Source organism: Psychrobacillus sp. FSL K6-2843, assembly GCF_038626375.1.
Lineage (GTDB): Bacteria > Bacillota > Bacilli > Bacillales_A > Planococcaceae > Psychrobacillus > Psychrobacillus faecigallinarum.
Window position 1 is genome coordinate 3,748,263 of the sequence record NZ_CP152021.1, and the last position, 383,682, is coordinate 4,131,944.

Below are 383,682 nucleotides of genomic sequence, written 5' to 3' on the forward strand. Positions count from 1 at the left end.
GTAACAGATGCGGTAGAAAGACAGCTTGTGTCCGATGTGCCTTTATGTACATTCCTTTCGGGAGGAATAGATTCTAGTGCTATTTCTGCAATTGCTGCAAATGCTTATAAAAGAGATGGAATACCCCCTCTTCATACTTACTCGATTGATTATGAAAACAATAATGTTCACTTCAAGGGAAATGAATTTCAGCCTAGCGAGGACTTCCCTTTCATCCAAAAAGTCTCTAGCTCTCTTCATACTACTCACCATTTTTCAGTCATTACACAGGATGATCTAGCCCAATTTTTAACGGAGGCAGTCCATGTACGTGATTTACCTGGAATGGCAGATATAGACTCCTCTTTACTATGGTTCTGTAAAGAAATAAAAAAGGATTTTACCGTAGGATTGTCCGGAGAATGTGCGGATGAGATATTTGGGGGCTATCCTTGGTTTCATAAGGTTGGAAATGCAGAAACAGGCTTCCCTTGGATTCGATCCAAGCATGAAAGACACTCCTTGCTAAACGATAGCTGGCAACAAAAATTGAAAATTGAAGATTATGTACAAAACGCATATGATATAAGCGTAGCAGAAACACCTCAGCTGTTTGGCGAGTCCTCCTTAGAAGCAGAACGAAGAAATCTCTTTTATATGAATATGATTTGGTTTATGTCCACACTTTTGGAACGAAAAGACCGGATGAGCATGGGAGCAAGCTTAGAAGTGCGTGTCCCCTTTGCAGACCATCGTCTTGTAGAGTATGCGTGGAATATTCCGTGGGATTTTAAAATGGTTGGAAACCAAGAAAAAGGCATTCTTAGGAAGGCATTAGAGGGAATTCTTCCAAACGAAGTGCTCTATCGTAAAAAGAGCCCTTATCCAAAAACCCATAATCCGGTCTATGCAGCAAAGGTTCAGCTCATGCTGAAGGAGCAACTGCTAGATAAGAATTCTATATTGCATGAACTATTTGACCCTAGAAGTCTTCAAACGTTAATCGAATCTAATGGAGAGGCCTTTAAGATTCCTTGGTTTGGACAATTGATGACTGGTCCCCAGCTATTAGCTTACTTAGCTCAAACGCATATTTGGTTTAAAGATTATAATGTTCAATTGGTGGATTAATAAATGTTAGAGGGTGGCGGTGACAAATCACTTTCACCCTCTTTATTGTTCAGCTATTTTTTTACTCCAATATACAATAGGTGAGAGGATATCCCTAAAATATAAGGGTCATTGGCTTTTTCAATCAGCAGGTCAATTAGATTTTTGTATTCCTGCTCACCTTTGTCTTTCCAGTAGTCCCAATTTTCCTTATTCAATATTGAAGCGACATTTGAGCCTATTAATTCTAAGCTTTCAAATCCATGCGCTTCCATGAACGGCTTTATCTCTTCGATATTAAAATAATACGCTCCTGTAAAACGCCCAGCTTCTTGGTGATTAAAGCTGCCTGTGTCGTTAAATTGTTGAATGCTTTTCATCTGGTTATTTGGCTTCCAATTTTCAGGGTACATGAGAGAAGTAAGTATGTGCTTAATCCTAGGCATAAACGCAATAAAAACAAGCCCATTCTTTTTGGTTACTCTATGTAATTCACGTATTGCTTTTATCCGGTCGGCTTCTTCCTGTAAATGATACATAGGTCCAAGCATAAGAGCCGCATCAAACTGCTCATCTTGGATCCCGGATAAGTCTCTTGCATCTGCTACAAGAAAATCTGAAAAGTGATTTTCCAGATGAAATTCTTCTGCTTTTTCTTTCGCTATCTCTACTAGTTTCGGTGTAAGGTCAGTTAGGGTTACCCTATAGCCCTCCATTGCTAGCTTGATTGAATATTTCCCCGGTCCCGCCCCGTTATCGAGTATATTCCCAGCAGGAGGAAGATATCTCTTTATGTAATGCCAATTCACCTGAAATTCAATTGGTTCTCTTTCAAGTCTCCCCCACTCATCAAATTGGTTGTAATAATTAATAATGTCACTCATAACAAACACCTACATTCTTCATCAATTTTAATATTAGTTCTATTTGCAGTAGGATAATCCCTGCTAGATGAAATAATTTATACTATTTTCAACTATTAAATAGAAATAGTTTACCCGGCAAGCATGTATATAGATGACAAATTTCAGCTCTCGGCGGGGGCATTCCGTGGGGTGAGCGATAAGCCATCACCGTCGCTAGCGCGCACGTTGTGATGGCTTATCTGTCTCACTCATCCCACTGGAGTCGCCGCCTGTCGCTCCAATCATTAGATTGAGAGTAATTAGAGGGGAATAACTTATACTGTTATATTCAGCCATCAAATAGAATCAGCTTAAGCGAAAAGCATGTGTAATAGATAGTACGATTTTGCTAATATCACCTCCAATTTTCAAAAAAATTCAATCCTACTCTAAAGGCAATAAATCAGAAGACTTTATTGTTTCTTAGAAAAAAAAGACAGAGATTCATCATCTCTGTCCAGTCTATTTGCTTGTAAGTGTTCTGAAGTATTTGTCTACAAAAGGAACGAGATAGTCTAAAACCTTTTCACTTGGATTCATCTTCGCGTGGTGAAGTCCAAAAGGAGAATCGACACCAGCCCAGAATAACATGCCTGGTATGTCCTTTAAGAAATAGCCAAAATCCTCGCCTGTCATCGCGGCCTCACAGTGGATGGCGTTGGTTGCTTCATGCTGCTCTGCAAAAGCTAGAAAATCATTGGCGATATCCTCATTGTTATATACCTGATAATAAGAAGACCCATAATCGATTTTCACGTCACAATCAAATGCTATTTCAGTGGCATGGCAGAATGCTTCTATTTTTTCTTTAATGAGTGTCATTGTAGAAGCATCCATTGTCCGAATAGTTCCCTCTAAACGAGCATGACCAGAAATAATATTTTGTACAGTTCCCGATGAAAACTTTCCAATAGTTAAAACTGCAGGCTTCATTGGATTGACTACTCGGCTAACGATAGACTGCAACTGTAGCAAAAGAGTCGCTGCCGCAATCGACATATCCTTTGCTTGGTGTGGATAGGCAGCATGGCCCTCCTTCCCTACTAAGTCCATATAGAGCTCAGAGGTATTGGCAAATAGTAAGCCAGGGCGAGTAGCTATCGTACCAACTGAATATTCTGGAGCTACGTGATAAGCAAATATCTTGTCTGGCATAAGCTCGGGCTGTTCTTCCTTTAGCCAATGTAACATCGGAAGAGCACCACCTGGACTTTCCTCTGCTGGTTGAAACAAGAACACCATATGATCGTTTAATGGTGACTCTACTATTTTTTGAAGCAAACCGAGCGCAACGGTCATATGCATATCGTGCCCGCAGGCATGCATTCTACCCATGTGCTCAGATGAAAAGGCAACATCGGTAGCCTCCGTGATTGGGAGACCGTCAATATCAGTCCTCCAGCCAATCGTTTGAGTTGGCTGGAGTCCTTCTACTTTCACGACAATACCTGTCTTCCACGTAACAATCGTTAATCGATCCTGTGGAAGCGAGTGGATTTGCTCCAATAAGTAAGCCTGCGTTTTCACCTCTTTAAATCCAAGCTCCGGTATACGATGCAAATCGCGACGAATATCAAGTAAGGTTTTCATGTGTCACCTTCTTAAATTTGACGTAGTTCTTGCATAATTTCTGTTTTAGATTTTGTTTGTGCATCGATATCTTTAATTACCTTAGCTGGTGTACCCGCAACTACTGTATATGGCGGTACATCTTTTGTTACAACTGCTCCGGCAGCAACAACTGCTCCTTTGCCAACTCGGCACCCCTCTAAAACTACAGCATTAGCACCGATTAATACGTCGTCTTCAATTATTACTGGAGTTGCAGAAGGTGGCTCAATAACACCTGCAAGCACTGCTCCAGCTCCAATGTGACAGTTATCTCCCACTGTTGCACGACCACCAAGGATTGCTCCCATGTCGATCATTGTACCTTTACCAATGACAGCGCCAATGTTGATTACAGCACCTAGCATGATAATTGCATTATCACCAATGCTCACTTGATCACGAATAACTGCACCTGGTTCAATTCTTGCATTAATACCTTTTAAATCTAATAAAGGTATTGCAGAGTTTCTGCTTTCATTTTCAACTACTATATCTTCAATTTGTGCTTTATATTCATCTAATGTCGGTTGAATTTCAGACCATTCTCCAAATAGAATAAGAGAATTCCCTTGTCCAAAAACCTTTGTATTTTCTCCGAAAGAAAGTTGGTCAATCCCACTTCCTTTTATGTATACCTTCACTTGCGTAGATTTTTTTGCGTGTTGAATGTAAGAAATAATCTCATGTGCATCTAACTGTTTCATGTTCTCATTACCTCCTCAAATATGTGCTTATTGTACATTAATTTTTATTAAAAATCACGAATTTAAATACATTTTCAAATAATTAATTATCTTATCTACATATTAAAAGAGATTGTTGCAGGATTATTACAGGTGCCTGGCACCTGTAATAATCCTGCAACCATTTATAAAAATCAGAAAATACTGATATTTAGTTGTAAAATTATAGATTAAAAGTATAATATTAATAATCATCTATTTGATATGCCAACCGGCTTATTTTTTTACAACATAATGGAAGCGCTATCATTTGGGTGAAAAATAAACCTTGGGGGAGAGAAATTGAAAAAAAAGAGTCTTAGTCTTGTTTTGTTAATGGTTTTGGCACTTTTGGTTGCAGCGTGTAGTGGAGGGAAGCCAAATATTGCTATCGGCCCTCCGGCTAGTGAGACTAGCTCCGTCTCTAAGCTAATTTTAGATGCCTATGGAATTACTGATGATGATTACAAAGCTTATCAGGAGGGCTTTGGTGATGCTGCTGATGGTGTACAGGATGGAAATATTGATATTTCTATAGGTATCCTTGGACTCCCGGCTGCAAGTATCGAAAGCTTGCAAAATTCTGCAGGAGATGTTGTGATGATTAGTTTATCTGATGATGCAATCTCTTATATTGAAGAGAATAGCGGATATAGACGTCACACTATTCCTAAGGATACGTATGACTTTTTAGATTCAGATGTGGAAACTGTGACTGCCTACGCTATTTTAATGGGAAGTACAGATACGATCGATGATGAGCTTGGTTATGAGCTAGCAAAGATAATGATTGAAAACGCAAATGAAAATACACATGCTCAAGCAAAGCAGATGATTTTAGAAAACGCACTAAACGGAGCTGAGGGGCTTCCTATTCATCCTGGCGCAAAGCGTTATTATGAGGAACAGGGTCTCACTATTGACAACCCAGTAGCAGAGCTTACTGCTGACAAAAGCAACCGCAAGAATGATTTTATACTCGGAACTGGAAGTCAAGGCGGCACTTATTATCCACTAGGGGGAGAGATGGCAAGTATTTGGAACAAACATATCGAAGGATTTAACTTAACAAACACAGAAACTGGCGCATCTGTAGAAAACCTATCTAGTATTCGAGATGGAAACATGGATTTAGGTATGTCTGTACATGTACCAGCAATACAAGCAGTCAATGGCGAGGCAGCATTTGAAGGACATGAAGTTCCAAACGCCGCATTTATTGGTCATATTTATCCAGAGGTTATTCAAATTGTCACACGTAAAAGCTCTGATATTAAAAGTTTGGACGATGTGAAATAAAATCGAGGTATAAAATCCAATTAAAAATGAGGTGAGACAATGAAAGATCAGCAACCAATAAATGCACAAGAAATACTAGAGAAATATGATAAGGAAAATCAGTTTCGATCAAATATTGGAAAATGGGCATGGGTTGTTACCTTTTTAGGGGTGGCCTTAACCGTATTCCATTTATACACGGCCTATTTTGGAACCCTACCAACTCAAAAACAAGGTGCCGTTCATGTAGGAACTGCTCTCGGTGTCATTTTTCTATTGTACCCATTAAAAAGAGACCTACTTAAAACACAAAAGAAAATACCTTGGTATGACATCGTGCTTGCCTTTACCGCCATGTATGTAACTTATCATAAAATAATCTTTTTTGATTCTATTCTACAGAGCAGAATTTCCGGATATAGCATACCTGACATAATCATCTCCGTCCTTGGGATTCTTCTTGTCCTAGAAGCGACCAGAAGAACGGTTGGCTTACCAATCGTCATAGTGGCTTTAGTAGCCATACTTTATGCTATCTTCGGAAATTTTGTCCCTACTCAAATCCTTTCCCATCCTGGATTTTCTTTAGAGCGAACCGCTACTGCACTTTGGTACAAAGAAAGTGGAATATTCGGCACCCCCGTTCAAATTTCAGCAAAGTTTATATTCCTCTTCCTATTCTTTGGCGTAATGCTCGTACAAACAAATGTAGGGAAGTTCTTCAACGATTTAGCCTTTTCTTTAACCGGAAGATATACAGGAGGTACTGCAAAAACAGCTGTTGTAGCAAGTGCATTGCAAGGGACTATATCAGGTAGCTCCGTTGGTAATACAGTCGCAACAGGGTCCTTTACTATCCCTATGATGAAAAAAGCAGGTTTTAAGCCTGAATTTGCTGGTGCTACCGAAGCCGCTGCATCTACTGGAGGACAAATTATGCCTCCAATGATGGGCGCCGCGGCCTTTATCATGATGGAAATTTTGGGTGTATCGTATGGAACTATTATGATGGCGGCGATTATACCAGCGATATTGTATTTCACAGGTATCTTTATCGGCACTCATTTTGAAGCAAAAAAACTTAAAATACTTGGGCTCCCAAAGTCTCAATTACCTTCTTTTAGAAAGACTATGAAACGAAATTGGTATATGCTTTTACCTCTCTTCGTTATTACTGGAACGATAATTTATGGTTTTACCCCTCAACGTGCAGCTCTTTTTGGAATAGTCGCTGCGTTTTTAGTAAGCTTAATACGCAAAGAAACAAGGATGTCCTTTAAGCAAACTATAAATGTATTAGAACAAGGTACAAGAGTCGCTCTACCGGTTATAGCAGCCGTTGCCACAGCTGGTGTCATAGCTGGAATTGTTAGTATGACTGGCCTTGGCTCCAAATTTGCTGCTGGAGTTATAGCTCTATCAAACGGATATATCATTCTCGCTCTAATATTTACCATGATTGCTTGTATTGTATTGGGGATGGGATTACCCACTACAGCAAACTATGTAGTCACAGCTACTATTGCTGCTCCAGTTTTAATAAATGAATTCGGAGTAGCTCCAATTGCTGCCCATATGTTTGTATTCTATTTTGGTATAGTCGCAGATATCACTCCACCTGTCTGTCTTGCAGCTTATGCCGGGGCAGGTATTGCAGGAGCAAACCCTTTTAAAACAGGTATGAACGCCGTCAAACTAGCCATCGCGGCCTTTATCGTTCCGTTTATCTTTATCTATAATCCAATCTTAGTAATGGTAGATGTAGAACCAGTAATGCTTATAGTCTCTGTTACTGCTTCCTTAGTAGGAATGGTAGCTGTCAGCAGTTCCATGATTGGCTATTTTATAAGGTACTCTAAGGTCTGGGAACGATTCATCTTGTTTGTGGCTGGGTTAATGCTTATTGTTCCAGAAATTTTAAGTAGTGTACTTGGGCTTGTACTCATACTAGGAATTTGGTTCATACAAAAAAGAAGAACAGACGACGAGCTTGGAATAGAGGGCAGTAGATCGAGTCAAGCATTGTATTAATTACCTCTTTAATTTTCAGAAGAATATGTTATATTATATAGTAACTAATATCGAAGGGACGATGGGTGGACAATGATTTTATAATCTTATTTCTCGCTTAATATTACTGCTTTATGCAGAAAAATATTTTTAGCTTTGACGGAAATAGGATTAGTCTGCCCATTTTTCAAATTGAGATAATAAATTACTACAGGCATATATATTTGTAGTTATTTTTTGTCGTACACTAAATGGCCAGTAAAATCCTTCCGTCTAAATCGGAGGGATTTTTTTATCTCTCCAAGGGAGGTAATACAATGACTTTACGAGGAAGATTAACGAACATCAGCATAACCCATGGTGACAAAGAGATCATTAACAATATAAAAACCGATATACATTTAGGGGCTGTAATAGGAATTGTCGGTAGAAATGGTGAAGGAAAATCTTCTCTTCTTTCCATTCTTTCAGGTGAAAGCTCTCCCACTTCCGGACAAATCGAATGGATAGGGACTACTCCCACCATCAGCTATTTCAAGCAAGAAGATGAGCATTTCCATTCAAATGTAGAGGAAAAAGATGAACGGACTTATATCAGTAAGTGGTCTGTCCCTAATAATCGTCCTTACGATGCATTAAGTGGCGGAGAAAAAATGAAAAAAAGACTGTCTAAGGTTTTTGCAGAAAGTTCTCAGTTACTTTTACTTGATGAGCCTACTAATCATTTAGATCAAAGTAGTCTATCCTTCTTAAAAGAAGAAATAGCTACCTATTCTGGAACGATTATATTAGTATCACATGATCGATACTTTTTAGACGAAGTATCAAATTATATTTGGGAAATTGAAAATAAAAACCTAACCGTCTATACAGGAAATTATTCTACCTATCGTAAAAGAAAAGAAGAAAAACTTATCACTCATCAAAGAGAATATGATGCACAACAATCAAAAATCCGACAAGTTGAAAAGCAAATGGAAGTATTGAAAAATTGGTCCAACAAAGCACATGAAGAATCGACAAAAAAAGACGGTGCAAAAGAGTATTTTCGTATGAAGGCTAAGAAAAAGGATGTTCAAATTCGCTCCAAGCAAAAACGACTAGAGCTAGAGCTTTCCAAATATCAAGTAGAACGTCCAGTAGAGGAAAAGGAAATCAATTTCTCTATTGAAGGTAATAAGAAAAAAGGGAAACGCGTCATAGAAGCAAAAATTTAAGCAAATCTTTTAACGAAGAAATTCTATTTCAAAAAGCTTCCTTTACTATCCAAGCTAAAGAACGTGTTGGAATCCTCGGATCAAATGGGAGTGGTAAAACAACCTTTTTCCGAATGCTGACTGGAGAAGAAACATTTGAAGGTGAGCTTTGGAAAACCGAATCAATGAACATCGGCTTTTTACGCCAAACAGTATTCGATCTTCCAGAAGATCAAACCCCCTCTGACTTTTTTACAACTACCGATTATGATACAAGGGGTGTAATTCAAACCTTAATGAACAATTTGGGCTTCTCTAAGGATCATTGGTTAAGACCAATTTCTACAATGAGTATGGGAGAAAGAGTAAAACTAAAGTTAATGGAGTTCATGGTAGATCAAAAGGATGTACTCATTTTAGATGAGCCTACGAACCATCTCGATTTGCCTTCTCGAGAACAGCTAGAAAGGACACTGTCTACGTATCCCGGTACTATTTTACTCGTAACCCATGACCGTTATTTTTTAGAAAGGCTAACAAACAAGCTTCTTATATTTGATAAAAATAGAATTCAAAAGCTTGAGATGAATTATACTGATTGGCTTAGTAGAAGCGAAGAAAACGACAATAACAAGTTACTTCTAGCTCTAGAAACAGAGCGACAAGCTGTACTAGGTCAATTAAGCTATCTTCCATCTAAAGATTCCAAGTACATGGAATTAGATGAACAATTTAAAATGCTAACCCAAAAGATAAATCAACTAAAAAATAAGTAAACAAAATGGCTGCTCAAAATCCCAGAGCAGCCATTTGTCGTTAGGAGCATAAAAATGTCGATTTCCCGGGAAATAGGTCAACGGATTCAATTTTTTTACATTCTATTAGAAACAACATATAATATAATAAATCCAATCAGAAAAGTAGGTTTTATCATGAAGACAATTCCGAAGCCTCTCGTTATGGTCAATCAATGGACAATTGTAATCTCTGTCGTCATCGCGCTTATCACTCAATCAGCATGGATTCTGCTCATTCCGTTAATTGCCAATTTATCTAGTTTATTATTTGGTTTTCATCCCATTTTAGTTGTAGCCAAAAGATTTCTAAAGAAGCCTAGTAAGGAATATATTCAAGAAGATTATGCTCAGCTAAGGTTTAATCAATGGTTGGCAGTTGGCTTTTTACTTATAGCTAGTATTAGCTTCTTTTTGAAGTGGAGTATTTCATTTAATATTGCAACTGTTATGGTCGGTTTAGCTGCATTTATTGCTATACTAGGATTTTGTATAGGCTGCTTCTTTCGTTTCCAATACCAGCAATGGAAGTATCGAAGAAATAACTCTGCAACACATTAAGATTTTCTACAACTAGAAAAGAGAAGAACTGTTTGTAATCATAGTTCTCCCTTGTTTTTTCAATCTTTTCTTTTTAAGGCTCTAAACTATAGCAATAAGTAATTATATGGCTGCTCAAATCATTTAGAGCGGCCATTCTTAAGTCATTATATAAGGTTTTCCCCATTGCACTAGTCACCGTAATAGGTTCTGGTGTTTCTCCTTCATTTAATCGTTCTTCCTCTCCCTTACCGAAAAATACACTACAACTGTAAATACAGCTACAAATAAAATTCCAATTATAAAAAACGGTGAATCGGGATCCCAAAATGCATATCTGTTCCCCCCATAGGGACCTCCTCGCTCAGCCACTCTATAAATCCCTGAGGAAACTTCTACTGCAATTGCCTCCTTACTACTAACTTCCTTTACTTCATAATATTTAGTTCCTCTTGGGTAAGCATTAGAAAAATTCCCTGAGTAAGACCCTTCTAGATCGGAGTATTTTGTAACATGACCAATTTCCTTACCAATTTCATTGACCTCTTCATCTTGCAGAACATAAACATATCCATCCCATACTACGAAGGGATATGCCCAGTCAGCCATTGTTTTGATAGGGCTTGCTATGAATAAAATAACTAAACATGAAGCAAAAAAACTTCTCATCCTATTCCCCCTTTCTACATTTGACGCATCACAAAATAAACAGTTTCTTGAGTCCTAATTTATATATAAAAGTAGTGTTTATAATTCGCCTATAGCAATAAACTAACATCTATTATTCATGTTTTTTAAGTAGATAGATTACTTTCTACTCAAAAAAAAATCCCATCTACAGCTTCCTGTAAATGAGACTTTTACTTTCCTATATTTATGCTAAATCTACATTATGATAAACCTGCTGAACATCCTCTAAATCTTCAATAGCATCAATCATTTTTTCAAATTGGGCTTGTGCATCTGCATCTAACGCAATATCGTTTTGTGCAAGCATTGTTAGCTCAGAAATTGTAAATTCTTCAACTCCCGCAGCTCTTAAAGCTTCTTGCACCACATGGAATTGGTCAGGCTCAGCGTAAACGATGACTGCATCTTCTTCTTCTAAAATGTCACGAGCATCTACGTCTGCTTCCATCAGGATTTCCAACACCTCATCGGCAGTTTTGCCTTCTAAGCCTATAACTGCTGTTGCATCAAACATATAAGACACAGAACCACTAACTCCCATGTTGCCGCCATTTTTACCAAATGCAGCACGAACATCAGAAGCAGTACGGTTTACGTTATTTGTTAATGCATCTACAATAACCATTGATCCTCCTGGACCAAATCCTTCATAGCGAAGCTCATCATAGCTTTCCTCTGATCCACCTTTTGCTTTTTCAATCGCTTTATCAATAATATGCTTTGGCACACTGTAAGTTTTTGCACGCTCTAATACGACCTTTAAAGCTTGGTTAGAGACAGGATCTGGCTCACCTTGTCTTGCTGCAACATATATTTCACGACCAAATTTAGCATAGATACGGCTAGTATTAGCATCTTTAGAAGCTTTCTTTTCCTTAATATTATTCCACTTACGACCCATAAAAGTCCCACTCTCTTTCACATATTGTTTTCGTACTCTAGAATTCTACTGTGTTATTATACATTAGAACCAGTATAAGTAGCAAAAATAAATACATTAACTTCCATTCAATTCTCGCTCGGATACAATTTTTGTAAAAAAATGATAGATTGAGAAATTATTTCTTTAAGAACTTCTATATTGATATCCTCTACTTTATTGATATAAACACATGCCTTACCTGAAGTATGTTTTCCTAATCTACTTAACAATTCCGCGCGATCTGAATCTCCGGTAGCAAAATACAAGCTAATCTTTGCCTTTCTTGGTGAAAACCCAACAAGAGGAGCATCCCCTTTATGACCGGAAGCATATTTGTAATGGTAAGAACCAAATCCAATAATACTTTGCCCCCACATTTTCGCTTGATAGCCAGTAGATTCTTCAAAAATCTCTAGAAGTTTATATGCATCCTCCCTTTTCTTTAAGCTATCGACTCCTTCTATAAACTCTGCCACATCCTGATCAGTCTCTAAGGTCTTCTGTTTATATTTAGACATTTAAACTCTCCCTTATATCAAGTTAGAAAAAAAGCCTCTCCATGATTGGACAAGACTCTTTCCTTATTTCTGTTTATCATTAGATTTTATTGTGGAGTATAATCCCACGTTATAGCTAGATATCTAAAGTTCAGTTCTCATAAAAAGCAGGAACAAGAGGGGGGGATTTCCGCTTTAGTCGAACGCTTTCCGCGGGGAGAGCGATAAGCCATCCCGCGGGAGTCGCTAACCTGCCACTCCAATCATAAGTTGGTTATCCTTCTTCTATAATGTTACGAACTGCATTCCTTAAGTTTATTGTAACAGTTTGCAAGCTTTCTAGATTATTTCGTTCGAAAGGTTGCTCTTGATAGAACTCTGCAAACTGTTGTCCCTCATATCTAGGGACAACGTGCATATGATAATGAGTCAATTCACTAAACACTCCACCATTTTGGCAAATCGTAATCCCATCTGGTGTGTATAATTGTTTAATTGCCTTGGAGATAAGTCGGGAAGCATCCATTATAGAATAGGCGACCTCTACATCTAAGTCATCCACATCCTCATAATGTCTTTTTGGAAGTATAAGTACGTGCCCATTATTAAAAGGTTCATGATCTAGAAAACATGTGATATGGTCATTTTCAAAAATAACGAAAACATTTTGTTCCTTATTAGCTAACATACAACCTAAGCATTCAGTCATTTAAAATCCTCCCTATAGCATTTTTTCTAACACGATTTTATGCTTCCCCTTATTACTAGTGAAAGTTTCCTTTATATCAAAGCCAAACTTTATATTTAAGATAAGCATCTCTCTTTTTTCATTGCGCGAAATAGTACGAGCCTTTGTATAACCCATGGATTTTACTAGATCATGCTGTCTACTCATCAGCTCTTTTGCTATCCCTCTTCCTCGGTAGTCCTTGTGAACCCCACCAAGCCAGCTATAGAATGTACGATTTCCGTAATCATATCCAATTTTAAATCCAATTACTCGTTCATGATCTTTTGCTACGAATACTATCAAATTACTTTTTTCTTTCAACTTTTCAGTTTCCAACTCGGAACCCTCGAATACATGCTTATGAAGCTCCAAGACTCCTGAAAGTGTTTGAGTATCTGGAACACCTTGAAAATACATATAATCCATTCCAATTTCCTCCTATGATTGAAGCAGCTCTTTATGATCACTTTTTACTTTGTTTAGTAGTGCTTCACAGCCTTCTATTACTAAATCGTAGGTTTCATGAAAATCACCTGTGAAATAAGGGTCTGGCACATCTTTTTTGTGAATGGTTAAATCTAAAAATCGAATAATTTTTGGATGATTCGGTTGACCAAGCATCTTACGTATATCTCTAATATTATTTTCATCCATCCCAACGATATAGTCAAATTCTTCAAAATCTTCCTCTTTAAGTTGGCGTCCAGCCATACCCTTCGTTGAAATGTTATATTCTTTTAGCTTAGCTATTGTCCCTTTATGTGGTGGATTTCCAATATGCCATCCACTTGTTGCCGCTGAATCTACTTGTATATATTGTTCTAATTTTTCATTTTGAATTAGATGCTTAAATACAGCCTCTGCCATAGGAGAACGACAAATGTTGCCAAGGCAGACAAACAAAACATTAACCATTTTTATCATCCTTTCTAAGCTTTCTGTTTTTGAAATACTTCAATTACTTTCTCTACATTTCTTCATACTTTTTTAATACCCGTTTAATTCACTTGCTAAATCAATCAGATTCTCTTTGTTATAAAAGCACCAATACCAATTAACATAAATAAAATCATCATGTAAACAATGAGCATTCCAGTTTCAATTGTCTCCACACCAATTGCAAATAAGATCAACAATATAACACCACTCCCAAACAGGACAAAATACAGGACAGTAGAGAAATAATTTTTCATCATTACAGCTGTACGCTCGTCCATATCAGGAATTTTGCCATTCTTTTTTTGACGTAACCATACAAATAGAAAAAAGCCTATAAAGCCCCCTAATGATCCAACTACCATCGGTAAAAACAGTCCCCAATCAAAAATGCCTTCCTCTTTACCTGCAATATACACCCCTAAAAAGGCACCAACAATGATACATCCACTAATAATTCCGTACAGTAAAATTCTATAGCTTTTTGTCATTTTCATCCCCCTCAAGATAAAATAATTCTTCTATGGGTACTTCAAAGTAACGCACTAGTTTAAGTGCCAGCTCTAAGCTGGGATTGTATTTATTGTTCTCAATCGCAGTAATCGTTTGTCGGGTAATTTGTAAATCACCAGCCATTTGTACCTGTGTGATTCCCTTTTTTAAACGTATCTCTCTTATATGATTAATGACCTTTGTCATCTGTTTCCTCCTTGCAACCAATGTAAATATATCTTTACATAAGGATAATCTAAAACTATATTTATGTAAAGAAACCTTTACATAAAATTTAAATAACTTATGAACGTCAATTATTGTTATAATTTTCAAAAAGGTACAGGAAGGGAGTTCAAATGAGAAATAGAGGAGCCACTATTATTTTAGAAAAGGATAGAGTTGCACTAATTAAAAGGACAAAACCACATACTACCTATTATGTATTTCCAGGTGGTGGTATTGAGACTGGGGAAACCCCTGAGGAAGCTGCTATTAGAGAGACATATGAGGAGATAGGCGTGCATGTTAAAATCCAACGTCTTTTAAAAGTATTACCCTATAGCGGAAAGCAATATTATTATTTAGCTGAAATTATAGGCGGTACCTTTGGTGCAGGTACTGGGGATGAATATAAAAACCCTTCTATAAAAAAAGGAAGCTATGAACCCATTTGGATCAACCTTAAGGACCTAACCTCGTTAGATGTTCGTCCTAAAGAAATAGTAGAAGCAATCTTGGCAGATTAAACAGTCCAAGGAAAGCACAAAAAGACAGGGGTATTTAACGTAAATATTTTAGGATAAATGAAAGGAGTGTTTAACCATTGGGATGGGTAGAATCTATTCAACAAGCAAAGTTATTCAACTATATATTTCTTAACTAAAAAAACACCCAATTATTTCAATTGGATGTTTTTGTATCATAGTTAGTATAAGAGGATAATCTTTTATCGTTTATCCTCAGCAATAATCATTTGTCCTGTAATAGGATGCTTAAACTGTACCTTGAATGCATGTATTTCATACGTTTTTGTAGGTGATTGCAGGGCATTCGGTTCATGATGAACAACCTGAAATTTACACAAAGATGGTAGAAGTATTTATAAAGACTGTGCAAGTTTCTTAGAAATCCAAAAGAGTAGTTGAAAATTTGAGGATGAATCCATATATTAAAAAACTGCTACCTTCTTTTGATGGAAAGAAGATAGCAGTTTTTAAGTTGTTGGCTAATTCTATGAATAGAAATTATTTGTTATAGTTAAGCAGATATTATTTGTTTATTTAGAAGCGTCTCGTTTTTAAACTAAAGATCCGCCAGTTTTTAAGTATTTTTCAATACCTTCTGCAGCGCGATATGCTAGTGCTCCAACTGTGCCAGTTGGGTTGTAACCTGAGTTTTGAGCAAAAGCACTTGCACCTGGTACAAATACGTTTTCACAATCCCACATTTGTAGATAGCTGTTTAAAGCACTTGTTTCTGGATCAGAGCCCATAATTACTCCACCAGTATTGTGAGTAGATTGGTAGTTACGAATATCGTAATCTCCGACTTCGCCACCATTAATTTTGATATCTTTTGCACCCATTTTTTTCATGATCTCAGCTGATTTTTCGCCCATAAATTTCATTAGTTGACGATCTTGATCTTTCCAATTAAACGTCATACGGAGTAATGGATCACCGAATGCATCTTTATAAGTTGGATCTAGATCGATGTAATTATCTTGCCAAGGAAGGGAAGCCCCTTGTGCTTTAACAATAAGAGCACGGTTTGCATTTGTAACAGAAGCGTCTTTAAATTCTTTCCCCCAAGTTGGAACGCCTGCTGGAACCTGATTGTTTGCAATAGGACGATCCCCTAATTGGGTAATTTGAATTGTCGCACCATGTAAGAAATCTAAGTCAGTGTGATCAAAGAAGTCTCCGTTGAAGTCATCAATTTGGGCTCCTAGAGATCCTGCACCACCGTATAAATTGAACTCTTCATCGAAGAAACCTACAGCAGTCCCCAGAATTGTTTGGTATGCATAGTTTCTACCAATGACTCCTGTACCAGTAACTGGATCATATGGACGGCCAAGTTGAGAGTTTAATAAAAGTTTAATATTATTCATTTGATAGGCTGATACTACAACTACATCTGCCTCTTGGATAAACTCTTCACCAGTACGTATATCTACGTATAATACGCCGGTAGCTTTTCCATTTGTGTGTAGAACTTTACGTACAACAGAATGAGTACGTACTTCGAAGTTACCAGTTTCTTTAGCTACAGGTAATACTGTAACTACTGGTGATGCTTTTGCTCCATATTCGCAACCAAAACGCTCACAAAAACCGCAATATTGACAAGCGCCACGAGAAATGCCATCTGGATTAGTATAAGATTGCGATAGATTGTTAGAAGGCAGATGGTATGGATGATATCCAAGATCTTTCGCTGCACTTTTGAATAATTTTATAGCAGGTGTTTCCAACATCGGCGGGTTAGGGTATTTTATTTGTGGAGAACCAGGTAGTGGATTCGCCTCACCGCTAATACCAGTCATAGCGTCAAATTTATCGAAGTATGGTTCTAACTCTTCGTATGTTATACCCCAGTCTTGAAGCATCATCCCTTTAGGGATTTTACCTTTTCCGTAACGTTTAACAGTTTCTGAATAGATCTCGAAATCGTATGGCAGGAAGCGGTAAGTTTGACCATTCCAATGCTCTCCTGAACCACCTGTTCCTTCTCCTATCAGGAAGCTACCCCATTCACGGTAAGGTAATGCTCGTTGTGTCATATTGTGACGGAATGTAATTGTTTCTTTAGAAAGATCTTGCATCATTTCTTTACGCTCTGCGTAACGTAGTTCATCGTGAGCCATAAAGTAATCTTCAGTTGAACGTTCTTTACCACGTTCGATACCTACTACTTTGTATCCTTTTTTTGTAAGTTCTGCTGCGATAATACCGCCTACCCAACCTACCCCTACTAAAACTATATCTGTTTTTGGTAATTTAGTTGCCAAAGTTGTTCACCCTTTCTATTGGTGTATATTAGTGTTGATGCTGAGAGTTTAAGCTCATAGGATCTATTTTCACGAATTCATCTTTTTCTAATACATTAGTATAACTCGATTGATGTCCAGGGAAATTCTTCATTTTCCAACCAGCCATATCTTTGTTACCGCCGTACATAGGGTCAGCATATACTCCTTCAATTGTTACTTTTCTAAGTAAAGAGAAGAAAAAGGATGAACTAACAGCTCCATTTAATTTAACTTTATCAGCTTCAAAATCTTTTAAGATTTCGATTTGTTGTTCTTCTGTTAAACTGGCGAATTTAGGTTTATCATCAGATTTCTTTGCAGCCTCTGCATTTAAAGCTGTAATTCCAAGATTAAACACTTGCTGACGATTCAAATGTGTTTGGTACCCTTGTTGTGGAACTGCTTCTGCTGGGAAGAAAGGACCGGTCATATATTCTTTTGAGTTCAGGCCAAAGCTCCCTGCTAGTTGGTGATCGATATAATATGCAACAAGTAATTCTTTCGCACCGGGTCCTACCTCAGTTTTAGGGAAAATTTGCTCTGCTGCAGCATCTATCGTATCAAATTGTGCTTTGTCAAAATACATCAGTGCCTGGTTGAAGTTAACCCCAGTAGCTGCTGAATGAACCCCAGTCTCGTTAGTTTTAGTTGTTGAGTCTTTACCTAGTAAAGAACCGAGTGCTCCACCTAGTACAACTCCACCAACTGTTAATCCAGAATTTTTGATAAAAGTACGTCTAGATGAACGTTTATCTAAGTATGGAGCCTTTTTTTCCTGTTCTGACATAATATAACCTCCAACGTAAATTAGTAAAAAATAGCTTAAATTGTTTATTCAGGTAAACAATGAGTCGAAAATATTCTGATTAATGAAAAACTGCATGCCAGTTATAAACTAATGAGAATAGGATAGTATAAACCAATAAAAATGAGATAAAGTATATATATTTTTTTCCAGTCCAGCAAAGAACAATAATAGCTAGTCCAATACTTGAACCTATTAACGCGAACCAAGGAAACTCATTATTATAGTAAAAGAGGCCAAGAGCTAAATCTGCTACTATAAATAAAGCGAAAATTACTTGATTCAACAGTTTTAATTCTTCTAAGTTATATTGCGTCACTTTTATTCTCCTTTAACATAGTTCACTCAACTATGAAAATGTAATTTTTATACATAACAAAACAACCGTTTAACAGTTTACTCCTTTTATTTCTTCAATACTACATATTTATTTCGGATTAGAAAATATAATTTTATTCTGAAAAAACATTAAATTCACATAAAAATTGCAAATTAATAGTAAAAACTCTTCTATATCGGTATAAAATAACTAGTGTTTTGTGGTTGAAAAACGCTAAAGGACTAGTTGTATAAACAAAGTTATAGAAAGTTATAGAAAGGAAAAAGAGAGTTTTATATCGAAGAGACTTTTCCAGCTCACACAATTTGATCATTATTAATACCAAAGTATTTACAAATTTAAACGTAGGAGTATAATGTGTTATTGATACAAAACAACCAATTTTTTTTAAGATTAACTACTATTGCAAAAACCACGTGAAAATATATAGAAACAGTATGGGAGAGATTATAATGCCAAATATTGGGATACCGGGTTTAATCATTATATTAATTATTGCTTTAATCGTGTTCGGTCCTAAAAAATTACCTCAATTGGGTAGAGCAGTTGGAGAGACGTTAAAAGAATTTAAAAACTCAACTAAAGATATAGTAGACGATGTTGCAGAAGAATTTAGAATAGAAGACAAAGAAACAGAAACTAAAAAAAATATCTAATGCAAAAAGCCACCTGTTTCTATAATTGGTGGCTTTTTGTATGTGTTAATATACGTTGCTAGATTAATCTATAAGAATCTATACAAGAGCTTGTTGTTTCATTATTTCTTTAAATAACGAAGAAATAAAAGGTGCTCTTGGTGTTTGTGTGATGGGAGAAAATTTTAAAGTCGACAGTATGATGGATTATTGGATAGGGGTCAGTTATATAGGCGACACACCAGAAAATCTGGAGACATTAGAAATACCAGCATCAAAGTGGGCAATCTTTGAGGTTCACGGAGCAATGCCCAATGCTATGCAAAATACATGGTAACAAATTTACTCAGAATGGTTTCCCTCTAACTCCTACAAACAGGCAGGAACACCAGAGATGGAAGTGTATACAGATGATGACCCATCTGATCCAAACTGTTGTTCAGAAATTTGGATTCCTGTAATATAAAAAAGTTGAACTAGTTCAGTTTACTAAACGATTGTAAATGAAATCGTGCTACGAAGGGTAACTAGCCTTTGTAGCATTTTATATATATGCGCCTTCATATTCCACTTCTGTTACAATCATTTCCTCGTCTGAGTAAGCCTTAAGTAATTCCCTTGCTATATACGATGGTGCTCCTAATGATTCAACTATTGCTTTCTCAGTTTGTCCCTCTCTTAACAAATCACAAAAATACTTTTGGAAATCTCTAACTATTGCTTGGCGTTCCTTTGTATTCAACATATAAAGCTCTTTTTCTAACGTCTCAATATAAATATTCGCTGTCATGTCTCTCTCTCCCTCGGTACTATTCATTAGATAGTACTATACCATAACACTATTATTCATTGCAAGGTACCGGTTTTAAAACAAAAGAAGTTGGTCTCCTCAAAACGAGACCAACTTCTACTTTATTCAAATATCTCTGGATAAACGGTTTTAGCTACTAGTTCTACAGCTTCACCAATTCGTGGTCCTGGGCGAGACATAATGTCCTGATCTAATTGGAAAATGGAGTTGTTTTGCACTGCCTCCAACTGATTCCAGCCTGAACGAGCCTTAATCTCACCAATTGGATCTTCTACATAATTTACGGTAGTCAAGATAATCGGAGGATTTTTCTTAATGACATCTTCCTCAGATAATTTAATCCATCCCTCTTGGTCTCCAAAAATATTTACAACTTTAGCTTTACTCAAAACTTCTTGTTGGAAAGTATTTTTTCCTGTTGTAAAAATTTCTGGAGATGGGCTTATTTCAAAGTAGACGTGTTTCTGATCGCTTACACCTGATACTTTGTCCTGAACACTTTGAATAGTAGTTTTAATAGAGTCAACAAGATCGGTTCCTTTATCCTCTACTCCCATTACTGCGGCCAACTGTTCAATATCTCCATAGACGTCTTCAAATGATAGCGCCGATTGAATGACAAAAACATCTAACCCCGCGTCTTCCAACACTTTAAGCTCTTCCTCAGATCCAGTTGTATAAGCAATCACAACATCTGGATTTATCTCTAAAATACGTTCTGCGTTGAACTTCATAGAATCGGAAACTCGTTCAATTTCTAGTGCCTCTTCTGGATAGGTATCGTATTCTGTAGCTCCAACAATTTTATCTCCTACACCAAGGGCAAACAGGATTTCTGTGTTACTTGGTTGTAGAGACACAATCGTTTCCGGAACTTCTTCGAATGTAACTTCTTTCCCCATATCATCCGTTACAGTATATTCTTTTACTTCTTGTACAGAATCTGTTTCAACAGCTGTATTTTTTTCAGCCTCTTGGCAGCCTACAAGTAAGATAGAAAGTATTAGTACCGCTAACCAATTCCTTAATTGTTTATTCATTTGTTAATCCTCCACTTTTTTCTTATTTCTCATCGGATATGATTTACTGACAAATTGAATCTCTTCTACTCCATGATGCTTATTTACATATACCGCCATTGCAAACAATACATTTGCTAATAGCTGTGTGTAATCAAACAAAATCTCTGGTACTTCTCTTTCTAATGAAACTTTATGTAAAGCCCTTACAGATTTTTTTGCTTCACTACGACACACGTGTAATTCACATGCAGCTGTTGAGCCTTGTGGAAGTACGAATATATCTACTCTTCCTTCCACTTCACTTACGTAGAAATCATACATATCACTTAGAATTTGTAAATCCTCTTCATTGATTGCTAGCTTCCCTCTAACAGAACCATTTACGTGATATGCCATCGGTGCCAGATACATTAAATCCTCGTAAACTCTTGGAATATCTTTTGTTAAAGATGCGGCCAATCCAATACGTGTGGTCAATGAGTCTGTTCGAATCTCAAAGTCTACTGTAGACGGCTTTTCTCTCATAAATGGATAACAAATATATCGCATGTCTTTTTTCAATGCTCTGCCCCCTTTCCAAGTTATTTGTGAATTTTCGGCAATACAATACTCAACTTCTTACAGCACAAAAAAACGCCACCCTAAAAAAGGGCGGCGCAATACCTATTTATCGTTAGAAATTTAATCGAAAATAGAAACGTGCCGTACAACCCCTTAACTTCCGAAGAGTATTTATACGTTCAAGAAAAGGCCGGTCTCCTGGCTCATGCATCATTTTACTCTAAGAACCTTCCCATTGGCTTTTAGCCAACAGTGGTATTTTTCTTATTTCATCAGCATTTACAGTTGCGGATACAGCTTCGGTTTTTCACCGAATTCCCTAATTAAGCTGACAAGTCAGCACCTTTTCCCTGCAAAAATTATTCACTTATCGTAAGTGTACCATAGCCTTTCAATTGGTGATAGAAGCTTGTGAAACAACCAGCTTTTTACTCTTTTATTAGCTATAAAGTCTGCAATTATTTTGTTTCTCATTCAATTTATGCTACTGTTTTTATATGAAAAAATTTATTCCACTTTTACTTTTACTTGTCTTTGTATTTATAGCCTCCGGGCAGACTTCCGAGCAACAGTCTTTGGAGGCCGTGCTTAAAGAATGGCTTCCAAACAAGCCATTGGAGTCCTTTTTATCATTATTTCATATTCCTTATTGGGGATTCTATGTCTCTGTCGAGGAACGTGGCTACTATGCATTTGTCGAATTCTTAATAAGAAAAGGAGTCCACTTTTTTTATTTTGGTTTGATTAGTTTAGCTATTTATATTGCTTTGCCGAAGAGAAAGTATCGAAAACTTACTGCAATAATGATTACCTTTCTTCTAGCAGTCGCAGATGAATTCCATCAATCCTTTACGAGTGGACGATCTGCCCTTTTTCAGGATGTTCTATTAGATACAGGCGGGGCTATTTTTGTCATGCTTCTGCTAACGTTTGTTCAATGGTTGAAGCATAGAAAAAACGCTAACCTTTAGAAGGAAGCGTTCTTTCCCTATCTATTTACATCTTTTTCTCAACAAGAAAACAATCCCTAGCGTGACTACTGAAAAAACAGTAAGTATTTGATTAAACGGAAGGACAGGCTTGAATTTAACTTCCTCCGCAGTGATTTCATATACTCCAACCGGTTTTATCGAAAAGGCACCACCGCCTCCTTCTCCTTGACCTGTAGAATTTTCTTCATCGGAAATCGTGTCACCTCCACCTCCGCCTCCACCTACAAAATAATTAACTTTGGCAACAGGTAAGATCCTTTTGTTCTCCAATACAATTGGTTCTCCGTATATAAGAGACACATCTTTTTCTCTGGAAAACTTTTCGAAAATGGAACGGACTGGGGATTGAAACAATGGTAGCTTTCCCCCTTGTTTTTCTAAGTTACTTGATTTTTCCTCCATTAAATTATCTCCTTTAATTTAGAATAAGTGTCATGTGATGTTCTTCGTAATAGACGTCTCTATCCTTTAAAGCCATTTCTTCTACTCCAAATACCTTAAAACCTAATTGTAAATATAAATTTTTTGCGGATTCATTATTCGACACAACAGATAGATTAATCTTTTCTATTTCATTAGTTTCTCTTGCCTGGTTAATGGCTCGCTCCATTAGGGCCTTTCCTACACCTTTTCTTCTTCCCTTTGAGCTTACATACATTGCAAAAATATTTGCTCTATGCTTCATTTTTAAGGAACTCTCTTGTGCTAGAGTAACCATACCAATTAATTTATCTTCTTCAAACGCACCGAACGTGTAATTGCCATTTACCTCAAAATTACCTTTTACTCGTTCAATTGGATTTTCTCTTTGAAGAGCCTCTTCATAGCTTGTTCCAAATGCTTCTGGACTGTTTTGCAGAGCCTCTAGCCTTAGTTCCCAATAAGCAATGGCATCTACATCTGTTAATCTTCTAATATCCATTCCTAAACCTCCAAAAAATAACCTTCATTACATATTTCGTGTGTGTATAATATAAAATCTTTGCAGGTTTCTGCACGAGAGCTTTCTGTGTCGAATAGTGAGGGGAGCTGCTCTGATGACCGAATCCTCATCCCTTCTTTTAGTAAAGTATGCCATCGAAAAGGTAATATAACTAATCCCTTTTCTAGTGCTTCTTTTTTTGAAATGATTTGTTGGAACTTTAGAGAATAAAGAATTCTACAAATAGTAGTTGTAACAAACTCCACCATATCATCAGGCACTGAATTAGGTATTTCTTTTGATTTCTTATACCAATATTCGTTGATGTTATATTTTAACGTTCCTAAGACATCCTCCCATTTAGTAGAAATGTTTAACTCATGAATTGGTCTTCCTTGTAATGCAATCCCATGTTTCTTTAAAATCCACCAAGTAACATGATTGATATCCCAATGGCCAACTTTTACTTCACCATCTGAGCAATAAGGATACGGCAGGAGAATATCATTTGTTTTACCCAGGTCAGCTGTTTGAATATACATTCCATCCATCCGAGCCCCTAATTTCTCTTTAGATATTTGAAAATGGATCTCTTTTATAATTTCTACTTCTTGTTCATTTGCCGATCTTTTTAATAAAACGATAAAGTCTACATCACTCTTCTTTTCATCAAAAGCTCCTAACGCAATAGAACCATACATATAAACACCTTCAATAAAGGCACTTGGTAAGGAGGCATTTAATGCCTGTAAATATTTTTGCATTATGTCATGAACAGGATGCGGCAATACATATCCCACTGTTGTTTCCTCCTTCTAAATATGTTCAAAATATGTCCCAGGTTCCGAAATTTCGACAAAACATGACAAGTAACACTATTCCAATAAATAAGACTAGGTTACATTAGCGCTAACAAATTAATTTTTAGTGAGGAGATTATCAAACTGTGAATAAAAAAGTTGCTTGGATAACTGATACTGCTGCTTTATTGGAACAATCATTTATAGAAAAACATAATATACATGTCTTGCCATTAAATATTGTTTTTGAAGAGGGTGCATTCAAAGAAACAATTGATATGACACACGATGAATTCTACGACAAATTAAGAACCGCCAAAGTTCATCCTAAAACATCTCAGCCTCCGATTGGTGAGATGGTACAATTGTATAAAGACTTGAAAGCACAAGGATACGAATGTGCTATTGCTGTCCACACTTCCAGTGAGTTGTCAGGAACCTACAACAGTTCACAAACCGCCTCTAAAATGGCAAATTTTAAAGTGTATTCAATAGACTCTAAGATAGGCTCTTATCCGATGGTCAAAATGCTCGAAGTCGGAAAAAGCATGGTAGAGGCAGGCCATGACGTAGCGGAAGTCGTGAATCATATTGAAAACATGACATTAAACTCCGAATTGTCCTTTATTCCATCTAGCTTAACTCAGCTCCATAAAAGTGGCCGTGTATCTGGCACTAAAGCCTTTCTGAGTAATCTATTAAATATAAAAGTGGTCATTTCCTTTGATAACGGAAAAGTTGTTATGAAAGCAAAAGTACGTGCTGATAAAAGAGCTAAGAATTATGTAATGGACTTACTTCGAAATGATATGAAAAAAGCTGAAATTCCAGAAGTCGCCGTGATTAATTGCAACAATTTGAAAGATGCTAAAACCTGGAGAGAAGAAATTCTGCAGGAATTCCCTAAGCTAAAGGTAATTGTTATCCCATTGAGCGCCTGTGTAGGAGTTCACGCAGGGGAAGGTACAACTGGACTAAGCTGGGTAAAATATTAATATATAAAGTGGAGGGTTTGCTGCTATTTCGCAAACTCTTCTTTTAATAAGGAGCAAATAGCAGCATCACAAAAACGGCCTTTTTCAAATGCTGATTTTCTTAATGTTCCCTCGTACACAAATCCTGCCTTTTCTAAAGTTCTTCTCGAAGCAATATTCTCCGGGTCATATAGTGCTTCAATTCTATGCAGATCCATTTTTTCAAAACCATGTTTTAAAATTGGCTCTAAAACCTCTGTCATTACTCCAGCTCTCCAAAACTCTGGCGTAACCTCAAAACCGATTTCCGCCTTAAAATGTTCTTTTTCCCAATTATGATAGCCGCAGCTTCCTATAATCTTATTGTCTTTCTTAGTTGCTATTCCCCAACGTAACCCCTCATTTTTATGGTACCTTTTTTGCCAGTTATCAATTATTTTTCTTGCTTCGCTAATATCCTTCAAGACATCTAAATCATAATATTTCATGACCTCGTCCTGTGAAAAATAATGGAATACCTCTGTCGCATCGTTTGCTTCTATTTGGCGCAATAAAAATCGTTCTGTTTCCATCCTCGGAAACCTCTTCTTACGTAGATCATAGCCCAATAATATAAAGAATTGAGCAATCGCAAGAATTCCTACTAATGCGCTAACAAAGATGCTAATCCAAACATGTGCAGAAAATTTCACATCGCCTAGAGGCCCTACTTTTGGCTGATACATGTCGTATACACCATAAATATTACCTCCTAATAAAACAATTCCTGCAAACAATACAAGCCATTTCATCTTGCTATACCCCCTCTTTAGCATTTATTCGAGATAGAAGCTTTAAAATCCTTTTCTCTGCGAAACTTGGGAGCTTAACTGCTCTAGGTGACCCCGTTTACGACAATCCCCACGGTTTTTACGACAATCTGGCCATGCTTTACGACAATAACGCGGCAGTTTACTACAATCTACGCATTTCTCACTCGTTTTGACCCCGTTTACGACAATCCTCACTATTATTACTACAATCTAGACATGCTTTACGACAATGTCGCGGTAGTTTACTACAATCCACGCATTTCTCACTCGTATTCACCAGATTTACGACAATCTCCACGGTTTTTACGACAATCCCGCCATGCTTTACGACAATGCCGCGGTAGTTTACTACAATCCACGCATTACTCATTCGTTTTGACCCCGTTTACGACAATCCCCACGGTTTTTACGACAATCTGGCCATGCTTTACGACAATGTAGCGGTAGTTTACTACAATCCACGCATTTCTCACTCGTTTTGACCAGATTTGCGACAATCCTCACTCTTTTTACTACAGCTTACTCGCTTTGACCAACTTCGCGATTTATTGTCCTAGCTGCTGTTCAATAAAAGCTTCCACTTTCATTTCACCAAGACTTCCAGCTTTATGCTTCCTAACGGAAACAATCTGCTTCTCCATTTCTTGGTCTCCGATAATCAGCATGTAAGGATGCTTTTGCATTGCCGCCTCTCTTATTTTTAGTCCTATTTTTTCTACACGGTCATCTATCTCCACTCGGTATCCCTTCTGCTCTAGCTGTTGCTTTACATCTTCTGCATAAGCGACATGTGCATCTGCAATGGGTAAGACTTTTACTTGTACTGGTGCTAGCCAGAGAGGGAAACTGCCTTGAAAGTGTTCTAATAAAATAGCCATAAAACGTTCTATAGAGCCATAGATGGCACGATGAATCATGATAGGCTGACGCAATTGGTTATTCTCATCGACATACTGACAATTGAATTTTTCAGGCATTTGAAAATCAAGTTGTACTGTTCCACACTGCCAACTTCGTCCAAGCGAATCAAGTATATGAAAGTCGATCTTAGGACCATAAAAGGCTCCATCTCCTTCGTTTACTTGATAATCGACTTGTTTGCTTTTTAGTACAGATTCTAGTGCTTCTTCTGCCTGATCCCATGCCTCTACGGAGCCCATAAAATCTTCCGGACGAGTCGATAGCTCTACCTTATAGCTAAAGCCAAACTCCTTATAGAATTCATCTACTAGATCTAACACCTTAGCAAGCTCACTCTCAATCTGATCTTCCAGAACAAATAAATGTGCATCATCCTGAGTAAATGCTCTAACACGTAATAGTCCATTCAGTGACCCTGAAAGCTCATGGCGATGTACTAATCCTAGCTCAGCATATCGTATAGGCAGCTCTCGATACCCTCTTCTTTTACTATTAAAAATTAATACTGCTCCAGGACAATTCATTGGCTTTATAGCATATTTTTGTTCATCTACATCTGCAAAATACATATTTTCATGGTAATGGTCCCAGTGACCTGATTTTTCCCAGAGTTCCTGCTTCATCATAATAGGAGTTTTTATCTCCTGGTAGCCTGTTCGCTGATGCTTCTCTCTCCAAATTTTTTCAAGCTCATTTCGTAAAATCATTCCTTTCGGCAAATAAAATGGCATACCCGGCGCTTCCTCCATGGACATAAATAATTCTAATTGCTGACCCAATTTTTGGTGACTTAATCTTTCCTCTGCTTTTACTGACATAATAAATTCCTCCTATTTTTTAAATAAAATCAAAAAGACCACACCCGTCCCGGTCAAGGGACGTATGTGGTCGTGGTTCCACCCTATTTTGTCGTACTTAATAAAAATACGACTCTCATAAAAGATAACGGTTTCCCGATTACGGATACTAGCAGTAATAGCGTTCCCCCTAATAGCTCTAAGGTGGTAAACCATTCTACTTTCTCGCAGGGCTTTCAGCCGGTGACCCTGCTCTCTAAATAGAAAATATTGAATGATTCGTGTCCTTTTCACAGCTCAAATATAAAATTACTCATGCAAAAAACCACACCCGTCCTGGTAAAGGGACGAGTGTGGTCGTGGTTCCACCCTAATTTTGCAATTCTTAAAGTGAATTGCCTCAAAATGAAGATAACGGTTCCCCGATTATGGATACTTACTGTTCACCATAATAGCTCCAAGGTGGTAAATCATTCGTTTTTCCTACAGGGATTTCAGCCGACGACCCTGCTCTCTAATAAGAAATTATCTAAATGACTCATGTCCTTTTCTTTGCCTAAAAAAGTTAAATTGATTTTTAATAGTATATTCAACAAGTTTTGAATAGTCAACTATTTTTTTAAACCATACTTCTACCCATTACAACGGTATGATAATATTCCCCTTCAGCTAGCATTTTATCGTTTTTTAAAATTCCTTCTACTTCGAAACCATATTTTTGATATAGGGCAATTGCCTTCTCGTTCGTATGTAATACGCTTAACGCAATCTTTTTAATATCATTGGCATCTGCCCAAGCAATAGATTCCTTTAAAAAATTTGTTCCAATTCTTAATCCCCAGTATTCTTTCAAGACGCAGACTCCAAATTCTACTTTATGGGCAAATCGTTTTAAATCGCTTCCCTCACACCTTGAGAATCCAACAATCTGATGATTCACTTCAGCTACTAAAAAAAGATTTTTATCAGATTGGGAATCATTTTCTATTAATTCTTTAAATCCTTCTTTATCTATAAACGCTTCCCCTTGTTCTCTATCTAGGTTTTGTGTTTCTCCATCTATTTGCAGCCTTACCTTAGACAGTTGGTCGGCATCTAATTGACTCGCAGATCTGACTGTATAGGAGATACCCCTAATATTAAATCCCTTTGACTCTATTAGCATTTCCTGTTTCCCACTTTTCTTTATTTATTCTTATCAAAATTCCTTTTAGCCAGCTGCTGTATAGGATCCCAAACCCCGTTAAACGGAGGGGCATACGCTAAGTCCAAATCTAATAAGTCAGGAAGCTTCATGCTATGGTATAGCGCAGTAGCTAAAACATCGGTACGCTTATCTACCCCATGTCCACCCACGATCTGTCCACCTAGAAGCAACTGATCTTCTTTACGATAAAGCAATTTAATCGTCATTAACTCTTTACCAGGATAATACCCTGCAATATCTGTTGCCTCCAGCGTACTTGTTTCAAAGGGAATGTCTAATTCCTTTACTTCTTTTTCTGATAGTCCTGTTCTACCAATTGACAATTCGAAGAACTTCATAATAGAGGTGCCGACAATACCTTTAAAAGGTATTTTATTACCAACCATATTGAACCCAGCTAGTCTGCCTTGTTTATTGGCAGTAGTACCCAAAGGGATATAATCGTTTTTTTGTTTGATACGATTATAATGTGTAGCACAATCACCTGCAGCGTATATATATGGGATGCTTGTTTCCATATATTCGTTTACGATAATAGCTCCATTTGAAAGAGTTTCTATTCCCGTATTCTTTAGGAAAAAGGTTGAAGGTTTTATTCCAATTGCTATCAACACTAAATCTGTCGAATAAGTCCCTTTGTCAGTCACTACAGATTGTACTCGTCCCTTCCCAGTAAATGATCGAACTTCCTCATTTAGTTTAAGCTCCACTTGTTTTTCCTTTGCTTTTTGATGTAGCATATCTGCCATCTCAGGATCAAGGATTGGCATTAACTGTTCTCCTCGTTGGATAATTCGAACCTCTTTACCAATTTCCTTTATATTTTCTGCCATTTCTAAGCCGATATATCCTCCACCTATGATGGTTACATGTTCTACTTCTTTTAAATCGGCTATTAACGCCTCCGTTTGAGGAATTGTTTTAAACGTATGTATCCCATCTAATTGTGTACCCTCCCAGTCAGGTACAACTGAACTAGCCCCTGTAGCTACTAATAGACGATCATATTTAATCTCAAAGCTTTCTCCGCTTCCTAAGACATTACCAGTAACTGTTTGGTTTACAGGGTTTACTTTGGTCACTTCATGTCCAATTTTTGCATCTATCTTGTATTTGGTCCGGAACATCTCCACACTGCGTGCTATAACATCTGTTGTTGAAAACACCTTTTTACCAACAACGTAAGGTAACCCACATTGACCGTACGAATAAATATTTCCTTTTTCAAGTGTGGTAATTTGAGCGTCTGGATCATTACGGACAATCTCCATAGCAGCACTCATCCCCGCTGCATCCCCACCAATGATTACATAATGCATACACTTTTCCTCCTTTTAGTACCTCTAGTACTTCTCTTTTCAATAATGGTATTCCTTCTTATGTAAGCAATGCCCTTATATACGCCATTTAAATACAAAATTTTATGTATTTCTCTTTTTTTTAGTAAAGTGAAATGTAATTTATTTTAAAAAGGTATGCCCTTTATCATCGGACATACCTTTTCATTAATTACTATTGTTACTATAACTTTATTAAACAGCTCGATCCCAGAAGCGGTGTTTCGCCACTGCATCAATGAAAGTGTCAACAAAATGTGTTTTGTCATTTGCAAATACACCAATTTGACCTACAAGTCCCATCTCTTCTAAAATTTCGTCTCCACTAAAAGTAGATCCAATAGGTTTATAGTGTGTAAATGCCTCTTGTACAAACAACATAGCATTCTTCTTAAACGTTGGAGTTTTTCCATCTCCACTAGCCACATAAATTGCGTCAAATAAAACAGAATCCTCGGTTAAGAATGTATGATCGACAGGTAAGCTTGTACCATTTGCTCCCGTCACACTGCCATGATGATCACTAACAATTAGCGGGAGAGCTCCTTTTGCTTTTAAGCCATCTATAATGCTCAATAGCTCCTCATCGAAGCCATCGCCTACTAGTATAGCTATTTTTCTAGTATCTGGCTTCATCACTGTATTTAGCTGGCTTAACGCTGGCGAGGATTTAGTTACTGTATTGGCAGCTGTCCCTTGAACAACCATACCAAGATTTTCTGCTACCTTGCTCGCCATTTCTAAATCTACATGAGCAAACATTTCTAATACTTGCGCACGTACAGACTTCTCTACACATTTACCAAGTTCAAAGCTAAATGCATCAATGATGTGTTCCTTTTCAGGTTGACTCATACTATTCCAGAACATCGTTGCCTGAGAGAAATGATCCTTAAAGCTTTCACTACGAGCTCTTACTTTGTGTGCATCTATTTTTTCTTGATAGTGTGTATATCCACCTTTGGCCTCACTAACTGGTGTTGGAGTATTGTTAGCTAATGAGTTTTTATGATAGCTAACTTGTCCTACGTTTATCGTTTGTCGACCATATCCATCTCGCTGATTATTATGGAACGGACAAACTGGACGGTTAATAGGTAGCTCGTGGAAATTAGGTCCCCCTAGTCTGATAAGCTGTGTATCTGTGTAAGAGAACAATCTTCCTTGTAAAAGAGGGTCATTTGTAAAATCAATTCCTGGCACAACATTACCAGGGTGGAATGCAACCTGTTCCGTTTCTGCAAATACATTATCTACATTACGATTTAATGTCATTTTCCCAATTCTCTTAACCGGCACATCCTCCTCCGGCCAAATTTTAGTAGGGTCTAATATATCAAAATCAAAGGCAAACTCGTCCTCTTCTGCAATAATTTGTACACCGAACTCGTATTCTGGATAGTCACCCATTTCTATAGATTGATAGAGGTCACGGCGGTGGAAATCCGGATCCTTACCATTAATTTTTTGGGCTTCATCCCATACTACTGAGTGAGTTCCTAGCAATGGCTTCCAATGGAATTTTACAAAATGAGCTTTTCCTTCTTCATTTACGAATCGGAAAGTATGTACGCCAAAACCTTCCATCATACGATAACTACGTGGAATTGCTCGGTCCGACATTGCCCACATAATCATATGTGCAGATTCCTGATTGTTCGCTATAAAATCCCAAAATGTATCATGTGCTGTAGCCGCTTGAGGCATCTCGTTATGAGGCTCTGGCTTCATGGCATGAACTAGATCCGGGAACTTAATAGCGTCTTGGATGAAGAAGACAGGAATATTATTGGCTACTAAATCGTAGTTTCCTTCTTCAGTATAGAACTTGGTTGAGAACCCTCGAGCATCACGTGCTAGCTCACCAGAGCCACGGGATCCTGCTACTGTCGAAAACCTTACAAATACAGGGGTCTTAGAGCCAGGTGTTTGTAAGAACTTCGCTTTTGTATAAGGCTTCATAGATTCATATAGTTCAAATTCTCCATGAGCACCGTACCCTCTTGCATGCACAATTCGCTCTGGGATTCGTTCATGATCAAAGTGTGTCATTTTTTCTCTAAAATGAAAGTCCTCCATAAGAGTAGGACCACGCTCACCAGCTTTTAAAGAAAATTCGTCCTCTGAAACTTTTAAACCATGATTAGTTGTCATAGCTTTGTCTTTATCTACAACACGAAATTGTTCTAATTGTTCATTCTTACTATTTTCATTTATCTTTTTGTCCAAGTTTACTCCTCCTCTTATCTAATTCGACTCTATTAGTATAAATACCCGAAATTGTATGTTAGAAAACTTCTTTTTTATAATCTTTATTAATAAGTAATAACTTTATAAGTTTTAAATTTTTATGAAATTTCGCTAGCCATCGACTTTTAAGCTATTCTCTCTCCCCGATTTCTAGCAATGATGGCGGCTTATGGCTCACCCGCTAAAAAGCGTTCGTCTAAAGCGGAAATCAGCTATTATGAGTTTACTTTTTTTATCGAGGGCAATGTGAGAGAATCTGGACAAATAAAAAAACTGTAGTTGAATAATACCAACTACAGTTCAATAAATTATTTATCCCATAATATTATATCCAGAATCTACGTACACAATTTCCCCTGTGACACCTCTAGATAGGTTGCTAAGAAGAGCCACTGTCATATCGCCAACTTCTTCTTGTGTTACATTTCTTTGTAAAGGAGCAGTTTCTTCTATTTTGTGTAAAATTGTGTTGAAGGAAGATATACCTTTTGCTGCTAAAGTTCGAATTGCCCCTGCCGAAATCGCATTGACTCGAACATTTTGCTTACCTAAATCTAGTGCAAGATATTTTACCGAAGCCTCTAATGATGCTTTAGCTATCCCCATAACGTTGTATCCTTCTAAAACACGTTCTGCTCCTAAGTATGTCATCGTTACAATTGATCCACCCTCTGTCATAAAAGGCGCTGCTTCTCTTGCTGCAGCTATTAAGGAATACGCACTAGTGTCTTGCGCAAAAGCATAACCCTCTCTAGACGTTTTAATGAAATCATCCTTTAAATCTTCCGCATGGGCGAATGCAACAGAGTGTACAACCCCATGAATGACTCCTACTTCCTTGCCTATCATTTCGAATGCTGACTTAACACTTTCATCACTATTAACATCGCATTCTACTACTAGCTTAGCTTCCAAGTCGTTAGCACTTAATAATTTTTGAATTTTACCTAACGATCTCTCTTTACGATAAGTAAAAATAACATTAGCCCCTACTTCATATAAGGATTTTGCAACTCCCCAAGCGAGACTTCGCTCATTTGCCACACCCATTACGACAATGTTTTTATTTTTTAATTGTATTAAGTCCTTCATAAGAACCTCCCGTTTTCACCTGTTATTAGTACCTGTTACTAACTTTAATCATACCATACGCAGCTAATTTTGTACTATGGATTTTGTTTTTTTGTCGGAGTGGTTTATTATTATTTTCATAAAGATATCGGACGTAGGAGGATATAACTTGAAGTTATTAATAATTGAGGACGATATTCGTTTGGCCGAAAGTATTCGAGACTTAGTGAGTGACACCTTTGAAGTCCGTATGGCTCACAACGGTGAAGATGGTTTGTTCATGGCTGAGCAAGGAATCGAAGATGTTCTTATTTTGGATATCATGATGCCCGATATGAACGGCTATGAAGTATTAGCAGCTCTGAGAGAAAAAAACATTCTGACTCCCGTTCTTATGCTTACTGCGAAGGATGGAATCTCCGATAAGGTCAAGGGCTTTCATCTTGGTGCAGATGATTATTTGGTTAAACCCTTTCATAGGGATGAACTACTGGTCAGACTGAATGCTCTTGTTAGAAGATCTAATAAACAAGTCAGAGACCACACCCTTTCTTTTCAGGATTTACAATTAAATTTAATAAATAAGATGACCTCCATTAATGGAGAGTCTGTGCAACTAAACGGTCGTCAATTTGATGTACTGGAGTTTTTAGTAAAGAACCAGGGAACCATTGTGACAAAGGAACAATTATTCGACCGAGTGTGGGGCTTCGATTCAGAGACATCTCAAACGGTAGTAGAGGTTTATGTTAGCCACATTAGAAAAAAACTTAAGCCTTTTGGTTATGATCAATACTTTAAAACCTTTCGGGGCCTTGGATATATGTTAAGTATTGGTGAAAAAAATGTATAGAAAAAACATACTGAAGAAACAACAAAATAAATTAGTGTTACTTAATTTTATTGCATTCAGTCTAATCTTCTCCATTTTTTCTTTCATCATTTATCAGCTAGTCGAAGAGACATTGTATTCCTCCGTAGACAATGAATTATTACGAGCCAAAGAGATGAGTGAACGTCCAAACAACAGAATGCCAGTTCCATTCAACCCACGAATGATTGTGCTGCTTCGAGATGCAGAAGGCGCAATATTAAATGAGGAACAAATTGGGACAAGGTTTATCAATGAATTTTCTGAGGACCTCCCTTTCTCTCTTGAGACTATAGAGACGATACAGACAACAAAATTAGCAAATGACTATGTGTTTCGTTCCTTAATGTATCCAAATAGTAATGGAAGCTATACTGAATTATTAATAAGTGTGGAAGCTGAACAAAGTATAGTTAATAACTTTATAAAGATTCTATTTATCTGTACAATCATTTTTGTTTTACTTTCGATAACAGCAAGTTATTTTTTAGCCAAAAGATCGATGAACCCCATTATTAATTCTTGGGGCAAGCAATCTGAGTTTGTAGAGAATGCCTCCCATGAGCTTCGTACACCTTTAACTATTGTACAAAGCAAGTTGGAGCACCTGCTAACTAAGCCTGAAGATACAATTATGAATCAATTTGAAAGTATTGGCCTAAGCTTATCGGAGATTCGCAGGATGAATATAATGACCACCCATCTCCTCACTTTAGCTAGAGCAGATTCGTTGGAGCAGCAACTACAAAAAGAGACAGTAAACTTAGGTAATTTAGTTAATGAAGTTATTCATCCCTTCTACGAATTAGCAGAGCTAGAACAAAAAGAAATTATTACCCAAATACACAGCAAACGAACAATTTCTATTGATAAAAACCGAATTCATCAACTTCTTGTCATTCTTTTAGACAATGCCCTTAAGTACACAAGACCGCAAGACAAGATTCACGTGGTATTAAGAGAAGATCCAGAGTACCTAACCATAGATGTGAGTGATACGGGTATTGGTATAAGGGAAGAAAATATAAAGCGAGTGTTTGATCGGTTTTACAGAGAGGATAAAGCTAGAATTAAGGAAACAGGTGGCACCGGACTAGGATTATCTATCGCACAATGGATAGTAGAAAGTCATAACGGTACAATTAGAGTTTCTTCCAAACCATCTAGCGGAACTACCTTTCAAGTAAAGCTTCCATATAAATAATTTTTACGCCTCAAATTCAAAATAAGAATTTGAGGCTTTTTTTTATATGAAATTATTTAGATTTTAAAACTAGTTTAAGGTTTCTTTAAGGTTTGCTTTTTATACTTTGTACAGATAGGAAAGGAGGATGACATATGAACGGTAGACATGAATTGAAGCATGAAATGACAAAGGCAGATTGCTATCTCCTTAAACATAAACTCCAGCATGTCATGTCTAAGGATTCACATGCGGGACCAGATGGAAAGTACTTCATTCGAAGCATCTATTTTGATAATTTTTCAAATAAGATTCTTACAGAGAAGAAGGAGGGCTTTTACCGAAGACAGAAATTCAGAGTAAGGTTGTACAACCATAAATTCGATTACTTAAATTTAGAAAAAAAATCGAAGATCAATAACATGACATATAAAGAAAAATGCCAAATCACCCCTGAAGAGTATGAAAGAATCCGTCTTGGTGACATCGATTGGTTGCAAGCAGATGAACGAAAATTATTGAACGAGCTTCATCTACATATGACGCTTTATCAAATAAGACCAGTCAGTATCATTGATTACACGAGGGAAGTCTTCATTAAAGAAGAAGGCAACGTCCGTATTACATTTGACAGTGATGTAAAAACAAGTTTTCATAACACGGACCTATTAAATCCCCATACACCAATGATAGACGTGTTAGATTATGGAACAGTCATAGTCGAGGTTAAATATGATGGATTCTTGCCGGATGTTATAAAAAAATTACTACAGGTTAGTGATAGACAGGCTAGTGCTTTTTCTAAATACCAATTAGGCCGAATGTTTGGCTAATTTATTATTTAATAACGGAGGAAATTGAAATGAATAATAATACAACTACATTTTCAGATATTTTCAAGTCTAGCTTTTTAGACCAAACTGCTAGTTTTTCACTTGTCGATTCCTTGATAGGATTGCTCGTTTCGTTTGTCATTGGATTGTTTATATATGTTATCTACAAAAAAACATTTTCAGGCGTCATTTACTCTCACTCTTTTAATATTGCATTGATTGCCATCACAATGATTACTTCTCTTATCATTATGGGTATTTCCACAAATGTCCTATTGTCTCTTGGTATGGTTGGGGCTTTATCAATTGTTCGTTTTCGTACGCCAATTAAGGACCCAATGGATTTAATATATCTTTTCTGGGCAATTGTTGTAGGAATTTTATGTGGTGCAGGCTTTATCCCACTTGTTATTTTAGGCTCTGTCTTGATTGGAGTCGTGTTAGTATTGTTTGTCAATAAGATATCTATTGAAGACCCATACTTATTAGTAGTAAAGTACGACAATATTCATACAGAAAAGACATTAGAAAAATTAGTTGGCAATTTATCGAAAAAGCATTCTGTAAAATCTAAGTCAGCTGTTGGAAAGCAATACTTTGAAATAACATATGAGGTTCAGTTGAAAAAAGAAGAACAAAATATCGTTAATATCATTGCAGATGTAGAAGGAGTTTCTTCTGCTGTAATGCTTAGCTATGATGGCAATTTCACAGCATAAAAAGGAGGATACAACATGAAGAAATCACATGTATTCTTAGTGTTTATCATCCTAATATGCCTCTTTCTAAGCTTTCTATATTTATATCCGAAATTAGGATTGGAGTCTGCTGATAGAGGTTATCAATACATGAATACAGTTTTCAATCAGGAACAAGTCACTAACGTTGACATAGAAATGGCTGACAGTGATTTTGATTCAATGATTGAAAATGCATCGGATGAAGAAATATTCGAGGCAAACGTCACTGTTAATGGGACTACTGTAAATAACGTAGGGATTCGTACGAAAGGAAATCTATCACTTCGTTCCGTCGTACAAATGGATGATTCCGAAAGATATAGCTTTAAGATTGATTTCGATTACTATGACAGCACGAAAAGCTTAGACGGATTAAAAAAATTAAATTTAAATAATAATTACAGTGACGCATCGCAAATGCGTGAATACATGTCCTATAAATTAATGGAGCAATTTGGAATCGTCACTCCAGGCTACTCCTACATGTACGTCTCCATCAATGGTGAAGAGCGAGGGCTATACCTCGGAGTTGAGGCAATAGAAGAAACATTCCTAGCACGTAATTTCGATAAAGGCTCAGACTCCTTATACAAACCTGATGGTACAGGAAGCGACCTTCAGTATATTTCGGAGAACTATGAGGATTATTCTGGCATCGGGGCAAAGACATCTATTAGCGATCAGGATGAGAAAGAGTTTCTGAAATTTATCAGTGCTATTAATGAGGAAGGTTCCAACTTAGGATCCGTATTAGATATCGATGAGATGCTTCGATACTTTGCTGCCAATACAGCCCTTGTTAATATGGATAGCTACCAAGGAAATATGAAGCACAACTACTATCTATACGAAGAGGAAGGGATTTTCTCTATATTGCCTTGGGATTATAATATGTCCTTTGGAGGCTTTGGTGCTGGAGGAGCCCCTGGTGGTGGCGGAAAAACTGGATTCCTGGGTCAAGGAAATGAACGAGCGGAAGCTGACGAAAACCACTCCTCTCTCGCTGTCGCCCCCGAAACAAATGAAGCTACTCTACCACAAGATGCAGAAGACACAAACTCAAACCTGGAGAATAGACAACAAAATCGTGGACAAATGGGCATGGGAATGATGGGTGGTAATGCTGTTTCAGAAGAAAACATTAACTTAAGCATTTATGAGCCCGTTAGCGGAGTTACAATGGAGGATCGTCCTCTTGTTAATGCGCTTCTAAATGATGAAGAGAACATTACTATATATGAAGATTATTTAAATGAGATAGCAACTACCTTTTTAGACAAGGATTCATTTACTTCTATGGTAGATGAAATTCATACAATGATTAAACCATACGTAGAGAAAGATCCCACAGCTTTTTTCAGCGTGGATGAATTCGAGGAAGACGTATATGGTGAAACAGGAATTATAGAATTTGCAAGCCAAAGAAGTGATTCTATATTAGCTCAGCTATCAGGTGAATTAGTCGTTCAAAATAACACCACCTCTCTTGAACAAGCTAATCCTTCCGAGGAAGGAAATCTAGCATCCGAAGGAATGGAGCCTCCTAATGGCGAGCAAATGCCAGAAGGTTTTGAAGCATCCGAAGGAATGGAGCCTCCTAATGGCGAGCAAATGCCAGAAGGTTTTGAAGCGTCGGAAGGAATGGAGCCTCCTAATGGTGGGCAAATGCCAGAAGGTTTGGAAGCACCGGAGGGGATGGATCCTCCTAATGGTGGGCAAATGCCAGAAGGTTTTGAAGCGCCGGAGGGGATGGAGCCTCCTAATGGTGGGCAAAAGTCTAATAATGCTATGTCTGGATTTAGTCGAGAAGGATTTTCGGAGAGCCGGTCAACAGGCTACTCCAAAACATTTGTAATAACTTCCCTAGCCGGAATTGTTATACTCTTAGCTTTAATCTTTATAGTAATTCGCTTTAAACGTAGAAGATCATAACTAAAATAAAGTTTCTCTCGAATTTGGAGAGAAACTTTATTTATTATATAAGAATAATAAAAAAGCATACAAACCGATGAAAATAGGTAAATACTTATATTTATATTCATGCCCTCCTCTCTATTAATAATATCTTTCCTCTATTCAATAACATTTTAATATTAGGATTGTTTATTACTAGTCCCCCTCTATAAACCGCTATACTATGCCAATATAACCAATTAATTATTTTTTCGGAATATAAAAACTTTTTAAAATGAGTAGATTTTATGACAAATAAGAGTAAAATTGAGGACGGTTATTTTTTTAGATTATTAAGTGATAATTTTTATAAAAGAAAGAGGAAAAGATGTGTCAGCTTACAATTTAGCAGAATTAAAAATGTTAAACCAAGTACTTTTTGCATTATTTATAGTAGCAGATTTAGCACTTGCTTTATTTTTCTATAACTCTTCATTTCCTTGGTTTGCTTTACTAGGCTCTGGAGTCGGGCTAGCAATTATAGTTCTTTGTTGGACTGGTAAAAAACATGGATATTTTATAGGTTCCCTTTTAGTGTTTACAGTTTTATTTTCGTTAGTATACAACTGGAGTAATCTTATTCACTAATGAAAGTAGTTAACAAATTTTTTTATCCAGATATTTACTTAAGTAAATAGTTACATGAATTTTCAATCATTTTATGTTGGAGGTATTTATATGTCAGAACAGGAAACAAAAAATCAATTTCTAGAAAAACGTTCTTCTAGACGTAAATTTATAAAGAATTCAGGATTAACAGTAGGTGGAGTAGTTTTAGGTGGTGCTCTTGGGAGTCTATTAGGAAAAGACTCCACTGAAGTAACTAAAGAATCTCATGTTGCATCTAAATCTTCTACAAACTACAATCAAGCACTTATGTATTTTGATCAAGCTCAATTCGCTACAATCGAAGCGGCGACAGAACAAATCTTCCCAAAAACGGATGCAGGCCCTGGAGCAAAAGAATTACTGGTTACTTACTACATCGATCATCAGTTGGCGGGAAACTGGGGACTTAACGCTAAGGAATACATGAGCGGTCCTTTCTATCCTGCGGAGGCTACAGCTTTATTTGGACATCAAACTCACTTAAACAGACAACAAATATTTGACTTAGGTATTGAAGCATTAAATGCAGAAGCAAAAAAACAATATGATAAAAAATTTGCTGAGGTTAGTGATGAAGAGCAAATAGCTATTCTAACAGCTATGGAAGCTGGAGAAATTACTTTAAATGGCGCAGTTAGTTCTAGTTATTTCTTTAAACTACTGAAAAGTGCAACCATCGAGGGTGTTTATTCAGATCCTTTATACGGCGGAAACAAGGATATGCAAGGCTGGAAAATGAAAAACTTCCCTGGCCATCAAATGAGCTATACAGACATTATTGAAAAAGAAGAGTTCGTCACTTTCGAACCTAAGAGTTTAAATTCACAACACAATCATTAATTTAAGGGAGTAAATAATTATGGCTAAAAAATTACCAAAAACAGATATAGTTTTAGTTGGAGTCGGCTGGACTGGAGGTATAGTCGCTGCCGAATTAACTAAAAAAGGTTACAAGGTAGTAGGTTTAGAACGAGGAAAATCTCGTTCTACCGAAGACTATATGATGGTGCATGATGAGTTAAGATATCAACAAAGAAATGAAATGATGCAAGACCTTTCGAAGGAAACTGTAACAGTACGTCATAATCCTTCACAAAGAGCATTGCCTTATCGCCAACACGGTTCATTTTTAATCGGTGATGGTGTGGGTGGTTCCGGGGAACACTGGAATGGTTTAACTTACCGTTTCTTTCCATATGACTTCGAAATTTATACAAAAACGGTTGAACGTTACGGAAAAGATAAAATACCTGCAGATATGCCACTTCAAGACTGGGGGATCACTTATGATGAGCTAGTACCATATTTTGAGAAGTTCGAGGCAATGGCAGGTATTTCAGGTGAAGAAAATCCACATCCAGATGTTCCAAAGGTAAAATATCCAACTGTACCATTAAAAGAAACACCATCTATGAAAATGTTCAGAGAAGCTGCAAAGGGATTAGGATATCATCCTTATATTGCACCAGCTGCCACTCTTTCTGAAAGCTATACTAATCCTGATGGAATATCACGTGGCGCTTGTCAGTATTGTGGTTTCTGCGAAAGATTCGGATGTGAGTATGGATCTAAAGCATCTCCTGTAGTAACAGTGTTACCAGTAGCAAAAGAAACTGGTAATTTTGAAGTCCGTACGTTCTCTGTTGTTCGTCGAGTACTTCATACGAACGGAAAAGCAACTGGAGTATTATACGTTGATACCCGCACTGGAGAAGAGTATATACAAGAGGCTGATGTAGTCGTGGTTTCTGCATATGCACTAAACAACATTAAAATCTTATTGAACTCTAAACTTGGTCGTCCTTACAATCCTGAAACTGGTACTGGAGTTATTGGAAAAAACTATGCATACCAAATGACTTCTGCTGCTTCTACTGGTTTCTTTAAAGATAGAGAATTTAACCTTTATGCAGGTACAGGTTCACTTGCTGGGGTAATAGACGATTTCAATGGCGATAATTTTGACCACACTGATTTGGACTTCATTCATGGCGGTAACATTGCACTAGGACATTATGGTAAACGTCCTATTTCAAATAATACTGTACCAAAAGATACTCCAGGCTGGGGTAAAGAATATAAAGACGCGAGTATTTTCTGGGCAAATCGCAGTTTATCAGTAGGTTCCCAAGGTTCTGTAATGCCTCATAAAGATAACTATATTGACTTGGATCCAACTTATAAGGATGCATTTGGTGATCCACTTATTCGTATGACGTTTAACTATCATGATAATGAAAAAAATCAGCAAAAATATATTAAAGAAGTAACAGCTAAGATTCTTGAAGAAATGGGAGCAGAAATGATTTCAGTTCCTGGAGATCAAGGAGATTGGGATACTACCAAATATCAAACTACGCACAACACTGGCGGAGTAATTATGGGCGCAAATCCTGAGACAAGTGCCCTAAACAACTACCTACAAATGTGGGATTGTGAAAATGTCTTCGTACCAGGGGCATCCGCATTCCCTCATAACTCAGGAATGAACCCTACAGGTACAGTCGGAGCATTAGCTTACCGTACAGCAGAAGGTATTGAAAAATATTTAAAAACAGGCGGATTATTAGTCTAATAATATAATATTTTTTTCTTAATAGAATTAGCCAACAACTTAAAAAGCTACTTGTTTTCCCTTATAGGAAAGCAAGTAGCTTTTTTAATTAATCACTTCTTCTAGTGAATTGGCTAAGCTTATATTTTTAAGATTTTTGCAGGCAAAATATTGCATAGAGCCTGGACCACCTATATAAAATTTAGTTTCCTTATGCTGTTCAGCAAACTGATCCAAACTTGCTAGTAATTTAGGATTTCGTTCAAAGGGAATGCTTGTCGAAGCAGACATTAATACTTTTTGTGGCTTTAGCTTCTCAACCATCGACTCAATTGCTCCAGGTGCAGGGGATGCGCCTATTAATACAGACTTCCACCCCTTCATCATAAATTGTAACAACAAAATATGAACGGGTATTTCATGTGTTTCATGAGGAAGACAGCAACCTAACACTAGAGGCGCATCATCCCTGTAATGAAAATTACGACGAATTTGTACTAGAAAATCGCGGACCATCATACTAGAGACAGCTTCCTGGTATTCATCCCATTCTTCCTTTTCCCAACGATTTCCCACTTCATGGAGAAAGGGCAATACGACCTTATTCAAAAAGTTATCTAATCCATAATGAAAGTACGCTTGCTGTAAAGCATAATTAAGTTCTATCTCGTCACAAGCAGTCCCGTGCTCTAACAGCTTAAAAACGAAATCATTAAACTCCGGATAAGATTCTTCCTGTGCAAAGGGTAGCTCACTTTCCATTTGAACTATCTCATCTTCCTCCAAAACCTGTGCCACAGCTTGCTTTAATGAGTATCCCTTTTCTGATAAAGTCTTAACTTTTAATAGTTTTTTTACATCCTCTTCACTGTAAATCCGATAACCGTTGTCTAAACGTTCAGGCTGTATAAGTTCATAGCGCTCTTCCCATTTCCGGATAACTTGCTTAGACAAACCTGTAACATTGGACACCTGCTGAATATTATAATTCCCACTTGGGCGAGATTGCATCATTCATATTCATCCTTTCAGCCTCATTATAAAAGCTGCTATTGCTCATTATAGCTAACCAACAGTATAACATTCAACCGTTAACATTATACAACAATTCTACGAAAAAGAAAATTCCTTCCGTATTTATTGTATAAACACCATTATACAATAGCTTTTTATATAAGCCTTTTATCTCCTACAAGAATTATTTTTTGTATAACTTTTAATAAAATAAATTATACAAACATTTGACAAAGAGTGTACTTCCTGTTAATAATAGGTGTATAAGATAACCCACTTACACTCATACATTAAAGTTGTTCACAAGGAGAGATTAAATTGGTATTACCTTTTACAAGAAAACGAGTTAAAGAACCAGAGGATAAAACAACTTTAAAAGAACCGGTTATACAACTGGATCGTTATCCAGAATTACAGAAGCAAATGAAACTTATTGGATTGACGACAGAAGACTTAAGGCAAATTATTACGTTTCAGCCATATGTGGAAAAGGGTATTAACGATATTGTCTCTGTTTTTTATCAGCAAGTCCTTTCAGTTCCTTCCTTACGAAAAATTATTGAAGATAGAACTCAAGTTGATCGTTTAAAGAAAACCGTTGGTAGTTATATTATTGAAATGTTTAGTGGTGAATTCACCGAGAATACCATTGAGAGAAAACGAAAACTTGCTCAAATGCACTTCAAAATTGGATTAGAGCCTAAATGGTACATGGGAACCTTCCACCAAATCCAATCTATTATCATTTCTTTAGTAAACGAGGAAATAAAAGTGCTTGATGAGAAAGAAAAAACTTCACTTACTATTTCCAAGCTCATTAACTTAGAAATGCAAATTGTTCTAGAGGAATATGAAAAAGAAAATGTGAAGCTGCGCCAGCAACAGTATGACATTGTTAAAACAGAGTTGAAAAGCAAAATTTCCTCTATAAGTGAAGACTTAGCAAACTTAACTGAGGAGACCACCACTTCTATTGAACACGTAGAATCGAATACATCTAGAATTCGTGAAAGTGTTCAGGCTAATATAGATAGCGTAAAACAAATTCAGTCAGACGCTAATGATGGCAACAAGCTAATAGAGCTTCTTCAAACTCAAATGGAGCTTGTCACTGGTAATACAGAAGAAATGGCTATGATTATTGGAGATTTAAAACAATCCTCCGATGAAATTTTTCAAATTGTCGGCTTAGTAAAGCAAATAGCTGAACAAACAAATCTTCTTGCATTAAACGCCTCTATTGAGGCCGCACGTGCCGGTGAGCATGGAAAAGGCTTTGCCGTTGTAGCACAAGAGGTAAAAAAACTAGCAGAGCAATCCAAAAGTTCTGTAGAAGAAATTACATACCTTGTTCAAACCTCTACTAAGCTAACAAACAAAGCGGTTTCTACCATTTCTGATATGGAAAAGAGCGTTGAATTAGGATTGGAAAGCTCAATGGATACTAACCGTAAATTCAACAAAATTCTTCTATCAATAGATGAAAATAATAACCATATAGACCAAGTAGAAATACAAGTCTCTAACCTCGTACAAGTTATTAGAGACATATCAAACGATACAAAGACAGTTGCCGTTACTGCAGACAGTCTCTATCAAACAGCAGTACAGCTTTAAAAATTTAGATAGGAAGTGAAAGAATGTTTTTAGCATGGAATGAAATTAAAAAAAATAAACTACGCTTTTTCCTAATCGTAGGTGTCCTAATGCTAGTTGCATATCTTGTGTTTTTTCTTTCAGGTCTCGCTACTGGATTAGCAAACCTGAATAGAGAGGCAGTAGATAAATGGAATGCAACAGCCATTGTATTAACCGAAGAATCGGATAAAAGTCTTCCTCAATCATTTATTAGCACTGAAGAGCTAGATAATATTGAAGCAAAAGATAAGGCAATTCTGGGACAAATAAGTGCTATCGCAACAAATGGGGATACTAAACAAAATGTATCTATATTCGGCATAGATAAGGAAGAGTTTCTAATGCCCAGCGTTAGCGAAGGAGAAGAATTCTCCAGCGAAAATGAAGTAGTAGCAAGCGACAATTTAAAAGATGAGGGATTTAAAATTGGGGATGAACTAGAGCTGTCCTCTTCTGATGAAACATTAACTATAGTCGGCTTTACAGAAAGCTCTCGCTTTAATGGGGCACCCGTACTTTATGGTGAGCTAGCAACTTTTCATAAAGTAAAATTTGGAGAAGCTGCTGAAGCCAATGAAGATAAGATTAATGGGGTAGTTGTTTCAGACGACAGTCTGTCCTCTATTGAAACTTCCAACAAAGATTTACAAGTTACTGAAATTGAAAACTTTATTGAGAATCTGCCTGGTTATACCGAGCAGTCACTTACCTTAAACTTTATGATTTATTTTCTATTTGGTATTTCCTCTGTAATCGTTGCAATTTTCTTGTACGTATTAACAGTACAAAAAATAAGTATGTTTGGTGTAATGAAGGCACAAGGAATTTCGAATGGTTATCTATCTGTATCAGTAATTGCTCAAACCTTCCTCCTAGCATTCATAGGGGTTCTTGTAGGGTTTGGATTAACAATTTTAACAGGACAGTTTTTACCAAGTGCAGTTCCTGTTTCCTTTGATTTGACAACAATGTTAATCTACGGAGCAGTATTAATTGTTGTTGCAATTTTAGGGGCAGTGTTTTCAGTGTTAACCATTGTAAAAATAGATCCACTAAAAGCGATTGGAGGATAAGAAAATGGCAATTTTAAAGTTAGATAAAGTAAAGAAAACATTTGGTTCCGGCCATAAACAGGTAGATGCTTTAAAGGAAACAGATTTTGTAGCAGACAAAGGAGAACTGATTGCAGTTATAGGTCCTTCCGGTTCAGGCAAGAGTACTTTCCTTACAATTGCCGGGGGCCTGCAATCCCCTTCTAGCGGAGAAATTATAGTAAACAATCAAAACCTTTCTAATCTAAATGAAAAAAAACGTTCCAAGGTCCGACTTAGGGAGATAGGCTTTATCCTCCAAGCCTCCAATCTAGTCCCGTTCCTTACAGTAGATAAACAAATGAAGCTGCTCGATAATGTTAAAAAGGACAATATGACAAAAGAAGAGCTAGAGGCTTTATATGAAAACCTAGGAATTACGGAATTACGAAAAAAATATCCTTCAGATCTATCTGGAGGAGAACGTCAGCGAGTTGCTATTGCCAAGGCGCTTTATAGCAAGCCTTCTATACTATTAGCTGATGAACCAACAGCTTCTTTAGATTCTGACCGTGCCTACGAAGTCATGAAGCTATTAAAAAAAGAAACAGAAAACAATGGTACTACTACTATAGTGGTTACCCATGACACTCGTTTGATCGAATACTGTGATAAAGTATATGTTATGACAGATGGTGTATTAGAGGAAAAGAGCAAGAAAGAGGTAGAAAAAACAGATCCTCTTTCTCACTAGCTTATCCGATATGGAAAAAAGAGGACTGTGGTTAAACCACAGTCCTCTTTTTAGAAAAATTGTGCTATATTCTTTTAAAATTTACATCCTTCCTCTCTAAATAAAATAAGTAAAATGTAGTGGCATTTTGGATGGGTAGACATAGAAGCTTATAACTTTGGTTTCTTCTAGTATAAAATGATTGTTAGGCGAATATTAGATTTAATTGTCTAGTTATCAATCTGCTTAATTCGACAATATACCTTACTTGAGTAACAACACATCCTATTTAAGCAAAAACCTTTATTCCGTAACAGTAGTTTTTCAATATTTTTTCACAATATTAATATAATTTGTGTTATGATGATACATAAAAATTTATTAATTGTTTGTAAGGGAGTGCGCTTATTAATGAATATCCAACCGTCTACTAAAATGTCCTTATTTGAGCCCGCGATTTTTGGAGAGTTAAAAGCAGCCGCAGCTAGGAAAAGAGATGCAGGCTTTGAGTTATATGACCTAAGCTTAGGAAGTCCCGATATACCACCAAGTGAGGCAGCTAGGAAAGTATTGTCTGACTTGAGCTACTCAGCTGATTCTTATGGATATACATTAAGTGGCACTAAACGTTTTTATGAGGCAGTAGCTAATTACTATGAACGTCGCTATAACGTTTTACTAGATCCAACTACAGATATTGTTCAAACAATGGGCTCTCAAGAAGGTTTAGTGCACCTCCCCCTTGCCTTTTGCAATGAGGGAGATATTATTCTTACGACTAACCCCGGTTATGTGGCATATGACGCTGGTATCAAACTAGCAGGAGCAGTGCCTTACTATATGGATTTGTTAGAAGAGAATGACTATTTACCTGATTTAGGAGCAATTCCTACAGAAATTGCTCAAAAAGCCAAGCTTATGATATTAAATTTACCTGGAAATCCAGTCCCCGCTATGCCAAACAAGGAATTTTTCCGCCAGGTAGTTGCTTTTGCTAACACTTATAATGTCATTATTCTACATGATGCAGCATACTCTGAATTTTACTTTACTGGCGACTCTCCTAGCAGCTTCCTTTCTACACCTGGGGCTCTTGAAGTAGGTATGGAGATTAACTCCCTATCTAAAAGCTTTAGTCTAGCAGGGACTCGCATTGCTTATATAGCAGGAAATACTAAGATGATTGAGATTATGAAGCAATTAAAATCTAATCTTGATTTTGGGATTTACGGCCCAATTCAGGAAGCAGGAATTGTGGCATTAGATCACGCAGAGGAAATTACCGACGCTTTACGAAAAACATTTTCAGAGAGACACAAGGTTCTAATGGATGGTTTAAAGAATCTCGGTTGGACAGTAGCTCCCTCTAATGGTGGAATGTTTGTCTGGGCCAAGTACCCTTACGAAATAGATGATAAGGAATTCGTATTTGAAGTCATCGCTCAAACTGGGGTAGTAATGGTACCCGGGACAGTCTTTGGATCAGCTGGAGCAGGCTACGTTCGAGTAGCATTAGTACAAGATACAGAAATACTTAAAAAAGCTGTCGAACAATTAAAGAAATTACATTTTCCTTCATTAGTTCGATAACATTCTTATTATTACAAAAAAACCATCGACACTTTGCTGTCGATGGTTTTTTAGTAAGAAGTACTTTCGTTAATATAATACATATTTTTCCCTGCTTTTTTAGCTGTGTACATTGCGTCATCTACCATTTTAAGTAAAGAGGAAGCTGTAAAAGTAGCTTCTTTAATATGTACCACACCAATGCTACTCGTTATAGAAATGAGTGACCCTTCTATTAACCAGGGTTCTTTTATAGCTTTTTGAATTCGTTTTACCTTTTCTATAATTAGTGGGATTTCCTTAATATTCGGTAGCAAGATGATGAACTCATCTCCCCCTAATCGTGCAACAAAGTCTGAATCGTCTAGGGAGTATTTTAGACGTTTTGCAAATTCATGAATCACTTCGTCCCCTGTCTCATGCCCAAACGTATCATTAATATACTTAAAGTTATCAATATCTAGCATGACGACCGCAAACTCTTCTAATCCTGCTTTTATCTTAGCCAGCGCCTCAGATAACTGATTCCTAAAGAATCGCCTGTTGGGAAGGCTTGTTAAAGAATCATGGTACGCAAAGTATTCTAACTGACTTTCATTCTCTTTTTGCAAAGAAATATCACGAGCTATTAGCACCATATGTCGAAAGTTATGAAAAGCATCGTAGACTGGATTACCATTAATTTCAGTCCATATCCATCCTCTTTCCCCATGCATCCCCTTTAACTCTATAGTAAAAGAGCTTCCTTCTGAAACTGAATGCTGAAACTTCTGCTCTAGTAAGGAAACATAATCAGGATGAATATTAAAAAACGGTGCCTTTTTATCAATTTTTGTATTATCAAATCCAAAGACTTTTTTACTGGAAGGAGAAACATACAGATACTCTTTGTCATGATTCATCAAAATGACAACATCCTGTACATTTTCAGCTATTATTCGGAAATTCTTTTCACTTTGGATATACTGACCTAATAGTTTGTCTATTTCACGCATGTCTTTAACGATTGCAAATATGCCTAATATTTCTTCTCTATTTTTAATCGGTGCAAAATGGATTAAGCAGCTTATTTTTTCACCTGTTTGTTGAAGTAAGCGAATGCGATGGCTTTTTAAATCACCTGTAAAAGCCAGGCTAAATGCATCAGAAATCTTTTCTCTGTATTTGTAATCCAACAGCTCTGTGAAATTTTCACCTTTTAATTCTTTTACAGTTCTACCACTCACAGCTTGAATCATTGGATTACCATCTTGAATAACTCCTTCAAGGTCTAAAGAAAATATAGCATCTCCGTTATAGTCAAATAATGAACGGTATTCAGATTTTGTTTCTTCTAATAATTGTAGATTTTCTTCAAACTCTATCTTTACGCTTTTCTCTTCCGTAATATTTTTCGCAATTGCAACAATATGGGTACATTCATTATTAGAATTTAATATTGGAGTGAGTGTTGTTTCCGCATATCCATTTTCAGGAGAAAAATGAGGAACTCTGATCTCAAATTTAATAATCTTTTTAGTGGTATAGGCTTCGGCAAAATGATTTTCTAAGATTTCTGCAATCTCTTCAGGTAAAACTTCGCGAAAACTTTTTCCGACAGCATATTTCCCTATAATGCTATTCGCTGCATTGTTAACAAACTCATAAAGGAATCTTTGTTCTTCCTCGACCCGCATAATAAAAACTACTTCTTGAATCCCTTCTGTTAATGCTTTTACTAAAGAAAGCTTAGAAGATTCATACATTTACCACACCACCATTACAAAATATTGGTTGTCTTAATTTAAGCATAGATATAAGTGCTTGGAAACCTAAACCTTTAACCTTTCTACCAATCCATAGAATTTGTACTATATAAAAAGGCTAAAAAGCCAAACAATTAAACTGTTTGGCTTTCCAAATCGGAGTTATCCTTTTTTTTATGAACAAGTGCATACTTTTCCCATTTTCTACTTTTCCATCTAAAGAACATGATAATACCACGAAGCCACTCATCTGCTGCTATAGCCAACCAAATACCTGGTAGTCCTAAATCTAATACAAAAACAAATAAATATCCTAACGGCACACTCATCATGACCATAGACAAGGCTCCCATGATTACTGGGAAGGTCGCGTCTCCTGCTGCACGCAATGAATTTATAATTACGATATTTAACGTTCGACCCGTTTCGAGAATGATACTTAAGACAAGAACCGATGCTCCAATTTTAATAATTTGCTCATTATCCGTAAATAAGCCCATTAGTGGATAGCGGAATATGATTACAAGGGCAACCATCGCCAACGTAAAAATGAATGCTCTTTTTACACTATACCAAACTGATTTATAGGCTTCCTCTTTCTCATCTGCACCCACAAATCGCCCGACAATAATCGCAGTTCCCATACCAATTGCGACAGCAAATAAATAAGTGAACATAGATATATTAACGGCATACTGCCTTGCAGCCAAAGACTCAGTCCCTAAATAAGTTGCATAATACAAGAAGATAATTTGACATCCTTGGTATAAAATTTGCTCAAAGGCAGAAGGGAGTCCAATCTTGAGGATTTTCTTAATGTATTCTTTCGAAATAGTAAAGTAATAACTTACTTGAACACGATATTCCATCACTTGATATAATAGCCAAAAGAAAACAACTAGTGCTATAAACCGACTTATAACAGATGATATTGCTGCACCCTGAACTCCAAGCTCAGGAAAACCAAACTTACCAAAGATTAAAGCATAATTACCTACTACGTGGAAGATATTCATCCCTAACGATACAAACATAGTTTGCTTTGTATAACCATGTACACGAATAATGGCCGCTAAAGCATTAATAAGTGCCTGAAGAAAAATACCTCCGCCAACAATCATTAAATACTGATTAGCAAAAGCAAGTACCTCGCCTTCTAGGTTCATGGCAGCCATAATATTTTTTGAAAATATGACAAATCCTATGCTTAAAAGTATCCCTACTCCTAAATTTAAAGTTACCGCTAGACCTGAAATTTTAGATGCCTCCATATATCTTTTGGATCCTAGATATTGTGAGACTACGATAGCAGCACCATTGCCTACTACCTCTAATATTAATATCGCAATATGGATATATTGATTGGCTGCTCCTACACCAGAAACCGCATTATCAGACACAGCACTAAGCATAAATGTATCTGCTATACCCATTAACATAAACAAAAATACTTCTAAAAAGATCGGCCAAGTTAAGTGAAATAAGCTTAGCTTTTCTCCTAAATCCTTCTTCTTTCTAATCGCCAATTTTATTCCTTCTTTACATATACATTTTTTCAACAAAAGAATCTTACCACAGAAACTTCCATTCTACTATAAGATAATTTTCACAACATATAGATTCTTTTATTCATTCAATTATCAAATCGCCTTTTACCAATTAAACACAGACAGCTCTTCTTTGTTGATTGTAATGGCAGGCGGCGACTCCGGCGGGATGATTGAGTCAGATTAGACACCACAACTCATTGGACCTTTCTTGGTTGTTTGTATTTTTCATAAAACTGGAATTATAATATTATTTTACTTATTAAACTATCGCAAAAAATGCAAGATTAAAGAGGATAAGTATGGGTAGAAATAGAATATAATACTCGTGCAAATCTAAAATAGGAGGTCTATTGCAAATGTCTCACTTTATCTCCCGTATCGCCACCGTAGAAATTCCTGTCAGTAATTTAGAACGCTCTATGGATTTTTATATGTCTGTTCTTGGAGTTCATGTTGAATCTAAAGGAGACAAGGCCGCCATGCTTTCCTTTCATACAAAAGGAGTTCCTACAATGTATTTAGTAGAAACAAAGGAAGTTAGACCTTTGTTTTTTACTAATACACACTCAAATGTGGTCCATAGCGTAATTGATTTCTATACGCCTCTGCTAAAAGACTTTTATCATTGGCTAAAGAAAAATAAAGTGGAGGTTGGTCCACTGAATGTTAACGAGGAAGGCTTGGGAGGATTTGGTTTTAAAGATCCTGATGGGAATAATTTAAGTGCAAGCAATATTGAACATTTTGGTCAGTAATCGCCATAATAATATAAAATACGTCTAACTCCGCAGAGATAGACGTATATTATACTTAATGGATAGATGGGTGCTCGATACCTATGTTTTCGTGGATATATTGCTTGAAAGCTGGCTCGGATAACTCTATCTCGTTGATTTGTAAACTATCCTTCACGTATGCAAGCTTATTTCTTTCAGTAGCATATGATTGAATGTGTAGTGTATTGTCGATATACAATATTCCTTCATTTGTAATCATTTTATCCTCTTTGCTTAATAGACCTTTCTTTGTAAGCTCCTCTTGCACAACGGAAAGACGGTCCCCCAATCCATCCTTTAATAATTTTGCTAAGCTAATCTCAGATCCTTTTTCAAGAAAATTACATACATAATAGGCCAGTAATGTCTGTTCCTTTACCGTTAATCTCTCCATATTATTTCCCCATTTCGACTCTTTTTATCTTTTATTCCTTTTTCTCCTTATCCTTAAACATAAAGGACCTAAATCTTTTATGATTAGGTCCTTTATGTTTATTCATTTAATAATTTTTTTATGTCTTCATCAAATTCGGTTGGATTGTCAGTTGGCGCATATCTTTTAACAATGTTACCATCTTTGTCGATTAAAAACTTTGTAAAATTCCATTTTATTTTTTTGGAAAGTAATCCTTTGCTGTTTGTCGTTAAGTAATCAAACAATGGATGAGCTTCACTGCCATTTACTTTCACCATCTCGTGCATTGGAAAGGTTACCCCATAGCTCATGCGACAAGCCTGTTCTGCATCGGCACCATTTCCTGGTTCTTGAAAAAATTGATTGGAAGGAAAACCGAGTACAACCAGTCCTTCATCTTTGTACTTTTTATAGAGACTTTCTAAGCTATCAAATTGGTTACTAAGTCCACACTTCGTTGCAGTGTTAACAATTAGCATGGGTTTGCCCTTGTACTCACTTAAATCGTATTCTGTTCCATCTGCTTTTTGTACTTTAATGTCATAAATACTCATTTTCATCATTCCTCCATTTTTGATAAAAAAGCATTTAGTTCTTTTAATTGAGACATGAGTGTAATAGCATTCACGTCTAAGAAATTACAGCTTGTAATTTTCTTTATAATAGATAGCTCAATTTCTTTTTCTGCATTTTTAGCCTTCTCCGTTAAAGAGATAATAGAAGCTCGTTTGTCCTCCATGGATTGTTTCTTTTCTAACCATCCGCGTTCCATCATTCGATTGATGATAGGATTCAACGTACCAATCCCAAGCTCTAAACGATTTCCAATATCCTTCGACTGCAAATGATCCTCTTCCCATAAAGCCAATAATACTAAATATTGAGGAAACGTTAATTGAAAAGGTTCTAGGGTTTTAGCATATAACTTAGCAAAATTACTCGAGGCCTTGTATACCTCAAAACACAGCTGTTGCTCTAATTTAGAGGGTTTTTCTTTACCCATGTCCTACTCTCCTAACAAAAATACATCGTACACGATGTATTTTTATAATATCCCATTTTATAGAAAAAGTAAAAGAATTTAATTTCTAAATGTTCGTATTAGTAAAATCCTCATCAAAAAAACTTTGCAATTGCTCAAAAAAAGAGCTCTGCAAAGTTTAATAATCAACCGCCAATATATAAAGTACACTGGCTAATCGCAATAAAAAAAGCTGGATTTTGAATAGGAGAGTCATCGGATATTTCAAGCTCAATCAAGAACTCCTCTTCAAGCTTTGCTCTCCATCTAGCAATTTCCTTACCCTCCCAAAGATAGCGTGTCCAATCTTCTAGTTCCTTGTCAATCACTATATTTAGGTCCTTCCCTATTATTAAAAGGTCTGCGACTAGCTCCTTCCATTTGTCGTATGTAATCGTGTAATGCTCTTTTGTTTCATAGTCATAAGCCTGATAATAAACTCTTCCCTTTTTCGATACTTTCTTACATGTGAAAATGATTTGGTCATTTAAATCATATATATCGTAACGAAGGAAATATCGATATTCCATAGCTCTATCCAGCAATCTCTTCAAATTATTAGAATAATACCGTTGAAAAGTGCATACTTTTTCTCCATTTGTTTTATAGACTATAGATTTAGGGGTAATATCAATTGCTAATGGTTGTGTGTAGTGATAAATGGGCATTTGTTTTCTCCTTTTAAAGCATTAATTTTAATATATCATCTTTTAATCTGCATCAAAATATTTTAAGCTTCTGCTTATTACTATTATATGTAAATTAGTGTATAATTTTGGTATTTTCAAATGGTGTACTATCAAGTCTTAAAATAGGGGGATTAAAGGTATGGTAGAAAAAAATACTTCTCAAACTTGGGCAATCTTGTTGTTTTCTATTGGAGTTTTTATGGCTGCCCTCGACAATGGGATAATCAGTGCTGCTTTGACAACCATCAACAGTTCTTTTGATGTTACTCCAAACTGGGGTGCTTGGGGAATAACTCTTTATACTCTTGGTTTAGCGATTAGCGTACCAATTGTAGGTAAGCTTTCTGACCGTTATGGGCGAAAGCGTCTTTTCATTGTAGAAATTGCCATTTTCGGTATTGGGTCTTTATTAGTTGCATTAAGTCCTAACTTTACCTTTTATTTAATAGCACGTTTCATTCAAGCCTTAGGTGGCGGTGGTATCTTTATTATTGGAAGCTCACACATTTTAAGTACACTTCCCATTGAAAAACAAGGAAAAGCGTTGGGAATGCTAGGTGGAATGAACGGTATCGCTGCCGTATTGGGACCAAACCTAGGTAGCGTGTTATTAGACCTTACAGGAAGTTGGCATTTTTTATTCCTCATTAATGTTCCCATTGCAATCGCCCTTGTCATACTTGGCTTTTTAAAACTAGAGGAAACAAAGGATGCAGCAACAGGAAAATTAGACTTTCTCGGAACTATATTAATTTCGTTATCTATTCTAGGGATTATGTATGGATTAACGAATATTGAAGGTGTCAACTTCTTTAAGAGCTTACTAGACTTAAAGGTGTATGGATATGTTCTAGCAGGTATTATTCTCTTACTAGTGCTATTATTTCACGAAAGTCGATTAGAAAAACGTGGTGGTGATCCCATTCTTCCATTACGTTTACTATCAAAGTCTTCTTACTTATTAACTCTATTAATTGGTGCGTTCTCAGGGGCACTCTTGGCGGGCATGATTTTTATCCCTGCGTTTTCAGAGCAAGTACTTGGGATTGCCCAAGAAAATGCTGGATATTGGATGACCCCTCTTGCTCTTGCAGCTGGTATGGGTGCAGCAATGGGTGGTATGTTTGTCGATAAAAAAGGTCCTATTTTCGCTGTATTATTATCAGGTATTATATCAGCAATTGGCTTTCTACTGTTCCCTATGTGGATTGAAGCAAAATGGCAATTCATCATCGCATCCTCTGTAGCAGGATTTGGGATGGGAATTATTCTTGGAGCTCCACTGAATATATTGGCAACGGAGAAGCTAGAATCTGATAAGGGAACTGCATTAGCCACTCTTTCCTTAAGCAGACAAATTGGGATGACCATTGCTCCGACTATTTACGCGGGATTTATCGCTAGAGGTTTCAATCAAATACCAACCATTTTTCAAAATGACTTTCCAAAAATCTTGCAGGATAATATACGAGAGGCAAATATTAGTGAAGCAGGTCTGATGGAATTTCAGTCACTTTCTGCTCAAGTGACATCTGCTGGGGAAATTATTTCCCAGGAAACTATGTCACAGGCTTTAACTCAGATACAAGACCAAGAACTTTTAGAGGTTATCCAAACAAGCGTCAATCAAGTCACCACTGTTGCTGCACAGGATGGCTACGGGGGACTATTTTATTCCGCAGTTGTTATTGCGAGTTTAATTATAATAACTACACTTATACTAATACCCATCCGGAAACGTAGCTTACAGGGATAAATAAAAAAAGATGGCCATGACTTATACATGGCCACCTTTTTTAATGAAGCTGATCGAGTCCCCGATTTGTTTCTCCTAATAAAGTGAATTAAAGGTTAAATGGATTGGTCGATTCGAGCAAGTAGAATTGATTTCCGCTTTAGGCGGGCGCTTTCCGCGGGGGGAGCGATAAGCCATCCCCGTCGCTAACGCGCGCGTATGGGATGTCTTATCTGTCTCCCTCCTCCCGCTGGAGTCGCCACCTGTCGCTACAATCAACAAATAATACATATAATATATAAATGAAAAACAATTACTTATTAAGTTTAACTCTATTTAAAGGTCGTTCAGCTTGAAGAAAAACAGACTAACCTCGAGGTTTGACTAAGCTTCTATTCCTCCTGGTCCTTGTTGCTTATTTGGTTTTATTAAGGTATAAATGATACCTCCGAAAATTAGTAGGATTCCTAGGGACTGTAGAAGTGTTGGTCGGAAATCTAAGATTAGCGTGTCGAGCAATATAGCCACTACAGGGTCTATAAAGACTAGTGCTGAAATAACACCAGTAGTTAATTTTCTTAAGCTATCAAAAAATAAATAATAAACAAATCCAGTATGTATCAGGCCAGTGCCAATTATATATAGCCAGTTCGTTGTCGTTAATCCTTGAAATAGAGTAAAATTCAGAAAAGGCAGTAGGATTAGCACACCTATAGATGTTTGTACAAAGGTCATCGCATAGGCACTTAACTGATTAACGCCCTTACCTAGAAGCATCGTCATAGCATAACAAAAAGCAGAGAGAAGCGCCCAGACGAAGCCCGACCCAAGAAAATCGGAAATAGATTGGACCGTATTAATCCCTACAATCAGCATGCTTCCAAGGAAGCAAATCAGGACAGCTATAAGAGAGTTCCAAGTCATCCTCTCTTTTAAAAACAATGTTCCTAGTAGCAATACAAAGATGGGAGCCAAATTATATATAGTAATAGCAATCGTGATAGATGTCACCTCAAATGCTTTGAAAAGAAACACCCAATTTAAAACTAAGAAGATCCCACATAAAAGAATTTGCACTATCTCTTTCTTTTCCCAAATCTCCGTCTTATGCTGACCAGTAATTACCCATAACGCCCCGAGAAAAAGAGTGGCACAGATGCAGCGTACAAATACTAATTCTATGGCTGGTATACCGGTCTTCCCTGTAAAGAAACCGATAGACCCAAAAATGGCCATAGACAATGTCATTTTTAGCATTGCCGCTTTGTTCATACAAGATCAACCTTTCCTAGCTTTATTTACTTTCTTATATCCACTTATTTGTTGCATGAGGAAGAAAAATACGCCAACCAATACTATTAACCCGCCAATTATCTGCCATGCAACTATACGTTCACCTAAAATAATTACAGCTAAAATAGTTGCTCCAACAGGCTCCCCAAGAATGCTCATCGATATAGTAGTTGCATTGACATAGTTTAACAGCCAATTATTTATCAAATGCGAAATAGTAGGAACAACGGCCAATAAAACAAAAATCCCCCATTCCTTTGCATCATAACCTGTCAATGTAACCGAAGTGATGACATTATAGAAAACTAACGCAACGGCTGCAAAGCTAAACACGCAGAAGCTATAAATCCAATGAGAGACTTTTTTTACAGCACTTTGTCCAATCAGCAAATATCCTACTACTGCAATGACACTTAAAAACGAAAGAATATCTCCTAGTATGGCACTTTTACTAAGTCCGAAATCTCCCCAACCTACCATTACAGCTCCTATAACTGCAATACCCATAGTCAGCAAGGCACTAGAGGTTGTTCTTTCTTTAAAAAGAATCATTCCACCGATTAGGGCGATAATTGGTTGTAGCGCTAGGATAATAGTAGAGCTAGCCACAGTAGTTAGCTTCAAAGAACCAAACCAAAGGGCAAAATGCAATGCAAGAAACATTCCAGAGAAAAACAATAAATACCATTCTCTTTTAGAAATTTTCTTAAATTCATTTCTCTTTAACCAGACAACAGGCAACAGCAATAAGCTCGCCAGAATCATGCGGTACATACTTAAAATAGTTGCAGGTGCGCTTGACCATTTAACAAAAATTGCAGCAAACGAAATAGCTACAATCGAAACAATTAACGGTAACACAATCGACTTAGATCTTTTTTCTTGATTCACAATCTTACCCCATTTATTTTCTTTTCTTATATCCTTTATTATCCTACAATTTATTACTTTATCAATAAAAGAAAAACATTCATTTAAATAAGTGCCTATTTCTTATTTTCTGCAAACTTTAGGGCAGGCCTATTATTACCGGATATATGTAATTGTTTCATATAACTAGGCAAAAAAATAATCCCCTTATCTGGGGATTATCCTAGCCTGTCTCTTTTCCATTTTCTATATTTATTTAACATGCCTTTCCCACCAGTGCTCACAAGTAAAGCAATAGCTAAACCAATTCCACTTAATGCAGTAACAAGAGAAATCCATTCAAAGAACGAATATCCAGGTACTTTAGACCAATCCGTGAATCCCTTCCAGTCCTCTATTACTAAGTTCATACCATAAATTCCGGAAATAGTTGTATAGATAGTTAGCATGAACAATAACATATTATGACGATTGTTTGTTTGATTTTCCTGAGCACGGTATAAATCATCTAGCGTCTTCTTGACTTCTATAAAAAGATGATTCAAGTTAAAGGTTTCTCTGAGCAAATGGGTAAGTTCCTTCCCTTCCTGCCTGGCTGAAACCTGTCCAAAGTAATATCTTGAATAGAATTTTGAAATAAGCTCAATAAGCTCCTTTACATAATCTTTGTCCTTAGACCAGCTGACCTCACTATGCTCGAACGATAGCTTTAATAGCATAATTTTATAGTAATAATGCAGCAATAAATTGTAATACATAGTTCCCATAAATTCTTCCATATCTTTTCGATAAGTTTGTTCTTCGTTATTTGTTACTGTCGCCTGTACGTTTTCAGAAGTAATAGTATATGTATTAGGCGCCCAACGATCATATAGACGCTCTTCTACAAAACGTTCTATATAATCGGAGTTAGTACTTGAAATATATGGCTCACCATCTACTCTGCCATCAACCTGAGCCACACGATATAAATGCTCCTGTAAAATTTCTTCGTCCTTTTTAACAACTAAAAAGATGGAGGACATCATTCTTGCATCTTCAAAAAATGGAAGACTTCCGTAATACCCTTCTAAATGCTCGTTTCTTATGATAAATGGCTTAACAGATGGACATAAATAATCCAATACTAATTGATTAGTTGTTTCAAAAACATAAGAATCGTTAGATATTTTAACTCCCTTTTCCTCCTCCAGCTTAGGCTCCAAAACCCTAAAATGAGAAAGGAAATGCAAAAAGTCTGATAGAGTTTCTTGATCTTCCTTTAAAGTACGGATTGTAATAACTCCAATACCAAATGGACAAAGAGTAATATCTACACTATTAATAACAAAATTACTTTTTTGTCCTCTTAGCTTCCAAACAAATTTCTCATTAATTTCTTTGGAATATCTCAAAAACCCTCTATTCTTTGTTGTTTTTGGAAACAGTTTATCTTCAATATAAGGCAAGAAAAATTGACTGAGACGTTCATGACGAATCTTTACTCCTTCTCCATAGTAGCCTGTTTGGAGTTCCTTATTATTAAGCTCAAAAAATTTAAAGTGATGTCTTTCTAAAGTTTCCATCAATTTCTGTCTCTGTTTCTCATGAAAGGAGAAAGGAAACATATAGGTAACATACGATTTGTTTATCTCTAATTCCTTTATGTTATTCATCCTTAATCCTCCTCCAATACCTAACCTTAAGATACCACCAACTGCTTTATTTAAACCAAAAAGCAACTTTACCAAAAAAGGGTAAAGTTGCTTTTGTTAACTTAATTAATAGTTATTGTTATTTTCGTTATTATTGTTGTTATTGTTGTTATTGTTGTTGTTATTACGATTGTTGTTACGGTTGTTTCTGTCGTTGTTGTTATTATTGTTATTATTATTTAAATTTTCGAAGTTGAATTCATCACCGAATTCGTTGTTTTGATTGTTATTGTTGTTGTTATTACGATTATTGTTATTACGGTTGTTGTTTGCCATTTTCTTTACCTCCCCTCTTACCTTTTTAGAATGGGCAAGTAGGGATGAAATATACGTTTTTCTTTTACTTTTTCTGAAAATCCTCTTTACTAAACGCTCTTGCAAATTCCAATTGTGTATCTGTTCGTTGGTAATATCCTGCTTTGTCTCTTGGATTCATTATTCTAGGCTCCCAAATATGCAGCTTAATGTATTGATGTAAATACATCTCACCGACCATCAATAGAAGAGAAATTATAAAAGCAGCTCTGCCTACTGGCACAGAAGGGTCGAATAAGTAAATGCCCATTAACCAAACTAACCCAAGTGCAAGTATAAAGTCACCTATTGTCGCTAATATATTACCTAGCCTAGGCATTAAGAATATATCTCCTATAAAACCTAAAACCGTCAAAACGATGCTTATAATGAAGACTCCCAATAGATTAGCCCCATAATACCCGCCCAGTACGATCCAAATGATAGCAGTCGTCATAATTAACTTAATGAGAAACGTTTTGAAATACAACTATTCCACAGCCTTTCATTTAAGTAGATTTTTGACTATATGTTTTAGGATCCTTCGCTTGTTTTGCTATTAATTCATTTAATTCATTGTAGGATAAACCAGAATTGGCGTTTTTCCTCTTTACTTCTTCGATATCAGTTCCAACCACTGTATATTTTGCGTTATTCCCCTTCATATTAGCTCCTCTTTTCCATTTATAGGTTTAGGATTAATTATCTCAACTTTAGGACGAGTTTGTTTAAACCAATGGTAATAAAGAATGATAATTAATCCTATCTCAATAGCGTCCCCACCGTAATACATAATCATGCCTCCTATTTCCGCTTCTACTTTGGAAATACCAACCGGAGGATTTGCATAAATAAATTTGGACAGGATTGCATGACCAGCTAGAGCAAATATAAAGACTACAGAACGGTAAATATAGCTTTTTCTATGCGGTGTTGGGTCAATATAAAGGATAGAAATTGTAAAAAGATATCCAGCTAGAAAAATGTGTATATGAATGACGATATGGAGCAATATATTTTCATGCATCAGTTCAAATAAACGTGTAGTGTATAATAACCAAAGCCCACCAATATTTAATATAGAGGTAACAATAGGATTTTGAAAAAAGTGAACAAATTTCGTTCGCAGTAAGCTAGTTATTTTTCTTGAAGCCTTTACAGGTAGGGTTCTTAGGAACAGTGTCATTGGTGCTGCTAACGCTATCAATAACGGGGATAGCATCCCTAAAAACAAATGACCAATCATATGCACTACAAAGTCCGTATGCGCCCGCTCTGCAAGTGGCCCTGTTACTGATAGAAGAGCAAGAATAATTCCCGTGATCAATAACAATGTTCGACGTCTCGGCCATCGTTTTTTACTTTTATTGGATTTATATACAGCGACTAAATATAAAAGCAGGAGAAGTACAAAAGGTGCTCCAAGTATTATTTGAGCAAAATCTAAACTAGTTTGATGAGGATGATCATGCAATACTATTCACCTCTACTTTTTTTACTCGTTTGCTTTAACAGAACTATACCTACTACAATCATTAAAACTGCAGTTATATTCCACACTAAGTCGTAAGGTAAAATATCCACGTTATATCGAATTTGATGTAAGCCCATGAGCTTGTGTTGAATGGTACCATCATACAGTTGAAAAACACCTGCCCCCAAGAATATCCCTCCTAGCCATCTTTTTGGCCAAAATGCTTGGCGGCGATGAAGATCTGCCATAAGAAATGCTGAGCCCACGGTAGCAAAGAAACTAAAAGCGTGAAATATGCCATCTGAGACAAGTCCAATGTCTGTGGTAGATTTATCATAAAAGTGATGCCAATGTAAAAGTTGATGGAAAATTACTTCGTCTATAAAGGCAACTACCCCTAATCCAAATAGTATTCCCGTCCACATATTCTTGATAGAATAATGCCTTTGATTTTCCTTATTAAGCGCATTACTTTTTAGCGTGGCCATAGCGTCCTCCTTTTAGTTTGAAAAGTCTAATTTAGTTTAAGTTTTTCCCTGAAAAGTAGTTCTTAAACAAACTGCTTGTCAAGGCTCACTCAGTTTCCCTTCAAGTGTCTTGAACATTAAGCCGCATACTTTTTGTCACACCAAAAAAGATGTGAATGCTATTTCATTCACATCTTTGCTTTTATTTAACTTAAACTACCTACAAACTTTAACTCTTCAACGCTTACTTGATCTTGTTTTCCTTCTAAAATCATTTCGACATCATTTAGAGTTTGCTCTATTGAAACAGCTTTTCCTGGACCCGTGAATTTTTCGGCAACATAGAATGGCTGAGTAAAATATGCCTCTAACCTTTCTCCGCATTCATATGTTGCTAGTTCACCTTCTGGAAGCTTTTGAATTCCATGCACAGCGACAATAGAACGTAATTCTCTATAGCGTCTCAGTAGCTTTTGTGCACGCTGTCTTAAACCAAAATGACGTTGGTCAACATCTGTCCCCTCCATTACGGATGAGGTCGAATAGATAGGATGTAGAGCAGGATACATATGACGAGTTGCAAGATCTGCATCTAGCTGCCACACTGTTTCCAAAGGTCCAAAAGGCATCTCTTCATCTACTACTTCTCCTGATAAATCCACTAAAATGGTTGTAATTCCATCTATATTCTCTGAAATAATTTTTTCCTGTAAATCCAATAGTTCTCCAGAGATAATATAGCTTCTATCTGTGATAAAGATAATATCTCCAGTTATCTCTGAAAGTTTTTCATATGCATCTTCAACAGAAGTAGTTATATAATCTGCTAGCTCTTTTGTCCCTTCTAGCTCACTATGCTCTTTTTGCGGCAATAAAAACACAGAAGTGTGATTACTTTCCTTAAAACGATGCATTAGCTCTGCTAGTATTACTAGCTGTCCCATCCCCGGTCTAGCCACTAATCCAATTGTCCCTTCCTTTACTAGTGGTGCAAAAAAGTCCAATGCTTTAATTTGTGTCTCAATCATATGTTTCTTCTCCCCCCGTATGATCAATTCATCTACCGTGCAATTAGCCAATGAAGCTAAACCAACAAGTGTTTTAACCTCCGCCTTCCCCAAATCAATCTTCCCTGTACATAAATTAGAAACAGTAGCCGGGCGAATCCCAATGGATTTAGCGGCTGTCGTTAAGTTAGGCACTTTTCTTCTAAGCAAAGCGACATTCAGTCGTATCTCTTCCATATCATCCCTCCTCAGTTACTTTATATGGTAAACTAAATTACTCTTAAAAGCAAATATTTTATTTTTAAAAGTAATTATTTTTACTCCAAAATAAAATGAGTACCAGATTCATCAACAAATTCAGTTGTTGATCAACCTGGTACTCGCTATCTCATTATATTTGTATTTGAACAAGCGATTTGTTTAGTATATATAAAATGGTCTCATTAAATAGCGAAGGACAAATACGAGACATTTCATCTATTGTCTTATATTGGATTTCAGCGAAATGTGGATGCTTTTCAATTCCACGAAGAATACTTCTCATGGCATCTGCTGCCTTTGGATTCATTAATATATCGGAAAATGTACTATTTATCGAAAACACACCATTTGGGATTTCTACCTCTTCCACTGTAACATTTTGTACACTCGGCATTGCAAACCAATCCGTGATAGTATAAACATCCACAATCACTGGCTCTGCCTCTTTAGCCTTAACTTCAGCTTTAGGCTGTTCCGTTTTTTCTGATATAGCCTCATCGGTACCGTCCTTCTCAGGGGTTACATCAGGAGGAGTGGGTTGCGATAAATTTTCTTTACCTTCGTTACTTGGAGCTGGTGTTGTTTGAATTGGACTAGAAGCTTCTACTGGATGTATAACTGGAACTGGCAACAACTTTAACTCCGATGCCTGACCATCCATTTGAGCCTTGGCTTGAGCAACGATTGTGTCGATATTTGCTAGGATAGCAGCTTCCTGTTCCGAATTGTCTATTTTCAAACTAGATTTTAAATCTTGTGCGTATGACTGCAATGCAGCAATACGGCTCTCTTTTTGAATTTTGGTGAAATTTACTAAGTCTTGTTGAGCTTTAGTCATTTCTTGCTCTAAATCTTCTCCAAGTCCTCTCATCAGTCGATCTGTTTCAGAAGCGACAGCACCTTCAATGTCTTTTACAGACTCATTTTGCTTCTCATTGAACCAATTGGTTAATAACGTTTGTACATCTAAATCCGCTAAAGCTTTATTTAGCCCTGTTCCAAATGTAAGAACTAAAAATAGAGCCGCTACTATTAAAACACTTTTTCTAATTCGTCTCTTTTTCTTATACTTCTCTACTCTACTCACCATGTTGATGCCTCCATTTTGAAGAATAAGAACCTCTTGAGAAAGAGGTTCCTATAGTTTGTTATCAAATCCCGTCAACTAGTGCTGCCATATCAGCTTTAGCATCCTGTTCAAATTTCTTTGCAGCTGCTTCAATTAAGTCTGTTTGCTCTTGTGCTGAAAAGTTAGCCATTCCTTGAGCCCAAAGAAGGAAGTCTTTAACCTCTTGATCTACTACTTTCTTAAGATCAGCAGTTTTAGCCTCTACATTGCTATTCAAATTACCCTGCAAATTAGATTTAGCTGCTTCAATTGCTGCTTCTAAATCGTCAATTGCTCTTTCTGTAGTAGCTTCGAGTTCCGTATTTAATGTAGCTAGAGCCGTTTTTCCTTTTTCTGACGTGTGTGCATCCATATCAGATTGCGCTTGTCTTGCTGCCTGTACACCAAGATCATGGAGTTTTTTCTTTTCCGCCTCAAAAATTTTATTGAATTCTGTGTTAGTATAATTTACTAATTCTTTTCTTTTATTTTCTAAAGCATCTTTGTGCTCATTTAGGTCTTTATCAATATTAGCATTCGCTGTAGCAGTTGAAGTTTTACGCTCATTCTCAATTGTAGTGGTAGTTCCAGCCTTCATCGCATTATATTTTGGCAATGTCTCAGCTACCTTTGTTCCTACATAGCCATTTACATTAGTACTTAAATCAGCTTTTGATTGGTTAAATTGCCCTGTAAACCAACCACCTAGTTTAGTTCCAGCATCTGAAGCTCCAAATGCTGCTCCTGCTCCTGCAAATAGTGTTACTGCGATTGTTCCTACCATTACTTTACCTTTAACTGATTTCAATAATTTCATTTTAATATCTCCCTTAGTTTTTATAGTTTTTTGTGAATATATAAATTAACAGGATTATGTCAATCTGCTTACTTTTCGTTAATTAGCTCTTTTACACGCGCTTCTAACTTCAATTTAGAAGCCGCCTCTAGTTCTGCCGCTTTATTGTTAATAGCTGCTTGATGAGTTGCAACTAATTGCTCTGTTTTAGCAGTAATCAAACCAATTATCCTTGTAATCTCATCGTCTACTGCTTTATTAATTTTCTCAACTGTTGCATCACTCTTCGTATCTAGCAGACCTTGTAAATAGGATTTAGTAGCACGAATTTCTGTTTCCAAATCCGTTATTGCAGCATTTGTAGTTTTATCAATTTCTTTATTTACATATGCTAACGCTGCTTGGCCCTCTTTGCCTGTATGACTTTTCAAATCATATTCAGCCAGATTCTTTGCCCCAAGACTTGTAACTTTTAAAGCTGCATTAGCGTCTTTTTCAATTTTCATAAATTGGCTATCTATATTATTTTGTATTTCTACTTTTTTATCATTCACGGAGTCAATATATTTTTTACTTTCTGCTTTAATCCCATCCGTTGCATTAGTAGTAGCGGTATCTCTCGTAGAATTTATATCTGTGCTGGCTTCTTGCTTCAAGCCTGTAGTAGCACTCTTTAATTCTCCGAACTTATTTATAGAATGCTTCGCTGTCTCGAAAGCAACCTCAGTAGTGGCTTTTCTAAATTGCGAATCATACCAGCTTTTAATACCAGCTCCTGCGTCTGTTGCCCCAAAAGCTACCCCAGTACTTGATAAGAATGCTACTGCAACCGCTCCTGCTACTACTTTTCGTTTTATTGTTTTTTTCATTGATAGACTTCCTTTTCTATAGATACTATTTTTTGTTTTATACAAAACTTATAATTCATTTAGTAGGTCTTCTAAAATAACTTCTACTTCTGCATTAATTTCTTCTTTCATTTTCTGTTCATCAGGATAATTATCAAAGTTTGCATTTTCCAGATTAACAACAGTTGCTTGCAATTCTTCTTGTATTGATTTTTCTTGCTCTGCCAATCGAGAGTTGGTTTTATCTATTTCTTCATTTACAAAGAAAGTGATTGAACTAGTAACATTCTCTTTCGTTTCTTGTAAGAAATTATTAACTTCTCTTCCAATCTCTTTGAGACCAGAAATGGTAACTTCTTTAAAAATCTCACTTTCCTTCTTGAAAGCATGTCCATACCATTTTGAGAAGCTAGCCTCTGGAATGCCACTAGCGTAAATAGTACTGGAACCAAGTAATACAGAAAATATTAAAATAAATCCTATTGCTCTTTTTTTCATAGTTGGCACTCCTTTCTAGTAGCGCTTAACTACATGGTTCAAATTGCGCTTACATAATTCTTTATAACTATCATCTCTCTTTCTTATAGGTAATAAGATTATTTTTTACACCACTTCTAGTTAACTTATAATTATTTCGTAACAGAAGATAACCATAATTATACTTTCGTTGTATTTCGTTTCAATACATTCTCTGAAACTTCTGACTTTTCTACAAAGATAGTCATTTTAAGTTGTTTTACGACCTATTAAACAGGTAAAAAGATACCCTTTTTCTCTATTTTTATTTAAATTTTTCACTTTATGTGAGCCTAAAGTTTTATGAGTAATATAAAAAACGCATGCTATTTCATAGCATGCGTTACCTTTTACCTTCTATAGTGTAATGATAAGCAAGGGATAGCTAGGTATTAGTTTAATCAATTCCAGTATTTTCATTCATTTATCTTTTTGTAATAAAACACAGTAGCGTGGAATTCTCCTCCCGCTGACTCAGCATAATAAGGAATTTTACCAGCTTGGATGTAACCAAGTGATGTATATAGTTTGTTTGATGGGTCACCTTCTCTTGTATCCAGAACTAATAAAGTTCTTCCTTCTCTCAGAGCTCTATTTTCAGCCTTAAACATTAACTGACGCCCTATACCGCTTCGTCTGTAGTGTGGGTGAGTCATAAGTTTAGCTATTTCGGCACGGTGTTGGCCATTTTGCTTGCTACAAAGATGCAATTGAATACTACCTATTATTCGGTTGTTCCTCTTAGCCACAAATAACAGTACTTCTGGTTTCAGTATATCCTCCCAATATCCCATTGCATCTGCTAACTCTAGTGGAGGTAAAAAGCCAATGGAAGCACCGTCTTCAACGACTTGTATTAGCAACTCAGACAGCTCTTCCATATGTTCTTCGGTAGATGTTAATTGCTCTATTTTCACCTCATTAAACATAACAATCCTCCTAATTAGATATACATCTTTAGATATTTACTCATTCTCCAGAAGACTCTTCTTTCCCTTTTATTAAATTTAGAAAAGAAAAGCGAGGATACAGCTTTTGAGAACCTATTTTTCCGATTTGGAACTTACCCATAAATATCTTATCTTACCTATCAAAAACTCCTCCCTATTTGGGAAGAGCTACTTTTTTTATCTATAAGTATCGTGTGTCGGTGTAAATAGATCTTCCTCTGCATTTCTTACAACAGAAAAATTGTCTACATTATAATGTCCATGTAGAGTTTTATTATGATGTTTAATAATTTGCTCTGCCGAAAGAACAGGAGAGTCAGCGGTCGAATGTCCATCGCCAACTAAAGTAACGTCCAAGCCATTTACCGTTGCAGTTCTAACAGCCGTATCTATACAATGCTCTGTTGAACATCCCGCAATGACTACATGTTGAATATTCTCTTTCGCTAAGTATTCTTTTAGTCCAGTACCATAGAATGCATTAGTTGCCTTTTTATTAAAAAAAGTGACTTCAGTAGGTATGTCTATTGCTTGGTGCACTTCAAACCCTGCCCCTTTACCTTCTGCAATATCCAAGTCTCTAACAAAAATAATTTGAGCATCTGCATCCAAAGCTTTTGATATTACAAGATTAATGTTTTCTATTAGCAGTTCCTTTTGAAAAACACTTTTCTCCTGCTCATTTCCCTCTATTAAATCTTGCTGTGCATCGATCACTAATAATGCTTGCTTCATACTATTTCTCCCCATTCTTGATTATAATGTTTGCCTGTTCTATTGGATTTACTTCTTTTAAATAATATTCTTCTCCTTTCCAATATCTCCTTTCGTATTTATTTATTCTTTCCTTCAAGTCACCAGTATAGGATTCTCTTATTAAAATCCGTTCATTTCGAAGCTCTCTCGGACAATCCAAGTAAATAACATAGTCTAAAAAGGAACGCCATTCCTTACGCTGAAGAAATATTCCTTCTATCAAAACAACCGTACAATTCTCTATAGATTCCTCTTTCAAATAGCATCGATCTTCATGCGCATTATAAAACTTAAGCTGAAGTAATTTTTCTTTCTGATGAACAGCCGTAAACAGTTTCTCTTGAATCTCTGAAGCATTCCATTGTAAATGATAGTATTCATGCCATTCGGGCTTTCCAGTATTGTATCGACGTATTCGTTCTTCTATTAGATCATCTAGATGAATTACTACTATTCGATGTCCTGCTCTCTCTATCTCCTTTACTAACTCGTTCGTAAAGGTAGTCTTTCCTGCTCCACTTAACCCATCTATGCCCAAAAGAAAAGGGCGGCTTAAGCTCTTTATCTCAGAAATAACCATTTTTATATCAAACATGACTTGTAGCCTCTCTTTCCAACAGCTTGAAAATAGTGTCCGTGACTACAGTAGGATCCTCCAAGTGGATGGAATGCCCCTTATCCGTTTGAATATGCTCTGTTTTCGATGTCAGTTTCGCTAATAGAAGTTGTTGCTCCTTCCATTGTTTAGTGGAATTGTTGGAGCTAATGACAACTACCGGAATATCCTTATGAATAGCTGCTGAGTCTTTTAGTTGTTGCGCTGAAATAGGGCTATCCTTATATTCTTGATATATCGTTTGGTACGCACCTAGAGTATACCCCGTGTAATTTAAATACCGCTGGTATTCACCAGTTAAAAATTTTCGTCCTACCTTTTGTTTTAATAATCTCGGGAAGCCAGTTAAGGAAATAACATATCCGAATGTAACCTTATGTTTAAACCCTTTGTTTTGATTGCCAGGCATATATTGGTTCTCATGTACGGAATCAACAAGGATTAAACCTTTTACTTGTTCAGGGTGCATACTTGCAAACAACCTCATGATTAGCCCACCATAGGAATGACCTACTAACAAATAAGGTGGAGCAAGGTCTACCTTTACTAATATTTCCTTTAACTCTTCTACGTGATCAATAGCCGTGAGAAACTTTTTAGTCGATTGGCTCCATCCGTAATTTCCTCTATCATAGGATAAGACTTTGGCACGCTTCGAAATTTCCGGCTGAATTTGGCACCAATCAATAGAGAGAGAACCTAATCCCGCCTCCAAAATAACAGTGACTGGCCCCTCACCTGATTTAATAATGTGCACACTTGAGTTTTCTGTTTTAACTATTTTCCCCGGAGGAGTCATTTTATTTTTTTGGTTCATCGATAGATTCCAAAGGGATAAGGGAAATAAAACTATCCCTAGTATATTTCTTATAAAAGCAGCAGCTGTCATTAATCGTCAGCCTTTCTTCACTGTGGATTAATTTTTCGTTTCTAATTCTTCCAAACAGGCATCTGATTCAATTTTACATAATCCTAGTAGCAGTTATATATAAAGCGAGAACCTCAAAAATTCTACTTTCACTTCTATAATCCTAGCGCTTTGTCCAGAAAGCCTTTGTATAGGCGAGCTTCAAACCAATCCGTTCCATGTTCCTATGACTAACACTCCCAAAGGCAGCCTCACTAGTAATGTATTTTGCCCCTTTTTCGATAGCTTTCTCTATTCGCTTGTGCAGCAAGGCATGTTGCACTCCCAAACTTCGATAATCTGGTAGAGTAGCAGCTGCTGCCAACGTGGCAAGCTCCCCCTCCACATACATAACTCCTATGCCAATCGGAACATTATGTCGAAGCGCTAAGTAAAACTCCCAGCCCGGTACATCATATAAAACTTGGTTGTTTTGCTTTATGCCATCTTGTATAGAAGCAGGTAAACCAAAGGCCTCTACATAAATCGCAGCAAACAAGTCAAATTCGTCCTTCTGAAGAGGACGTACCACTATAGAAGATGGATTGCTAAAGCTATCTATATTGTCAGCAACTCTAAAAAAAGAAGCGTGAAAGCCGGATTGATAAAACCCTTTTTCTGAAAGCCTGAGAAACAATGACTCGGAACTATTTTGTGGAGTAACCTCTATTCGAAACGAAATAGCATGATCCTTATAAAAGTGAAAAATTTCATCTAAGTAATCTAAATCCTGATCATTAATACCCCTAACCGTGTTAAAGGCTGGTCCTGGAATATGTTTTACTGCAAAGGCATGAGTATTACCTCTCACCAATATCCGTGCTCCCATGGGATTTCTAGGTAACGATTGAATAGTATTTATTCTAGATGTTAGTGTCTGTATTTCCGAAAATTCTGGTATCCTGAATTCCATTTTTTTCTCCTTTATTTTTTATTTATACCGCAAGCTCTCTAACTGTTTTATATAGAAGTAGAATTATAGTGAAAATTGTCTTTAATATATCTATCTCTAACAATTATCTTATACTTTAGAATATTTTACACTATTATTCATTCATGCTAGAATATAATTCATATAATAACAATTACAACCAATACAAAGGGGCGTTTGTCATGAACACAAAGAGGTATAGAAGAAGAAATACGATGGCTTTTACAGTGCTAGCTTATTTCACGTTATTTGCAGGGGTTGTTATGTTTAGTATTGGTCTTTATAATGCAGATAATTTGCAGCTTAATGAAAAAGGATATTATATTGCAGTAATGATTTTAGTGGCTGTTGGTGCTATTCTTACTCAAAAAGTAACGCGCGATAATGCAGAGGACAACGATATCATCGCGGAGCAAGAACAGGAGCGTCAAATGAGCAACATCCGAATTCCTTCTAGTTCTTCTAGCAATAAAGAAGCTTAAAAAATACTACACGAAAGAAATCCTGCCTTTAATTAGACAGGATTTCTTTTAGTTCCACTTGTTGTAATATGTTGTTTTCTATCAAAAAGATGTCAGGGTTTTTCATTTGAAGCCATTGATCAAAACCAAAGGTATTATCGTAATGATTGAAGAGAAGAGCAAGGATATTTCCGTGAGATACAATTGCTACGTTAGTCACGTCATCCCTTCCTATCACTTCATTGATGACCTCTTTTATACGATTTAGCGCTTCGTCACTAGACTCTCCTCCAGGAAAGCTAAGATCTTTATGTAAAAAGGTACGTTTCAGTTTCTCTAGCCAATCATCCATAGGCTCTTTACTAAGCACACGCTCGCTTAACCCTTCATGAATATGGAGAGGCAAGCCAGTATCCTGAGAAAATGGCAGTATCGTTTGTATCGCCCGTTCATAAGGGCTAGAAATGAGATAGTCAATTTGGAAAGCCTTTAAAATTTCCACAAGGTTTTTTGCACTTTCCAACCCATCTTTTGTTAAAGCAGCAGTCGGCTCCTGTCCCTCTGCCTTACAATGTCTAATAAAATAAATTCTCTTGTTATTCATATGTCATTCCCCCTCCTTAATATTTCTATTAGACCATCCTAATTTCCTCTACCTCTATGCATATCTTCGAAAATTGCCTACAATGAAAGTTGGAAAAGGAGGATGAATGATGAAAAAAGGTTACTTAGCAAATGGATTATTTGGTCTAGGGGATCGCCTAGTAAACGAACTTGTTGCAAAGGAGATTCGTGCCTCACTACCGGGCGTTGACTTATATGTGCCACAAGAAAACGCAGCCATCAATGACAAAATGGCCTATGCAGATAGCTTGCTTATTGCAAGTGCAGATATCGAGGCATTAAAGGAAAGTGACTTTTTAGTTGCAGTGATTGATGGAGTGGAAATAGATTCTGGAGTTGCAGCAGAGATTGGAGCGTTCTCAATGTTAGATCGCCCTATTTATGCTCTTTATACTGATACACGCCAGCAAGGTAGAGAGAACACGAAAAAAATTGAAGCTTTAATAGCAGATGGAACAGAAAATCAATTTATGTATCGCAATCTGTTTGTCATCGGATTGATTAAGCAAAATGGGGTCATTGTAAGCTCGATCGAGGAGCTAGGCAGAGCATTGAGAAACTGATACATATATAGTTCTAATATTTATTTCCACACGAGATTGAACTTTTTATAAAAAATCCTGTGCTTCCACACAGGATTTTTTATTTTACTTCACTAGCTTCCAGTTGACCATTTCTTCACTAGTTTCTACTTTTTTCATATCCAGCTTCTCTAGCACTCTCATAGAACCATAATTATCAAGGAGTGTTTCCGCGATGATCACTTCCACTAAGCCAGTTGCAAAAGCCCACTGCATAATTGCACCCACTGCCTCTGTCGCATATCCCTTGTTCCAATATTCCTTTAAAAAGCCATAGCCTACCTCAACTTGGTTATCTGCATCTGGTTTCCCTTTAAAACCGATATCCCCAATAACTTTGCCATTTCTTTTCTCTACTACCAGCCATGTACCCCACCCCAATGACGTAGCATCTGCTTTTAGCATTTCTAATGACATGGAAATCTGTGGACCGTTGTCATAACTCTGCTCCACTGCTATTTGAGCAGATCCTTGTGTACAGGGGATAATTTCTAATCTCTCTGTTTCTAATTTCATTTTGACTCTCCTTAGTTTAGATATTTCACCTCTAACAAAGTAAATATACAAAACATAGAACTATCCCCTCTCTGCATTAAAGTAACAATATTATAGCACAAAATATTTTTTCATTTTTCTAAAATTTACATATAATTGAATTGGACATAAAAAATAATCATTACAAAAAACACGAATGAAATATTATTCTCTATGTTGATTGTAGCGACAGTCGGCGACTCCTGTGGGATCAGTGAGACAGATGAGACATCACAAACGTGCGCGACAGCGCCGGTGATGGCTTATCGCTCACCCCACGGAAAGCGTCCGACTAAAGCGGAAATCGGCATCTATAGTTCCTGCCTTTATAAATGGAATATAACTAATAGCTTAAATAGCTAAGTTAGATTATCATCTAACTTTCTTAGTTCCACACCACCTCTGATTGTAGCGACAGGTGGCGACTCCTGTGGGATCAGTGAGACAGATAAGACATCACAACGTGCGCGACAGCGCCGGTGATGGCTTATCGCTCACCCCACGGAAAGCGTCCGACTAAAGCGGAAATTATTATACTTTATATATATCCCGAATGTTCTTTCTCTTTGTACGTGCGTGATTGATAATGAAATTATCTCAACATATTTTATTAGTAATGAAGGGAGTGGTTTAAATGAAAAACAATTTAATGGTGATTGAAAAGTAGATAAATAATAAATTCTCTTATCAAACAAACAGATGAAAACATAACTAAAAATGAAAAGAGGAAACAGAATGTATCAAGATCAAGAGTTAATGATCCGACCAATTAAATACAATGATATACCTAGACTTTGGGAATTAATGTGTAAGGACGAGAAGCCAGAGTGGAAAGAATGGGATGCTCCTTACTATGAATATAAACCAACTCCTTATGATGTATTTATGGAAAAAGCAGATACCTATGTAGACAGCGAAAGGTTCTGGGGTATCGAGGTAGATGGAATATTACGTGGTATCGTGTCATATTATTGGGAACATGAACCTTCTAAATGGCTTGAAATGGGTATTGGTTTCCATGAGGCACCAAGCTGGGGTAAGGGACTTGGCACACGTGCTTTAAAACTTTGGATGAATCACCTGTTTACCACAATGCCACTTGTCCGAGTAGGCTATACCACCTGGTCAGGTAATGAACGGATGATTCGGGTTGGAGAAAAGCTTGGTATGACAATGGAGGCGCGAATTCGCAAAGTACGCTTATATAATGGTGTTTACTATGACTCCATTCGAATGGGTATTTTAAGAGAAGAATGGGAAAAGACACAAGCAACAATTTTATAGCCCATCATAAAGTACTAAAAAACACTTGACAGTTATCAGAATTAATTGTAAATTCTCTATAATAAGTTAATGCGATGAAGAGAAAAAGTAAAATGGGTAGATTTCTCCATAGAGAGCTTCGGTAGCTGAAAAGAAGCAGAAAACACCATTTGAACAATGGCCTCTGAGCACTACATTGAACGTGCAGTTAGTTACCTGCGCCTGAGATGCTAGCGGGATTGGTACCCGTTATCCACACCACAGTCTAGGATCCATCTTAATAGGATTCTGCACTGCTGAGGCTGCTTATGTGAGTAAGCAGTGAACAAAGGTGGTAACACGAGTATCTCGTCCTTTTCAATCCAATGATTGAGGAGGGCGAGTTTTTTAATTCGCTCTCCTCCACAAAAATAATAAGGAGAGTGTTTAAACATGACAGAGGGATTATTAGTATTTCAATCAGATTTTGGTATTAACGACGGGGCAGTAAGCGCTATGCATGGGGTAGCCAATAGCGTGAAGCGTGGGCTGCCGTTATTCGATTTAACTCATCAGATTCCTCAGTACAATATTTGGGAGGCATCCTATCGTCTCCTACAAACCATCAACTATTGGCCAAGTGACACAGTGTTCGTTTCCATAGTAGACCCAGGCGTTGGATCAGATCGAAGAAGTGTAGTTGTGAAAACAGTGAAGGATCAGTATATTGTCACTCCGGACAATGGGACATTAACGCACGTTAACCGATTTATTGGTATTAAAGAAGTAAGAGAAATTGATGAAAGCAAGAATCGCCTACCAAAATCTGGAGAATCACATACATTTCATGGTAGAGATATATTTGCTTATACAGGAGCGCGTTTAGCAGCAGGAGAAATAAGTTTGGAGGATATTGGACCATCTATCCCCCTTTCTCTTATCGTGGAGCTACCACTTAAGGAAACAATTATTGAAGATAACTGCATTACGGGTGTTATTGACGTCATTGATCGACCGTTCGGCAATCTCTGGACCAATATTCGCCGACTTCAATTTAAACAGCTGGACGTTACCTATGGAGATGCCTTTGAAGTTTCTCTCACCATAGACGGAGAACTTGTTTATGAGGGAATAGTCACCTATGGTCGCTCCTTCGCTGCGGCAGGGATCGGAGAAGCTCTCATGTACGTGAATTCTCTGGATAATATCGGAATTGCATTAAACCAAGGTTCCTTTGCCGATACCTACCAAGTTCTCACTGGTTCTAGCACAGAAATAACTATTCGAAAAGCTGCTATTGCAATCAATTAACAAGGATGACTGGTTTAAAAATATAAATACGGGGAGAAATGAAGAATGAAAAAGTCTATCTTTTCAACAAAGACTGTTGTAGCGATAGGTATTGGAACGGCGGTGTTCTTGATACTAGCCAAATTTGCAGCAGTCCCTACAGGAATACCGAACACAACGATTCAAACATCCTATGGTTTTCTAGCACTTATTTCAGCTATTTTTGGACCAATAGCAGGTTTATTTGTCGGGTTATTTGGTCATGCTTTAAACGACCTTACTTCTTACGGTTCTATTTGGTGGAGCTGGGTCATTTCATCCGCAATTGTAGGATTAGGTATCGGGTTATATTTTAAAAGGTTTTCTTTTGAGGATGGAGAATTTGGTAAAAAGCATATTATATTATTTAATATCGTTCAAATCATAGTTCAGGCTATTGCATGGGCTTTAGTAGCTCCATTACTAGATATTATCATTTATGCAGAGCCTGCAAACAAGGTATTTACACAAGGAATCGTAGCCGCTATTTCTAATATTGGTACTGTTGCAATACTTGGCACACTCTTGCTTACTGCTTATGCAAAGACAAGAACCAAAAAAGGAAGCCTGAGCTACGAGGAATAAGTAGATAAGGAGATTCACATGAAAAAGCCAGTCATCGAGTTTAAACACTTTAGCTTTCAATATAATAGTCAATCCGAGCCTACTTTACATGACATTAATTTAACAATTTATGAAGGAGAAAAAGTAGCAATCGTTGGACCATCTGGCTCCGGAAAGAGCACGCTCGTTCATTGCTTGAACGGGCTTGTTCCTTTTGCTTATAAAGGTGAAATTACAGGAAATCTTACCATTCAAGAAAAAGAAACAAGGGAACTTGATCTATTTACTATCTCGCAGGAAGTAGGGACTGTTCTACAGGACACAGATGGACAGTTTATCGGCCTTACAGTTGGAGAGGATATAGCCTTTGCTTTGGAAAATAATTCAGTTCCTATGCAAAAGATGCATGAACGTGTTCAAAAAGCCGCTGCACTAGTAAAAATGTCTGAGCACATAAACTCTCGAATTCATGAACTTTCCGGCGGGCAAAAACAGCGCGTCGCTCTTGCTGGTGTTTTAGTAAATGACGTTAATATTCTTTTGTTTGATGAACCTCTTGCCAACCTTGATCCGGCATCTGGAAAGGATGCAATGAAGCTAATTCACCAGCTTCAAGTGGATTCTAATAAAACGATTATTATTGTCGAGCATAGACTAGAGGATGTTTTGTCTGAGCCTATCGACCGTATTATATTAATGAATCACGGTCGTATTATAGCGGATGGTACCCCTAATGAGCTTCTGGCAGGGTCATTATTGACGGATAACTGGATACGAGAGCCACTCTATATTAAAGCTTTGAAATATGCCGGCTGTGAACTGAATGATCAGATTAACCTAACTCAGGTAGACTCCATCGTGAATGATTCCTTTCATCAAAAACTAAAAGCATTTAGTGATGCAAGATGCTCGCCTATTCAGTTAGGTTTTAAAAATGAGCCTGTACTGACATTAGATAATATTAGCTTCCACTATGGGAACGGCCTAGACATTATTAAAAATGTTTCCTTTCAATTACATAAAGGTGAAATGATCAGTCTTATTGGAGCAAATGGAACCGGTAAGTCTACACTCTCCTCTCTTATCTGTGGATTTGAACGTCCTACAGAAGGTACTATTTATTTTGAAGGATTCAATGCGATTAACGACTCTATAATGGAACGTGCACATCGCGTAGGCTTTGTTCTGCAAAACCCAAATCATATGTTTTCAAAACAAAATGTCCTTGATGAGGTTGCATTTGGGCTTGCTCAATTCGAGTTATCCGATAAAGAGACGAGAAGACGTGTGGAGGAGACATTAAAAATTTGTGGTTTGTACCCATTGAGAAATTGGCCAATTGCTGCTTTAAGCTATGGGCAGAAAAAACGTTTATCCATTGCCTCTATCCTTGTAATGGAACCTCCAATTATTTTATTGGATGAACCAACTGCGGGGCAGGATTACAAGCATACTACAGAGTTAATGATGTTCTTAGAAAATTTAGCGAAAAATGGTACAGCAATTATACTAATCACCCATGATATGCACCTAATGACGGAATACACAGATCGAGCCATTGTCCTATCAAACGGAAGAATTTTAGTCGATGATTCCCCTGCACATATTTTATCTAACCCTACCTTAATCCAGGAGGCAAACTTAAAAGAATCCTCCTTATACGAAATTGCAAAACAGCTCAAGATGGAGCATCCCTCTGATTTTGTAGAGCAATTTATACAATACGATCGGGAGGTGCGCTTTAATGGGCAACGAACTGCTAAGCTATCTTGACCGTGATTCTATTATCCATCGCCTGACAGGTTCCACCAAGCTGATATGTTTTCTGCTTTGGTCCACTGCAGCTATGTTAACCTATGACACAAGAGTGTTAATGGTGTTGCTACTTGGGAGCTTTATATTGTTTTATGTATCCGATATTAAATTAAAGGATATCAGCTTCGTCCTCGGTTTCATCTTAGTCTTTTTATTGTTAAACAATATAGCTATATTTTTGTTTGCCCCCCAGCATGGGACAACTATTTACGGCACTTCCCATCCACTCACAGGATCTCTGGGACGTTACTCACTAACGCAGGAGCAATTATTTTATCAGCTTAATATTACATTGAAGTATTTTGCCGTCATCCCTCCCGCTCTTTTGTTCTTAGTCACTACACATCCAAGTGAGTTCGCAGCCTCATTAAACCGAATTGGTGTAAGCTATCGTCTTGCCTACTCTGTTTCTATTGCCCTTCGCTATATCCCAGATATACAAAGGGATTTTAAAACAATTTCTCGTTCGAAGCAGGCACGCGGTGTGGACATGTCTCGCAACGAAAGATTATATACCCGTATTAAAAATGCTGGATCTATTATAATGCCGCTTATTTTCTCTAGCCTAGAGCGAATAGAAACTGTCAGTAACACAATGGATCTGCGAGGTTTTGGGAAATTTAAAACAAGATCTTGGTTCAGTTTAAAAGAGTTCAGAAGAAGAGATTTAATAGCTATTCTGTTATCTTTCATGCTATTTTTATTAATGGTTTTATTTATTTTTATAAATAATGGACGATTTTATAATCCATTTATATAAAATCCGATTGAAAAGGGCCACCTCTTAAAGGTAGCCCTTTTCTTTATTATTTTATCTGAAAATAAGTATTGACTGTATATAAAAATTATATTAATATTATAACAATTTAACGGTTTAGAATAACATTTATTTGTTATTCAAATATAATGTATTGCTGTAGTCCATTAAGGACTTTTTATTTTTTCTTTTTCAACAATATATTTCATGCGATATATTATATAATCAGGGGGATTCACTATGAAACAGGCAACTAAGACGTACTTAATCAATCGAATGTATAAAGGCTCACAAGGACTTGCAAATGCCGTACTTGTAACATTAGGAATTGGACTACTTATCGAGACAATTGGTACGTTTACAGGCTGGGATGGTTTTACAGCTATTGGGAAAACAGCTCAATTGATGCTTGCTCCCGCGATAGGGGCAGGTATCGCTTATCAGCTCGGTGGTAATACATTAGTTATTTTTAGTGCTATGGCTTGTAGTACTATAGGGGCCAATGCTTTAATACTCCAAGATGGAATTTGGGTTCTGACAACAGGGCAACCGATTAGTGCAGTATTAGCAGCAATTGTTGCTATATGGGTCGGAAAACGTATTGCAGGGAAAACAAAACTGGATATGCTAGCCATTCCTTTTGCAGCAATTCTTATAGGCGGGGTTGTCGGGGTCGGCTTGGCCGCTGTAACTACTCCTCTTTTAGAACAATTAAGTCGATTTATAGCAAGCTCTGTGTCAGGGTCACCTCTGGTTGGATCTATTGTTATTGCTCTCGTTTGGAGTATTTTTCTTATGTCGCCTGCTTCCTCCGCAGCAATTGCCATTGCCTTACAGCTGGATCCAGTTTCAAGTGCTGCAGCATTAATAGGATGTACAGCTCAATTTGCAGGATGGACAGCTATGTCCTTTAAAGAAAATGATTTAGGAGCCAACATTGCACAATCATTCCTAACTCCTAAAGTACAAGTTCCAAATTTGGTGAAAAATCCATGCTTAGTAATAGGTCCGTTTCTATCCTCTGTGATTTGCGCTCCAATTGCTATTTTATTATTTAATTTTGAGGTACCTTACACATTAGCTGGGCTCGGGCTAAATTCATTTATTGCTCCACTAAATGTTCTAGCAAACCAAGGAATTGGAGTATTGCTAATGTATATAGTATTAGGTGTAATTTTACCTGCAGTTATTTCTTTGACCGCTTATCATTTGTTAAAAGCACGAGGATTAGCTAAAACTGGAGATTTACATATGGAAGTTCAGTAATAGAAAAAGGTCATGACCACTTGTCATGACCTTTTTTATTGGTAGGAAAGAAAAATATTTTCGTTAGAAAGTGGTCTCCTCTCTTTCTCCCGTTTTAAGTCATTTTCCTTCTATATGCCTCCTCCATTACGGAGTTTAGCTTTTCACTTCTTTTAGAAATATACGTTGTCCAAAATTTTTCCCCTATATTAGCAAGCTCTTCAGGGGTGTAATGATCCTTTTCAAATTTCCCCCAACATCCATCCGCAGTTAGCTTGTCCCAGAAAATATAATCGGCAAATTTATTGTTTTCTGTAGGAACGTCCGATCCCATGGATTCTAATTTTACTAACTCAGGACAAAGCCACATGGCTGTACAAACAGATAACAGACCTCCATGAGTCTCATTAAGTCCTTCTATCCCCGCTTCCTTCAAGGCCTCTTCCCATGCTAAATGTCGATGAGTAGTAATGACGAGCAACTCTGGATATTTAAAATTAATATACTTTACGAATGCTGATTCCCAGTAGGCTCCTCCATGACCATTACAAATCACAAATTTTTTAAAACCTTGTCTATGTAAATTTGTAATTATCTCTTCAATCATAGCTGTCAAAATGTTAGGACTAACAGTAACAGTTCCTATACAGTTGGCATGTTCTTCAGAGGTGTTAAAAGGTATAGTTGGCAACACATACGCCTGTAAAGCTTCTCCAAAGGAATTAGCATAGACTTCTGCTATTAATGTATCTAAGTGCATGGGCAAATATGGGCCAAACTGCTCCGTTGCCCCAAGCGATATGATTGCTATTTCTGTACCGCTGTCCTTGATCTCTTTAGTTGAATTTTTATAACTTAACATGGGTTTCTCCTTTTAATCTATTTTATGTATAAGCAGAGCAACTGATAAACCATGACAAATGACACGATTGCTGTAATGATAGCTTATCAATTACCCCACTGAACGTAAGCCAATAGGAAAATCAATTTATGAAGTATTTTTTGTTCTCTTCTATATGTTCATACCTTTTATTTCATTACTTATTTGAGTTGACTAAATTTAACACATAAACGTATTATACGATTTTTTAAACTAGAAAAGGAACTAGAGATTAATTGTATTACCACTTGCTATTGCTAGCAGGTATCATCTACAAAAGATTACTGATTATACCTCTATCCGTATAGATCGTTACTGGCGATTCAATTGATTTTTTGTGTGAAAAAAACCACGTTCTTCCTACTGGTCCAAGCAGGATATATGCTCCATCTTCTTGTTCGCCCATGAAGTTCAAATAATCTACCTCGTCTACTATTTTTCCATCTTGGGGAGGTATACCTAAATGTAATATTTGCTCAGCACTATTAAGGATGTTCTTTGTTGTTAACCCAATTTCACTAATTTCAATAACGTTTCGTGTGGAAAAATGTGTGGATTCCGATGATGGGGTAATACCATCTCTTGCTATATATTCTACTATATTCCCTGCAGGATCCTCAAAATAGCAGGATGTCGCTTTAAATCTACCGGCAAATTCTACCTCATCCTCCCCATCCTCTGTCGATAAAGTAACACGTTCTTGAAGCCACGATTTGGCCTTTTGAAACATATTAGCATGGATATTAAATGCAAAGTGGTAGTAATAATTCCTCGCTTCCAAATCCTTTATTAGTTTAAGTACACTATTTCCGACCTGAAATGTAGCCTCTGTCTCATTCCAGGACTTTAAAGGAAGCTCCAATGTATGCTGATAAAAAGCGACTGTTTCTTCATAGTTAGATATCCACAAGTCAATTTGCATTATCTTCATTTCTATCCTCCTCCCTGTAATTTCTACTATCAATATATACAATTCGTAAAAGAGACAACTCGGCCAATAGCATGAATAGGTTAAATTTCAATCAATAGTCTCATAGCTCCTTTTTAACTTTTTCTAGTTGAATATGGTAAAATTAAGTCACATTAAATAATGCAAGATAAGGGGGTATTTCATGAACATTTCCGTTAATTACTCAGAGGACTATCAGGGTCTGGTTTCAGCTGAACTACATGAAAAATTACAGGCTATTCATGAGGGTATTCAAACAAAAACGAGTACGGGATCAGATTTTCTAGGCTGGGTGAATTGGCCAAGCTCCCTAACTCCAGAGTTCCTTCAAGATATTAAAGTAACAGCAGATCGAATACGCTCAAACTCTGAGGTATTAGTTGTAATTGGAATCGGAGGATCCTATCTTGGTTCAAAGGCAGTGCTTGAGGCACTTTCTACTCCCTTCCAAAAGGATGACCATTTAGAGGTCATCTTCGCAGGACAATTGGTAAGTGGGTCTTATTTAAAGCAATTGATTGCCTACCTAGACTCTAAGGAAGTAACTCTAAACGTTATTTCTAAGTCTGGCACAACAACTGAGCCAGCTATAGCTTTCCGTTTTCTCCGCCAATACATGGAGGAACGTTATGGAGAGGAATCAGCATCTCGTATCATTGTGACTACGGATGAGGAAAAAGGCGCTTTATTATCACTTGCTAAGGAAAAGGGCTATAAACGATATGTGGTACCAGGTGACATTGGTGGCCGCTATTCTGTTTTTACAGCGGTTGGTCTACTACCAATCGCAGCAGCTGGGCATGATATTGAGCAATTGATAGCTGGAGCTAAAAAAGCAGAAGAGGAGTTACAAGTATTTGATATTAAATCAAATGCTGCAGTTAAATATGCTGTAATACGAAAGCATTTATATGATAAGGGTTATCCAGTAGAAATCATGGCAACCTTTGATGAAAAGCTGACGTATGTCCAAGAATGGTGGAAGCAGTTATTTGGTGAGAGTGAAGGAAAAGAAGGAAAAGGTATTTTCCCAGCCTCTGTTCTATATTCAACGGATCTGCATTCCTTAGGACAATACATCCAAGATGGTAAACGTATGCTGTTTGAAACGTTTCTAATGGTAGAAAAAGCATCAGATGACCTGACTGTCTTTGAGGCAGAAGATAATCGTGATGAACTAAATTACTTAAGCGGCTTGACTTTACACGACTTCAACAAAGCATGTCACGAAGCAACAGCATCTGCTCATTTAGCCGGAGGCGTTCCTCAAATAACGTTAATGATGGAACAACTGGACGAAAAGCATATCGGTCACTTATTATACTTTTACATGATGGCTTGTGCTTATAGTGCTTACTTGCTAGATATTAATCCTTTTGATCAGCCAGGTGTAGAAGACTATAAACGCAATATCTTTAAAATCCTTAAAAAGCCTGGATATTAAAAATGTAGCCCCTGTTTGGGGCTACATTTTTATTTTTTGGGTCGTGTTGTGCGTTTTTTTCGCTATTCCACCCGAATATTGATACCGATCGATTATTGGGTAAAACCGACCGCTTGTCAATTTTTCACTATAAAGCAAACCGTTTTTATACTACAAGCATTGCAGCTCCAAGCATGCCTGCTTCGTTACCGAAGGCTGCTCGTTTAATTTCTACTGGTTTTATCAATAATGGCTTAACTTTTTCTAGAAGCAAGTCCCACCATTCATCAGCTGATTCCGAAACGCCTCCACCGATCACAATACAATCCATATCTAGAACCGCTTGAAGGGTAGAAATGATAATAGCAAAATCTGCTAAAAAGCGATCTCTTGCAAGCTTCGCACTTTCTATATTCTGAGAAGCCAACTTAAATAAAGTATGTGGTTTCGCCAATTCACCTGTTGTCGGGTCTACCACATCTTCTTCTTTGATTAACCTCTTTAGTGCAGTTCCCGACACATATTGTTCACTGCAGCCCGGTCTACCACAACCACAAACTAACCCATTTGGATATAAGATCAAATGACCGATTTCTCCTGATCCACCGTTTGCACCATTCATAACTTGTCCATCAAAAACAAAGCCCCCGCCTAACCCGGTGCCTACTGTAATACAGACAACCCTAGAAAATCCCTGTCCTGCGCCAATACGTGCTTCTGCAAGAGCTGCACAATTAGCATCGTTATTCAATTCTACTCGCAGTCCCGTAGCAGCTTCTAATAGAGGTTTGGCAGGTGTACCTTCCCAACCTGGAAGCTCCTTCTCAAACGTCACGGTCCCAGTATCCGCATCTACAATTCCTCTAGTCCCAATACCAACCCCTGTGATGTCTGGAAACTCAGCCTTGACCTTTAAAACTTGTTCCTCTAAATAAGGGTATAATGGCAGCTCGGTTGGTACTGTAATATCTGCTAACACTTCGCCAGCTTCATTGACAACACCCATCCGTATCTTTGTTCCACCAATATCTACTCCAAGTACCTTCTTCACTTTATAATCTCCTCTCAAAAGCTAATACCAATGCCTCATAGGGACGTACATTCATCCCTTGTTCTCCCAATTCTTGAGAGTCATAGTTAGCTATTATTACTTTTCCATCTAGTCCATCCACTTCACAGCTTGTCCATTCAAGCTTCTCCGTATTATCAGAGAAATTCGTGATGACAAGCCATTCTTCCTTCTCAGTTTTTCGCTTATACACAAAAAGGCTTGGATTATTGGGTAATAGCAAATGGAAGCTACCATACGTGATGATGTCGTGTTCTTTTCTCAACTCAATAAGCTTCTGATACGTATAAAAAACAGACGTTTTATCATCTAATGCCTGATCTACATTAATCTCGTTAGTATTTGGGTTCATTTGAATCCAGGGAATCCCCGTTGTAAATCCGCCATCCTTCGTCCACTGTATAGGGGTACGAGCGTTATCTCTTCCTTTTGCATAAATACCCCTCATAATATCTTTCTCTAAAACACCCTGTTCTATTTTACTGTTATACATATTAATAGTTTCAATATCCTTGTAATCTTCTATTCTATCAAATTTTACGTTAGTCATACCTAGCTCTTCCCCTTGATAAATATAAGGGGTTCCCTGAAGCATATGGAGACAGATAGCCAACATTTTTGCAGAAGTTACTCGAAATTCCTGATCGTTACCAAAACGAGAAACTATGCGAGGCTGATCGTGATTATTCCAATATAAACTATTCCATCCTACCTCATGAAGTGCATGTTGCCACTTTTGGAAGTTTTGCTTCAATGCTACTAAATCTAGTGGCTTCACGTCCCACTTTTCAAAAGGTCCACTATCGATATCCATGTGCTCAAAGGTGAATACCATATTCACCTCTTTGTTCGCTGGATTTGTATAGAGCTGCGCATCCTTTGGTGTAACTCCTGGCATCTCCCCAACTGTTAGCACATCATAGTGTTGGAGTACTCGTTCATTCATTTCTTTTAAATGAGTATGAATTTTAGGTCCATTTATAAAATATGGACTTCCGTCTCCATACGCCTGACCCGGATTCACTTTTCCATCCGGCAGACCTTCCACTTTGGAAATGAAATTAATTACATCCATTCGGAATCCACCTATTCCTTTATCCAACCAATAGGTCATCATCTCATATATATCGTCACGAAGAGCCTTATTCTCCCAGTTTAAATCTGGTTGTTTTTTTGAAAATAAATGTAAGTAATAAGACTCTGTTACCTCATCCTTTTCCCATGCAGAGCCTGAAAACACAGAGCCCCAGTTATTTGGTGGCTGATCGTTTTTTCCCTCTTTCCAAATATAATAGTCTCGATACTTAGAGTCCTTCGAGGATTTCGATTCCACAAACCAGGCGTGTTCATCGGAGGTATGGTTTACGACAAGATCCATTACGATACGTAATCCTCTTGCATCTGCTTCCTGTATTAATCTATCAAAGTCTTCCATTGTTCCAAACTCATCCAATATAGTACGGTAATCTCTAATGTCATAGCCATTGTCGTCATTCGGAGAATCAAAAACAGGGCTCAACCAAATAACATCTACGCCAAGTCTCTGTAAATAATCTAATTTAGATATAATCCCTGGTAAATCTCCAATCCCATCTCCATTAGAGTCCATAAAACTCCGCGGATAGATTTGGTAGACCACACTTCGTTTCCACCAAGGCTCTTTATTTGTTTTCATGCTTCTCCGACCCCCATCAGAAATATTTGATATATTCATTATAATGCAAACGCTTGCATAAAGTGATATCTTTTTTGAAAAACTTCAATCTATCTTTCTATCTTTTTTATTAAATATCTTAATAACAACATTTTATAAAGAAAAAACCCTTCCACTTGGAAAGGGTGCAAATCAACTCTTTTTTACAAATTCGGATTTTAACTTCATAGCTCCGAATCCATCAATTTTACAATCAATATTATGGTCTCCGTCTACTAGGCGAATGCTCTTTACCTTGGTACCAATTTTTAATGTAGAGGAGCTTCCTTTTACTTTTAAATCTTTAATAACGGTTACAGAATCTCCATCTTGGAGGATATTGCCGTTAGCATCCTTTACTTCTAACTCGTCTACTACTTCTGCTCTTTCTTCTATCAATGACCATTCATGTGCGCATTCAGGACAAACTAGAAGAGAGCCATCCTCATATGTATATTCAGAACTACACTTCGGGCAATTCGGCAAAGCTGTCGTCATTATATTACCTCCATTTACTCTTCATTTTAATATAGTAATCTAAGCCATTCAACACATTTCAATATGAGGAAGGTTTATCCAGATTTCTTTGTGGGTAACTAATTATTAACCTTCCTAATTAAAATATATTCAAAAATACGGCGAGAGGAGGGATGGACATGGATGAAGAAAAACGAGTAGAAGTACATCGTGAAGAACGAACAGATTCTGGGATGGTAGGAGCTACTTTCATCAAGTATGCTGCTTACTTAATTATATTCTTTGGTATCCTTTGGTTCCTAATCTCTTACGTATTTCCAATGTTTTAATTGGTATTAAGATCCACGTCTGACCACATGCGGACGTGGATTTTCCCTTTTAAAAATCCCTTTACCTCTCACCCTTCTTATATTTCAACTACATTTGCCTTACTTAAAAGTTCTATTGCACATTCCACGTTGCCTGCACCTTCACTTTATTTTTAGGAGCTAAAGTTATTTACTTTCATATAAAAAAAGAAGCTCTATTAATAAGGACTTCTTTATACGGTTATTCTGTCTCTGGGAAGAATGCTTGTTCTGTGTATATATCCACCAATGTTGGCCCTTTTGTTTGAAGGGCTTGACTTAGTAACTCTTCTAAATTTTCATCACTCTCAACTCGAAACCCTTCCCATCCACAGGCTTCTGCCACCTGAACAAAATTTGGGTTGGTAAGTTGTGTACCTAGCTCTTCATTGCCGGACGCTTGAATTTTATCACTTTCCATTTGAAGTGCTCCATTATTAAAAACGACTACCGTGATATCTAGCCCATAGCGAGTAGCAGTCAATAGATCGGCTAACGTCATTTCAAGACCGCCATCACCCACCACAGCTACCACTTGTTTTTCTGGTTGCTCCAGCTTTGCAGCCATTGCTGCTGGAAGCCCAAAGCCCATGGAACGCCAATAGCCTGAAAAGAGTACCTTTTGGTTGGTTTGTCGGAAGTTCCTGTTCATCCAGACTGTTACATCTCCTGTATCTAAAGTGATGACCGCATCGTCTGCCACCGTTTGTTCTAGACCTCTAGCTATTCGAGATGGATGGACTGGCGCCCCTTCTATTTGGCCTTCCTGTTCATTTTGATCTGCCCATTTTTCTTTTATTGTCTCTATACGATTAAGCCACTCATCATTTTTTTTGTGTCCATTCACACTTTGTTGCAGTAAAGGAACAACTTGCTCGGCTCTTCCCTTTATCCCAAAATCTGCAGCAACTCTCTTCTTGGCATGCTCTAGATTTAGATCAATGTGAATGATGGTCGCATTTTCAGGAACATATCCCTCTGGCCACCAGGTTGCACCTACTATTAAAACAACATCAGCTTCCTTAAAAACTTTTGGCGCATGAGGATTTCCACCTTCCCCAATTCCCTGAAGAAGATGAGGCGTAGAATCTTTAAAGATTCCTTTACCTCCTAGACTTATTAAAATTCCTGCTCCCCAGGTCATAGCAAGCTCTTCTAAATCCCCAGCGGCCTTTCTTGCTCCTGCACCAGCTAAGATCATTGGCTGTCGAGCCTGCTTCATCACCTTGGATACCTCTTCTAAATCGTTCAGTTCAAAGGAGCCTGTCCCCTCTAAAATACGAGGGAGCTGTCGTGCCCTTGCTTTAGTTTCTTTTTCAAATAAATCCTTAGGAACTGATATATGTGTAACGGTACTCTGTTGAAGAGAAATTTCAGCTGCCTTCTGAAGCAAATCTACAATAGCACTTTCACTGTTTAGATTTGCAGAATAGGTCGCGAATGGCTTGAACAACTCCTGCTGATCGACATACTGCTGAAAGTCCGTTCCCATATCTTTTTGAGCAGCCTGTCCAGTTAAGGCTAAGACAGGAGCCTTGTCTGAGTATGCGTCACCTAGCCCATTTAAAAGATTTGCCGCTCCTGGTCCCATAGTGGATGTACATACTGCCAATCTTCCTGTCAATTTTGCTTCCGCCGAAGCCATGAAAGCTGCTACTGATTCATGCTTTACTGCGATAAACTCGATTTTATCCTGTTTGGCCATCGCATCTAACAATCCAATAATAGTATCACCTGTCACACCATAAATGCGCTTAACCCCTAGAAGCGACAGCTGGTCTAATATAACCTCTGCGACGTTTTTACTCATAGAAATCCTCTCCTTTAAAAAAAGTTTGTTACCAATTAAATTCCCTTATACAAATGGGTTAAACAAATTACTTTTAGAAGAGGGAATTATAATACTTACTATTAACATTCTTGTATAGTAAACCTTTGGCAATTACTGAGCAGACAAAGAGGGGTTTTCTAGAAAATATGCTATATTAACTCTATAAAAAGGAAGGTTGGGTGAGATCATGAAAATTGAAGTATGGTCTGATTTTGTTTGTCCATTTTGTTATATAGGAAAGCGTCGTTTAGAGCAAGCTTTAGAGGAATTTGACCACAAAAACAAGGTAGAGGTTAGCTATAAAAGCTTTGAGCTTCAGCCTCATCTACCAAGTGATAAAAATGTAACTATTCATGAAATGCTTGCCAAAAAGATGAATACGACACCTGAGCAGGCTAAAGCGATGAATCAACAAATTATTGCTAGTGCAGCAACAGTAGGGTTAGCTTACCAATTTGACGAGATGAAACAAACAAATACGCTAGATGCACATCGTTTAGTTAAATATGCGGAAACAAAAGGAAAAGGTAGCGAGTTAACAGAACGCCTTTTAAGCGCACATTTCTTGGAATCTCAATTTCTTGGAGAGCAGGAAACTCTTTTAAGCTTAGCTGCTGATGTAGGCTTAAATCGTGAGGAAGCAAGCAAAGTACTTTCTGGCTCCGAATATTTAGATGATGTCCGTATGGATCAACAGGAAGGCCAACAGCTTGGTGTTCAAGGTGTACCTTTCTTTGTTTTCAACCGAAAATATGCTATTTCTGGAGCACAACCACATGAAGCTTTTGTCCAAACACTGAAAAAGGTATGGGAAGAAGAGAATCAGTCCTCTCCTCTGCAACATATCCATTCGGATTCGGAAGCAACTTGTACCGACGATGGCTGTGAAATAACCGAGACAAATAAAGAGGCTTAAATCTTGAAAGTTCAAGTATTAGCATTGTAGGATAGAAATCGTTAAAACATGAAAAACCATCAAAAAGGCCATAAGCTGAGTAATACTCAGCTTATGGCCTTTTTTTATTTTATTTCTAATAGAACTTTATAGATTTCACTTATCGTTGGTAGCTTTAGTAATTTTCGTTCACTGTAAATATTAATCAGTTCCTTTTGAATAATCTCCCCAGAAAATTGCTCTCGATTCTCAGCCTTAAACATATTACGTAACAGTTTAGGGATTTTGTATTTCGACTTAAATATATCTAAAAGCTTCTGTAGCTCCAACTCATTCAATAAATGATCATAGACGTGCTGCTCCAGCTCTACTTCAAATATATCTAGCATTTCCTTTGCATCATCTTCAATAAAACGATCTAAAATTCTACCAGCAATTTTAGAGGTGAGGATACTACCAATGATTAAACCAACTATACCACCGACCAAAGCGCCCGTGCTTGTGCTTCCCCAAGGAACGAGAACGCCTATGCTGGCACCGATTGCCATACCACCTATACTACCCGCTACATTTGCCGCTGTTTTCGTTATATTCTTAAATAATTGGGTTTTAGACATTTCGCCCTTAACAGCCCGTGAAATATCTAATGTTGAAAGCACACCAGTTACAAGCGCTCCCGTAACTACGTTGGCATTGAGCAACAAAATTGTTTTTTTGGCTGCTAGAGAACTGATCATTGCCTTGTGAGTGAACTTCCCCGCAGCTTTCTTTGCTACAACCTTCGCGCCATTTTTTTGAATGGCACCTCTAACCCCACTCCCTAATTCAAAGGCATCATCTAGCTCAATATCCTGCATATCATTTGCCAGTATCTCATCCACTACGGCCTCTCCTACTATATTTAGGCCTGTGTAGACGGCATTTTCTACTGCTTCCTCACGCGTAGCACCATTCCAAGCACTTTGTGCAAAAGCGATAGCAGCACTCATTCCTAATGACTCATTCTGTAGCTGAACACGTCCGCTTTCCTCCAAGATTAGTCCCTCTATTAAGCCCGCCTCTGCTATATAGCGTACTTGCCTATATGTAAAAGCACCTTGCTTCACGGTATCTTTCGCAAGTTCCTCGTTTTGCAAACGTACTGTTAGCTGAGCCACAACCTCATCGTATTGATCAAAAGGTACCTCTAATTTAATAGCACCCAGTTGGTTAACATATAGTAACTGCTCATCTGACAGACTTGACTCAACCGTTTCTTTCACCGTAGAGCAATAAATATTTTGTAAAAAATGCTCATTCTTAATATATTCAATATTTTCCACTTTCGTCTTGCCTCCACTAGTTTCCTCTAACAAATAAGGAAACCATATATCGAAGGAGTTGTACAGATAAAAAGAAATAACAACACTAATTTGTCACACGTTTTTTGTGAAAGGTTATAGCGATGGGTATAACTTTATATTTGTTGTCTAAGTATGGATATTCTGTGTATAAGTGCATAACTTTTGGAGTAAGATGTTAATTTTACTCTGATGAAGATATTTAGCATGGGATATGTGAGTAACTTTGTGGAGAACATCTAAGTTTAGATGTATTTAATACAATATAAATTGTACACTGGGGAAAGTTGTTTATAAATATAAATCCATAAGATAAGAGCATGGACTGTTCCCATTTACCATATCTAAATTGAAATACCTTCTTGCTCAAAAAAAAAGAGATACTCTTGTATCTCTCAGACTGTAGACAAACACCATGAATTTTGGCGTTTTGCCTACAGTCTTTTTTTCTTTTAAGAGATAAAGCTAGAAATGTTAATCTCCGCTGCGAGCGGACGCTTTCCGCGGGCACGGCTTCAGCCGCTGGAGTCGCCGCTCTCCGCTCTCATCAACAGTGCTTCCTATTAAAGGAATGAGGGGATGGATAATGTAGCTGAGGACTTGCGACACAATTTTTAAAGAAATATATGGAAAGAGTATAGAAAAGCATGGTATGCGATGGACAACCCTAATGGAATAAAAAAATTGTCCATGCAGGCGATGCTTACTTTTGCTGACTTAAATCTTAAGAAACTAGCCAGATTAAACCTAGATTAATTGCAAAATGGTTGGAAATCGAAATGGTTTCCAACCATTTTGTCTACACTGTGAGAGGTACTCTTGTATCTCTTACAGCATTTTGTTGGTTTGTTGTTTTTTTTGCTTATGTAGAATATGGGCAGTTCCCCATTCATGCATCGCATTTAAAATGGGTTCTAAGCTTTTTCCATATTCGGTAATGGAATACTCCACCTTTGGAGGGACTTGAGGATATACCTTTCTCGAAATAATATCCTCCTTCTCTAGTTCACGTAACTGGTTGGTTAACATCTTCTGTGTAATACCCGGTACTTTTCGTTTTAAATCGCTAAATCTCTGAGTACCTTCCTGTAATAACGTCAATAAGATGATAGGTTTCCATTTTCCTACCAATATCCCAAGGGCATCGTCTACTCTACATAGTTCAGGCTGTAAGTCCATATTGCACACCACCTTAAGTATCTTTAAGTATACTATACCACTTTTAAGTGCGTACTTACCCTAATCTAAACGATGCGTCATACTCATAATATAAGCTCATCTCTACTTCAAACTTTAAAACAAAGAATAAACACTAAGAGAGGTTGAAGATACATGCAAAACTATAGAATAGACCCAAGCAAAGGCTTAGAATTTGGACTTTATACGCTGGGTGACCACATTCCCAATCCACATACCGGTGAGCGTATTTCCTCTGCTCAACGTATTCAAGAAATAATAGAGATAGCAAAGTTAGCAGAGCAAGCTGGGCTAGACTTTTTTAGTGTAGGAGAAAGTCATCAGGAGTACTTTACAACACAAGCACATTCTGTTGTATTGGCTGCAATTGCACAAGCCACAAGCAAAATTAAAATCGCTAGTTCCTCAACAATAATAAGTACCTCAGATCCAGTACGAGTTTATGAGGATTTTGCAACGATTGACTTAATATCTAAAGGACGCGCAGAGATTATTGCTGGACGAGCTTCTAGAGTTGGTCTTTTCGATTTATTAGGCTACAACGTAAGAGATTATGAGGAGTTATTTGAGGAAAAATTTGAGCTGCTTCTTAAAATCAATGAAGAAGATATAGTGAATTGGAATGGTGAATTTCGTGCACCATTAAGGAACGCCAAGGTTCTGCCGCGTCCTGATAACGGCTTCATCCCAATTTGGCGAGCAGTTGGCGGGCCACCAGCAAGTGCTATTAAAGCGGGTTATGCAGGTGTACCAATGTTTATCGCAACGTTAGGCGGTCCTGCAACCAGCTTTAAGATTTCCATAGATGCATACCGAGATGCCGCTAAGGAAAATGGTCATGATCCGGCAACACTTCCAGTTGCAACAGCAGGGTTCTTTTATGCTGCCGAAACGACTCAGCAGGCACAACGAGAAATTTATCCATATTTGAATCAGGGGCTACAGCTGATAAACGGGCATGGGTATCCTAAGCAACAATTTGCACAAGGCGCCGATCCTCGTAATGTGATGAATATTGGTAGCCCTCAACAAATTATTGAGAAAATTCTCTATCAGCATGAAGTTTTCGGACATCAGCGCTATATTGCACAAATGGATTTCGGAGGAGTCCCTTATGAGTATTTAGTGAAAAATATTGAATTAATTGGTAATGAAATCCTGCCTGCCATAAAAAAATATACCTCTAAATAGGAGTGTCTTAAGATGAAAATTGTTGGATTATCTGGATCCAGAGTTGGATCTAAAACCCGAACGGCTATGAATTATACAATTAAAGAAATATCAGAGAAGTATCCTGAGGTAGAGATAACTTTAATCGATTTAGCAGATTATGATATTCAATTTAGTGATGGTCGAAATTTTTTAGAGTATGAAGGGGATACAGGATTCGTAACGACAAAGATTATGGAGGCAGATGCCATCATTATAGGTACACCTATCTTTCAGGCTTCTATCCCTGCCACTCTTAAGAATATCTTTGACTTACTCCCTGTTAGTGCATTTAGAGATAAAATCGTGAGCATGATTGTTACTGCTGGTTCTGCTAAGCATTACTTAATAGTTGAACAACAATTAAAGCCAATCTTGGCTTATATGAAAGCACAAATAGTTCAGACGTATGTCTTCATAGAAGAAAAAGACTTTCACCGCAAGGAAATTGTAAATGATGATGTGATTTTTCGGATTCAACGTTTAGTAGAAGATACCCTTGTCTTAACAGAGACCTACAAGGCAATCAAAGAGAAGAAGGAGGCAGAATACGACTTTTAACGAATCGTCTATACTACACTTTTAGAAGAATAATGGTTGTGTTTAAAGTCTAAGAGGAGCATCTCAACATATTGAGAGCTCCTCTTTCTGCCATTTATTTTAGCTTTGGCATCCTAACCTCTAGTTGGCCATTTTGGTAATTCACTGACAAGCCTTCCTTAGAAACAGGGCTCGGTAGTGACACGGAACGATGGAAACTGCTCATGTACTGTGCATTTCGATCGATTGTATGTGCAAAATGGTTAATAACACCATTAATCGTTAACATATTATTTATGACATCAATCTTTATATCACTATTTTTCTCCAGACCTGGCATATCACATATGGCGACCACTTCATGTTCTGTTTCTTGGACATTCATACGCAAACTTCCGATTGGCAGTTCTTTAAAAAGAGGAATTTCCGCAAAAAAGCGTTCTATTTCTTTAAATATATTATTTGTTAGCTGATTAAATGGATCAGATGGCAGTAATGACATTGATTTGCCTCCTTATTTATTTCATGGTGATTATTTCGAGCAATTGGTTTGTACAATAACCATAAATAGTCTCACCATTTGTATATGCAAATCCATTACGTCCATCTAGGCGAACCATCTAATCGAATGAAGAGAAGTTATTCTTGCCTCACCCTTCATTCCCCTAATTTCTAGCTCTCATAAACTCTCATTAGAAGAATATTAACAATAGTATACCGACGATGAAGCAATAATAAGTAAAATAATGCAGCCTTCCATTTTTCATAATTCCCATAAACCATCTCATAGCAAAATAGGACATGATAAATGTACTTATAAATGCTGCTAGATAAGGAACTGCCAGATCTGCCTTGTTAGGCTCATTGATAAAATCTGATAGACCAAGCACAACTCCTCCCAAGCTTATCGGAATATAGAGCATAAAGGAGAATCGTAACGCGGTCTCCTGTTTCATCCCAACTGCAATGGAAGAAATAATGGTAGCTCCTGACCTACTAATACCTGGTGTTAAAGCAACAGCTTGGCCAAGACCGACAATCCAAGCATCCTTAGTTGTTAGATCGTTCTCCCCTTTTGTCCCCTTCATATTACGAATGGTCCATAAAGCTAAACCCGTAATGAAAAGCATGATTGCGATTACCGTCATACTGATACTTTCAGCTATCCAATCACTCAATAAAACTCCTAATACGCCTGCGGGAATGGTTCCTATAACGATAAAAAGTACAAATCGAAAATCACTTTTGTAACGTGTGTCTTTCTTTTTTACATAATAAATTGAGTTCGTTGCTAGCCTCATAATATCATGTCTATAAATTAATAGAATGGCTAGCAAAGAGGCTGTATTCGTTAGTATTGCAAAGGTGAAGCCTTGCTCTCCAAGTCCTAATAGCTCACTTGCAATCATCACATGTCCACTGGATGAAACCGGGATTGGCTCTGTAAAGCCTTGAACAAGACCAATAACAATCATTTTTAAAGTAAATAGTAAATCTTCCATTTTACCCCCTATAAAACGTTTTATAATTTATACAGACGCCTTAAAATATAGATTGTTTCCATTGTATGCTAGGTAACACAAGGAAAGTAATATTGATTACAAAATAAAAAACTCTCTAGAAGCTATCTAGAGAGTTTTTATGATTAATAAGCGCTCCAGCCACCATCAGCTGTTACTACAATACCGTTGATAAGTGAAGATTCGTCAGAAGCCAGGAACAGAGCAATATTGGATATATCAGTAACCTGCCCAGCTCTAGTCATCATTCCAACACCACGTGTAGATTGCTTCATACCGAATGGGTCGATATTATTCATAGCAGCTGAGAATCCTGTTTCAACATGACCTGGTGCAATTGCATTAGAACGAATACCAAGTGGACCATAATGAGAAGCTACATTTTTAGTCATTCCCACAACTGCGTGCTTCGCCGCAGTATAAGTTAGACCACCGCGTCCTCCCATTACGCCTGCTAAAGATGCCATATTAACAATCGTACCGCTCCCGTTCTTTTCAAAATGAGGGAGTACTTGTCGTATACAACGCATAACTCCCGTTACATTAATATTCATCACTCGATTCCATACATCGTCCTCAACATTAGCAGCAGCCTGCATATTGTCTCCAACACCTGCATTATTCACTAAAATATCAATGCGTCCAAAATGTTCAATTGTAGAGGAAACCATTTTTTGAACATCTTCCTCGTTAGCAATATTCACTTTTACGCCAAAAGCGGAATAACCCGATTCCGTTAATTCACTTACAGTAGATTGCAGAGCTTCTTCGTTGAAGTCAGCAATCACTACACTAGCTCCTTCTTTTGCATAAGCAGTTGCTATTTCCTTGCCAATTCCTGCTCCGCTTCCTGTAATTATGGCAACTTTGTTCTGTAATCTATTCATCTTTAATCTTCCTTTCTATATTACATTTTTGGTACAGGTTGTCCTGATAACAAATTTACTACAATTCACGTTAGTAGTATATCTAAAAACAGTTACTCCATTATCTCCATTTATTAACTAGCTTTAAACCCAGTAACCTGAATCTGTTTTATACAAAAAAGTTTTTTGTAGACTGCCTACACAATATAAAAAAATAAAAATAAAGTACTATATATGTTATAATTTGTAATACATTAGTGTATGATATACAGTATAGAAAATGAGGTGAGTACAATTGGTTAATTTGTTGGATTCATACATGACTGAGCTTAGAAGAGGAACTCTTCCTTTAGCCGTCCTAAGTCAATTGCGAAAGCCCCAGTACGGATATTCGTTAGTTCAAGGATTAGAAAGTGCAGGGGTTTCTATTGAACAAAGTACACTATATCCTTTACTTCGTCGTTTAGAGAAACAAGATCTATTAACAAGCAGCTGGGATACAACAGAAAGCAGACCAAGAAAGTATTATGTATTAAGTGATTATGGCATAGAAGTTTTTGAACAATTAAAAGGAGAGTGGGAGAAAATGACATTAGAATTGAAGTCACTTCTAGAGGGGGATGAACGCAGTGAATTTGATTGATGCTTATGTATATGAGGTAACACGAAGGCTTCCAAAGAAATCACGAGATGATATTGCAATGGAGCTTAGATTTTCAATTGAAGATATGCTTCCAGAGGACTACACCGAAAAGGAAGTTAAAGAAGCATTAGCTAAAATGGATGACCCTGCTGTTTTAGCGGCAAGCTATCGTGACAAGCCAATGTATTTAATCGGTCCTAAGGTTTACGATGCTTATATAGAGACACTAAAAATGATTTTTCCTTGGGCAATCCTTATATGTATCATCGTAAGTGTTGTTGCAAGCATTGGACTGTTCAATGGAGAAGATGCAGTATTAACGGTAATAATTAATACTTTTACAGACATTATCGTCAATGTCATATACGTTGTTTCACAAATATTTATCTGGGTCACTATAGTATTTGTCATTGTAGAACGAGTTGGTCTATCCAAAAATGACCTACCTTTAACGAAGAAAGGTACACCTTGGACTCCTGAGGATTTAAAGAATGTTCAAATCATCCCAGCAAAAAAAATTATATCTACCGGAGAAATAGTTTTTAGTATCATGTGGACTGTAATCTGGGCAGTAATTTATTGGAACGCTGATCACCTCGTTGGAATATACAGATCAACTGAAGGTACCGGCTTACAGCTAGTAATGCCTATTTTTGACCATCAGATGTTACTATCCTATTTGCCTTTAGTAGTAGCATTTATTGTACTGGAGATTGGGTTGGCTCTTTACAAGTGGAACGTTGGTCAATGGACAAAGAATGTTGCAATAGTAAATGGAATCATCCATACGATGAGTATTATTACTTTTATCATCATTACAAGTAATGCTAATTTATATAACGAGGCTACGATTCCTTATATGGCAAAAGTTTTAGAAATGAACATCCCCTCGTTGCTATCTGTAATTGAAATAATATGGATTATCATTGTGGTATCTCTAGTCATTTCTACAGTTATGGAGCTAGTAGACAGCTATAAAAAGGCTAAAATTTAAAAATTAATACTCTTCCTCCAAGCAAATAATGTTTGGAGGATTAACTATTTTCTCGAACACTTATACTTTATGACCATTTTAGAAGTATACGTTCTTCTCCTTCCCAAACAAGACCAATTTCCCTCGTTCAGCTCACCATTAAACATTCTTATTCAATCTTAAATGTGTCTGAAATGTGAACACCATAAAATTTAGTAGAAAAAAAACACTTACACCACTCGAAATTATTTTGTTATAGTAACAACTAGACCGGTCGAAGCAAAAGGAAAAATGGTAAAAAGAAATGTTAAAATCGCTTATAGTCGACATATAGTGATTACTTTTTTTATTTGAAGAGGGAATATGAATAGAGCTCTCTAACTATTATTTCAAATTTTTAATACATCGTATAGATAAGAGTATGTGTTGTTTCTAGCTGTACAGTAATGGTGAATAACATATTTCTCTAAAATGGAACGGATAGTACAAACAGCGAGTTTCAATAGAATTGCATTTTCATGAATGAATTCGATGTAGCTCCTGTCAATTATACTTAAGTTTACAAAACAAAGAAGTATTCCCCTACTGATTATGTCTAGGGGGATTATCTATTTTTAGAGGGAGTTTCAAACAAAGATGAATAAACAGATCAAGACAGGACCGATAATGGCTGCTCTTTTAGTTGCAGGATTTGTCGGACTTTTTAGTGAAACTGCATTAAATATTGCTTTAGGAGACTTAAGTTCATTATTTGATGTTAAACCAACAACCATCCAATGGTTAGCCACGGGCTACTTTTTAACTTTAGGTATTTTAGTGCCAGTAACGGGTATTCTGATGCAAAAATTCACAACGCGACAAATGTTCCTTACTTCTATTTCTTTATCAATTATCGGAACAATTCTAGCCGCTCTATCACCGACATTTAGCATTTTATTGGTTGGACGTATTATTCAAGCAGCAGGATTAGCGATTAATTTACCACTAACTCAAAATGTAATCTTCACCATCTTCCCTCCTAACAAACGTGGGGCTGCAATGGGTGTTATGGGCTTAGTTATGTTAGCAGGACCAGCTTTAGGACCAACAATCGCCGGACTTATTTTAGATACATTATCATGGGAGTGGATCTTCTGGGTAACCCTTCCTTTCTTAGTGTTCTCTGCCGTATTTGGCTATCTATTCTTGCCTAACGTTAACGAAATACGTAAAGTTTCTATCGATATTCTATCTGTAATTCTTTCAACTATTGGATTTGGTGGAGTTGTTTATGGAGTGAGTGTCGCTGGAGAGCATGGTTGGACAAGTACAATTGTTATTACCTCGATAATTGTCGGGATTATTGCATTAATACTTTTCTCCATACGTCAAATGAAAATGGAAAATCCAATGCTGAATTTAAAAGCATTTAAATACCCTCTTTTCATCCTTGGAGTAGTAATGAGCTTTATCACATTCTTTAATATGCTGTCATTACTAGTTGTTTTACCGATGTATATGCAAATGGGATTATTAATGCTTGCCTTCACTACGGGCCTTGTTTTATTGCCGGGTAGCTTATTAAATTGTATTTTAGCACCTACAATTGGACGTATGTTTGATAAGTTTGGTCCAAAAGCTGTTATAACACCAGGTACTATTTTTGTTGTCATTGGATATATTCTTTATGCTTCATTTGGTACTGATACGGCTACTTGGTTAATAGTTGTCACACATATTATCATGATGCTTGGTATTGGTATGGTACTAGCTTCTACGCAAACAAATACACTAAATTCTTTACCAAGAGAATATTATCCAGACGGCATTGCATTGACTCAAACTGTTCAGCAGGTAGCTGGGGCAATGGGTATCGCTATTATGGTATCTCTGTTATCAGCAAAACAAGACAGTTACTTAACAACTGTTAGTGATAACTTAGCAGAAGCAACTGCTTCCGGGTCATCATTCGTATTTACGCTTGGGTTGATCTTAGCAATCGTAAACCTTGTTCTTTCTCTATTCATGAAAAAGCCAGGAGAAGTAAAGCTGAAAGCTTAATAGAAAAAGCTGAAAACTCCCGTAAAATTACGGGAGTTTTTTTATGTTTATATATAAAATACAGATAATCAAAATATATATTTAGTCTTTCATCAGAGCTTTTTCATCCATCAAATCATTCTGCTCCCTGTAAGATGCTTCCTTCATCTCCGCAGCTAATAGATCTACATTCGTTCGGGATTGTCTAATATGTTCTTGGAATACCTAGTCGTATCACATGTCGTATTACGTTATCGCCCAATTTGAAACCAAAGAGGCAGCAGAAACGTTTGCCTTTGCTCAAAAGGACACACAAATGGAGGTCGTCGAAAGAGACCGTCATGACAACCAACACAGATACGAGGACGTACAAGTCGTTGTTGACGCCTATGCGGACTTGACAGATGAACAGCACAATCAGATTGATGTGGCAAAAATCGTCGAACAGCTATCGGACTTCGATTATTCCGACTACAACGAACACATCGAATCGCTGATCGACACCCAACTTAACCCAAAATAAAACGCTTCGGCATAGCGCCGTGGGGTTCTTTTTTTATAAACGTGTAGAGAAGGAATAATCGCAAAAAACAGGAGCATACTGAACAGCACAAGATGAAAAATCATCTTGATGATGCACACAAAGGAGACATAAATAATGGCTAACTCTAACTCAAACCAACTCGTTGTTCCCGGTGCAAAGCAAGCGCTAGATAGCATGAAGGCAGAAATTGCATCAGAATTCGGTGTAACACTCGGCGCAGTCGCATCGTCTCGTCAAAACGGCTCTGTGGGTGGAGAAATAACGAAACGTTTAGTGCGTCAAGCACAAACGCAACTACGCGGTAAATAAGAAGACTCACGCCCCTTTTATGACGGGGCTTTTTTTTGTTTTTATGTAAATATGTGATTTAAAAATCCGATACATAGTCTGAGTCCAAGTGATTAAGACCTACTTTTTTTAAAGCGGAGTGATTTTTTTCTCCCACCTAAAGATGACCTGATGTGATACTTTGTACCGCCACGTGCGATAAAAGGCATGAATATAAATAAACCAGAAATTAAAAGATGAAAGAAGACGATGAAAATGATGAGATTATCGAGAGTATTATTTACCAGTATTTTAGCAATTATTATGGTGCTGACTATTGGTGTCAGTGCAGATGTGAAAGTGAACGCGGAATCCCATGATATCAATACGTTAGGAAAAGAAATATCAGAAAAGGCTAAACTTGGACTTGAACTTGGCATTTCAGATAGTAATAAAGACAAAGTTGTACTTGTAGAAACTGCGGGTGAGACTGAAAGACTACAAGATGCATTGAACCTCGGAGCCGGTAAAATTGTTGTATTACCATATGGTAGTTCGTTTAAGGTGAGCGGATTAAAAGTTCCTGATAATACAACTATTATTGGTTATGGTTCTAAAATTTATAATGATAAAAAGCACACGACACTGCTAACGATAGGTAGCGGGGTGAATATATACGGTTTAGAAATACAGGGCGCAGGCAACAAAGATGCTGGTGTAAAGGGTATCGGAATAAACATTAATGGCGCGAATTCAGCGAATTATGCTAAAAATATTGTTATTCATGATAGCTTTATTCATGACATCGGTTTTTATGGCATTAAAGCCGAATTTGCAGACAATGTGACTGTTACAAATACAAACATTGAGGACATCGGCTATGCAGGCATTGGCGGATTCTCTGTTAGTAATTTCAACGTAGATAAGAGCCATATTAAAGCTATTGCTCCGGGAACCAACGGAAATGCATATGGTGTGTTCTTTTCTAGGCGAGGTTCTAAGAGTGACCTGATACAATATCCACGAAGCAAAGACAGCTCGGTAACAAATAGCACCATAGAAGATATCCCATTATGGGAAGCGTTAGACACGCATGGTGGAGAAAATATTACGTTTAACCATAATAAAATAAGAAACGCGAAAGTCGGTATAGCGTTTGTTAATGCGACAGGTGATGGCAAAAAAGGAATATTTGGTACACAGCGCTCAACGGCAAAAGGTAACCAAATCGAAGGAATCGGCAAAGGTTGTGGCATTATTGTTGCCGGATCAACGTCAGATTATGCCAGTGGTTTTACGATAAGCGGTAACCAATTAACAAATGCAGGGAAAGAAGGAAGCAGTATCTCAGGTGCAATCTGTGCCAAGTTTACGAAAGATTTAATAATAAAAGAAAATACCTTGAAGAATAGCTTCGCTAATGGTATTAGTATCAACACCCATAATAATCAGTTTTTAATTACTAAAAATAAAATTCAGGATGTACAGGACAAGAAGTACGTAGTACCTGCTGCTATTGCAATACGCTCTACTAATAACGAAGGAACCATCTCACAAAACGTCCTAACTGGTGATGGTAAGTTATCAAACAAATATGTATCTGTCCGTGGGATTAACATATCCACTAAAATTAATGTAAAGCTGAAAATTGGCACGAATACAAATACCTTTAAACTACCTATTGCTGGTGGAACTGGTAGTCATGTTACGTATGTAAAATAATAAAACAAATAGCCAATTGATACATGAAGGTTTCACCGAAGAACAAGAGACGCACAGTGCAAATAGCGTCGGACTATAATAAACCAAAAATTAAAAGATAAAAGAGGTGAATACAATGATGCTTAACCTAAATATCAGAGACATCAAATTAGAGAACAAAAAGAACAATCGCCACACAAAACATAGACGTGTTGCGCGTCCGGGACTCAAAATGGGAGTCAATTTTCAAACAAGTATTCTGATGATCGTGTGGACTTTCATCCGAAACAGCGTGTGGCACATGACGCCTGCACTATTCCTTCACGGCTTACTGTTCGTCATCCACAGCATTGCGAAAGAGTTAATCGACGGTTACACGGTTCCAAACGGTGGCATTCTATTGCTATTCACCGTCTACGCCATCTGTTTATTCTTCACTATACGCAAAATCAGTGCCATATGGCATACTTCAACGTCAAAACATTGGTGACGCACTACAATATCAACCAGAAGACAATTGCTATTATCAATCTATCGGCGAACCCGAAGCATGACAAAGCATTCATCATGATGGATCACTACCGTACACGAGTCAACCGATTCAGCCTGTTCCCTAGCGTGAAAGAGCTGGCAGTTGAGGACCAAATGTACAAAAATGCATACAAATCAGGCAGCCAAGCCATGAAAACCAATGCAGAGGCGCGCAGACTTCGTTTAGACCTAGAAGCAAAGCACGCGGAGCATATCGCTGCGAAACGAATTGCAAACTGGAAACAGTCCGAGTTCGGCGGCTTAAACGAGTACTATGAACTGGTGAAAAAGTACAGCCATCGCACGATTCCAGCAGTAAGAGACATCATCAGCGATGTGAAAAATTAAGTCATCGCACACAAAAAACCTCACTATTCGATATAGTGAGGTTTTACATATTAATGCTTTGCATGATCCACTGCCTGGTGTAGTAAATTCATCACATGATCATCATCACTTGAATAATACAAGGTAGTCCCCTCACGTCTAAATTTTACTAAGCGTAAATTTTTTAAAAATCGTAGCTGGTGAGAAACGGTTGTTTGCCCTAAATTTAATGCCTCTGCGATTTCGTTTACTGAATGTTCCTCACAGCATAAAAAATTTAATATACGAATACGAGTGGGATCACTTAATGCTTTAAAAGTCTGAGATACGACGAATAGCGTTTCATCGTCTAACTCATGCTGTAATTTTTCCTCCATTTCATACCCTCCTATTTATGATTAATGATGATGGTGGTGATGTGCACCTGTGTCCTCAGCTTTAGTTGTACAAAGAATGGAACAATCATGCTTATGGAATTCTGTTTCCAATTGAATAGTGACATGCTGTATATTTTGATGGGCTAGATCATGCTCTATTTTCTGCAGTAGTTTTTCACCCTCAGCAACTGTCATGTCTTCACTAACTACCGCATGGCAAGAAAGTGCATTCAGTCCACTAGTAATGGACCAAGTGTGTAAATCATGAACCCCTTTTATCTCAGAGTTTTGCTCAATCGTTTGAACAATAACATTCATATCTACGTTTTGTGGCGTTCCTTCCATTAGAACATGAAGAGAAGCTTTTGTTACAAAGTATCCACTTCTTAAAACAAGTGCTGCTACAATCACACTTGCTAATGGGTCAGCCCATCCCCAACCAAAGAACATGATAAGTAAGGCAGCTATAATAGCACCGACCGAGCCTAGCATATCGCTGATAACATGTAGAAATGCTCCTCGCATATTTAAGTTGTCTTCCGTGTCACCGCCTCGCATCATAAACCATGCTACAAAAATATTAACTGCTAATCCAATACAACTAATAATTAGCATTCCGGTTGTAGCTACCTCCGGAGGATTGGCAAATCTAACAATTGCCTCGTAAAAGATAAAGAATGCGATTGCCATTAGAGTAATGCCGTTTAACACAGCTGCTAAAATCTCAAAACGCTTATAGCCATACGTTTTGTTCATATTTGCTGCTTTTTCTCCAAAAGTAAAAGCTAATAAAGCAATAGCCAAAGAAACTGCATCGCTTAGCATATGTCCCGCATCCGACAGCAGGGCCAAGCTATTGGTCAGATATCCTCCTACTGCCTCAATAATCATATAGGTGAAGATAACAAAGAATGAAATGAGCAATACCTTTTTGTTGGAACTATGTGTGTGATTATGTTGATCGGCCATAATAAATCCTCTCCTTCCCCTTAATATAAACAATAAAACTAATATATGATTATATATTCATATATATATAGTATACTATCTTCAATATTTTGTAAACGGGTTGAATTAATCAAAGAAGAAAATTTAATTATGGGATAAATCTCCTTTCTAGAGTGACGCATTCGTAGGGTGAGCCATAAACCATCACCGTTGCTGAAGCCAAATAAAACCAAGGAGTTGCCAAAAAAAAGAAACCTTTACTAATGAAGTATCGGCTCCTTTGCTTTATCGGTATTTCATTTTGCGCCTATATTGGCCTCTCCCTTTTGTTATCAAATATCTGCTCAGCAAAAAAAGTAATAGAGAATATAAGGTTACACCGGCTATAAACAATAAGGCAGGTGCATTGAGGCTGACTTCCTTCAACCCACTATGTTCGTTCCTATGTGCTTCTTCTGCTTTAAACATTGACCATACACATGAAATAGTAAAGCTGTATAGCACAAATAATAACGTATTCTTAAGGGTTATACTTGTTAAAGCGTTGTTGCGTCTCTTATTTTTTGTACTGAAAACTGTCGATAAATATATAAATAAACCGCCATAAACTAAAGAAATAATCAGTATTTCTGAAATACTCATAAGGAAATCTCCAATTTAGTTTGTAATTTCTTTATTATTGTTTTTAATAACGAATGTAAGTGAAATAACAACAGCTAAGATACCTAATAATAAAGAGGTATTAAAAAGCATTTTTAAACCCGTCGTTGGTGAACCTGATACTAAACTACACAGGACCAAGGACATAATCCCAACACAAGCTAAAAAATAATAAAATGGCCGAGTATTACCCTTAAATAAAACGAAACCAATAAGGATAAGTAAGTACGTTCCACTTACAAGCATAGCCAAAGGGTAGGCAGGAGCGAATTTAGCAGCATATATAAAATAATCTATTGTCAAAATATCATTCGCATGGTTTACAGATCCATTGATCCACTTCGAAAAAATAGCAGTATGCTTCCATTCCCATGTAGAGTGTATAAGCGTACTCCCTTCATACCAAGCTGCGATTGTAGAAAATACTAAAACCATTATAGCTAAACCTGCTTGAATCAATTGTTTCAAAAACTTCTCACCTCCATTTTAATCTATATTAACATTATTTCCCTTATAATGAATAAAAAAACTGCCCAATAAGTCTAAACAGCTTTTTATCCAAGTATTATAAAATTTTTGGCTTACTAATCACTACTTCTTGTTAGTTGCGATATACCAACCACAATTGCTAAAATTACAAAACCAACTAGAACAACCGTATTTGTTATTGGTTCGGTAATCCTTGGAATAGAGTCTTGAAAAATCTTTAAAAGTATTACAAATAATATCACTATGGAATAAATAAAGCCATTCTTCTCCAATTCATACGCCCGCTTAGTTGTAATAACGCTAATGTCTAAATCCTTTTCAAGCTGTCGCATAGAAGGTAGGGACTGCCCTTTCTTTAATTCACCTGTAAGGATTAGTTTTTTAATCTGCAAGTAAATTTGCTCGTAAATTGGTTCCTTTGAATTGTTTGAAATAATAATTTGTATGCAAAAACCATAAATGTATTTCATAAGAAAAAGGATTATTCAGCCATTTCCATAGCTGAATAACCCTTATTTTATATTTCATTTCTTTCAATTCTTTTAATTAACTCCTCGAGCCAATACGTAGTATGCTCTTTTTTACTTGAAAAATATTCTCCAAGATACTTTACTAAATGCTCTTTTTCTTCCGATAACTGTACTTTAATTTCCAAATCCTTAATATGAGCCCAATGTTCTTTGATTCTAGCTAGTTTTTGATAAAGTAACTCAATCACTTTTTCTCGATCCACGTATTCAATGTTCGCTAACGCTATAACCATTCCGCTAATTGTATCGGCATTCCCAAATAATTGATAAATCTTTTGTGGTAAGGCTTCTCTACCTTTATCAGTAATAGCAAATACTTGTTTATCTGGTCGATGTTCTTCCTTAATAATTTCTACTGGCTCTATTAGCCCTTGCTTTACTAACGATTCAAAGTGATAGTACAGTTTGCTTTCTGTAACTCCGCCTAATTGGTCAAAGGGGATAGGCTCTGAAAGCTCTTTTTTTAATTTATATGGATAGTTATTATCCTGCATTAATTTACCCAAAATATATATTTGAATTGCCATATAATACCGCTCCTTTGGCAAGAATTATATTCATTGTAGCAAAATCATACAGTAATTTCAGTATTATTTATAACATCCTTTGTATCCTCTACCAAAGTAGCTTCTAATGGAACTTTTTTATGGACGAAGGCAACAAGCAAAATATTAATTAGCATTGCTCCTAAACCTACTGCAATCATACCCCATACAAAAGGCGCTGGACTAATACTACTATACATATTAGCAAAGTATGCTTGGACAGAGTAATACATAGGCGAAATATAACTTACCCATTCATACGGACCATACATCATGTCTCTTGTAATTGTAGCGCCATTAGCAATTGTTTGTACAAGAAGCACTGGTATGTTGAGAATCATACCACCCTCTCCAACAAGGAATATAAACATTGCTGTAAAGTTGAAGGCAACCATGTAGTTTAAAACTTGCTGTCCGAAAAGACTTAAGAATAGTTCTCCACTTGGTTCATTTACTAGATAAGCAATACCCATTGATGCTAATCCTGCTAATACTGCGATTATTAACGCAGTCAATTGCACATATACGAATAAACGAGTTTTACTCGCTTTCCCACGACTTTCGTTAAAGGAAGCTACTAATTGCATTGCTGCAATCATTGCCCCTACATAACCAGCCATCGTTAAGAACATAGGCAACATATTGTTATGCATACCATCTGGAATGTCATTTATAGTCACTACGTTTCCAACATAAGAAGTTTCAATCATTTTTGCCATATCAGCAGCTTGCTCCTCCGGCACATTAAAGTTCATTAATACTCCCTGTGCTGTTTGCTGAGAAAACTGAGCGCTTAACTGATTGTTTATTTGCGTAATAATAGATGTCATAGAGGATGAAACAACCGTTGCTCCTGCTTCATTTACAGTGAAATCAATACTGGATGATACTTCACCGTTTTCCATATCTGCTGAAAATGTTTTTGGAATGTGCACTACTAGAGTAATTTCATTCTCTTCTAATTGTTCTAATGCTCTTTTATTGGTTAAATCTGTTTTAACCTCTTCAAAAGGTAAATTTTCTTTTAGCTGATCGGCAATCATCGTACCGTATTCCCCAGCATCATCATTAACGATCGCTATAGGTAGTTTATCGATATTACCTGGAATAGCCGTATACCCAGGTAAAAAGATACCTAGCATTGCAACTGCATAAAATATCCCCATAAAAATAGAAGCAATAGCTCCCTTTGTTTTCAAAAATTGTGTAAACTTCATGTGTTTAATTTTCCTTCTTTCAAATAAAATTAATTTCTTATATACTTTAAATAAAGTACTTTAATTAGAGTACTTTGTTTATATAACTTTGTTAGTATAATCCTTTATTTTTAGATAGGCAAATGAAAAAGCTCTCTTTTACATATTCTTGCGATAAACTTGTCCAAAATAAGACGAAATCAACATATCACAGCATAATGTAGATAATGTCTTAAATTAAATTAACTATATAAAGAGCTGAAGGATAATCGTTCTTAGTAGTAAGACCCCAGTTTCTCAACTCCGGGTTATGCCTCCAATAGCTGAATGGTGTATCAAAGATATAAAAAAAATAAGAGCCCTGCCTGAACAAAATTTGTTCAGGCAGGGCTCTCTCTATTTTCGTATTAATTAGGCACTTACTACTTTATTTGCTTTGTTTTGATGCATTTTTTTCATAACAAATCTTGCAATAGGCTGTGCAACAATCAATTCAATCCAAAATGCGATAGCGAAGTTTCTCGGCCAAATATGAAGAAAGTTTTTAAAAGGATCTAGAGTAACTTCACCCATGCCAATCCATGTGCCGATTATAGATAAACAGATAGACAAAACGGTTACATTTAATACAGTATTCAATAAAATACGAGCATTAAAGCCATCAGTTTGTCCAACAAACTTTGGCATTATTTTACCTACAAGTGGTCCTGCAACTAGTCTAACTAATAATACTACGACGACCCACATAATAGGAATAATCTTTAGTGTATCTATATAAACTTCTTTGCTAAATTCACGTTCCAACCCCATAATAATTGGAGCAATCGTGTTGACGGAAATAATTGAAATGATTAATAAAAACAAAATACCTTCTTTTGCATTTTGAGGTAGACGATCCTCTCTGTATTGCATAAATTTCATCTCCATACTGTAATATTTCAGATGGCAGATACCTGCGAACAAAAAATTTGTGCAAAAACGGCACAAAAAAAGCAAGACCATACAGATGGCCCTACTTATTGCTGCACACTGATATTTATATTATAACACAATTTTTAAAGCTAAGGAGAACTATTTATCCTTTTTTTAACAAATTAAATAATTCAGTTAATATGAGTTATAAAATAGTTGATGGTAAAGTATATTTTCTTTCTTCTTATAATAGTTCCATTAAAAGTCTAATTCTATAAAGCATACTGCCATATATTATAGATAGGTTACTCTGTTAGGAGGTGAGCATATGCCACTTTTTTCACCAGTTCCGGGAAGATCTTTTCCCCCAAGAAATAGACAAGTATTTGGCCCTCCATATCAGGAGCAACAGTTTGGCCCCCCTTATCAGGGACAACAGTTTGGCCCCCCTTATCAGGGACAACAATTTGGCCCTCCTTATCAGGGACAACAATTTGGCCCCCCTTATCAGGGACAACAATTTGGCCCCCCTTATCAAGGGCAACAGTTTGGTCCTCCTTATCAAGGACAGCAGTTTGGCCCTCCTTATAATAATAGAGGGAACCAATCTTCTCCAGGTGTTTTAGGAAACCTACCAAATCACATCAACACACTTATGGGTCATGCAGGTACGATACGGAATGGTTATACTATGATGAGACAATTAGGGTCTGTTATAGGTTTGTTTAGATAATCAAAAGCCGATGTTCTTTTACATATGGGACATCGGCTTTTTCTAATAATACTACTCCCATGCAAAAATTATGAGAGGCTAGTAAAGTAAACCAATAAAATTTGATTAGTTTAAAAATGATTGAGAATACAGAGATCGGATTAATTTGGCGTCAATCGTTACATTCACTGTTGTTTGATTTCTCCTCTAATAGAGCTTGGTAGACTTATGTTCTGGTTAATAAAATCTAGTAATTTTACTGTATAAGGCTTACAATTTTCACCTACTCCAAACGTGATGCTTAAATCTTGTGGGGAATAGATAACTGTGTGTAATGTACCAAAATATTGTTTGTAATAATTAAAAAAGAGTGGAGATTTTCCGTCATTAAATTGATGGTACAACTGATTTTTAGATAGTGCTTTTGTTAATAGTTCATTTAAGTACGTTTTACGCAAAATAGAACTCTGTATATCTTTTCTATTTTTTCCTTTTAATCTATGCGCTTCAAAATGATTAGTACAAGTGATTTGTTTATCAATATTGATATGTATGTTGTTAGAAGCAGCTTCTACAACAACCCCTTTTCCACTACTATCTGTCATTGAATAATTATAACAATAGGCATGAGGAATTTTTTCTATCAGTTCAATTGCTTCCTCTACGTTTTTACAGTTATCCAAGAGAATACGGACTATTGTAGTGGCCATAAAACCTTCTTTACGTTCTTCATTGTTTACAAAATGTAATCCTACAACTAGACCTTTTTCATTCATCCCATCGAGCCTACCAATGATTTGTTGACTAAAACCAACGGATGCATACCCATCTTTTGGTTTCATAAAAACTAATCTTGAGTCATAAAAGTCTGGACTAAAATCGTAATTCCGGACATACATGCCATTACTAACAAAAGAAGTGCAGCCCATTGTTAGGAATTCCATATCGTATCCACTATATAATCGAATTGCATTAGGAATATTCATTCGAGCACCTTTTGCAAGTCCTTTGATTTCTTCTAAAATACTTGGGGAGATTTGCTCCAGCCATTTTTCACTTTTCTCGTATTTTGAATGTGCTGTCATCTTCTTTAACATTTCTTGATTTTCAGATGCTACCGAAGTAAGTAATTCCTCACCTTGCTGTACACCAATTTTGAAATAGCTTCCTTGCAATTTTACTAACTTCAATATTAGCTCTTCATTGGACAATTACTTCCTCTCCTCTTCCTCTAAATGAAATACAGGCAAAATAATTTCCATTTCCATAAAATCATTTCCGTAATAGCATTCCATTATAGAACCAACTGGAATCCACTCATTTTCATTTGCGTATCCCAATAATTTCAAATATCCAGATTTAACCAGCTTAATAGACTCTTTAAATGGAAGTGCAAGTACAATACAAGGCTGCATAATTTCTATTTTAAAAGGTGTCTCTATTTGCTCTAAATCTACTTTGGAGTCTATTACAAAACCAATTCTTACCTTTAAAAAATGATCTCCAGATAAATACCTTAAATAACAATTCTCAAATGTAATGTTTCTCCGTTTTAACAGCTTTGCTTTCGCTTTAATATGCTCACCAAATTCACCAATTTCGCCCTCACTATCAAACCAAATAATTACTTCTTCAGATTTCTCCTTTAAATAAATTGGCTCATTTAAGGAATTGCTATCTAAAAAACGATAGCTAACATCTAATAATTTTCTTTGCTTCTCAAGATTGCTCTTCCATACAGTTACCATCTCGTGCTTTCGAAAATTATCTTTTTCTAGGAGATATCTTTGAATATCTTTTAGAGGCACATTTATAAGTCGCAAGCTGGCTATTAACTTTAACATTTCTATCTGATCATCTTCATATACTCTGTAGCCGCTCATATTTCTATTGGAACGAATTAAATCTTTTGTTTCATAAAATCTGATTGCGCTTGGGGAAATACCGGTCTTTTTAGATAATTCTTTAATAGTAATAGAATGCTTCAAATAATTACCTCCTTAAATACATCATAAACCTTAAAGTAACTTGAACCTCAAGAAAAATAAATGACAGAATTCCTCGTAATTCACATCTTACAATCCTTTACATTTTTCTAATTAATTCAAGTATAAAAGAAATGAAATATGACACGCATTTTTATGTATTTAAATTTTTGCATATGCTAACTTTTATTGTAGATGCTAAAAAAAATCGACTAGCTCACTTAAGAGGAAGTCGACTTTTTTAGAAAAGAGATACAAAATGGGAATGTATCATTATAACCTAATTGATTCTTTTTAAAGATCGTGTAGAAAACTGACAAATAAAATGACCCACGACCAAAAGTCGTGTAGTCAAAGCTGAAACACTACCTTATTCTCCACCATGCTTAATAAATAAAGCTTGCTCCTACAATAATAAGTAGGATAAACAGTACTACAAGCAAAACGAAGCCCGATCCACTATTACCGTAACCGCCGCCACCTTGACCTTCATATCCAGACATCATATATACCCCCTTTCCTACTGATACTTACAGAATATGAAAAAGTAAGCATGTGGATAAGGTAATATAACACGTATCAAATAAATAATTTATTGAGCACTGATAATAAATTGTTTATTGCCCGTTAGCAATAGGTAAGCTTTTGAAGCTATCTTGGATTTTAACTGGCTCTTTCTTTTTTTATATGCACATTTATTTTTCCTTCTTTTTATTTTGGAAATAAAAAAACAACGTTTAGATAAAATTACCCAACGGAGTAAAACCAGTTAACCTTTTCAATATCAATTTGTGATGACTTGTCTGTCTCACTCATCCCACAAGAGGCGCAATTGCTTTACTTTTTGATTTAAAGGAAGGAGCCGCCATTATATGTTCCCTATTTGTTTCCATAGATAGGGAACATTTTGCATTTGAAAGGACAATATAAAAAGTAGCGAACACTCAAGTTCTATACATAAGATTGATTTGATCAGCAATATATGCTGAATCTAAATGTAAGCCATATTTTAACCACCACATAATGACGCCGACAATAGAAGCAGTTTTAATATCTTTGTCTACAAAGGTTTTTCTTCCTATATTTTTAGATTGATTTCTCCGGGTTACAATCAAATCCTTCATCAAAAAAAGTAAATGTTTTTCAACTTGTTCAAACTGCACTAACGCAAGTATATGATTTCTTTGCTCACGCAGATAATCCAAAAGCTGTATTAAGTTCTCTTTTCTATTCCTATCAAAAACGGCAGTCAAATTTTCTATTTTGTCTGTTAGCACTTGTAAAATGTCATATGTTAAATGTTCCTTTAATTCATTAATATTTTGATAGTGTAAATAAAAGGTGGTTCGGTTTAAATTTGCTCTCTTCGTTAATTCTTGAATAGAAATTTGGTGTAGAGAGTGACCTTCTTGTAACAGTTCAAGTAGGGTAGCTTTAAGCATTTCCTGTGTACGAATGGCACGAGGATCTTCTTTAAAAGACATTTAAATCATTCCTTTTATATATTAAATTTCTACTAATCGACAGAAATGACTTGATTGTATATGGACGTTTTAATTCTTCTGCTATGATATTTTTCAGACACTATGTCGATAATATGTATTATATGGGAAGGAAATTAATATGCAAAATGAAATATCAAATAGTACTAAAAAGTTACTAATTATTATAATGATAACTGGAACCTTTTTTTCTACATTAAATCAAACATTGTTAAATGTTGCATTTAGTGATTTAATGGTTGTTTTTGATGTAAGCACGGCAACGATTCAATGGTTAGCAACAGGATTTATGCTTGTAAATGGTGTGTTAGTACCTATCACAGCTTACTTAATGAAACGTTTTTCCACACGTCAGTTATTTATTAGCTCAATGCTATTTTTACTAATAGGCTCTATTATCTCAGCATGTGCAAATAATTTCGGCATACTATTAACAGGTAGAATGGTTCAAGCAGTAGGTGCTGGAATTATCATTCCTTTAATGATGACTGTAATTGTTTATTTATATCCGGCTGAAAAACGCGGAGCAATGATGGGGAAGATTGGCTTTGCAATTATTTTTGCACCAGCAATTGCACCAACATTAGCAGGCTTTATTTTAGAGTACTTATCTTGGCGATGGTTATTTATCATCATGGTTCCATTCGCAGCATTGATTATTATTCTAGCAAGTAAATATTTAATTAATGTAGCTGAAACATCAAAAGTAAAGCTCGACATAATCAGTGTTATATATTCAACTGTTGGCTTTGGACTTGTACTTTTTGGCTTTAGTAGTGCAGGCAGCAAAGGATGGGATGATCTTATCGTCATTACATCAATTATTGCCGGTTTGCTTGTAACAATATTATTCTGTCATCGACAAATAAAGGCTACTGAACCTTTATTGAATTTAAATGTATTCAGATTTAAAATTTTTACGATGACGTCGATAGTCAATATTGCGATTACAATATTAATGTATGCCGATTTAATATTACTGCCGATTTATTTGCAAGATGGCCGAGGTTTTACAGCACTTGAAGCAGGATTATTATTATTACCTGGCGCCATTATCAATGCTATGCTTTCCCCAGTAACCGGTAAGCTATTCGATAAATTTGGAGCAAAACCTTTATTCATTCTAGGAACAGGTTTAATCGCTTTATCCATGCTTGCAGTGATTGATTTATCACCAGAAACAACAACAGCATATATTTTAGTTCGTACAATTTTATTACGTATAGGTTTGGCGTTTATTACGATGCCATTAAACACAGCCGCGTTAAATTCATTACCAAAAGAATTAGCCTCTCACGGATCTGCGATCAATAATACAGTTCGCCAACTGGCTGGAGCGATTGGTACAGCAGTTATCATGACAATTTATTCTATTCAATTATTGAATGTCTCTTTAGAATCTACGACAGGTTATATTGGTGCAACAAGTAACACATACTTATATATGTTTGTTATCTCTATGATAGCGTTCATTATCACATGGTTTACCCCGAAAAAGACAAATTAAAATAATTTTAATACACTTCGATAGAGGCTGGGACAAAACCCACCTTAGAAAACCAAAAGCCCCGAAAATTTTACGACATGTAAAATTACCGGGGCTTTTTTGTCTTCTCCAAGGTCTTTGTTCTCCGCTATGACGGACGGGGCACGGGTCGAGCCTGTAGTCTCTCCCCCGTGCTTGTCCCCTAGGAGTCGCCGCCTTCGCTCCGAACAAATAGAAGGAGCCTATTTTGAGAAAACTCAATAAAAAAGGCTCCTAATACTTATTGTATAATAATAATATCTATATCTTAATATTACATCTCTAAATCTGTGAATGCGTAAGGTAATAATTCTCTTAAGGTCAATTCTAATATATCTTTCTTTTCATTAGTTAAATAAACTGGCATTTCAGGTAAACAAAATTCAGCTAAAACTTGTCTGCAAATGCTACATGGTGGAAGAAAATCAACCGTATCGCCTGCTACAGCTATAGCTTGGAAATCACCTTTTTTATAACCATTCGCTACTGCAGTATATATAGCTGTTCTCTCAGCACAATTAGTTGCACCTAATGAAACGTTTTCCACGTTTACTCCATTAATTACAGTACCATCTTTTAATAATAATGCTACTCCAACCGGGAATTTGGAATACGGTACATATGCTTTTACTTTCATGTTACGTGCACTTTCCATTAACATTTCTTTATTCATTTTATCCATCCTCTTTCAAATAAGAATGAACTTTTCACAGTCCCCTTTACGCCAACGTTTGTTGGCAGGACTTCTAATATAATATTTCTACAATGTTTTTGTCAATGTCGTTAGTTATTATAGTAATCATATATCTATGAAACTGGAAATTTAAATGTATTTTTTTCTATATAAACTGTGTCATTAGAATTTTTGATAATGATATCAAAATGCTTACTGTACGGATGCATAAACACTTCGTACTGAATTCTTCTTTCATCATGAGATTGTGTTAAGTAATTCAGATCGGCACCCCTTTCAACAATATCACGGCCCGACCTTCTCATTAATTCTGTTTCACCATCTGTATAGAAGTAAATTTTTAAATCAAATAAATCTGGATTAATAAATCCTACACTCATTCCTTCTACAATCGTAATTTTGTTTTTCGAAGATATTAGCTCGCTTTTCATATAATCTGTATCAATCGTATATAAATCTAAACCATCTCTAACCATTTGAATATCTCTTTCTAAAGAAATTAAATGATGAGCTGATGGATGGCATGCCGTCATTTTATACCGATGATTTTCGTTTTGGTATGTATAGTCGATAATGGCATGTTTTCGAATGTTTGAGGTAATAATATATGGATCTGTATTAATATAATTCACTTCATTTTCATTTAGTAGGCTTATTAATCTATTGGCAAACGTTGTTTTTCCCGCAGCACCATGTCCTGAAACACCAATAATAATTTGTTCATTCGTCATTCTAACCCAATATATAATTTCTTGTAATAGCTTATCCATCATTATCTCCTTTTATTAATGAGCTGTATTTCACAACGATCTGCTCACCTTAGGAAAGTAAATCTCAGTCATTCCTTTTGGCTGTAAAGAATCATTAAATGTTTCGAGCCTAGCTTTTCCTATATCGAGATCGTATTTCTTTTGATTATCCTGGGAACTAAAATACCGCCAGAAAGAACAAATATGTTTTTCTTCAAATCTAAAAACTACATATTCTTCCGCGGACAGGCTTAAAGATACCATCCCTTCCGGTACTTCTTCGATTTTATTAACCATTAATCCTACAGTCATTTTTGATCCATTGTCATGTATCACCATAAAGGTGTTACTAGTCAATGTTTGTTCCATTATTTCGTTTTTTCTCGCTTCAACTCTTGCAAAGAGTTCCTGTTCTTCTTCATAAGACTGTGGTAATTGTTTTTGTAGTCCAATTAAAAATATTTTTTTGAATTGCTCCGTACGAATTGTCCAAAGTGCTTCCATGTCTATAGTATTTTGTTCCATCGTACACATCACCTTTCTTCTATTTTTCTCTACTTTTATTTGTTTGTTACTGTTTTAATACGGCATGGCAATATAAAAAAATCGTTCGCTTATATGAATTATAAGCAAGCGAGTTTAACATTTCCATATTTAAACATTAATTTATTAACTTAATCTTTGCTAAAAACTTAAACAAAATGAATATGATTGGATAGGTTATCAACTATAAGTTGTTCTCATTATGAGTTATATTTTTAGTCCTATTGAAGTTATACTACCGGCTATCCTAGTTTAAGATTAGTTTTTGAAAGAGGTTTTTAGGGTAAATTCAATTGAAGAAGATAAACAAAAAAGAAGAGAGGGATTACGCTGAAAAAGCTAATAATACTACCTTTTATTTTTGTAATGATGACTGCTTGTGGAAATGAAGATAATAAAGCTTTACAAAAGGATGATCCTGAACAAATAGTAGACGATGTTGAAATAAATAATGGTCAGTCAGAAGAGCTAGGAACAGAATATAAAGAACCAGTTAAATCGAATGAAAACGTAACAAGTGATAGTAATGCTAGAAATACAAATTTCGAAAGTATTATCCCGAGTGACTGGGACATTCAATTACCAACAGATTTCCCCGTGACAAAAGGAAAACATTTAACGGCTATTGCTTCTTCAAAACAGAATGTTGTAACTTTTGAATTTTATCAAGCAGACAAACAACTAGAGATGAACGATCCGAAGATAAAAGAAAATGGGCAATTAGTTGGGCAGTTAGTAATTACTAAACATGCCACGGCAAAATCCGCAGGTGAAGAAATAGATAAAACGGTTTTCAGTGATGGGGAAGCTGTTGATTTAGGGCATGGTATAACTGGGTATCAAGATGCAGGAGCAGGCTCAATATTTACAAGTTGGAATGAAGGGCGCTGGGCCATTATAGCACGTTCAACAACAGAAAAATCAGAGGAAAGCTTAACGATAGCAAAAGAAACTGTGGAATTTTTGGAAACACATATGATGCCAATTCCAGAGCAATATGGCCATCTGCATATTGATGCAAATGATCAAGGTAGCCTTGCAACATGGCAAAAAGAAAAATTTGTCTATACGCTAACAAATTTTGGTGACAACACGCTTAATTGGCTTATAACTTTTGAATAAATACAACAGAAATCCTAGTTGGTTGAAAGATTCACTTTTTCGGTATAAATACACTAGAATCCACCACAAGGCATGGGTTATATGGGGAAGAAGAAAGTGATTACAACGATTTTCATCAATAAAAAAAACTCATTCTTCTCAATATTAATCCTTCTTTTAGGACATGCCACTCATTAGAAAAAACCTGTTCAGTTACAACATAGTTGCTAACTCCAAAATTCAATATTCTCTCTCTTAATATGTCTGAAGAGTGCTTCACCTTCTGAATTGCCGATATTCACCTAACAACTAAAAAAGCCAAGGAAGCTGTGATTTCCTTGGCTAACCATTACATTTATTTCCTTAATAGCGAAATATTCTGGAACATTATAGCTGTTATAGTAATTCCAAACGGATTCTGCATCCTCTTTGAAGTCTGCTTCACAATTTGTCACACTGGAAATACGATAAGACACTGAAGATAGAGCCTATATAATTAGGTCGTTTGATCATTTATGTGAGAGCAACGCATCAAGATATTTTTCTCTAGTTGTTCTGGATCCTCGCTTTCAACCACTATTTTGTCAAATTCAAATCCTTTCAAACCAAGGATAGCTACTTTATTTGCGTCATGATAGGATAAGAAATATTTCTTTTTATCAATAATGAAAATCCCAGCTTTATAGCCGATTGTAGTAATACCTGTTCTTTTTACAGCTGTCAAAGGAAAATTGAAATTACTAATCTGTACTTCTTCAACCGAATTGTAAGGAATTTCCATCTTTTTTCTTAATGTAGTAACCTTTGTCTTGCCTGATATATTCAATATTAAAGCAGTATCACCAAATTCAATTTGAACACTCACCTTTTATCACCTCCTTTACAATGTCAGAATCGTCTCCACACATCTTTAAAGTTCGATATGTCAAAATATTTTAATAATATATACGATTTAATAACCACTTGGTTTCATCATACTGTTCCGTTGGTTCAAGTGAAAATTTTTGCAATCAGCTATTTTAATATAATTATCCAATAAAAAAACACCACTCAGTAAACTAGAGAGGTGATTTAAATATCAGTTGCCAACTATGATCTAACTGGATGTCCAGTTACATTATAGTCGGTATCTCAAAAATTCAATAACAGCAACAAAATACGGGTTTTTCGTAATATTTAATTTTAGTTGGTAACCCATCTAATTGCACCATAAGGTTTTTACATTATAGTTAGTAACTCAATGTTATGGTTTTAACTTTAAAGTACGCATTAATATTATTAATTATTTCGGCTAGCGAATATTTAACTAAGCACCCGTTAGTTGAAGAGTGCTTATTTGACTTTCTTGGCAATATACATAATATGTTCTGCTAAACCCAGCATATCTTCGCGTTCGCATACTTGCTCTGCTAAGTCTAGCCACGCAGACACCACTTCAGGCGGTCGGCTAAGGAGTTCTGCCTCACGTAGATATAAAAAACTTTCGAATTAAGCAAATGTAGTTTTTCAAGACTAAACTGTTCGAAAAATGGAAGTACATCTTTAGGACGAATAAAGAAATTATCGGTAAACCCGTGACCTTTAAAATTCACATCATCCAGCATGATATTTAGTTGTGATTTTTGCTCGTCAGATGGGGAGAAAATCACCAATAGCGAGTCAAATAGCAACCGATTTTGCATATGTTTTAGACATTGATTAACAATAAAATAAGCTAGAAAAAACGCACAGATTTTTGTGCCTGTGCGTTTTATTACTTACCATATTTCTTAATAAATCACGTATCACTTGTTCAACCATCGTGCCCGTTTGTAGCACGATAAATCGCTTCTAATTTGTAGTGTTTATTAATGCTCCCATTAATTCAGTGAGGTTGCGTAGGTAGCTAACAACACGGAAACTATTAAGGGCAAGAATTAATAATGAGATGGCGATTATAAACTTTAATACCTTTTCCATATGATACTCCTTTTGAAAATAAAAATGTTAAAGAAATCCTCTGCAAAATGGCTCCATTTATTGAATAATACGTCCTCTTATATTATCTATTTTAGCACAAATTTTCTTATTCCCTTAAACATTTTAATCACTTCAGATTTACCATTCCTTATTGAACTTAACTGCTGCGTTAGTTTAAGTGAAACCCTTCACAATTTATAGCTATTTTAACATAGGTACCCAACAAAAAATCACCTCTCAGTTAAACTAGAGAGGTGATTTTGACGTTCTTTTATAAATATTAGTAACCTACTTTAATGTTAAGTTACCAACTATGTTGTAACTGGACATTTACATAACCTAAAAATTTATTTAACCCTATTACTCAACCGTAACAGATTTTGCCAAGTTTCTTGGTTTATCCACGTCACAGTCTCTGTGTAGAGCAGCGTAGTAGCTGATTAGCTGTAATGGGATTACGGCTACTAGTGGAGCTAAGAATTCGTGTACTTTAGGAAGTACGAAGCGGTCGCCTTCTTCCTCATGGCCCTCCATTGCGATAATACATGGGTTAGCGCCACGTGCCACTACTTCTTTTACGTTACCACGAACATTTAAGCTTACAGCCTTCTGTGTTGCTAAAGCGATTACTGGTGTGCCGTCTTCGATAAGGGCGATTGTACCATGCTTTAATTCTCCGCCAGCGAAGCCTTCTGCTTGTATATAAGAGATTTCCTTAAGCTTTAAAGCACCTTCTAAGCTTACATAGAAGTCCACATTTCTTCCGATGAAGAAAGCGTTTCTTGTAGTAGAAAGGTATTCTGCTGCAATCTCTTCTAGCTCTTCTTTAGTGTCTACAATCGCTTGAACCGCATTTGCTACAATTCCAAGCTCCTTCACAACATCAAAGTCTAACTCTTGGCCTTGTGACTTAGCAAATACAGATGCAGTTACCATAAGTACTGCTACTTGTGCCACATAAGCTTTTGTAGAGGCTACAGCGATTTCCGGACCAGCATGAAGTAATAACGTGTGGTCTGCTTCACGAGAAAGCGTAGATCCTGGTACGTTAGTTACGGTTAATGTTGGATAACCTTTTTCTTTGATTTTCACTAATACTTGGCGGCTATCTGCTGTTTCGCCAGATTGCGTGATGAAGATGAATAAAGGTTTTTTTGAAAGTAGAGGCATATTGTATCCAAACTCACTTGAGATATGCACCTCTACTGGAATACCAGCAATTTTCTCGAAGTATTCTTTACCGATTAAACCAGCGTGATAGCTAGTTCCTGCTGCAATAATGTACAAGCGGTCTGCTTCTTTTAGTGCATCTAAAATTGCAGAGTCAATAGTAAGCTCACCTTGTTCATTTTGATATGCTTGTATAATTTTACGAAGAACAGCTGGCTGCTCATCAATCTCTTTTAACATATAGTGAGGGTAAGTCCCTTTTTCAATATCACTCATGTCTAGCTCTGCTTTGTAAGGAGCACGCTCTACCTTTGTACCATCAAGCGTTTGGATTTCCACTGATTCCTTGCGCACGATTACGATTTCTTGGTCATGAAGCTCTACGTATTGCTCTGTAACTTGTAGCATAGCCATTGCGTCAGAAGCAACTACGTTAAATCCTTCTCCTACACCTACAAGAAGTGGAGATTTGTTTTTAGCTACATAGATCGTGTTTTCATCTTTATTGTCTATCAATGCGATTGCATAAGAACCATGGATTAAGTGCAATGTTTTTCTAAGAGCATCTACCGTAGATAGACCATCTTTGGAGAAACGTTCGATTAACTGAACGATAACCTCAGTATCTGTGTCAGAAGCCATTTCAACGTCTGCTAAATAAGCTTTTTTCAGTAAATGATAGTTTTCGATTACACCATTATGCACTAGTGTAAAACGTTTTGTTGTACTTTGATGAGGGTGAGCATTTTCTTGGTTTGGAACACCGTGAGTTGCCCAGCGAGTATGACCAATTCCTAGATTTGCACTTACATCTCCATCTACCGCTTCACGTAAATCTGCGATACGTCCTTTTTCCTTAAATACCATTACTCCGTCTTCATTTAAAACTGCAATTCCCGCAGAATCATATCCACGGTACTCTAATTTTTCTAAGCCTTTTAATAAAATTTCTTTCGCATCGTTTTCACCGATATATCCTACAATTCCACACATAATTTATATTCCTCCGTTATCATTCATGTCAAAATAAGCATGTTGAAAAGCTTGCCTTAGCGATAAAACGCCTGTGGAAACACACATAATCTATGCGATACCACTATTGCGCTTATCCTAAACATCTTTCACATACACATACCTATTAAGCTAAGAATGCCTTCTTTTCCCTTTTGTCATTCAATCACTTGAATGGTTTATGAAAAAGAATTACAACCGGGCAAATACGGTCGGGAGGCATCCGCCGAAATATCGATAACCTCCACCTCGTCTGCTGAAGATTCGTTTCGTCCAATTTCTTCAGCTCAGGCGCTATAATTGTTTTCCTGCTTTTAACGCGTTACCTATCCTTCCTTTCTACGCGGTTACCAGTATTCTAATATAATGTAACTCCATCATTATATCTTCTCATTATATGTGAGTCAATCGAAACCACAAGGCCAAAAGTACCAAGAAATGTATAAATGAAGAAAGAGACCTATCGCTAATGGTCTCTTTTACTCATACAATAACTGCTCCGTAAGCAAGCGCTATTATGATAACAAATGCAGGATGTAGTTTTACCTTCTCTAAAAGCAAATAGCTTCCTACTATTAAGATAAGAGTTGATATTATACCAATCCCATCTAATGATTCTTGTGCAAACTGGATAGTCATTACACCTAGTAATACAGCGATTACTGGTCTTATCAGCTTTGTAAGGTTTTTGACTTCCGGCGCTTCTTTATATTTTAATAGAACAGCCATCATACTAATCATGAGTATTAAGGAGGGTGCGACAGTCGCAAAAAGAGCAATAGTTGCCCCTAATATTCCGCCCTCTGCATATCCAATATAGCCTGCCATTTTTGTAGCTATTGGTCCAGGTAATGAGTTTCCAAGGGCTACAACCTCACTAAATTCCTGAGTTGTCATCCACTCATAGTTTTCAACTACCTCATGCTCTATCAATGGAATAGAGGCAGGGCCACCGCCATAGCCCAATATACCTGGAATAAAAAATGCTAAAAACAATTGCCAGTAAATCACTTACTTCCCCTCCTTTTTAATAGAGGGAAAAAAGCGATTGCCATACAAACTACTATGATAATTGCTGGATGTATATGTATAAGCTCCATAAGCAATGCAGCAACAGCTATTATTAAACATGCCTGCCACCATCCAAAGGATTCTCCAGTTTTTTTGATAAAGTCCCAGGTCATTAATGCTAACATAACTGCGACAACTGGAATAACTGCAGCTGTCATATTTTGAACTCTTGGTGAGTCCTTAAATGATTGCAGAAATCCTAGCAGAAGAATCATCAGTATTACTGTAGGGATGACCGAAGCGATGAGTGCATTGACACAACCCCAAAAGCCAGCAATGCGATATCCGATGTAGCCTGCCATCTTGGTTGCTATTGGACCTGGCATTGTATTTGCCAGTGCTAATGTATCACCGAATTCCTCATCATCCATCCAATTATACTTCTTAACAACTTCCTGATGAACTAGGGGTATCGAGGAAGGTCCACCTCCGAATCCAAGCATACCAACTCGGAAGAATGCCCAACTTATATCTCTTTGAAGTACCGGCTTAGGACGCACAGAGCTTTTCTCCAAAGGCTGACGTTCTACCACGCTGCGATAGCTCCATCCGTTCGAGATTCTGTTCCCCCTTGTAGAACGCCCGTATCTGCATTTCTCCAAATAATCTGCCCACGTCCAAAGCTTCCTCCATCAGTTGCCACTTGGATATCATGCCCTTTTCTCACCAAACTTTGTACCAAATAGTTAGGGAACTCTGGCTCAACATGTACAGTTTTACCCTTCATCCACTGCCAACGAGGAATATCAAGCGTCGCTTGTGGATTTAACATATAATCTATGGTACTAGTCACTACTTGAAAATGCCCCTGTGGCTGCATATAGCCTCCCATTATGCCAAATGGCCCTACTGCTTCTCCCTCTTTCGTTAAGAATCCAGGGATAATGGTGTGGTAAGTTTTTTTACCTGGCTTCAATACGTTAGGATGTGATTCATCTAAAGAGAAGTCATGTCCTCTGTTTTGGAGAGCAATTCCTGTCCCTGGAATGACAACACCTGACCCAAAGCCCATGTAATTACTTTGAATATAAGAAACCATATTTCCTTCTTCATCGGCAGTTGCCAGATAAACCGTCCCGCCCTTTGGTAATTCATACGGCTCTGGATCTGCTGCTTCATCTTGAATTACCTCTTTGCGTTTCTCGGCATACTCCTCTGACAATAAATGCTCGAATTTTACTGGCATTGCTTCGGGATCTGTTATAAATGCCTGTCCATCTGTGAAAGCTAATTTCATCGATTCAATTTGCTGATGAATGGTGTGTGCACTTTGCCACTGAGGTTTATCCATCCTTTTAAATACATTTAATGCCATTAAAGCAACCATTCCTTGGCCGTTTGGTGGAATTTCCCAAACATCATAGCCCCGATAATCCACAGAAATGGGATCTACCCACTCAGGCTGATAGGATTCCAAATCACTTTTAGAAAGATATCCTCCATGCTTTTTCATGAAACCATCAATTTGATCAGCAATTTCTCCTTCATAAAAAGCTCTTGCTTTAGTTTCTCCGATTGCTCGGAGAGTGCTCGCATGACCTGGGGATTTCCACACTTCTCCAATTTCAGGAGGACGTCCATCTGGAGCAAACGTTTCAAACCATGCGTTATACTCCTCGGTCGTAAAGCTTGCTTTAAACTTTTTGTATGCCACCTTCCAATATTTCCCTAGTATTGGTGTCAGAGGATAGCCTTCCTCCGCGTACTGTATAGCAGGCTCTAGTACCTCCTTTAACGGTAGCTTGCCAAACCTTTCAGATAAGGCTGCCCATGCTGCTGGAACTCCGGGTACAGTTACTGGAACTACTCCATACACAGGAACTTTTTCTAAACCTTGTGCTCTTAGCTTCTCTGCTGAAATGGATTGTGGCGCGGGGCCAGATGCATTCAAACCATGAAGCTTGTCCTTTGTCCATATTAAAGCAAAAGCATCTCCTCCGATTCCATTAGAGGTAGGTTCCAAAACTGTTAATGCAGCGGCTGTTGCAATAGCTGCATCAATTGCATTTCCACCTTTTTTTAATATATCTAAGCCGGCCTGCGCTGCTAAAGGCTGTGATGTTGCTACCATTCCTTTTTTAGCAAATACGGTACTTCTCTTACCTGGAAATGGGTGATATAAGTAATCCATGATGTGATTCCCCTTTATAAGCTTTAAATTTTAGTCCCTGCAAAGTGACAGGCAGCAAAGTGACCTTCCTTTACCTGCTCCCATGCAGGCATATCTTTTTTACAAATATCTTGGGCTATCGGGCAACGTGTATGAAACGGACAGCCCGATGGAGGATTGGCTGGATTAGGAAGGTCCCCTTGAAGTCGAATACGTTTCGAACTTCGATTTACCGAAGGACGTGGAATAGCGGACAGCAACGCCTGAGTGTAAGGATGCGTTGGATTTTTAAATAAGTCCTCTACTGTGCCAAGCTCTACCGTATTACCTAAATACATAACTAGCACTCGGTCGCAAAAATAGCGAACTACTCCTAGATCATGAGAGATGAATAAGTAAGACAGCTGGTATTTTTGTTGAAGAGTTTTTAATAGCTTTAAAACTTGAGCTTGAACAGATACATCTAAAGCAGAAACAGCTTCATCACATATAACGAAGGAAGGATTTAAGGCGATAGCTCTAGCTATCCCAATCCTTTGACGCTGCCCACCACTAAATTCGTGAGGATAACGTTCGTAATGCTCCTCTCTAAGCCCTACTTCATTTAGGAGGTCTATTACAGCATTACGCCTTTCTATTTTGGTTAAGTTTGTATGCATAACAAAGACCTCTTCTAATGCATGCCCAATTCTCTGTCTAGGATTTAGGGATGCAAAAGGGTCCTGAAAAATCATCTGCATTTCCTTAACAAACTTTAACTTCTCTTTTCTCTTAAGGTTTTGAATTTCTTGTTCCTTAAATATTACTTTTCCAGCTGTCAGTTCCTCTAGTCCTAAGATGGCTCTACCTAAGGTAGATTTGCCACAACCTGATTCTCCAACTACCCCAAGGCTTTCTCCTTCGTATAACTTAAGGTTTACCTCTTGAACTGCCTGCACATGACCTTGAACTCTCTTTAATATCCCGCCTTTAATAGGGAAATACTTTTTAACTCCATTTAATTCAAGGAGGACCTTCTGATCAGTTTTGGGTGACAAGTTGACCATTTTTTACTTCCTCCTCTTCGTATAACCAGCAACTTACCATGTGGCCCTGCTCGTCATTTATCTCTGGTGGTGCCAGCTCTTTACACTTTGCGGTGGCAAACTTACAACGTGGGTGAAATCTGCAACCTTGAATTTTCTCCTGCAGACTTGGAAGAGAGCCAGGAATAGGCTCTAATTCAAAATCAGGATCGTCTACATTTGGCACAGAGTTTAAAAGTCCTTGAGTATACGGGTGTTTTGGATTTTTGAAGATATCTTCTACCATGCCTTCCTCAACCTTCTTGCCTGCATACATCACCATAACCTTATCCGCTACCTCAGCTACTACTCCCATGTCATGTGTAATGAGCATGATGCCCATATTTAGCTTTTCCTTTAACTCATTGATGAGGTCTAATATTTGGGCTTGTATTGTCACGTCTAATGCTGTTGTAGGTTCGTCCGCAATAAGTAAACCAGGATGGCATGAGAGAGCAATTGCAATCATAACCCGCTGTCTCATTCCTCCGCTCAGCTCATGGGGATACTGACTCATCCGTTTTTCAGGATAAGGGATTCCTACTTGGTTTAGCAGATCAATACCTTGTTTGTGTGCCTCCGATTTAGATAATCCATGATGAAGCATTAAAGGCTCTCTCAATTGGTATCCCACTGTCAATACTGGATTGAGTGCTGTCATCGGCTCTTGGAAAATCATCGAGATCTTATTGCCCCGCATCTTTCTCAATTCTTCGTATGGAAGGCTTTGAATTTCTTTTCCCTCATACTTGACTTGACCTGCAGCGATTTTACCATTGCTTGGCAAAAGACCAATGACTGACAAGGATGTAATACTCTTACCACAGCCGGACTCACCAACGATGCACAGTGTTTCTCCTTTTGAAACAGAAAAGGAGACATCTCGCACGGCTTGAACATTACCGTCTGCCGTGCGAAATTCAGTTACTAAATTGTTCACTTCTAATAATGTCTCCCTCATCAGATATACCTACTTTCCAGTTACATTTTTTAATGTCCATTTACCAGTGGAATCTAGGTTCAATCCTGTGTAGGTGTTATCCAAAGCCGATGTAACAACTCCGTGATACATAACTACTACAGCATTTTCTTCTAGCATTAATTTGTTTGCTTGGTCTAATAATTTTGCGCGCTCTTCTTGATCAACTGTTGTGCGTGATTGCATTACTAAGTCGTCAAATGCTGCATTGCTATATTGTGCTCTGTTAGATGAGCCTACATTGTCACTATGGAAGTTCGGGTAAAATAATTCAGAACCATCTCCCGTTACATTTGACCAGCTTAAGAATGTTAAGTCATATTCGCCTGCACGAGCTGAGTCTAAGTATGTTGCCCATTCCATAGACTCGATTTCAACTTTAAATCCTGCCTCTACTAGTTGAGCTTGTACTATTTCAGCCATTAATGTTGTATTAGCACGGTTAGCTGTTAATAATTTTAGTGGTTGATCACCGTATCCATTTTTCTCCACTAATTCCTTTGCATGATCCAAATCGTAAGGAGTTCCAGCATTCTCTGCTGACTTATCATATCCAAATACCTTTGGTCCAACTACGCTATCACTTCTAACACCTAATCCATTCAATTTAGAGACAAACGCATCGCGATCTATTGCTGAAGCAACTGCTTCTCGGAATTCCGGATCTTGATTCATTTCTTTTAAGTGGTTAAATGCAAAGTAATAGACTGGAGAGCCATCTATTTTTTGAATGTCAATGTTGTCCATCGATTCTAAACGATTGATTTGTTCTGTTGGAAGGTTATCGATAAATTGAACCTCACCTGTTTGTAGCATAGAAATTGCTGTAGAAACCTCAGGAACCACCTTGAACACTACTTTCTTTAAATCAGGTGCTCCGTTCCAATATTCCTCGTTTGCTTCTAGCTCCAACTGGTCTCCAGGTGTCCAACTAACAAATTTAAATGGTCCTGTACCTACTGGCTCTTTCATTAAGTCTTGTTTTTGGTCAGCGCTAGGGCTTACGATTGCCGAGTTTGTATGAGAGAGTGCTGCTAAGAACGCTCCATAAGGATATTTCGTTGTAATTTTCACTGTGTATTCATCTTCCACTGTGATTTCTTCCACTGATTCTAAAAGAGAAGCACGTGGCGCGCCAGTTGCTGGGTCGCGTAATTTATCAAAAGTATACTTAACAGCTTCAGCGTTAAATGGAGTTCCATCATGGAATTGTACGCCTTCTTTTAGTTTAAAGATCCATGTATTTTCATCAGGATTTTCATAGGATTCTGCTAATTTTGGTTCAATTTCCAATGTTTCTGAGTTACGTTGAAAAAGTGTTTCATAAACCTGTTCAATAACATTTGCAGAAGGAGAATCGTTGGTCATGATTGGTGACAAGCCAACAGCATCTGTTGTAGTTGCATAAGTAAAGGTTTTACCACTAATATCGCTTCCGGAACCACCGTTTTCTTTTGGTGCTGATGAGGATTCTCCTCCAGAACAAGCTGCTAGCACGATTGAAACAACAAATAATAAAATAAATAACCATTTTTTCTTCATTTTCATATTCTCCTCTACTTCTTTTTATTGGATGTCCATATTTGGATCTAATGCATCTCTTAATCCGTCTCCTAGTACGTTAAAGGCAAACACGGTTAACATAATTGCTATTCCAGGAATAATTGTTAAATGAGGTGACGTCCACATATAACTTTGCCCTTGTGAAATCATTGCTCCCCATTCTGGTGTAGGAGGCTGTGCCCCTAATCCTAAGTAACTGAGAGAAGCTGTTGAGAGGATAGCTGTTCCCATTCTCATTGTGGCAAACACGATGATCGGTGCCATGGCATTGGGTAGAATATGACGAATCATAATCCTTAAATCAGACGCTCCTAATGATTTTAGAGCCATAATGTACTCTTTTTGTTTAATAGAAAGTACCGAACCTCTGACTATGCGCGCGCAGCTTGGTATTGACCAAATACTAATTGCTATCGACACATTGACCAAGCTAGTACCTAAGATAGCTATGATTAACATAGCAAGCAGAATTCCAGGGAAGGAGAAGAGCAAATCTACTATTCTCATAATGATTCCATCTAGCTTTTTATAATAGCCACCGAGCAACCCAAGAGTAATTCCTCCAAGCAACCCAAGACTAACGGCTGCGATTCCCACTAATAGAGAAATCCTTGATCCATAAACAATACGAGACCAAACATCTCGCCCATAATTATCTGTCCCTAACCAATGTCCGTCTGAAAAGACTGGAAGTTCACTTGCTACAAGGTTTTGCTTTGATGGGTCATATGTTGCTAACCATGGAGCAAAGACAGACATGATAATCAGCCCTAAGATAATAGCAAAACCTAAGACTGCCAATTTATTTTTAAAGAGGCGCTTCATCGTCGTAACTATTACCTTATCCTTCTTTCTTGTTGCAGTTGGAAGTTTATTATTAACTGAAATGGTGTTAGACATATGATCCCTCCTTCTTAGTCATAGCTTATCCTTGGGTCTATGAATGTGTAGACAATATCAACAAGGAGATTCACGACCACGAATAATGTTGCAACTAATAAAACGGAAGCCTGTACCATTGGGAAATCCCTTTGTGCAATAGCATCCACCATCAACCTTCCAACTCCGTTGATTGCAAACACTTTTTCCGTAATAATTGTTCCTCCGAGTAAGCCACCAAAGTTAACACCAATGACCGTCACTACTGGAATCATTGCGTTTTTTAGAGTATGTACCCAAATGACTGACCTTTCTTTTACACCTTTTGCTCTGGCCGTTCTTACATAATCGGCTTTAGCTACCTCTAGCACGGAGGATCTTGTCATCCTCGAAATCATTGCTGCTGCACTAGTGCCAAGTGTGATTGCAGGAAGGATCATCTGCTTAAAGCCTTCTAACGTGTAAAAAGGTGCTGATAAACCACCTACTGGAAGCCATTGTAAATTTACAGCAAATACTAATATCAACAATGCTCCCAACCAAAAGTTCGGTATGGATATTCCTGCAAGTGCTAGAGTAGTAGATGTCATATCGAGCCATGAGTTTTGCTTTAAGGCTGATATCAATCCGGCAACCACCCCTATTATGATGGCGACAATCATACTCGCAATGGCTAACTTAAAAGTATTTGGTAGCCTGATAGCTATTGCCTCAGAAACTGATTGTTTAGATTGATAGGAGTAACCAAAATCTCCTTGAACCGCATTTTTTACATATCGACCGTACTGAACTAGGAAAGGATCATTTAGTCCCAAGTTTTCTCTTATGGACTCCAAATCCGATTCGGTTGCTGTCGGCCCACCTACCATAGTGGCAGGATCCCCAGGCGCTATGTACATAGATGAAAATACTAGAAATGATATACCGAAAAGCAAGAAAAGAAGCTGTATACCACGCCTTACTATTAAAGAAATCACAATCCCACCAACCTTTTCTACACTTGTTAATCATTTCTTGGTTTTTGGTTAACAAATGACTGAATTTTAATAGTTTTGATTATAATACAACAATTCACAAAAATCTATATGAATTTTCAAATAAATTTATTTATTTCATTTATTCTTTACTTTTAGACTTAATAAATAATTTATCCATTACTTTTCGAATAGAATATCTCCTATTTTATTACTTTATGTATTATTATTGTTTTGTACAAAAGTAAACGCTTCCATTCTTTTTGTCCATGCAAAAAGGCATCCTCTAAAGGATGCCTTTTATAATTTTAAGCCACTACGACTTTTAAATCTTCTCAATAAAATATGGCTTTCAACTCTCGTAATACCTTCTAATGCATACAACTCTTCATTGATAAATTTTTCTAGGCTAATGAAGTCATCAACTAACACATGCATATGTAAGGTGGAAGGTCCTGTCATTTGGTAGCAACTCGCTACACTTGGGTTGTTTGCTAGCTTTTCTGCAACTTCCACTAATGATGAAGGCTCACAATCCACTTCAAAAAAGCCGGATACCCCTTTACCTACTTTTTCAGAATTGATCACTACAGTGAATCTTTCAATAATTCCTTCCTTCTGTAGTTGATGAACCCTCTCCCTTACAGCAACTCTAGAAAGATTTAATTCCTTCCCAATGTCTACATATGATAATCGACCATTAGCTGTTAACAGTTCTAGAATTCGCTTGTCTACCGCATCAATTCCCATTGTATATCTCCCTCCCATCTAATATAATAGATGATTAACTTTACTTTAGAAAGCAAAAATATCATTATAACGACATAATGTAAAGAAAAATACAGTTTACTCTTTACATTGAAAAAATCTATATATCTTTTGCATATACATAATGCGTGGTTGAACCAAATAGAAAATTTTAGAACACATAATTAAAGGCAAGAATGTGTTGATTTAACAGCATTCTTGCCTTTTCTAGTTCTATAGTTTTGTTTTTAGAAAGACTAATTGAAGAGCCTTCCTATTTACATTAAGCTAACAGCTTCACGATTTCACGGTTAAATGCCGGAATATCGTCAGGCGTACGACTTGTTACTAGCTGGTTTTGACAAACGAATACTTCTTCGTCATGGAACTTAACGCCAGCATTCTCTAGATCCACTTGAATGGATTTATAACCAGTTGCATCGCGACCATTTAATGTTTTCGCAGTAATTAAAAGTTGTGGTCCGTGACAGATTGCAAATACTGGTTTCTTAGCATCCATAAAGTATTTTGCAAATTGTACGAAGCGATCATCCGCACGTAAAATATCTGGAGAAAAACCGCCAGGAATGAACAATGCATCGAATTCCTCTGGTTTTACATCATCAATCCCATAGTCAATCGTTACATTTACTTCTCCGTTTTTACCTGTTACTTGTTTTCCAGCCTCTTCTTCAATTGCAAACACCTCGTGCCCAGCTTCGTTTAGTGCTTGTGCTGGTTTGGCGTATTCTGAGTCCTCAAACATGTTTGTGATTAATGTTGCTACTTTAGCCATTTCCTCACTCCTCAATTGTTTGTTCTCTCTTATAATTCCACACTTTAAGGTGCATTAAACATTTTTGATAAAAATAATAGTTGAGGATAGACTAATCGTCTAATTCCTTTTAGAATTCTCCCTCCCTTTGTTGGGTAACCTATCTGAAAGGAATTGAGAACATCAGAAAACAACTGCTATGTACTATGACTCTTTACATACAAAAAAATCCTCGACCATTAGGAACTAACAGTCGAGGATGCAAAATATTTATATTGAATGATTTCTATTTATTCTACTAGGCCCATTTCAGCTTTTACAACTTCTACGATACGGCTCACATAGTTTTCACAGTCTTCCTCGGAGGAAGCTTCTACCATTACACGCACTAATGGCTCTGTTCCAGATGGACGCACTAATACACGGCCGTTTCCAGCCATTTCAGTCTCTACTTCGTTAATAATTGCTGCTACTTTTTCATTTTCTGTTACAGCATGCTTATCTGTTACACGAACATTAACTAGTTTTTGTGGGTATATCTTCATCTCAGCTGCAAGCTCTGAAAGTTTTTTACCAGTTACCTTCATGATGTTCACTAACTGCAAACCAGTCAGCAATCCATCGCCTGTTGTATTGTAATCTAGGAAAATAATATGTCCTGATTGTTCTCCACCCAAGTTATATCCATTTTTCTTCATTTCTTCCACAACATAGCGATCTCCTACAGCAGTTTTAACGCTAGTCATTTCATTTGCCTCTAGCGCCTTGTAGAAGCCCATATTACTCATAACAGTAGAAACTACCGTCTGGTTATTTAAACGTCCTTGGGAATTTAAATACTTGGCACAGATGTACATAATTTGGTCGCCATCAACTATGTTACCTTTTTCGTCCACTGCAATAAGTCTGTCTCCATCACCATCAAATGCTAAACCAACAGCTGCTCCCTTTTCCAAAACAAATTTCGCTAGGCCGTCTGGATGAGTAGAGCCTACTCCATCATTAATATTTAAGCCATTAGGAGAAACGCCCATCGTTGATAGGTCAGCATCTAAATCAGCAAATACATGAGTCCCTAAAGAGGATGTAGCCCCATTCGCACAATCTAAAGCAACATGGATACCGACGAAATCTTCATCGATCGTTTGCTTCAAGTATTGAATGTATTTTTGACCGCCTTCGAAGTAATCGGAAACCGATCCAACTCCCCCACCAGTAGGTCTAGGAAGTTCGTCCTTCTCTGCATCAAGCAGTTGCTCAATCTCTTCTTCTTGTTCATCGGATAGTTTAAAGCCGTCTGAACCAAAGAATTTGATGCCGTTATCTTCCACAGGGTTGTGGGAAGCAGAAATCATGACACCTGCATCTGCACTCATTACTCTAGTCAAATAAGCTACACCTGGTGTACTAATTACACCTAAGCGCATTACTTCTACCCCAACCGATAAAAGACCTGCAACAAGGGCGCCTTCTAGCATATGACCAGAAATACGTGTGTCTCTTCCGATCAATACCTTTGCTCGTTCCTTTGACTCTTTTGTTAATATATAACCGCCAAAACGACCTAATTTAAATGCAAGTTCTGGTGTTAGTTCAGAGTTTGCTACACCTCTTACGCCATCTGTCCCAAAATATTTTCCCATTTTGATCTACTCTCCTTAATTACCTGTTATCCTGCTTTTATGCTTCTATTATCGTTAGTTTTGCTTCGGATTCAGATGTTTGCCATTCTATATTCGAAGGGCCATCAATTTGAATAGGGAGAATCGCTTCTCCAACTTCTGAATTTTGTGCATCAACATATATGGATATATCCCCTGATTGCACTTTCTCTAATGCTTCAGCTGTTCCCTTTCCCACTAAAACGACAATCCCATCTGCAGGAACATTAAACTTACTCTCTAATTCCTCAGGTAAACCCTTTATAGCGATTTTCATACCTGGAAAGGATTTTTCTATTATTTCACTGGATGCAGATGTATCCTCTTCTTTCACCGTTTCTTCTGCCTCAGTTGTAGAAGGGGCTTCGGTGACATCAACCTTTACTTCAATTTTTTCTTGAGATATCCTTGTGATTCCTTCAGGTTGAGTCAGCTTCACATCAAATGTACCGGCTTTCTCAATTTTACTCACATCTACATCGACATTCAACCTATCAATTTTATCCACCGTTGCTCGTGGGCCATATATCCGAACGGTTTCTGTGTCTTTAGATATATTATTGATTGTTAACCCAGCCTTAGGCGTTCCTTTTCTCACAATCGAAATTGGTACTTCTTTACTGTATTCTTCCACAGTCAATTTAACTTGCACGGTCCTTGGTTCAACAGATACATCTAATTTGTTCAGGTCTAAGTCCAGGACTCTGACACTTGCTTGCTGTTCAAAGGACTTATTGATGCCTTTTTCACTTGAGATAGTTGCTTTTACATAACCTATGCTTTGAATGATACTTTTTGCACCTGTAATCGTAACTGTTTTTGGTTCCACACTAGAAGATTTTAATACATAGTTCTCTGCTATTAAGTTTTCATTCATATCTAGGTCGACTTTAAACTCTTGTGTGATACGCTCCTCTATTACAACATTTACATAAACAGGATCAGTACGAACCTTTAACTTTTCGGAGAAATTCTCATTCGAAATGGCAACTCTATGTTCTCCAATTGGAAGTTCTCTTAAATCTACAAATAGTTTATAATCCTTCATGATTTTTGCTGATGTTACGAGCTGAGTAGGGCCTTCTATATTGACGTCTACCGTATCAGGTACTCCAGTCACAACTAAATTTTCATCATCATAATAAATCTCTACCGGTACTTCTCTTATCATATCTATCGTTTTGCTGCTTGAGTTCTGATTGTCAGATTCAATGTCAGATTTCACGGATACAAACAGCAGTATGGCAAAGGTAAGTGTGATAATTCGCAAAAGCCATGGATTATTCATCATTCTATCCATTTTGTTTCCCCCTCCATAGCCACTTAGAAGGTGTTGCTTGCTCCTCTGATGGACCAAACCAAAGTCTTGTTAAATGATTTTTAAATTCATCTATAGAAAGATTTCGATGTAGGTCTCCATTAGATGTAAGACTAACTGCACCTGTTTCCTCCGATACCACAATTGTTATCGCATCTGTGACTTCACTGAGTCCTATTGCAGCTCGGTGCCTTGTTCCAAGTTCTTTAGAGATAAAAGGACTTTCAGAAAGCGGCAAATAACAACCAGCAGAGGCTATCTTATTCTTTTGAACAATAACAGCGCCATCATGTAGTGGTGTATTTGGAATAAAGATGTTAATCATCAACTCAGAAGTTAAGTGGGAATTTAGAGTTATTCCTGTCTCTATATATTCCGTTAATCCAGTCTCTCTTTCTATAGAAATCAAGGCTCCTATACGTCTTTTCGCCATATAGCTAACCGACTTGGTCATTGCTTCTATTAAACGAGTTTGCTCTTCTTCTTCATGCAGTGAGCTTCTAGAGAACAATTTACCTCTACCTATTTGTTCTAACGCTCTTCTAATTTCAGGTTGGAATATTATAATGATAGCTAAGAAACCAAATTCAATTACTTGGTTTAACATCCAGCCTAGAGTATCCAGACCTAGAAAGTCTGTTACTACCTTTGCAATGACTATTACAAAAATACCTTTTAACAATTGAACTGCTTTTGTTCCTTTAATAAGAGTTATTAATTTATATATAACAAACCATACGAATAAAACGTCTAAAATATTGACGATTACATTCACTGGCATCAAGTCCGTAAATTGTTCCATAAACGACATTGGGCATCCCCCACTTTTCCTCGCGAATCCATATAAAGTAAGTATAACATACATGTAGTATAGATTTCTCTTTCTAACTCTAACGAAAAAAGTCTATCCAAAGTTTCCTGGATAGACTTTTTATTCGTTTGTCTTTTCATTTTTAAAGAATGAAGCTATACCTTTAGCACTATCTTTTATGGTATACCATAGCCAATCGAATACTTGATTTATTTCCTCTGTTTTACCTGTAACATTTGCGGTAGAAGCCATATATTTAGAGCCGTCAATAATGGAACCATTAATAACTGTTAGATTACCATCCAGTTCACCATCTACTCTAACATCCCCATTTTTAACTACCAAGTCGCCTTTAACGACTTGTCCTTCAGGGATTATAACCGTTTCTCCCTCGACGATTACATGCTCTTGCTTAGTAAACGAAAATTGCTGATCGTTATTATAATTTGAGAAAAGTGCACTACTCATTAACAAAAGAAACATTGCAGCTGCAGTCATAACCGGATGTTGCCTGAACCATCTGCTTACTCCAGTATGTGATTTCTCTTTTGGAAGTCTAGACATAACGGAAAGAGTAAAATCATTTGGCGCCTCTACATGAGCAGCACCCTTCACAAAAGCCACCACATCGCTCAGCTCGTGCATATGATTACGACATTCCGGGCATGATTGCAAGTGTGATTTGAGCTCCAGCTCGTGTTCACGACTAATTTCACCATCTAGATATTCATGCATATAGTGAACAATTCGTTCTGGACACGCACTCATCATGATTCCTCCTATAATAGATTAGGTTGTTTACTTAATTGTTTTCGAAGTGCTTCCCGACCTCTATGAATTCTTGTTTTCACTGTACCCAATGGGAGGTCTAAAATTTCACTAATTTCCTGTAAAGATAATTCCTCCATATATTTAAGTACAATTGCGGATCGATACTTATCAGGAAGCCTGCTAATCTCATATTGAATTCTTTCTTGTAGCTCTAGCTTCATCAGTTCTTCTTCAGGAAGTTCCTCAGACGCTGCAATTTGGGAATACATATCTAGACCTTCCGTACCCTTTACTTCTGCATCTAAATAATAATCAGGCTTTTTTTTACGTATACGGTCGATACATAAGTTTGTTGCTATACGATAAAGCCATGTTGAAAATTTTCTTTTTTGATCAAACGTGTGAATATTAATATAGGCTCGCACAAATGCTTCCTGTGCAATGTCCTCAGCCTCGTGACGATTGCCAAGCATTCGATAGCAAACTTGGAAAAGCCTATTTTGGTAAAGGTCGACAATCTCCGCGAATGCGTCTTTATCTCCTTTTAACACTTGTTTTATTCTCTTGTTAACTAACGCATCCATCGTGTGATTTTCCCCTCCGCTCTATGCGGCTGTCTCTACCTATACGTTTAAGGATTCAACAGGTTTCATTTTTTTATGTTATTTTTAATTTTATCAAACATTTCCAGCTTTGTGTTGATTTTAAAAAAAGAAAAAGCAGACCATTTGCCTGCTTTTCAAAAAAATACTTAAAACAATTATATTAAACTTTCTCCAAATAATGAGCCCATAAGTGCGACTGCCGCATCAGCTGTTCTATTTTTTTCATCCAGGATAGGGTTTACTTCCACAAACTCCGCTGAAGTAATTAAATGGGAAGAATACAGCATTTCCATAGCTAAATGACTTTCACGATAGCTTATTCCACCTGGTACTGGTGTCCCAACTCCAGGAGTATAAAGTGGATCTAGTCCATCTAAATCTAATGATAAATGAACTCCGTCTACTTTACGTTCTAGGAAATAAGCCATTGTTTGATTCATAACCTCTGTCATCCCGAGTTTATCTATTTCATGCATGGAGAAAACTTTAATACCTTTTTCTTTAATCAGTTCTCTTTCCCCTGGGTCAACTGAACGTGCTCCGATGATTACAATGTTCTCCGGTTTAATCTTTGGCGCAAAGTCACGGATATTCACTAAATCATCATGACCTAGGCCGATACTTACTGCTAGCGGCATTCCGTGAATATTACCTGATGGAGATGTTTCAGCTGTGTTTAAGTCAGCATGAGCATCATACCAAATAACACCTAGATTTTCATATTGATCCGAGAGCCCTGCTAATGTACCAATTGCAATGCTATGGTCTCCTCCAAGGACAAGTGGAAATTCTCCTTCTGTCACAACGGAATGGACTTTGTTAGCTAAAGCTGTATTTGCTTCTATCACTTGTTCTAAATTTCGAAGAGTTGTATTAGGTGACTTTTCTTCTCTAGTTTGACTGATTAAAATGTCTCCTTCATCTTTCACCGTATACCCAAGAGCTTTTAAACGCTCAACGACACCAGCATATCGTATGGCACTAGGTCCCATGTCGACTCCTCTTCTATTTTGCCCAAGATCCATAGGAACACCGATAATTGATACATTTAATTTATTCATTATTTTATACCCCCTTCAGTTCATACATCCATTGTAAATCCTAAGGGTCAGTTGGCTCAACCGAGCAATTTTATGTATATTTATTCAATAAAAACTTTAGTTGTTTTTTAACCTCTGCCCACTCATAATCCACAATGGAGTATACCACTGTATTTCTAACTGTTCCATCAGACCTGATGCGTTCATTTCTTAACACACCTTCTCTGATACCCCCAATCCTTTCAATTGCTTGTTGAGATGGCAAATTTAGCTCATCAGTTTTAAACTGTACGCGGATCATACCAAGATCTTCAAAGCAATAATTGAGCAGCAAAAGTTTACATGTCGTGTTCACATGTGTACGTTGATATTGTTTTCCATAGAAAGTAGAACCGATTTCACAAGCATGATTAACTCGATCTATATTATAAATGCGAGTAGTACCCATTATTTTTTTGGTAGTAGTGTGTTCTACTACATAAGCAATAGCATTTTTTTGGTCATTCATCTGCTCAATACCAGCTTGTAGCCATTGCCTTAACTGCTGCTCATCCTCTATCTTATTTAGCATATATTTAAATACGCTAGGCTCGTATAGCTCCCATAGCATAGATATATCCGATTCGGTTAATAACCTTAACGTAACGTCTTTATGAGTTAATTTTTCCACCGATTACACACCCTTTGTTCTTTTTTCTAATCATAACGCTTTTAGAGTATGATGAATATATTTTTTGAATCAAAAAAACTCTTCCCATATTAAATGGAAAGAGTTTTATAGATGGAGCCTAGCGGGATCGAACCGCTGACCTCCTGCGTGCAAGGCAGGCGCTCTCCCAGCTGAGCTAAGGCCCCACAATTTATGCTGAGTTATAATGGCTGGGGTACCTGGATTCGAACCAGGGCATGACGGAATCAAAATCCGTTGCCTTACCGCTTGGCTATACCCCAATAACTGGTGGAGGGGGACGGATTCGAACCGCCGAACCCTAAGGAGCGGATTTACAGTCCGCCGCGTTTAGCCACTTCGCTACCCCTCCAGGCTAATCATAAAACATAAATGGTGGAGGATGACGGGCTCGAACCGCCGACCCTCTGCTTGTAAGGCAGATGCTCTCCCAGCTGAGCTAATCCTCCGTTGCTGTGTCCTAATTAAAAACCGGACAATAAATATTTTAGCATAAAGCTATCTTCAAAACAAGCACTTTTTTATGTATGTTTTCCCTGCTTTTAGTAATGAGAAAAGCTTCCAACCGGATTTGAACCGGTGACCTCTTCCTTACCATAGTTAAGCTCCTAGAAACCACTTAATTTATTCTACTTTCAAATAGTTTATTTGGCAAGGATTTTCATCACCAATACTTTCAAAAATATTCTTCTTCAATCTTCATTGGTCACAGATTGTCTGTCTTTGGTCACACGTTGGGCACAGATTTGTATTTTCCAGATAGTTTCTTCCTATAAAAAAGACCACTCTTTTATGGAGTGGTTTCTTTTTGGCTATATTCTATTTTATCTTTTGACTCGTAAAACTTTTAGAAGAATCAAATGGTCTTACTTTTAATTCCTTAATTTTTTCTATATAAATATCGATTTTGTCTCTGGGTGTGTTTGCTAATAACTCATTTACTAATTGATCAAGTTCTAATTGCTCTTTAGTCTTTTCCATAAACTACTCCTTAATCCATTATAGTTACATCGACTATTTCATCTAACTTTAATGATAGGGAATAAAAGGGGTCCTGAAGTTGTATTTTTCTATGCTTTAAATCTATTTCCTCAATGATTCCTCTACTATAAATAAATTGTCCATCTTTCCAGCGCTTTATTTTTGTGTCACCTTTTGTAATATAAGCTAGCTCGATTGCTTCAGATAATGTTACATAGTCGTACTCAGTTAATTCTGGCTTAGGAGCTCTTTTAACTTCTTCATGATAATCACGCAGCATTGCCACATGTTCGGTAAGCATCATAGATGTTCCCCATTTAATATTTCTTCGAGGATCTATCGGATACTTAGATTTTTTGATTTCTTCGAAAAACTCATCATGTATGCTCATACACCATACTCCCTTTTATATTATTTGTATGGTTCTAGGACGAGAGTCGATAAAATCAATGTACCCTTTTCTCCTCATTCTCTTCAGATGCCCATGTACGGTGGCTGTAGAACTTAACCCAACTGCCTTGGCTATTTCTCTTACAGTAGGTGAGTAATGTTGTTCAGATATGTATTCTTCAATAAATTTATAAATATCCTGCTGTCTCTTCTTCATCAAATCACCGTTCTTTCTTTATATATAATAGGAACAAAGGCAAGTACATTCTCAATTTTAAATATCCTTTTTGTACCTCTCAAGAAACAATAAGCTTGGAAAGAATCATTTTTTACACTCAACACCTTCACTCTTCTTTTACTGATTTCACCGCTATTTTTCATGTAGATCATTTCAGACACTTGATTGGTTTTCATCGATTTTAAAATTGAAATACGCACATTTGTTCCCTCCTTTTTAATTATTATACGAACAAACGTTTGATTTTGCAACTTGAAATTTTAGGGAAATAAAAAAAAGCGCCTAATCAGGCGCTCTCTTAACAATAATATTTAGACTGTGATCAATTCCTTCTGATTCATTCTATTAACCTCAAATGCAAATCGATTTTTAATCATTTCATTAATATTTTTGTTAGAATTTGTAAAACGAAGGTTGTTTTTGATGTAATTAAAGTCATATTCTTTCAATAATTCAATTAATGCAGTATTAGTGAAACTTGATGTTAAACTATTTACTCCTTCGAAAGAAAGAATTACTATTTCTCCTTTGTTAAAATATTTAGTTACTAACTTAAATATTTTTGTCCCGTCTTCATTGGAGTAACAGCGTTCTACATGATTTAATACATTAACCACTACCATACGAACTCCTCCTCATATTCTTCTTTGTCCTCTTCAAGTAATACATTGGTATCAATATTTACTTCCAAAAAGGTACCTGGGTAATAACCATCTGCGATTTCAGATGATATATCAATATTATCATTTCCAAAATAAGTATTCAATATACCATACCCGGAATGTATATTTACTGAACTCTCCGTACTAAGAACTACGTTGCGGATTAAAGTATATAATCCTGCACCCATATTTCTTGGTGAAGTTTTTGACGATACGCCTTCCTGTATCGCTAGTTCTAATGCTTCTGCATCGTCCACTTCCTTATTAATTTTTCTAATGTTTTCGGGAATCCCTATACCAAAGTCTGCAATACTTATCACTAAACGATTTTGGCCTGGGAAATGTTGAGCAAAAATACATCCAAGGTTTTCAGTGGAATGATCTATTATATTATTAAATATTTCACCCAGACACATTTCTATATTCCCTAAAACAGAATTTCTTACACCTAGTCTATGTGCAAGCCACGGAGTAAATGTACCAGTTAGCCATTGATGACTATTTTCATATGTTACTTTTTGTAAAGGGATTGTAGTTGGTCTAACGCTTGAATCATCTTCCAATTTGTTTCCCGTAAACCTTAGGAAAAACTCAGAATCATCTAAGTATTTTATCGGACAATGCCTGTTAAGACCAATTTTATTGGGTATAGTTATGCTTGTCTTAGTCCCGTTTTTCACAAGCCATTCAAATGTATTTCCTAAGGTTGTTATTCCAGATGGCTCTATAAAAGACAAATTAGTAAAATCAAAGCTTAATTCTTGATGGGTGGGTTTTAAATCTTTCCCAACAATGTTTTTCATCAAATCATTTATGTAACTTCTGTTTAATTTTCTAGGAAGATATATTTTCAATCAAAAATCCTCACTTTTTAGTAAAATATGGTTTTTATACTATACCATTAGAATTTATGTATTGTCTATCCATTTTAACTAAATGAAAAAAGCCCTTCCCACAATTTAAAGTGGAAAGGGATTCTTATTACTTATTATTTAATCGTTCCAACATAGCTTTAGAAGGTGTTTCATATTTAATATGTTCCGGCATTTTAGTAATCCAATGTCCGTCTCCCACATTATACTGCCCGTCGAATTCCTCACGATAGTCATATACTCTGTATTCCTCTCCAGGATTTAAAACACGAACCTCCATTAGCTTTCCGTCTTTTTCCGTCCACAGGTTAATAGGCTTAATAATCGTAATCTTTCCAATTTGACCTTTTTTTAGCTCTGTCTTACCCCACATGATTTTATCTGTGTTTGTGACACCTCCAACTGCCTTGTCAGGTGTTTGCAGCTCTTTAAGTCGTTTTCTCACATTGTTCATATTAATCCCAGGACATGAGGTTGCAGTACCACTAAACTCATTATGACCAAGCACATCTTCTACACTCAATCCAAAGTTTTGTAGAGCTAATAAGCATCGTTCTTCAAATGCTTTTTCTTGTACTTCGGTAAAGCTGCCGTTTCCAACCACGCAGATATGATAAGTTTCAGTATTGTGATTACCAATGCCATTTGTAGGATAGTATGGATCATAGCAAAGTTGAACAGTACCATCACGTAAAATAATTTCATGGTAGCCACCCTTAGTCCATCCCAAACCTTTCCAACGATTGTTCCAAAAAGCAAAATAGTCACCACTCGTTGTTGCTGAATGATGACGTGCTACTTTTTTTATTTGATTGATATTTCTTCTAGTTTTAGACGGGGCAACTTTTTGGCGAATATCTTGTATTTTCACCATTTGCCATCCTCCTTAGGTTTGTCATACTTCATCACCTGTGAAGAATCAAAATGCCCTTCGGTTGTAGGGTCTGTCAATTGGTTGTATAAAGCAATAGCAACTAAACCGCATAGAAAGGGATTACTATATGCTTGTACAATTAAATCCCCCACAGACTGCCAAGTAGTCAACCCTTCCCAACTAAGACCTGTATAAGCAAGGATTGGAGCAAATGCAGTTAATACTAGTTGAAAAATAAATACTGGATTTTTAAGACGTACTTTTAAATTTAATTTCATTGTGAATTCCTCCTATTTAAATAAAGCTATAATGCCAGCGATAATTGTAACTAAACCGCCACTACCAATGGCACCGTATAATGCCACTGTCGCCTTGTCTTTAGTGTCCAATTTTTTGATGGCGATTTCTCTTTCGGTTTGAGCTCCATATTGTGCCTGACTTAACACGTGATCTGCAAAAGGTTTAAGAAGCTCTCTTGTTTCTTTTCCATCCTTCATTACCGTTACTTCTAACTCCTTCTGTCCTTTTTGCATCCCAATTATTTCGGATTTCAATGCCGTCATTTCTTGCTTAAATACCGAATGTTCTTTTTCTAAAACTTCCACCCGCGGAATAATATCGCGGTGAATTAATTCATGGTGTTCTCCGACTTTTTCAAATGCATCTTGCATAGAACCAACTACTGCTGTCACCCTCTCACCCCTTTTATATAAAATAAAAAGAACGCCCGATTTGGACGCACTTTAAGATAATTCTTATTATGTTGTTACGACGCAATATGTTCCTAAAATGAAGTGTTACCATTCCGGTTCTAACATTTTAATTCTATGTCTTAGTGCATCAATAATCGGACCGCTTGCTTGAAATCCAGTAAGACCGCCTTCATGTCTATATCTCCATTTTATGAATGCACCGGCCATATCCTCTAATACAGTCCCTATATCAGACTTCATACCAGGTGCCTTCTGTTTCAAAGCTATATCCGATGGGCTTTGCTGTAACAACATATCGTACAATGCCTCAATAATGTCTCTACTTTCTTTGCTTAACTTTCGATAAAGTTTATCTAGGAAATGTCCGTGTATTGGTTGGCCCTTTTCAATCATATAAATACATTTTATATATAGTTCTATGCAAAAAGAAGTGTTTGTAATTATTGGAGCAATATAAGTGTCAATATCATTTGTATAAGATAGTTTTTCATTCAACGCATTACTCGCAGCTAAAAAACTATTTGCTGTATTATAAATACTTTTAGCAGTGTAGTTCAAGATAAATTCCCCCTCTCCCATCAATTCGACAGAAAAGGGTGAATTCCTTCAAGGTTTATCAGATTATAGACATAAAAAATAACGCTAGCTTATGCTGCGTTTAATTGTGCTGAAAGCTCTTCATATTGGGGTTGTGTAATGCGGTCTCCGACTAAAAAAATATCTAGTTTCTGTTGCATATCCTCTTTTGAAATATACGATTGACGCTCAATTTGTGATTTGCATGCTCTGTAAGTTAAGTTCATTTTGCATTCTCCATTCTGTTATTTTATAGACCTAATTCAATCATTGTTACTCGGTAATCCACATCGACGATATAGTCTGTTAACGCATCTGCTTCAGAAGGAATTAATGGTTCAGGTACTACTGGATTCCTATCCTCACCAAAAGTAATCTGACCATCTACAATGATAATTTCTTTTTGCATTGCCGTTGCTATTTCATCTTCTGTGATTTCTATTGTTCCGAACTCAGTAGCTTTATGTCCACCGTTTGCAATAAACTTCTCAAAAATTTCTGTATCATGCAAGGGGTACTGTATGACTTCCATTTCTACTTTGTTATCTGATTTTCTATAGATTACTAGTCCCATGCACTAAACACTCCCCTTTATATCTACTACATATTCAAAACTGTAACTGCAGTTTATATTTGTATTTGTTCCCGCATTTAATGTAATTTTTAATGAATCATTAAAGGGAATGTTTAACAGCCTTGCGGCATTGTCTACATTCAAAACATTTGTAGGAGCATAATTAATGGGCATACCAAAAACCTGTCTAGCGGCTCCCTGGCTTTGATTATTAAATAAGTCTATAAATGAAGCATTTGCATAAATAACTCCGTCAATCTCTATTTTAACCCCGAGTGTACTTAAGTTTGTATCTACCCTAGCAATGCGTAACATTCCGCTTTTTCCGCTTTCAATTACTGCCACTAATGGCGGCGAATTATTAAAAGTGGTAGCGCCGAAAACCCTTCTCGCACTAACTCCCATTCTTTTTCCTCCTTTAAAAGTTGCTATAATTTATTTTCAAATACTCTAAATCCAGTCTTGTTGCATCCGGCAACTGAGCCGGGTTTATTTTGCTATTCGCATCTAAACCGACGTAGCCGCCCGGTTTGTTTTTATTATTTTTGTCTTCCTTTGCATTCCAACCAATGCGTTCTTGAGGTGTAACATGTTTCTCATTATCGGCCAAGTGCGTCGTAAGAGAAAATTGTAAGGCAGCTAGTTCTCTTTCTAATTCTTCTGTACCTCCGCCAGCTTGAATTTCTTCTAAGCATTTATAAATTCGGTTAAATAACCAGTTCATATGTTGAGCTGAAGGCTTCATTCCGGGTTGCCAACCGGTTGTTTTCAATTCAGCAGGCGGTTCAGCACCTACCGCGTTCCAAGTTGGTAATAGTTCTGCCATGTATATCCCCCCTATATCGGTAATTCATTGTCAGTGTTCGGTGTATAAATAGCACCTAGATAACCGCCAATGGATTCGTCATTAATATCTCCAAAGCCTTTTACAATGTCGATAGCATTTGTTTCATCGCCAAACTCGAATGTGCCTGATAATTCGATAGTTCCAACTTTTACTCCGGCTGCAACGGTCCTTTGAATAATTCGAATAAAGTTAAGAGGATCTAAGCCAGCCTCATTAATTTTAGTGAGTGGCAACTCAATTAGCTTTATTGCTGCAGGTTCTGGCCCATCTATATCATTCCATTTTTCCACTATCTTAATTGTGGATGGTTCTGTGGATAACGCGATGGATATAACCTGAATAATGGTATTAATAGAGCCATCCGAAAGGTTTCTAGCAATCTTCGATTTTAATAAAATACGATAGACTTCATCAGTAGCCTTTCCTCGTGATTGACTTACATTTTCACCAATTAAATCAAGCGCCTTTCCTCTTGCCTTGTCTATATCTCGCCATTCTAATATCGATTTATTCGTTCGTTGAAGTTCCATTAATTCATCCGAAAAAATACTAATTAATTTAGAAAGGTTAGAGCTTGGATGTTTGGCAAAGTAATCAACAAAACGGCTCATAATCAACTTTGTATTAAACAATCACCGTCACCTCAATGTTGTTAGCATCTAATTGAGCTACCTCTTGTAAACCAATAAATATATTAGAATCGCTATAGTCAATCCCATCCGTGGATAACTGTATGGATACATCTTCTATACCAGGTACTTGAAAGGTGCGTGCAATTAAACGAGATTCAATCACATCTTCCCCCATATTTAGACCTGCATAGATAGTTGAATCTACATCAGAACCTCCAATGTATCTAATCAACATGGACTTCACTTGTTCGATACCATTACTCGGAAATGCGGTGTTTGTGTTGATTGTTGCTTTAATGTAAATAGGTATTTCAATTGCACGGGTAAAACCTACTTGCTGTGGATTCCCACTATCGTCAATAACATCTACATAGGTAGTTCCATATGGTTGAATACCTCCAGCTTTTTTCTCAAATATTGCTGCAGCTATTTCTTGGTCGGTGCCTCCAAGGACAAACGCCTGAAAAGCCCTCATGGGAGTTCCATATTCATCGGGAACATCTCCAAAGTTCTCTTTCACTGTTGCAGCCCGAATAGAGGGAATCTTTAATAAGTTAGTTCTGATAGCATTAGTAGTTGCTGATCCAATTCCCTCTACTGTAATAGATGCTCTCTCACGAGCCTCTAAATCTGTTTCTTTTTCACGTCCGCCTTTTGTTTCAGTGATATTTGTTACACTTAATACATCTGCATCTGGATTTACTATTTCTGTAATGGTGTTAGCTGCAGTGTTACCAGCAGTTCCTAACTCCAAAGCTTTGATTTCAACTATTCCCTTACCTAAAGGACTTAGAATTAAATCCTCTGTAGTTTCAAAGAATATGTCCGTATTTTTTTTAGAAACTAAAAAACCAGCACTCACCAAATGATTAGGTGTGCCGGTTATTTCTAAAGATCCAAACGAATATTGATCTAAATTCCTTGTTATCCCTGCGTAGGGTAGAAGCATATCTAATTGTGCTCCTTCTGCAGTTTTTCGATAAGCCGAGTAATAAACATTTTCATTGTCTTGCCATGCCAAGGAAAGAAACCATGCCATGATTCTTAACAATATGCCCAATACTGACCGTTCAGAAACATTAGCATTTTCACCAAATACTTGTTTTGCTTTGGCTGACATGTCTGATAGTAAATCATCAAACGTCTTTCTTTTATATCCACTGGAATTAAGCGCCACCTAATACCACCTCCTCATTCAGCGTCTGGCCATCTATTAATTGAACATCATATTTTACACTCAGCTTTCTCAGCTTGCGATCTTGTATAATTTGTACGTCATTAATTAGCTCTACTCTATCCTCTTGACCAATTACTCGAATGATTTCTGACCTTATTTCTTCATCCGTTGGCTTTTCAAGAAGCTTCATAAAATCTAGTCCTAAATCTGGGTTTAAAAACCACTCTTTTAAGTTGGTAGACAAGGAGATAGTTAATACTTGCTTTACCTCTAGAACACCTTCTATAAGCTTAAAATCACCATTCTCGAAAAGTAAATCTCCATCATCTGTTAATGCCAATGTTTTCATTTACTCACCTCTCTATAACAAACCAACAATAATAGCATCATGAATATCAAACAATCTTGAGGCTCCAGGATAGACAAGCTTTCCTTCTGCAGCATCGTCAATACTTCGTTGAGCAAAGACAACTAACACCACGTCACCACTCTTTAGAACCGGAACATTCTCCACTTCTTCCTCAAACTTTAATTTCGTGTGAATATGCTTGCCATCTCCACCACTATGTCCACCATGTTCACCTTCAGGAATGGTTACTTTGATTTCTTGGCCGTTATTTATTTTCACTCGCTCAAACAGTACAGGCACATCTTCCAAAACAGAAAGCTTTTCAGGAGAGCGATTTACTTCTTTGACCATAAATAACGGCTGAATCTTAGCGGTACGGCTCCCTTCATTGTAAGAAAGCACTTCGCAAGGCATACAGGTATTGATAGAAAGAAGTATTTGATTCTTGAAATTAGAATAAAACTCAGAGGAATTACTCATGCAATCACCTCTACTTCTGTGTAATAAGCGTCTCCTCGTCTATAATGCTTACCTTTGCGGACTCTGTATTTCCCTTTAACAAAAACAGACTGCAGTTCAATAATAGAAGCCGTATTCATCCGATATTGAAGCAATGATTTTACTTTATAACCTTTTACCACCTTGCCATCCTTTTCTTCCTCGAAATATTCAGGTGAACCAATCAACCCAGTGTCAGAGTTAAGGATAAATTGAGTGTTATCTCCCTCTTTGATTGAGCGAATATAAACATTGGAACGACTGATATAGAAGCTTGCTTCACAATCTTTTGCAATCTTCTTCATCGCATCCACGATGGGCCCGTTAACCGAGAATCCTTTTTTATAGACAACATTCTTAGGTAACTTGATAACAGCTATTTTCAAACCGAGGACCTTAGAGAGCTCTTTTAATAGTTGTTCACCTTTAATTCCTTTTTTGAAAGACTTTTTTAATGTCTTCTTATTATCAATTGGCTGGCTATCTATAACAGATACCCTCGTAGCCCTGTCAGCACCGCCCTTTTCAGATGCCACCTTTGAGATGAAGCCAGAAAGTATGACTCCCTTATCCTCTTTATATCCAGCATTCATGGTAACCTGAACACCTTTTTTAAGTTTACTAAGTGTTGTATCTGAAAGGTTGTATACAAGAATTTCGCTTACATTTGGGTCCGGATCATCATCGAATGGTATTTCAAATTCTATCTCTAATGATTCACTAGACATATTTAAATCACCTGTAATAATCTCGGTGATACGTCCAAATTGAACGGTACTCATCAATCATTCACCAGCCTTAAGAACACTGTCTCATTCAAATTTTCAAAGGTTACTCGATTCTCCAGACCAGATTCGTCAATCGGTATAATGGTAGGACCAGGAAAGCGAGAATCATAAACTTCTGAAAATAATGGCACACCATAGGTTATTTTTTCTCCACAAACCAAAACCTCACCATCTTTATATAAATCGATTGTGAAAAAATCATGTACTAAATTGTAATGGATCTCGAGTTCAAACAATTCTGCCCCTAGTTCAATTTCAAAACGATAAGGAATAAGCTCTTTTTCAATTTCTATATACTCAAAGTTCATTCCTCATCACCCCACTTTTATTTTTGCTCCGATTGGAATCTGCTTAGCCGGATACTTGTTATTTTTCTGTACATCTTGCCATTTGGCTCCATATTTTTCAGCAATATCATAGTAAGTGTCCCCTTTTTTGGCTACATGGTAGACTGGAGACTTCTTTTTATTCGCTGTTTGCTTACGGCCAACAGAAGATACACCTGCAACTGCAGCTTTGGTTTTCTTAGGTAAAGACACATATGAAGGTGCTGCAAATCGAACTTCTTTTAGTGTCATGCTAAAATTAAACCCGTTCATTATTTTTGAATCGGCATCATGAGAAAAGGCCGCAATCATCATATTGTGATAGATTCTGCGACCTTCATAGATTACTATAGTGCCTTTTGTTTCAATAGTAGATAATCTACCTAGAAGTGTTTCCAATGCTGTATCATCTGGTCTTATCAATTTTCCACTGATAGAAAGAACGACTGGTTTTCGGTCAACGTGATCTGTAAGGTTAATTCCCTTCTCTACTGGATGAGAGGGCAAATCAACATCATTCTGAAGACTTTCTTTCTCTACATGAATTTGTATTCCGTTTATTTTTGCCATCTCTACCCCTCCAATATGACTGGAAATACAGTACTTAAATCGCTATACCAACCTTCTAATTCTTCTTTAATACTTCTTGCAGTCTCTTGTGGTTTGTCGGACCCTTGAACGATTATTTGAATTGGAGCTTGTACGCTAGTATTTGTCGTACTACTTCTTATAGCCGGGGCACTGTTGTAACTTTCTCCATCAAAGTCCAAAGTTGGATCTGTGCCGTCACCTTTTAATATACCTGCGTTTCTTAATGCATCTGCCTCGTCTGCAGGTAAAACGGCCTCATCTTTATGCAAAAGTGCTGGCATTTCGTCATAAGGCACTCGTCCAAGGCCTACTTCAAAACCGGGTAAGCTTCCGGTAACTTTCGAAACGACACCACTAATCTTGTCACCGATATCAAAGTTCTTTATGGCTTTTCCAACTGCACCTAATTTGTCGATTACCCATTCAACTGCATCTGCTATACCATTAAAAGCCCATGTAATTGCATCAAGCACTGGTTTCATGTAATTCCAAGTTTCAGCAAGTGTTGCAGAGGCTAAAGGTAATAAAGGTACTATTATTTCAGTTACTAAAAACTTTACAGCTCCAGAGACAACCCCAAACAAACTTCCAGCTATGCGAAGTATAGGAGATATCACGTTAAAAACAGTTTCTATTACAGACTTGGCAGTAGGCATTAAAGGGACTATGACTCCCTCAACAAATCCCATAACTATGCTAGATAGAGTGCTAAAAATATTCATAGCACCGCCTACAATGTTTCCAATGAAGCCCATTGCAACACCGATAAATTCTTGCGCTACAGGCATTAAAGGAACTATGACTCCCTCTACAAAAGAAGATACTGCTGATTTACCTGTGTTAAAGACTCCCATTACTGTCTCACCAAAAGATAAAAAAGTATCAATGATTTCTGGAGGAAGCCCTAATTTATCAGATAAACTAAAGATATCTCCCTCTTTTAACATATTAAATGTATCTAAAACTACATCCTTCAATGAGGATAATCCACTGATTCCATCTGAAACAAAAGCCATAAACGGTCCCGGGTTAATATTGGAAATTATGTCACTCATCCAAGACAATGCACCAACTGCTTGATCTAAAATAGGCGTTCCTGCTTTATCTAAAAAATCCTGCCACGCTTGTTTTAAATTTCCCATTTGGTTTTCAAAACTGTCAGATTCAACAGCAGCTTGTCCTAGAGCTCCTGCAAGTTTATTTCCGTCTTCAACCATACCAATTAAAGTTAGTTGTTTCTCTGCCTCTGAAAGTTTAATAAACGATTTCCCATATAATTCATTGGCTTTTGCATTTCTTGTTGTTTCTGTTGCAGATATACCTAATGCAGCATCATTTTCAAAATTACCTTTCAAAAATGACTGCATAGTTTCCGAAACTTCTTCGATGGATTTATCATAAAAAGCCGCACTGTCGGCGGCTGCTTTAGTTGATCTTTCCGCCAAATTTAAGGCTGCAGCTGTATCCACTCCTGTAGTTTTTGCAAAAGCCGCCATTTGTGTAAAACTACCTTTTAATCTATTGGGTAACATACCTGTATCTTCAGCGATTTTATTAAGACTGGCTGAAGAACTCTCTTCAATACCTTCAAATACAGCATCAAATTGGGCATTCATGGCTTTGGCGCTAGCTGCCGCTTCAATAGCCCCCGTTGAAAAATCCTTCAATGCAGTACCGATACCTAAAGCTAACAATGCTGAACCTACACCTATGACAGCTTTCTTAAAAAAACCCATTCCCTTGTCTGCTTTTTTTACTTCTCCATCTAGCCGACTCAAGTTAGTATCATCTAAGTTTCCAACTTCACCTGTTACATCCCTAACCGATTCTTCTAGATCATCAAATTCGTTTGTTAAGTCGCCAACTTCATCTATTGCACTATCAATCGCAGAGACATCAATGCCTCTTAAAGAACTTATTACTGCATCTATTTTTCTATCAAGTGCAACAAGGGGCTCATCTGCTATGTCCATGCCAATTTCTACGACTGCATCACGTAAGGACATTCAATCAACCTCCCCTCGCTTCTTTTAATCGATCTGCATAGCTATCTATGGCTGCGTTAAATTCTAATAACTCATCCAGTGTCATAGTCTCAGCACGTTCATAGCTAAGTTTCCCTTCCATAATAGGTCGCCAGAATACCCAATTCTCATCCACCGTTTGTCGATGTACATGTATTGGTTTAGCTCTCTTGAAAGGTAAATTTAACTGCCTCGGACATTACTTCTGAAAATCCCCCTACTTCCTCGAAATGTTCGAAGTTTACCTTACTTCCATCTTCTTTAAAGATCACATGTTCCATCATTGAGTCGTAAAGTTTTTCTCCTTGCTGAACACCATGTTCATTCTTAGCATTATCACGCATGCGTACAGCTTCACGTAACCCCGGGTGTTGAAATATATATTTATCACCTTTTTTTGTTTCAAATGTTTTTTGTTCACCTTTTTTAGCCATTGCTTTTCTCTCCCATTCTTTTCTTTTTAAGTGATTTGTTATATGTCTTTTTTTCATAGCAAATTAAAAAGAGTAAGCACTCGGCTCACTCTCCTTTCGATTTATTTAACTGCGTAGTCAAATACTTTAATTGTGTACACACGACTTGAAGCTGATTTACCAAATTCTTTGTCTGCTGGTTTCGTGATCATTGCTTTAGTCCCGCCGACAACCTCTTTTACTTCGTTATTTGAGTTCACCCAAATTGGCACCATAGAACGAGCATTAGCAAAACCATCTAGCACTGAAATAGATGGCGATGTTTGATTAAGAGTGATTTCAATCGTTCCCATGCCATCTCCATTTATAGATACCACTGCATCACCTTGCGCTGAACTAGAAGCTTCAAAGTTATCATTGTCTTTTGATGCTTTTACCATTGTGCCATCAGCATAACCCGTTATAAATATACCGCCGACAGTTGTTACTACTTTCCGAGCATCATATGTTCCAATATGTCCTGTCATTAATTACCCCTCCTTAGTAAACCATTTCTCCATTAACAGTTGTTTCATGAATTGCACCTGCAAGTTCAAAGCTAAATGATAGTCCTTTATAGTGACGCTCTACACGATCAGCAGCATTCGTTTGGGAACGTCTTTTAGCAGTAAGCGTATAAAGTGGTAGTTCAGCTTCATCAAGTGCAATGATGCCCTGTTGTGCTCCTATTTCTAAAATGGTGCGTGCCTCACCTTCTATTTGCGGAATTCCAACATCATCAAAAGAAATCTTGTCATTATTTACAAATAAAGTAGATATTGCTTGCTCCATATTTACTTTCACCCAGTCTTTACCGTGAATGACATCAATATATTCACCTGATAGTAAAGTACCTTCTGATGTTTGATAGTTACCGTTTTTCGCAACATATGCGAAGCCATTTAAAGCATGGATTGCAAGTAACGTGGTGGCATCATATGGTGCAGGATCCACTCCTATTAATTTTTTAAATTTGTATGTGATGGAACCAACAGGCTTAGAACCATGCCCACCTATTAACGCTAAGTGAGGGTATTGATTTAACTTGTCATGCATCATAACAAAGGTACGATCGTATTTTTTAACTGATAACGTTGTTAAATCTTCAATACTATCAACAGTATGCGCGGCTAATTTAAAACCTTCTCCTTCTACTACATCAGAAATTGCAATATAGTCTGCTACCGTACCTGTCGCTAAAGATACAAAGTACCAATCTTCGTTATAATATTTTGCAAGCGTTTGTGCCGCAGTTATTTCTGTGCCGTCATATGTGGCAATTGCAACTTTAGCCGTGCTTGTATCCCCTTGTTTAAAGGCAACACGAGCTGCTTTATAAGTATCAGTACTTTCAGCAAAGTCTGCCTTTACACCATCAATATCTCCGTAAATTTTAAATGACGGTGCACCTGTTTTTTGAGCCAATATCAACGGTGTTCCAAGTCCTGTTAAGGCCGACGGCTTTTTGATATTGATAATGACTGTAACGTCTTTTAGTGGCATATTTACCCCTCCTAATTAATTGTTATCTTCTCGATTACATCTGTTTCAAACGATTCCTGACCTCGTACACGTAATCGCAAGTCAAATCCGCATCTTCTTTCATAATCAACAGTTAAAAAAACATCACGGTTCGTTGCGTTTAATACATCAACTACTGTAATGTTTTCATCTGATAATTCAATATGTCCACGCCCTAAGAAGTAAGCACGTGCTTTTTGTGTATAATCTTCTGCATCTTCGATTACTGATGCATTACAAGTAATTGATAAGACTGATTCAAAGTCTTGTTCAATCCTTGCAGTAGTCCCTGAAATTTTTTGGACTGGTTGACCGACACCTTGTGCAATAGTTGTCTTTTTAATAGAAAAAAACGGGTAGGCGGGTTGTTTTCCTATACCCTCGGCTTGAATCACTTGAATGCCGGTATATGTGGATAATCCTTTATGCAAGGGAATCCATATATCATCATACTTAATCATGCAAACCGACTCCTTCGCGCCATCTCATCAAATATATACAGACGTCAGTAAATTCACTGTAATCTTTAAAGGCTTGTATGGTATAAAAATCATTCTTGTACATTACTTGCGTGCCAATATCAAGTGGCAATGTAGTATATACCTTCTTTTCCTTTACTGTATAAGTGCCATTTTCAACGTATTTCAAGTCATCATTACTTAAAGGCAGAATAATTCCGCTCATAGGAATTTCCGTAGGCTTCCCATTAACCCATTTTCCATTAATATATTGCCCTTCATTTTCAATGAATGCTATGAACGGGACACTATTTTGATCGATTACTTCTTTAAAAATCATAATTTCAGGCATTATTTCTGCACCACCTTGTAGGTTATACGCCTGCGCAAATCCCCTGAATCGATTAGTGGATTACTAGAACCTTTTTTCCGAATGGTTGAAGATACGTTTGGCGGTGCTTCAATATCAGTTATTTTCTCTTGAATATCTCCTACCATTCGAGCACCTAAACGCTCGTATAGTGTCCTAGCGTCTATTTTAAAATCAAGAACGTTTTTAAGTTGCCTTTTGGCAAATTGAGCCCACTCAGTTTGTTTTTCATCAAAAGTAGTCCTCAGAAATGAACGCTCTGGAATAATAATCGACCCACTTGCCTTTTGAATGGTCACTCCAAATTCATGAACATTTGCAATCATTGCATAAAAAGAATCATCATCTCCAAATACCCCGACCTCAACAGTAAATCTTTTCAAATCCCTTAAATTTTTAATTAATTGTGGAATATTGTTTCTGTCAGTAACGCGAATGTTGATACCGGCCATTAGAACACCACCAAATTAATTGTCTTTTTAGGTTTTAATTGTTCTTCGATTTCTTCTAAAATACGTTGAAATTCTTGTCCATATTTGGTTGCAAGTAGGCCCATATTTTTATTGGGTTCACTATATTGACGTTCAATTACATCCACTTTTTCTCTAATTACAGCACGGGAAGAAATCAAACTTAAAGTAACTAAATGAGCCGTTAAATAACGAGCCAATCGCTCTTGGTAAGACTTAGGCACATTTAAAGAGGACACTTCAAGCGAAGCATCCTCTATATACATTGTTAAGCGTTCTTCAGTAACCGCCGTAAACTCATCACTCAACATGCGAACCCTTTCTAGTGTGGTTAACATATAATTCACTCTCCCTTATTTTTCGGGATTAGATAACTCTTCGATACGTTTGTCAATTGCATCTCGAACAGTCTTACGGTCCTCATCTTCCTTCAAAGCTTTAAGCATATCAATGTCAAAAGCGTCTTCAATCATAGCTATTACTTCTTTAGCAGATGGTTTTGATTTATCCTTTTCATAAACAAATTCTCCCGTTTCTTCTAAGTGAGCCATCAAAGGATGAGCAAGAAATTGTTCAAATTCTTGCTCTCCTACTTTATTTGTACCTGGTACCAGGGTTAAACCATTTGCTTGATATGAGTGATTACCTTTATTTTGTACTAACATGTAGGTTCCTCCTTAAATACCATCCGCACGGCAAATAGCCATTGGATAGCGAATAATTAATCCTGTTGTGCGCTCTTCAAACGGTACTTTCGTGTTTGGAAAAGCGTATTCTTGTGGGTGACGAGTAATATCTAATGGTATTCCAAGTTCAACAACATCAGGAGATGAGTCTAATACAACGAAACAATTGCTATTAGCTACTCCTTTGCCTTTTAAATCATTGATTGTCTCAATTCGTTTAAACCAATTTTGAGAACGGATATACTCCAATACCGTTTGCTGTGTAAAGTCGTTAAATGGTTTCTCTAATTCCTCGGAAGAATCAGGGGTAAGAAGTAAAGTATCTGCCTCATGGCCATTTAATTTATTGATCTTATTTTTTGCTTTACGGATATCTGCGACAATTTCTTTACCGGTTTTATCAGCCCATTTAGTAGAGGTACCGCCCTCATTTTGTGGTACTGCATAAACTTGAATACCAACCGCATCAGTTAGGCCTTTTATTCTGTGCTTAGAATCACCTGAGAATGCAATTTGGTTCTCTTTCTCAGCAATGGCTTTACGAACCGTATCTGCTTTTGTTACCTCAATTTGGCGACCAGCCATTTGCGCTTCACGTACTTCTTGAACTGAAATATTGAATGCAGCTGCTATAGAATAAATTTTCACTGTTTCTTCTGTTAAATCTGCATCTACTAACGGTACATCAGTAGCTCCTGGAGCTAATATTTTAGCAGCACCAGAGCGCGTCATCACATCATAGCTGTATGTTTTTGCTCCTGCAGGGATATCTGTTTTTAATGAGAAAATAGAGCGAGCTTTTAGTTCGTTAGCATGGGGCTCATATACTCGCTTGTCAATTGCATTTAAATCTTGTGGACGAATCAATGCGTCCGCTCTGTATGATTGTGTTGGCATGTAAAGTTCCTCCTAAGGTAAGTTAATTTCTATTTCTACTAATTGATCAGCTGAAGCATTGCTTTTAAATACTGCATTTGATACGTCTATAACTGCAGCACCAGTAGCTACAAACTTTTGTGTTGCTGGGTCTACTTTAACAGCATGACCGTTAACAACATCACCGCCTGCGACAACAAAAATACGACCACGTTTTACTATTGCAGCAGGTTCACCCACTTGATAGTTTTGGTCGTCTTTCTTTTCTACGTAATCGTGAATATTTTGTGCTAAAGCAATGCCGATAACTGTACCTCCTGTAGCAATAGGCTTAATAGCTGTACCTTCAGCGTTTAATTGAACTGCAGCACCAAAAGGGACCACTGTCTCTACTGCATACGTGTCTGCCATATAATCTTGGAAATTGGATAATTGGCCAGGTTTACCTGCTGGTAACATGTACTCAGGATAATTTGTAATAGGCATATTTATTTCCCTCCTTCTTTACGCATGTTCAAGCGCTTGTTTTTCATTTTTTCAATTTCTTTTTCCTTGGTTTTAGTGTCACCTGTAAAAGCATTATTTGTACCAGTGCTAGAAAATCCGTTAGCTTCAACTTGTACTACAGTTGCATCAAAAAAGGCGTTGATATAGTCATCTGACTTACCATCACCTTTAAATTCTGATTTAGTTGTAGCTATAACAGCTTCTTTGATTTCACGTTCTGTTTTACCAGTAAAATCGTATGAATCACCAAGTAAAGGCTTAGCAGTGCTGATTAAATTCACACGTTCTTCCACTTTTTTATCTAATTCATCAGCAGAAAATTGATTTTCTTTTGCAGTTGCTAGCTCTTGTTCAGTATTCTGAAGCTTTACCTCTAATGCATCGTAACGACCTTGTAAGGTATCTAAACTGTCACCTTTTACTTTTGCTGTTTCTTTTTGAGCTTTTAAAGCCTCAATGTGTGCTTTCACTACTGGATCTACTTCATACTCTGTACCTTCAATCTTAATTTTAACCAATGTACTTCCTCCTTTTTCATCTTGAATTTGCCATGCATCACTATCAGAACGAATAGCAACCTCTGGACCAGCTCGCCCTTGATCTACAATGGCAATATGATTAATTTCAATATTACGTTGTGCAAAATCATATTGTTCCCCATTATAAGTGCCTTTTTCAGCAACCACATCAGACATGAATCCGATGCTGATTTCTCGTTTACCGTCATAAACCTTTTGGATAAGCTCTTTATCAGTTATTGTCAATGACACATATAACTTTAAATCCTCTACACGTGCATCCGTATGGCTCATTCCTTTTGCGTAACTTTGATAGTTGTCTATCGTCACCGGCTCATTAGGATGCTCATCTGTAACTGGCTTAGAACGGGCAGAACGAATGGTGCGATCATTAAAAATCTCATCTGGCAACTTAGCTTCCATCTGAACAGTACCATCTTGCCGTTGATATGGAAAAACACCAGGACGAGTTATTGGCACTTGTACCGTTAAATAACCCTCTGGTGTCTCTCCATAGTCTTTAATATAGGACCTGTCATAACGCTGTAGTTTCAATCAATTTCACCCCCTTCCAGTACAATTCTCGCATTCTATGACTTTTGGTATAACTTGTTCTGTAAAGCATAACCTTCTAGCTCCCATAATCTATTCTTAATATGTTTTACCGCTAAATCAAAACCTATTTGCTCGTCATAATTCAGCGGGTCTACGCAAGCAGACTCACCTACAATTGTAAAACCATTAGGAATTTTAGCTACGACAAGACATTGTTTCTCATGTACTCGATGGAATACCTCAAGTTTTGATTGTTCGATAATAATGTCAATTTGTTCTTGTGTTACAGTGTTTTTACCCATGTTTAACCTCCTTGTCTAATTTAGTTTTAATAGCTTCTTTGACTTTTCTAGCGTTTTCATTGGGAGAAGCATTAATAGTTATATTGTTGGTTATTTCCAGTTGATTTGGTTTGGTTAAAATTTTTAATACGTCTTCAATCGTACCTTCAGCTACTTCTGTTGTATGGCAATCTCCTACACGCATAGTTCTCTCATAACGTACTCGTTGTTGACTCATTTCAACGCTCCTCCTCTTCTTCATCAAATACAGGAATAGCTACACACCGACATCGATAATCTGCACCAGGTATTAAATTTCTTCCGTTAACCTCTGGTGGATCGCTGTATGAAAAAATTTTATTATTCAATACTTTATGTGATTCTCGCACACATTCATCTGCTGATGTTAACCATTTAAACCTCTCGACACCAATATTTTGATGACGTTGAGCTGTCATTTGACCTAAAATAGAGCCTGCTTGATCTATCGCAATAAATTGTGCACGATTTTGTGTTATTTCAACTCGCTCCATTAATCGTTGACTTATTTGTTTAATAGACGAGCCTTTCTTTATTCCTTCATTAACGATTACCTCAATATCTCTAAAATAATCGTCCTCAATTGTCTTAATGTAATTTACGTTTTCTTCTATTTTTGATTTAAGGAATTCTTCTAACCAAGGTTCATTTTCTACTGGACTAATGCCATTGACCTTCTGTTGTTGCTCTATATTATGTTTATTGAAACGATTGACACTATTTATAAAAGTATTGACGGTATGTTCTTTTTTAGTTGAAGTAAAAATTTTAGCTGCTGTATTTTTTAATGACTGAAACATTTTCTTCAAACTATCGAAAAGTCCGTCATTTACAAATGTTGAACTATCTTGTCTTACTGCTAGTTCTGGCTCAATGTACTTTTCAAATAGAGCAATTGTCTCAACACCTAACTCTCCTATCATCTTCCTCAATGTACGACTATAAGTAACTGTTGCAGCATCGGGAAATCGTGTGATTGGTATTTTTTTAACCATTTGAATCACGCCAACTACGATAAACTTCATCAGCCATTCGCTTAAAATCGGCTTCATCACCGCTAAATTTCACTTCACTGGATAAACCAAACTGACCAAAACGTGATTCTCGAATTTCATCAGTAGTGATAATTCCATTTACTAAATAGATTTGATCAGTTTCAGCAACAATTTTTCTTATTTCAGCATCCGTTTTAGCATCTACATTCCATAGTGGATTAAATTGAATCTCCCATTCCAAAGATTCAGGATCAATACGGCCTCCTAGTTCCTTTTCAGACATCAACAACATCCGAATAAGCTTTTCTAAATGGGGTTTCATCTCATTTTCTTGGTCTGCGACAATACGAGAATAATAATTCATCACATCATATTGAGCTCCCGCAATCGTTCCTGACTCTTGCCCTTTAATAACTGTTTTGGGCATGCGTGCAGCACCTGCTAATAGGTCCCACACAAAGTCTAGTAAATCCTTAATACCTGAAACAGATGTACTTTGTTTTGTCAGGTCTTCCCCATCTGCTATCATTGCCAGCGCTTCTGTCCTAAACATAAAATCCATAATTAAGGATAAATGTTGTTTGTCTTGAGTAGATAAATTCTCGATATCCTTCGACTTATAGACCTTAAATGTAAAATCATGAAGTATTTGACCAACGGACCATACAGACGTATCAAAAACCGTGAGAATATCATATAACGGCTCTAATAATGAAGGTCCTTGAAACTCTCCTTCCATACGTCTTGTTTGACTGTGAAGTAAACGTGAAACGTGTACAGCTGATTCAGTAGTTTTAGTTTGCAGACCATGTCTTGAAGCTCGATTGATGCGCAGTTCTTCAAGTTGACCATATTTAATATCAAATACGTCCTCATTGATAAGGAACTCATTAACTTTCATGGAACTGAAGGCGTGTAAGTAGTCAACGGAGTACAGCTTATTCATATCTAGTTCATCATTTAAATCGAATTTTGTTGCCTGAGTTACCCCTAACGAGACAAAACCATCGCCACGTAACCGCTCATAAGTAATCATGTCTTTAAAAGCTTTTTTTGCATTTAAATCAGCAAGTTTACTCATAATGTCACGTGCTAATTGTTCATCTTTCATCCGCAAAGTAAACCAATTACGCGTCATATCCTCAGCTGGTATATCAATGATATTTTGTACAATACGGCTATCTGTATAAAGGCTGGTTATTTCCTCGTGCGATAACTTTCGATTAGAACCAGCAACCTGACGTGTGAGCTTATCTCGACTGTTCGCTTTCCCATTTCCCTGCATAAAATCTTCTTTAAATTGTTTTGCTTGGTCTATTGTTTTCATTTGGTATCACCTACTTTCCTAAAAGCTTTTTGTAACGATCAAGAGGATTAGAGTTATTTGTATACAGCTGATTTAATGCCTGGGTGGTCATATCCACTAAATCATCATGTGCAGCATTCGGGAAGCTGACTAATTCTTCAATCAAGTCTTCTACCCATGGGCACATATTCGGATGTGGTAAATAAACATTACCAGCCTCAAATAAAGGAGACACCGCATTAGCGCGTGCCTCCTTACCACCATCTGGATTTACTGGAACGATTCCGCTTACCTCATCTTTTAACATTTCGATGATAGCTGAACCGTTTGCCTTATCCTCAATATATTTACTTCTTGCATTTGGCCACTTATCAGACATAGCACGAATTGCTTTCATGGTATCAGCAAAACCCATTCGTCTATGGTCAATGTCAAACAAGAAATATTGTGCCATTTTCCTTCCCCAAACACCACCTGCGACAAAGTCACTCGTTTCTGAATCCTTAAAAGTACAGTCCCATGATTGGGCCATCTTATCAAAATGTGTAGGCAATATAGCAACCTCATTGCTGAAGCCCCACTCTTGCTTTTGCTCAGTGGTTCGGACATAGAATTTAATCCATTCCCGTTTAAAAATATTACCTCCTGCAGGAGATGGACGTTGTTGATACAGAGAGGCCCATGTACGTGAACCAACCTCACTCTTTTTCTCTTCTGCCCAATGCTCATCGAATCCAAGTTCAGGACATAAAGGTTCTCCTATTTCACGTTCCAATAGATCGTCTTTATCTTCTGCAATAGCAGGTAACCGTAAACGAACCCATTTTCGTGGACTTCGAGTAAGTAGGCGACCGATTAAATCATCTTCATGCCATCGCGTCATGATGACAATAACTGAAGCACCATCATGTAAACGGGTTGAAAGTGTTGCTTCCCATTCATCCCAGATGTTATCTCGGATGGTCTGAGAACTAGCTTCTTTCATATTTTTAATAGGATCATCAATAATCATTAAATCGGCACCTTGACCAGTGATTGAACCGCCAATACCAGTTGCAATCATTCCACCGCGTCTATCCTGTAGACCCCAGTCTTTTGTAGCCGAGTTTGACTCGGACAATTGGACATTAAATAGCTCATGCGAAAACTCGTTAAACTTATTTCGATTTAACCTACCAAATTTAGTAGCCAATCCATCACTATATGCAGCTGCAATCACTCGCTTATCTGGGTTACGTCCCAGGTAATAGCTTGGGAACGATTCGGTAACAGTCATTGATTTACCATGTCGCGGTGGCATTTCAATTAAGACGGATAGTTGTTCACCATCAGCAATTCTTTGAAGTACGCTACACACTAATTCAGTATGCCTATAGTGTGAATAGTGACCATGATGGACAAATTCCACGTAGTCACGATAATTACGTCGAGCCAGTTCCTTTTCAGCTTCATATGATAGTGTCTCAATCTGTTCTACGCTTAGAGTTGGCAATCGCTCTCAACTCCTCTGTGCTTAAATTACTGAAATCTACGACTCTGATGTTTGCACCGCTAGTTCCTTTAGTTTCAGAACGAGTTTTAGCAATGTCAGCTTTCAATTTTTCTTCCTGCAATCGCTTCTTATCGTTATCAGATAGTATATCCGTGTACTTAACGAGAAAAGCAAGTGCTGCCATTTTATCTGCTAACTTAACCTTGAACATGCCATCCTTACCTTTTGATAACTCAGTAATTAGTGTACCGTCAATCTCATCTGAACGATGCATAGCAAATTTGGTGTACGTATACGGTACAACTTCTATTTTCTCTGATTTCTTAGAGCCGTCTGGATTATACTCTACATTCGTTTCTGTAGCTTCCGATTCAACTTGTGAAAAGTCAATGAAGTCTGTAATATCAGCAAATGCTATTGCTTTATACTTCTCAAGAACATCGTATTTATCCAAATCTAAACTTTCGAGCCTCTGCCTTTTCAACTCAGCAACTGTTTCTTTAACCTTAGCATTACTTAGCATCCTACTACTATTCGCCATTGCTGTTTGATAGCTGCACTCATACACCTTTTTGTAAGCGCTCGTGGCATTCAATGAACGAACGTAGTACATACAAAAAAGCCGTTGTTTTTCAGTCAGTTCATCCGACTCAACAACAGGCTCTAGTAGTTCTTTTTTTGTATGCACCCTTTTTTGTTTTGTGTGCACACCTTTTTCAGCTGCATCCTTAGACCATTTATGTCTAGTTTTCCAAGACTTCACGGTGTTAATGGATACATCATGTTTCTCTGCAATCTCTTTATACTTCATGCCAGCCATGTAATCTTTTTCTGCTAGCTCATATTTTTCAGCCACCTAACATAACACCACCTCCGAGAACTAATTAATTTTTTAATCACCTCTTTATGCTATTTGCATTATAAAAATAAAAAAACACTCTGATTAAGAGTGTTAGTTTTGAGATACATGAAAAGTTCGAACTAAAGCCATATTATAATTCCAATGGTAGTGACCTCCATTAGCAATATAAACTTCACCATCTTTGATCATTTTAGCTACTTTATCACTCACATCTTTTAAATCTCTACCTTGCACTTTAATTATTTCTGATTCACCTTCAGCAAAATACAAAGATACCTTAAATTCCATTTCAATCACCTCCCATTGACATTATTCGTCAAAGTAAGTGAAAATCCTCCTACAAAGCATCGTAAGATGGTATAACGAAAACTATCTTTCGTCCGGGGGACCTACCTAGCCGACCCTCCTTCCAGTTTACACCGCAGATTTTTCTTTTAGCAAATATTGGTCGTCTTGTGCTTTTTGTGCGTTCTGTGCGTTTCGTGCGCTAACAATGATTTCTATAATTTGATGCTTTCTTTCTTTTACATAAGTGACACCAACGCCAAGTTCACTAGCAATCTGTCGATATGTCCAACCATCTAAAATGTGATCATAAATAATGTTTGTGCGAAGGTCTGAAAATGAATTGGTGAAATTCTCTAATATACTTACGCAGTACCTCATATAAGTGAGTCGCTCTAATTGCTTTCGTTCCCTAATATCCATCTTTTTTAATTCAGCTTCACTTTTACCTGGAGAACCTTTCGGCATAGCTGCATCTAATCCGTATTGAGCAACACCCCAGTTTTCCATAGGAATTTTATAGCCGTACAGTATTCTTTCCAGTCTCTCTATTTCCGTTTTCATCATTTGGTAATCTGTGATTATTGATGCTATGGAAGTTCCAGTTTTGAACATATTCAACACTCCTATCGTTTATTTCGTACAGCTCCTCCAACACGTTTGTATACTTGTCGATTACACCCCATTAAATCTTCAATCTCCCTGCGAGAAAAACGTTCTTTGGTTTGTTTGTTAGTCTTAGTATTCTTTTTATCTATCTCTTGTCTAAGAGGCTGTTTTAACCCTTTTTCGATAAGCTCCGTTTGTAACGTTCCCATTTTCTTCTCTCCTTTTTGTGAAATAAAAAAAGAGGACAACAAATGACACAGCTAATGCTGCAATCAAGCGTTGTCCTCCAGTTGGCTGGGGCGGACTATATATTCAGTTCTTTATAAAGTGCGTCAATGTGCTTCTTATACGATTCATTTAATTTTTGTACATGTTTAAAATCAAAAGCGACGACATTATCTGCGAATTCTACATTTCTGAAAAATGCATTAGTGTCTAATTGACGAGCGTATTTTAATAATAGATCAATTTTTTTATAATAATCTACTGGAACTTCATTTAAGCTAATATTTTCTATTATCACCTTAAAATGATGTATTATATTTTTTTGGGTATGTTCGATGTCGCTAGGCTCTAGTTTTTGATTTAAAAGTAATTCAGTTAATCTATTCACTGTATAAATATCGTGCTTATATATTAATAGAAGTCTTCTAAAATCTTCATAGTTCCATAGTTTATTTTCATTAATATTCATCCTTGCGGTTTTAACAGCATACATACCAGCTACTTTAGCTCCAAAATAAGCTCCAGATAACGTGAAAATGCCAAGGAATAAATTTTCAAAAAACCAGCTTGGTAAAAAGTCTACTTCCATAGATAGTAGCTTAATAATTAATGCAATAATTATTAGTAATAAGGCGCCTATAACTGTTTCCCTTACGTATGTCTTCTCTTCAAATAACTCTCTTCTACCTCCTACTTTCTTTTCTACTTCAGTATTAACCTCCAATCTAATTTCATTCTCACTAGATTCCTTTAGAACAAAGTCTGTATAGGGAAGAATAAGTAACATAAAAAACAAAAGTAAAAATGATGAAATTGATGCAAAAACATCAGTATCATTAAATATAGTAAAAAATAGTTGAAAAAAACCAATATAACCAATTAGCAGTGTTAAAATTGCAATGATTCTTCTTAAATTTAGTCTTGTTAATCTATTACTGAATTCTTCCCATTCTTTAGTTACGAATTTCAATGAATATCTGTAAACTATAAAAGATAATGGAAAAACAATTGACACTAATAATATATATAAGTTTGCTTCAATCTCCTTATCATTTAAAAAAAAGAGTCTAAAATATTTAGATAAAATGTTTGGCCAATTAAAAAATTGAAATATCCCACTTACTACTAATAATGAAGTAAAGATCGATATAAAACTTAAGATACCTAAAACCGCTATTATATAGAAAATATTTCTATCTATACTTTTCAAAACTCTTCCCCTTCTTCCATGCGCATCCTCTTTACCTTCCCTTGATGCGTCACAATCTTATATTCCCCATGAGTCGGAAGTTCTCTGAGCTTTGCTTTTCCGTCACAGATAACAATCACACAACTGGTAGGTATATCCATTATATCAACTGTTAATTGCATTGTCTCTGTGTCTATTTCTAAATTTTCTATACTCACGAAGATCCCTCCAATGTGTTATAATTTTCTTGTGAGAGACAGGAGGAATCTTGTCTTATTTTTTATGTCTTTTAATGCCTTGATTAAGGATTCATCCTCTTTTCTTTGCTTGATTAGACCCTAGCTTTAGCAAGTGATTAATGTATTCTTTTATTGCCTGTGCATTTGATACGGAAACTGTGCCACTATCTAGTATCTTGAATACATCCTTTTTAGTTGGACGTGTCATTTATTCAACTCCTTTACTTCGCATTTTCTACGTATAACGACATAATGCTAGATATACAATATGTTTCGCTAAAAGAACAAAATCATTATAATATTTGATATAATTGGTATTAATTAGCACAAAATAATTAAGGGGGAATTCGAATGAAACCATTATTAAAAGGTACTGAAATTAACAAAGAAATTACTATCACTGCTCCAATTGATTTAGTTTGGTATGCTTGGACAATCTCAGAACGAGTTTCTGAATGGTTTGCATCTGAAGCAATCATTAATCCTAAAATTGATGGAGCATATGAACTTTACTTCATACCTGGAAATAAAACTGGCATGAATACTAAGGGGTGTAAAATAACTAAAATAGTTGAACAGAATGAGCTACATTTTACTTGGAAAGGACCAGACCAATTTGCAAGTATCATGAACGATGAGAATTCTCTAACGCTTGTAAAAGTAAATTTTTCTAATACCGATAATAATATTACTAAGATTTCAGTAAACCACTCTGGTTTTAAGAGTGATGAAAATTGGTCAGAGGTTATTAAATGGCATGATATGGCATGGTCTGGTGTATTAAGTAGTCTTAAATCAGCACTTGAAAAAGGAGAAGGGAACTTATGCTGTAAGCCTTAAAGATTAAGTAACTAACATCTATTTCTTAGAGAAATAGATGTTTTTTTATTACGTAATATGTTTCCAGTGCGTCTTATCAAAAAGCAACCCTCACTACCACCCTCGGCTGCATGCTATAAAATTTCCTAACTGTTAAATTCACCACTTGGCTATCATCTTGCCAGATAACCTTGTTCAGACCGTCCTTAACACCCTTCACGTAATTATCTACATCTGGTTTAGTGGTCGGTCTTAATTCGCCTTGCTCAATAAGAGCTTGTTTTGGCTTCGTCTGATACTTTTTAGGTGTTGCCCTATAAATGTCTATGGCTAAGTCAATCGGTCCTGTTATAAGCTCTTTTGGAGCGTGCTGACCAGCTACTAACTTTACGTATTGTTTAAAGTCCCTCGACTTAGCAGGATCATAGAGGACAGTTTTACCTGTCCATGATTTCCCTGCCCTTGGTCTTCCTTGTGCTACTGGATTTCCAGGTATTTCAAATAAAATATTTCTCATATCACGTGTTTCCATTTCTTTTTTTGTTTTACAAGCAATACCAACTTTTTAGATACACCATAATCTTTAGCGATTGTTAATAGTGATCTATCGTCTTCCCTAATTGCTCGTACTTTTTCCTCATTAAGTTTTACCCCTCCGCCATTTTTAGCCCCTTTTGCTTGCCTCCCTTTGTTTACCATATCTTGAGAGTTTTCTTTAGGGGTTCCTGAACTCAGATGATCTGGATTAATACATAGTGGGTTATCGCAACTATGCAAGATAAACTCACCTTCAGGTATGGGACCTTTAAACATAGTGTAAATGTATCTCGACATTCTCCAGTACTTGCCGTTTCTCGTCACGACGGGATATTTGTCCTGCGAATCGAGCGTGTGACTATTACATTCCCAACATCCAGTGGGAGTTTTTTCATATGTTATTTTCCTTGCTCTGTTGCTAAGGGATTTTTCAGATATTTGATTTTTCATGCTCGCATCCTCTCCTGGTATTCCAATTCCTCATCAATGGTCACCTGACGTTTAAGGAACTCTGCTTCAGCTTCCTCATGCTTTCTCTTACATACAGGTCCGTAACCTTCATCAATGCTTTTAGGAGTTTTCAATGGTCTGTTACATCGTTTACATGTACTCATTAGTAACCACTCTCCTGACGTTCATGATTGATTTCATTTTTCTCGTAATATGCTGCCTCTATTTGCTCCCATGTGAAACCTAGCATTTCGCCTAGCCACACAAAACTCATAAATAAATTGCGGTACATTTTTTCAAACTTTTTAGGTACTAAAAAAGGTGCCTCGATAGCTACGAAGTCTAAATTGACTGCCCAGTTAAAAACGTGTCTAAATGCTTCTAAAGAATCACGTAATCCATTTTTTGCAAAGTTGTATTTTAAATCCTCGAGTTTTAACTCCAACCCAATCGACAAGATGAAATGCAAGCAGTCTACGTATTCTTCAAGGAGTGGATTTCGCATTATCCAGGGTTTATTTTTGTCTGTTTTATCTGGGTTGTCCATTAATACTTGTGTCCTTGATTCCTGATCATTACTCCACTTCTTAAATCCTCGCCATTCATTGGCGCATTCACCTAACTCCACTTGCAAAGCAAGGGTCTTCCAATCCAGATTATTTTGACCTTTGAGTTCAGGGTGTTTCTCCATGATTCGTTCATCAAGCACTCTTTGTGTTTCAAATAATTTTGTAAGATTCATCTCACACCTCCAACAATATGTTTTTCACGCAAAATCGTTTGTTTAACGTGTCCGAACGATTGAAATAGACATTTCCCTGAGCAATACATTTCAGAGCCCTTATGCCATACCTCGTCGCCTTTATGAATAACTTTTTCACAGTTCTCGTTTTCACATACAGCTACTGGTTTCATAAAGACACCTCCAGTAAGTGTGGATGTTCGTATATGTTGCCGATGACATCAACAAACTGTTCTGGTACATCGTTTCTAAAAAAGGTATCCAATCCATAAGTTTCATGAATTGTTATGAAATCTTTAGCCGGAAAAACTTCAATCGGAACAAATGCAAATGAAGCTACTTCATCAATCCAACAGCAAACCGCATATTGTTCATTTTCTTCAACAATATCCCCTTCATAAATCTCCACACCGTTTTTGTCTTTTAGGCCTGTAAATTGCAATTCCTTTAATTCCTCGTAATTACCATCTTCTACTCTGTAGATAGCTAATGTTCCATATGATAGCCAGGCATGTATATCTTCTCTAGATTCCATTTCTTCACCGTCATACATTTTTTTTAGTTCTTCATCCCAAGCTCGAAACTTTATCTCTCTCATGCCGATTTCCCCTCTCTCATCTTGATTCGTAACTCTGCAGCTTGCAGACGTTGTTCAAGAAGATCCATTCGCTTTTTATTAGCTTCCTCATCAATCGGACTAGTTGACTGGACGTAGTAGAAGCCTTGTCCTTTTATCCATTTAGGCATTGGCTTCAACCTCCAGTAGCACAGGGTTTTCGTAGATGTTGCCGATAACTTCAAATTCATCATCTTGCAACCAAGCGTGATTTAGAATAAATGCACCATCCGAACCGTAATACTCTGAATCGTTATTTTTCCATATTTCATAAATGCCACTCTGATATTTAACTATTCCTAAATGTTCTCTATCTTCTCGATTTCCACCACTGGTATCGAAGTCTGTAAAATGAACAATATCCCCTTCATAAACCTCCACACCGTTCTTATCTTTGAGGCCTGTGTATTGCATTACCTCTACTTCTGGGGCTAAACCATCCAAGATAATACCAATTTGCACACTTTGTAAGATGTTGTTTTTCTTTGAAATGAATAGTCTCTCAAACCAACCATTTTCATTTGGATAAACCATTTTATTTAAATCAGTATTATAAGCACGAAATTTAATCTCTCTCATTACTTTTTCAACCTCCAGTCAATTCCTTCTGTTTCAAGAACGAAGTATTCACCTTCACCACGTTCTAGTAATCTACTATTCGCTGCATATCCGATACGGTCTGCAAGGGTGCTCTTATCCTCATTCGTGTTAAAAATAATAGGTTGCTTACGTTTATAACGCTCATTAACAATCGTGTAATAAAGCCCCTCTTTTGCCTCTGTCGGCTTGGCCTTTCCAATATCATCCCAAACTAATACATCCGCACCCAGCACACTATTGAGCATCCTGTTATAGGTCTCGTTGTTGTCGTCCATCCGTTTGGCTGCCATCATTTCATCCATGAAAGTCACATCGGATAGGATTAACACATTAAACCCTCGTTTTATTAGTTGCTTAGCAATTGCTATTTGAAGGTGTGTCTTTCCGATACCAAAGTTGTTATGTTTATATTTAATCTCTGAGCGATCTTCAGGTCGTAGAGCTCGAATTCTTTGTTCTCCAATCGTTGCAGTAAAACCTAAGTTTTTTGCTCCCACTTTTTGAAGTGTTTTTTTGTCTTCTGGAAACTCTTCTAGGTAACGAGTGGTAAGTTCATACATTGCTCTTTGATTTTCATTTGATTGCTCATAGTTCTCTAAGTTTGCATGTACAAACTCTTCTGGAATAAGAGCGTTTTTAAAGCGACGTCCCCAAGCGTTACGGTCTCTACAATCACAAGGTTTGTTTATGTCGTATTCAACCTCGTAATCTGGTGTGACCACCTTTTCCTTATGGCTAAATACCACCTCGGTACCATTACATTTCGGACATTTAGTTTCCCCAGGCTTGTTTGTCTCGTTCGAGCTGTCTATAGACATCATCGATACCTTTTCCTGTAGCTTTTGCATGACTGCGGCCATTGTTGATGCCATTGCTTCCATGTTGGTGAGCCTCCCTTGTTCGTTTGGCATTCAGTTGTTCAAGGTTAGTAATCAATTCATTTTTCCAGTTGCGTAAAATACCTTCAGCATAGGTATATTTGTTTTTAACATCCGGCTTCATAATTGATTCTTTTAAAGCTTCAATGATTAAATCTGCATCTTTATAGTCATCTAGCATAAAACCAAGTTTTTCACCTACGGCTTGAGCTACTGGTTGAATATTGTTATTTGTGAAATCAACTAATTTAGCAAAATCAGAAAAAGGACGAACCGACTGACCAACATTCTCTTGTTGTTGTTCTTGTTCTTCTTTTTCTTCTTCTTTTTCTTGTTGTTCTTCTTGTTGTTCTTCTTCTTTTTGTCCACTTATCGTTGACGTATCGTAAGAACCCTTGATATTACTGAATTCTTCACTTTTTGACGTATCGTTAGACGACTCGTTACTCGAACCGTGGTACGTATCGTAGTACGATTCGTATATAAATTTAATTTCTGGTTTCTCAATTTGCTCTGAAATATAACGAATTAAGAAACCATCTTTAACATTTTTAAGCTCAGATTTAATACAATCTAAAACCGGTTTTCCTCCTTTAGTAAGGTTGTATTTACCCCAGTTTTTAATTGCTATCTCCCTAGTTGAATCATTGTATCTAACCAACTTGTGGTGCTCTATGAACCTCTGAATGAGTGAATTTACACTTTCTATGGAATAACCCATATCGAAAGCCATTTGCTTTTTGGTTATCTGGTAAATGCCTATCTGTGTAGTGTTAGAGTTTGTTAAAAGGTAGAGAAAGAAGAATTTGTCTTCTGGTGTCATCTCTTCTACGACTCTTGGATCATCCCAAAATTCTGTATGAATCATTCTAAATTTAGCCATATATATTCTCCCTTCGGTAAATCCTAGAGGGGAAGTCCCCTCCGCTAATCTAGTAAATATTCAATTTCAAATGTGTTATTCAATTTCTTTGTCTGCCTGCAATAAGCACACTTCTCACATCGAATAGGATTGTCTACTCCGTTTTTAACTCGGATAAAGCTATCCATCATTGTTTCTGTATACTCTAATTCAAACTCAAAACGAGAATCGTCAAAATGCAAGACAGCTTTATCTGGAGGACTTTCTTTTGTAACTGCCACAATATATGGACTGAAATACTCTCCAGTGTTCCTTTGAATTACTTCTCGATATATAGCCATTTGTAGTACGTAATCATAGGCTTGAACAAACGAAACATACTTATGATACTTATCTGACCAGTAGCGGTTTGAAAGGCTCTGAGTAGTCTTTAAATCACTAAATGTTTTACGTTCAAAGTTAATTGAATCGACTTTAATCTTCCAATCAGCTCCAAATAGGTTGGCGATAAATATCGTTTCTCTGACACCATCCATCGCAAACATTGCAAATGGATCTTCTTTAATGGTTTGAATCATCATGTCCGCTTGATTATATTCCGCGTATTTACCACCACGACTTTTATAAATCGAATCATGATTTTCTTCTTGAAACTTAAGAAACTCTTCTTCGCTTTCGAATGCTGCATGAGTATAGGAGCCAACCATCAAAGCCGTGCTGGACGGCATTTGATAGTCTCCATTTATAGTTGCTACTGTTCGAGCTTGGCAATCCATCATGTTCTTGAATTGCGAAACTGAAAAGTAGTCTTTATTTGCTTCATTGCTGTGGTAGTTCTGACTGTTCAACTGAAGTTTCTGTTGAGGTTGTTGAGTTACCATCTACTGTAACCTCCTTAACGTCTTCTTTTTTGAATGCTTCTCCAAGGTCACTAGACTTCTTCTTGCCTTCATCTTTATTGAACCAATCCTCTACTTTGCTCATGCCATCTTTAATTGAGTTAAATATTTTTATCAGTTCTAAATAGTCGTATTCTGTAAAGGATTCCGCGTTGTAACCAAACTTAGCTTCAACCATTTCTTGAGTAACCCTATGTTGTTCCTTAAATGTTTTTAATGCTTTTGAAATACGATCTTTTAAAGGTCCTTTATTGTTCCCTTTCAGTGTTTGTTCACACTCAGCCACAGCTTTATCTACAATGTCACCTGGTATTATTCCAAGAACACAAGCACGTACACGCCTTGCACCACTACTTGCTACCAATTCGTATATGTCACGAGGATCCGTAAGCTTCTGTAAAGTACCTTTTGCTTGTCTACTGTGCTTCACAGTGAATACTTTTTCCTGTCTAACATTAGTTTCTAAATCCCATGCATATGCCATTGCTACAGATTCACCTTCACGTTGTTCCAACTCCTTAACGCCGAACGAAAGATTTCCCCAGTTCTGCGCTAAAACTTCAGCTAATCTGATAGAAGGACCACTTACTTTCGTTCCACCTCTTGGATATTGGTACATAGCAACTTCTGCAAGTGATGTGCGTTTGCAAGAATCTAATATTCTTTGTTCAGCTTGGAATATGTTTCTTGGGAACTGCTTAGCAAGAAAAATAGCTCCCTTTACCTCTTCCATTTCACGTGATGCAGTCGCTTGACCTACTACTCCACCTTGTTGGCTTTGTTGAAATTGCATCGATAGTTCACTCATGCTATATTCACTCCAGTTTCATTTAGTATTTTTTTTTCAAGTTGCACATATTGTTGAGTGAGCTCTGTTATAAGCTCGTTTTTATGAGATGAAACCAAAATCTGGACTTCAATGCTAAAAGCAAGATTTAATATATCTAAGCTTAGTTTTTTCATATTGTTCTTCTTAACGAATTTACAAGTGCTTTCATATCTTTTGTGCAGATCAACCACCATGAATCATCCTCCTCTTGTCATATTCAAGGATTCTCGTTATAATAAAGACATCAGTTTTATAGAGAATCCTTGAAGTCCGCTACTCCAATAGCGGATTTTTTTATGCGCTTAAATCAACTGCCAGATTTTCTTCAACTATGTGTTCACCCATATGTTCTGTAGAACAATACAAGTAACCATCCCACTCATAACCTTCACCTTCATATAAATCTTCCTTGCAATGTCGATAGTTGCAGCACCCAACCTTTCTAGGTTCTCTTAAAGGTTCTTCATAACAATTACCTGATATTAATGAGTTTTCCATGTTAATACCTCTCTTCTTAATGATTACTACTCTAGCTACCGTTGCCTTTATTTTGTCACCTTTAATCTGATAAGCTTGTAATAGATAGGAGGTGGTAAAAGAATGAGCCAAGACAGAATTTACACGATTGAAACGCTCCAAGACAATTTGCATAAATCCAGGTTTCAACAAAATGGCAAGGAATTTACTGAACTAGAAGGCGGTATAATAATCGGTTTCTCTAAATACTTTGCTGGTATCGATGTCTATGCACCAGATCAGAATGGTGTATATGATTACATTGGTGATATTAATTTTTCATTAGAAAACTTTAATACCAAAATATCTATTCATAGCCAAGGGATTAATAATATTTGCTTAAATAACGGAAAACCATTTGAAGTAAAAATAGATAATCGATCACTTAGTAACATTTCAATTGATGTAGAGAACAAAAAGGCAAAAGTAGTAATTGATAAATCTAATTCTCTTTTTGATTTTTAAATGAATAAAATTGTTTCTTTAATTCAACCTGCATAATAATTAATCTTGATAGAAGCCCTGGGTCTATCTCTTGTGAAATACCTTCATCATCGAGGTACTTCAAAAAGTCATTTGTTTTTTGGAGTACTTCCTCATTTTGCATTTGATTCATCACTCTCACCCTCTTTCCGATGGTTGAATCCCATCAAGAAGCCTAGGAAAGCAAAGGGGGAAATCCTAGACTTCTTGACGGGAGCCAAAAGCTCCGTCATAATGAAATTACCTAATTACTTTTAGCTGATTAACTTTCCCGAGTTAGTCAGTTTTTTTATGTTCCGTGTTCAAACTTCCCCACATATTCCCCAATAGAAGTGCTGCACCAATAGAGACAACATAGATAATTACACTCTCAGGACTATTGAACATGTCGTTTCACCACCATCACATTAACTCCTGCTGCAACTAAGTCATCCAGTAGACCTTTCATCTGTGATTCAAGCATTTTTCTATTTGCTAAGTTTTTTAACGTTTCCAGTGATTTGTTAATATCCCGAACAAATAATAGGGCTCCTTCTAAATCGCCTGTTTTTAAATATTCCTCAATCGCCTTACTGCAATCTAAGATGCTTGCATGCTCTCTTAATGCTGCATGGTAATCTTCTTTTTTAAATAAATCCTCTCTCACCCTAACCACCCTTTCGCCTTCCATCTTGGTAATAGACCTTTAATACAGTTTTTTATGGATAACCCATAATCTTTCTGGAGTTGGATCAGCATGTTATCTATAAAACCTCTTCCATCAAGGAGTTCTTCCATAAGAGCTTTAATCTCTTCACGCTCTTCCTTAGAAATAATAGTCGGAGGCTTAGCTAGACAAACTTCTTTCATCTTGCTTATAGCTTCTTGTAATTCCTGAATCGTGTAAGCTTCAATAGATAAACGGTGTTGCTCGATATGCTTACCTCTAAACACTGGAGAGGTATACCCTTCGCTAAACTCGTGTAACACGTCGGTGATGTATTCTGGATTGTCATATGTTTGGATAGAAACCTTGGCAATATCTTGTTGCATCTTCCTTCTATCATTTTTCATGTGACTTCCTAGCTGGCGACTTATATTCAAATCAAAAGCTAATTGTTCACCATTTAATTCTTCTGATTCCATTAAACGTGCTACCGCGTTTCCCATGTTTGCGGCGTTTTTGATTGTCATTTCCCCCACATCTCCTTTGTATCTGAATGGTTATTTATTGATACGGTCACATCTCGTAGAATGAAGTTAGCTTAGAAAGAAACACTTTTTTCTTCATCCTCAATTAAAAGCCAACGATCAATTAAATCTAAATCGAAAATAATTATTTTTGGTGTTGGTCTACGACATGGGATGCTCCTTGTCTTTAATAACCGGTAAATAGTAGTTTCCGACATGTCGCAGTTAATTGATTTTAGATATTCAGATAAGGCTTTTGCTCCTCGAACTTTTCTCATGTTAGTCCCTCCTGTCTACTGGGCGGTTAATCGCCCTCCTCAAATTGTTTCGACATATCCATTCTCTAAAGCAAATGGTGTTGGATTTCCGAACACATCAATCATTTCGTATTCAACAAGCTTCTGAAAAACTTGTTCCTCTGTTAAATGAAGACCTTTCCCTCTCAAATGCTCCTGCATTTGTCTAACAGATTGTTTTGCTTTGTCTGGTATTTTCATAAAAGTACCTCCATATCCCAATTTGTTTAATTACTACTGCACGATACGAAGTTTTGTTTGTTCCACCCTTTCAATCACTGGAACAATACCTTTAGACTTCAAAAGGTTGTACAAGAAAAGGCGTCCTTTCTGGGTCCATTTCGTATTAAGTTTCGTGTCTGGTCTGCCGTCTGTACGAGTAATATCTATTGTTTGAGAGTGCGTAAACCCTTTATCATGATGTTTGCTATAAAGAAGCCATTGACCTCCTTGATTGTATTGCACACCCAATTCATGAAGTTTGATGTTCATTGCTTGTCCTGACATACCGTAATCCTTAGCGATTTGAGTAATAGTCATTAACCCTTTGCTATTGAGGATGCGGTCTGTGTAGTCTGCTTTAGGTTTCATTTCACCAATTATTTGGTCTTTTTGTTTATTGGCTAATTCAAGTAGTTCTTTTTGTTCCACTGTTTCTAATAAAGCTACTAATGCTTCTTTATAATTGCTCGGCAACTGAGGCTGGTCTTTAATTTTGTAATACTCGTCCACTAATATTTCATAAGCGTCCCAAGCTTGATCAGTGTTGAGTGATTTTGCATGAAGCCATGCACCTTTTTCTGTCCAAAGATATAGTTTGTTAAGGTTTTGAGCGATTCCTAAATTTTCGGATTTGCTCTTGAAATATTTTAAATCCTCACCATCTAACAAAAAGAAATGTTTACCTTTTGCATATCTGTGTTTATTATTGTTGAAGTTATTGCTAATACTTTTGTTATCTGTACCGTAACTAGCTGCTAGTTGACTTGTAGTTAATACACGTTGGCCATACTGTTCGATTGTTTGTAATTGATTCATCTTTATTCCTCCTATGCTAATTGTTTACGTTCCTTAAAAGAACATTCCTCTTCAAAAAAATTTGACCAATCAAAATCTAATGCTTTGGCTATTTTTTTAGCAACATCGACAGTGGGCGTTTTAATTCCCAATTCGATCTTTGTGTAATAACTTCTAGAAATTCCAGATAACTCTGCTACTTCATATTGAGTTTTGCATTTCTTCATTCGTGTTTTTTTTAACCAGTTTCTCACGCTACAACCTCCTTAAGTTCCTTTAAGGAACATCTTATGAATTTATAGTACGTTACTTTTAGGAACATGTCAACTAATATTTTATAAAAAGTTTTACTCTTAGGAACATCTATAGAAGTTACTGTTAGGAACATTTATAATGAAAATATCAATACTAGGTAGGTGATGATCATGGAAAAGTTCGCACAAAGATTAAAACAATGCAGAGAACAAAAGAAATCATCTAATCCTAATTGGACTCAAAAATATGTTGCAGATAAAATCGGTATGGCTAGGACTACATACACAGCTTATGAGAACGGCACCAAATTACCTCCATTAGATATAGTAGATAGTCTTGCTTCATTGTTAGAAGTCTCCACAGACTACTTATTAGGTAGAACAGATATTAAAGACCCAAACAATATAGATACCAATGCAGAGTTCGAAGCCTGGGTAAACGATCCACGCTCTAAAATATTATTTAAGGAATTTAATGAGAGTTCCGAAGAGCAAAAAGAAGCTTTGCTGAAGATGTGGGAAATCTTGAAAAATCAAGGTAAGTTATAAAACAGCAATACGAGATGTAGTTTTCTATATCTCTATTTTTATAAACTCCTTGTAGTTATATTTTCATAATTAAATTACAGGAAATTAGTTATGCGAAATTCTTTTATATGTAAATTACTAATTACTATTACGCTGTTAAAATTAGAGGGGGAAATTAAGTGGAAAAGTTTGCTGAACAGCTAAGGAATTTATCTAAGAGAATAGAAACAATGAAAGAATCAATTACAACAGAAGAAGCTACTAAAACTGCTATCGTTATGCCTTTTTTTCAAATACTCGGTTATGATGTGTTTAATCCTATGGAGTTCAACCCAGAATTTACTGCTGATGTAGGAATAAAAAAAGGTGAAAAGGTAGACTATGCAATTTTGTCAGAAGGCAAACCAGTTATTCTTATTGAATGTAAAGGTATCACTCAAACACTGACAAAGCATGACTCACAACTTTTTAGATACTTTGGAACAACTACTTCTAAATTTTCTATTTTGACTAATGGTATCGAATATAAGTTTTTCACTGATTTAGAAGAAACTAACAAAATGGATGTTACTCCTTTTTTCTCTTTTAACATTTTGGATCTACGTGATATTCACATTGCAGAGATCGCGAAATTTAGAAAATCAACATTTGACGTAGATAATATTACAAGTACTGCATCTGAGTTGAAATATTTAAGTGCATTTAAGAGCTATTTGTCTACCCAATTTGATTTACCATCAGAGAAATTTGTTAAATTTATGGTTAACGAAATATATGATGGTGTCAAAACAAAAAGTACTATTGAAAAGTTTACACCAATCATTCATAAAGGTCTCAAACAGTTAATTAATGAACAAGTAAATGACAAATTAAATGCTGCATTAAAATCAACGGATGATAATAAGAGTAATACTCCTATAGTAAAAGAAGAAATAATAGAAGAGATAGATTCATCTGATGGTATAGTTACTACTAATGAAGAACTGGAATCATACGCTGTCGTTAGAGTCGCTCTAAGAGATGAAGTTGATCCAGAAAGAATTTTCTATAGAGACAATAAGAGTTATTTTAATATTATGCTAGATGATAATATCAGAAAGTGGATATTAAGAGTCTACTTCGAAAAGAACAGAAATTTTATTGTATTAAATGATGCACCAAAGGACAAAGAAAGAACGATTATTGAATTTGTAAAACCACTTGATATACTTGATTCCAAAGATATAATTATCAAGACAACAAAACAATTTTTATAGGTCACACAATATATTTATGTAAAATAGGAGGAAATTTTTAATGTATTTTTTAGCAGTTTTTTTACCACCAGTAGCGGTGTTGTTAAGCGGAAAACCAATTCAAGCACTTCTTAATTTTGTACTAACTCTCTTTTTCTGGATTCCAGGGATAATACACGCAGTACTTGTAGTAAAGGATAACAAAGACAACAAAAGAATGAAGCAACAAGCTGAAATTATAGCTAATGCTCACAAAAATAAGTAATAGTTTTACTAATCCTTCAATCCCTACTACCAATTTGTAGGGATTTCTTTTATACTAAAAAGAACATATGTTTGATTTGGAGGTTACAACATGAGATATACTTACAATTTGATGGAAGAATACGTAAAAAGAATGTATAACACAATTGGAATTTACCATCCTCACCAACTAGACATGGAGTCAATAGCAGCACGTTTAGGTATAACTTTAATTTACTTACCTTATGGATCTATGACAGTCCGAGATGTCATTTTAATCGACAGCAGAATCTCACCAATAGCACAATGGCAAGAATTCGGTCATGAACTATGTCATATAGAATGGCATGATGGGAATCAACGCGTTCTTCCCTCTTCATTTTTAGAATACCAAGAGTGGAAAGCTTCAAACTTTGCATATCACGCTTGTGTGCCTACTTTTATGATAGACCGAATGAATTTGCCAAGTTCTGAAGCAAAAGCGATATTTGTGATACAAGAGACCTTCAATGTAGATTATGAATTTGCAAAAAAAAGGTTAAAACAATACATACTTAATCTACAAAGTATCGGTTAGCTTCTTTTTTAATACACATAATATGCTTATGCTTGAGTAGAAAGGATTGAGTTAATATGTCCTCTTACAAGGAGTTAGTTCCCAATAAAAAATACAGATTATTTGTAGAACTCGGATATGATGCTTCTGGATCAAGAATACGGAAAACTAAAATAGTTGAGTGTTCCGGAAAAAGAAAAGCAGCAGAATTATTGAGAATATTTGAGCATGAAGTTAAGGAAAGTATGCATTTAGATGACGACAATCCTACCTTTAATGACTTTGCTCAACGGTGGTTTAAAAACTACGCAGAAATGGAACTGGAAGCCTCGACAAAAGAAAATTATGAATACACGCTGGACATTTTAAAAGAACATTTCGGCAAAAATCGAATAAAAAACATTTCTACCTTCCAAATAGTTCGGTACTTCACTAAAGAAAAATCAATGAATCACAATTTAGAGAAAAAGTACAACATACTGAAGTCTATCTTTAAATACGCTGTATTATGGAAAATCATCGATGAACGAAACAATCCAATGATTGGAGTACAAAAACCCAAGTATAAAAGAATTAAAGTAGAGAACAATCAATTCTTTGATAAGAACGAAATACCAGGGTTATTAAAGGCTATGGAGAATTTACAGGAACATCAGTATCTTATCGCCGCAATTGCTCTGTTTGGCGGCTTACGGAGAGGCGAGGTATTAGCTTTGTCTCCAGACGTAATTAATTGGAAAAGTAATCAAATCCATGTTAAGAGCTCTTTGCAAAGCTCTAAAAAATTTGGCCTACGAATTAAATCAACCAAAACAGAAGATGATCGCTTTGTTACTTATCCAAAATCGTTAATGATTAGATTAAAAAAGTTCTATGAAGAACGACTAGCCTTAAAAGAAGAAATGGGAAACCTCTGGGAGGGCTTTAAAGACTCAAAGGGGAATGAAGTGTTTGTTATATTTGGGAACGAATACGGTAAGCCTTATCGCCCTGACAGTGTGACACAGTTCTGGGATAGGTTTATTAAGAGAGAGAAATTGAGCTCTGTTTCCTTTCATGGCTTACGACACTCTTCAGCATCCTATTTGTTAAGTGAAGGAGTTAACATGAAGGTCATCCAAAAGCGACTAGGTCACACAGATATTAAAACAACTCTTAATATGTATAGTCACATTAATGAAGACGATGATAAGGATGCTAGCACAACATTTGATAAACTATTTTTAGACGATAAAAAGGATGAAAAATAACGTTTTTTCGAAATTGGTCACACATCAGTCACACGAGACCAGCTAAAAACAAAAAAACAACCCTTCGCATTAGCAAAGAATCGCATCATATCAACGTTTTATATTAAGCTTCCAACCGGATTTGAACCGGTGACCTCTTCCTTACCATGGAAGCACTCTACCTACTGAGCTATGGAAGCATAAAAATGGCTCCGAAGGTAGGACTCGAACCTACGACCGATCGGTTAACAGCCGATTGCTCTACCACTGAGCTACTTCGGAACGTTCTTATCATTTAAAGTACAAATATAATTATAACAAGTATACTTTAAATTTCAAGCTTAATTTAGATATTTTCCCAATGAAATATTTAAAATGTAATATTATAGAATTTAAGGAGTTAAAGTAAAATATTTAGTTTAAATATGTGTCCTTTTTCTATATTTGGAATTATTTCATTGGAATTGCTTCACCATGTTATATTGGCCTTTAAATATTTAATTATACAGGGAAAGTTAGTTTAATTGATCCTTCTGAAATGGATAGTGTGTTTCCTGATGGCTTCGGACTGGTCTTTTACTATAAGATAACCGAGGATTTTTTTGAGAGGGATTGTCATGACTTACGTCACGACAATCCCTCTCTTTTTCGGTCATCCTATTGCATCGACAGTCCTGCGCCAACCTACAACACTCGAAACGTTTTTAATGCAGCTATTGATAATAAGGGAATTGTTGTCCTTCCTACGAGTAGAGCGGCTACCGAAGATACAATTTCGGGAGCCATCCTATTTCTTTATAAGTGGAGAACTTTTTATCTTTTTATTAACAAGGTTATGTTAAAGAGAAAGGTTGATTTAAAGTTCACAAAAAGCGAGCGAGGAAGTGTATCTTCAAGCTCATGCATTTACTGTCCATTTTACTAAAGTGATTATAAGTTAAAATAGGAAATAATGACTTCACCAAAGGGTTGAAATCAAGCGAATTATTACTCTTGGTATAAACATTATGATGTTCCAGACCACTTCAAATATTATAGAACCACCAATCTCACCTAAAATTTCTTTAAAAAACCCATCCTGCTTTTCTTTTTTTTTCTTTGCCATCCAACATCTCCGAATCCTCTAATTTATACCTTCGGTAACGAAACTGCCGCGTTAGTGTAACGTGAACACCTTCATAATTTTTTTCTATTTTAGCAAAAATATTCAGTATTGATTAAATTAATTTTAATATATGTTGGGCAACCTTCACCATACCATTTTCGATAAATTAACTTTTTTCTTCATCAGAGCCATTAGCAATAATAGAACATCTTCATATATAAGAAACACTTAACAGTATTAATGAATAGCATCTTTTTATTTAGATGCTTTTGAGCTGCGAAACCAGGTGGACGGCAGATTTCTTCGTCAGCCGCAGTCGTTCGGTTCTCGCGTATGCTATACGCTCCGAGCCTCTCTTCCTTGCTTCCTCGAACTCTTTACCCCTCTGCTTTCTCGCACACTTGCTTAGATAGAAATGGTTAGTGCCTTCGGCACTTCTAATTTCTTTATAGAACAAACAAAAAGCCGTCACCGATTTCTCGGTAACGACTTTTTCCAGTGCCCAGCGACGTCCTACTCTTGCAGGGGAACCCCCAACTACCATCGGCGCGGCTGCGAAACCAGATGGGCGGAAGATTTCTTCGTCAGCCGCAGTCGTTCGGTTCTCGCGTATGCTATACGCTCCGAGCCTCTCTTCCTCTCTTTCTCGAACTCTTTGCCCCTCTGCTTTCTCGCACACTTGTTAGAAATGGTTAGTGCCTTCGGCACTTCTAATTTCTTTATAGAACAAACAAAAAAGCCGTCACCGATTTCTCGGTAACGACTTTTTCCAGTGCCCAGCGACGTCCTACTCTTGCAGGGGGAGACCCCCAACTACCATCGGCGCTGAAGAGCTTAACTTCCGTGTTCGGTATGGGAACGGGTGTGACCTCTTCGCCATCATCACTAGACTTTGAGTTGTTCACTCAAAACTGGATAAAAGACATCAGTTGAAACAAACAATTTGGTTAAGTCCTCGATCGATTAGTATTCGTCAGCTGCACGTGTCGCCACGCTTCCACCCCGAACCTATCTACCTCATCGTCTTTGAGGGATCTTACTTACTTGCGTAATGGGAAATCTCATCTTGAGGGGGGCTTCGTGCTTAGATGCTTTCAGCACTTATCCCGTCCACACATAGCTACCCAGCGATGCCCTTGGCAGAACAACTGGTACACCAGCGGTGTGTCCATCCCGGTCCTCTCGTACTAAGGACAGCTCCTCTCAAATTTCCTACGCCCACGACGGATAGGGACCGAACTGTCTCACGACGTTCTGAACCCAGCTCGCGTACCGCTTTAATGGGCGAACAGCCCAACCCTTGGGACCGACTACAGCCCCAGGATGCGATGAGCCGACATCGAGGTGCCAAACCTCCCCGTCGATGTGGACTCTTGGGGGAGATAAGCCTGTTATCCCCGGGGTAGCTTTTATCCGTTGAGCGATGGCCCTTCCATGCGGAACCACCGGATCACTAAGCCCGTCTTTCGACCCTGCTCGACTTGTAGGTCTCACAGTCAAGCTCCCTTCTGCCTTTACACTCTTCGAATGATTTCCAACCATTCTGAGGGAACCTTTGGGCGCCTCCGTTACACTTTAGGAGGCGACCGCCCCAGTCAAACTGCCCGCCTGACACTGTCTCCTACCCGGGTTACGGGTATGGGTTAGAATTTCAATACAACCAGGGTAGTATCCCACCGACGCCTCCTCCGAAGCTGGCGCTCCGGGCTCTAAGGCTCCTACCTATCCTGTACAAGTTGCACCAAAATTCAATATCAAGCTACAGTAAAGCTCCACGGGGTCTTTCCGTCCTGTCGCGGGTAACCTGCATCTTCACAGGTACTATAATTTCACCGAGTCTCTCGTTGAGACAGTGCCCAGATCGTTACGCCTTTCGTGCGGGTCGGAACTTACCCGACAAGGAATTTCGCTACCTTAGGACCGTTATAGTTACGGCCGCCGTTTACTGGGGCTTCAATTCGCACCTTCGCTTGCGCTAAGCACTCCTCTTAACCTTCCAGCACCGGGCAGGCGTCAGCCCCTATACTTCACCTTACGGTTTTGCAGAGACCTGTGTTTTTGCTAAACAGTCGCCTGGGCCTATTCACTGCGGCTCTTCTAGGCTATACACCCAAAAGAGCACCCCTTCTCCCGAAGTTACGGGGTCATTTTGCCGAGTTCCTTAACGAGAGTTCTCTCGCTCACCTTAGGATTCTCTCCTCGACTACCTGTGTCGGTTTGCGGTACGGGCACCTCCCACCTCGTTAGAGGCTTTTCTTGGCAGTGTGAAATCAGGAACTTCGGACTAAGTCCTCGCCATCACAGCTCAATGTTACAGAGTGCGGATTTGCCTACACTCACACCTCAATGCTTGGACGTGCATAACCAACAGCACGCTTACCCTATCCTACTGCGTCCCCCCATCACTCAAACGGTGGGGTGGTGGTACAGGAATATCAACCTGTTGTCCATCGTCTACGCCTATCGGCCTCGACTTAGGTCCCGACTAACCCTGAGCGGACGAGCCTTCCTCAGGAAACCTTAGTCATACGGTGGATGGGATTCTCACCCATCTTTCGCTACTCATACCGGCATTCTCACTTCTAAGCGCTCCACCAGTCCTTCCGGTCTGACTTCAACGCCCTTAGAACGCTCTCCTACCACTGATACCAAAGGTATCAATCCACAGCTTCGGTGATTTGTTTAGCCCCGATACATTTTCGGCGCAGCGTCACTCGACCAGTGAGCTATTACGCACTCTTTAAATGATGGCTGCTTCTAAGCCAACATCCTGGTTGTCTAAGCAACGCCACATCCTTTTCCACTTAACAAATACTTTGGGACCTTAGCTGGTGGTCTGGGCTGTTTCCCTCTTGACTACGGATCTTATCACTCGCAGTCTGACTCCCAAACATAAATCATTGGCATTCGGAGTTTGTCTGAATTCGGTAACCCGGGATGGGCCCCTAGTCCAAACAGTGCTCTACCTCCAAGATTCTAACGTTTGAGGCTAGCCCTAAAGCTATTTCGGAGAGAACCAGCTATCTCCAGGTTCGATTGGAATTTCTCCGCTACCCACACCTCATCCCCGCACTTTTCAACGTGCGTGGGTTCGGACCTCCAGTAAGTGTTACCTTACCTTCATCCTGGACATGGGTAGATCACCTGGTTTCGGGTCTACGACCACATACTCATTCGCCCTATTCAGACTCGCTTTCGCTGCGGCTCCGTCTTCTCAACTTAACCTCGCATGTAATCGTAACTCGCCGGTTCATTCTACAAAAGGCACGCCATCACCCGTTAACGGGCTTTGACTATTTGTAGGCACACGGTTTCAGGGTCTATTTCACTCCCCTTCCGGGGTGCTTTTCACCTTTCCCTCACGGTACTGGTTCACTATCGGTCACTAGGTAGTATTTAGCCTTGGGAGATGGTCCTCCCGGATTCCGACGGAATTTCACGTGTTCCGCCGTACTCAGGATACACTCTGGAGGGAATGAATTTTGGACTACGGGGCTTTTACCCTATCCTGCGGACCTTTCCAGGTCGCTTCATCTAACTCATTCTTTTGTAACTCCGTATAGAGTGTCCTACAACCCCAAGAGGCAAGCCTCTTGGTTTGGGCTCTTCCCGTTTCGCTCGCCGCTACTCAGGGAATCGAATTTTCTTTCTCTTCCTCCAGGTACTTAGATGTTTCAGTTCCCTGGGTGTGTCTCAGATGCGCTATGTATTCACGCAAATGTACTGCCCCATTACGGGCAGTGGGTTTCCCCATTCGGAAATCTCCGGATCGAAGCTCACTTACAGCTCCCCGAAGCATATCGGTGTTAGTGCCGTCCTTCGTCGACTCCTAGTGCCAAGGCATCCACCGTGCGCCCTTATTAACTTAACCTAAAAGTTAAAAGTACTACACTTGCAATCACGTAAGTGATCACAATTTGAATATCTTGCGTTTGTTTCTTTTTTGATGTCGTTTTATCCAGTTTTCAAAGAACAATTTAAATGCTCATCATAAAAATGAACACTCAAAACTGAACTGCAAAACGTTAAGATACAGATAAAGATCTGTATTCCGAATATATCCTTAGAAAGGAGGTGATCCAGCCGCACCTTCCGATACGGCTACCTTGTTACGACTTCACCCCAATCATCTGTCCCACCTTCGGCGGCTGGCTCCCAAAAGGGTTACCCCACCGACTTCGGGTGTTACAAACTCTCGTGGTGTGACGGGCGGTGTGTACAAGGCCCGGGAACGTATTCACCGTGGCATGCTGATCCACGATTACTAGCGATTCCGGCTTCATGTAGGCGAGTTGCAGCCTACAATCCGAACTGAGAACGGTTTTATGGGATTAGCTCACCCTCGCGGGGTTGCGACCCTCTGTACCGTCCATTGTAGCACGTGTGTAGCCCAGGTCATAAGGGGCATGATGATTTGACGTCATCCCCACCTTCCTCCGGTTTATCACCGGCAGTCACCTTAGAGTGCCCAACTGAATGCTGGCAACTAAGATCAAGGGTTGCGCTCGTTGCGGGACTTAACCCAACATCTCACGACACGAGCTGACGACAACCATGCACCACCTGTCACCGCTGTCCCCGAAGGGAAAAGCCTATCTCTAGGCCGGTCAGCGGGATGTCAAGACCTGGTAAGGTTCTTCGCGTTGCTTCGAATTAAACCACATGCTCCACCGCTTGTGCGGGCCCCCGTCAATTCCTTTGAGTTTCAGTCTTGCGACCGTACTCCCCAGGCGGAGTGCTTAATGCGTTAGCTGCAGCACTAAGGGGCGGAAACCCCCTAACACTTAGCACTCATCGTTTACGGCGTGGACTACCAGGGTATCTAATCCTGTTTGCTCCCCACGCTTTCGCGCCTCAGCGTCAGTTACAGACCAGAAAGCCGCCTTCGCCACTGGTGTTCCTCCAAATCTCTACGCATTTCACCGCTACACTTGGAATTCCGCTTTCCTCTTCTGCACTCAAGTCCCCCAGTTTCCAATGACCCTCCACGGTTGAGCCGTGGGCTTTCACATCAGACTTAAAGGACCGCCTGCGCGCGCTTTACGCCCAATAATTCCGGACAACGCTTGCCACCTACGTATTACCGCGGCTGCTGGCACGTAGTTAGCCGTGGCTTTCTAATGAGGTACCGTCAAGGTACGAGCAGTTACTCTCGTACTTGTTCTTCCCTCACAACAGAGTTTTACGATCCGAAAACCTTCTTCACTCACGCGGCGTTGCTCCATCAGACTTTCGTCCATTGTGGAAGATTCCCTACTGCTGCCTCCCGTAGGAGTCTGGGCCGTGTCTCAGTCCCAGTGTGGCCGATCACCCTCTCAGGTCGGCTACGCATCGTCGCCTTGGTGAGCCGTTACCTCACCAACTAGCTAATGCGCCGCGGGCCCATCCTGTAGTGACAGCCGAGACCGTCTTTTAACATTTCCTCATGTGAGGTAATGGATTATTCGGTATTAGCCCCGGTTTCCCGGAGTTATCCCAATCTACAGGGCAGGTTGCCCACGTGTTACTCACCCGTCCGCCGCTAAATCAGAAGAAGCAAGCTTCTTCATCATTCGCTCGACTTGCATGTATTAGGCACGCCGCCAGCGTTCGTCCTGAGCCAGGATCAAACTCTCCATAATAGAGAACTTAAAAAGCTCATTTTGTTTTGCTGGCATCATCATTAAATGATGTCAAAATTGTTTTGCATCAACATAACCGAAGTTATTTGATGCTTTATGTCTTAACGTTTTGCATGTTCAGTTTTCAATGTTCATATAATGTATTTTGTCGTTTTGTTTTGGCGACCTTTGTATCTTACCATCGTTTAAACATGAATGTCAACACTTAATCATAAAATTTATTAAAACAAATTGAAAAGGTGTGTGTTTCTTTGAAAACAAAGCTTTTAATAACCATCTCCTCTGTACTGTTATTCATGCTTTTACTCTTTATGCCCAATACTTATTCTACTCTTCTTCCCGTCTTTCAAGTGACAGAAAAACCAAGCGTTATCTCCAAGGGTACCTATGGAAACACTGTCACTATAGATCTGACATTTGGCAGAGAAGATGTAGAAGCATTAGTAAAAGATTTAAAAGCACCTTATCCTCATTTTTTTATTAGCATTGAATGGATCGAGCGCTCTGAGCCGATTGTTAAATTGATGCAAGACAAAAAAATTCCTATTAGCCTGTTAGGGAAAGAGGGTTTACAGTATACCGAGGACCGCAGTCTCTTTAAAAAAGAAGTAGATAGATTTGAAAAAGCGATTGGTGAGAAGCCTAATTGGTTTAGAACTTCTGATTATGAGTTTCCAATGGAGCTTCAGAAGGATGCTTGGAAGGAGGAAATAAATCTGCTGGGATCTTCTTTAGTTTTAGGAGATAGCATTCCTAAGCTTGGTAAAGGAGATATACTTACCGTTCCCATACACCAAGAGGAACGAATCGACACGGTCCAACTTGCAAAATATTTAAAATCTCAACCTTTTGTTACTATTGAACAAAATATATTTAATTTAAAAATGAAAACAAAAAGCATTCCTGATTAAAGAAAACTGCTCCGACTAATTAGTCAGAGCAGTTTTCTTATTTACCCTTCACAGCTGTTGCTGCTTCTCTTCTCGCTTTTCTGCGAGCTTCAAGTTTTAAACGATCTTCATCAGATTTAGCGTTGTACTTCGGTAAGGCCAACAATTGGTATGCATTAACTGCAAGTATGGGAAACAATAATAAAGTAACCCAGCTATCTACTTTGTCAGCATTAACCATTAAGACTGGAAGCCACTCTAACGTGGAAACTACTATCATAAAGAATACAGCCGAAATTAGCGCATGCTTTTTTGTTTTATTTGCTTTTATTATACCCACAACTACAGCCGTTATTATTAAAATGGCCAACAAGATTCCGTATAACCAAACTTGTCCCGTCGTTTCAGCATTTGGACGAAAGCGGAACATTATCAAATCGAATATCACAAACGCAATAATTAATAATTGTACCCAATTCCATAGTGTTAGAGTTCTAAATATATTTACGCCCATTTGATGAATGGTTAAATAAGCGAAGAATCCCATTTGGGCAATTACACTAATAGTGAAACCCATTACTACCATAAAAACAAATGCAGCAATAAATTCACTCCATTGTCCTGCTTCAAAATATTTTGCAAAGGCATCATCCCAACGGATGAACAAACCTAAAACTCCTGTAATGAGGCCGCCGATAATCATTGAATTAAGAAAGAATTTAAACCAATTTCGAATTGTCACAGCAAGATTTCCTCCATCTACTCTATTTCCTCTTACGATTGTATCAACGATTTGGGAAAAAATCTATTTCTTCATAAATGCAATACATATTTCTATTTTAAATGTGAACAATAATCGAAAGGATGGTGAGGTTTAAATGAAATATTTTGCCCTTTTTTTATTGAGTATTGGGCTCCTAGCTGGTTGTAGTGAATCTTCTAGCACTCCTTCATATGAAGAAAACAAAAAGATGTTAATCGATGCATTGCAGACTGAGGATGGTAAGAAAGCTATACGCACCCTTTTAGAGGATCCTCAATTTCAAGAAATGCTTGTAATAGACAGTGAACAAGTAAAAAAATCGGTCGAAGAGACTATGCTTTCTAAGCAAGCAGAGGAGTTTTGGAAGGAACTTTATCAGGACCCTAAATTTTCTGAGACTATGGCAAAGAGTATGCTGAAACAACAAGAAGATTTGATGAAAAAAATGATGAAGGATTCAGAATACCTTAAGGACTTAGAGAGTTTCTTTAGTTCTGCTGAGATGAAAAAGGAATTAGAAAAAACACTAAAATCAAGTGATATGCGTAAAGAGATCCAAAAGGTTGTAGAAGAAACTATTCAAAGTCCAACGCTACAAACAAAATGGCAGAAGCTAGTAGAAGAAGCGGGCGCCTCAAAAGAGGAAAGTGGCGGTGGCTCTAAGAAAGAGGAAAGCAAGAAAGAGGAAGAAAAATAAGGCCGCTCCTATTAGGAAACGGCCTTTTTTTTTATGCTTTTTCTATAATTTTTTCAGCGATATCCAAATATATTTTGCCCGTCTCATGGGTTTCAGAATATACGGAAGGAGCAAAATCGATATCATTCCAGTCAGGCTGACCAAGAGGAATCTGACCTAGAAGCTCTGTACGAAGTTCTTCGGCAAGTTTAGGGCCTCCGCCTTTACCAAAAACGAACTCCTTCTCACCAGTAGACTTAGATTCGTACCATGACATATTTTCAATAACTCCTAAAATCTCGTGATCCGTTTGTAAAGCCATAGCACCCGCACGAGCTGCTACGAAAGCTGCTGTTGGATGTGGTGTAGTGACAACGATTTCTTTAGAGGCAGGCAGCATTTGATGAATGTCTAATGCCACGTCTCCTGTACCTGGTGGTAAATCTAAAAGCAAGAAGTCTAACTCTCCCCACTCTACATCTTTAAAGAATTGGTCCAAAACTTTCCCTAACATTGGTCCGCGCCAAACAACAGGAGTGTTGTTTTCAACAAAGAATCCCATTGATATTACCTTGACTCCTTTGCGCTCTACTGGAATAATACGATCTTCTTTGATTTGAGGAACGTCTTTTACTCCCATCATATCCGGTACGCTAAAGCCGTAAATATCTGCGTCTACTAAAGCAACCTTTTTCCCTAATCGAGCAAGAGCCACAGCCAAGTTCACGGATACCGTAGATTTACCTACGCCTCCTTTACCAGATGCGATAGAGATAATCTTTACTTTACTGTTTGGAGAAAGAATATCCTCGCTATCGCTCTCTTTTCCTTTTCCGCGGAACTGCTCTAATACTTCCTTAGGAAGCTCTTCAAAACGAATACCAACCGTGTTGGCACCAGCATTTTTCAATATTTCTACTACTTTAGTTTGTAACTGCATTTGCTCCGCTGAGTTAATCTTTGCAATTGCCAATTTGACACTAACATGATTTTTCTCTTCCTTTATCGAAACTTGAGAGATACCATTCGTTTCTTCAAGAGTTCTATGTAAAAACGGATCGTTTAATTCCCCAAGTAATGTACGAACTTGTTTCTCATTAATCATTGTGCAGACACTCCCCTTTAGTTAACTATTCGCAATATAGTATACCATATACGAGGGTCTACCATCCCTTCATCGGCTCAATAAACGCTTTCTTCTACGAATAATCTAATTCCATCTGCGATAGCATTTACCATATCATTTTGATATTTGTCCGATGTAAGCAATTCTCTTTCATCTGTATTGCTTATGAAACCAGTTTCCACTAAAACTGCTGGTGCTTTTGCTTTCTTCAAGATATAGACTTGCTTGATAGCGAGTGCCTCTCTTTCAGTATTGCCAATATTGCTTTTAATGGATGATTGGATGGATTTAGCTAGTAGCTGTCCGCCCTCATGTCCCTCTGCGTGATAAAAAACTTGAGCGCCTCTCCATCTTTCCTCAGGAACAGCGTTGACATGCATACTAATGACCATATCCGGCTCAGAGTTATTCATAATCTCTTCTCTTAGCAATAAATCTGCACGTTTTCTCGCACGAGTTGTCGGGTAATCCTCATCAGGTAAATGCTCTGCCACAGCATCCCCCTCTTTTGTGCGTGTCATAACAACCGTTGCCCCTTGAGACTTTAAAATTTTTTCTAGTTTAAGAGACATAGATAGAGTTATATCTCTTTCCACTACTTCCCCATAACTCGCCCCGCCATCTATCCCTCCATGCCCTGGGTCGATGACAACCTTTACCCCACTTAATGGTTCTGGCAGGAAAAAACCAATATCACTTGCTCTTGTGCTGTAAGTTACCGCTAGTAGAGTGACAAAAAACAAAACACCGATTATAAGCCATTTTTTCAGGTTAATCGCTCCTTTTTCACTCATTATACGTAAGAGGGACAAAGAGTATGATTAGATTCTCGGCTTCATTTTAGAACTTATAAAAAATGATGGGACAGATAAAATAGTAATGAAAGATATGATAAAGAATACTGCTGCTCCACTTCCTACATTATCTAATAATATTCCTCCCAAACTTGGGCCTATAATTCTTCCAACAGATTTTACACCTGTAAGAGCAAAATAAGTCCCTTTTTCATGATCCTCACACATACTATCAATATGTATATCTACCATTGTAAAAACCAGTACTTCTCCTGCTGTAAAGATAATCATCGCTACAATTAACACAATAATATTTGGACTTTGCCCGAAAATTAGTAATCCTATAGACAACATTCCACTTCCAATCATTAGTGATGAAGTGGTACTGATCCGCTCTCCTAGCTTATAAACAAAGTATTGTATGATTAAAACCGTTATTGCATTTGTCGTAATCAACCATGAAAAATATGTAACTGCAAGCTCCGCGTCAAATGTCTTACCTAAGTACTGACTAAAAGTCGAATCAAACTGACTATATCCAAAGGTTATAAAAATCAAGGCAAGCACAAAAATACTGAAAGCATAATCTTTTTTAAATACATGGAAAGACTGAAAAATAGATGATTTGGAAGAACTAGCTGCAGGTTTCTCCATCGGATACTTCTTGAATAACACCATAAACGTAATAATATTTACTAGAAAGATAAAACCGACACCGAAAAATATATTCTCAAGCCCGAACCGCTGAAAATAGACGGAAGTGAGCGGTGCTACAGCAGCAGAGATATTAATCAAAAAATATCGTATATTAAAGATTAATCTTCTATTCTCTGGTTCTGTGTAAAGACTTAATAACACACGATAGGTTGGCTCAACTATTGATTGACTCATCCCTAGTAAAACCGCAAAAACAATAAACCCTGCATATTGATCAATAAATGGAAAATAAATATAGCAGGCTAGATATCCGCTTAAACCAGTTAAGATAACTTTGTTTTTTGGAAATTTATCAATATAGGGACCTACAAAAAAACTCATGAGAAGACCAGAAAAAGCCAAGGTGGATAATATAGCTCCTATCTGCACACCCGAATAGTCAAACTCATTTAACAAAAACAAAGTAAGATAGGGAATTACCAAAAACGTCCCAAACCTCGCTAAAAAAATGCTTACCAAAATGGTAGAAGTAACTACATTAAATTTCTTTCTCATCTCAACCCTACTTCTCTCTATTTTTCATATACATATAAGCAAACCTGCTTATCGCTTAATATTATTTCTCTTTCTAGCTGCATACCTATTTTTTTTGCTACCTTTCTAGACGCTAAATTTGGCTTTTGAATAAGCGATATAAACCTTCCCACTCCTAGCTGGTTTAGACCTCTTTGTAACAAAGTCTCCGCAGCCTCACTCGCATAACGATTTCCCCAATACTCTCTAGCAATCCAATAGCCAATTTCTAATTCCACTTGTCCCTCAATTAATTGTGGAACAATACCAGCATGGCCAATTGTCACTCCATCTTTCTTACGTACCAATAACTTTAACCCATACTCGTTGTTTTGCTCATAATGTTGAAAAATCCACTGTAAAAAATTTAAGGTTTCCTTACGATTCCTTGTCTTCCCGTTCCCTATAAATTCTGTCATTCTTTCGTCTGAAAGCATGGAATATAAAAAGTCTAAGTCAGCCTCTGTATAGAAACGAAAATCTAATCTTTCTGAAGAAAACATTCTCCCACCCCACTTTATGTATAATTGCTTACTTAATATACACTTACGCAATTTATGCTACAATCCCTTTTTCGGTAGAAGATAAATAATTCTTAATAATTTGTCATTAAATAAGATGTCCAGGTAATTATTTTTTTCAAAAAATAATAAGGTAGATTAGAGTCTAAGACCCAATCTACCTTTAGCTAACCCATTCTTTTTGCTAAGTAATACTGTTTACTATCCTTCGTAGGAAAATCATCTACGATACCAATTACTTCATAACCAAACTTTTGATAAAAATCAGGTGCTTGAAAGCTAAAGGTATCTAATTGTATAAGCCTACAGTTATGCTCTATCGCAAACTCTTCTATTTTAGTTAGCAATTCTTTTCCGTAACCTTGACCTCTCAAAGACTCATCCACCCATAGGAAATCAATATGAAGATGATACCAAAAAATTGTACCCGTAATTCCTCCGAGAATCTTTTGGTTTTCATCACGCAGTACGAAACTGATTTGTTTTTTCGGGTGTTTCACTTCCTCAGGAATATTAGCCATATTATGCTCAATAACCTTTTGTCGTATATAATCACTATCCACCTGATTCCATTGCTGTGTTATTTTCAAGCCCGACACTCTCCTATCCCTATTTTTTCCTTTACTATTATAACTTAAATACCTTTTAATACCATCTGTTATTTTTAAGTTAGTTACGTTAGTATATACGGCATTTCAATTAGTTTTTTGAAATAAAAGAATCCCTTCTTAGACATCTAGAAAGGATTAATAACTAAAAGTGAGAATGTTTGAATAAAAATAAAAAAACTCCCAACCATAAAGGTTGAGAGTCTTTGTAATCTTGTAAGATTAACGTTTTGAGAACTGAGGTGCACGACGAGCGCCTTTAAGTCCTGGTTTTTTACGTTCTTTCATACGTGGGTCACGTGTTAAGAATCCTGCAGATTTTAAAGCTGGACGGAAATCAGGATCTACTGTAAGTAGAGCACGTGCAATACCGTGACGGATTGCTCCTGCTTGACCTGTGAATCCACCACCATTAACGTTTACATGAACATCATAGCTACCTAGAGTTTGAGTAGTTACTAATGGTTGTTTAATGATTTCACGTAAAGTTTCGTATGGTACGTAATCTTCTACGTCACGTTTGTTGATAACGATTTTTCCTTCGCCTGGTACTAAACGTACGCGTGCTACTGAGCTTTTACGGCGACCAGTGCCGATATATTGAACTTGTGCCAAGTGTATGTCCTCCTCTTAATTATTATCCGCGAAGCTCATAAGCTTCTGGTTGTTGTGCTGCATGTGGATGTTCTGCTCCAGCGTAAACGTGAAGTTTTCCGAACATTTGACGACCTAAAGTGTTTTTAGGAAGCATTCCTTTGATCGCTAATTCGATCATTTTTGTTGGGTACTTAGTACGCATTTCTAAAGCAGTACGTTGTTTAAGTCCACCAGCAAATTGAGTGTGACGGTAGTAAATTTTGTCATTTAACTTGTTCCCAGTTAAATGAATTTTTTCTGCATTGATGATGATCACGTGATCACCAGTGTCAACGTTCGGTGTGAAAGTTGGTTTGTTTTTTCCACGTAAAATAGCTGCTACTTCAGAAGCAAGACGACCAAGAGTTTGGCCTTCAGCGTCGATAACTAACCATTTACGTTCTACTTCGTGACCTTTAGCCATGAATGTTGTACGCATGTATTTTGTCCTCCTAATTCAATCATAATCGATCTATAATTTTCTATATCCTCATACCAATAAGTTTCGGGGCTTATATTGTGGGGTTAATGAAAATACCATACATCATCATAACCCACACACTGTTAATAGTCAAGTATTTTTCCATAAACACCTGGAAAAGTTGCTACATCATGAATACTCTACTTTTTCTAGATATAAACCGTGTGCTGGCGCGGTTTTACCAGCATTTTTTCTATCGCAAGATTGAAGAATTCCTGGTAGCTCGTCCACATTTTTTTTTCCTATTGCAACTTCCCATAAAGTACCTGCAATAATTCGAACCATGTTATATAAAAAACCATTACCGCTGATAACCATATGCAGCTGATTAGAGTCTTCTTTCCATTCAAAATCTATTGACCTTACTGTTCTGACAAAGTCTTTTATACTAGTTTTAGATGCACAGAAGCTAGAGAAATCATGCGTCCCTAAAAGGTGTACGGAAGCTTCCTTCATCAAATTTACGTTAGGCTTATATCTATCCACATGGACAGTATAATTACGCTCAAATGGGCTCTGAATCTCATTTAGCGTCCATTTGTATCGATAAGTTTTGCCCTCCGCATGATATCTTGCATGAAAGTCTGCAGCAACTTCTTCTACGGAATGTATTCGGATATCCTTTGGAAGTTGAACATTTAAAGCAGTTCTCCAGCGATCCATAGGTAAGTTGAAGTGACTATCAAAATGAATTACCTGACCTGTCGCATGCACCCCTGCATCCGTACGACCACTTGCTACTACCTTCACTAGTTCACCTTTATGGATTGTTTGTAGAACTCGTTCAAGCTCTAGCTGTACTGTTCTTTTTCCCGGTTGAACCTGATAACCAGAAAATTGACTTCCATCATAGCTGATGATAGCTCTTAAACGCATACCGTTACCTCCCATTACTGTCTAAAATAAACAAGTATAACTGCTAAAAGGACAAGTACAACTAGAATTGCCGTATCCTTTTTCCTCCACTCTAGCTTGCGATATCTTGTTCTACCTTCGCCACCTTTATAGCCGCGAACCTCCATAGCTGTCGCCAAATCCTCAGCTCGTTTAAAAGCACTCACAAATAGCGGAATCAGCAACGGCACAATAGCATTCATTCGCTCTTTCATACTTCCTGAAGTCATATCCGACCCTCTGGCCATCTGCGCTTTCATAATCTTATCAGTTTCATCCATAAGTGTTGGGATGAACCTTAAGGAGATTGACATCATAAGCGCTAATTCATGCACTGGGAGCTTCCATTTCTTTAAGGGGTTCAGAAGTATCTCTAAAGCATCAGTAATCGATATAGGCGTTGTAGTGAGCGTTAAAATGGATGTTAGTATAACGAGTACGAAGAAACGGATAGATATGAATATCCCCTGCTTCAAACCCTCCTCATAGATTTTTATAAACTTCCATTCAAAAATAAGAGCGCCCTCTCGAGTGAAAATTATATGCAATAAGAATGTAAAGATTATCAAAAAAACGACAGGTTTTAAACCATTGATTAGAAAGTATAATCTTATTTTTGACATACGGATTATTAAAAAAGTAAATAACACCAATATTCCATATGTGATCCAATTATTCGCGATGAAAACCACGGCGATAAATAAGAAAACAAAGATTAATTTAGCTCTGGCATCTAAGCGGTGAATTAATGAATCCCCAGGTATGTAACGACCAAAAATCATTTTTTCTAACATTCGTCCTCACACCCCTTTTTTAACAGGTGCGCCATTTCTTTCGCCAATACTTCCTCTGTTAAACAGAGAATCGGTAGCCTTCTGCCCATCATATGTTCTAATTTCCTTTGAAATTTTACTGTTTGTGGCAGCTCCAACTGATAATCTTTTAAACGAGTTTCATTTTCAAAAACCTCTTCCGGAGTGCCTTGCAACACACATTTCCCTCTATACATGATTGCTATTCGATCTGCATATCTAGCTGCATCTTCCATGCTGTGCGTCACGAGGATAGTCGTTATTCCCTTCTCTTGATGAATGCGATAAAAGAGGTCCATGATTTCCTTACGACCCCTTGGATCTAAACCAGCGGTCGGCTCATCCAGTACTAGGACTTCTGGGTTCATGGCTAGAACTCCTGCTATAGCGACGCGTCTCATTTGGCCACCAGATAAGTCAAATGGAGATTTTTCCATGACCTCTTCAGGTAATCCTAGTAGCTTAACCAATTCTACTGCACGTGCCTTAGCTTCAGCCTCTGGTACACCATAGTTCATAGGACCAAACATAATGTCCTTGAGTACTGTTTCGTCAAACAACTGATGCTCTGGAAATTGAAACACTATGCCTACTTTTTGGCGCACTGCACGCAATTGTTTATTTTTCTTTTTACCTTGGACCTCTATCTCTCCTATCCTAACGGTACCTTCCGTAGGCTTTAATAAGGCATTCAAATGCTGCAACACAGTAGACTTTCCTGAGCCAGTGTGCCCTATAATAGCTTGATAAGAGCCAGAAGGTATATTCAAATCCACATCAAACAAGGCTTTTTTTTCAAAAGGGGTATCTTTTGCATAAGCATAGCTTACTTGTTGAAGTGTGATGTCCATAAATCGTTCACCAACTCTTCTTCTGACATATGTTCTGCGATTAGGGATATCCCTTGAGCTTTTATAAGCTTGGACATTTTCATCGCAAATGGCAAATCTAAACCTAAGTCCACTAATTCTTGCCCACGCTCGAAAATACCTTTTGGAGTATCCTCTACATATTTCTCACCCTGATTCATCATAATAACTCTATCTGCAAGCAAGGTTTCCTCTAAATCGTGCGTTATGGAGATAACCGTCAGATCCGTTTCTTCTCTTAGCTGACGAACCGTTGACAGCACCTCTTCCTTCCCTTGCGGATCTAGCATGGAGGTTGCTTCATCTAACAATAAAATGCGTGGCTGCATCGCAATAGCACCCGCTATAGCCACCCTTTGCTTTTGGCCACCTGACAGATGATGTGGCTCGCTATTCATAAAATCCTGCATATTGACCTTTGCTAATGATCGTCGTACTCGTTCTACCATTTCCTCAAAGGGGATCCCATTATTCTCTAGGGCAAATGCTACATCGTCCTGGACAGTAGCCCCAACGAATTGGTTATCGGGGTTTTGAAATACCATGCCCATTTTCGATCTAGTTTCCCAAAGATTTTCCATCGTTAACGTCTCACCAAAAATACGCACCTTTCCCTTCTGAGGAAATAGAAGACCATTCATTAATCGGGCTAACGTGGATTTACCAGATCCATTGTGACCTACAATAGCAACCCATTCGCTTTCACCTATAGAAAATGACACATTATGTATTTCGGGTTTGATATTAGTATTTTCTTCGGAATAGGTATATGTTACATCCTGTAAGGAAATAATTTCTGCTTTCATGCCCTTAACCTCCCTTAACTAAACTCTGCTCAGCTTAACTCCATATTAACAAATTTATAGACAAATTAAAAAAGCGCGCACCTCATTTGGAGAAATGCGCTCTTCTATAACTTATTTCTAGACTGGTTGCTCAAGACCAGTCAGAAAATGAGGTGCGTAGAGCTAGACGAGACGCTACTAATGAAAGTCCGCTCATCATAACACTCAGCTTTTATAATGTCGTATAAATCTGTTTGAAAAAAGAAGAGGGTGGTAGCAACACCAACATCCCTCTTCAGCTTTGAATTTTAACTTAGCAATCGAATAAACGACTGATCCATTAAATTAAACTAACTCAATTACTACAACTGGTGCTCCGTCTCCGCGACGAGGTCCAACTTTCATAATACGAGTATAACCGCCTTGACGATCTGCATAACGTGGTGCTACATCATCAAACAATTTTTGCAAAGCAAAAGTTGTTGATTCTTCGCCTTCTTCATCAGTAGTAGTAACTACTTCACGACGAATGTATGCAGCTGCTTGACGACGAGCGTGCAAGTCTCCGCGTTTACCTAAAGTGATCATTTTTTCAACAACAGAACGTAATTCTTTTGCACGTGCTTCAGTTGTTTGAAGACGCTCATGAATAATTAGGTCAGTTGTTAAGTCACGTAACATCGCCTTACGTTGAGAACTTGTACGTCCAAGTTTTCTGTAACCCATGGATGTTTCCCTCCTTTGGTGAATAGTTCATATCTAGCTATATCAAAAATCGCTTAGTCTTCTTTACGTAATCCTAAGCCAAGCTCATCTAACTTAGCTCTTACTTCTTCTAAAGATTTACGTCCAAGGTTTCTTACTTTCATCATATCGTCTTCTGACTTGCTAGCAAGTTCAAGTACTGTATTAATACCTGCACGCTTCAAGCAGTTATAAGAACGAACAGAAAGATCAAGTTCTTCAATAGTCATCTCTAAAACTTTTTCTTTTTGATCTTCTTCTTTTTCGACCATGATTTCCGCAGTTTGTGCCTCATCTGTCATCCCTACAAAAATGTTCAAGTGCTCTGTTAGTATTTTTGCTCCAAGCGAAATCGCCTCTTTTGGACCGGTGCTGCCATCTGTCCACACATCAAGAGTTAATTTATCGTAGTTAGACATTTGTCCAACACGAGTGTTTTCCACTTGAAAATTAACGCGTGAAACTGGAGTATAAATAGAGTCGATCGGGATTACGCCGATAGGAAGATCCTCACGTTTGTTTTGATCAGCAGGAGTGTAGCCACGGCCTCGCCCTGCGTACATACGCATACGGAAATGACCATTTTTGCCGATTGTAGCAATATAAAGCTCCGGATTTAAAATCTCCACGTCACTGTCATGAGTAATGTCAGCTGCTGTAATAGTTCCTTCTCCTTTTACATCTATCTCTATGACTTTTTCTTCATCAGAGTAGATTTTAAGAGCTAGTTTTTTCACATTCATAATAATAGATGCTACATCTTCCACTACGCCTTCAATAGTTGAAAACTCGTGTAAAACGCCATCAATTTGAATAGAAGTAACTGCGGCTCCTGGTAAAGAAGACAGAAGGATACGACGTAAAGAATTGCCCAAAGTATTTCCATAGCCACGTTCAAGCGGTTCTACAACAAATTTACCAAACTTGGCATTTTCGCTGATTTCTACACTTTCAATCTTTGGTTTTTCAATTTCGATCATTCCAATTTACCCTCCCTCAAAACATCGAATGTATAGGTTCTTTCCATCATGAATTCGATCGTTTAACTGATTGCTGTGTTGCACAACCTCAGTCTGTACAATAAATGATGTTCTCAAACATATTGAGGATCACCTATTAAACGCGACGACGTTTTGGTGGACGGCAACCATTATGTGGTACTGGTGTTACGTCTTTAATTGCTGTAACTTCTAGACCTGCAGCTTGAAGTGCGCGGATTGCCGCTTCACGACCAGCACCAGGACCTTTAACAGTTACTTCTAAAGTTTTTAAACCATGTTCCATTGAAGTTTTAGCAGCAGTTTCAGCAGCCATTTGTGCAGCGAATGGAGTAGATTTACGAGAACCTCTGAATCCAAGAGCTCCAGCACTTGACCAAGAAAGTGCGTTACCTTGCATGTCTGTTATAGTCACAATAGTGTTGTTAAATGTTGAGCGAATGTGAGCAATACCGGATTCGATATTCTTTTTCACACGACGCTTACGTGTTTGTTGTTTACGTGCCATGTTAAGAAGAAACCTCCTTTACCGATTATTTTTTCTTGTTAGCTACTGTTTTACGTGGACCTTTACGAGTACGTGCATTGTTCTTCGTATTTTGTCCGCGTACTGGTAAGCCGCGACGATGACGGATTCCTCGGAATGAACCGATTTCCATCAGACGTTTAATGTTTAGTGATACTTCACGACGAAGGTCACCTTCTACTTTGTATACACCGATTTGTTCACGGATTTTGTTTAGCTCGTCTTCAGTAAGATCACGAACGCGAGTCTCTTCAGAGATACCAGCTTCCGCTAATACTTTTTGTGACGTAGTTTTACCAATTCCGAAAATGTATGTTAATGCAATAACAACGCGTTTATCGCGTGGAATGTCAACACCAGCAATACGTGCCATATGTGTCGTGCACCTCCTTCTTATTATCCTTGTCTTTGTTTGTGTTTAGGATTTTCACAGATTACCATTACTTTACCGCGTCGGCGAATTACTTTACATTTTTCGCAGATCGGCTTCACAGATGGTCTCACTTTCATCTAACCCAACCTCCTTAGTAGTCCGGAGTGCAAAAGATTATTTAAAACGGTACGTGATACGACCGCGAGTTAAATCGTAAGGAGAAAGTTCAATTGTGACTTTATCTCCAGGTAAAATGCGGATAAAGTGCATACGAATTTTACCCGATACATGCGCAAGTATCGTATGACCGTTTTCTAATTCTACCTTAAACATCGCGTTTGGCAAAGTCTCAACAACTGTTCCTTCGACTTCAATTACATCATCTTTCGCCATCAACCCTGTCTCCCTTCTATATACAAATCAGGTTCTCATCAATATTCAAACGTAATTTGCTGTAGTATAGCCTCAAAATGAACGAAACTATTCGTTTTAAGCATATGTTTGGAAATCATGAGAGATGTTCGAAAGACACTCGTAAGGTTTCGTTTTAACGCAATCCACCGAGTAGACTGACTGGTAGAAACCTGTCTCCCTCATGTCAACATGTTCGTACGAATGTGTTGGATGAGTTCCATAGTACCCGTTCGATTAATGCTTTCCACGAAACCCATTATACCCTTTCAGAAATCAAAATGCACGTGGACTAGGGGGTCCTCGCTGTTAACACATTTCAAGTTCATCCAGTTCGTATACCGGGCGCAATATGCTTTTGCAGCTCTCGAAAAAAACGTTTACGTTCTTTGCATACTACCCGGATATTCAGTCGTCTGCGACGGGCACCGGGCTCTTAGATGCGGTTGCCCTGTAACAGAGCATCGATGTCAGCGAAGACTACTTTAATATCTTGCTGGCCATCTAAATTACTTAAAACACCTTTGTTCTGATAAAAATCAAGCAAAGGTTGTGTTTGCTTCATATTTACTTCCAGACGGTTTGTCACCGTTTCGGGATTATCGTCCGCACGCTGATAAAGCTCTCCTCCATCTTTGTCACAAACACCATCTTTAGTAGGTGGGTTGAAAACAAGATGATAAGCAGTGCCGCACTCTTTACAAATACGACGACCTGTTAGACGTTTAATCAATTCTTCTTGTTCTACTTGAATATTAAGCACATGCTCAATAGATTTCCCTAGATCCGAAAGTAAAGCATCTAAAGCTTCAGCTTGAGGAACTGTACGTGGGAAACCATCTAATAGGAATCCTTGATCGCAATCTGGTTTACTTAATCTTTCACGAACAATACCAATCGTAACTTCATCGGGTACTAATGCACCTTGATCCATAAACGATTTTGCTTTTAAACCAAGCTCCGTGCCTTCTTTAATAGCTGCACGAAACATGTCGCCTGTAGAAATATGAGGGATTGCGTACTTCTCAACAATTTTATCTGCTTGTGTACCTTTACCGGCACCAGGCAGACCCATTAAAACGATATTCATACGGAAATGCCCCCCAGGACTATTTGTTGATTTTTAGGAACTCTAACCGTTCCTAAAAACCGACATTATTTCATAAAGCCTTTATAGTGACGTTTAACTAATTGCGATTCTAATTGTTTCATTGTTTCAAGGGCTACCCCAACAATGATTAGCAGACTTGTTCCGCCAATTTGTATAGATTGTGGTAAACCAGCAAACTTTACAAATAATAATGGCATAATAGAGATTACTGCTAAGAAAATAGCACCTACAAATGTTAAACGGTATAAGACGCTTGTTAAGTAATTTTGTGTGTTTATCCCCGGACGGATACCTGGAATATACGCACCTTGCTTTTTCAAGTTGTCTGCTACATTTTCCGGGTTCACCTGAATGAACGCATAGAAATATGTAAAGGCAGCTATCAAAGCAACATAAATGATCATACCTACTGGCTGAGTGTAATCTAACATATTTCTAATAAATTCTGTCGTTTTGTTCTCACCAAAGAACAAAATGATAGACTGCGGAGCCATAAGGAACGCAGATGCAAAGATTACTGGGATAACTCCCGCAGCATTAACTTTTAAAGGTAAATGTGTTTGTTGACCTCCAGTTTGAGAAGAGCCAGCAACACGTTTTGCATATTGAATAGGAATTTTACGCAACGCTTGTTGAACGTAAATAACTCCTACTGTAACAGCAATGATTGCCAATAAAAGCAAGATAATAATCACGATGTTGATGAATAAAGCATCACCAGCATCTTGAATTTGTTGAGCATACAATTGGTTTATACCGTTTGGAATAGCTGCAACAATCCCTGCGAAGATAATCACAGAAATACCATTACCAACGCCTTTAGAGGTGATTTGCTCACCTAACCACATTAAGAATGCAGTACCTGCAGTTAATACGATTGCGATGGTTAAGTAGGTCATGATTCCTTCATCTTTTATCAAAGAACCGCTATACATTTGGTTAAAACCATATGACATAGCAATCGCTTGTATAAAAGCTAAAACAATTGTGAAGTAACGAGTAAATTGAGCAAGCTTCCGTCTTCCGACTTCACCTTGTTTTGCCCACTCTGTAAACTTCGGAACAACGTCCATTTGTAACAACTGAACGATGATTGATGCTGTAATATATGGCATGATACCCATTGCTAAAATAGAGAAGTTAGCAAGTGCTCCACCACCAAATGTATTTAAGAAACCAATTAAACCTAATTCATCGGTTTGCTTTAACGCATCTGCATTAACGTGAGGTACTGGAACAAATGTCCCAATACGAAACACGATTAGCATCAATAAGGTAAAAATGATTTTATTTCGAATATCTCTCACACGCATAAAGTTGGAGATTGTCTGAAACATTAAACCACCTCAGTTTGTCCGCCAGCATTCTCGATTGCTTCTTTTGCTGTCGCAGAGAATTTGTGAGCTTTTACTGATAGTTTCTTCTCAAGAGTTCCATTACCTAAGATCTTAATACCAGATTTTTCACTACTCACAACACCTGTTTCAATTAATAGAGCAGGTGTAACTTCTGTGCCTTCTTCGAAACGATTTAATGTGTCAAGGTTCACAATTGCATATTCTTTACGGTTGATGTTAGTAAATCCACGTTTTGGTAAACGACGGAATAAAGGGTTTTGACCCCCTTCAAATCCTGGACGTACTCCTCCGCCTGAACGAGAATTCTGACCTTTATGACCTCTACCTGCAGTTTTACCGTTACCAGAACCGATACCACGACCTACGCGGTTACGTGTAGAGCGAGATCCTTCTGCTGGTTTTAACTCATGAAGTTTCATATGGTGGCACCTCCTTATTCTTAAAATAAACCTTAAATTTCTTTCAAAGTTACTAAGTGAGCTACTTTGCCAACCATTCCGCGGATAGCGGCGTTGTCTTGGTGCTCAACTGTTTGATGAAGTTTACGTAATCCAAGAGCTTCTGCTGTTTTGCGTTGATTTGGTTTTGCACCAATCAAGCTTTTAGTAAGGGTGATTTCTAATTTAGTTGCCATTGTAATTTCCCCCCTTATCCTAACAGTTCTTCTACTGATTTACCACGTAATTTAGCAACGTCCTCAGCACGTTTTAGTTGATTTAAACCTTGTACTGTAGCACGAACCATGTTAATTGGTGTGTTAGATCCAAGTGATTTCGAAAGAATATCAGTAATACCAGCTAATTCAAGAACCGCACGAACCGGTCCTCCAGCGATAACTCCAGTACCTGGTGCTGCTGGTTTAACTAGAATAGATCCAGCTCCAAAGCGACCAATTACTTGGTGAGGAGTAGTTCCGCCAACTCTTGGTACTTCAATTAGGTTTTTCTTCGCATCTTCAACTGCTTTACGGATAGCATCTGGAACCTCTTGAGCTTTCCCAGTACCAAATCCTACATGTCCGTTTTTGTCTCCAACTACTACTAATGCAGTAAAACGGAAACGACGTCCACCTTTTACAACTTTAGCAACACGATTAATTGTTACTACGCGTTCTTCAAGTTCAAGTTTGTTTGGGTCAATACCACGCATGAAATATGTCCCTCCTTCTTCTTAAAATTCTAAGCCGTTTTCACGTGCAGCTTCAGCTAACGCTTTAACACGTCCATGATATAAGTAACCGCCACGGTCGAATACAACAGATTTAATGTTCTTTTCAGTAGCGCGTTTAGCGATTGTTTCTCCGATCAATTTAGCAGCTTCAACGTTTCCAGCTGTGCCATTGAAATCTTTGTCCATAGTTGATGCACTTACGATTGTTACACCTTGTGCATCATCAATAAGTTGAGCGTATAAGTGTTTATTAGAACGGAATACATTTAAACGAGGACGTTCAGTAGTACCCGTGATTTTTGTACGAACACGTGCATGACGTTTCTTACGAACTTGATTTTTGTCTTGTTTCGTAATCACAGTAGTCACTCCTTTCTAATGCGCAATGCATTATTTACCTGTTTTACCTTCTTTGCGGCGTACAACTTCACCTTCATAGCGAATACCTTTACCTTTATAAGGCTCAGGTGGGCGAACTTGACGGATGTTAGATGCTAATGCACCAACGCGTTCTTTGTTAATACCGCGAACGATAACTTTTGTATTAGAAGGAACTTCAACTTCAAGTCCATCTTCAGGAGTGAATTCAACTGGATGAGAGTACCCTACGTTAAGTACAAGTTTCTTACCTTGTAATTGTGCACGGTAACCAACCCCAACTAATTCAAGTCCACGTGCAAATCCTTCAGAAACACCAGTAATCATGTTTGCTAATAAAGCACGAGTTGTGCCATGGATTGTACGGTGTTCTTTAGAATCTGAAGGACGAACTAAAGTAATAACATTACCTTCTTGTTCAATCTTGATATCTTGGTTAAAAGAATTTGTTAATTCACCTTTTGGTCCTTTAACGACTACTGAGTTATCAGCGCTAACTGTAACAGTAACGTTAGCAGGAACCTCTATTGGTTTTTTACCTACTCGAGACATTTTGTTGCACCTCCATTCGTTTGTTGATTATTACCAAACGTAAGCTACGATTTCTCCGCCAACTTGTTTAGCGCGAGCTTCTTTATCTGTTAATAAACCATTTGAAGTAGAAACTAAAGCAATTCCTAAACCGTTCAATACTTTAGGCACTTCGTTTGTTTTAGCGTAAACGCGTAGACCAGGTTTTGAAATACGTTTCAAACCAGTGATAACGCGCTCGTCGTTTTGACCATATTTTAAGAAGATACGGATGATTCCTTGTTTGCTATCTTCTACATATTCAACGTCACGGATGAAACCTTCGCGTTTTAAAATTTCAGCGATTTCCTTTTTCAAGTTTGAAGCAGGAATTTCTAATTTCTCGTGACGAACCATGTTAGCATTACGAATGCGTGTTAGCATATCTGCAATTGGATCTGACATTGTCATTACATTTACCTCCTTCCCAGTTATAGGGGATTACCAGCTTGCTTTTTTAACGCCAGGAATTTGTCCCTTGTATGCAAGTTCACGGAAACAAATACGGCAAAGCTTAAATTTACGATATACAGAGTGCGGACGTCCACAACGCTCACAGCGTGTGTATTCTTGCACTTTGAACTTTGGCGTACGTTGTTGTTTAACGATCATTGATTTTTTAGCCACGTTTTCGCCTCCCTTATTTTACTTTTGGAATGGCATACCGAACTGTGTTAATAACTCACGAGCTTCTTCGTCAGAGTTCGCAGTTGTTACAATTACGATGTCCATACCGCGTACTTTCGAAACTTTATCATAATCGATTTCAGGGAAGATTAATTGCTCTTTTACTCCTAAAGTGTAGTTACCGCGACCGTCAAATGCTTTTTTAGAAACACCACGGAAGTCACGTACACGTGGAAGAGAGATAGAGATTAATTTATCCAAAAAGTCATACATACGCTCTCCGCGTAATGTAACTTTTGCACCGATTGGCATACCTTCACGTAGACGGAATCCAGCGATCGATTTTTTAGCTTTCGTAACTACAGGTTTTTGACCTGAAATAATTTGTAATTCTTCAACAGCAGCATCAAGTGCTTTTGTATTAGATACAGCATCACCCACACCCATGTTGATAACAATTTTATCAACTTTAGGAACTTGCATTACTGAACTATATTCAAACTTGCTCATTAGAGCAGGAGAAACTTCCTTAAGATACTTTTCTTTTAGGCGGTTCATGTGTGTACCTCCTTTCTCTTTACTTATTTAATAATTTCACCAGATTTTTTCGCAACACGAACTTTTTTGCCATCTTCTACTTTATAACCTACGCGAGTCGGCTCGCCAGTTTTTGGGTCGATTAACATAACATTCGATACGTGAATTGCAGCCTCACGGCTCTCAATTCCTCCTTGCGGATTAGCTTGGTTTGGCTTCATGTGTTTTTTGATGATGTTGACACCTTCAACTAAAACACGGTCTTTCTTCGGATAAGCTGTAAGGATAACGCCTGTTTTCCCTTTGTCTTTACCCGAGATCACCATTACTTTGTCGCCTTTTTTAACATGCATTCTTGTCGCACCTCCTTGATTGGCACTTTCATGATAATTAAAGAACTTCTGGAGCTAAAGATACGATTTTCATGAAGTTGCTGTCACGTAGTTCACGCGCAACAGGTCCGAAAATACGAGTTCCACGCGGTCCTTTATCGTCTTTGATAATAACGCATGCATTCTCATCAAATTTGATATAAGTTCCGTCTTTACGGCGTACGCCGCTTTTAGTGCGAACGATAACTGCTTTAACTACGTCACCCTTCTTGACAACGCCACCTGGTGTTGCTTTCTTAACTGTACATACGACGATATCGCCGATATTAGCAGTCTTACGTCCAGTACCACCAAGTACTTTTATTGTTAAAACTTCACGTGCACCTGAGTTGTCTGCAACTTTCATACGAGTTTCTTGTTGGATCACTTAGGTTACCTCCCTCCGGAATTAATTATTTCCGAAATTTATTATTAGATAATAACCGCTTTTTCTACAACTTCCAGTAAACGGAAACGTTTTGTAGCTGATAGCGGACGAGTTTCCATGATACGGACGATATCGCCGATTTGGGCTTCGTTTTGCTCATCATGAGCCTTAAATTTCTTAGAATATTTTACACGCTTACCGTATAATTTGTGTTTTTTATGAGTCTCAACTAAAACAGTAATAGTTTTTTCCATTTTGTCAGAAACTACACGGCCAGTGTATACTTTGCGTTGATTACGCTCAGTCATGCCTGAAAACCTCCTTTATCAGTTGTTTGCACTGATTTCTCTTTCGCGAATCACAGTTTTCATACGTGCAATCGCCTTACGAACTTCACGAATGCGAGCTGTGTTTTCTAATTGACCAGTCGCCAATTGGAAGCGAAGGTTGAAAAGCTCTTCTTTCAGTGATTTTACCTTTTGTTCAATTTCTGCAGTAGTAAGTTCACGGATGTCATTAGCTTTCATTAGATTCACCACCAATTTCTTGACGTTTAACTATCTTACATTTAATAGGAAGCTTATGAGAAGCTAAGCGTAAAGCTTCGCGAGCTACCTCTTCAGATACGCCAGCAATTTCAAACATAATTTTCCCTGGTTTAACTACAGCTACCCAACCTTCAGGAGCACCTTTACCGGATCCCATACGAACCTCTAGAGGCTTTTTCGTATAAGGTTTATGTGGGAAGATTTTAATCCATACTTTACCGCCACGTTTCATGTAACGTGTCATTGCAATACGAGCTGATTCAATTTGACGACTTGTAATCCAGCTAGCTTCAGTTGCTTGTAAACCAAACTCACCGAATGCTATTTCTTTACCGCCTTTTGCTTCACCACGCATTTTCCCACGGTGTTCGCGACGATATTTAACGCGTTTAGGCATTAACATATTATTTGCCTCCTTCCTCAGAGTTCTTCTTAACTGGAAGGACTTCACCACGATAGATCCATACTTTAACGCCTAACTTACCGTAAGTAGTGTCAGCTTCAGCATGTGCATAATCGATATCTGCACGTAATGTATGAAGTGGTACAGTTCCTTCGCTGTAATGTTCAGCACGCGCAATGTCAGCGCCGCCTAAGCGTCCAGATACTTGAGTTTTAATACCTTTAGCGCCAGCACGCATTGTACGTTGAATTGCTTGTTTTTGAGCACGACGGAAAGATACGCGGCCTTCTAATTGGCGTGCAATACTTTCAGCTACTAATTTAGCATCAAGGTCAGCTCTTTTAATTTCTACGATGTTGATGTGTACACGCTTGCCAGTGATATCGTTCAGGTGTTTACGAAGTGCTTCGACTTCAGTACCACCTTTACCGATTACCATTCCTGGTTTCGCAGTGTGAATAGTGATGTTAACACGTTTAGCAGCACGTTCGATTTCTACAGTAGAAACTGAAGCATCTTTTAAACGAGTTTCAATATACTTACGAATTTTTAAATCTTCATGAAGTAAGTTTGCATAGTCTTTACCAGCGTACCATTTTGACTCCCAGTCACGAATGATCCCAACTCGCATTCCTATTGGATGAACTTTTTGACCCACGAATTATCCCTCCTTCTTCTCAGATACCACTACAGTAATGTGGCTTGTACGTTTGTTGATAGCACTTGCACGACCCATCGCACGTGGACGGAAACGTTTTAATGTTGGACCTTCATCAACAAATACTTCAGAAACAACTAGGTTGTTAATATCTAAATCATAATTGTGCTCAGCGTTTGCAATAGCAGATTTTAATACTTTCTCAACAACAGGAGATGCTGCTTTAGGAGTAAGTTGTAAAATTGCAACTGCTTCACCGACTTGCTTACCTCTGATTAAATCAACGACTAATCTTACCTTACGAGGAGCAATGCGCACTGTTTTAGCAATAGCTTTTGCTTGTGACATTTGAATGACCTCCTCTCAAATTAGCGTCTTGTTTTCTTATCATCTGCACCATGACTTTTATAAGCGCGTGTTGGTGCAAACTCGCCTAGTTTATGACCTACCATATCTTCAGTCACGTATACCGGTACATGTTTACGTCCGTCATATACTGCGATTGTTAATCCGATAAAAGTAGGGAAAATTGTTGAACGGCGAGACCAAGTCTTAATCACTTGTTTTTTCTCAGAGTCCTTTTGTGCATCGACCTTTTTCAATAAATGATCGTCTGCGAAAGGTCCTTTTTTCAAGCTACGACCCATGCTGAAACCTCCCTCTGTGATTGCACCACGGCTCGTTCTTTGAACCGTAGTAAAACCACTTTATTTTTTACGACGACGAATAATAAGTTTGTCGGATTTGTTTTTCTTGCTACGAGTTTTGTATCCAAGAGTTGGTTTACCCCATGGAGACATTGGAGACTTACGTCCGATTGGAGTACGTCCTTCACCACCACCGTGTGGATGGTCGTTAGGGTTCATTACAGATCCACGTACAGTTGGGCGTTTACCTAACCAACGATTACGACCTGCTTTACCGATGTTTACAAGTTCATGTTGTTCATTTCCTACTTCACCAACAGTAGCGCGGCAAACACCTAGGATTAAACGAACTTCACCAGATTGTAAACGTACGATAACGTACTTACCTTCTTTACCTAATAATTGAGCAGATGTACCAGCAGAACGAACTAACTGACCACCTTTACCAGGTTTCATTTCGATGTTATGGATAGTAGTACCCATTGGAATGTTTTGCAATGGAAGTGCGTTACCTACTTTAATATCAGCTTCTGGACCTGACACGATTGTCATTCCAACTTCTAAGCCTTTAGGAGCTAGGATATAACGTTTTTCCCCATCAGCATAATTTAGTAATGCGATGTTTGCAGAACGGTTTGGATCATATTCAATAGTAGCAACACGTGCTGGAATACCGTCTTTGTTTCGTTTGAAATCAATTACGCGGTATTGGCGTTTGTGTCCACCACCATGATGACGAACAGTAATTTTACCTTGATTGTTACGGCCGCCTTTACGCTTAACAGGAGCAAGAAGTGATTTCTCAGGCTTGTTCGTTGTGATTTCAGCGTAGTCAAGTGAAGTCATGTTACGACGTCCGTTTGTCGTTGGTTTATACTTTCTAATCGCCATTTTATTCCCTCCTTCTTGATTATTAATTCCTTGTTAAAGGATTAAATTTCGAATAACTCGATTTCTTTGCTGTCTGTAGTTAATGTAACAATCGCTTTACGACGTTTGTTAGTATAACCGCCAAATTTACCTACGCGTTTGAATTTACCTTTGTAGTTCATGATGTTAACTTTTTCAACATCTACTCCAAAGATTTCTTCAACTGCATATTTAACTTGTGTTTTGTTAGCGCGAGTGTCCACTTCGAAAGTGTACTTTTTATCTGCCATTACTTCAGAAGAACGCTCGGTAATGACCGGACGTTTAATAATATCACGTGCTTCCATTAACCAAGCACCTCCTCTACTTTTTCTACTGCAGCTTTAGTCATCACTAATTTATCGTGACCAACTAAATCTAATACGTTAATGCCTGTTGCAGACACAACTGTGATTCCAGGGATGTTACGAGCAGCTAATGCTACGTTTTCATCTAAATCAGCAGTTACTACTAACGCTTTTTTATTGATTGAAAGGTTAGATAACACTTTCACAAATTCTTTTGTTTTTGGAGCATCAAATGCTAACCCTTCAAGTACTACGATGCTTTCTTCACGCACTTTAGATGAAAGAGCTGAAAGAAGAGCTAAACGACGTACTTTCTTAGGTAATTTATAGCTATAGCTACGTGGAACTGGACCAAATACAGTACCACCGCCACGCCATTGTGGAGAGCGGATCGAACCTTGACGAGCACGACCTGTTCCTTTTTGCTTCCATGGTTTACGACCACCACCAGCTACTTCAGAACGATTTTTCACTTTGTGATTACCTTGACGAAGTGAAGCACGTTGAGAAATGATAGCTTCAAATAGCACAGATTCGTTTGGTTCAATTCCGAAAACTTTATCGTTTAACTCGATTTCCCCAACAGAAGATCCTGCTTGATTGAATAAAGATACTTTTGTCATTCCTGTTTCCTCCTTTCTTCAGAGAATTATTTCGATTTAATAGCAGCCTTAACAACTACTAATGATTTACGAGAACCAGGAACATTACCTTTTACTAATAATAGGTTACGTTCAGCATCCACTCTTACGATTTGTAAGTTTTGGATTGTTACTGTGTGTCCACCCATTTGACCAGGTAATTTCTTTTGTTTGAATACACGGTTCGGAGCAACTGGCCCCATTGAACCTGGACGACGGTGATAACGAGATCCATGGGCCATTGGTCCACGAGATTGTCCGTGGCGTTTAATAACACCTTGGAAACCTTTACCTTTAGTAATACCTGTTACATCAATTACATCGCCTTCTGCAAAACTTTCTACGTTGACTTCTTGACCAACCTCGTAATTAGCTGTATCCAAGCCGCGGAATTCGCGGATGAAGCGCTTAGGAGCGGTGCTAGCTTTAGCTACGTGTCCTTTAGCAGGTTTGTTAGAAAGCTTTTCGCGCTTATCTTCAAAACCTAACTGAATCGCTTCGTAACCGTCTGTTTCTGCAGTTTTCTTTTGAAGCACTACGTTTGGAGTAGCTTCAATAACTGTTACAGGGATTAAGTCACCGTTCTCAGCAAATACTTGCGTCATACCGATTTTTCTACCTAAGATTCCTTTGGTCATCCGTCACACCTCCTATAATAATTAGTTGTTTTTTATCTTTTACCATTAAAGTTTGATTTCAATATCAACGCCAGATGGTAAATCAAGCTTCATTAACGCATCAACAGTTTGTGGTGTTGGGTTAACGATATCGATAAGACGTTTATGCGTACGCATTTCGAATTGCTCACGAGAATCTTTATACTTATGAACAGCACGAAGAATCGTATACACAGATCTTTCAGTCGGAAGTGGAATCGGACCCGATACACTTGCACCTGAACGTTTAGCAGTTTCTACAATTTTCTCAGCAGATTGATCCAGGATTCTGTGATCATACGCTTTTAAACGAATACGAATTTTTTGTTTTGCCATTATTTTCCCTCCTTTTCGCCTATTTTCTAGACATTCTCCACGAAAATTTTCCGTACACTCGCCATGGCAAAGCGGCCGGGTGTGTCGGTAACCTCTCGTTTCATCGCAGTCAAAGACCAACATTCAACATTATATACAATAAAAAAAGAATATGCAAGTCTTTTTCTTGAATTCTTTTTATATGCTTCAACTATTTATATATTCATTTAAACTATGCGTTTTTTTAGCCGTTTTCTAGTATATAAAATTCTTATTTAAATTACAAATGAAATGAATGGTAGAAATTCCTCGGATAAGAAAAGTGATTGCTCTATTGTATCCCTCGATAATTATTGGGAAATGTCATCTATTATCTTGCCCTATATAAAAAGAGCCCCAGAGGAGCTCTTTCTCTTATAGTACATATACTACTGCAAGCCAGCCAAAAATGATTAACGGTATATTGTAGCAAATGAATGTCGGTACTACTGTATCCCAAATATGATTATGTTGTCCGTCAACGCTTAAACCAGCTGTTGGTCCAAGTGTGGAATCAGATGCCGGCGAACCCGCATCCCCCAATGCACCTGCAGTCCCTATTAAAGCTATAGTAGCTAAGGGGCTTAATCCTAACTCTAATGCTAAAGGAACAAAGATCGCTGCGATTATTGGAATGGTGGCAAAGGAAGAGCCAATTCCCAAAGTTACGATTAAACCAATTACTAACATAATTAACACAGCCAAGCTGACATTACCCTTTAATAATTCTGCAGATGCCTCTACTAAACTTTCTACATGACCAGTTGAACTGATGACAGCAGCAAATCCGTTTGCTGTAATCATAACAAACCCTACGAATGCCATCATACGCATACCTTCTGTTAATAGCTGGTCAGCTTCCTTCCATTTTAAAGCACCTGTTACATAAAGTATTGTGATTCCAGCTAGAGCCCCTGCTATCATTGAGTCGGTTGCGATTTGTGCATACAAAGCCGCAATCAACGAAATAATTGTGAAGAACACGCTGCTTTTTTTAACGTTTAGTTGTAATCCTTCTACTTTAACTTCTTCTTGACGGTATTGTCTTGGCTTTCTATATAAAACAAACGCCATAACAAGCCCTACAACCATTCCTAAGGCTGGTACTGCCATCGCGCGAGGAATATCCTCTAAAGCAACTGTAAGACCAGATAGCTCCATCTGTGTTGCCACAATTTGTTGATAAATCGCTCCGAACCCATATGGTAAGAACATATAAGGGGTAATTAACCCAAATGCCAAAATACATGCAATCAATCTACGATCTATTTGGAGCATATTTAATACTTTTAAAATAGGTGGAACTAATAATGGAATAAATGCGATATGAATCGGTATTAAGTTCTGCGAGAAAATAGCCATCATCAATAGCAATAAGAATACTAATACCTTAGCTAAACCTGTCTTTTGGGAATCCCCTTCCCTTCTGACAACCTTGAGAATTGCCGCCACTAATAACTCTGGTATGCCTGTCTTCGATATGGCAACCGCAAAGCCTCCTAAGAGCCCGTAGCTAAGCGCTATTGTTGCTCCTGCACCTAATCCTCCAGTAAACGCTTCTATCGTTTCTGTGACCGATAAGCCAGCTGTAAGCCCACCTACCAATGCACCTATGATTAATGAGAACACTACATTTATACGAAGTAAACTCAGAATTAACATAACAGCAACTGCTATCAATACTGCATTCATTTAAAACACTCACTTTCACACACTAGATTGCTAATATGATAGAAGTTTATAGTTAATCCATTTAAAAGTCAATAAGAAAAACTCTTTGTTGTAAAACAAAGAGTTTTCTGTATACAGACTATAGTGATTCATTGACTACTTTTTTATAGTATCCGACCGTAAGGATAGCAAATACAGAGTAAAGAATAATATAGACTCCCATCGTAATGAGTAAAGGAGCTACTAGTTCTGTACCAAATAGCATCCAGCCCGATTTAACAGCAAAATAGCTATGCGCTAAACCAATGATTAATGGAAATCCAAAGTTGAATAATTGCTTTCGATAGATTCCTCTCATTAGTTCATTTGTTGTAAATCCGATTTTACGAAGAATGGTATAAGATTCTCTTTCTTCATCGGCCTCCGACATTTGTTTGAAGTATAAAATACTACCTGTAGTCACTAGGAAGGCTAATCCAAGAAAACCTGTAATAAATATAACTAGACCAAACATATCTAGCGTAGAAGAGCGATACATTTCCTGCGAGTCAACCTGAAAGTGTTCACTGTAACCATCACTATTTGCTGCTTCATTATAACCGTCATTCGTAGTAGACTCGTAAATATACTGTGCTTCTTTTTGATTGGAGGAATCTTTTATATTAATGCCTACTTGTTTTTCCCAAATAGTATTTTGACCAATTATACTATCCTTAGCGAGCTGTTCAAACTGCTGATCCGTTACTATAAAAGATACTCCTGCACCCGTAAGTTTATAAACAAGAGGTGACTCTTCCTTGACTTCTTTTATATGTAAAGAGATATCACCTTCAGAAGTCGTTATGCTTACCGGTTTATCACTCTCTATCTTTACAATTTCAGACATCATACTACTATAGCCACTCACATAGCCCTCACCCTCCTCCAAAGAAAGCTGTGGCCACATTTTTTGTGCATCACTAAGTTTCAGCAGTTGATAGAATCCTTTGGCATTCATCTCCATACCAGCTGGAATGCCTGCTTCGTAGAGCTCAGCAGTCTCCACTTCTGCATTCAGTAGATCGATTTCGGTTTTATTATAACTAATTCCCTTGTTATCTAGTTCCTCTAAAAATGCTTCACCATGTTCATTTAACAATATAAAATCAAAAGGAACATTCCGTTCTGCCATAGAACCTGCAGAATAGTAGGAGATATAAGATAAACAAAGTATTGCTAAAGCAGTTGCCGATATAACAGTAATTGTCGTTAAGGACATCGCATTTGCTTTCATTCTGTGCATGATTGGTGTTAATGAAAGAACATCTTCAATTGATAAATGTCCTTTTTTTCGCTTTCTTGCTAAGTTCATAAGAAATGCAACTGAAAAACGGAAGACTAAGAATGTACCAAAAATGGTCGAACCTAAGATCGATAGCATTTTAATTAGTAGCATATTTGCGTTCTCCGAATATACCTCAAACAAGGAGGTAGATAAGTAGTAACCATATCCAATCATTAATAATCCTAAAAGTCCAAGGAACATTTGGAAACCACTAAATTTCTTTATTTTCTCCTCTGCAATAGCGGTAGAATGGAAAAGCGTTATTAAAGAAACTCTTCTAATAGTAAACGTCGTTTGTATCAGGACTACTATGAGCAACACTAAAAATACTAAAACTGTCATTTGTAAAGCCTCTACTGAAAAGGTAAGGTCTACTAAAACATCCTTTTCCAGCACCTTCAATAAAATCATTGCAAATATCCGAGACGTTAGGAATCCAATGATTACCCCTAAACTAAGAGCACCAATCCAAAGTATTGTGTTTTCCAATGCTAACAATCTTGTTACTAAACTTTTCGACATACCAATAAGCTGATATAAACCTATTTCCTTACTTCTTCTCTTCATAAATAAGCGATTAGCATATAAAACAAAGAAAACAACTACAAATAACAACAAGTAAGAAGCGGCCTTTAAACCTGCAGTAACTTTAACGCCTACCGATATTTCCACTATGCTTGGATTATATTGAAGCGTGACGAAAGAAAAATAAAGTGTGACACTAAAGATTAAAGCAAAGAAGTATAAGTAGTAATGCTTAATATTCTTTTTCATACTACGGAAAACTAGCTGACTAAGCGTCATAACCATCACCACCAAGCACACCTTGCGTATTCATAATCTCCTGAAAGAACTGTCCGCGATTATTTTCCCCTTTGTATAGTTCTGTATATAGCTGGCCATCCTTTAAAAACAATACACGCGAGCAAAAACTTGCTGCCACCGGATCATGTGTTACCATCATAATAGTAACTTTCTTATCCTTATTAATTTTTTCCATGTTAGTAAGTAATGCGCTTGCTGCTTTAGAATCTAGTGCCCCTGTAGGTTCATCCGCAAATACAATGGTTGGATTCCCAATTAAAGCTCTTCCCGCAGAAGTTCTTTGTTTTTGCCCCCCTGAAATCTCATTTGGATACTTATGAATAATATCTTCTATTCCTAGAGTCCTTATAATTTCTTGAAAACGATCTTCAGCCTCTTTTTTCGTTACCTTACTAATCGATAAAGGGAGCAGAATATTTTCTTTTACAGTTAGCGTATCCAATAAATTATAATCTTGAAAAATGAAACCTAATTGTTCTCTTCTAAAATTAGATAACTGTTTTTCCTTCATTCTACGCAAGTTATTTCCTGCTATTTCAATAACCCCTTCTGTCGCTTGATCTATAGAAGCTAGTACATTAAGAAGCGTAGTTTTTCCAGAACCGGATGGTCCCATTATTCCTACAAACTCACCTTCTTGAACCTCTAAATCAATTCCCTTTAAAACTTCCTGCGCTGTAGATTTTTTTCCATATACTTTTTTTATTTTACGACCGCTTAATATGATCATGGATTTTCCTCCTATACCTTATTAACCTTATTTTAAAATGTTTTCTTCCTTTAATCGTTCGATTAACATGACGAATAAATAAAGTAGATGACAATTTTGTCACCTACCTAAGATGTTGGACATTTCATTTTTCAAGGGAAATTGAAGTATAAAGGAAGTTCCTTCATTAACCTTAGACTGAACACTAATTTTTATACCTAGTTTGTCTGCAGCATTTTTGGCTAGGTATAGCCCCATTCCTGTTGAGGCATTCGTTTCACGTCCCGTTGTACCTGTGAAGGCCCTGTTAAATATTCGTGGTAAATCCGCTTGTCTAATACCACTACCAAAATCTTGAATTGTTAGAAGTTGATGACCGACTGAATCTTTACGTAAAAACAATTGAATAATGCTGTTTTCTTTACTGTACTTAACACCATTTGATATTATTTGTCTTAGTATAAATGCCAACCACTTTTGATCAGTTAGGACAGTTTTTTGAAGATCATCTATGTCAAAACCAATATTCTTTTGAATACACCATCCCTGCAGTTCTTTTATCTCCTGATAAACTACCTTTTTTAAGTTTACCTGCTCAATAATATAATCCTTTTCCAATGAGGATAGTCTCGTGTGATGCAGCTGCTGATCTAGCAATAGATGAATTCTAAGCCATTCTAATTCTAGCTTTCTTTGCATTTTAGAATCCTCTAAGGAGTCAATCATTAGCTTCATACTTGTTAATGGAGTTTTCACTTCATGAATCCATGAAACAATTTGGTCATCTTCCTCTAGGTGTTTAACCTTTAAATCGTTTAGTTCGTCTATTCCTATCCTAAAGCAATCCTCTAATACCTCAGTTACTTTCTTTTCAAAGCTAGATCTGCCTTCTGGAAACACTTCTTGGAGTCGATCAAAACTTGTTTCCACTCCCAGGTTCTCTTGTAGACTTTTTATATACTGTGTTTCTTTTCTAAATCGCCATACTAGAAACAATAAAAAAGCAATTGCATTTATCATATTTATATAAAGTAAGGAGACATCCTTAAAGGCAACATCAAGGGTTAATATAATGTTCAACCAAACCTGGAGGGTAAGAAAGAATATTATCCACGATATTCTTTCTTTGAGAAATGTCAGCAACATGTTTATCCCTCCTTTGAAATGGCCATATAACCTAATCCTTTTTTGGTTTGGATGACATCAGTCAAACCAATCTCTTCTAATTTTAAACGCAGACGATTCACGTTAACGGATAAAGTATTATCATTAACAAATCTCTCGTCATCCCATAGTTTTCTCATTAATTCATCGCGCGATACAATCTTGTCTACAGATTGCAATAAAACCCGCAAAATAAATAATTCGTTTTTAGTTAATTCTACCGAGAGGTCGTTCCTTAAGAGAACACCTTTCGAAAAATCTACCGTCGCTCCGTTCCACCTTGTCATTTCATTTTGCTCTTCCCCATAATCATAGGTTCTTCGAAGTATTGCCTGAACCTTCGCAAGTAAAACATCCATATGAAAGGGTTTTTGTACGAAATCATCTGCACCAATTTGCATTGCCATGATCATATCCATTGGATGATCCCGAGAAGATAGAAATATAATCGGTACTTTAGAAACTGCCCTTATTTGCCTACACCAATGAAATCCATCATAAGCCGGAAGCTGAATATCTACTATAACTAACTGTGGAGCTTCTTGTATGAAATCATCCATTACGCGCTGAAAAGTTGATGGGCCTATAACTTCTAATGCCCATTGTTTAAAACGATCCTGTATCATCTCGAATATTGACATGTCATCTTCAATTAAAAATACTTTTACGCTCAATGGAACCACCCCTTTAAAATTAGTTTACCATTTTTAAGCACAAAAAAATCCACCTCGTCGTCACGAGATGGATTTTATAATTTAATTATAGATTACTTAGTGATAGTAGCAACTACACCAGCGCCTACAGTACGTCCACCCTCACGGATAGAGAATTTAGTACCTTCTTCGATAGCGATTGGAGAGATTAGAGATACAGTCATTTCGATGTTATCTCCAGGCATAACCATTTCTACGCCTTCTGGTAAGTTACAAACACCAGTTACGTCAGTTGTACGGAAGTAGAACTGAGGACGGTAGTTTGAGAAGAATGGAGTATGACGTCCACCCTCTTCTTTAGAAAGAACATAAACTTCAGCTTTGAAGTCTGTGTGTGGAGTGATTGAACCTGGTTTAGCTAAAACTTGACCACGTTGGATCTCTTCACGAGAAACCCCACGAAGAAGAGCACCGATGTTGTCTCCAGCTTCTGCATAGTCAAGAAGTTTACGGAACATTTCAACTCCAGTTACAGTAGTTGATTTTGCTTCTTCAGTAATACCGATGATGTCTACAACGTCACCGATTTTAACTTGTCCACGCTCAACACGTCCTGTAGCAACTGTACCACGACCAGTGATTGAGAATACATCCTCAACTGGCATCATGAATGGTTTGTCAGTTTGACGTTCTGGTGTTGGGATATAGCTATCTACAGCGTCCATTAATTCAACGATTTTTTCTTCCCATTCTGGCTCTCCTTCAAGAGCTTTAAGAGCAGAACCTTTGATTACTGGAATGTCGTCGCCTGGGAAATCGTATTCAGAAAGAAGGTCACGAACTTCCATTTCAACTAATTCAAGTAATTCTTCGTCGTCTACCATATCACATTTGTTCATGAATACAACTAGGTATGGAACACCTACTTGTTTAGATAAAAGAATGTGTTCACGAGTTTGTGGCATTGGGCCATCAGCAGCAGATACTACTAGGATCCCGCCGTCCATTTGAGCTGCACCTGTGATCATGTTTTTAACATAGTCAGCATGTCCTGGGCAGTCTACGTGAGCGTAGTGACGAGTTTCTGTTTCATATTCAACGTGAGAAGTGTTGATTGTGATTCCGCGCTCTTTTTCTTCAGGAGCGTTATCGATGTCAGCGTATGATTTAGCTACTCCACCCATTTTTTTAGAAAGAACTGTAGCGATTGCAGCAGTTAAAGTTGTTTTACCATGGTCAACGTGTCCGATTGTACCAACGTTAGCATGTGTTTTGGAACGGTCAAATTTTTCTTTAGCCATTAGAGAAATCCTCCTCAGTAATTGTTTGTTTTTTTTATGATAAAAGATAGGGACAAGTAGTCCCTATATTTCATACACTACAAGAAAGTTATACTTGAATCAAGATGAAAATTCAATTATTCACCTTTGTGTTTTTTGATAATTTCTTCAGCAATTGATTTTGGAACATCTTCATAGTGATCAAATACCATCGAGAATACTCCACGACCTTGTGTATTTGAACGTAATGATGTTGCATATCCAAACATTTCAGCAAGTGGAACCATTGCACGTACTACCTGTGCGTTACCACGAGCGTCCATACCTTCAACGCGTCCACGACGAGATGTGATATCACCCATGATGTCTCCTAAATATTCTTCAGGAATAACAACTTCTACCTTCATGATTGGTTCAAGAAGTGCTGGGTTTACTTTAGAAACAGCATTTTTCAATGCCATAGATGCTGCGATTTTAAATGCCATCTCATTCGAGTCAACATCATGGTATGATCCGTCGAATAATTTAGCTTTAATATCGATTAATGGGAATCCAGCGATTACACCGTTGTCAAGTGAGTCACGAAGACCTGCTTCAACAGCTGGGATATATTCACGTGGTACAACCCCACCAACGATAGCATTTTCAAACTCAAAGCCTTTTCCTTCTTCGTTTGGAGAGAACTCGATCCAAACGTGTCCGAATTGACCACGTCCACCAGATTGGCGAACGAATTTACCTTCAACTTGTGCCGATGAACGGAAAGTTTCACGGTAAGATACTTGTGGAGCACCTACGTTAGCTTCTACTTTGAATTCACGACGCATACGGTCTACTAGAATATCAAGGTGAAGTTCACCCATACCAGCGATGATTACTTGACCAGTTTCTTGGTCAGTATGTACGCGGAATGTTGGATCTTCTTCAGCTAATTTTTGTAGAGCTTGACCCATTTTATCTTGGTCAGCTTTAGTTTTTGGTTCAACAGATAGTGAGATAACTGGCTCTGGGAATTCCATAGATTCTAGAATTACTAGAGATTTTTCATCACATAATGTATCACCAGTTGTTGTATCTTTTAAGCCTACTGCTGCAGCGATATCTCCAGCGTAAACTTGTGAGATCTCTTCACGAGAGTTAGCATGCATTTGTAGGATACGACCTACACGTTCACGCTTACCTTTAGTAGAGTTTTGAACGTATGAACCAGATTGAAGAGTACCAGAATACACGCGGAAGAAAGTTAATTTACCAACGTAAGGGTCAGTCATAACTTTAAACGCTAATGCAGAGAATGGTTCAGAATCGTCAGAGTGACGTTCTACTTCTTCTTCGCTATCAGGATCGATACCTTTCATAGCTGGAATATCAAGTGGTGATGGAAGGTAAGCAACTACTGCATCAAGAACTTTTTGAACACCTTTGTTTTTGAAAGCAGTACCACATACTACTGGATAGAATTCTACGTTAAGGGTACCTTTACGGATACCAGCAACTAATTCTTCAGTTGTAATTTCTTCTCCACCAAGATATTTTTCCATTAAATCTTCATCAAGCTCAGCTACCGCTTCAACTAATTTTTCACGGTATTCTTCAGCTTGTGCTTTATATTCTTCTGGAATTTCAACTTCTTGGATATCAGTACCTAAGTCGTTTCCGTATAAAGTAGCTTTCATTGTCACTAGGTCAATGATACCGCTGAATTCATCTTCAGCACCAATTGGTAACTGAATTGGATGAGCGTTAGCTTGTAGACGGTCACGAAGAGTTCCTACAGAATATAAGAAGTCCGCACCTGTTTTATCCATTTTGTTTACAAAAACAATACGTGGTACGCCATAAGTTGTAGCTTGACGCCATACTGTTTCAGTTTGTGGTTCAACACCAGATTGAGCATCTAGTACTGTAACCGCACCATCAAGTACACGAAGTGAACGTTCAACTTCAACTGTGAAGTCTACGTGTCCAGGTGTATCGATAATGTTTACACGGTGATTATCCCAAGCAGCTGTTGTCGCAGCAGAAGTGATAGTGATACCACGTTCTTGCTCTTGCTCCATCCAGTCCATTTGTGAAGCACCCTCATGAGTTTCCCCAATTTTGTGGATTTTACCAGTGTAGTATAGAATACGCTCCGTAGTAGTCGTTTTACCAGCATCGATGTGAGCCATGATACCGATATTACGTGTTTTTTCTAAGGAGAACTCTCTAGCCATATTGTATTTCTCCTTCCAATTTCGGATTAGAGTATGATTGTATTAAAATCTTACCAACGATAGTGAGCAAATGCTTTGTTAGCTTCCGCCATTTTATGCATATCTTCACGTTTCTTAACAGAAGCACCAGTGTTGTTAGATGCATCAAGAATTTCATTAGCTAAACGCTCTTCCATAGTTTTTTCTCCACGAAGACGTGAATAGTTTACTAGGTAGCGAAGACCTAAAGTATAACGACGGTCAGGACGTACTTCAACCGGTACTTGGTAGTTAGCACCACCAACACGACGAGCACGAACTTCAAGAACTGGCATAATGTTGCTTAATGCAGCTTCAAATACTTCTAATGCATCTTTACCAGAACGTTCTTTTACAAGATCAAACGCTCCGTATAGAATTTTTTGAGAAGTACCTCTTTTACCATCAATCATCATTTTATTGATTAAACGAGTTACTAGTTTCGAATTATAAATTGGATCTGGTAACACGTCACGTTTGGAAACAGGACCTTTACGAGGCATGTGTTTTCCTCCTTTCGACGAATGTCAAATTATTAAATATAAATTATTTTTTAACTTTAGGGCGTTTTGCACCGTATAATGAACGGCTTTGCATACGACCATTAACTCCAGCTGTATCAAGAGCACCACGTACGATATGGTAACGTACCCCTGGTAAATCTTTTACACGTCCTCCGCGGATAAGTACAACACTATGTTCTTGTAGGTTGTGACCTTCTCCTGGAATATAAGCAGTAACCTCTAACGTATTTGTTAAACGTACACGCGCATATTTACGAAGTGCTGAGTTTGGTTTTTTCGGCGTCATAGTACCAACACGAGTACAAACCCCACGCTTTTGAGGCGAGTTAAGATTTGTAGCTGATTTTTTAAAGCTGTTATAGCCTTTTCCTAATGCTGGAGACTTAGATTTAGTGATGTTGGATTTACGAGGCTTACGGACCAATTGGTTAATTGTAGGCATCGATTATTCCTCCCTTCATTTGTTCTTTTAATACCACACATCCAGGTGGTTCATTTTTTGGGTAAAAACAAAGTTTTTGTGTATTACACAAAAACTGTTACACAGTAATCGCCACAACGGCAGCGCTTAAACGCAAACCACAGGCTCTACCAAGCTCTAATTTAGACTCGACATAGGTTATTGGAACATCATTTTCTTGTGCTATCTGACGTGCTAATTCAATGATTCTCAATTCTACATCCAGTGCAATATATAATTCTTTGACAAGCCCTTTTTTCATTGCTTTTACTGCTTGCTTTGTACCAATGATCGTTTTGTCTGCTTGTTTTACTTTTTCATAAGACATTTACATATCCTCCAAAGCTACAAGTCCGATAACTATCAACCTTAAATATATTATCATTCCTTGAAAAAGGTGTCAAGGCTTAACAATAAAATATTAGGGAGAAATATAAATAGATCTCCCTAATATAAGTTATTCTGCGTTTACTGTTTCTTTTTCAGCATCGGCTTCGTTTGTAGTTATTTGAATTTGACGGTAACGTTGCATACCAGTACCAGCAGGAACTAGTTTACCAATAATTACGTTTTCTTTCAATCCAAGTAGCTCATCACGTTTTCCTTTAATCGCTGCATCAGTTAAGACACGAGTCGTTTCTTGGAAAGATGCCGCTGATAAGAATGATTCTGTTTCAAGAGAAGCTTTTGTGATACCAAGGATAACTGGGCGACAAGTTGCAGGGATTTTACCTTGTAAAACTGCTTCTTTATTCGCTTCAGCAAATTGGTGGATATCTAAAAGTGAACCAGGTAGCAAGTCAGTTTCTCCTGCTTCAATTACGCGCACTTTGCGAAGCATTTGGCGAACCATTACTTCGATATGTTTATCCCCAATTTCTACCCCTTGCATACGATAAACTTTTTGTACTTCTTTTAATAAGTACTCTTGAACAGTAGAAACATCTTTTACTTTTAACAATTCTTTAGGGTCTACAGAACCTTCCGTTAATACCTGACCACGTTGAATAACGTCATTTACTATTACTTTTAGACGTGCATTGTATGGAGCTAGATATTTACGTGTTTCTACATTACCTTGAATTGTAATTTCTTTTTGTCCTTCTCTAATTTCGTCAATTTCAGTAACGGTACCAGAAATCTCAGAAATAACCGCTTGCCCTTTTGGATTACGAGCTTCAAAAATCTCTTGAATACGTGGAAGACCTTGTGTAATATCATCACCGGCAACCCCACCTGTATGGAATGTACGCATCGTTAACTGTGTACCAGGTTCTCCGATAGACTGAGCTGCGATAATACCTACCGCTTCCCCTACTTCTACCGTATCTCCAGTTGCTAAGTTCAAGCCGTAACATTTTTTACATACACCATGTTTTGTATTACAAGTAAATGCTGAGCGGATAGTTAATTGAGTAATTCCAGCTTCTTCGATAAGACGTGCGATATCTTGAGTAATCAAGCCATCTCTTTCTAACATTACTTTTCCTGTTTCCGGATGGAAGATTGTTTTCTTCGTGTGACGTCCAACAATACGTTCGCCAAACTCTTCAATTACTTCCGTACCTTCCATAAGAGAGCCTATTAGTAAGCCACGGTCTGTTCCACAGTCATCCTCACGTACGATTACATCTTGAGCTACGTCAACAAGTCGACGAGTCAGGTAACCTGAATCGGCTGTTTTAAGAGCTGTATCGGCAAGACCTTTACGAGCACCATGCGTTGAGATGAAATATTCAAGTACTGTTAACCCTTCACGGAACGATGATTTAATCGGAAGTTCGATAATTCGACCAGCCGGATTGGCCATCAGCCCACGCATACCTGCAAGCTGAGTGAAGTTGGACGCGTTACCACGGGCCCCAGAGTCACTCATCATGAAGATTGGGTTCATGTTATCAAGTGATCTCATCAGTTTTTCTTGAATAACTTCTTTCGCTCTACTCCAGTGTCCAATAACGCTTGCATAACGTTCTTCCTCTGTTATTAGACCACGACGGAATTGTTTCATTACTTTATCTACTTTACCTTGTGCTTCTTCAAGAATTTCACCTTTATCTGGAAGTACGACGATATCAGAGATACCGATTGTAATACCAGCTTTAGTTGAATATTTAAATCCAAGTGATTTCATACGGTCAAGCATTTTAGATGTTTCTGTAATATGGAAACGTTTAAATACTTCTGCGATGATATTTCCAAGGATTTTCTTCTTGAATGGTTGAACAAGATCCGTAGATTCAATATGTTTTTTCACGTCTGTCGTAGTAGAGATGAAATATTTTTCAGGTGTTTCTATTTGTAAATTGTAATCCGTTGGTTCGTTAATATACGGGAACGTTTCAGGAAGTATTTCGTTGAAGATTACTTTACCTACAGTAGTCAACAACAACATCTTGTTTTGTTCTTCCGTAAATGTTGGATTTTTCAAGGAAGATGCAGCTATGGCAATACGAGTATGCAAATGTACATGACCTGTATTATATGCAATTAGCACTTCTTCTGGACCGTAGAATGTAGAACCTTCTCCCGTTGCGCCTTTACGCTCAAGTGTTAAGTAATAGTTACCTAGTACCATATCTTGAGATGGCGTAACAACTGGTTTTCCATCTTTCGGGTTCAAAATGTTTTGTGCAGCAAGCATTAGTAGACGTGCTTCCGCTTGAGCTTCTGCTGATAAAGGTACGTGAACAGCCATTTGGTCACCATCAAAGTCAGCGTTATATGCTGTACATACAAGGGGGTGAAGACGAATTGCACGACCTTCTACTAATGTTGGTTCAAACGCTTGGATACCTAAACGGTGAAGAGTAGGTGCGCGGTTTAGTAAAACCGGATGCTCCTTGATTACATCTTCTAATACATCCCAAACTTCTGGATGCATACGTTCAATTTTGCGTTTTGCACTCTTAATGTTATGCGCCAAACCACGTTCAACTAGTTCTTTCATAACAAATGGTTTGAATAATTCAATTGCCATTTCTTTTGGAAGACCACATTGGTACATTTTTAGGTTTGGTCCTACTACGATAACGGAACGACCAGAATAGTCTACACGTTTACCAAGTAAGTTTTGACGGAAACGACCTTGCTTCCCTTTAAGCATATGTGAGAGTGACTTTAATGGACGGTTACCTGGTCCTGTTACTGGACGGCCACGACGACCATTATCAATCAATGCATCAACTGCTTCTTGAAGCATACGTTTTTCGTTTTGAACAATGATGCTAGGAGCACCTAAGTCCAATAGACGTTTTAAACGGTTATTACGGTTGATTACACGACGGTATAAATCATTTAAATCAGATGTAGCAAAGCGTCCGCCGTCTAATTGAACCATTGGACGTAATTCTGGTGGAATAACCGGAAGTACATCTAAGATCATCCAATCAGGCTTGTTGCCAGAGTTACGGAAAGATTCTACTACTTCTAAACGTTTAATAGCGCGTGTACGGCGTTGACCTTGTGCTGTTTTTAACTCTTCTTTTAAGTTCTCAGTTTCACTTTCTAGATCTATCTCTTGTAATAGACGCTTAATAGCCTCTGCACCCATAGCAGCTTGGAACTTACTACCAAACTTATCTCGGTATGCACGGTATTCTTTTTCAGAAAGTAATTGTTTCTTTTCAAGAGGTGTATCCGCTGGTTCAATTACAACGTAAGAAGCAAAATAAATTACTTCCTCTAGTGATCTTGGAGACATATCCAAAATCAGCCCCATACGGCTTGGAATACCTTTGAAATACCAAATATGTGATACAGGAGCTGCCAATTCAATGTGACCCATACGCTCACGACGTACTTTCGAACGCGTAACCTCTACTCCACATCGATCACAAACTACGCCTTTATAGCGAACACGTTTGTATTTACCACAATGACATTCCCAGTCTTTTGTAGGACCGAAAATACGCTCACAGAATAACCCATCTTTTTCAGGTTTTAGTGTACGATAGTTAATTGTTTCAGGTTTTTTTACTTCTCCATAAGACCATGAACGGATTTTATCTGGTGAAGCTAAACCAATTTTCATATACTCAAAATTATTAACGTCTATCAAGGAGCCTACCTCCCTTTAGTCTTGAGTCTTTAGAAAGACCTTCCAAGTAGCTCTGCATAATGCAATTTAATACGGAAATACGGACAGGCATCACCTGTCCGATTTTTTATCTAATCAATTATTCCTGCTTGACCTTACTCTAAGTTTCCAACTGGCTCTTCTTCATTAGCTAGTGGTAATAAACCAAGTGCATCAGCTGCCGGAATATCGTCATCTTCATCTAAATCACGAAGTTCAATTTCTTCTTCGTCAATTGTTAACATCTTAACGTCCATACCTAAACTTTGTAGTTCTTTAATCAATACTTTGAATGATTCAGGAACGCCTGGCTCAGGAACACTTTCACCTTTAACGATGGCTTCATATGTTTTCACACGTCCAACCACGTCATCAGATTTAACCGTTAAGATTTCTTGTAATGTATAAGCAGCACCATATGCTTCTAGTGCCCATACTTCCATCTCACCAAAACGTTGTCCACCGAATTGCGCTTTACCACCAAGAGGCTGTTGCGTAACAAGAGAATAAGGTCCTGTTGAACGAGCATGAAGCTTGTCATCAACCATGTGGGCAAGTTTGATCATATACATAACCCCTACTGAAACGCGGTTATCAAATGGTTCACCTGAACGACCATCATAAAGAGTCGTTTTACCATCACGGTTCAAGCCTGCTTCTTCCATCGTGTTCCATACATCTTCCTCGTTGGCACCATCAAATACAGGTGAAGCCATGTGAACACCAAGAAGTCTAGAAGCCATACCTAAGTGAAGCTCTAGTACTTGCCCAATATTCATACGAGAAGGTACCCCTAGTGGATTTAACATAATGTCCACCGGTGTTCCGTCTGGAAGGAAAGGCATATCTTCTTCCGGAAGAATACGAGAGATTACCCCTTTGTTACCATGTCGTCCGGCCATTTTATCCCCTACAGAGATTTTACGTTTTTGAACGATATAAGCACGTACTAGTTGGTTAACACCAGGTGATAGTTCATCCCCATCTTCACGATTGAAGACTTTTACATCTAATACAATTCCGCCTGCACCATGAGGTACACGTAGAGATGTATCGCGAACTTCACGAGCTTTTTCTCCGAAAATAGCGTGAAGTAGACGTTCTTCAGCAGTAAGTTCTGTAACTCCTTTAGGCGTTACTTTACCTACTAAAATATCTCCGTCTCTAACTTCAGCACCGACACGGATAATTCCACGGTCATCTAAGTTACGTAAAGCATCTTCTCCGACGTTAGGAATGTCTCTCGTAATTTCCTCTGGCCCAAGTTTCGTATCACGTGATTCTGATTCGTATTCTTCAATATGCACAGAAGTATAGACATCATCTTTCACAAGACGCTCACTCATGATTACAGCATCCTCGTAGTTATATCCATCCCATGTCATGAAGGCAACTAGTACGTTACGTCCTAGCGCAAGCTCTCCTTGTTCCATAGATGGACCGTCTGCAAGGATATCTAAAGGTTTAACACGGTCTCCAACCTTAACGATTGGACGTTGGTTAATAGATGTACCATGGTTAGAACGTTCGAATTTGTGAACTTTATAAGTTGTTAAATCACCTTTAACTTCTTTTCCATCCACTTCTTCAATGCGACGAACGCGAATCTCTTTCGCTTCTACATGTTCTACGATCCCGTGATACTTAGCAATAACAGCGGCACCTGAATCACGTGCATTGACATGCTCCATACCAGTTCCTACAAACGGAGCTTCTGGGTTTAAAAGAGGAACAGCTTGACGTTGCATGTTCGCTCCCATTAGGGCACGGTTAGAGTCATCGTTTTCTAAGAATGGAATACATGCTGTAGCAGCAGAAACTACTTGTTTCGGTGATACGTCCATGTAGTCAATTTGATCTCTTCTAAATACCGTGTTGTCACCACGGAAACGGCCAACTACTTCTTGGTTTACGAATGCACCGTCGTCAGAAAGTGGAGAGTTAGCTTGCGCAACAACATAGTTGTCCTCTTCATCTGCTGTTAGGTAATCAATACGTGAAGTTACAAGACCAGTTTCAGGGTCAACTCGACGGTAAGGAGTTTCGATAAATCCAAATTTATTTACTTTCGCAAAACTGGAAAGTGAGTTAATTAAACCAATGTTAGGTCCCTCAGGAGTTTCAATTGGACACATACGACCATAGTGAGAGTAGTGAACGTCACGAACCTCGAAGCCTGCACGCTCACGCGTTAAACCACCGGGTCCTAAAGCAGAAAGACGACGTTTATGAGTTAACTCTGCAAGTGGATTTGTTTGGTCCATGAACTGAGATAATTGAGAACTACCAAAGAATTCCTTGATAGATGCAATTACTGGACGAATATTTATCAGCTGTTGTGGAACAATTGCTTGTGTATCGTTTATTGACATACGCTCACGAACTACACGCTCCATACGAGAAAGACCAATACGGAATTGGTTTTGTAATAACTCTCCAACTGAACGTAAACGACGGTTTCCTAGATGGTCAATATCATCCGTGTTTCCAACGTTGAATAATAGGTTAAAGAAATAACCAATAGATGACACGATATCTGCAGGCGTAATGTTTTTAACTTCGGTTTCCACATACGCATTACTAATTACATTTATCTCTTTTTGCTCGTCATCATTTGGTGCATAAATTTTAATCGATTGAACCGTAATATCGTCTTCTAAAACTCCTCCAACTTGAGAGAATGTTTTAAATCCAATTCCATTTTCCAAATGAGGGATCAGTCTGTCTAATACACGACGATCGATCAGTGTACCAGCTTCAACTAAAATTTCACCTGTTTCTGGATCCACTAACGTTTCCGCTACTGTTTGGTTAAACAAACGATTTTTTATGTGTAATTTTTTGTTCATTTTGTAACGACCAACATTTGCTAAATCATAGCGTTTTGGGTCAAAGAAGCGAGAGTATAGCAGGCTCTTTGCACTTTCCACAGTTGGTGGCTCGCCTGGACGTAAGCGTTCATAGATTTCTAATAACGCTTTTTCAGTAGTTTCTGTGTTGTCCTTTTCTAGCGTGTTACGTAAATACTCATTGTCACCGAGTAAATCAATGATTTCTTGATCTGAACCGAATCCTAAAGCGCGAAGTAAAACAGTTACTGGTAATTTACGAGTTCTGTCAATTCGAACGTACACTACGTCCTTTGCATCAATCTCGTATTCAAGCCATGCACCACGGTTTGGAATAACAGTAGCACCAAAACCTTTTTTACCATTTTTGTCTGTTTTGTCATGGAAGTAAACACTTGGTGAACGGACTAACTGAGATACAATTACTCGCTCAGCACCATTAATAACGAAAGTACCAGTTTCTGTCATGAGTGGGAAATCACCCATAAAGACATCTTGTTCTTTCACTTCATCCGTTTCTTTGTTGTGGAGACGTACTTTTACGCGAAGTGGTGCTGCGTATGTTGCGTCACGTTCTTTAGATTCATCGACTGAATATTTTGGATCATTCAAACTATAGTCGACAAACTCCAATGATAGATTGCCTGTAAAATCCTCGATAGGTGAAATATCCTTAAACATTTCACGCAAACCTTCTTCAAGGAACCATTCATAAGATGCTGTTTGAATCTCAATAAGATTCGGTAATTCTAGCACCTCACTAATACGCGCAAAACTTCTACGCTGGCGGTGTTGTCCGTACTGAACTAGTTGACCTGTCAACTCATTCACCCCTCAATAAAGCGATAATAGGTCTTTTCGATATAGACATTTTGGTGTATGATATCGAAAGACAAAAAGAAAACGAGTTCTTAATAAGAGCTCATTTTTGATTCACCAAACTTTTTCTCGGCCAGTATACCCATAAAGTATAGCCTTTATACAAAAGGGCATAAGTCCTCAAAATAATATTTTTGCATTTTATTATAATATCATAGCGATTTTGTCAAGTCAATCTTTTGTACCCTTTATAATCCAATAACCTTTTTCTTTGTTCACAACTTCCACTTGACCAAAAATCTCTTCTAAAAAACTAAAAGTAGATGGTGCCCCTTGTTTCTTTTGAATGACAACCCACAATTCTCCCCCTGAAACTAATTTTTCAAAGGAATCTTTATAGAAACGAAATATAGTCTCTTTTCCAGCGCGAATGGGTGGATTAGTTATAATAGCCGCAAAGTTTGCAGTTTCCACTGCGGACAACCCATCACTTTCATAGATTCGCACATTTTGTACCCCGTTAGCAGCCGCATTTTTTACTGCAAGTTGGATTGCACGCGTGTTAACATCTACTAAATGAACTGTTCTTTCTTCATTTGCTTTTGCAATGGCAAGCCCAATCGGACCATAGCCACAACCAACATCCAAGAAGTCTCCCTCTTGATCTGGCGCTTTGAAAGCATCGATTAATACACGGGAGCCAAAATCTACTTCGCTCTTACTAAAAACACCAGCATCTGTTTCAAATCGAAAATTATGGCCTAGCAATTTAAAGTTCCAATGTTGTGGCTTACTTTCCGTTTGAGGTTTTCTAGAATAATAATGTTCAGACACCGTTTAACCCTCCATCATACATACGAAGAAAAGCTCGTCGTTTAAAGACGAGCTTTTTCCCCGAGTTGTACCAAAAATTACTTAACTTCTACGTTTGCTCCAACTTCTTCAAGTTGTGCTTTCATAGCTTCTGCATCTTCTTTAGATACGCCTTCTTTAAGTGCTTTTGGAGCGTTGTCAACTACTTCTTTAGCTTCTTTCAAGCCAAGACCAGTGATTTCGCGAACTACTTTGATTACTTTAATTTTTTGGTCTCCTGCAGATGCAAGGATAACGTCAAATTCAGTTTTTTCTTCAGCAGCAGCAGCACCGCCACCAGCAGCTACAGCTACAGGTGCAGCAGCAGTAACACCAAATTCTTCTTCAATTGCTTTTACTAAGTCGTTTAATTCAAGAACTGTCATTGATTTGATAGCTTCTAAGATTTGCTCGTTGTTCATTTTATTTTCCTCCTATTATTGGATATGTTTTAGGCTATTAGCCGATTTTTGTGCAAAGTTCCATAAGGAATTATGCGCCTTGCTCTTCTTTTTGTTCTGCAACAGCTTTTGTTGCAAGTGCGAAATTGCGCACTGGAGCTTGAAGTACAGATAAAAGCATAGATAGTAGTCCTTCGCGTGATGGAAGTTCTGCTAAAGCTTTTACATCTTCTGCTGAAGATACGTTTCCTTCGATGATCCCTGCTTTAATTTCTAATTGTTCGTTCTTTTTAGCAAAATCATTAATGATTTTTGCAGGAGCAACTACGTCTTCGTTAGAGAATGCAACAGCATTTGGTCCAACTAAGAATTCGTTAATTGCATCAACTCCAGCGATTTCAGTCGCACGACGTGTAAGTGAGTTTTTATAAACTTTGAACTCAACGCCAGCTTCACGAAGTTGTTTACGTAATTCTGTAACTTGAGCAACATTTAAACCACGGTAGTCTACTACAACTACTGAAGCAGCAGCTTTAAATTTCTCTGCAATGTCGTCTACAATCACTTTTTTCGTTTCAATTGCTTTGCTCATCTTGGCACCTCCTATAAGAATTGGGCCATTTATACCGACAAAAGAAAAGCCTCTGATCTACGGATAGACACAGAGGCAGAAAGTCATCATCTAATTAGAATCTGAATTTACGTGTCCTCGGTAGGATATTAAGCGACAAGTCGCTCCTACTGTCTTCGGTACAAATGTATATTTCACAACAAAAGTCATCTTAACAGATAGACTATTAGGTTGTCAATTATTATTTTACTGATGAAGCATCAACTTTAATAGCTGGACCCATAGTAGTTGTAACATTTACAGACTTCATGTAAATACCTTTTGAAGCAGCAGGCTTAGCTTTTTGAACTACTTCAAATACAGACATAAAGTTTTCTACTAATTTGTCGTCTTCGAAAGAAACTTTTCCGATTGGAGCGTGAATGATCCCTGCTTTGTCAGCACGGTATTCTACTTTACCAGCTTTGATTTCTTCGATAGCTTTAGTTACATCAAATGTAACAGTACCAGTTTTAGGGTTTGGCATTAAACCTTTTGGTCCAAGTACGCGACCGATTTTACCAACTTCACCCATCATGTCAGGAGTAGCTACGATTACATCGAAGTCAAACCATCCTTGTTGGATTTTGTTGATGTATTCCACATCACCTGCATAGTCTGCACCAGCAGCTTCAGCTTCTTTAAGTTTTTCACCTTTAGCGAAAACTAATACGCGTTGAGTTTTACCAGTTCCGTTTGGAAGAACTACTGCCCCACGGATTTGTTGGTCGTTTTTACGAGTATCGATTCCTAGACGGAAAGCAACTTCAACTGTTGCGTCGAAATTAACTGTGCTAGTTTTTTTAGCAAGCTCGATTGCTTCTTTAGCTGAATACAATGTATTTTTGTCAACTAATTTAGCAGCTTCTTGTAACTTTTTACCTTTGTTAGCCATTTAAAATGTCCTCCTTGATAGTGGTTTTAGCGGAATAAACCTCCCACGTGTAAAGGTTGCAGTTATTCTTAGGAACAACTACAACCTTCCAAAAAAACAATTGCGTCATATCAAAATCACATTAAGTATTAGTCTTCGATCGTAATACCCATGCTACGTGCTGTACCTTCAACCATCAACATAGCTGTTTCAACAGATGCAGCGTTTAGATCTGGCATTTTTTGTTCAGCGATTTCGCGAACTTTATCACGTTTAACTGTCGCCACTTTAACGCGGTTTGGTTCACCTGATCCAGATTGAATTCCTGCTGCTACTTTAAGTAACACTGCTGCCGGCGGAGTTTTTGTAATGAAAGTAAATGAACGGTCTTCAAATACAGAAATTTCAACCGGAATGATTAGACCTGCTTGATCAGCAGTACGTGCGTTGAACTCCTTACAGAATCCCATGATGTTAACACCCGCTTGTCCTAATGCAGGACCAACCGGTGGCGCTGGATTTGCTTTACCAGCAGGAATTTGTAATTTTACAACTTTAATCACTTTTTTAGCCACGAGACACACCTCCTTAAGTCCGTGATGTGGTAATTGGGTTGCCCCTCCCACTCAAATATCTGTCTCTCAGCTCTGCGCTGATAACATTTAGAAAATTCATGCAGACTTTTTTTCAGTCTGACCTTTGAAATGATACCACTTATCCATTTTTTTAGCAAGTAATAAATTATACTTTGATTACTTGTTCGAAATCTAGTTCCATATTTGTTTCGCGACCAAACATATCGATAGAAACAGTCACTTTGCCTTTTTCGGCTTCAATAGCTTCTACTTTACCTTGGAAATGCGCAAATGGTCCTTCTAATACTTCTACCAATTCTCCGATGGAGAAGTCTACTTCAACTTTGCGATCATTCATACCCATTTGTTTTAACATGGATTGAACTTCTTCTGGAGCAAGAGGAGTTGGTTTTGTACCGCCGCCTGATGAACCAAGGAAGCCAGTAACACCAGGTGTGTTTCTCACTACATACCAAGCATCGTCTGTCATGATTAACTCAACAAAAACATATCCTGGGAATGTTTTTCTAGTTACTACACGTTTTTTCCCATCTTTGAAATCTGTTTCTTCTTGTTCAGGGATGAACACTCGGAATATCTTATCAGACATCCCCATTGTTTCTACGCGTTTTTCTAAATTTGCTTTTACTTTATTTTCATACCCAGAGTACGTATGAACAACATACCAATTTTTTTCCATAGTGTCGGGACTTAAGCGTCCTTCCCTCCTTTTCTAAGACAAATGAAAAAACCCGTTCGTTGACTAAGACGGGCTATTTTCAAATATTTACATGCTACAAACCTATAACTCCAAGTACCAACGGAACAATTCAGAAATTCCTAAGTCTACTACTGCAAAGAATACAGCCATAACCACTACTGTTGCAAGCACGATGATTGTATAGCGTGTTAACTCTTTACGTTTTGGCCAGCTTACTTTTCTCATTTCTGATACTACGTTTTTAAAAAAACCACCAATATTAGCCATTTTAGCTAAACCTCCACATGGAAAATCTATCTTACTTCTATACTCATATCGTTTGTTTGTGTACTGTATGAGCATTACAATGCGTGCAATACTTTTTTCTTTCTATGCGAACAGAACCGGTATCTTTAGATGCAGGGACTGTATAATTGCGGTTACCACATTCTACGCAACTCAAAACAATTTTCTTAGTCATTTTCTCACCTTTTCAGCGTATAAGTCTTTTTCAAGATTATCACCTTCGCCATACCATGTCAACAAAATCCCAAATTATGCATAATTACTTCCAATTTCCATATAACGCTCCAGTTTACGTTTTACTCGCTGTAACGCGTTGTCTATAGATTTAACGTGACGATTCAATTCTTCAGAAATTTCTTGGTAGGACTGTCCATCTAAATACAAGGCGAGCACTTGCTGCTCTAGTTCACTTAATATCTCTCCCATTTTACCTTCAATGTAATCATAATTCTCTCTATTTATGATTAATTCTTCAGGATCGTCTACAACTGAGCCAGCAATCATATCCATTAGAGTTCGATCTGATTCTTCATCATAGATAGGCTTGTCCAAGGAAATATAAGAATTAAGTGGGATATGTTTTTGCCTAGTAGCTGTTTTAATAGCAGTAATAATCTGTCTAGTTATACAGAGTTCAGCAAAAGCTCTAAAAGATGAAAGTTTCTCTTCTCTAAAATCTCGAATCGCCTTATATAAACCAATCATTCCTTCTTGAAGAATATCTTCTCTATCAGCACCTATTAAAAAATAGGATCTACCTTTCATTCTTACAAATGATCGGTATTTCGTTATCAAATAATCTAGCGCTTCAGTGTTTCCTTGATGAACCATCTCTACAAGCTCTTCATCTAGTAAACTATCCAATTGTTGTAGATCCAGCTCTGTTTTTTCCAATGAAGTCACCTCAGCTAAATTAGACATATTTACCATCAGTATACAGGAAGCAAATTTATAGCGTCAATGAGTCATTTCATTCCTCTTCGCCATTTTTCGAAAATTTCCGCTACTTCCTCCGATAAAATAATTGTCGAAGTTGGCTTATTCTCTTGGATATTCTTCACTTTTTTCGTAATATTCGAGGAAATAGAAAGCATTTCAATTTCTAGTTCTCTAGCAGATTTTCTTAGCGCACCTTGTCCAAATATGACCCTTTGTTCTGTCATATCAGAGGTGGCTACATAGATTTGCACTCGCCTTCCACTTAGCTCTCGTGTTAGCTTTTCAATCCGTTCGTCTGCTGTTTCATTTTCTCTCGTATAGATAATTTCAACATCATACTGCTTCTTTTTGTTTTCTATACCCGGTACTAAGTGAGCATCAAACACAACTATTACTCGAATACCAGTAAATGCTTTATACTCCGCCATTTGCTCGATTAGTCTATCTCTAGCATCTAGTAATTTATCTTTTTTTAGTTTTCTTAACTCGCTCCATGCGCCGATGATGTTATAACCATCGACAAGTAGAATTTGCATAATCCTATCCTTTGATCGGGTTTCTTACGCGCAATACTTCATAAAGAAGTATCGACGCAGCAACTGACGCATTCAAGCTAGTTACATGACCAACCATCGGCAAATGGTAAAGAAAGTCGCATTTATCTTTTAACAATCGGCTCATCCCTTTTCCTTCACTGCCGATTATTAGAGCTAGTGGAAGTGTGGCATCCATATTTCTATAGTCTGTAGATTTGGCAGCATCTGTACCTGCAATCCATACCCCACGCTCCTTGAGCTCGTCCACTGTTTGCGCCAAATTTCCTGCACGATAAACCGGTATATGCTCAATAGCACCTGTAGATGCTTTTGCTACGACTGCAGTTAAACCAACCGCTCTTCGCTTCGGAATGATAATACCATGCGCTCCTACCGCATCTGCAGTTCGCATAATGGACCCTAGGTTATGCGGATCTTCAATTTCATCCAAAATAATAAAGAGAGGATCCTCTTTTTTACTCGCAGCTAGATTAAACAAATCGTCTAATTCCGCATATTTATAGGCAGCAACAGATGCAACAATTCCTTGATGATTTGCATCGGTTAAATTATCCAGTTTTTTCTTTGGTACGAACTGAACAATAATGCCAGCCTCCTTTGCCAGTTGAATAATTTCCGTCACTCCACTTTTTTGGATGCCTTCCGCTATCCACACTTTGTTCATATCTCTTCCTGAACGTAATGCCTCTACTACAGGGTTTTTACCAGCAATAATTTCTCCTGTTTGTTCTGTTTGATCAGCCATTATTTTTTCTCTCCTTTCTGTCCATCAATGAAGTCAATGGAAAAATTCAGGACCTCTTGCAGGCGTTCTGCTTGCTCACTTAAGTATAAGCTTCCAATAACTGCTTCAAACGCGGTACTATAATGATACGTTAAAACGTCTGTATTTTTAGGGACAGTTCCAGATTTGGCATTTCTGCCTCTTCTTAAAACAGCCTCCTCTTCCTCTGTCAAAAATTTAGTGTTTAACATTTCTTTCACTATCATCGCTTGCGCCTTGGCAGATACATACTTTGTTCCTTCCTTATGCAGGATATTCGGTCTTACACGCCCCGAGCGGATGAGGTGTTCGCGCACAACTTGCTCGAACACCGCATCTCCCATATAAGCTAAGGCCAAGGAATTAAGTTGCTTTACGTCAGATACTTTAAAGTTTAACAAAAGGTCACCCTCTCTTCCATCGGATACCTTGGGCAGTATCTTCCAAAATAATATTCATTTCTTTTAGTTGATCTCTAATTTCATCTGCACGAACAAAATTGCGATCTTTTCTCGCTTGATTTCGTTCTTCGATAAGAGCATCGATTTCCTCATCCAGGACTTCTGTCTCCTTAGAAAGGGTAATTCCAAGAACTGCTGTTAAGGAATCTAAAATCGAAATAAATTGCTTTAGCACTGCTTCAGATGTTTGCTTCTCTAACAAATATGTGTTCGCTAATTTAGATAGCTCAAATAATGCAGCTATTCCATTTGCCGTATTAAAATCGTCATCCATCGCTATTTCAAATTGCTGTTTTACTTCCTCTATTTTGTGCATCCACATGTCATGCTGATCACCTAAATCCGCTGTTGTTTTTAAGCGATGAAGAACATTTTCATACGAGGTACGGATACGTTCCAAACCTGCCTCCGCTTGCTCCACAAGTTCCTGTGAGTAATTAATAGGGTTACGATAATGAACACTAAGCATAAAGAAACGCAATATTTGTGGGTCAATTTGCTTGCGGATATCATTCACCAATACGAAGTTGCCGAGCGATTTAGACATTTTTTCGTTGTCTATATTGATATAACCGTTATGCATCCAATATCTTGCAAATGTCTTGCCGGTTCTAGCCTCTGATTGGGCAATCTCATTTTCATGGTGAGGGAAAGTTAAATCCTGCCCTCCTGCGTGAATATCAATCGTGTCTCCTAAAATTTCACGAGCCATAACAGAACATTCAATATGCCATCCCGGACGACCTTGACCCCATGGGCTTTCCCAGAATATCTCACCCGGCTTTGCAGCTTTCCAAAGAGCAAAATCTAATGCATCCTCTTTCTTTTCACCTCTCTGAATACGAGCCCCTACTTTTAAGTCATCCACCGATTGATGGGAGAGCTTTCCGTAACCCTCGAACTTTCTTGTACGATAATAGACATCACCTTGTGATTCATAAGCATAGCCTTTTTCTACTAATACCTTTATAAAATCAATGATTTCCACCATGTGATCGGTTACACGAGGATGGGAATCTGCTTTTGAGCACCCTAAAGCTTCTACATCTGCAAAATATGCATCGATAAAGCGACTAGTCAATTCGGATACATCTTCTCCAAGTTCATTTGCAGCTTTAATAATTTTGTCATCTACATCTGTAAAGTTTGATACGAATGTTACGTCATATCCACGATACTGTAAATATTTGCGTACAGTATCATATACAATAACTGGTCGAGCATTTCCAATGTGAATATAGTTATATACCGTTGGACCACATACATACATTTTTACCTTTCCTTCTTCTATTGGCACAAAAGGCTCTTTTTCACGTTTTAATGAATTAAATATTTGAATTGTCATGACGATTAGCTCTCTCCTTTTCCTCTGTCAGTCGATCAATTTCTTGCTGCAGCAACACAATCTTACCTTCCATCTCCTTACAGCGATCAGTGAACGGATCCGGTAAATCTTGATGGTCTAAGTTTCTCTTTACCTTTTTGCCATCCTGAATAACGACTACGCCTGGTATTCCAACTACCGTCGAGTTCTCTGGAACATCCTTTAAGACTACAGAGCCTGCTCCAACCTTACTGTTGTTGCCAATTGTAATGGAACCCAATACTTTAGCTCCAGTAGCTACTAAGACATTATTTTTAAGTGTAGGGTGTCTTTTTCCTTTTTCTTTTCCCGTCCCACCTAAAGTTACTCCTTGATATATGGTACAATCGTCACCTATTTCACATGTTTCTCCAATAACAACACCTGAACCATGATCAATAAAGAAACGTCTGCCAATTACTGCTCCAGGATGAATTTCTACACCTGTAAAGAATCTGCTTATTTGGGATATTAGCCTTGCAAGAAAGTACCATTTCTTTTTATACAAGGCATGGGCGATCCGATGACTCCAGATTGCATGTAAACCGGCATATGTTAAAACAACCTCTAGCTTGCTGGTCGCGGCTGGGTCCTGCTCAAATACCACTTCTATATCTTCTTTCATACGCTCAAACATTAAAATCACTCCTTTTTTCCACAAAAAAAGTCTCTGTCTATAAATATAGACAGAGACGCTCATTCGCGCGGTTCCACTCTGATTGGAAAGATACACATACTCTTTCCCGCTTCACATCTTTAACGCAGATGATACGTCCAGCCTACTCATAGTTCGACATGGCGCTCTGAGGTGCATTTCCATAACTCATTGGTTCAGACCACTTTCAGCCGGTGATGGTCCTCTCTAAAGAACTTGCGTTACGTACTTCTCCTCTTCTTAGCTTTCTTATTTCGTTCAAGAATTGTACACTCATTTTCACACCTTGCAGTGGAAAAGTCAATTTTATTGTTTTGCGTATTTAGAAACTCTAGCGATTACTTTTTCTTTTCCTATTAAGCTGATCGCATCTGCTAATTCTGGACCATGCGTCTGACCAGTTGTTACGACACGGATAGGCATAAATAGGTTTTTTCCTTTATGTCCAGTTTCCTTTTGGACCGCTTTAATAGACGCTTTAATCTCAGCTGCCTCAAAAGTATCTAAGCTCTCTAGCTGTGCTTTAAATGCAGTCATGACTTCCGTAACTTGTTCGCCAGTCAAAACTTCTAGAGCTTCTTCATTATATGCAACGTCGTCGTTGAAGAACAATGATGACAATTCAATAATTTCTGCTCCAAAACTCATTTGATCGTGATAGAGGGCTATTAAATTAGTTGCCCATAATTGTTGCTCCTCTGACAATTCTGCAGGAAGAAGACCCTCTTTTTGCAGATGTGGCAAGGCAAGCTCTACTACTTTTTCAAGTGGTAGCTGTTTAATATATTGATTATTCATCCATGTTAATTTTTGCTTATCAAACATAGATGGTGATTTTGAAAGACGAGTCACGTCAAATAGCTTGATGAATTCTTCCTTAGAGAAAATCTCTTCCTCTCCTTCAGGAGACCATCCTAATAGAGCAAAGAAGTTAAACATAGCTTCTGGAAGATAACCCAGGTCTTTATATTGTGCAACAAATTGAATAATTGATTCATCACGTTTTGATAATTTTTTACGACTCTCATTAATGATTAAAGTCATATGACCATATTGTGGATACTCCCAGCCAAATACATCAAACACCATTAATTGTTTTGGAGTATTTGATAAATGCTCTTCTCCTCGGAATACATGTGAAATTTCCATTAAGTGATCATCTAATACTACTGCGTAGTTATACGTTGGGATGCCATTAGCTTTTACAAGTACCCAGTCTCCAACGTCTTTCGATTCAAAGGAAACAGATCCACGAACTAAATCTTCAAACGTATACGTTACATTTTCAGGCACACGCATACGGATAGTATAAGGCATTCCAGCCGCTTCCTTCTCTTGCACTTCTTCTTTAGATAAATGTCTGCATTTTCCGTTATACATCGGTGCAGCCACGCCATTTTCTTTTTGTTGCTCACGGTCAGCTTCTAATTCCTCTGAAGTACAGAAGCATTTATAAGCATGTCCTTTTTCTAGCATTTCTTCCGCATATTTTGTGTAAATATCTAAACGCTCCATTTGTCGATAAGGCGCATAAGGTCCACCGATATCTACAGATTCGTCGTATTCCATTCCTAACCACTTTAAGTTATCCAGCTGCGATAATTCTCCGCCTTCAATATTACGCTCAATATCTGTGTCTTCTATACGGACAATAAATTTCCCGTTATGGTGGCGAGCAAATAAATAATTGAATAATGCTGTACGTGCCCCTCCAATATGGAGATTTCCTGTAGGACTTGGTGCATAGCGTACGCGAACTTCTTGTGTCATTATAAATCCTCCTAGTTATCTTGCGTTTAAATTAAACCTTCGTCTGGAAAGTGGAATCAATCAGTTTTTAAGGCAAGGCATATCTTTACTTTTGCCTGTCTGCTAAAGTAGTAAACTTTATCTATTCTACCACTGCCAGTAGTTTTTTTAAAGTTAGTCTTTTTTCAATAAAAGGATGGTAGCTAAAGATGCAATTCCTTCCTCTCGTCCAGTAAATCCTAACTTTTCAGTAGTCGTCGCCTTCACGTTGACTTGTGACACATCAGCTTGCAAAAGCTCTGCAACTTTGGCGCGGATTTCCTCAATGTAAGGAGCCATTTTAGGCTTCTGAGCAATAATAGTGCAATCTACATTTCCAAGCTTGTAGCCTCGCGCATCTACTAGCTTCCATATATGCTCGAGTAATTTAGCGGAATCTGCATCTTTAAAATCGGGATCGGTGTCAGGGAAATGTCTGCCAATATCTCCCTCTCCAATAGCTCCTAGCGCTGCATCTGTAATTGTATGAAGCAATACATCCGCATCCGAGTGACCAATTAGCCCTCTTTCATAGGGTATCGTGATTCCTCCTATTATTAATGGGCGATTGTCTGCAAATTCATGTACGTCAAAGCCTTGTCCAATTCTTAACAATTTATTGTTCCTCCTGCTTTCGTTTATTTAAAATTACTTCTCCAAAAAGTAGATCCTCTTGAGTGGTAACCTTTACGTTATCATAGGTGCTCTCCACGATGTGAACCTTTTCACCTTGTCTTTCTACCAACATGGCCTCGTCTGTTCCTAAAAAGGACTCTAGCTCTGCCATTCTTTCGGCTTTTTCCAATATGTTATATTGAAAAGCCTGTGGAGTCTGGATGATCCATAGGCTCTCTCGTTCAACCGTTTCCTGTATTATACCATTTTGAACTTTTTTCATCGTATCTTTGGCACGAACTGCTGCTACAGCGGCTCCAAATTTTTCTGCGGCCTGTACTAGACGATGGATAACGTCTTGATGGATGAAAGGTCTAGCAGCGTCATGTACTAACACAACTTCTTTAGAGGGGCTTGCCTTCAAGCCTGCATACACACTGTGCTGCCTTTCTGCTCCTCCTTCAGTTATTGCCGCAACCTTTTGAATAGAATACTGCAGAAGAAGCTGCTCTATATATGATTGTTCATCTTTTTTTACCGCTAAAACAATATGAGCACATTGGGGATCTCGTTCAAATACGCGGAGGGTATGTATTAGTACAGGTATATTTTTTAATTCTATAAAAAGCTTGTTATGCTCTGCTCCCATTCTTTTGCCACTTCCCGCAGCTGGTAAGATTACTGTGTAAGCCATTTCGTTTTCCTCCTCCGTTACAAAGAAAAAGGGTATGCTCCTAAAAGGAAACACCCCTTACTACTTATTTCGTTTCCTGTGGTTTCGCAAAGATCATTCGTCCTGCCGATGTTTGAAGGACACTTGTCACTTCCACATTAATCGCTTGTCCGATGAACGCTTTACCACCTTCAACTACAATCATCGTGCCATCATCTAAATAAGCTACACCTTGATTATGCTCTTTTCCATCTTTAATCACAACAACATGCATTATTTCCCCGGGAATAACTACGGGTTTGACAGCATTAGCTAAGTCATTAATATTCAATACCCGCACTTGATGCAATTCACATACTTTGTTTAGATTAAAATCATTGGTTACTACTACGCCACCCATTTTTTTGGCTAGACGCATTAGCTTTAAGTCGACCTCTTGAACATCATCAAAGTCTTCCTCCACTATTAAAACCGCAGTGCTTCTTTCATCCTTCAATTTGTTTAAAACATCTAGACCTCTTCGTCCTCTTGTTCTTTTTAACGTATCAGAAGAATCTGCGATATGCTGAAGCTCCGTTAAAACAAATTGAGGAACTACTAGCACACCTTCCATAAAGCCCGTTTCCGATATATCTGCTATTCTTCCATCAATAATGACACTCGTGTCTAGCAGCTTATAGGTACCCAACGGAAGTTCCTTGGCTTCCTCCTCAGCTGTTTTTTTCTTCAAAGAAGGTAGTTTAGAGGACGGGGTGAACACATGTAGCAATTCGTCTCTCTTTTTGTATCCTACCTGGAAACCTAGATATCCTAAAATAATGGTTAAGAGAACAGGGGCAACCGAACGAATGACTGGTAGCTCAATAGTTGATACAGCCGAGCCAAGGAAGAAAGCTACCACTAACCCGATTACCATCCCTAGTGTCCCAAATAACAAATCTCCGATTGGGGCCTTTAAAAGCCTTTCTTCCATCCATTTGATAAAATGTATTAAGTAATCTGTTAAAAATAGGGCAGCCACATACAGCATGATTGCTCCGATTATTACGGAAACATATAAATTATTAATCAAAGGGTTGTCGGATAAATTGATTAGTTCATATAAGTGCGGTAAGAATAGCAACCCTAATGTTCCACCTATCAATACAAAAGCAATTTGGATAATCCACTTTAACAAATTTTCCACCTCCATTTAAATTTTATTATACTTCCTGTTTTCCCTATACGTCTAATAAGTCGCAAGGAAGAAGGTTATCCCTTGCCCGCTAAACTAACATGAAAATGTCAGATTGACACTCTAACGTGTACAACCAAAGCAAAGGATTACCTATCTGTTACTTTTAAATCTATGAGTACACCCAGTTAAAACAAGAGTTAAACTTGAATACTTTATTCCCCCGCAACATCTTATTTCTTTTTATGAAAAGGCTTCTTTCATCACCTGGTTTACAGACTCTACTCCAATAACCTGCAGACCCTTCGGATAATCCCAGCCCCCCATATTAGATGCAGGGATAATTGCTCGTTTAAAGCCTAGCTTAGCTGCCTCTTGCACTCTTTGTTCAATCCTAGATACTCTTCTTACTTCTCCTGTTAATCCTACCTCACCTATAAAACAGTCGGTTGGAGCAGCACCCGTATCTCTAAAACTAGATACGATACTTACTAGGACGGCTAAATCGATGGCAGGTTCGTCTAATTTTACTCCACCGGCAACTTTTATGTAGGCATCCTGCGTTTGAAGTAGCAGTCCCATGCGTTTTTCTAGCACGGCCATTAATAAAGAAATTCGATTTTGATCAATCCCTGTGGCCATCCTTTTTGGATAATTAAAGCTCGATTGTGTCACAAGCGCTTGAATCTCTACTAAAATCGGTCTTGTCCCTTCCATTGAGGCAACAATGGCAGATCCAGCCGCTCCCTGGGAACGCTCCTGTAAAAATAATTCAGATGGGTTAAGTACTTCCCTTAAACCCTGTTGCACCATCTCAAAAATAGCAATCTCATTGGTAGAACCAAATCTATTTTTTTGTGATCGCAATATGCGATGATTATGATGACGTTCTCCCTCAAAGTATAAAACAGTATCTACCATATGCTCGAGTATTCTTGGACCAGCAATTTGGCCTTCCTTAGTTACATGTCCCACCAAGAAAATGGCAATATTTTTAGTTTTCGCAATCCGCATTAGCTCAGCTGTACTTTCACGCACTTGGGATACACTACCTGGGGCACTTGTTACCTCTGGATGATGAACCGTTTGGATAGAATCCACTATTACAAACCGTGGGCTTACTTGTTCAATCGTTTCATTGATCAGCTCTAAATTGGTTTCCGAATAAATATAAAGTTCATTTGAAGTGACTCCTAAACGTTCCGCTCGGAGTTTTGTCTGGCGGATTGATTCTTCTCCTGATATATATAGTACTCTTTCCCCTTTATTCGCAAGAAGCGCAGAAACTTGTAAAAGAAGCGTTGATTTACCTATACCTGGATCTCCCCCAATTAAAACTAGGGAGCCTGGCACAATTCCTCCGCCTAATACACGATTCAATTCTACTAAATCAGTTTGTACACGTGGTTCCTCGACTGTTTCAATGGATATGATTGGGGTTGCTTTTTGAGTGACTCCAGACGAATGCTGAAAAGAATGTCTAGGTCCCTTAGAGACTACCTCTACCTCTTCCACCATAGTGTTCCATTCTCCACACCCCGGACATCTACCCATCCATTTGGCAGCCTCGTAGCCGCAAGAGTTACACATAAATTTTGTTTTCTTTTTAGCCATATGAACCTCCTATTAAGAAAAGCACAAGCGCCTATGTCTGCCACGACAACAAAATGGAGAAAAGCGGATGAGCAGCTTTTTTCCATTTGACCTCGAGTGGCTAGGTGCTGGAGCTAGACAAATACTTTACACAAAAATCATAAACTTTCTTAACCTGTAAAAAAGGCATTCCGGTAATCTCGGAATGCCTATATTATTAACTTTCTGTGACAGGTTCTGTTGTACGAACAACAAATTCGTCATTTTCTACATCAAATACTACACGCTGACCCGTTAAAACTTCCCCTTTCAACAATTCCTCTGAAAGGCGATCCTCCACATGTTTTTGTAATGCACGGCGCAACGGACGTGCTCCGTATGTTGGATCGTAACCTTCGGTAGTAATTTTGTCTTGGGCAGCTTCCGTAAGCACTAGCTCTATTCCTTGTTCTTTTAGACGCTTCGCTAGCTGTTCAGTCATTAATGTCACTATTTGTTTTAAGTGTTCTTTTTCTAATGAGTGGAACACAATCATTTCATCCAAACGGTTTAAGAATTCTGGGCGGAATGCTTTTTTCAATTCTTCAAGCATTTTACCTTTCATATCTTTGTAATCCGTTTTCCCAGCCTCTTGTAGATTAAATCCTACATGCTTATTGTATTTAAGTGCGTCAGCTCCAACATTTGACGTCATAATTACTACTGTATTACGGAAGTCCACCGTACGTCCTTTAGAATCTGTTAAACGACCATCTTCTAATACTTGTAGAAGGATGTTGAAGACATCTGGATGTGCTTTTTCGATTTCATCTAAAAGAATAACCGAATACGGCTTGCGACGAACTTTTTCAGTTAATTGACCACCATCATCGAAACCTACATATCCAGGAGGTGAACCTACTAAACGAGAAGTAGAGTGTTTTTCCATGTACTCAGACATGTCTACTCGAATCATTGCATCCTCGTCCCCGAACATTACCTCTGCCAATGCGCGAGCTAGTTCTGTTTTACCTACTCCTGTAGGACCTAAGAAGATAAACGAACCGATTGGACGCTTAGGATCTTTTAGCCCTGCGCGAGCACGACGGATAGCACGAGAAATAGCATCTACAGCTTCTTTTTGACCTATAACTCGTTCATGTAATTTGTCTTCTAGTTTTAATAATTTCTCAGATTCTGTTTGAGCAAGCTTGGAAACAGGGATTCCCGTCCACATAGAGACAACAGAGGCAATATCCTCTACAGTAACTTCTGATTCTTCTTTGCCTTGTTTTTCTTTCCAAGTGTTTTTCATTGTTTCTAATTTATCTTTTATCTTCTGTTCTTTATCACGGAAAGATGCTGCTTTTTCAAATTCCTGGCTTTGAACAGCTGCATTTTTCTCAGAACGAACAGCTTCTAACTTAGCTTCTAATTCTTTTAAATTAGGAGGAGTTGTATAGGAACGAAGTCGTACCTTAGAACCAGCCTCATCGATTAAGTCTATCGCTTTATCAGGCAAGAAACGGTCTGAAATGTAACGGTCTGACATTTTAACAGCTGCTTCTACTGCCTCATCTGTAATTTTCACTCGGTGATGCGCTTCATAGCGGTCACGTAATCCATAGATAATTTGTATCGCTTCTTCAGCAGAAGGCTCGTCAACTTGAATCGGCTGGAAGCGACGTTCCAGTGCAGCATCTTTTTCAATATATTTGCGATACTCATCTAAAGTAGTTGCACCGATACATTGAATCTCTCCACGAGCTAGAGCAGGCTTCAAAATATTAGAGGCATCGATCGCACCTTCTGCTCCACCAGCACCGATTAATGTATGAAGTTCGTCGATGAATAGAATGACATTCCCTGCTTGGCGAATTTCATCCATTACTTTTTTCAAGCGGTCTTCGAATTCTCCACGATATTTAGTACCAGCAACAACCGTACCCATGTCTAAAGTCATAACACGTTTATCTCTTAATATTTCCGGTACCTCATTTTGTACAATTTGTTGAGCAAGACCTTCTGCAATTGCAGTTTTACCAACACCTGGTTCTCCTATAAGAACTGGATTGTTTTTCGTACGACGAGCCAAAATTTCTATAACGCGTGTAATTTCCTTGCTACGGCCGATGACTGGATCTAGCGTACCTTCTCTTGCAATTTGAGTTAAATCCCTTGCTAACCCGTCTAACGTAGGCGTGCTAGCTGGAGCGACCCCATTGGAATTGCTATTACTATGAGATTGATCGGAGCTTCCTAATAATTGAAGTACCTGCTGGCGCGCTTTGTTTAAGCTTACACCTGCATTGTTTAACACTCTTGCAGCTACACCTTCTCCTTCACGGATTAACGCGAGAAGTAAATGCTCTGTTCCAATATAAGAATGACCAAGCTTTCTAGACTCATCCACTGAAAGTTCAATCACTTTCTTAGCGCGAGGCGTATAGTGAACAATAGGGCCGACTTCCTCTGCCCCAGTTCCAACTAGCTCCTCAATACCTGCTTCTATTACTTTTGGATCTACTTCAATTGCTTCTAAAGCTTTTGCCGCAATACCACTGCCCTCTCGAATAAGTCCAAGTAATATATGTTCTGTTCCTATAGATTCGTGCTTTAAGCGAATAGCCTCTTCTTGAGCTAATTGTAAAACTTTTTGCGATCTTTGCGTAAATCGATTAAACATCATGCAGGTTCCTCTCCTTTTGTTTTCTCTTTTTCTCCTTTTTGCAAACGTTCCCTTAACAGCTTAGCTCGAAACATATCACGCTCCGAAGCATTTAAAGTTGTACCAGCATACTTTTGTAAAAATCCTGGCTGCATAAAAACCATACATTCATTTAAGATAGACATATCCACATCTTGAATAAGTCCAATATCTATCCCTAAGCGTACATCGGATAGGCATCTTGCTGCCTCCTCCGTTGTCATAAGACGAGCATAGGATAAGGTTCCTAACGAACGATAAAGACGATCCTCTAGTGTATTGGGAGAATGCTTTAATAGTGCATCTCGTGCTTCTCTTTCTTTTTGAATAATTTGTTCCGTAATGCTTTGAAGATCAGCAAGTATATCCTCCTCAGTCTTACCAAGTGTCGTTTGATTTGATACCTGATAAACATTGCCGAGCGCTTCACTACCCTCTCCATATATCCCTCTTACTACCATTCCAAGTCGAGAAATAATGGTTACTATTCGATTCATTTGTTTTGTTTTCGTTAATGCAGGTAAATGCATCATAACTGATGCCCTAAGTCCAGTGCCCGTATTAGTAGGGCAACTTGTTAAATATCCAAACTGTTCATCGAATGCGTAAGGTAATTCTTTTTCCAATAAGCTATCTATATTATCTGCCCGTTTATAAGCCTCTTCAATTTGGAGGCCTGGAAAAAGGCACTGGATCCTAATATGGTCCTCTTCATTTACCATGAGACTAACAGATTCATCCTCCGATAAAAGGACGGAGCCTGTATTCGGAGAATTTGCCAATTTGGGACTGATCAAATGCTTTTCTACTAACACTTGGCGTCCGAGCTCAGATACATCTTTTATCTGAATGGAGGAAAATTTCATTTGCAATGCTTCATCAGCAGCATCCAACAAAGTGGCTGAAACAGATTGGTCAATTTTATGCGCTTCGTCCTCTGTAAATGCAAGAGGGAAGCGAAATCCATTCAGATTTCTAGCCAATCGGATCCTTGTGCTCATCACAATGTCAGAATGCTCTCCTTCCCCTTCCATCCAACTAGATCTGGAATTATCTAAAAAGTTATCAACCGACATAGTGGTCGCCACCTCCTTCGGCAAGCTGTTTTTCTAGTTCTTTTACTTCATCTCTCAGCTTAGCGGCATCCTCAAATTGTTCATGCTCGACAGCATCCTTCATTTGTGTACGTATCGCTTCAATTCTTTTCTTTAAAGCTATTTTTTCACCAAGTACCCCTGGTGCTTTTCCAATATGTGTCGTATTGCCATTATGCAGACGTTTTAAAACTTGGGGTAAATGAGGACGAAAGCTTTCATAACAAGAAGCGCATCCAAACTTACCTTCCTCTAAGAACCTCTCAATAGACCAGCCACATTCATTACATTCAAGTGTTTTCTGTTGTTTTTGTTGAACCATCTGCTGATCCGCGTGGTTAAACCAATTAGATAGAAGCTGATGGAGAGATAATGGGTCTTGTTTATATTCAACATAAAACGGGTGTAGGCTATTTGCACAAACCTCACAATAATGTCGTTCAAAGTGTTCTCCGTTATGCACCTGTGTAACCGTCACTTTGGCCGGTCTTTGCTTACAATTTTCACAAATCACTTTTCAACACCCCGTTCATTTTTCACTTTTTTCATATTTTAACGTTAATAGCATCGCACAAAGTATTCTTGCTCTTAGATCGTCTCTTGCAGGCAGTGGGATGGCTAAAGTCGTTCTGGCTAAGGCTGCTAAAATAATTTTTGCTTCTCGCTTAGTTATCACTTCTTCATCCAATAATCTAAATACAATATCTTCTGTCGCGGACTCAGACGCCCCGGCTTCCAGACTTTGTATTATATGCTCAATCAATTCAGCTTTTGTATGGGCCCGAACGCGGAGGATTCGAATATACCCACCACCACCTCGCTTACTTTCCACCAAATAACCACGGTCCTGTGTAAATCGAGTGTTTATAACATAATTTATTTGCGAGGGAACACAGTGAAATTTTTCAGCGATTTCACTTCTCTTTATTTCAATCTGCCCTCTACTTTCTTCTTCGATAATTGACTTCAAATAACCTTCAATAATGTCAGATATATTTCTCATCTTCTCTCACCTCTTCTCATTAAAACTGACTTTGACTATATTTGACTATATTATATAGCGAAATTTTTTTATGTGCAATTGATATGCCTAACATAAAAACAACAAAAAAACTACCAACATTTATTGTCAGTAGTTTTAGGTTGTATCAAAATGTAAACTTATATTCTTATATTTGTGAATTGTATTTGAGTTGTGTAATAAAAAAATTAGGCTCTACTTCAATGTCCTTTATTTTGGAAAAGTTGTGTCTTTCGTACAAAGTAAGCGCCGGTTTATTTTTTGCACCAGTAGTTACTATAACACTTACACTATCAGGAGCGAGGTCCAATACGTATTTTAACAGCTCAGTAGCTATTCCCTTCCTGAAATGATTAGGGTGGACAATTAGCCTACAGATATCCATTTCATCTCCATTAATTTCATATGAAATAAAACCAAGCAGTTGTTCCTTTTCATACTTTCCTATATAAATTTCTTTAGAAGCTTTAATATCCTCTGTAGTTTCCTTAAGCTGCGGAATGCCATCAAAACCGATAATCTCCGCTTCCTTTCGATAAGCCGGAAGCTGTACTTCAAGCATTTCTTCTGCTACAGATTGATTGTGATGATCAAGTAATAAAATCATTGAGTACCTCTTTAAACTTTTCTTTTTTTATTGTTTTTTTGGGCTTTAGCTAATTGCTTCCATTTATCTCGCTCTGTTTTTTGTGCAGCCAAGTCGTTTTTACGTTCCATATGGGCTAGTTCACGTAATAATTTTACATAGCTCCTATAACGATCCTCTTTAAGCACACCAGAACGAATAGCCTCCTGAATCGTACAGCCAGGCTCTTTTTTATGCTGACAGTCTCTAAATCGACACTGCATTGCAAGCTCTTCTATATCTTGGAAGCTGTTGCTAATCCCCTCGCTTGAATCCCATAGCTGAAATTCTCTCATCCCTGGTGTATCTATCAATAGCCCTCCTCCAGGTAACAAAGAAAGCTCTCTATGAGTTGTTGTGTGACGCCCCTTACTATCATCCTCTCGAATGTCACTAACCGCCATCACTTCTTCTCCTGATAGAGCATTTATCAAGGAGGATTTACCTACACCTGAAGAGCCAAGTAATGCACCTGTCTTCCCTTCGCCAAGAAGAGCGGCCAAGTCTTCTATTCCTTCTCCTGTAACACTAGAAACAGCAAAGATTTCGACGCCAAATGCAATAGATTCGACTTCATTGATATAATAATCCAATTGCTCACAAGCATCTTTTTTCGTTAGAACAACTACTGGTGTCGCCCCCGAATCCCAAGCTGCGAGTAAGTAACGCTCTAACCTTCTAACATTGAAGTCTTGGTTGAGTGACATCACTAAAAACACATAATCTACATTCACTGCAACCAATTGAATTTCCATAGTTGTACCAGCCACTTTTCTTGAGAATTGCGATTGTCTCGGTAAAACCTGTTGAATAATCCCTTTCTCTTCTCCTGGCATTTGCTCTAAAACAACCCAATCTCCTACTGCCGGAAAAGCTTCTCGATTGTTGTCAAATTTAAACTTACCTGAAAGGGAGCATAGCCACTCTCCATCATTTGTGACTACTCGATATAAATGTTTATGCTCGAGTAAAACTCGGCCTACTAATTCTTTGCTCGTCATCTTTTCTTCCCATTTACTATTCCATCCATACTTTTCGATTAAATTCAATTTAAATTTCCTCCTAATTTTCCCTAAAAATATTTTAATCGCCATTTTTTATTCGGCGAAATACTGGGCAACAAAAAAACCATGATTGCACGAATCAGCAATCATGGTTTCCCGATCATTAGTAAAGAAATTTCAAAAAGTATGGAGAAATAAGCTCGATTGTCTGTTTACAATCAAACCAATACCTATTCAGCCTACATTTAGAAAATTACAGAGTGGGACATCATGAACTTACTGATTCGTTTTGTGTTATATACAATAGCCATAATGCCTCACTCCTTTCCTTAAGTTAAATTCAGAATACTACAAGTTTTTGAAATATGCAATAGGCAATTACGCCGTTACATCACGTTTTGTAAATGACCAGTAGCTTGTTACTAGGAATATTAACAGATACACGACAATTATTATAATAGAAAAACTTAAGGTCATGCTTTCTATTAGCGGTGTATTTGTTCCGATAAATTGACTTAAATTTGTATTGGCAAATATAATGTATTTCGGAAATTCAAAGTCCAGCATTGCAAGAATTTGAGTTACTTGTACTCCTGCAAACATTAGGAAAATAGATATTCCAATTGCTAATGAGCTAGAGCGGAACACTGAGCCAATCATAAAAGCTAAGGATCCAATTACAAATACATTTACTAAAGACAGAGCAGTTAAAAGCAATAATCTGCCCCAGTACGAAACCTCCACTACCTTGCCATCGACTAGCTCTAACTGCGTACCTGGAATATTATCAAAGAAAATGTATCCAAAGATTATTCCCGAAACAAGAAGAACTATCGACATCATAATTGCAAATAGACCAACTGTGATTAGTTTAGACGTTAGAATTTTCCATCGCTTCATTGGTCTCGTTAGTAACATTTTAATTGTTCCTTGGGAAAATTCAGAAGCTACTATTCCACCAGCCACTACTACCGTAAATAATGTGACAACGGACATCATATTTGGAAGACCGCTGATAAACCCTTGTGCACTATCATCAACGATAGGAGACAAATTATTATCAGTTCTATATTTAGTTAGTTCAGGACCCTCAGAAATGGCAGTCATCTCTTCTACAGTAATAGTTTCTCCTTCACTACTCTGTGAAATATCTATTGAATAGACCCATTTTACAAGACCAGCCGAAGCAAGCATTAACAACACGAGCAATATAGTCATTACCCATGTTGATTTTTTAGTCCAAAGCTTTAACCACTCATTTCGTACGAGATTCAGCAATTTGCCCACCTCCTGTAATTTCTAAGAATTGATCTTCTAATGTTTTTCTATGTGGTGTTACGGAATAGATTTGTAAATCATTTGTAATCATTTCTGCAACAAAAGCAGGAACTTCTTCTTTGTTTAGAGGGATTACATAGCCAGTTCCTAAAGACTCAAAGGTGATTTCCTTATAATTAAAGAAATCTACTACCTTTTCTTGATTTGATGCTTCAATGTAATAATGAGATTTTTGCTGTTCATTTACCTCTTTAATAGATAAGAGCTTCCCATTTTGAATCACTGCAATTCTATCGCACATTAACTCTATCTCAGCGAGCAGATGACTTGAAACAAAGATAGACACACCTTGCTCTACTGCTATTTTTCTTAAATACATACGAAATTCACGAATACCTGCTGGATCTAGTCCATTGGTAGGCTCATCTAAAATGAGAAATTTAGGCTTATGTAAGATAGCCTGCGCTAAACCTAGACGCTGTCTCATTCCTAGAGAATAAGTAGATACCTTTTCGTTAATACGCTTTTGAAGTCCTACCTGAGCAATCACTTCGTCAATGCGTTCCTTGGTTATATTCTTATTCATTCGTGCAAAATGAACTAAATTCTTATACCCACTCATATATTTATACATTTCAGGGTTTTCTACAATCACCCCGACCTTGCTCATGGACTCCTCAAAATTCTCTGAAATAGGCTTCCCCTCTATAAATACCTCTCCTGATGTCGGCTCCATAAGACCTGTCATCATTCGAATAGTGGTTGTTTTCCCAGCTCCATTCGGCCCTAAAAATCCTGTTATTTGTCCAGGATATAAATCTAATGTAAGATCATCAATAATTTTCTTTTTCCCGATTACTTTAGTAAGATTTTGTAGTCTTACTATTGGTTTTCTCTCCATTTAATTCACCTTCCTTATCAATAATTTTGTTCTTATTAAGGTATACGTCTATAAACTAAATAAGTTCTATAAAATTCCATTTATATTTTTCTTGGAAATTTAATACGACTTTGCTGCTTCTAACTCGTTCTCTCTTTGTTCTTGGAATAAGTTGGTCATCCAAGACGTAATATCTTTTCTTTGTGATTCTCTTATATCTTCGACCAACTCATGAGCAATAACCGAGCCCTCACGCATCACGACAATTTCATCTAAAATTGGTTCCATATCCTTCAGCTCGTGAGTAGATAAAATTATAGACTGTGTCTCTATATCTATAAACTGTATAAACCCTCTTATAATAGACTGTCTTACCATTGGGTCTAAGCCAGAAAGAGGCTCATCTAGCAGATAATAATCTACCTCTCTCCCTAGTGTAGCGGCAATTTTTGCTCGCCCTCGATTTCCCTTTGATAATTTTTTTAAAGGGGCATGTAAATCTAGCTGTAAAAAATCTGCTACGATACAAGCCTTATCATAGCTAAAATCATCGAACTGAGAATCATAGAATCGAAATAGCTGTTTCACTGTGAAATATGGAAAAACGTCATCCGCGTCTGGTAAATATGCTATTTTTTTAGCTACGAGATATGACACAGGCTCTCCATCAATTTGAATGGACCCACTTTTAGTAAGCAATACCCCTGCCATCAGCTTTAAAAGTGTAGATTTCCCACTTCCATTTTCACCGACTAAACCAATTATTTTACCTTTTGCAAAAGAAATTGTTACATCATTTACCGCTTTTTTGCCTCCATACCTCTTAGTTAACCCTTTTATATCAATCAATTCAACTCACCTCTTTTACGGGAGGATAATTGGACAATAATCTCCTCTTCTGTAAATCCAAATGACTCCATTTGATGAAGAAATGTAGTTACTAGCGTCTGCTTCATTTCTTCTCTTAGCTCTTCTAATCTTTGCATATCCTCAGTCACGAACGTCCCCTGCCCTCGTTTGGTCTCTGTTAGGTGCAACAACTCCAACTCCTTATAGACACGTTGCATTGTATTGGCATTAACACCGAATTCTAGTGCATATTCTCTTACCGAAGGTAAACGATCTCCAGGCTTCACGTTTCCCTTTAATAAATCCCCAAAAATTTTCTCCATGATTTGTTGATAGATGGGCTTATCCGGAAGAAAATCAATCATAGGTGTATCCTCTCACTTTCCTTTGTAAAACAAATGTTGAGATTATAAATAAGCATGTAAAAACAACAAATTCCAATATAATTTGTCCTACGTAAAAGTGATCCGTAACCTCTAAAAACATATAAAAATCTTTGGAGCTAATTTCTCCTACATTCATCTTAGGTAGGTTTACTTTCCAATAGCTAGTTAGTGTTTCATATAGCTTACTATCTGTAAATTTTGCGTAGTTATGGAATGCAAAGAAAAAGAAGACGATAGATACTATATTAGATAATGCTTTATTGATTGGTCTTAAAAGTCGGCCAATCACCCAAGTAAACAAGATTCCGATTGTAAAAGTAAGTGCTGCAAAAGCTGAAGTAAATAAAAAATATACCTCTAATTTCATAATCCATACCATACTAATATCCTCTAAGGGTTGGAAAAGCCAATAACCAATCATTGTAGTTATTATGACAACTAAAAGTGATATAAAGGTGAAAACAAAAAAGGCAAATAGCTTTGCCCCAAGCAGCTTATACATAGATGCATTTGAATGAAACCACATGTCCGAACGTTTCATATCCTTTTCTAAGCTTGCAAAGAATAAAATAGGCATTCCTATAATGTGCCCCAAAACCCAAATCGATGATAAAACAAGCAGTACATTCCCTAAACTAAAATCTATTCCGAAGATTACCTTTAACAAATATGGGCCCATTAGTACTACCAGTACGTTAATAAGTAATCCAATTAAAAGCAAGGATTTATACGCCATCCATTCTTTCCAAATCAAGCCTTTCCATTGACTCATGTTTCATCCTCACCATCCTAGTGTATTAGTTACATAATACACTAGGATTTAACATAGAGTCAAACAAATTTTCAATTTAATTCCTTTCATGGGAATAACGGATGAAAGGTTGAAAAAATGAGAAAGGCAGATTCCGTCCACCATAACCCTTTCTATTTGATATCAAGGGATAATGTTTGTAAAGCTAGATCACCACTTTGAAAAAAACAGAAAAGCTCCAGCACCTTTTTATACTTCTAAAAAAGTAAAACTTGGAACAAGTATGGTGGATTTCCGCTTTATACGGCGGAAGCGATAAGCCATCACCGTCGCTAGCGCGTCGTTTGTGATGTCTTATCTGTCTCCCTTACCCCGCTGGAGTCGCCGCCTGTCGCTTCAATCCACAACATAATAAATGTTGGAGGAAGAACAAACTCCTATATATAAAATTAAATTTTTCTTTAAAAGATCTATTTGATCTGCTCAACTTCGCTAAATTTAAAGGTCTTTAGCTTTTGGGACATAATTTATATACTTCTCTGTAAATAAAAAAACACCAATCCAATGTTAATTAGACTGGTGGTTTTTAAAATATCAATTATAAAGATGACATGCTACAAAGTGACCCGGCTCTTGCTCTTGCCAAATCGGCTTTTTCTCTGAACATATTGCCATAGCATGCGGGCAGCGAGTGCGGAATACACAGCCTGACGGTGGATTGATCGGACTTGGCAACTCACCTTGAAGGATAATTCGTTGACGAGATTCTTCGATATCCGGATCTGGAATTGGGATAGCGGACAACAATGCCTGAGTGTAAGGATGTAATGGGCTATCGTATAATTGGCTACTTGTTGTCAGCTCAACCATATGCCCTAAATACATTACACCGATACGATCAGAAATATATTTAACCATAGACAAGTCATGCGCTATAAATAAGTAGGTCAAGCCTTTTTCTTTTTGAAGGCGCTGTAATAATTTTACTACCTGGGCTTGTACCGAAACATCCAATGCTGATATTGGTTCATCTGCTATGATAAATTCCGGATCTAGAGCAAGGGCTCGAGCAATTCCAATACGTTGTCTCTGCCCTCCAGAGAATTCATGGGGATATCGATTGGCATGATCACGATTAAGACCAACATCCTCTAACAATTCATAAACCCTTTCTTTTACCTCTTTTTTAGAATTATATAGTTTATGAATTTCCATAGGCTCAGCGATAATTTCTAAAACAGTAGATCTTGGATTTAAGGATGCATAGGGATCTTGGAATATCATTTGCATTTTCTTTAAATAATTTTTGCGTTCTTTATCGTTCATTTCATGAACATTTTTCTCTTCGAACAGCACATCTCCCTCTGTTCGGTTATACAAACCTAAAATAGTGCGACCAGCAGTAGATTTTCCACAGCCTGATTCCCCAACTAGACCAAATGTTTCTCCCTTGAAAATTTCAAAGCTAATACCGTCAACTGCTCTTAATGTACTGCCCTGACCTACCTCAAAATGACGTTTTAAATCCTTTACAGATAATAGAACATTCTCCGTCATATGTTTCCCCCCTAACCGTCATATCTTCTTACTGCACATATCTCTTTTTCTAATTTTGAGCCTTCTAACACTAAAATCTCCACCGACTTACCTGTCGAAGGCGAATGTAATAATTGGCCGTTCCCATAGTAAAACCCAACATGTCGCACGGGTCCAGTTCCTTCATCATTTGCAAAAAACAACAAATCTCCTCTTTTCCATAAAGAGGGGTCATCCTTCGACACTTCTTTTCCTTTTATGGCCTGATCACTTGCGTCACGAGGGATCAAATAGCCACACGCCTTTAACATATTGTATGAAAAACCAGAGCAATCATAGCCGTATGGGGACATTCCTCCCCATAAATAAGGTAAATCTAAATATAATTCTCCCAGCTTCACCGCTTCCTCTGGTGGAAGTTTTGGTAGTTGCTCAATAGACTCTGCAAATTGTACATTTTCTTTTCGGATCAATGTCTCTCCATTTGGAGCTTGAACCTTATAATAGCTACTTGTTTCCGATATAACAGGAAGGATTGCATTAAATGGTAGAACAAGTAGGGGTTTCTCTTCCATATCCCATAGCTGAGTTTTACTATCCTTCACTCGGACAATGCCTTTATTTTCGACCTCAGTCACTTCTTTTAATTGGACTAACGGCACCCAACCAGGATATCCTCTTACATCTTTTTTAGATGGTTGCCACACTGCGATAATTTTAGCCCAACCATCACTTATCTCATCCACCATAACCGGCTCACCATAGAGGAGTTGGGTTTGAACACGATTTTCATCACATAAAGCAAGACGTTCCTTGTATGGAAGAGCTTCTAGCCACTCTCCTAACTGAACAGGATTTGAAATTCCTGGACTGTCTACTTCTCTAGCAGAAGCAGGCTCTGTCCAAACAGTTGCGACCTTTACTGCACAAATCCAATGATTACTCACTAACGTCATTGCTTCTCCCCCTCCGTTTTTATGCTCTCAATCCCTAACCCATAGCCTTCTGAAAATGTCATGCTGCTAGCTTCATAGATTACACCACCAGTGACTATGTCCTCTGCAAGCATTAAAGGAGCATCGAAATCATAGAATTGAACATTTGGTTGGCTTGCTGCGAAATGAGCAGCTGCTGTTATGCCTAATTTAGTTTCGATCATGCTGCCCACCATACATATAACTCCACTTGCCTCTGCTAATGCGTTAATCTTTATAGCTTGATGAATACCGCCAGATTTCATTAATTTAATATTAATCATGTCAGCAGCACGCATGTCTAACACACGTTTGGCATCATATACAGAGAAAACACTTTCATCCGCCATAATAGGAGTGATTGTTCTTTCAGTTACGTATTTTAAGCCCTCTATATCATCTGAAGATACTGGTTGCTCAACAAATTCAATATTTAGCCCTGCGTCTTCCATTGTTCCGATAGCACGGACTGCTTCTTTTGCATTCCAGCCCTGATTGGCATCTAATCTAATTTTAATTTCTTTCCCTACCCGCTTCCTAATAGCCTGAATACGATTAATGTCTTCTTGAATTGTACCTATTCCAACTTTCACCTTTAACGTTTGAAAACCTTGACCAACATAACGATAGGCATCCTCTGCCATCTCAATAGGATCATTAACGCTTACTGTAAAATCAGTAATCAGCTTGTTTCGATATCCTCCTAAGTACTGGTATAGTGGTAGTTTCGCATATTGACCTAAGAGATCAAAGATAGCCATATCAACAGCAGCTTTAGCACTCGAATTTCTGACAATAGCTTTATGAATTCTTTGAAAGATTAACTCTTTCTCTAATAAAGAAAGCCCAATTACTTGTGGGGATATTACTTCGTTTATAGCGTAACGAATACTTTCCAAGGAATCACCAGTAATTACATGTGTTGGAGGAGCCTCCCCAAAGCCCACTATTCCTTCCTCGGTAGTTACCTTCACGACTATGGAATAAGCAGTAGTGACCGTACGAAGTGCGGTTTTAAAAGGTTTTGTCAGTGGCACTGCCACATAAAATGTCTCAATAGATTGTATTTTCACTCGTGACTCCCCCTTACTCAACTCCAGGTAATATTGCTAGCGTCAAATTCTCCGTATTCAGTACCGCTTCCACTCCTAAAGGAATTGCAAAGTGCGGCTGACAATGACCAATCAGAAAACCTTTTAATGCTGGCTTCCCTAAATCCCCTAAATAATGATTAAAAACTTCATCCATCGTTAATGATTTTTTTCCTCTCTTAGGCTCCGCATCACAGAAATCTCCAATGACAAACCCAGCTGCCGCGTTTAGCTTACCCGCTAACCTTAATTGATTGAGCATACCGTCAACCTTGTAAGGCTCTTCTCCAATATCCTCTATTAATAACAGCTTCCCTTGAGTATCAACTTCATATTTAGTCCCTATCCCACTTGCAAGAAGTGATAAATTACCGCCTACAAGTTCTCCTCTAGCGACTCCAGGCGAAACTACTGATAGAGGAGATATATCCTCTGTATAATGTAGCTCCATTGGCTGGAATAATTGAAGAAACATTTTTTTAGATAAATCACTAAATGTACTTTTTCCAACGTCTGACGCTAACATAGGGCCATGAAATGTAACGATATCAGAGTATAAATTCATGCTAGTATGTAAATATGTAATGTCTGAGTAACCCCAGAAAACTTTAGGATTTTCATTCATTAGTTGATAATCTATTTGGTCAGCATACCTTGCCGTACCATAGCCTCCACAAGCACATATAATACCGTCTATATTTGGGTCCGCGAACATCTCATGTAAATCTTCTAGTCGCTCTTCGTCTGTGCCCGCTAGATACCCATTAACTTGTTGTACACTTTTTCCCATCCTATAAGATAATCCTAATTCCTCTAAAAACGATAGGGAGCGGTTCAGTTGATCTATATTAGGTGGACTAGCTGGAGCAATAATCCCAATTGTGTCCCCTTTTTTTAATCGTTTTGGTCTTATTTTCATATGTATAATCTCCTTTGTTTTTAAAGAAAAGGGGCGGCACTCGTAAAAGTGCCGCATCTTTTTTTAGGGAATAAATCTTTATTTATTCTTTATCTGCCCATTTTAAATCCATGTATCCAACTGGATGTCTAACAATTCCTTTGACATTGGACTTCTCAAGCGTAACTTGGTTGTAATAGTGAATAGGTACAACCGGCATTTCTTCTATAAGGAATTTATCAGCTTGAATCAGCATATCCCAACGTTTTTGCGGGTCTGTTTCATTTTTGATATCTGCTATTAATTTATCAAATTCTGGGTTAGACCAAGTAGTACGGTTCATAGAAGAACCAGTAATAAAGCTTTCTAATGCATTAACAGGGTCTGCATAGTCAAATAAGAACGAAGAGCGTGATAACATATATTTAAACTCTTTTTGTTCTGAAGCAAACACGCTTGCCTCTACATTTTGTAGGGCTATTTCAACTCCAAGAACTTCTTTGAACTTACTTTGAAGTGCTTCTGCAATTTTCTTATGAGTATCACTAGTTGAATAAGTTAAGGTTACTGTTGGAAGTTCATTGTATCCTTCCTCTTTCATACCTTCTTCTAAAAGTGCTTTTGCTTTTTCAGCATCATGTTGAATGAGCTTTCCAGCAGTCTCTCTAAATTCCTTGCCATCTGGACCAATAAATCCGTAAGGAACAAATCCTTCTGCTGCTTTTTCACCATTTTTTGTTACGAATTCTACTATTTCTTGTTGGTCAACAGCCATACCGAACGCCTGGCGAATTTTTTTGTTTGTAAAAGGCTCCATAGAAACGTTGAAACGATAGAAATACAGACCTGCTTGGTCTTCATTTTTTAACTCCGGATCGTTCAACAATTGATCTGCAAGTTCAGATGGTACACCTGAAACGTCTAAATCACCAGTTTTATACATTTGATACTCCGTATTAGAATCATCAATCATTGCCCACTCAACCTTGTCTAGCTTAACAGTATCTGCATCCCAATAGTTCTCGTTTTTCTCAAAAGTAAAGCTTACATCGTGATCCCAGCTAGCTAATTTAAATGGACCATTTCCTACAAATGATTCTGCTTCTGTAAACCATTCAGGGTTTTCTGTAGCTGCCTTCTCATTTACAGGGAAGAAGCTTGGATTTGTAATAATATTTAAGAATGCCTCTGTTGGCGCAGCAAGTTTAACTTCAAATACTTTCTCACTAACTGCTTTAATAGCAACCGCGTCAGCTGCTCCTTCTCCATTATTGTAAGCTTCTGCCCCTTCAATGAAGTAAGCTAAGAATGCTGCTGGAGAAGCAGTTTCTGGATTTAACATATGCAACCAGCCATAAACAAAATCACCTGCTACGACAGGATCTCCATTTGACCATTTTGCATTCTCACGAATTGTAAATGTATATGTTAAACCATCCTCTGATACGTCAATCTTTTCAGCTGTAGCTTCTTCTGCTTGATGGTCCTTATTTAGTCTTACAAGGCCTTCCATCAAATTGTTTAATGCGCTCCAAGATACCGCATCAAACCCTACTGATGGATCAAATGACGTAGGTTCGTTTCCGTTGTTTAGCTTAAGCACTTTTTCCGTTTCCACAACAGGTTCTTCTTTTCCTTCACCTTCTGTCTTTGTAGTCGGCTCTGTCTCAGTCGGTGTTTTCCCAGCCTCTTCATTGGCTGTACACGCGCTTAACACAAGAACAAACAAAGCCATAATTAATAATGAAAGCCATTTCTTCATCCTATTTTCCCCCTTTGTTTTCTATATGTGAATGCACTTGCGCGCCCTCATCCTGTTTTACTTTTGTACTTGTAATACTTTTGCTCTCTCATCCTGAAGCCAACAATCTACTGCATGAGCATCTGATAGCTTACTAGTGTATGGATAAACATGATCACACACTTCCATTGCAAATTTGCAACGAGCAGTAAACGGACAGCCAGTCGGTGGAGCGAAAAGATCCGGTGGTGTTCCATCTATTGGTTGTAGCTCCTCCTCCATTAAATCTAACCGTGGAACAGAATTGAGAAGCCCTTGTGTATAGGGGTGCTGTGGAGTGTAAAAAATTTCTCTTTTATCACCTATCTCCACAATTTTACCAGCGTACATTACCGCAATGCGGTCTGCAATTTTAGCCACAACACCTAAATCATGTGTGATTAAAATAATGGAAATATCCGTTTTCCTTTGAATTTCCTCAAAAAGTTCCAATATTTGTGCTTGTATAGTTACGTCTAAAGCGGTCGTTGGCTCATCTGCTATAAGGAGTTCTGGATCACAAATCAAAGCAATTGCAATAACAATACGCTGCCTCATCCCTCCTGAAAATTGATGAGGATATTGCTTTAACCGTTCTATTGGATTTGGTATGCCTACTAGGTTAAGCATTTCAATTGCCTTTAATTTTGCTTCATGCTTCCCAATTTTTTTATGGGTGCGCAAACCTTCCGTTAACTGCTCACCAATAGTGAGCGTTGGGTTTAACGCAGTCATAGGGTCTTGAAAAATCATAGATATGTCAATACCTTGGATTTTTCTTAGTTCAGATTTGCTGAGCTTTGTTAACGCCTTCCCTTTAAACAAAATACTACCATTCTTAATCCTGCCGGCTGGTTCAGGTATCAATCCCATAATTGCATTAGAGGTGACACTTTTCCCACAGCCAGATTCGCCTACGATTGCCAACGTCTCACCCTTGTAAAGATCAAAATTGACCCCTCTTACTGCTTCTACTTCTCCACCATATGTTTTAAAGGAAACTTGTAGGTTATTAACCTGTAAAATTTTCTCGTCTGTAATTTTTTTTCTTTCTTTTTTACCATTCCGACTCACTAGTGAGTCATCAGATTGTAAAGATACTGCTACCTCATCCACTTTCCCTCGAGCAAGTTCCTTTGCATGATCTAATTGATGTTCATTCATCCATTCTTACCTCCTAAGCTTTGGATCAAGGGCATCTTGTAAGCCGTCCCCTAATACGTTAAATGCAAACATCGTCACAGAGATAAAGAATGCAGGGAAAAACAGTCTCCACCAATGACCAGATAAAATTACAGGTAGTGCATCGTTTGCCATTACCCCCCAACTGGCAGCTGGTGCAGATACGCCTAACCCTAAAAAGCTAAGAAATGCTTCGGCGAATATAGCACTCGGAACCGTAAGAGTCATTTGTACTATAATCGGCCCCATTGTGTTTGGTAACAAATTTTTACGAATGATTCTAGAGCTTTTTGCACCAAAGGATTTGGATGCAGTTACAAATTCGTAGTTTTTAATCTGTAAAACTTGGCCCCGTACGATCCTGGCCATACCTACCCAGCCGGTTACAGTTAACGCAACGATAATAGTCGTAAGGCTTGGCCCCATAACTACCATCAATAAAATAACTACCAATAAATGCGGTAGACCATAAAGTACTTCAATGATGCGCATCATTATCGCATCGGCTCTTCCACCCTTATAACCACTAAAACCACCATAAATTACACCTATAAAGAAGTCGATCAATGCAGCCATTACCCCTACAAATAAGGAAACTCGTGCACCATACCATGTCCTTGTAAAAACATCTCGTCCTGCTTCATCTGTTCCAAACCAGTGCTCTGCCGATGGTCCTTGATTTTGCATTGGATAATTCATCTCATCCATAGAATATGGGGAAAAAATTGGTCCAAAAATAGCAAACAGAGTTAAAAGGATTAAAAAGAAAAGACCACCCATTGCCAGCTTATTTTTCTTTAACCTTCTCCAAGCATCCTTCCAATAGGATAAGGAAGGTCTTACAACGGATTCCGCCTCTCCGTCTGACTTTTCTTTAGGACGGAACCATTCATCCTTTATTTCCACCGGGGATACTATCTCTTGCGTTTTAGTCATTATGCATCCCCCTCTTTACGATGTAATTTAATACGTGGATCTAGTACTCCGTAAACAATATCTACTAAAAAGAGCATAAATACTAAGAATGCGCTATAAAATACTGTAGTTCCCATAATTACGGGATAGTCTCGATTGTTAATGCTTTCCACAAAATATTTTCCCATTCCCGGAATAGCAAAAATGCGTTCGATTACAAAGGTACCTGTCAAAATACCTGCCAGCATTGTACCCATAATTGTTACAACAGGCATTAAGGCGTTCCTTAAGGAATGTCGAAAAACAATTCTAGCTGGTGAAAGTCCTTTAGCTCTAGCCATTTTGATATAATCCTGTGTTAACACTTCTAGCATGCTGGAACGCGTTAAACGAGCAATAATTGCTGTAGGACCTGTGGCTAAGGCTAGAGTTGGAAGAATCATATGCAACGGACTACTCCAAGTAGCTGGAGGCAACAGTTCCCAATTTACCGCCACCTGTTGAATCAACAAAGTGGCCAAAACAAAGTTAGGAACTGATATACCAATAACAGCAAAGGTCATTGCTAAATAATCAATAATACCGTTATGCCGGAGGGCTGCCAATGTACCTAAAAGAACACCTGACAATAATGCAACTAAAATAGTCGACATACCCAGTTCAAAGGAAATTGGAAATCCCCTTGCCAACAGTTCGTTTACCGATTCATTTGGCTTCTTAATGGATGGTCCAAAATCAAACGTTACAATCGATTTTAAATAATTTAAATACTGCACATACATCGGTTGATCTAGCTTATAAAACTTTTCTAAGTTTGCTTGAATAGTAGGATTAGAAGTTCTTTCTCCATCAAATGGAGAGCCCGGTATCGTGTGCATTAATGCAAATGTTAGAGTTGCAATGATGAGGATTGTTGCAATCATCATTAAAAAACGCTTAATAATATACTTTGTCACGGAAGGCTTCCTCCTAACAGAATTTGGTTTGCATTGCTAGCTCTACCATGACAAGCATTGCACGATATGCTTCTAGAATGTCTTTTGCTTCAAATTTAACAATTGTTGTTCCTTCTATGATTTCACATCCTGGCATTAGTGCTGCCCACTCCGCTTGTCCATAATTAGTAAATTCAATTTTTAAAACAGGTTGTTCTGGTGGTATAAGTGGTAGTATTTCATCTCTTTTCTTAATAGCCTCTGCCATTTTTTCTTTAAGAAGAGCTTGTGACTTTTGAGGGTGTAGGGTTTTAACAGCAGACCTGGATATAGATTGTTTTACCGCAGCTGTTATAATACCTGGAATGAGAGCCTCCGCCTCTCTACAAGCTCCGTCATCTCCAGCAACCATAATGACAGGAACTCCATAATAACCAGCCACGTATGCATTAAGACCAAGCTCTCCTATTACTACATCATTGATATACATATTTCGAACTCCAAAAATCATAGAATGACTCATGACTCCTGGTTGTCCAGCTCTAGAATGGTATCCAGCAAAAACTGCTCCTATGTAGCTTGCATCTAAAGATTGAACCATAGAATATGGCTTTAAATCTCCGGTTATCAAAGATGCCTCTGGATGTAACTCCTCCACTAAAAGATTATTCATTTTGGAATGACTATCATTAACCAGTACCTCTTTAACACCTGTAGAAAGAGCACCCTCTACAATAGCATTGGCTTCCTGTGTCATTATTCGTCTTGCTCTTTCGTAATTATGCTTGTTCGACTCCACAAATGTGTAATCCGGCAGGCCTGTTATGCCCTCCATATCAACTGAAACAAATAACTTCATCTCTTCTTCCCCCAACCTTCAACTCTATTTTTCTATTGGTAAACATCACTTTATCAAAATATACGGAAAATTACAACATCTCGTTTTTGCTATCTATTGGCGGAATTATATAAAATAAAAAAGCAAATGCACCTCATATTAAGGGCATTTGCAATATTCGATAAATATAGACACTAAGCTGGTTAAGTCGACGCTACACTTCTATAGCTTTTAACGGAATCTAGAGAAAAAACCTCGATGGGCTCCCCCTTGGGATGGGTTGTTAACAGGGTATGCTTGTTGAACTCCTGGTACTACTACGGTTTCATTTGACTCTGTAACGAAATATTGAGGAACATTTACGATGTGCTCTCTATTGACATTTACAATTGGTTGAATGACTGGCTGCATTCTTGGTACGAAAGAGTCACTAACACGATATTGTGGTGGACAAACAATCGGTTCCGCTGCTGGTAATTGTCTTCGGCAACCACATGATTGACCCCAACCTTTTGTTTGGCCGCACGAATGACACATATGGTGATTATTCATTATTTTCACCTCCTCTTGCACTTATACTAATAGATGCAAGAAAGTGGCAGACAACCTAGACAAACACCTCAATGCCCAATAAAAAAGAATGCCTTTTTTTAAGACATTCTTTTTTTACTATGCTTAAGGTAATATGGCAAAGGACCTTACGGGAAATCCAGATGCTTTTTCAGGTTTTGGTACTATATTAAAAATCACTGAACCTTTGGCAGGGATCTTATCCAAGTTCGTTAACAGTTCGATTTGATATGTATCCTGTTCTAGCACGTAGTATTCTCCTAGTAATGTTCCGTTTCTTTGATAATCAATTGCCGAGTCAGTATCAAATGTTTCATGACCAATAGCTTTAATCTTTCTTTGCTCAAACAAAAATTTTAATGCTTCTATTCCCCATCCTGGAGCTCGATTATTCCCTTCCTTATCCTTATTATTAAACGCTTCTACATCTGGCCAGCGCTTGCTCCAATCTGTTCTAAGCGCTACAAACGCACCCTCTTCAATTTCCCCATGCTCTTCTTCAAACGATATAATATCTTCTTTTGTTAAAGTATAATTATTGTCCTCCGTCGCTTCCTTAGACTTATCAATTACCACTAAAGGAAGGACCAGTTCTTTTAAATCTAGTTCCTCTAAATAACGAGTGTCTCTTACAAAATGAATTGGAGCATCAATATGTGTTCCATACTGACCTGCAAATGTAAAAGCTTGGGCAAAAAAACCGTCATCATGGTTAAACAATGTTTTTATTTCTGCAGCATCAAATGCTGAAAAATGTGGGGAGTTGGGACCGAAAGTATGTGTAAGATCTACCCATTGTTTTTCTTTTAATACTTTTAAAGCCTGCAGCAGTTCTAATGACATTTGTTCATTTCTCCTTTATGTAAGATTGTTGAAACAAAACTACACCCCTATTTAAATAAGAAGAGGTTTACACATCCATGTTATAATCTCGCTTCTTCTTTAAGACCTATGACCCCTAGAATTTAGCAATATGTAGGCTTTTTATAACTATTAATATATATTGGTTAAAATTAGATTAAATTTAATCAGTTAAGCTGTCAATAAAATAGTTATTTTATTCAAATAATTTAAACTTTTTATATTTCATACAAAATAACTAGTTTAAATGTTTAATTATATTAAAAAATGGCTATAAATATAAACAATACGATGATTTTGGGTATATGGGTTGATTAAACAACTTTATCTTAGTATAGTATTACACTTAACTTAGTTGATTTTAAAAGGAGGAAACATGAAGAATATTTCAAAAGTATTTTATATTACAATAGGCCTTATCATTTTGGCCGTCGGGTATGGAGCCCTAGCTCCCGAGAGTTTTGAGGCTATTACTACTCGTGCTAAAACATTTGTTTCCACAACATTTGGTTGGTATTACATGCTACTCATGTCCGTTATGGTATTAATTAGCATCTTTTTTATCTTCAGTCCCTACGGGAAAATACGATTAGGGAAGGATACCGATCGACCAGATTTCAGTTTAATATCTTGGCTTGCCATGCTATTTTCAGCAGGTATGGGAATCGGACTTGTCTTCTACGGAGCCGCTGAACCTCTATCTCACTTCGCAACTAGTCCTGCCACTGAAGACCCTAATACGAATGCTGCATTTAAAGAAGCCTTACGACAATCCTTTTTCCATTGGGGATTCCATGTATGGGCTATGTATGGAGTAGTTGCCTTATCTCTTGCTTACTTCCAGTTCCGCAAAGGGGAACCGGGATTAATTTCATCAACGCTGAAGCCAATCTTCGGCAAAAAAATGGAAGGTCCTTGGGGCGTCCTTGTCGATGTGCTAGCTGTTTTTGCTACAGCATTTGGAGTAGCAACTTCCCTTGGCTTCGGCGCTGTTCAAATTAACGGAGGTCTTAACTATTTATTTGGTGTTGAAATGGGCATCTTCTCACAATTTGTCATTATTGCGGTTGTTACTGTCTTATTCATAGGATCTGCATGGTCTGGCCTAAGTAAGGGCATTAAATATCTTTCCAATCTTAACTTAGTCCTAGCTATTGCTCTTTTAGTTTTTGTAATTGTTTTAGGACCAACCTTACTAATCTTGAACATGTTCACGGATTCATTTGGTGGTTACTTATCAAATATCGTCCAAATGAGCTTCAGTACTGCTCCACTAGATTCTTCCAACCGAGAATGGTTAGATATGTGGACAATATTCTACTGGGCTTGGTGGATTTCGTGGGCACCATTTGTTAGTATGTTCATTGCCCGCGTTTCTAAAGGAAGAACCATTCGTGAATTTATGCTCGGAGTACTAGTCGTACCCACTCTTTTGAGCGCCATTTGGTTCTCATCTTTTGGTACAACAGCGATTGATTTACAAAAGAAAGGCCTTGCAGATTTAGCAAGTCTTCCGACAGAATTGACTATTTTTGAAATGTTTAATACAATGCCATTCTCTTTAATCATTTCTCTATTTGCAATTTTGTTAATCGCATCTTTCTTTATCACATCTGCAGACTCTGCAACATTTGTTCTCGGTATGCAGTCGACCAATGGTTCACTAACGCCACCTAATAGCGTTAAACTTACATGGGGCGTTATTCAATCGACCGTTGCACTTATTTTATTGTCGGTTAATGGACTCACCGCCTTACAAAACACTATCATTATAGCGGCTCTGCCATTTTCTTTCATAATGATACTTATGATCATATCACTATTTAAATCACTAAATGATGAAGCTAAGTTAATAAAGAAAAAATAAACAAAAAAAATGCCAGGATTATTCCTTGGCATTTTTTGTTTTAATTTATTTTTTAAGGGATATTATGAGATAATATACAAAGAACTGGTTGAAAGTGTGGTTTACTCATGATAAAGACGATAGGTAGAACAACTAGCCAAGAAATAATTATGGATTTTCCATTAGAATACATACAAACGAATCAACTAGAATGGTATTGGGTCGATATTGGCGAGCCTACCAAGGAAGAAGAGAAGCTCTTAAGTACTTTCTTCCACTTTCACCCTCTCGCTATTGAAGACTGTTTATTAATGCTTCAACGTCCAAAAATGGATCACTATGAGCAACACGAATTTTTTGTCCTTCATACCTTTAATGAGAAACTGATGGAGGCAGAGGAGTTAAATTTATTCGTTGGTAAGGACTTTGTAGTTACTTTTCATTTCCCACCGATGAGAGAGTTAAATGATGCGAGAGAGCGTATTAAGCTATATTCTAATGGTTGGGATAGAGGAACCATGCTCGTCACTTATAATATTGTGGATAAAGTGGTAGACACTTACTTTCCAATTGTTTACCATATCGAAGATTATTTGAATGAAGTAGATGATAAGTTATCAATGGATATGAATCACTTGTCTATGGATCAGGTATTTGACCTACGTAGTGACTTATTGCGTTTACGAAGAACCATCATTCCTATGCGAGATCTGCTATACCGGGTGATGTATTCAGAACGCATTAATTTAAATCAGATGGAACGGGCATATTTCGATGACATTTATGATCATCTTCTAAAACTAACAGAGATGGTAGAAGCAAATCGAGAGCTAACCGCAGATATAAGGGATAGCTATGATTCGATCAATGCTAGTCGGATGAATCGAATTATGATGATACTAACCATTGTATCTACTGTATTCATCCCTTTAACGTTTATCGTCGGAGTGTATGGCATGAACTTTTCCAATATGCCTGAATTGGAGTGGAAATATGGTTACTTTACCGTGGTTGCTTTAATGATAGTTATTGCGACTGGAATGATTGCTTGGTTCAAATACAAGGGCTGGTTTAATCTGTTTAGAAATTAAAAATTATTTGAGGTGATTGCGTGATTGAAATTAAAGGTACACATAATAATGCGGTGGTTTATACGGATACAATAGAAGACACAGCCAAATCTCAGGTAGAGCAGCTTTGTAGTCTACCCTTTCTCCAAGATACTAAGATTAGAATGATGCCCGATTTACATGCCGGAAAAGGTTGCACAGTGGGCACTACTATGACTATTACCGATAAAGTGGTTCCAAATTTTGTAGGCGTCGATTTAGGCTGTGGAATGATATGTGCAAAGCTTGATACAACGAAAGAAAAAGTGGATTTTGCAAAGCTCGATAAGACTATTAAAAAAAATGTACCGAGCGGAACTCGCATTCGACAAAAAGAGCATCGAAATACTATAGAAATTCCTTTTGAAGAGGTATCTGCTCCTATCAATGAGCAACGCGCACGGCTGAGTCTTGGTACACTTGGAGGAGGCAACCACTTTATAGAACTCAATGAAGGCGAAGACGGTAGTATCTATCTAGTGATTCACTCTGGAAGCAGAAACTTAGGAAAACAGATTGCTGAGCATTATCAACAAGTAGCATCTGATGCATTAGGTAATAGCGTATCAAGGGACCTTGCTTATGTAGAGGGAGACAATATGAAGGATTATTTATACGATCTTTCTATTGCCCAGAAGTACGCGGCTTTTAACCGCAAAACAATGGTTGACGTTATTTGTAGAGGGATGAATTGGAGTGTCCAATCCGAGTTTGACACCATTCATAACTATATTGATTTAGACAACATGATTTTGCGAAAGGGAGCAATATCTGCACAGAATGGTGAAATAGTTATTATTCCAATGAATATGCGCGATGGTTCACTTATCTGTCGTGGAAAGGGAAATCCCGAATGGAATTATTCTGGCCCCCATGGAGCAGGTCGCCTCATGAGTAGGTCTCAAGCAAGAAAACAAGTAGCTTTGGAGGACTTCCAAGCTTCTATGGAAGGAATTTGGAGCACCTCTGTCGTTTCAAGCACTGTAGACGAGTCTCCTTTTGCATATAAGGCTATGAAGGATATCCTTGCGCATATTGATGAAACCGTAGATGTATTGGAAGTTATTAAACCGATTTATAACTATAAGGCGCACTAAGAACGCCAGAGAGGTTGATCATGATAATTTCATGTTCAACCTCTCTTTTTACTTATGGCCATCAAGACTGGTTTGCTGTCCAATAATAGAACAAAGCAGTAAAGGTTAGCTTTTCTATATTTGAAAGTCCTTCTGCAAGTGAAACATGAACATTCATCCCTTGTAGCTCAAAAGCCGGGTGGGTAGCATAAGGAAACATACCAAAACGATAGGATGCTAATCTTTTGCCATTAAAGTCGTTTATATCTATATCTCCATACATACTTTTTGCTTCCATTTGATGTGTTTTTTCACGATTTGAATCAAACACAATTGCTCTGTTTTTTACTGAAAAAATTGGAAGTACTGCCGTTGAAAGATGTACTTGGTTATGATCATATACTTCTATTTGCATAAATTTGAGTTTGTTCGCAATAGTAAACTTGCTAACCAATTGACCGTCCATCGTTACAACATCATAAGTAACCGGTAATAACATTCCCTTTCGGATAAATGGAAATGCATTAAGCCTTCTTACAACTGGCTGCTCCTCCGTAGGACTGATGCTATAAAGTCTCTCACCAGTATGAGACACTAAATAGCTCCTCGGAATAATGGAGACATCACTTTGGTAGTTTAATTCCTTTAATGGAAATTCGGAAGAAAATTGTTGTGTATCTGTCTTTTGCTCTATTGGTAATTTGTTGGCTGCTTGCTGAAACATGAAGGCTACGCTAAATAATATAACTAGTGTCCACCCCATCGTTATATGTAGTTCAAAATCCTTTAATAGGGAGTCTCTAAAGATTATAACTAACGATATGTACATGACTAAACCAATTAGGCATCCCATTTTGGCATATTGGGCGGTACGTTCATATATGTGCTTCATCTTAATCACCTCTACTATTTTACGATAATCTCTAGAAATAGTTTCAAGAAAACCGCAAGCGTCCTTTAAGTTCAAAACAGTGAGGACAGACTTATTCTCTATCATTATCGTAAAAATTTTGGAGATGATGGTCTTTTACCCTCCTACCACCGCATTTAGTAGCTTCTGGTGTATCTAACTATTGTCTATTATAAAAAACCGTTCTCTTAAAAAGCTTTTCTACTTTATCCATTTTATACACATGAATCACTTTGTTGATTGTAGCGGCAGGCGGCGACTCCAGCGGGATGAGTGAGACAAATAAGACATCACAACGACGCGCAAGCGACGGTGATGGCTTATCGCTCACCCCGCGGAACGCGTCCGCCTAAAGTGGAGATCAACCATTTATTATTCAAAATGAATTTTATATTTTTCCATTCAAAAATCCCTCCAGAAAAATTATATCCTGGAGGGGTTTTACTAATGCTCTAGAGCACGTTTAAACAATTTTTTTAGGAATTGCCAGAGGACATAAAGACCGATCGCTAAAAACAATACGAGTAGTATTGTTTCTACTGCTGAAGGTAGACTAAATGGCTCTATAAAAATTTGAAGCAACACCAACAAATATACAATACCTGCAATTCCTGCAATAATAACAACTCCCATTATCGCAAGCTGTGAGTAGGAGAGCTGTTTTATCTGGTGACGATGTATGAATAATTCTAATACGATTACCAGTAGAATGACGGTAAATGTAATAGTTACCTCATGTAAGTAAATGGAATTTATTAAATAGATAGCAAGAAATAAAATCATTAGGTACTTATAATTTTCATCGACTAGCTTTAGCATACAGCCACCCACCTGCTCTTAGTATTTCATATTTAACCGTTGTCTTCGATGCTCACGTCTTGCTGGACCCGTTTCGTATAAACGTTTTTCATCTTCCGTTTCAGGATGTATGCCCGGCACCGGAACTGGTTTACCTTCTTCATCTACAGCTACCATTGTTACAAATGACTCCGTTGTCAGCTTCTCTGCACCTGTCAGGAGGTTCATGGAAGTCACTCGTACATACACCTCCATGGAAGTGCGTCCTGTCGAAGATACAATTGCATCTAGTTCAATTACATCTCCAACTTTCGCTGAAGATAAAAAGTCTACTGAGTCAATAGAAGCAGTAACTACAGCACCTTTTGCATGCTTCATAGCGGTGATTGCTGCTATTTCGTCTATAAACGCCAAAACTTTTCCACCAAATATTGTTTCATGGTGGTTAGTGTCTGGAGGTAAGATTAAATGGGTTTGAATGGTTCTTGATTGACTCATTGGATTTGTATTCACAATAATCTCTCCTTGATGATTAACTTCCATAAGATCTTAAGTATTACTTAAAATCTTATTAACTTAGTATAACATTTCTTCTTTAATTTGAGTTGGATGAAGACGCGATACTGGTAGCTGCAATGGAAGAAATCATCATTGCCTGTTGCGCTTGAATAAGCATTTCAAGAGAAGTAGCCATCGATATAGCGGCTGTTTCATACACATTCTTCGAAGATTTCAAGGACAAACCAAATGCAATAGGGAGTGCGGATTCCTTATACCAAGAGAATAGCTTCATACTAGTCAATGCTCTATAAGATTCTACAATGTCCATGAGCTCACTTTCGTTCAATTTTAATGCAGCCATAAAACCGATTATTGGATACTGTGGAGTAGAGACTTTAATCTTTACACTTTTCATTCCATCTCTAATAACTACGACCCTTGACACCGCTTCTGGATCGAAATGTAAATTCGTATATGTTAGAACCTGGGACATCCACTGCAACTCATTTCCAGGGTAGAATTTATGATTTTTTAACTCCTCATAGTATCTATTCATCGTTTCTGCGCGTACAGCAGTATCCCCTTCCAGCTTACCTAGGAACATAGCGTACGGGTAATCATCACTAGCTGTCAAAAAGCGATGATGGACTTTCATAGCTGCCATCAGATCTTTTGCTCGACTAATCTCATAATCCCATTGTTCTTTTTCATCCGACATCATTAAGGCAGCGAGATATGAGTAATTGTTCATCTTAAACGAATTTTTCTTTAGTTCCTCGACTTTTACTAGCAACAGATCTACCGCTTCCTCCGGCTCTAATCCACTAACATCCAGTGTTGCAGTAAATAGTGGCTGAAGCTGCGAACGTAAAGGAGAGAACATACTCACTCGTTTCTTAATAATTTCGGATATTTCCTTGAACCTTTTCTTATCGATTTCCTTATCCAATGCCGCGTAATATCCTGCAAGGGACAATATTATTCTTTTGTCTATACTCCACCCCAAAAGCTCTTTCAGTTCATTATAAGTTGCCTCTATTTTTTGTACATCTAACAATTTCCTCACTCCTTTACTTTTTTACTGTTTAATATCCATAAAGGTTTCACTAATTTGTTATACTATTACCACTAAGAAAAGTAGGTGTTGAATATGCGTATTAATAAATACTTAAGTGAGTCTGGGATAGTATCAAGACGTGGAGCGGATAAGTGGATTGCAGATGGCAAAGTAACTATTAACGGGAAATTGGCCGAACTCGGTAGCCAAGTGGAGGACGGTGATGATGTCCGAGTCGACGGTAAGCCGGTGGTTGTCGAACAGCCTCTAGTATATCTCGTTTTAAATAAACCCGTTGGAATCACAAGTACAACGGAACGCCACATAAAAGGAAATATTGTAGACTTTGTTAACCACCCTCTTCGCATCTTTCATATTGGACGTTTAGATAAGGATTCAGATGGTCTGATTTTGTTAACAAACGATGGAGATATAGTAAATGAAATATTACGTTCAGAAAACAAACATGAAAAAGAGTATATCGTTACAGTTAACGAAAAAATTACTGATACATTCATTGAAAAAATGGCTTCAGGAGTAAATATTCTTGGGACTAAAACATTGCCGTGTAAAGTTAGAAAGATGGGTCCTAACACATTTAATATTATATTGACTCAAGGTTTGAATCGGCAGATTAGAAGAATGTGCTCTGCACTAGGATTTACCGTAAAGAGACTTCAACGTGTGCGTATAATGAATATCTCGATTGAAGGACTTACTATTGGAGAATGGCGTGAACTGACAGAGCAGGAACGAAAAAAATTATTTGCCCAATTAAATTACGCCCCAAAACGATAGTATTAGAAAAGCAGTCCTACATTTAATGTATGGACTGCTTTTAAATTAGGAATTACCAGCTACACGTTTTTCTAATGGCTGATATAATTTCTTTTTATCTACATCTGGTAGGATGGTTTCTAACTGTTCCAGTGCAATTTTTGCACCGTAGTCCATTCCCTGACAGCCACCTAAAAGTACTAAATCTCCTTCGGAAACTTCTCTTAGACTAGAACTGATGGCTTCTGGAAGTTCCTCATATAGACGAACAGTAATACCTGCTTCATCCATTACTTCTTTGAATACGGCAAGCTCTTGGTCGGAAACAACATCCTTTTGAGTAACATGGGAACGACTTAAAGTAGCAATTACCTCATCAATACCTAATCTTGGTGCCCACTTGGCAATTGCCTCCGCATTTTCTCTATTAACAATTACTCCTCTGTCCCCACGAATAGCATAGACGAGGGAAATACGATTAAAATCCATTTTTTCTAACGTGCCAAGTGTTATATCTATATTTCCGCTGTTTGCAAAGTGATCATCGATTATTTTAAAATCGTCTTCAAAAATGATTTCAAAACGTCTCTCCACCCCTACAAACTCAAATAAGCTCTTTTGAATCGTCTTAACAGGAACTCCACATAACAATCCTGCAACAATACTTACCATTGAGTTATAAACAGAATGATATCCAGGTGTAGAAAGTTCAATAGAGAATTGTTGACGAGGAATTACAACATCTTCTGCCACTAAATCTCTTTGAATCTCTACCGTAAATTTCGCTCGTCCAGTTGATAAGTCTAAATCCTTACATATTACATCTGCTGACTGTTCTTCTATTCCAATTGTAATAACTGAAGCTTTCGTTTTATTTACTAGTGAGGCTGAATACGCATCATCTAAATTTAAAATTGCTATTTTGTCTGCACCAGCGTTACGTATTAAACTTGATTTGTGCTCAAAATACTTTTCAAAGGATGAATGTAAATCAATATGCTCTCTACTTATATTATTTAACGTCACTATGTCAAAATCGACACAGCCTACACGATTTAACTCCAATGCAGAGGACGAAACCTCCATTGTAGCGTGAGTTACACCTTCGTCTACCATCTTAGCGTAAAATCTCTGTAAATCGAGAGATTCTGGTGTGGTTAGTTCTGAAGGCTCTGCATAATCACCAATTTTAACTACTACAGTTCCCATTAAACCTGTTTTAAGACCATGATTCTCTAAAATAGCATTAGTCATAAAGGAAGTAGATGTCTTTCCATTAGTAGCGGTAATACCTATTGTTTTAAGCTTACGTGTTGGATGACCGTAGTAAGCAGATGCAAGTGCAGCTAAAGCTTTACGTGCATCCTCCACTTTGTATTGTGGTACTTCTAAAGCGTCTATAAAATCCTCTACTACGAGTGCCACCGCACCATTTTCTACAGCTTGTCCAGCAAATTTATGGCCGTCCGCCTTAAAGCCTTTTATACAAACGAATACTTGTCCTTCCTCCACCTTACGTGAATTATAAGCAAGTCCTGTAATATTAATATTTTTAGCATTTTTGACGTCAATTATAGATAGTTGATTCATCAAATTTGTTAGTTCCATCAAAATAGCCACCTTTTATTTGTAAAATCTTCTCTGTCAATTTTACATCAATTCAAATAAGAAGGAAACTAAAAGGGAAACCAAGATTCCGGAAAAGGCGTTACCAAAATAGTCCTTCAATTGAATCAATTTCATAATTGGTGTTTATACGGACAAATAAAACTGTCACCCGCATGCTATTACAATTGGGAAAGTGCCATTTACGAAATTACTTCAACTATAAAAATAAAAAGGTCGTAAGATTTTCTTCTTACGACCTCACTTTTTATTCTACTTCGCTATAATGTTCTACACAAAAAGCAAGCACAACTGACTCTTCACTTTCCTCTAAACCGTAATCTAATACTTTTCCATCTTTACGATCAAGGAAATGATATTGTACAATCTTTGACTCCGTATCTAAAACAGCTAAAATAACTCGTAAGTCTAATGAGCTTGCCTCTTCAAATAATTCGTCGTCCTCCGGAACCTCAAAGCCTAGTAAAAATTCATATCGGTCACCTGCAATAATTCCTGTTGGATCCTTTATCTTTTCAACCTCATAAGATGTTATATTCAAAAAGTCCACCTCCGTCTATAGTTTATCATTTTTACAGAGCATTTTCTTATTTAGTTAGCTATAATAGAGAGATTAAAATAGAGAAGGAGAATCACCATGCTTAATCCAGAAAAAATAATTTATATTCTTGTTCCCGTCTTTCTTCTCCTATTGGTGTTTGGGGATGGACTTAATAATATCGTCTATTCTATCTTATCTTTTCTTTTAGGAATATCGATGCTCTATCTAGCATTTACGCTGTTACGTAAACAACGTGAGGAGCGAAAGAATCGTAAATAAGGATTAAAGCTCTTGTGTTTGCTCAATCACTTTCAGCATAGCAAAAGCACCCTTAGACTTATTGGAGCAGACTGCAAGTTTAATTTGTTGAGCTGGATAGTAGGCTGAATGAAAGCTAACACCAGGGTCATATCCCATCACATGATACTTTTTAATATTGTTCCCACTTTTCTTTATCCATACTCCGTATCCGTAGTAATCATCATCTTGTTCCTGTACATGTGGATAAAGCAAGGCAGATGTGGTTTTCTCACTTAAAAATGTATTATCTAAAAGGGCCTCCCAGAAAAGAACCATATCCGCTGCTGTGATAAATGCTCCGCCATCTGCGCCCCCTTGGACAGGTATAGAATATATATTCGTTTTCCATGTCCCATCTGCTTTGTCTATATAGCCTAAGGCTGTATTTTTAGGTAGTGCATCCATTGCAAAATAACCTGAGCTTTTCATTCCTGCTTTTTCAAATATATTTTTTTCTATATATTGTTGAAAGGACAATCCTGAAGCCTGTTCTATTATTAATCCAAGTAAAATATATCCTGCGTTATTGTAATGAAATCTTTCTCCTGGGTTGAATTTCATCTTCCCTTCCTGAAAAAATGGTAAGAAATCCTCCAGCTTACGCATATGATACATCGGCTTATCTATCCATAGTTCCTCAAAGTCTTCCATAATTTCTTCATCAAAATAGTCTGGTATTCCAGAAGTATGTGTTAGCAGATGATGAATAGTTATTGATTCATCAAAATAAGGGAAATTATAAGACAAGCAATCCTTTAACTTTTGGTCAAAATACAATTTCCCTGCCTCTACTAACTGACTAACAGCTACTGCAGTAAAAATCTTACAGCCTGAAGCAATACCATATCTAGTGTCTGCTATGTTAGACAATTCCTCCGAACGATTGGCATAACCAAAACTACATTCTGCTAGTGTAGACTTCCCTTGTTTTACGAAAATACTCCCTGAAAACTGAGACTCTCTTTGAGCTAAGATAATTTGTTGATCTATTGAGTTCTTCATTTTATTTCCCCCATATGAATCTTCTATTTTTTAACAATCTTCACTACTTCATTTAAGACTAAAGGAAGTAGGCTTAGTCCAATAACAATTAACCAATCTCTAGCTTGTAACGACTGTACACTAAATAATTCAGAGATAGGCCCAACAGAAACAATGACCACCTGCAGTGCCACACCTAACAGTGTGGAATAGACTAACAGTTTGTTTTTAAATAATCCTGCTTTAAAAACGGATTGGTTCATAGAACGAAAGTTAAAAGAATGAATAAGCTGAGAAAAGCTTAAAGTGATAAATGCCATGGTTTGAGCATGTGTAAGCAATTCCTCCGAGACATTACTTGTGACTCCTTTTAGACCAATTAAGAAGGCTGCTAAAGTAATAATACCTATTAAAAGTCCGTTCAATAATAAGAACGGAAGCATCCCGTGAAATAATTGTTCCTTTTTAGGTCTTGGCTTTTCCTTCATCACTCCTGGTTCCTCAGGATCCATACCAAGAGCTAGAGCTGGGAAAGTATCCGTTACTAAGTTTACCCATAAAATATGGATAGAACGTAGTGGTGTCGGCCAGCCGGCAATAATTGCAAAAAACAATGCAATAATTTCCCCTAAATTACAGGACAATAAGAAAATAATGGACTTTTTAATATTTTTATAAATATTTCGTCCTTCTTCAACTGCCTTAACAATGGAGGCAAAATTGTCGTCCGTTAGTACCATGTCTGAGGCACCTTTTGCAACATCCGTTCCAGTAATCCCCATAGCCACTCCTATATCGGCCTCTTTTAAGGATGGTGCATCATTCACTCCATCACCCGTCATCGAAACAGTGTTACCTGCTGCCTTCATCCCTTGCACAATTTTAACCTTATGTTCTGGAGAAACTCGTGCAAATACATTAATCTTCTTACATGTCTCTATTAGTTTTTCTTGCTCTAAGGAGTCTAACTCTATTCCTTCCATGACCTCAGAATCTGATGAAGCTATTCCAAGATCCTTTGCAATAGCAAATGCTGTGTCTTTATGATCTCCCGTAATCATTACTGTGCGAATACCTGCACTTTTACAAAGAGCAATTGAGTCCTTTACCTCTAACCTTGGAGGATCAATCATACCTACGAACCCTACGAAAATCAGGTCCTTTTCTGCCTGTTCAACAGCTACATCATTTTCCAACTTGTATGCTGCTGCCAGCACTCGAAGTGCTGAGCTAGACATAGAATGGGAGGCATTTAAAATACATTCTTTATCCGCCTCTGTTAATGTTTTAACTTCTCCATTCATCCAGATTCTATTACAACGACCAAGTAAGCGATCAATTGCCCCTTTTGTCATATAATAGTAGCCATCTTCAGATTTATGGATCGTTGTCATTAGCTTGCGTTCAGAATCAAATGGAATTTCCGCAACTCTTTGAAGCTCAGCCTCTAACAGTGTTTTTTCTAATCCATGATTTACTCCTGCTACAATTAACGCAATTTCTGTTGGATCTCCTGTTTCTGCATCCTTTGTATAAGTAGCATCATTACATAAAACAAAAATTTTCATTAAATGCTCATGTCCAGCACCAGCTCGCCCTAAATCTGCTATCTCTTGAATCTCTCCATTCAAGAAAAATTTAGTTACAGTCATTTTGTTTTGTGTAAGCGTACCTGTTTTGTCAGAACAAATAACGTTAACAGACCCCAAGGCCTCAACGGCTGGGAGTTTACGAATGATTACATTTTGTTTAATCATTCTTTGCACGCCAATTGCCAACACAATTGAAACAATTGCAGGCATCCCCTCTGGAATTGCTGCAACTGCAAGACTGATTGCGATCATGAACATTTCTAGTAAATCTCTTCCTTGAATCATGCCGATTAAAAAGATAAGTAAGGAAATACCTATTGCAGCAAAACCTAGATACTTACCTACCTGTGCTAAGCTTTTTTGTAATGGAGTCTGTTCATCGACTGTATGTAACATCCCTGCTATTTTACCAATTTGTGTATTCATACCTGTTCCTACTACCACACCTGTTCCCCTACCTGCAGTGACAAGTGTAGACATGAATAACATATTTTTTTGGTCTCCCAGCGGAATAGTCTTTTCCTCCACATTAAGTGTTGTATATGCATCTTTTTCCACTGGAACAGATTCTCCAGTTAATGCCGCTTCCTCTACCTTAAGATTAGCGGATTCAATTAATCGGATATCACACGGTATATACGATCCTGCTCCTACCACCACTATATCCCCAGAGACTACTTCAATGGAGTCAATCTCTTTAGTTTGACCATCTCTTTTCACTACCGCTCTCGGAGTGGACATATTTTTTAGCGCTTCCAATGCTTCCTCTGCTTTTGACTCTTGTATGACTCCAACAATGGCATTGATAATAACTACTATCCCAATAATAATGGCGTCAGTTATTTCTCCTACAAAAGCAGATACAAATGCAGCAATAATAAGAACATAAATAAGCACATTATTAATTTGGGCAAAAATTCTTTCTGGCCATGACTTCCTTTTAACAGTTGCCAATCGATTTGGACCATTTTTTTCTAACCTTTGCCTGGCTTCCTCGGTTGTTAGTCCACCTTGTACATTCACTTGCAACTCTTTTGCTATCTCTTCAGAAGATTTTTTATACCACATGGATATTCTCTCCTCCTCTTTAAGGATATCTTACCTTAATAAATACATTATAATGTAAAAAATAATAGTTATAGCAGAATTTTTAGAATGCTTTAGAATTTTAAATGTTTTATTTGTGACAATAGAATATAAAGAGGAGTAATTGCAGGGTCTAAATAAAGAACTCATAGATCTTTTGATGAAGAAATATTAAATCTATTTTCCTCTAAAACGACCCTTGAATATAGTAAGAAAAAGCGACTGTAACACACAGAAGTGTTATCAGTCGCTTATATTATTCCTCCGATAATTCTCCAGTTTCTAGGACAGTAATGCTTTTGCCATTAGTTAGCTGGATGCTTATTGGGGATGTAACGCTCATTCTTTTAGAGAAATACCATTTGCGCTTTGGGGGAACTAATAATATAAATGTATCCTTTCTGCCTAAGAAATTCAGTTCCTCCGGCTCAATGCTGACATGGCCGGATACAGAAATACCTAACGCTTGAAGCTGTTCGCCGACCTCTTTTACAAAAGGTGTCGTTATACTTACTTCACTTACATTTAGTAAAGATTCAATGGTGAAATCACTCCATTTATCCACATGTCTTCTAGCGATAAACTCAATCACATTCCCTGCCGGGTCCTCAAAGTAAAATGCGTCTGCATCAAACCGAGCATAATAAATGTCTTCCAACCCATCCTCTCTATTTAGCAATACTCTTTCTTTTGCCCATAGCTTAGCAAGTGTGTATTGGTTGCCTGGAATGTTAATGGCAAAATGATATAGCGAAGCGTGTTCTGATTCTTTAAAAACAAGCTTAGACTCACCAATATCCATTTGAAAATAATGGTCTCCTGCTTCGGTAATTTGGAACTCTAATACATTTTCGTAAAAGCCGCGCAGTTCCTGTAACCTGTTTGTATACATTGTTACTATTTTAAACATCCTCGCACCCCTCTTATTTAACGTCTACTAATTCAAAGCGCTCACAAACTAACAATAGATCTTCTTCAAACTTTAAGCCTATTTTGTTTAATTCATCAGTAAAAAAATTTATGTGCGTTTTTTTCCAATAATCATAACTTCTGTCACCTTCACCCTCTGCGTAGGCAAACTCCTTTGAAACCTTATTCATCGGTTCAATACTGACATCAGAAGTTCTTATAATACACACCGGTTCATCCCTTGCATTTAAGATAATACTATAATCACCGACCTTTGGAAGTGGCTCCTTTTCAATCTCATATAGTATATGTGCCGAACAGGTAGCAGATTTCACTTTGTCTACTACAAGTCTTGCTAATGTATCAGCATCATCTCCAAATTGCCAAGCAGATACTTCTGGCTCTTCCTCATTGTCTTTCCAAAAAAAGTTCCAATATTCTCTTGATGCTATATTCATTTTTGCATACCTCTTTTATTTAATATTTCGTTAATTTTAGTATAGGGAAGGATTTTTAAAATTACTATTGATATTTTTGCCCGTTCTCTTTAAAATACATAAATTAACCATTTGAATATGAAAAATGAAGGATTTTAAAAGAAGCGGGATATATACAGTATTAGAGGAAGAACTATCCTCATAAAACAAGGGAGCTAATGAAATGACTAAAAAATTATATTACGAAGATCCTTATCTAACTACCTTTACTGCCAATATCGTAAAACAAGAACCGGAATATGTGGTTATTTCAGAAACAGCTTTCTATCCTACAGGTGGTGGGCAGCCATGTGATTTAGGTAGATTAAACGGTATTTCAGTGATCAATGTAGAAGTGGTAAATGATGAAATCAGACATTTTCTTGCCGAACCGCTAGATCCGGATATTACAAAAATTGAAGGAAAGATTGAATGGTCAAGACGTTTCGACCATATGCAGCAGCATGCTGGTCAACACATATTATCTGCAGCGTTCGCCGAGCTTTTCCAGCTGCAAACAGTAAGCTTCCACCTAGGCAAAGAAAGTGTCACTATAGATTTAGATGTACCCGAGATTTCTGCTGAGCAATTACAAGAAGTAGAGGATTTAGCCAATCAAATTATCCTAGAAAACCGTCCTATTGAGACAAAGTGGGTTACGGAGGAGGAGCTAGCTCAATATAATTTACGTAAGGCGACAAGTGTAAAGGAAGATATTCGATTAGTCATTATCCCTGATTATGATTACAATGCTTGCGGGGGGATCCATCCCTCTACTACCGGACAAGTGAGCTCGATCAAAATTCTACAAACTGAGAAACAAAAGCGCCAAGTTCGTGTAGAATTTGTTTGTGGACAAAGGGTTATAACTCAGTTTCATCGTAAGCATTCCATCCTGCTCAATCTGATTAGCACTCTTAGCACACCTGAGGAAAAACTGGAGGACGCAGCAAATAGCATCCTATTCACAAATAAATCACTAGAAAAACAAATAACTGAATTAAACAACAAAATCCTTCAATATGAAGCGAAAGATTTATTAAATGAGTCTAATAATGAAGTTATAGGTGTCACCTTTGAAAATAGAACTATCCAGGATCTTCAAAAGCTAGCTCGCTTCCTCGTGGAGGAGTCACCTAACACATTGTGTATTTTTGTATCACATAATGATGAAAAGCTTCAAGTTGTGGTGGCCAAGGGGAAAAACAGAGAAGAAAATATGAAATTATGGATTCAGCAAATAATACTTCCTATAAACGGCAAAGGTGGTGGCAACGAAATGATTGCTCAGGGAGGTGGAGAGGCATTACTTTCTAGTGCCGACCTTTTAAACAACGCTTTAACCCATGTTAGGTAATACCGTGCCAATTAACTCCTTCCTACATATACTAATTTGACTAAGTAGAAGGAGGGCTTTAATTTGACAAATCAATTTAATTTTCCAGGTGGATTTCCGGGAGGACCCGGAGGACCACCTGGCGGGCAGGGCATTCCAGGCTTCCCTGGGATACCTGGGATGCCTGGGATGCCAGGTTTCCCTAATAGACCTCCTGGCGGTCAAGGGAGCCCCGGTAGACCTCCTGGGCAAAATACTCAAGGAGGTGCTCCAACTAGCCCTCCTCCCTCGTTTGTTCCCCAACAAAGACAGGATGTAGGCGTTTTTGCAGTTGACCCTGGTGCTATAAGAAGCTGCCTATTTCGCAACACGTATATTTGGTTGAACAACGGTAGAAGCTTTTGGATTTTCCCAACGTATGTGGGAAGAAACTCTGTATCTGGTTTCCGCTGGAACGGTTTTCGCTGGACCTTCTACGGAACTGATCTTGGAAGAATTACATCCTTTCAATGTTTTTAAAAGAAGCCGAGTTTTCTCGGCTTTTTCTAATGCTATTAAGTGTATAGGTTAAAATAATGTCATTTTCTTCTAATTCACTTTACAAATTTTGTCCTACGAATTAAAATAGAAACTTAGCTAGTTAAATATATTTCCAGATAAGGAGTCATTAAGATGACAAATCCACTTATTCATGAGCTTTTTCAAAAGACTCGTTTTTTATCCTATGAAAGTAACAAAACGCTAAAGGATTATAGTCTTTATTCCTCCCAATGGTCGGTCTTAAACTGTGTTTATAAACATACTGAGATGACATTGACTCAAATTTGGAAGTATTTAAATGTAGAAGCACCTACTATTACCCGCACAGTCAATCGATTAGCCACTTTAGGCTGGTTAGACATAAAGACTGGAAAAGATCGTCGCGAAAAAATAGTTAGGCTCTCAACTAAAGCTCTACAGGAATTCCCTAATATCGAAAGCTCCATGAATGCTTTTGAAAACGAAATGCTTTCTGCCCTTTCTAAAGAAGAGCAAGAGCTTTTTATGGGATTGCTAAAAAAAATTAACAAGGAGTAATGTTTTTTGAGTAACAAGGAACCAATATGGACCAAACCTTTTATCAGTTTGTTCAGTACAAACTTCTCCATATTTATCATTTTCTATGGCTTAGTAACCGTCCTTCCTCTTTACGCTACAGATGTATTAGAGCGTTCGGATGAAGAGGCTGGCTTACTAATGACCATCTTTTTATTATCTGCAATCATTATGCGTCCATTTACCGGTAAGCTTTTAGATATAGCTGGCAAGAGAAAAATGCTCTGGATTAGCTTAATTTTATACTTGATATGTACAGTGTTGTATTACTTCATAGAGCCCTTTACTATCTTACTTGCTTTACGATTTGTACAAGGTATCTGGTTTAGTATCGCCACAACTGCAAGTGGCTCTCTGGCAGCAGATAATATTCCACCATCTAGACGCGGTGCAGGTTTAGGGTACTTTACTATGTCTACTAACTTAGCGGTAGTAGTTGGCCCTTTCATAGCACTAACGATTGTACAATATTTCTCCTATGATATATTCTTTATTGCTATGAGTGTACTTCTACTGATTGGTGCTTTATCAGCATTATCTATTCCAGCAGAAAAACAGCCAGCAGTACCACCTGTAAAAACAAGAATGACACTAAATGATTTATTTGAGAAAAGATCTTTACCAATAGCATTAATCGGTAGCTTGATTGCTTTTTCATATGCAAGTATTCTTTCTTATTTATCTATTTACTCACAGCAAAAAGGTGTACTGCATCTAACAAGTAGCTTCTTTGCCGTATTTGCTATCGTGATGCTTGTTACTCGACCGTTCACCGGAAGAATTTTTGACGAAAAAGGGCCTAGATACATAATAATACCTGGATTAATATCCTTTATGTTTGGACTAATTTTATTGGCATATATGGATAGCCCTTTTACATTTTTATTATCTGGTGCTTTTATTGGTCTAGGATACGGAGCAGTTGTGCCTAGCTTCCAAACGCTAGCTATTCAATCTACTACTCATGAACGGAGCGGATATGCAACTGCTACCTTCTTTACATTGTTTGATACAGGCATCGCTATAGGGTCTTTTGTTCTCGGCATTGTCGCATCTAAGCTGGGTTACCAAGGTCTCTATCTATTATCTAGCGGTATTGTTATTTTGACATTGATTGTATTCTTAATTCGAATGAAACAATTGAGAGCTAACCTTTATAAATAAAATTGTTTTACTTCATTTGGACATGCATTCCTTTACTATATAACTATACTAATAATCGAATCTAATATTCTAAATACAAAGCACAATGCAGAATAAACAACTGCATTGTGCTTTTAATTTAAATAGATGTATATAAACCCTATATTTGGTAAGACTTATGTGGAATTATAATTATAAAATTAGGAGGGGCATAAGTGTATAAACATATTGTAGGCACTATAGTACTAACTAGTGTTTTATTAGCTGGATGTAGCTTTTCTTCAGTTGATGCCAACTTAAGTGAAAAGGTTGATGTTTCATTGATTAATACAGAAGGTAAACAAGTAGGAACTGCCACCCTTTCAGAAACCTCCAAGGGTACCCATATCTTGTTAAAAGCAGAGGGGCTTACTCCTGGAGTAAAGGCCATCCATTTTCATGAGACAGCCAGTTGTGAGAAACCAACATTTGAATCAGCGGGAAGCCATTTTAACCCCACTGAAAAAGAACATGGTTTTCAAAATCCAAAAGGATACCATGCAGGGGATTTACCAAATATTGAGGTAGATAAGGATGGAACTATAGAATTAGAAACAATCTCACCTGCAGTAGTATTAACGCAAGGGAAAAGTAATTCTTTGTTAGACGCTGATGGTAGTGCTATTGTTATTCATGAAAGTGCTGATGATTATAAAACCGACCCTGCAGGGAATTCTGGCAAAAGAATCGTATGTGGAGAAATTAAGAAATAAGTTGGAGTGTGAAACGCGTGAGAAAAGTAGGCTGGTTTCTTCTTTTGTTAGTAGCCATTTTCTTCTCAAGACCGTTGTGGGAAGAATATACAACTGAATATGTTGATCTCTCTTTTCTTCAGCCTGTAGATGAATGGATAGATTCTATGGAGGTTGGTCAGTATCTTAATGAGGCAAAGGCATACTGGCAAGAGATGAAATCTAATCCTACATCATCACCAACTGAAACAAACATCCCTCTTTCTGATACAGGCATTGAGCTAGATAAGATTAAGATGGGTATGAAAAAAAGTGAGATTGAAACGATATACGGTAAGGCTCAAAGAGTTAGCTTAAACGAATATGGCTTAGTTTGGCATACTCATCATGAAAACTACCAAAACTTTATGATGATCTCTTATGACTCACAAAATAAAGTAAATGCCATGTTCACCAATCAACCTTCTAACTCTATGTTTTTAGGATTGACTATGGATAGCAACAGAGATCAAGTTGTTGCAGCTTTAGGTGAGCCTATTAAACGTTTGAAAAAAGGTAACATTGTCTACCTCCTGCCAGACTCTGGTGAGCATGATTTGTTTTTGATAAATAACAGCTATATTACATTTTTTTATGATATACATGAGAGCAGTACGATTACAGCGATTCAAATTGTAGAAGAATCTGTAGAAAAAAACCATAAAGCAACCTTTGGCGAACCTTCTGAGGAACTCAAAAAAGGATTTGAATATCAGCTTTTCGATTTAACAAATGCAGCACGTGCCATTCGAGGTTTACCTATCCTTACATACGATGAACCAGTAAGTGATACGGCACGAAAGCATAGTGAAGATATGGCTATTCATAATTATTTTAGTCATGATAACTTACAGGGTCTGACCCCCTTTGAACGAATGGAGCAGGATGGTCTTAGCTTTACCTATGCTGGTGAGAATTTAGCATATGGACAAAGCAGCAGCATCTTTGCACATGAGGGACTAATGAACTCACTTGGTCATCGCAAAAATATTTTAAGCCCGAACTATAGGAACCTAGGAGTAGGTACTGCATTTAATGATACAGCTACTCCCTACTACACGGAAAACTTTTTTACAAAATAAAAAGCAATGAAAGAGGATCTCGACTAATTTCGAGATCCTCTTCTTTTAATACTCATTTTAAGTTAAATCCTTTGCTCGCTAAAAATTTCTTCATATGAGGTCTCCGAGGGCTTTCTAAGAAATCTGCCATTTGACTTGTCCAAGTAGATACTTTTTGATTTGACCCACGGCTCAAGTAATATTCCTTCATCGTTTCATCGTATACTTTTAAAAGTTCAGCGTACTTATCAGAATCATAATCATTTTCATGTAAAATAGCCTCTACTGGTAATCTTGGCTTTACCTCGTTATGTTGATCTGGTACCCCTAAGGTGATTGCAAAAAGTGGGAATACTCCCTCTGGCAGATTAAACATAGTGCTTATTTCATCAGGGGCATTTCTAACCCCACCAATATAACAAATCCCATAGCCCTTGTCTTCAGCTGCAATAACAAGATTTTGAGCGAACAATGCAACGTCTACCGCTCCTACTAACACGTTTTCAGTAGTATCGATTGTTATTTTCTTCTCTTGTATTTCCCCTGCTGCTTGCAATCGATTAAAGTCTGCACACATTAATAGAGCTGCTCCCGCAGTGCTAAATTGTGTAGGATTTTTGGATAGTCTACCTAGCTCTTCTCTTTTCCCCTCATCCGAGACCCATATAACACTATAGGCTTGCACAAAGTGAGAGCTTGCTGCATGCTGTGCTGTTTCTATAAGCTCTGCAACTTCTTCTCTTGATAGCTGGTAGTCCTTATATTTTCTTACGGAAGCATGTGCTCGTAACAGTTCTTTCACCATCTGATTTCCTTCTTTCTTTGTGTGTTGTAATTTTAGTATAGCTTAATTTATTTTAGGAATGAAACAAAGCAAACTATAGCATTGAAAAGATAGCTTAAGCGTCTTAACACAAATAAAATGGAGAGAGTAAGATCGAGCTCTCCTATTTAGTAAATCAAATAAAATAAGCACAGAAAGAGGGATATCCATTTCTGTGCTTACTATTATTATTTTCTACTACTAAGCTGGCTGTTTTCTTCAGAGGTAAATGCCCTAGACCTTGTTAAGAAACGTTTGCCCTCCACCCCTTCGAGTGAAAACATTCCTCCTCTTCCTTCTACCACATCTATGATGAGTTGTGTGTGCTGCCAGTAGTCAAACTGATTTTTATGCATATAAAACGGCACATCGCCGATATATCCAAGGAGTGTGTCCTGATCTCCTACAATTAGCTCTCCATTTGGATAACACATAGGAGAGGAACCATCACAACATCCTCCTGATTGATGAAACATCAATGGACCGTGCTTACTTTTCAATAATTCAATTAGCTCTAGTGCAGTAGCTGTTGCGATAACTCGTTCAACGATATACACGCACCCTCTCTTATTTTTGCTTAAAAGAACCCTAATTTGTTTTCACTATAGCTCACTAATAGATTTTTTGTTTGTTGATAATGACTGAGCATCATCAAGTGGTTTTCTCGTCCTATTCCAGACATTTTATAGCCACCGAAAGCCGCATGGGCAGGATACTGATGATAGCAATTTGTCCATACGCGCCCTGCTTGAATGGCACGTCCAAAGCGATACGCAATATTCATATTGCGTGTCCATATTCCAGAACCTAAGCCATATAAGGTGTCATTTGCTATTTCCAATGCCTCTTCTTTCGTTTTAAAAGTGGTAACGGATACCACTGGTCCAAAAATCTCTTCCTGGAATATACGCATTTTGTTATGACCTTTGAAGACAGTTGGCTTGATGTAATACCCTTCTGCCAAATCACCCTCTAATGTATTACGTTCTCCACCGATTAAGCATTCTGCACCCTCTTGTTTTCCAATATCTAAATAGGAAAGGATTTTTTCCATTTGTTCAGTAGAAGCCTGGGCTCCCATCATTACATTCGGATCAAGAGGATTCCCTATATTAATAGATTCCACTCGGGCTAGTACCCTCTCCATAAATTTATCGTAAATAGACTCTTGAATAAGCACCCTAGAAGGACATGTACATACCTCGCCTTGGTTAAGGGCAAACAATACAAAGCCTTCTATCGCTTTATCTAAAAATGCATCATCTTCATCCATTATGTCCTCAAAGAAGATATTTGGTGATTTACCTCCAAGCTCTAAAGTTACTGGAATAAGATTTTGAGAAGCATACTGCATGATTAAACGACCAGTAGTAGTTTCACCAGTAAAAGCAATCTTACTAATTCTAGGACTAGACGCTAAAGGTTTACCTGCCTCTAAGCCAAATCCGTTTACGATATTTACTACTCCCGGAGGAATTAAGTCCTCAATTAACTCCATTAGCACCATTATAGATACTGGCGTTTGCTCTGCTGGTTTTAGCACCACGCAGTTACCTGCCGCTAATGCAGGAGCAAGCTTCCATACCGCCATTAGAATTGGAAAGTTCCAAGGGATAATTTGTCCAACTACCCCAAGTGGCTCATGGAAATGATAAGCAACCGTATCGTTGTCAATTTGACTCAATTTGCCTTCTTGTGCTCTTATTACACCTGCGAAGTATCGGAAATGGTCAATAGCTAAGGGTAAATCTGCATTTAACGTTTCTCTTACAGCTTTACCATTGTCCCATGTTTCTGCAACAGCCAGCATCTCTAAGTTCTCTTCTAAACGGTTCGCAATTTTGTTTAAAATGTTCGAGCGTTCTGTGACTGAGGTCATACCCCATGCATCCTTAGCAGCATGAGCAGCATCTAATGCCAATTCAATATCTTCCGCAGTGGAGCGCGCAACTTGGGTAAACACTTTCCCTGTCACCGGGGTAACATTCTCAAAGTACTGTCCGTTTACTGGTGGCGTCCACTCTCCGTTAATATAATTTTCATACTTGTCCTTAAAGGAAACCTTTGCCCCATCTGTATTTGGAAATGCATAAACCAACTTATATTCCTCCCTTTTTTATTAGCGCATTTAAATAGTATGCAAAAAAATAATTATGTATGCGCTTACAAAATATGTTTTTTATCACACGAGCTTTCTGAAAAGATAGGTTTATTGAACTCCCTTCCTTCTATTAAAGCTAACCTAAAGTTATATTAACAGACTTTAATAAATTTTTAAACTATTTAGATAACGATAGTGTTAAATAGTATTTTTTAGATTATTTTATTAATATATTGGATTACTCTTTTAATTATTTGAATTTTTTTATAAAATAGAAGAATGGCTATTTTTTTAGAAAAGAGGAGATTAAATTGAGTGAAGTAGCGATTGAGCTAGCAAAGTTAAAAGTGCCCCACAGAAGAACCCCCAAAAAAGTTGTTGCTGGACGAATGATTATGATAGCTATTGGAGCTATCTTGATGGCGGTCGGCCTAGAACTTTTCTTAGTCCCCAATCAAATTCTCGATGGTGGAGTTGTAGGAGTTTCTATCATCATTTCACACTTAACAGGAGTTAGATTAGGAATTTTTATCTTCATATTAAACATCCCATTCTTTTTCCTAGGCTACAAACAAATCGGGAAAACCTTTGCCCTTTCTACCCTTTTCGGTATTACTATACTGTCTCTCTGCACCTCTTATTTGCATCATATCGATCCCTTTACAAAGGATTTACTGTTATCTACAGTATTTGGAGGCATCGTTCTTGGTGTTGGTGTAGGATTAGTTATACGTAACGGAGGATCATTGGATGGTTCCGAAATACTAGCTATTTTATTTAATAAGTCCTTACCCTTTTCCGTTGGGGAAATTATTATGATTATCAATCTTGTGATATTCTCCATAGCAGGATTTGTCTTCAATTGGGAGCAAGCTATGTATTCTTTTTTAGCCTACTTTGTAGCATTTAAAACGATTGATATAGTTATACAAGGTTTGGATGAATCTAAGTCCGTCTTCATCATTAGTGAAAAGGTAGAGGATATTGGAGACACTGTAATGGACCGTCTCGGCCGTGGAGTAACCTATCTACATGGAGAAGGCGCTTATACAGGAGACAGTAAGAAGGTAATCTTTACCGTTGTCACTCGATTAGAGGAGGCCAAGCTAAAATCTATTGTGGAAGAGATAGATTCCCATGCCTTTTTAGCAGTAGGTAACATCGCCGAGGTTCAAGGCGGTAGATTTAAGAAAAAAGACATTCATTAATGAAAAGCTAAAGAGACATTTCTTATTGTTTCGGTATGCTTGAGTAAAGACTTATCAATATCAATACTAAGGAAATCTTGAGAGGATATCCGTGACTTGAGTCACGAATACCCTCTTTTTCAATAATCTAAGGACGTTTGTCTGTCCATTGCCCTTCTTCTATGTCCAGACTCCTTAACCGGTGCTACATATGTGTGATTGGAGCGACAGGCGGCGACTCCAGCAGGATGAGTGAGACAGATAAGACATCACATACGGCGCGCATGCGACGGTGATGGCTTATCGATCACCCCGCGGAACGCGTCCGGCGAAAGCGGAAATCAGCAATCTATCATTCATGCTTTTCATGTATGTTTATGGGATGGATACAAATAACCACTCATTGTCTTTAAATTTAAAACCCGTATCCAACAATAGGATACGGGTTCTCTCTTATGCTAATGATTCTTCTTTGTCTAACATAGTTCCTGTTTCTGCAAACTTTGTATGGAAAGAGAATGCCTTCTCCAATACATGTGGAGTTTGTCCGCCTCTAGAAAGCGCCTCCACAAAATAACTACTTAGCTGATCTCTGTACATCGGGTGCACACAATTATTAATGATTAATGACGCTCGCTCACGAGGTGCTAAACCACGTAGGTCTGCATAGCCTTGTTCTGTCACTACTACATCTACATCATGCTCCGTGTGATCCACATGTGAAACAAATGGAACGATACTAGAGACATTACCGCCTTTAGCAATAGACTTTGTTACAAAAATAGCTACCTTGGCGTTTCGTGCAAAATCTCCAGAACCACCAATACCATTCATCATTTTTGTTCCGCAAACGTGAGTGGAGTTAACATTTCCATATATATCAAACTCTAATGCTGTATTAATCGAGATTAGACCAAGACGACGAATTACTTCAGGATGATTCGTGATCTCCTGTGGTCTTAGTACTAGCTTGTCACGATACTGATCGAAGTTGCCAAATACCTGTTCCATCTTTTCATCTGATAGAGTAATCGAGCACCCAGAAGCAAAATCTACCTTACCCGCATCTATCAAATCAAAAACAGAGTCTTGTAATACTTCTGAGTATACTTCAAGGTTCTTAAACTCCGAATCAATCATTCCATGTAACACCGCATTTGCTACCGAGCCTATACCTGCTTGAATAGGCGCTAGCTTTTCTGTTAATCTTCCAGCTTTTACTTCCTCACGAAGGAAAGCTAGTAAATGGTCTGCCATTTCCTTTGTTTCCTCATCAGGAGGAACAATTGTAGACGGAGAGTCCGTATACTTAGTAAAAACTATCCCCTTAACCTTAGAAGCATCAAAAGGAATACCGATTGTTCCAATACGTTCACCTACAGAGCTTACAGGAATTGGCTTTCTATTCTCTCCTTGTGGTGCCGGTTCGTAAACATCATGTAAGCCTTCAAATTCTTCTAGTTGTGCTACGTTTATTTCAATAACAATATTATTTGCATGGGTAACGAAGGTCGCAGAATTACCTACTGAAGTCGTTGGTATAATCATCCCATCCTCAGTAATTGAAACCGCTTCCACAATAGCGAAGTCGACTGTAGGTAAAACCCCATTACGAATTAATTCGGATGTATGAGACAAGTGCTGATCAACAAATAGATGATCACCTGCATTAATGTGCTTTCTCATAGTTGCATCCGCCTGGAATGGTAAACGTTTGTTGATGATTCCTGCTTCTGATAGAAGCTTATCTATATCAGAACCTACAGAAGCCCCCGTAAAAATATTCACTTTAAATGTTTCTTTTTTCGCTCTCTCTACTAATGCTAATGGAACCGCCTTCGCATCACCCGCACGTGTAAATCCACTTAAACCCAATGTCATTCCATCTTGGATCCAGGAAGCAGCTTCTTCTGCGCTTACTATTAAGTCGTGTAGTTTTGAATTTTTTACACGATTAAGATTTTTTAACATACAGACACATCCCCCTCGTTCGTTGCCTTGTCTAATTATTTTATCGTGTATCGTCACAAATTTGATAAAAACAGTCGAAGACACTTTTAAAGCGGATAAAACAGAAAAAACAATGACTAAAACAGAGAAAAATTTTTTAAAAATTCATATTTGACCGTCTCAGAAAAAGGAACAAATAAAAAAAGCTTGAATAAAAAGAGATTATCCCCTTATCCAAGCTTTGTAATTTAAAATCCTAATAATTTCCTAAAATAGCTAGAGTAGGATTGACTGACAGATACCTTCTCTCCCGTATGCATAGCTAATACAAAGGTTGAATGAGTATCTGGGTATATTTCTTTAATCTGATGAACATTGACGATAAAAGAGCGGTGGCAGCGAATAAAGGACTCTCTTGGCAGTCTGTATTCAAAGTCCTGTAAAGAACCTGCATGGGTGCCAGTAAAATCTTTCGTCACGATATGTGTCTTTCGATCTCTTGCTTCCAAATAGATAACATCTGAAAAAGGGACAGGCATCCAACCATCTAGCGTTTTGATGGTGATAACGGATTTCCCATCAGTTAAAGCAGGATAGATGGCTAATACAGTTCCCTCCACCTCACCATTATGCTGCAAGGGTACAGCCATTCCATGATAAGGAACGCCAAACATTTCTCGATTGATAAACTCAGAGACCTTTTGGTTACTATGCAACGCTTTATACGCTAGTGTTCCTTCTTTTATAGGGTCACCTGGTTTTATCTTTAAGTCTATGCGTGTGCTTGGTCTATAGTATATGTATTTTTCTTTATCCGAGACGGCTATCGATATCTCATCAGAAAATAATTGACCAACTACATCTAAAAGTCCACCTAGAGAGAGCTCTTGCATCCTTTCCTCCCCTTTCTAATACTTTTCACTCACAAACTAAAATTTCTCGCTCAAACTGTTGTTTTGTTGTAGTACAACGATCCTTTATATGAAGTCCAATTGATTTTAATCGATCGTCCATAGATTCAATCGTCACAATCACTACCCGCTTAGCAATTCTTTTCGCGTGCGTTAATATGGTCAATTGTTCTTCCCATGAAGCATGAGTATATAGATTATATGGTAAATCGATGATTGCAACGTCATAGGTTTCCTCAATATCTTGAATCGCACCCTTTTTCACATCGCCTGTTAATCCAAAGTATTCTAGATTTTCTCTTGAGCCTATACAAACTAGTGGGTTAATATCTCTTCCTACAATATCAATTCCCATAGACCGAGCCTCTACCAGCACCGTTCCAATACCACAGCAAGGATCGATTGCTCGAATACTAGCTGGATGAGGAACAGCAATATTAGCTACAGCTCTCGCTACTCTCGTACTAAGTGCAGTAGAATATTCTCTCGGTTTTTTTATATGATTAAACCAGATGGGCTCACTTTTTTTATATGTCCCAAAATACCAGCGCTTTTCATAGGGAACAACAGCAAACAGTTGATCTGGATTATGAAGATCAAAATCCCCCATCATTTCAGAGCCAATAGCTCGTTCAATTTGAAGACGCTCATTGTTTTGAATCTTATCGTCTCCTTGCCTATCATTTATCTTGAGAAAGACCACCTTGTTTGTCTCCCCCTCTTTACCAAATAGATGGGCAGTAGTAATAATTTCTTCTATAGTATCTCCCTCTGCTAATATGTCGATTCTTCCCTTCATAAAAGGGCTTCGACTAGGATCTATCCTTATATCACTTCTCAGTATTTTCTTTTCTGTATCATATCCAAAAAAAGAGCGCATCTCTAGATGACAAAGAGAGCGTTCTGCATCGTTGTATGCAAATGTATAAATAAATGACGGATACTCGTTTGAATTTTTCAACGTATTACCTCCAATAATATTTCCATTATAACATGGGTCACTTTTCAAAGTCTGTTATCATAACCCGATAGTTAATTAGCATAAAAAGGAAGTATAATAGTATTAGGTTAATTATTTTCAGAACTATTTGTATATTTTTTAAAAAGGGGATAGGAGAATGAATTTTGATGTAATTGTGGTTGGAGCAGGATTAGCTGGGCTGGTTGCCACGACCGAACTAACCGATGCTGGGAAGCGGGTTTTGCTATTAGACCAAGAACCAGAAAGCTCTCTAGGCGGACAAGCCTGGTGGTCATTTGGAGGGCTCTTTCTTGTAGACTCACCTGAGCAAAGAAGAATGGGCATTAAGGATTCCTATGAGCTTGCTTGGCAGGACTGGTTAGGAACGGCAGGGTTTGATGGCGATAATGAGGAAGAATACTGGGCAAAAAAATGGGCAGAGGCTTATGTACGTTTTGCCCATGAAGAAAAAAGAGCCTGGTTGCATGAAAAAGGGGTTCGATTCTTTCCGGTAGTCGGATGGGCAGAGCGAGGAGGATATTTAGCAGATGGGCATGGCAATTCAGTTCCTCGGTTCCATATTGTTTGGGGCACTGGTCCCGGCATCGTCTCTCCTTTTGAAAAACGTGTGCGAGAAGCAATGTCAGAGGGGTTAGTTACTTATAAGCCACGTCATCGAGTAGATAGTCTACTTACTAATAATAATGGAGTGACTGGTGTAGGCGGATCTATTTTAGTGGCAAGTAACGTAGAAAGAGGACAAGCCAGTTCAAGAGAAGTGATTGATCAGTTTGAGTTCTTTTCTAAAGCCGTGGTAGTTACAAGTGGAGGTATTGGAGCTAACCATGACCTAGTTCGTCAAAATTGGCCGAAACGCCTTGGACCCCCTCCTCTTAACATGATTTCAGGTGTTCCAGAGTATGTAGACGGCCGAATGATGGAAATTGCAGAAAAAGCCGGTGGTCGTTTGGTCAATAAGGATCGAATGTGGCACTACACTGAAGGTATTAAGAATTGGAATCCAATATGGAAGGAACACGGAATCCGTATCCTGCCTGGTCCCTCATCCATTTGGTTGGATGCAGAGGGCAATCGCTTTCCCGCGCCAAACTTCCCTGGCTTCGATACATTAGGTACATTAAAGGCCATTCAAGATACTGGATATGATTACTCTTGGTTTATCCTCACAGAAAAAATAATTGAAAAAGAATTTGCATTATCTGGCTCAGAGCAAAATCCTGACCTTACTAAAAAAAGCATCACACAAGTGCTAAAACGTATTTTACCTGGCCCGACTGCTCCAGTTAAAGCTTTCATGGATAAGGGAGAAGACTTTGTCGTCGCTTCAAATTTAAAAGAACTCGTCGAAGGAATGAATAAAATTACCGGCAATAGCTTGTTAAATTACGAAAATATAGAAAAGCAGATTATAGCTCGTGACCAGGAGATGGATAATAAGTTTACAAAGGATCTTCAAATCACTGCCTTAAGAGGATCTCGTCATTACATTGGAGACAGGCTTATTCGTGTAGCAGCTCCTCATAAAATATTGGACAGTAAAAATGGTCCCTTGATTGCTGTTCGTTTGAATATTCTAACCCGTAAAACATTAGGTGGGCTCCAAACAGATTTAGGCGGTCGTGTCCTAAATTCAGAAGGATATCCTGTTCCTGGCCTCTATGCCGCTGGTGAGGTCACAGGCTTTGGTGGCGGAGGAATGCATGGATATCGTTCTTTGGAGGGAACCTTTTTAGGAGGCTGTCTTTTCACAGGAAGAGAAACAGGGAGAGCTTTAGCCAAAGAACTATCCGAATGAACATATAAAAAACTTTGACCATCAATCAGTCAAAGTTTTTTCCTTTTATACAGTTTCTTTTTCTTTTAGGAATATTAATATACACACGAAGGAATAGTTATTCTCTATTCTCCTTTACACAAGTACTGATATATTTCATAGCCTATTTGAGAAAGAATCCTTTTGGCGAGAACGTCATCCTCCTTCTCCGAAAGCACGGTTGCAACTAATTTTCTATCTCCTACAAAAAATATTCCCACATCATGTCGAGTACCCGGTATCCAACCTCCTTTATTTGCGAATTCCCAAGCAGGCATCCCATTATCAAAGTTAGAGTATGGAGAAGGAAGCTTCTCTGGTAAACAATCTCTCATCTGTTGTTTTTTCATGATTTCTATCATCTGCTTGCTTGCTTGTTCACTAACAATCTCTCCTTGAGCCATTTTAGTCAGCAAGATACCAACATCTTTTGCAGCAATACGATTTGTGCCATGTGGATTTGGCTTACTCAACATAAGCTTGTTATAAAATGTACTATGTTCCATACCAGCTTCTTTCATCGTCTGTTGAATATTTTCTACTCCAACTAAATCTATTAAAAGATTCGTTGCTGTATTGTCGCTTTGAATAATCATCAGAAGTATGATATCTGATAGTGGTAGTGAAGTACCTGGAGTTAAATGCTGAAGAACTCCAGAGCCCCCCACATACTCATCCTTATCCAGTATTATCAAATCAGATAATGATAGTTCAAGACGTTCCACCGCTCGAAAAACTGCAACCATTATTGGTACCTTAATCACACTCGCTGCGTAAAACAGCTCTTGTTCATTGTATTCCCACTTATCTCCTGTATTTAAATCCTCTAATACAATTCCCCAAGTTCCCTTGGAAGGTTTAATCAACTTTTGAACCTTACTTATAAGCTCCTCCACTATACATCCCCCTCTAGTCAATCTCTATCTTTTATTATAGACTATTATATATTATATTTTTTGAAAATTTAAATTTTATGGAGAGTATTTTACATGACGCAACTATTACTATTACAAAAGGTAATTGACTATATAGATGATCATATTAAGGAAGATATAAGTACTGATACCCTATCAAAGCTTATCGGTTATTCTCCCTTTCATTTTTCTCGTATTTTTCATCAAACTATTGGTTATACACCGATGGATTATGTACAAAAAAGGAAGCTACAATATGCTTTGGTAGATTTGGTAAAGGGAAAAAGGATTATTGATATAGCATATGAGTATGGATTTGAAACACATGCCGGCTTTACTAAATCATTTAAGCGCTGCTTCGGGAGTCCCCCAAGCCTATATAAGATGCACTGTCCCATTTCATTACCACAAAGGCTATGTTTGGAAAGTCTTCTACAAAAGAAAACAGGAGGAATAGTTCTTCAGCCTAAGATTCTTTCTATGCCTTCTTTTACAGTCGCAGGAAAAACGTTTGAAACACGCTTACAGAATATAGCCTATACAAGAGATGCTCCTGCCTTTTGGGATCAAAGAATATCTTCCGAAGAATCTATTGAGACCACTCTATATCATCTCCTGTCCCCTAAAAAGCATGGTGAGTACTGCTTTAATCTAAGTGGACCTGAGCTAGAAGATCATTTCACGTATTTATTTGCGGTAAATTTTGACGAGGGAACAACGATACCAGAGGGAATTCTTAAGTTTCATGTCAAAGCTTCTACATATGCGGTATTTAAAACACCCATGGTTCCAAAAGAGCAATTTGTTTCCTCTATCAAGGGAACTTGGCAATATATTTTAGAGGACTGGCTACCAGACTCTCATTATGAAGTAGATGAAGATAGCTATGATTTTGAATACTATGATGAACACTGCCATGATTGGGAGTACGACAAAATCTACATGGAGATATACCTTCCGGTTAAGGAGAAACAATAAATATAGAACAAGTTTATTTTCCGATTTAGGCGGTTGCTTTTAGCCGGGGAAGATCCAGCTCAAACAAGCATATGTAGAATTCCTTTCTATTTGCTAAATAGAACTGGTTATCAATACTCCATCAGGCTTCCTCCATACAAAAAGACCATGAACATAGTTTTGTGTTCATGGTAGCTAAAATTTATATACCTGCTGGTCTTTATATTGTTATTCCCGACCCTTAGCTTTCTTTAAAAGTATGTGATATAAAAACAGGACTGGACTTAAAATTACGGCACTTACAATGATGGCAGTCCTAATGGTAAAGGTTGTAGCAATATATCCAATAACAGGCCCACCACTTATTTGTCCAATGGCATCCACTTGACCTTTGACTGAGAAAAACGTTGCTCTAGTCGAGGAATCTGGAATGATTTTATTTAACCAAATATCCTCCAATGGGTACATTACTTTTCGACTCACTTGAATTAAGACATAGCAAATAAACAAGCCAATGAAATACTTCGAAACTGCAAAGCCGATTAATGCTACCACTATACTGAAGCTACCAATAAAAAGAGCGATATATATCGTTCGCAGATCCTGATAAATTGTGCTTTTATTTAGAAAATGAAGTACTGCAAATGACACGAGTACTATCACCAGCTGAATACCACCAGTCAATAACACTAGCTGTTCATTTGGCAAACTGGTTATTCTAGCCATATCCAGTAGATGAGTTAGCCACAAACGATCAAAGCCCTCGCTATAAAAACCTATAAACAGAGCAATTAGAAATAGCATACGCAGGATAAAGCTTGCTTTCGAATAATGAATGATTTTCCCTAAACTCTCTTTCATTGTCTCCAATGTATTAATTCTTTCAGTTATTTTTATTGGTTTAAAATGATTCTCTTTCATAAAAATTATAAGAAAAATAGCCAAGCCTATCATACATACGCCTCCCACAATAATAGGAAGATTAATCATGTAGTAACCGGTTAAAATACTTAACGGAATGGCAATTAATTGACCTAAATTTCCAGCCTTAGCTCCCCTTATATATGCTAAAGAGGACTTCTCTTCTCCTATTTCATCTGCAATCCAAGCTTGCTGTGATCCGCTTGTAAAGGTATAGCCTATCCCCCATGCCACCTGGGCCAATAAAACCGTTATAAAATAAGGAAACAAACCCTCCAATAAAAAACCCGCCCCTATCAAAAAATAACCAATAATAATGGACAGCTTCCGGCTTTTTAAGTCAGATATGACGCCTGTTGGAATTTCAAAAAGAAATACGGTTAGCTCTAACACAGTTCCCACTAAAACAAGTTGCAACGGATCCAGCTTAACAACGCTTACTTGATACAACAGATTGACTGTAAATATATAAGTAAAAAATAATTGCGATAGAAAGCAAATATGAACATACAGCCGATACGAATCTTTCATTCTAATCATTTCCCTCACCTCTCTATTGATTATAAAAAGGGAAACCATCGGCCGCTTATCCAAATTTGCTATAATGAATACCTTTCTTTATGTTATAGTGAAAGAACAATTAAATAATGTGTAGATTTAGGTGTTCTTTTGTTAGCAAGAGAACTTAAAAGGGAAGTTCGGTGAAAGACCGACGCTGTCCCGCAACTGTAAATGGGAGCGATTTTTTATAAACCACTGTAAGGTTACTACGGGAAGGAAAGAAGAGCGATGAACATGAGCCAGGAGACCTGCCTATTTCAAGTACACACCACAAGCCTACGCGGATAGGGGGTGTTAAATGCAGCTATGTACAAGCAATAGCTTGAAAATACTGTCGTACGAAAAACATAATAAAATCACTGGAGCTATTGGGCTCCTGTTTTCAGCGTGGATTTTATTGAGTTTCCAAGCGTACTGACCATTAAATCATACTAACTAGCATCTTCTTTTTTATAAAAGAGGATGCTTTTTTATGTTAAAGGCGAAAGGATTTTGAAAATGAGAAAAGAGAATTTTATTGAACAATATAAACAAGTATTAATGACAAATTATGTTGCAAGTACATCAATATCTCTGCAGTCTATCTATGAAGAAATGAAAAAAGAAATTGAACTTAGTTCAACCTGGAGTATGAACGAAAAAAATATTTTTCTTCAAAATCTCATTGATGCCCATCATCAGATTAAAAATGAAATTTCAGGGAAATTGGAGGAATAAGTAAAGCGCATTCGCACGCTTCCAAAACGATTTTGCCAATATTAACTTTTGAAAAAAAGAATATATCTAAATTCTAGCTCCATGAACCCAGTGTTCAATTTATTTGGTTCGTTCAACAATCATCATTCATTGTATCTATTTATAAAACCAAAAGGCTATCTTCTATTGGAGTGGAAGGCGGAGACTCCAGTGGAGGATCACAAGCCACGGGTACCGCTCGCCGCGCCGAACGCATCCGCCTAAAGCTAAATCAAGCATGTCCCGAGTCATTTCAATACAAGTAGGATATTAATTAAGGATATAAAAAACGAACCAAATGAGATTAATCATGTGGTTCGTTTTTTTGATTTAAAGGTCTTGGTAATCCCTTTGATATTTTCCGCCGTCTTTAACTTCTGAATGGTACAAAGCTTTAAGAGCAAAGCTTTTTTCTAGGTCATGCTCCTTCATTACTTCCTTCAATCTCTTTGCTAAGTCAGGACTAAATTTTACTAGCTCTTCCATTTTAGATTTTGAATATTGCATATCGTTACCTCCCTACTATCATTGTTCATACAGTATAGCACTTGTATAAAATACATACGAAAAAATAAAGGTTTTTCGAGTATCTCCTTTTATGGAATTCTTTCTAAACAAAATGCCCTTCACTTGCGTATTCTACCCTAGATTTTCTTACCAACATATAGTCACCTTTTTTTCATTTTTACATAAAGTACTTTGACAATTCAAAAAAGAAGTGTTAACCTATTGAACAAATCTTTCCTTAAGGAAATTTATTATCATAAAAGAAAATAATATTTTTTTGGTCTAAAAGTTTCCTTTAGGAAATACTTTATTACAAAGGAAAAGGAGTGTGCTAAGTGAAAAAGATCTTATTTTTATTTATTGTGGCTGTTTTATTGGTTGGGTGTGGTAACAACAACGCAGGGGGTTCTGGGGAAGAAAAACCACTTGTCGTTACAACTACAGGGCAAATTGCAGATGCCGTAAAGATAATTGCTGGAGATTCTGTGGAGGTAAAATCCTTAATGGGCCCTGGTGTAGATCCACATCTTTATAAGGCTACTCAAGGCGATTTACAAGTATTAGAGGATGCAGATATTATTTTTTATAATGGTCTAGCGCTTGAGGGGAAAATGAGTGATATTTTTGAAAAAATGCAGAAGGACAAATCTGTAGTGGCTATTGGAGAAGTAGTTCCGAAAGATAGAATCTTAAATGACGAGGCTCATCCAGAATTATTTGATCCACATATTTGGTTCGACATTGAGGTTTGGAAATTGGCTACACACGAAATCACAAAATCACTTACGGAGGAATTTTCCACTGATGGAGATCAGTTTGCAGAAAACGAAAGAAAGTTCTTTGAGGAACTAGATGAGCTAAATGGTTGGACGAAGGAACGCATTAGTGAAATCCCCGAAGAGCAACGGGTTCTTGTTACCGCTCATGACGCCTTTAATTACTTTGGTGAAAGCAATGGGATGGAAGTTCGAGGATTACAAGGTCTTAGTACAGATGCTGAATACGGTCTAAAGGATATACAGAATATCGTTAATTTCTTAGTAGAACAAAATATTAAAGCGGTCTTTATCGAATCCAGTGTGTCAGACAAAGCCATGAATGCTGTAATTGAAGGTGCGAAGGAAAAGGGACACACCATACAAATTGGAGGAGAACTGTACTCGGATGCAATGGGAGCTGAAGGTACAGAAGAAGGAACTTATATCGGAATGTATAAGCATAATGTCAATACGATTGTTGATTCACTAAAATAGGAGGTAGCAAAATGAATGCATTACAGGTAAAGAGCTTATCTGTTGCTTACGAGGAAAAAGTTGTATTGAGCAACATCAGTCTAACCATTCCGAAGGGACTAATTACCGGGATTATTGGACCAAACGGAGCAGGGAAATCTACGTTGATTAAAGCCGTGCTAAATCAGCTTCCAAATAAAACTGGATCTGTTGCAATATTAGAGCGTCCGCTGAATCCAAAGGATCATATTGTTGGATATGTTCCTCAGCGTAATGCCGTAGATTGGGACTTTCCAACAAATGCATTGGACGTAGTATTAATGGGCCGATATGGACATATCGGTGTGATGAGAAGACCTTCTTTAAGAGACAAACAAATAGCGCTGAATTGCTTAAGAAACGTAGGAATGGAAGCATTTGCAGAACAATCAATAGGGCAGCTTTCCGGAGGGCAACAACAGCGTGTGTTTTTGGCTAGAGCTCTGGCACAGGAAGCGGAGGTTTACTTCATGGATGAACCATTTGTTGGAGTAGACGCTGCAACTGAAAGAACAATCATTTCCATCTTGAAGGAGTTAAAATCACAAGGAAAATCAGTGTTCGTCGTTCATCATGACTTACAGACAGCAGCTGATTATTTTGATTGGATTGTGTTATTAAATAAAACAACTATAGCTTCTGGTCCTACCGAGGTTACCTTTACACCAGATAACCTACAAGAAGCATACGGTGGTAAGCTATTTTTTATGGATCAAGCTAAGTCAGGAAAAAATGACTTATGAAAGAGGTGACTATTAATGTTATCCGGTAATCTTCTTTGGGTTCTCACTGGAGCTATTCTTTTAGGGGTAGCAGCCGGTTTAAACGGTACATTTGCTTTTCTTCAAAAGCAAAGCTTAGTAGGAGATGCAGCCGCTCATGCTGCACTTCCTGGTATTGCCCTTGCTTATTTAATTTTTGAGAAAAAGGATTTGCCTATCCTCATGATAGGCGCTGCTATCACTGCTGCACTTTCTGTATATATGATTCAATGGATTGTGAATCATTCTAAGCTGAAGGCTGATGCCGCTATTGGATTAATATTATCCGTCTTTTTTGGAATAGGCATTGTATTAATAACAATTGTTAACCAAAGTGGCACTGGTAATCAAAGTGGTTTAAATGACTTTATCTTTGGAAAGGCAGCAACTATGGCAAAAAGTGATCTTATTTGGCTATCTGGCAGCGCCATATTAATCATCCTTATGTGCTTGTTGTTCTTCAAGGAATGGAAGCTTATGATTTTTGATCCCATCTTTGCAAAGGGGATTGGATTGCCTGTGGAGCGTTTACGCACGTTGTTGACAGCATTGACTGTTTTGACAATTGTTACCGGTATTCAGGCAGTAGGGGTTATTTTAATGGCAGCCATGCTTATAATACCTGCAGCTGCTGCAAGATTTTGGTCCAGTCACCTTGGTATAATTTTGGTCACGAGTGCCTTTTTTGGGGCTTTATCGGGAGCTCTCGGCACTATGATTAGCTCTCTACGTACTGGCTTGTCCACTGGGCCAATAATCGTTTTAGTAGCCGCAGCTTTGTTTTTAATATCTTACTTTCTCGCTCCAACAAGAGGGTTGCTTTCTAAAATCCGTAAAAAGCGTACATTTAAGCGACAGCGCATAGCTCAAGAGGTGACAAGCAATGAATGAATTTTGGGTTCTTTTAACTGGCTCCCTTGTCGGAATTACTTGTGGCCTAACGGGGGTCTTTCTAATTCTCAGAAAAACTGCCATGATAGCAGATGCCATTAGTCATACAGTGCTGTTTGGAATTGTAGTTGCCTTCATGGTTACACAATCCTTAAATGGCGTTTGGATGCTAATAGGTGCGGCCCTCGCAGGGCTACTGACCACTTTTCTAGTACAGGTGCTTCAATCAGGAGGATTGCAGGAAGACGCGGCTATAGGGGTAGTATTTACTTCACTTTTTGCCTTAGGGGTATTATTAATTACCTTGTTTGCAGGAAACGTTCATTTGGATGTGGAGCATGTACTAATGGGTGAAATAGCATTTGTACCTTGGGATACTTGGAGTATTTTAGGGGTTGAAATGCCAAAAGCAGTTTGGATGCTATTATTTGTACTATTCCTTAATATTGCTTTTCTAGTTTTATTTTATAAAGAAATTAAACTCTCTACCTTTGATCCTGTGTTCGCTTTATCCATTGGGTTACCTATAATGGGGATGCATTACTCTTACATGACACTTGTCTCCCTTACGACTGTCGCTGCTTTTGATAGCGTGGGGGCAGTATTGGTTGTTGCTATGCTCATCGGACCTGCTGCTACTGCTTATCTAATGAGCAAGAGCGTTCGCGGGATGATTATATGGAGTATGACTTTTGGTATTACAGCAGCTATATCTGGATACTACTTGGCAAAGCTTTGGAACACCTCTATTGCAGGTATGATGGCGGCTATGATTGGCGTTCTATTTATGCTCGTCTTTCTGTTTAAGCCTCATGACGGTTGGGTTTGGAAAGCTGTTAATCGTATGAGGACAAATGGCTCCAAGGCTCTTTCTAGATAGCACACACTCACCTTTTGTTTATCCTGCCTTTTGCTATAATACAAGAAAGGACGTAAACAAAAGGTGATATTATGCATAAAACTATAGGAATTTTAGCACACGTTGATGCGGGAAAGACCACATTTTCAGAACAGCTACTCTTTCATACGAAAACAATTAGACAACGAGGTAGGGTCGACCATAAGGATTCCTTTCTTGATAGTCACTCCATAGAAAAAAACAGAGGTATTACCATTTTTGCTGACCAAGGGGTTTTTTCCTATAATAATTCTACTTATTATATTATCGATACACCGGGTCATGTAGATTTTTCTCCAGAGATGGAGCGAGCCATCCAAGTCATGGACTACGCAATCATCATAATAAGTGCCGTTGATGGAATTGAAGGGCATACAGAAACAGTTTGGCAGCTGCTTCGAAAACATAAAATACCTACCTTCTTCTTTATCAACAAAATTGATTACGATGATACTAATCCTGATGCTGTTTTACAGGAGATTTTTGCTAACTTATCGGAGGATGCTTGTCACATAACTAATAGCTATACGGAAGAATTAATTGAATTTATCGCTGAGCGAGATGAAGTTCTTTTGGAAGCTTACATGGAAAATGGATTTGATGAACTACTTTGGACAAAGAAGTTCAAGCAAATGATTGAGGAATGTATCGTATTCCCTTGTGCGTATGGCTCAGCCTTAAAAGATATTGGGATGTTGGATTTTTTAGAATCTCTCGACAAGCTTACAGACACACACTACAACAACGACCGAGCTTTTACAGCCCAAGTATATAAGATACGGCATGACGAGAGCGGGAATCGTGTAACCTTTCTAAAGGTCTTAAGTGGAAAGCTGAGAGTAAGGGATGAAGTGAAAATTGAAAATGAGCATGAGAAAATAACACAGCTGCGTCAATATAACGGCAGCAAGTTTAAAACAATTGATGAAGCTAATGCCGGTGAACTAGTTGCTGTAACAGGATTAACTGCTGCTTCTATTGGAGATACAATTGGTGCTAATCAAAGTAAGACCCATTTCGATTTGATACCCACTTTAAAGTCAAAGGTAATCTTTGACGATTCCATCCATGTAAAAGAGGTACTAAGATCCTTTAGGCTACTAGATGCTGAAGACCCCTCCTTACGGGTTTATTGGGATGAGTATTTTCAAGAGATTCATGTGCACGTTATGGGTGTTATCCAGCTCGAGGTACTAGTACAAATTGTGAAGGAGCGCTTCCACTATAATGTAACATTTGGAGAGCCTAAAATTCTTTATAAGGAAACAATCGAAGCACCCGTTAGAGGCTATGGGCACTTTGAACCCTTAAAACATTACGCCGAGGTACACCTTCTGATCGAACCTACAGGGAGAGGATCTGGGCTGACTTTCGATAATATTTGTCATGCCAATGATTTGTCTATAGGTAACCAGAATCTTGTGAAGCACCACCTTTTAGAGAAGGATCATCATGGAATACTTACAGGCTCTGCACTGATCGATGTTAAAATCACTTTACTGACCGGAAGAGGTCATAATGAACATACCTCTGGTGGCGATTTTAGAGAAGCAACCTACCGAGCCTTACGACAAGGATTAGAAAAGGCTCAAAATATCCTTCTGGAACCTTTTTATGACTACAAAATCAAAGTAGATATGGATTTAATCGGAAGAGTTTTGTCGGATGTTCAGCAAGCTCACGGGACATTTGAGCCGCCAGAAAATACTGGTGATAAGGTTATTATAAAGGGAAGGGTTCCTGTAGCTACTTTTATGAGCTACAGCACTACTTTCGCCTCCTTTACTCACGGAAAAGGAACGCTCAGCCTTTTATTTGGTGGCTATGACCGATGCCATAACCAAGAGGCAGTAATAGAAAGAATTGGGTATAACAAAGAGGCAGATCCGGAATACACCTCCACCTCTATCTTTTGTGCAAAGGGCACCGGATATAAGGTTCCCTGGCAGGAGGCAGAAAAAGCGATGCATTGTCTCTAAGAATTCGATACATCTAAAACTACCAGACATCTTTGAAGAAGCTACCCACAGATTTAATACACAAAAGAGGAAGAATCTTAAAAACAGATTCTTCCTCTTCTTTATATTTCATAGCGATAAATCATAAAACGTTCATTGTGATTTTGTTCGTAAAGCTCTGGTATTCGTATTTCTCTCCAAAGAGTGAAAGCAGTTGCCTCCTCCAAAAACTGAAGATATTCCGGGGTCGGGTAGTAGAGAATAATATCAACTGTTCGCTCCACTTCCTCTAATGACACTAAAATATTATGAACAACCTTTTGAAATATAGGAGTAGAGAAGGGATTAAAAAAATAGAAGCAGTCTTCCTGTGAGTCTATTTTGTATTCCTCGGCCAAGCAGCATTCAAATCTAATGGAAGCTCGAGTTGGCTTAGCTTTTTCCATATACTTCATGAGGTTTTCCATTGACTCCTGGTAAAGCTGTCCATTCATCTCTATTCCAGTTACAGAAATGTTATAAAAATAATGGACATAAAAAGGAAATCTACCTTTTCCACAGCCGAAATCTACCATTCTGTTAGTAGCCTTCCAATCATACAATTCAAACAATGTTTGTAATGCGCTATATGGGGTTGCCTCATAACGATTATAATGGGAGGACTGATATTGCCATTCTCTCATTCCAGCTGTCTGTATTCTTAATAATCGCTCATAGTCTGACTCGTTCATCCCAACCTCCTTGATTCTTTTTTATTCACCAAAAACATGTTGCTGAACCCAATCGTTTTTTTGACTGTTAGCCTCTTCAAGCAAAGACACCTTAAAAGGTTCTCCCTTTGAGACAATCGTCCCTATAAATGAAGGATTTTCAATACGGATCATCACTTTATCCTGAACCACTCTTTTCGTGATTTGTAGCCTAGCAATTCCACCGATATTGGTACTGTCAAATTGTTGAGCACTAAAAAAATTACCTAGTGAGTAGAATACATGGGTATCTCCTTTGCTAGTGGATATTTTTTCATAGGGCTGAACAACATGAGGATGGTGACCAAAAATAATGTCTACCCCCGCATCAGCCAACCATTGCGCCAGCTCTTTTTGAGTTTCATTGTTCCTTAGGGCATACTCTTCTCCCCAATGAATGCTCATTACTACAACATCCACCTTTTCCTCTAAAGCTTGAATGTCTTGTTTCATTTGTTCACGATCTATTATATTTACTAAGTATTCTTTACCCTCAGGGATTCGATGGCCATTTAATCCATAAGTATAATTTAAAAAACCTAATCTTACATCCTTTACCTCAAATATTCTATCGGTTTGTTGGTCTTCTAATGATTTATAGGCTCCCATATAAGGCATCTCGTTTGCTTTCATTGACTCAATAGCAGCTAATAAACCAGCTTCCTTTTGATCTAGCGTATGGTTATTTGCGCAGGATAATAAATCGACTCCAGCGGCTTTGAGATCCCTAACGATATGAGCAGGACTAGAGAAATTAGGGAATCCAGACAAACCGAATGACGTACCTGCTGGTATAGACTCCTGATTTGCTAGCAAGAAGTCTACTCCTTGCATCTCTTTTTCTACCTCCTGAAAGGAAGGTAAGAAGCTAGAATATTCATAGAGGGGACTGTGCAATAAAACATCTCCTACCATACCAATCTCTATCTGACTCTCTTTATACTCTTGCTGAAAATTGGTTACGTGTTTACCTTGAAAGTCTTCTTTAAAGGGATTAGTTATTTGCGCATTGAAAAAAGACAAAACAATGATAAATACTAATAGAAAAGGGAGTAAAATTTTCATGAAGTAGACCTCCTTCTATCATCTTTATCTATTTCGTTGTCGAATATACACATAGAAAAATCCCCCAGCACCTAACAATCGTAAACACGAATTAATTGTCATTGCCGACTCCATTCCAACCATCTCTAATAAAATAATACCCACTTGAGGAGCAACAAACGCAACTAACGCCAATAAAACATTATATGTTGTAATACAATACGTTCTAGACTGTTCCGGTGACTTTTCTAAAAGTAAATTAAATAAAATGAGCACAGTTCCTGAAAGAAAAAAGCCTGACGTTGTTTGAATCATAGTTAAGTAATATAGATTGGTAGACAGCACGACGAGAAAAGGAGTAGTAGCCATACCTATTGCTGCCCATATAAACATCCGCAAATTGCTGTATTTATCTGCCCAGCGTTTCCATAAAGGAAATGTAAAAAACTGCATTAGCATACTACCTACCGAAAACATACTAACCCAGAAAATAGTAGCCCCCGCTATTCGCACGTTATATATATTAAACAAGCCCCAAGCCATCTGCCAGGCAAAGTTAAAAAACAGTGCCGCTCCTAAAAAAGATACGTAATTGGAGTCTCGAAAAATAGACCAATCCATCGATTTCTTCTTTAGAAGACTCTCTTCTACCCGAACAGGTTCTTCCTTATGTTTCATGATAAAATACACTTCTAAAATTCCAAATAATAAGGCTACTAAAAACAAAATTTGATATGCCCCTGTACTAGCAGAAGCCTCCCTCATTACGATACCGATAAATAAAGTAGCTATAAGTCCTACTAATGTCAGTAATCTATTACGATCACTAAAAAATTGTCCTCTTCGCTCCTCTTCAATCATCCCACTGATGAACGTCTGCCAGCCGATATTGGCAACCGTATTGGGCACGCTGATTAAGGCGATAATAATTAGAAAGGACCACGCCTGCATAGAATGGGACGGTAAATAACTGACTAATACAATAAATACGAAACATAATCGTGCAAGCAAAATGGAACCAGCGACAATCTTTTTTTGTGTGTAAGCTTTGTTTAAAAGAATAGCTGCTGGCACTGTCATTAGCAAAGCGATTAACGGAGGAAGGGAACTGATTAAGCCAACCTGATAATTAGTTGCCCCTAAAATAGTAATAGCAAAAATCGGGAAAAAATTATTAGAAAAGTTTAAAGCAATAGTAGAAGCCATACCATGGTAAATACTGACCTTCTCGTTATACGTTCTCATGCTTTCATTCCGTCCATTTCATGTGAGATAGATAGAATTATATACTTCCTTTTCAGGAAAACAAGAGTGTTTATACAAATATTTACCTGGCGATAATAAAATATAAATGAATAAAAGATAGAGACTAACCGACTATATAAATTGTTTCTCGAGAATACTTAAGTCAGAGTAATTTAAGTGCGTAAAAGTCATGAGAATAATTTCAACATCATGATTGGAGAATTATTTTAGTATATTTCTTCATAAAAAGTACACAAAAATGCAACTTTGAATATTTCATTTTTTTTATTAAACCCTTAGAATATAAGGAGTTATCAGTTTTTCCCTTATATAACAAATATAAAGTTATCTAGTTTACAAATTCATGGGAAAGAGTATAATGGGTAGTTGGTACAGGACAAACATGTAACAAATTGCTTTTTAAGTACTAAATATAAACACAGCTTCCCTTTGTTTAAATAAGATGGGGTGATAAACATAATGGCAATTCCGCAAGAGCCAGAGCTAACGCTTGTAGAACATTTGGCTGAGTTAAGAAAAAGGTTAATTGTAATTGCGGTAACCTTTGTCCTATCTCTTGCCTTAGGATTTTGGATGGCTCCTAAAACATTAAATTTCCTAAAACAACAGCCTACAGCTGCACACGTAGAATGGAACATTTTTGGCTATACCGATGGACTGCTAATTTACGTTAAATGTGCATTAGTTTTAGCCATTTTAGTAACTTTGCCCATAGCTATGCACCAAATATGGCTATTTGTTAAGCCAGGTTTGTTGGATAAAGAAGCAAGAGGTACGATTTACTTTATACCAGTCTCTTTTTTCCTATTTCTGGCCGGTATTAGCTTTAGCTACTTTATTTTATTTCCTTTAATGTTAGACTTCATGTCTAATATTAATGAGTCTATAGGTGCCACAGAAACCTATGGAATGCAGCAATATTTTACATTTATGTTCAATTTAATTATTCCAGTTGGAATAGTTTTTGAGTTACCAGTAATTATTTTATTCCTTACGAAGCTAGGGATTATTACTCCAGATCGACTACGAAAGATGCGAAAAGTTTCGTACTTTGTATTAGTTGTTGTAGGGGTATCTATTACGCCTCCTGACTTCATTTCTGATTTCATCATTATCATACCTTTATTGTTATTGTTTGAAATTAGTATTCTTGTATCAGCTTGGTCTTACAAGCGTCGGTTAGCCAAAGAAGCTCTTTTAGAAAAAGAACTTGAGGAAAACTAATGTGAATAAGCTTTACTAGCATGCTACAATAGCATTGCACACATAACTAACACTCATGTCACTTGAATAGATAGACAATTATATCCATTAGGAGGAAATAACATGCCAAATATCGGCGTACCAGGTTTAATAATCATTCTAATCATTGCATTAATCGTATTCGGTCCATCTAAATTACCTCAATTAGGTAGAGCAGTAGGACAAACACTTAAAGAATTCAAAAACTCTACAAAGGACATTGTGGACGATGTAGCAGAAGAATTTAAATTAGAAGACAAAGATACAAGTGCTAAAAAGAAAGCATAAAAAAAAAACCGAGCATATTATTGCTCGGTTTTTTTTTTATAGCTTTGGTTACTTAAACTATTTAGAATCTTCCAGAGGATGTGGGAGAGGTTTCCCAAAATAGTATCCTTGAAATAATTGATATCCTTTCTTTTTTAACCATTCCCAATCTTCTTTTTCTTCTATCCCCTCTGCCAATGGGATGGAATAGATTTCTTTAGCTTTTTGTAGAAATTGTAAAGCAACTTTTTGTTTCTCTATATTGGTAGCTACTCCTTGAACATATTTCATATCTAGCTTCATATAGTGAGGCTTAATCTCTTCTAACATTTGTAGCGTACTATGCCCTTCTCCTACATCATCTAATGCATATTGAAACCCTCTAGCTTTATAAAAGGCCATAATCTTTTTTAAATGATTGATATCCTCTACTTTTTCTGTTTCAACAACTTCAAAAACTAAGTTTCCAGGATTAACACCGAGGCTATTTGCTACCGCAGTGGTGGATCTTAGACAATGCTCGGGAGAGTATATAGAAGTAGGTATAAAATTTATAAATGCTTTTGTATTATCTAGTTTTGCTGCGTACTTTACTGCTGTCATTCTACATATCCGATCTAAAGCATATAAACGTCCTCTCTCTTTAGCAGCGCCAAAAACTTCTCCAGGATATAGGATATCCCCTTCCTCATCTAAAAATCGAGAAAGCATCTCATAGGCATAAATATTTTTCTCTGCATCTACAATTGGCTGATAGTAGCAAATTACTTGTTCATTCTTAATCACCTTGTCAATCCACTTAACCTCTAATATTTCCTCTATTTTATGGAGAGGTTTCCAGTCTTGATTAGGAACTCGAAAGGAAATATGAGAGATATCCATATGGTCTTTACTAAAGTCTATAAAATCCTGCGCATCATCTTCTTTAAGAGTAAAATAACGGCCGTTCTCTTCTAATCTTAATGCCCTATTTTGGATAAAATCCATTACATCTGGCAACACTTGAAAATTAGTTTCACCTTCGATTTTAAACTCTAATACTAAGTCTCTTACCATACAGCCACTACATTCCACCATTAATCCCTCCGACCTATCGTTTATCCCCAAAAATTAAGCATTTTTTCCTGTTAAATAATATTATAGTAGAACTTATCTGCCAATCATAATCAGAAGTCTTCCATACTTTTAAAGATACATGATGTTGATACATCATAACCAAAAGAGAAATCTATTGCTTAAAAATAGAAAAAGGAGGAGCGAAGTGACCGCTACTCCTTTAGTGATAATTATAAGTTTTTAAAGAACACTCTGATGACATCGGCACCACCGATTATTGTACCAAGAGAACCAAATAAGTTAGTTAGAACTAAAACGAGTAATACACGTGTAACTTTATTCTTCCAGAACCCTTTTATCGTAAACACGTCCTCGGACAGTCTCTCAAAGTCGCCAATTGTAGGGCGTTTCATATAAGCTTGGACCAACCCAGAAAACCAACCGGAGGCTAATATAGGATGCAACGCTGTTATTGGTGCCACTATGAACGCTGTAACAATTGCTAAAGGATGTCCTAAAGCTACAATTGCCCCAATTGCTGCCATCGTTCCCGTCCAAATAATCCAGCTCCATGCCTGATCCCATCCTGCTGTTGGGTTTGCTATAAATGTATACGCGATCAATGCAATGATAAGGATAGGAAGCGACCACCCAATTATTTTAGGTAAAATTGATTTGGGTGGGACTGTAGAAAGTCTTTCTAAATCCTGATGTTTGTAAATTTCTTTTGTAATACCAGGAACATGTGCCGCTCCTAATACTGCTACAATTTTTTTACCCGGGGCTTCCTTAATTTTTTGAGCTAAGAACTGGTCTCGTTCATCAATTAAAGGTGTTTTCAGCCTTGGAAATGACTCTGTAAATTCTGCAAGTACTGCATTTAAAGTGTCCTGCGATTTCATCTTCTCTAGCTCTTCTTCGGAAATGGTGTCTTTACTAAAGATGCTATAGAAAACCGATGTAAGAAGCTGAGACTTACCTAACCAACCAAGATTATGCCAGATACGAGAGAATGTTATTTGGATATTACGGTCAGCTAGTACAAGTTCTGCTCCGGTTTCTTTTGCACTTTCAATTCCTTGAATCATTTCTTGGCCTGGTTTAATGTCGAACTGCTTGGCCATACGATTTTGGAAGGAAGAAATAGCTAAGTTCATCAATAATAAAGTCGCTTTCTTCTCTTTTATGATTTTAAAAATATCTGTTTCTTTCCATTTGTTATTATCAGTAATAGATTGATATCTTTGTTCATCTAACTCTATACACACGGAATCAGGATTTTCTTTTTCAATCACTTCTTTAACCTGCTCAGCGCTCAACCTAGAGACATGAGCAGTACCAATTAAAATAATTTCCTTGCCATCAACCTCTAAACGAGTTATATTTGCTTCCGACATAAACTACTTCCTTCGTGTAAATGTATTTCTTTTACATAATCGTCTGTTTATTGATTATGAAAAGTCTTGTATCTATAATAATGAAGCACTTGAGCATAAAATTCAATTTGTTTATGTGAAAAAGCTAGAAGATCTAATCATATTCTTACTAGGACGTATATAGCTCTCCTCCTTTTAGTAGAATTCATGCTAGCTCGTCTGCTTTACCCCTTAAGCTTCCCCATTAAAAGATCTCCCGATGAATGTCTGTTTAGATACTATGAAAAGATATATCGTATAGGAAATGTTATAATTACACTGACAAATAAGTAAAAAAGGAGAATGTCTAATGATTATCGTAACAAATCGTATTAAAACAAAACCAGGATTTGCTGAAAGAATGGCTCCAAATTTTACAAAGCCAAGCCCACTTCAAGAAATGGAAGGCTTCATCAAAGTAGAGGTTACTATTACACAAGGTACAACTGAATATGATGAAATGAATGTAAATATGTATTGGGAAAACGAAGAAGGTTTCCAAGCTTGGAGAAATAGTGATATCTTCAAGGAAGCCCATAAACGTCCAGAACCTGGTTCTGCTGAAGCTTCTAAAGAATCTCCGCTATTAGGAAGTGAATTAATAATTTCTAAAGTGGCTTCTACTGTAGAAGCTATTTCCACTAAATAAGTAATATTAAAAGGAGCGAGTGATTTAACATCACATGCTCCTTTTTGCTTAACCTAGTTTTATTTATCTATCCGATAAATTCCTTTTTTATCTCTTAATATGCAGCCATTTGCTTGGAAAATTCTTATCATATATTCATTGTTTTCGTCTGTACTTCCTACATAATAAGTGGCGTTCATTTTTTTTAATAATTCTAGAGAATACAGATGAAATACTTTTCCGAAACCTTTGCCTCTCTGTTCTGGTACTACTCCAAAGTAAAATAGCCTGCCTTCTTCGACCGTTCCGTCTTCTATATGCGGAATACTAATACCCATGGGTTCTTCACCTTTAAAGAAAATATGACAATAATGACGCCAAGTAGATCCTAGCTCATTCACAAAGGCTTCCATTATCTGTTCAATGGAAAATAAATTATTTTTGTTTGCAGAGCCACTTCTGCATTTATCGTATAATAGAGCAAATTCCTCGTCTGCGAGCGAACTTCCTGAAAGAGTTACCACATGAAAAGCATCATCTAGAGTAAAATTTTCATCTAGTAGACGTGTATATTCCACAATAGAGGAAACCTTATGAAAGCCTTCATTCATTAGCTGTTGTTCGTATTCTTCAACCATTAGAAGGGAAAGGTAATTCACCTGTTCGTCCTTCCAATCTTTTAAAAGACTTTTCAATTTTGACCAGTATTCATCTTTAGACATATCCATCTTTATTTGGTCAGCTAACCAATATTCCTGGTCTTTTTTAATAACACTAAAAGCAACCATTTATATTCCCCCTATAAGTCGTTTATATGGGTAACTCTATTTCGACCATTCCTCTTAGAATAATACAACGCATGATCAGCCTTCTCCACCACTGTTGTACGAGTATCCTCTGACGTGTAAGTTGCAACTCCTACACTTATCGTAATTTCGTCAATGGGCCAAGTAGTCTTTTCAATTTCCAACCTTAAACGTTCCGCCTGATGGTTAGCCTCTTGTGCATTTGTTAGTGGGAGAAGAACAATAAATTCCTCTCCGCCGTATCTAAGCACCGTATCTTTCGGACGTACAGTTTCTTCTGCTATCTTGGCCAACCTTTCTAGCACCTGGTCTCCCATCGCATGACCCCAAGTATCGTTGACCTGCTTAAAATGGTCAATATCTATTAAGCATAAGGAAAAGGACTGTTTGTTCTGCTCAAATTGCATAATCATCTCTTCTAGCTTGATATGAAAATAACGACGATTTTTTAAACCAGTCAATTTATCCGTTATGGCTAATTTCTCTAGCTTACCATTTAGTTCAATAAGTCTTTCTTGCTTTTCCTCTATTTCCTCATGCAATTCCTCTAATTTAGAAAGCGCCAGTTCCTTTTCTCGGAACGCTTCCTCCAACTGTTTTTTTGCTAGTCTAATTTCTTGTTCATAGCCTATTCTCTTCCCCATAGAAACCATTACACAATCAATTACCTCTATACCTTCTCGATTTGCTTTTTTTCCATTTAACAATACTGGAACGCTTTGACCATCCTTATGCAGTAGACTTAGAAATAACTCTTCGACGTGTCCGTATAATCGAATATAGGGATAAAAATAAGTATGAAATATAAACTTATTAGTCTTAGACATAATTGTTTCTATATGCTTTTGAGCAATCTCTTCATACATAAACCCTGTCATTTGAAGGAAGGTTTTATTCATATCGATTAGCATACCTTCTTGGCTGATAGTAACGTAACCACAAGGCGCAAGATTTAAACGCTCATCCATACATATACCATTCCCTTCACTGCATTTGGTAAAGATACTCTTTAATCAGCTGTATTGTTTCATGTGGGTGACTTAGATGAGGATAATGTCCCTTCACATCCATTATTTTAAAATCACTTTTCTCAATATGGCGATGTAAGTATTCACCTACCTGAATAGGAACAATACTATCTTCTGAGCATTGGATGATTAATGTTGGAATAGATGATTTCTCTAAATCCTTACGATGGTCGGAAAAGAATGTCACCTCCGCAAATTGCTTTGTAATCTTCGGGTCGGTTGAGCTAAAACTTTTTTCTACTTCTTTTGCCACCGCAGGGTGCACGTCATTAGCGGCTACTATTGGAGCCATATAGCTTGCCCATCCTATAAAATTCATCTCCATCATATCTAACATTTCATGAATATCTCTTTCTTCGAATCCTCCAAAATACTCTCTATCATTAAGATACCTTGGGGATGGACCAATCATAACCAAACTTTTAAATGCCTCAGGTTTTTGAATGGCTGCTAGCATACCGATCATGGAGCTAACGGAATGTCCAACAAAGATTACTTCGTGAAGCTTCAATGCCTCTATTATATCTAGCACATCTTGAACATAGCCTTTAAGTGAACCATATTTCTCAGAATTATAAACCTTTAAATTTGAATCTCCTGACCCAACATAATCAAACAAAACAATTTGATATTCTTCTTCAAATGAAGGGACAATATTTCTCCACATGGTTTGATCACAACCGAAACCATGGGCAAACATTATTACTTTTTCCTTGTTCCCTATTACTTTTACATTATTTCGTTTTAGTACTTCATTCATGAAAACACCTCTAGTTTTTTTCCTTATATAAAAGGCTTCCTCTTCTTTTAAAAGGGAAGCCTTACATAGATTTGATAATTTATCCATTGCATATATTACCAATATACTATTTTATCTATTTTTTTTCTACACAAAAAGGTGAATTGATACTAACAACCTAGAGTTTATTTCAATGTTCTTTTTAAGAATTCTCTCGTTCGATCTTGTAGAGGATTGTTAAAAATTTGCTTTGGAGGGCCTTCCTCCGCAATAACTCCCTTATCCATAAAGACTACTCGATCGGAAACCTCCTTGGCAAATTCCATTTCATGAGTAACAATTAACATTGTCAAACCAGTGTTCGCAAGCTCTTTCATTACTTTTAACACTTCCCCCACCATTTCTGGGTCAAGTGCTGATGTAGGCTCATCAAAAAGCATTACATCAGGCTCCATAGACAAGGCTCGTGCAATAGCAACTCTCTGCTTTTGACCTCCGGACAATTGCTTTGGTTTAGCATTAACGTAGCCATCCATGCCTACAACGTTTAAGTATTTCAGTGCAATTTTCTCGGCTTCTTCCTTAGAACGCTTTAATACTTTTACCTGTCCAACTGAACAGTTACCTAACACATTGTGATTATTAAACAGATTAAACTGTTGAAAGACCATTCCAAGCTTCGTTCGGTAGGAATGGATATCGTGCTTATTATCGAGAATATTCTCCCCTTGATAAATGATTTGCCCACCACTTGGCTTTTCCAACAAATTAATGCAGCGGAGAAGAGTCGATTTTCCCGATCCAGAAGAGCCAATGATGCATACAACCTCGCCTTTTTTAACAGAGAAATCGATATCTTTTAATACTTCATGTGCTCCAAAGGATTTGCTTAAATGTTGAATTTCAATTACTTTTTCCATAGTTGCTCCTCCTTTGCTTACTGATTTTCATGTGGACCTTTTGGTAGGACTGCCATTTGCATCGGTTGACCAATGACTGTATAGTTTTCAGGTCCATCCAATTTCTTCTCAAAATGACGTAATATCAAGGTAACAGCAAATGTCATGATGAAATACAAGATACAAGCTACAAAAAATGACTCAAAATATCTAAAGTTATTTCCTGCAACTGATTTTGTTTGGAAATACAGCTCAGTGACTCCGATTACATTCAACACAGAGGTATCCTTAATATTAATGATAAATTGGTTACCTGTTGCAGGAAGTATATTGCGGATAACTTGAGGTAACACAATATGAAGCATCGTTTGAATATGCGTCATCCCTATTGCTTGAGAGGCTTCAAATTGACCCTTGTCTATGGAAATAACTCCGCCTCGAACAATCTCCGCCATATAAGCACCCGTGTTTATAGAAACAATGAAAATAGCAGCGAGTAGACGATCCATGTCTAAGCCAAAGGCCAATGAGGAGCCGTAAAAAATAACCATTGCTTGTACTATCATTGGTGTGCCACGGAAAAACTCTATATAAATAGAGAGCATTAAGTTAACCAGCTTAAGAAAGTATCTTTTAATCCCCTTTTCCGGCATAGGAACAGTTCTTATAACTCCTGCCAGCAAACCGATGATAGCTCCGAAGATAGTTCCAATAATGGATATTAAGAGGGTTACTCCGGCTCCTCGTAAAAACATTGGCCAATTATTTGTAATGATGGATATAATCCATTCTAAACTCATAGTCTTCCTCCTTACATACTAGCTGACCCATAAACACACTTTCCAAGGAAAGTCAGTAAATGCTGTAAATAATGAAACGGCTGCAAAATAGTAGCAGCCGTTGTTATATGCTTATTCTGCAGCTGGTTGATTTAAAATAGCATTGTCCATAATTTCTTGTCGCTCTTCTTCTGAGATTCCTGCTAAAACTTTATTGATTTTGTCTGTTAAGTCACTTTCCTTTTTCAATCCTACTGCAACGGCTGTTTCCTCTTCATCTGCCACGAATCCTTCTGTAAATTCGATCATTACAAATTTATCATTTGCTGATGAAGCACTAATCCCTTCTGGACGTTCAGATACATAGCCGTCAATCATTCCAGATTCTAGTGCCACACGCATTGCAGGGAAATTATCTGATGCCGGTTGTTTTTTTACTCCTTCAATTTGGTCAATAACCCCGTAGTGAGAAGTATTTAATTGGCCAGTAATTTTCGCCCCCTTAAAGTCTTGAATGGAGGTAGCATTTTCAAATGTCCCACCCTTTTTTACCACCATAACAAAGTTGGAAGTATAATAGTTTTCGGAGAAATCAATTGTTTTTTTACGCTCTGCAGTTGGTGACATCCCTGCAATAATTGCATCAATTTTGCCGGATGTTAGGGCTGGAACTAAACCGTCCCATTCCGTTTTAACAACAACGAGCTCTTTACCTAAGCCCTCAGCTATTTTTTTAGCAATTTCTACATCGTAACCACCAGCATATTCTGCATTACCGTCAATTTTTACGCCACCATTTTTGTCATCCATTTGAGTCCAGTTAAATGGTGCATATCCTGCCTCTAAACCTACTGTAAAAGTATCTTGATCAGAAGCTGATCCAACGCTTTCTTCCTCTTTTGTTCCACAAGCTGCAAGCAGTAAAATGGTTGATAATAATAATGTTAAAGTGAATAGACTTTTTTTCATCTCTATTAATCTCCTTTTTTAAATTAGTATATGTATGCATGCATACAAAAAGGACAACCGTACAAAAAAAGACCTGAGATAGACTCAGGTCATATATGTATGGTTGCCCTAAATCCTCTACTTTTCCCCATGAGATAGCACACCATTATAAACCGGGACGTTTATAACGGACAGTCCTGCAATTATTCACTGCAGACCCAGCATGTAATAATGAGTTTATTACAAACTTCGGCGACATTTCCTTCTCCCTAGCATCACAGCTACTCACGCTCCACTAAGGACTGTTAAATATCGCGCCTCTACCTCACTTCTATAAAGCGAGGTTATATTCAATTATTGTTCATAGTCTACAACAGAGATTTTCATCTGTCAACATGTGTTCTATTGATTAAACAAAATATTACTATTATTAGATTGTAATCTCTTTAGAATTATTTCATTACCCATTTAAAAAAAGCTAATAATCCGAGGAATTGCTAAGAAAAGTCTGCTAAAGTAAACGCATTTTCAACTTTATCATACTTTTTCTTTTTCCCTTTGGGCATAGGTTCCGAGGGGGAGCGATAAGCCATCACCGTCGCTTGCGCATCTTTTATGAGGTCTTATCTGTCTCAGTCGTCCCACAAGAGGCGCCGCCTGCCGCTCCAATCATAAGTTTTATAGTAAAGAGAAAGGAATATAGATAAAACTAACTCATTTATTTAAAGCTATTAATAAAATACTTTTCACTTTGACTATTTGATTAACAAGTGATGGTTGATTTCCGCTCTCAGCGGACGCTTTCCGTGGGGTGAGGATAAGCCATCACTGTCGCTTGCACGTCGTTTGTGATGTCTTATCTGTCTCGTTCATCCCACCGGAGTCGCCGCCTGCCGCTCCAATCAAATAAAGCCCGCTTTAAAGCCTCCATATACATTCTTGGATCTCTTAGACCATTCGTTGATTGGTTGAAGCCCCTTTCTAGGAGAATTTCCATTTTGAACGGGACGAAAAATGTTTCACATGAAACTTTATATTATAAAAAAAACATGAGATAAGCTGGTTTCACATTACATGCGACAGTATGGCTTATCGCTATACTCCACAGAAAGAATTCGTTTAAAGCGCAACTTTAGCTATTTATAATTTATGCTTTTCATTTTTCTCACCTTATCGGAAAACCGCAAAAAAAGAGCGCAAATGACTTGGCTACCACCGTCATTTGCACTCTTTTCACTTATTTTTGTATAAACATTTGTGTCCAGTAGTTACCGTCTTTTACATAACCTACACCAATATGAGTATAGTTTTTGTTTAAGATATTCGCTCTATGACCTTCACTGTTCATCCAAGCATCTACTACTGCTGCGGCTGTTTTTTGACCCATAGCAATATTTTCTCCTGCAGATTTATAGCTTATTCCAAAATTCTTCATCATTGTAAATGGAGTTCCGTAGACAGGACTAGTGTGACTAAAATAGTTTTTATCGTGCATATCCTGTGATTTATATTGCGCTACTCTTCCAAGCTCCCAATCATATTTTAATGCTGAAAGACCCGCGTTTGCTCTTTCCACATTTACAAGTTTAATTACTTCTTGTTCTATACTATAAGAATCGTTTGAAGGGACATTGATTTTTTGACCTGGATAAATAAGGTCCGCATTTTCTAATTGAGGATTTTCCTTGATTAATTCTGAAACACCTGTTTGTGTCTTCACAGCAATTTTCCATAAAGAGTCTCCTGATACTACTGTATAGGAATTAGCTGCAAATGCAGTGATAGGCATTAATAACGTTAGTAATAGTAGTCCTACAATAGCTACTTTAATTTTTTTCTTAAACATTGTAATCTTCCTTTCCTTCTTTAACTCTACTAATATAGTAAATTAAAAAAAGAATGGAAATCATCCCTTAATAATTGGATGCAATTTTACAGGTATATTACAAAGGAATTCAACAGAGAGACAAAGCTCGGTATTAAACGAATTCATGCTTATTCGAAGGTAATATTTTTGAAATATTCAAGGAGGAAAATTCCTTTATAGACAAAATCTTTTCCGATTATCCCTTCCTTACTCGAACTGACCATTCTGCTCTCCTATACAACTTCCAAGGATTATACTATATTAAAAGTGGGTGATTATATGAATATTAGGAAATATTTAAATAACGAGCGTTTTATCTTAGGAACGACAATGAAAGACGTTACTGCTTTAGAAGAGAACAACATGGCTTTACACGTTTGTGAAAATCCAAAGAATATATTGGAAAATCGCAAGAGACTGGCGGAGCAACTCCAATGTAATTTGGATGATTTTGTTTGCGCCAATCAGACACATAGCGCCAATTTCCATAAGGTAACTGCAGCTGATAAGGGGCGTGGAGCAAGGCTGTTAGATACTGCCATTAAGGATACAGATGCTCTTTATACATTTGAACCAGATCTTTTGTTATGTAGTTTTACAGCAGATTGCGTCCCTGTCATTTTCTACAATGAAAAAAATAATCTGGTGGGAGTAGTACACTCTGGCTGGCAAGGAACGGTCAAAGAAATTACAAGGAAGCTGTTTGAGTATTTAAAACAACACGAACACTGTAACCCAAATGACTTTCATGTACAAATTGGCTCTGCACTCAGCCAAGAAAAATTTGAGGTAGATGAAGATGTCTATAAAAAGTTTAAAGATTTAGGCTATGCGAACGACTTTATGTACTATAAAAATGAAACTGGTAAATTTCATATCGATAACCAGCTCACCGTCCAAAAGCAATGTGAGCTTGCTGGTATTCCACTTGAACGTATTTCAATCGATCGAACATGCACATTTTTAAACCCTGATGGTTTCTCTCATCGAGAAGACAGAAATACAGGTAGACATTTAAGTTTTATCATGCGGAAGAAATAACCTTTCAAACACATCACTAATTGAGCTGATGTGTTTTTTTATTGAAGACATACATTTGAATTAAATTTCTTTATATATTAATTTAAATTTCTTTTTGGCTGGGGGAAGTCTATCTTTTTTGGAGCTACTAGAGAACACTAACATTACTTCACCATTTGAGAACGATAGTATAGAGAATGCTTTACTTTTTGTTGAAAAATGGTTAATAAAAAAAGGTTATTTCATATAAATTACAAAATAGCCTGATTCCCGTTTTGAGGAATCGGGCTATCTGCTTTTTAAGTAAAATATTCAAATTTAGCATTAGGAAAAAACTTATCCATATAACTGTAGAGATGTTCTTTAATATCTTCCTCTTCTTCTTTTTGATAAATATATTTCCCTATCCCATATTTTCCCCACTTTATTCTTCTGGATTCTTCATCTAGCTCAAGCTTGGTCATAGGATAGTTTTTTTCGATTACTTTTTTAGCTGGTTTAGTAAAGCGATGCTGTATGAATTCAAAGGTTATATTATCGCGGGCGTCCTTTGGAAGTTCAGCATCTAATCTTTCAAACATATGATAATATCCTTCTTTCCAACCTTCATGAAGGTAAATTGGAGCTACGATAAATCCCAAGGGGTAGCCTGATCTAGCAACCTTCCCAGCTGCCTCAATACGCTTATCCAGTGGAGAAGTACCTGGTTCGAAATTTTTAATCACATAATCAGCATTCACACTAAAGCGAAATCTCGTGTTCCCATTATGCTTTGCGTCCAATAAGTGATCTACAAAGTGAAACTTTGTCACAAATCTAAGCCTGCCAAATTCTGATTGACCAAAATGTTCAATTGCCCTTTTTAATGTATGTGTAAGATGGTCGATTCCCACTATATCAGAAGTACAGGATGCTTCAAATCTTGTGATTTCTGGTGCACGTTCCTCAATATACTTGTCAGCTGCTCCGAGAATTTCCTCCACATTTACATACGTTCGAATATACGGCTTGCTTCCCATCGTCGTCTGTAAATAGCAATAATGACAATGCCCCATACATCCCGTGGCGAAGGGAATTGCATATTCAGCTGAAGGCTTAGAGGAATCAAATTTTAATGTCTTACGTATACCAACTACTAGCGTAGACTTAGCAATACGATATTTTTGAAAATCATTATCGCCTGGAAGGTTTCGTATTTGGTTGTGGGAAGTCGTATAGTGAATTTCTTTTCCCAGCTTTTCAAATTTCTCTTTCAGCTCTCTACCTAGAGGATATTCAAGCGCCTTTGGCTCAAAATATACAAGCTGGGGTGTAAATGGTTTTCTCATGTCCAACCTCCGTCTTATTGAAAATAATGACGATATGCTTGTTCCGCTTCATAGGCGCTTGCATAAATAGCCATGTCAGTCGTTAAAGGGTAATATGTTTCATAAACAAAAACAGCCAATTCGTCAGGGTTTTCTGGGTTATTTACTACTGCCGCCGATTGAATGTTAGCTACGCTTTGAATATGTGGGTTACGGTAAAAAATATAAACAATATCACCTGCTGTATAATCTTCCATCTGCTTCTCTCACTCCTAGCTTTCCACCTAGCTTGGTTTTCCTGAGAGAATTTATGTAATAAATAAAAGTGAAAAAACCACATTCGCTTAAAGCGAATATGGTTTAGTTATTTAGACAAGTCTATTCTCTTATTTAATAAATATATAGCAATTCCACCAACAGTCATCGAGAACAATTCACTTAGCCCGACTGTTAAATAGGTATACCAAAAAGGAAATTCCAGCATAATAGCTAACTGCCCTGCAACTGTAAACATGGAAAGCGCAAAGATAATAGCTGTAATCGCTATTTTCCATATTTCACTGGTCAATCTCTTAGTGACCTTCCGACAAAGTATCAATACAAGGAAAGTTGCAATTCCACCAATAGGCACATCGAGCATCCAGGTTGGGGACATAAAATTAGCAAGGACTACACCTAATGTAATTGCCACAACATAGCGCTTATTGTATAACGCCAAATAATTAAACATCTCAGCTAAACGTAGCTGGATGTTTCCAAAGCTAAAAACAGCTAAAAGTACTGTTACGGCAACATATAAAGCTGCAACCATAGCTGTCTTCGTTAACTCATTTACCGAGGAACGACTTGAGTCCTTCAAAAAGGTAGTATTCAATTTACATTCTCCTTTATAAAATAGCAAACTGCTATTTTAGTAATAACTACGACCAAAGGATTCCAAGTGCCGTAGTGCAAGCAAAATTGCTTACTCGGATAGTATATCAGGAATTATTGCCATTTAATATAATTATTTGGCAATCCATCCTCCATCAATGGGTACGACTGCTCCATGAATATAATCTGCTGCATGACTAGCAAGGTAAAGAGTTAGGTTTGCCACTTCTTTTGGCTGTGCCCACCTTCCTGCAGGTGTTTCATTGGCTACCCATTTTGCTATTTCTCCTTCTCCTGCAAAATCAGCATTATTCATTGGGGTCTGAATCGCCCCTGGAGCAATAGCATTTGCTCTTATGCCCTCACGGCAGTAATCTATATCCAATTGCTTTGTGTATCCTATAATGGCGTGCTTAGAGGCTGTATAAGCTGCTCCTCCACCTCCTGCTACTAATCCGGCAATAGAAGCCATATTGATAATGACTCCTGATTTTCTTTCAATCATTTGAGGGAGAACTGTGTTTGTTACCAAATAGGTTCCTTTCACATTGGTGTCCATGATTTTATCCCAAAGTGTTTCATCTGTTTCTAGAGTCTTTGAATAATTGTCTAAAACCCCAGCTGTATTGAGTAAAATATCTATTTGCTTAAATGTCTTGAGGGCTATCTCAAATGCTTCCTCTACGCTCTTTTTATCGCTTACATTTCCAATGTAGTACGAAAAACAAGACTTATACTGGTCTTTTAATGATTTAAGTCCGGCTCCATCAACATCTAAACCAAATACGTTGGCCCCACACTCGATAAATGCTATAGCTTGAGCTCTCCCTATACCAGAAGCAGCTCCAGTAATAAGAACCGTCTTCCCTATGTACTCCTCAAATTTCAATATGATTCCTCCTAAATATGAAAAGTCCACGATATCTCGTGGACTTTTAGTTTATTTGCTTACAATAACCCAATCCTCAGCCAATAAGTCACAAACTGTTGGGGTAAACATTGTATATCCTTCTCCTTCTACATTAATCAAAAAGTAAGGATTTAGATTTTCTCCATCATGCTTGCTTTGTCCAACTAGCATTACGTACAATTCCGCACCACCCCAGCCTTGTCTAATTACTTTTTCCCCAGATTTTAAACGTGGTAATATCTCTTCAAACATCATTGTTATTCACCCTTTATCTTCCCTATATATTTTCTAACCAAAATTATACTAGATTGTAAAATGGCAAACAACTAAAGGAATAGCTGCTCTTTTCATCTCCTTTAATTTTATACAGATCTTGTATGTAGAAGATGTGATTATTTTAGTCAATATTCTTTAAGCACCTAAAACACAGAATTTTGTATATTAGTCGATTGGTCCGGTCGTTTTTGATTTTGGAAATCTATTGATTTGATAAAAATAATAAGTTTCACATTTATATTCGTTTAACAAAACATATACTTTATTAAACCTAAGAAAAAAGGAGCTGCCCATTGATCATATATGTCGTCAATAATGGTGATACGCTTTGGGGAATTGCTAATCGTTATCAAATAGATGTAAATGCCATTCAACAAGCTAACCAATTGCCTGATCCAAATAATCTTCTAGTTGGCCAATCTCTTGTCATCCCTATCTATGGGATTTACCATACGGTTCAAAATGGAGAAACTTTATGGTCGATTGCACAACAATACGGTGTTTCTGAACAATCTATTCTTTCTTCTAACAGACTGCCTAACCCAAATCTCTTATATCCTGGTGAGCGAATTTTTATTCCTCCTATTATTCATGTGGTACAGCCCGGAGAAACGCTACGGCAGATTGCTAGCCTTTACGGAACTACTATCCAAGCTCTAATCAGTCAAAACTCTCTCCAAACTCCCGGTCTCCTCTACCCAGGAACACAATTGATTATTCCTAGACCAAAGCCTATAACTGAAGTGAATGCCTACACCTATCAGAAAGAGGAAGATGCCGTTCAGACGGTCAACAGTCTTCAATCTCTCCTGACCTATATTAGTCCCTTTGCATACAAGTTAACAGAGAATGGGGATTTAGAACCCTTAAAGGATGAACTTGTATTAGAAGCAGCTGTTTCCAATGATATTGTACCGATGATGGTCATCACCAATTTTTCTTCCACAGAAGCTGGCACTAATCTAATGCATGTCATTTTCTCTAGCCCAGACATATTAACAAAATTAATGGCAAATATACTTCAGATCATGGAGGACAAAGGCTATCGAGGTTTGAATATTGACTTGGAAAATGTGTTACCGGAGGATAGAGATGCTTATACTGCCTTTCTCCAGCTAGCAGTAGACACACTACATCCTAAAGGTTACTTTGTTTCAACAGCTGTTGCTCCTAAATTTAGCGACACTCAGTCAGGTTTACTTTATGAAGCACATGATTATGAAGCACATGGGAGAATTGCAGACTTTGTTATATTGATGACGTATGAATGGGGTTGGCGCGGCGGACCTCCTCAAGCAATTTCTCCTATCAATCAAATGAAGAAAGTAGTAGAGTACGCTTTGACTGTTATGCCAGCCGATAAAATATTTTTAGGCTTTCAAATTTATGCACGAGATTGGCGAATACCTCACGCGCAAGGACAAATTGCAGAGACATTTAGCCCTCAGGAAGCTGTTAGAATAGCTACTGAGCATAAAGTAAGAATTCAGTTTGATTCAATCGCTCAATCTCCTTTTTTTACCTATACCGATGAGCAAGGTCAAAAGCACGAGGTTTGGTTTGAGGATGCCCGTAGCGCTCAAGCTAAATTTAACTTGGTCAAACAATACCGTTTAAGAGGTATTAGCTATTGGGTGCTTGGCTATCCCTTCCCTCAAAATTGGGTATTGTTAGATGATAACTTTGAAGTAAAGAAATTAAAAGAATAAGCGCTGGACCTTGGACTAAGAGGTAAGTCGCTTTTACTGGACGAACATTTGAAGTACACTTACTTCCTTATTCTAAAACAAAAAACCTACCATCTTTAAATAAGTGGTAGGTTTTTTGCACATTTATATGGATAAAAGCTTAGATGATATCATCGATTGCTTCTTTTACATCTTCCAAAGGTTCGATGTTCTCTATCGTTTTTCCTTCACCTTTAAGTTTAAGCGTTTCGGCTGTTTCCGCATGTACTTCCTTAAGTAGTTCTGGATTATTCATTAAGGACAGACCATAAGAAGGAATCATTTCTTTAATCTTTGGTTCCCAATCATTTATATGCTCTGGGAAGCAACGTTTAAGGACATCCAACATAACTGGAACAGCGGTAGAAGCTCCTGGAGAAGCTCCTAATAATGCGGCAATAGAACCATCCTCAGCTGTGATAACCTCTGTACCAAATTGAAGAGTTCCTTTTCCGCCTGCTTCCGTATCCTTGATAACTTGTACACGTTGACCTGCTACAACTAAATCCCAATCCTCTGCTTTAGCATCTGGGATAAATATACGTAGCTCTTCCAAACGTTGTTCTTTTGATAACATTACTTGTTGGACTAAATATTTTGTTAAAGACATTTCTTTTGCACCCGCAGCTAGCATTGTAAATAGGTTATGTGGTTTAACAGAAGTAACTAAATCCAGCATAGATCCTGTTTTTAGGAACTTTGGTGAGAAACCAGCGAACGGTCCAAATAGTAGTGATTTTTTATTGTCAATAAAGCGAGTATCTAAATGCGGCACAGACATTGGTGGAGCTCCAACTGCAGCCTTACCGTATACCTTTGCATGATGCTTCGCTACTACGTCTGGATTGTTACATACCATGAAGATCCCGCTAACTGGGAAACCGCCAATATGTTTCCCTTCTGGAATACCTGATTTTTGTAGAAGATGCAGACTTCCTCCGCCACCGCCGACAAAAACGAATTTTGCAGTATGAGACTCGATTTTCCCCTCTGCGTTGTTCTTCACTTTCACTTCCCACTTACCGTCTGGCGTACGATTCAAATTTTCTACACTATGCTGGTAATTCACTTTTACATTTTTGCTCTTTAAGTGTTCAAATAGCATACGTGTTAAAGCGCCAAAGTTTACATCTGTCCCAGAGTCAATTTTAGTTGCAGCAATTGCTTCATTGGCCGCACGGTTTTCCATGATTAGTGGAATCCATTCTTTCAATTGTTCCGAGTCGTCAGAGAATTCCATTCCCTCAAACAATGGGTTCTGTGTCATCGCTTCAAAACGTTTCTTTAAAAATTCAACGTTTTCTTTCCCCTGAACCATACTCATATGAGGTAAAGGCATTATAAAATCCTGTGGGTTCTGGATTAACTTACTTTTTACAAGATGTGACCAAAATTGCATAGAAACTTGGAACTGTTCGTTTACATTGATTGCTTTTGTGATATCGATAGAACCGTCTGGCTTTACAGAAGTGTAGTTAAGCTCACATAGAGCTGCATGTCCTGTACCAGCGTTATTCCATTCATTTGAGCTTTCTTCTCCTGCACTATCGAGCTTCTCAAATACTTTTATATCCCACTCCGGTACTAATTCTTTTAAAAGTGTCCCTAAGGTCGCACTCATAATACCGGCACCAATTAAGATAACATCTGTTTTAGTTTCTGTGTTGCTCACTTTTACCATCCCTATACTTTATATTTGCAGAAACAATGTTAACGCTACCAAAACAAATGGTTAAGTTAACAACGTTTCTGACTCTATATAACCATGACTTTGCTTGAAATTTGTTTATAAGTTCAGAATATCTATTCTATTATAATATAATTGTCCCTTTTTTTAAAGTATGTAGAAATTGTGAATTAATTCTGATTGAATCAATTTCATCATTCCTGTTTTTACGAAAAGAAAACGAACAATAAAGAAAGAAACAATGATATATACATGCTTTTCTTAGAGTATAATGTACTTGATTTCCGCTCTAGGCGAAAACTTTCTTCCAGGTAAGCGATAAGCCATCACCTTTGCTTACACGTGGTTGAGGAGGTTGCTTGATATGCATTAAAATACCCTCTCGAATTGGAAAGGGTATTTTAAAAAGTAATTCATATTACTTCCTGACATATATTTTATTCATAAATAATTGTATTAAACTTTAACAAGTTCAGAATTTGAGGGAGCTATGTTACGAATCATATAATCAAATGCTCCTAGCGCTGCTGTTGCACCAGTTCCCATTGAGATGATGATTTGTTTGTACGCTGTGTCTGTACAGTCACCAGCAGCAAATACTCCTGGCATGCTTGTTGCTCCATGCTTGTCTATAATTATTTCTCCATGTGCGTTTAAATCAATTGTACCTTGTAAAAACTCGGTATTTGGTAATAGACCGATTTGAACAAATACGCCTTCTAATTCAATGTGATGTACTTCTCCTGTTACACGATCTAAGTACGTAAGACCGTTTACTTTATCCGTACCTGTAATTTTCTGTGTGGAAGCATTTGTTAGTACAGTTACATTAGATAAGCTATGTAAACGCTCCTGTAGGACTTGATCCGCTTTAAGCTCATCATTATGCTGAAGCACTGTTACATGATTAACTATTCCTGCTAAGTCTATAGCTGCTTCAACACCCGAATTACCGCCACCTACAACGGCAACATTTTTTCCTTTGAAGATTGGACCATCACAGTGTGGGCAGTATGCTACCCCTTTATTTTTGAACGCTTCTTCCCCTGGTACATTTAATTGGCGGTATCTGGCTCCTGTTGAAAGGATAACAGTTTTTCCTTTTAACACTGCACCATTTTCAAGCACTACTTCCACCTGCTCTTTACGTACTATGCTGGATACGCGTTGAGATTTCATCACTTCAATTGGATAATCTGCTACATGCCCTTCTAAGCTTGAAACGAATTGAGGACCTTCTGTTGCTTTTGTACCAATGATATTTTCAATTGATAATGTGTCATTTACTTGGCCACCAAAGCGCTCTGCCACAATTCCCGTTCGAATTCCTTTACGTGCTGCATAAATAGCTGCGCTTGCACCCGCAGGACCACCACCAACAACAAGAACATCAAATGGTTCTACATCATTAAATTCAGATCCATCTGATCTATTTCCTAATTTATTTAATATGTCTTCAATTTCCATACGACCGTTTGCAAAATTTTCACCATTTAAGAAAACTGATGGAACAGCCATAATATCTTTAGCTTTTACTTCGTCTTGAAATGCGCCCCCTTCAACCATTACATGGGAAATATTCGGGTTTATCACAGCCATAATATTAAAAGCTTGAACTACATCCGGACAATTATGGCAAGTTAAGCTCACGAAAGTTTCAAAGTGCATTGGATCTTTAATTGCTTGAATACGCTTGATAACTGCATCATCAACTTTCGGAGCACGGCCACTTACTTGAAGTAAAGCCAAAACTAATGAAGTAAATTCATGTCCTAAAGGTAAGCCAGCAAAAACAACACCTGACTCCTCACCAGCTTTGTTTATACTAAAACTTGGCGTGCGCTCTAATTGCACATGCTCGACTGAAATGCGTGATGACATCTTTTCTAATTCTGTTACTAGCTCTAATGTATCTTGAGATACTTTATCATCACCTACACTAACCTTTAATACAAGATCGCCTTCAAGCAACGCTAAATATTGTTGTAGTTGTGCTTTAATTTGATTGTCTAATACCATCTATTCTTTGCTGCTATACGAGTGATTTTGATAGGTTAAGGGTAACTGCGTTCTATCAGTATTTAGCAGTGCATCTAACTCAAAACATATCTAAATCACTTACTCTCCAGGCATAGCAGACCTGCCACCTCTCTTTTCATCTCATATTTTAGACAGAGAGCATTTGTCTATTTCCTTCTTACTAAAAATAGAGCGACAAAAATCAACCATAAAGATAAGATTGTTTTTGTCGCCTATATGATTATCTTATAAATTACTAAATCTTAGATTTTACCTACTAAGTCTAAGCTTGGAGTTAGAGTTTCAGAGCCTTCTTGCCATTTAGCTGGGCAAACTTCTCCTGGATTATTGCGAACATATTGAGCTGCTTTAATTTTGTTTACTAATGTCGAAGCGTCACGACCGATACCACCAGCATTTACTTCGTAAGCTTGTACGATACCATCTGGATCAATAATGAACGTACCACGTTCTGCTAAACCATCTTCTTCGTTTAATACGTCGAATGCTCTAGAGATTTTATGTGTTGGATCACCAATCATGATATATTCAATTTTACCGATTGCTGCAGAAGAATCATGCCATGCTTTATGTGTAAAATGAGTATCAGTTGATACTGAGTAAACTTCTACCCCTAATTGTTTTAATGTAGCATATTCATTTTGTAAGTCCTCTAATTCAGTTGGGCAAACAAATGTAAAGTCTGCTGGATAGAAGCATACTACACTCCATTGTCCTTTGAAGTTTTCTGAAGTTACGTCGATGAATTCTCCCTTTTGAAATGCTTTTGCAGAGAATTCTTGAATTTCTTTACCTATTAATGCCATAATAATTCCTCCTGTTGTCTCTTATTGGTGCTTTAGCATCATAATTATTTTAGAATAATTACAATTCAATATGTAGAATTATCATATACATTTGTGCTTCAGTCAACCTGTAAGGGTAACTAATGAATTTAAAATGTTTTTAAAAAGCTGAAATGTAAGGAATACACGTGAAAGTAGGTCAAATAATGATACAAGATTTTATAAATAAAACGATTGTTAAAGAAGTACAAGAAGACGACATAATTTATTATTATACAGAGAAAGAGGAGCCTTTAGCAGAAACTATTTTATTGGATGGATTTATCTCCAATGTTACATTTTTTGATCCGAAGTCTCATCCTTTTTCAACCTCTGAAGAAAAACAACATTTCCTGAGCTATGTACAAATAGTATTTGAAAGAGAACATTTAGTTTTAGACGAAATAATAGACTTCGACTCTCATTACATGGTGCTTCTTACTTTGAGAGAGCCGAGATATAATATTCCAGTCCATTCAACTGGAATGAATTTAACGATTGGAAAAAACGGGACATTAGAAGAAGTATCTTTTTCAAATGAACAAGTGCACTTTGCATATCCAGAAAAACTCATTTCAAAGGACCAAGCGAAAGTAATTATTCAGCAACAACAATTAATGACGTTGTCTATACGCCCAGATATTGGCTGGCATTATGTATATGCTCCTGACTTTAATCTAGTTGGAGTAGAAACAGACGGTAAAGTCCGTTATATGACTGAAATGCCCGAAATGGAAGGCGCTTGCTTTGAACCATTGCCACCCGTAGAAGCAGTGGCTGATTTGAAAGTATTTTTAATAGCGGGACGTAATGCAACACTTGATGTCTATGAAACGGAGGATATGAAGAGTTGGGAGATTTTTAGTGATGAAGAGGAGAAAGCTGTGGCTGGTAATCCTTTGGAAAAGGCATGTATCGCTTTAAGAACAATTGTTGGAGATGAATATAACCGATTTTACTTAGAAAAAACACCCAATTTACATAAGGCTCTAGGAATTGAAATAGAAAATGACTTATTTAAATCGTATCGTTTTGTGTATATGAATAATAATATCTCTTTAGACTTTCTAGCAACCGAAGTAATTGTTAATACAGAAACAAGCAATATTCAGTCAATAAATCATTCTCTCATCCCTTATGAAAAATTCAAAAATTTAAGAAAACCATCCATTAGCTATAAAGAGGCTAATGCCATCGCTCAACGATTAGTAGATGTAGATTTAGCACTTGAACGGCAACACATAGATTCAATTGTATATTCCTTCGTTTACTTGATTGATTATCCAAGTTCTCCGACTAAAGGACATATTCATTATATTGATGCATGGACAGGAGAAGTTTATTTCGTTGAAACAGGATTTCAATAATATAAGGGCTTAGAAATATTGCTCATTTCTTCTTTGCAGAATTTATCCCATCTCAATAGCTTTAACCTAGTAATTTGTAGTACCCTTCAGTTATGGATATGTTTTCCTCGTTGGGTATGTTTTTGCAACCACCTGTTTGGAGGATTTAAATGATTTATTCGGGGTATCTATAAGACTTACGAGCTATTCGTTAGGAAGTGATACTTTTATGTTTGGACTATCAGATCTCTTGTCATTGATTATTTCAGCATTTATTATCTTACCTGTCGTAGTATTTCTGCGAGAGTCTGGCTATTTAATCGTCAGCTGGTTATTTGGCGTTGTTAAGCCAAGGCTAACAATTGGTTCTGGGCCCAGGCTTATTAAACTTGGAATGATTGATATACGCAAGTATTATCATCTGTATAGCTGGTTTTCATACGATGACTTAAAGCGTAAAAGTAAGTTTGCTTACATTTGTATTTATTCAGGGCCAATATTGATTAATTTGTTTATAGCCCTCCTCATTAATTTTTTAATTGCCAACGGATGGGCAGAGGAATACAAAACTTTTTGGGATCGCTTTGTTTTCTATGCTTTTTATTATGTGGTATTCGATGTAGTACCCATGACGACTATCAACGGTAAGCCGAATAACGGAATGATTATCTATGAAATGATTCGTTACGGAAAAAGAGTCGATTTTAACGATGAGTCCTTCCTTCCAGCTACTTCAGATGTAGAGGAAGAGTATCATGAACAGATGGAGCAAATGGAGGAAATAAAAAAAGAACGAGATGAGGAAAAGCATAATCGCTAATCTATAATATAATGATAATTCTCACGAGCCAGATGTAATGTCCGAGAGGAATAAGAAAGATAGATACTCCATTAAAAAAAGCCGATTTAAGATTTAATCTTAGATCGGCTAGTTTTTTATAAAACCTCATTAAAGTGAATCTCTATTCGTATAAACCTTTCCAGCATAATGGATACCAGGCGCATTTAAATTCAATAATTCGCTGACGGTTACAAACTCATAACCCTGTTTCGTTAAGTAGTTTATGACACCCTCTAAAGAAGCTGCTGTCGTTTCATAAATATCATGCATTAAAATAATACTTCCATCGCAAGTAGACTTTTTAACCATTTGCAAAATACTAGCTGGATTTTTTGTTTTCCAATCAAGTGTATCTACTGACCATAAAACGAGAGGATTATTAACTGCAGCCTTCACATCCTGATTATATGCTCCATATGGTGGGCGAACCAGACTAGGAGCTTCTCCTGTTATTTTAATAAGTTCATTGGAAGTACTTAAAATCTCTTTTTCTATTTCTTTAATCGATAGCTTTGTCAAAATAGGATGGCTCCATGTATGGATACCAATTTCATGTCCTTCTTCATACTCTCTCTTAATAATATCAGGATACTTTTCTACTCTATTACCTAATACAAAAAAAGTAGCTTTAATCTTGTGTTTGTTTAATATGTCTAAAATAGCAGATGTGCTTGATTTATTTGGACCATCATCAAATGTTAATGCTATGTATTTTTTGTTCGGATCTAAAGGTTTGATAGATTGGGTACTTCTTTCCACCGTAGTCGAACCATTAAAAGCATCAGAATAAATGGAACGTAAAAATGAATCTTGAACAATTCCCGTTAATAGACTATATGGTATGGATACATGAAAAGGTTCTAAAATACTGTCATCCAATACCTCTTCACTAAACTCAATTTGGAATCCTCGATCTGTAAAGTAAAAAACTTTGTAGTTTTCTTCATTAGCAGACATTTCTTTAACTAGGGTTACTTCTTCTTGTGTATAATTTTGATCCTCATTTTTTTGAAGTACTCTTTCCAGGCTTTCTTTTAAGTATTGGATAGAACCTTCATTAACCATTATATTTTGTAGGCTTAGGGCCTCTCCTGTATTTCGGTCTATATTTAATGAGATTGTTTCTTTTTTCCCGTTTTCTCCAACAACATCGGCATGAATAATCACTGATAATAACTCTTTAGAGACATATTTTATAGATAAATCTATGTTTAAAGTAGGTACTTTTTTATTCGTATCTTTCTTAAATATATCCTTAATAAAATTTTTATCTTTGTTTTCTTTAGCGATAGCTGCTTCTATAAACTTATCTCTTTTCTCTTGGACAAACTTTTCTATAAACGTATCCGCATCGTTATCTGTAGACAGATATTTAACCGTATATTCATATACTTCATTTTCAACTGTTTCCGTTTTAATTTGAATACCTTCATATTCAGTTTCTTGTGTACTCACTTGTGCTTTCACTGCTTCATTAGATGAAAAAGAAGTATCCGACATTTCTATAGTAAAAAGTAAAACAAGAAAAAGTAATAATAATAAAAAAACAAATACTGGTTTTTTTCTAATTTTTCTTTTAACTTTGACCTGTTCATTTTTTCTGTGAGAGTACGAAGTTGACGGTCCCCTTCCTTCCTCTTCATATGTTTTCCTTCTTGTCTTACTCATGTTAAACCACCCTATTTATACAATTGAATTATTATTATCGTCTTTATAGTCGTAAAGTGTAGCTATTCGTACAAAAGAGAGGAGATGTTTGCATCTAGCCTACATCTCCTCTTCTAACATTTTATGATCTGTGTTAGTAAGCTATTTACTGGATGTATTCATCATTCATGCGAGTATCTTTTATTAGCTCCGTAGGAATTTCGAATTCAATGACACCCATATAGCCAGGTGCCACCTCATACTTGTCAAAGACTATTACGAGCTTGTTCTTAGCAGTAATATAAAAATTTTGTTCCGGACGGATGGAAGTAAAGGTATCTACTAAATCTTCATCTGCTAAACCTGCACCCTTTACCCAATACACTTTTTCCTGATTCGTTGCTAGCATCTCTTCTTGCATTTTCTCAGTAATATATTCACTAATTATTGAGATATAACTATCATCTTTAAATAAGCTTGGAAGAGTCAGTACAATTTCTTTTTGCTTATCGATTGTATCGTACTGCATCACTGTAGAAGATGATCCTACGGTATTGACTACATAACGTCCAATCGATAATAATTTTTCTGTATCTGTTGCTACAATGTAACCACTGTCTACTCCTAAGTGTCCTCCCTCAACCTGTTGCATCCCTTCCATCTCCTTTTCAAATTGCTCATATAGCGCCTTTCCTTCTTTTGCGTATTTTTCGTTAAGGGCATTAATCGCATCTGAGTTTCCTGAGATTAGCGGAACGTCAATATTAGCTGAATACGTATCCTCTTGCTTTTCATAATGGACAAAGGTCAGTACATGAACAACATCTCCAAGTACCGGCAACTCTCCTAATGCCTTAGCCATGGTAGGACTCATATTAAGGCTTGCTATAAATAGAGCAGCTGCAGCCGTCATACCCAGAAACCATTTCGGCATTTGTCTCTTACGATTCTTCTTCAAACTGGCTTCTACTACAGCATCCAAATTTTCTGGGATAGGTATATTTTTGTATTTTTCTTCTAACTTTTTCAACTTGTCCATCATGTCAACTCCTCTTCCGTCAATTCGATTTTAAGTAGCTTCAATGCTTTGTAGATTCTCGATTTAACAGTATTGATATTTACATCCAATATGTACGCAACATCCTCTATTTTTAAATCCTCAAAGTAGCGAAGAACAATGACCTCTCTTAAAGTAGAAGGTAAACTTTCCAGTGCCTCATTCAAATCCATATTTTCGTATGTATCATTTTGGTGTGGCGTTAGAAACTCTAATTGTTCGTCATTCATAACTTGTATGCGCTTGTTTTTTCGTAGGAAGTCAATAGCTGTTCTTACGACAATTTTATAAAACCAACTTTTCAGTTGCTGTTCGTCTTTTAATGTGTGTAGAGACTGCAATGCTTTTTGAATGCTATCTTGTACTATATCTAGTGCATCTTGTTCATTTTTCATATAGCTATATGCAAGCAAATAAAATCTCTCTTTATTTGCCCGGATGAAAGTCACAAATACTTGTTCAACATGTTGATGCTTCATCTCTAAGAGCTCCTTTTTCAGTATTTGTTAGTGTATACATAAGATAGACGGATACAGAGCCTAAAAAGTTGAACATATAATTATTTTCTTTACTAAATAGTTTTCTCCGAGTAAAGAATTAAATGAATCAATTTCATAATTTCTTTTTATGCGTTCAAAAGAAGAGGAAATAATGAGATATACAAGTTTTCTAAGAATATAATTTAATTGATTTCCACTCTAGGCGGACGCGTTCCGCGGGGGGAGCGATAAGCCACCACCGTGGCTTACGCCTCGCTTGTGTTGGCTTATCTGTCTCACTCATCCCGCCGGAGTCGCCTGTCGCTCCCATTAACGGAAGAGGAAATTTTCAGGGAAAACACTAACAATTAAGATAGGAACAATGATTTATACTTGTTTTTCTAAAAATATAATTCAATTGATTTCCACTCTAGGCGGACGCATTCCACGGGGTGAGCGATAAGCCATCACCGTGGCTTGGGCCTCGCTTGTGTTGGCTTATCTGTCTCACTCATCCCGCCGGAGTCGCCGCCTGTCGCTACAATCAATAAATATGAGAGGTTCGTGTTTAGTTGGTACTGTGTTATTAATGAAATTAAAACCAACCAATATTTAGTGTTTAAAACTTTTTTATCTCAGGTTAAGAAAACGAAATTCATTCTTTATAAAAAATACTCCCAATAAAGATGAACTGGATGTTTTATTTGAATAACAGAAATAGAATCCAAAGATAAACTCGCCAATTGGAAGGTAGAAAATAATCTAATGAAACAAAAAAGCCCATAATGACTTCTATTCAAATGTATGTGTAGTTACTACACATACATTTGAATAGAGAAAATCATTATGAGCTAAACTCATCTTACATAATTTGAACACGGAAAATTTATTTTTGTGCCTTTTTCATTAAGTCCTTAAAATCTGGAACACTTGGATTTGCTATATAATGTCCGCCTTCTACTTGAATTGTCTGCCCCGTTATAAACTTAGACTCATCGGAAGCTAGGAACACTACTGTATGTCCTATATCGTCGGGCTCACCATGATATGGCAAAGCATTATACTTAGCGAAAATATCCAATACCTCAGCGCTCATATTATTCTCAGCTGCAGGTGTTAAAATCAATCCTGGTGCTATTGCATTACAGCGGATTTTATCTTTACCATATTGTGCAGCAATATATTTCGTGAGATTGACAACAGCCGCTTTCGATGCCCCGTATGCAGAACGTACAGCATCTCCTGTAAATCCAGCCATAGATGCTGTATTGATAATCGAACCACCACCAGCTTCCACCATATGCGGGATAGCAAATCTACTACCAAGCAACACACTCTTAATATTGACATTCATCAGTCGGTCCCACTCATCTAAATCCAGATTTACAACATCTAGATCCTTCTGAAGATTAGTTAATCCAACATTGTTAAATAGTATGGATACTGTACCAAAATGTTGAACTGTATATTCGATAGCTTCCTTTATGGAATTTTCATCTCCTGCATCAAGGAATATACCTACAGCCTCCCCACCATGTTTCTTTATATTTTCAGCTGCCTGCTTTGCGCCTTCCACATTGAAATCAGCAATGACTACTTTTGCTCCCTCTTTTGCCAATAATGCTGCTGCAGATAATCCAATACCTGATGCTCCTCCTGTTACTATAGCCACTTTATTCTTTACTCTTTCCATGAACTAACACTCCTTTTTATTGCGGATAACCGTCTATTTTATCAACTATATCATCAACTGCATTCTTTTCCACTTAGAGTGGTTTAAGACATGTATAAACAACTATTTCTATAATTACTTACCAAACTGACCACTACGTTTTTTGCAAAATTGATACTTTTAAAAAGATCAATCATTTGCTAAGTTTAGCTTGAAATAGGAAAACTTTTTTAAAGGCAATCTCTGCAATTATTTATAATACCTCTAAAAAAAGGACGGTTTAGAACTATGCAAAAAACAACAAGCTATTCAAAAACAAATACTTTTGATTTAATCTTATCCGCAATGTTAATCGCACTCGTATTTGTTGCAACTCTTACATTAAATATTAAACTACCTATCGCAGCTAATGGTGGGTTAGTTCATCTTGGAACAGCTATGCTATTTATCGCATCCATCTTATTCGGCCCTAAAAAAGGGGCACTTGCTGGAGCTATAGGTATGGGTTTGTTTGACTTAATATCTGGTTGGACTTTGTGGGCACCCTTCACAGTGGTAGCACGTGGTTTGCAAGGATATATCGTTGGGAAAATAGCATGGTCGCTCGGTCGTAAAGGTAATAGTATTACTTTCAATTTACTAGCCATTTTTACTTCAATACCAGTTATGTTAGGGGTTTATTATATTTGCGAAAGGGTCTTATTTGGTAGCTGGGTTATACCACTGGCTTCAATTCCAGGGAACATAGTTCAAAATGTAGTTGGGATTCTTGTAGCCATTCCAGTTTGTATTTTATTGAAAAAAGTCTCTGTTTTGAATAAGCTATAGCTGACGCGTTCCGCGGGATGAGCGATAAGCCATCATCTTAGCTTTGGACACTGTCTCGTTGGTTGTAGCATTAGACGTGGACTCCTTCTGGAGATTTACACTTAATTTGAAAAATAAAAAAGCACAAGTGATAGGCTTATTAGCCATCACTCGTGCCTAACTATTAAGGATTACTTCCAAAAGCCAGCTTGCTCTAGCTTCTTCTTCCCTCTAAAAGCAGCTATTACGCATATAATATTAACTATTAACATAATGATGATTGAATATAAAACTACATCGTAGCTTCCAGTAAAATCGAATATATAACCATATGCCGGTAATGCAACTACCGAAGAGATAGCTAATCCCAAAGAAGCATTTGAATAAATTTGGCTATATTCTTTGTTGCCAAATAAACTCGATGTTAGGGCTGGTGCCAACGTTCCTATAGAGGAAGAGATGAAACCAAAAAGCCCAACAGCAATCGTTATTATAATTGAACTTGAGACGGAGAACAATAGCAGACAAGTAGCAAAAGAAATTGATGATATGGACCAATTTATCTTAGAAATAGTGCTAGAATCACAACAGAAAATAAAAGAAATCTTGAGTAAACACTCTATTAATGACCTTGCATTAGGAAAACATAAATAGTATTAAAAAGATACTTTAAGCAGGAATGTAAATAACATTCCTGCTTTCTTATAAATTAGGTGCATTTGAATTTGTGGAAATTGAAGATTTCGATTGTAATTATATAAGATATCTTTTTAATATCCTACTCTCTTAAAATATTGGTAAACTTTCTCCAACTTTTTTTCTTGATTCCCTGTCGGACTTTCCATATTACCAAATTCAAAAAACTTTACTTTTTTTATTCCTACAAAACTAAATAAAGCTTTTTTCATCAATATTTTATGCGAGTTGTTCAACCAGATTAATGGATAATGTGTAGGGCCCTTCATGGTAGATACACATACAACCGATTTTCCTTTTAATAATCCTTCTGGGAAAAGACCTTTCTTATCCCTATAAGCAAAATTGGAAGCAAATAATTGGTCTATGTATCCTATAAGCATTGCTGGGGGTCTTCCCCACCAAATTGGATAAACAAAAATTATCTTATCAGCCCATGTAATTTGTTCTCTATACTTTTGAATAGAACTATCTACGTGCATATCTCGTCTTCGTTTATACTCATTGAACACAAGAACTGGATTAAAATTCTCTTTATACAAATCTAGTACTTGTAGCTCCTTTATATTTAGATTTTCTTGACAGCCTTTAATGACCTTTTGTAAAAACGCATAATTTAAGCTTGTATGATTAGGATAAGTATAAATTACTAACGCTTTCATCTTGCACCCCTTTTACTTATCATTTGATAAGTAAATAATAACACTCGTTAATTTTAGTTGTCAAATGATAATTGTAATATGATAACTTTTTTGTTATGTTGTTTTCTAAGAGGTGAGCGATATGGACAAAACAACCCTTTTTAATAAGCTAGTATTATTTACAACTTCAGTTCATCGAGTGACACATGAATTAACACAAAACGCTAAGTCAGATCTTATTACACCTGTACAATACAACATTTTGGAATATATCACGGTTAGTCAACCAGTGACGCCAAGTGAAATTAGTGATTGTCTTCATGTCTCTATGCCGAATACAAGTCGTGAGCTAAAAAAATTGAGTGAAAAAAATCTAATTGAAAAGATAAATGACAACGAGGATCGACGTAAACAATATGTACGTCTTTCAAGCGTGGGAGAAGACATAATGAGAGAAGCCTTTGAAAACATAGAATCCCGGTTTCTAGCTCGAATACAAAATTCTACTAAAGAGGATTTAAAGAAAATTGAACACGCCCTTGATGTTCTTCAGGAAAAACTATTTTATTAGTTGAGTTATGTACACAATAAAGGTTCCATCGATTAAAATCGATGGAACCTTTACTTGTGATAGTTTTAATTTTTAATATTTGATGATTTTATTGCTCATTTAGTTTGCTACCCTTATAACAATTGTATTTATTAGTTCTCATACAAATGGCTAGTATCCCGAAATGTCAGTAATTTCTCTACGTTCTTTTCTAAATGAGCATTCACTTTATCCGACAAGGCATTTCCAAAACTAAATCTTCTCACGCCTAATTCTCTAAGCTGATTACAATTGGTTAGCCCTGGTAAAGATAATACATTTAGTGGTGCATCTATGTTTATGATGATTTCTTTAATATCATCATCTTCTTTCATACCTGGAACAAAAATTCCACTAGCACCACTCTCCACATAAGCCTTTGCCCGTTCTATTGTTTCTATTAAAGGGGTTTCCTTTTGGAAATACGTGTCAGTTCTTGCGTTAATATAAAAATCTTTAAATCCATTATGGTCTAATGTTATCCTTATTTTCTCTAAAAGGTTACAGTGCCCTGAAATCTCTCTTAATCCATTTGACCTTTTTAATGAATCTTCAATATTGATTCCCGCTACTCCAACATCTGCCGTCCTTAAGACATTATCGACAATCACGTTAATGTCTTCACTATACCCTACCTCAATATCTGCAGAGACAGGAATTTTCACATTTTCTACTATGTTTTTGATTATTTCTAAATGTCTATCAAAATTAATCAATTCTCCATCTGAAAATCCTAATGAGTTTGCAATACCCCAACTTGTTGTACCTATAGCTTTGAATCCTGTTTTTTCAAGTGTTAAGGCTGAAAATATATCCCATGCATTGCCTAGAAATAATAATTCGTTTGAAAAATGCAGCTCTTTGAATTCTTGAATCATGTTCATTTTAAATCCCCCTAATGTTTGTCGGACTAATCTTAACAAGTAACTGACGTTGATTTCGTCCTCTATCTTGCTCTTATGGTCTCTTATCTACAAAAAAGGAGAAGCTATAGTTGCTTCTCCTTAGTAAAGTCCATGTTCTCTATAAACTTTAATTTAAATACTTTCATCTATTACCTTGTTTGTACCTTATTATTATTTATATTAAAACAACCGGCAATATTAAAACCTTTGTTAGCTAACTCCCTCTATCTCTCCCAAATTAACGTCATCTCTTGCAAAAGTTCTTTCCATGATTGCTCTTTTGTAATGATTACTTTTTCCAAATCGAAGTCCCCGTAATATACAGCATCTACAGTTTTACTATCCGGTAACGTAGATTGCTCAGGACCTATTCTTTTATCCTCTCGGAAAAAATTGCTCGTAGGTGAATTTGCCATTGTTTCAACATAACTGATTAGGCTGATATATTTTGTTTCTCCATCTATTTCAACTTTCATCGGGTGCGTCATATAAGTCCCCGCGTGACTTTCCCCAAAATAATTAGAAACAAGTGTCCCATCTTCTTTCTCTTCAATCACAAATAAGTCCTTTGAATAAGGAATAAGTTTTTGATAGTGAAACACGTATGAGAATACAGTAAAACACAATAATGTAGTCATTAAAACCGATCCACCAATAAGTATCATTTTTTTTCGATTCCATTTTTTATTAAGCTTTTCGAACAATGTCACTTTATTTTCGATCGGTACATACAATGTTTCCGTCATTTGCTCGTACTCCTTTTGGCAAGCTTGACAGGTTTGTAAGTGTTGTTCTACCAGCTCTTTTGTATCTTCACTTACGACGTCATCTACATAAAGCGGTAACAAATCTTGAATAATTGTACATTTAACTTCCTTCATCTCGTTTCGCCTCCATATACGCTAATATTTTCTTTTTCGCACGGTAAAACGTTACTCTGGCCCAGCCATCACTTTTTCCAAACAACTGACCTATTTTCTCAAATGACAGCTCACCAAACGTACGAAGGGAGAAGACTTCTTTATAAGGCTCTTCCATTGTGTGCAAAAAATGATGAATTTCAAAAGCTTGTTCTTCATTCACTAAATACTCTACGACTCGAACATCATCTGGCACTGATACTTCCACCTGATTGACTTCGCGTTGCTTTTTATTGTAATGGGTAAAATATGTATTTTTAGCGATTGTAAAAAGCCAGGCTCGTATATCTTTTTTGCCATCAAATTGGTGCATAGACCTCAGTGCCTTAAAAAATGTTTCCTGTGTAATTTCTTCTGCTATATTTTCATCTATCGCCAGTGATCTCGTATACAAATAAACGTCATGAAAATATGCTTGATAAATTTCCTCAAAGTCCATTGTCTCCCCTCCTTTAACTAAATAACTAGCGAAATATTAAAACGTTACAAGATTTTGCAAAAAAAAATAGACATATTCATTTTATCTGAATATGCCTAACTAATGATTAATAATATATGAGGTTGTTGAAGTACTTATCATTTTAACTTCATTTATTGTGATGTATCTAAATGATGTTTTTATATGGAACTGGAAATATTATTCTCGAATCTATTTCTAGGATGCTAAGCTAGCATTAAACAAGATTTACTAAAACTTCAGATTTAATTAAGCTCCCTTATTTAACCTATCCTATATAAACACTTTCACATGTTCCAGCTGCCGGTTCATAATAACAATGATTTTTATACTGACCAGAAAAAGGCTGTCCGTACCATGTCGGAGGACACGGAGCGTAGGGATTAAAATACCAAAGTGCATACTTCGCTGGGTGTTCTCTCCAATAGTCCAAAGTTTGCTTTGCTAACCTTTTTTCAGAAGTTCTCGCTCTTTCATAGAATAAATTACCTTTTTGAACAGCTTCAAAAGAATAATTTCCTCCTTGTACCTGAAAAATGACTTGCTCAATAGTTCTTACATCTTGAAAGTCTAAGCAATCTGCTTTAGTTCGATTTACAATTACATTTCCAACATATAACATCCCTTGTTTTCCTTCACCCTCGGCTTCTGCTCTCATCATCCTTGCCATTAGATCAATGTCTTTATCTCGGTATTTAACTCTTGCCATTTTTTCACCCCTAAATATTGTATGAAAAAATGCCTGAATTGATGTCATTTTATACCCTTTATCCAACAACCCCATTATTTTAATGAATAACTTAATAAAAATAAATAACAAGTATCGTGACGCCCCATATGAATTGAATACAAGTTGATACCTCTAAACATGTTACAATTAATGCATGTAGATGTAGAACAGTTGGAGTGACGAAAATTGAGTAAACGAGAACAACAAAAACAACAACGCCGCCAAAACATTATCCAGATTGCAAAGGATTTATTTTTGGAGCAAGGCGTACAAACAGTACAAATGCAAGATGTCGCGACAGCATCTGGCATTGGGATTGCGACTTTATTCCGCTATTTTCCTAAAAAAGAGTATTTAATGATTGCGGCAACGAATGCGATCACAGATGAAATGGCCACGGATATTGGGCAGATTATCGAGCAGAGTATAACGGCATATGAAAAAATCGAACAAATTTTAGAGTATTATATGGGCATAATGAAGGACCCACAACTACGTTTAGCGAAGTATTTCGACTCCTTTGATTTGTATGAAAAAACAGCTGAAGAATCCCCAGAGCAATATGCTGAATATTTATCAGCACGAAGCAACTTAGCCCGTGTTTTATTAAAAATAAGTGAGCAGGGTAAGCAGGACGGCTCGTTAAGACCAGGTATTGATTTGGATGTTTTTGTCATGACAATGGTGCAAAATTTTAGCATATTTACTTACAAATCAAGCCTAACAAAGCATGATACGAATCTTTCAACGCTACTTTCTGCGGACAAGCAGCTTTTGATGATGAAGGATGTATTTTTACGCTATATTCAACCATAATAAGTAACGGTCATATGAATTGACATTCGATCAAGAAAGTTGTTTACTAATAAAGATGATAGTCAACTATCACTTTATATGAATCTACTTTAGGGGGCCATTTACATGAGTCGTTTATCAGGTAAAATCGCAATTATTACAGGTGCAGCACAAGGTATGGGTGCAGCACATGCAAAATTATTTATCGAACACGGTGCAAAAGTTGTTTTAACAGATTTGAATGAGGAAAAAGGAAATGCATTCGCAGCTGAATTAGGGGAAAATGCCCTTTTTGTTAAACAAAACGTAACATCTGAAGAAGATTGGGCAACAGTTATTGCTAAAGCAGAAGAAGCATTCGGTCCAGTAAACGTATTAGTAAATAACGCCGGTATTACAATGGCGAAAAACATGCTTGATATTACAGTAGAAGAATACCGTCGTATCGTAGACATTAACCAAGTGTCAGTATTCTTAGGCATGAAAACAGTAGCAGCTTCAATGATGAAAGCAGGAGGCGGTTCAATCGTCAACATTTCTTCAATGAATGGCTTAGTTGCTGGTGCTGTAGGTTATACTGATACAAAATTCGCAGTTCGTGGTATGACGAAAGCAGCGGCAATCAACTTAGCGCCAATGGGCATTCGCGTAAACTCTGTACACCCTGGCGTAATCGCTACTCCAATGGTTGTACAAGAAGATACAAAAGCAGCTGTTGAAGAATTCGCTAAACATATTCCATTAAAACGCGTAGCACAGCCAGAAGAAGTATCTAATATGGTACTATTCTTAGCTTCTGAAGAGTCTAGCTACTCAACAGGTTCAGAATTCGTTATCGATGGCGGATTAACTGCACAATAAGAGTACTACATGAAACCATCTATATAAGATTTGTAAAAATGTCGATTTTCTATAACTTAGAAAATCGACATTTTTTTTATCTAATTAATATCCACACTTATTTATGGTAGGGTTCTCCGTAATATTTTAAATTCATCGATAACGCAGCGATAATTTAATAACCATTTGCAAAATTGGAGATTGTCTCCATTTCATCTTCGGTAAGTTCCCTTTTTACGTAGTTTTCGTATTCCTTCATTATTTTCAGCTTATCACCATTACAAATATCTGTATATTTCGCAATGGTCCGAAGCTTAGCAACTTCCATTTCAAATGTCTCTTTTGAAATTGGTTGTTGATGCGAAGGTATATATGTTTCTGCATCAAATGATTCTAATTCATCTAATAATCTTAAGGTTTCATTTATTGTATAGTGTACTTTTTTGGCATACATTCTTGGATAAATGCAGTCCCCAAGGAAGAGAATCTTCTCTTCTTTAATATACACAATGACAGAATCTGCAGCATGGTCCCCTCCAACATGTTGTACAATACAAGTCACTCCACCAAGATTTATTTCTGCTCTTCTTTCAATCGTAATATCTGGCAAAGTAATCATAATATCACGATGATTCGTGTATTCTTCTTTAATTGCTTTGGCACAAAATTCAATTTCTACGCCTTCTTTTACTCGTGCATCAATGGCTTCATCTGACCATGAAAATGGAATAAGCTTCTCCATTTCTCTTTCAGTCTCTTTAGAGGCAATTGAAACTGTATCAGTTAATGCGGAAAGACCAAGAATATGATCCCAATGCCAATGTGTTAGTACAACTATATCTGGATTGGGGATTTCCCTTTTTTTAAGTTCTTTCAGAAAATAATTTACATGCTCTTCCGAGTTACCTGCATCAATCATTAATATCTTTTTAGTGCCAATCACCATTCCTAGAATCGGACGGTCGGACAACGATGTAGGAGTGATATACCAAAAACTATTACCTATTTTATGTATAGAGTGAATAAAGGTCGCCCCCTTTCTTTTTTATATTTTAAGTCAAATGACCGTTGTTTGCTCATATGGAATCTTACAAAAAACACTCCTACTTGTGATACGTTCCACCATGAGACGTACCTAAATAAGGTTTTCTTAGACTTTTTTGAGATAAAAACAGAATTACCTGTCCACCTCAATTATTTTCAATAGGATATCTGTTTCTTAATTAAGAAACTAGCGAAAGTGAAATAAGCGGAACTTGTCCATCTATTCATTATTCACCTAGATTGGTCACTTAACCTGATCTCCCTACCAATAAAACCGAGCTATTTGTGGTACGGTTCACCCTTCATTATCCTAAAAGCTCGATAAATCTGCTCCACCAATACAAGCTTCATGAGCTGGTGTGGGAGGGTCATTTTGGAGAAGGAGAGCTTTTCGTCACTGCGCTTCATTACTTCCTCATGCAAACCTAGTGATCCACCTATTACAAAGGCGATTTTGCTTTTTCCATAGGTCATCAATGACTCGATATCTGTAGCTAGCTGCTCGGAGGATTTCATTTTTCCTTCGATTGCTAGGGCTATCACGTATGTGTCTGCTCCGATTTTTGCTAGGATACGGTCTCCTTCTTTTTTCTTAACGATTTCCATATCTGCATCGCTTAGGTTTTCAGGGGCTTTCTCATCTGCTACTTCTATTAACTCCATTTTAGCGTAGCTTCCAAGTCTTTTTGTATACTCTTCTATCCCCATTTTCAAATATTTTTCTTTTAACTTTCCTACAGATATAATTTGTATATTCACAGGTTATCCACCTTTACATTTCATTTACAAACAAGTTATTAACAAGACTTATCCACATATCCACAATAGTTATCTACATCTTGTGTCATCATTTTCATGAGCCACAAGATATATTGCAGAAATGTTACAATAGGTACAACTTGTGGATAACATTTCTTCCTCGTTTAATTTCTCCATCATTGGAAATGTTTTTTTCTCTGCTACAAACATGTCTAAAGCGTGATTTATATGGGTTTCGCAACTGAATATTCTCACTATTTATCTCCTCTTCTCATTTAAATTATTCAACATAGTTATACACAATTCATCCATTGTTATCCACAATCTATTTTAACAAAGAAAAAACGAGTAGGAAAGACAAGCTTTTCTTTCACTACTCGTTGTGTAAAACTTTTGTTAATAAATTTTAGTTATCCACATCTTTATAAGTCAGTGGAATCTTTTAATGTTAAAGTTAATTCTACTATTTCACCTTGTCTATAAACCTTAACCTTTAAATTATCTCCAATTTCTGTTTCGTTGTATAGATGCTTTCTCAAGTCAATCGAGTTCTCGACTTTCTCCCCATCCATCTCTACGATAACATCATATGTTTTCATCCCCGCATTAGCAGCTGGAGTTCCTTCATACACTTCGTCTACTACAACTCCGGTAGTTACTTCTGCTGGCAATTTTAAAGTATCGCGTTGATGGAATGCGGGAACATTTGTTAAATCCATTAATGTAATACCCATAGACGGTCTTATAACTTTTCCATTTCTCTCTAAGTCCTCAATGATTGGTAAAGCTGAATTCACCGGAATTGCTAAGCCGATTCCTTCTATGGTCGATTCGGAGATTTTCATAGAGTTAATTCCTATCAGCTGGCCAGCTAAGTTGATTAATGCTCCTCCACTGTTTCCGGGATTTATCGCAGCATCTGTTTGTAGAACTTCTGCTTGCCAGTCTTCAACACCATCTTCATTAATATCTACCGGTATTGCACGGTCAGTACCAGAAACTACTCCAGTTGTAACTGATCCATAGAAGTCTAAACCAAGGGGATTACCTATAGCAATAACAGTCTCTCCTTGTTTCAACGTATCTGAATCTCCGAATTCAAGTACTGTTTCAATACCTTTATCGTCTATTTCTAGAACTGCAAGATCTGTCCACATATCGCTACCTACTAGCTTAGCTTCAGCCTTAACTCCATCCTTTAAAGTTACCTCCAAAGCTTCGGCTCCCGCTATTACATGGTGATTAGTTACAATATATGCTTTTCCGCCTTCTTTTTTATAGATAACTCCTGATCCAGTACCTGCCTCCTGTTCGGAGGAATTTTGACTCCAAAAATTTCTTGCCGATTGGATATTGGAGATACCGACAACTGCATCCGAGGCTTTTTCGACGGCTCCTGTTACATCTGTCGTTATATCAACACTTAGTTGTTCTGTTTTAGCTGCCTTATTTGTTGCCGTTTCACTTTCTGTTTGTGCTGGTAAATTGTTTACGACGGAAGGGGTTATAAACCAAACAAGAAGTGCTCCGACTAATACACCTGCCAAACCACTGAAGAAATATCCTGCAACCCCTTTTTTCTTTGCTTTATTTCTTACTTTTGGTGGTTCTTGTTCAGGACCATATGAATTATAGTAACCCATTTGCACTCTCCCTTTCATTAAACAATATGTTTGTGTTTTTAATTTACCCATTAAACATTAAAATTAAATGAAAATTAACTAAAAGTTATATAAAAAACACAAATAGCAATAGCAAATAGAGAATGGTTTGTTAATAAACCTTAAAGAGGGTGGCGGACGTTGCGGAAACTGCGGGAATCCTTGCGGAGATGAGCATAAACCTTGCAGAGACGACTCCAAGCATTGCGCAAAAGAAATACAATGTTGCAGAGATGACGCAGAACCTTGCAGAGAGCCCAGAAGTTTGCGAGACGAACCCAAACCTTGACGTCTGATTTTACCAAAAGGAGAGAATTGCTCTAGTTTACACAAATAAAACACGAACATTGGTCACTTTGGTTGATAGATCCGGCAGTCGGCGATGACTTATACTTACCAAATCGGAACGCTACCATATAAAAAAGCTCCAAAAGCTTATAGGCTCTTGGAACTTGTAGTTATACTAAAACTAATTCAGTTGGCTGATTGGCATCTGTATCATGTAAGTGAACGAACTCACCGGCAATAATACCGCAGGATTGCAAGGTCTGGGTCACACTCATTCTTGCCAGATCCTTCATGTTGTTGTCTTTACTTAAGTGAGATAGGTACACATTAGTTGGTTTAATATCAATTACCTCACTCATAGCAACTGCAGCATCCTCGTTAGACACGTGACCCACGTCGCTTAAAATTCGGCGTTTGACTGACCATGGATAACGGCCCATCTGTAGCATACTGACATCATGATTGCTTTCAAAGACAAAAGCATCTGCTCCTTTAATATGTCCCTTCATGCGATCACTCACATACCCTGTATCGGTTATTAAAACAAGCTTTCGCCCATTTTCATGGAATATATAAAACATTGGATCTGCAGCATCATGGGAAACGGCAAAGGATTGGATATCCATGGAGCCAAATGACTTCACAGTTTCCATATCAAATTGAAAACGCTGCTCTAATGGCACTTTTCCAACAAGTGAATCCATTGCTCCCCATGTTTTTTCATTGGCATAAATCGGCACGCCATATTTTCTGGCAACTACTCCGAGTCCCTTAATATGGTCGCTATGCTCATGGGTGATGAAAATTCCAGAAAGATTTTTTATATCTCTTCCGATTCCTCTAAAGAGCTCATCCATTTTCTTACCGCTTAGCCCTACATCTACTAAAAATGAATGTTGCTCATTTTCCACATAGATTGCATTTCCGCTGCTTCCACTAGCTAGTACACTAAACTTCATCATCAAAACTCCTTATTTTACTGCTGATGAATCTTCTTCTGTTGGTATTTCAATAATTCTTCCTTCTACCGCATTTACAAAATGCTCATCAATTTTTCCATCCTCACGCTCAACAAGTATTCGCCACGTTGGTGCAAATACTTGCGTATCAGCTTGTTGTACCAATGTAGAATACCCTAAGCTAATATCAGTTACTGTTGAGTTTGCAACTAACAAGCCTTTGGAATATAAATTGGACATTGCTTGAATGGTAGGTAAAAGGTTTTTGGACTCACTATAATCTTCCAGATTATCTAACATGGTTTGTTCATATCTTACAAGCTCATTTTCCTCATTCCAATAGACTACCAATCTTGCCTTTTGATTATAATACACAAGACGGTCGTTTACCTTTTGAAAAAAAGTAGCATTTCGATTTTCCTCATCTATTTTCCATAATCCATATGATGAACCCTTTATTATATTGTCTTGCACAAGTTTTTCAAGCTTGTTCTCCTCGGTAATTGGAAGTGGTTCAATAAACGTACCGACAATTTGGGATTCCGGCTTAAACTCAATCGTTTGATTTTCTAGTTCTTCTATTTCCTGTGATTCAAATTTATGCACACTACCAGAAACATAATAGGCATCTTCCACCATAACACTAGAAGCTTTGGAAACATTAATATTGTCTATTGCCAAACGTTCCTCTACAGTTGTTGAGCTTAAAACTTCTATGTTCTGACCCTCAGTATATCGGTTCAAATATAATGTAAACAAAAAGACGTTTAATATGGAAAACACTATGATAAAAATAGTCTTTGTTTTACTCCAATCCAAAGGTACCACCTCCTAAATCTTCTGGAGATAGTCTTATCCATACACCATTCACTAAGTAATACCAGGATGGCACAAGTGTAAACAAAGGCTGGTCTGCGTCCCTAGAGAGATAATAACCTTGTACCATTTCTTCTATCATAGAAACTTGTTGATTTGGAACTAAGCTTAATAACTCATATGCTTCTCGTCCCGAAAGCAACTCTATATCTTTAGAGGAGAACGGCTGATCATTTAATGTAAAATACGGTCTATTATATCGATATACTCGATTACTTCCCCAAGATTGCATAATTTCTGTGGACATAATATGACTGAAAACAGGTAATCCCTCAAAATAAAGCTGAAAATTTACTTGATTGGATTCCTTATTCATCCTACTAAAACGAAAATCATCTGTCCAGCCGTCATGCTCATTCACAAAACTCAAGCTATTATATAGAAGCTCTGACGACTTACCGAGGAATTGACCTTCTGCAGAAGGAAGTACATAATTTAATCGCATTGACATAGGGTCTACCGTCATTAAAGCATTATCATCCGTATACTGTTCGCCAGATCCTACTGGATTACTTCGGCGTACGACCAGACTTGGTATGTTAAAAAGGGCATCCTTAAATCTATTAATATCAATATCTTCTATCAGATAAGAATACTGAACAATCTTTTCTGGATTACCAGTAGTAAATATAGAATATTTACCACCTCTAGCTATTTCAGTGTACACCTGCATAGCATTTGCGGTTTTAATCATATGTTCAGAAAAACTATTGATATCTTCCTTTGACACATCTGCTGAGTAAATTTTGTTTTGAGTAGTACTGATAAAGTATAGGGTTAAGCCCTGACTTGAATTCTTTTCACCCTCCGTACCTTCAGCGTCGGAAGAGTTCCAGTCTATAACTAAACGGTTGAAGGAGGTATTAGGAAAAATAGGATCGACAAATTTTAAAATGGAACCATATGACTCAATAGGGACATCCGCTTGAAAGAATAAGGTACTTGCATATGGTTGATTTATTAACTCGTTCACCTGCTGAACATTGGTATTGTTACTAAAGAGCTTAACCGTTCCAATTTCCCAGTTTTTCATAGAATTAATAACGCTATTGATATCTACGAGAGAATTAGAGCCTTTCAGATTATCAGGCTGACTGATTAGTAGACGATATGGTCTTACTACCTCTTCCATTTTCTTTTTCTCTGCAATTGAAATATCAACTACTGGAGTATCTGTTTCTGGATAGTTAGGTGAATAAGTCCAAATTGTAAAGGTAAGTGTAAGACTTAGCAGGATGAGTATGAGTAAAATAATCGATTTTACTGGTTCTATATACTTCAATCCCACTCACCTTCCTCGTCTAACAGTATCTCTAATGTAAAGAATATAGTCGTCCCATGGCCCTCTTCACTTTCGGCCCAAATCTTTCCGCCATGGGCTTCTATCATTTCCCGGGCAATTGCGAGACCAAGGCCTGTCCCTCCCATAGAGCGTGCTCGTGCTCGGTCTACCCGATAAAATCGATCAAAAATTCGATTTACATTTTCTGATGGTATACCCATGCCATCATCTGAAACCATAACTTGTAGTAAATCATTTTTAACTATAATACCAAATCGAATATTTCCTCCGTCAGGGGAGTATTTTAGGGCATTAGAAATAATATTATCAATTACTTGAGTCAGTTTATCTGTGTCGATATCTACGTAGTAAGGAACTTCCGGCAGCATACGTTGAAATGTAACGTTCTGAGATTTAGACAGCTCAAATCGATCAATAATCCTATTAAAAAACTTGTTAAAGTTAACAATTTCTTTGTTAAGATCATAGTCCCGACTATCCATCTTAGATAATTGAAGTAAGTCATTCACCAAACGAATCATTCTCTGTGTCTCTGTTTGAGTGACCTTCAAAAACGATGGTGCTATCTCGTCATCCTTCCATGCTCCATCTGCTAGAGCCTCCAAATAACTGCTCATAGTAGTTAAAGGGGTTCGAAGCTCGTGTGATACATTTGCTACAAACTCTCTTCTTTCCATATCTATCTTTTCTTGCTCTGTATTATCATGTAAAACGGCTATCAAACCGTTCACAAACCCAGTCTCCTTTTGGATAACTGAAAAATTAGCACGGAGTATAAATGGACGGTCCTGTGTACTAAAATCTAAATTCATCGATTCCTTAGAATGGATTAAATCCTCAAAGGAGTGAACGCTATCAATGCCAAGCACCGAAATAATGGGTCTATTCAAAACCATCTCTCTTGGTATGCGTAATAGCCTTACTGCAGGATCATTTATCAAAATGACTCTTCCTTTTCGATCGGTAGCTATTACCCCATCTGTCATGTTTGTTAGAACAGAGGCAAGCTTTCTACGTTCTGCCTCTGTAGTCGACTGGGCTTCCTGTAGCCTATTGGTTAAATGATTAAAAGCATGCGCTAATTGACCAATTTCATCATTTCCGTAAACTCTTACCTTTCGAGAGAAATTACCCTTTGACATCGCTTGGGCTTGTTTTCTCATCTCAGATATAGGTCTTGTAATCGTTTGTGCTATTAAAATCCCTAGTACTATCGTAATCACGAGTGCCACCGCGGTACCTACTGCTAGGATTTGATTGATTTCGTTCATTTGACTAAATACATTTTCAATATTCGATTCAATATAAACAGTTCCAACCACTGAACCATTATGAATTATCGGTGTAACTAATATCCAAATACGTTTGTTGGAATCTAGGACGATACTATCAAACGTATCCTCCGCACTAATGGATTTATGAACTAGCTCGTCCATGGACTTTTGACCAACTATCGATTGATTGTTTGAATCTGAGGTGGCTCTTATTTGATATTTAGCATCAATAATCCGAACCTCTTTTAGGTCATCCGAATTAAGACCAGACAGGATAGAACGTAAACTTTGTTCTAGTGTTTGGTCTTCTTCTGCCCGTATTTTAATAATTTCCTCGCGCGCACTAAATTCTAATATCCCTACTCGATCTTTAACGGATTCTTCAAAGTTCTCTTTAAGTCTCTCCTCTAACTCTTTAACAAAATATAAGCCGATGATTTGCATAGCAATAATGATTAATAATACATAAATCATCACTACTTTAACATGAACTGATTTAAAGTAACCAACCTTATGCATCGTTTTACTCCTGTTCAGGGCTTCTTAAATAGTAACCAACACCTCGTCTAGTCACAATCCAATTTGGGTGACTAGGATTATCTTCGATTTTTTCGCGTAGCCGTCTGATTGTAACGTCGACTGTACGAACATCTCCAAAATAGTCATATCCCCACACTGTCTGTAATAAATGCTCTCTTGTCATTACTTGTCCTATATGCTTGGAAAGATAATGTAAGAGTTCAAATTCACGATGAGTCAATTCAATTGTTTCATCTCGTTTCAATACCAAATAAGCATCCGGTTGAATAGTTAGAGGACCAATAGTAATATCATTAGTCACTACTTCATTATCTTCTTGAATGGTTTGATGTCTTCTCATATTAGCTTTTACTCGGGCTATTAACTCCCTTGTGCTAAATGGCTTTGTCACATAATCATCCGCCCCTAGCTCTAACCCTAATACCTTATCTATCTCTGAATCTTTCGCAGTTAGCATAATAATAGGAAAGCTAAAGCGTTTGCGAATTTCTCTACAAACTTCCATTCCATCCCTATTAGGTAACATTATGTCTAAAAGCATAAGATCAGGTTGAATCTCGTCTACTTTTTTCAAAGCCTCGTCCCCATCATACGCACAGAAAACCTGATAGCCTTCTTTTTTTAAATTAAATTGAAGTATGTCTGCAATTGGTTTTTCATCATCTACTACTAAAATCTTCTTACTCACTTGTTAAACCCCTTTCGCCCTTTTCTGCTATATTTTAATCAAATACATTATTTTAAACAATTAATATATCATTACTCTATCATTCTTTTTCTCTCCATGCATCCTTAAAGAAAAGATCCTAGGAAGGATGTAGTATATGAGAAGTCGAGCTTTGTCGAAATATTTCCCAGGAAATTTTTATGAAATAAATTTCCTTCTAACTACCGTCTAGCAAAGCCAGATAGAGAAATGTAAGTGTCTATGTGCCTTTCCTAAGAAGTAAAGAGGAAATGTGAAGGATTGCCTCCCAGCGCCCAATGTTATTCCTCATTTTACTTGGATGGCAAGGTGCACAAATCTAGCACCTAATTAGAAGGATATCATATATAAAAAGACAGCCGGCTAGCGACTGTCTCTAACTTATTATTTAGTTTAACATAGATAATGGATCAATCGTTACTCCATTCTTCTCCACTTCAAAGTGCAAGTGAGTTCCAGTAGAGCGTCCTGTACTTCCCATTACGCCAAGTTTTGAACCTTGTGGCAACACATCTCCAACGCTCACGCTAATAGAGGAAAGATGTGCATAGGTTGTTTTGTAGCCATTTTGATGATTAATAATTACACGATTTCCGTACGTTCCATCCCAGCCAGCTGCTTCCACAATTCCGTTATCAGCAGCCTTTATGTTAAATCCATTAGGACGAGCAATGTCTATACCTTCATGCTTTCGACCCCAACGATATCCCATTTTGCTAGAAATGTATCCCCCTTCGGCTGGCCACGCAAATTCTCCTGACCCTCGAGAAGGGATAACCTTTGTACCTTTAAGTACGATACTGTCTTTTGGTTGTTCGAGTACAGTTTCTTCCGTAACGGACTGGTCAACTTGTACACCGTTTTCCTCACGAACCAAATAAGTAGCTAATCTTTTCCCATCGGAACCCTCTTGCTTTACCTTTGTATCGCCTTTATACATTTCATCTGTTTCTTTGACTTGTTTTGTATGAGGAATTACTTCCTCTACTTTTTTCTCATAAACTACTTCTATATTTATAAGTGGCTTTAATACTGTGACATTAATCTCTTGACCAATCTGTAATACACTTGAATCTGTAAGTTCAGGGTTAATAGCTAAAAGTTCTGCTGAGGTTAAATTGTGTTTATTAGCGATAGTACCTAACACATCACCAGATTGAACTTTATACGATTCCTGTTCTAGTGTGCCTTCTAAAAGCAACTTCACAGCTTCATCAGCAGAAACAATCTTTTCTGGTGCTACATTAGCAGTTACACCTGAGACTTCCTGTTTTAAAATTATATCTGCGATTCGTGTTTCATTTACTTGTAATTCGGGTAAATTTTCACTAACACTTTTTTTAGCTTCCAGTATAGCTAACTCTTCTTCCGTGATAAACTGCAGCTTTAATTTTTTTATCGCTTCATGGTAGGCTTCAATGTCTTTGACGTAGACCGCCATCTCGTCATTGACTGACAAAGCAAATGCTGTTGCTTCTACTTTAACTATCTCGTTGAGTTTTTGAAGTGTTGTTTCGTCATCCGTCGAGGGAGTAAATACTTGTTCGGCTACTACCTTCAAGTTAGATCCTGCTTTTAAAGGAAGAGCGCCATACTGTGAGCTACTCTCTTGAACTTTTTGTTCCAATAAATTTTCCATTTCTTTTTTATCGGAAAGTGCTCCTATGTACTGACCTTCTGAGTATATATGATAAATTTCTTTTAGTGCTTTGTCGTTTCCTTCATTGGCAAATGCCATATTAAAGGTTAGTGATGATGTTAGTAAAACCGTTATAGTAGCTTTTTTAACCACATTTGATTTTCTGTTTGAAAGAACAGCAAGTGATTTATTCTTCTGCTCCTCATTCTTTCTATTCCAAAACATGATAAAGCTCCTTCCAAACTATTTAAAAACCTTAATTCCATTTTTACACTATTTTAATTTAACATATTTGAAATAGGGAAGTGTAGCAATATTTAATCTTGTAAAGAAATTGTATTTTAACACCCATTATTTTCTATTTTTTCTTTTATATTGGTAATATTAATCTTTTTACTAGTTTCTTTTTCTAATATTCTTTACTTTTTCTCCATTAATTTCTTTCTCATACATAATACTACTGGAATCTTTGTTATATTTGTCACATTAATAGATTTATAAATAAAAATTCTTACAAAAATCAACAAAAAAACCGTCAAAATTTTCTTTTTGACGGTTTTTTTTAGAATTTTATTTCCAAACACTAGAAATAATATTCGTTTGTGTGCGATCTGGTCCTACAGAGAAGATAGAAATAGGAACTCCTGTCAACTGAGAAATGCGTTCTAAGTAATGTCTTGCTGTTTCTGGAAGTTCATCAAGCGTCTTACATTTTGTAATATCCTCATTCCAGCCTGGCATTTCCTCATAGACTGGCTCGCATTCCGAAAGAATTCGTAAATTTGCTGGATATTCCGTAATAAGCTCATCCTTAAATTTATAGGCAGTGCAGATTTTCACGGTTTCTAATCCGGTTAGTACATCAATTGAATTTACCGTTAAATCCGTTAAACCACTTACCCTTTGAGCATGGCGGATTACAACTGTGTCAAACCAACCGATACGGCGTGGTCTTCCTGTTGTCGTTCCATATTCTTTTCCTACTTCTCTTATTTGGTTGCCCACTGCATCAAAAAGTTCTGTGGGGAACGGTCCATCTCCTACACGAGATGTATAAGCTTTACAAACTCCTACCACATGAGAAATTTTTGTTGGCCCCACACCTGCTCCAATTGTTACTCCACCAGCAACAGGATTAGAAGAAGTAACAAAAGGATAAGTTCCTTGATCAATATCAAGCATGACTCCTTGTGCTCCTTCAAAAAGTACTCGTCTGCCTTCATCGAGTGCATCATTCAATACTTTGGAAGTGTCGGTTACATACTTTTCAATCTCTTGTCCATAGCTATAAAACTCTTCTAATATTTCTTCTACAGTAAAGCCTTTTGTTTCATAGAATTTCTCAAACATTCTATTTTTTTCTTCTAAGTTACGTTCTAGCTTTTCTTTAAACACTTCATAGTCCAGAAGGTCTGCTATACGAATCCCTACTCTGGCAGCTTTGTCCATGTATGCAGGGCCAATACCTTTACCAGTTGTGCCTATTTTGTTAGCACCTCTACGTGCTTCCTCTACTTCATCTTGTTTTATATGATAAGGAAGAATCACATGGGCACGATTAGAAATACGTAAATTTTCAGTAGTTACTCCTCGATCATGCAACCCTTTTAATTCTTTTACCAACGCTCGTGGATCGACTACCATTCCATTCCCGATCACCGAGATTTTATCCTTATAAAAAATACCGGAAGGAATTAAATGTAACTTATAAGTCTCTCCTCCGAAAATAATTGTATGACCTGCATTATTTCCACCTTGGTAACGTGCGATTACTTCTGAGTGTTCCGATAAAAAGTCAGTAATTTTGCCTTTTCCTTCGTCTCCCCATTGGGTTCCTACTACAACTACTGATGGCATTGCCAACACCTCCGTCAGACATCATGTCCTGTTTAAAAATCAGTGTTATTGTACCAATCATCTTTACCATAGTCAACCAATTTAACGAAAAAACACGAACGAATTGACAATTACTTCATCAATTCGTTCGTGTTTGCTTTATGCTGGTGGAGCTTGGTGTTGGCTCCAATCAATATTAACAAATTTATTGAATTCCTTCACGAATGCTAAAGTGACGGTTCCAGTTGGACCATTACGTTGTTTAGCAATTATAATCTCAATCATGTTCTGGTTCTCTGTTTCCTTATCGTAATAATCCTCACGATATAAGAAAGAAACGATATCCGCATCTTGCTCAATCGATCCAGATTCACGTAAATCGGACATCATTGGTCTCTTATCTTGTCGTTGCTCTACACCACGGGACAGCTGAGACAAGGCAATAACAGGAACCTTTAGCTCACGGGCAAGACCCTTTAAGGAACGAGAGATTTCAGAAACCTCTTGTTGACGATTCGCCTGGCTTCCGCCACTTCCTTGAATAAGCTGCAAATAATCAATTAAAATCATTCCCAAACCTGATTCCTGCTTCAGTCGTCTACACTTTGCTCTTATTTCATTTACTCTTATACCAGGTGTATCATCTATATAGATCCCAGCATTTGATAGACTACCCATCGCCATCGTAAGTTTGCGCCAATCCTCTGTAGTAAGGGCCCCTGTTCTAAGCACCTGAGCATCAATATTACCCTCTGCACAAAGCATACGCATTACAAGCTGTTCAGCACCCATCTCCAAACTAAAGATTGCAACGTTCTCGTCAGTTTTCGTAGCCACGTTTTGGGCTACATTCAACGCGAAAGCTGTTTTTCCTACAGAAGGACGTGCCGCTACAATGATAAGATCGTTACGTTGAAACCCTGCCGTAATACGATCTAAATCACGGAAACCAGTAGGAATACCAGTTACGTCACCTTTTCTAGTATGCAGTTTTTCAATATTGTCATAGGTTTCTACCAATACATCTTTAATATGTTTAAAGTCACCAGCATTCTTTCGATTGGCAACCTCCATCATTTTTCTTTCTGCTTCGGATAAAAGCGCCTCTACCTCGTCTTCTCGCGTAAACCCATCTTCTACTATGGTCGTAGCCACTCGTATAAGACGGCGAAGAATTGACTTTTCCTCCACAATTTTTGCATAGTGGCCTATATTAGCGGCAGTAGGAACAGCATTTGCTATTTCACTGATGTAGGAAATGCCTCCTACATCTTCAAGTTCCTTCTTAGAAGATAATTCTTCTGTGACCGTTACTACATCAATTGCTTTCCCTTGATCACTCAGGCGAAGCATCGTTTGGAATATTTTTTGATGAGCTACCCGATAAAAATCTTCTGGCATAACGATCTCTGCTGCAGTTATTAAAGCTTGTGGTTCTAAAAATATTGCTCCAAGGACCGATTGTTCAGCTTCTTGATTATGTGGGGGGACACGGTCCAATAATGGATCGCTCATAAAATTCTCTCCTTACGCTTCTTCAGATACATGCACCTTTAATGTTGCTACTACCTCGTGGTGTAACTTAACAGGTACATTTGTGTATCCTAAAGCACGAATTGCATCATCTAATTCCATTTTACGTTTATCTATTTTAATCCCATGAACTTTATCTAATTGTGCAGCAACCTGTTTAGTAGTAACAGAACCAAATAGTCTGCCATCATTACCTGATTTTGCTTTTAGTTCAACTGTTAGCTGTTCTAACTTTTCTTTTAATTTTTTTGCTTCGGCTAATTCTTCTGCTGCTTCTTTTTCAGACTTTTTCTTTTGTCCCTCCAAAGCGCTAATTGCAGCTGTATTTGCTTCCACAGCAAGTTTATTTTTGATCAAAAAATTGTGTGCATAACCATCTGCTACATTCTTAATCTCGCCTTTTTTACCTTTACCTTTAACATCTTTTAAAAATACTACTTTCATTCTGCGTTTCCTCCTTCGATTGTTTCCATTATAGCTAGTTTTAATTGATTAATAGCCTCTGGAACTGTTATATCTGTTAGTTGGGTAGCGGCATTAGTTAGATGCCCTCCACCATTTAATTTTTCCATCACTATTTGAACATTTACTTCACCAAGTGACCTTGCACTTATTGCTACGGAAGAATCACTTCTATGACCTATTACAAAGGAAGCTGATACGTTATTCATTGCTAAAAGTATATCTGCAGTCTGGGCAAGCAGCACTTGGCTATAGTTAGTGTCTTCATCTCCATGTGCTATAGCAATTCCTTCTCTAAAGAATTCAACGTTCTGCACAATTTTGGAGCGTTCGATATACGTGTCTAAATCCTCTTTTAAGAGGCGTTGGACCAAAATGGTATCTGCTCCATGGGTTCTAAGATAAGAGGCCGCCTCAAACGTTCTAGCCCCTGTACGAAGCGTGAAACTTTTCGTATCAACAATTATACCTGCTAGCATAGATGTAGCCTCTAGCATAGTGATTTTTTCGTTTTTCGGTTGGTATTCGATTAGCTCAGTGACCAACTCTGAAGTAGATGATGCATATGGCTCCATATAGACAAGCATGGTATTCGTTATAAACTCTTCTCCACGACGATGATGATCGATTACTACAACTTTTTCAGCTTTTTGAAGTAATTTTTCATCAATAACCATACTTGGTTTATGGGTATCTACTACAACTAATAAAGTCTTTTCAGTCATTTTATTGATAGCCTCTTCAGGGCTAATAAAACGTTTATATAAATCAGGTTTTTCTTTAATTTCGTCCATTAGACGAAGTACACTTTTATCCAACTCGTTAAAATCAATCACGACGTAGCCATCTATCTTGTTCATCTCAACCATCTTTCTTACACCTACGGCTGAGCCAATCGCATCCATATCCGGGAACTTATGACCCATTACGAGTACCTGATCGCTGTCCTGTATCAAATCTCTCATTGCATGTGAGATCACCCTTGCTCTAACACGTGTACGTTTCTCTACTGGATTAGTTTTGCCTCCATAGAACTTCACTTTTCCATTAGGGTGCTTAATAGCAACCTGGTCACCTCCACGGCCAAGCACTAAATCTAGACTCGATTGTGCAAGCTCTCCTAATTCTACAAGAGAGGTAGATCCTGCACCCACCCCAACGCTAAGTGTTAAAGAGAATCCAAACTTAGAGGTAGTTTCCCTGATATCATCCAAAATGGAGAATTTGCTTTTTTCCACTTCCAACAAAATGGATTCATTGAAAACTGCTAAAAAACGATCAGACGATATTCTTTTAACGTATATCCCATGTTTAGCTCCCCAATTATTTACAGTAGAAGTAACAATACTGTTTAATTGGCCTCTTGTTTGATCGTCCATGCCTTGCGATATCTCATCATAATTATCGATAAATAATACACCAATCACAGTTCGATCTCCATAGTAAAGTGATTCCATTTCAACTTGCTCAGTGATATCAAAGAAATATAGAAGCTTTTCCTCTGCCTTGTAAAATACCTTATAGTCATGTTCATCTAGAGAAATGACCATTTCCTTTGAATCATCCTGCTTGAGTAGCTGCTGAAAGTCAGAAGATATGGAAAGTAACTCCTCCCCTATAATCGTATCAAATGGTAACTTTTGAGTCATATAGGGATTTGCCCATTCGATTATATGCTGGTCATTTATCAAAATAATTCCTATTGGCATTTCAAGCAATGCCTCTTCCCCTACCTTTTTCATACGATAAGAAAGAGTCTCTATATGCCTTTCTGTCTCTTCATAAACACGCTTTTCAATTACCCAAGCGTATATAAACACTCCCACAACCAAGAGAGCAAATAGTAATCCAACTAAAAGGTTGTTAGACAGAAGCAAATAAGATGCAACTCCACTGAGAAGCATAAACAATATTAGTGGATATCGTATTGGTCGTTTTCTAAAAAAAGACGCCACTGGATCAGCTCCTTATTTCTTAAATCTGTCTTTTAAATATGCTCGCAAATTAAATCCTAAATCTAAAACACCTAGGATTATTACAAATGAATTTAGGGGAATTGCTAAAAAAGTGGCTAAAATAGCACTCCACTTTGGCCAACCCTGTACATGAAAATAATATTGAATAATCGAAATCCCTTGTAACAACAGTAATGCTCTTAAAAGGAAGGTCGCATTTATGATTAGCATATAGCTAAAGGTCCCTACCTCAAATGTAGTGACTAAGGAGATGATTGCTACAACTAAATAATACCACAACACTGCTTTTGGTAATTTAAAATACATATATTTAGGAAATTTTGGAACTGGTACTTTTAACTTCTTTAGGATGGGTAAAAGAATAGATACATAAACAAATGCCTGGAAAAACGCCATTAAAATAAAGAGCGTTGGCAACATTGCTTCGAATGCTATTATAATTTGTTTAACCATCTCATCGTAGTTCTTTGGTTTTTGGCCAGCTGTCTCCAGTATTTTTCCCGCTTGCTCGTAGTATATTTTAGTACCCTCTAAAAATTGCTCTATCAGATTCATATTTAAAACTAAAATAGAAATTATGTATTGCACAGCAGTCATGAGTAGTACGAATATTCCTGCAGCCATTAGCATGTATAGCTTGGACTGCTTTTTTCGTAAAGAATCTCCTATTATAAAACCAACTGGCCCTACAACTAATCCAAGTGTTAAACCTACTATACCTCCAATAATAAAAGATATAAATATTGCTACAACCATAACAAGTAGCGATTCTTTTCTTTCAAATTTTGCACTATACCAAGCTAACGGTAAGGGTGCTATTAAGGATGTGATAATTGTTAGAATCGGAACATACACAGACATTGCTATGAGAATAGCAAATAGTGCAATCATTAAAGATCCAAACGTTAAATAGCTTGACTGATTCTTTTGCATGATCGACCTTCCTTTATTATAATCATCTATCCATTGTAACAGATTTTCAAGTACAACTAAAATTACATGATATGAAAAGCCTATGTGACTCCATATAAAGATAGTTTCTTATACTACATACCTATTCTCTTATAGTTTATGAATCACGTATGGTTGCTTTCCTTAAGCCATCACCCATTGTTCACAATTGTTTAATCTGTTCCGCTAAATTTGTCTCAAGGTGTTAAAACCAGTAACAATACATTAATAGGGTATAGACAATAAATTATTAAATCCAAAAGGTTAAATGATAGTTCCTATCCTTTAAAAAAGAGAACAAAAAAAGACCGGTTTCCCGGTCTTCGATTTATATACTTATCTCTCTTCAGAAGAGAATGGAAGTAAAGCCATGATACGAGATACTTTGATAGCTCGTGTTAACTTACGTTGGTACTTCGCGCTAGTTCCTGTCACACGACGTGGAAGAATTTTCCCACGTTCTGACACGAATTTTTTCAACAAATCTACATCTTTATAATCGATGTGTGTGATGTTGTTAGCAGTGAAGTAACAAACTTTACGGCGTCTTTTGCCTCCGCGACGTGGTGCCATAATAGGTTGCCTCCTTTTCGATTAAAGTAAAACGTGCAAGAAGATTTTAGAATGGTAGGTCGTCATCAGATACTTCAATCGGACCACTACTATTTCCAAATGGATCTTCATCTACACGTGTATAGTTTTGCTGATTCATTGGTTGGTTTTGCTGATATGTCGGATAAGAGTTCTGTTGTTGTCCGCCGCCATATGATTGTCCACCTTGGCCACGATCACCAGAGCTACCGCGTGGTTCTAAGAACTGAACGCTGTCTGCGACAACGTCTGTCGTATAAACGCGTTTCCCATCTTGTCCTTCATAACTACCCGTTTGAATACGCCCTTCTACACCTGCCAAGCTTCCTTTTTTCAAGAAATTGGCTGTGTTTTCCGCTTGTTTTCTCCAAACGACACAGTTGATAAAATCAGCTTCTCTTTCGCCTTGTTGGTTAGAGAATGTACGATTTACAGCAAGTGTAAATCTAGCCATTGCAACACCACTTGGCGTATATCGAAGTTCCGGATCTTTTGTTAGTCTTCCAACTAATACGACACGGTTAATCATCAGTTAATAACCTCCCTCGTTCAGCATGATAGTCGATTTTCTTATTTATCGTCGATACGAACAGCAATGTGACGGATAATGTCTTCATTGATGTTAGCTAAACGAATGTATTCATCGATTGCTCTAGAATCAGCGTTTACTTTAACGATTTGGTAGAAACCTTCACGTAAGTCATTGATTTCGTAAGCTAAGCGGCGTTTACCCCACTCTTTAGCTTCGATGATCTCAGCACCATTTGAAGTTAAGATTTCATTGAAACGCTCAACTAAAGCCTTCTTTGCATCTTCTTCGATTGCTGGTTGGATAATGTACATTAATTCGTACTTTCTCATCTATTTACACCTCCCTATGGTCTTTGGTCGAACTGTCACCAGCCGACAAGGAGCAAGTAATGATATTACTCACATCAACTTATTGTACCACAAGCTGTTATTTTTTTCAAGGAGAGATTGTTCTTATTTTATTTATTAATGTATATTTGTATAAAAGGGGGAATTGTATTGGAGAAAAAAGATTCTATTCTAACATTAATAGAGATTGATATTAAAAAGGTAGCATGGCAAAGTTTATGGATGACCATAGTCTTTTCCTTATTAGGCTTAATAATATATATTTTAGTTTATAAAGAATTTGAGATTAATTTTAGTCTCTTAGGAATCTTCTTATTTCTTATAGGATATCTCCTGTTAATTGTGTTACATGAAGCATTCCATTTAATCGGGTTTTGGGCCTTTGGAAAGGTACCCTGGAACAAGATGGATTATGGTGTCAATCTTAAATTAGGGGTTGCCTATGCAACTACCTCTATTCCCATTCCTAATAAATCGATGAAAAAAGCTCTCTTACTTCCCTTTTGGACAACAGGAATTATCCCTATGTTATTTGGTTATGGTATTGAATCTCCTCTCCTTGTGCTTTTAGGTGCATGGTTAGTAGCCGGTGCTGCTGGCGACTTTGCTATGTATAGAAAATTGAGAAAATATCCTAATGATATTCTTATTAAAGATGATCCTGCTCTACCAATCCTATACGTTATAGAAGAAAACCGGTCCGCATAAGCAGACCGGTTTTTACTTTAGAATTTAGTTGCTATTAAGCTTATACAATACAACTTAAACGTTGAAACGGAATAACATTACGTCCCCATCTTGTACAATATACTCTTTACCCTCTAAACGAACCTTCCCTGCTTCTTTAGCAGCGGACATTGAACCAGCATCAACCAAATCATCGTATGCAACTGTTTCTGCACGAATGAAGCCTTTTTCAAAGTCAGAGTGAATTACTCCAGCACATTGTGGTGCCTTCATACCCTTACGGAATGTCCAAGCACGTACCTCTTGGACTCCTGCTGTAAAGTAAGTAGCCAGTCCAAGTAAAGAATAAGAAGCTTTAATAAGCTGATCTAAACCAGACTCTTGAATACCTAGCTCTTCTAAGAACATTTGTTTCTCATCGTCCTCTAAAGCTGCCATCTCTTCCTCAATTTTCGCACATACTACGATAACTTGAGCTCCCTCTTCTGCTGCAAATGCACGTACTTTTTGTACATACTCATTATCTTCTGATTCCATAATGTCATCCTCAGATACATTTGCTACATAAAGCATTGGTTTTATCGTTAATAAGTGAAGGCCTTTTACAACTCGCAACTCATCCTCTGAAAAATCTACTGAGCGACCAGACTTACCTTCTTCAAATGCTTCTTTTAAACGAGTTAAAATTGGCTCTTCAACCATTGCTTCTTTATCTTTTTGTTTCGCCATCTTAGCTACTCGAGATAAGCGTTTATCCACACTTTCTAAATCCGCTAAGATTAATTCCAAATTAATAACCTCTATGTCAGAGATTGGATCTACTTTGCCCGCAACATGCGTAATATTGTCGTCTTGAAAACAACGAACAACTTGACAAATTGCATCTACTTCACGGATATGTGCTAAAAACTTGTTTCCAAGTCCTTCTCCTTTACTAGCCCCTGCTACAATACCTGCAATATCTGTAAATTCAAATGCAGTCGGTACTGTTTTCTTTGGAACTACTAACTCTGTTAATTTATCTAAACGAGCATCTGGTACTTCAACGATCCCCACATTTGGATCAATTGTCGCAAACGGATAATTTGCAGCTAAAGCCCCTGCTTTTGTTATTGCATTAAATAATGTAGATTTCCCTACATTTGGTAAACCGACAATCCCTGCTGTTAATGCCATATATGTCACAACCCTTCAATTTTCTTACTAACCGGATTCCTTTTAACCTGTCTATTATAGTTATTTTAAAGGTAAAAGTCTATCTTTACTCTGCTTCTGCTTTAACTAGCACTTTTTTCATTTTCTTTTCAAACTCTACACGCGGAATCATAACGCTATGCTGGCATCCTTCACATTTTATACGAATGTCTGCACCTAATCGAATGACCTTCCAGCGATTAGTTCCACATGGATGTTGTTTCTTCATCTCCACAATGTCATTCAATTGAAATTGTTTTCTCTCCATTAACCTCACCTACTCATCATTTTTTGCATTGCGTACGACAATTGGATATGGAATATCTACACCAGATTGCTCTAAAAATTCCTTAAGGTCTCTTCTAATTTTTCTTGCAATGTCATCCTGCATTATTGGGATGGTCTCTACTCCAATTCTAAGCACTAAATCATCTGATGATATTTCCTGCACCCCTAATATCTCTGGAACTTTCACAAGCTCTTCATACTTAGTATTTAAACTTCCCAAAAAACCCCTCAACATTTTCTCTACTGCCTGAATATCTGATTCATAAGATACCTTTATATCAATCAGAACAATGGTATTGAAAACGGAATAGTTAACTACGTTAGATATTGTCCCATTCGGTATGATAAAAAGCTCCCCAATTGGGCTTTTGACTTTAGTTGTCCTTAAACCTATTTCTTCTACTATACCTCTGGAGGTTCCGATTTGTACCTCATCTCCTACGGCAAACTGATCCTCAAATACAATGAAAAAACCAGTAATAACATCCTTTACTAAGCTTTGTGCGCCAAATCCTATCGCTAAGCCTATCACTCCCGCTCCTGCAATTAACCCCCTTACATCAATATGAAAAGTAGATAAAATTGCTAGAATTGCTGTGAAATATACTGCATAAGTTAAAATATTTTCTAATAATTTTATTAGTGTATTTTGTCTTCTTTCTGAATATCTTAAAGGGCTTCTTTGTCTTACTGTAAAAACTCTATTAATAACCGTTTTACCAATTCTAATAACGACTGTTGCAAGAATTAGAATAAAAAATATTTTAATACATATTAGCCCTAAATCTATCCAATTTTTCTCATCTAGTATGTATGCTTCTACTCGTTGATACATTGCAGTCATTGTAATCTCCACCTCATTGAATAAATATTTTCTTCAAGGCATATACTAATTTAAAAAAAGAAAGCGAGTTTATATATATATGACTTCTCAACTCAACTCGATCCCTCAAGTCTCCACTATCTATTATAAAGAAACTGGCGTTATTTGGCGATTAAGCAATTACTTTTTAGAATATATTCCTTTTGATCATACAAATCTTGTTTTTTGTTGTATTGGTACAGATCGCTCTACTGGAGATGCCTTGGGGCCAATGACCGGGTCTTTTTTAACTCAGCTCGTTTCTTTTCCTTTTGAAATTGTAGGGACATTGGATAATCCCCTTCATGCATTGAATTTAGAGGAAACTACCAATACCCTTTATAACTCACCGGATAAGCCTTTTATCGTTGCAATTGATGCCTGCTTAGGAAATGCGAATAACATCGGTGAAATAATTATCCACCCCGGACCTCTTTATCCAGGTAAAGCTGTAAAAAAAGACTTACCTCCCATTGGAGAAATTTCTATTAAAGCAATTGTTAACATAGGTGGTTTCATGGAATATAATGTATTGCAAAGCACACGTCTAAACCTTACTTTTGAGATGGGAAAAGTAATTTCTCGTTCCCTCCTCCTTGCTTGGCATAGATATAATTTAAAAAATAATAGCAACTACAATACCAACAAAAACTAAACAAGGCAATAGATTTGCGACTCTAATTTTAGTCAGTCCTAATAAATTCGTCCCAATTCCTATAATCATAATTCCACCAGCAGCTGTCATTTCCTGAAGAAACATTTCAAGTGCAGCTTCTGGTACTAATCTTGTTATTTGAGTAGCTAACAACGCGATTGCTCCTTGATATACTACAACGGGAATTGATGACAGTATAACTCCTATTCCTAAAGTTGCAGAAAGAATAACTGCGGTAAAACCATCTATGATTCCTTTACTTACTAACAAATCATGATCATTTTGCAGACCACTATTTAAAGCGCCTAAAACTCCCATAGCTCCGATAACAAAGATTAAAGTACTTGTAACAAATCCTTGGGCAATACTTCCATCCTGTTTTTTAGAACCAAATTTTAGTTCTATCATTTGGCCGAGCCTGTTAATCCACTTATCTATGTCAATCCATTCTCCAACTACTGCTCCAAGGACGATACAGATAATGATAATGACGAAATTACTACTTTCCAATCCCATTTGAACACCCATTACTATAACAACTATACCAATAGCATACATAACGGTCTGTTTCATATTTTCTGGAATTCCCTTTAAAAGTCGACCAATTAGTGAACCAATTATAATTAGTAATGCATTGATCAATGCCCCGAATAATACCATTACTTATCCTCTTTTCATCCTAAAAATATAACCTATCTCCAGGTTGCCCCAGAAATAGGTCATTTTTAATCCTCAAGCAGTTTCAAAATTCTTTCTAAATCATCTTTAGAGTAAAATTCAATTTCTATTTTACCCTTTTCTTTTTCTTCATTCTTCGTAATCTTTACTGCTGTTCCAAAAAACTCTCTTAGTTCAGATTCCTTTTCCAAAGTAAAAATATCCTTTTCTACCTTTTTTGTTTCACGTGGAACATTTGCATTTAATCTTTGGACTAACGCTTCTAGCTGCCTTACATTGAGATTCTCTTTAATAGTCTTTTGCATAATTAAAGGTATATTTTTTTTCTTTTTTAAACCTAATAATGCTTTACCATGTCCCATGGAAAGCTTACCTTCGGAAACCGCATTTCTAACTATTTCAGGTAAAGAAAGTAAACGAATATGATTTGCGATGTGCGGTCTACTTTTCCCTAGTCTAAAGGCTAATTGTTCTTGGGTTAATCCTAGGTTTTCCATTAGATTTTGATAAGCCTCTGCTTCTTCTATCGGAGTCAAATCTTCTCTTTGTAGGTTTTCTAGAATCGCAAGCTCCATCATTTGTTGATCGTTAAAGTCTCTAATAACAGCCGGAATTTCTTCTAAATGAACTTTCTTTGAGGCTCTAAATCTACGTTCACCAACCACTATCTCAAACTTAGAACCCTTTTTTCTAACTATAATAGGTTGCAGGACACCATGTTCTTTAATAGATTCAGATAACTCTATTAATGCTTCATCATCAAATATTTTTCTAGGTTGATATGGGTTCGGTCTAATATCAGCTATAGTGATCTGCTCTACCTTTTCTTCTGGTTTAGTATCTTCTCCGGGAAAAAGAGCGTTAATTCCCTTTCCTAGCCCTTTAGCCATGACGAATCACTTCCTTCGCAAGTTCTAAATACACTTCTGCCCCTCTTGACTTTGGATCATAAATAATAATTGGCTCCCCATGACTTGGCGCTTCACTTAAACGAACATTTCTTGGAATAATAGATTTATAAACTTTATCTTGAAAATATTTTTTAACTTCTTCAATAACTTGTATACCTAAATTAGTTCTTGCATCAAACATTGTTAATAATACTCCATCAATTGCTAGAGTTTTGTTTAAATGTTTTTGAACCAATCTAATGGTACTTAATAACTGACTTAATCCTTCTAATGCGTAAAATTCACACTGTACTGGAATAATAATAGCATCAGCAGCAGTAAGCGAATTAATGGTTAATAGACCAAGTGAAGGAGGACAATCTATAATAATAAAATCATAGTCAGCTTGTACTTCCTGAAGCGCTTTTTTTAATCGTACTTCTCTGGAAATGGTAGATACTAGTTCTATTTCTGCACCAGCTAAAGAAATGGTAGCAGGAACTATATGTAAATTCTCTACTTTCGTTTCTAAAATAGTATCTTTCACACTTACATCATCTATTAACACATCATAAATACATTGATTTACATCGCCTTTATTAACTCCAACTCCACTAGAAGCATTTCCTTGAGGATCAATGTCCACCAACAAAACCTTCTTGCCCAAGTATGCAAGGCAGGCACTGAGGTTCACTGATGTAGTAGTCTTACCTACACCACCTTTTTGGTTGGCTATTGCAATAATTCTTCCCACTCTTGCACCTACTTTCATAAAAATAAAAACAACTCTCTACCATTCTATCAAATTTTACAGAAAAATGAATGTTATTATTGTATTAAAAGAAAAACTCTCACAAAATAGTGAGAGTTTAATATAAAAATAAATATAGTATAATTTCTATTTATGATTTCTTCTTAGGAATTCTTACTGTAATTTGATAAAAATCTTCCGTGTCTTCTTCTTCTGTTTTTAAATTGATTCCGCTTTTAGTCACCATACTAAGTGATTGCTTAATTGTATTTAAAGCAATACGCACGTCTTTACTAATCGCTTTTCTTTTAGGCTTTGAAGCATTCTTTTCCTCTTTTACAGGAGGATTAACAATTTCATTCACTTTTTCTTCTAGTTGCTTCACGTTCCATTGCTGTTCAATAGATTCGTTCATTAACTTGATTTGTACTTCTTCATCCTTCACTTGCATGAGGGACCTAGCATGTCTTTCAGATAACCTTTTATCCATTATTGCTTGTTGGATCTCTTTAGGTAATTTTAGCAAGCGCAATTTATTGGCAACGGTAGATTGACCCTTGCCTAACCTTTGAGCTAGCGCCTCTTGCGTTAACTCATGTAGCTTTAATAGTTTCTGATATGCCACAGCTTCTTCTATTGCAGTCAGTTCTTCTCTTTGAAGGTTTTCAATCAATGCAATAGATGCTGTCTCTTTATCACTTAAATTACGTACAATGGCAGGAACCTCTGTCCATTTCAACTTGGACATCGCACGGAAACGGCGTTCACCTGCTATTATTTCATACTTATTATCTTCCATTTTTCGAATGACAATAGGTTGAATTACTCCGTGTGTATGAATTGTACGTGCCAGCTCTTCTATTTTTGCATCATCAAAAACAGTCCTAGGCTGAAACCTATTAGGAACTATCTTCTCTATGGCTACATGTACTACTTCTTCGTTATTAGTCTGCGTAGCCTCAACGACTGGATCTTGTCCTTGCTTTTCAGAACCTCCGAAAAAACGTGAGAAAGGACTTTTCATCTAACTAGCACCACCTTTTAGATACTCTTTACTTATGTTCTCGATAAAGAAAATAATTTAATAATGTTTCACGTGGAACGTTCCTCATTAAATAATAGGAGTCTTATTTGGTATACCTGGTTTTCGAGGGTATCTTTTCGGTGTGCTTTTAATTTTAGAAAAGACATATAACGTTCTCTCACTATTTTCTATCGGTAATAGAAAAGAATACTCCGCACTTTTTTCAGAGCCTAATATATTAATAGCTCTTTGCGCATCATTTAATTCATCTAATGCACTTGCAGCTTTCATTGCTATAAATTTTCCTCCAACTTTTACAAGTGGAATACATAGCTCTGAAAGTACAGAGAGTCTTGCTACCGCTCTAGCGGTAACAAGATCATATTGCTCTCTATAATCCTTATTTTGTCCAAATTCCTCAGCACGAGCATGAACAAAATGTACATCCTTTAAATTTAATTCCTTGCTTAAATGAGTTAAAAATTGAATTCTCTTATTTAAGGAATCAACAATTGTCACTTTAAGATTTGGAAAACAAATTTTCAATGGAATACTTGGAAACCCTGCCCCTGCTCCAACATCACATACAGTAAAGGAACCACTAAAATCCTCATAAAAAGAAGCACTTATAGAATCAAAAAAATGTTTTAAATATACAGATGGTTCATCTGTAATAGCTGTTAAATTCATTTTCTCGTTCCATTCCACAAGTAATTCAAAGTATTTTCTAAATTGTCCTAACTGTACTTCCGTTAGCTCAATTCCCTTTTCAGAGAGGGCTTTTTTAAATTGTTCTTCGTTCATGTTGTTCTCCTCATTGTTTAAGACTATCCAGTAATTTTAGCTATTTTACCTTGCTCAATGTAAATAAGTAGAATAGAAATATCCGCTGGGTTTACTCCTGAAATACGAGATGCTTGTGCAATTGATAGTGGTCTAACTTGCATTAACTTTTGTTTTGCTTCAGTTGCTAGTCCGGAGATTGCATTGTAATCAATTTGATCAGGGATTTTTTTATTCTCCATTTTTTTAAGCTTTTCTACTTGTTGAAGAGATTTTTCTATATAACCTTCGTATTTAACTTGTATTTCAATTTGTTCCTTTTCTTCTTCGTTAAGCTCTACTTCTAGGGGAACAAGCTGTGCAACTAAGTCATAATTCATTTCTGTTCTTTTTAGTAAATCGGAAGCTCGAATACCATCTTTTAGCTCACTTCCACCAGCATTACGAATAACCTCTTGAGTATCCTCATTTGGTTTTATAATAATCGAACGTAAACGTTTAAGTTCTTCTTCAATTCTTTTCTTTTTCTCTAAGAATTTATTATACCGCTCTTCTGGCACTAAGCCAATATTATATCCAATTTCTAACAATCTTAAATCTGCATTGTCATGGCGTAACAATAAGCGATATTCCGCTCTTGAAGTCAATAAACGATAAGGCTCATTAGTACCTTTTGTAACTAAATCATCTATAAGAACTCCAATATAGGCATCCGAGCGGCTAAGTACTCTCTCTTCCTTATTAAATACTCTAAGCGCAGCGTTAATTCCTGCCATTAAACCTTGCGCTGCTGCTTCTTCATATCCGGAAGTTCCATTAATTTGTCCAGCTGTATATAAGTTTTTCACTTTTTTGGTTTCTAGTGTAGGCCATAGCTGCGTTGGTACCATTGCATCATATTCAATTGCATAACCTGCGCGCATCATTTCTGCATTTTCTAACCCTGGAATTGAAGCCAAAAGTCTACGCTGTACGTGCTCCGGAAGACTTGTCGAAAGACCTTGCACATAAACTTCTCTCGTGTTTCGTCCCTCAGGCTCAAGGAAAATTTGATGACGTGGTTTATCATTAAATCTTACAATTTTATCTTCAATGGAAGGACAGTATCTTGGACCTGTTCCTTTAATCATACCAGAATACATTGGAGACAAATGTAAGTTATCGTTAATAATTTGATGTGTTTCTGAGCTCGTATAAGTTAACCAACATGGTAATTGATCCATAATAAATTCAGTAGTTTCAAAGCTGAATGCTCTAGGAACATCATCTCCTGGCTGAATCTCTGTTTTACTATAATCTATTGTTTTACTATTTACACGCGGTGGAGTTCCCGTTTTAAAACGTACTAGATCAAAGCCTAAATCACGAATGCTATCTGCTAGTTTAATGGACGGCTGTTGGTTATTTGGTCCGCTAGAATATTTAAGATCCCCAATAATAATTTCACCGCGTAAAAACGTCCCCGTAGTAATTACAACAGTTTCAGAACGATAAACTGCTCCAACTTGTGTAATTAGACCAACAATTTTTTCATCTTCTACTAGAAGCTCTTCGACAACTGCTTGATGGACTGTAAGATTATCTTGTTCCTCAAGCAATCTTTTCATCTCATTTTGGTATAGAACCTTATCTGCTTGTGCTCTAAGTGCACGAACAGCTGGCCCCTTTCCTGTATTCAACATTCTCATTTGAATGTGAGTTCTATCTATCACTTTACCCATGGCGCCGCCTAATGCGTCAATTTCACGCACAACAATTCCTTTTGCAGGGCCTCCGATGGATGGATTACATGGCATAAATGCAATCATATCAAGATTTATTGTTAAAACAAGCGTTTTTGCACCCATTTTGGCAGCGGCTAAAGCGGCTTCAACACCGGCATGCCCTGCTCCAACAACAATCACATCGAACTTGCCTGCTTCAAAGTTTGGCATGTTCGTAACTTCCTCTCGTTTTTTATTTTCCTAAACAAAATTGAGCAAATAATTGGTCAATCAAACTTTCTTCAACTGTATCCCCAATTATCTCTCCTAATATTTCCCATGTTCTAGTGACATCTATTTGTATCATGTCTACCGGCACATGATTATGTGCTGCTTCTATAGCATCGGTAATCGTGGATTTAGCTAAATTCAACAAAGCAATATGGCGAGCGTTAGATACATAGGTGATGTCCGATACTTCAATATTTCCTTCAAAGAACAAGGATGATATTGACTCTTCTAGCTCATCAATTCCCTCTTCTTTTAATAAAGAAGTAGTTACTACTCGCTTGTCACCTGCCAGTTGCTTCACTTCATCATAATTTAGTTTGTTAGGAAGATCTGTCTTATTAATAATGACAATATAATCCATTCCTTTAATAGTCTCGAATATTCTTTTATCCTCGTCGGATAGATGTTCAGCGTTATTTAAAACAAGCAATATTAAATCCGCTTCTTTCAAAACTTGGCGTGATTTTTCTACACCAATCCGTTCCACTATATCCTCTGTTTCTCGAATACCCGCTGTGTCAACCAACTTCAAAGGGACTCCACGTACATTTACATATTCTTCTATAATATCTCTTGTAGTTCCTGCTATTTCTGTAACAATTGCCTTATTTTCTTGAATTAAACTATTTAAAAGAGATGATTTTCCTACATTCGGTCTTCCAACAATAGCAGTGGAAAGACCTTCTCTTAGGATTTTCCCTTGGGAAGAAGTAATTAATAGCTTTTCAATCTCTTCCTTCACCCAGGTTCCTTTTTCAATCATCATAGGAAGCGTCATCTCTTCAACATCGTCATATTCTGGATAATCAATGTTCACCTCAACTTGAGCTAAAGTCTCAAGGAGGGCTTGTCTTAATGTCTTAATAAGCCTTGATAAACGACCGTCCATTTGACCCAAAGCCACATTCATCGCTTTGTCCGTTTTCGCCCTTATTAAATCCATTACTGCTTCAGCTTGTGACAGATCTATTCGTCCATTTAAAAAAGCACGTTTTGTAAACTCACCAGGTTCCGCAAGCCGTGCACCATTTATAAGTATTAACTGGAGGACTCTATTAACTGTAACTAGTCCACCGTGACAATTTATCTCTACTACGTCTTCTCTCGTAAACGTCTTTGGACCTTTCATAAGAGAGATCATGACTTCTTCTACTACATCATTGGTCTTTGGATCGACTAAGTGTCCATAATGAATGGTATGTGAGGGCTGCTCTGCTAAGTTTTTTCCATTTGGCGAACGGAAAACCTTATTTGCTATTGAAATCGCCTCTGTCCCACTAAGTCTAACTATAGCTATTGCTCCTTCTCCTAATGGAGTAGAAATTGCAGCTATTGTATCAAATTCCATCAACGTACACCTCCTTGCACATTTAGTTATCCACATGTGAATAACTAAAACGAACATGACTATCTAACATATAACAATAACATATTTTAGCCTAAATCAGAAGCATAGTTACTTTTAATTATGTGAACAAAAATAGCACGCTTCCAAGTAATTATTTGCTAACTCCAGGAAATTATATTATTTTTCTTATTAAAAATATATTTTGCCCAACACGCTTGAGTTTACGCTTCACTGTATACATTTTTAACAAAAATTATAGACGCTCTATGAAATCCAATAAAACATCCCTCCATAATGGTTTCCTTTACGCTTTAAATAAAAGTTTGACTTTATAGTATAGAGCTTTTGCCGAGTTGTATTTAAGAACAAAGCGTGCACTCAAAAGAAGAAAACGGATTTCAGCTTGTAATTAAGCTAAAACCCGTTTTGCTTATTTTATTGATTCTATAACTAAATATCTGTTTGGCTCAGTTCCCACTGAGTAAGTTTCTATATCTACTCTCGAAGATAAAGCATTATGAATAATCTTTCTCTCTGATGAGGACATAGGCTCAAATTCAACTGGTTGCCCTGTACGTACTGCTTTATCTGCCATACGCTCAGCTAATTGTTCTAAAGATTCTTGTCTTCTTTCACGGTAATTACCAACATCTAGCTTTATAAGGATAAATGATTGAGAAAATTTGTTAGCAACTAATTGGGATAGTTTTTCTAAAGCATTTAATGTTTGACCTCGTTTCCCTATTAACAATGCTGCTTTCTCACTATTTAAGTGGAGATAAATAAATTTGCCTTCTCTTTTTTCTGTAATGACTAAATCCTCTATTTCCATTTCCTTAGCGATAGTTTTGATATATTGGATAGTTTCTGCTACCGCTTCTTCGTTACTTGGTGTCTCACTGGATTCTATCATTTCCTTTATGTCTTCTTTTACAGAGGATTCATCCGGAAATGTCTTTTCAGTTATTGACTCTTTTACATGTTCCTCAATAATAACTTCCTTAGAAGGCTCTTCTTTTATTAAAACAGTTACTTCAACAACTGCAGGCTTTGCTCCAAATCCTAAAAAGCCCTTTTTACCTTCTTCCACTACGGTAATTGACACATCTTCTCTCGATACTTCAAGTTTTTTTAGTGCAACGTTTATAGCTTCCTCTTTCGTAGGTGCAGTCTGTGTAATCTGCTTCATTTTTTGGCCCCTCCCGTTTTTGCTTTAACAGGTACTTTCTTTTCTTTGTTCCAAGGTTTATAAATGAATAAATTTTGGATTATAGAAATAATATTACCGATTACCCAATACAATGTTAATGCGGCTGGTAATACGATACCAAATCCCATAATCATAAATGGCATTATATACATCATGATCTTCATTTGAGGGTTGTCCATCGCTGGACCAGTTCTTAACACTATTAATTGCATAATACCAGCTAATACTGCAAGAATAATACTCGGTTCTGCTAAAGCAAAGCCCAAGAAATCTCCCAAATTAATCTCAGGAGTATTATTCATTCGGCTAATTGCGTGGTAGAAACCGATTAAGATTGGCATTTGTATAAAGACTGGTAGACATCCTGCAGCAGGGTTAATCTTTCTATCTTTGTATAAAGCCATCATTTCCTGTTGGAACTTTTGTTGTGTTACAGCATCTTTTGAACTGTATTTTTCTTTCAGCTTAAGCATCTCTGGCTGTATCTCTTGCATTGCTTTAGAGTTTTTTGTTTGCTTGATCATTAATGGTAAGATTACTAATCGAATAATAATCGTAACAGCAATAATCCCCAAACCATACGTTCCTAAAATTCCTTTAAAAAACGTTATGGCTGACACTAATGGCCAAACGATGTATTCATTCCAGAAGCCTTCCGAAGTATTATAGATCGGCTCATTGAATTCCGTACAACCCGCTAGTAAAGCAGTCATTACTATTAATAATAATAGTAAAGGTAATTTTCTTTTCAACCTTCTTCCCCCTATTAATATACATTCTATCTTTCACTATCTTAACACTTCAATGAAAAGACTTCATTAGCTTTTCTTTTTTATAACCTTTGCTACTTTCAAAACATGCTCCAGACTCTTTTTCGTTTCATGAAAATCTAATGTGGCCGCCGAGTTTCGGGCGATAATAATATAGTCTTTGCTTGTATCTACTGAATCATTCAGCTCTAAAAAAGATTGGCGAATATACCGTTTAATACGATTACGAACTACGGCGTTACCAACTTTTTTACTGACAGATAACCCTATACGAAAAAAGTCATGTTCGTTTTCTAGCTTATAAACAACAAATTGTCTGTTCGCAAATGATTTGCCTTTTTTAAAAATTTGCTGGAATTCAGCATTTTTTTTAATACGTTGTTTCTTATTCATCCATTCACCTGCTCCAACTAATCGTTTTGAAAGAAAAAAAAGACCACTGAATTGGTCAGTGGACTTATGATTATGCTGATAATACTTTTCTTCCTTTTGCACGACGTGCTGCTATTACGCGGCGACCGTTCTTAGTACTCATACGTGCGCGGAAACCGTGATTTTTTGCTCTTTTACGGCTATTTGGTTGGAATGTACGTTTCATCTATATGACACCTCCTGAGTGATCATCTTTAAAATGTTCCTTAGACAGTCTCCGATATTATATAAAAACTATACTATATTTGTCAATATTTATTTAGACACCGCAAGTCTAACCTCTCTCTTATTCTTATCCACATTCTTTATAGCTTTTTCCCAAACTCCTGTGAATAACAATTTTCGACAGAAAAATTATCCACATAGCTTATGAACATGTTTTTAACATACTCCTATACTGTGGACAACTCTCACTGTTAATTATTTTAATATTGTGGATAACTTTAAAATATCTTGTAATCACTACGTTTTTTTGATACGATATCTGTGTTTTACTTTTTCAAACGAAATATGCGATTTTTTATTATCCACAACTGTTAGTAATCTGTGGACAAGTTTTTCCCCATACGTTTATAAAGTTTATCCACAGGCCGTGGATTTGTGTATATAACCTAAATTATACATATAAATATAAAGTAAAATTATTCATTTTCTTTATTGGAAAAAATAATGCTCGTAAATAAGTAAGAGAGAAATTATCTCTTATTAATCTATAGAAAAGGAGTTTATGTTA

Annotated in this window: 433 protein-coding genes, 6 tRNA genes, 3 rRNA genes, 3 pseudogenes, 3 riboswitches and 4 other annotated features (1 of these 452 cut by a window edge); of the genes and pseudogenes, 92 read left to right on the forward strand and 353 right to left on the reverse strand. The window is 37.4% G+C overall.

All coding sequences use genetic code 11. The features are described 5' to 3' along the window. Window positions 1-1,110, forward strand: the 3' portion of a protein-coding gene (asnB, locus tag MKY94_RS18975) for an asparagine synthase (glutamine-hydrolyzing) (protein ID WP_342578703.1). 735 nt of this gene lie to the left of the window's left edge; the window shows 1,110 of its 1,845 coding nt (coding positions 736-1,845); the start codon falls outside the window, past its left edge; it ends in the stop codon at window positions 1,108-1,110. Between the two features lie 53 nt (window positions 1,111-1,163). Here asnB and MKY94_RS18980 read toward each other — a convergent pair whose 3' ends face one another. From MKY94_RS18980 to dapD, 3 genes are all read right to left on the reverse strand, one after another. Beyond that, complete coding sequence (locus tag MKY94_RS18980; RefSeq protein ID WP_191697525.1) at window positions 1,164-1,973, reverse strand: class I SAM-dependent methyltransferase; 810 nt, start codon at window positions 1,971-1,973, stop codon at window positions 1,164-1,166. Between the two features lie 483 nt (window positions 1,974-2,456). Further along, window positions 2,457-3,584, reverse strand: a complete 1,128-nt coding sequence (locus MKY94_RS18985; protein WP_151112328.1) for an N-acetyldiaminopimelate deacetylase — start codon at window positions 3,582-3,584, stop codon at window positions 2,457-2,459. 11 nt (window positions 3,585-3,595) lie between these two features. Next, on the reverse strand, window positions 3,596-4,309 hold the full coding sequence (gene dapD / locus MKY94_RS18990; RefSeq protein ID WP_151112326.1) for a 2,3,4,5-tetrahydropyridine-2,6-dicarboxylate N-acetyltransferase: 714 nt from the start codon (window positions 4,307-4,309) through the stop codon (window positions 3,596-3,598). A gap of 321 nt (window positions 4,310-4,630) precedes the next feature. On the opposite strand from dapD, the gene MKY94_RS18995 reads away from it, so the two are divergent. The 5 genes from MKY94_RS18995 (at window position 4,631) to MKY94_RS19015 (ending at window position 10,166) form a co-directional block, all read left to right on the forward strand. Then, window positions 4,631-5,626: a TAXI family TRAP transporter solute-binding subunit gene (locus MKY94_RS18995; RefSeq protein ID WP_342577597.1), complete on the forward strand. Its 996-nt coding sequence runs from the start codon at window positions 4,631-4,633 to the stop codon at window positions 5,624-5,626. Between the two features lie 39 nt (window positions 5,627-5,665). Further along, window positions 5,666-7,636, forward strand: a complete 1,971-nt coding sequence (locus MKY94_RS19000; protein ID WP_342577598.1) for a TRAP transporter permease — start codon at window positions 5,666-5,668, stop codon at window positions 7,634-7,636. Window positions 7,637-7,932: 296 nt separating this feature from the next. Continuing rightward, window positions 7,933-8,832: an ATP-binding cassette domain-containing protein gene (locus MKY94_RS19005; RefSeq protein WP_342577599.1), complete on the forward strand. Its 900-nt coding sequence runs from the start codon at window positions 7,933-7,935 to the stop codon at window positions 8,830-8,832. Between the two features lie 71 nt (window positions 8,833-8,903). Next, window positions 8,904-9,587: an ATP-binding cassette domain-containing protein gene (locus MKY94_RS19010; RefSeq protein WP_342578704.1), complete on the forward strand. Its 684-nt coding sequence runs from the start codon at window positions 8,904-8,906 to the stop codon at window positions 9,585-9,587. A 156-nt stretch (window positions 9,588-9,743) separates the two neighbouring features. Beyond that, a complete protein-coding gene (locus tag MKY94_RS19015) occupies window positions 9,744-10,166 on the forward strand; it encodes a DUF4395 domain-containing protein (protein WP_154312147.1) in 423 nt (140 codons plus the stop codon). A gap of 207 nt (window positions 10,167-10,373) precedes the next feature. Here the strand turns inward: MKY94_RS19015 and MKY94_RS19020 are convergent, their stop codons facing one another. From MKY94_RS19020 to MKY94_RS19055, 8 genes are all read right to left on the reverse strand, one after another. Then, a complete protein-coding gene (locus MKY94_RS19020; protein WP_342577601.1) occupies window positions 10,374-10,814 on the reverse strand; it encodes a hypothetical protein in 441 nt (146 codons plus the stop codon). Between the two features lie 205 nt (window positions 10,815-11,019). Next, the gene (locus tag MKY94_RS19025) at window positions 11,020-11,736 is read right to left on the reverse strand and encodes a YebC/PmpR family DNA-binding transcriptional regulator (protein ID WP_144539341.1); all 717 of its coding nucleotides are present in this window, start codon (window positions 11,734-11,736) and stop codon (window positions 11,020-11,022) included. 107 nt (window positions 11,737-11,843) lie between these two features. Further along, the gene (locus MKY94_RS19030) at window positions 11,844-12,275 is read right to left on the reverse strand and encodes a DUF1801 domain-containing protein (protein ID WP_342577602.1); all 432 of its coding nucleotides are present in this window, start codon (window positions 12,273-12,275) and stop codon (window positions 11,844-11,846) included. Between the two features lie 253 nt (window positions 12,276-12,528). Then, window positions 12,529-12,963 carry an HIT family protein gene (locus tag MKY94_RS19035; RefSeq protein WP_144539337.1) on the reverse strand — a complete coding sequence of 145 codons (435 nt, stop codon included), beginning with the start codon at window positions 12,961-12,963 and terminating at the stop codon, window positions 12,529-12,531. Window positions 12,964-12,975: 12 nt separating this feature from the next. Continuing rightward, window positions 12,976-13,410, reverse strand: coding sequence for a GNAT family N-acetyltransferase (locus MKY94_RS19040; protein WP_342577603.1), 435 nt, complete (start codon window positions 13,408-13,410; stop codon window positions 12,976-12,978). A gap of 12 nt (window positions 13,411-13,422) precedes the next feature. Beyond that, on the reverse strand, window positions 13,423-13,899 hold the full coding sequence (locus tag MKY94_RS19045; RefSeq protein ID WP_342577605.1) for a low molecular weight protein-tyrosine-phosphatase: 477 nt from the start codon (window positions 13,897-13,899) through the stop codon (window positions 13,423-13,425). Between the two features lie 104 nt (window positions 13,900-14,003). Next, on the reverse strand, window positions 14,004-14,411 hold the full coding sequence (locus MKY94_RS19050; protein WP_342577606.1) for a hypothetical protein: 408 nt from the start codon (window positions 14,409-14,411) through the stop codon (window positions 14,004-14,006). Beyond that, window positions 14,395-14,619, reverse strand: a complete 225-nt coding sequence (locus MKY94_RS19055) for a helix-turn-helix transcriptional regulator (RefSeq protein ID WP_144539329.1) — start codon at window positions 14,617-14,619, stop codon at window positions 14,395-14,397. The genes MKY94_RS19050 and MKY94_RS19055 overlap by 17 nt, the downstream gene beginning before the upstream one ends. Before the next feature lie 152 nt (window positions 14,620-14,771). Between MKY94_RS19055 and MKY94_RS19060 the strand changes: the two genes are divergently transcribed. Further along, window positions 14,772-15,161, forward strand: coding sequence for an NUDIX domain-containing protein (locus MKY94_RS19060; protein WP_144539327.1), 390 nt, complete (start codon window positions 14,772-14,774; stop codon window positions 15,159-15,161). 200 nt (window positions 15,162-15,361) lie between these two features. On the opposite strand, the gene MKY94_RS19065 is transcribed toward MKY94_RS19060, so the two are convergent. From MKY94_RS19065 to MKY94_RS19080, 4 genes are all read right to left on the reverse strand, one after another. Then, the gene (locus tag MKY94_RS19065) at window positions 15,362-15,499 is read right to left on the reverse strand and encodes a hypothetical protein (RefSeq protein ID WP_229653996.1); all 138 of its coding nucleotides are present in this window, start codon (window positions 15,497-15,499) and stop codon (window positions 15,362-15,364) included. A gap of 213 nt (window positions 15,500-15,712) precedes the next feature. Continuing rightward, entirely contained in the window at window positions 15,713-17,428 is a 1,716-nt protein-coding gene (locus MKY94_RS19070) for a GMC family oxidoreductase (protein WP_154312145.1), read from the reverse strand. A 28-nt stretch (window positions 17,429-17,456) separates the two neighbouring features. Further along, entirely contained in the window at window positions 17,457-18,236 is a 780-nt protein-coding gene (locus MKY94_RS19075) for a gluconate 2-dehydrogenase subunit 3 family protein (RefSeq protein ID WP_154312144.1), read from the reverse strand. 79 nt (window positions 18,237-18,315) lie between these two features. Further along, a complete protein-coding gene (locus MKY94_RS19080; RefSeq protein ID WP_144539321.1) occupies window positions 18,316-18,573 on the reverse strand; it encodes a hypothetical protein in 258 nt (85 codons plus the stop codon). Window positions 18,574-19,043: 470 nt separating this feature from the next. Here MKY94_RS19080 and tatA (MKY94_RS19085) point away from each other — a divergent pair, with 470 nt between their 5' ends. Both tatA (MKY94_RS19085) and MKY94_RS19090 read left to right on the forward strand, forming a co-directional pair. Next, the gene (tatA, locus tag MKY94_RS19085; RefSeq protein WP_093536286.1) at window positions 19,044-19,250 is read left to right on the forward strand and encodes a twin-arginine translocase TatA/TatE family subunit; all 207 of its coding nucleotides are present in this window, start codon (window positions 19,044-19,046) and stop codon (window positions 19,248-19,250) included. A 124-nt stretch (window positions 19,251-19,374) separates the two neighbouring features. Then, window positions 19,375-19,695, forward strand: a pseudogene (locus tag MKY94_RS19090) (GyrI-like domain-containing protein). 78 nt (window positions 19,696-19,773) lie between these two features. On the opposite strand, the gene MKY94_RS19095 reads toward MKY94_RS19090, so the two are convergent. The 3 genes from MKY94_RS19095 to MKY94_RS19105 form a co-directional block, all read right to left on the reverse strand. Continuing rightward, window positions 19,774-20,019, reverse strand: coding sequence for a DUF1700 domain-containing protein (locus MKY94_RS19095; RefSeq protein WP_342577607.1), 246 nt, complete (start codon window positions 20,017-20,019; stop codon window positions 19,774-19,776). A gap of 122 nt (window positions 20,020-20,141) precedes the next feature. Further along, window positions 20,142-21,080, reverse strand: coding sequence for an ABC transporter substrate-binding protein (locus tag MKY94_RS19100; protein WP_342577608.1), 939 nt, complete (start codon window positions 21,078-21,080; stop codon window positions 20,142-20,144). 3 nt (window positions 21,081-21,083) lie between these two features. Next, window positions 21,084-21,623 carry a hypothetical protein gene (locus MKY94_RS19105; protein ID WP_342577610.1) on the reverse strand — a complete coding sequence of 180 codons (540 nt, stop codon included), beginning with the start codon at window positions 21,621-21,623 and terminating at the stop codon, window positions 21,084-21,086. 170 nt (window positions 21,624-21,793) lie between these two features. Continuing rightward, window positions 21,794-21,985, reverse strand: a riboswitch (cobalamin riboswitch). A 135-nt stretch (window positions 21,986-22,120) separates the two neighbouring features. Between MKY94_RS19105 and MKY94_RS19110 the strand changes: the two genes are divergently transcribed. Beyond that, window positions 22,121-22,594 carry a VanZ family protein gene (locus MKY94_RS19110; RefSeq protein ID WP_191697534.1) on the forward strand — a complete coding sequence of 158 codons (474 nt, stop codon included), beginning with the start codon at window positions 22,121-22,123 and terminating at the stop codon, window positions 22,592-22,594. A gap of 21 nt (window positions 22,595-22,615) precedes the next feature. Here MKY94_RS19110 and MKY94_RS19115 read toward each other — a convergent pair whose 3' ends face one another. Genes MKY94_RS19115 through MKY94_RS19125 form a run of 3 tightly spaced genes read right to left on the reverse strand, consistent with a single transcriptional unit; the run spans window position 22,616 to window position 24,337 of the window. Further along, window positions 22,616-23,017: a spore germination protein GerW family protein gene (locus tag MKY94_RS19115; RefSeq protein ID WP_144539311.1), complete on the reverse strand. Its 402-nt coding sequence runs from the start codon at window positions 23,015-23,017 to the stop codon at window positions 22,616-22,618. Between the two features lie 13 nt (window positions 23,018-23,030). Continuing rightward, a complete protein-coding gene (locus MKY94_RS19120; RefSeq protein ID WP_342577611.1) occupies window positions 23,031-23,537 on the reverse strand; it encodes a GNAT family N-acetyltransferase in 507 nt (168 codons plus the stop codon). Between the two features lie 2 nt (window positions 23,538-23,539). Next, on the reverse strand, window positions 23,540-24,337 hold the full coding sequence (locus MKY94_RS19125; protein WP_342577612.1) for an aminoglycoside adenylyltransferase domain-containing protein: 798 nt from the start codon (window positions 24,335-24,337) through the stop codon (window positions 23,540-23,542). Between the two features lie 146 nt (window positions 24,338-24,483). On the opposite strand from MKY94_RS19125, the gene MKY94_RS19130 reads away from it, so the two are divergent. Further along, window positions 24,484-25,332 (forward strand): DegV family protein, encoded by an 849-nt coding sequence (locus MKY94_RS19130; protein ID WP_342577613.1) that lies wholly within the window; start codon window positions 24,484-24,486, stop codon window positions 25,330-25,332. Between the two features lie 23 nt (window positions 25,333-25,355). On the opposite strand, the gene MKY94_RS19135 is transcribed toward MKY94_RS19130, so the two are convergent. The 8 genes from MKY94_RS19135 to fabI all read right to left on the reverse strand — a co-directional run bounded on the left by MKY94_RS19135 (window position 25,356) and on the right by fabI (window position 33,727). After that, entirely contained in the window at window positions 25,356-26,102 is a 747-nt protein-coding gene (locus MKY94_RS19135) for a GNAT family protein (RefSeq protein ID WP_342577614.1), read from the reverse strand. 181 nt (window positions 26,103-26,283) lie between these two features. Further along, entirely contained in the window at window positions 26,284-26,493 is a 210-nt protein-coding gene (locus MKY94_RS19140) for a hypothetical protein (RefSeq protein ID WP_151112292.1), read from the reverse strand. Continuing rightward, window positions 26,486-26,620, reverse strand: a complete 135-nt coding sequence (locus tag MKY94_RS19145; protein ID WP_342577615.1) for a hypothetical protein — start codon at window positions 26,618-26,620, stop codon at window positions 26,486-26,488. The genes MKY94_RS19140 and MKY94_RS19145 overlap by 8 nt, the downstream gene beginning before the upstream one ends. Window positions 26,621-26,668: 48 nt before the next feature. Beyond that, window positions 26,669-27,862 (reverse strand): threonine--tRNA ligase, encoded by a 1,194-nt coding sequence (gene thrS, locus MKY94_RS19150; RefSeq protein WP_342577616.1) that lies wholly within the window; start codon window positions 27,860-27,862, stop codon window positions 26,669-26,671. A gap of 319 nt (window positions 27,863-28,181) precedes the next feature. Next, window positions 28,182-28,403, reverse strand: a binding site (T-box leader). A 57-nt stretch (window positions 28,404-28,460) separates the two neighbouring features. After that, complete coding sequence (locus MKY94_RS19155; RefSeq protein ID WP_340863877.1) at window positions 28,461-29,006, reverse strand: GNAT family N-acetyltransferase; 546 nt, start codon at window positions 29,004-29,006, stop codon at window positions 28,461-28,463. 20 nt (window positions 29,007-29,026) lie between these two features. Further along, on the reverse strand, window positions 29,027-30,367 hold the full coding sequence (locus tag MKY94_RS19160) for a CoA-disulfide reductase (RefSeq protein ID WP_144539299.1): 1,341 nt from the start codon (window positions 30,365-30,367) through the stop codon (window positions 29,027-29,029). Window positions 30,368-30,580: 213 nt separating this feature from the next. Then, entirely contained in the window at window positions 30,581-32,614 is a 2,034-nt protein-coding gene (locus MKY94_RS19165; protein WP_342577617.1) for a catalase, read from the reverse strand. A 333-nt stretch (window positions 32,615-32,947) separates the two neighbouring features. Beyond that, window positions 32,948-33,727 carry an enoyl-ACP reductase FabI gene (gene fabI, locus MKY94_RS19170; protein ID WP_144539295.1) on the reverse strand — a complete coding sequence of 260 codons (780 nt, stop codon included), beginning with the start codon at window positions 33,725-33,727 and terminating at the stop codon, window positions 32,948-32,950. 148 nt (window positions 33,728-33,875) lie between these two features. Here fabI and MKY94_RS19175 point away from each other — a divergent pair, with 148 nt between their 5' ends. From MKY94_RS19175 to MKY94_RS19210, 8 genes are all read left to right on the forward strand, one after another. Continuing rightward, on the forward strand, window positions 33,876-34,559 hold the full coding sequence (locus MKY94_RS19175) for a response regulator transcription factor (protein WP_191697539.1): 684 nt from the start codon (window positions 33,876-33,878) through the stop codon (window positions 34,557-34,559). Beyond that, on the forward strand, window positions 34,552-35,781 hold the full coding sequence (locus tag MKY94_RS19180) for an ATP-binding protein (RefSeq protein WP_191697540.1): 1,230 nt from the start codon (window positions 34,552-34,554) through the stop codon (window positions 35,779-35,781). Before MKY94_RS19175 ends, MKY94_RS19180 begins: the two co-directional genes overlap by 8 nt. A 134-nt stretch (window positions 35,782-35,915) precedes the next feature. Beyond that, window positions 35,916-36,593 (forward strand): polyphosphate polymerase domain-containing protein, encoded by a 678-nt coding sequence (locus MKY94_RS19185; protein ID WP_340863879.1) that lies wholly within the window; start codon window positions 35,916-35,918, stop codon window positions 36,591-36,593. 29 nt (window positions 36,594-36,622) lie between these two features. Beyond that, window positions 36,623-37,312 (forward strand): DUF4956 domain-containing protein, encoded by a 690-nt coding sequence (locus MKY94_RS19190; RefSeq protein ID WP_144539287.1) that lies wholly within the window; start codon window positions 36,623-36,625, stop codon window positions 37,310-37,312. A gap of 15 nt (window positions 37,313-37,327) precedes the next feature. Beyond that, the gene (locus tag MKY94_RS19195) at window positions 37,328-39,265 is read left to right on the forward strand and encodes a CotH kinase family protein (RefSeq protein WP_342577618.1); all 1,938 of its coding nucleotides are present in this window, start codon (window positions 37,328-37,330) and stop codon (window positions 39,263-39,265) included. Between the two features lie 318 nt (window positions 39,266-39,583). Continuing rightward, on the forward strand, window positions 39,584-39,874 hold the full coding sequence (locus MKY94_RS19200; protein ID WP_342577619.1) for a hypothetical protein: 291 nt from the start codon (window positions 39,584-39,586) through the stop codon (window positions 39,872-39,874). A gap of 90 nt (window positions 39,875-39,964) precedes the next feature. After that, window positions 39,965-40,735, forward strand: coding sequence for a gluconate 2-dehydrogenase subunit 3 family protein (locus tag MKY94_RS19205; protein WP_144539281.1), 771 nt, complete (start codon window positions 39,965-39,967; stop codon window positions 40,733-40,735). Between the two features lie 19 nt (window positions 40,736-40,754). Continuing rightward, window positions 40,755-42,470, forward strand: coding sequence for a GMC family oxidoreductase (locus MKY94_RS19210; protein ID WP_144539279.1), 1,716 nt, complete (start codon window positions 40,755-40,757; stop codon window positions 42,468-42,470). Window positions 42,471-42,554: 84 nt separating this feature from the next. On the opposite strand, the gene MKY94_RS19215 is transcribed toward MKY94_RS19210, so the two are convergent. Then, window positions 42,555-43,463, reverse strand: a complete 909-nt coding sequence (locus MKY94_RS19215; RefSeq protein WP_225216103.1) for a MerR family transcriptional regulator — start codon at window positions 43,461-43,463, stop codon at window positions 42,555-42,557. A 318-nt stretch (window positions 43,464-43,781) separates the two neighbouring features. On the opposite strand from MKY94_RS19215, the gene MKY94_RS19220 reads away from it, so the two are divergent. The 4 genes from MKY94_RS19220 to MKY94_RS19235 all read left to right on the forward strand — a co-directional run bounded on the left by MKY94_RS19220 (window position 43,782) and on the right by MKY94_RS19235 (window position 48,455). Beyond that, on the forward strand, window positions 43,782-45,080 hold the full coding sequence (locus MKY94_RS19220; RefSeq protein WP_191697543.1) for a globin-coupled sensor protein: 1,299 nt from the start codon (window positions 43,782-43,784) through the stop codon (window positions 45,078-45,080). A 23-nt stretch (window positions 45,081-45,103) separates the two neighbouring features. Further along, a complete protein-coding gene (locus tag MKY94_RS19225; RefSeq protein WP_151112274.1) occupies window positions 45,104-46,174 on the forward strand; it encodes an ABC transporter permease in 1,071 nt (356 codons plus the stop codon). A gap of 4 nt (window positions 46,175-46,178) precedes the next feature. Further along, on the forward strand, window positions 46,179-46,886 hold the full coding sequence (locus tag MKY94_RS19230; RefSeq protein WP_144539275.1) for an ABC transporter ATP-binding protein: 708 nt from the start codon (window positions 46,179-46,181) through the stop codon (window positions 46,884-46,886). A 390-nt stretch (window positions 46,887-47,276) separates the two neighbouring features. After that, a complete protein-coding gene (locus MKY94_RS19235) occupies window positions 47,277-48,455 on the forward strand; it encodes an aminotransferase class I/II-fold pyridoxal phosphate-dependent enzyme (RefSeq protein WP_144539274.1) in 1,179 nt (392 codons plus the stop codon). Window positions 48,456-48,505: 50 nt separating this feature from the next. Here MKY94_RS19235 and MKY94_RS19240 read toward each other — a convergent pair whose 3' ends face one another. After that, complete coding sequence (locus tag MKY94_RS19240) at window positions 48,506-50,179, reverse strand: diguanylate cyclase (protein WP_151112272.1); 1,674 nt, start codon at window positions 50,177-50,179, stop codon at window positions 48,506-48,508. Between the two features lie 134 nt (window positions 50,180-50,313). After that, window positions 50,314-51,747: an MATE family efflux transporter gene (locus MKY94_RS19245; protein ID WP_342578705.1), complete on the reverse strand. Its 1,434-nt coding sequence runs from the start codon at window positions 51,745-51,747 to the stop codon at window positions 50,314-50,316. A 338-nt stretch (window positions 51,748-52,085) separates the two neighbouring features. On the opposite strand from MKY94_RS19245, the gene MKY94_RS19250 reads away from it, so the two are divergent. Continuing rightward, on the forward strand, window positions 52,086-52,484 hold the full coding sequence (locus MKY94_RS19250; protein ID WP_144539270.1) for a VOC family protein: 399 nt from the start codon (window positions 52,086-52,088) through the stop codon (window positions 52,482-52,484). A gap of 55 nt (window positions 52,485-52,539) precedes the next feature. Here MKY94_RS19250 and MKY94_RS19255 read toward each other — a convergent pair whose 3' ends face one another. The 4 genes from MKY94_RS19255 to MKY94_RS19270 all read right to left on the reverse strand — a co-directional run bounded on the left by MKY94_RS19255 (window position 52,540) and on the right by MKY94_RS19270 (window position 54,609). Beyond that, entirely contained in the window at window positions 52,540-52,899 is a 360-nt protein-coding gene (locus tag MKY94_RS19255; RefSeq protein WP_342577620.1) for a hypothetical protein, read from the reverse strand. 98 nt (window positions 52,900-52,997) lie between these two features. Further along, window positions 52,998-53,474, reverse strand: coding sequence for a glutathione peroxidase (locus MKY94_RS19260; RefSeq protein ID WP_144539266.1), 477 nt, complete (start codon window positions 53,472-53,474; stop codon window positions 52,998-53,000). A 5-nt stretch (window positions 53,475-53,479) separates the two neighbouring features. Then, entirely contained in the window at window positions 53,480-53,923 is a 444-nt protein-coding gene (locus MKY94_RS19265; protein ID WP_151112268.1) for a MarR family transcriptional regulator, read from the reverse strand. A gap of 164 nt (window positions 53,924-54,087) precedes the next feature. Beyond that, entirely contained in the window at window positions 54,088-54,609 is a 522-nt protein-coding gene (locus MKY94_RS19270; protein ID WP_144539262.1) for a hypothetical protein, read from the reverse strand. 160 nt (window positions 54,610-54,769) lie between these two features. Between MKY94_RS19270 and MKY94_RS19275 the strand changes: the two genes are divergently transcribed. Next, window positions 54,770-56,386, forward strand: a complete 1,617-nt coding sequence (locus MKY94_RS19275) for an MFS transporter (RefSeq protein ID WP_340844994.1) — start codon at window positions 54,770-54,772, stop codon at window positions 56,384-56,386. 363 nt (window positions 56,387-56,749) lie between these two features. Here MKY94_RS19275 and MKY94_RS19280 read toward each other — a convergent pair whose 3' ends face one another. The 18 genes from MKY94_RS19280 to MKY94_RS19365 form a co-directional block, all read right to left on the reverse strand. Beyond that, window positions 56,750-57,637 (reverse strand): DMT family transporter, encoded by an 888-nt coding sequence (locus MKY94_RS19280; protein ID WP_340844995.1) that lies wholly within the window; start codon window positions 57,635-57,637, stop codon window positions 56,750-56,752. Between the two features lie 6 nt (window positions 57,638-57,643). Next, complete coding sequence (locus MKY94_RS19285; protein ID WP_340844996.1) at window positions 57,644-58,549, reverse strand: DMT family transporter; 906 nt, start codon at window positions 58,547-58,549, stop codon at window positions 57,644-57,646. 197 nt (window positions 58,550-58,746) lie between these two features. Then, on the reverse strand, window positions 58,747-60,183 hold the full coding sequence (locus MKY94_RS19290; protein ID WP_340844997.1) for a hypothetical protein: 1,437 nt from the start codon (window positions 60,181-60,183) through the stop codon (window positions 58,747-58,749). Between the two features lie 105 nt (window positions 60,184-60,288). Beyond that, window positions 60,289-60,498 carry a hypothetical protein gene (locus MKY94_RS19295; protein WP_342577622.1) on the reverse strand — a complete coding sequence of 70 codons (210 nt, stop codon included), beginning with the start codon at window positions 60,496-60,498 and terminating at the stop codon, window positions 60,289-60,291. 64 nt (window positions 60,499-60,562) lie between these two features. After that, entirely contained in the window at window positions 60,563-61,006 is a 444-nt protein-coding gene (locus tag MKY94_RS19300; protein ID WP_154312121.1) for a DUF2512 family protein, read from the reverse strand. Window positions 61,007-61,025: 19 nt separating this feature from the next. Further along, window positions 61,026-61,181, reverse strand: coding sequence for a hypothetical protein (locus tag MKY94_RS19305; protein WP_186318199.1), 156 nt, complete (start codon window positions 61,179-61,181; stop codon window positions 61,026-61,028). Then, the gene (locus MKY94_RS19310) at window positions 61,178-61,990 is read right to left on the reverse strand and encodes a cytochrome c oxidase assembly protein (RefSeq protein WP_342577623.1); all 813 of its coding nucleotides are present in this window, start codon (window positions 61,988-61,990) and stop codon (window positions 61,178-61,180) included. The genes MKY94_RS19305 and MKY94_RS19310 overlap by 4 nt, the downstream gene beginning before the upstream one ends. A 2-nt stretch (window positions 61,991-61,992) precedes the next feature. Further along, window positions 61,993-62,478 carry a DUF2243 domain-containing protein gene (locus MKY94_RS19315; RefSeq protein WP_340863886.1) on the reverse strand — a complete coding sequence of 162 codons (486 nt, stop codon included), beginning with the start codon at window positions 62,476-62,478 and terminating at the stop codon, window positions 61,993-61,995. A gap of 185 nt (window positions 62,479-62,663) precedes the next feature. After that, window positions 62,664-63,701 (reverse strand): hypothetical protein, encoded by a 1,038-nt coding sequence (locus tag MKY94_RS19320; RefSeq protein WP_342577624.1) that lies wholly within the window; start codon window positions 63,699-63,701, stop codon window positions 62,664-62,666. A 154-nt stretch (window positions 63,702-63,855) separates the two neighbouring features. Then, window positions 63,856-64,815 (reverse strand): hypothetical protein, encoded by a 960-nt coding sequence (locus MKY94_RS19325; RefSeq protein ID WP_342577625.1) that lies wholly within the window; start codon window positions 64,813-64,815, stop codon window positions 63,856-63,858. 61 nt (window positions 64,816-64,876) lie between these two features. Then, on the reverse strand, window positions 64,877-65,650 hold the full coding sequence (locus MKY94_RS19330) for a hypothetical protein (protein ID WP_342577626.1): 774 nt from the start codon (window positions 65,648-65,650) through the stop codon (window positions 64,877-64,879). A 68-nt stretch (window positions 65,651-65,718) separates the two neighbouring features. Further along, window positions 65,719-66,498, reverse strand: coding sequence for a hypothetical protein (locus tag MKY94_RS19335; RefSeq protein ID WP_151112250.1), 780 nt, complete (start codon window positions 66,496-66,498; stop codon window positions 65,719-65,721). 48 nt (window positions 66,499-66,546) lie between these two features. Next, entirely contained in the window at window positions 66,547-66,975 is a 429-nt protein-coding gene (locus MKY94_RS19340) for a hypothetical protein (RefSeq protein ID WP_151112248.1), read from the reverse strand. Between the two features lie 434 nt (window positions 66,976-67,409). Continuing rightward, on the reverse strand, window positions 67,410-67,922 hold the full coding sequence (locus MKY94_RS19345; RefSeq protein WP_342577627.1) for a GNAT family N-acetyltransferase: 513 nt from the start codon (window positions 67,920-67,922) through the stop codon (window positions 67,410-67,412). Window positions 67,923-68,120: 198 nt separating this feature from the next. Beyond that, a complete protein-coding gene (locus MKY94_RS19350; RefSeq protein WP_144539227.1) occupies window positions 68,121-68,678 on the reverse strand; it encodes a cysteine hydrolase family protein in 558 nt (185 codons plus the stop codon). A gap of 1 nt (window position 68,679) precedes the next feature. Continuing rightward, complete coding sequence (locus MKY94_RS19355; protein ID WP_144539225.1) at window positions 68,680-69,294, reverse strand: kinase; 615 nt, start codon at window positions 69,292-69,294, stop codon at window positions 68,680-68,682. Beyond that, window positions 69,287-70,132 (reverse strand): alpha/beta hydrolase, encoded by an 846-nt coding sequence (locus MKY94_RS19360; RefSeq protein ID WP_342577628.1) that lies wholly within the window; start codon window positions 70,130-70,132, stop codon window positions 69,287-69,289. Before MKY94_RS19360 ends, MKY94_RS19355 begins: the two co-directional genes overlap by 8 nt. A gap of 214 nt (window positions 70,133-70,346) precedes the next feature. Next, window positions 70,347-71,033 carry a GNAT family N-acetyltransferase gene (locus MKY94_RS19365; RefSeq protein ID WP_342578706.1) on the reverse strand — a complete coding sequence of 229 codons (687 nt, stop codon included), beginning with the start codon at window positions 71,031-71,033 and terminating at the stop codon, window positions 70,347-70,349. A gap of 302 nt (window positions 71,034-71,335) precedes the next feature. Between MKY94_RS19365 and MKY94_RS19370 the strand changes: the two genes are divergently transcribed. Next, the gene (locus MKY94_RS19370; protein WP_144539219.1) at window positions 71,336-71,635 is read left to right on the forward strand and encodes a YiaA/YiaB family inner membrane protein; all 300 of its coding nucleotides are present in this window, start codon (window positions 71,336-71,338) and stop codon (window positions 71,633-71,635) included. 28 nt (window positions 71,636-71,663) lie between these two features. Here the strand turns inward: MKY94_RS19370 and MKY94_RS19375 are convergent, their stop codons facing one another. Beyond that, on the reverse strand, window positions 71,664-72,218 hold the full coding sequence (locus MKY94_RS19375; RefSeq protein WP_154312111.1) for a histidine phosphatase family protein: 555 nt from the start codon (window positions 72,216-72,218) through the stop codon (window positions 71,664-71,666). A gap of 106 nt (window positions 72,219-72,324) precedes the next feature. Here MKY94_RS19375 and MKY94_RS19380 point away from each other — a divergent pair, with 106 nt between their 5' ends. Beyond that, on the forward strand, window positions 72,325-72,801 hold the full coding sequence (locus tag MKY94_RS19380) for a nucleoside 2-deoxyribosyltransferase (RefSeq protein WP_342577629.1): 477 nt from the start codon (window positions 72,325-72,327) through the stop codon (window positions 72,799-72,801). Window positions 72,802-72,885: 84 nt separating this feature from the next. On the opposite strand, the gene MKY94_RS19385 is transcribed toward MKY94_RS19380, so the two are convergent. Beyond that, complete coding sequence (locus tag MKY94_RS19385) at window positions 72,886-73,335, reverse strand: GNAT family N-acetyltransferase (protein ID WP_340845003.1); 450 nt, start codon at window positions 73,333-73,335, stop codon at window positions 72,886-72,888. Window positions 73,336-74,088: 753 nt separating this feature from the next. Here MKY94_RS19385 and MKY94_RS19390 point away from each other — a divergent pair. The 6 genes from MKY94_RS19390 to MKY94_RS19415 all read left to right on the forward strand — a co-directional run bounded on the left by MKY94_RS19390 (window position 74,089) and on the right by MKY94_RS19415 (window position 80,326). Beyond that, the gene (locus tag MKY94_RS19390) at window positions 74,089-74,637 is read left to right on the forward strand and encodes a GNAT family protein (RefSeq protein ID WP_342577630.1); all 549 of its coding nucleotides are present in this window, start codon (window positions 74,089-74,091) and stop codon (window positions 74,635-74,637) included. Between the two features lie 65 nt (window positions 74,638-74,702). After that, window positions 74,703-74,975: a binding site (T-box leader), on the forward strand. 73 nt (window positions 74,976-75,048) lie between these two features. Further along, window positions 75,049-75,906 carry an S-adenosyl-l-methionine hydroxide adenosyltransferase family protein gene (locus MKY94_RS19395; protein ID WP_154312108.1) on the forward strand — a complete coding sequence of 286 codons (858 nt, stop codon included), beginning with the start codon at window positions 75,049-75,051 and terminating at the stop codon, window positions 75,904-75,906. Window positions 75,907-75,951: 45 nt separating this feature from the next. Then, a complete protein-coding gene (locus MKY94_RS19400) occupies window positions 75,952-76,509 on the forward strand; it encodes an ECF-type riboflavin transporter substrate-binding protein (RefSeq protein ID WP_144539205.1) in 558 nt (185 codons plus the stop codon). 18 nt (window positions 76,510-76,527) lie between these two features. Next, on the forward strand, window positions 76,528-78,261 hold the full coding sequence (locus tag MKY94_RS19405; RefSeq protein WP_342577631.1) for an ABC transporter ATP-binding protein: 1,734 nt from the start codon (window positions 76,528-76,530) through the stop codon (window positions 78,259-78,261). Then, window positions 78,233-79,063, forward strand: a complete 831-nt coding sequence (locus MKY94_RS19410) for an energy-coupling factor transporter transmembrane component T (protein ID WP_144539201.1) — start codon at window positions 78,233-78,235, stop codon at window positions 79,061-79,063. The genes MKY94_RS19405 and MKY94_RS19410 overlap by 29 nt, the downstream gene beginning before the upstream one ends. A 237-nt stretch (window positions 79,064-79,300) precedes the next feature. Next, window positions 79,301-80,326 (forward strand): PTS sugar transporter subunit IIC, encoded by a 1,026-nt coding sequence (locus tag MKY94_RS19415; RefSeq protein WP_144539199.1) that lies wholly within the window; start codon window positions 79,301-79,303, stop codon window positions 80,324-80,326. Window positions 80,327-80,420: 94 nt separating this feature from the next. Here MKY94_RS19415 and MKY94_RS19420 read toward each other — a convergent pair whose 3' ends face one another. Further along, a complete protein-coding gene (locus MKY94_RS19420) occupies window positions 80,421-81,167 on the reverse strand; it encodes a creatininase family protein (protein ID WP_342577632.1) in 747 nt (248 codons plus the stop codon). Window positions 81,168-81,456: 289 nt separating this feature from the next. Beyond that, window positions 81,457-82,116 (reverse strand): hypothetical protein, encoded by a 660-nt coding sequence (locus tag MKY94_RS19425; protein WP_342577633.1) that lies wholly within the window; start codon window positions 82,114-82,116, stop codon window positions 81,457-81,459. Between the two features lie 181 nt (window positions 82,117-82,297). Between MKY94_RS19425 and MKY94_RS19430 the strand changes: the two genes are divergently transcribed. Further along, window positions 82,298-83,578, forward strand: coding sequence for a glucose-6-phosphate isomerase (locus tag MKY94_RS19430; protein ID WP_144539195.1), 1,281 nt, complete (start codon window positions 82,298-82,300; stop codon window positions 83,576-83,578). A 145-nt stretch (window positions 83,579-83,723) separates the two neighbouring features. Here MKY94_RS19430 and MKY94_RS19435 read toward each other — a convergent pair whose 3' ends face one another. The 3 genes from MKY94_RS19435 to MKY94_RS19445 all read right to left on the reverse strand — a co-directional run bounded on the left by MKY94_RS19435 (window position 83,724) and on the right by MKY94_RS19445 (window position 86,817). Further along, window positions 83,724-84,608: an ROK family protein gene (locus tag MKY94_RS19435; protein WP_151112225.1), complete on the reverse strand. Its 885-nt coding sequence runs from the start codon at window positions 84,606-84,608 to the stop codon at window positions 83,724-83,726. A gap of 1 nt (window position 84,609) precedes the next feature. Then, complete coding sequence (locus MKY94_RS19440; protein WP_342577634.1) at window positions 84,610-86,301, reverse strand: alpha-glucosidase; 1,692 nt, start codon at window positions 86,299-86,301, stop codon at window positions 84,610-84,612. Window positions 86,302-86,472: 171 nt separating this feature from the next. Beyond that, the gene (locus tag MKY94_RS19445; protein WP_151112221.1) at window positions 86,473-86,817 is read right to left on the reverse strand and encodes a zinc ribbon domain-containing protein YjdM; all 345 of its coding nucleotides are present in this window, start codon (window positions 86,815-86,817) and stop codon (window positions 86,473-86,475) included. Between the two features lie 158 nt (window positions 86,818-86,975). On the opposite strand from MKY94_RS19445, the gene MKY94_RS19450 reads away from it, so the two are divergent. Further along, complete coding sequence (locus MKY94_RS19450) at window positions 86,976-87,125, forward strand: hypothetical protein (protein ID WP_186318196.1); 150 nt, start codon at window positions 86,976-86,978, stop codon at window positions 87,123-87,125. A 220-nt stretch (window positions 87,126-87,345) separates the two neighbouring features. On the opposite strand, the gene MKY94_RS19455 is transcribed toward MKY94_RS19450, so the two are convergent. Then, on the reverse strand, window positions 87,346-88,953 hold the full coding sequence (locus MKY94_RS19455) for a thiamine pyrophosphate-binding protein (protein ID WP_342577636.1): 1,608 nt from the start codon (window positions 88,951-88,953) through the stop codon (window positions 87,346-87,348). A gap of 208 nt (window positions 88,954-89,161) precedes the next feature. On the opposite strand from MKY94_RS19455, the gene MKY94_RS19460 reads away from it, so the two are divergent. Next, the gene (locus MKY94_RS19460; protein WP_342577637.1) at window positions 89,162-89,890 is read left to right on the forward strand and encodes a DsbA family oxidoreductase; all 729 of its coding nucleotides are present in this window, start codon (window positions 89,162-89,164) and stop codon (window positions 89,888-89,890) included. Between the two features lie 104 nt (window positions 89,891-89,994). On the opposite strand, the gene MKY94_RS19465 is transcribed toward MKY94_RS19460, so the two are convergent. Continuing rightward, window positions 89,995-91,191: a hypothetical protein gene (locus MKY94_RS19465; protein ID WP_342577638.1), complete on the reverse strand. Its 1,197-nt coding sequence runs from the start codon at window positions 91,189-91,191 to the stop codon at window positions 89,995-89,997. A gap of 622 nt (window positions 91,192-91,813) precedes the next feature. Between MKY94_RS19465 and MKY94_RS19470 the strand changes: the two are divergent. Then, window positions 91,814-91,965 (forward strand): annotated as a pseudogene (locus MKY94_RS19470) (transposase); the annotation flags it as partial. 72 nt (window positions 91,966-92,037) lie between these two features. Here MKY94_RS19470 and MKY94_RS19475 read toward each other — a convergent pair. Continuing rightward, complete coding sequence (locus MKY94_RS19475; protein ID WP_342577641.1) at window positions 92,038-92,388, reverse strand: helix-turn-helix domain-containing protein; 351 nt, start codon at window positions 92,386-92,388, stop codon at window positions 92,038-92,040. 153 nt (window positions 92,389-92,541) lie between these two features. Here MKY94_RS19475 and MKY94_RS19480 point away from each other — a divergent pair, with 153 nt between their 5' ends. Both MKY94_RS19480 and MKY94_RS19485 read left to right on the forward strand, forming a co-directional pair. Next, window positions 92,542-93,597, forward strand: a complete 1,056-nt coding sequence (locus MKY94_RS19480; protein ID WP_342577642.1) for an LLM class flavin-dependent oxidoreductase — start codon at window positions 92,542-92,544, stop codon at window positions 93,595-93,597. Window positions 93,598-93,609: 12 nt separating this feature from the next. Continuing rightward, complete coding sequence (locus MKY94_RS19485; RefSeq protein ID WP_342577643.1) at window positions 93,610-94,176, forward strand: NADPH-dependent FMN reductase; 567 nt, start codon at window positions 93,610-93,612, stop codon at window positions 94,174-94,176. 94 nt (window positions 94,177-94,270) lie between these two features. Here MKY94_RS19485 and MKY94_RS19490 read toward each other — a convergent pair whose 3' ends face one another. From MKY94_RS19490 to MKY94_RS19500, 3 genes are all read right to left on the reverse strand, one after another. Further along, window positions 94,271-94,657 carry an Hsp20/alpha crystallin family protein gene (locus tag MKY94_RS19490; protein ID WP_191697556.1) on the reverse strand — a complete coding sequence of 129 codons (387 nt, stop codon included), beginning with the start codon at window positions 94,655-94,657 and terminating at the stop codon, window positions 94,271-94,273. Window positions 94,658-94,847: 190 nt separating this feature from the next. After that, window positions 94,848-95,657, reverse strand: a complete 810-nt coding sequence (locus MKY94_RS19495) for an undecaprenyl-diphosphate phosphatase (protein ID WP_342577644.1) — start codon at window positions 95,655-95,657, stop codon at window positions 94,848-94,850. Between the two features lie 143 nt (window positions 95,658-95,800). Then, window positions 95,801-96,562: a glucose 1-dehydrogenase gene (locus tag MKY94_RS19500; RefSeq protein WP_144541176.1), complete on the reverse strand. Its 762-nt coding sequence runs from the start codon at window positions 96,560-96,562 to the stop codon at window positions 95,801-95,803. A 274-nt stretch (window positions 96,563-96,836) separates the two neighbouring features. On the opposite strand from MKY94_RS19500, the gene MKY94_RS19505 reads away from it, so the two are divergent. The 7 genes from MKY94_RS19505 (at window position 96,837) to MKY94_RS19535 (ending at window position 103,567) form a co-directional block, all read left to right on the forward strand. Beyond that, window positions 96,837-97,184, forward strand: coding sequence for a PadR family transcriptional regulator (locus MKY94_RS19505; RefSeq protein ID WP_342577645.1), 348 nt, complete (start codon window positions 96,837-96,839; stop codon window positions 97,182-97,184). Then, window positions 97,171-98,178 (forward strand): hypothetical protein, encoded by a 1,008-nt coding sequence (locus MKY94_RS19510; protein ID WP_342577646.1) that lies wholly within the window; start codon window positions 97,171-97,173, stop codon window positions 98,176-98,178. Before MKY94_RS19505 ends, MKY94_RS19510 begins: the two co-directional genes overlap by 14 nt. A 615-nt stretch (window positions 98,179-98,793) precedes the next feature. Beyond that, on the forward strand, window positions 98,794-100,197 hold the full coding sequence (locus MKY94_RS19515) for a DHA2 family efflux MFS transporter permease subunit (RefSeq protein WP_151112201.1): 1,404 nt from the start codon (window positions 98,794-98,796) through the stop codon (window positions 100,195-100,197). Window positions 100,198-100,492: 295 nt separating this feature from the next. Further along, window positions 100,493-100,699, forward strand: a complete 207-nt coding sequence (locus MKY94_RS19520) for a hypothetical protein (protein WP_342577647.1) — start codon at window positions 100,493-100,495, stop codon at window positions 100,697-100,699. Between the two features lie 135 nt (window positions 100,700-100,834). Beyond that, the gene (locus MKY94_RS19525; RefSeq protein WP_144541167.1) at window positions 100,835-101,029 is read left to right on the forward strand and encodes an alpha/beta-type small acid-soluble spore protein; all 195 of its coding nucleotides are present in this window, start codon (window positions 100,835-100,837) and stop codon (window positions 101,027-101,029) included. A gap of 312 nt (window positions 101,030-101,341) precedes the next feature. Next, window positions 101,342-102,709 carry a right-handed parallel beta-helix repeat-containing protein gene (locus tag MKY94_RS19530; protein ID WP_342577648.1) on the forward strand — a complete coding sequence of 456 codons (1,368 nt, stop codon included), beginning with the start codon at window positions 101,342-101,344 and terminating at the stop codon, window positions 102,707-102,709. 438 nt (window positions 102,710-103,147) lie between these two features. Then, window positions 103,148-103,567 carry a hypothetical protein gene (locus MKY94_RS19535; protein ID WP_144541163.1) on the forward strand — a complete coding sequence of 140 codons (420 nt, stop codon included), beginning with the start codon at window positions 103,148-103,150 and terminating at the stop codon, window positions 103,565-103,567. A gap of 50 nt (window positions 103,568-103,617) precedes the next feature. Here MKY94_RS19535 and MKY94_RS19540 read toward each other — a convergent pair whose 3' ends face one another. The 8 genes and pseudogenes from MKY94_RS19540 to MKY94_RS19575 form a co-directional block, all read right to left on the reverse strand. Then, the gene (locus tag MKY94_RS19540) at window positions 103,618-103,923 is read right to left on the reverse strand and encodes a metalloregulator ArsR/SmtB family transcription factor (protein ID WP_144541161.1); all 306 of its coding nucleotides are present in this window, start codon (window positions 103,921-103,923) and stop codon (window positions 103,618-103,620) included. A 21-nt stretch (window positions 103,924-103,944) separates the two neighbouring features. Next, the gene (locus MKY94_RS19545; RefSeq protein WP_144541159.1) at window positions 103,945-104,892 is read right to left on the reverse strand and encodes a cation diffusion facilitator family transporter; all 948 of its coding nucleotides are present in this window, start codon (window positions 104,890-104,892) and stop codon (window positions 103,945-103,947) included. A 264-nt stretch (window positions 104,893-105,156) separates the two neighbouring features. Continuing rightward, window positions 105,157-105,513, reverse strand: a complete 357-nt coding sequence (locus MKY94_RS19550; protein WP_154312096.1) for a peptide ABC transporter permease — start codon at window positions 105,511-105,513, stop codon at window positions 105,157-105,159. A gap of 15 nt (window positions 105,514-105,528) precedes the next feature. Beyond that, entirely contained in the window at window positions 105,529-105,999 is a 471-nt protein-coding gene (locus MKY94_RS19555; RefSeq protein ID WP_144541155.1) for a YjdJ family protein, read from the reverse strand. 260 nt (window positions 106,000-106,259) lie between these two features. After that, window positions 106,260-106,466, reverse strand: a pseudogene (locus MKY94_RS19560) (GntR family transcriptional regulator); the annotation flags it as partial. A 71-nt stretch (window positions 106,467-106,537) separates the two neighbouring features. Then, a complete protein-coding gene (locus MKY94_RS19565) occupies window positions 106,538-107,077 on the reverse strand; it encodes a helix-turn-helix transcriptional regulator (RefSeq protein WP_151112185.1) in 540 nt (179 codons plus the stop codon). A 44-nt stretch (window positions 107,078-107,121) separates the two neighbouring features. Next, window positions 107,122-108,312 (reverse strand): ABC transporter permease, encoded by a 1,191-nt coding sequence (locus MKY94_RS19570; RefSeq protein ID WP_151112184.1) that lies wholly within the window; start codon window positions 108,310-108,312, stop codon window positions 107,122-107,124. A gap of 390 nt (window positions 108,313-108,702) precedes the next feature. Continuing rightward, a complete protein-coding gene (locus MKY94_RS19575) occupies window positions 108,703-109,203 on the reverse strand; it encodes a hypothetical protein (protein ID WP_154312094.1) in 501 nt (166 codons plus the stop codon). A 328-nt stretch (window positions 109,204-109,531) separates the two neighbouring features. On the opposite strand from MKY94_RS19575, the gene MKY94_RS19580 reads away from it, so the two are divergent. Further along, entirely contained in the window at window positions 109,532-109,936 is a 405-nt protein-coding gene (locus MKY94_RS19580) for a hypothetical protein (protein ID WP_342577649.1), read from the forward strand. 164 nt (window positions 109,937-110,100) lie between these two features. Here MKY94_RS19580 and MKY94_RS19585 read toward each other — a convergent pair whose 3' ends face one another. The 4 genes from MKY94_RS19585 to MKY94_RS19600 form a co-directional block, all read right to left on the reverse strand. Beyond that, window positions 110,101-111,105 carry a C45 family peptidase gene (locus MKY94_RS19585; protein WP_342577650.1) on the reverse strand — a complete coding sequence of 335 codons (1,005 nt, stop codon included), beginning with the start codon at window positions 111,103-111,105 and terminating at the stop codon, window positions 110,101-110,103. A gap of 21 nt (window positions 111,106-111,126) precedes the next feature. Beyond that, complete coding sequence (locus MKY94_RS19590; protein WP_154312092.1) at window positions 111,127-111,903, reverse strand: MerR family transcriptional regulator; 777 nt, start codon at window positions 111,901-111,903, stop codon at window positions 111,127-111,129. Window positions 111,904-112,286: 383 nt separating this feature from the next. After that, a complete protein-coding gene (locus MKY94_RS19595; protein ID WP_144541142.1) occupies window positions 112,287-112,403 on the reverse strand; it encodes a YjcZ family sporulation protein in 117 nt (38 codons plus the stop codon). 441 nt (window positions 112,404-112,844) lie between these two features. Continuing rightward, complete coding sequence (locus MKY94_RS19600; RefSeq protein ID WP_144541140.1) at window positions 112,845-113,384, reverse strand: TetR/AcrR family transcriptional regulator; 540 nt, start codon at window positions 113,382-113,384, stop codon at window positions 112,845-112,847. 139 nt (window positions 113,385-113,523) lie between these two features. Between MKY94_RS19600 and MKY94_RS19605 the strand changes: the two genes are divergently transcribed. Then, entirely contained in the window at window positions 113,524-114,909 is a 1,386-nt protein-coding gene (locus tag MKY94_RS19605; protein WP_144541138.1) for a DHA2 family efflux MFS transporter permease subunit, read from the forward strand. Between the two features lie 292 nt (window positions 114,910-115,201). On the opposite strand, the gene MKY94_RS19610 is transcribed toward MKY94_RS19605, so the two are convergent. The 3 genes from MKY94_RS19610 to MKY94_RS19620 all read right to left on the reverse strand — a co-directional run bounded on the left by MKY94_RS19610 (window position 115,202) and on the right by MKY94_RS19620 (window position 116,895). Next, window positions 115,202-115,600, reverse strand: coding sequence for a cytidine deaminase (locus MKY94_RS19610; protein ID WP_144541136.1), 399 nt, complete (start codon window positions 115,598-115,600; stop codon window positions 115,202-115,204). Between the two features lie 134 nt (window positions 115,601-115,734). Beyond that, the gene (locus tag MKY94_RS19615; RefSeq protein WP_154312091.1) at window positions 115,735-116,391 is read right to left on the reverse strand and encodes a phosphoribulokinase; all 657 of its coding nucleotides are present in this window, start codon (window positions 116,389-116,391) and stop codon (window positions 115,735-115,737) included. 30 nt (window positions 116,392-116,421) lie between these two features. Continuing rightward, window positions 116,422-116,895, reverse strand: coding sequence for a GyrI-like domain-containing protein (locus tag MKY94_RS19620; RefSeq protein WP_144541132.1), 474 nt, complete (start codon window positions 116,893-116,895; stop codon window positions 116,422-116,424). A gap of 384 nt (window positions 116,896-117,279) precedes the next feature. On the opposite strand from MKY94_RS19620, the gene MKY94_RS19625 reads away from it, so the two are divergent. Then, window positions 117,280-118,035, forward strand: a complete 756-nt coding sequence (locus MKY94_RS19625; RefSeq protein WP_342577651.1) for a hypothetical protein — start codon at window positions 117,280-117,282, stop codon at window positions 118,033-118,035. Window positions 118,036-118,510: 475 nt separating this feature from the next. Here the strand turns inward: MKY94_RS19625 and MKY94_RS19630 are convergent, their stop codons facing one another. The 69 genes from MKY94_RS19630 to MKY94_RS19970 all read right to left on the reverse strand — a co-directional run bounded on the left by MKY94_RS19630 (window position 118,511) and on the right by MKY94_RS19970 (window position 166,465). Continuing rightward, window positions 118,511-118,879, reverse strand: a complete 369-nt coding sequence (locus MKY94_RS19630; RefSeq protein WP_342577652.1) for a PH domain-containing protein — start codon at window positions 118,877-118,879, stop codon at window positions 118,511-118,513. 1,454 nt (window positions 118,880-120,333) lie between these two features. After that, the gene (gene glmS / locus MKY94_RS19635) at window positions 120,334-122,136 is read right to left on the reverse strand and encodes a glutamine--fructose-6-phosphate transaminase (isomerizing) (RefSeq protein WP_144541086.1); all 1,803 of its coding nucleotides are present in this window, start codon (window positions 122,134-122,136) and stop codon (window positions 120,334-120,336) included. 501 nt (window positions 122,137-122,637) lie between these two features. After that, on the reverse strand, window positions 122,638-123,165 hold the full coding sequence (locus MKY94_RS19640) for a chromate transporter (protein ID WP_342577653.1): 528 nt from the start codon (window positions 123,163-123,165) through the stop codon (window positions 122,638-122,640). Further along, a complete protein-coding gene (locus MKY94_RS19645; RefSeq protein ID WP_144541082.1) occupies window positions 123,162-123,758 on the reverse strand; it encodes a chromate transporter in 597 nt (198 codons plus the stop codon). Before MKY94_RS19645 ends, MKY94_RS19640 begins: the two co-directional genes overlap by 4 nt. Continuing rightward, the gene (locus MKY94_RS19650) at window positions 123,752-125,356 is read right to left on the reverse strand and encodes a gamma-glutamyltransferase family protein (protein ID WP_342577654.1); all 1,605 of its coding nucleotides are present in this window, start codon (window positions 125,354-125,356) and stop codon (window positions 123,752-123,754) included. The genes MKY94_RS19645 and MKY94_RS19650 overlap by 7 nt, the downstream gene beginning before the upstream one ends. A 23-nt stretch (window positions 125,357-125,379) precedes the next feature. After that, window positions 125,380-126,381: a dipeptide ABC transporter ATP-binding protein gene (locus tag MKY94_RS19655; protein ID WP_144541078.1), complete on the reverse strand. Its 1,002-nt coding sequence runs from the start codon at window positions 126,379-126,381 to the stop codon at window positions 125,380-125,382. Continuing rightward, on the reverse strand, window positions 126,356-127,360 hold the full coding sequence (locus MKY94_RS19660; RefSeq protein WP_144541076.1) for an ABC transporter ATP-binding protein: 1,005 nt from the start codon (window positions 127,358-127,360) through the stop codon (window positions 126,356-126,358). The genes MKY94_RS19655 and MKY94_RS19660 overlap by 26 nt, the downstream gene beginning before the upstream one ends. Window positions 127,361-127,369: 9 nt before the next feature. Then, the gene (locus MKY94_RS19665; protein ID WP_191697567.1) at window positions 127,370-128,920 is read right to left on the reverse strand and encodes a glutathione ABC transporter substrate-binding protein; all 1,551 of its coding nucleotides are present in this window, start codon (window positions 128,918-128,920) and stop codon (window positions 127,370-127,372) included. 24 nt (window positions 128,921-128,944) lie between these two features. Beyond that, window positions 128,945-129,841, reverse strand: a complete 897-nt coding sequence (locus MKY94_RS19670; RefSeq protein ID WP_342577655.1) for an ABC transporter permease — start codon at window positions 129,839-129,841, stop codon at window positions 128,945-128,947. Window positions 129,842-129,855: 14 nt separating this feature from the next. Further along, window positions 129,856-130,797, reverse strand: coding sequence for a nickel ABC transporter permease (nikB, locus tag MKY94_RS19675; RefSeq protein ID WP_144541070.1), 942 nt, complete (start codon window positions 130,795-130,797; stop codon window positions 129,856-129,858). 297 nt (window positions 130,798-131,094) lie between these two features. Further along, window positions 131,095-131,544 carry an Lrp/AsnC family transcriptional regulator gene (locus MKY94_RS19680; RefSeq protein ID WP_144541068.1) on the reverse strand — a complete coding sequence of 150 codons (450 nt, stop codon included), beginning with the start codon at window positions 131,542-131,544 and terminating at the stop codon, window positions 131,095-131,097. 280 nt (window positions 131,545-131,824) lie between these two features. After that, window positions 131,825-132,337: a type 1 glutamine amidotransferase domain-containing protein gene (locus tag MKY94_RS19685; RefSeq protein ID WP_144541066.1), complete on the reverse strand. Its 513-nt coding sequence runs from the start codon at window positions 132,335-132,337 to the stop codon at window positions 131,825-131,827. Between the two features lie 269 nt (window positions 132,338-132,606). After that, window positions 132,607-133,959, reverse strand: a complete 1,353-nt coding sequence (glmM, locus tag MKY94_RS19690; RefSeq protein ID WP_151112078.1) for a phosphoglucosamine mutase — start codon at window positions 133,957-133,959, stop codon at window positions 132,607-132,609. A 37-nt stretch (window positions 133,960-133,996) separates the two neighbouring features. Beyond that, window positions 133,997-135,277 (reverse strand): CdaR family protein, encoded by a 1,281-nt coding sequence (locus MKY94_RS19695; RefSeq protein ID WP_154312082.1) that lies wholly within the window; start codon window positions 135,275-135,277, stop codon window positions 133,997-133,999. Then, window positions 135,270-136,106 carry a diadenylate cyclase CdaA gene (gene cdaA / locus MKY94_RS19700; protein WP_144541060.1) on the reverse strand — a complete coding sequence of 279 codons (837 nt, stop codon included), beginning with the start codon at window positions 136,104-136,106 and terminating at the stop codon, window positions 135,270-135,272. Before cdaA ends, MKY94_RS19695 begins: the two co-directional genes overlap by 8 nt. Window positions 136,107-136,226: 120 nt before the next feature. Further along, window positions 136,227-136,874, reverse strand: coding sequence for an anti-sigma factor (locus MKY94_RS19705; protein ID WP_154312081.1), 648 nt, complete (start codon window positions 136,872-136,874; stop codon window positions 136,227-136,229). An 11-nt stretch (window positions 136,875-136,885) separates the two neighbouring features. Then, window positions 136,886-137,461, reverse strand: coding sequence for an RNA polymerase sigma factor SigW (sigW, locus tag MKY94_RS19710; RefSeq protein ID WP_154312080.1), 576 nt, complete (start codon window positions 137,459-137,461; stop codon window positions 136,886-136,888). Window positions 137,462-137,637: 176 nt separating this feature from the next. Then, window positions 137,638-138,543 carry an arginase gene (rocF, locus tag MKY94_RS19715; protein WP_154312079.1) on the reverse strand — a complete coding sequence of 302 codons (906 nt, stop codon included), beginning with the start codon at window positions 138,541-138,543 and terminating at the stop codon, window positions 137,638-137,640. A 70-nt stretch (window positions 138,544-138,613) separates the two neighbouring features. Further along, a complete protein-coding gene (locus MKY94_RS19720; RefSeq protein ID WP_225321622.1) occupies window positions 138,614-139,192 on the reverse strand; it encodes a GNAT family protein in 579 nt (192 codons plus the stop codon). A 112-nt stretch (window positions 139,193-139,304) separates the two neighbouring features. Continuing rightward, a tRNA-Ala gene (locus tag MKY94_RS19725) sits at window positions 139,305-139,377 on the reverse strand. Window positions 139,378-139,398: 21 nt separating this feature from the next. Then, window positions 139,399-139,473, reverse strand: a tRNA-Gln gene (locus tag MKY94_RS19730). Window positions 139,474-139,478: 5 nt separating this feature from the next. After that, window positions 139,479-139,562, reverse strand: a tRNA-Tyr gene (locus tag MKY94_RS19735). A gap of 21 nt (window positions 139,563-139,583) precedes the next feature. Further along, a tRNA-Val gene (locus tag MKY94_RS19740) sits at window positions 139,584-139,659 on the reverse strand. 370 nt (window positions 139,660-140,029) lie between these two features. After that, the gene (locus MKY94_RS19745) at window positions 140,030-140,191 is read right to left on the reverse strand and encodes a hypothetical protein (RefSeq protein ID WP_342577656.1); all 162 of its coding nucleotides are present in this window, start codon (window positions 140,189-140,191) and stop codon (window positions 140,030-140,032) included. Window positions 140,192-140,201: 10 nt separating this feature from the next. Continuing rightward, window positions 140,202-140,582 carry a YolD-like family protein gene (locus MKY94_RS19750; protein ID WP_342577657.1) on the reverse strand — a complete coding sequence of 127 codons (381 nt, stop codon included), beginning with the start codon at window positions 140,580-140,582 and terminating at the stop codon, window positions 140,202-140,204. A gap of 15 nt (window positions 140,583-140,597) precedes the next feature. Beyond that, the gene (locus MKY94_RS19755) at window positions 140,598-140,798 is read right to left on the reverse strand and encodes a winged helix-turn-helix transcriptional regulator (protein WP_342577658.1); all 201 of its coding nucleotides are present in this window, start codon (window positions 140,796-140,798) and stop codon (window positions 140,598-140,600) included. Continuing rightward, complete coding sequence (locus MKY94_RS19760; RefSeq protein ID WP_342577659.1) at window positions 140,798-141,019, reverse strand: transcriptional regulator; 222 nt, start codon at window positions 141,017-141,019, stop codon at window positions 140,798-140,800. The genes MKY94_RS19755 and MKY94_RS19760 overlap by 1 nt, the downstream gene beginning before the upstream one ends. A 111-nt stretch (window positions 141,020-141,130) precedes the next feature. After that, the gene (locus tag MKY94_RS19765; RefSeq protein ID WP_342577660.1) at window positions 141,131-141,442 is read right to left on the reverse strand and encodes an STAS-like domain-containing protein; all 312 of its coding nucleotides are present in this window, start codon (window positions 141,440-141,442) and stop codon (window positions 141,131-141,133) included. After that, window positions 141,436-142,335, reverse strand: coding sequence for an ATP-binding protein (locus MKY94_RS19770; protein ID WP_342577661.1), 900 nt, complete (start codon window positions 142,333-142,335; stop codon window positions 141,436-141,438). The genes MKY94_RS19765 and MKY94_RS19770 overlap by 7 nt, the downstream gene beginning before the upstream one ends. 127 nt (window positions 142,336-142,462) lie before the next feature. Beyond that, a complete protein-coding gene (locus tag MKY94_RS19775) occupies window positions 142,463-143,227 on the reverse strand; it encodes a peptidoglycan recognition family protein (protein ID WP_342577662.1) in 765 nt (254 codons plus the stop codon). Next, window positions 143,221-143,505: a phage holin gene (locus tag MKY94_RS19780; protein ID WP_342577663.1), complete on the reverse strand. Its 285-nt coding sequence runs from the start codon at window positions 143,503-143,505 to the stop codon at window positions 143,221-143,223. The genes MKY94_RS19775 and MKY94_RS19780 overlap by 7 nt, the downstream gene beginning before the upstream one ends. Before the next feature lie 12 nt (window positions 143,506-143,517). Continuing rightward, on the reverse strand, window positions 143,518-143,919 hold the full coding sequence (locus MKY94_RS19785) for a hypothetical protein (protein ID WP_342577664.1): 402 nt from the start codon (window positions 143,917-143,919) through the stop codon (window positions 143,518-143,520). A gap of 105 nt (window positions 143,920-144,024) precedes the next feature. Beyond that, entirely contained in the window at window positions 144,025-144,498 is a 474-nt protein-coding gene (locus tag MKY94_RS19790; RefSeq protein ID WP_342577665.1) for a hypothetical protein, read from the reverse strand. Between the two features lie 89 nt (window positions 144,499-144,587). After that, on the reverse strand, window positions 144,588-144,743 hold the full coding sequence (locus MKY94_RS19795) for a hypothetical protein (protein ID WP_342577666.1): 156 nt from the start codon (window positions 144,741-144,743) through the stop codon (window positions 144,588-144,590). Between the two features lie 23 nt (window positions 144,744-144,766). Further along, on the reverse strand, window positions 144,767-145,090 hold the full coding sequence (locus MKY94_RS19800; protein WP_342577667.1) for a hypothetical protein: 324 nt from the start codon (window positions 145,088-145,090) through the stop codon (window positions 144,767-144,769). Window positions 145,091-145,093: 3 nt separating this feature from the next. Then, complete coding sequence (locus tag MKY94_RS19805) at window positions 145,094-145,495, reverse strand: hypothetical protein (protein ID WP_342577668.1); 402 nt, start codon at window positions 145,493-145,495, stop codon at window positions 145,094-145,096. A gap of 13 nt (window positions 145,496-145,508) precedes the next feature. Further along, entirely contained in the window at window positions 145,509-145,916 is a 408-nt protein-coding gene (locus MKY94_RS19810; protein WP_342577669.1) for a hypothetical protein, read from the reverse strand. An 11-nt stretch (window positions 145,917-145,927) separates the two neighbouring features. Beyond that, complete coding sequence (locus tag MKY94_RS19815) at window positions 145,928-146,569, reverse strand: hypothetical protein (protein WP_342577670.1); 642 nt, start codon at window positions 146,567-146,569, stop codon at window positions 145,928-145,930. Next, window positions 146,562-147,746 (reverse strand): baseplate J/gp47 family protein, encoded by a 1,185-nt coding sequence (locus MKY94_RS19820; protein ID WP_342577672.1) that lies wholly within the window; start codon window positions 147,744-147,746, stop codon window positions 146,562-146,564. The genes MKY94_RS19815 and MKY94_RS19820 overlap by 8 nt, the downstream gene beginning before the upstream one ends. Beyond that, complete coding sequence (locus MKY94_RS19825) at window positions 147,736-148,095, reverse strand: DUF2634 domain-containing protein (protein ID WP_342577674.1); 360 nt, start codon at window positions 148,093-148,095, stop codon at window positions 147,736-147,738. Before MKY94_RS19825 ends, MKY94_RS19820 begins: the two co-directional genes overlap by 11 nt. A gap of 12 nt (window positions 148,096-148,107) precedes the next feature. Then, window positions 148,108-148,575 carry a Gp138 family membrane-puncturing spike protein gene (locus MKY94_RS19830; protein ID WP_191697240.1) on the reverse strand — a complete coding sequence of 156 codons (468 nt, stop codon included), beginning with the start codon at window positions 148,573-148,575 and terminating at the stop codon, window positions 148,108-148,110. Continuing rightward, window positions 148,572-149,375, reverse strand: coding sequence for a hypothetical protein (locus MKY94_RS19835; RefSeq protein ID WP_342577677.1), 804 nt, complete (start codon window positions 149,373-149,375; stop codon window positions 148,572-148,574). Before MKY94_RS19835 ends, MKY94_RS19830 begins: the two co-directional genes overlap by 4 nt. Then, entirely contained in the window at window positions 149,375-149,689 is a 315-nt protein-coding gene (locus MKY94_RS19840; protein WP_342577679.1) for a hypothetical protein, read from the reverse strand. Before MKY94_RS19840 ends, MKY94_RS19835 begins: the two co-directional genes overlap by 1 nt. Window positions 149,690-149,695: 6 nt before the next feature. Beyond that, window positions 149,696-150,277 carry a LysM domain-containing protein gene (locus tag MKY94_RS19845; protein WP_342577681.1) on the reverse strand — a complete coding sequence of 194 codons (582 nt, stop codon included), beginning with the start codon at window positions 150,275-150,277 and terminating at the stop codon, window positions 149,696-149,698. 2 nt (window positions 150,278-150,279) lie between these two features. Further along, window positions 150,280-152,304, reverse strand: coding sequence for a hypothetical protein (locus tag MKY94_RS19850; protein WP_342577683.1), 2,025 nt, complete (start codon window positions 152,302-152,304; stop codon window positions 150,280-150,282). Window positions 152,305-152,308: 4 nt separating this feature from the next. Beyond that, complete coding sequence (locus MKY94_RS19855; protein WP_342577685.1) at window positions 152,309-152,458, reverse strand: hypothetical protein; 150 nt, start codon at window positions 152,456-152,458, stop codon at window positions 152,309-152,311. A 25-nt stretch (window positions 152,459-152,483) separates the two neighbouring features. Beyond that, window positions 152,484-152,813 carry a hypothetical protein gene (locus tag MKY94_RS19860; protein WP_342577687.1) on the reverse strand — a complete coding sequence of 110 codons (330 nt, stop codon included), beginning with the start codon at window positions 152,811-152,813 and terminating at the stop codon, window positions 152,484-152,486. Window positions 152,814-152,857: 44 nt separating this feature from the next. Continuing rightward, a complete protein-coding gene (locus MKY94_RS19865) occupies window positions 152,858-153,262 on the reverse strand; it encodes a DUF3277 domain-containing protein (protein ID WP_191697246.1) in 405 nt (134 codons plus the stop codon). 13 nt (window positions 153,263-153,275) lie between these two features. Next, window positions 153,276-154,277, reverse strand: coding sequence for a DUF3383 family protein (locus MKY94_RS19870; protein ID WP_342577688.1), 1,002 nt, complete (start codon window positions 154,275-154,277; stop codon window positions 153,276-153,278). Window positions 154,278-154,288: 11 nt separating this feature from the next. Continuing rightward, on the reverse strand, window positions 154,289-154,756 hold the full coding sequence (locus tag MKY94_RS19875) for a hypothetical protein (RefSeq protein WP_342577690.1): 468 nt from the start codon (window positions 154,754-154,756) through the stop codon (window positions 154,289-154,291). Further along, window positions 154,749-155,105 (reverse strand): hypothetical protein, encoded by a 357-nt coding sequence (locus MKY94_RS19880; RefSeq protein WP_342577691.1) that lies wholly within the window; start codon window positions 155,103-155,105, stop codon window positions 154,749-154,751. Before MKY94_RS19880 ends, MKY94_RS19875 begins: the two co-directional genes overlap by 8 nt. After that, the gene (locus MKY94_RS19885; RefSeq protein ID WP_342577692.1) at window positions 155,105-155,575 is read right to left on the reverse strand and encodes a hypothetical protein; all 471 of its coding nucleotides are present in this window, start codon (window positions 155,573-155,575) and stop codon (window positions 155,105-155,107) included. Before MKY94_RS19885 ends, MKY94_RS19880 begins: the two co-directional genes overlap by 1 nt. Continuing rightward, window positions 155,575-155,931 (reverse strand): DUF4054 domain-containing protein, encoded by a 357-nt coding sequence (locus MKY94_RS19890; protein WP_342577693.1) that lies wholly within the window; start codon window positions 155,929-155,931, stop codon window positions 155,575-155,577. The genes MKY94_RS19885 and MKY94_RS19890 overlap by 1 nt, the downstream gene beginning before the upstream one ends. Before the next feature lie 15 nt (window positions 155,932-155,946). Continuing rightward, window positions 155,947-156,258 carry a hypothetical protein gene (locus MKY94_RS19895; protein ID WP_342577695.1) on the reverse strand — a complete coding sequence of 104 codons (312 nt, stop codon included), beginning with the start codon at window positions 156,256-156,258 and terminating at the stop codon, window positions 155,947-155,949. Between the two features lie 12 nt (window positions 156,259-156,270). Then, window positions 156,271-157,176, reverse strand: coding sequence for a DUF2184 domain-containing protein (locus MKY94_RS19900; protein ID WP_342577696.1), 906 nt, complete (start codon window positions 157,174-157,176; stop codon window positions 156,271-156,273). A gap of 12 nt (window positions 157,177-157,188) precedes the next feature. Further along, a complete protein-coding gene (locus tag MKY94_RS19905; protein ID WP_342577697.1) occupies window positions 157,189-157,641 on the reverse strand; it encodes a hypothetical protein in 453 nt (150 codons plus the stop codon). A 2-nt stretch (window positions 157,642-157,643) separates the two neighbouring features. Further along, window positions 157,644-158,735 carry a DUF2213 domain-containing protein gene (locus MKY94_RS19910; RefSeq protein ID WP_342577698.1) on the reverse strand — a complete coding sequence of 364 codons (1,092 nt, stop codon included), beginning with the start codon at window positions 158,733-158,735 and terminating at the stop codon, window positions 157,644-157,646. 35 nt (window positions 158,736-158,770) lie between these two features. Further along, a complete protein-coding gene (locus MKY94_RS19915) occupies window positions 158,771-159,037 on the reverse strand; it encodes a Gp49 family protein (protein WP_342577699.1) in 267 nt (88 codons plus the stop codon). Next, window positions 159,030-159,254 (reverse strand): hypothetical protein, encoded by a 225-nt coding sequence (locus MKY94_RS19920; RefSeq protein ID WP_342577700.1) that lies wholly within the window; start codon window positions 159,252-159,254, stop codon window positions 159,030-159,032. The genes MKY94_RS19915 and MKY94_RS19920 overlap by 8 nt, the downstream gene beginning before the upstream one ends. Window position 159,255: 1 nt before the next feature. Then, window positions 159,256-160,080: a minor capsid protein gene (locus MKY94_RS19925; protein ID WP_342577701.1), complete on the reverse strand. Its 825-nt coding sequence runs from the start codon at window positions 160,078-160,080 to the stop codon at window positions 159,256-159,258. Next, window positions 160,043-161,377 carry a phage portal protein gene (locus MKY94_RS19930; RefSeq protein ID WP_342577702.1) on the reverse strand — a complete coding sequence of 445 codons (1,335 nt, stop codon included), beginning with the start codon at window positions 161,375-161,377 and terminating at the stop codon, window positions 160,043-160,045. The genes MKY94_RS19925 and MKY94_RS19930 overlap by 38 nt, the downstream gene beginning before the upstream one ends. A 10-nt stretch (window positions 161,378-161,387) precedes the next feature. Further along, window positions 161,388-162,848 (reverse strand): phage terminase large subunit, encoded by a 1,461-nt coding sequence (terL, locus tag MKY94_RS19935; protein WP_342577703.1) that lies wholly within the window; start codon window positions 162,846-162,848, stop codon window positions 161,388-161,390. Beyond that, a complete protein-coding gene (locus MKY94_RS19940) occupies window positions 162,820-163,704 on the reverse strand; it encodes a terminase small subunit (RefSeq protein WP_342577704.1) in 885 nt (294 codons plus the stop codon). The genes terL and MKY94_RS19940 overlap by 29 nt, the downstream gene beginning before the upstream one ends. Before the next feature lie 96 nt (window positions 163,705-163,800). Then, on the reverse strand, window positions 163,801-163,998 hold the full coding sequence (locus MKY94_RS19945) for a hypothetical protein (RefSeq protein WP_342577705.1): 198 nt from the start codon (window positions 163,996-163,998) through the stop codon (window positions 163,801-163,803). Window positions 163,999-164,124: 126 nt separating this feature from the next. Continuing rightward, window positions 164,125-164,610, reverse strand: coding sequence for a sigma-70 family RNA polymerase sigma factor (locus MKY94_RS19950; RefSeq protein WP_342577706.1), 486 nt, complete (start codon window positions 164,608-164,610; stop codon window positions 164,125-164,127). Between the two features lie 11 nt (window positions 164,611-164,621). Then, window positions 164,622-164,813 (reverse strand): hypothetical protein, encoded by a 192-nt coding sequence (locus MKY94_RS19955; protein ID WP_342577707.1) that lies wholly within the window; start codon window positions 164,811-164,813, stop codon window positions 164,622-164,624. Window positions 164,814-164,908: 95 nt separating this feature from the next. Further along, window positions 164,909-166,039, reverse strand: coding sequence for a hypothetical protein (locus MKY94_RS19960; protein WP_342577708.1), 1,131 nt, complete (start codon window positions 166,037-166,039; stop codon window positions 164,909-164,911). Beyond that, complete coding sequence (locus MKY94_RS19965; RefSeq protein ID WP_342577709.1) at window positions 166,036-166,236, reverse strand: XtrA/YqaO family protein; 201 nt, start codon at window positions 166,234-166,236, stop codon at window positions 166,036-166,038. Before MKY94_RS19965 ends, MKY94_RS19960 begins: the two co-directional genes overlap by 4 nt. Window positions 166,237-166,327: 91 nt before the next feature. Continuing rightward, window positions 166,328-166,465, reverse strand: a complete 138-nt coding sequence (locus MKY94_RS19970) for a hypothetical protein (RefSeq protein ID WP_342577710.1) — start codon at window positions 166,463-166,465, stop codon at window positions 166,328-166,330. A gap of 143 nt (window positions 166,466-166,608) precedes the next feature. Between MKY94_RS19970 and MKY94_RS19975 the strand changes: the two genes are divergently transcribed. Continuing rightward, window positions 166,609-167,097, forward strand: a complete 489-nt coding sequence (locus MKY94_RS19975) for an SRPBCC domain-containing protein (protein ID WP_342577711.1) — start codon at window positions 166,609-166,611, stop codon at window positions 167,095-167,097. 76 nt (window positions 167,098-167,173) lie between these two features. Here MKY94_RS19975 and MKY94_RS19980 read toward each other — a convergent pair whose 3' ends face one another. The 14 genes from MKY94_RS19980 to MKY94_RS20045 form a co-directional block, all read right to left on the reverse strand. After that, on the reverse strand, window positions 167,174-167,593 hold the full coding sequence (locus tag MKY94_RS19980) for a RusA family crossover junction endodeoxyribonuclease (RefSeq protein WP_342578707.1): 420 nt from the start codon (window positions 167,591-167,593) through the stop codon (window positions 167,174-167,176). Next, the gene (locus tag MKY94_RS19985) at window positions 167,590-168,063 is read right to left on the reverse strand and encodes an HNH endonuclease signature motif containing protein (protein WP_342577712.1); all 474 of its coding nucleotides are present in this window, start codon (window positions 168,061-168,063) and stop codon (window positions 167,590-167,592) included. The genes MKY94_RS19980 and MKY94_RS19985 overlap by 4 nt, the downstream gene beginning before the upstream one ends. After that, window positions 168,060-168,227 (reverse strand): DUF6011 domain-containing protein, encoded by a 168-nt coding sequence (locus MKY94_RS19990; protein ID WP_342577713.1) that lies wholly within the window; start codon window positions 168,225-168,227, stop codon window positions 168,060-168,062. Before MKY94_RS19990 ends, MKY94_RS19985 begins: the two co-directional genes overlap by 4 nt. Further along, window positions 168,227-168,805, reverse strand: a complete 579-nt coding sequence (locus MKY94_RS19995) for a dUTP diphosphatase (RefSeq protein WP_342577715.1) — start codon at window positions 168,803-168,805, stop codon at window positions 168,227-168,229. The genes MKY94_RS19990 and MKY94_RS19995 overlap by 1 nt, the downstream gene beginning before the upstream one ends. Continuing rightward, window positions 168,802-168,978: a hypothetical protein gene (locus MKY94_RS20000; protein WP_342577716.1), complete on the reverse strand. Its 177-nt coding sequence runs from the start codon at window positions 168,976-168,978 to the stop codon at window positions 168,802-168,804. Before MKY94_RS20000 ends, MKY94_RS19995 begins: the two co-directional genes overlap by 4 nt. Then, on the reverse strand, window positions 168,975-169,403 hold the full coding sequence (locus MKY94_RS20005) for a YopX family protein (protein WP_342577717.1): 429 nt from the start codon (window positions 169,401-169,403) through the stop codon (window positions 168,975-168,977). The genes MKY94_RS20000 and MKY94_RS20005 overlap by 4 nt, the downstream gene beginning before the upstream one ends. Then, window positions 169,400-169,552 (reverse strand): hypothetical protein, encoded by a 153-nt coding sequence (locus tag MKY94_RS20010; protein WP_342577718.1) that lies wholly within the window; start codon window positions 169,550-169,552, stop codon window positions 169,400-169,402. The genes MKY94_RS20005 and MKY94_RS20010 overlap by 4 nt, the downstream gene beginning before the upstream one ends. After that, window positions 169,545-170,000 carry a YopX family protein gene (locus tag MKY94_RS20015; protein ID WP_342577719.1) on the reverse strand — a complete coding sequence of 152 codons (456 nt, stop codon included), beginning with the start codon at window positions 169,998-170,000 and terminating at the stop codon, window positions 169,545-169,547. Before MKY94_RS20015 ends, MKY94_RS20010 begins: the two co-directional genes overlap by 8 nt. Further along, window positions 170,000-170,902, reverse strand: coding sequence for an ATP-binding protein (locus tag MKY94_RS20020; RefSeq protein ID WP_342577720.1), 903 nt, complete (start codon window positions 170,900-170,902; stop codon window positions 170,000-170,002). The genes MKY94_RS20015 and MKY94_RS20020 overlap by 1 nt, the downstream gene beginning before the upstream one ends. Then, on the reverse strand, window positions 170,793-171,782 hold the full coding sequence (locus MKY94_RS20025) for a DnaD domain protein (protein ID WP_342577722.1): 990 nt from the start codon (window positions 171,780-171,782) through the stop codon (window positions 170,793-170,795). Before MKY94_RS20025 ends, MKY94_RS20020 begins: the two co-directional genes overlap by 110 nt. Before the next feature lie 44 nt (window positions 171,783-171,826). Next, window positions 171,827-172,642 (reverse strand): PD-(D/E)XK nuclease-like domain-containing protein, encoded by an 816-nt coding sequence (locus tag MKY94_RS20030; RefSeq protein WP_342577723.1) that lies wholly within the window; start codon window positions 172,640-172,642, stop codon window positions 171,827-171,829. Then, entirely contained in the window at window positions 172,581-173,468 is an 888-nt protein-coding gene (locus MKY94_RS20035) for a hypothetical protein (protein ID WP_342577724.1), read from the reverse strand. The genes MKY94_RS20030 and MKY94_RS20035 overlap by 62 nt, the downstream gene beginning before the upstream one ends. Further along, on the reverse strand, window positions 173,465-173,683 hold the full coding sequence (locus tag MKY94_RS20040) for a hypothetical protein (protein ID WP_342577725.1): 219 nt from the start codon (window positions 173,681-173,683) through the stop codon (window positions 173,465-173,467). The genes MKY94_RS20035 and MKY94_RS20040 overlap by 4 nt, the downstream gene beginning before the upstream one ends. Window positions 173,684-173,783: 100 nt before the next feature. After that, window positions 173,784-174,098 carry a hypothetical protein gene (locus MKY94_RS20045; RefSeq protein ID WP_342577726.1) on the reverse strand — a complete coding sequence of 105 codons (315 nt, stop codon included), beginning with the start codon at window positions 174,096-174,098 and terminating at the stop codon, window positions 173,784-173,786. On the opposite strand from MKY94_RS20045, the gene MKY94_RS20050 reads away from it, so the two are divergent. Next, the gene (locus MKY94_RS20050; RefSeq protein ID WP_342577727.1) at window positions 174,090-174,470 is read left to right on the forward strand and encodes a hypothetical protein; all 381 of its coding nucleotides are present in this window, start codon (window positions 174,090-174,092) and stop codon (window positions 174,468-174,470) included. The two genes, MKY94_RS20045 and MKY94_RS20050, sit on opposite strands and share 9 nt — an antisense overlap. Here MKY94_RS20050 and MKY94_RS20055 read toward each other — a convergent pair. The 7 genes from MKY94_RS20055 to MKY94_RS20085 form a co-directional block, all read right to left on the reverse strand. Next, window positions 174,448-174,621, reverse strand: coding sequence for a hypothetical protein (locus tag MKY94_RS20055; protein WP_342577728.1), 174 nt, complete (start codon window positions 174,619-174,621; stop codon window positions 174,448-174,450). The genes MKY94_RS20050 and MKY94_RS20055 overlap by 23 nt on opposite strands. Window positions 174,622-174,864: 243 nt before the next feature. Further along, window positions 174,865-175,134, reverse strand: coding sequence for a hypothetical protein (locus MKY94_RS20060; RefSeq protein ID WP_342577729.1), 270 nt, complete (start codon window positions 175,132-175,134; stop codon window positions 174,865-174,867). Beyond that, complete coding sequence (locus MKY94_RS20065; protein WP_342577730.1) at window positions 175,131-175,661, reverse strand: XRE family transcriptional regulator; 531 nt, start codon at window positions 175,659-175,661, stop codon at window positions 175,131-175,133. The genes MKY94_RS20060 and MKY94_RS20065 overlap by 4 nt, the downstream gene beginning before the upstream one ends. A gap of 71 nt (window positions 175,662-175,732) precedes the next feature. Continuing rightward, complete coding sequence (locus MKY94_RS20070; protein WP_342577731.1) at window positions 175,733-175,936, reverse strand: hypothetical protein; 204 nt, start codon at window positions 175,934-175,936, stop codon at window positions 175,733-175,735. A 39-nt stretch (window positions 175,937-175,975) separates the two neighbouring features. Further along, the gene (locus MKY94_RS20075; protein ID WP_342577732.1) at window positions 175,976-176,155 is read right to left on the reverse strand and encodes a hypothetical protein; all 180 of its coding nucleotides are present in this window, start codon (window positions 176,153-176,155) and stop codon (window positions 175,976-175,978) included. Window positions 176,156-176,188: 33 nt separating this feature from the next. Next, window positions 176,189-176,992, reverse strand: coding sequence for a phage antirepressor KilAC domain-containing protein (locus MKY94_RS20080; RefSeq protein ID WP_342577733.1), 804 nt, complete (start codon window positions 176,990-176,992; stop codon window positions 176,189-176,191). 11 nt (window positions 176,993-177,003) lie between these two features. After that, on the reverse strand, window positions 177,004-177,225 hold the full coding sequence (locus MKY94_RS20085) for a helix-turn-helix transcriptional regulator (protein ID WP_342577734.1): 222 nt from the start codon (window positions 177,223-177,225) through the stop codon (window positions 177,004-177,006). Window positions 177,226-177,396: 171 nt separating this feature from the next. Here MKY94_RS20085 and MKY94_RS20090 point away from each other — a divergent pair, with 171 nt between their 5' ends. The 5 genes from MKY94_RS20090 to MKY94_RS20110 all read left to right on the forward strand — a co-directional run bounded on the left by MKY94_RS20090 (window position 177,397) and on the right by MKY94_RS20110 (window position 181,037). Next, window positions 177,397-177,774, forward strand: a complete 378-nt coding sequence (locus tag MKY94_RS20090) for a helix-turn-helix transcriptional regulator (protein ID WP_342577735.1) — start codon at window positions 177,397-177,399, stop codon at window positions 177,772-177,774. Between the two features lie 209 nt (window positions 177,775-177,983). Beyond that, on the forward strand, window positions 177,984-179,009 hold the full coding sequence (locus MKY94_RS20095; RefSeq protein WP_342578708.1) for a type I restriction endonuclease: 1,026 nt from the start codon (window positions 177,984-177,986) through the stop codon (window positions 179,007-179,009). A gap of 40 nt (window positions 179,010-179,049) precedes the next feature. Further along, window positions 179,050-179,253, forward strand: a complete 204-nt coding sequence (locus tag MKY94_RS20100) for a YqaE/Pmp3 family membrane protein (protein WP_342577736.1) — start codon at window positions 179,050-179,052, stop codon at window positions 179,251-179,253. A gap of 90 nt (window positions 179,254-179,343) precedes the next feature. Continuing rightward, window positions 179,344-179,808, forward strand: coding sequence for an ImmA/IrrE family metallo-endopeptidase (locus tag MKY94_RS20105; RefSeq protein WP_342577737.1), 465 nt, complete (start codon window positions 179,344-179,346; stop codon window positions 179,806-179,808). Between the two features lie 56 nt (window positions 179,809-179,864). Continuing rightward, window positions 179,865-181,037 (forward strand): site-specific integrase, encoded by a 1,173-nt coding sequence (locus tag MKY94_RS20110; RefSeq protein ID WP_342577738.1) that lies wholly within the window; start codon window positions 179,865-179,867, stop codon window positions 181,035-181,037. A 106-nt stretch (window positions 181,038-181,143) separates the two neighbouring features. Here the strand turns inward: MKY94_RS20110 and MKY94_RS20115 are convergent. The 6 genes from MKY94_RS20115 to MKY94_RS20140 form a co-directional block, all read right to left on the reverse strand. Then, window positions 181,144-181,216: transfer RNA gene (locus MKY94_RS20115), tRNA-Thr, on the reverse strand. A gap of 7 nt (window positions 181,217-181,223) precedes the next feature. Then, window positions 181,224-181,298: transfer RNA gene (locus tag MKY94_RS20120), tRNA-Asn, on the reverse strand. A gap of 676 nt (window positions 181,299-181,974) precedes the next feature. Next, complete coding sequence (locus MKY94_RS20125; RefSeq protein ID WP_154312078.1) at window positions 181,975-182,121, reverse strand: hypothetical protein; 147 nt, start codon at window positions 182,119-182,121, stop codon at window positions 181,975-181,977. Between the two features lie 774 nt (window positions 182,122-182,895). Continuing rightward, window positions 182,896-183,011 (reverse strand): 5S ribosomal RNA (gene rrf, locus MKY94_RS20130). A gap of 53 nt (window positions 183,012-183,064) precedes the next feature. Further along, window positions 183,065-185,992: ribosomal RNA gene (locus tag MKY94_RS20135) — 23S ribosomal RNA — on the reverse strand. Window positions 185,993-186,188: 196 nt separating this feature from the next. Further along, a 16S ribosomal RNA gene (locus tag MKY94_RS20140) occupies window positions 186,189-187,742 on the reverse strand. Together the 16S, 23S and 5S rRNA genes form the textbook arrangement of a ribosomal RNA operon. A 251-nt stretch (window positions 187,743-187,993) precedes the next feature. On the opposite strand from MKY94_RS20140, the gene MKY94_RS20145 reads away from it, so the two are divergent. Next, window positions 187,994-188,653: a hypothetical protein gene (locus MKY94_RS20145; RefSeq protein WP_342577739.1), complete on the forward strand. Its 660-nt coding sequence runs from the start codon at window positions 187,994-187,996 to the stop codon at window positions 188,651-188,653. A 37-nt stretch (window positions 188,654-188,690) separates the two neighbouring features. Here MKY94_RS20145 and MKY94_RS20150 read toward each other — a convergent pair whose 3' ends face one another. Further along, entirely contained in the window at window positions 188,691-189,374 is a 684-nt protein-coding gene (locus MKY94_RS20150) for a KinB-signaling pathway activation protein (RefSeq protein ID WP_144541036.1), read from the reverse strand. A 160-nt stretch (window positions 189,375-189,534) separates the two neighbouring features. Here MKY94_RS20150 and gerD point away from each other — a divergent pair, with 160 nt between their 5' ends. Then, on the forward strand, window positions 189,535-190,092 hold the full coding sequence (gerD, locus tag MKY94_RS20155; protein ID WP_342577740.1) for a spore germination lipoprotein GerD: 558 nt from the start codon (window positions 189,535-189,537) through the stop codon (window positions 190,090-190,092). A gap of 31 nt (window positions 190,093-190,123) precedes the next feature. On the opposite strand, the gene MKY94_RS20160 is transcribed toward gerD, so the two are convergent. The 93 genes from MKY94_RS20160 to MKY94_RS20620 all read right to left on the reverse strand — a co-directional run bounded on the left by MKY94_RS20160 (window position 190,124) and on the right by MKY94_RS20620 (window position 269,138). After that, complete coding sequence (locus MKY94_RS20160) at window positions 190,124-191,176, reverse strand: Mrp/NBP35 family ATP-binding protein (protein WP_144541032.1); 1,053 nt, start codon at window positions 191,174-191,176, stop codon at window positions 190,124-190,126. A gap of 77 nt (window positions 191,177-191,253) precedes the next feature. Continuing rightward, window positions 191,254-191,967, reverse strand: coding sequence for an N-acetylmuramoyl-L-alanine amidase (locus tag MKY94_RS20165; RefSeq protein ID WP_144541050.1), 714 nt, complete (start codon window positions 191,965-191,967; stop codon window positions 191,254-191,256). A gap of 51 nt (window positions 191,968-192,018) precedes the next feature. After that, window positions 192,019-193,203 carry an MFS transporter gene (locus MKY94_RS20170; RefSeq protein ID WP_154312075.1) on the reverse strand — a complete coding sequence of 395 codons (1,185 nt, stop codon included), beginning with the start codon at window positions 193,201-193,203 and terminating at the stop codon, window positions 192,019-192,021. A 17-nt stretch (window positions 193,204-193,220) separates the two neighbouring features. Further along, window positions 193,221-193,724 (reverse strand): GNAT family N-acetyltransferase, encoded by a 504-nt coding sequence (locus MKY94_RS20175; protein WP_342577741.1) that lies wholly within the window; start codon window positions 193,722-193,724, stop codon window positions 193,221-193,223. A gap of 185 nt (window positions 193,725-193,909) precedes the next feature. Then, the gene (locus tag MKY94_RS20180; RefSeq protein WP_144541026.1) at window positions 193,910-194,332 is read right to left on the reverse strand and encodes a GNAT family N-acetyltransferase; all 423 of its coding nucleotides are present in this window, start codon (window positions 194,330-194,332) and stop codon (window positions 193,910-193,912) included. Window positions 194,333-194,572: 240 nt separating this feature from the next. After that, a complete protein-coding gene (gene rpsI, locus MKY94_RS20185; RefSeq protein ID WP_144512714.1) occupies window positions 194,573-194,965 on the reverse strand; it encodes a 30S ribosomal protein S9 in 393 nt (130 codons plus the stop codon). 22 nt (window positions 194,966-194,987) lie between these two features. Beyond that, on the reverse strand, window positions 194,988-195,425 hold the full coding sequence (gene rplM, locus MKY94_RS20190; protein ID WP_144541024.1) for a 50S ribosomal protein L13: 438 nt from the start codon (window positions 195,423-195,425) through the stop codon (window positions 194,988-194,990). Window positions 195,426-195,596: 171 nt separating this feature from the next. Continuing rightward, window positions 195,597-196,343, reverse strand: a complete 747-nt coding sequence (truA, locus tag MKY94_RS20195; protein WP_144541022.1) for a tRNA pseudouridine(38-40) synthase TruA — start codon at window positions 196,341-196,343, stop codon at window positions 195,597-195,599. Window positions 196,344-196,357: 14 nt separating this feature from the next. Then, the gene (locus tag MKY94_RS20200) at window positions 196,358-197,155 is read right to left on the reverse strand and encodes an energy-coupling factor transporter transmembrane protein EcfT (RefSeq protein WP_144541020.1); all 798 of its coding nucleotides are present in this window, start codon (window positions 197,153-197,155) and stop codon (window positions 196,358-196,360) included. After that, on the reverse strand, window positions 197,149-198,024 hold the full coding sequence (locus MKY94_RS20205; protein WP_154312074.1) for an energy-coupling factor ABC transporter ATP-binding protein: 876 nt from the start codon (window positions 198,022-198,024) through the stop codon (window positions 197,149-197,151). The genes MKY94_RS20200 and MKY94_RS20205 overlap by 7 nt, the downstream gene beginning before the upstream one ends. After that, window positions 198,000-198,848 (reverse strand): energy-coupling factor ABC transporter ATP-binding protein, encoded by an 849-nt coding sequence (locus MKY94_RS20210; RefSeq protein WP_342577742.1) that lies wholly within the window; start codon window positions 198,846-198,848, stop codon window positions 198,000-198,002. Before MKY94_RS20210 ends, MKY94_RS20205 begins: the two co-directional genes overlap by 25 nt. A 324-nt stretch (window positions 198,849-199,172) precedes the next feature. Continuing rightward, window positions 199,173-199,553, reverse strand: a complete 381-nt coding sequence (gene rplQ / locus MKY94_RS20215; protein WP_144541014.1) for a 50S ribosomal protein L17 — start codon at window positions 199,551-199,553, stop codon at window positions 199,173-199,175. Window positions 199,554-199,606: 53 nt separating this feature from the next. Beyond that, window positions 199,607-200,551 (reverse strand): DNA-directed RNA polymerase subunit alpha, encoded by a 945-nt coding sequence (locus MKY94_RS20220; RefSeq protein ID WP_144541012.1) that lies wholly within the window; start codon window positions 200,549-200,551, stop codon window positions 199,607-199,609. Between the two features lie 136 nt (window positions 200,552-200,687). Continuing rightward, window positions 200,688-201,077: a 30S ribosomal protein S11 gene (rpsK, locus tag MKY94_RS20225; protein ID WP_053591340.1), complete on the reverse strand. Its 390-nt coding sequence runs from the start codon at window positions 201,075-201,077 to the stop codon at window positions 200,688-200,690. A gap of 25 nt (window positions 201,078-201,102) precedes the next feature. Then, a complete protein-coding gene (rpsM, locus tag MKY94_RS20230) occupies window positions 201,103-201,468 on the reverse strand; it encodes a 30S ribosomal protein S13 (RefSeq protein WP_090567879.1) in 366 nt (121 codons plus the stop codon). A gap of 23 nt (window positions 201,469-201,491) precedes the next feature. After that, window positions 201,492-201,605 (reverse strand): 50S ribosomal protein L36, encoded by a 114-nt coding sequence (gene rpmJ / locus MKY94_RS20235; RefSeq protein WP_003247619.1) that lies wholly within the window; start codon window positions 201,603-201,605, stop codon window positions 201,492-201,494. Between the two features lie 37 nt (window positions 201,606-201,642). Next, window positions 201,643-201,861 carry a translation initiation factor IF-1 gene (gene infA / locus MKY94_RS20240; RefSeq protein WP_016429904.1) on the reverse strand — a complete coding sequence of 73 codons (219 nt, stop codon included), beginning with the start codon at window positions 201,859-201,861 and terminating at the stop codon, window positions 201,643-201,645. Window positions 201,862-202,315: 454 nt separating this feature from the next. Then, window positions 202,316-202,969, reverse strand: a complete 654-nt coding sequence (locus tag MKY94_RS20245) for an adenylate kinase (protein WP_342577743.1) — start codon at window positions 202,967-202,969, stop codon at window positions 202,316-202,318. Window positions 202,970-203,034: 65 nt separating this feature from the next. Next, on the reverse strand, window positions 203,035-204,327 hold the full coding sequence (gene secY / locus MKY94_RS20250) for a preprotein translocase subunit SecY (RefSeq protein ID WP_144541008.1): 1,293 nt from the start codon (window positions 204,325-204,327) through the stop codon (window positions 203,035-203,037). Further along, entirely contained in the window at window positions 204,327-204,767 is a 441-nt protein-coding gene (rplO, locus tag MKY94_RS20255; RefSeq protein ID WP_144541006.1) for a 50S ribosomal protein L15, read from the reverse strand. Before rplO ends, secY begins: the two co-directional genes overlap by 1 nt. A 32-nt stretch (window positions 204,768-204,799) precedes the next feature. Further along, window positions 204,800-204,982 carry a 50S ribosomal protein L30 gene (gene rpmD / locus MKY94_RS20260; RefSeq protein ID WP_144541003.1) on the reverse strand — a complete coding sequence of 61 codons (183 nt, stop codon included), beginning with the start codon at window positions 204,980-204,982 and terminating at the stop codon, window positions 204,800-204,802. Between the two features lie 14 nt (window positions 204,983-204,996). Then, the gene (rpsE, locus tag MKY94_RS20265; protein ID WP_144541001.1) at window positions 204,997-205,497 is read right to left on the reverse strand and encodes a 30S ribosomal protein S5; all 501 of its coding nucleotides are present in this window, start codon (window positions 205,495-205,497) and stop codon (window positions 204,997-204,999) included. A 21-nt stretch (window positions 205,498-205,518) separates the two neighbouring features. Continuing rightward, a complete protein-coding gene (gene rplR / locus MKY94_RS20270; protein ID WP_144540999.1) occupies window positions 205,519-205,878 on the reverse strand; it encodes a 50S ribosomal protein L18 in 360 nt (119 codons plus the stop codon). A gap of 30 nt (window positions 205,879-205,908) precedes the next feature. Then, complete coding sequence (rplF, locus tag MKY94_RS20275) at window positions 205,909-206,448, reverse strand: 50S ribosomal protein L6 (RefSeq protein WP_144540997.1); 540 nt, start codon at window positions 206,446-206,448, stop codon at window positions 205,909-205,911. 30 nt (window positions 206,449-206,478) lie between these two features. Further along, window positions 206,479-206,877, reverse strand: a complete 399-nt coding sequence (gene rpsH / locus MKY94_RS20280) for a 30S ribosomal protein S8 (RefSeq protein WP_144540995.1) — start codon at window positions 206,875-206,877, stop codon at window positions 206,479-206,481. Window positions 206,878-206,907: 30 nt separating this feature from the next. Next, on the reverse strand, window positions 206,908-207,093 hold the full coding sequence (rpsN, locus tag MKY94_RS20285) for a 30S ribosomal protein S14 (RefSeq protein WP_053591330.1): 186 nt from the start codon (window positions 207,091-207,093) through the stop codon (window positions 206,908-206,910). Window positions 207,094-207,111: 18 nt separating this feature from the next. Beyond that, window positions 207,112-207,651: a 50S ribosomal protein L5 gene (rplE, locus tag MKY94_RS20290; protein WP_144540993.1), complete on the reverse strand. Its 540-nt coding sequence runs from the start codon at window positions 207,649-207,651 to the stop codon at window positions 207,112-207,114. Window positions 207,652-207,674: 23 nt separating this feature from the next. Further along, window positions 207,675-207,983, reverse strand: coding sequence for a 50S ribosomal protein L24 (rplX, locus tag MKY94_RS20295; RefSeq protein WP_144540991.1), 309 nt, complete (start codon window positions 207,981-207,983; stop codon window positions 207,675-207,677). A gap of 37 nt (window positions 207,984-208,020) precedes the next feature. Then, a complete protein-coding gene (rplN, locus tag MKY94_RS20300) occupies window positions 208,021-208,389 on the reverse strand; it encodes a 50S ribosomal protein L14 (protein ID WP_053591327.1) in 369 nt (122 codons plus the stop codon). 44 nt (window positions 208,390-208,433) lie between these two features. Then, entirely contained in the window at window positions 208,434-208,697 is a 264-nt protein-coding gene (gene rpsQ, locus MKY94_RS20305) for a 30S ribosomal protein S17 (protein ID WP_144540989.1), read from the reverse strand. An 18-nt stretch (window positions 208,698-208,715) separates the two neighbouring features. Beyond that, window positions 208,716-208,916, reverse strand: a complete 201-nt coding sequence (gene rpmC, locus MKY94_RS20310; RefSeq protein ID WP_053591325.1) for a 50S ribosomal protein L29 — start codon at window positions 208,914-208,916, stop codon at window positions 208,716-208,718. After that, window positions 208,906-209,340 carry a 50S ribosomal protein L16 gene (gene rplP / locus MKY94_RS20315; protein ID WP_144540987.1) on the reverse strand — a complete coding sequence of 145 codons (435 nt, stop codon included), beginning with the start codon at window positions 209,338-209,340 and terminating at the stop codon, window positions 208,906-208,908. The genes rpmC and rplP overlap by 11 nt, the downstream gene beginning before the upstream one ends. Window position 209,341: 1 nt before the next feature. After that, window positions 209,342-209,998 (reverse strand): 30S ribosomal protein S3, encoded by a 657-nt coding sequence (gene rpsC, locus MKY94_RS20320; protein WP_144540985.1) that lies wholly within the window; start codon window positions 209,996-209,998, stop codon window positions 209,342-209,344. 3 nt (window positions 209,999-210,001) lie between these two features. Beyond that, window positions 210,002-210,346 carry a 50S ribosomal protein L22 gene (gene rplV, locus MKY94_RS20325; RefSeq protein ID WP_144540983.1) on the reverse strand — a complete coding sequence of 115 codons (345 nt, stop codon included), beginning with the start codon at window positions 210,344-210,346 and terminating at the stop codon, window positions 210,002-210,004. A 20-nt stretch (window positions 210,347-210,366) separates the two neighbouring features. Next, the gene (gene rpsS, locus MKY94_RS20330) at window positions 210,367-210,645 is read right to left on the reverse strand and encodes a 30S ribosomal protein S19 (RefSeq protein WP_090567829.1); all 279 of its coding nucleotides are present in this window, start codon (window positions 210,643-210,645) and stop codon (window positions 210,367-210,369) included. 60 nt (window positions 210,646-210,705) lie between these two features. Next, window positions 210,706-211,536, reverse strand: coding sequence for a 50S ribosomal protein L2 (gene rplB / locus MKY94_RS20335; RefSeq protein WP_144540982.1), 831 nt, complete (start codon window positions 211,534-211,536; stop codon window positions 210,706-210,708). A 41-nt stretch (window positions 211,537-211,577) separates the two neighbouring features. Then, window positions 211,578-211,862, reverse strand: a complete 285-nt coding sequence (rplW, locus tag MKY94_RS20340) for a 50S ribosomal protein L23 (RefSeq protein ID WP_144540980.1) — start codon at window positions 211,860-211,862, stop codon at window positions 211,578-211,580. After that, on the reverse strand, window positions 211,862-212,485 hold the full coding sequence (gene rplD, locus MKY94_RS20345) for a 50S ribosomal protein L4 (RefSeq protein WP_144540978.1): 624 nt from the start codon (window positions 212,483-212,485) through the stop codon (window positions 211,862-211,864). Before rplD ends, rplW begins: the two co-directional genes overlap by 1 nt. Window positions 212,486-212,511: 26 nt before the next feature. After that, window positions 212,512-213,141: a 50S ribosomal protein L3 gene (gene rplC, locus MKY94_RS20350; protein WP_144540976.1), complete on the reverse strand. Its 630-nt coding sequence runs from the start codon at window positions 213,139-213,141 to the stop codon at window positions 212,512-212,514. Between the two features lie 45 nt (window positions 213,142-213,186). After that, a complete protein-coding gene (rpsJ, locus tag MKY94_RS20355; RefSeq protein WP_042478628.1) occupies window positions 213,187-213,495 on the reverse strand; it encodes a 30S ribosomal protein S10 in 309 nt (102 codons plus the stop codon). 393 nt (window positions 213,496-213,888) lie between these two features. Continuing rightward, on the reverse strand, window positions 213,889-215,205 hold the full coding sequence (locus MKY94_RS20360) for a Na+/H+ antiporter NhaC family protein (protein WP_151112050.1): 1,317 nt from the start codon (window positions 215,203-215,205) through the stop codon (window positions 213,889-213,891). 118 nt (window positions 215,206-215,323) lie between these two features. After that, window positions 215,324-217,312, reverse strand: coding sequence for an FtsX-like permease family protein (locus MKY94_RS20365; protein ID WP_191697393.1), 1,989 nt, complete (start codon window positions 217,310-217,312; stop codon window positions 215,324-215,326). Beyond that, window positions 217,302-218,063, reverse strand: a complete 762-nt coding sequence (locus MKY94_RS20370; protein ID WP_144540970.1) for an ABC transporter ATP-binding protein — start codon at window positions 218,061-218,063, stop codon at window positions 217,302-217,304. Before MKY94_RS20370 ends, MKY94_RS20365 begins: the two co-directional genes overlap by 11 nt. 99 nt (window positions 218,064-218,162) lie before the next feature. Beyond that, complete coding sequence (locus MKY94_RS20375; protein ID WP_342577745.1) at window positions 218,163-219,188, reverse strand: sensor histidine kinase; 1,026 nt, start codon at window positions 219,186-219,188, stop codon at window positions 218,163-218,165. 2 nt (window positions 219,189-219,190) lie between these two features. Beyond that, on the reverse strand, window positions 219,191-219,880 hold the full coding sequence (locus MKY94_RS20380) for a response regulator transcription factor (RefSeq protein WP_191697391.1): 690 nt from the start codon (window positions 219,878-219,880) through the stop codon (window positions 219,191-219,193). 92 nt (window positions 219,881-219,972) lie between these two features. Next, window positions 219,973-221,160: an elongation factor Tu gene (gene tuf, locus MKY94_RS20385; protein ID WP_144540964.1), complete on the reverse strand. Its 1,188-nt coding sequence runs from the start codon at window positions 221,158-221,160 to the stop codon at window positions 219,973-219,975. A gap of 116 nt (window positions 221,161-221,276) precedes the next feature. Continuing rightward, the gene (gene fusA / locus MKY94_RS20390) at window positions 221,277-223,355 is read right to left on the reverse strand and encodes an elongation factor G (RefSeq protein WP_144540962.1); all 2,079 of its coding nucleotides are present in this window, start codon (window positions 223,353-223,355) and stop codon (window positions 221,277-221,279) included. A 50-nt stretch (window positions 223,356-223,405) separates the two neighbouring features. Continuing rightward, window positions 223,406-223,876 carry a 30S ribosomal protein S7 gene (gene rpsG, locus MKY94_RS20395; protein WP_144540960.1) on the reverse strand — a complete coding sequence of 157 codons (471 nt, stop codon included), beginning with the start codon at window positions 223,874-223,876 and terminating at the stop codon, window positions 223,406-223,408. A 43-nt stretch (window positions 223,877-223,919) separates the two neighbouring features. Beyond that, the gene (gene rpsL / locus MKY94_RS20400; protein WP_144540957.1) at window positions 223,920-224,339 is read right to left on the reverse strand and encodes a 30S ribosomal protein S12; all 420 of its coding nucleotides are present in this window, start codon (window positions 224,337-224,339) and stop codon (window positions 223,920-223,922) included. A 97-nt stretch (window positions 224,340-224,436) separates the two neighbouring features. Then, on the reverse strand, window positions 224,437-224,685 hold the full coding sequence (locus tag MKY94_RS20405; RefSeq protein ID WP_151112048.1) for a ribosomal L7Ae/L30e/S12e/Gadd45 family protein: 249 nt from the start codon (window positions 224,683-224,685) through the stop codon (window positions 224,437-224,439). A 129-nt stretch (window positions 224,686-224,814) separates the two neighbouring features. Further along, the gene (gene rpoC, locus MKY94_RS20410) at window positions 224,815-228,417 is read right to left on the reverse strand and encodes a DNA-directed RNA polymerase subunit beta' (protein ID WP_144540953.1); all 3,603 of its coding nucleotides are present in this window, start codon (window positions 228,415-228,417) and stop codon (window positions 224,815-224,817) included. A gap of 134 nt (window positions 228,418-228,551) precedes the next feature. Next, window positions 228,552-232,106, reverse strand: coding sequence for a DNA-directed RNA polymerase subunit beta (gene rpoB, locus MKY94_RS20415; protein ID WP_342577746.1), 3,555 nt, complete (start codon window positions 232,104-232,106; stop codon window positions 228,552-228,554). A gap of 228 nt (window positions 232,107-232,334) precedes the next feature. Continuing rightward, on the reverse strand, window positions 232,335-232,937 hold the full coding sequence (locus tag MKY94_RS20420; RefSeq protein ID WP_151112046.1) for a class I SAM-dependent methyltransferase: 603 nt from the start codon (window positions 232,935-232,937) through the stop codon (window positions 232,335-232,337). 77 nt (window positions 232,938-233,014) lie between these two features. Next, window positions 233,015-233,377, reverse strand: a complete 363-nt coding sequence (gene rplL / locus MKY94_RS20425; protein WP_144540947.1) for a 50S ribosomal protein L7/L12 — start codon at window positions 233,375-233,377, stop codon at window positions 233,015-233,017. A gap of 70 nt (window positions 233,378-233,447) precedes the next feature. Beyond that, window positions 233,448-233,948, reverse strand: coding sequence for a 50S ribosomal protein L10 (rplJ, locus tag MKY94_RS20430; protein ID WP_144540945.1), 501 nt, complete (start codon window positions 233,946-233,948; stop codon window positions 233,448-233,450). Window positions 233,949-233,981: 33 nt separating this feature from the next. After that, window positions 233,982-234,125: a sequence feature (ribosomal protein L10 leader region), on the reverse strand. Between the two features lie 43 nt (window positions 234,126-234,168). Continuing rightward, window positions 234,169-234,861 (reverse strand): 50S ribosomal protein L1, encoded by a 693-nt coding sequence (gene rplA, locus MKY94_RS20435; RefSeq protein ID WP_144540943.1) that lies wholly within the window; start codon window positions 234,859-234,861, stop codon window positions 234,169-234,171. Window positions 234,862-234,989: 128 nt separating this feature from the next. Next, the gene (gene rplK / locus MKY94_RS20440) at window positions 234,990-235,415 is read right to left on the reverse strand and encodes a 50S ribosomal protein L11 (protein ID WP_144541048.1); all 426 of its coding nucleotides are present in this window, start codon (window positions 235,413-235,415) and stop codon (window positions 234,990-234,992) included. A 166-nt stretch (window positions 235,416-235,581) separates the two neighbouring features. After that, on the reverse strand, window positions 235,582-236,115 hold the full coding sequence (gene nusG, locus MKY94_RS20445) for a transcription termination/antitermination protein NusG (protein ID WP_144540941.1): 534 nt from the start codon (window positions 236,113-236,115) through the stop codon (window positions 235,582-235,584). Between the two features lie 102 nt (window positions 236,116-236,217). After that, complete coding sequence (secE, locus tag MKY94_RS20450) at window positions 236,218-236,403, reverse strand: preprotein translocase subunit SecE (RefSeq protein WP_144540939.1); 186 nt, start codon at window positions 236,401-236,403, stop codon at window positions 236,218-236,220. Window positions 236,404-236,446: 43 nt separating this feature from the next. Beyond that, a complete protein-coding gene (rpmG, locus tag MKY94_RS20455) occupies window positions 236,447-236,596 on the reverse strand; it encodes a 50S ribosomal protein L33 (protein ID WP_144540937.1) in 150 nt (49 codons plus the stop codon). Between the two features lie 74 nt (window positions 236,597-236,670). Continuing rightward, window positions 236,671-237,342 carry an RNA polymerase sporulation sigma factor SigH gene (gene sigH / locus MKY94_RS20460; RefSeq protein ID WP_144541046.1) on the reverse strand — a complete coding sequence of 224 codons (672 nt, stop codon included), beginning with the start codon at window positions 237,340-237,342 and terminating at the stop codon, window positions 236,671-236,673. A 44-nt stretch (window positions 237,343-237,386) separates the two neighbouring features. After that, on the reverse strand, window positions 237,387-237,896 hold the full coding sequence (locus tag MKY94_RS20465; protein WP_151112044.1) for an NYN domain-containing protein: 510 nt from the start codon (window positions 237,894-237,896) through the stop codon (window positions 237,387-237,389). A gap of 4 nt (window positions 237,897-237,900) precedes the next feature. Beyond that, entirely contained in the window at window positions 237,901-238,662 is a 762-nt protein-coding gene (gene rlmB, locus MKY94_RS20470; RefSeq protein ID WP_342577749.1) for a 23S rRNA (guanosine(2251)-2'-O)-methyltransferase RlmB, read from the reverse strand. Beyond that, window positions 238,662-239,024 (reverse strand): ribonuclease III domain-containing protein, encoded by a 363-nt coding sequence (locus MKY94_RS20475; RefSeq protein WP_151113819.1) that lies wholly within the window; start codon window positions 239,022-239,024, stop codon window positions 238,662-238,664. Before MKY94_RS20475 ends, rlmB begins: the two co-directional genes overlap by 1 nt. Window positions 239,025-239,085: 61 nt before the next feature. Continuing rightward, window positions 239,086-240,486 carry a cysteine--tRNA ligase gene (gene cysS, locus MKY94_RS20480; RefSeq protein ID WP_151112040.1) on the reverse strand — a complete coding sequence of 467 codons (1,401 nt, stop codon included), beginning with the start codon at window positions 240,484-240,486 and terminating at the stop codon, window positions 239,086-239,088. Continuing rightward, window positions 240,467-241,141, reverse strand: a complete 675-nt coding sequence (gene cysE, locus MKY94_RS20485) for a serine O-acetyltransferase (protein WP_342577750.1) — start codon at window positions 241,139-241,141, stop codon at window positions 240,467-240,469. Before cysE ends, cysS begins: the two co-directional genes overlap by 20 nt. Window positions 241,142-241,189: 48 nt before the next feature. After that, window positions 241,190-241,410, reverse strand: a binding site (T-box leader). 55 nt (window positions 241,411-241,465) lie between these two features. Beyond that, window positions 241,466-242,929: a glutamate--tRNA ligase gene (gene gltX / locus MKY94_RS20490; protein ID WP_342577751.1), complete on the reverse strand. Its 1,464-nt coding sequence runs from the start codon at window positions 242,927-242,929 to the stop codon at window positions 241,466-241,468. Between the two features lie 153 nt (window positions 242,930-243,082). After that, the gene (ispF, locus tag MKY94_RS20495) at window positions 243,083-243,562 is read right to left on the reverse strand and encodes a 2-C-methyl-D-erythritol 2,4-cyclodiphosphate synthase (RefSeq protein ID WP_144540925.1); all 480 of its coding nucleotides are present in this window, start codon (window positions 243,560-243,562) and stop codon (window positions 243,083-243,085) included. Between the two features lies 1 nt (window position 243,563). Beyond that, window positions 243,564-244,256, reverse strand: a complete 693-nt coding sequence (gene ispD / locus MKY94_RS20500; protein ID WP_151112034.1) for a 2-C-methyl-D-erythritol 4-phosphate cytidylyltransferase — start codon at window positions 244,254-244,256, stop codon at window positions 243,564-243,566. Window positions 244,257-244,320: 64 nt separating this feature from the next. Then, window positions 244,321-245,412: a PIN/TRAM domain-containing protein gene (locus tag MKY94_RS20505; protein WP_144540921.1), complete on the reverse strand. Its 1,092-nt coding sequence runs from the start codon at window positions 245,410-245,412 to the stop codon at window positions 244,321-244,323. 240 nt (window positions 245,413-245,652) lie between these two features. Further along, a complete protein-coding gene (gene radA, locus MKY94_RS20510) occupies window positions 245,653-247,023 on the reverse strand; it encodes a DNA repair protein RadA (RefSeq protein WP_144540919.1) in 1,371 nt (456 codons plus the stop codon). A 196-nt stretch (window positions 247,024-247,219) separates the two neighbouring features. Continuing rightward, window positions 247,220-249,670, reverse strand: coding sequence for an ATP-dependent Clp protease ATP-binding subunit (locus MKY94_RS20515; protein WP_151112030.1), 2,451 nt, complete (start codon window positions 249,668-249,670; stop codon window positions 247,220-247,222). Then, a complete protein-coding gene (locus MKY94_RS20520) occupies window positions 249,667-250,764 on the reverse strand; it encodes a protein arginine kinase (protein WP_144540916.1) in 1,098 nt (365 codons plus the stop codon). The genes MKY94_RS20515 and MKY94_RS20520 overlap by 4 nt, the downstream gene beginning before the upstream one ends. After that, the gene (locus MKY94_RS20525; RefSeq protein WP_151112028.1) at window positions 250,754-251,296 is read right to left on the reverse strand and encodes a UvrB/UvrC motif-containing protein; all 543 of its coding nucleotides are present in this window, start codon (window positions 251,294-251,296) and stop codon (window positions 250,754-250,756) included. The genes MKY94_RS20520 and MKY94_RS20525 overlap by 11 nt, the downstream gene beginning before the upstream one ends. A 15-nt stretch (window positions 251,297-251,311) precedes the next feature. Beyond that, window positions 251,312-251,785, reverse strand: a complete 474-nt coding sequence (locus tag MKY94_RS20530) for a CtsR family transcriptional regulator (RefSeq protein WP_144540913.1) — start codon at window positions 251,783-251,785, stop codon at window positions 251,312-251,314. Between the two features lie 166 nt (window positions 251,786-251,951). Further along, on the reverse strand, window positions 251,952-252,410 hold the full coding sequence (locus MKY94_RS20535) for a GNAT family N-acetyltransferase (protein ID WP_144540910.1): 459 nt from the start codon (window positions 252,408-252,410) through the stop codon (window positions 251,952-251,954). Between the two features lie 11 nt (window positions 252,411-252,421). Then, entirely contained in the window at window positions 252,422-253,477 is a 1,056-nt protein-coding gene (gene rsgA, locus MKY94_RS20540; protein ID WP_342577753.1) for a ribosome small subunit-dependent GTPase A, read from the reverse strand. Between the two features lie 333 nt (window positions 253,478-253,810). Further along, a complete protein-coding gene (locus tag MKY94_RS20545) occupies window positions 253,811-254,710 on the reverse strand; it encodes an ABC transporter permease subunit (protein ID WP_144540909.1) in 900 nt (299 codons plus the stop codon). Next, window positions 254,688-255,611 carry an ABC transporter ATP-binding protein gene (locus MKY94_RS20550; RefSeq protein WP_144540906.1) on the reverse strand — a complete coding sequence of 308 codons (924 nt, stop codon included), beginning with the start codon at window positions 255,609-255,611 and terminating at the stop codon, window positions 254,688-254,690. Before MKY94_RS20550 ends, MKY94_RS20545 begins: the two co-directional genes overlap by 23 nt. Before the next feature lie 99 nt (window positions 255,612-255,710). Then, window positions 255,711-256,439, reverse strand: a complete 729-nt coding sequence (locus MKY94_RS20555) for an ABC transporter ATP-binding protein (RefSeq protein ID WP_154312062.1) — start codon at window positions 256,437-256,439, stop codon at window positions 255,711-255,713. After that, the gene (locus MKY94_RS20560) at window positions 256,436-256,804 is read right to left on the reverse strand and encodes a GntR family transcriptional regulator (RefSeq protein WP_144540902.1); all 369 of its coding nucleotides are present in this window, start codon (window positions 256,802-256,804) and stop codon (window positions 256,436-256,438) included. The genes MKY94_RS20555 and MKY94_RS20560 overlap by 4 nt, the downstream gene beginning before the upstream one ends. Further along, window positions 256,797-257,597, reverse strand: a complete 801-nt coding sequence (locus MKY94_RS20565; RefSeq protein WP_342577756.1) for a hypothetical protein — start codon at window positions 257,595-257,597, stop codon at window positions 256,797-256,799. Before MKY94_RS20565 ends, MKY94_RS20560 begins: the two co-directional genes overlap by 8 nt. 573 nt (window positions 257,598-258,170) lie before the next feature. After that, a complete protein-coding gene (locus MKY94_RS20570; protein ID WP_151112020.1) occupies window positions 258,171-259,133 on the reverse strand; it encodes an oligopeptide/dipeptide ABC transporter ATP-binding protein in 963 nt (320 codons plus the stop codon). Window positions 259,134-259,144: 11 nt separating this feature from the next. Further along, entirely contained in the window at window positions 259,145-260,068 is a 924-nt protein-coding gene (locus MKY94_RS20575) for a C40 family peptidase (RefSeq protein ID WP_144540897.1), read from the reverse strand. Beyond that, a complete protein-coding gene (locus MKY94_RS20580; RefSeq protein WP_151112018.1) occupies window positions 260,065-261,159 on the reverse strand; it encodes a dipeptide epimerase in 1,095 nt (364 codons plus the stop codon). Before MKY94_RS20580 ends, MKY94_RS20575 begins: the two co-directional genes overlap by 4 nt. A gap of 13 nt (window positions 261,160-261,172) precedes the next feature. After that, entirely contained in the window at window positions 261,173-262,096 is a 924-nt protein-coding gene (locus MKY94_RS20585) for an LD-carboxypeptidase (protein ID WP_144540893.1), read from the reverse strand. Between the two features lie 82 nt (window positions 262,097-262,178). Beyond that, window positions 262,179-263,837 carry a peptide ABC transporter substrate-binding protein gene (locus tag MKY94_RS20590; RefSeq protein WP_144540891.1) on the reverse strand — a complete coding sequence of 553 codons (1,659 nt, stop codon included), beginning with the start codon at window positions 263,835-263,837 and terminating at the stop codon, window positions 262,179-262,181. Between the two features lie 57 nt (window positions 263,838-263,894). Further along, window positions 263,895-265,019, reverse strand: a complete 1,125-nt coding sequence (locus tag MKY94_RS20595) for an ABC transporter ATP-binding protein (RefSeq protein ID WP_144540889.1) — start codon at window positions 265,017-265,019, stop codon at window positions 263,895-263,897. Between the two features lie 6 nt (window positions 265,020-265,025). Further along, window positions 265,026-265,973 carry an ABC transporter permease gene (locus MKY94_RS20600; RefSeq protein WP_154312055.1) on the reverse strand — a complete coding sequence of 316 codons (948 nt, stop codon included), beginning with the start codon at window positions 265,971-265,973 and terminating at the stop codon, window positions 265,026-265,028. Next, a complete protein-coding gene (locus MKY94_RS20605; protein ID WP_144540885.1) occupies window positions 265,973-266,908 on the reverse strand; it encodes an ABC transporter permease in 936 nt (311 codons plus the stop codon). The genes MKY94_RS20600 and MKY94_RS20605 overlap by 1 nt, the downstream gene beginning before the upstream one ends. 13 nt (window positions 266,909-266,921) lie before the next feature. After that, window positions 266,922-267,746, reverse strand: coding sequence for a M55 family metallopeptidase (locus MKY94_RS20610; RefSeq protein WP_144540883.1), 825 nt, complete (start codon window positions 267,744-267,746; stop codon window positions 266,922-266,924). Between the two features lie 210 nt (window positions 267,747-267,956). Next, the gene (locus tag MKY94_RS20615) at window positions 267,957-268,277 is read right to left on the reverse strand and encodes a hypothetical protein (protein ID WP_144540881.1); all 321 of its coding nucleotides are present in this window, start codon (window positions 268,275-268,277) and stop codon (window positions 267,957-267,959) included. 123 nt (window positions 268,278-268,400) lie between these two features. Further along, window positions 268,401-269,138 (reverse strand): cyclase family protein, encoded by a 738-nt coding sequence (locus MKY94_RS20620; RefSeq protein WP_144540879.1) that lies wholly within the window; start codon window positions 269,136-269,138, stop codon window positions 268,401-268,403. Window positions 269,139-269,532: 394 nt separating this feature from the next. On the opposite strand from MKY94_RS20620, the gene MKY94_RS20625 reads away from it, so the two are divergent. From MKY94_RS20625 to MKY94_RS20635, 3 genes are all read left to right on the forward strand, one after another. Then, complete coding sequence (locus MKY94_RS20625) at window positions 269,533-271,023, forward strand: BCCT family transporter (RefSeq protein ID WP_151112010.1); 1,491 nt, start codon at window positions 269,533-269,535, stop codon at window positions 271,021-271,023. A 107-nt stretch (window positions 271,024-271,130) separates the two neighbouring features. Next, on the forward strand, window positions 271,131-272,093 hold the full coding sequence (gene corA / locus MKY94_RS20630; protein ID WP_144540875.1) for a magnesium/cobalt transporter CorA: 963 nt from the start codon (window positions 271,131-271,133) through the stop codon (window positions 272,091-272,093). A 20-nt stretch (window positions 272,094-272,113) separates the two neighbouring features. Continuing rightward, a complete protein-coding gene (locus tag MKY94_RS20635) occupies window positions 272,114-273,208 on the forward strand; it encodes an RtcB family protein (RefSeq protein ID WP_191697376.1) in 1,095 nt (364 codons plus the stop codon). Window positions 273,209-273,269: 61 nt separating this feature from the next. Here the strand turns inward: MKY94_RS20635 and MKY94_RS20640 are convergent, their stop codons facing one another. The 4 genes from MKY94_RS20640 to MKY94_RS20655 all read right to left on the reverse strand — a co-directional run bounded on the left by MKY94_RS20640 (window position 273,270) and on the right by MKY94_RS20655 (window position 276,453). Further along, window positions 273,270-274,184 (reverse strand): hypothetical protein, encoded by a 915-nt coding sequence (locus MKY94_RS20640; RefSeq protein ID WP_229653988.1) that lies wholly within the window; start codon window positions 274,182-274,184, stop codon window positions 273,270-273,272. Between the two features lie 357 nt (window positions 274,185-274,541). After that, entirely contained in the window at window positions 274,542-274,916 is a 375-nt protein-coding gene (locus MKY94_RS20645; protein ID WP_151112008.1) for a hypothetical protein, read from the reverse strand. 18 nt (window positions 274,917-274,934) lie between these two features. Further along, window positions 274,935-275,438 (reverse strand): acyl-CoA thioesterase, encoded by a 504-nt coding sequence (locus tag MKY94_RS20650; RefSeq protein WP_144540869.1) that lies wholly within the window; start codon window positions 275,436-275,438, stop codon window positions 274,935-274,937. Window positions 275,439-275,490: 52 nt separating this feature from the next. Then, entirely contained in the window at window positions 275,491-276,453 is a 963-nt protein-coding gene (locus tag MKY94_RS20655; protein ID WP_191697374.1) for a DUF4003 family protein, read from the reverse strand. A gap of 93 nt (window positions 276,454-276,546) precedes the next feature. Here MKY94_RS20655 and rluF point away from each other — a divergent pair, with 93 nt between their 5' ends. After that, window positions 276,547-277,251, forward strand: a complete 705-nt coding sequence (gene rluF, locus MKY94_RS20660) for a 23S rRNA pseudouridine(2604) synthase RluF (protein ID WP_191697373.1) — start codon at window positions 276,547-276,549, stop codon at window positions 277,249-277,251. Between the two features lie 45 nt (window positions 277,252-277,296). Here the strand turns inward: rluF and murE are convergent, their stop codons facing one another. Both murE and MKY94_RS20670 read right to left on the reverse strand, forming a co-directional pair. Beyond that, a complete protein-coding gene (gene murE / locus MKY94_RS20665; protein ID WP_225216064.1) occupies window positions 277,297-278,838 on the reverse strand; it encodes a UDP-N-acetylmuramyl-tripeptide synthetase in 1,542 nt (513 codons plus the stop codon). A 265-nt stretch (window positions 278,839-279,103) separates the two neighbouring features. After that, entirely contained in the window at window positions 279,104-279,397 is a 294-nt protein-coding gene (locus MKY94_RS20670) for a DUF6509 family protein (protein ID WP_154312049.1), read from the reverse strand. Between the two features lie 96 nt (window positions 279,398-279,493). On the opposite strand from MKY94_RS20670, the gene MKY94_RS20675 reads away from it, so the two are divergent. Next, window positions 279,494-279,676: a hypothetical protein gene (locus tag MKY94_RS20675; protein WP_144540072.1), complete on the forward strand. Its 183-nt coding sequence runs from the start codon at window positions 279,494-279,496 to the stop codon at window positions 279,674-279,676. 3 nt (window positions 279,677-279,679) lie between these two features. Here the strand turns inward: MKY94_RS20675 and MKY94_RS20680 are convergent, their stop codons facing one another. From MKY94_RS20680 to MKY94_RS20695, 4 genes are all read right to left on the reverse strand, one after another. Then, window positions 279,680-280,699 carry a serine hydrolase gene (locus MKY94_RS20680; RefSeq protein WP_340845110.1) on the reverse strand — a complete coding sequence of 340 codons (1,020 nt, stop codon included), beginning with the start codon at window positions 280,697-280,699 and terminating at the stop codon, window positions 279,680-279,682. Between the two features lie 23 nt (window positions 280,700-280,722). After that, the gene (locus tag MKY94_RS20685; protein ID WP_191697398.1) at window positions 280,723-283,344 is read right to left on the reverse strand and encodes a cation-translocating P-type ATPase; all 2,622 of its coding nucleotides are present in this window, start codon (window positions 283,342-283,344) and stop codon (window positions 280,723-280,725) included. Between the two features lie 268 nt (window positions 283,345-283,612). Next, window positions 283,613-284,266 carry a glyoxalase gene (locus MKY94_RS20690; RefSeq protein ID WP_342577761.1) on the reverse strand — a complete coding sequence of 218 codons (654 nt, stop codon included), beginning with the start codon at window positions 284,264-284,266 and terminating at the stop codon, window positions 283,613-283,615. A 13-nt stretch (window positions 284,267-284,279) separates the two neighbouring features. Continuing rightward, window positions 284,280-284,723: an ASCH domain-containing protein gene (locus MKY94_RS20695; protein ID WP_151111996.1), complete on the reverse strand. Its 444-nt coding sequence runs from the start codon at window positions 284,721-284,723 to the stop codon at window positions 284,280-284,282. A gap of 202 nt (window positions 284,724-284,925) precedes the next feature. Between MKY94_RS20695 and MKY94_RS20700 the strand changes: the two genes are divergently transcribed. The 6 genes from MKY94_RS20700 to MKY94_RS20725 all read left to right on the forward strand — a co-directional run bounded on the left by MKY94_RS20700 (window position 284,926) and on the right by MKY94_RS20725 (window position 290,167). After that, a complete protein-coding gene (locus tag MKY94_RS20700; protein WP_154312046.1) occupies window positions 284,926-286,098 on the forward strand; it encodes a DHHA1 domain-containing protein in 1,173 nt (390 codons plus the stop codon). A 63-nt stretch (window positions 286,099-286,161) separates the two neighbouring features. Then, complete coding sequence (locus MKY94_RS20705; protein ID WP_191697370.1) at window positions 286,162-286,596, forward strand: hypothetical protein; 435 nt, start codon at window positions 286,162-286,164, stop codon at window positions 286,594-286,596. A gap of 153 nt (window positions 286,597-286,749) precedes the next feature. Beyond that, on the forward strand, window positions 286,750-287,154 hold the full coding sequence (locus tag MKY94_RS20710) for a winged helix DNA-binding protein (RefSeq protein ID WP_144540086.1): 405 nt from the start codon (window positions 286,750-286,752) through the stop codon (window positions 287,152-287,154). A gap of 6 nt (window positions 287,155-287,160) precedes the next feature. Continuing rightward, a complete protein-coding gene (locus tag MKY94_RS20715; RefSeq protein WP_342577763.1) occupies window positions 287,161-288,336 on the forward strand; it encodes an MFS transporter in 1,176 nt (391 codons plus the stop codon). A gap of 194 nt (window positions 288,337-288,530) precedes the next feature. Further along, on the forward strand, window positions 288,531-289,067 hold the full coding sequence (locus tag MKY94_RS20720) for a superoxide dismutase family protein (protein ID WP_144540090.1): 537 nt from the start codon (window positions 288,531-288,533) through the stop codon (window positions 289,065-289,067). 17 nt (window positions 289,068-289,084) lie between these two features. Continuing rightward, window positions 289,085-290,167: a CAP-associated domain-containing protein gene (locus MKY94_RS20725; protein WP_342577764.1), complete on the forward strand. Its 1,083-nt coding sequence runs from the start codon at window positions 289,085-289,087 to the stop codon at window positions 290,165-290,167. A 52-nt stretch (window positions 290,168-290,219) separates the two neighbouring features. Here MKY94_RS20725 and nfsA read toward each other — a convergent pair whose 3' ends face one another. The 3 genes from nfsA to adh all read right to left on the reverse strand — a co-directional run bounded on the left by nfsA (window position 290,220) and on the right by adh (window position 293,067). Then, window positions 290,220-290,951 (reverse strand): oxygen-insensitive NADPH nitroreductase, encoded by a 732-nt coding sequence (gene nfsA / locus MKY94_RS20730; RefSeq protein ID WP_154312042.1) that lies wholly within the window; start codon window positions 290,949-290,951, stop codon window positions 290,220-290,222. A 206-nt stretch (window positions 290,952-291,157) separates the two neighbouring features. Beyond that, window positions 291,158-291,520: a DUF779 domain-containing protein gene (locus MKY94_RS20735; protein WP_144540310.1), complete on the reverse strand. Its 363-nt coding sequence runs from the start codon at window positions 291,518-291,520 to the stop codon at window positions 291,158-291,160. Between the two features lie 26 nt (window positions 291,521-291,546). Then, window positions 291,547-293,067 (reverse strand): aldehyde dehydrogenase, encoded by a 1,521-nt coding sequence (gene adh / locus MKY94_RS20740; RefSeq protein ID WP_144540096.1) that lies wholly within the window; start codon window positions 293,065-293,067, stop codon window positions 291,547-291,549. A 392-nt stretch (window positions 293,068-293,459) separates the two neighbouring features. Between adh and MKY94_RS20745 the strand changes: the two genes are divergently transcribed. Beyond that, on the forward strand, window positions 293,460-294,278 hold the full coding sequence (locus MKY94_RS20745; protein WP_144540312.1) for a YitT family protein: 819 nt from the start codon (window positions 293,460-293,462) through the stop codon (window positions 294,276-294,278). A gap of 432 nt (window positions 294,279-294,710) precedes the next feature. Here the strand turns inward: MKY94_RS20745 and MKY94_RS20750 are convergent, their stop codons facing one another. From MKY94_RS20750 to MKY94_RS20760, 3 genes are all read right to left on the reverse strand, one after another. Continuing rightward, complete coding sequence (locus MKY94_RS20750; RefSeq protein ID WP_342577765.1) at window positions 294,711-296,228, reverse strand: acetyl-CoA hydrolase/transferase family protein; 1,518 nt, start codon at window positions 296,226-296,228, stop codon at window positions 294,711-294,713. 227 nt (window positions 296,229-296,455) lie between these two features. Further along, complete coding sequence (locus tag MKY94_RS20755) at window positions 296,456-297,100, reverse strand: LytTR family DNA-binding domain-containing protein (RefSeq protein WP_144540100.1); 645 nt, start codon at window positions 297,098-297,100, stop codon at window positions 296,456-296,458. Between the two features lie 25 nt (window positions 297,101-297,125). Next, window positions 297,126-298,079 (reverse strand): RNA methyltransferase, encoded by a 954-nt coding sequence (locus tag MKY94_RS20760; RefSeq protein WP_151111984.1) that lies wholly within the window; start codon window positions 298,077-298,079, stop codon window positions 297,126-297,128. A 157-nt stretch (window positions 298,080-298,236) separates the two neighbouring features. Here MKY94_RS20760 and MKY94_RS20765 point away from each other — a divergent pair, with 157 nt between their 5' ends. Beyond that, complete coding sequence (locus MKY94_RS20765; protein ID WP_342577766.1) at window positions 298,237-299,895, forward strand: FAD-binding dehydrogenase; 1,659 nt, start codon at window positions 298,237-298,239, stop codon at window positions 299,893-299,895. A 104-nt stretch (window positions 299,896-299,999) separates the two neighbouring features. On the opposite strand, the gene MKY94_RS20770 is transcribed toward MKY94_RS20765, so the two are convergent. After that, entirely contained in the window at window positions 300,000-300,809 is an 810-nt protein-coding gene (locus tag MKY94_RS20770; RefSeq protein ID WP_342577767.1) for a serine hydrolase, read from the reverse strand. A 93-nt stretch (window positions 300,810-300,902) separates the two neighbouring features. Here MKY94_RS20770 and MKY94_RS20775 point away from each other — a divergent pair, with 93 nt between their 5' ends. After that, window positions 300,903-301,805 (forward strand): AraC family transcriptional regulator, encoded by a 903-nt coding sequence (locus MKY94_RS20775; protein ID WP_191697365.1) that lies wholly within the window; start codon window positions 300,903-300,905, stop codon window positions 301,803-301,805. 207 nt (window positions 301,806-302,012) lie between these two features. Here MKY94_RS20775 and MKY94_RS20780 read toward each other — a convergent pair whose 3' ends face one another. Further along, the gene (locus tag MKY94_RS20780; protein WP_342577768.1) at window positions 302,013-303,245 is read right to left on the reverse strand and encodes an MFS transporter; all 1,233 of its coding nucleotides are present in this window, start codon (window positions 303,243-303,245) and stop codon (window positions 302,013-302,015) included. 102 nt (window positions 303,246-303,347) lie between these two features. After that, a riboswitch (cobalamin riboswitch) is annotated at window positions 303,348-303,537 on the forward strand. A 227-nt stretch (window positions 303,538-303,764) separates the two neighbouring features. Here MKY94_RS20780 and MKY94_RS20785 point away from each other — a divergent pair. Beyond that, the gene (locus MKY94_RS20785; protein ID WP_191697364.1) at window positions 303,765-303,983 is read left to right on the forward strand and encodes a hypothetical protein; all 219 of its coding nucleotides are present in this window, start codon (window positions 303,765-303,767) and stop codon (window positions 303,981-303,983) included. A gap of 348 nt (window positions 303,984-304,331) precedes the next feature. Here MKY94_RS20785 and MKY94_RS20790 read toward each other — a convergent pair whose 3' ends face one another. After that, window positions 304,332-304,508, reverse strand: coding sequence for a hypothetical protein (locus MKY94_RS20790; protein ID WP_169361273.1), 177 nt, complete (start codon window positions 304,506-304,508; stop codon window positions 304,332-304,334). Window positions 304,509-304,843: 335 nt separating this feature from the next. On the opposite strand from MKY94_RS20790, the gene MKY94_RS20795 reads away from it, so the two are divergent. The 5 genes from MKY94_RS20795 to MKY94_RS20815 all read left to right on the forward strand — a co-directional run bounded on the left by MKY94_RS20795 (window position 304,844) and on the right by MKY94_RS20815 (window position 310,308). Then, complete coding sequence (locus MKY94_RS20795; protein ID WP_144540115.1) at window positions 304,844-305,761, forward strand: zinc ABC transporter substrate-binding protein; 918 nt, start codon at window positions 304,844-304,846, stop codon at window positions 305,759-305,761. A gap of 11 nt (window positions 305,762-305,772) precedes the next feature. Further along, a complete protein-coding gene (locus tag MKY94_RS20800) occupies window positions 305,773-306,522 on the forward strand; it encodes a metal ABC transporter ATP-binding protein (protein WP_144540116.1) in 750 nt (249 codons plus the stop codon). 15 nt (window positions 306,523-306,537) lie between these two features. Next, window positions 306,538-307,431, forward strand: a complete 894-nt coding sequence (locus tag MKY94_RS20805; RefSeq protein WP_340845116.1) for a metal ABC transporter permease — start codon at window positions 306,538-306,540, stop codon at window positions 307,429-307,431. Next, complete coding sequence (locus tag MKY94_RS20810) at window positions 307,424-308,311, forward strand: metal ABC transporter permease (protein ID WP_342577769.1); 888 nt, start codon at window positions 307,424-307,426, stop codon at window positions 308,309-308,311. The genes MKY94_RS20805 and MKY94_RS20810 overlap by 8 nt, the downstream gene beginning before the upstream one ends. Window positions 308,312-308,382: 71 nt before the next feature. Next, window positions 308,383-310,308 (forward strand): translation factor GTPase family protein, encoded by a 1,926-nt coding sequence (locus MKY94_RS20815; RefSeq protein ID WP_342577770.1) that lies wholly within the window; start codon window positions 308,383-308,385, stop codon window positions 310,306-310,308. A 101-nt stretch (window positions 310,309-310,409) separates the two neighbouring features. Here MKY94_RS20815 and MKY94_RS20820 read toward each other — a convergent pair whose 3' ends face one another. From MKY94_RS20820 to MKY94_RS20830, 3 genes are read right to left on the reverse strand one after another with little or no spacing between them, the layout of a single operon-like run. Then, window positions 310,410-311,018: a methyltransferase gene (locus tag MKY94_RS20820; protein ID WP_144540123.1), complete on the reverse strand. Its 609-nt coding sequence runs from the start codon at window positions 311,016-311,018 to the stop codon at window positions 310,410-310,412. A gap of 21 nt (window positions 311,019-311,039) precedes the next feature. Further along, a complete protein-coding gene (locus tag MKY94_RS20825; RefSeq protein ID WP_144540125.1) occupies window positions 311,040-312,101 on the reverse strand; it encodes a CapA family protein in 1,062 nt (353 codons plus the stop codon). Window positions 312,102-312,125: 24 nt separating this feature from the next. After that, entirely contained in the window at window positions 312,126-313,325 is a 1,200-nt protein-coding gene (locus MKY94_RS20830) for an MFS transporter (RefSeq protein ID WP_144540127.1), read from the reverse strand. Window positions 313,326-313,805: 480 nt separating this feature from the next. Between MKY94_RS20830 and tatC the strand changes: the two genes are divergently transcribed. Beyond that, on the forward strand, window positions 313,806-314,570 hold the full coding sequence (tatC, locus tag MKY94_RS20835) for a twin-arginine translocase subunit TatC (RefSeq protein ID WP_144540129.1): 765 nt from the start codon (window positions 313,806-313,808) through the stop codon (window positions 314,568-314,570). Window positions 314,571-314,672: 102 nt separating this feature from the next. Next, complete coding sequence (gene tatA / locus MKY94_RS20840) at window positions 314,673-314,876, forward strand: twin-arginine translocase TatA/TatE family subunit (protein ID WP_154312031.1); 204 nt, start codon at window positions 314,673-314,675, stop codon at window positions 314,874-314,876. A gap of 57 nt (window positions 314,877-314,933) precedes the next feature. Here the strand turns inward: tatA (MKY94_RS20840) and MKY94_RS20845 are convergent, their stop codons facing one another. After that, a complete protein-coding gene (locus tag MKY94_RS20845; protein WP_342577771.1) occupies window positions 314,934-315,911 on the reverse strand; it encodes an EAL domain-containing protein in 978 nt (325 codons plus the stop codon). A 230-nt stretch (window positions 315,912-316,141) separates the two neighbouring features. Next, the gene (locus MKY94_RS20850; protein WP_144540133.1) at window positions 316,142-317,308 is read right to left on the reverse strand and encodes a TraB/GumN family protein; all 1,167 of its coding nucleotides are present in this window, start codon (window positions 317,306-317,308) and stop codon (window positions 316,142-316,144) included. Between the two features lie 328 nt (window positions 317,309-317,636). On the opposite strand from MKY94_RS20850, the gene MKY94_RS20855 reads away from it, so the two are divergent. Next, on the forward strand, window positions 317,637-317,975 hold the full coding sequence (locus tag MKY94_RS20855) for a heme oxygenase (protein ID WP_144540135.1): 339 nt from the start codon (window positions 317,637-317,639) through the stop codon (window positions 317,973-317,975). 59 nt (window positions 317,976-318,034) lie between these two features. On the opposite strand, the gene MKY94_RS20860 is transcribed toward MKY94_RS20855, so the two are convergent. The 7 genes from MKY94_RS20860 to safA form a co-directional block, all read right to left on the reverse strand. Beyond that, window positions 318,035-318,742 (reverse strand): GNAT family N-acetyltransferase, encoded by a 708-nt coding sequence (locus MKY94_RS20860; RefSeq protein ID WP_154312029.1) that lies wholly within the window; start codon window positions 318,740-318,742, stop codon window positions 318,035-318,037. Window positions 318,743-318,753: 11 nt separating this feature from the next. Then, a complete protein-coding gene (locus MKY94_RS20865) occupies window positions 318,754-319,728 on the reverse strand; it encodes a sensor domain-containing diguanylate cyclase (RefSeq protein WP_144540139.1) in 975 nt (324 codons plus the stop codon). Between the two features lie 16 nt (window positions 319,729-319,744). Further along, complete coding sequence (locus tag MKY94_RS20870) at window positions 319,745-320,548, reverse strand: alpha/beta hydrolase (protein WP_191697359.1); 804 nt, start codon at window positions 320,546-320,548, stop codon at window positions 319,745-319,747. 164 nt (window positions 320,549-320,712) lie between these two features. Further along, a complete protein-coding gene (locus MKY94_RS20875; RefSeq protein WP_191697358.1) occupies window positions 320,713-321,447 on the reverse strand; it encodes an amino acid ABC transporter ATP-binding protein in 735 nt (244 codons plus the stop codon). Window positions 321,448-321,464: 17 nt separating this feature from the next. After that, entirely contained in the window at window positions 321,465-322,226 is a 762-nt protein-coding gene (locus MKY94_RS20880) for an amino acid ABC transporter permease (protein ID WP_144540145.1), read from the reverse strand. A gap of 111 nt (window positions 322,227-322,337) precedes the next feature. After that, window positions 322,338-323,174, reverse strand: a complete 837-nt coding sequence (locus MKY94_RS20885; RefSeq protein WP_191697357.1) for a transporter substrate-binding domain-containing protein — start codon at window positions 323,172-323,174, stop codon at window positions 322,338-322,340. Window positions 323,175-323,301: 127 nt separating this feature from the next. Further along, window positions 323,302-323,484: riboswitch (Lysine riboswitch) on the reverse strand. Between the two features lie 906 nt (window positions 323,485-324,390). Beyond that, the gene (safA, locus tag MKY94_RS20890) at window positions 324,391-324,999 is read right to left on the reverse strand and encodes a SafA/ExsA family spore coat assembly protein (protein ID WP_340845125.1); all 609 of its coding nucleotides are present in this window, start codon (window positions 324,997-324,999) and stop codon (window positions 324,391-324,393) included. A 300-nt stretch (window positions 325,000-325,299) separates the two neighbouring features. Here safA and pgeF point away from each other — a divergent pair, with 300 nt between their 5' ends. Then, on the forward strand, window positions 325,300-326,061 hold the full coding sequence (gene pgeF, locus MKY94_RS20895) for a peptidoglycan editing factor PgeF (protein WP_191697355.1): 762 nt from the start codon (window positions 325,300-325,302) through the stop codon (window positions 326,059-326,061). Between the two features lie 278 nt (window positions 326,062-326,339). Here pgeF and splB read toward each other — a convergent pair whose 3' ends face one another. The 5 genes from splB to MKY94_RS20920 all read right to left on the reverse strand — a co-directional run bounded on the left by splB (window position 326,340) and on the right by MKY94_RS20920 (window position 329,385). Continuing rightward, complete coding sequence (gene splB / locus MKY94_RS20900) at window positions 326,340-327,368, reverse strand: spore photoproduct lyase (protein ID WP_340863929.1); 1,029 nt, start codon at window positions 327,366-327,368, stop codon at window positions 326,340-326,342. A gap of 14 nt (window positions 327,369-327,382) precedes the next feature. After that, the gene (locus tag MKY94_RS20905; protein WP_144540155.1) at window positions 327,383-327,604 is read right to left on the reverse strand and encodes a transcriptional regulator SplA domain-containing protein; all 222 of its coding nucleotides are present in this window, start codon (window positions 327,602-327,604) and stop codon (window positions 327,383-327,385) included. 107 nt (window positions 327,605-327,711) lie between these two features. Next, a complete protein-coding gene (locus MKY94_RS20910) occupies window positions 327,712-328,221 on the reverse strand; it encodes a QueT transporter family protein (RefSeq protein WP_225216060.1) in 510 nt (169 codons plus the stop codon). Window positions 328,222-328,353: 132 nt separating this feature from the next. Beyond that, the gene (locus MKY94_RS20915; RefSeq protein ID WP_144540157.1) at window positions 328,354-329,109 is read right to left on the reverse strand and encodes a 3-oxoacyl-ACP reductase; all 756 of its coding nucleotides are present in this window, start codon (window positions 329,107-329,109) and stop codon (window positions 328,354-328,356) included. A 51-nt stretch (window positions 329,110-329,160) separates the two neighbouring features. Beyond that, window positions 329,161-329,385 carry a DUF2829 domain-containing protein gene (locus MKY94_RS20920; RefSeq protein WP_144540159.1) on the reverse strand — a complete coding sequence of 75 codons (225 nt, stop codon included), beginning with the start codon at window positions 329,383-329,385 and terminating at the stop codon, window positions 329,161-329,163. A 314-nt stretch (window positions 329,386-329,699) separates the two neighbouring features. Between MKY94_RS20920 and MKY94_RS20925 the strand changes: the two genes are divergently transcribed. Then, on the forward strand, window positions 329,700-331,115 hold the full coding sequence (locus MKY94_RS20925; protein WP_144540161.1) for a LysM peptidoglycan-binding domain-containing protein: 1,416 nt from the start codon (window positions 329,700-329,702) through the stop codon (window positions 331,113-331,115). Window positions 331,116-331,254: 139 nt separating this feature from the next. Here MKY94_RS20925 and MKY94_RS20930 read toward each other — a convergent pair whose 3' ends face one another. The 3 genes from MKY94_RS20930 to ahpC all read right to left on the reverse strand — a co-directional run bounded on the left by MKY94_RS20930 (window position 331,255) and on the right by ahpC (window position 335,666). Beyond that, window positions 331,255-332,805, reverse strand: coding sequence for a malate:quinone oxidoreductase (locus tag MKY94_RS20930; RefSeq protein WP_191697354.1), 1,551 nt, complete (start codon window positions 332,803-332,805; stop codon window positions 331,255-331,257). Between the two features lie 471 nt (window positions 332,806-333,276). Further along, entirely contained in the window at window positions 333,277-334,839 is a 1,563-nt protein-coding gene (ahpF, locus tag MKY94_RS20935) for an alkyl hydroperoxide reductase subunit F (protein ID WP_191697353.1), read from the reverse strand. A gap of 263 nt (window positions 334,840-335,102) precedes the next feature. After that, window positions 335,103-335,666, reverse strand: a complete 564-nt coding sequence (ahpC, locus tag MKY94_RS20940) for an alkyl hydroperoxide reductase subunit C (RefSeq protein ID WP_144540167.1) — start codon at window positions 335,664-335,666, stop codon at window positions 335,103-335,105. A gap of 185 nt (window positions 335,667-335,851) precedes the next feature. Here ahpC and MKY94_RS20945 point away from each other — a divergent pair, with 185 nt between their 5' ends. Continuing rightward, entirely contained in the window at window positions 335,852-337,051 is a 1,200-nt protein-coding gene (locus MKY94_RS20945; protein WP_342577772.1) for a hypothetical protein, read from the forward strand. A 136-nt stretch (window positions 337,052-337,187) separates the two neighbouring features. Beyond that, window positions 337,188-337,850 carry a hypothetical protein gene (locus MKY94_RS20950; RefSeq protein ID WP_342577773.1) on the forward strand — a complete coding sequence of 221 codons (663 nt, stop codon included), beginning with the start codon at window positions 337,188-337,190 and terminating at the stop codon, window positions 337,848-337,850. 129 nt (window positions 337,851-337,979) lie between these two features. Here MKY94_RS20950 and MKY94_RS20955 read toward each other — a convergent pair whose 3' ends face one another. From MKY94_RS20955 to MKY94_RS20970, 4 genes are all read right to left on the reverse strand, one after another. Further along, window positions 337,980-339,539: a polysaccharide deacetylase family protein gene (locus MKY94_RS20955; protein WP_342577774.1), complete on the reverse strand. Its 1,560-nt coding sequence runs from the start codon at window positions 339,537-339,539 to the stop codon at window positions 337,980-337,982. Window positions 339,540-339,684: 145 nt separating this feature from the next. Continuing rightward, window positions 339,685-340,557: an RsiV family protein gene (locus MKY94_RS20960; RefSeq protein WP_342578710.1), complete on the reverse strand. Its 873-nt coding sequence runs from the start codon at window positions 340,555-340,557 to the stop codon at window positions 339,685-339,687. Further along, window positions 340,557-341,054, reverse strand: a complete 498-nt coding sequence (locus MKY94_RS20965; protein WP_151111942.1) for an RNA polymerase sigma factor — start codon at window positions 341,052-341,054, stop codon at window positions 340,557-340,559. Before MKY94_RS20965 ends, MKY94_RS20960 begins: the two co-directional genes overlap by 1 nt. Before the next feature lie 886 nt (window positions 341,055-341,940). Next, on the reverse strand, window positions 341,941-342,747 hold the full coding sequence (locus tag MKY94_RS20970; protein ID WP_151111940.1) for an SDR family NAD(P)-dependent oxidoreductase: 807 nt from the start codon (window positions 342,745-342,747) through the stop codon (window positions 341,941-341,943). A gap of 267 nt (window positions 342,748-343,014) precedes the next feature. On the opposite strand from MKY94_RS20970, the gene MKY94_RS20975 reads away from it, so the two are divergent. Further along, entirely contained in the window at window positions 343,015-343,554 is a 540-nt protein-coding gene (locus MKY94_RS20975) for an ECF transporter S component (RefSeq protein WP_191697348.1), read from the forward strand. Between the two features lie 170 nt (window positions 343,555-343,724). Here the strand turns inward: MKY94_RS20975 and MKY94_RS20980 are convergent, their stop codons facing one another. Then, window positions 343,725-343,904, reverse strand: a complete 180-nt coding sequence (locus tag MKY94_RS20980) for a hypothetical protein (RefSeq protein ID WP_342577775.1) — start codon at window positions 343,902-343,904, stop codon at window positions 343,725-343,727. Window positions 343,905-343,938: 34 nt separating this feature from the next. Here MKY94_RS20980 and MKY94_RS20985 point away from each other — a divergent pair, with 34 nt between their 5' ends. Continuing rightward, entirely contained in the window at window positions 343,939-344,187 is a 249-nt protein-coding gene (locus MKY94_RS20985) for a hypothetical protein (RefSeq protein WP_151111936.1), read from the forward strand. 116 nt (window positions 344,188-344,303) lie between these two features. Here MKY94_RS20985 and MKY94_RS20990 read toward each other — a convergent pair whose 3' ends face one another. Next, entirely contained in the window at window positions 344,304-344,891 is a 588-nt protein-coding gene (locus tag MKY94_RS20990; protein WP_191697346.1) for an NAD(P)H-dependent oxidoreductase, read from the reverse strand. Window positions 344,892-345,012: 121 nt separating this feature from the next. On the opposite strand from MKY94_RS20990, the gene MKY94_RS20995 reads away from it, so the two are divergent. Then, a complete protein-coding gene (locus tag MKY94_RS20995) occupies window positions 345,013-345,441 on the forward strand; it encodes a MarR family transcriptional regulator (RefSeq protein WP_191697345.1) in 429 nt (142 codons plus the stop codon). Between the two features lie 131 nt (window positions 345,442-345,572). Here MKY94_RS20995 and MKY94_RS21000 read toward each other — a convergent pair whose 3' ends face one another. The 4 genes from MKY94_RS21000 to MKY94_RS21015 form a co-directional block, all read right to left on the reverse strand. Next, window positions 345,573-346,343 (reverse strand): isocitrate lyase/phosphoenolpyruvate mutase family protein, encoded by a 771-nt coding sequence (locus MKY94_RS21000; protein WP_342577776.1) that lies wholly within the window; start codon window positions 346,341-346,343, stop codon window positions 345,573-345,575. 245 nt (window positions 346,344-346,588) lie between these two features. Beyond that, a complete protein-coding gene (locus MKY94_RS21005) occupies window positions 346,589-347,245 on the reverse strand; it encodes a zf-HC2 domain-containing protein (RefSeq protein WP_191697343.1) in 657 nt (218 codons plus the stop codon). Beyond that, entirely contained in the window at window positions 347,232-347,723 is a 492-nt protein-coding gene (locus tag MKY94_RS21010) for an RNA polymerase sigma factor (protein WP_191697342.1), read from the reverse strand. The genes MKY94_RS21005 and MKY94_RS21010 overlap by 14 nt, the downstream gene beginning before the upstream one ends. A gap of 286 nt (window positions 347,724-348,009) precedes the next feature. Then, window positions 348,010-348,450, reverse strand: coding sequence for a cell wall hydrolase (locus MKY94_RS21015; protein WP_154312013.1), 441 nt, complete (start codon window positions 348,448-348,450; stop codon window positions 348,010-348,012). 207 nt (window positions 348,451-348,657) lie between these two features. Here MKY94_RS21015 and MKY94_RS21020 point away from each other — a divergent pair, with 207 nt between their 5' ends. Next, on the forward strand, window positions 348,658-349,287 hold the full coding sequence (locus MKY94_RS21020) for a TetR/AcrR family transcriptional regulator (protein WP_154312012.1): 630 nt from the start codon (window positions 348,658-348,660) through the stop codon (window positions 349,285-349,287). Between the two features lie 105 nt (window positions 349,288-349,392). Next, entirely contained in the window at window positions 349,393-350,127 is a 735-nt protein-coding gene (locus MKY94_RS21025; protein ID WP_144540199.1) for a glucose 1-dehydrogenase, read from the forward strand. Window positions 350,128-350,281: 154 nt separating this feature from the next. Here MKY94_RS21025 and MKY94_RS21030 read toward each other — a convergent pair whose 3' ends face one another. From MKY94_RS21030 to rpsF, 18 genes are all read right to left on the reverse strand, one after another. Further along, a complete protein-coding gene (locus tag MKY94_RS21030) occupies window positions 350,282-351,130 on the reverse strand; it encodes an MBL fold metallo-hydrolase (protein WP_144540201.1) in 849 nt (282 codons plus the stop codon). Window positions 351,131-351,429: 299 nt separating this feature from the next. Then, complete coding sequence (gene rlmH, locus MKY94_RS21035) at window positions 351,430-351,909, reverse strand: 23S rRNA (pseudouridine(1915)-N(3))-methyltransferase RlmH (RefSeq protein WP_144540239.1); 480 nt, start codon at window positions 351,907-351,909, stop codon at window positions 351,430-351,432. A gap of 69 nt (window positions 351,910-351,978) precedes the next feature. Next, window positions 351,979-352,164 (reverse strand): CxxH/CxxC protein, encoded by a 186-nt coding sequence (locus MKY94_RS21040; protein ID WP_340863939.1) that lies wholly within the window; start codon window positions 352,162-352,164, stop codon window positions 351,979-351,981. Window positions 352,165-352,331: 167 nt separating this feature from the next. Continuing rightward, window positions 352,332-353,552: a S1C family serine protease gene (locus tag MKY94_RS21045; protein ID WP_151111912.1), complete on the reverse strand. Its 1,221-nt coding sequence runs from the start codon at window positions 353,550-353,552 to the stop codon at window positions 352,332-352,334. A 476-nt stretch (window positions 353,553-354,028) separates the two neighbouring features. Next, on the reverse strand, window positions 354,029-354,817 hold the full coding sequence (locus tag MKY94_RS21050; protein ID WP_154311990.1) for an MBL fold metallo-hydrolase: 789 nt from the start codon (window positions 354,815-354,817) through the stop codon (window positions 354,029-354,031). A 12-nt stretch (window positions 354,818-354,829) separates the two neighbouring features. Then, window positions 354,830-355,636, reverse strand: a complete 807-nt coding sequence (gene yycI, locus MKY94_RS21055; RefSeq protein WP_144540247.1) for a two-component system regulatory protein YycI — start codon at window positions 355,634-355,636, stop codon at window positions 354,830-354,832. Beyond that, window positions 355,623-356,975 (reverse strand): two-component system activity regulator YycH, encoded by a 1,353-nt coding sequence (gene yycH, locus MKY94_RS21060; protein ID WP_186318237.1) that lies wholly within the window; start codon window positions 356,973-356,975, stop codon window positions 355,623-355,625. The genes yycI and yycH overlap by 14 nt, the downstream gene beginning before the upstream one ends. Further along, window positions 356,972-358,789, reverse strand: coding sequence for a cell wall metabolism sensor histidine kinase WalK (walK, locus tag MKY94_RS21065; protein WP_144540251.1), 1,818 nt, complete (start codon window positions 358,787-358,789; stop codon window positions 356,972-356,974). Before walK ends, yycH begins: the two co-directional genes overlap by 4 nt. 4 nt (window positions 358,790-358,793) lie before the next feature. Continuing rightward, on the reverse strand, window positions 358,794-359,498 hold the full coding sequence (yycF, locus tag MKY94_RS21070; RefSeq protein WP_144540253.1) for a response regulator YycF: 705 nt from the start codon (window positions 359,496-359,498) through the stop codon (window positions 358,794-358,796). A 406-nt stretch (window positions 359,499-359,904) separates the two neighbouring features. Beyond that, a complete protein-coding gene (locus MKY94_RS21075) occupies window positions 359,905-361,380 on the reverse strand; it encodes a M23 family metallopeptidase (protein WP_154311989.1) in 1,476 nt (491 codons plus the stop codon). 345 nt (window positions 361,381-361,725) lie between these two features. Continuing rightward, complete coding sequence (locus MKY94_RS21080; protein ID WP_154311988.1) at window positions 361,726-363,012, reverse strand: adenylosuccinate synthase; 1,287 nt, start codon at window positions 363,010-363,012, stop codon at window positions 361,726-361,728. Between the two features lie 138 nt (window positions 363,013-363,150). Continuing rightward, window positions 363,151-364,506 (reverse strand): replicative DNA helicase, encoded by a 1,356-nt coding sequence (gene dnaB / locus MKY94_RS21085; RefSeq protein ID WP_144540259.1) that lies wholly within the window; start codon window positions 364,504-364,506, stop codon window positions 363,151-363,153. Window positions 364,507-364,518: 12 nt separating this feature from the next. Further along, window positions 364,519-364,968, reverse strand: a complete 450-nt coding sequence (gene rplI, locus MKY94_RS21090; RefSeq protein ID WP_144540261.1) for a 50S ribosomal protein L9 — start codon at window positions 364,966-364,968, stop codon at window positions 364,519-364,521. Then, on the reverse strand, window positions 364,965-366,941 hold the full coding sequence (locus MKY94_RS21095; protein ID WP_151111906.1) for a DHH family phosphoesterase: 1,977 nt from the start codon (window positions 366,939-366,941) through the stop codon (window positions 364,965-364,967). Before MKY94_RS21095 ends, rplI begins: the two co-directional genes overlap by 4 nt. 12 nt (window positions 366,942-366,953) lie before the next feature. Next, the gene (locus tag MKY94_RS21100; protein ID WP_144540263.1) at window positions 366,954-367,895 is read right to left on the reverse strand and encodes a DUF2232 domain-containing protein; all 942 of its coding nucleotides are present in this window, start codon (window positions 367,893-367,895) and stop codon (window positions 366,954-366,956) included. 354 nt (window positions 367,896-368,249) lie between these two features. Next, complete coding sequence (gene rpsR, locus MKY94_RS21105) at window positions 368,250-368,486, reverse strand: 30S ribosomal protein S18 (protein ID WP_142540806.1); 237 nt, start codon at window positions 368,484-368,486, stop codon at window positions 368,250-368,252. 46 nt (window positions 368,487-368,532) lie between these two features. After that, window positions 368,533-369,033 carry a single-stranded DNA-binding protein gene (gene ssb, locus MKY94_RS21110; RefSeq protein WP_144540265.1) on the reverse strand — a complete coding sequence of 167 codons (501 nt, stop codon included), beginning with the start codon at window positions 369,031-369,033 and terminating at the stop codon, window positions 368,533-368,535. Window positions 369,034-369,074: 41 nt separating this feature from the next. Next, window positions 369,075-369,365, reverse strand: coding sequence for a 30S ribosomal protein S6 (gene rpsF / locus MKY94_RS21115; protein ID WP_144540267.1), 291 nt, complete (start codon window positions 369,363-369,365; stop codon window positions 369,075-369,077). Between the two features lie 168 nt (window positions 369,366-369,533). On the opposite strand from rpsF, the gene MKY94_RS21120 reads away from it, so the two are divergent. Beyond that, window positions 369,534-370,091, forward strand: a complete 558-nt coding sequence (locus MKY94_RS21120; protein ID WP_342577777.1) for a DUF3267 domain-containing protein — start codon at window positions 369,534-369,536, stop codon at window positions 370,089-370,091. 54 nt (window positions 370,092-370,145) lie between these two features. Here the strand turns inward: MKY94_RS21120 and ychF are convergent, their stop codons facing one another. The 3 genes from ychF to MKY94_RS21135 all read right to left on the reverse strand — a co-directional run bounded on the left by ychF (window position 370,146) and on the right by MKY94_RS21135 (window position 372,396). Then, window positions 370,146-371,246 (reverse strand): redox-regulated ATPase YchF, encoded by a 1,101-nt coding sequence (ychF, locus tag MKY94_RS21125; RefSeq protein ID WP_144540269.1) that lies wholly within the window; start codon window positions 371,244-371,246, stop codon window positions 370,146-370,148. Between the two features lie 85 nt (window positions 371,247-371,331). Next, a complete protein-coding gene (locus tag MKY94_RS21130; RefSeq protein WP_144540271.1) occupies window positions 371,332-371,532 on the reverse strand; it encodes a DUF951 domain-containing protein in 201 nt (66 codons plus the stop codon). A 9-nt stretch (window positions 371,533-371,541) separates the two neighbouring features. After that, entirely contained in the window at window positions 371,542-372,396 is an 855-nt protein-coding gene (locus tag MKY94_RS21135) for a mechanosensitive ion channel family protein (RefSeq protein WP_144540273.1), read from the reverse strand. A gap of 79 nt (window positions 372,397-372,475) precedes the next feature. On the opposite strand from MKY94_RS21135, the gene yyaC reads away from it, so the two are divergent. Continuing rightward, window positions 372,476-373,069: a spore protease YyaC gene (gene yyaC, locus MKY94_RS21140; protein WP_144540275.1), complete on the forward strand. Its 594-nt coding sequence runs from the start codon at window positions 372,476-372,478 to the stop codon at window positions 373,067-373,069. Here the strand turns inward: yyaC and MKY94_RS21145 are convergent. From MKY94_RS21145 to rpmH, 11 genes are all read right to left on the reverse strand, one after another. Then, window positions 373,031-373,729, reverse strand: a complete 699-nt coding sequence (locus MKY94_RS21145; protein WP_144540277.1) for a DUF554 domain-containing protein — start codon at window positions 373,727-373,729, stop codon at window positions 373,031-373,033. The genes yyaC and MKY94_RS21145 overlap by 39 nt on opposite strands. Window positions 373,730-373,794: 65 nt before the next feature. After that, window positions 373,795-374,637 carry a ParB/RepB/Spo0J family partition protein gene (locus MKY94_RS21150; protein WP_342577778.1) on the reverse strand — a complete coding sequence of 281 codons (843 nt, stop codon included), beginning with the start codon at window positions 374,635-374,637 and terminating at the stop codon, window positions 373,795-373,797. Continuing rightward, window positions 374,630-375,391 (reverse strand): AAA family ATPase, encoded by a 762-nt coding sequence (locus tag MKY94_RS21155; protein ID WP_144540333.1) that lies wholly within the window; start codon window positions 375,389-375,391, stop codon window positions 374,630-374,632. Before MKY94_RS21155 ends, MKY94_RS21150 begins: the two co-directional genes overlap by 8 nt. A gap of 148 nt (window positions 375,392-375,539) precedes the next feature. Beyond that, window positions 375,540-376,412 (reverse strand): nucleoid occlusion protein, encoded by an 873-nt coding sequence (noc, locus tag MKY94_RS21160; RefSeq protein WP_144540281.1) that lies wholly within the window; start codon window positions 376,410-376,412, stop codon window positions 375,540-375,542. An 87-nt stretch (window positions 376,413-376,499) separates the two neighbouring features. Continuing rightward, window positions 376,500-377,216, reverse strand: coding sequence for a 16S rRNA (guanine(527)-N(7))-methyltransferase RsmG (gene rsmG / locus MKY94_RS21165; protein ID WP_144540283.1), 717 nt, complete (start codon window positions 377,214-377,216; stop codon window positions 376,500-376,502). Between the two features lie 23 nt (window positions 377,217-377,239). Beyond that, window positions 377,240-379,129 (reverse strand): tRNA uridine-5-carboxymethylaminomethyl(34) synthesis enzyme MnmG, encoded by a 1,890-nt coding sequence (gene mnmG, locus MKY94_RS21170; protein ID WP_340863943.1) that lies wholly within the window; start codon window positions 379,127-379,129, stop codon window positions 377,240-377,242. 22 nt (window positions 379,130-379,151) lie between these two features. After that, window positions 379,152-380,537, reverse strand: coding sequence for a tRNA uridine-5-carboxymethylaminomethyl(34) synthesis GTPase MnmE (mnmE, locus tag MKY94_RS21175; RefSeq protein ID WP_144540287.1), 1,386 nt, complete (start codon window positions 380,535-380,537; stop codon window positions 379,152-379,154). Between the two features lie 430 nt (window positions 380,538-380,967). Continuing rightward, window positions 380,968-381,726 carry an RNA-binding cell elongation regulator Jag/EloR gene (gene jag, locus MKY94_RS21180; protein WP_144540289.1) on the reverse strand — a complete coding sequence of 253 codons (759 nt, stop codon included), beginning with the start codon at window positions 381,724-381,726 and terminating at the stop codon, window positions 380,968-380,970. Next, complete coding sequence (yidC, locus tag MKY94_RS21185) at window positions 381,723-382,499, reverse strand: membrane protein insertase YidC (RefSeq protein WP_144540291.1); 777 nt, start codon at window positions 382,497-382,499, stop codon at window positions 381,723-381,725. Before yidC ends, jag begins: the two co-directional genes overlap by 4 nt. A 66-nt stretch (window positions 382,500-382,565) precedes the next feature. Next, window positions 382,566-382,910: a ribonuclease P protein component gene (gene rnpA, locus MKY94_RS21190; RefSeq protein WP_144540293.1), complete on the reverse strand. Its 345-nt coding sequence runs from the start codon at window positions 382,908-382,910 to the stop codon at window positions 382,566-382,568. Window positions 382,911-382,980: 70 nt separating this feature from the next. Beyond that, window positions 382,981-383,115 carry a 50S ribosomal protein L34 gene (rpmH, locus tag MKY94_RS21195; protein WP_144540295.1) on the reverse strand — a complete coding sequence of 45 codons (135 nt, stop codon included), beginning with the start codon at window positions 383,113-383,115 and terminating at the stop codon, window positions 382,981-382,983. Window positions 383,116-383,682 lie beyond the last annotated feature (567 nt).

Coding starts and splice junctions, on each gene's coding strand:
- MKY94_RS18980 (WP_191697525.1), bottom strand. CDS start 1,973: ATGAGTGACATTATTAATTATTACAACCAATTTGATGAGTGGGGGAGA.
- MKY94_RS18985 (WP_151112328.1), bottom strand. CDS start 3,584: ATGAAAACCTTACTTGATATTCGTCGCGATTTGCATCGTATACCGGAG.
- dapD (WP_151112326.1), bottom strand. CDS start 4,309: ATGAAACAGTTAGATGCACATGAGATTATTTCTTACATTCAACACGCA.
- MKY94_RS19000 (WP_342577598.1), top strand. CDS start 5,666: ATGAAAGATCAGCAACCAATAAATGCACAAGAAATACTAGAGAAATAT.
- MKY94_RS19005 (WP_342577599.1), top strand. CDS start 7,933: ATGACTTTACGAGGAAGATTAACGAACATCAGCATAACCCATGGTGAC.
- MKY94_RS19015 (WP_154312147.1), top strand. CDS start 9,744: ATGAAGACAATTCCGAAGCCTCTCGTTATGGTCAATCAATGGACAATT.
- MKY94_RS19020 (WP_342577601.1), bottom strand. CDS start 10,814: ATGAGAAGTTTTTTTGCTTCATGTTTAGTTATTTTATTCATAGCAAGC.
- MKY94_RS19025 (WP_144539341.1), bottom strand. CDS start 11,736: ATGGGTCGTAAGTGGAATAATATTAAGGAAAAGAAAGCTTCTAAAGAT.
- MKY94_RS19030 (WP_342577602.1), bottom strand. CDS start 12,275: ATGTCTAAATATAAACAGAAGACCTTAGAGACTGATCAGGATGTGGCA.
- MKY94_RS19035 (WP_144539337.1), bottom strand. CDS start 12,963: ATGACTGAATGCTTAGGTTGTATGTTAGCTAATAAGGAACAAAATGTT.
- MKY94_RS19040 (WP_342577603.1), bottom strand. CDS start 13,410: ATGGATTATATGTATTTTCAAGGTGTTCCAGATACTCAAACACTTTCA.
- MKY94_RS19045 (WP_342577605.1), bottom strand. CDS start 13,899: ATGGTTAATGTTTTGTTTGTCTGCCTTGGCAACATTTGTCGTTCTCCT.
- MKY94_RS19050 (WP_342577606.1), bottom strand. CDS start 14,411: ATGACAAAAAGCTATAGAATTTTACTGTACGGAATTATTAGTGGATGT.
- MKY94_RS19055 (WP_144539329.1), bottom strand. CDS start 14,619: ATGACAAAGGTCATTAATCATATAAGAGAGATACGTTTAAAAAAGGGA.
- MKY94_RS19060 (WP_144539327.1), top strand. CDS start 14,772: ATGAGAAATAGAGGAGCCACTATTATTTTAGAAAAGGATAGAGTTGCA.
- MKY94_RS19075 (WP_154312144.1), bottom strand. CDS start 18,236: ATGTCAGAACAGGAAAAAAAGGCTCCATACTTAGATAAACGTTCATCT.
- MKY94_RS19095 (WP_342577607.1), bottom strand. CDS start 20,019: ATGACAGCGAATATTTATATTGAGACGTTAGAAAAAGAGCTTTATATG.
- MKY94_RS19100 (WP_342577608.1), bottom strand. CDS start 21,080: ATGAATAAACAATTAAGGAATTGGTTAGCGGTACTAATACTTTCTATC.
- MKY94_RS19110 (WP_191697534.1), top strand. CDS start 22,121: ATGAAAAAATTTATTCCACTTTTACTTTTACTTGTCTTTGTATTTATA.
- MKY94_RS19115 (WP_144539311.1), bottom strand. CDS start 23,017: ATGGAGGAAAAATCAAGTAACTTAGAAAAACAAGGGGGAAAGCTACCA.
- MKY94_RS19120 (WP_342577611.1), bottom strand. CDS start 23,537: ATGGATATTAGAAGATTAACAGATGTAGATGCCATTGCTTATTGGGAA.
- MKY94_RS19135 (WP_342577614.1), bottom strand. CDS start 26,102: ATGAAATGGCTTGTATTGTTTGCAGGAATTGTTTTATTAGGAGGTAAT.
- MKY94_RS19140 (WP_151112292.1), bottom strand. CDS start 26,493: ATGAGTAATGCGTGGATTGTAGTAAACTACCGCGGCATTGTCGTAAAG.
- thrS (WP_342577616.1), bottom strand. CDS start 27,862: ATGTCAGTAAAAGCAGAGGAAAGATTAAGTCACCAAAAATTGGGTCAG.
- MKY94_RS19155 (WP_340863877.1), bottom strand. CDS start 29,006: ATGCTAATAGAGTCAAAGGGATTTAATATTAGGGGTATCTCCTATACA.
- MKY94_RS19160 (WP_144539299.1), bottom strand. CDS start 30,367: ATGCATTATGTAATCATTGGTGGGGATGCAGCGGGGATGAGTGCTGCT.
- fabI (WP_144539295.1), bottom strand. CDS start 33,727: ATGAAGGACTTAATACAATTAAAAAATAAAAACATTGTCGTAATGGGT.
- MKY94_RS19180 (WP_191697540.1), top strand. CDS start 34,552: ATGTATAGAAAAAACATACTGAAGAAACAACAAAATAAATTAGTGTTA.
- MKY94_RS19185 (WP_340863879.1), top strand. CDS start 35,916: ATGAACGGTAGACATGAATTGAAGCATGAAATGACAAAGGCAGATTGC.
- MKY94_RS19190 (WP_144539287.1), top strand. CDS start 36,623: ATGAATAATAATACAACTACATTTTCAGATATTTTCAAGTCTAGCTTT.
- MKY94_RS19195 (WP_342577618.1), top strand. CDS start 37,328: ATGAAGAAATCACATGTATTCTTAGTGTTTATCATCCTAATATGCCTC.
- MKY94_RS19205 (WP_144539281.1), top strand. CDS start 39,965: ATGTCAGAACAGGAAACAAAAAATCAATTTCTAGAAAAACGTTCTTCT.
- MKY94_RS19210 (WP_144539279.1), top strand. CDS start 40,755: ATGGCTAAAAAATTACCAAAAACAGATATAGTTTTAGTTGGAGTCGGC.
- MKY94_RS19215 (WP_225216103.1), bottom strand. CDS start 43,463: ATGATGCAATCTCGCCCAAGTGGGAATTATAATATTCAGCAGGTGTCC.
- MKY94_RS19225 (WP_151112274.1), top strand. CDS start 45,104: ATGTTTTTAGCATGGAATGAAATTAAAAAAAATAAACTACGCTTTTTC.
- MKY94_RS19230 (WP_144539275.1), top strand. CDS start 46,179: ATGGCAATTTTAAAGTTAGATAAAGTAAAGAAAACATTTGGTTCCGGC.
- MKY94_RS19235 (WP_144539274.1), top strand. CDS start 47,277: ATGAATATCCAACCGTCTACTAAAATGTCCTTATTTGAGCCCGCGATT.
- MKY94_RS19240 (WP_151112272.1), bottom strand. CDS start 50,179: ATGTATGAATCTTCTAAGCTTTCTTTAGTAAAAGCATTAACAGAAGGG.
- MKY94_RS19250 (WP_144539270.1), top strand. CDS start 52,086: ATGTCTCACTTTATCTCCCGTATCGCCACCGTAGAAATTCCTGTCAGT.
- MKY94_RS19255 (WP_342577620.1), bottom strand. CDS start 52,899: ATGGAGAGATTAACGGTAAAGGAACAGACATTACTGGCCTATTATGTA.
- MKY94_RS19260 (WP_144539266.1), bottom strand. CDS start 53,474: ATGAGTATTTATGACATTAAAGTACAAAAAGCAGATGGAACAGAATAC.
- MKY94_RS19265 (WP_151112268.1), bottom strand. CDS start 53,923: ATGGGTAAAGAAAAACCCTCTAAATTAGAGCAACAGCTGTGTTTTGAG.
- MKY94_RS19270 (WP_144539262.1), bottom strand. CDS start 54,609: ATGCCCATTTATCACTACACACAACCATTAGCAATTGATATTACCCCT.
- MKY94_RS19275 (WP_340844994.1), top strand. CDS start 54,770: ATGGTAGAAAAAAATACTTCTCAAACTTGGGCAATCTTGTTGTTTTCT.
- MKY94_RS19280 (WP_340844995.1), bottom strand. CDS start 57,637: ATGAACAAAGCGGCAATGCTAAAAATGACATTGTCTATGGCCATTTTT.
- MKY94_RS19290 (WP_340844997.1), bottom strand. CDS start 60,183: ATGAATAACATAAAGGAATTAGAGATAAACAAATCGTATGTTACCTAT.
- MKY94_RS19295 (WP_342577622.1), bottom strand. CDS start 60,498: ATGGCAAACAACAACCGTAATAACAATAATCGTAATAACAACAACAAT.
- MKY94_RS19305 (WP_186318199.1), bottom strand. CDS start 61,181: ATGAAGGGGAATAACGCAAAATATACAGTGGTTGGAACTGATATCGAA.
- MKY94_RS19315 (WP_340863886.1), bottom strand. CDS start 62,478: ATGGCCACGCTAAAAAGTAATGCGCTTAATAAGGAAAATCAAAGGCAT.
- MKY94_RS19320 (WP_342577624.1), bottom strand. CDS start 63,701: ATGGAAGAGATACGACTGAATGTCGCTTTGCTTAGAAGAAAAGTGCCT.
- MKY94_RS19325 (WP_342577625.1), bottom strand. CDS start 64,815: ATGGTGAGTAGAGTAGAGAAGTATAAGAAAAAGAGACGAATTAGAAAA.
- MKY94_RS19330 (WP_342577626.1), bottom strand. CDS start 65,650: ATGAAATTATTGAAATCAGTTAAAGGTAAAGTAATGGTAGGAACAATC.
- MKY94_RS19335 (WP_151112250.1), bottom strand. CDS start 66,498: ATGAAAAAAACAATAAAACGAAAAGTAGTAGCAGGAGCGGTTGCAGTA.
- MKY94_RS19340 (WP_151112248.1), bottom strand. CDS start 66,975: ATGAAAAAAAGAGCAATAGGATTTATTTTAATATTTTCTGTATTACTT.
- MKY94_RS19345 (WP_342577627.1), bottom strand. CDS start 67,922: ATGTTTAATGAGGTGAAAATAGAGCAATTAACATCTACCGAAGAACAT.
- MKY94_RS19350 (WP_144539227.1), bottom strand. CDS start 68,678: ATGAAGCAAGCATTATTAGTGATCGATGCACAGCAAGATTTAATAGAG.
- MKY94_RS19355 (WP_144539225.1), bottom strand. CDS start 69,294: ATGTTTGATATAAAAATGGTTATTTCTGAGATAAAGAGCTTAAGCCGC.
- MKY94_RS19360 (WP_342577628.1), bottom strand. CDS start 70,132: ATGAACCAAAAAAATAAAATGACTCCTCCGGGGAAAATAGTTAAAACA.
- MKY94_RS19370 (WP_144539219.1), top strand. CDS start 71,336: ATGAACACAAAGAGGTATAGAAGAAGAAATACGATGGCTTTTACAGTG.
- MKY94_RS19375 (WP_154312111.1), bottom strand. CDS start 72,218: ATGAATAACAAGAGAATTTATTTTATTAGACATTGTAAGGCAGAGGGA.
- MKY94_RS19380 (WP_342577629.1), top strand. CDS start 72,325: ATGATGAAAAAAGGTTACTTAGCAAATGGATTATTTGGTCTAGGGGAT.
- MKY94_RS19385 (WP_340845003.1), bottom strand. CDS start 73,335: ATGAAATTAGAAACAGAGAGATTAGAAATTATCCCCTGTACACAAGGA.
- MKY94_RS19390 (WP_342577630.1), top strand. CDS start 74,089: ATGTATCAAGATCAAGAGTTAATGATCCGACCAATTAAATACAATGAT.
- MKY94_RS19395 (WP_154312108.1), top strand. CDS start 75,049: ATGACAGAGGGATTATTAGTATTTCAATCAGATTTTGGTATTAACGAC.
- MKY94_RS19400 (WP_144539205.1), top strand. CDS start 75,952: ATGAAAAAGTCTATCTTTTCAACAAAGACTGTTGTAGCGATAGGTATT.
- MKY94_RS19405 (WP_342577631.1), top strand. CDS start 76,528: ATGAAAAAGCCAGTCATCGAGTTTAAACACTTTAGCTTTCAATATAAT.
- MKY94_RS19410 (WP_144539201.1), top strand. CDS start 78,233: ATGGGCAACGAACTGCTAAGCTATCTTGACCGTGATTCTATTATCCAT.
- MKY94_RS19415 (WP_144539199.1), top strand. CDS start 79,301: ATGAAACAGGCAACTAAGACGTACTTAATCAATCGAATGTATAAAGGC.
- MKY94_RS19420 (WP_342577632.1), bottom strand. CDS start 81,167: ATGTTAAGTTATAAAAATTCAACTAAAGAGATCAAGGACAGCGGTACA.
- MKY94_RS19425 (WP_342577633.1), bottom strand. CDS start 82,116: ATGAAGATAATGCAAATTGACTTGTGGATATCTAACTATGAAGAAACA.
- MKY94_RS19430 (WP_144539195.1), top strand. CDS start 82,298: ATGAACATTTCCGTTAATTACTCAGAGGACTATCAGGGTCTGGTTTCA.
- MKY94_RS19440 (WP_342577634.1), bottom strand. CDS start 86,301: ATGAAAACAAATAAAGAGCCTTGGTGGAAACGAAGTGTGGTCTACCAA.
- MKY94_RS19445 (WP_151112221.1), bottom strand. CDS start 86,817: ATGACGACAGCTTTGCCGAATTGCCCGAAGTGTAGTTCTGAATATACA.
- MKY94_RS19450 (WP_186318196.1), top strand. CDS start 86,976: ATGGATGAAGAAAAACGAGTAGAAGTACATCGTGAAGAACGAACAGAT.
- MKY94_RS19455 (WP_342577636.1), bottom strand. CDS start 88,953: ATGAGTAAAAACGTCGCAGAGGTTATATTAGACCAGCTGTCGCTTCTA.
- MKY94_RS19460 (WP_342577637.1), top strand. CDS start 89,162: ATGAAAATTGAAGTATGGTCTGATTTTGTTTGTCCATTTTGTTATATA.
- MKY94_RS19475 (WP_342577641.1), bottom strand. CDS start 92,388: ATGGACTTACAGCCTGAACTATGTAGAGTAGACGATGCCCTTGGGATA.
- MKY94_RS19480 (WP_342577642.1), top strand. CDS start 92,542: ATGCAAAACTATAGAATAGACCCAAGCAAAGGCTTAGAATTTGGACTT.
- MKY94_RS19485 (WP_342577643.1), top strand. CDS start 93,610: ATGAAAATTGTTGGATTATCTGGATCCAGAGTTGGATCTAAAACCCGA.
- MKY94_RS19490 (WP_191697556.1), bottom strand. CDS start 94,657: ATGTCATTACTGCCATCTGATCCATTTAATCAGCTAACAAATAATATA.
- MKY94_RS19495 (WP_342577644.1), bottom strand. CDS start 95,657: ATGGAAGATTTACTATTTACTTTAAAAATGATTGTTATTGGTCTTGTT.
- MKY94_RS19500 (WP_144541176.1), bottom strand. CDS start 96,562: ATGAATAGATTACAGAACAAAGTTGCCATAATTACAGGAAGCGGAGCA.
- MKY94_RS19515 (WP_151112201.1), top strand. CDS start 98,794: ATGAATAAACAGATCAAGACAGGACCGATAATGGCTGCTCTTTTAGTT.
- MKY94_RS19520 (WP_342577647.1), top strand. CDS start 100,493: ATGGAGGTCGTCGAAAGAGACCGTCATGACAACCAACACAGATACGAG.
- MKY94_RS19525 (WP_144541167.1), top strand. CDS start 100,835: ATGGCTAACTCTAACTCAAACCAACTCGTTGTTCCCGGTGCAAAGCAA.
- MKY94_RS19535 (WP_144541163.1), top strand. CDS start 103,148: ATGGCATACTTCAACGTCAAAACATTGGTGACGCACTACAATATCAAC.
- MKY94_RS19540 (WP_144541161.1), bottom strand. CDS start 103,923: ATGGAGGAAAAATTACAGCATGAGTTAGACGATGAAACGCTATTCGTC.
- MKY94_RS19545 (WP_144541159.1), bottom strand. CDS start 104,892: ATGGCCGATCAACATAATCACACACATAGTTCCAACAAAAAGGTATTG.
- MKY94_RS19550 (WP_154312096.1), bottom strand. CDS start 105,513: ATGAGTATTTCAGAAATACTGATTATTTCTTTAGTTTATGGCGGTTTA.
- MKY94_RS19565 (WP_151112185.1), bottom strand. CDS start 107,077: ATGGCAATTCAAATATATATTTTGGGTAAATTAATGCAGGATAATAAC.
- MKY94_RS19570 (WP_151112184.1), bottom strand. CDS start 108,312: ATGAAGTTTACACAATTTTTGAAAACAAAGGGAGCTATTGCTTCTATT.
- MKY94_RS19575 (WP_154312094.1), bottom strand. CDS start 109,203: ATGCAATACAGAGAGGATCGTCTACCTCAAAATGCAAAAGAAGGTATT.
- MKY94_RS19580 (WP_342577649.1), top strand. CDS start 109,532: ATGCCACTTTTTTCACCAGTTCCGGGAAGATCTTTTCCCCCAAGAAAT.
- MKY94_RS19595 (WP_144541142.1), bottom strand. CDS start 112,403: ATGTCTGGATATGAAGGTCAAGGTGGCGGCGGTTACGGTAATAGTGGA.
- MKY94_RS19600 (WP_144541140.1), bottom strand. CDS start 113,384: ATGTCTTTTAAAGAAGATCCTCGTGCCATTCGTACACAGGAAATGCTT.
- MKY94_RS19605 (WP_144541138.1), top strand. CDS start 113,524: ATGCAAAATGAAATATCAAATAGTACTAAAAAGTTACTAATTATTATA.
- MKY94_RS19610 (WP_144541136.1), bottom strand. CDS start 115,600: ATGAATAAAGAAATGTTAATGGAAAGTGCACGTAACATGAAAGTAAAA.
- MKY94_RS19615 (WP_154312091.1), bottom strand. CDS start 116,391: ATGGATAAGCTATTACAAGAAATTATATATTGGGTTAGAATGACGAAT.
- MKY94_RS19620 (WP_144541132.1), bottom strand. CDS start 116,895: ATGGAACAAAATACTATAGACATGGAAGCACTTTGGACAATTCGTACG.
- MKY94_RS19625 (WP_342577651.1), top strand. CDS start 117,280: ATGATGACTGCTTGTGGAAATGAAGATAATAAAGCTTTACAAAAGGAT.
- glmS (WP_144541086.1), bottom strand. CDS start 122,136: ATGTGTGGAATTGTAGGATATATCGGTGAAAACGATGCGAAAGAAATT.
- MKY94_RS19650 (WP_342577654.1), bottom strand. CDS start 125,356: ATGGATTACTTATATCACCCATTTCCAGGTAAGAGAAGTACCGTATTT.
- MKY94_RS19655 (WP_144541078.1), bottom strand. CDS start 126,381: ATGGTCAACTTGTCACCCAAAACTGATCAGAAGGTCCTCCTTGAATTA.
- MKY94_RS19660 (WP_144541076.1), bottom strand. CDS start 127,360: ATGAGGGAGACATTATTAGAAGTGAACAATTTAGTAACTGAATTTCGC.
- MKY94_RS19665 (WP_191697567.1), bottom strand. CDS start 128,920: ATGAAGAAAAAATGGTTATTTATTTTATTATTTGTTGTTTCAATCGTG.
- MKY94_RS19670 (WP_342577655.1), bottom strand. CDS start 129,841: ATGTCTAACACCATTTCAGTTAATAATAAACTTCCAACTGCAACAAGA.
- MKY94_RS19680 (WP_144541068.1), bottom strand. CDS start 131,544: ATGGGAATTGATGCGGTAGACAAGCGAATTCTAGAACTGTTAACAGCT.
- MKY94_RS19685 (WP_144541066.1), bottom strand. CDS start 132,337: ATGGCTAAAGTAGCAACATTAATCACAAACATGTTTGAGGACTCAGAA.
- glmM (WP_151112078.1), bottom strand. CDS start 133,959: ATGGGAAAATATTTTGGGACAGATGGCGTAAGAGGTGTAGCAAACTCT.
- MKY94_RS19695 (WP_154312082.1), bottom strand. CDS start 135,277: ATGGATAGAATGATGAATAATCCATGGCTTTTGCGAATTATCACACTT.
- cdaA (WP_144541060.1), bottom strand. CDS start 136,106: ATGTCGTTTATGGAACAATTTACGGACTTGATGCCAGTGAATGTAATC.
- MKY94_RS19705 (WP_154312081.1), bottom strand. CDS start 136,874: ATGAGTGCGTGTCCAGAACGAATTGTTCACTATATGCATGAATATCTA.
- sigW (WP_154312080.1), bottom strand. CDS start 137,461: ATGGATGCGTTAGTTAACAAGAGAATAAAACAAGTGTTAAAAGGAGAT.
- rocF (WP_154312079.1), bottom strand. CDS start 138,543: ATGAATAAATTAAATGTATCAATTATCGGTGTTCCTATGGATCTTGGG.
- MKY94_RS19745 (WP_342577656.1), bottom strand. CDS start 140,191: ATGGAAAAGACTAAAGAGCAATTAGAACTTGATCAATTAGTAAATGAG.
- MKY94_RS19750 (WP_342577657.1), bottom strand. CDS start 140,582: ATGAGCATACATGATGAGTTTTTCGAAGAAATCAAAAAATCTAAGTAT.
- MKY94_RS19755 (WP_342577658.1), bottom strand. CDS start 140,798: ATGAAGAAGAGACAGCAGGATATTTATAAATTTATTGAAGAATACATA.
- MKY94_RS19765 (WP_342577660.1), bottom strand. CDS start 141,442: ATGGTAGTGGTTAATGTATTAAATCATGTAGAACGCTGTTACTCCAAT.
- MKY94_RS19775 (WP_342577662.1), bottom strand. CDS start 143,227: ATGGTGAAAATACAAGATATTCGCCAAAAAGTTGCCCCGTCTAAAACT.
- MKY94_RS19780 (WP_342577663.1), bottom strand. CDS start 143,505: ATGAAATTAAATTTAAAAGTACGTCTTAAAAATCCAGTATTTATTTTT.
- MKY94_RS19795 (WP_342577666.1), bottom strand. CDS start 144,743: ATGAACTTAACTTACAGAGCATGCAAATCACAAATTGAGCGTCAATCG.
- MKY94_RS19800 (WP_342577667.1), bottom strand. CDS start 145,090: ATGGGACTAGTAATCTATAGAAAATCAGATAACAAAGTAGAAATGGAA.
- MKY94_RS19805 (WP_342577668.1), bottom strand. CDS start 145,495: ATGGGAGTTAGTGCGAGAAGGGTTTTCGGCGCTACCACTTTTAATAAT.
- MKY94_RS19810 (WP_342577669.1), bottom strand. CDS start 145,916: ATGGCAGAACTATTACCAACTTGGAACGCGGTAGGTGCTGAACCGCCT.
- MKY94_RS19825 (WP_342577674.1), bottom strand. CDS start 148,095: ATGAAAACATTGGCATTAACAGATGATGGAGATTTACTTTTCGAGAAT.
- MKY94_RS19830 (WP_191697240.1), bottom strand. CDS start 148,575: ATGAGTAATTCCTCTGAGTTTTATTCTAATTTCAAGAATCAAATACTT.
- MKY94_RS19835 (WP_342577677.1), bottom strand. CDS start 149,375: ATGAGTACCGTTCAATTTGGACGTATCACCGAGATTATTACAGGTGAT.
- MKY94_RS19840 (WP_342577679.1), bottom strand. CDS start 149,689: ATGAACTTTGAGTATATAGAAATTGAAAAAGAGCTTATTCCTTATCGT.
- MKY94_RS19845 (WP_342577681.1), bottom strand. CDS start 150,277: ATGGCAAAAATAAACGGAATACAAATTCATGTAGAGAAAGAAAGTCTT.
- MKY94_RS19850 (WP_342577683.1), bottom strand. CDS start 152,304: ATGTCCTTACGTGATGCAGTCGTAGAAATTGGCATGGACATAGCAGAT.
- MKY94_RS19860 (WP_342577687.1), bottom strand. CDS start 152,813: ATGAAAAAAAGACATATAACAAATCACTTAAAAAGAAAAGAATGGGAG.
- MKY94_RS19865 (WP_191697246.1), bottom strand. CDS start 153,262: ATGACAGGACATATTGGAACATATGATGCTCGGAAAGTAGTAACAACT.
- MKY94_RS19870 (WP_342577688.1), bottom strand. CDS start 154,277: ATGCCACTAAAAGACGTTACAGTCATTATCAATATCAAAAAGCCGTCG.
- MKY94_RS19875 (WP_342577690.1), bottom strand. CDS start 154,756: ATGATTAAGTATGATGATATATGGATTCCCTTGCATAAAGGATTATCC.
- MKY94_RS19880 (WP_342577691.1), bottom strand. CDS start 155,105: ATGCCTGAAATTATGATTTTTAAAGAAGTAATCGATCAAAATAGTGTC.
- MKY94_RS19885 (WP_342577692.1), bottom strand. CDS start 155,575: ATGGCCGGTATCAACATTCGCGTTACTGACAGAAACAATATTCCACAA.
- MKY94_RS19890 (WP_342577693.1), bottom strand. CDS start 155,931: ATGTTAACCACACTAGAAAGGGTTCGCATGTTGAGTGATGAGTTTACG.
- MKY94_RS19895 (WP_342577695.1), bottom strand. CDS start 156,258: ATGTTAGTACAAAATAAAGGTAATCACTCATATCAAGCAAATGGTTTA.
- MKY94_RS19900 (WP_342577696.1), bottom strand. CDS start 157,176: ATGCCAACACAATCATACAGAGCGGACGCATTGATTCGTCCACAAGAT.
- MKY94_RS19905 (WP_342577697.1), bottom strand. CDS start 157,641: ATGCCTATTACAAATTATCCTGAGTACATGTTACCAGCAGGTAAACCT.
- MKY94_RS19915 (WP_342577699.1), bottom strand. CDS start 159,037: ATGGGTAAAAACACTGTAACACAAGAACAAATTGACATTATTATCGAA.
- MKY94_RS19920 (WP_342577700.1), bottom strand. CDS start 159,254: ATGAGTCAACAACGAGTACGTTATGAGAGAACTATGCGTGTAGGAGAT.
- MKY94_RS19925 (WP_342577701.1), bottom strand. CDS start 160,080: ATGAAGTTTATCGTAGTTGGCGTGATTCAAATGGTTAAAAAAATACCA.
- MKY94_RS19930 (WP_342577702.1), bottom strand. CDS start 161,377: ATGAAAACAATAGACCAAGCAAAACAATTTAAAGAAGATTTTATGCAG.
- MKY94_RS19945 (WP_342577705.1), bottom strand. CDS start 163,998: ATGGAATTTAAGGTATCTTTGTATTTTGCTGAAGGTGAATCAGAAATA.
- MKY94_RS19950 (WP_342577706.1), bottom strand. CDS start 164,610: ATGTTCAAAACTGGAACTTCCATAGCATCAATAATCACAGATTACCAA.
- MKY94_RS19955 (WP_342577707.1), bottom strand. CDS start 164,813: ATGGGAACGTTACAAACGGAGCTTATCGAAAAAGGGTTAAAACAGCCT.
- MKY94_RS19970 (WP_342577710.1), bottom strand. CDS start 166,465: ATGACACGTCCAACTAAAAAGGATGTATTCAAGATACTAGATAGTGGC.
- MKY94_RS19975 (WP_342577711.1), top strand. CDS start 166,609: ATGAAACCATTATTAAAAGGTACTGAAATTAACAAAGAAATTACTATC.
- MKY94_RS19980 (WP_342578707.1), bottom strand. CDS start 167,593: ATGAGAAATATTTTATTTGAAATACCTGGAAATCCAGTAGCACAAGGA.
- MKY94_RS19985 (WP_342577712.1), bottom strand. CDS start 168,063: ATGAAAAATCAAATATCTGAAAAATCCCTTAGCAACAGAGCAAGGAAA.
- MKY94_RS19990 (WP_342577713.1), bottom strand. CDS start 168,227: ATGAGTACATGTAAACGATGTAACAGACCATTGAAAACTCCTAAAAGC.
- MKY94_RS19995 (WP_342577715.1), bottom strand. CDS start 168,805: ATGAATCTTACAAAATTATTTGAAACACAAAGAGTGCTTGATGAACGA.
- MKY94_RS20000 (WP_342577716.1), bottom strand. CDS start 168,978: ATGAAACCAGTAGCTGTATGTGAAAACGAGAACTGTGAAAAAGTTATT.
- MKY94_RS20005 (WP_342577717.1), bottom strand. CDS start 169,403: ATGAGAGAGATAAAGTTTCGAGCTTGGGATGAAGAACTAAAAAAAATG.
- MKY94_RS20010 (WP_342577718.1), bottom strand. CDS start 169,552: ATGCCTAAATGGATAAAAGGACAAGGCTTCTACTACGTCCAGTCAACT.
- MKY94_RS20015 (WP_342577719.1), bottom strand. CDS start 170,000: ATGAGAGAGATTAAATTTCGTGCTTATAATACTGATTTAAATAAAATG.
- MKY94_RS20020 (WP_342577720.1), bottom strand. CDS start 170,902: ATGGAAGCAATGGCATCAACAATGGCCGCAGTCATGCAAAAGCTACAG.
- MKY94_RS20025 (WP_342577722.1), bottom strand. CDS start 171,782: ATGGCTAAATTTAGAATGATTCATACAGAATTTTGGGATGATCCAAGA.
- MKY94_RS20030 (WP_342577723.1), bottom strand. CDS start 172,642: ATGGTAACTCAACAACCTCAACAGAAACTTCAGTTGAACAGTCAGAAC.
- MKY94_RS20035 (WP_342577724.1), bottom strand. CDS start 173,468: ATGAGTGAACTATCGATGCAATTTCAACAAAGCCAACAAGGTGGAGTA.
- MKY94_RS20040 (WP_342577725.1), bottom strand. CDS start 173,683: ATGGTGGTTGATCTGCACAAAAGATATGAAAGCACTTGTAAATTCGTT.
- MKY94_RS20050 (WP_342577727.1), top strand. CDS start 174,090: ATGAGCCAAGACAGAATTTACACGATTGAAACGCTCCAAGACAATTTG.
- MKY94_RS20055 (WP_342577728.1), bottom strand. CDS start 174,621: ATGAATCAAATGCAAAATGAGGAAGTACTCCAAAAAACAAATGACTTT.
- MKY94_RS20065 (WP_342577730.1), bottom strand. CDS start 175,661: ATGACAATCAAAAACGCCGCAAACATGGGAAACGCGGTAGCACGTTTA.
- MKY94_RS20070 (WP_342577731.1), bottom strand. CDS start 175,936: ATGAGAAAAGTTCGAGGAGCAAAAGCCTTATCTGAATATCTAAAATCA.
- MKY94_RS20075 (WP_342577732.1), bottom strand. CDS start 176,155: ATGAAAATACCAGACAAAGCAAAACAATCTGTTAGACAAATGCAGGAG.
- MKY94_RS20080 (WP_342577733.1), bottom strand. CDS start 176,992: ATGAATCAATTACAAACAATCGAACAGTATGGCCAACGTGTATTAACT.
- MKY94_RS20090 (WP_342577735.1), top strand. CDS start 177,397: ATGGAAAAGTTCGCACAAAGATTAAAACAATGCAGAGAACAAAAGAAA.
- MKY94_RS20095 (WP_342578708.1), top strand. CDS start 177,984: ATGAAAGAATCAATTACAACAGAAGAAGCTACTAAAACTGCTATCGTT.
- MKY94_RS20100 (WP_342577736.1), top strand. CDS start 179,050: ATGTATTTTTTAGCAGTTTTTTTACCACCAGTAGCGGTGTTGTTAAGC.
- MKY94_RS20105 (WP_342577737.1), top strand. CDS start 179,344: ATGAGATATACTTACAATTTGATGGAAGAATACGTAAAAAGAATGTAT.
- MKY94_RS20110 (WP_342577738.1), top strand. CDS start 179,865: ATGTCCTCTTACAAGGAGTTAGTTCCCAATAAAAAATACAGATTATTT.
- MKY94_RS20125 (WP_154312078.1), bottom strand. CDS start 182,121: ATGGCAAAGAAAAAAAAAGAAAAGCAGGATGGGTTTTTTAAAGAAATT.
- MKY94_RS20160 (WP_144541032.1), bottom strand. CDS start 191,176: ATGATTAATGAGAAACAAGTTCGTACATTACTTGGGGAATTAAACGAT.
- MKY94_RS20170 (WP_154312075.1), bottom strand. CDS start 193,203: ATGAGAAAGAAATTTAATGTAGTTACTTCTACCATTTTGGTAAGCATT.
- MKY94_RS20175 (WP_342577741.1), bottom strand. CDS start 193,724: ATGTTTTCTTCAGAAAGATTAGATTTTCGTTTCTATACAGAGGCTGAC.
- rplM (WP_144541024.1), bottom strand. CDS start 195,425: ATGCGTACAACATTCATGGCTAAAGGTCACGAAGTAGAACGTAAATGG.
- truA (WP_144541022.1), bottom strand. CDS start 196,343: ATGCGTTTAAGAGCTATCATCAGCTATGATGGAAGTCAATTTTCTGGT.
- MKY94_RS20200 (WP_144541020.1), bottom strand. CDS start 197,155: ATGTTAGAAAAAATGATTTTTGGTCGTTACATACCTGGGGATTCATTA.
- MKY94_RS20205 (WP_154312074.1), bottom strand. CDS start 198,024: ATGGACATCACACTTCAACAAGTAAGCTATGCTTATGCAAAAGATACC.
- MKY94_RS20210 (WP_342577742.1), bottom strand. CDS start 198,848: ATGAAAGCAGAAATTATTTCCTTACAGGATGTAACATATACCTATTCC.
- rplQ (WP_144541014.1), bottom strand. CDS start 199,553: ATGGGTTACAGAAAACTTGGACGTACAAGTTCTCAACGTAAGGCGATG.
- MKY94_RS20220 (WP_144541012.1), bottom strand. CDS start 200,551: ATGATCGAAATTGAAAAACCAAAGATTGAAAGTGTAGAAATCAGCGAA.
- rpsK (WP_053591340.1), bottom strand. CDS start 201,077: ATGGCACGTAAACAACAAACACGTAAGCGTCGTGTGAAAAAGAATATC.
- rpsM (WP_090567879.1), bottom strand. CDS start 201,468: ATGGCACGTATTGCTGGTGTTGACATTCCACGCGATAAACGCGTTGTT.
- rpmJ (WP_003247619.1), bottom strand. CDS start 201,605: ATGAAAGTGAGACCATCTGTGAAGCCGATCTGCGAAAAATGTAAAGTA.
- infA (WP_016429904.1), bottom strand. CDS start 201,861: ATGGCGAAAGATGATGTAATTGAAGTCGAAGGAACAGTTGTTGAGACT.
- MKY94_RS20245 (WP_342577743.1), bottom strand. CDS start 202,969: ATGAATATCGTTTTAATGGGTCTGCCTGGTGCCGGTAAAGGTACACAA.
- secY (WP_144541008.1), bottom strand. CDS start 204,327: ATGTTTCAGACAATCTCCAACTTTATGCGTGTGAGAGATATTCGAAAT.
- rplO (WP_144541006.1), bottom strand. CDS start 204,767: ATGAAACTTCATGAGTTAAAACCAGCAGAAGGATCTCGCTCTACACGT.
- rpmD (WP_144541003.1), bottom strand. CDS start 204,982: ATGGCAACTAAATTAGAAATCACCCTTACTAAAAGCTTGATTGGTGCA.
- rpsE (WP_144541001.1), bottom strand. CDS start 205,497: ATGCGTGGTATTGACCCAAACAAACTTGAACTTGAAGAACGCGTAGTA.
- rplF (WP_144540997.1), bottom strand. CDS start 206,448: ATGTCTCGAGTAGGTAAAAAACCAATAGAGGTTCCTGCTAACGTTACT.
- rpsH (WP_144540995.1), bottom strand. CDS start 206,877: ATGACAATGTCAGATCCAATTGCAGATATGCTAACACGCATTCGTAAT.
- rplE (WP_144540993.1), bottom strand. CDS start 207,651: ATGAACCGCCTAAAAGAAAAGTATCTTAAGGAAGTTTCTCCTGCTCTA.
- rplX (WP_144540991.1), bottom strand. CDS start 207,983: ATGCATGTTAAAAAAGGCGACAAAGTAATGGTGATCTCGGGTAAAGAC.
- rpsQ (WP_144540989.1), bottom strand. CDS start 208,697: ATGACTGAGCGTAATCAACGCAAAGTATACACTGGCCGTGTAGTTTCT.
- rpmC (WP_053591325.1), bottom strand. CDS start 208,916: ATGAAAGCTAATGACATCCGTGAACTTACTACTGCAGAAATTGAACAA.
- rplP (WP_144540987.1), bottom strand. CDS start 209,340: ATGTTAATGCCTAAACGCGTTAAATATCGTCGCGAACACCGTGGGAAA.
- rplV (WP_144540983.1), bottom strand. CDS start 210,346: ATGTCACAAGCAAAAGCTATTGCTAAAACAGTGCGCATTGCTCCTCGT.
- rpsS (WP_090567829.1), bottom strand. CDS start 210,645: ATGGGTCGTAGCTTGAAAAAAGGACCTTTCGCAGACGATCATTTATTG.
- rplB (WP_144540982.1), bottom strand. CDS start 211,536: ATGGCGATTAGAAAGTATAAACCAACGACAAACGGACGTCGTAACATG.
- rplW (WP_144540980.1), bottom strand. CDS start 211,862: ATGGAAGCACGTGATATTATTAAACGTCCGGTCATTACCGAGCGTTCT.
- rplD (WP_144540978.1), bottom strand. CDS start 212,485: ATGACAAAAGTATCTTTATTCAATCAAGCAGGATCTTCTGTTGGGGAA.
- rplC (WP_144540976.1), bottom strand. CDS start 213,141: ATGACCAAAGGAATCTTAGGTAGAAAAATCGGTATGACGCAAGTATTT.
- rpsJ (WP_042478628.1), bottom strand. CDS start 213,495: ATGGCAAAACAAAAAATTCGTATTCGTTTAAAAGCGTATGATCACAGA.
- MKY94_RS20360 (WP_151112050.1), bottom strand. CDS start 215,205: ATGAATGCAGTATTGATAGCAGTTGCTGTTATGTTAATTCTGAGTTTA.
- MKY94_RS20365 (WP_191697393.1), bottom strand. CDS start 217,312: ATGACGCTTAGTCAGCTAGTTTTCCGTAGTATGAAAAAGAATATTAAG.
- MKY94_RS20370 (WP_144540970.1), bottom strand. CDS start 218,063: ATGATCATATTAAGCGGTCGTAAAATAAAAAAAGTATATGGAAAAAAA.
- MKY94_RS20375 (WP_342577745.1), bottom strand. CDS start 219,188: ATGTTGCTGACATTTCTCAAAGAAAGAATATCGTGGATAATATTCTTT.
- tuf (WP_144540964.1), bottom strand. CDS start 221,160: ATGGCTAAAGAAAAATTTGACCGTTCCAAAACACATGCTAACGTTGGT.
- fusA (WP_144540962.1), bottom strand. CDS start 223,355: ATGGCTAGAGAGTTCTCCTTAGAAAAAACACGTAATATCGGTATCATG.
- rpsG (WP_144540960.1), bottom strand. CDS start 223,876: ATGCCTCGTAAAGGTCCTGTTTCCAAACGTGACGTGTTACCAGATCCA.
- rpsL (WP_144540957.1), bottom strand. CDS start 224,339: ATGCCTACAATTAACCAATTGGTCCGTAAGCCTCGTAAATCCAACATC.
- MKY94_RS20405 (WP_151112048.1), bottom strand. CDS start 224,685: ATGTCTTATGAAAAAGTAAAACAAGCAGACAAAACGATCATTGGTACA.
- rplL (WP_144540947.1), bottom strand. CDS start 233,377: ATGAACAACGAGCAAATCTTAGAAGCTATCAAATCAATGACAGTTCTT.
- rplJ (WP_144540945.1), bottom strand. CDS start 233,948: ATGAGCAAAGCAATTGAAACGAAAAAAGTGATTGTAGACGACATTGCA.
- rplA (WP_144540943.1), bottom strand. CDS start 234,861: ATGGCTAACAAAGGTAAAAAGTTACAAGAAGCTGCTAAATTAGTTGAC.
- nusG (WP_144540941.1), bottom strand. CDS start 236,115: ATGGAAAAAAATTGGTATGTTGTTCATACGTACTCTGGGTATGAAAAT.
- secE (WP_144540939.1), bottom strand. CDS start 236,403: ATGGCTAATATTGGTGGTTTTTTTAAAAACGTAGTATCAGAAATGAGA.
- rpmG (WP_144540937.1), bottom strand. CDS start 236,596: ATGACTAAGAAAATTGTTTTGAGTTGCGTAGAATGTGGTAACCGCAAT.
- sigH (WP_144541046.1), bottom strand. CDS start 237,342: ATGTCTAATTTAGCTGAGGTGACTTCATTGGAAAAAACAGAGCTGGAT.
- MKY94_RS20465 (WP_151112044.1), bottom strand. CDS start 237,896: ATGCAAATTCTACTTGTCGATGGTTATAACATCATCGGCGCATGGAGC.
- rlmB (WP_342577749.1), bottom strand. CDS start 238,662: ATGGCTGATCAAACAGAACAAACAGGAGAAATTATTGCTGGTAAAAAC.
- MKY94_RS20475 (WP_151113819.1), bottom strand. CDS start 239,024: ATGGGAGATGCGGTGTTCGAGCAAGTTGTGCGCGAACACCTCATCCGC.
- cysS (WP_151112040.1), bottom strand. CDS start 240,486: ATGACAATTCAAATATTTAATTCATTAAAACGTGAAAAAGAGCCTTTT.
- cysE (WP_342577750.1), bottom strand. CDS start 241,141: ATGTTTGAGCGTATGAAAGAAGATATAGAAGTGGTATTTGAGCAGGAC.
- gltX (WP_342577751.1), bottom strand. CDS start 242,929: ATGACACAAGAAGTTCGCGTACGCTATGCACCAAGTCCTACAGGAAAT.
- ispD (WP_151112034.1), bottom strand. CDS start 244,256: ATGGCTTACACAGTAATCTTACCAGCTGCGGGAAGTGGCAAAAGAATG.
- radA (WP_144540919.1), bottom strand. CDS start 247,023: ATGGCTAAAAAGAAAACAAAATTTATGTGTAACTCTTGCGGCTACGAG.
- MKY94_RS20515 (WP_151112030.1), bottom strand. CDS start 249,670: ATGATGTTTAATCGATTTACGCAAAGATCGCAAAAAGTTTTACAATTA.
- MKY94_RS20520 (WP_144540916.1), bottom strand. CDS start 250,764: ATGTCGGTTGATAACTTTTTAGATAATTCCAGATCTAGTTGGATGGAA.
- MKY94_RS20530 (WP_144540913.1), bottom strand. CDS start 251,785: ATGAGAAATATATCTGACATTATTGAAGGTTATTTGAAGTCAATTATC.
- MKY94_RS20535 (WP_144540910.1), bottom strand. CDS start 252,410: ATGATTTTATTACTTGATCATCACAATCAATCTGTAGCAGAAGAAATG.
- MKY94_RS20550 (WP_144540906.1), bottom strand. CDS start 255,611: ATGGAGAGAAAACCAATAGTAAGACTACAAAATCTTACTAAAGTAATC.
- MKY94_RS20560 (WP_144540902.1), bottom strand. CDS start 256,804: ATGATTGATTTTCTTCCGGATAAGCCCATCTATCAACAAATCATGGAG.
- MKY94_RS20565 (WP_342577756.1), bottom strand. CDS start 257,597: ATGAGTCAATGGAAAGGCTTGATTTGGAAAGAATGGATGGCGTATAAA.
- MKY94_RS20570 (WP_151112020.1), bottom strand. CDS start 259,133: ATGACGGAGAATGTTCTATTATCTGTAAAGGATTTAAAACGTCATTTT.
- MKY94_RS20575 (WP_144540897.1), bottom strand. CDS start 260,068: ATGACGTTAGTGAGTAATCATTGGATTTGTGCAGTAAAGGTCGCAACT.
- MKY94_RS20585 (WP_144540893.1), bottom strand. CDS start 262,096: ATGAAAATAAGACCAAAACGATTAAAAAAAGGGGACACAATTGGGATT.
- MKY94_RS20590 (WP_144540891.1), bottom strand. CDS start 263,837: ATGAAGAAATGGCTTTCATTATTAATTATGGCTTTGTTTGTTCTTGTG.
- MKY94_RS20595 (WP_144540889.1), bottom strand. CDS start 265,019: ATGAATGAACATCAATTAGATCATGCAAAGGAACTTGCTCGAGGGAAA.
- MKY94_RS20600 (WP_154312055.1), bottom strand. CDS start 265,973: ATGACTAAAACGCAAGAGATAGTATCCCCGGTGGAAATAAAGGATGAA.
- MKY94_RS20610 (WP_144540883.1), bottom strand. CDS start 267,746: ATGAAGTTATTTGTTTCAGTTGATATGGAGGGCATAACAGGCCTGCCG.
- MKY94_RS20615 (WP_144540881.1), bottom strand. CDS start 268,277: ATGAATAATCACCATATGTGTCATTCGTGCGGCCAAACAAAAGGTTGG.
- MKY94_RS20620 (WP_144540879.1), bottom strand. CDS start 269,138: ATGTCATTAGAACTGCTGCAGGCTTTAAAAGTATTAAAAGAAAAACAA.
- MKY94_RS20625 (WP_151112010.1), top strand. CDS start 269,533: ATGAAGAATATTTCAAAAGTATTTTATATTACAATAGGCCTTATCATT.
- corA (WP_144540875.1), top strand. CDS start 271,131: ATGATAAAGACGATAGGTAGAACAACTAGCCAAGAAATAATTATGGAT.
- MKY94_RS20640 (WP_229653988.1), bottom strand. CDS start 274,184: ATGATAGAGAATAAGTCTGTCCTCACTGTTTTGAACTTAAAGGACGCT.
- MKY94_RS20645 (WP_151112008.1), bottom strand. CDS start 274,916: ATGCTAAAGCTAGTCGATGAAAATTATAAGTACCTAATGATTTTATTT.
- MKY94_RS20650 (WP_144540869.1), bottom strand. CDS start 275,438: ATGGAAGTTAATCATCAAGGAGAGATTATTGTGAATACAAATCCAATG.
- rluF (WP_191697373.1), top strand. CDS start 276,547: ATGCGTATTAATAAATACTTAAGTGAGTCTGGGATAGTATCAAGACGT.
- murE (WP_225216064.1), bottom strand. CDS start 278,838: ATGGAACTAACAAATTTGATGAATCAACTATCTATAATTGACGTCAAA.
- MKY94_RS20675 (WP_144540072.1), top strand. CDS start 279,494: ATGCTTAATCCAGAAAAAATAATTTATATTCTTGTTCCCGTCTTTCTT.
- MKY94_RS20680 (WP_340845110.1), bottom strand. CDS start 280,699: ATGAAGAACTCAATAGATCAACAAATTATCTTAGCTCAAAGAGAGTCT.
- MKY94_RS20690 (WP_342577761.1), bottom strand. CDS start 284,266: ATGTTTAAAATAGTAACAATGTATACAAACAGGTTACAGGAACTGCGC.
- MKY94_RS20695 (WP_151111996.1), bottom strand. CDS start 284,723: ATGAATATAGCATCAAGAGAATATTGGAACTTTTTTTGGAAAGACAAT.
- MKY94_RS20700 (WP_154312046.1), top strand. CDS start 284,926: ATGACTAAAAAATTATATTACGAAGATCCTTATCTAACTACCTTTACT.
- MKY94_RS20710 (WP_144540086.1), top strand. CDS start 286,750: ATGACAAATCCACTTATTCATGAGCTTTTTCAAAAGACTCGTTTTTTA.
- nfsA (WP_154312042.1), bottom strand. CDS start 290,951: ATGGTGAAAGAACTGTTACGAGCACATGCTTCCGTAAGAAAATATAAG.
- MKY94_RS20745 (WP_144540312.1), top strand. CDS start 293,460: ATGATTATGATAGCTATTGGAGCTATCTTGATGGCGGTCGGCCTAGAA.
- MKY94_RS20750 (WP_342577765.1), bottom strand. CDS start 296,228: ATGTTAAAAAATCTTAATCGTGTAAAAAATTCAAAACTACACGACTTA.
- MKY94_RS20755 (WP_144540100.1), bottom strand. CDS start 297,100: ATGCAAGAGCTCTCTCTAGGTGGACTTTTAGATGTAGTTGGTCAATTA.
- MKY94_RS20765 (WP_342577766.1), top strand. CDS start 298,237: ATGAATTTTGATGTAATTGTGGTTGGAGCAGGATTAGCTGGGCTGGTT.
- MKY94_RS20775 (WP_191697365.1), top strand. CDS start 300,903: ATGACGCAACTATTACTATTACAAAAGGTAATTGACTATATAGATGAT.
- MKY94_RS20780 (WP_342577768.1), bottom strand. CDS start 303,245: ATGATTAGAATGAAAGATTCGTATCGGCTGTATGTTCATATTTGCTTT.
- MKY94_RS20785 (WP_191697364.1), top strand. CDS start 303,765: ATGAGAAAAGAGAATTTTATTGAACAATATAAACAAGTATTAATGACA.
- MKY94_RS20790 (WP_169361273.1), bottom strand. CDS start 304,508: ATGCAATATTCAAAATCTAAAATGGAAGAGCTAGTAAAATTTAGTCCT.
- MKY94_RS20800 (WP_144540116.1), top strand. CDS start 305,773: ATGAATGCATTACAGGTAAAGAGCTTATCTGTTGCTTACGAGGAAAAA.
- MKY94_RS20805 (WP_340845116.1), top strand. CDS start 306,538: ATGTTATCCGGTAATCTTCTTTGGGTTCTCACTGGAGCTATTCTTTTA.
- MKY94_RS20810 (WP_342577769.1), top strand. CDS start 307,424: ATGAATGAATTTTGGGTTCTTTTAACTGGCTCCCTTGTCGGAATTACT.
- MKY94_RS20815 (WP_342577770.1), top strand. CDS start 308,383: ATGCATAAAACTATAGGAATTTTAGCACACGTTGATGCGGGAAAGACC.
- MKY94_RS20820 (WP_144540123.1), bottom strand. CDS start 311,018: ATGAACGAGTCAGACTATGAGCGATTATTAAGAATACAGACAGCTGGA.
- MKY94_RS20825 (WP_144540125.1), bottom strand. CDS start 312,101: ATGAAAATTTTACTCCCTTTTCTATTAGTATTTATCATTGTTTTGTCT.
- MKY94_RS20830 (WP_144540127.1), bottom strand. CDS start 313,325: ATGAGAACGTATAACGAGAAGGTCAGTATTTACCATGGTATGGCTTCT.
- tatC (WP_144540129.1), top strand. CDS start 313,806: ATGGCAATTCCGCAAGAGCCAGAGCTAACGCTTGTAGAACATTTGGCT.
- tatA (WP_154312031.1), top strand. CDS start 314,673: ATGCCAAATATCGGCGTACCAGGTTTAATAATCATTCTAATCATTGCA.
- MKY94_RS20845 (WP_342577771.1), bottom strand. CDS start 315,911: ATGGTAAGAGACTTAGTATTAGAGTTTAAAATCGAAGGTGAAACTAAT.
- MKY94_RS20850 (WP_144540133.1), bottom strand. CDS start 317,308: ATGTCGGAAGCAAATATAACTCGTTTAGAGGTTGATGGCAAGGAAATT.
- MKY94_RS20855 (WP_144540135.1), top strand. CDS start 317,637: ATGATTATCGTAACAAATCGTATTAAAACAAAACCAGGATTTGCTGAA.
- MKY94_RS20860 (WP_154312029.1), bottom strand. CDS start 318,742: ATGGTTGCTTTTAGTGTTATTAAAAAAGACCAGGAATATTGGTTAGCT.
- MKY94_RS20865 (WP_144540139.1), bottom strand. CDS start 319,728: ATGGATGAGCGTTTAAATCTTGCGCCTTGTGGTTACGTTACTATCAGC.
- MKY94_RS20870 (WP_191697359.1), bottom strand. CDS start 320,548: ATGAATGAAGTACTAAAACGAAATAATGTAAAAGTAATAGGGAACAAG.
- MKY94_RS20875 (WP_191697358.1), bottom strand. CDS start 321,447: ATGGAAAAAGTAATTGAAATTCAACATTTAAGCAAATCCTTTGGAGCA.
- MKY94_RS20880 (WP_144540145.1), bottom strand. CDS start 322,226: ATGAGTTTAGAATGGATTATATCCATCATTACAAATAATTGGCCAATG.
- MKY94_RS20885 (WP_191697357.1), bottom strand. CDS start 323,174: ATGAAAAAAAGTCTATTCACTTTAACATTATTATTATCAACCATTTTA.
- safA (WP_340845125.1), bottom strand. CDS start 324,999: ATGTTTAAGAAAAAAATTAAAGTAGCTATTGTAGGACTACTATTACTA.
- pgeF (WP_191697355.1), top strand. CDS start 325,300: ATGAATATTAGGAAATATTTAAATAACGAGCGTTTTATCTTAGGAACG.
- splB (WP_340863929.1), bottom strand. CDS start 327,368: ATGAGAAAACCATTTACACCCCAGCTTGTATATTTTGAGCCAAAGGCG.
- MKY94_RS20905 (WP_144540155.1), bottom strand. CDS start 327,604: ATGGAAGATTATACAGCAGGTGATATTGTTTATATTTTTTACCGTAAC.
- MKY94_RS20920 (WP_144540159.1), bottom strand. CDS start 329,385: ATGATGTTTGAAGAGATATTACCACGTTTAAAATCTGGGGAAAAAGTA.
- ahpF (WP_191697353.1), bottom strand. CDS start 334,839: ATGGTATTAGACAATCAAATTAAAGCACAACTACAACAATATTTAGCG.
- ahpC (WP_144540167.1), bottom strand. CDS start 335,666: ATGGCATTAATAGGTAAAGAAATTCAAGAATTCTCTGCAAAAGCATTT.
- MKY94_RS20945 (WP_342577772.1), top strand. CDS start 335,852: ATGATACAAGATTTTATAAATAAAACGATTGTTAAAGAAGTACAAGAA.
- MKY94_RS20955 (WP_342577774.1), bottom strand. CDS start 339,539: ATGAGTAAGACAAGAAGGAAAACATATGAAGAGGAAGGAAGGGGACCG.
- MKY94_RS20960 (WP_342578710.1), bottom strand. CDS start 340,557: ATGGACAAGTTGAAAAAGTTAGAAGAAAAATACAAAAATATACCTATC.
- MKY94_RS20965 (WP_151111942.1), bottom strand. CDS start 341,054: ATGAAGCATCAACATGTTGAACAAGTATTTGTGACTTTCATCCGGGCA.
- MKY94_RS20970 (WP_151111940.1), bottom strand. CDS start 342,747: ATGGAAAGAGTAAAGAATAAAGTGGCTATAGTAACAGGAGGAGCATCA.
- MKY94_RS20975 (WP_191697348.1), top strand. CDS start 343,015: ATGCAAAAAACAACAAGCTATTCAAAAACAAATACTTTTGATTTAATC.
- MKY94_RS20990 (WP_191697346.1), bottom strand. CDS start 344,891: ATGAAAGCGTTAGTAATTTATACTTATCCTAATCATACAAGCTTAAAT.
- MKY94_RS20995 (WP_191697345.1), top strand. CDS start 345,013: ATGGACAAAACAACCCTTTTTAATAAGCTAGTATTATTTACAACTTCA.
- MKY94_RS21000 (WP_342577776.1), bottom strand. CDS start 346,343: ATGAACATGATTCAAGAATTCAAAGAGCTGCATTTTTCAAACGAATTA.
- MKY94_RS21005 (WP_191697343.1), bottom strand. CDS start 347,245: ATGAAGGAAGTTAAATGTACAATTATTCAAGATTTGTTACCGCTTTAT.
- MKY94_RS21010 (WP_191697342.1), bottom strand. CDS start 347,723: ATGGACTTTGAGGAAATTTATCAAGCATATTTTCATGACGTTTATTTG.
- MKY94_RS21015 (WP_154312013.1), bottom strand. CDS start 348,450: ATGGCAAGAGTTAAATACCGAGATAAAGACATTGATCTAATGGCAAGG.
- MKY94_RS21025 (WP_144540199.1), top strand. CDS start 349,393: ATGAGTCGTTTATCAGGTAAAATCGCAATTATTACAGGTGCAGCACAA.
- MKY94_RS21045 (WP_151111912.1), bottom strand. CDS start 353,552: ATGGGTTACTATAATTCATATGGTCCTGAACAAGAACCACCAAAAGTA.
- MKY94_RS21050 (WP_154311990.1), bottom strand. CDS start 354,817: ATGAAGTTTAGTGTACTAGCTAGTGGAAGCAGCGGAAATGCAATCTAT.
- walK (WP_144540251.1), bottom strand. CDS start 358,789: ATGCATAAGGTTGGTTACTTTAAATCAGTTCATGTTAAAGTAGTGATG.
- MKY94_RS21075 (WP_154311989.1), bottom strand. CDS start 361,380: ATGTTTTGGAATAGAAAGAATGAGGAGCAGAAGAATAAATCACTTGCT.
- MKY94_RS21080 (WP_154311988.1), bottom strand. CDS start 363,012: ATGCCATCAGTAGTTGTAGTAGGAACCCAATGGGGAGACGAAGGAAAA.
- dnaB (WP_144540259.1), bottom strand. CDS start 364,506: ATGAGCGATCCATTATTGGACCGTGTCCCCCCACATAATCAAGAAGCT.
- rplI (WP_144540261.1), bottom strand. CDS start 364,968: ATGAAAGTAGTATTTTTAAAAGATGTTAAAGGTAAAGGTAAAAAAGGC.
- MKY94_RS21100 (WP_144540263.1), bottom strand. CDS start 367,895: ATGCAAAAGAATCAGTCAAGCTATTTAACGTTTGGATCTTTAATGATT.
- rpsR (WP_142540806.1), bottom strand. CDS start 368,486: ATGGCACCACGTCGCGGAGGCAAAAGACGCCGTAAAGTTTGTTACTTC.
- ssb (WP_144540265.1), bottom strand. CDS start 369,033: ATGATTAACCGTGTCGTATTAGTTGGAAGACTAACAAAAGATCCGGAA.
- rpsF (WP_144540267.1), bottom strand. CDS start 369,365: ATGAGAAAGTACGAATTAATGTACATTATCCAACCAGCAATCGAAGAA.
- ychF (WP_144540269.1), bottom strand. CDS start 371,246: ATGGCATTAACAGCAGGGATTGTCGGTTTACCAAATGTAGGGAAATCT.
- MKY94_RS21130 (WP_144540271.1), bottom strand. CDS start 371,532: ATGGAGAGAAAACAATTTCAATTGAATGACATTGTGGAGATGAAGAAA.
- MKY94_RS21135 (WP_144540273.1), bottom strand. CDS start 372,396: ATGACTGCAATGTATCAACGAGTAGAAGCATACATACTAGATGAGAAA.
- yyaC (WP_144540275.1), top strand. CDS start 372,476: ATGACTTCTCAACTCAACTCGATCCCTCAAGTCTCCACTATCTATTAT.
- MKY94_RS21145 (WP_144540277.1), bottom strand. CDS start 373,729: ATGGTATTATTCGGGGCATTGATCAATGCATTACTAATTATAATTGGT.
- MKY94_RS21150 (WP_342577778.1), bottom strand. CDS start 374,637: ATGGCTAAAGGGCTAGGAAAGGGAATTAACGCTCTTTTTCCCGGAGAA.
- noc (WP_144540281.1), bottom strand. CDS start 376,412: ATGAAAAGTCCTTTCTCACGTTTTTTCGGAGGTTCTGAAAAGCAAGGA.
- rsmG (WP_144540283.1), bottom strand. CDS start 377,216: ATGAACGAAGAACAATTTAAAAAAGCCCTCTCTGAAAAGGGAATTGAG.
- mnmG (WP_340863943.1), bottom strand. CDS start 379,129: ATGCCAAACTTTGAAGCAGGCAAGTTCGATGTGATTGTTGTTGGAGCA.
- mnmE (WP_144540287.1), bottom strand. CDS start 380,537: ATGGAATTTGATACAATAGCTGCAATTTCTACTCCATTAGGAGAAGGA.
- jag (WP_144540289.1), bottom strand. CDS start 381,726: ATGAAGCAGATTACACAGACTGCACCTACGAAAGAGGAAGCTATAAAC.
- rnpA (WP_144540293.1), bottom strand. CDS start 382,910: ATGAATAAGAAACAACGTATTAAAAAAAATGCTGAATTCCAGCAAATT.
- rpmH (WP_144540295.1), bottom strand. CDS start 383,115: ATGAAACGTACATTCCAACCAAATAGCCGTAAAAGAGCAAAAAATCAC.